The following is a 461,373-nucleotide window of genomic DNA, read 5'->3' as shown; positions in this document are numbered from 1 at the left end:
TGCAGGCCGCCTGATCGCAGAACGTGGCCTGCAGGGCAAGCTGTTCTTCTCCGGTACAGGTCTTGTTTCTGTTGCTGGCGAATACCTCAAGAAGGGTGACATCCAGTACATTCAGTTCTGGGATCCTGCTGTTGCCGGTTATGCCATGAACGTTCTGGCTGTTATGGCTCTGGAAAAGAAAACAGCTGAGTTCAAGCCAGGTCTTGATCTTGGATTGCCAGGTTATACCAGCCTGTCAGCTCCGGAAGGTGCTGCAACCAATATCCTTTATGGACAGGGTTGGGTTGGCGTTACAAAAGAAAACATGGACGAATATAACTTCTGATTTTAAAAGGCGGTGGGAGGCCCGCAAGGCCTCCCTTTCGCATAGAATAGCAATGCTTGCTGAAAAGTAAGCCAGGCGAGACTGGGGTTGCATGTCTGACGTCTTTATTGAACTGAAAAATATCGAGAAACATTTCTCGGGAGTTCGGGCTCTCGACGGTGTTTCATTGACTTTGCGCAAAGGTGAAATTCACTGCCTTGCGGGTGAAAACGGCTCAGGCAAGTCAACGATTATTAAAGTCATGTCCGGCATCTATACACCGGATGCTGGCGAAATCTTCATTGATGGAGAACCAATTTCCCAGCTGACGCCAATTATGGCAATCCGCAAGGGCATTCAGGTTATTTATCAGGATTTCTCCCTCTTCGGTAATCTGACCGTAGCTGAAAACCTGACAATGAACGTCTCCCTGCGTGAAAACAGGAAACTGGTCAACTGGCGCCGCTCCCGCGAGCTGGCCCGTCAGGTTCTTGAAAGACTGAATGTTGATATTGATCTCGACGCAGAAGTCTCCAGTCTTCCAACTTCTGGCAAGCAGCTTGTTGCTATTGCCCGTGCTCTCTTATCAGATGCACGCCTCATCATTATGGATGAGCCAACAACAGCCTTGACCAGCAAGGAAGTTGAAACCCTTTTCCGCATTGTGAAAGACATTCAGGCACGTGGTATTACGGTTCTGTTCGTCAGTCACAAAATGCGTGAGATGCTCGAAATCAGCGAGCACATTACAATTTTACGCAACGGCAAGAAAGTTGCTGAAGGCGAAGCCAAAGACTTTGATGAATTCGCCATCATCCGACACATGACCGGGCAGGATGTGCATTTCGAAGGCTACCAGTGGCAGCACCAGGAAGGCGTTCAGCCACGTCTCAAAGTTGAAAAGCTCTGCCTGCCGGGTTATCTCGACAATGTTGATCTGGAAATAGGCCCGGGCGAAATCGTTGGCCTTTCCGGATTACTCGGTTCAGGCCGTACAGCTCTTGCCCTGTCACTGTTCGGTATGGTTCCGAATATTTCGGGCAACGTCTTTATTGACGGCAAGAAAGCTGATCTCGGTTCAATACAGAAAGCCATTGCTGAAGGCATTGCCTATGTTCCGGAAGATCGCCTGACGGAAGGTCTGTTCCTCACCCAGTCCATTAACCGGAATATTCTCGCCACTTCCTATGAAGAACTGGCAAAGAACATTGTCATTGATCAGAATAAAGCCGCTGGCTGGACCGAGGACATGATCAAAACCCTGCAGATTGCAACACCAACCGGCGAGAAAATCGTTGGGCAGCTCTCAGGAGGCAATCAGCAGCGCGTGGTTCTTTCACGCTGGTTCCTCACAGGTGCCAAGGTGCTGATCCTCAATGGTCCGACAGTTGGCGTCGATATTGGTTCAAAGGCAGAAATTCATAAGAAAATCAGAGAGCTCGCCGTCAATAATGGCTTGGCTGTATTGATGATTTCTGATGATGTTCTGGAGCTTGTCCAGAACTGCAACCGCATCATTCTCATGCATAAGGGTCAATTCGTTGATTGTTTCCAGACAGAGGAAACATCCGAAGACCACATCAACGATAAGCTGAAGGAACTGCAATGAAGACTGCGTCTTTCAGGCTCCTGCGCCGCTCTGAGACGGCCATTGCCCTCATTCTCATTCTTGCAATGCTGGTAATCGGATTTATCAATCCTGCCTTCTGGCAGCTCGATAATCTGTTCAGCCTGCTCCGGTCAAATATCATTCTTGGTATCATGGCTCTTGGCGTCTTGCTGGTCATGATCTCAGGAGGCATTGATGTCTCCTTCCCGGCTTTTGCCGTCGCTGGAATGTACCTGACCATCAAAAGCATGTCAGACCCGAACTTCATCATCTATATTGGTGATGTTCCGGTCTTTGTCGCCTTCGCACTCTCAGCCGGTATTGGCCTGATCTGTGGCGCGGCCAATGCATTCGTCATTCATACCTTTAAAGCCATTCCACTGATTGTTACCCTTGGTATGGCAAGCGTTGTTCGCGGACTTCTGCTTGGTATTGTCGGCACCAGCATCGTTAACATTGGCGAGATGCCGAAATCACTGATGAATTTTGCCAGTGCCAATATGCTCACTCTGACCAAAGCCGATGGCACAACATCAAGCCTGACAGCAATGGTTCTGATCTATGCACTACTCGCAGTCGTAATTCATTGCGTCCTGAAATATACCATGATGGGCCGCAGTGTTTATGCACTCGGTGGTGATGGGGAAGCCGCAAAACGTGTCGGGTTCAATACCCGTCGCACAACCTACTTCATTTATTGCACCGCCGGCGCTCTCGCAGGTTTTGCAGGTTTACTCTATGCCGCCATGAACTGGCAGGCCGACCCGCGCGTCTTCGGCGGATATGACATGCAGGTTATTGCTGCAGTCGTCCTTGGCGGCGCAAGCATCTTCGGTGGCTATGGTTCTGTTCTTGGTACTGTTCTTGGCGTTTTCATGTTTGTTATGGTTCAGAACTCTCTCATCATCATGGGCATCCCAACCACATGGCAACGTGTTGTCATTGGTGTGATCGTCTTACTTGCGGCAGCCATTTCAGCATGGCGTGATTATAAGAGCCGCGCAGGCATTGGGAGATTGTCATGACATCCAAATTCGACATGCGGCGCTTCATGGACCGCAACGACAATATCCTGATGCTGCTTCTGCTGACGGTTCTGATTATCGTTACAATGGCCTATGCCACCGATTACCGATTCCTACGCCCGGGTAATATTGAATCCATTACATTCATGTTCCCGGAACTGGGCCTGTTATCCATCGCCATGATGATCGCGATGCTGACCGGGGGCATTGACCTCTCGGTTATTGCTGTTGCCAATCTGGCGGGCATTCTAGCAGGTGTCTATTTCCAGCGTACAGCGCCTATGCCGGGTGAGGCTGTCACTTTTGGGGCAGAGCTCTTCCGTGTCTCTATTGGTATTCTGATCGCACTGACAACGGGTGTATGCGCCGGTGCTTTCAACGGCCTGCTCATTACACGCCTGAAGATCACTCCAATCCTGACAACACTTGGCTCCGGCTATCTTATGACGGGTCTCGCTGTCGTATTGACAGGTGGCCCGGCTATTATTGGCTTCCCAGCTCTGTGGGGTGCAATCGGCAACGGCAAGATTCCTCTTGGGTCGCTCGTTGGCCTGCCGGATTATTATGACCTGGCCATCCCCTTCGCCATCTTCCTTGTTATTGCCTGCCTCGTCGCCTTCATGCTCTCCCGCACGGCAATTGGTGTCAGCCTGATGCTGATCGGAAGTAATCCGAAAGCGGCTGTATTTGCGGGGCTTCGGACAGTGCGTATGACGTTCTATTCCTACATGCTGACTGGTGTTCTGGCTTCGATTGCCGGGATTATGCTCTCAGCCCGTGTCAGCGCAGCCAAATCTGACTATGGCGTCTCCTATCTGTTACAGGCTGTCCTGATTGCGGTTCTTGGTGGCACAAACCCGGCCGGTGGTCGCGGAACAGTTCTTGGTGTCAGTATTGCCGTTGTCGCTTTGATGTTCCTGTCGAGCGGTTTCCAGATGCTTCGCTTCAGTAACCACCTGATTGACTTTATCTGGGGTGCCTTTCTGCTATTGGTCATTGCATTGAACGCATTACGCAACCACAAGCGGTAAGGCATCATTCCATAAGGAGGCAGATATGCAGATTGTTGATATTGCATTGCTGAAATCATTCTTCTGCGAAAAGGAACGCCGGGTTGCTTCCTTTGCGGGAATGACAGCCGATGTCTTCCGTTATGATACGGGGATCGAAGCCATCCGCATATCGAATAACCGCGGCCATCTCGTTGTACTGCCATACTACGGGCAGATGATTTGGGATGCCGTTTTCGATGGTGTTGATCTGACAATGGCAAACATCTTTCCGATGCCGCGCCCTGCCTCAGACATTGCCGGAACCTATGGCTGTTTTGCTTTCCATAGTGGTCTGCTTGCCAACGGTACTCCAACTCCGGAAGATACGCACCCACTTCATGGTGAAATGCCATGCGCGGCTCTCCAGAAAGCCGGACTGAGTTTTGGCGAAGATGCGCAAGGGCCATGGATGGCCATTACGGGTGAATATGAATATGCCATGGGCTTTGGCGCTCATTATCTGGCAAAGCCCCGGGTCATCCTTCGTCCAGACAACACTTTGTTTGATATTGGTATCGGCGTCACCAACCTGTCAGCTGCTCCCATGAGCCTGATGTACATGTGTCATGTCAATTTCGCTTTCTGTGAAGGCGCAAAGATCATTCAGCCGACATCTTATTCCAGCACAGATACTGTTGTCCGGCAGGCCATTCCAGGCCACGTTGTCCCGACACCTGAGCTTCTGGAATTTATTGACCAGCTGGCAAATTCGCCTGATGCCATGGAAGTTCTGGATGAACCAGAGCGGTATGATCCCGAGCAGGTGTTTTATATTCGTAATCTCAAGACAGATACTAAAGGTCTGACACACTTGATGATGCGCAGAAAAGAAGGGGATGCTTTCGCAATCTCGTATGATACGAAAGCCTTCTCTCATACTGTCCGCTGGGTGTTAGCCAATAGTGACCAGAAGGTTGCGGCTTTTGCACTGCCCTCAACCTGTGAGCCGGAAGGCTATGTCAGGGAGAAGAAAAAGGGCAATGTACGTACCCTTGCAGGGCATCAAACAGCCTCTTTCAATGTTAATTTAGGATATCTCACCAGTGAAGAAGCCGAAAATAAAGAGCGCTTCATTCACGGTCTTTAATAGCCACGATCCGGGGAATAATAATGTCTGGAAAAATCGCCGTTATCGGTAGCAACATGGTCGATCTCATCACCTATATGGATCGCATGCCAGAGGCAGGCGAGACACTTGAGGCGCCTAATTTTCAGATTGGCCATGGTGGCAAAGGCGCCAATCAGGCTATCGCAGCTGCCCGTCTTGGCGCCAAGGTCGTAATGGTTACAAAAGTTGGCGACGATCTGTTTGCCGACAATACCATCAAGAATTTTGAGAACCATGGCATTGATACGCGCTTTGTCAAAAAAGTTGCCGGGAAATCAAGTGGTGTCGCGCCAATCTTTGTCGACCCGACAGGTGAAAACCGTATCCTGATTATCAAAGGTGCAAACGCTGATCTCTGCCCTCAGGATATTGATGAAGCAGCAGAAGAATTAAAGACCTGCAGCCTTATCCTGTTACAGCTTGAGGTTTCTCTTGAGACTATCTATTACGCCATCGAGTTTGGTGCGAAGCACGGTATCAAAACAATTCTCAATCCGGCTCCGGCTGACCCAAGGCTCGATATTGAACGTATTCGTAAAGTAACCTTCTTCACACCGAATGAATCTGAACTTGCCCTCTTGACTGGCCTGCCAGTCGAGACACAGGAGGATGTCGAGAAAGCTGCACGGACACTCATTCAGAAGGGTATTGAGACAGTTGTTGTCACTATGGGGTCACGCGGGGCCCTGCTGATTACAGCAGAGACAAGCGAGCTGATCCCGTCATCCAAGGTCAAAGCTGTCGATACGACAGGGGCAGGTGATGCCTTCATCGGAAGCTTCGCCCGTTTCTACAGCACCAGTAATGATGTTTCTGCATCTTTGAAAACAGCAGCGCTTTATGCCGCAGATTCCATCACTAAGCGCGGTACCCAGACATCATACGCAACCCCAGCTGAATTTGAAGAATTTAGAAAATCCCTAGGTTGACAGCCAACTAAAAAGGCCGCCTTAAAGGCGGCCTTTTTATTATCTGTAATATTCTCAGTTATGCAGATGGGCCTCAATAAACCAGAGAGCCTTATCAAGTGAGCGTGAGTAAGCTGTAAAAATATCAGCGGTATCAGCGTCCCCTGCTTCATCTGTTGCATCAATTGCATCACGGACATCATTTGCAGCCTGGCCAAAACGTGTGGAGAGGGCTTCAAGATGTGCCTGAATTGAATAAATATCGGTTGGGTAAGCAGGCAGAGTTGTCTTAACAGCAACATCCTGAATTGTCCCGAAAGCAGTTCCACCGAGCTGAACAACGCGTTCTGCCATTGTATCAACATGCTCATCAACTTCAGAACGGAAACCATCAAGCATTTCGTGAACTGCGATAAACTGAATGCCGCGAAGATTCCAATGGGCCTGTTTTATCTGTAAAGCCAGATCGATACCATCAGCCAACCGGGCATTAAGAACATCAATGGAAACGTTCTTAGCATTCGATTTAACACCATTGAGGGTCTTATGCTGTACCATAACAACGATCTCCTTTTTATGAAAAACAACGGCAGATAAGCCTAAATAATATACGCTAACTTTATATGGTGACCTGTTTCAATTGAACAATGAAATTTTCATAAAAAATGCCAGTAAGTGAGTGATGGCACCTGGCAGCCTGAGATTATCAGAAACAAAAACTTCTACCCTTCACAACAGCAGCAAGGCTGCTAGAATATATAATAGTGTATTTTTAAAGTGCTCGGTTTGTTTTGAGATTTATACGCACCCTGACTTGTGCAGCGATTACAGCAGCAATCTTAATGTTCGGCCTCCTCGAGGCCCGAGCTCAGCAAGTATTTATTCCAGGTTTCTGGGATCCAAACAACCAGATAGAGCGCCCACAACTGACTGGACAAGGAACTGTTCATTTTCTGACAGACAGCAGTTTTCCGCCTCTGCACTTTAATGGAATTGATAATAATCTGACCGGTTTTTCCGTAGAATTGGCACGTGCTGCCTGTGAAAAGCTTGGACTAACATGTACAATCCAGAGCAGGCGTTTTGTTAATCTACTGGATACCCTGAAAAGTGGACAGGGTGATGCCATCGCTGCAGCTATCCCCATAACGGGTGATCTGCGCCAGTCCTTCGCTGTGACAGGCCCTTATTTCAAAAACCCTGCACGATTTGTTCAAAAGCTGAAGCAAGATACCTTTGATAATAAGACACTCATAAAAAAACTGGCTGGAAAGAGAATAGCCGTTGTTTCCAGCACAACTCATGAAGCGTTTCTGCAACGTTACATACCAGCAGCTGACCTGAAATCTTTCCCGGATATTGCGCAAGCTGAACAAGCCCTCAAAGAAGGCACAACAGACTATATTTTTGCAGATGGTATCAGTTTAGCTCTCTGGCTCAATGGAACAGCCTCCAGCAACTGCTGTACCTTTGTGGGCGGCCCTTTTCTTGAAAGCAAATATTTTGGAGAAGGAATAGGCTTTATCTTCCGTCAGGAAGACAGTTCGTTGCAACGTGCTTTCGATTATGCATTGTACCAGCTATGGAAAGAGGGAAAATATGCCGAGCTCTACTTACGCTTTTTTCCGGTCAGCCCATATTGAATTTGAGATACAAGGAACTTCTCAAGATGCCTAAAACATTTGCTCTCATTGCCCATGACGACAAAAAAGCCGCTATGGCCGAGTTTGCTGCGGCACATGAAGATGTTCTGTCACGCTTCGAGCTGGTCGCCACAGGCACAACGGGTGGACGAATTATGGAGGCCTGCCCCAAGCTCAAGGTAAAGCGGCTAAAAAGTGGGCCGCTGGGCGGAGATCAGCAGATTGGTGCCATGATTGCAGAAGGTCATATTGATGCACTCTTCTTCTTCGTTGATCCGCTGTCTCCTCACCCACATGACGTTGATGTCAAAGCGCTAACACGTCTTGCCCTCGTTTATGACATTCCAATGGCTTGTAATCGGGCTACGGCTGAGCGCCTGATTGGTACATTTTGAACCTTGAATCTGTAAAACCATCCAGATAACGAAAGGGCCCCCTTTTTGATTGCGAATTTTTTTGCAAACTACTGGCCTCATATCGTTTTTGTACTGACGATTGTCTGCGGTGTGACAGCTGCCATTCACGCAGCGATGACCAAGGATGATGTCAGGGCAGCCATCGGGTGGGTCGGTATTGTTCTGCTCAGTCCGCTGCTTGGGGCAGTCATTTATGCTATCGCCGGCATCAATCGTTTTCGGCAGAAAACAACCGGCCGCAAACATGCTGCAACAGCCATTCGCCATGGCTTTACGCCAGTTCATTCTGTTGATATTGCCCTGTTGGTCGGATCTCAGTTCGCCTCGCTCAAAACCCTTGTCGACAGCGTCTCTGTTTTTCCCCTGACACTGGGTAACAGGATTAAAATTCTGAATGGCGGGGATGAAACTTACCCGGCGATGATTGATGCCATTGAGAGTGCTCAGAAAACCATCGCAATCCAGAGCTATATCTTTGACAATGATGCCATCGGCAAACGCATTGTTGAGGCGTTAGCAGCCGCTAAAAAACGCGGCGTCGAAGTACGTGTTCTGGTTGATGGCATTGGCATAAGATACTCACGCCCCAGAATATCACGACTGCTAAAAGCCGAGGGTATTCCCTATGCACTCTTTAACAGTGGCATTCTCGGCATGCGCCTTCCCTATGCCAATCTGCGCAGTCACCGTAAGGTTATGGTTGTCGACGGCATCGTTGGGCTCACAGGCGGAATGAATATCCGGCAGGGGTTTTCTTCAGAGTTTTCGCCTAATCATCTTTTCAAAGACAAGCATTTTCAGGTTAGCGGCCCAATAGTGTCTCAGCTTCTGTCAAGCTTTATGCATGATTGGCAGGTAACGACAAATGAGGAGCTTTCAATCAGCCAGTGGTTTACGAGTATCAAGTCTCTTGAAACACAGCTGGCTGAAGATACTGGCCTTCCTGCCCGGATTGTCCCATCGGGACCGGATCAGAATCTCGCAAATACACATCGGGTACTGATGGGGGCCATTACAGTGGCCCAGAAGCATATCCGCATCTGCTCACCCTATTTCATCCCCGATCAGCAACTCATTGGTGCCTTGGCTGTTGCAGCGCGGCGCGGTATTATCGTTGATATTGTTATTCCCTCTTCAAACAACCTCAAGCTTGTTGATTATGCCATGACGGCTCAGCTTGATCAGGTTATCCATCCGGGATGCCGGGTCTGGCGCGCTTCAGGAGATTTTGATCACTCCAAGCTGATGACGGTTGATGGGGCGTGGAGTTATGTCGGGTCATCAAATTTTGACCCGCGCAGCCTGCGACTGAACTTCGAACTGGATATGGAAGTTTATGACCGCCCTATCGCTCAGGCCATTGAAGCGGTCATTGATGATCACATCAAGAATGCAATACCGGAAACACTACAGACCCTGAACAACCGCTCATTCGTGACACGGTTGCGCAATCGGGCAATATGGCTGGCAACGCCTTATCTCTAATTAGACTTTGTTGGCCAGCTTACGACGTTCCCGCATATCTTCAAACTCACCAGCTTTACGGAAGCGTTCAAGATAGGACGGAATAATGCCTTCATAAGCTGTTGGTTCAATACCGATGCCTGAAAGGGTACGTCCTTCCTTTTCAGCATCGGATGATACAACGTTGTCAGCTTTCAGAAGTTCAACCTGATCACGCGTAAAAACAAGATCACGCGGGATAACGAGCCCAAGCGTCAGCCGATCCGCCAAGTGAATGCACGATGCAGCAAATGAAGCAAAACCGGATGAAAGCGCGAATATCTTTTTTGAACGCTCGGTCACCTGCAGGACTTTTGCAGAAATATCCCGCATGGTGACACAAGCTGGGCCACCCAGTTCATAAATACGACCGCCTTCAACCTTGCCTTCAACGGCCAAAGCAATCGCTTCTGCAACATCTCCAGCATATACTGGCTGCATATGTGTATCGGGGCCAATTACCGGCATCACCGGCAGCAGGCGAGCCAACTCACCCAAACGGTTAAACAAGCCATCACCCGGGCCAAACAGAACGGATGGACGGAAGATCACAGCATCCTTGCGGGCTGCAAGCACAGCGGCCTCACCCTCACCTTTAGTCTTGGCATAAACAGATTTGGAACCGGCGTTAGCACCGATGGCAGATACATGGATCAGCTTAGTATCTGCAGGTGTCACTTCAGCGAGAGCCTTTGGGCCATCAACATGCACAGACTGGAATGTCTGGGCACCACGCTGGTACATAATGCCGGTAAGATTGATAACGGCATGGGAACCGCGAACCGCCTGCTCCAGTGAAGCGCGGTTACGCATATTGGCCTGCACAATAACAACCTGACCAACGTTGCCAAAAGGCAGAACGGCAACAGCCTGATTAGGATTACGGACAGCAACGCGAACACGGTATCCGCGCTTGGTCAGGGAGCGCACGACATAACGCCCAAGGAAACCACCACCGCCAAAAACTGTCACAACCTGCTGAGATGCCGGATTGCCAATAATCGGGCTGATAGCGGGCTGGGAAGCGGTTTTGTTTCGAGCCATGACATTGTCTCCTGTACGAGCTGCATAACCGATATACTCTGCGCAATTTTGTCGCGCCTATAGCCGCCTTGTAGCGCTACCTGAGCCCTTTGGAAACCCCGAAAATAAATTCTAAGAGAGAAATGTCATATCGTTAAACAACAGCCATTCATCTTCAAGACTAACAGAGTTGGCAGAGGCAGACTAGCAGCCAGAAACGGGACAAGGTTATTAGAATAATTCATTAATTTACACGTTTCTTTTGTATTACCCTGCCTGCTGAAAACCTTCGTAGTGAAGTGTTTGTCAAACACTTGATCAGTCACAGAGATAAGGAATCAGGATGAGATTACTTTCAGCAGCACTATTGTCGATTGCAACATCAATAACTGTATTTCCCAGTGGTTTATACGCTCAGGAAAAAGCAGCTTCAGGTCAAATCATCATACGTGCAGAAACCCAAAACATTTCCAAAGGTTCAGGTGATTATTTTACCGGCGATGTCAAAATCAGAATTATGTTCCCTGATAATGCCTCTGCACCCTATTCTGGCGGGGAAGTCACATTTGCAGCGGGCGCGCGTTCTCACTGGCATACGCATCCAACAGGGCAGCATCTCATTGTTACCTCAGGCCGGGGTTTGACAGGTACGGCTGACGGCAAGATTGAACAGATAAACGCTGGCGACGCCGTTTGGTGTCCGCCTGATATCAAACACTGGCATGGCGCAGCACCCGATTCTGAAATGACCCATATCGCAATTACAGGCGTTGCTGATGGCAAAAATGTCGACTGGATGGAGCCTGTGACGGACCAGCAATATAACGGCAAATAATAAAAAGCCCGCCACAAAGGCGGGCTTTATTACTTTAAATCTTCAATGACCCGAACGGACTCTGACTGGAACAGCCTGAAACCCGGGTGCATCATCTGCACGGCTTCCCAGACCACCGCCCTTGTCATCATCGTCATCACCTCTATCCCAGTGCAGCATAACGGCTGTCGCCATAGCCAGCCCGGCAAAGGTACAGGCAAAAACATAGCTCAGCATGGCCCATCCGGCGATCACACCTATTGAGCGCTGCATAGTCTGATAAAGACCAAAGAAGTCACCAAAAATGAAAATGGAAGCCAGAACCATACCAATAACGGCACCCATGACCCCATTGATCACAAACAGGCGCAGAACGGGACGCTCGGGGAATATCCTCATGGCAACCTCCCTTGGTAGCTCCGGATTTATCTTGTTATCCTAGTATATGGGACACCGAAGAACAAACACAATACAGCAAAAAATATTTTAAATTACCGACATGTTGTCTCTGATAATTGTGAAGGGCACGCTTACACGTTGGATATTTTTAATCATTTTCCACTATTGAAGCTTGGCAATATATATTCCGCAGACCGATGTGTCGGTTTTACCCTCATAGGAGGCCCTAATGGCTGTAAAAAATTCCGCATCTTCTGACACAATCAATGAACCAGCAACAAATATCTCAAGGCGCTCTGCAATCAAAAGCCTTGTTGGTACAGTTACAACCGTCGGATTATTAGGAACCTATACCGGAGCTAATGCGAAACAGGCCAAAACGGCTGTTCAGGCGACGACAGCACCATCTGGCGCTACTTCAATTGTCGATATGCCAGCATGGGAATTATCTCTCAATATCCATAATAAAAAGCTGTCAGTCAAAGAAGTCATGACCGCCTATCTCGACCAGATCGACAAGGTCAATGGCAAGGTCAATGCGATCGTTGCCCTTCAGGACCGTGACGGTCTCCTGAAACAGGCAGAAGAAAAAGATAAGGCTCTTGCTTCCGGAAACAGCATGGGCTGGATGCATGGCTTCCCTCAGGCCATCAAGGACCTTGAAGAAACAAAGGGTATTGTAACGGCACAAGGCAGCCCGGCCTATAAGGATTGGGTACCGGATTATGACAGCTTCATGGTTAAACGCATGAAGGCCCATGGAGCACTTATTACCGGCAAGACCAATACACCGGAATTCGGTTATGGTTCTCACACCTACAACCCGGTTTATGGTGCGACAGGCAACCCCTATGACCCGAGCAAATCTGCTGGTGGCAGCAGTGGTGGTGCAGCCTGCTCGGTCGCCATGCGCATGCAGCCTGTTGCTGATGGCAGTGACTTCATGGGCTCACTGCGCAACCCGGCTGGCTGGTGTAACGTTTTCGGTTTCCGTCCATCTTGGGGCCTCGTTCCCGATACGGTTGATGAGTTATTTATCAACCAGTTCAGCATCAACGGACCGATGGGCCGTTCCATTCCGGATATGGCATTGCTGCTCAATACAATCTCCGGCTACTCAAATCTCGTGCCGCAGTCTCTTGAAGATGATGCCCGCTTGAAAGCTCTGACACCTGCCAATGTCCGTGACAGGATGAAGGCAGATCAGAAGGGCAAGCGTATGGCATGGCTCGGTGACTGGGATGGTTATCTTGCCATGGAGCCTGATGTACTTGAGGTCTGTCAGGGGGCTCTTGATGCCATAACAGCCATGGGCCTCAAGGTGGAAACGATCAAGGCACCCACTGATGGACAGAAACTTTGGGACGGCTGCTGGTTGCCTCATCGCCATATCTGCGCAAGCGGCTTAAAATCTCTTGCTGAGAACCCGGAAAAACGCAAGCTTCTGAAGCCGGAAGCTATTTTTGAGTATGAAGGCTCCAAAAACTACTCAGGTCAGCAGATTTATGAAGCTTCTGTCATGCGCGGCCAATGGTACAATAAGGTTCAGGAACTATTTGAAGAGTTTGACTATATCGCAGTTCCTACAGCCCAAATGTTCCCATTTGACAAGGAAATGCATTGGCCAAAAGAGGTCGCAGGCCGAAAGATGGATACCTACCATCGCTGGATGGAAATTGTGACACCATGGACACTCTGTGGCAGCCCGGTTGTTGCGATTCCCGCAGGTTTCAACAAGGCCGGCCTGTCAATGGGAATCCAGGTTATCGGTAAGCCACGCAACGATTTTGAAGTCCTGCAGTTTGCTTATATGTACGAACTGGCAACTGATATCGTTCGTAAGAATCCACCGAAAATCGTCTGATTTAAACAATCATTCAAATATATTACCAAAGGCGCCCTTTCGTGGGCGCCTTAATTTTTATGGCTTACAGCAGCACAGCAAGTCTCTGATAATAGCGTTGCGACAATTTTGCGCAAACCATGACAAATTTTTCTGCTATACCCGGATGGCGAATAATCTGAAACGAGAATTTGCCAACAAATCGTATTAAAGCTTCGTAATTAAAGTTATCAGCAATTGATGAGAAGAGTGACAACCTAAAACAATAAATGAGCCATGTTTCATGGCAGGGAGGAGTTCAATACAACAATAAAATCAATTGATTGTATTGGTTCTGAAGAAGTCAGAGCGAAATAATTCCAGTGACTTTTTCTATTATTTTCAACGTACAGGAGATGTACTATGAAAGATAAGACAACTGAAAACTCCGAAGTCTCTACTCCATCATCAAAAGCGCTTTCACGGCGCGCGGCCCTCAAAGGCCTTGTCGGAACAGTAACCGCTGTCGGTTTTATGGGTAAGTATAGTATGGCGCAAGCACAGACTGGAAAAGCCGCTTCTGGCGCAGCAGCCTCATCTGGCGCAACCTCAATTATTGAGATGCCAGCATGGGAACTGTCCCAGAGCATTCATGCCAAAAAGGTTTCGGTCAAAGAAGTTATGACCGCCTACCTCGACCAGATCGATAAGGTCAATAGCAAGGTCAACGCGATCGTTGCTCTTCAGGACCGTGATGGTCTGATGAAGCAGGCAGAAGAAAGCGACAAGGCCCTTGCTGCCGGTAAGAGCGGTGGCTGGATGCACGGCTTCCCGCAGGCCATTAAAGACCTCGAAGATACAAAGGGTATCGTCAGCTCGAAGGGCTGCCCAATCTTCAAGGATTATGTGCCAACTCAGGACAGCTTCATGGTCCAGCGCATGAAGGCTGCTGGTATCATCATTACAGGTAAGACCAATACACCGGAATTCGGTTATGGTTCTCACACCTATAATCCGGTTTATGGCGCCACAGGCAACCCATATGACCCAAGCAAGTCTGCTGGTGGCAGCAGCGGCGGTGCAGCCTGTTCGCTGGCTATGCGTCTGCAGCCTGTCGCTGACGGCAGTGACTTCATGGGCTCACTCCGTAACCCAGCTGGCTGGTGTAACGTTTTCGGTTTCCGTCCATCATGGGGCCGCGTTCCTGCACCGGGTGGTGAGCTGTTCATGAACCAGTTCGGTATTAACGGCCCAATGGGACGTTCCATCCCGGATATGGCTCTCCTGCTCAATACACAGTCTGGCTATACAAGCAGCGCTCCTCAGTCTCTGGCTGATGATTCCCGCCTGCGGGCTCTGACACCGGCTAACGTCCGTGATCAGATGAAGGCAGACCAGAAGGGCAAGCGCATTGCATGGCTTGGCGACTGGGATGGCTACCTTGCTATGGAACCAGAAGTTCTTGAAGTTTGTAAGAACGGTCTGGACGCATTTACGGCTATGGGCCTCAAAGTCGAAACCATTAAGCCTCCGATTGATGGTCAGAAGCTTTGGGATGGTTGCTGGCTTCCACACCGCCACTTCTGTGCCACAAGCCTGAAGGCTCTGGCAGAAGATCCGGAAAAGCGCAAGCTGCTGAAGCCAGAAGCAATCTTCGAATACGAAGGTGGCAAGAACTACACCGGCCAGCAGATGTACGAAGCCAGTGCTATGCGCAGTGACTGGTACCGCAAGGTTCAGGAACTGTTCGAGAAGTACGACTACATCGCGGTTCCAACAGCCCAGATGTTCCCATTCGACAAAGAATGGCATTGGCCGAAGGAAGTTGCAGGTCGCAAGATGGACACCTACCATCGCTGGATGGAAATCGTCACACCTTGGACACTGTGCGGTAGCCCGGTTGTTGCTGTTCCTGTTGGCTTCAGCAAGGCTGGCCTGTCAATGGGTATCCAGATCATTGGCAAGCCACGCAATGACTTCGAAGTCCTGCAGTTTGCCTATATGTACGAACTGGCAACAGACATCGTTCGTAAGAACCCACCAAAGATCATCTGATCTTTCGGTTCAAGCAAACAACAGCGGCGCTACCCTTGGTAGCGCCGTTTTTCATTAAACAGGCCATCTGCCAAATATTGGTCACTTCTTCAAATGACGATTGAAGAAACCATCTACCTCAGTCAAAAACTCTTTGGCCTCAGGCATATTGGCATCAAAAAGATATTGCGCATGAGACATGCCTTCAAAGACAATCAGGTCGGAGGAAATATTGGCATTGCGGAGCTTGCGATGCACACGAACCGTATTGCTCAGAAAGAGATCACGCGTACCACTTACCAGAATGGTTGGCGGGAAGACTGAAAAGTCACCATAGACAGGCGAAAGTTGCGGGTCCTTCAGGTCATGACCATTGGCATAGAGCTTCGCTGCATCCCCCAGCCAGCCTTCATAACGTACCAGAACATTATCAACCGTATCATTGCTGTAGTAGCTGTCGCCTGTCTTTGTAAGGTCAGACCAGGGCGTCCCGGCTGCAACAGCACCGGGTAAGAGTAAGCCTTCAGTCTTGATACGATGGATAAGGGCAAGTGCCATACCACCACCCGTTGATGTACCAAAAACACCAATACGTGCTGGCTCATTCTGCGTGACAAGTTGCCTGTAGACAGCAAGAGCATCATCCATAGCAGCCGGATACGGAAAATCCGGCGGCATGCGATAATCAACAGAGATCACTTTAATCCTGCTGTGCCCGGCCACCATAATGGCCTCTGACGTTGCGGCCTCACCGGGATTGAGGACATAACCGCCACCATGGAAATGCAACAGGACACGGTTCGCATTTTCAGGTGCAATCTCATCAGGGGTGACAATAAAAACCTTCACATCTGCGATGGTTGCCTGTGTAACCTTCACCTTCATGGCTTCACGCAACGCCGGGAGCTCTTTGATCACCTGTGATGCAAGCTCATTAACCCAAGCCTTCCATTCCTGTGCGCTTGCAGGATGATCATTCCAGAATGGCGCTGAACCAGCCGCAATCATTGCTTTCAATTCCGAACTGACCGTTTCAGGTACTGGTAAAATACGTTCCGGGATATTTCGTTCCTGCGCTGTCAAAGCTGTCAGGTTAAAGATGCTGAAAGCTAACGCTAGAAGATATATGGCTGGTCTGTTTTTCATCTCAAATCCAGAATGCTGATACGATTGTCAGAGATCAGTTTATACTTATACGGCCAGAAACAATTAATGAAAAAAATGCATATCTATTTTTCTGATTTATATATATTTTCATAAATAACCTCTATTCGGCTCAGACTTTAAAAATATATGGATATCATCAATGCCGCGGGAAAATTTAAACGATCTGGCAGCCTTTGTTCTGGTTGCGCGTGAGAGAAATTTTACACGGGCCGCCGCCCAGATTGGCGTCTCCCAGTCTGCCCTCAGCCACACAATTCGTGGCCTCGAAACCCGCCTCGGGGTCAGGCTTCTTTCACGAACCACGCGCAATGTTTCACTCACGGAAATTGGTGAGAAGGTACTGGATTCTCTTGGGCCACGGATTGACGACATTAATGAGCAGCTTGAGCTGCTGTGGGATCTGAAGGAAGAAATTGCGGGCAATATCCGCATTTCGACAACGGACTTCGCAATCAACACGATCCTCTGGCCAAAACTAAAACCGGTTCTTGAACAATATCCTGATATTCATCTTGAACTGTTTGATGATTATGCCCTGACAGATATTGTGGCCGATCGATTTGATGCAGGTGTCAGACTCGGTGAGCAGCTCCAGGATGGTATGATCTCAGTAAGGATTGGCCCGGATATCCGCTTTGCTGTCGTTGGATCACCGTCTTATTTTGCGAAACACCCCAAGCCACAGACACCTCAGGATTTAATTGATCACGTATGCATCAACATACGCTTTCCAACCCACGGAAATGTTTATGCCTGGGAGTTTGAAAAAGATGGCAAGGAACTGAAAGTTCGCGTCAAAGGTCAGCTTACCTTCAACCGTACTTACCAGAGTATAGAAGCAGCTCTTGAAGGCTTTGGCCTTGCTCATGTCCCTCTTGATACGGTTGAATCCTATATTAAATCCGGCAGACTCATCAGCGTATTGGAAGACTGGTTTCCGCCATGGGATGGTCACTATCTTTACTACCCAAGCAAGAAGAACCATTCCAAGGCGTTTAAAATCATCATTGATGCCCTGCGTCACAAAAGCTGACAACGGGGTTAGTACAGAGCCTTTTCCGTGTCAGAATTTCACACTTGCATTCGACATCCCAGCGATAGCCTGAAACATCGCCATTCTGACACACGGCAGAATATCCTGCCCACTACCCAAGCATTACAACCGGGAAGCATTTCCCGGTTGTTCTTTTTCTTAGCAGCACACAATGCCCGTCAGAATATTCGTTTCAGAAATTGAATAATAAATATAGTATTCATTATTTTCATTCTTGAAAATAAATAGAAAAAAGCGATTTAAAAATAATTTTTAGACATTTGACCAAAATATTATTCCGATTTTATTTTCTAAATTATCAGCAATTTATTGACAGATTTTCATCAATGATTATACTAAAGTCATAATAAAAATATAAATACATAGCGGGGTCAGAATATGTTTTCAAAAAAATATTCCTCCAATGCTCATCGGCATATTTCACATAATTTATATGTCAATAATCAAGGGCTGTGTGGAAGACAAAAAAAGAATAAAGGATTTGCAACAGAATTATCTGCATGGCGCAAAATTCAGCGAACATCCTTGCTGGCATCAATTGCTATCTGCGCACTTCTGACAACAGCAAACGCTGCATGTGTCAGTACATCTGACAACAAATACACCTGCAGCGGAAATCTTACTGCACCGATTACGATTAATAACGTCGCCGAAGATATTGAAGTTACAACCCAGAATGGTTTCAGCCTCAACACATCCAGCAGCGATCCTGCATTGTATTTATTCGGTGCAGGAGATGTTTCGTATATTGATAATTATTTCTCTGACATCAGTAACAATTCTGATTTTATCGCCCTACAGGTACATAATATTGCATCCCAATCAGCAACAAAAAATGCCTATACAACAATAGAGACGGGAGGCAACATTAACGGCAGCGTATTTATCATTTCCAATGCGACGAATGCCTCTGCAAAACTCAACCTCACCTTGTCAGGCAATATAACTAATAATTATCCCTCCTCATATGGATACGCTGTCCAAATTCAGAATACCACGAACATTGGCAATGCCGTTCAAGCCATATCTCTGAATAGTATTAATTCATACGGAGGCGGGCTTTATTTCTTTAATTCTGTATCAACTAGCGGGGATGCATTTGCATCGGCCACTTTTACCGGCGACCTTATTAGTCAAAGCGCCATTGGTCTTATGGTCAGCAGCTTCACACAGTCAGGTACTGCAACAGCAAATATTACTGCCAGAGATATTACGGCACACACGGACGGTATTTATATTAATAATGTCAGCCATTCCGGCAATGCTGTTACAGTTATTTCAGCAAATGATATTACTTCAACTGCAGCCAATTATCATGCCATCTACTTTCAACAGAACTACGCTTTAAACGGAGACTCTGTTGCAATAATCAATGCCAACTCTCTGCATGCAGTGAATGGTACCGGTATCTACATCACAAGCACAGCCGGTAACGGGCGGGCTTATACGATTATCAAAACCACGGGTGATATCACAGCTGGGGCTGAAGGTATTGTCAGTCGTACCTTTGGTGGCGATAACTATATGGAAGTGTGGATCGACGTTAACAACATCTCCTCCAATGGTGATGCAATTCATATTCTTGATATCGGCAATAAAAGCCCGAACCTGCCAGGCTCACTTGTCGACATTATTACCCGTGGCAATGTCTATTCACATAATGGGACAGCCATCTATACCTCAACGGATGATACAGATACCCATATTACAGTTCAGGGCCTTGTTCACGGCAATACCACAGCTATTGATATTATAAGGGAAAGAGAAACCGGCCGGACAGCCACTCTCGAACTTCACCCCGGGTACGCCCTTGAAGGTTTAACACGCGCTGTTGTAACCGATGCAAATTCAACGGCTTACCTTGACCTTCCGAACAGTCATCTGGTTCTGGGTGGTGAAGGAACAGGCCGCTTTGACCTGACAATTCTCGATAACAGTGCAGATGCTGATACAACAGGTGATGCCAACCGGATAAGCGGCTTCGGCTCCCTGACCAAATCCGGTAACAGCACATGGTTTCTGGAAAACACAAACAATGCAGATCCGGATAACCAGTTCCTCTATGTCAATGTCAATGAAGGCACACTTGTTCTCGACAATGCACGCCTCCTCCTCGCAGATACGGCAACCAATATTCACGCAACTGGCATACTGACGATTGCACCTCAGGGAACACTTTCCGGGACAGGTGCCTCTGTTGTTCAGGGTAATGTCATCAACTCCGGAACCATCTCGCTGGCAAATAACTATACCGGAGGCATTGAGGCCTTTGCGGGAGACACACTGACCATTACCGGAAACTACACCGGCAATAATGGCAGACTGGTCATTAACACCATGCTGGGTGATGATGACTTTCCCACTGAACGCCTGATTATCAATGGAGCAGCCTCGGGACAGACACAGGTAACCGTCGTCAACATCGGCGGGGATGGTGACCAGACCATGGGCAATGGCATCATGATTGTACAGGCAACCGAGAGCACACCTGATGCTTTCGTTCTGGCCAACCGAGTCGCAGCGGGAGCCTATGAATACTCTCTCTATCGTGGCGGGCTAATCCCGTCTGACCAAAACTGGTATCTGCGCAGCACCTATACGCCGTTACCGACACCCGACAATCCGAACCCTCAACCAGAACCAGCTATCCGCTCGGAAGTGGCGGTTGCGATGACCATCGCACCACTCGCCCTTGAGTATGGCTACACAATGCTTGGCACACTGCATGAGCGGGTTGGCGAAACCGGCATGAAGACGCTTACTCCGGTCAAGGATGCACGGCTGGTCAACTGCAACGATCCGGCCCAGAACTTCAGATGTATTATTTATAGTCCAGTTCAGGAAAACCAGACAAAATGGGCTTCCTCCGGCTGGGCACGTCTGTTCGGGGACCGCGGTCTGCACCGTCCCGATAACTTCATGCGGCGTGGCCCGAATTACAGCTATACTTTCAGCGGCATTCAGGCCGGACTTGATATTTACGCCCGTGAACAGACCGATGGTACTCTGGATAAGGCAGGTATCTATATCGGTTACGGCCAGATAAGTGCAGACATCACCGGCCAGCGTGGCACAAAGGCAGGCACCGTCGACATGGACGCCTATACCCTCGGTGCTTACTGGACACATATCTCGGCCATGGGCTGGTACACCGATGCCGTTGTTCAGGGCACATGGTATTCCGCTGATGCCAGATCCACGGACAACCAGCGTATCAAGCCAAACGGCTTCAGTATTCTGGCTTCACTGGAAGCAGGCTATTCCTTCAGATTGAACAATGGCTGGGCCATCGAGCCACAGGCACAGATCGTTTACCAGAACATCAGCTTCAACAACGCCCGCGATGCCTATGGCCTTGTCCGCTTCTCTAACAATGACAGCCTGCGCGGCCGCTTAGGTATTCGTGTCACCAAGACATGGAACATGGGCGACGAAGCAACCCCACGCCTCCTTACCACATGGCTGCGGGCCAATATCTGGCATGAGTTCCTTGGCAAAACCAGAACCTCCTACGGCTCCCTCGACGGCAGCGACTTCACTCCCTTCCACAGTTACCTGAAGGGAACATGGGCAGAGGTCGGGGCTGGAGCCAGCATGCAGATGACAGAAGCCGTTAACCTGTTCGCGACAGGATCGTACAACCGGGCCCTGGACAACAAGGGCCGCGAAGGCTGGAACGGGCGACTTGGGGTAACTGTCAAGTGGTAAGCCAAAAACGAGGGTTCTGGCAATGCTCCCGGCCTGTCCATTATTTGCCTTGGACCCTCAACTGTGCGGCTGAATTTGAAAGAGTATTTCAATGGGACTGCAACGATAATCATCACGTTTCATTGATACCCTGCTTATAATCCCAGTTATTCTGGCAAGATTATCTGCATGATTTTGAAACTGATATATATATCTATGATTTATTTGGTATTCATATTTATCTTAAAAACAGGAGCGAAGAATGTTTCATCATAATTTAGCAATATAGAACATTTTTATATATTGAAATATTATTACAAATCTACAATAACAAAAATAAATTTATGAAAATAGGGCTTGATGCATGTTAATAAGCAAAACCAAAAGCTTATCAATACTACATTTCCTGTCAGTTATGGCTGTGGGAATTGGGGTACCACATCATGCTGATGCCCAGACATATCCTCCAGTCATTGTATCAAACGGCTCAACTGTTACTTTACCAGGCGGCGACAGTACACCTTACATCAATTCCGGGGCTTTCGGGTATGCTCTGGCAGCTCTCAGTTCCGGCTCAACCATCCTGATAACGGGTGGTGGCGGAATTCGTGCAGAAAGCACGAACCTCACACAAACGGGAGTTGTGTACGTACAAAGTGGCGGGCGAATTGATCTGGGTACTGGTAGCTATATCAAAGGTGAGGGCTATAATGCGCCTGCCGGCTGGACAGGAGCCGTTGGCCTTAGCGCAAAAGACACCAACAGCTATATCACCGCACGTGATGTCACCATTGAGTTAAAATCTGATAATCCTCTGGGGGCCTACGTCCAGAATAACGGCGTCATGAAGCTGACGGGGCTAACGACCCTGTCTATTTATAATGCGGGAAGTGCTAATAATGCGAGCTATGCTCTTGCCGCAATTTCCGGCGCAACTCTGACAGCTGAAAATGTCCGGCTGGTAATGGATGGAACAAACAACCTGTACAGCACCTATGCTTACGGTGCTTATGCAGTCGCAGACACATCAAGTTCAACAATAACCTCAGTAACGGTCACCGGCCATTTTGATGTCGATATAACAAGTCAGCTTTCACGTGTTGCTTTTGCCAACGGCTTTAACAGTCTTGGCAACGCGGCGCAGATCACCCTGAACTCCATTTCCGGCAATATTACCGGAACATCAAATGCGGCTTATGCCCTTCAGGCACAAACCTCCGGTCAGATCAAAGTAACAGGAGACATTGATCTGACCGCAACAGCCTCTGGCTGGAGCATTGGTGCCATTGCCCTAAGTGCAGGACAGATTTCGTTATCCAATACGGGCCTGTCCAAGTGGACAATCGTCAGCAATACCGCTTCAGCCGCCGGAATTTATGCATCAGGTACCGGCTCAACGATCAACATGGACGGGCAATCCCGATGGGATATCAGTTCTCTTGGAACAAGTGGTTTCGTTTACGGTATCTATTCCGGCGCAGCGGCTGATGTCACGTTGACCGGAAACTCAACATGGACACTCAACAATACGAACAATACAGCAGCAGCTTTTTATGTCTCTTCCGGGGGCTCCATAATACAGACCGGCAGCATGGCCATGAACGCAGCTGGAAATGAGGTCAGCGGCATTGTTCTGCTTGGGGCAAACTCATCAATCCGTGGTGAAAATATTCAGCTGATAACAACAGGGGTCACCGCTTCATCCTATGCCATTTACGCATCCGGCGGCACTGCGGCTCAACCGGGAAAGATCACACTGTCAGACAGTATTCTGCAAAGTAATATGCAGGGCATTGCCGTTGAAGACGGATACCTTGACTTAAACCTGATCCGGACAAGGCTGACCAACGACAGTGGTATTGCTTTCAATGTCTCCGCAACATCTGCCGGTAGTACATCCCTGTCTCTAAATGCGGATGCATCTCAGTTCACGGGCATTGCCATGACAGATGCCCTGAGCCAGTTTGACTTGTTACTGAAAAATAACAGTTCCTGGGTTGTGACGGGAGATTCAACGCTGAGCACTCTGAGGAATGAGAACAGTACGGTTGCTTTCTCTTCTCCTGAGAATAACGTCTTCAAGACCCTGACAGTGACCAACTATACGGGTAATAACGGAACACTGGTTCTGAACACGGTTCTGGGAACAGACGCTTCCCCGTCTGATCTTCTGGTGATTGATGGCGGTACGGCAACCGGTACAACAAATCTTGTTGTGATGAATGCCGGTGGTCTTGGTGCCCTGACGACAGGTGACGGTATTATGGTTGTTGAGGCCATCAACGGCGGCACGACCGACGCAGGGGCTTTCGTCCAATCCAGCCGTATTGCAGCCGGTGCCTATGACTACACGCTGGTTCGTGGTGGCAGCCTGTCAGCAGATAACTGGTACCTGACCAGCGCTTATATGCCCCCGGATGAGCCAGGCGGTGGCGAAGTTCCTACCGACAACGGAACAGTGATCATTCCCCTGCCCAACTATCGTCCTGAGATTGCACTTGCTTCTGCCATTCAGCCGATTGCCGCTGAATATGGTTATGCCATGCTTGATACATTGCATGAGCGGGTCGGTGATACTTTTGCCATCAGACCATTTGAGAAGGCTTATGAAGAACGTGTTGTCCGTGGCAAGAATGGCAAACGCCAGATTGTCCGTGTCCCGGTTCAGCCGTCAGCTGAGAGCCAGAAATGGTTTGCCGGAGCGTGGGGCCGTCTGTTCGGTAACCGCGGTTTTCAGGATCGTGGTGGCAGCTTCCTCAAAAACGGCCCGAAGTATGATTACACCTTCGGTGGCATTCAGGCAGGTCTGGACATCTATGGTCGTGAGACTTCAGCCGGTACGGACAAGGCCGGTCTCTATGTCGGCTATGGCAATATCTGGGCGAATGTGAAGGGTGCCTACGGTGGCAAGGCCGGTTCCATTGATATGGATGCCTATACGATTGGTGCTTACTGGACACATAAGGCAACGCAGGGCTGGTATACGGATGCCGTTGTGCAGGGTACCTGGTACACGACGGATGCAACTTCTGTGTATGGTCAGAAGCTGAAGCCTGATGGTTTCGGTTTCATCGCGTCGCTTGAAGGTGGTTACAGCTTCGATCTTGGTAATGGCCTGATGCTTGAGCCACAGGTTCAGCTTGCTTACCAGCATCTATCGTTCGACAGCTTCTCGGACGCATATGGTCATTTCTCGATAGCTGATGGAGACAGCCTGCGTGGTCGCATCGGTGCCCGTCTGGTCAAGAACTGGGATATGTCTGAGACAGGTAACGGCCCCCGTCAGCTGACCACATGGCTTCGTGCCAACATCTGGCATGAGTTCATGGGGAAGAGCAAGACGACTGTGACGGACACCTATGGCCTTAATGGCGTGACGATCCCGTCTAATCTTGGTGGAACCTGGGGCGAGATTGGCGCAGGTGCCTCAATGCTTGTCAGTGAGAATGTGACCATGTTTGCCACGGGTGCCTACAGCCGCTCGCTGGATAACAAAGGCCGTGAGGCATGGGATGGCCGCCTCGGTATGACCGTCAAGTGGTAACTTTCTTTTCCGAATATTTCGGAATGTTGTGAAATGATACCCCGTACTTTGACAAGTACGGGGTATTTTCGTTTATTGATGAACAAGTTGATATCATAATTGCGCAGAGTGACAGAGGGCACAGGATGAGTGAGCAGTATTTTGCAGGTGTTGATGTCGGATCTGCGAGTGTTCGTGCCGGTATTTTTGCAAATGACGGAACGCGGGTTGGCTTTGCAACGCGCCCGATCACTCAGTTTCATCCTAAAGCCAATTTTGTTGAGCAGTCTTCCCGTGAAATCTGGCAGATGATCTGTGAAGCCATGAATGAGGCTGTTGCCAGCTCGGGTATTGCAAAAGATCAGATTATCTCGCTCGGCTTTGATGCGACCTGTTCTCTGGTGGCTATTGACCAGAATGGGCAGGGTGTTTCCATATCAGAAAGTGGTGAGCCAGAGCGTGATATCATCATGTGGATGGACCACCGCGCGACTGCTGAAGCCTCGGAAATCAATAAAACAGGTGATGAGGCTCTCAGGTATGTTGGCGGTGAAGTCAGCGTTGAGATGGAGCTGCCAAAGGTCCTCTGGCTGAAACGTAACCTTCCAGAACGTTATAAGACCATCTGGCGATTATTTGATCTGGCAGACTTTCTGGTCTGGAAGGCGACGGATTCTGACAGCGCCAGCGTCTGCACCCTGACCTGTAAATGGAACTATCTGGCCCACGAGAACCGCTTCAGCCAGTCATTGCTGCAAGCCGTGAAGCTGGATGATCTGACGGAGAAAGTACCTCCAGCCATTCTGCGGCTTGGTGAAAAAGCGGGAAAACTGAGTGCGCAGGCCGCGGAAGCACTGGGGCTGAGTACAGACGTTATTGTTGCCAGTGGTATTATTGATGCCCATGCGGGCGGTCTGGCACTTGTGGGTTCCTCTCCTGAACAAAGCCTCGCCCTGATCAGTGGAACATCCAACTGTCACATGGTTGTCAGCCGGGAACCTGTGATGGTGCCGGGTGTCTGGGGGCCTTACTGGGATGCGATGCTGCCGGACTGGTGGCTTAATGAAGGTGGGCAGAGCGCTGCCGGAGCTCTTGTTGAGTGGGCTGTACGCCAGAATGCAAGTTGGCCCGAGCTTCAGAATGAGGCTGAAAAAAGCGGCAAAAATCCTTTTGCGGTTCTCAATGAATGGGTTGCAGATCTCGAACTGAGAGAAGAACTGCCAACCCGTCATCTTCATGTTCTGGGTGACCACCATGGTAATCGCTCTCCCCGTGCAAACCCGCATGCAAAGGGCGCTGTATATGGTCTGACACTTGAGCAGGGCCGGGATGCGCTGGCCCGTATTTATCTGGCAACCCTGCAGGCTGTTGCCTATGGTACACGCCATATTATTGAGACCATACATCAGGCAGGCAGTGAAATCACCAGTCTGAAAGTTTGCGGCGGCGCGACCAAGAATCCGCTGTGGCTCAGGGAATATGCCGATATTACCGGCTGTGATCTGCATCTTGCCCGGGATGAGGACGTGGTCACACTTGGTGCAGCGCTGCTTGGTGCCGTTGCCTGTGATGGTTTCAGCTCTTTACCGGATGCTGCTGTCTCGATGGTTGGTATTGGTAAAACTGTTAAGGCAAACCCCGATAAAAAAGCTTTCCATGATGCCAAATACAAGGTTTATCTGCAGATGTATGATGACCAGCAAAGGGCACAAAAGGAAATGCAGACATTTCTCTGAAAGGGATAAGGGGCAATGACACGACCGGATATTCTCTATGTCATGGCGGCAGAGGCTGAATATGGCCCGCACCTGAAAGCGCTGATCAAACCACTCATGACAGGGGTTGGCCCGGTTGAAGCAGCGATTGCGCTGACGAAGGCTTTATGTGAGGCAAAGGCTGATAATCATCTGCCAAAGGCAGTTGTTTCGCTCGGCTCATCCGGTTCTGCAAGGCTGGCTCAGACAGAGCTCTATCAGGCAACATCTGTCAGCTATCGCGATATGGATGCCACCTACCTTGGCGTTGAGAAGGGCAAAACCCCTTTTCTTGACCTCCCGGCCGTTTTACCACTTCCAATCCATATTCCCGGCATTCCCGCGGCAAGCCTGTCAACGGGTGCTGATATCGTGTCTGGTACGCGCTATGACGAGATTGCCGAGGATATGGTCGATATGGAATGCTACGCCCTGATGCGCGTTTGCCAGACCTTTGGAGTACCATTCATTGCTATCCGCGGTATTTCTGATGGTGCCTCAGAGCTGCACCATGTCGATGACTGGACACGTTATCTTGATATTATTGACAAAAAGCTTGCTGATATCATCCCGGTTGTTGAGCATACCGTGCTTGGAAAAGCCTGAAATATCATTCTTACAGACTTTCCTGATAACTTTTGTAAGAAAAACGCAGGAATGTGTTTTTCCCCGATTGACGTCAGCGGGAAATCACCGTAAACGTCCTTCACCTTCGCTTTAAGCGAACCGCATCTGTGCCCAGGTGGCGGAATTGGTAGACGCGCTGGCTTCAGGTGCCAGTGGCCGAAAGGTCGTGGAGGTTCGAGTCCTCTCCTGGGCACCATCATCTCCAAAAGCATATTGAATATAGTTTTTAACCAAGCCTGTTGCTTGAGAGCATGCTTTGAAATTTCATATTGCAATAGTTCAACAATTATTGTATCATTAAAAAATGAAAAAGAATACTGCTACAACAATCTTTGAATCCCTTTCTTCCGGCATTCGCTTGGATATTTTCAAGTTGCTTGTGAAGAAGGGCTTGTCAGGTATGGTTGCGGGAGAAATTTCTTCTGCTTTAGAGGTTCCTCCCACAAATCTGTCATTTCACCTTAAGGCTTTGACGCAGGCCGGAATGCTCTCTGTAGAGCAGGAAGGTCGGTATCAGAGATATCGGGCTAATATACCATTGATGCTTGATCTGATCGCGTACCTTACAGAAGAATGCTGTTCAGAGGATCCGCAGCAGTGTTTGGATATGCGAACATCTGCTCGTTGTTCGGAAAAAGTTTTACCACCTTTAAAGAGCGCCTGAAAAGGCTCTCTTTTTTAAACTATATTTCAATATTTATTGGAGGATTGAAATAATGAAAATACAAGTTTATGATCCGGCATTGTGCTGCAGTACAGGTGCATGCGGTCCCAATCCCGATGAGGCTTTGATAGTTTTTGCAAGTGACATCGATTGGGCCAAACAGCAAGGTATAACTATTGAACGCTATAACCTTGCACAACAACCGGTTGAGTTCGCGAATAATCCGACAGTTAAAGCATTTCTGGAGCGCTCAGGTGCAGATTCCCTGCCGCTTGTACTGATAGATGGTGAGATTGCCATGGCTGGTCGTTATCCATCCCGGGCAGAATTGGCATCATGGGCCAAGATAAAAATTGATGAAACTTCATCAAATGGTTCGAGTTCCTGTTGTGGCAACTCCAATAACAGTCAGTGTTGTTAAGGTAATCTATCATGAAATTCTTGGAAAAGAGCCCACCATTCCTTTTCTTTACGGGAAAAGGCGGAGTGGGAAAGACTTCGCTTGCTTGCGCTACAGCAATTCACCTTGCCGAATTGGGACGAAAAGTTCTACTCGTCAGTACTGATCCTGCTTCTAACGTAGCCCAGGTATTTGAGCAGAAGATAGGCTATGAAATAACGCCCGTTACGTCTGTGCCCGGACTAAAAGGTCTGGAAGTTGATCCACAAAAAGCAGCGCAACAGTACCGTGATCGGGTGATTGATCCGGTAAAAGGGTTACTTCCACCAGATGTTATTGCGGGTATTGAAGAGCAATTATCAGGTGCATGTACGACAGAGATCGCTGCATTTGATGAGTTCACAGCCTTGTTGACCAACACTCAACTGCGCGAGGAATATGATCATATTGTATTTGATACAGCGCCAACTGGGCACACAATCAGAATGCTTCAGCTACCCGGTGCCTGGAGCAGTTTTCTTGACGATAGCCCTGAAGGTGCAACATGTCTTGGGCCATTAGCTGGACTTGAAAAACAGAGAAACCAGTATCGTGCTGCTGTTGAAGCCTTGGCAGATGGCAAACAGACAAGAATGGTGCTCGTTGCCAGGGCGCAGGCTTCCACCCTGAAAGAAGTTTCACGCACGCATGATGAGCTTGCCGAACTTGGATTAAATCAGCAATACCTTGTAATTAACGGTATGTTGCCTGAAAGCGAAGCTGCAAAAGATATGCTGGCCAGAGCTGTTTATCAGAGGGAACAAAAAGCTTTATCTGATATACCAGAGAATTTGCGAAAGCTCCCGGTTGATAGCTTAACTCTTAAGCCATTTAATATGTTTGGGCTGGAGGCACTTAAATTATTACTGAAGCCTGATACTCCGACGATAACAGGTGAAGACCTACCCCTTAAGCATATTGCCGTATCACCCTTATCTGTAATGATTGATGAGCTGACGGAAAAAGATCATGGCCTGATTATGCTGATGGGCAAAGGCGGTGTCGGGAAAACAACAATGGCAGCCACTATTGCAGTTGAATTGGCAAAACGTGGCTTTCCCGTTCATCTTTCAACTTCAGATCCGGCGGCACATTTAACAGATACTCTGAACGGTTCTATGGATAATCTGATTGTCAGCAGAATTGATCCCGAGGCAGAAACAGAGCGTTATCGCCAGCATGTACTGGAACAGCAAGGAGCAAAGCTTGATGAGCAGGGCAGAGCTGTTCTTGAAGAGGACCTGAGGTCTCCTTGTACTGAAGAGATTGCTGTTTTTCAGGCTTTCTCAAGAGTTATTCGGGATGCAGGCTGCAAGTTTGTCGTTATGGATACTGCACCTACCGGTCATACATTACTGTTGTTAGATGCAACAGGTGCTTATCATCGAGAGATTGTTCGTCAGATGGGTGAGACGGGTATGTCGGTAACTACGCCATTGATGCAATTGCAAGATCCAGAGCAGACTAAGGTGATTGTTGTTACCTTGCCGGAAACAACACCTGTTCTCGAAGCAGCACATTTGCAGGATGATTTAAGCAGAGCGGATATCCATCCGTGGGGCTGGATTATCAATAACAGCCTGATCAATTCTGAAACAGAATCTCCTTTGCTCAGGAAGAGAACTCAGCAGGAGTATTATCAGATAGATGCTGTATTAAATAAATATGCTAAACGTACGGCTCTTGTGTCATTACAGGCAGAAGAACCTATTGGTGTCGAGCGTTTGCTAAAGCTCTCAGAAGCATAATAAGAATGTAACAGGAGGCCTGAATATTCAGGCTTCCTGATCTGTTTAGTAGGACAATAAAATATGACCAATAAGACCGTTCAGTCAGATTCATCACCCCTGGGTTTGTTTGAACGCTACCTGACAGCTTGGGTCGCGATTTGTATTGTTGTTGGAATATTGCTTGGGCAGACTATGCCAAGCGTCTTTCAGGTGATTGGTGGTTTAGAGATTGCCAAGGTTAACTTACCTGTTGGTGTTCTCATCTGGGTTATGATTATTCCGATGCTGCTGAAAATTGACTTTGGGGCTTTGGCTCAGGTTAAACAGCACTGGCGTGGAATTGGTGTAACGCTTTTTATAAACTGGGCAGTCAAGCCATTTTCTATGGCTTTTCTAGCATGGCTTTTCATTCGCTACGTGTTTGCAAGCTATCTTCCTGCCGATCAGCTCGATAGTTATGTTGCAGGTTTGATATTATTAGCTGCGGCCCCTTGTACAGCCATGGTGTTTGTATGGAGCCGACTGACAAATGGGGATCCCTATTTTACGCTATCTCAGGTTGCTGTGAATGACGTGATTATGATTTTTGCCTTTGCGCCTGTGGTAGGCTTATTGCTTGGCCTTTCTGCAATAACAGTACCATGGGATACGCTGCTGACATCTGTTGTTCTGTATATTGTTGTTCCGGTTATCGCAGCTCAGGTAATTAGAAAATCTCTCCTTTCAAAAGGGCCTGAAAAGTTTGATGCGGTTTTGGCAAAAATCGGACCATGGTCGATGATTGCATTGCTCTTGACCTTGGTTTTGTTGTTCGCATTTCAGGGTGAGGCAATCATTAATCAGCCGCTGATTATTGCAATGCTGGCAGTGCCTATTCTCATACAGGTGTTCTTTAACTCAGGGCTGGCTTACTGGTTGAATAAAGTTGTTGGTGAGAAGCACAATATTGCCTGTCCTTCAGCACTGATTGGCGCTTCCAATTTCTTTGAGCTTGCTGTCGCTGCTGCTATCAGTTTGTTTGGTTTTCAGTCTGGTGCGGCGTTAGCAACAGTTGTTGGGGTGCTGATAGAAGTTCCCGTGATGCTTCTGATTGTCAGAATAGTGAATGGGACCAAAAATTGGTACGGAGAAAATCAATAAACATATGATCAATTTAAAATGCCGCAGTAAAACTGCGGCATTACGTTATTCTATTAGATAACAGGCTCACTTCGCAGCCGGAACGCCCTTCTGCCATTCGCTCCAGTTCTTGAGGATGTGGTCAACAACTTTGGAGCCAACGAGCTCAATATTCTCGACGGTTTCGGCAAAGCCACCAGCTGTCTGGCCCGGGGCCGGGTCGAGGTGCTGGAGGGTTGTTTCACTTGGGTTGCCCTGATCGAAATTCACGGCGCCGCGCAGGGCCAGAATACGGTCTGTACCGTGAGTGCGTTTGATAACCAGAGCGATGGCTGTGGTTTCCATTTCAGTCATCACGTAATCATCAGCACCATAGAGCTTGGCGATGTATTGGGCTTCTTTGGAAAGGCCTGGGCCGTGGAAGAATGTGTCGCCGGCAATGAATGTACCGGTTCCGACTGATGGAGCTGCACGGGCGGCAGTATCAGGGTATTTCAGGCGGTAAGCCTTGGCACTGTCTGAATCTTTCAGTGTTACATCCTTGCTGAGATCAACTGCCCATTTCACGAGGTCTTTATTCAGCTGGTAAACACGGTATTCCTCATAGCCCTTGCGCGGCATGAAGACAGGCTTACCGGGGTCACCCTCTTCCGGGGCCCAGCGATGGCCGAGATCATAGTCAACAAGCCATGTGGCCCATTTCACATCAGCAATGGTGCCTTGTGATGGCGGCGTACCGGCAACGCCTGACATGATGTAATAGGCTTCCGAGAAATCGAATTGCGGGTTCAGGATAATGGCCTGCATGGAGGCGGAAGAATTGACCTTGCCCATTCCAAGAACAGAGCCGCAAACACCATCATCGTTACAGAACACGGGGTTCATTGCACCCGGGACTTCCTTGGCTGCGGATTTCATCCAGTAACGTTCATACCAATGCTGAAACTCACCGGCTCTGTCGCCTGTATTTTTGCCAATTTCAAACATGGCACCAATAAATACTTTAACTTTTACGGGCGCAGGAGCCTCTGTTGCGCTGGCCATGCCGCTGAGCATCATTATTGATAATCCAAGGGCACACGATATCCGGGAGAATTTAAACACTGGTTTTTCCTGTAAAGAATAAGGGTGGGACTGCGATAAATACTTTAAAGAACGCCTCACAAAAATTCCAGAGCAAGAAACGGAGTGTTCCATTTTTTTATATGCGTCATTTTCGTTATCAACACAGGTAATGAAAGACAAAGAGATGCGTTTTCTGGATTCAACATTTAAAAGAATTTCATGGTCAAATTTATTTGCTCATTTTTCAGAGCAGGTGGCATTGGCAGCGGCACCACTGGTGGCTGTTTTAGTGCTGGGAGCCAGTGCCAGTGATACGGCTTTTCTGCAGACAAGCCAGACCTTGCCGTTTTTACTTCTGTCTATTCCGATTGGTTTGATTGTTGACCGGTTCTCGCGTCGTAATCTGATTATTGGTGCTGAGGTTTTGCGAGCCCTGTCACTAAGCATCATCTTTTTGATGCTATATGTTGGCGGGCTTTCTCTCCCGCTGTTGGCTGTGCTGGGATTTATCGGAACTATGGGCACTGTCTCTTACAGCGTAGCACTGCCTGCTTATGTTCCCACAATTATCCCAAAAGAAGGGCTTATGCGGGCCAATCAGTGGCTGGAACTTGCGCGAAGCATTGCGTTTTCAGGTGGCCCTGCTCTTGGTGGCATGCTGGTTGGCTACATGGGGGCATCTTCTGCTTATGTTTTTGCAACAGTATTATCGGTATTCGCAGCGGTTCTGCTCGTTTCATTGCCGGAAGAAGCCCAGCGTCCGGTTGTGCAAAAGCGGGTTTTACACGACCTGATGGAAGGAGCGACCTTCATTATACGGCATGAACTGCTGCGCCCGATTTTGCTGACGGCCATTTTCTTCAATACATCATGGTTCGTGGTGCAGGGTGTTTATGTCGCCTATGCTGCAACCAATCTTTCTCTTTCTGGCAGCCAGATTGGATTGACGATTGGTATTTATGGTATTGGTATGGTCGTTGGTGCCATGAGCCTGAAGTATCTGGAGCAAAAACTCTCTTACGGAACAATGGTTGTGCTTGGCCCGCTCAGTGGGTTGTTAGCTGCGGTACTTCTGCTCGCGACAGTCTGGTTTCCAAGTGTTACTCTGGCGGCTGCAGCTTATTTCTTCTTTGGTGCAGGGCCAACGATCTGGTCGATTACCACAATGGCAATCCGGCAGGTTGTGACACCGGGGCAGATGATGGGGCGGGTATCTGCGCTCATTCTGACCGTTACTTTTGGGGCAAGACCACTGGGCTCTGTCATTGCTGCGATGCTGGCTTTGCAGTTTGGCGTTGAGAGCTGCCTCTGGCTTGCCGTTGCAGGGTTTATTGTGCAGTTTGTGATTATTCTGCTGTCGACCGTGCCCTCTCTGAAGGCACTGCCAGCGACTGCGTGAGCGGTATGATAAAGGTTTAAGATTATGACAGACGATATCAATACAATCCGCTGGCAGGCTCTGCAGAACAAAGACAGGCAGGCAGATGGTACCTTCATATATGCCGTTAAAACAACAGGCATATATTGCCGCCCATCCTGCCCGTCCAAGTTGCCTAAAGCCGAGAATGTCACATTTTTCGATAGCTGGCAGGAGGCCGAACAGGCAGGATATCGAGCCTGTATGCGGTGTAAGCCAAATCAGGAATCCGTTGCGGAACGGAATGGTCGACTGGTTGCCAAAGCCTGTCGTCTTCTTGAAGAGAGTGCCGGAGATTTAAAGCTGGATGATCTGGCTGCTGCCGTGGGGTTAAGTCCTTATTTCTTTCACAAGCAGTTCCGCCAGATAACAGGTGTCACTCCTAAGGAATACAGCACGCAAATTCGGATGAAGATCATGCAGGAAAATCTCAGTGAGAATAAAAGCCGGATTACCGATGCGATTTATGATGCAGGTTACGGGTCCAGCAGCCGCTTTTACGAGAAATCAGATTCTGCCCTTGGCATGACGCCAACGGAATTTCGAAAGGGCGGTAAAGATAAGCAGATATTCTTTGCGCTGGCCGAGTGCTCATTAGGCAGTGTACTTGTGGCACAGTCACAAAAAGGCATTGTGTCTATCGCCCTTGGTGATGACCCTGATGCACTTTTGCAGGAGTTGCAGGATCGTTTCCCGCAGGCAGAACTGATCGGCGATAATAAGGATTTTGATCAGGTTGTTGCGTCTGTCATCGGGATGATCGAGCGTCCGGGAACAAGCCTGTCACTGCCGCTGGATATCCGGGGAACGGCATTCCAGAAACGGGTCTGGTCAGCCTTGCAGAAAATCCCTCCGGGAACGACATTCAGCTATAGCCAACTCGCCGAAGCAATTGGTCAGCCTTCAGCCAGCCGTGCTGTTGCCAGAGCCTGTGCGCAGAATACACTGGCAATTGCCGTCCCATGTCATCGTGTTGTGCGCCAGAATGGCGATATTTCAGGCTATCGCTGGGGGGTGGAGCGCAAGCGTGAAATTCTGACGCGGGAAGGCGCAGTTGTTCATTGATTATAAAAAATGGCGCTGTCAAAGACAGCGCCATTCTGTTTAGAGTGAGCGGTTCCTCACCACTTGACGGTCATACCGAGGCGGCCATCCCATGCCTCACGGCCTTTGTTATCCAGCGAGCGGCTGTAGGCACCCGTGGCAAACATGGTCACATTCTCACTGACAAGCATTGAGGCACCTGCGCCAATCTCGCCCCAGGTTCCACCAAGATTGGACGGGATCGTCACGCCATTAAGGCCATAGGTGTCCGTCACAGTCGTCTTGGTCTTACCCATGAACTCATGCCAGATGTTGGCGCGAAGCCATGTGGTCAGCTGACGGGGACCGTTACCTGTGTCAGACATATCACAGTTCTTGACCAGACGGGCACCGATACGACCACGCAGGCTGTCTCCATCAGCTATCGAGAAGCGACCATATGCATCCGAGAAGCTGTCGAAGGACAGATGCTGGTAAGCAAGCTGAACCTGTGGCTCAAGCATCAGGCCATCACCAAGATCGAAGCTGTAACCACCTTCAAGCGAGGCGATGAAACCGAAACCATCAGGCTTAAGCTTCTGACCATAGATGGAAGTTGCATCCGTCGTGTACCAGGTACCCTGTACAACGGCATCCGTATACCAGCCCTGCGTTGCCTTATGCGTCCAGTAAGCACCGATCGTATAGGCATCCATATCAATGGAACCGGCCTTGCCACCGTAAGCACCCTTCACATTCGCCGAGATATTGCCATAGCCGACATAGATACCGGCCTTGTCCGTACCGGCTGTAGTCTCACGACCATAGATGTCCAGACCTGCCTGAATGCCACCGAAGGTGTAATCATACTTCGGGCCGTTTTTGAGGAAGCTGCCACCACGATCCTGAAAACCGCGGTTACCGAACAGACGGCCCCACGCTCCGGCAAACCATTTCTGGCTCTCAGCTGACGGCTGAACCGGGACACGGACAATCTGGCGTTTGCCATTCTTGCCACGGACAACACGTTCTTCATAAGCCTTCTCAAATGGTCTGATGGCAAAAGTATCACCGACCCGCTCATGCAATGTATCAAGCATGGCATAACCATATTCCGCGGCAATCGGCTGTATTGCAGAAGCAAGTGCAATTTCAGGGCGATAGTTGGGCCGGGGAATGATCACTGTTCCGTTGTCTGTAGCCTCTTCGCTGCCGCCTGGTTCATCCGGGGGCATATAAGCGCTGGTCAGGTACCAGTTATCGTCTGACATGCTGCCACCACGAACCAGCGTATAGTCATAGGCACCGGCAGCAATACGGCTGGATTGGACGAAAGCCCCTGCATCCGTTGTACCGCCGTTTACGGTTTCAATAACCAGAATACCGTCACCTGTCGTCAGGGCGCCAAGACCACCGGCATTCATCACAACAAGATTTGTTGTACCGGTTGCCGTACCGCCATCAATCACCAGAAGATCAGACGGGGAAGCGTCTGTTCCCAGAACCGTGTTCAGAATGAGCGTTCCGTTATTACCCGTATAGTTGGTCACTGTCAGGGTTTTGAAGACGTTATTCGCAGGAGAAGAGAAAGCAACCGTACTGTTCTCATTCCTCAGAGAGCTCAGTGTTGAATCACCCGTTACAGTCCAGGAACTGTTATTTTTCAGTAACAAGTCAAACTGACTCAGGGCATCTGTCATGGCAATGCCCGTGAACTGAGACGCATCCGCGTTCAGAGACAGGGATGTACTACCGGCATAGGTACCGGTAGCATTTGCCCCAACTTTAAAGGCAATGCCTGAATCATTGGTCAGAGTGACGTTATTGAGTGTGGCATTCAGTGTACCACCATCAACAACAACACCATCCATACTGCTGTGCAGAGTACCTGTATTGATTGTGACATCATTGGTCGCAGCGGCCACATTTGTGGTATTATAGATAACAGCTGCACTGGTTGTGCCGACAACATCTGCCGTCATATTATTGACTGTGACAGTACTGCCATTTGATATCGTCTCAATACCGTAAGCGACAGGCGCAGTTATGAAGAAGTGTGCAGACGGACCACTTAATGTTGCTTCACCTGCTTCACTTCTGATCCCGCTTGCCTCTCCCTCACTGCTGATATCTAGCTTGGAGGTTCCTGTAACATTTACAATACCGCGTGTCGGTTCAATACCGACACCGATACTGTAACCTGCACTCCCCTGGGATGCTGTCAGTTCAACATCCAGATTATTTATATTAACAATCCCACCCGGATTTGCACTTGTCACGTTGGTTGTTATGGCACGCCCAACACTAAGGTTAGCTCTGATATCCGTACTTCCCGTTATATCAATACACGCACCTTCACCCAAAGCCGAAATTATCATGGCAGACTCTGAAAGCGTACCATTATAATCTGCAAAAATAACCTTTACGTTCTCTGCCGTGATTGTTGTCGCAACACCTGTCGTGCTGTAGGCCGTCAGGGCATAACTACTTGCGGTAGGGATGCTACTGTCAAAAATATTGATGTCGTCTGACCGGTTAAATTAACGGCACCACCAGCTCGTGAGTAAATCCCATAAGACTTGTCTGACTGAACATTAACCGTCAGATCACGGGCCGTAATGATTGATCCCGCCCCATTTGCAAAAAGACCTGTTGGCCCCATGGAACCTGGAGGCCTCAAAGTCCCGCCAACATTAATGACCGAACCGGTTCCCAGATTAATATTGCCACCCGAATCAGCGGTTACCAAGCCTGATCCACCACTAAAGGACCAGTTGGTCAGCGTCACACCACCATTCTCAACAACGATGGCTTCAGTATTCCAGTATGCATACATCGCCCGCTTCATATAACCACTAACAGTTACAGTGTCTCCACCCTGAAGAACTGTAGCAGGCGATGAACCGTCTATTGTCACAGTATAATCTATTGCCTGAGCCGGTGTGTATATGTATCCCAGACATCCAATTGATATACCCGCAAGCATAATATATTTCCTTACAGCCCCAGTACACCAATGTTTAGTTTCTTGTTTCAGAAAACAATTCACAGATGTGCCCACTAAAAATACCCCTCGTTGTCTTGCTCTTGATTGGCAGCGTTTTATTTTTATATTTTCACAATAAAATATAATACTTTATATAATTAAATTTAATCGCCTTATAAATAATTTTATATTCTAAAAATTATAAATATAATTCAAACAAAAATATTTATATGAAATAATTAAATTTAATAATTTTTATTATTAAAAATAAACATTAAAATTTTAAAACCTAATATACTTTTTAATTTTCTTTGTTTATTTAAATCGAGAGCAGAAACAGAGCGTTTTTATATTTTACATTTTAATTTGGTAATAAATGTCTTCTCAACTACCGGAAAAACACGTCCAGAATGCAACACGCGTATCTTTTCTCATTGCCGGACTCGCAACAGCAGCCTGGGCTCCTCTGGTACCATATGCCAAAAACCGTCTGAACCTTGATGAGCATACACTTGGGATGTTGCTGCTGTGCCTTGGAGCCGGATCTATCATTTCCATGCCTCTGGCCGGCATCCTGACAGCCCGATTCGGGTGTCGCAGGCTGATTATCATTTCATCGCTCATGCTCTGCCTTGTCCTGCCATGGCTTGCACTGGCGCCTACCTTATGGGGCATGGTTGCAGGCTTGCTTTTCTTCGGTGTCAGCATCGGCATTCTGGATGTGGTCATCAACGTTCAGGCTATTATCGTTGAAAGAGACTCCGGGAAAAAGATGATGTCAGGCTTCCATGGCCTGTTCAGCCTTGGCGGCATACTCGGCGCAAGTGGCCTGGCTCTGGCTCTCTGGTCAGGCCTGTCATCCGTTAAGGCAACCTTGATTGTATGCGTCATTATCATCGCACTGCTGATTATATATGGCAGGCATCTTCTGCCGAATGCCGTTGAACAGCAAGGACCCATATTCGTATTGCCACATGGATCCATCATTCTTATTGGTGCCCTCTGCTTCATCAGCTTTCTGGCAGAAGGTGCCATGTTAGACTGGAGTGCCGTCTTTCTCACGTCAAACAGGGGGCTTGATACATCTTATGGAGGCTTGGGATATGCCGCCTTCGCAGCCACAATGACCGTTGGCCGCCTCACGGGTGACTTTTTTGTAAGAGCCTTTGGTGGTGTTGTTATTCTGGCATTTGGTGGCCTATGCGCGGCCTGCGGATTTATTATTGCTGTTATCTTCCCACACCCGGCTGCTGCCTTTCTCGGATTTGCACTGGTCGGGCTTGGCGCATCAAATATTGTACCCGTTCTCTATTCAGCAACGGGACGGCAAAGAATCATGCCAGCCAACCTTGCCGTGGCTGCCGTGACCATGATTGGCTACTCAGGTATCCTCACCGGCCCTGCGGCAATTGGTTTCATCGCACATGCAACCAGCCTTCCAACTGCTTTGCTGTTTATTGCCGCTTTACTGGTGCTTCTGTCCATGTCATGTCGCATCGCAAAGTAATAAAAAACAACACAATTTCCCATAATTGCAAGTGAATCATCAGATAACTGCTAGCACGATTTTTCATTGATATGGTCAACTATTGTTATCAGCTTAAACTTACAGCGCTATTAAACAAAGCTTGACGATATAAAATGGCCCGTCCTACAACTTGGGTAGTATTTTTTGGAGGGGTCACACATGATAAAGAAAGTTTCGACAGCCATCATTGCAACTGCGATGATCTTCGGCGTATCGAGCTCTGCTTATGCAGCAGAGAAGCTGATTATCTACACATCCATGAAAGAATCGCTGATTGGCAAACTCAAAGACGGGTTTGTCAAAAAGAATCCTGGTATTGACGTTGACTATCAATCAGCCGGTGCAGGTAAGCTTATGGCTAAGCTTGCTGCAGAACGTGAATCCGGTTCTATTCAGGCAGACGTCCTCTGGACCAGTGAAGTTCCTGACTTCTACAAAATGAAAGATGAAGGGCTTTTTGAGAAGTATATTTCTCCTGAAGTTGCCAGCATCATCAACCCGCTCGAAGACTATGATGGCAGCTTTACGCCAGCTCGTCTCGGCACATTGGGTATTGCCTATAACACACGCTTCATCAAGACAGCCCCTGTAACATGGGATGATCTCAAGAAGAAAGACTATAACGGCGCTTATGGCATCGCAAACCCGGCTCTTTCCGGTACGTCTTATATGAGTGTCGCCCTTCTTGTCGAGAAATTCGGCTGGGAATATTTTGAAGATCTGAAGAAGAACAAAGCCAAGATGGGTAAGGGCTCTGGACAGGTCGTCGATGACACGGCATCAGGTGAACTGGTTGCAAGTCTTGCTGTTGATTACATTACCAATGACAAGATTGATAAAGGCGCAACCCTTGCTCTGGTTTACCCCCCAGAAATGCTTGTTATCCCAAGCCCTATCGCTCTAATGAAGGGTTCCAAGAATACAGAAGCAGCCAAGAAGTTCATTGATTACGTTCTTTCAAAAGAAGGTCAGACAATCATTGCCGGTGAAGGCACGCTGCCAGTTCGCAATGATGTAGAACTTCCAAAAACCTCTCTTCCTTCCCCGGAAGAGGCTGTTAAGCGCGCGATCAAAGTCGACTATCCGAAGCTGATCCAGCAGAAGGAAGAGACGATTAAAAAATTCACCAGCATCATGCAGGGTCGTTAATTTAAACAATACGGCTGGGGAGCCGGAGAGAGGAGATAACCTCCTCTCTCTCTTAATGTTTAAAATAACGCATCAGGGGGCAGTTCTTCAAAATGTTGAGCTGTTGAGGGAATAATGGCTACCATTACTCTAAACAATATCCGCAAGAGCTACGGTAAACACGTCGTTCTTGATAATCTCTCGCTGAAGATAAACCATGGGGAATGTTTTACACTTCTGGGGCCGTCAGGCTGCGGAAAGTCCGTTCTTCTGCGCCTCATCGCGGGGTTTGAAACGCCGGATACCGGCACTATTGCTATCGGAGACCAGGTTGTTACCGATAGCGACAAAGGTCAGGAATTACCTCCAAATGACCGCGGCCTAGGCGTCGTCTTTCAGGAATATGCCGTCTGGCCTCACATGACCGTATTTGACAATATCGGTTATCCGCTGAAGCTCCAGAAGCTGCCAGCAAACGAGATTAAAGACCGCGTCATGGAAGCCGTGGCTCAGGTCAATCTCACAGGTATGGAACAGCGTCTTCCTTCTCAGCTTTCAGGTGGCCAGCAGCAGCGTGTGGCTCTTGCCCGTGCTCTGATTGCCCGCCCACCGCTGATGCTGCTGGACGAACCACTCAATAACCTTGATGCCAATCTCAGAGAAGAGATGCGCTTTGAAATCAAGGAATTGCAGCGTGCACTGGATATCACGATCCTTTATGTCACCCATGATCAGGAAATCGGCCTCGCCATTTCCGACAGACTCGCAATCATGGATGAAAAGGGTGCGATCCGTCAGATTGGAACACCGGAAGACATCTTTGAACGGCCTGCGGATGACTACATCTTCCGCTTTATGGGCGTGGCAAACTTCCTGCCTTCCCTTTATCAGGATGGCAAAGTCAAAATCGCCAATCAGATTCTAAGCGCAAGCTCCACTCCCGAAACAACGGGCGACTGGATGCTTGGGTGTCGTCCTTCTGAAATTGATCTCAACCGCGATGGTCAGGGCCTGCAAGGACTTGTCAAACGTGCCAGCTTCCTTGGTGCAACCATGGATTATCTGGTTGATATCGGTGGCGTTGAAGTGCGTGTCCTACAAGATACCTATGAAGCAATTGATGGCGGCAAACTGTTCAAAGAGAACGAGAATTGTCATGTCACTTTCCATAATCTGCACTGGTTCAAACCAGATGCGGAGCTTCTGTCCAATAATAACGCAAATATGGTTGGGGGGCACAATTAATGAGCGCCGTAGCTGTTAAAAAACGTAGTTCCTTTGGTGTCGCCGAAATACTTCTCTGGCTTTCGGTTGCCATTCTTGTCATCGTTGTTGTTGTCCCTGTTGCACTGATCTTCTTCAATGCATTCTGGGTCAATGGCAGCTTCAACGCAGCAGATACATTACGTATTCTGACAGAAGGCGAAACTTATGAGGCGCTGATCAATTCATTGATTATTGCTGCCGGTGTGACAATCATGAGTACGATTGTCGGTACCTTCTTCGCCTGGCTCGTGACTCGTACTGACCTTCCCTACAAGGGATTTATGAAGATCCTCTTCCTTGTACCATTCATGCTGCCATCATTTATTGGCGCATTGGCATGGAAGATTCTGTTGTCACCACGCGCTGGTTACATCAATAACTTCCTGCGTGATATCTACGACTTCATTGGCATTGATGGTCCTGTTTTCAATATCTACTCCTATCTTGGGATCATGTGTATTGAGACAATGTACCTCTTCCCGTTTGTCTTTATTCAGGTCAGTGGCGCTCTTGAGCGCATGGATCCGACTCTGGAAGAATCCGCTCGTATCTCTGGTGCAAGCCTCTTCACGATTACACGCAAGATTACCATTCCGCTGGTTATGCCAAGCATTCTCTCAGGTGCGCTGCTGATCATGCTCTACTCCATGGCTCACTTCGGCACTGTTGCCGTTCTGGGTATTGAAGTCGGCATCTTCAACATTCCAACCCTGATTTATGAACGCATTCACCAGAGTGCCGGTAACTTTGCATCCATCCGTGCGGGTACCGTTCTAGCCTCCGTTCTGGTTGTAACAGCTGCCCTCATCATGTGGCTTCAGAACCGTGTGCTGAGCAAAGGCCGTTATCAGATTATTGGTGGTAAAAGCTTCCGTCCTGTTGAAGTTAAACTGCGCGGGCTGCGTGTTCCGCTGTTTATCTTCTGTCTTGCATATATTGCTTTCACAATCGTCCTGCCGACAGTCACGATCTTCCTCGTTGGTGGCCTGAAAACTTATGGCCTGCCAATCATCTGGGAAAACATGACCATCAGCAACTATTATGATGTGCTGTTTACGACACGTCAGACACAGGATGCGATCTGGAACAGTATAACGCTTGGTCTTTCTGCCGCTCTCATCACGATGTTCGCAGGTGTCATTATCTCCTATGTTATCGTTAAGATGAAAGTCCGTGGTAAAGGTATCCTCGAGTTCCTTGGCATGCTGCCATTCTCGGTTCCGGGTTCCGTTATTGCACTGGGTGTTATCCTTGCATGGAGTGGCAAGTTCGGCATCAATCTTTACAACACGGTATGGATTATCCTGATTGCCTATATTGCCCGCTACATGGCCTTCTCTCTGAAAGCCAACTCGGCGGCGCTTGAACAGGTTCACGACTCTCTCATTGAGGCCGCGCGTGCCTGCGGTGCAGGTATGGGCCAAACACTGAAGGATATCGTTCTTCCGCTGGTTCGTCCGGGTATGATTGCAGCATTCTTCCTGATCTTCCTGCCAGCCTTGCGTGAGCTGACCGTCTCGGTCATGCTCTATGGTACCAATACGCGTACCATCGGCGTGGAAATCTACGTGCTCAATGAAGATGGTCGTACGGTTGAATCGGCAGCTCTTGCCGGTATTGCCCTGCTGATTATCGTTGCCGGTCAAATGATCATTCAGCGCCTCACCGGCGTTCGTGCGAAATAAGGAGGGCCGAACATGTCGTACATTCGGCTAAACCATATTACAAAACGCTTCGGCAATGTCATTGCCGTGAACGACCTCAATCTGGAGATCGGTAAGGGAGAGTGCTTCTCCATGCTCGGCCCATCGGGTTGCGGTAAAACAACAACGCTTCGTATGGTAGCAGGCTTTGAAGATATTGATGAAGGCGAGATCTGGGTTGGAGATCGTCTGATGTCTTCAAGCAAGACAAACTTCTACCTCCCACCGGAAAAGCGTGACTTCGGTATGGTGTTCCAGGCCTTCGCGGTCTGGCCCCACCTGACCGTTTATGAAAACGTCGCATTCCCTCTGCGGTTGCGGAAGCTGCCGGATTCTGAAATTCAACAGAGAACAACGGATGCTCTCAAGCATACCAATCTCTATTCTGTTGCAGATCAGAGCCCGATTGATCTGTCCGGTGGTGGTAAGCAGCGCGTTGCACTCGCAAGAGCGCTGGCGATCAACCCGGATGTCATGTTGCTGGATGAGCCTCTCTCAAGTCTCGATCCGCACCTGCGTGAAGAAATGCGCTTTGAAATCAAAGAACTTCAGAAAAAATTTGAGTTCTCGATTATCTACGTCACGCATGATCAGGCAGAAGCGATGGCCTTATCTGACCGGATTCTTGTTATGCGCGGTGGTGTTGTTGAACAGATTGATACACCACTTAACATATATAATAATCCGGCGAATAAATTCGTCTTCAGCTTCATCGGTCTGTCAAACTTCCTGAAGGTGCAGAAACAGGGTGACAAAATTTATCCTGTCGGCAGTGAACATGCCCTTACCATGGCTGTACCGGATGCGACTTTTGCAAATACACAGGAAGCAACTCTGGCCAGTCGTCCAGCTGAGATTGATTTCTCAGATGATGGTGAGCTGTATGGTGTTGTTAAACGCCGTACGTATCTTGGCGAGATTACCGACTACGCAATTACAGTAGGTGATCAGGAGCTGCGTGTTCAGAAGAACTCACGGAAGCCTGGTCCAAAACTGGGTGAGAACTGCCGTTTGAAACTGTTACGTCCTCATTGGTATTCAGCAGAATAGATAGCTCTATACCTCAATTAAAAAATCAAGTTGCCGCAGGCCCGCTCCTGCGGCAGCTTATTTGTCAAGTAAATGAACAATCTATCAATTTCCATATTATTATATTACATCTCAAAGATCTTCACTATAATATCTATTTATATTTATCTAAGAAATTTTAATATAAATTAATCACCAAACAAATACGGAAAATTGAAATAAAATTAGTTGTATATTTCACAACATATATATATTGTTTATATTCCGTTGCGGAATCCAACCGTGAAAACCTACAAAATTTGGGCAGAAGGTGATCAGAATCTCATTCTACAGACATAAGCTAATTCTCTTCACATCAGATAGAAAAGTTTAACTCATGTCTTCAGGTTACTTTTCTGCGTTGGCAGAATTTCGAACCTGAGTTTAGGCCATCCAAATATAAGGTTACCTCAAGAATCTTTTTTTGATCTAATCTCAGCGCTGAGTCAGAAACATGAAAAATAAAAACAAAGCCTACACAGATAATTACAAGCAATATATTTCGCCTGCTTTAAAAGCTTATCCCGCACTCTCCGAGCTTTCATCTCTGACAGGCATGCAGGCAATTATCCATGATCGCATATGGGACTCTATTATTAACGGCGAACTGAAGCCTGGCGCCAAAGTTCCGGAATTGCAAATTGGTGAAGCTTTTAGCGTAAGCAGAACTATTGTTCGCAATGTTCTCATTGTCATGGAACAGGAAGAGCTCATTACGCTCCCACCTAATCGTGGAGCCTATATAGCAATCCATACGCCTGAGCAGATTGAGCAGGCTTTTGAATCCGTCAATTTGACGATGAAATATATTATTCAGCAGCTAAGTGAAAACCCTGCTGCAATCTCTGCAAAAGATCGCCAGAAAATTGAAGCTCATTTAAACTATGAATTACCGGATGATCTTAATCATAACCAGCGCTCTCACATGCGATTTGGTATGGAATTTATAGCCCTGCTGTGTGCAATCTATAACAACAAGATGCTTCTCAAATTTGCTGAAAGAGTCTGTAGTATCATTATGATTGCATCAGCAAACTTCCAGCAGAAGCTTATAATGTGGCCTGAAAAGAAAAAACAGGAACAGATTATAAATGCCATTTATGCAGGTAAGGCAGTAGAGGGAATCTCTGCTTTTGAAAGCTATATGAAACCACTTCAAAATAGCTTTAATTTCGATGTTCAGGAGCAGAATAAAGATATCTATAGCGTTATCTCAAGTCTGTCCGATGGACTGAATCTGCAAAAACCAATTCGGCACCGCAATATCAGCAAAAAAAAATAAATTCATACCAAACATACCGGGAGTTGATTACGCCATAACTGCTCCCGGCATTTTCTTAGCCCTGTCATCAACCAGACAGGCAGCCAGAAATGCCGCTCCAATAGACAGGCAGACAGCGGTAAACCACAACATTCCATACTGGCCCGTGTGATCAAATAAAACACCACCCATGTAAGCGCCAAGTGCGGCACCGACAGCATGGCCTGTCTGCAAGAGCCCCATGGAAAGCCCCAAAACACCGATACCCAGCTTACTTGCCAAAAGGCTTGCCGTAACAGGAACGGTTGAGTAATCGAAGAGCCCGAACATAACGGCAAAGATTAACAGTAACGGATAGCTGTCACCAATATAGAGCAGCAGAATAAAGCTCAGTCCGCGCATGAAATATATTGTTGCCAAGAGCAATGAGCGATTGACCCTGTCCGTCAGCCATCCCGCTAAAATCATGCCGCAAAGATTGAAACCCGATAGAAGAACATAGGCTGATGTCCTCGGCAAAGGTGGGAACCCGCATAAAGCGGCGTAAGGCATCAGATGCGTTTCAATAACACCAGCTGTGGTAAAACCACAGACAAAATAGGTCCAGAAAAGAATCTGGAACGGAATACTCAGAAGAACCCGTTTGAGCTTAGCACCCAACGTTCCATCAGAAATACTTTGCTCTGATGAGTGATTACTATTGCCCGAGGCTTTTTCAATTACGACAGAATTGCGGATTACCTTTTGTGTTTGCGGGCGCAAAAGCCATAACGTTAAAGGAATAAGACAAATTGAAATAATACCGATAACAATATAGCCATATTGCCAATCGCCAGTTTGAAGCAGAATGGCAAACATAGGCAATAACAGCAGCTGTCCGGCCGTTGAACCCGATGCCCCGATACCTGTCGCCAAGCCACGATTGACGACAAATTTCATGGCAATGGTTGCTGCAATCACATGCTGCGCGATTACGCCAAAAGCAATACCACCAGAAACAGCATAAGTAGAAATAAACAACCATTCTTGGGATGCACTCTGTAAGGAAGCAATCCCAAAACAAGCAATCGTCAATGCAACCAGGCCAAAGCATATCAGGAAGCGTGGACCATATTTATCAACGGCGTTGCCCACACAAGGTGCTGTTACCGCCATCACAAGAAGTGCCCAAGATGCCGATGTGGATATAAACCCCCGTGTCCAGCCAAACTGACTTTCCATAGCAGGCATGACAAGTGACAAGGACCCACGCGTTGAAGATGCAATGGCAAGTGTCAGAAAGCAGATTGCAACAACCAGCCATGCATTCCAGTCAATCTGCTTTTTCTCGTACATTAAGGCTTCCTGTAGCTCAGATATGCGAACAAACCGCCATCATTCTCATTTCATTCCAAGTAATCAATCGCGCTTTGGTATATTAACAACCGCCAAAGCAAGAAGAATAAGAGCAACACCGGCATCATCAAGAGAGCTCGGCACTTCATTCAAAGACAGCCAGGCAAAAAAGATTCCGAAAACAGGAACGGCAAGCATACTGAGGCCAGCGATACTCGTTGGCAGATTTTTCAAAAGGAAAAGCCACAATACCCATGCAAATGCCGTTGCCGGAATGGCATTATAGGCGAGCGCAAAGAAGACATATTCATTCCAGACAGGCGTTGGCTGCTCTACAAAAAGGGCAATAACCGCAATCACTACGGCCCCGATCGCCATCTGCCAAGTTGTCAGAGACAGCAAATTGACATCAGGGTATCTGGCATAAAGCTTTTTAGCGACGATGGCACTGGCGGCCCAGGAAATGCTCGATATCAACGCAAGCGTGGAGGCCCACCATGCTCCCGCAAAATTCCAGGGTTGAAGAACAAAAATAATGCCGACCAATGCAATTGAAACAGCAAGATACTGGAGCTTGCGCATACTTTCGCCAAGAAAGAAGACAGCCATAAGGATTATCCAGAATGGCATCGTATAGACAAGCACAGCAACTTTACCGGCACCCCCGCTGATCAAGGCCCATTGGGAAATACCAATCATCCCCCCGGTCTGTAACAGGCCAATCAGTGCGGTTGGCAATAATGGCGGCGGTTTAAGCGGGATACCTCGGACCATCAGCACAATGAACAGACAACCCGCCCCCAAAAGACATCTCAAAGCCGCAAAATCAAATGCTCCCATGTATCTGAGCACCGATTTCATAACGACCCAATTATAACCCCAGAGAATGGTCAGAACGAGAAGTCCGAGAAAGGCGATCTGTTTATTTTTTGATGATGTTGACATATCAAACTTCTAAATCAAAAACGGATGGCTGCCAGAACCCCGGCAACCACCCGTTTCAAGCTAAAGATTACTTTGTATCGGTCAGGCTTTTAGCGGCTTGGTACTACCACGAACGACCAGTTCACAATCAAGTTCAGTATGGCTCGCAGGAATATCTTTTCCATCAAGCCGCGCAATAATCTGTGCCGCGGACAAACGGCCAATCTGCCTCTGTGGCGGACGGATTGTTGTCAAAGGTGGCTGACAAGAATCAGAGAAGGTCAGGTCACCAAAGCCGATAACGGACATATCTTCCGGAACCTTCAGGCCACGACGATGGGCTTCAAACAGCACACCCAGCGCCAGCGCGTCATTGGAACAGACGACACCATCAATATCAGGGTGAACAGACAATACTTCGTCAATCAGCCAGATCCCGACAGGCGTTGAAGCCATATCAGGTGCTGTAAAGGTAATGGGAGTATGTAAGCCGCGTCTTTGCACTTCTTCTTCGTAGCCATCGGCACGACTGCGCACGCGAAGATCTTCATTGATAGCCGCACCAATATAAGCAACCTTGCGGCTACCCTGCTCATAGAGATAGGCAGCCTGACGACGGCCAACTTCATAGTGAGAGAAGCCAATGCTCATATCGACAGCATGCAGCTCTTCTGTCGGCATATCCCACATTTCAACAACGGGAATCCCGGCGGCTTTCAGCATTGTACGGGCACGTTCTGTATGGGTCAGCCCAGTCACAACCATTGCCGCTGGAAGGCTGGCAAGAAACGCCCGGATGATATCTTCTTCACGCTCAGGCAAGAAGTCTGAAACACCGAGAAATGTCTGGTACTGCGAGGCATGGAATATATTCTGAAGCGTATTATACGTCTCGGCATAGAATGAGTTCACAATAGACGGGATGATAACGCCAATGATGCGGCTGCGGGCAGATGCCAGACTTCCTGCCATAAGGTTAGGCACATACCCCAGCTCATCAATGACTTTCTGAACACGTTCTGCCAGTTCCTTTGAAACAGCATCCGGTTTACGCAGATAAAGTGACACCGTTGACGGAGAAACGCGGGCTGCGCTGGCAACATCGCTCATCGTCAAACGTTGTGTAGCCCTGCGGCTTCTACGGGCTGCCATTGATTTGGACTTTACAGTTCTGGACGCCATAGCTTGCCTATAATCCTGTTTTTTCTGTATTTGTTAATAGCGTATCGTAACAGTTTGTTCGAGTTGTATCAAAGCTACAGCATATTTCAGCGGTAGCAATCTAAAACAACCATTTTTAACCAGACTTTCCATCGCTTTATGACAAGTCAGTGCTGTTCCTGCTTTGGTCGGCGGTAGGCAATCCAATACATCAGACCGATGCATATCCCGCCCCCAACAACATTTCCAAGAGTGACAACACCCAAGTTCTGGATAAAATGATCAACGGGTATTTCAGGAGCTGCCTGTTTAATATCAATCCAGAATTTTTCGGGTGCCCACCATTTTATGAAAAGCCCGAGTGGAACGAAGTACATGTTGGCAACACAGTGCTCAAACCCTGCAGCAACAAATGCACCAATCGGAAAAACAATCGCCAAAACTTTATCCGCAACCGTTCGACCAGCATAACCAACCCAAGCACCAAGGCACACGAGCACGTTACACATAATGCCCATGAAGAAAGCCTGATCACTGGGTAATGTCGCTTTGCTGGACGCATAATAAAGTGCCATCTCACCGACGGCTCCATGACCTTGCATATATTGCCCGGAAAGAAACACAATCAGGGCTGTTCCCAGAGCACCGACAAGGTTGCCAAGCCAAACAAGAACCCAGACGCGCATCATGGCCCGACCTGTAATCCGGCCGCTGGACCATGCCATAACCATCAGTGCATCACTGGTAAAAAGCTGAGCACCTGCAACAACGACAAGGATAAGCCCGGTTGCAAAAACAAACCCGCCAACAACCTTTGCCAGACCGAAAGCCACCATACCCGCAGAACCGGCCTGCGCAACAGTTGCAAAAAGCCCCCCGATACTGATGAAGGCCCCTCCCAAAATAGCGAGAACAAGAATGGTTACGGTATCGTACTGGGTTTTCTTGACACCGACATCTTCAGCCAGAAGCGCGACTCCATCTGGAGGCAAGGTTGGCAATGCAGCATAAGAAACGCGCAGTTCCTTATCCAGTTGTGCTCTTTCATAGCGAGCAGCATCATTGGCTTCACCATGATCTGCAACCTTTGCTTGTTTCAGATCAGCCTTTGAAACTTCCATCAGAACCTTCCAACTTTATTCAAGCAGGCTTTATGCGCTTACGTGCATCACCTATAGATTTAGATATTTATATTTTAGTCAGTACATATAGCAGATAGAACGTACACATCTAAAGTATAATTATAGCGTGATTACGCCAATACAGGAATGGGCATTATCGACGCGTTAAACCAATAGATTCAGCACGTATCAAACCGAGCCTTGAAACTTTTTGCTCAGCTAGGCGTTGTATGATCAGTAGCAGCCTATCACATACAAACGAGCTGCTCTTCTTGAAACGCAGATCATAAATTCATACCCTGCAAAATAAGGAAATTTTAAATGAATATTTTCCGTACCGGACTTGTGACTCTTGGATTGCTTATCTCTGCCACAGCCATGGCGCAGGCGCCCGCTCCGGCAACCCAATCCCCGACAAAGGCCGTTACAGATACGGTTAAGGATGCTGTCGATAAAACCAAAGAAAAAGTCAAAGATGTCTCTAAAGACGTTAAAGGCACTGTCAAAGAGCTCGTTGGCGATGAGACACTGATTGATATTAACTCAGCTGATCTCTCAACTCTTTCTTCTCTCAACGGCATCGGGCCAGTCAGAGCTGCGGCCATTATTGCAGGCCGTCCATACAAGGGTAAGAATGACCTTGTTAAAAAGGATATCATTCCTGAAAGCGTCTATAACGACATTAAAGACAAGATTGTCGCCAAGCAGAAATAAGCTTTATCGGGCTCTTTAAGAGCCCGAATTTTTATTTTCGTTTGTCCAAAGTCTCAAGCCTTCTGGCAAGGTCTTCTAACCGGTAAGGCTTGGGAATAAATTGGGCACCTTCAACCATTTTCTGCTCAATTGAGAGCTTTCCCGGATGCCCAGATGTCAGGATGATACCGATATCCGGATATTTCTCACGGACATTTCTGGCTAAAACAAACCCATCGACACCCGTTCTGAAAACAATATCCGAGAATAGAACATCAATATTTGCGTGCTTTTGTAAAACCGCTTCCGCCTCTTCAGCATTTTCGGCAACAAGTGCCGTGCAGCCCAGTGTCTCAAGAATGGCAACTGCACTTTCACGGACTTCCTGCTCATCTTCAACGACCAGCACGAGCATCCCTGAAAGCGATACCTGCGCTTCGGTATCGGCAGACTTGCCAGCCACAACGACTTCCTGAGTTGCTGGCAAATAAAGCCGAATACATGTTCCTGTTGCATCTGACCGAACAACTTCAATTCCACCCTCAGACTGGCGCGCAAAACCATAAACCTGACTGAGGCCAAGCCCGGTTCCCTTACCCATTGCCTTAGTTGTGAAAAACGGCTCGAATATGCGCTGCAGAAGATCGGCTGGAATACCTGTACCCTGATCTGTCACGGTAACCGATACATAATGGCCAGGCTTCAAAGGACCAATTGTATTACGCTCTTCACCATTAACCTGAACATCAGCCGTTTCAATACGAACCTTTCCCCCATCAGGCATGGCATCACGCGCATTAACAACCAGATTAAGCAGGGCAGATTCAAACTGCGCACTATCTACTTTTGTCAGCGCAAGCTTTTCAGCCAGCTCAAACTGCAGTTCTACTGTTGCCCCGCTTGCCCCTCTCAGAACGGAGTCGAAGCCGGCAATCAGACGATTGATATCATGAATATCGGGTGCCAGTGCCTGACGACGTGAAAAGGCAAGCAGTTGGTTGGTTAATTTGGCACCACGTGAAGCTGCCAACCGTGCATTATTCAATAGCCGGGTTTCACGCTCATCAAGTGTTCTGCGTGATAAAATTTCAAGGCTGTTCACGATCACTGTCAGGAGATTGTTGAAATCATGCGCCAGGCCACCCGTCAGTTGCCCAACCGCTTCCATTTTCTGTGCCTGAAATAGTGCATCGCGTGTTTCCTGAAGATCGCTTTCTGTCTTGCGACGCTCTGTAATATCACGGGTAATCTTGGCATAACCGATCAACGTTCCATCGGTATCATAGACAGGGTCAATAACGACATGAGCTCTGAAGTAGCTCCCGTCTTTGCGGATGCGCCACCCTTCCGCATCATATTTTCCTTCATTTTTTGCGGTCTGCAGTGACTTTAAAGGAATACCCAGAGCACGATCTTCTTCCGTGTAGAAGCACGAGAAGTGTCTCCCGACAGCTTCCTCTTCCGTATAGCCTTTGATGCGTTGCGCCCCGGCATTCCAGTTGGTGATGTAACCATCCGGGTCCAGCATGAAAATCGCGTAGTCGGTAACACTCTGAACAAACAGCCGGAAGCGTCGTTCACTTTCCATCAGCTCCCGATGCGCGCGCACGCGCTCTGTAATGTCGCGGGTAATTTTAGTGAAACCGAGCAGCGTACCATTTTCATCCCGAATTGGATCGATCACAATAACGGCCCAGAAGCGGCGCCCATCTTTGCACACGCGCCACCCTTCAGCCTCCCAGCGGCCCTCACGCTGTGCAACGTCCAATGAATGGTGAGGCAAGCCCGCCTGACGATCTTCCGGTGTGTAGAATATTGAGAAATGCTGGCCGATGATTTCATCGGCCTTATAACCTTTGATTTTCTCTGCGCCCGAATTCCAGCTGGCAACCTTGCCATCGACATTGAGCATGTAAATGGCGTAATCGGCCATTGCATCAATCATCAGCTTCCAGCGCTGGTTTTCATCAAACAAGTGTAACGTAGAGGTATCCTGCTTCATATCCCCTCGCAGAAGATTAAACCATTAATGCGCAATATCGTGAAGTTTATCGCGTATGAATATTTATAAGATAATACATCAAATAGATATTCTGCCAAGGTAACTCACAATAGCCAGAACTTGTCGATGACTGTCTAAGGTGCTACCTAAACTCCATAATTACGAACAGGGATATCTGTAAAAAATGCCAATACATTTTCACCGTGAAGATCTGCCAAACAACTATAAGCCAGGTAAGGCAATCGCGATTGATACGGAGACTCTCGGACTCAACCCCCACAGAGACAGGCTATGCGTTGTACAGATATCGAAAGGTGATGGTTCTGCGAATATCGTCCAGATACTGAAAGGACAGAAACCACCTAAAAACCTGCTCAAGGTTCTTGCAGACCCGGATGTCCTAAAGATTTTCCACTTTGCTCGGTTTGATCTGGCTATTCTTTATCAAGCCTTCAATGTCATGACGACTCCGGTCTATTGCACGAAGATCGCATCAAAGCTGGTGCGAACCTATACTGATCGTCATGGACTGAAAGATATTACCCGTGAGCTGCTTGGCATTGACCTGTCCAAGCAGCAGCAATCATCTGACTGGGCCGCCGACAAACTGTCTCAGGCACAGCTGGAATATGCGGCATCAGATGTCCTGCATCTTCACGCGCTTAAAGATAAACTTGACGCCATGCTGGCCCGCGAAGACCGGACAGAAATTGCGCAGGAATGTTTCAAGTTTTTGCCAACGCGCGCCTTGCTTGACCTAAAAGGCTGGCCTGAAACGGATATTTTTGCCCATAGCTAACCAAGCACCGCACACAAAGAGTGGCAAAAGTGATGAATTGTGCGCACCATAACTTTGCCACGTATTTCTATTAGATTTAATGGAAGAATATGTGTATTGCTGATTACCGGTAGACATTTGTGCCCAGTATAAAAGACTGAGAAGTCTATCTGAAGGAATTCGTGTGTGAACGTAGAAATGGCTATTGACGGGGCAAAGGCAGAGGCAAACGGTGTCGCAAAACGCGAACCGCGGACTCGTGCCTATAGTGACGCACAGCGCCACACCAAATTCGTCAAAGTATTGAAAAAAGCGATTCCTATCGGCTCGATTCTGGCAATTGTCCTGATGATTGGGTTTGCCTATTTTGACCCGTTTCGCAATATTGATGGTCTGACTGTTGGCCCGGTAACACTGAACGGCACACAAATTACCATGCAGAGCCCAAAACTGACCGGCTTCAGAAAAGATGGTCGTCCTTATGAGATGATTGCCAGCGCAGCAACGCAGGATGCCAAAGAGCCAACTCTCGTTGAACTGAAAGATCTCCGGGGCAAAGTCTCTCTTGATGAAAAAGGCGGCCTTGCCCACTTAAAGGCTGACATTGGGCATTTTGATACCCAAAAGGAAAACCTGCACATCAAAGACAATGTTTCGGTTAAAACTGAGAACGGTCAGCAGGTTTATCTGAAATCAGCATCTATCGATTTTAAAACCGGTAAAGTGGTTTCTACCGAGCCAGTATCTGTACGACTTCAGAGTGGAACAATCGATGCACAGGGCCTTGAGGTTCTGGACAATGGTCGGGTTCTGGTCTTTACAGGACGTGTGCACTCAGTCTTTGAAAAATTCCCTGATGAGGATGAAACAAAGACAGTTGAAGAAACAGGCACTGTGAACACACACTCTGAAACTGAATGAAATTAGAATTTTGAGCGACAACCAATGAAGAAAAACTCTTTGATTAAAAACATCCTGATTGGTTGTAGCGTTGCTTTCATTGCAACATCACCAGCAATCGCCCAGAATAGCAAGGCACGGCCCTCTGCGCTCAATACTATGGGTTCCAACCGTGAACCGATTAAGATTGATGCTGATAAGCTGGATGTTTTTGACAAGGAAAGCAAAGCTATCTTCGAAGGCAACGTCATTGCTGTTCAGGGCGACAGCACAATGAAGTGCACCAAGCTGACCGTTTTCTATGATCAGAACAAAACGGCAAATGGCGAAAAAGCAGAAAAGTCTACGATTGCAACTCCGGGACAGGATCAGCAGATCAGAAAGATTGATTGCGCAGGCCCGGTGACTATCGTCAATAAAACGCAGGTTGCAACAGGTAATAACGCAGTCTTCGACCGTATTGCCAATAAGGTTATTCTGACAGGTAACGTGACCTTGAGCGAAGGGCCGAATGTCACGCGTGGTGATCGGGTTGTTTATAACCTCAATACGCAGACCGCCAATATTGAGAACAAGCCAGGCGGCCGTGTTCGCGCCCTCTTCGTCCCGGGCAGTCAGGATGAAAAGCCATAAAGGCTAAGTCGTAAAATCCAGATATTAAAAAACCGGCCTGATGGCCGGTTTTATTTTATGAGCAAGGCGTTGATGAACCGCAGAAGCCACCACATCCGACTTTCAGGGCTAACCCTCCGCAAGAGGTTTCACGATACTTGGTATTCATATCGCGCCCGGTTTCATACATCGTCTCAATCACCGTATCGAGCGATACACATGGCGCACTATCGCGTTGCATCGCCATACGTGCTGAATTGATTGCCTTAATTGCTGCAATCGCATTACGTTCAATACAGGGCACCTGAACCTGACCAGCAACCGGGTCACATGTCAGGCCAAGATTATGCTCCATACCAATCTCAGCAGCCATACAGACACGTTCAGGTGTTGCACCCATAATTTCAGCAAGGCCAGCGGCCGCCATAGAGCAGGCAACACCCACTTCTCCCTGACAACCAACCTCAGCACCAGAGATTGACGCGTTCATCTTATAGAGAAGACCGACAACACCGGATGCCAGAAAGAAGCGAACAATATGGTCACGCTTCAAAGGCTGCACAAACTGATTATAATAGGCCAGAACAGCAGGTATGATACCACAGGCGCCATTCGTGGGAGCCGTCACCACACGACCACCCGCAGCGTTTTCCTCACTGACAGCAAGGGCAAACATATTGACCCAATCGATAATTCGCATCGGATCGTTGGCATTGATATTATCTTCTGTCAGAGCCTTATAAAGTGTTGGTGCCCGTCTTGGCACTTCTAAAGGCCCGGGCAGGACACCACCATTCTTGAGGCCCAGCTGAATGCAATCCTGCATTGTCTGCCAGACACGCTCAAAATATTCGGATATTTCCTGCTCTGTACGATAGGCCTTCTCGTTCTCCATAACGAGTTCAGAAAGCGTCCAGTCGTTTTCTTGGCAATGCTTGAGAAGGTCAGCGGCATTGTTGAACGGGTAGCGCTCCACAACCACAGGGATAACCTTCTGCTCAAAATCGACGGCATCGACAACGAACCCACCACCGATTGAGTAATAAGTTTTTACGAGCAGCTCTTCATCACCGTTAAAAGCCTTAAGCTCCATTCCATTCTCATGAAGTGGAAGTGCATTTTCATGGAATACAAGCCCACGATCTCGTGGAAAATCAACCTCATAGCGTGCTTTGGCGATCGGCAGTCTTTGCCGTGTCTCAACATCTTTGATAAAGCCCGGGATAAAAGCAATATCAACCGTATCCGGTTCATAGCCTGCAAGCCCAAGAATAATGGCAAGATCAGTATGGTGACCTCTGCCTGTCAATGAGAGTGAGCCATAAACATCTGCTTGCAAACGTGTGACCTGTGCCAGCAGTCCGCGCGTTTCAAGTTCACGAATGAACATACCGCCTGCCCGCATCGGGCCAACTGTATGGGAACTGGATGGCCCAATTCCAATTTTGAACATATCGCAAACACTATTCACAGTAGCATCCTTTACAGAACTTCAATTTAACTGAAGTTTTTCATTCTCTGATCCGGCACTGGTCATCCAACACCGGATCATTCTTTAATACCTCAACTCTATGAGGACTTTGCTTAGCTCATTAGCAGCTTGTGGATCAGCGAGACATGCATTGAAACACCTGTCTTCATTGCTTCCTCATCAAGCTTGAACTGCGGATTATGCAGGCCGTGGACAGCACCAATCTTTTCATTCCGCGATCCAACAAAGATGAAGCAACCTGGTACCTTCTCGAGATAAGCAGAGAAGTCTTCCGCACCAAACATTGGTGCCGGCATTGTTTTAAACTCTGTATCTTCTAGATAGGTTGCAATAACATCAGTCGCAATATCGCAGGCATCCTTGGTATTGACGCCAACAGCATAACCGCGTGTCCATTCAAGCTCGTATTCAGCTCCGTAAGCAGCACAGATTCCAGCAAGAGTCTGTTCAAACAGCTTTGGTGCCTTTTCACGTACAGCCTTATCGTGTGTTCTGATCGTACCTGCCAGCTTGGCTGTTGAAGGGATAACGTTATAGCTATCACCGGCCTGGAATGTGGCAACCGTTACAACAGGTGCCAGCAGCGGGTCGAGGCGGCGGGACACAACACTCTGAACAGCTGAGACGAACTCAGAACCGACTGCGATCGGATCAATGGAAAGATGTGGCATGGAACCATGGGCACCGCAGCCTTTGATGGTGATATCAAAGTTATCACTGGATGCGCAGAAGACCCCTTCTTTCAGCATGACTTCGCCTGTTGGGATATTTGGGAAAACATGCAACCCGAAGATCATGTCAACGCCATCCAGAACACCCAGATCAACAAGATCCTGTGCTCCTCCAGGAGGAACTTCTTCAGCATGCTGGAAGATGAAAAGCACTTCACCGGCAATCTGATCCTGCATCTGGGAGAGAACCTTTGCGGCCCCCATCAGCATTGCAGCGTGGGAGTCATGACCACAGGCATGCATGACACCTGGCTTTGTTGAGCTGAATGGCTCACCACTGTCTTCTGTCACTGGCAACGCATCAATATCTGCACGCAGAGCAATACGCTTACCCGGCTTTCCACCTTTCAGCAGAGCCTGAACACTGTTTGGTGTCAGCTGTTTGAGTTCCAGATTTTTGAGCTCGGAAAGCTGCCCATAGATATATTTTGCAGTTTCGAGTTCATGGAATGTCAGCTCAGGATGCATGTGCATATGACGACGCCAAGCGATAACATCCTGTTCGACTGCAGCAATTGCCTGTTTAAGTTCCTGTTTCATGACCAGCTCCTTTTAAAAGCCCGGCACCTCTCTCAGTGCCCTGTTTTAAACATAAGGGTTCTGTCAGCAGCCCTCGTAAGGGCTGCCGGGTTGGTAATTTTTAAGGAAATCTAAGAAAACGACGTTTTCCAGAACCGTCTTAAATCGATCCACCCCATCTCAGGGAGAATTCGGCGATGATGGCAGCGAACAGGAAGGTTCCTGAGAACACGGCCAGAGCAACCGGAACAATTCTCCATGATATCTTTTTGAACATATGAATGTCCTTACCAATGGAGAGACCAGCCAGCGCCAGAACCGGTGTACAGACTGCCAGAAACTGTACTTTTCCTGTCAGAGCCAAAACCTGCTCATGTAGTGGGAACAGCGGCGTTGCAGCGAAAACGGCAGCGACTGAAACCCAGAATATAAGAGGGAGCTTATGCAAGCCGGGAATCTTTGAGATTAGATATCCAACAGTTGCAATTGCAGCAATTACAAGAGTTCCGAGAACAGAGTCGATCAGAGGGACCTTATAACCAACTGCGTTACCGCAGGCCGCAATAAGCCCGACCAGAACAAACATCAAAACCATTTCAAGGGATTTGTTAATAGCCATTATGCCTTCTCCACTAGAACGGTTTCAGGCTCAACCTTCTTGCCCATCATCTTCGAGAAGACCACATACATCTTCGCGGCAAATGGCAGAGAGAAGAACATGTAAACGTAGATACCCAGAACACTCGACATCAGATTGGCCGCACCGGCATATGCCTGAATGTTTGTCGCCTCTTCAGGATAGATGGCAACAATTGATCCAACTGCGGCAGCCATCATGCTTCCACTACCGACACCTGCGCCCATGGCCAGAGAGTACGGATGGAAGATATTGAAATAAGCAACGATACTTGCCAGAAAACCAACGGTGATGGCGCCGAACAGTGTACCCATAATATAGGTCGCCATCACACCGCGGCCCTCAGGGCTATCGAGACCATATTTATCATCGATAATCGCGATATTCGGCTCACGGGCAACACTATAGGTTGCACCGACAGCTTCACGTCCCATACCAAGCGCAACAGCTATTGGCAGACCAAGAAGGATTGTTCCCAGGAAGTGGCCGATTTCCTGCATAATCAAAGCAAGAGAGGCACCTTTCAGAATTCCAAGCTTTGGCCCGATATCCAGTCCAAGCTTTACAACAAGCAACATCAGCGCAGCTGACATGACACCTGTTGCTGCCTTCATATTCTTCTCAGACAGAATTTTGAAAGAGGGCCAGCTGATGATACCACCAAACAGCATTGCATAAAGCATTGGCAGCAAAACAATAAATCCGTAGTGCAACTTACCAATCAGCTCTGAAACGAGCACGATTGCCAAACATAAAAAGTGCACTCTCCAATCACGTAACATATCCATGTTCGCGCACCTCATCAATTTAACAAGGCAGAAAATGACTTGAGGGATTATATTGTTATGACGCCCCCAAGATATCCGTAGTGATTATTTTCTGCATACGAGACCTTACGAAACGCAACCTATACAGTTTCCATATTTTTGAAAGATGAAAAAATCTTTGGGGCGATACCTTTTGTTGATATAGTAGATTATGCAAAAATTACCGAAATTACGCCAACTCAAGGCGTTTCAAGAGATTATCCGTTGTGGGAGCATTCGTTCCGCTGCGAAATCTCTCGGACAATCCCAGCCTGCCTTAACAAGAACCCTGCGTGAACTTGAAGCTACACTTGGTACGGCTCTGGTAACACGCGGTGCTCACGGCATCTCTTTGACAGAATCAGGCAAGGCTTTTGCAGTCCGCATGCACTTTATTCTGGAAGAGCTGAAACGCGCTCAGGAAGAGCTCAGTCACCTGAATGCCCATTCTCAAGGTAAGGTAGCTTTTGGCTTTTCCTCACTCATTGCCTTCACGGTACTGCCCGGTGTTATTCGCGATTTCAGAATGCGGCGTCCCCTGGCAGGAATTTCGTTCAAGGAAGCCCAGCTCTCGAATCTTATCCCGGCTTTACGCGAGGGACAGCTCGATTTTGCAATTGGCTCATTGAATGAAGACATCCCTTTAAGCGAATTTATTGAAGAGCCTTTATTTACGGCTCCCTTCAGCATCATTGCCAGCAAAGATCATCCACTTGCCAATTGCACATCTATCGATGAGCTGAGACATGCCGCATGGTTTCTGCCTGAAACCTCGATGGGTTATTATAAGGAGCTCGAAAACTACCTCTGGCCTATTGAAGGAAGTATTCTTCATTCAGATTCTATTTCTTCCATCCTGAGCCTTGTCACCAAGATTGACGTTCTGTCGGCTATTGCAACGGCAATGCTCCATCCGCTTGGTCTTGGAGATACAATTGTCGCCTTACCAATCAAGCCAGAGCTTCCCTCAGCCACATACAGCCTGATTTATCCACGCAAGGCTCCGCTAACGGAAACGGCACGCCTGATGATTGATACAATACGCCGACACTGCCGCAAACATAACTGGAACAAGCCATAGAGCCTATCACTTGTCCTTACTTATTGTGCAAACGCCAGACATCGGGTGCTGTTTCGCATTCCAATAACTTGAAAATTCTTCTAGAAAGCTTCCGTTATTCTGCAATTTCTGCCAATACAACTACTCTTAAGGTTTTTGGAAACCCGATATGAACGAACAGAACAAGATACAGAACGAAGGCATTGCTGTGTTTGGCGGCCCAGGGGTTCTTGCCGTTAAAGGGTTGCAGAAAAGCTACCGCAACAGAACTGTTGTACAGGATGCAGGCCTGCATGTCCGCACAGGTGAGGCTGTTGGTCTGTTAGGACCTAATGGGGCCGGCAAAACAACAATCTTCTATATGATTACGGGTCTTGTTGCCGCAGATCGTGGTTCAATCAACCTTGATGGCAATGACATCACCAATCTGCCGATGTATCGCCGTGCACGCCTTGGCATCGGCTACCTGCCACAGGAAGCCTCCATTTTCCGTGGCCTCAATGTCGAAGACAATATTCGCGCTGTCCTTGAGGTTGTTGAACCATCCAAGAAAGAACGTGAGCGCAAGCTTGATGAGCTTTTGGAAGAGTTTGACATCAAACGCCTGCGCAAAGCACCTTCCATCGCACTATCTGGTGGTGAGCGTCGCCGTTGTGAAATTGCCCGCGCTCTTGCCGGTGATCCAACATTCATGCTTCTGGACGAACCTTTCGCCGGTATCGACCCCATCGCTGTTGGAGATATTCAGAATCTGGTTCGGCACCTGACACGCCGCGGCATTGGTGTTCTGATCACTGACCATAACGTTCGTGAAACTCTTGGTCTGATTGATCGTGCCTATATTATTCACTCCGGTCGCGTTCTGACTGAAGGGACACCGGACAGCATCGTTGCCAATGAAGAAGTCCGCCGTCTCTATCTTGGTGAAGATTTCCGCTTCTGAATTCAATTTTACGTAAAAACGGCGCCTCACTGGGCGCCGTTTTCGTATGGCATATAATCGAAACTTAATCGAACAGATCATACCGTAGGGACCCGGCAGCCTTCCATTGCTGGATTGTCTGCTCGGCCTGTGCCTGCGGAATATTGTCATTGGTCACCAACGCCGTCACAAGGGCAGCATCAACACCGTTTCCAAGGCGGGTCTTACCGCAGACATAAAGTATGCCACCTTTGTTCCGGATGAGATCAACAATCTCGGCACCATTCTTGACAATTCTGTCAGTCACGTAAGTCCCATCCCCCTCATCGCGGGAGAATGCTGTGCTCAAGCGGGTTAGAGCACCACTCTTTTCCCATGAGGCAAGGGTATCACGATAGAAAAAATCTCCTTCACGATGACGATTCCCAAACAGCAGCCAGGCTGGACCTTTTTCCTGATTACTATGCTGGCGTTCTTCGATGAAGCCTGTGAATGGGGCAATACCACATCCTGTTGCCACCATAATAACCGGGGTCGTAACATCATCTGGCGGATTGAAAGCTGGATGATAACGGACAGCTCCCGATAATGTTGTACCGATTGGCAGGGCATTGCACAAAAGATTCGACATCTTACCAAAGTGCTTTGTGCCGGCTTCATCAGTCCAGACATTACGGCTGACCGTCAGAATAATGCGATCAGCCGTTACATGAGCACTGTTACCGATCGAATAGCAGCGTTCAGTCTCTCCTTTACCAGGCGACAGCATGAGAAGGTCACCCGGGCGGAAAGGTACGGCACTCTTCAGTTCAAAAACAATCTGCCATGTTTCACTTGTGACATGATCTTCACAGTTATCCAGACGATTACGCTCAATAAGCGTAACTTCAACAGGGGCGTCAGCCTTAGGAGCCTCTACCTCACCCACTGTGATGGACAGCGCTTTCTGGATGCCATCCAGCCATTCATGCCAAGCCTTCTGTGGTGCGCCATCGGCGCGAACTATCTCCATAAATTCCTGCGCACCTGTGCCAAGCAGAACGGAACGGAGCTTTTCACCACCGGCGCAGAAATGCTGGTAACGTTTGTCGCCAAGAGCAAGCATTGAGAATGAGATATTGAGTTCTGCACCATGCAATGATGCCATGAATGCCCGACCCGGCTCAGCCAGATCACCTTCACCTGTGGTCGACGCAATAATCAGAAGATGACGATATTGCCCGAGATGTTCAATACGTACGCCGGACAATGCCATGCAGGCAGCCTTTGCACCTCCAGCTTCAAGCGCCTTGTAAGTGGCCTCTGCCAATTGTGCAGCTGTTCCTGTCTGGCTGGCATAAGCAACAAGGATATCGGCATCAGCAGAGCCAACCTTACGCTTCGACTGACGCCAGCGCCGGAACCATGAAATGAAGCCGGTAACTGTCAGCAGGCTCATAGCGACAGCAATAAGAAAATTGAGAATCCCGGACCAGGCTCCGGCCCATGTCCCCTCATGCAGGCTTTTAAAAAGACCCGGACCTTCAAACTTCTGGACTGCCAGTCCCTTACCAACAATGTAAGTTGCTTGCCCCTTATCCGTTACAGTCTCAAGCATAACACTGCCCGCTTTAAAGCGACGGGCCGAGATGACAGACTTAAAACCTTCTGTCTGCGAAACAGTATCAATACTCTGGACAAAAGCAGCCCGCGGGCCAGATTGTGGCAAGATAAGCGGTTTGCCAATATCAATGTGATAGGTCATCAAAATGCCTGTTAAAGGCAACATGATGAAAAGAGGGAGAGCCAGCCAGCCAGCCGTTATATGCCAACCCAATACAGTATTGCTCATACGTAACCAGCTCAGGAACGGCCCAATCAGCACTATCGCAAGCATGGCAAAGGTTGCATAAAGAACTATACTACCGGCACCGATCAACAGGTTCTTGTGAAAGGATTTCACAATACCGAAGATATCGATAGCCGTACCAGTTCCCGGAACGCGTTCTCCAGTTGCAACAGCAAAGGAACCATTGGGCCCATCAGCCTCGCTGATAACTGTCATAACCTGCCCATCAGCAGACAGATTAAGCTGACGAATAGTGTCTGCCGGATCAATCTTTGCAAGCGTTGACTGAAGAACCTCTGATTTAACAATTGCTGGTCCACCAGTAATCATCGGGTCTTCAACAATAGGTTTGAATGCAAGAACACCACCAGAAATGATGATCAGCAGGAACAGTGGCGCCAGAATAAGCCCAACCCAGCGGTGGAGTGAGAGCGCCATGCCTTTGACAGAGAGTTTTTGCATTGAAGTTTCCTAAATCTTGGGAGAGATAAAGCGGCAGGCAGTTTCTGGCGAAACATCTGTATTGTTCCGCCAGGATATTAATTAACGACGGTTGTTTGCAGGCAGACCGGTCTGTGGGTTGTAGTAGATCTCAATCTTGGCGCCATTCTTATCATAGCCTTCGATCTCATAGCAGGAACCATCACGCTCGGCTTTCATCACCGTATAGCCAAGCTGCTTTGCATGTTCTGTAATCTCATGAAGGGGCTTCCATTCAGAGGAAGGGGCAGATGTGCAATGATCTTTTGCCATTGCCGGAGCAGCGAAAAGAACAGCAGCAACAGTTGCACCGGCAACAACACCAAAACGACCGAAAATCTTATTAGACATGATATTCTCCTGATAGATAATTTGTTTCTTCTTGAAACAATGAAGACGGTATAGCAGGAGTGTGCTGACAGACTTCTGAGATGCTCTGTCAGCATTTTGTCAGGTAGAGGAGAGCATAATCACATCATGATGCGTTTTAGATTTATACTCCCTCTTCTACTCGCTTTAGGCGTCAGCGCCGCAACCATTCCCGCCTTCTCTGATGACGGGCATGAGCAGGCACGCGAAGCCTTGCAGCGTGGTGAAATCAAATCCCTCAGTGAAATCCTCACCATGCTCCAGAAAGAAATGCCGGGCGAAGTTCTTGAGATCGAGTTTGAACGCGATAAAGGTTTATGGATTTACGAGATTAAACTTATCGACAAATCCGGCCGCTTCATGAAAGTATATGTCGACGCCACAAAGAATACGATAATCCGGGTAAAACAGAAATATGCGAATCCTGATCGTTGAAGACGAAATTCGTATCGCGAATGATCTGAGCAAGGCACTTGAAGCAGCGGGCTACACGATAGAAACAGCCGCCGATGGTGAAACAGCCTGGTTCATGGGGGATACAGAAGATTATGACGCGATCATTCTTGATCTCGGCCTACCCAAACTTGATGGTTTGACAGTTCTTAAGCGCTGGCGTGCTGCCGATAATAATACGCCCATTTTAGTTTTGAGTGCCCGCGGCACATGGACAGAACGCGTTGACGGCATTGATGCAGGCGCAGATGATTACCTGCCTAAGCCATTTGAAATGGAAGAACTGCTTGCCCGTTTGCGGGCTATCGTCCGGCGCTCAACAGGAAATCCGTCGCCTTTCATTGAAATAGGCGAAGTCCGTCTTGATGAACGGCAAATGCGCGTCAGCGTCAGAGGTGTACCAATCAATCTCACACCGCTAGAATACCGCTTTGTCAGTTATCTGATGCATCACAAAGAGCGCATCGTATCTCAGACAGAATTATCTGAACACGTCTATGCTCAGGATCAGGAGCATGAAAGCAATGCCATGGAGGCTCTGGTCAGCCGTATTCGCCGCAAGCTCGGCGTTGATTTGATAGAAACACGCCGCGGGTTTGGCTACTGTATTAAGGCCCAGGACGTGTCAGGCATAGGAGCATAACCTGTTGAAGAAGGCGGGTTCCATAAGGTGGCGGCTTTATATCGCTGCAATCATAACAATTGTTCTGGCACTTGCTGTCGCTGGTGCTGGTCTTGCCTTTCTTTTTGAACGCCATATTACCCGCCGCGTTGATGCAGATATGTATCTCTATCTGCAGCGGACTTCCGCCCATATTGATATCTCAACAGAAACTGGCGAAGTTTCCATCCAAACACCTTCCGGGCGGGAAAACAGGCAACGTGCCCTGAAGCCTTTTGGCGGTTATTACTGGCAGATTACCGATAACGATGAAGTGGTTCAGACCTCCCGCTCTCTTTGGGACCAGACCATTGCAATGCCACCCCACGCCCCCGCTAATCCGCAAGAAATCCAGCGCTATAATGCACCCGGCCCGAATGGAACGCAGCTTCGTGTAACCTACAGACAACTCCTGATAGATCGCCCGACAGGAGATCCTCACCGTATTGGTGTTTTTGTCGCCGTCGACTATGCAACAATATCGACCCCACGGCAGGAGTTCATGCGTGATATTCTGCCATTCCTTGCGCTGCTGGCAGTCGTTCTTATCGTTTCAACCTTTGTTTATCTCAACTATGGGTTGCGGCCACTGGAATCGATCAGACGCGAAATGACCGCTATTCGATCAGGCAAAAAAGAACGGTTCCCGGAAAATGTGCCAACAGAACTGCAGCCACTTTCAGAAGAAATAAACGCACTTCTGGATGTACAGGATAAAGAACTGGAGCGTGCCAAGAACCGGGCTGCCGATCTTGCGCATGGATTAAAAACTCCTTTGACTGCAATGGCGGGGGATGTTCGTCGTCTACGTGAAAAAGGCGAAGAAGAAATCGCCAGTGAAATCAGTCAGGCAATCGGCATCATGAACAATCACGTTGCCAGAGAGATGACACGTGCTCGCGTCAGGAGTATCGGCTCAAAACGTTATGCAAAAATCCCTGTCGCTAAAACATTACTACCACTGGTTGGAACACTCCAGCGCACACCATCGGGTGCAGCTCTTGACTGGCAATTTAAAATTTTACCCGGCATCAGCATTGCCATGGATCGCGAAGATCTTATGGAAATCATGGGCAATTTGCTTGAAAATGCCAGCCGTTATGCAAAATCAAAAATTATTCTTGATGCCAAGGAAAATGCAGATGGTCTTATACTGACCATTGATGATGACGGCCCCGGCCTAAGTGACAAACAATGTGAACAGGTACACGGCCGTGGACAGCGTCTGGATGAAAGCGGCGGTGCCGGCCTTGGCCTTGCGATCGTTCAGGATGTTGCCAATGCCTATAATGCAAAACTCACACTTTCTCAAAGCGATCTGGGTGGCCTGCAGGCATCGATTTTCATGCCTGCAAAATTTACAGGCTTACCAGAAGCCTGAGAATCGAGAATTTTAGGTTTTTTCCTTTAAAAAGCTTGTTCTTGACGCCAATTTCCATTATGAAACCATCCTCTTCTGGATTCAGTTCAGAAGAAACAGTTTTTGCCGTCGTCACTGCGCCGGCTTACCCTCTGGGTAAGGTGTTGTTAAATCTGGCTTTTAGCCCCAACGACGCCGATGTGTAAAAACTGCCCTTAACACCAACCACCGGCGCCGCCTCTCCGAAATGATCGGAGAAGCCTAGGAGCAACAATGTCTCAAGCTACTCTAAACGCACCGAGCCGTGAGGATTTCGCTGCGCTTCTCGAAGAATCCTTCCGCACTTCCGAAATCCATGAAGGCTCCGTCGTCAAAGGCAAAGTCGTTGCCATTGAGAAAGACGTCGCAGTCATCGACATCGGTGCGAAGACAGAGGGCCGCGTCGCCCTTAAAGAATTTACTGGCCCGAACCGTGACCTGACACTCAATGTCGGTGACGAAGTCGAGGTTTATGTTGACCGGATCGAAAACGCTCTTGGCGAAGCTGTTATCAGCCGCGACAAGGCTCGCCGCGAAGAAAGCTGGGTCAAGCTGGAACGCGCATTCGAAGCTTCCGAGCGCGTCAATGGTGTTATCTTCAATCAGGTCAAGGGTGGTTACACCGTCGATCTCGATGGCGCTGTTGCCTTCCTTCCACGCAGCCAGGTCGATATCCGTCCAATCCGCGACATTTCTCCGCTGATGGGCGTTTCCCAGCCATTCCAGATCCTCAAGATGGATCGTCGTCGTGGCAATATCGTCGTTTCACGCCGTACAGTTCTCGAAGAGAGCCGTGCAGAGCAGCGTTCTGAACTCGTTGCCAACCTTGAAGAAGGTCAGGTCATCGAGGGCGTTGTCAAGAACATCACCGAATACGGTGCGTTCGTTGACCTCGGCGGCATTGACGGCCTCCTACACGTCACAGACATGGCATGGCGTCGTGTCAATCACCCAAGCGAAGTGGTCACAATCGGTCAGCCGGTTCAGGTCAAGATCATCAAGATCAATCACGACACACACCGCATCTCGCTTGGTATCAAGCAGCTTCTGGAAGATCCATGGGAAGGCATTGCTGCCCGTTACCCAGTTGATACCCGCATTAAGGGCCGCGTAACGAACATCACCGATTACGGTGCATTCGTTGAGCTGGAACCAGGTATCGAAGGTCTGATCCACGTTTCCGAAATGTCCTGGACAAAGAAGAACGTCCATCCTGGCAAGATCATTTCCACTTCTCAGGAAGTCGAAGTTGTCATCCTCGAAGTCGATTCTTCCAAGCGCCGCATTTCGCTCGGTCTCAAGCAGACCCTGCAGAACCCATGGGAAGGCTTCGCTGAGAAGCACCCTGTTGGTTCCGTCATCGAAGGCGAAGTCAAGAACAAGACAGAATTCGGTCTGTTCATTGGTCTCGAAGGCGATGTCGACGGCATGGTCCACCTTTCCGACCTCGACTGGAACCGTCCAGGCGAGCAGGTCATCGACGAGTTCAAGAAGGGCGACGTTGTTCGCGCTCAGGTTCTCGATGTTGACGTCGAGAAGGAACGCATCTCCCTTGGTATCAAGCAGCTTGCAGGTGACCCATTCGCCGATGCTGGCGAGATCCGCAAGGGTCAGGTTGTAACCTGTGAAATCCTTGAAGCCAAGGAATCCGGCCTTGAAGTTAAGATCGTTGATACCGATCTTACAACCTTCATTAAGCGCTCCGAACTGGCTCGCGATCGTGACGATCAGCGCCCAGAACGTTTCGCAGCCGGTGAAAAGGTCGATGCACGCGTGACACAGTTCGATCGCAAGTCCCGCCGCATCAGCCTGTCCATTAAGGCTCTTGAAGTTGCTGAAGAAAAAGAAGCAATTGCTCAGTACGGTTCAACCGATTCTGGCGCTTCTCTCGGCGACATCCTCGGCGCAGCCCTCAAGGCTCGTGGCGACAAGGACGAAGAATAAGAATTGGTTGCCCGATCATTCGAGCAATTACAAATCAGGGCCTGCAACTCCAAAAGGGTTGCAGGCCTTTTTATTTGGAAAATACGCACACCTAACAACCAGAGTTTCTTTGGAAGGAACCTTGTCGTTCCCTGTAAGAATTAACAGGTGGAGGATGACGTCTGTCAGAGAATGACTTGGAAGCGGCTCTATTAGCTCACCTGCTCTGAAATAGTCAGAGGCAAGAAAAAGGCTGGAGGCTCTGTGCCAACAGAGCCATAGGGGTCACGCCCTTAATTGAAGATAATCATTCACCGGAAAGACAGATGCCAGTAAATTTCCAGATACTAATTACCCAAACAGACGCGCTTCAAGCGGCACATGGCAAGATGCAAAGTGTCTGATAATTCACTTGCAGGTCAGACTTTCTAACTAACTCAGCCCCATTAATCGGAATAAATCTGCCTGATGATAATAAAAAAGGGGCCATACGGCCCCTTTTCAATAAGCGGTAAATTTTTACCGGGCAACATTTGTGCTGCTGATAGCCAGACGAACTGGTTCAGCAGAAGAAGGTGCAGTGGCAGCGTGCTGATCTGGCTTAGCCATACCAAGCTGGCTTGGACGGCGTGGTGGAAGCGGTGCCAGCTGGAAAGCATCAACAGAAACTGGAGCAATCGTGCTGCTCTGCTGTCTTGCAGGAGCTACTAAAGTGTTTGTTTCAGCAGCAGCTGTTCTGGCAGCTCTATCCATATCCACGATAACAGCACCGGGACGCATCGGAGCAGTAAAGCCGTTATCCTGACTGAAAGCAGTCATTGTTGGTGCAGGTGCAGCAGGTGCGACGTAAGCTGAAGCTGTCGTAACCGGTGCCGGAGTGAACGACTGCTGTGGCTGCTGATAAATAGCCATCTGGATAGGGGCAGTCTTACCTCTGTGATAGAAAGCATTACCACCTGCAACAGTGACATAGTTCATGTTCGGGTAGTTAAACTTCAGACCAGCCATGTGGAAATACCGGGCATCACCAACCTTGGCGTGCCGCTGACCGGAAAGAATTTCATCTGCAACGGCCATTGCACGGGCACGGGACTGAGGTTCAGTCATTGAACGCGTCAGAACACCTGGAGCAAACTGGCGTGGAGCACCAACGACACCACAGATATTGGTACCGCCATGAGCGGCCTCAACACGGTTCATCACAACTGAACCGACGGCTAACATGCCTTCTGTGCTGGAACGGTTGGATTCAAAGTACATAGCGCGGGCGAGACACTCACGCTCAGAACGGGAAGCTACCATCTGCGGCCGCTTCTTTGTCCAGACAGCTGTCTTCTGGACAGCCATTTTGCCGGTTTCCTGATTATTGTCTGCAACTCTGTCAGCACATGCTGAAACCGAAACTGCAATCCCAACTGTCATTAGAAGGGCAAAGTATTTTGATTTTGTCATATATCTCACGCAGAGGCTGAAGGAACTTACAGGAACCCCGTAAAATCCCCAATCTGTGGGTTAATACGAAACTTCAATTCATAGGGTGTGTATCATAAAGATTTTTAAAATGGTACCTTTTGAGGAAAATTCAGAAGGAATTTCAGCTATATAGCGTGTAAAAAATTTTAAAAGTTTTGTTTCTTCAAACAGTTACAAGAATAAATTTTGCACGATTTTTTAATGATAAATGCACAAAAACTGCTGATTTCATCCTCCAAAGAGGCCCTTTCACCGCACTGATATAGTCGTCTTTTCCAGCACCTCGTGACTGATTCTTGAAAAATTATACCATCAACTATTGACATACTTTATTGATCATCAACACGGTTGATACTAGAACAGAAGACACTTATGTTAAAAGCATCAAGTGGTTACCCTGTTTTTCAGGCCGCCCGTTCATTTTTTGGGAGCAGCGAACCTCGTGTCAATTCTCAGTGATGCCGATATCATTGCCGATCGCCGTAGAATGAGGCGTAAACTGACTTTCTGGCGGGTTCTGTCCATTCTTATTCTGGTTCTTGGTCTTGTTAGTGCAGGCATGTTTATTGGCCGCAATTCACTTGATGGCAGCTACAAGAATCATATTGCCCGTATTTCAGTCAGTGGCCTGATTGTTGGCAGCGAACAGATGGAAAAGCTGATCAAACAGGTCAGCGCATCATCATCCGTCAAAGCCGTCATAGTCAGTATTGATAGCCCTGGCGGCACAACGACTGGTTCGGAAAAGCTGTACAGAAGCCTGCGCGCGCTTGCTGCGAAGAAGCCTGTTGTGGCTTTTGTTGATGGCAACGCGGCTTCCGGCGCTTACATTACGGCGATTGCAACCGATCATATCGTTGCACGTGAAACCTCAATTGTCGGTTCAATTGGCGTTATCATGCAATATCCCAATGTTGCTGGGTTACTTGATAAGGTTGGCGTCAAATTTGAAGAAGTGAAGTCATCTCCGCTCAAGGCAGAGCCATCGGGATATAAGCCAACATCACCAGAAGCACGTGAGGCTATGCAAAAAATCATTGCTGACAGCTTCACATGGTTCAAAGGTCTTGTTGCGGATCGCCGCGGCTTGAAAGAGACAGAACTGGCAACCGTTGCAGATGGTCGTATTTTTACAGGCCGCCAAGGTTTGCCTCTTAAACTGGTTGATGAATTAGGTGACGAGCGAACCGCTGTTGCATGGCTTGAGACCCAGAAAGGCATAGAAAAAGGGCTTTCCATTAGAGAATGGAAACCTAAGTCATATGAAAACCTTTCATTCTTGAGCACATTGGCTTATGGTGCAGACTTACTCGGTTATGAGAAAGTTGCAGATAATTTTCGCCGGGCGGGGGAAAAGGCGGCAGCCTCGAACCTTGACGGGCTGCTGGCTCTCTGGCAGCCTTCCCTTAATAACTAACCGCGCCAATTGGCCATCATTAAAGATTAGCTGAAATGATCAAATCAGAACTCGTTCTTCGCCTTGCTGAGCAAAATCCACACCTCTATCAGCGCGACATCGAGAATATCGTGAATGCTATTCTCGACACTATTGTCGATGCCCTCTCACGCGGTGACCGCGTTGAGTTGCGTGGCTTTGGTGCTTTCTCCGTCAAAAAGCGTGATGCGCGCAAGGGTCGCAATCCACGTACAGGCGAAGAAGTCGCCGTTGATGAAAAGACTATCCCGGTTTTCAAAACAGGCAAAGAGATGCGTCTTCGTCTCAACGGAAAAGCCTGAGTCTGATATTTGTCATGATTCGTTTTCTAAAAGTGCTGGTCTTCATTCTTGTGGCAATGGTTGTGGTCTTCCTGTCCATTGCCAACCGGCACGCTGCGACCTTATCTCTTGACCCATTCTCACAGGTCGCTCCGGAGTTTTCAATTACAGCTCCACTGTTTCTTATTCTGTTCGGGGCAGTCGCTTTTGGCGTCTTTATCGGCGGCACGGCAGCCTGGTGGGCTCAGCACAAAAAACGTAAAGAGCTTCGCCAGTCCAAGCGCGAGATTCGCAATCTGAAAGCGGAAGCAGAAAAAATGCGGGAAGAGGCAGCAGCCAGAAATCCTGTTTTACCTGCCCCAGATAGAGTAAACTGATCCGGCAAGATATTGCCGGGTTCCCAAAACAGGGAACGATAAAATGGCAAATCAACTGATTAAGATATGCGGCCTGTCAACGCCCGAGACATTAGCTGTTGCGGTTGATGCTGGTGCAGACCTCGTAGGCTTCGTTCATTTCCCCAAAAGTCCGCGTCATGTTTCCCTTGAAACAGCTGGCAAGCTCATGCATCAGGCTGATGGCAAGGCTAAGCGCGTTATTCTGACAGTTGATCCGGATGATCAACTGCTTGATGAAATCATGACAGTAGCCCGCCCTGATCTGCTTCAGCTTCATGGTTCCGAAACTATAGAACGCACCAAAGAGATTAAGACACGGTATAATATACCTCTGATTAAAGCCTTAGGTGTTGCAACGGCTCATGACCTTGTTCAGGCACAAAAATTTGAAGGAATTGCTGATCTTCTGCTGCTGGATGCCAAACCCGCACCCACATCAGAAATCCCCGGCGGCAATGGCATTCCCTTTGATTGGGAACTGTTGGCTCATAAATCCTTGGGCCCACAATACATGTTATCGGGCGGCTTGACCCCTGACAATATCGACCGTGCTATCCGGCTGACACACATGCAAGCTGTTGATGTCTCATCTGGTGTTGAAAGCAGCCGGGGCATCAAGGATATCGACAAAATTCAAACTTTCATTGCGAATGCCCGCGCAGCCTGGCGAAGCGGCGTATAATTTATCGCAGATCATCTTATCGCACGGATGATCCCTCCTCTTGCCAAGTGAGGAGATTTCCTGTCATAGACATTGCGTAGGCCCGTCACGTTACGTGCTAGCGGACCACGCACAGACCACCGATGAGAAGGCTAGAACCGTGGGCGCTGATAATTTACCGAATTCATATCGCACCGGACCTGATGAACAGGGCCATTTTGGCATTTTTGGCGGACGCTTTGTCGCTGAAACCCTGATGCCGCTTATTCTGGAGCTGGAAAAGGCCTATGAAGAGGCCAAGAATGACCCGAGCTTCAAAGCGGATATGGCCAGCTTCATGACCCATTATATCGGTCGTCCAAGCCCGCTCTATTTTGCTGAGCGTCTGACGGAGCATACCGGCGGCGCGAAGATTTACTTCAAACGTGAAGAGCTCAACCATACCGGCGCGCACAAGGTCAACAATGTGCTTGGCCAGATTTTGCTGGCCCGTCGTATGGGCAAGAAAAGAATTATCGCCGAGACAGGTGCAGGTCAGCACGGCGTTGCGACAGCAACACTCTGCGCACGTTTCGGTTTGGAATGTATTGTTTATATGGGTGCCGTTGACGTTGAGCGCCAGAAGCCAAACGTTTTCCGCATGAATATGCTGGGCGCCAAAGTTATTGCCGTTGAATCCGGTTCAAAGACCCTGAAAGACGCTATGAACGAGGCCCTGCGTGACTGGGTCACCAATGTAGATAACACCTTCTATTGCATCGGCACAGCAGCTGGACCACATCCTTACCCGCAAATGGTTCGTGATTTTCAGTGTGTTATCGGCAATGAAACTCGCGAGCAGATGCTGGCACAGGAAGGCAGGCTGCCGGATTCACTGGTGGCTGCTGTTGGTGGTGGCTCCAACGCAATTGGTCTGTTCCATCCGTTCCTTGATGACAAAGACATTGAAATGTATGGCATTGAAGCAGCCGGCCATGGCGTTTCAACGGGCATGCATGCAGCATCCCTGACAGGCGGACGCCCCGGTGTCCTGCACGGCAACCGTACCTATCTTCTGATGGATGATGATGGCCAGATCACCGAGGCTCATTCTATTTCAGCCGGTCTTGATTATCCGGGTATTGGCCCAGAGCATTCATGGCTACACCAAATTGGGCGTGTTAAATATCTGCCATGTACCGATCAGGAAGCACTGGATGCCTTCCAGAGCTGCTCGAAGCTTGAGGGTATTGTTCCGGCTCTGGAATCTGCCCATGCCGTTGCCATTGCAACGCAGATCGCAGCAAAGAAACCAAAAGACCATCTCATGGTCATCAATCTGTCAGGCCGTGGAGACAAAGACATCTTCACTGTTGCTGAGCATCTGGGAGCAGACCTATGAGCACACGCATTGAAGCCCGTTTTGCAAAATGCCGTTCAGAAAACAGAGCTGCCCTTGTTACCTACGTCATGGCTGGCGACCCTGATTATGCGACAGCCCTTGATCTCGTAAAACAGCTTCCGGCTGCCGGGTCTGACATAATTGAACTTGGCATGCCATTTACCGATCCAATGGCTGATGGCCCTGCCATTCAGGCCGCAGGCCTGCGCGCTCTGGCCAATGGCCAGAATACTATCAAGACATTGCAGATGGTCCGGGAGTTCCGCAAAACTGACGCAGACACCCCAATCATCCTGATGGGTTATTACAACCTTATCTATGTCTATGGTGTTGAACGTTTTCTGGCTGATGCAAAAGAAGCTGGTATTGACGGCATGATCATTGTCGATCTTCCGCCGGAAGAAGATGAAGAGCTTTGCATTCCAGCCTTAAAAGCAGGCCTGTCCTTCATCCGTCTGGCAACGCCAACTACCGATGATGCCCGTTTGCCAACCGTTCTGACAAATACATCCGGATTTGTTTATTACGTCTCCATCACCGGAATTACCGGCACTGCGACACCTGATTTCTCAAAAGTTGCAACAGCCGTTGGACGCATCAAGCAGCACACAGACCTTCCGGTTGTTGTTGGCTTTGGCGTTAAAACCGGTGAACAGGCAACAGAAATCGCCAAAGGTGCTGATGGCGTTGTTATTGGCTCTGGCCTGATCAATGCTCTCAAGGGTACGCTTGATGCCAATGACAAGCCGACAAATGGCTCAATTCCGGCTGTTCTTGATCTTGTTAAAGAGCTAGCAGCAGGCGTCAGAAAAACAACAAAATCATTCTGATAAGATAGGATATGGCGCAACGGGCCTTTTCTGCTATAAAGGCCCTTCGCCAATTGTCCGGGGATGATCTCCGGACAAGGCTTTTAAAGAAAGAAAACCTTCCCTGTGAAGGTGACGGATTTAGGTACTACGTATGAACTGGATTTCTGAAGTCGTTCGCCCGAAGATCAAAACACTCTTCAAACGCGAAACGCCCGAAAACCTTTGGATCAAATGCCCTGAAAGCGGGCAAATGGTTTTTCATAAGGATGTAGAAGCCAACCAGTGGGTTATCCCGGTTTCTGACCACCATATGCGTGTCAACGCAACCCAGCGTTTGCAGTATATGTTTGATGGTGAAACATGGCTGGATGTTCCTGTTCCGGAAGTCGCAACCGACCCGTTAAAGTTCCGTGACGAAAAGAAATACGTTGATCGTCTGAAAGATGCCCGCGCCAAGACCGGCATGCAGGATGCTTTCAAGATCGGTTATGGCCGTGTTGACGATGTCCCGATGGTTATTGCCGTTCAGGACTTCTCCTTTATGGGTGGTTCACTCGGCATGGCAGCTGGCGAAGCTTTCGTCAAAGCAGCCGAAACTGCCATTGAAAAGAAGACACCTTTCATCCTGTTCGTTGCATCTGGTGGCGCGCGTATGCAGGAGGGCATTCTCTCTCTGATGCAGATGCCACGTACAACTGTTGCGGTACGGATGCTCAATGAAGCCCGCCTGCCATATATTGTTGTTCTGACCAACCCAACGACAGGTGGTGTCACTGCTTCCTATGCAATGCTTGGCGATATTCACCTTGCCGAACCGGGAGCACTGATTGGCTTTGCTGGTCCTCGCGTTATCGAACAGACAATTCGCGAAAAGCTGCCAGAAGGCTTCCAGCGTTCAGAATATCTGAAAGATCACGGCATGGTTGACGCCGTCGTTCACCGTCATGAACTGAAACCAACAATTGCCCGTCTTTGCCGCCAGTTGATGCATTTCGCATTGCCTGAAGCAAAAGCTGCACCAAAAGCTAAAGAACCTAAGGCCAAGGCTGAGAAATAAGGTCTTCTGACCTTTTCATATCACGACTCTTTACGGCTGGTTGGGCAGAAGTTCTACCAGCCGTCTGATTATGGTGGTTATCTGCGCTATGGATTCATCCGACGCCATTATTGCCCGTTTTCTGGCGCTACATCCCAAGGCTGTTGATCTGTCTCTCGACAGGATTCAGCGCCTGCTTGAGGATCTTGGCAATCCACACAAGCGTTTACCACCAACAATCCATGTTGCGGGCACTAATGGTAAAGGTTCAACCATTGCCACCATGCGCGCCATTCTGGAAGCAGCAGGCGTTTCAACCCACGTCTACACATCACCACACCTTGTGCGCTTCCATGAACGCATTCGCCTCGGTTCCCCAACAGGTGGACGATGTGTATCTGAAGATCGGTTACTGGAAGCCTTGCGCCGTTGCGAAGCTGTGAATGCCGGGCGTCAGATCACGGTTTTCGAAATGACAACCGCCACTGCCCTTCTGTTATTTGCTGAAGAGCCAGCTGATGTTCTCTTATTAGAAGTTGGTCTTGGTGGACGGTTTGATGCCACAAACGTGATTGATGAGCCTATCGCGTCAGTTGTAACGCCTATTGGGCTTGATCACGCAGAATTCCTTGGCACCGATATCGTCAAGATTGCCAATGAAAAGGCAGGTATTTTCAAAAAAGGCTGCCCGGCAATTATTGCCCCCCAGTTTAATGCAGAAGCAGATAAAGAACTTTATCGCACAGCCGTAGAGGTCGGGGCTTTCCCAATTCTTGTCGGCAATCAGGATTTCTCTGTTCACGAAGAACGAGGTCGTCTCGTTTATCAGGATGAAACAGGCTTACTGGATTTGCCACGCCCCAAACTTGCCGGACGTCACCAGTTCATCAATGCCGGAACAGCTATTGCAGCCCTACGCGCAACCAAATTCGGCAGTTTTGAGCAGGCAGCCTTTGAGAAGGGACTTGAGCAGACAGAATGGCCCGGCCGTCTGCAAAAACTGAAGCACGGTAATCTGGTCAATCTGGCACCCCAAGGCTCAGAATTATGGCTTGATGGCGGACATAACATTGATGGAGCAAGGGTTCTCTCACAGGCCATGGCTGATCTGGAAGAACGTCATGCTGCTCCACTCGTATTGATTTGCGGCATGCTGGGCACAAAAGACTCACAAGGCTTTCTGAAACAATTTGTGGGTCTCTCCCGCGACCTCGTAGCCGTTTCAATGCATAACCAGATTGCCGCCCGTTCGGCCGATGAAATCAGGGACATGGCAAAAGACCTGGGCTTTGCAGCAAGCAGTGCGGCAAGCATTGAGGCTGCCATTACCTCACTCAATAAGTACGCATGGGAAAAACCGCCACGTATCCTCATCTGTGGTTCTCTTTATCTTGCAGGCGAAGTCCTGGCAGCAAATGGAACACCACCTGTTTAAATTATCGGCATGAAAAATGCCGCCATCCAGCCAGCAAGATTGTCGGGATAAGAAAACTCTCGTATCATCCAGCTGGTTGGAAGGGACTGATCCGGGTTCCTTCCGCATCATAACGACTTTCAGAAGCAGCCCGTGCAAACCAGAGCCCCATCTCAACCAAAAGTCTTTTCCATCCCGCCGGGAACGGACTTTTTGTCATGCCTGACAGATGCCCTGTTGAGTGGGCAGCTGATACCCGGGTTTCCGGCTGAGCATGCTGACCTTGCTGATCTGACGATTTATCTTCCTACCCGCCGTGCTGCACGCGCTTTGATAATGCTTCTGGCAGAACGGATGGGAGGTAAAACATTATTGCTTCCAAATATCGTGCCTCTCGGTGAAGTTGATACTCTCGGGCTTGATCTCTCAGGTATGGATGCTTTTGCCGAGAATCTGCTTGCACCACCCATTGGTACAGTTGAGCGCCGGATGATCTTTGCCCAGCTCGTCCAGCAATGGTCAAAGGCAATTGATAAAAGTCTGGTTGGTCTTTCTGACAGCCTCCCGTTTATTGTGCCGTCATCACCCGCGGATGCCGTCGGGCTTGCGGGCGATCTTGAAGCCTTGATGGATCAGTTCACGACGGAAGATGCCCCTTGGGATCAAATAGCGGCAGCTGTTGATGCAGATTATTCAAACTACTTCAAACTCACTCTTGAGTTTGTGAAAATTGCGACGGAAAGCTGGCCGCAAATTCTTGGTGAACGCAATGCCAGTGATCCAGTACAGCGCCGCAAATTCCTGATTGAAGCTGAAGCACAAAGACTGGATAGCGAGCAGCCAGACAAGCCCGTTATTGTTGCAGGTTCAACCGGTTCTGTTCCTGCAACAGCAAGATTAATCTCGGCCATCTCCCGACTGCCCAAAGGCGCAATTGTTTTACCCGGCCTTGATACGGAACTTGATGATGCAAGCTGGGAGCTCATTGGCTCTGTCGGTGACGATGAAACCGATGCCGTACACGGGCACCCCCAGACAACATTACATCGCCTGCTCAAACAGTTTATTAGGCTTCCACGCAGTGAGGTCAGGCCACTTGGGCAACCCTCCCCTTCTCTTGCCCAACGTAACCGCTTTTTCAGCGAAACCCTTCGCCCGGCTGAATCGACAGATTTATGGGCGGCTATCAAAGCAGATGAACGACTTGAACTTGCAGCGATCGGGACTGAAAGCCTAACTTTGATAGAAGCATCTGACGAGCGGGAAGAGGCGCTCGCCTGTGCGGTAGCATTACGTGAGACTCTGGAAACTCCGGGACATACGGCGGCTCTCGTTACACCGGACCGCGGGCTTGCCAGCCGGGTTAAGGCAGAGCTGCTGAGATGGGGCATCGAAGTTGAAGATTCCGCCGGCACAGCTCTCTCTCACGCCCTTGCTGGAAAGCTTGCGCGCCTCGCCGCAGAGACTGCCGCTGATGATTTCAGCCCGGCAAGTCTGCTCGCTCTACTCGCCCATCCTTTTGTGACATTTGGTATTTCCCGCCAATCTGTCGAAGAGGCCACAAGTGCTCTCGAAATCGGAATTTTACGTGGCCCTGCTCCGGGCCCAGGATTAAACGGTTTACGAAGTGCTCTAGCAATCGCTCGTGAGCAGGATGCATATCGCAAACCTGCCCCATGGAAGCGGATTGGCGATGATGGCTGGCAGCTGGCCGAGAATCTGGTTACGCAGCTAGAGCAGGCATTCACTGGCTTTTCACCATCGGATTTCCCAGAAGAGACCAACCTTGCAACAATCTCCATTGCCCATCGCAAGGTTGTGGAAGCGCTCTACCCGGATGATGAAATCTTTGATGGCTCCCAAGGTGAACTGGAAGCCCTGTTTAATGAGCTGGAGCAGGTTGACCCAAGCATCGGTGTCACTGGCCGGTTTATAGATTATCCTGCCTTTTTCCATGCTTTGGCTTCAGAACGCAGCGTTGCTCCACCCGGACATCTCAGTCATCGGCGTCTGAAAATTCTGGGCCTTCTGGAAGCGCGTCTTCTTTCTGCTGACAGAATTGTTCTGGGTGGTCTGGATGAGGGTATCTGGCCACCAAGTATTAGAACTGATGCTTTTCTGAACCGCCCGATGAAAGCAAAGCTTGGGCTCATTCCGCCAGAGCGTCGCATTGGTCAGACAGCACACGATTTTGTACAGCTTGCCTCCGCAAATAATGTCGTTATCACGCGTGCCACCAAGCGTGATGGATCCCCAATGGTTCCTTCCCGTTTTCTCCAGCGGATGAAAGCATTCAGTGGTGATGAAGTTTGGAATAGCGTAACCCGTCGCGGTGATTATTATCGCAAGCTTGCCGCTCTGGTTGAATATATGGAGCCATCAGCACCCCTTAAACGCCCGACCCCACAACCAGATCCTCGCTACTTTCCGCGTTCTCTCAGTGTTACTGAAATTGAGACACTTCAGCGTGACCCATATGCAATTTATGCCAAGCACATCCTGAAGCTTGATGCTCTGGACCCACTTTCACAAGCACCGGGAGCAGCAGATCGCGGTACGATCATTCATGATGTTGTTGCGCAATTTGCCAGCCAATGGCCGAATGACCTACCAGAAGATGCGCTGGCTGAATTGCTGCAAATGGGGGCAGAGGCTTTCAAGGATATCCATACCGCCTTCCCGCAGGTTTATGCCGAATGGTGGCCGCGCTTTGAGCGGCTGGCTCACGAGTTCATTGCATGGGAACAGGCACGCCGTGGGGATATCCATAAGCTGCTGGTTGAAGAATCCGGCCGCTTATCTATCCCACTGGAAGATGGCAGCGTCTTTCTGCTTCGTGCCCGTGCTGACCGGATTGAAAGCCATAGAGATGGCAGTGCTACCGTTATTGATTTCAAAACGGGACGCCCTCCGGGAGTCAAAGAGATATTTGCAGGCTTTGCACCACAGATGACTCTTGAAGCTACCATGCTCCTTGAAGGAGCATTCAAGGATATTCCTGTTCCTTCTGAGGCACCTGACCTGCTTTATATCCACGCCAGTGGCGGCAAACCTGCACTCGATCAACGCCCGGTCAAACCTGAACGGGGTGAAGAACGCACTGTTGCAGATATCATTGCTGAACATCGCCGGAAGCTTGAAGTTAAACTGAATAATTTTGTGATGGGTCGGGTTCCTTACACGTCTCGCCCCTTCCCGAAATTTGCCAAACGTTACTCTGATTACGACCACCTTGCCCGCGTCAAGGAATGGTCCCTGACCAGTGGCGAAGATGGGGGAGAGGCCGAATGAGTGATCTGGTTATCCCCCACCATACCATTGCATCACAGCATAGAGCTGCCGACCCCCGCGCTTCTGCCTGGGTGTCGGCAAATGCGGGCGCAGGTAAAACAAAAGTTCTGACAGATCGTGTGCTGCGGCTGCTCCTTGCCGGCTCACTACCCGGCCGTATATTGTGTCTGACCTTCACCAAAGCCGCAGCAGCGAATATGTCGATCAAGATATTCGAGCGCCTTGGGCAGTGGGTTGCGATGGATGATAAAACGCTCGCAGCACAGCTTGAAGAGCTGGAAGGCAGAAAACCAAGCCGGGCGGACCTGCGCAATGCCCGCCGTCTGTTTGCCCGTGCTATTGAGACGCCGGGTGGTCTGAAAATTGAAACCCTGCACGCCTTCTGTGAACGTCTGCTTCATCTTGTGCCATTTGAAGCCAACGTACCGGCTCGTTTCAATGTTCTGGATGAGAATCTCGCTGCTGAATTGACAGAGCGTATGGTCTCCTCAACCCTGAGCGACATCATCGGTGGTCTTGCACCACAACTTACGGAAGCATGGACAATCGTCAGTGAACTTGCCAGTGGAGATGGTCTGCGCACTGTCTTGCAGGCGGCCATGCGTGATCGCACTCTGGCATCAGAAGATGGCCTGCTTAAGATGGAGCAGAACCTTGCTGTTGCCCTCAAGGTTGATTCGCTAAAGACGGCTCAAGATTTACGTCAAAGTATTTTAAATACCGGAATCCCAAGAGACAGGCTTTCAGAGATTGCCTCTACCCTGCTTGCCAGTTCCAAAGCGACAGATCGTGATCGGGCCAGTGATATCCAGACATTCCTCACCAGTCTGGACAATACAGCTCAAGCCTTTGAAAGCTATCACGCTATCTTCTTCACATTAGCCGGTACGCCACGCTCCGATCGGGCCTTTGTCACTCAGAGTATCGACGAATATACCCGACAGGAGCTATTTGATGAGCGAGACCGCCTAGCAGGCTTATCAGACAATCTTAAGGCTACAGAAGCGTTTGAGCGAACAGTTGCTCTGTACAGACTGGCCCATCATATCCGTCACCGCATTGAGGTTGAGAAAACCCGTTGCGGTGCGCTCGATTTTGATGATCTGGTGCATAAAACGCTGGATGTGCTGTCTCGTAGTGATGCTGCATGGGTACTTTATAAACTTGATCGGGGTATTGATCATGTCCTCGTTGATGAAGCGCAGGATACGAACCCTGAGCAATGGCAGATACTGCGTCTGATTACTGAAGACTTCACTTCAGGTATTGGCATTGAAAAGCAAAGAGACAGAACGCTTTTTGCAGTGGGCGATCCCAAGCAGTCAATTTATGGCTTTCAGGGCGCTGCTCCCCATGAGTTTGAAGCCAGCCGGGTTCACTGGTCACGGCATGTTGCAGATGCTGGTATGCGCTTTGAGGATGTCCGTCTGACCCTCTCATTCCGTTCAGTCAGAGCTGTTTTATCGGCCGTTGATGCCACATTTGCTGTTGGAGAAAACTTTAAAGGTCTCTCATTCGAGGCTGGCGCCTCTGGCACTATCCATGAAAGTGCGCGCCCCCATGCGCCCGGGCAGGTTATCCTATGGCCTGTTGAAGAACCACAAGAGGCAGAAGAGCCGGAAGCATGGGTAATCCCGCTTGATCAGCCAGAGGAAACCTCACCTCCTGTCATCATTGCCCGCCGCATTGCCAGAACGGTTGAGCGCTGGATTGAGCGCGGTGATGAAGATGGCCGTATCTGGAATGCCGGAGATATTCTGGTACTGGTGCGTAAACGCGGTGCCGCATTTGAGGCTGTTATTCGTGCCCTGAAAGAACGCGGCATCCCGGTTGCAGGGCAGGACAGAATTGATATTGGCGCGCATATTGCCGTGCAGGATCTGATTGCTGCAGGTCGTGCAGCCCTTCTCCCTGAGGATGACCTGACACTGGCAACAGCTCTTAAATCCCCACTGGTTGGTTTGACTGAAGAAGAGCTCTTCCGACTTGCCGCTGATCGGCAAGAGCTTGAATCTTTAGCCGCTGCAATTAACCGTCATGCAGAAAATGGCGATAAAGCAGCCGTTGAAGCCCAGATTAATCTCGCAGCATGGCGTGAGGTTGCCCGTGATTTCGGGCCATTTGGTTTCTTCGCCACCTTGCTCGGTCATATGGAAGGGCGGGCACGGCTTGTGGCCCGTCTTGGTATGGAAGCCGGGGATGCGATTGATGCCTTCCTGACCTTTGCCAAAAATGCGGAATCTAGCGAGACACCTTCTCTGCTAACATTTCTTAATCGTTTTGAGACAGCTTCACATTCCATCAAGCGTGACTTTGAGTCTAACCGCAATGAAGTCCGTGTCATGACGGTTCATGGTGCAAAGGGGCTGGAAGCCCCTGTTACTATTCTGATTGATGGCGGGGATGTCTTGGGTCGTGACCCCGCGCTCATTCCCGTATCTTTCAAGAATACAAATGTCCCGGTCTGGACAACAAAGAAAATGGATTGTGAGATTACGGGGATTGCCCGTTCAAACCTGCGTTCAAAGGGAATCGAAGAACATAACCGCCTGCTTTATGTTGCCATGACACGCGCGAAGGACAAGCTTCTCGTTGCTCCATTCAAGACGTCCAGCCGCAACACCATTCAGCCGGAAGCCTGGAGCGAAATGATCCGCACCGGTCTTGAGCGCGTACCACAGAACATAAAGACGCAGCAGGAAGATTTTGGCACCGTTACAATATGGTATGAGGGTGACAGCAGAACCCAGTTACCGCTGCAACCCCCATCTGTTAAAGAAGAGGCACTTGAGCCTCCATATTGGCTCAAAACCCCTGTTCAACCTGAACCAGAACCTTTGCCACCCCTGCGTCCATCAAACGTACTGGGAGCTGCCGAACCACCTGTCATCTATCCAGACCCACGCAAGTCATCTGGCAGCAAAACATCCGGTAATCGTCTGAAGGGAGCTAAAGCACGACTCAAGGGCACGCTCACTCATGCCCTGCTTGAGCGATTACCCAATATCCCCGAAGCAGATCGGTTGACACGTGCAACAAATTACATTGCACAACAGGTGCCCTCATGGCCTGAAACCGAGCGCTCCAAACTCATCAATGATGTCTTGATACTTTTAGGCACTGATGAACTGAAACCATTATTCGGAGCAACAGCTCGGGCTGAGGTTCCCATCACCGGAACATTGCTTACCTCCGCTGGCCCACTTCCTGTTTCAGGACAGGTTGATCGTTTTGTCGTCCTTGAGAATCAGGTTCTCATCGCAGATTTCAAATCGTCATTCAGACCGCCAGAGCATAGCCAGCCTGTGCCACAGGAATATGTCGCACAGCTCGCCCTTTATGCCGATTTGCTTACTGAACTTTATCCGCAACATACGATCAAAACCTTTGTTATCTGGACAAACGGGCCGGTTGTCCGGGAAGTCTCTCACGACGAATGCGCCAAAGCACTCCACGATATCAAAAATTCAAATACCTTTGACTTTAGCTTTTAAACGCCTTGATTCTTTGGAACAGGGCACCTACTTTGCAGCAGTGACAATGCAAAGATTCTTACGCGATACGCGTTCTTTTGATGAGGTAATACCATGGCTACCGTAACGGTGACCGACGCCAGCTTCGAACAAGAAGTACTCAATTCTTCAGAACCAGTTGTTGTTGACTTCTGGGCTGAGTGGTGCGGACCTTGCCGCATGATTGCACCGGCTCTTGAAGAAATTTCCAACGAAATGGCTGGCAAAGTAAAGGTTGCTAAAGTCAACGTTGACGAAAATCAGAACATTGCTTCTCAGTTCGGTATCCGCTCCATTCCCGCTCTTTTGATCTTCAAGAATGGTCAGCTGGCTGGTCAGCGCGCAGGTGCAGCTCCAAAGGGCGATCTGACAAAGTGGATTGAATCTACAATCTGAGGTTTGTGGGCAGGGAGATTTTGGAAAATCTTTCCCAGATCATGACCGCGCGCTTTCGAAGCACATGAATGGGCTTCCAATAAGCTAAAACCAAGGTATGTTGTAACCATTGGCTACAACATACCTTTTTTGTTGGCCAAATCTGTCTATGCGGAGCAGATATAAAAATATCGCTCTGCTTTTTTGGGGCTGATTGAATTGACGACACGCGCTTCAAAAGCACACTGGCTTGAACTTTACACGCCAAAACTGATTACTATTCTGCGTGAGAAATATGGATTTAAGGACTTTCAGGCTGATGTTATCGCCGGATTGACCGTTGCCATTGTTGCCTTGCCACTCTCAATGGCAATTGCCATTGCTTCCGGCGTCACACCAGATCGCGGACTTTACACGGCAATTGTGGGTGGTTTTCTCGTTTCACTTCTGGGCGGAAGCCGTTTTCAGATTGGTGGCCCGGCAGGAGCCTTCATTGTGCTCGTTGCAGCCGTTGTTCATCAGTACGGTATTGATGGTCTCATTCTCGCAACCACTTTATCAGGCATTATATTTATTGCCATTGGGTTGTTACAACTTGGCACCTTCATCAAGTACATTCCGTTTCCAGTTACTGTTGGCTTCACAACAGGCATTGCCGTCATCATTTTCGCCAGTCAGGTTAAAGACCTGTTTGGGCTGACACTTGTGGCCCCGGAGCCCGGCCCACTCTTGCCTAAATTGATGGTGCTTTGGGAATCGTTCCCATCCATATCTGTAGCTGCAACTGTCTTAAGCGTAGCAACTATTGCCATTATCATCAGTATTCAGAAGTTAGCACCCAAAATACCGGGCATGCTGGTTGCCATCACTCTGGCATCTATTGCGGCAGCCTTATTCGGATTGCCTGTTGAGACAATCGGTACCAAGTTCGGTGGTATCCCACGTTCTCTCCCAATGCCATCCCTGCCAAAAATATCACTTTCAAAAGTTATCGAGGTTCTTCCTGCTGCCGTCTCCTTTACGCTGCTGGGCAGTATTGAAAGCCTGTTATCAGCCGTTGTCGCTGACAGCATGACCGGTCGTCGGCACCGTTCAAACTGTGAGCTGGTTGCACAAGGTATTGCCAACATCGGTTCAGCCTTATTTGGTGGCTTCTGTGTTACCGGCACGATTGCCCGCACAGCAACAAACGTCCGTTCAGGTTCTCACGGCCCGGTATCGGGCATGCTTCATGCGGTCTTCCTGCTGCTGTTCATGCTGATTGCGGCACCATTAGCAGGCTATATCCCGTTGGCTGCTCTTGCCGGTGTTCTGGCAGTTGTTGCCTGGAATATGGCAGAGAAGCATGAATTCAATGTTCTGATGCGCGCATCAGCAGGTGATGCAGTTGTTCTGCTGGCGACCTTCCTGCTGACCATATTCCGTGACCTGACCGAGGGCATTGTTGTTGGCTTCAGCCTTGGTGCCCTGTTGTTTTTACACCGCATGGCAACCTCTATTCGTATTGAAAACAATCTGCCGGATAACAGTGTTGATATCCCTGACATGGATGACAACAGGACAGAGTATGATTCCACTCTGGTCAAGGATGACAGAATTGTTGTCTATCGCATCTCTGGTGCTTTCTTCTTTGGTGCAGCAGGTACTGTAGGTAAAGCACTTGAACAGGCTTCTGCCTGGCCGGAAGCCATTATTATCGATTTCTCGGATGTTCCGATTATCGATTCCACGGCATCAGCTACAATCAATGCATTTATTGGAAAGGCAAAACGTAACCAGTCTGTGATTTATCTGACGGGAACGCGTCCAGCTGTTCGGCGCAGTCTGCTCGCCCATGGCATTAAATGGCCACTGGTTCATTATCAGGCTGATATTGATACTGCGATTAATATCGTCAAGGACAAACTGGTATCGGAGGAAAGCTAAGACAGTGGTGACTGGCTTATTCTGAAATCAGTCACCAATCTTAATCTTCTTTCTCTCCAACAAAACGACCTAGTTTTCGTCCCAGAAAACCTGACAGGTCATCAATCAGGATAAAGAAGGCTGGCACAAACACCAGCGAAAGAACAGTTGAAACCGTCAGGCCGCCGATAACGGCAATCGCCATTGGTGCACGAAATTCACCGCCAGAACCGAATGCCAGTGCGCTTGGCACCATACCTGCAACCATAGCCAATGTTGTCATCACGATGGGCCGGGCCCGTTTTCGGCCTGCATCAACAATTGCATCAATGTGATCCCAGCCCTGGGCCACACGCTCCATTGCAAAATCCACCAGCATGATTGCGTTTTTGGTCACAATACCCATCAGCATCAGAATGCCAATCACAACCGGCATCGAAATGGAATTATTGGTCATCAGCAATGCGAGAATGACCCCACCGATACAGAGCGGCAATGACAGCAAAATCGTGAATGGTTGCAGGAAGTTGGAAAAGAGAAGGATTAGAACACCAAGCACCAGCATTAGGCCAATACCCATTGCCTGAGCAAAGCCTGTAAAGACCTCTGTCATCACTTCAATATCGCCAAACTGGCGAATCTCAACACCTGCCGGTCGGTTTTTGACAGCAGGCAGTTCCATGACTGCCGCAACAGCCTCACCAAGAGCATCTGTTCCCTTGAGGTCAGCCTCCAACGCAATCCGCAATGCGCGATCATAACGGTCAATTGATGAAGGCCCGCGTCCAAGCTCAAATTCTGCAATCGTACTGAGCGGCACAGCGCCATAAGCTGTTGGTACTTTCAGAGTCTGCAAAAGGACAATATCACTGCGCGCCCGGTCTGGGAGTTGCACCCGGATAGGTATCTGCCGGTCATCCGCACTGAATTTAGCGAGATTTGCCTCCACATCACCAATAGTCGCAACCCGAATTGTTTCTGCAATAACATCCGTTGAGACACCCAGTTCAGCAGCAATTCCTGCACGGGGACGCAACCGAATTTCAGGCCGGTCCAGTGGTACTGTTGAGTAAACACTTTCAAGTATCGGAATAGTCTTCATTTCCCGCTGCATGGCATTTGCGGTGGCAATAACATCGCTTTCGTTTGAGCCTGCAACCGTTAGACTGAACGCACGCTGTCCACCATCATTTAAAGCATAGAAACGAACATCCGGAATGTCAGAGACAATCTTGGTAATTTTGGATTCAAGCTGTTTTTGTCTCAGCGAGCGTTCACCCTTCGGAACATAATTCACGAATAAGGTTGCCATACGGATATCTGCCCCTTGGGGCATCTTGGCGCCACCACTGACAATCACTGACTTAACTTCAGGCATCTCGCGTAACTGCCTGGTTATTTCATTTGTCACACGGCGTGTATCAACCAAACGCGCACCGGGAGGTAACTCAGCAACAAAAACAGATCTATTGATATCTTCTTCCGGCATGAAGGCTGATGGCAACAACCCTGTCGACATAATCGAAAGCACAAAGAAGCCGAAGCCTATGGCAAGCGTACGGTATTTATGCCGGACAGACCAATCGACAAGTTTTGTATAAAAGCTGAGAACCGTACCGTCTTTTTCTTCAACAGCCTCATGCGCTCTAAGGAAATAGGCGGTCATGAGAGGTGTAATTAAACGTGCAACCAGAAGTGAAAACAGAACGGCAACAGCAACTGTGATACCAAACTGTTTAAAATACTGACCAGCAATACCCTTCATGAAACTGACCGGAGCAAAGACTGCAACAATGGTCAGGGTAATAGCAATTACGGCAAGGCCAATTTCATCTGCTGCTTCAAGAGAAGCCCGATATGGCGATTTGCCCATACGCATATGGCGGACAATATTCTCAATCTCAACAATCGCGTCATCAACCAGAATACCCGTCACAAGCGTAATACCAAGCAGGCTGACGAGATTAAGGGAATACCCTAGCAGGCTAATAACCCAGAAGGTCGGCAATATTGATAAAGGAAGTGCAATTGCCGCAATAACAGTTGCTCTCCAGTCCCTAAGGAATAGGAAAACCACAATTACGGCAAGGAATGCACCTTCCAGCAAGGTATGCATTGCAGACTGATAATTACCGACGGTGTAAGTGACTTCAGTATCAATCAGTTCAAGACGCGCTTCCGGATGTTTTTTGCCGAGCTCAGCAATCTTACGGCTAACTGCTTCGGCGACAACCGCATCACTTGTACCCGATGCCCGGGAAATCGAGAAAGCAACAACCGGATCGCCATTATAAGTCGCAAAAATACGTGGTTCCTGCGAGGTATCCGAGATTGTAGCCAGCTCATCAAGGCGCACTTTACGGTCACCCGAGAGCACAATACTCGTTGCCGCCAAAGTTTGAAGTGTCTGCGCACCGCCAAGCGTTCGGATAGACTGCTCCTGACCGCCCAGCTCTCCGCGCCCGCCTGTGAGATCAACACTTGTCATACGCAACTGCTGATTAATCTCAGCCGCCGTAACACCGAGAGAAAGCAGGCGATCGGGACGTAATGTTACCCGTATTTCACGATCTGCTCCACCGATACGCCGAATCTGGGAGACACCTGAAACACTTTGCAGGTTCCTTGCAATCACATCATCGACGAACCAAGACAATTCTTCAGTTGTCATTGCAGGGGCATAGGCCGCGTAGGTTGCAATCGGCAAACCTGCAATATCAAATCTCTGTACAATTGGCTCATCTATACTACGTGGCAGATCTGCCCTGATTTTTGAAATGGCATCCTTAACATCGTTCAATGCCCGGTCTGAATTGATTTCCATCTGGAATTCAATGGACGTCGAAGACGTTCCTTCAGAGATTGTTGATGTGATATGTTTGACGCCATTAACACCCGCAACAGCATCTTCAACCTTCTTGGTTACCTGATTTTGTAACTCAGCAGGTGCTGCCCCCGATTGCGTTACAGTGACGGATATGAGCGGAAAATCAATATTAGGGAAACGTGTGATTGGCAGACTGGCAAATGAGAAAAGACCGAGCACCGTTAAGACGATGAATAAAACGATAGGTGGGATCGGATTTCGAATAGCCCAAGCCGAAACATTTAAACGCATCAAGGTTCCTTCCCGGATGCATTTGAAGCCGGATCAAACACACGAACCTGATCGCCGTCCTGTAAGAAACTGCCGGAACGGGCAACAACGATCTCACCTTCTGTAAGGTTTTCAAGAATCTGTATGAAACCCTCACCACTGATACCCGTTTTGGTATTTCGCGTTTCAATCTTATTGTCTTTAATAACCTGTAGGGTTGTACCATCAACACCATAAATTACGGCAGTCATCGGTACAGCAATACCTTTCTGACGCGCCAGTTCAACGGTTGCAGACGCGAAAGCTCCAATATGCAAGCCCTGATTGCTTTCAACGGCAATGCGTACCTTACCCAGCCGCGTTTTGCGATCAACTTCCGGATAAACCAGGCGAACTGTCCCATGCAGCTGATGTTTGTCATCAATGCTAATAAGAGCGGAAGCCCCCTCCCGGAAACTTAAAAGCTGTGTTTCAGGGACATCCGCTTCAAGCTCAATCTGCCCATTGGCGATAATCCGGAACAGAGGCTCATTGGCAGAAGAAACGACCGCACCGACACGCGCCGTCTTACGGCTGATAATGCCAGCCTCTGGGGCCTTGATATCTGTATTATCCAGTTTGACCGCAGTCTCTGCACGCTGCGCTTCTGCAATTGCCAAACCATTACGGGCAGCAGCCAGACGTCCTTCTGCGGCACGGGCGGCTGATTGTCGTTGTTCCAGCTGCGCATCCGTTGTATTGCCGCTTTTACTGAGGGCGATTGTTCGCTGTAAGGCTTTCTGTGCTTCAATATCAGAGGCCTCAGCCTGAACAATCTGATTTTTAGCCTGTTCGATTGTAGCGTCGAGCTGTGCTATCTGGGCTTCCAGAATTCCGCGGGACAGGCGGGCCAGAACCTGACCTTTCTTGATCTCGGCGCCTTCATCCACCAAGACCTCAACCACGCTGTAACCATCAACTTCTGGCGTAACCAATATCTCCTCAAAGGGGACTAATGTACCGGTAACGCTCGTGCTCTCAACAAGATCACGTACTTCTGCCCGCACAACTGTTACAAGCGGTGCAGGCACCGGTTCTGCCTCCTTGTGCCCGGACCAGCTTCTAACGATAAGAAATCCGACAATAAGAAGTAGAATGGAGCCAACAACAATCGATCGTTTTTTTTGTATCTTTTTACCGAACCGAAGCACCGGCTCTCCTTTCATAATAGAAAGTGGTTTAGCTATTCTTTGAACTCAACACTATTGATCAGTGTCAGAAAGCGGCTAAGCGTTCCTGTACGGTTCTCAGATTTAACCATAGCCAGCATACGGATATAACCACCGCCACGAAAACGGATAGACTGCAATACCGTCACCTGTCGGGCAGACAGGGTATCAACGGCACGGGCTACAATCTCGTGCCAGTCATCACCCTTGAAGCGAAAATTCTCTGATCTTTCATAAAAGATATTCCGTAAGTTCTGACTTGAAGCAAGAAGCTCTCTGGCAAAACTGTCACGTGCATTAGGGTCAGCCGCGGGCGCACCCATAGAGACACCGATAACAATGACCGGCTGTTCACCATCCAGATTATTATCCTTCGGACCTTCCGTCAGAATAATCGAGTTACCACTGATAACACGGACAATCCGAAAACCTGCCAGATCTCCAATCGTAAATGGCAATGACTCTGCCTGCTGCTGCAAGCTGAGCGGGGCCCGTAAAGCGACCGTTTTCAAAGCCGCAATCATATCGGCATCCGAGAAGCCCTTTTTATCGACCGGTGCTTGTGCAATCACGAAGCCTGTCATTGTGCTGTCGCCCAACACCACAATCCATTTGCGGATTTTCTGACCACTGACGGTCTGCTGACCACCAACCAGCAACGCATCCTCACCATTAACCTTGAAATTTTGCCGAACATTTTCACGCAGGCCCTGACGTTTCAAACCAGCCTTTGTCAGATCAGACATGGCCTGACTATACGCTGTTGCAGGCAATTCAACAAACGTGATGGACGTCTGCAGCTCTTCATTCTCAAAACCTGAGAAACGATTTGAAAGCTGCATTTCTCCTGGAGGCTGGAGACCAATACGGGAACCTGCCGGATAAACGGCTTCAGCAGAAGCGACCGAAGACAAAACCAACAAAACAGAAACTATGAGCCAACGGATCATCGGGCGCTTTCCTCACAACGACATTTTGCTCATGACAACCAAATATGGCAATGCCAAGACAATCAAACACCTCTACAGTTAACCACAGAGAGTGAATCAAATACTAAGCCATGCATAATTCCGGAAAATAAATTTCGATATCCAGAATAAATTTTACTCAGGCAACAGCCGTTACTTTTCGAAGTGTCAGATTAATCCGCCCATCAGAGGGAACAAGCGTAGATGTGCCAGGAAACAGCCGATCTATGCCATGATAGACAAGTCGGAATGGTCCACCAAAGACAATTGCATCACCTGAGCGTAACCTGACAGACTTGGTAGGCGATGGTTTATCTTCTGTCAGACCGTAACGAAACAGGGCAGTTGCCCCAAATGATAGTGACACAATCGGGGCAGAAAACTCTGCCTCATCTTTATCCTGATGTAAGCCCATACGGGCATCTGAAGCATAATAGTTGATCAAGCAGGCATCCGGGTCTGCCGCGAAGCCGCTTAATTCACGCCAGGCCGCAAGTAAACGTGCGGGCATCGGTGGCCACGGGTTATGGGTCACTGGATGGTCTGGCTGGTAGCGATAGCCCTGAACGTCAGATACCCAGCCCAAAGGACCACAATTACTCATACGGACAGAGAAGGGCTTCCCCGTTTTAGGCATAGAGGGTGTAAAAAGGGGGGCCTGCCTGACAATATCTCGAATATCATCCAGCAGGCTCTGCTGAGCCTGCTGATCAAGGTAATCCGGGTAATAAACCAAGCCCGGAGCAAGAGTAAGAGCGGCCATATCTGCTTTAAAACTTACGCTTCGAGAATAGTCTTCTCGATAACGCTTGTGTCTGCATCCAGCTTATAAACCAGCGGAACACCTGTAGAGAGCTCAACACCTGGAATTGTCTGGGAGTTCAGACGGTCAAGAACCATGATCAACGCACGCAGTGAGTTGCCATGGGCCGCAACCAGAACGCGCTGCCCCTGCATAACGCGTGGAAGGATATTGGTGACGTAATATGGAAGCGCACGAGCAACCGTATCCTTCAGGCTTTCACCACCGGGAGGGGCAACATCATAAGAACGGCGCCAGATGTGAACCTGCTCCTCACCCCAACGCTGACGCGCATCATCCTTGTTCAGACCTGTCAGGTCACCATAGTCGCGCTCATTCAAGGCCTGATCATGAATAACTTCAATATTGGTCTGGCCTAGTTCTTCCAGAATAAGCTGGCAAGTTTTCTGGGCGCGCATCAGGTCAGATGTGAAGACAACATCAAAACCGATACCCCTCTGCTTCAGACGCTGTCCGGCTGCACGAGCTTCCTGAACACCGAGATCTGTGAGCTCAACGTTTTTCCAACCAGTAAAAAGGTTTTTGAGATTCCAGTCACTCTGTCCATGGCGGGCGAGAACAAGAAGGCGATCCATTGGTCTTCTCCGTAGCTTACTTGGTTAAGATAGCCAGCCCCTCTGAGAGACGCTGACGAATCCATGTTTATCTAGATGCGCACCGAGGCTTTACGCCAAGAGGATTTAGTGACGCATGCAAATGACAATTACAGGCCCAGAACGTCCGTCATGGTGTAATAACCGGGCTTTTGCTTAAAGGCCCATTGGGCTGCCTTTATGGCACCACTTGCGAAAATCCCACGATCTTCTGCACGGTGAACCAATTCAAGGCGCTCAGAAGCCCCGGCAAAGATAACACTGTGGTCTCCGATAACCGTACCACCACGCAAGGTTGCAAACCCGATAGAGCCACGTTCACGAGCCCCCGTGTGTCCGTCACGAACACGAACAGAATGTTCTTTAAGAGAGATTTCTCGGCCCTCAGCTGCTGCTTCACCCAGAAGCAAAGCCGTACCGGATGGTGCATCAACTTTCATACGGTGATGCATTTCCAGAATTTCGATATCGAAATCAGCACCGAGTGTTGCTGCGGCCTTTTTGACAAGGCCCGCCAACAGATTGACGCCAAGAGACATATTTCCGGACTGAACGATACGGGCATGCCGCGCAGCTGCGCGCAGCTTTTCGAAGTCCGGTTCTGTCAGACCCGTTGTGCCAATGACATGAACGATACGAGCCTGCGCGGCCAGTTCGGCATAGCCCAATGTTGCAGCCGGGGCCGTAAAGTCAATAACACCATCACAATTTGCAAACAATGGCAGAGGGTCGGTGCTCAACGGGATACCAAGTGGTGCAGGCAATCCGGCAAGCGCCCCGGCATCCTGCCCGACAAATGGTGAGTGTTCATGCTCTATTGCCCCAACCAGAGTACAATCCTCTGTTTCAGCAATTGCTTTGATAAGCATACGCCCCATGCGCCCCGAAGAGCCAACAACGACAAGTCGCATCCTATTCCCTCTTTTAAACTCTTTGCTACGTTCTCTTACGTTGCCAAGATTTGCAATAGGTAAGGTTGCTTTTTATTCAAAATACTTAATGAGGCAGTATATGAGGCTGCCTAAGGGTGCAGCCTCATATTTCTTTATTTAGTCAAACGTTCCACCACGTCGCTCATCCTCAGAAAAGCGCTGATGCTCTTCCATCACAAGCGCGCCCAGTTTACGTTTCATATCATTGAAAGCGGCTGAACTTGTATCTCTGGGGCGGGGGATATCAATAGTGATATCGGTTTTAACCGTGCCCGGGCGGTAAGTCAGGACAACAACCCGGGAGCCCAGATAAATCGCTTCTTCGATTGAGTGCGTTACAAAGATGATCGTCTTGCGTTCTTCTTCCCATATCCGCAGAAGCTCATCCTGTAACGAGCGACGCGTCAGGGCATCCAGTGCCCCGAACGGTTCATCCATCAGCATGATCGGTGGATCAAGGGCAAGAACGCGGGCAATAGCAACGCGTTGACGCATACCGCCAGAAAGGTCTTTCGGAAAACGATTACGGAAATCGCTTAAGCCCAGCTTCTGCATGAGACGTTCAACGATCGCCTCACGTTCAGCTTGCGGCGTTCCCTTGATTTCAAGCCCAAAACCAATGTTTTTGGCAACATCCATCCATGGAAACAGGGCATATTCCTGAAAGACCATGCCACGATCCGGACCCGGCTTTGTTACCGAAACATCCTTAACCAGAATATCCCCGGTAGATGGCAGAGAGAACCCGGCAACGGCATTGAGAAGTGTCGACTTACCGCAGCCTGATGGCCCCAGAAGACAGACAAACTCACCATGCTGGATCGTCAGATCAATATCTTTCAGAGCAACAACACCCGTTTCAGCATCACCGAAAACCTTGTTGACACCCAGAACCTTGATTTCATGCGTACCTGCGACAGAGGTCATAGACATTTCCATTTCTTCCTCCTAGCTGCCGATACCGCGATGCCAACGCAACAGGCGCCGGTTCAGACGGTCCATAAACAGGTCAATCATCAACCCCAGAAAACCAATGGTAATCATACCCGCGATCACTTTGTCAGACCACATGTACTCACGGGCTTCCAGAATACGGTAACCGACACCACTGTTAACGGCGATCATTTCAGCAACAATCACGCAGATGAAAGCCGTGCCCATACCAACGCGCATTCCTGTCAGGATGTAAGGCGTTGCAGCAGGCAGCACGACACGTCGAAACATGGTCATCTGGTTTGCGCCCAGGTTTTGGGCGGCACGGATATAGATGCTGTCAACATTTCGCACACCTGCAATCGTGTTAATCAGAATTGGAAAGAAGGCGCCAATACTAATCAGGAAGAAGGCCGGAGGGTTTCCAAGCCCAAACCACAACATTGCCAGAGGAATATAGGCAATGGGCGGAATGGGACGCAGGAACTGAATGAGCGGGTTCATAAGATCATTGGCAAGTTTGCTTGCACCCATCCAAAGCCCTAATGGCAAAGCCAAGACACCACCAATCGCAAAGCCAACGATGACACGATATAAACTTGCCCATGCATCATGAGGGAGCTCTCCTGAAAATGCCCATGTCAGCCAACTGCCCTGAGCTGGATCATAAGACGCATGAGGGAGCAGATATTCGAACCAGCGCAGGACAACTGCAATTGGAGAAGGCAAGATTGTTGGCTTCACAAATCCGAATGACGACAGTCCCTGCCATAGAACAAGTACTATGACAGGAACAATGGCTCCCTTGATTGAAGAGAGCGCTTTAAAGCTAGACGTTTGAAACATTGCGGATTACTTCGCACCGATTGCAGCTTTGGCAGCTTCAAGCTGATCAAGCTTGACCCAGTCTTTGGCAACAGGTGGGTTAGCCATACGACCAACATTGTACTTCTGCATCAGGTCGGTTGTTTTCTGTACGTGCTCAACCGTGATGTTGTAGGTGAACGGAGAGTTGCCAATCGCGTCTTTATAATCCTGCGATGTAATCTGCCCCTTGAACATTTGCTCACGAACGTATTTCTCGGCCAGTGCCGGGTTTTCAATGAATGTCTTGGTTGCTTCAACAAACAGCTGCAGTACGCGTTTCGCAACATCCGGTTTGTTCTTGTACATCTCTTCAGTCATTACCAGAGCGCGAACTGGCATACCGAGTTCTGTGTCATAAGGCTTGAGCAACTCAACACCAAAACCCTGACTGATTGCCTGGCTGGCCTGTGGTTCAGACTGGGCCATGGCATCAATATCACCGGCATTCAATGCCTGATTTAGATCAGCAAAAGCCATATAGACAATCTGGACATCCTTGCCCGGCTTATCTGACCAGGTGAGATTGTACTTATTCAGTTCGGCGAACAGCAAAAGCTCGTGCGCACCACCACGGGCCACACCAACTTTCTTGCCCTTAAACTCTGAGATGCTTTTGATATTGCTGTTTTTGCCGACAACAATACGCGCACCGCCTTCAGCAAAGCCAGCCACTACGAAAGTCGGCACACCCTGAGCACGCCCTGCAATGGCCGCATCAACAGCACTTGCTGCGATATCTATCTGGCCTGAGACAATCGCAGGCGTAATGTCAATCCCCTTCGCAAACATGCGCTCATCAATCTTGAGGTTATATTTTGGAGCAATCTCTTTCATATATGAAATTGCACCATAATGGGCGAACTTGAGATTTCCCAGACGAACCAGATCTTCGGCATGAGCAGATGAGATCATTGCACATGAAGCAACGGCCAGCGCCAGAAGCTGTGAAAGAATACGAGACATACGTCCCTCCCTATATTTTTTGTTTTTAACGTGCCCGAATAATTTCGGGCATCGCCAGATTATGCGTATACAAACCATAGGTTCGTATACTCAGGCCTTTGTGTCCTGAAGCGGTATCCTTGGACACCATAGGGAACAGCGTCAAGAATTCCTGTCTAGTGCTTTAGCCGAAGCCGTTGGAGAGTATGAGTGATTACCCGGGAAATATAAGTTTTAGGGTGCAGCTGTTGGGTGCTTGATATCAATCATCAATCGGCTCCAGTCTGCAATAAACCGTCGCCGCTGGGCCTCATCCTGCATAGCCAGCAAAGCCGGGCCGATACGAATTGGCCGTGAGATACCAGATTCTTCCAAAGTCTTTGGGCCATCCACCCCTTCGGGCAGATTAGCATCTTTATGGAAGAAGAAAGCTTCACGACGCGCGACCTCCTGCCCACGTTCTGACAAAAGATAATCAATGAACCGGGCTGCAAGCGCTGGCTGTTTCGAGGTTTTCGGAATAAGTGCGCCACGGCTCAGAATAAGTGCATAATCGCGCGGCACAACGACTTTAAGATCAGGGTTCTTCAAAGAAGCCGCATAGGCATATGAACCAATAATATTATAGCCAATATACAAGCGACCACTGGCGACTTCATCAAGGGAGCTATTCGTACAGCAATGTACTTTAACCTCTGCACGGCTCATGCTTTCAATCAGCCGCCCGTGAATGGATGATGGCTGGCGCGTATCTTCAAAAGCCAATTGATATCCAACACCCGACACGCGGATATCATAGGTACCAATTCGCCCCCGGTAATAGTCTATCCGTTGTCTGAGGAGGTCTGCCAGTGCAGCATGTGTCCGTGGGACATCATCAGGTGGCACCAGGTGCGCATTGTACACAAAGACAATAGGCTCAAAAGTGAAACCATAAATCTCGTTTCGCCAATTTGCCCAATCTTCAACCCGTTTTGTTTCTGCTGAGACATGGGCAAGAGCGCAACCATCATTTGCCAGCTTAACGAGTTGATCAATGGCAGATGAGATCAGCAGATCACCAATAACTGCCTTGTTCTGACAGGTAATCTCAGCCTTATCCTGTAAATCATTAGTAACATATTCAACAAAATCGATTGCAATATCCGGCGCTGTTTTCTGGAAATCCCTGATCAATGGTTCCATTGCAACCGTGTCGGTCGCAGCATGAATTTCAAGCCGGGCGGTTTCTGTCTGGAGAGCTGGAAAATGAGCCGTTTCCCCTTCTGACGCCTGCGCGGAAGAATAAACCAATCCGACCAGTAGAAGAGTAAAGCACAGCTGGATCAGACGATATAAACTCATTTCCAAAATGCCTTTCGCATCCTAAGACTGCTGACTTGCAAATGGTGCCTGACTGGCAAGCCGCATATAACGTGCCTCTTCAGCATTCAGACATGGAAGTTCAAGGATAACCGTAAACCCTCTGCGATCAGCTTCCTTTTCACGAAAGCGTAAACGGCCGCCATGGGCTGTCAAAACCTCTGAGGCAATGGCAAACCCCAAGCCTGAACCACCTTCGCTGTGTTTTGAACTTTCAAATCGTCGCGTTACATGCTCCCATTCATCCGGGGGTATGCCGGAGCCATCATCCTCAACTTCAACCGTGGCTTGATCTTCTGCCATACAAACCCGAACTTCGAGCCGTGATTGGGTACCGTGGCGCAGAGCATTATCAATAACATTGACAATGGCCTCACGCAGACTGACCGCATCAGCCAGAATGATCGGGTCATCATCCGGAGCTTCAAAAGAAACAATGATATCGGGGTCAAGCGTGATTGGAACGGCCGCGCGAAAAGCCTGCCGTGTCACATCAATAAGATTGTAAGGCTTTAACTGCACGGAATCCGCACGATGGATAACCATTGCATGGCTTAAAAGCTGATTGGTTAGATGCGCAAGTTCACTGGTCCTCTGCTGAATACGCTCAAGATGCTGCCGACCTGAAGCATCCAGCTTTTCACTTTCAAGCAGATCAATCTGCGCAGACAAGGCTGTCAGTGGTGTCCTGATCTGATGCGCTGCATCTGCCACAAAACGCTGAAGCAGCGAAACACGCTCATTAAGGCGATGCATGAAATGATTAATTGACCCAACAAAGGGCTTTAGTTCCCGCGGAACCGGAACGTTAACCGGTGTCAGATTACGCGGATCGCGACGCCGTAACGTCATGCCAAGTTCTTCTAAAGGCTGTAAGGCATAACGAATGGCCAACATTGCTCCAGCAAGCGCTACAAGGCTCATGACAACAACAAGTAAAGATGCCTGGAGCGTCAGTTTTTCTGCCTGCGCCCGGCGGGCTTCTGTTGTTTGCGCAACAATAATATGAACACGTCCGGGAACGGCAGGATCAGATAATGTTCGCGGTACAATGGCTATCCGAACCTGCTCTCCCTTATACGTTCCTGTTTCCAGCACAGGTTTTGTCTGAATTTTATCAAGTGCTTCTTTGGTTTTCAGATCATTATAGCCCGTCAAAGTCTGATTGGAGGGGCCAACAATGCGGTAAAAAATACGATCGCTCTCAGCAAGGCCCAGCAGCTGGAAAGCTGAAGTTGGCAGTGTCGCAACAATAGCACCGGATTCAACGGTCAGGTTTTCTGAAATCTGCAGGGCAGCACCAAGCAGCAATCTGTCATAGGCATCATCCGCAGCCATACGTGCATAATACCATGCCGCACTAATGAGAATGGCCGCACCAAATGCCAAAACGAGGCAAATGCGTAAAGCCAGACGTCTGAAAAGTGAAGGTTCAGGTCTCATCAGGCACCAGCTGATAACCAAGGCCCCGAAGCGTTACAATACGCGCCTTTGCCCCCTCAAGTTTTTTTCGCAGACGCCCAATATAAAGCTCAACAGCATTCGAATTGACGGTTTCTTCAAAGCCAAAAAGCTTATTGAGCAATTCATCCTTGCTGAAAATCCGCCCCGGTCGTGATGCCAGAATCTCGAGGAGTGTGATCTCCCGCCTTTTCAGCTGTATTTCCCGCTTACCAATTTTGACAGATCGGTTGGAGAGGTCGAGGGTAATATCACCACAGGTTATGGTGTTGGTTGCCTCACCACTCCCCCGGCGCATCAGAACGCGAGCCCGGGCTTCAAGCTCTCTGAAATCAAAAGGTTTCACCAAGTAATCGTCTGCACCAAGGTCAAGCGCTCCGACACGGTCATCAATTTCGGAACGCGCCGTCAGCATCAAGACCGGCGTCGTATTTTTGGCGCTTCGTAATGTCGTAAGAATATCAAAGCCGCTTAAGTCGGGCAGCATGACATCAAGAATAACCAGATCGTAAGTCGTGAAGGACAGAACTTCTGCTGCGGCTTTTCCATTTGTTTCCCAGTCGACAGTGTGACCTATCGCTTCAAAACGGCGGGTTATAGCCTCACCAACGTCAAATGTATCTTCGACAAGCAGTATTCGCATGGCTAAGGAGGTATGGCGGCGATATTACTTTAGCAATACAGCCCTTAGGATGAGAGTATCTCCCCTTTCCAACGTACTGGAAAGGGGAGGTTTTTGATATCAGGCTGCTTCGTGGAACAGCCAGACACTTTCACGCGGGATTTCAGCCCAAACCTTGCCGGGTTGAACCATCTTGGGCCCGAAGGCTTTCGCCTCCAGCTCACCACAAGTCAGGCGATATTCCCAGCGGTCACCCAGATAGAGGCAGGCTTCCAGCTGCATTTCAATACGATCAGGCGCAGGGGCCCCGTGAACAGCAATCTGCTCAACACGGATAACCGCTTTACCCTCAGCATTATTGTCGCCACCATTGCCAACAACAACACCATTCAGTGACCAGTTCGGGCCAATGATACGCGCACCATCTGCATGATGTTGAATGCGCCCTTTAGCGACATTATTGGCACCCAAGAAGTCAGCAGCATAAAAGCTTGCTGGCTTGGAATAGATATCCTGTGGCGTGCCTTCTTGTACAATGGCACCATTGCGCAACAGCAGAATGTTGTCGGAAGCAGCAAGTGCTTCTGACTGGTCATGGGTCACAAGCACACCACAGATTTCCAAATCAAGAACCAGTTTGCGTATCCAGTAGCGTGCTTCTTCACGCAGCTTGGCATCAAGATTTGATAATGGTTCATCCATCAGCAAGACCCGTGGCTCATAGACAAGAGCTCGGCAGATCGCGACGCGCTGTTGCTGTCCACCAGAAAGCTGGTCAGGATAACGCTCAGCCAAATGGCCAAGCCCCATGCGCTCCAGTGTTGTCTGAACCCGCTTATAGGCATCAGCTTTATTCACATTACGAAGTTTCAGACCGTAAGCAACGTTCTCCAGAACCGTCCGATGTGGCCAGAGCGCATATGACTGGAACACCAAGCCGATATTGCGGTTTTCCGGTGCCATCGTCAGGCGGCTATCGCTGTCGAACACGACCGCGTCGCCGATACTGATACGGCCAACTTCAGGCTGCTCCAGTCCCGCAATACAACGCAGCAGGGTTGTTTTGCCACTGCCCGACGCGCCGAGCAGTGATACGATAGAACCGCGATTTGCGGAGAAATTGGCACCTTGCAGAATATGCAGACCACCAAGATATTTATGAATATTGCGAACAACGAGCTCAGTCATGGATTTTGGCTCCGAGACGAAGGGCAAGACTTAAACCCAAACCTGTGAGAAGAATGCTGACAAAAGCCAGAGCAGCAATGGTATCCATAGCGCCCGACTGCAGCTGTGAAACAATGAGAGAACCGATGACTTCTGTTCCCGCACTCATCAGATAAATGCCGGTTGCATAGTCACGTAAAAAAACGATCATGATCAGTGCCCAGGCGGCTACGAGGCCCGGCCGGATAATCGGAATGGTGACATCACGCCATGTCCGGCTGATTGTTGCACCCGTCGTGCGTGCTGCTTCTTCAAGCTCTGGGCTAACCTGCAGCAACGTTCCCTGCAGAAGCCTCAGACCATAAGAAAGACCAACGATAATATAGGCTGCGAGCAGACTGATCAGCGTTGTTCTGAGCGGCACCAGAAATGGCACGAACAGAAACAGCCAGAAGAAGGCCAGACCAATAATCAGACCCGGCATGGCTCGTGGCAACAGAACCAGATAATCAAGTACAGAGCTTGATATACCGCGGTTCCTGTGACCAGCGAGGCCAATCATCAGGTAAATAACAATGGCTAAACCGCCACCAACTACCGAGAGAATGATTGTGTTGGTAATACCGCGGAACAGGCTTGGTACCTCAACCAGATTGGCAAAATGCCGAACCGTCATATGCGCAAACGGATTAATCCCCTGCCCCCATGCATCAACGAAGGCACGTAACACAATACCACCAATTGGCAGGAGCACTGAGACAAATAGCCAGAGCCCAATGATCGACAGCGCAATAATCTGACCACCTCGACCAAGCCGCATCACCGTTGTCCGTGCACCTTTGCCACCCAAGGCAGCATAGCGACGACTATGACGCAGCAGGCGGCGCTGGTACCATACCAGCGGTAGGGTCAGAAGCACCAGCAACATAACGACAACCGCCATCAGCTGATACATCGGAACCCCAAACAGCGAGGTCAGTTTGTAGACATAGGTTGTCAGAACAACAATACCGCTTGGGTCACCCAGAACCAGCGGAATACCAAACATCTCAAAACCGATCAGCAGGTTGAGAGCCGTTGCGAAAACCAGTGCTGGCAGGACCATCGGCACCGTCACATCCCAGCATACACGCCAGATAGGCGCACCGGTTGAGCGCGCTGCCTCTTCCAGATCCGATGGCAGGTTACGCATCGCAGCAGACACATAAAGATAGACATGCGGGACATGTGATAGACCTGTCACGATCACAATGCCAGCTAGCGAGTACAGTGACCACGGTGCACCACCGAAAACATCGCGAAACAACATCGTGATAAATCCCGAAGGCCCAACGGCAACCGTATAACCGAATGCCAGAACAATCGGCGAGATAAACATGGGCACCAGTACGATGATTTCCAGAAACTTCCGGAACTTCACATCCGTACGGGTGAGAAGAAATGATAACGCTGCCCCCAGTGGGCAGGCGATAGCAACCATCCCGAAGGCCATGATAATGGTGTTCCACAAAGCCGAGTAGAACATCTCATCCGTCAGGATGTAAGAATAGGCGCTTAAAGCCAGCTTGGCATTGGCGTCGAAAAATGGGCCATCCAGAAAACTCTGATACGCAATCAGAACAATCGGGGCCAACACGGCAATTGCCAATAATCCAATGACAATTCTGCGAAAATTTTGTGCTTCCCCCGCGCGTGGGATGGAAGGTGGGATGCGCGACACATCATCAGCAGCGACCTTATTGAAAGGCGGCGTTGATGTTGCGGAATGAGTATAGGCCGTCATGGCACTCCTCCTGAAACACCGTTGTTTTCAGCCTGATGACTGCACAACAGCTTTCTCTTTTGTGAGAGAGTGCGGCTCTGGAACACTAACCAAAGCCGCATTTCTTCGCTCCGAAATCGAGGGTTAGCTCTTGATCGAAGCACGCCATTTTTTCAGGAAGTCCATCCGCTTCATCGGGTCCATAAACTCAAGACGGGATTGATCAAGCGGGATTGGTTTCAGATTACCGCCAACACGTTCATTAAGTGTGTTGATGTTAAAGCCATCTGTCACATCTGTTCGAAGTGATGGTAGCCCCTTGGCCGCAATGGCATCCTGACCTTCCTTCGACAGTAGGAAGTCAAGGAATAGCTGTCCTGCATTCGGATGTGGCGCATTCTTGATTACAGCTGCAACACGTGAAAAAGCAGGAGTATAGTCAGTGCCAAAGGCAACGCCGAGATTAGGAGAATCCTTTACCCAGTCGAAAGCATAAGAACCTATCAGGTTGAATGAAAGAATGTTTTCGCCTGACACCACGGTTTCACGCATGGCTCCACTTGCTGAATAAGTTTTTCCGCCCGCAGCGCCAAATTCAGCAACGAGATCCCAGTAATTACCGGTCTGCTTCATATCATTTGTCTGGATCATGAAACCGACACCCGACTTCTCAGGGTCAAAAGTACCGACACGCCCTTTTGCCTTATCGCTTTTCATGAAGGCAATCAGATCAGCACGTGTCTTTGGCACTTCATTTTCCGGCAGAAGTGTCTTGTTATAGATCATGCCAATCGGCTCAATTGTCGTGGCATAAACGGTGTCATTGTAATGTGCCCAGCTGGGCAAAGCCGGAATTTCTGGGGATTTATAGGTTGCGAGATAACCATCCTGAGCCAGCTTAACGGTCTGATCCATGGCTGATGTCCATAGGAAATCGCCACCAACCTGTTTGGCCGCAGCTTCCGAGATTACACGATTGTAAACACCATTGGTGCCGAGATCATTATAATCAACCCGAATTTCAGGATACTTACGCTTGAAGGCATCGAGCAATGTCTGTGCCTGAGACATATCGGTTGCCGAATAAATCGAAACAACACCTTCCTTCTTGGCGGCCGCAACAAGCTCATCACTTGCAGCCCAGGCCGGACCAAAGGAACACAACATGATCAGTGAGGCACTACAGACACCTCTGACTACTGGCAACATATGTTTTCTCCCTATAACCTATTGATTTTTAAATAGTAATTTATAAGAAAACGAAGACTTCCAAAGATATCCCGTCATATGCTGATGTTTGAATTTCTCTCAAAAACGCGCCTCTCAATCCTAGCGCTATTATTTTAAAATCCTCTTTGGAGTCAGGTTCTCTTGAAGCAAGCCTACAACCAGAACCTGTCACGGAACTGTCATCAAAAATCAGACTTTCTTCTGATACGGCATTGCCAATGGATAATGGTTTGAAAAGTGAAAAGTCGCAGAAAGTAAAGAAAACAGATTATCTTAGGCCCGTAAGACTAAAAAAATTGCACTTCTTTCTAGATTCAATTCGTGGATGGTCTTGCGAGGTGCATTCAAGGTTCTTATATGAGCTATGCACGGGTTGGAACGGTTCAGTTCCCGCCCTGAAATCTTAAAATCATCAGCCATGGGCCGGACGGCTTCGGAGTCCGGCGGTCTGCTTGAGGAAATGAGGGATCCCGCCATGGGTAAAGTTATCGGTATTGACCTTGGTACAACAAATTCCTGCGTTGCAGTAATGGAAGGTACAACTCCAAAGGTTATTGAAAATGCGGAAGGGGCCCGTACAACCCCATCTATCGTCGCTTTCACGGACGACGGTGAGCGTCTCGTTGGCCAGCCGGCCAAACGTCAGGCTGTCACAAATCCGGAAAATACACTTTTTGCAATTAAACGCCTGATTGGCCGTACTTATGATGATCCTTTAACACAGAAGGATAAGGGTCTTGTTCCTTACAAGATCGTCAAAGGCGGCAATGGTGATGCATGGGTATCTGCAGAAGGTAAGGATTATTCTCCTTCGCAGGTTTCTGCTTTCACTCTTCAGAAGATGAAAGAAACCGCTGAATCCTATCTGGGCCAGACTGTAACACAGGCTGTTATTACAGTTCCTGCATACTTTAACGATGCTCAGCGTCAGGCAACCAAAGATGCTGGTAAGATTGCCGGTCTTGAAGTTCTGCGTATCATCAACGAACCAACAGCAGCAGCTCTGGCCTATGGCCTTGACAAGAGCAGCTCCGGTACAATCGTTGTTTATGATCTTGGTGGTGGTACGTTTGACGTCTCCATCCTCGAAATCGGTGATGGCGTTTTTGAGGTGAAGTCTACAAACGGCGACACCTTCCTTGGTGGTGAAGATTTTGACAACCGTCTGGTTGAATATCTTGCTGCTGAGTTCAAGAAGGAACAGGGTATTGACCTGACAAAGGACAAGCTCGCCCTTCAGCGCCTGAAGGAAGCTGCAGAAAAGGCCAAGATTGAACTGTCTTCTGCAACACAAACCGAAATCAACCTGCCATACATCACGGCTGATGCTTCCGGTCCTAAGCACCTTGCTCTGAAGCTGTCTCGTGCAAAGTTCGAGTCTCTCGTTGACGATCTCGTTCAGCGCACAATTGAGCCATGCAAGAAGGCACTGAAAGACGCAGGTCTTTCAGCTGGTGAAATCAGCGAAGTTGTTCTGGTCGGCGGCATGACACGTATGCCTAAGATTCAGGAAGTCGTGAAGAAGTTCTTTGGTAAAGAGCCACACAAGGGTGTGAACCCTGATGAGGTTGTTGCCATTGGTGCCGCCATCCAGGCCGGTGTTCTTCAGGGCGACGTTAAAGACGTTCTGCTCCTCGACGTTACTCCGCTTTCACTTGGTATCGAGACACTCGGTGGTGTCTTCACACGTCTGATTGACCGTAACACGACCATTCCGACCAAGAAGAGTCAGGTCTTCTCGACGGCTGATGATAATCAGAGCGCCGTGACCATTCGTGTTTTCCAAGGGGAACGCGAAATGGCTGCCGACAACAAGATGCTTGGCCAGTTTGATCTGATGGGCATTCCGCCAGCACCACGCGGCGTTCCACAGATTGAAGTAACATTCGATATCGACGCAAACGGCATCGTCAATGTCACAGCCAAAGACAAGGCAACCGGTAAGGAACAGGCAATCCAGATTCAGGCCAATGGTGGTCTGTCTGATGCTGACATTGACAAGATGGTCAAGGAAGCTGAAGCCAACGCTGCGGAAGATAAAGCCCGCCGTGAAATGGTTGAAGCCAAGAACCACGCTGAAAGTCTCATCCACACAACCGAGAAGTCACTCGAAGAGCATGGCGACAAGGTGTCCGATGAAGACAAGCAGGGTATCGAAACAGCAACTGACGCTCTGCGCTCAGCTTTGGAAGGCGCTGACCTTGAAACAATCAAGGCCCGCACAACAGATCTGATGCAGGCTTCCATGAAGCTTGGTGAAGCTATGTACAAGGCTTCACAGGCTGCTGGTGAAGGTGGCGAAGAAGCTGCTGGCGACCATCAGGAAGAAGACGTCATTGACGCAGACTTCCAGGAAGTCGACGACGAGGCTAAGAAAAAGGGCTAATTCAGCCTGATTTCATGAAGCACCAGAAATCCCCGGACTCAATACATCCGGGGATTTCCTCTAACGAATGTCACCAGATTTACATTCGTTACAGATGAAACAAAGCAGTATAAACGGCTTAAAGCTCAAACTGCACAAGGACCTGAGAGCTTACCGGATAAGGAAGCGGAGATAGGTCGAAAATAGGGTACAACTGATGTCCAAACGGGACTATTACGAAATACTGGGTGTCAAAAAGACTGTCACGGAAGTGGAGCTTAAGTCCACCTTCCGCAAGCTCGCAATGAAATATCATCCTGATCGTAACCCAGGTGACGCAGAAGCCGAAGCCCTGTTTAAAGAGATCAACGAGGCATACCAGACATTATCCGACCCCGAAAAGAAAGCAGCTTATGACCGTTTTGGTCATGATGCTTTCGTCAATGGTGGCGGTGGTGGAGCTGGCGGCCCGGGCTTTGGAAATGACTTCTCAGATTTCATGAGCGATATTTTCGACTCATTCTTCGGAGGTGGTGCCGGACCGGGTAATGCTGGTGGTCGAGGACGCGGCACAGCAGGTCGTGAACGTGGCTCAGACCTGCGTTATAATCTTGAGATTACATTAGAAGAAGCCTTCACAGGCAAGGAAGAAACCATCAAAGCCCCGATCGCAGTAACCTGCGAAGCCTGTACGGGAACAGGTGCAAAGGCCGGATCAAAACCACACCAGTGTCCCACATGTGGGGGTCATGGCCGCGTTCGGGCGTCACAGGGGTTCTTCGCGGTTGAGCGCACCTGCCCCAATTGTCATGGCCGCGGCGAGGTCATTGATGACCCATGTGATAAATGCGGTGGTGCAGGTCGGGTCACAAAAGAACGCACCCTTTCAGTCAATATTCCGGCAGGCGTTGAGGACGGCACCCGTATCCGTTTAGCTGGAGAAGGCGAAAGCGGATTACGTGGCGGCCCTGCAGGTGATCTTTATATCTTCCTGTCAATCAAACCACACCAGTTTTTCCAGCGCGATGGGGCAGATCTTTTCTGCCGTGTGCCAATTTCCATGGTTGATGCGGCTCTTGGTGATGAAATCACGGTTCCCGGTATTGATGGCTCAGAAGAGAAGGTCAATATTCCGGAAGGAACACAGACCGGGAAACAAATCCGCATTCGTGGAAAAGGTATGCCCGTCCTGAGATCCCGGACAACTGGCGATCTTTACATCCAGGTGGTTGTGGAAACTCCACAGAAGCTGACGAAGCGTCAACGTGAGCTTTTAAAAGAGTTTAATGCGGAATCATCAAAAGACACTAACCCTGAATGCTCAGGTTTTTTTGCCAGAATGAAAGATTTCTTTGATGGTTTCAGTGTTACGCGCTAAGGAATAACATCGACAGGTTTGAAGCTTAACGCGTACCTGCCCGCCAATTGAGAGATTTAGCCCCGTGTTTCCGTCATCTTCCCCGCTGTCACGACGTAAAATCGTCACTGCAGCTAAAGATAAATCGGTTGATCAGGCGCGGTTCTGGCGCTCATGGCTTGAGCGTCCGCTGATGACTGGAGCAGTTGCTCCCTCGAGCCCCTGGCTAGCCCGGGCCATGGCTTCTTATGTCAATTCAGATATTGTTGGCCCGGTTATTGAGCTGGGCCCGGGCACGGGCCCGGTTACGCAGGCACTGGTTCGCCACGGTATCCCGCAAAACCGGCTTATCCTTGTCGAATACAGTGCTGATTTTTGTAAGTTACTAAAGCGTCGCTTTCCGGAAGCAACCATCATTCAGGGTGATGCCTATAACATTACGGATACCTTAAAGGGTGTTCTCTCTGAGCCAGCGGCGGCTGTCGTTTCCAGCCTTCCGCTGATGACCAAGCCTCTGGATACCCGCGTATCATTACTTAATGAAGCAACCACGCTCATGGCGGCAGATGCCCCATTTATCCAATTCACCTACGCCTTAATGCCGCCTATTCCTGAGGAACTGCCAAGCCATACATGTCAGGCCTCAAAGCGCATCTGGCGCAATATGCCACCAGCCCGTGTCTGGGTTTACAACCAACGAAGTGAAACATGAATCTCTCAGCAGCCCGTGAACGCCTCATTGTTGCTCTGGATATCTCATCAATTGATGAAGCAAGAGCATTGGTCAGGAAACTGGGAGATGAGGTTGTTTTCTACAAAATCGGGTATCAGCTTGGATATGCAGGCGGCTTTGAACTCGCACGCGAACTGATTGCCGTTGGCAAAAAAGTCTTCCTTGATCTCAAGCTTCACGACATTGGCAATACGGTTGAAGAAGGTATTCGTTCTATCGCACAGATGGGCGTTACACTCGCAACGGTTCATGCCTACCCGCAGACAATGCGTGCAGCCGTCAAAGGCAAAGCTGGCAGTAATCTCAAAGTTATCGCGGTGACTGTTCTGACATCTTACGACAACAATGATTTTATTGAGGCTGGTTATAGCGGCACAGTTTCTGAACTCGTTGCAAAGCGTGCTGCTCAGGCCAAGGATATTGGCATTGATGGTATTGTCTGCGCAGCAACTGAAGCTGGTCGTGTGCAGGAAATTATCGGAACAGATAAGTTGATTGTCACCCCAGGCATTCGCCCGGCAGGTTCAAGTGCAGATGATCAGAAACGTATCGTCACACCTGCAATGGCCATCCGGTCCGGCTCAACTCATCTTGTTGTTGGTCGCCCAATTACAGCAGCTGCCGACCCTGTCGCAGCAGCAAAAGAGATTGTCGCCGAAATAGCATCCGCACTTTAATGATATGACGGGATTACGCCCTTATTAAATCAGGGCGCATGATCTTGTTCAGGTGCGTTCTGCGAACTCCCACCCGAGTATAGCCTGCTTGCGGGTGATGCCCCAATGATATCCTGTCAGCGCACCTGATCGTCCGATAATGCGATGGACGGCACCACAAACGAAATTGGATTTCGTTCAACGGCCGTACCGACCGCACGCGATGCTTTTGGATTACCGATATAATTGGCAACATCAGAGTAGGTCGTGACCTGCCTCATCGGAATACGCAAAAGCGTTTCCCAAACACGGATTTCAAAATCAGTTCCGATTAAGACAATACGCAGAGGTTGCTCTTCACTCCATTGATCAGGATTGAAAATACGTAAGGCGTAAGGCGCAACAGCCTCATCATCATGCACATATTCTGCGTTCGGTCAGCGGCTCTGCATATCGGCTAATGAATATTCCCGATTGCCGTCATCAACAAACCCAAGTCCTGCAAGTCCGCGGGAGGTTATAACAAGAATAAGCTCACCAAAAGGAGAAGGATGGAATCCATATTTCATAGTGATACCGGCACCACCCTTTTTGAATCTCCGGGAGACATCGCTTCATGGGTTACGAACAGATCGTGCAATCGTCCCAGACCGGATAGACCAACCTCAAACGAGGTTTCAAGAATACTTGCCGAGTTTTGCAGCAGGCCTTTGGCATTATCGAGCGTGATAGCCTGTAAAAAAAGCCTTTGGTGTTAAACCTCCCCAACGCCGAAATAATTGATGATCCGCCCTCTCTGAAAGGCCGACGTGCTTGGCTATCTCTTCAAGTTCAGGCTGTTGCCACCAGTTCTCAGAAATAAACGCGATGATAGCCTTCACCGTTTCATAATCGTCTACCGGGTTGGCTTCTGCATTAGCTTGCGCAAGAACACTTTTAAGAATTTCAGTTATCGCCTTGGCTTCTCATTCCTGTGCAGCATAATGCCCAAACATGGAAACAGACACCCGATTTCAGCATCCTCTTTTCTTTTCCTCAATTCTATGTGATTTTTTCCTATCAAGGATCGTGAAACTCTTTCTGTAACTGCTCATCACTTGTATAAAGCTTCAATGACTAAAGCTACGCCAGCCGTTAAGACGGTCGATAAAAAAACTGTTTCAGAAATCTTCAGACGCTTTCAGGAGCAAAACCCTGCTCCACGAAGTGAACTGGAATATACCAATTCCTATACGTTGCTGGTGGCAGTTGCCCTATCGGCGCAGGCAACGGATGTGGGCGTCAACAAAGCAACCCAAAAGCTTTTCCCGCTTGCAGATACGCCGGAGAAAATGCTGGAGCTTGGTGAAGACGGCTTGCGTGAGTGCATTCGCACAATCAATTACTTCAATACCAAAGCTAAAAACGTCATAGCACTTTCAGAAAAACTCATTGAGAATTTCGGTGGCAAAGTCCCGATGGACATCGACGCATTGCAAACACTCCCCGGTGTTGGCAAGAAAACGGCCAGTGTTGTTATGAATGTTGCATTCAACGTTCCCAGGATTGCGGTTGATACACATATCTTCCGGGTCGCCAACCGCATTCCACTCGTCCATACCCGCACGCCTCTTGAGACGCAGGCCCCGCTCGAGAAACTTATTCCGAAAGAATATCTTTTACATGCACATCACTGGATGATCCTGCACGGCCGTTATGTCTGCAAAGCACGTAAACCCGAATGCGCACGCTGCATCATCAGTGACCTGTGCCGCTACCCGGCTAAGGATATCTTACTTAGCCGAATGCAAATAACCCGGCCAGGCCGACAGAGCCAACAATGATACGCCACCATGCAAATGGCATAAAACCGTGACGTGAGATGTAGTCAAGGAACCCGCGCACGACGAAAAGGCCTGCGCCAAAAGCAAAGATAAATCCAATAAGAATGAGCGCTCCATCATCAAATGACAGATAACGATAATTCTTAAATAGGTCATATACGAAGGCACCTGCCATTGTCGGCATCGCCAGAAAGAATGAAAACTCAGCAGCCGACCTTTTATCAGCCCCCAAAAGAAGCCCACCAACAATCGTTGCCCCAGACCGTGAGACACCTGGAATCATTGCAATACACTGGATAAAACCAATCTTGGCATAGACGGACAGCGGGAATGCTGTTGCATCCGTATATTTTGGCTCAAACGAATATTCATCGACAACCAGCAGTATCAGACCGCCGCCAATCAGCGTAAAGCAGACCACATAGGGGTTGAAAAGAACGCCCTTGATAAAACCATGAAACAAAGCGCCAAATAAAGCCGCTGGTAGAAAAGCTACCAAAACTCCAATCACAAACCGCCGGGCCTGAGGGCTGGTTGGAAGTGCCTTGGCAATATCAATCAGGCGTCGTGCATACACCAGAAGGATTGCAAGAATAGCACCAAGCTGGATGAGGACCTCAAAGGTTCGGGTTGGGGAATTGAACCCAATGAAATGTCCCAGCAACAAGAGATGCCCGGTTGATGAGACCGGTAAAAACTCCGTCAGACCCTCAACGACACCAAGTAAGGCTGCCTGTAGGTATTCCATAATGATGCCTTTTCAGTTCAAAACTTAAAACCCAATCCAATGATGCAACTTTCGCAGCACTTTCTTTCATTATGGTTACCGCGCCTGCAGATACTTAAAAAGAGAAGTTTTTATTGCACTTCTTTGCCTTTTTTCAGTCTCATTGCCCTTTTACCAAACAAATTAAGACCTACTCTCGTATAACTTTTCACAAAATCAGTATCTGCTCTTGTGAATGGTTACCATACGTTAACGAAATCCTGCTCTTTAAGCAGACTTCAAAAAACCTTTTAAATTCACTCGGTGGCAAGACGAATCTTAGATGGCGCTTATTCATCATTACCCATTCTGCCCACATTCGCGCTTTATACGCATCATCCTCGGAGAGATGGGTATGGAGCCACAATTTGTGGAAGAGCGCCCTTGGGAACGCCGTATGGAATTTCTGGCAATCAATCCTGCCGGGACAACTCCCGTCCTTATTGAAGATGGTGGCTTTGTCGTCTCTGGTGCTGGTGTAATTGCTGAATATCTGGATGAGACCAGAGGCTTGGGCATGGGCGACAGACGGCTTTTGCCAGAATCACCGGCTGAGCGTGCAGAAATTCGCCGTTTGATGGACTGGTTTCTCAATAAGTTTCATGAAGAAGTCAGCAGTTATCTCGTACACGAGAAAATCTACAAGCGCTTTATTCCGATGAGTATGGGTGGTGGTGCCCCCGACATGGCGATGATACGTGCAGCACGCGCAAATATACGTTATCATCTCCAGTACATCGGCTATCTGACTTCTAAACGGAACTGGCTTGCCGGTGATAAATTAAGCTATGCAGATATGGCTGCTGCCGCACATCTATCGACAGCAGATTATCTCGGTGATGTCCCGTGGGATGAACAACCAACGGCCAAGGAATGGTACGCGAGAATAAAATCAAGACGAGCATTCCGCTCCATTCTGAACGATCGGATTCCGGGCATGGCCCCGGTCAGCCATTACACCAATCTGGATTTTTGAAACTGGAAAAGCTGAAACGCGCCCTCATTGAGCGTGCAGAAAAGCTGGGGTTTGATGTCATCCGCATTACAAATGCGGACGCAATTCCCATGGCATCTGGCAAGCTGCGCGCATGGCTATCAGAAAACCACCACGGCTCCATGACATGGATGGAAGAAACGGAAGATCGCCGCCACACCCCTAAAGCCCTCTGGTCGGACGTGAAAAGCATTGTCATGCTTGGCATGAACTATGGTCCGAAGGAAGATCCTCTTGCTTATATCAATCAACCAGACCGTGGCTCAATTTCCGTTTATGCCCGCAGTCGTGACTACCACGATATTCTCAAAGGCAAGCTTAAGGAAGTTGCTGGCCTCCTCGCGACACGTGGGGGTGGTGATGTAAAGGTCTTTGTTGATACAGCCCCTGTTATGGAAAAACCTCTTGCTCAAGCTGCGGGCCTCGGCTGGCAAGGGAAACATAGTGTTTTGGTTTCACGTGAGTTTGGTAACTGGCTGTTTCTTGGATCCATCTTTACCACTATTGAGCTGCCCTATGATGAACCAGAGGTTGATCATTGTGGTTCATGCCGCCGTTGCCTTGATATCTGCCCAACAGATGCTTTTACAGGTCCGGGAAATCTCGATTCACGACGCTGTATTTCTTATCTGACTATTGAATTAAAAGAACAGATTCCTGAGGAATTCAGAGAAGCCATTGGCAACCGGATTTTTGGTTGTGACGATTGTGTTGCCATCTGCCCATGGAACAAGTTTGCTCGCCAAAGCAGCGAAATCAAACTCGCGCAGAAAGATGATCTCGCCGGGCCTGCACTCACAGACCTTCTGGCTCTGGATGATCAGATGTTTCGCGATCGCTTCTCCGGAACGCCCGTTCGACGGCTCGGGCACACGCGTTTCATGCGTAACGTGCTGATTGCCGCGGGGAACTCCCGCAATCCAGAGCTTGTACCACAAGTCATCAATCTCTTGTCAAACGATGAGCCAATGATACGTGCTATGTCAGTCTGGGCTCTGGTTCGTCTGCTTGATACAGAAGACCTCTTCAGAATAAAAGAAAATCACTATCCGCAAGAAACGGATAGTGACGTCAGACTTGAATGGGAAAAGGCTCTGGCTACGAAACACCAGAGTTAGACAATAACTTCACCTGTTTCGTTGAAGTAAGTCAGATAACGTGGGTTGATAGCTGAAACCGGCAGCATCACCAGAACATCTGTCGTTCCAAAATCATAATCAACAACGGCACCCTCACCAAAGCTCGCACCAAGACGCAGGTAGCCTTTCACCATGGGTGGTAGTTCATGCAATGCATGCTTGGGATTGATTTCTTCTTTCGCCATCATGTTCATGTCGACGAAACGTTCATCAAGAGCCCGCACTTTCCACTCTTCCGGAGAAGAGGCAAAATGGTGCAGAAAGCTTAGAGGCAAAGCATTGTCCTGCGGATTAACACCTTCAAGACTGGCACAGCCGAACATTACATCAAGCTTGTTGCGACGTACATAATTCCAGATGCCCTGCCATAGCAGTTCAACCGTTCGCTTATCCCGGTACTCCTTCATGACGCATGAGCGCCCAAGCTCAAGGAAGTTGAGATCAGGATTTGCTGCAATCAATGGCCCGACATTGAATTCTGAGGCGGTATAGAAGCCAAGATATTTATTGGCAATTTCCTGACGCAGCAGGCGATATGTTCCAACGACAGCTGGCTTACCATCTACCTCACGGGAATGGTCAAGCACCAGCAGATGGTCACATATTTCATCATATGCATCCGCATCAAGACCTGTCTGGACAACCTCATCGGTGACAACAGCTGACATTTCACCATAAAAAATCTCAAACCGCAGTCTCTGGGATTCATACAGCTCTTCCAGAGTTGTCGCCATTCTGACTTCGAGTGGCCCAATCCGCCCAAGAAAAAGCATTTCTTCAGGAAGAGGCTGTCCGGCAGAATCCAGACCAGAGAGAATTTTCATTGTTTTATTATGGGTAGTATTTGTCATTGTTGCTTCCAGGTGACCGTCTCATAGACTTATCACACAAATCTATTCAAAATCGGTCAAAAACACGTTCTTTCACACCGATTATTCAATCGGTATGCAATGCATCATAATCTGTGCAGATTCTGTGACAATGATATGGCAGCCGTTATACTGCGTGTCTTCCCCCCCTGATATAGCATCAGGGGGAAACTCTTAATCAACGCCGAAGAGGCGTTCGAAGAAGTTACGATCCTGACGCTGCTGGCGAGGTGCCTGCTGCGGCATACCCTGCGGAGGCACATCTCCTCCACCCGTTCCGAAGAACGATGGCGACGTATTACCGTTTGGTTGCCAGCCAGCACCAATTAACGGTTTTGGTGTCTGGGTAGCCAGAGCATCCGTCATGTACTTCTTCCAGATTTCAGCTGGCAAGCCACTACCTGTCAGGCGTTTGGTCAGCTCACCTGTATCATTCCCCATCCAGACACCTGTTACCAGTGTTGATGAGAAACCCATCATCCAGGCATCTTTGTAAGCCTGCGTTGTTCCGGTCTTGCCAGCAAGATCCCAACCGGGAACACTCGCATTCCGGGATGAGCCAATCGCGAAGGAATTATGCATCATATCAATCATTTCTGCCTGATTTTCAGGCGACATGACGCGACCAAGCTTACCTGAGGTCGGAGGACGCTGATAAAGCAGCTTGCCGTTAGCTGCACTCTTCACAGTCTCAATCACATAAGGAATGACACCAAAGCCACCATTGGCAAAAGCAGCATAAGCGCTTGTCATTTCCATCAATGAGACATCAGAGACACCAAGTGCCAGAGATGGCACAGGCTCAAGGGGTGAATTGATACCAAGTCGCTGAGCTGTCTTGATGACATTACGCGGCCCAACTTCAATGATCAGCTTGGCTGCAATGGTATTCAGCGAAAAGGCCAATGCATCACGCAGTTGTACCGGGCCACTATAACGGCGGCTATAGTTTTGCGGACTCCAGCCACGATAGTTAACCGGGCCGTCTTCAATGACTGTTGCCGGCGTCATGCCGTATTCCATAGCCGTCAGATAAACAAACGGCTTAAAAGCTGAACCAGGCTGGCGTCGGCCTGTCGTTGCACGGTTATACTGGCTCTCTTCATATGATTTACCACCAACAAGCGCCTTCAAAGCACCTTCTGGTGTGATGGAGACAAGGGCCGCCTGACTGACATTAAACTGCGCGCCTTTGGCCGTAAGCGTCTCTGTAACGGCCTTTGCGGCAGCACGTTGCATCCTCAGGTCAATTGATGTCTGGACAATGATATCCTGATCAAATTCACCAATGAAGTCATCCAGCACATCCATCACAAAATCAGCAGCATAATTGGCAGAATCGTTACTGCCTGCCCGGTTGAGTTTTGCCGGATTGGCAAGTGCTGCATCTGCCTGCGCCTGATTGATGAAACCAAGTTCGCGCATATATTTCAGCACGATTGTTGCACGACCCTGCGCCCCTTTCGGGTTACGGTTAGGTGCAAGACGTGATGGCGCCTGAACAAGGCCCGCAATAACAGCAGCCTCTGAGAGTGTCAGTTCCTTGGCAGGTTTGTTGTAATAACGACGCGCAGCCGCCTCAACACCAAAGGCACCAGCACCGAAGTAAACCCGGTTCAGGTAAAGCTCCAGAATCTGATCTTTTGTGTACTTACGCTCAAGCCAAAGTGCGAGAATGGCTTCCTGAATCTTACGTGAGGCTGTTCGCTCCGGAGTCAGAAAGAGGTTCTTTGCCAACTGCTGGGTCAGCGTCGAAGCCCCCTGTCTTAAACCACCAGAGACATTACTGATAACCGCCCGGCCAAGCCCCATCGGGTCAATACCGAAGTGGCTGTAGAAGCGACGGTCTTCAATAGCCACGAAAGCTTTCGGCACATAGGATGGCAGCTCTTTAATCGAAACTTCACGACCACCTGTTTCACCGCGGTTGGTAATCAGTGAGCCATCAGCAGCCAGAATAGCAATATTCGGTGGGCGTCTTGGTACCGTCAGCTGGTCAATAGGTGGTAGTTGAGAAGCATAATAGGCAACAACACCTGCAACACCCAACAAGCACCACAAGCCGAGGACAAACAGCGTATAGAACATACGCCCAAGAATTGAGCGGCGCTTGCGCGGCTTCTTCGCCCGCCTTGGTTTTGAAGTTTTCTTCAAAGGCTTTTTACTGTCATTCGTAGAACTGCGTCGGCTTACTGGTCGCGCCATTTCCCCTCCAGCACGATCCTGCCGGGACAAGCCGATATTCAACGCAGACTCATCATGCTGATGGTCTGGTTCTGGTCTTCCAAATACCGGTTCCCGCCGTTCACGTCCGTTTGCCGTCATAGGCTTTTACTCATCCCCAATATGCATCTTTGATGCAGGCGTGCTGATTTCGCCGCACAAAACGGCATACTCAGGCAAAGGCACCTTAATTATGGCAGTTTAAAGAGCGGTTAAAGCAAAATTTATCTACGCAGCTTAAAAGGCATTAATCACCGGAATTTTCAGAATTTTCCGTAATAACATTATAAGCCACCGAGAAAGAAAACCCGGCACGTGCCAGCACGGCAATATCCTTATCCTGAAACTCACGCCTATTCTGCAAACGATAAGGACCAAGGCGCCGTCGTTTCACCAGCCTGCGGGCTGCATCAATTTCATCAATCTCTGACTCAGAAACAGCCTGACCAATATCGTCCTTATTCAAGCCCTTGGCAGATAGCTTGGCCTGAATAAGACGACTGGAATTTCCTTTGCGCCTCAGGCTGGCAACTTTCGCTTCAGTATAGATTTTATCATCTATCAAACCAATGCGAACGACCTTGGCAACAACAGTATCAACCATCTCGTAATATGAGTGCGGCTCTTCCTCACGCAGTTGGCATCGCCGCATTACTTTTCGGCGTAAAACCCTGCGCAGGTTTTCAGTTGATGAAGCATATTTACCCAGATAATCCATAGCGGCCCGTTCGAGGTAGGTCTGCGAAACCTCCTTCGGAACTTTCTTCTTTTTTTCCTTATCGGGAGCCATATTCATATTATCTAATCTACCGAATACCACATTTGAAATTTAAAGCATTTTTAAATTTAGTCACATGACAATTCAGACTTAGTATGTCATGTCATCATGAGATAGACATATAAGGGTCGTTTCTGAAATGGTCTATATTTCCCGCGACATTGACGCGAAACATGAACAAAATGCCTGAGAATTCGGAAGTTAAACAGCCTCAGCAGCTTGACCGTAAAGATATCAAATCAATCCTGATTGGTGTCATGCTTGCCATGTTTGTCGCCTCGCTGGATCAGACAATCATTGCAACCGCCATGCCAACAATTGGCGCTGACCTTCATGATTTTGAGCATCTGCCATGGGTTGTCACTATTTATCTGCTGACCTCAACAGCCGTGACTCCGCTCTATGGGAAATTTGCCGATATCAAGGGCCGCAGAATTACCATGCTGGTAGCCCTTGTAACCTTTGTGGCAGCATCGATACTCTGCGCAGTAGCAAACAGCATGTTCATGCTCATCCTTGCCCGTGGCCTTCAGGGGCTTGGAGGCGGTGGTCTCATCTCTATTGCCCAAACCATCATTGGTGATGTTATTCCACCACCAGAGCGCGGACGTTATCAGGCTTACTTTGCCATCGTCTTTGCTTCTTCCAGTTTACTCGGCCCTGTTCTGGGTGGCTTTTTCGCAGAATATCTTCACTGGACGATGATCTTCTGGATCAATATCCCACTTGGCGCCATTGCTTTCTTCATCACGAACACGCGCCTTAAAAGGCTACCCCGGCACGACAAACCCCGTTCACTCGACTTTCTTGGTGCCATCACCATGATGGTAGCCACAATCCTGCTGCTCCTGACGCTAAACTGGGGTGGCATTCGCTATGCTTGGCTGTCATTTGAAATCCAGGCATTGATTGGCAGCTCACTTGTTCTCTGGCTATTATTCGCTGCCCGGCTGAAATTTGCCCATGAGCCACTCATCCCACCGGAAGTTCTGAACAACAAGGTCGTCCGTATGGGGGTATTATCCGCCTGTTGTGGCGTTGGCACCTATATTGGCCTTTCCATCTACTTACCCATATTCTTCGAAGTGGATCGTGGATTTTCAGCGAGCCATTCAGGCCTTGCCCTTATTCCATTAATGATTGGGTCTGTCTTTGGTGCGCAGCTTTCTGGCCGAACCATGACAAAACGCGTGCACTACAAACGCATTTCCCTGATTGGTCTCTGCTTCTCAATGGCAGGCTCATTACTTTTGGCCTTTTACGCTTCAGACATAAACTTTATCGCTCTGGAAATCGTCTTGGCTTTAATGTCAATGGGTTTGGGAACACTCTTCCCTGTCTCGACAGTGGCCATTCAGAACGCCGTTCCTCTGCATCAGCTGGGCACAGCAACTGCAACAGGCAACTTCTTTCGCTCCCTCGGCGGAGCACTGATCGTCGCTCTCTTTGGCGCAATCATTCTTGGTGGCAGTAAAGCCAGTTCAGGGACAACTCTTGAGAATCTGGCGGGCGCATTAGCAGGCAACAGGGAAGCGCTGACCCAATCCTTCAGCTTTATTTTCGCAGCTGCATTTGTTGGTTTTGCCCTGTCTTTCCTATTTCTGCTGATCATGGAAGAAAAGCCCCTGATCAACAGAACACAGGTTCATCCGCCAGCTATGCCTGAATGACAATCAATCCAGCGTCTGGCGGAAACGCGCCAGAGCCAGAGCCATTGCCGCAAGCGTAAACACCAACAGGGCAATGGCAGCTGAGCTGACATCAGCAAATGTTGCGCCCTTCAGCATAATACCCCGAACAATGCGGATGTAATGGGTCAATGGCAACACATCGCCAACCCATTGCGCCCAGACAGGCATACCCCGGAACGGGAACATGAAGCCTGAAAGCAGGATATTCGGCAGAAAGAAGAAGAACGACATCTGCATCGCCTGCAACTGATTACTGGCAACGGTCGAAAAGGTGTATCCAACGGATAGATTGGCAATGATGAACAACACTGTCAGCGTTATCAGAAGCAACAGGCTACCCGTAATCGGGATACCGAAAAGCAACCTTGCGGCAACCAGAATAATAAACATCTCAACCGCACCCATAACGACATAAGGTGCGATTTTACCAAGCATGATTTCAACGGGTGTAATGGGCATGGCAAGCAATGTTTCCATCGTCCCACGCTCAAGCTCACGTGTCACTGAAAGAGCCGTAAAAATCAGCATGGTCAGTGTCAGAATGACACCCATCAATCCCGGTACAATATTCAGCCGTGTTGTACCGCTTGGATTATACCGCTTCTGAATATTGAGATCATACTTCAATACCTGAGGTTGCAGATAAGCCAGTGGCCCATTCAGCTCGCGTGAGAAAACAGTACTGGCCAAACCCTGCACGGCAGAGATTGCCCCGGCAGATGCAACGGGATCTGTTGCATCGGCAATAACCAGCATGGAGGGGCGCTCACCCCGTACGATATCACGCCCAAAGTTAGCAGGTATCTGCACCCCAAACTGAACTTTGCCCGAGGTTATCAGGTGATCTAGCTCCTCCTCAGTTGAAGCAACCTGTGTGATCCTGAAATAGCTACTGGTATGCATCGCAGCGACTGCAGAACGTGCAAACGGGCTGTTATCCATATTCAGAATAGCAGTTGGCAGATACTTCGGGTCGTTATTGATGGCATAACCAAACAGCAGCAGCAGAAACAGCGGGATGAAAACCATCGACGCAAACGTAATCCGGTCTCGTTTGAGCTGTATAAATTCCTTCACAAACATGGCGTAGAAACACCGGAAGGAGATGATCGGTCTATCTGCTTTTTTGTCTGGCATGATAGTCCTCACTGAAAGTTATCCTGAGAGCGGCTCATCAAATCAATGAACACGTCTTCAAGTGTTGGCTCTCCAGGTTTCCATTCGAGCCCGGGAAGCTTCTCAAGGCTACGAACGGTTTCTTCTAAGGCGGTCTTATTGCGCCCACTGACATGCAAAACGGAACCGAAAGGCGCAACCATTTCAACGCCAGACATACCCTTCAGACGCTCAGCCAGTGATGCCAGAGAATCTGCACTACCACTGACCTGCCATGTTGTAAGGTTCGCCTCGGCAATAACCTCGGAAACAGTACCCTTCGTCAGAAGGTCACCATATGCAATGTAGGCGATCTCGTGACACCGTTCGGCTTCATCCATGTAATGTGTTGAAACCAGTACCGTCAGCCCCTGATGCGCCAGAGTATGAATTTCATCCCAGAACTCACGCCGTGCTTTTGGGTCAACACCGGCTGTCGGTTCATCAAGCAGAAGCAGCTGCGGTTTTGGAAGAATACAGGCCCCAAGGGCAAGCCGCTGTTTCCAGCCACCGGAGAGTTGTCCGGCAAGCTGCTCAGCCCGATTTTCAAGGCCAAGTTGCTCAATCGCCTGACGTGCAGATTCTTCTGGATTTTCCAGCCGGTGTATCCGTGCCACAAACTCCAGATTTTCTCGAATAGAAAGGTCAGCATAGAGCGAGAACTTCTGCGTCATGTAGCCGACATGTCGCTTGATCTCATTCTGCTCTGTCAGAATATCATAACCAAGGCAGGTTCCCTTTCCGGCATCGGGTGTCAGCAACCCGCATAACATACGGATTGTTGTTGTTTTCCCACTCCCATTCGGGCCAAGGAAGCCATAGATCAACCCTTTACGAACCTGCATCGACAGGTCTTTAACCACGACCTTATCACCGAACGACTTGGTTAGTCCGTGAACGTCAATGACAATATCCGAGGCTGGTGTTGTCATGATCATTCCACCGTATGTGCTTTGATTGGCAGACCAACTGGTAATTCAACCGGCACGACGGGCAGGGCTTCAACTTTGAAAACCAGTTTAGCCCTTTCTTCATCAGAGAAGATAACCGGTGGCGTAAACTCAGCATCTTTGGAAATAAATGAGATTTTAGCTTTCAAATTATCCGGACAGGCATCACACACAATTGCAACTTCTTGACCAAGACTGAATTTTGCCAAAGCTGTTTCCGCAACATAAAAACGGTATTTCATGTTTTGCGGTGGCAGGATTGAAAGCACAGGCTGGCCAGCATTAACAACTTCGCCAACCCTGAAAAATACATCCTGTACCCGGCCATTCTGCGGTATATAAACTGTACGCTTATCAAGAGCTGTCTGCGCCTGCACTAGGCCTGCCTCTGCTGCCTTTACACCGGCCTCTGCTGCTGCAATTGTTGCAGTACGCGCCGCAAGTTCGGAAGCCGTAATCTGCCGCTGAGCCTCCTCAAATGCTGCAACACTTCGATCATAAGTCGTCTGGGCCTGATCCAAGGCCGCCTTTGAGGCATAACCTTTCTGGAACAGTTTTGTCTGTCGATCCAGTTCCGCCTGCGCCAGATCACGCTGTGCTTTGGCCTGATCTTCCTGTGCTTTCAGAACAGCAATCTGCTCAGGCCGCTGCTGCGCAGCGCGCAAATCATCTAACTGGGCCTGCGCCTGTGCGCGTTTGGCTTCAGCCTCATCACGCTGCGCTTTTTCAATATCAGTATTGAGAATAAAAGCACTTTGCCCCTGTTGCGTATCTGAACCCTCTTCAACCTCTAAAGCTACAATTCGGCCAGCTGTTTCAGGTGCAACATAGACAAAGTTACCCTCAACATACCCCTGAAAGGCTGTCTGACTGCCAAACTGCCAGCCTTGCAGCCACACGAGTAAAGCGATAGCCAGAATAACAGCGCCCGCAATCAATGGAATGCGCTGAAATTTTTTATCCTTACCGAGCCGAAACATCATGGTGTGTTTCCTTTCAGGCTTCTGAGCAGAAGGTCACGATAGGCTTGCATCATTCCCGCAACATCGAGCGGCTCGATATCATTGAAGAGTTCGGTCCATATAATGGCAACAATAGCCGGCGCTATCGCCAGATGCGGAAAGCGGACCACTTCGTCATGGCTGATTTCACCTGAAGCAAGGGCGGCCTCTGATCGTTTACGTAAAATACCAAGAGCACGGCTGACAATAAGCTGATGATGCGCATGGGCTAACTCAGGAAACTGTTTGGCTTCACGTAAAATCAGCCATAGCATCTCACGTCGTTTTGTCTTGAGAACTTCAACCTGAAACCATTCAATTAAAATGGTAATCAGCTGTTCAAGCGTCAGCCCATCAACGGCCGTCGCAACTTCAAGCATGTCAAAAGTCGGAACAAATGAATTGCGAATCATCGCCTCAAACAGTTCGTGCTTGGAAGAAACGTAGAGATAAACCGTTCCCTTAGCGACACCAGCCTTCTTGGCGACATCTTCAAGGCGGGTTGCAGCAAACCCTTTGGCAGAAAAAACCTCTAAAGCCGCATCGAGTATTGCCTGCAGTTTCTGCTGGCGCTCATCTTCATTACGCGCAGCCTTCGATACTCTCGGCTTTTTTACGGCTGATTTTGTCTTTTCTTTCAAGGAGATTTCCCTTTTTTCCATAGCGGGCAAACCATCAAATCTCTGCTTTTAATATTCATATTATATATGACTGACTGGTCAGTCATCAAGTGTTGAAGTGAATTTTCTTAAATGCATGCCATCCCGTGGAGTAAACTTAGTAATCATGAGGGACAAAGAAATTTGGAATCAATGAGATAACAGCTCGGCTCTTTAGGAAAGCAAACACACTGAACCCGATCGGGCTGAGTATTAGACCCATCATCAGGGGACAACCTGACAGATTTTCGCAATCAGAAGATCATCCTCTGGCTTTTTGTGTAAGAACTTTGTTAAACACATCTGTAGAGGCCGCCCAAACTGGCAACAGACTATAAGGGCCGGACAAATCCGAATGGATTTTGGCCTCTGCTATCTGCCATTACTTGAAAAGGTTTAGGTCGCGAAGGATGAAGGTCGCCATTGATATGGGAACTCAGTCAGGTGCAGGGTTCGGCAACCAGCCGGCAACCCTTGACCTTGAAGAGCTTCTGGCGACCCGCCTGCTGGTTCAGGGCAACTCCGGGTCCGGGAAATCGCATCTTCTGCGCCGCCTTCTTGAGCAAAGCGCCCCGTGGGTTCAGCAGGCTATCATTGATCCTGAAGGGGACTTCGTAACGCTTGCCGATAAATTCGGCCATGTTGTCGTTGATGCATCCCGCACGGAAGGTGATTTGCAGCGTATTGCAGCACGCGCCCGTCAGCACCGTGTTTCTGTCGTTCTCAGTCTTGAAGGCCTCGATACCGAACAGCAGATGCGCTGTGCCGCAGCCTTCCTTGGTGGCATGTTTGATGCCGATCGCGACTATTGGTATCCGATGCTGGTGGTGGTTGATGAGGCCCAGCTCTTCGCCCCTGCGGCCGCAGGTGAAGTCTCGGATGAGGCGCGTAAGGTTTCGCTTGGTGCCATGACCAACCTGATGTGTCGCGGCAGAAAACGCGGCCTTGCAGGCGTTATCGCAACACAACGTCTCGCAAAACTTGCCAAGAACGTTGCCGCAGAAGCTTCAAACTTCCTGATGGGCCGCACCTTCCTTGATATTGATATGGCCCGTGCCTCAGATCTGCTCGGTATGGAAAAGCGTCAGGCTGAAATGTTCCGTGATCTTGAGCGCGGCCACTTTGTTGCCCTTGGCCCGGCCCTTTCACGCCGCCCTCTCCCGATTAAAATTGGTGACGTTGAAACCAGTGCCCGCAGCACAAGCCCGCGCCTGCTGCCATTACCAGAAACGCCGCCTGAAGATATTCACGATCTCCTGTTCGTGCCGAGCCCGGAAGAGATTATCCGCCCAACACCACGGCGCGTACCGCCCCCACCGGCACCTTCAACAAACGATCTTCTGGCACAGCTCGCCAAAACCCGGCCGCCTGAACCTGCTGACAAAGCTGATGATGAACCGGCTATGTCCAAGGAAGAGCGGATTGCCATTATTGACAGTATTCTGCGCGAAGTTCTGGAGGAGCCGGAAGCTTCCTTCCGCTCGGTTGCTGTTCTCTATCAGGATTTCCTTGTACGCTGCCGTATTCGCCGGATGCCGGGAGAGCCTCTGAACCTGCCGGGTTTCCGCCGTCGCCTGGCGGTTGTCCGCGCTGGTGTTGATACTGACACGGCTGAGGGTGAAGAGTGGAACCGTGCCGTTGAAGTTGCAACGGCTCTGCCGGAAGATATTCAGGGTGTTTATCTCCTGTTGGCCCGTGCCGCCATGCAGCATGACCCGTGCCCGCCAGATGGTGAGATTGCCCGCGCCTGTGGCAGCCGTTCAACAGGTCGTGCACGTCGTCTTATCGCCTATATGGAGCAGCAGGAGTATATCGTCTGCCGCAATGATATCCGCAATCACCGGATCATCGCTCTGCCAGATCTCGGTTGGGAAACCGCAGCAGGGGACCCGAATGCTTATGAAGAACCTCCTCTGAATGAGGGGCTATTCGGTGCCGCAGCTGAGTAGCTCAGCGTATATGAGAGCGATTTGAAAAATCCCTGCTCTCAGATATTGTAATGCATCATCCGGTTTTCTGTATTAAGCAGATAACAAGCAGAGTTAATCTCAAGAGTTTTTAATGCAGCCTCAGGTCTCACTACAGCAGAAGAATACTTTTGGCCTCCCGGTCAGCGCACGGCATATCGTGCATGCGGCAACCGGAGAAGAACTTGTGACCACATGGCGAAAAGCCGAAAAAGAGGGTTTACCCTTCCTGTTACTCGGACAGGGAAGTAACGTCTTGTTTCTTGAAGATTTCGCCGGATATATTGCTCTCAACGAAATCAAGGGCATTGAGATTACCGAGACAGACAGTGACTGGCTGGTTCATGTCGGAGGCGGAGAAGTCTGGCATGATCTGATTGTTGATCTTCTGGAGAAGAATATCGCGGGATTAGAAAATCTCGCCCTCATTCCCGGCTGCACAGGCTCGGCACCCATTCAGAATATCGGCGCTTATGGCCGGGAGCTGAAAGACTTCTGTTCTTATGTCGAGCTGCTGGATTTGCGGACAGGGAAGCTTTCACGCCTTGAAGCTTCTGAATGCGCTTTTGGCTATCGGGAAAGCATTTTCAAACACCAGTACAAGAGTGGCTATGCCATTACAGCCGTTGGCTTGGGGCTCCCCAAAAAATGGCAGCCCGTTTTGACTTACGGAGAGCTGCGTTCATTTGATCCTGATAAGGTAACAGCAAAAGCTGTCTTCGATGCAATCTGCCAGATTCGCCGCTCAAAGCTGCCAGATCCTTCCGTGACTGGTAATGCCGGCAGCTTCTTTAAAAACCCTGTCGTCGATGCAGAAAAAGCCCAGAGCTTATTGGCGAAATATCCCGATATGCCTGCCTACAAGCAGGCCGATGGTTCCCTGAAACTGGCGGCCGGGTGGCTAATTGATCAGTGCGGATTAAAGGGCCACCAGATTGGTGGCGCAGCCGTTCATACGCAACAGGCGCTTGTCATCATCAACCTGAATAATGCCACACCGCAGGATGTTGCAAATCTGGCCCGCCATGTCCGGCAACAGGTCGCTGAGCGTTTTGGTATCTTGCTTGAACCTGAAGTCCGTTTCATCACGGCTCAGGGTGAGACTGATGCTCAGGCCTTTTTGTCGTAAACATGAAAAACGCGGGAGAAATCATCTCCCGCGCCTTAAAATCAATAAACTGTAGTTATGACTTACAGCCCGATATCAAAGGCGGCCAGTGCTGCCATGTTGACGATATCAAGATCATTGGCATTCAGCGGAATCATCTGAATAGACTTGTCGAGGCCAACAATCATCGGACCGAGAACCATTGCACCACCGAGCTCCTGCAGCATAGATGTTGCGATTGCTGCGGAATGACTGGCTGGCATGACGAGCACGTTTGCCGTATCTGTCAGACGTGCAAACGGATATTGTGCCAGAGCATCACGGTTCAGCGCGACATCGGCAGACATCTCACCGTCGAACTCAAAATCAACATGACGTTCACCGAGAATGCGAACAGCCTCACGCTGGGCCTCACCGAGCTCACTGACCGGATGGCCAAAACTGCCGGATGCCAGCATGGCAACCCGTGGGGTATAACCAAAACGGCGGGCGACTTCTGCTGTCTCAATGGCGATATCAGCAAGCTCTTCGCCTGTTGGGCGCTCATGCACCGCCGTATCAGCAACAAACACAACCTGCCCGCGTGAGATACACAGCGAGACACCAATGACCCGGCGGCCTGCACGGGCATCAACCACACGCTGTACCTGCTCAAGAGCTTTTGAAGTCTTGCGAGTAGCACCGGTTACCATGGCATCGGCATCACCAAGCGCAACCATACAGGCGGCAAATGTGTTACGGTCCTGAGACAGAAGGCGCATGACATCGCGCTTCAGGAAGCCCTTACGCTGCAAGCGCTGATAGAGATAGTCAAAGTAGACTTCCATACGCGTTGACAGCCCGGAATTGATAATTTCAATTCCTTCGCGATCTTTCAGGTCGATACCTGCAAATTCTGCCGTTTCATAAATCTGGCGCTCACGGCCAACCAGAATGGCAGAGCCAAGGCCCTGATTGACGTAGGAAATCGCAGCACGCAGAACCTGCTCTTCTTCACCCTCGGCAAAGACAACCTTACGGCGGGATTTACGGACACTCTCAAACACATTGTTGAGCACGCCGGAAACCGGATCGCGGCGGGCATGGAGCTGCGCCTTATAGGCATCCATATCTTCAATGTTGTGACGTGCAACACCCGTTTCCATGGCAGCCTTGGCAACAGCACATGGAATGGCTGAAATCAGGCGTGGGTCAAACGGGGCCGGAATGATGTACTCACGGCCAAAGCGCGGACGGGCGCCCTTGTAAGCGGCAGCCACCTGATCAGGAACATCCTCACGGGCAAGCTGCGCAATGGCATGCGCTGCTGCAACCTTCATTTCCATATTGATGGCTTTGGCGCGAACGTCCAGAGCACCGCGGAAAATGTAAGGGAAGCCGATGACGTTGTTGACCTGATTCGGATAATCCGAGCGGCCTGTTGCAACAATCGCATCATCACGAATAGCAGCCACCTCTTCCGGTGTAATTTCCGGATCAGGATTCGCCATGGCAAAGATGATTGGGTTAGGTGCCATCGACTGGATCATATCCTTTGAGAAAGCACCTTTAATGGAAAGGCCATAGACAACGTCAGCACCCTTCATGGCATCAGCCAGAGTCCGGTCTGTTGTCTCGGCAGCGTGGGCTGACTTCCACTGGTTCATACCTTCGGTGCGGCCCTTGTAGACCACACCCTTGGTGTCACACAGCTGAACGTTTTCAGGCTTAACACCAATGGCTTTGGCAAGTTCAGCACAGGCAATACCGGCCGCACCCGCACCATTGACCACCAGCTTGACCTTCTTGATGTCACGGCCGGTGAGGTAAAGCGCGTTGATCAGGCCAGCCGCAGAAATAATAGCCGTTCCATGCTGGTCATCATGGAAGACCGGAATATCCATCAGCTCCTGAAGGCGCTGCTCAATGATGAAGCATTCCGGAGCCTTAATGTCTTCAAGATTGATACCGCCAAATGACGGGCCAAGATAACGCACGGCGTTGATGATGGCGTCCGGATCTTTTGTATCAAGTTCAAGGTCGATGGAATCAATGTCAGCAAAACGCTTGAAGAGAACCGACTTCCCTTCCATCACCGGCTTAGAGGCCAATGCGCCAAGGTCACCAAGGCCAAGAATAGCCGTACCATTGGTGATGACGGCAACCATATTGCCACGCGTTGTATATTCATAGGCAAGGGCCGGGTCTTTGGCGATGGCCTTTACCGGCACCGCCACACCAGGCGAATAGGCGAGAGACAGGTCACGCTGGGTTGCCATTGGCTTCGTCGGTACGATCTCCAGCTTGCCCGGACGTCCATGGGAATGGAACTGCAAAGCTTCCTGATCAGTGAAAGTGGGACGGGAACCTGCTGGCAAAGACTTGTCTGACATTTTTATAGCCTTAACTTTCCTCCTCGCATGATGCGAGCTCTGATAGAATGAGCACAGAGTGCTCTGGTATCCACTTACGCCAATCCCCCTAGGAAAGCGTAAATGTTCCGGCTCCTCTTATTCCTTATTTCACAGCTTTCAGGCAAGCTGATTTATAATGAAATATTGAATTTGACCCCGAGGAATTTCCGAAAATTACGATTAGCAACCCTGCAATAGCACTAAAGGGACAATCAACCCATTGTTGTAATAGTCGCAGTCAGCAAATGCATTCCTCTTCTGCCCATCAATCATGGCAGCTTTACGTGTTGATTTTATCAACGGGGAAAACCACAAATTTTGAGCAGAAAATTTCCTCTTCACTGGCTTTCTGCCCCGAAAATGCAGTAAACAGACATCATGACAAATCCCACACAGACCCAGAGCAAATCGCAGGAAAAACCATCGGCTGATCACAAGATCACGCCAATGATGGCGCAATATCTTGAGATTAAGAGCGCGTACCCCGATTGCCTGCTGTTCTACCGTATGGGAGATTTCTACGAACTGTTTTTCGAGGATGCAGAGGTTGCCAGCCGCGTGCTGAGCATCGCACTGACCAAACGTGGCAAGCATCAGGGCAATGATATCCCGATGTGTGGCGTACCGGTTGATCGCGCCGATGATTATCTGCTCCGCCTGATTGCCGCTGAACAGCGCGTTGCCGTCTGCGAACAGGTTGAAGACCCGGCAGAAGCCAAAAAGCGCGGGCCCAAATCAGTCGTCCGCCGTGAAGTCATTCGCCTTGTCACCCCCGGCACCATCACAGAGGAGCGCCTGCTCGAGCCCGGTCAGGCCAATCTCTTCCTGACGATTGCACGACGCAAACAGGCTGATGAAAGCTGGATGTATGGCCTCGCTGCCGTCGATATCTCAACCGGGCGCTTCGTACTGGCAGAGAGTGATCAGGCAAACCTTGCCGCTGCCATAGCACGCCTTGAACCCCGCGAAATTGTCCTGCCCGAGCAGATTTATTACGATGAAGAACTCCTCGGTTTCTGGCGTGAAATCCGCACATCCGTGACGCCCCTCGCAGGCTCCGGTTTTGAATCATCATCGGCTGAGCAGCGTCTACGTGATTATTATAATGTTGCCTCTCTCGATGCTTTTGGCTCTTTCAGCCGCCCCGAGATTGCCGCTGCCGGCATTGCGCTTTTCTACATTGAAAAGACCCAGTTTGATGACAAACCCGTACTGCTTCCACCGATTGCCGAGGCTAATGGCACAACGCTCTCGATTGATGCCGCAACCCGCGCCAATCTTGAATTAACCCGCACCCTTTCCGGTGAGCGTAACGGCAGCCTTCTGGCAACGATTGACCGCACCCAGACACCGGGCGGCACCCGCTTGCTGGCGGAATGGCTGGCCGGGCCCTTGATGGAGCCCACCCGCATCCATCGCCGTCAGGATGCCGTCGCCTTCTTTGTCGAGAACACCCCTCTGCGCGATAACATCCGCGCTGTTCTCAAGAAGATACCGGATATCTCCCGCGCCCTTTCCCGCCTCGGTCTTGGCCGCAGCGGCCCGCGTGATCTGGCCGCCCTGCGCGATGGCCTGTTTGCCGCGCGTGAACTCTCAGGCCTGCTCGATCGCCAGCAGGGTGAACTGCCGCAGGCACTCACATCAATCATCCGCACCATCACATCACTGGATACATCAGTTGCCGATGAACTGGCCGCCCTGCTTGATGATGAACTGCCACTGCTGAAACGCGATGGCGGCTTCATCCGCCCCGGCGCGATACCGGAGCTTGATGAAACCCGCGAACTCCAGCAGGATTCCCGCCGCTTCATCGCCTCCCTACAGGCCCAATACGCCACCGAGCTTGACTGCCGCACCCTCCGCATCAAGCACAACAACATGCTCGGCTATTACATCGAAGTACCACAGAACGTCGGTCAGGAGATGTTCCAGAACCAGCGTGAGAAATACGTCCATCGCCAGACGATGTCTGACGCCATGCGCTTCACCACGGTGGAACTCGGTGAGCTTGAGGCCAAAATCGCCTCGGCCTCAGACCGCGCCTTACGCATCGAGCTCGGCATTTTTGACCGCCTGTGCAACACTATCGTTGGCCAGTCCCGCGATATCGCCGCAACGGCTGCCGCTCTTGCCGCCGCTGATGTCTTCGCTGGCCTTGCCGAACTTGCGGTTGAGCTCGCATGGGTGCGCCCGCATGTTGATGAAAGCCTTGCCTTCCACATTGAGGGCGGCCGCCATCCGGTGGTGGAAGCCGCCCTTCGTCGTGACGGCAAATCCTTTATCGCCAATGGCTGCGATCTTTCAAGCCCAGAAACGAGCAGTAATCCCGGCGGCCAGATTCTGCTGATCACCGGCCCGAACATGGGCGGTAAATCAACCTATCTCCGCCAGAACGCGCTGATTGCCATTCTCGCCCAGATGGGTGCCTTCGTGCCCGCAACCGAAGCCCGTATCGGCATTGTTGACCGCCTGTTCTCCCGCGTTGGCGCAGCAGATGACCTTGCCCGCGGACGCTCAACCTTCATGGTTGAAATGGTCGAGACCGCCGCCATCCTCAATCAGGCCACGGCACGCTCATTAGTCATTCTCGATGAAATCGGCCGTGGAACCTCCACATTCGACGGCCTCTCCATCGCATGGGCCGCCATTGAGAACCTGCACGAAATCAACCGCTGCCGCTCCCTCTTCGCGACTCACTTCCATGAACTGACGGTGCTGTCTGAAAAGCTGTCGCGTCTGGAAAACGCCACCCTCAAGGTCACCGAATGGAAAGGCGAAGTCGTCTTCCTCCACGAGGTCACATCGGGTGCCGCCGACCGCTCCTACGGCCTCCAGGTCGCCCGCCTCGCCGGCCTCCCCACCGCCGTCATCAACCGCGCCAAGGTTATTCTCGCTGAGCTCGAACGCTCCGACCGAGAGCAGCCAAAGCGGGCGATTATTGATGATCTTCCGTTGTTTGCGATGGCCCAGGCACAGACGCGTGTTCCGGAAGTTACGGAAATACCAGAGCCAAAGGATGACCCGTTGCGGAAAGCGCTGGAAGACATAGACCCGGACAGCATGACGCCTCGGGAGGCGTTAGAGGCGTTGTATCTGTTAAAGAATAAAGCTCAATAAAATCAGCTGTATTAATATAAATATCTTATCTAAATTTTTAATTTAAAATCAAAACGATACTTATTTTCCTTTCCTGGAAGTGGAAAAAGAGAGGTTTGATAATTAAGATTATACCTTAAAACTAAACTTTGTACTTGATCCATAATATCGCGTACTGGGCCACCATTAATATAATTTTTAATATCCCGGTACCTTATAATACCTTTCTCTCTTAAGCAGCGACGCAAAAATATCTTTAACTCTTCATCAACTTCGACTTGTTGAAGATCATTCGCAGAAAATCCTTCCACATCCACTAAACAATAACCAATGCCCTTCGTTCCCAGATATTCTACTGCCGCTTTTGCTTTAAGTTGTACCGCCCTATCTGCTAATCGCAAGCGAGATTTTACTTCTATTACAAATACCAATCCTTCTATAGTCCGAATAATTAGATCAGGGATATAGTCGTGCGCTCTACCATCCTCGGAATAAGGAACTCTTATTGCCTGCTCAGCAAATTGGTCAATGATCTGGCAACGATCAAATGCTTTAATAAATTTTTTCTCACCGCTACTTTCATAAGCAACCATTCGCTTCAAAGTTTTGACGAAGATTTGTCTATTCCCTTTACAAGTTCGTAGAGGGGGCAAGCTGCTTAGCTCAATTATATCTGCAGCAAAAGTACAACTAAATTGAGCTTTTGATAGTACATTTTTCACAAAATTATCTGCTTTATTAGAAAATTGAATACTGGCTTCCTTAACAAATAATCGCCTATTCTCTAGATGTCTTTTCTGCTGTTGAGCAGTAATATTCTGACTTAAAATATTTAATAAATTTTCTAGGCTTAAACTAGACTTTTCATGTCTATGATATAAGGCGCGTAGAACGTGAGAATTAAAGTGTTTAGCACTCTCTGAGTGAAGAAGTTCTTGACTTAGCCAAGCGCATTCTGCCTCAAAGGTATCATAACTATTATCTGAGAGTAATTGGTTAAGAACATAATCTAATGTCTGGCAAAATTTACGTTTTGGGTGACGAAATCTCCGAAATATTTTATTCTGAATCTGACGAACACGCTCTCGTTTTATACTAAATTTTTCACCAAGTTGTTGAAGTGTTTTGTATGGAAATTCATCATTATCTGGAGTTAATCTTGATATAATAATTTCTTTATTACGTTCTAGAAAAATTTCTAATTTTTTTGAATCAAAATATATAAATATATCCCACCGAATAGCTTCCCAGATTAAATCAACTGTACTTTCTGTACTATATTTTTTAAAAATTAATTTAGATATTTCTGATATGCAATATTCTGAATAATTATTTTTTATTTCATTAGAAGTTTTTTTAATTAATTTTAATTTAATATCTTCTTTAGAAAATGGTTGAAATTCTTGCAATGGATCAAGCAACTGACCAGTTTCTTCATCACGTAATCCCAATCGCTTCTGACGTGCGCGAATACCTCCAACTGTCCGTTTATGATATTGGGCTATTTCTTTTAAAGATAAACCTTGAGCTGTCCGTTCATACAAGAGCTTCTCTTCTTTTTGTGTCCAGAGACTCCCGCTGCTGCCCAAAAGATCTTTAGAATTTTTTGTCATCGTAGCCATAGCTACCCGATAACATATTTAGAATAAATTTCTATATATTTATTCTAAGATAATAAATATAAAATTGAATTCAACGAATAGTGCAAAGCAGTTATTAAATTCATGGCATACTATTCATACCCGTCTCCTAAATCCCTCACCCTAACCGCTCTCCAGTCCCGCAACAGCGATGAGAGCTGGCAGGCGATTCATGCTCTGCGTCAGCAGTGCGTGCCGGAAACCATTCAGCTCGCTGAAAAGCTGTGTCGGTCGCGGAACTGGCGGAAGCGGGAGTTGGGGGTGAATGTTATTTCACAGCTGGGTTTCTGGCAGGGTAAAAGCTTTGTGCCTTATGGGATTGATGAAGCGCATCATCTGCTCACAAAGCATCTTGATGATCCGCATCCGCTTGTGATTGCAGCGGCGATTGTCGGGCTTGGGCATCGGCCGTTTCCTGATGTTCTGGAACGCATTGCCGCCTATGCAACGCATCAGGATGCGAATATCCGTTATGCGGTGGCCTTTGCGCTTGGGTATTACGAGGCACCACTTGCCGTTGATACGGTCATTATGCTGACGCAGGATCGGGATAATCAGGTGCGGGATTGGGCGACATTTACGCTTGGGTCTCTGGTACCGCAGGATACGCCAGACATCACGGATGCCTTATGGCAGAATGTGCGGGATGCTGATGAAGATGTCAGCGCGGAAGCCATTGCCGGGCTTGCCGAGCGTCAAGACAAGCGCATCATACCGTTCCTGAAAGATGTGCTGGCACATACTGACCAATGTCAGGCCTGCTATCTGGAAGCGGCAGAGAAGATGGGTGATAAAAGCCTGCTGCCTTTACTACTTGCCCTTAAGGATAAAACCCAATCGGATGCTGACAAGGGCTACTGGCACAATCTGCTTGATGACGTGATTGCGTCCCTTCAAGCGCATTAATCCTGCCGCTTCCTCAAGAAGCTCGCGGCATAAAAGAAGATGCTTAGAAAGAGCGCGCCGTAAGAAGAGATAATGAAATAGCCCGCGATCGTCTGGTCAATTTCAGAAACGGGGTTATAGCTCTGCGCCATCAAGCCATAGGCGTATCCTGTTACAAACAGAAGCACCGACAAGCCCAGAAAACAGAGAGAGGCGATGCGCAATTTCAGGCCACTCTTTCCCTAAGCTTGAGAGATGAATTCTACATCACCGTGCCATCAGTGCAAACGCGCCCCATCCGAGATATTCGCGGGTGTAGGTGGCATAGCGGACGGGTTCTGAGGTCAGGGTTTTGCGGATCTCTTTTGCCAGCTCGTCATTCGGGTTCTCTTTGAGCCAGCGGCGCATCGTAAACCATTTTGCGGCTTCGTATCTGTCCCAGCCTTCTCGGTCAGCCAGCACCATCTCCACAACGTCGTAGCCAAGATCACCGAAGGAAGCGACGAGGTCTGGAAGCAGGAGGAAGTCGGAGACGGAGCCTGCAAGGCAGCCCTTGGCAACATCATCTGACGATGGCTTTTTCACCCAATAGGGTTCTCCAATAAGAATGATACCCTCAGGACGCAGGCTCTTCTCCAGAAGCGCAATGCTCCCTGCAACGCCCCCACCTATCCATGTTGCACCAAGACAAGCAGCCACATCGACCTTTTCCTCGGCCATGAAACCTGCTGCATCATTATGAATAAACGAAACACGATCAGTCACACCAAGCTCTTCTGCGCGACGTTTGGCCTGCTCGGAGAATAGTTGGCTCATATCAACGCCTACACCGGTAATTCCGTAATCCCGGGACCATGTGCACAGCATCTCTCCGGAACCACTGCCAAGATCAAGCAGACGCATTTCCGGTTCCAGCCGCAAAGCCGCACCAAGCGTTGCAAGCTTCTCTGCCGTGAACGGGTTGTGAATGCGGTGCGCGCTTTCGGTAATGTTAAAGATACGTGGAATATCCAATGCTCAAATTCCTTTTAACTGCTGTCACAGATAAGGTTTTGATCACTATAGCACAGGTTTGTATGAATTGCCCGTTTGGCAACAAATGCTGACAAGGGCTACTGGCACAATCTGTTTGATGACGTGATTGCGTCCCTTGAAGAACTTTAAGTCCCTTGCCTCATCTGGCCTTTATGCCCCTTTAGAATAAGAGCCAACCTCGTTTACAGGCTCTCCATTGCTCCTCCCGCATACAGCCCTATATCCAGTCTCTGTATGGTGAAAAAGCGGTATTGTGATTGGCGCCGGGGAGGGTTTGTCAGGTGAGGCTTTGACCGTCTCATGATCTCCCACCTTCTGGCTCAGGCCATCTTTACCCGTGCCATCTCCGTAATATGTGCGGTTACCCTTATCTGAAGGAGACAATGATGCCTCAAGCTGTTGCCAGACCCGGAAAAACGCTGCTTTCCCCGACTGATCATACCCTGATCATGATTGATCATCAGTCACAGATGGCGTTTGCGACGAAATCGATTGATCCGGTTCTGTTACGGAACAATGTGGCGCTTGTCGCGAAGGCGGCTAAGGAATTCAAGGTTTCGACCATTCTGACAACCGTTGCCGAGAAAAGCTTTTCCGGCCCTATCTTCAATGAAATCAAGGAAGTCTTTACCAATGAGGCAGCCATTGACCGCACGACCATGAATACATGGGAGGATGCGCGGATTGCCGACCGGGTCAATGACATTGGCAAATCCCGCATTGTCCTTGCCGGACTGTGGACCAGTGTCTGCATTGTCGGGCCTGCACTCTCGGCTCTTGATCAGGGCTTTGAAGTTTACGTCATTGCCGATGCCTGCGGTGATGTCTCGGATGAAGCCCATGAACGGGCCATGGAACGTATGGTACAGGCAGGCGCCCGACCGATGACATCCGTGCAGTATCTGCTTGAACTGCAACGCGACTGGGCCCGCTCCGACACCTATAACGAGACGGTTGCAACAGCTATTGCCAATGGTGGCGGTTATGGGCTTGGACTGATTTACGCCAAAACAATGTTTGATGGTGGCGAAGGTCACTGAGATTATCTGCGGCAGTTTCAAGAAGTAACTGCCGCTCTTTCCATTACCGGCCAGAATGGAGTTCTCACCATGAAGGGTTCCGCTCCTGATATTATTCTCCATAACGCAAAGATAACCACGCTTGATACCGCGAATCCGACTGCCGGAGCCCTCGCCATCAAGAACGGGAAGTTTGTGGCGGTTGGTGATGAGAAGGATATCATAGCACTGGCCGGGAAAGGGACCCGTAAAATCAACCTGCATGGCAAGAGGGTTCTGCCGGGGCTGATTGATAACCACATGCATATCATCCGCGGTGGTCTCAACTTCAATATGGAGCTGCGCTGGGATGGCGTGCATTCATTAGCCGACGCATTAGAGATGCTGCGCCATCAGGTGCATGTCACACCGCCCCCACAATGGGTGCGGGTTGTCGGTGGCTTTACCGAACACCAGTTTGCCGAGAAGCGTCTGCCAACCCTTGATGAGATCAATACTATTGCCCCGGAAACCCCGGTTTTTCTGCTGCATCTTTATGATCGCGCACTGCTGAATAGGGCTGCGTTACGCGCCGTCGGCTACACCAAGGACACACCAGACCCACCGGGTGGCGAGATTGTCAGGGACGCACAGGGCAACCCCACGGGCCTGCTGCTCGCCAAACCCAATGCCGGCATTCTTTACGCCACGCTGGCCAAGGGGCCAAAACTGCCACCTGAGTACCAGCTGAACTCCACCCGCCATTTCATGCGGGAACTGAACCGCCTTGGCATCACTGGGGTGATTGATGCCGGTGGCGGTTTCCAGAACTTCCCGGAAGATTACACAATCATCAAGCAACTCGCAGATTCCGGGCAGCTGACCGTACGCCTCGCCTACAACCTCTTCACACAAAAGCCCCAGCAGGAGAAAGAGGACTTCCTCAACTGGACATCCTCCGTCACCTACAAACAGGGCAATGATTACTTCCGGCATAATGGCGCGGGTGAGATGCTAGTGTTCTCAGCGGCTGACTTTGAAGATTTCCGCCAGCCCCGCCCGGATATGCCACCCGAGATGGAAGATGACCTTGAAGGTGTTGTCCGCATTCTTGCCGAAAACCGCTGGCCCTGGCGTCTGCACGCCACCTATGACCAGACAATCAGCCGGGCGCTCGATGTATTTGAAAAGGTGAACAAGGATATTCCGCTCAAAGGGCTCAACTGGTTCTTTGATCATGCCGAGACAATCTCTGACCGCTCAATTGACCGGGTCGCCGCCCTCGGCGGTGGTATCGCCATTCAGCACCGCATGGCCTATCAGGGCGAATACTTCATTGAGCGTTATGGCAACAAGGCCGCTGAAGCAACACCACCCATCGCCAAGATGCTCGACAGGGGCATCAAGGTTTCAGCCGGCACTGATGCCACACGCGTTGCCTCATACAACCCTTGGGTTGCGCTGGCATGGATGGTGACAGGTAAAACTGTTGGCGGCACATCACTCTACCCCCGCGCCCATTGCCTCGACCGTGAAACCGCCCTGCGAATGTGGACTGAGAAAGTCACATGGTTTTCTAATGAAGAGGGTAAGAAGGGGCAAATTTCGGTTGGGCAACTGGCTGATCTGATTGTGCCGGATGTCGATTATTTCAGCTGCCCGGAAAACGACATCTCCTCTATCGTTTCAGAGCTGACCATGGTCGGTGGCCGCATCGTCTACGGTGGCGGTGTCTTCAGTGATCTTGATGACAACCCGCTTCCACCCGCCATGCCGAACTGGTCCCCGGTCAGAACCTATAAAGGCTACGGCGCCTGGGGTGATAAGGCCGACGCAGGCCAGCGCTATTCACTCCGTCGCATGGCCGCAGCCTCATGCAGCTGCGCCAATAGTTGCGGAGTCCATGGACATGATCATGCCCAAGGCTGGAGCAGCAATGTCCCTACATCTGACAATGCAGGCTTCTGGGGGGCACTCGGCTGCGCCTGCTGGGCGGTCTGAATTAAAACAGAACGACGGCAGCCTTATCATCAAAGGCTAGCCCGACTTCTGCGCCAACCTCATACAGCTCCATACCGGGATTATAAGGCACGAAGGCAAAGATCGTCTGGTTGTTGGAGAGGGTGATCTCATATTCCATATGATCACCTACGAAGAAACGGTTCTGGACTTTTGCCGTCAGCGTTCCCTGTCCCTTTTCAACGAGACGGATATTTTCAGGGCGCAGCACAACTGAAACCTTGCCAGCCTGTGCCGTACCGGATGCCTTGACGTAACGCAGTGTCAGGTTTGCACTCAGCAATTCAATAGCAGCATTATCACCCTCAATGCGGGTGGCATTAGCCTCCAGAATATTGGCCTGCCCGATGAAGTCCGCAACGAAGGTTGTGGCCGGGTTCGCATAAAGCTCAAACGGTGTCCCGATCTGCTGCACTTTACCACGGCTCAGAACCATGACACGGTCTGACAGTGTCAGGGCCTCTTTCTGGTCGTGGGTCACATAGAGGCAGGTAATGCCAAGATGCTGCTGGATACGACGGATTTCGGTACGCATATGCAGACGCAGTTTGGCATCGAGGTTTGAAAGCGGCTCATCCATCAGGAGCAACTTCGGCTTCAGAACCAGTACGCGGGCCAATGCCACACGCTGCTGCTCACCACCGGAGAGCTGGTTTGGAAAACGGCTGCCAACACCCTTCAGGCCAACAAGCTCCAGCGCCTCGGCAACTTCATGCTCAATATTGATAGTGCCTGCATCCTTGCGGGATTTGAGACCGTAAGCCACGTTCTCAAAGATGCTCATATGCGGGAAGAGGGCGTAGTTCTGGAATACGAAACCCATACCGCGCGAGTGCACCGGCTGGTTGACGATATTCTCGCTACCAACGAGGATTTCACCCTCACTTGGCGTTTCAAATCCTGCAACCATACGCAGGATTGTTGTCTTGCCGCAGCCGGAAGGGCCGAGCAGCGTGATCAGTTCACCATTGGCAACATCGATATTTACATTGCTGATGGCAGTAACTTCTTCCTTGCCCTTGATGAAGGTTTTGCGAAGGTTGCGGATTGAGAGATCGGCAGTCGCCATAGTCTTTGCTCCCGTTATTCTTTATCTGCGCCAGCAAGACGGCGGCTGTAGAAATTGGCAATTAATGTCATGAGGCCGCTACCGATGAAAACAATCAGTATCAGCACCACGGAGAAAGCGGAGGCCTGAGCGAACTGCAGGCCCGTCATGCTTTCGAGAATGCGGGTGGTGAGCAGCGTCCAGTTAATCGACACCAGAAAGATGGTGGCGCTGATCGCTGTCATGGAGTGAATGAACAGATAACGCATCCCGGCGAGCACTGCCGGAATAACCAGTGGCAATGTAATGCGGAAGAATGTTCGCATACCGCTTGCCCCAAGACTGGCTGATGCCTCTTCAAGGTTTTTGTCGATCTGGTGTAGTGAAGCAACGACTGACCGGATACCTGCCGCAAAATAGCGATAGATATAAGCGGCAACCAGAATGGTCAGCCCACCAGTCAAAGCCAATGGCTTCTCGTTAAACGAGAGCACATAGGCAATACCGACAACCGTACCCGGCAGAGCATAGTTCAGCATACAGGTAAAATCGAGCAGACGGTTCCCAAAGTACGCCTTACGATAAGTGATGAAGCCAATCACTACGGCTAGCAGGCCACCCAGCGGTGTCACGATACCGGCAATGATCAGGGTATCAAAAATAGCTTTGCGACCAAACTGGAAGACATACTGGAAGTGCTCCAACGTAAAGCTGTGATTGACGTTGAAAATCTTCACAAAAGCAGCCGTGAAGATGATGGCATAAAGGAAAAGTACAAACAGCGTGATGAAAGAACAGATCAGTGCAATCGTCGTTTCACCAACCATCCCCATACCACGGACAGACGAGCGCGCACCGCTCTTGCCCGTAATCGTCACATAGGAACGACGGCTGACCCAGTAATGCTGAAAGAGGTAAGCAGCTAACGCTGGAACCAATAGCAGAACGGACAGCCCGGCCCCACCTTTCAGATCATAAAGTCCAGTAATCTGCAGATAGGCCTGTGTTGGCAAGACAGGGAAATCCGTGCCGGCCAGAACGAGCGGCGTTGCAAAATCAGCCAGTGAATTGGCGAACAGCAGCAGCAGTGAGTTTGCCAGACCCGGTGTCGTCATTGGCAATGTGACCGTCCGGAACACCTGCCAGGGCGTACGTCCCAATGAGAGGGCGGCATCTTCCATACTTGGATCAAGCGACAGCAGGATAGGCGCAAGGGCCAGATAAGCAACAGGGAAATACGTCAGTGTTTCCGCAATCCATGTGCCCCAGAAGCCATAGAATTTAAAATCTGAAATGCCCAGAAATTCTAACAGAAAACCGTTAGGACCGAGCACCAGTGTCAGTGCAACACTGCTGGTAAATGGCGGCGAAATCAGGGGTAATAGCGTCAGCGTCGCAACAATCCATTTGATAAACTTCGGCACCCGCATCCGCACAGTAAAATAGGCAAAACAGAAACCTAAGAAGGTGCCCGAAATGGCAACTGTTGCTCCAAGAAACAAACTGTTCCAGAGCGCCTTCAGATTATAGCTGCTGCTCCAGACTTCCGAGATATTCGCAAGCGTGAAGGAACCATCGACAACAAAGACCACATAAAGCAGCTTGAAGGCCGGATAGAGCACAAACACCAGCAGAGAGAGCCAGATGACGGATAAAACCGGCAAAGCTCCAAGGTCGAAGATGCTGAAATGTTTTTTACCCGAAACAGGTGTATTCGGAAGCGGAGAGATTTGGCTTGCAGATGCCATACGTTATTTTCCTGATTAACTCAGTGCAATGAACCCCTTGTCCCCGTTCAAAGCATCTGTTTCCAGATTTCCCGAACAGGAAGTATTCAGGCGCTTATAGGGCGATTATCCGGTCAAGGCAAAGCGAATTGGTGCTTATGCCGGGTTATTCGCAAACAGTGCGCCATTCATAACGCCGCGTCTGCCGATTCATAACCTGCCGCTGTTCACAGCTCTTCATACCCACTGGCGGTATAACAGGCTCCTGAATCGGCTTCATGGAATAAGGAACAAACGGACAGTTCCGCGAACAATACGGTTTATAGTCATAGGAATACTCACAGACATTAACCGCTTCACCGTCAACACATTCACAGGAACAGGCGGCTTGTGCCGGTGTGAAAGACAAGGCGGCATATGGTGCCCCGAGTAGTCCCAAAACCGGCAAAAGCCATTTCATACCTGCTCCTTATTGAATAACTTCCTTGACCCAGCGCTCAACATATTCCTTACGCTTTGCGCCTTTCCATTCACTGTCAGCCTCAAGGATTTTGACATTGGAGAGATCAAGAACAGGGTCTGTGATATTGGCGCCCTTGGCAACTGGCACATAGTTGATCTTCTTTTCCATGATCAGATTCGCCAGCTCAACACTTGAAGCCCAGTCGATAAACTTCTTGGCAGCATCCATGTTCTTTGCATTGTGAATAATACCAAAGCAATCAATGCCGGATGTAATACCTTCCTTCGGGTATGTGATGACAACCGGATAGCCCTGCTGTTTCACGTCCAGCGCATCAACAAAATAGAAGATACCAGAAGCGGCCTGTCCGGCTGCAACCGGCATAGCACCACCCTGCCCACTCTTGGTGTAAAGCTGAACATTCTTGTGCAGTTTCTTCTGGTAATCAAAAGCACCATCTTCGCCATAGAGCTTAACCAGCGAGAAAATACGCTCTGTTGCAGTACCGGACGTCCGGGCATCAGCCATCTGGAGGCCATTCTTGTAAGCGGGATCAAGTAGATCCTGCCAGGATTCCGGAGCCTTCAGATTGTTTTTTTCAAGGAACTTCGTATTCGTCATGAATACCAGTGGGTTGAGACCAAAGCCTGTCCAATAGCCTTTTGCAGAACGATATTGCTCAGGAACGGCCGTATCTTTCGGTGTGTAGGCTTCAAACAGCTCGGTCTTGATACCGGCTTCATACATGTCTGATGGACCGCCAAGCAGAACATCAACCTGCGGGTTACCTCTTTCAGCATTCAGACGGGCCAGTGCTTCACCAGAAGCCATGCGGACGAAATTAATCTTCACGCCTGTCTTCTGCTCATAGGCCTGAGCAATCTGTGCCGCATATTTTTCAGGCATGACTGAATAGGCATTGATGACATCTGCCGCCTTAACCGGCGTACTCAAACACAGCGCCGCAAACAGAAATCCGGCTAATTTATTTGTTTTACGCATCAGATATATCCCCAGAGTGCTGATAAAAACCAAGAGAAACGTATCTGCCACAACATGCTTTTGCAAGGAAAGCTTGACGTTTGTTTTGCCCATAAAGATGGGAATATTGTCGCTGCCCCATCATTATTATCAGATAGCTTATAAATCCGTTGCAACTTATAGCGCGTTGTCGATCCGGGCTGTCCATGAAAAATTCATCTCGTAACAGTTACCGGAAAGGCAAGTGAATGACACCGATCACCCGAGTTGCAACATTTGCGTTTGAGGGAATTGATGCACGTGCGGTTGATGTTCAGGTACAGGTTTCAGCCGGACAGATTGGCATAACGATTGTTGGCCTGCCTGATAAGGCCGTCGCAGAATCCCGTGAACGTATCCGGGCCGCTTTATTAGCCTCAGGCCTTGCTTTACCAGCCAAGCGTATCACTATTAATCTGGCCCCGGCTGATGTGCCAAAAGAGGGAAGTCATTATGACCTTCCGATTGCGCTTGGCATTATGGCAGCCATTGGTGCCATTCCCCATGATGCTCTGGAAGGCTATGCCGTTCTGGGCGAGCTTGCTCTTGACGGCACCATTGCCCGGGTCAGCGGCGCACTACCCGCAGCCATTGCTGCATCTTCACGCAATCTTGGCCTCATTTGCCCTCAGGTCTGTGGGCCTGAGGCAGCATGGGCCAGTGAAGCGCTTCATATTATCGCACCCCGTTCTCTCATTCAGCTTGCCAATCACTTCAAAGGCTCACAAGTCCTGCATCGTCCCGAGGCCGGAATGGCTCCACAGTCCACTGCCCTGCCAGATTTATGTGATATCCGGGGGCAGGAAAGCGCAAAACGCGCCCTTGAGATCGCTGCGGCCGGGGGCCACCATCTCCTGATTTCCGGCCCTCCGGGTGCTGGGAAATCCATGTTGGCACAGCGCCTGCCATCCATACTGCCACCATTATCGCCTAAAGAGCTGCTGGATGTTTCCATGATACAATCCGTTGCCGGGTTACTTGAAAACGGGGCTTTATCTGACAGGCGCCCCTTTCGCAGCCCACACCATTCTGCATCCATGGCTGCTCTGGTGGGAGGCGGCATCAGTGCCAAACCGGGCGAGATATCTCTTGCCCATAACGGCGTTCTGTTTCTTGATGAATTACCTGAGTTCCAGCCCCATGTACTCGATAGCATGCGCCAACCCATGGAAACGGGGAATGTGCTGATTGCCCGGGCCAACCACCGCATTACCTATCCGGCTAAGTTTCAGCTGATCGCTGCCATGAATCCATGCCGATGTGGTCATGCCAGTGATCCGGGCTATGTCTGTCGTCGTCAACCCAATGAACGGTGTATAGCGCAATATCAGGCCCGCTTATCCGGTCCGCTTCTGGATCGCATTGATTTATCCATCGAAGTCCCCGCCGTCAGTGCGAAAGACCTGATGCAGCCTCATACATCAGAAACATCAAAAGATGTTGCGGCCCGCGTCATAATGGCCCGGCAACGCCAGACAACACGTTATGAAAAGCTTGGTCTACAGGATTGTACCAATGCAGCCTGCCCACCAAACTTACTTCAGGAAGTTACACAGCCAGATGCTGAGAGCCTTGAACTGCTTGGCCGTGCTGCTGAAAAATTAAAACTGTCAGGTCGTGGTTATCATCGTGTTCTTAAAATTGCCCGAACCCTGGCTGATCTAGACAAAGAAGAGAAGGTTCGGCGCATTCATGTTTCTGAAGCCCTAGCACACCGCGGCGGGACATCACCTGCGCGGTAGTGTCAAAAACATATCCGGCAAATGATAGTCTTTAACATCCGTTGGTAAGCAGACCACCCTATGCATTGGAAATGCTAATACCTTTATTAAAATAATCTATATCAATTAACTGATAACAAACAAAAATTTATAAATACAACATATTTGCAATTAAATCTGCTCCGTGATATATACAATTATTAATAATATCTAAACTCATGCTTATAAAGTTGGGTTTGAAAAGGAATATTTTTGTTCTGGGCAACCAAACACTAAGTTGTACAAATCTATTCACAAACAGGCGGACCTAGCGTCCTAATCAAAAAACATTGCTCTTGATGAAAAGAGCATGGTGAGCAGAAGCGGGCTGATTTAATGACTAAATTTAATGCGAGGCAGACAGGTTTATCCGGTCAGAAGAATATTATCAGATCAAAATATGCATCATTTGCATTTGCCGCCCTTGTCAGTGCAGGCCTGGTATTAGGTGCGCAGGCACAGACAGTTGTGAATGTAGATACCCCTCGGCCATCTGAAGATTATCCGGAAATTTCATGGAATTTTGATTACATTACCTTCCTGCTTAATAATGGTAATACGCCAGACGTCCTCAACATTGGCGTCGCGAACAGCGTTAATGTCATTTCTGAAAGTGAATACGGTATTGGCCACTCAGGATTCGTTATGAACCTTGGTGTTGAAACGACCGGCGTTGGTCAGCTTGACATGACAGGTGGCGTAAACAGTATTTTCAGTGACTCCATAACTGTTGGCGTTGCTGGCAAGGGCATATTGAATGTTGATGCCGCTACAATCAATGTTATCGGAGGTTTTACTGTCGGGCAGGAAGCTTCCAGCGTAGATAACGTTGTTTATCTGAAAAATGGTGCACGAATACTTGGTACACCTAACGGATATGGCGACTCCATACCAATCGTTATTGGCGCATCCGGCAAAGGCTCTTTGATTGTCGAAGGAACAAATCTCGATACCAGAGTTCTCGCACGTATCCTTACGCTTGGACAAAATCAGGGCGGATATGGCTACATCCTCGTTGATGGTGGCCGTGTCACTTCTGATAACACATCATCAACCGGGCTCACCGTCGGCGAAGCTGGCGAGGGTCTTATAGAAGTCGTCAATAAGGGCTATCTTTCTGCCAATCTGGCCAGAATCGGTGGTACTGCAACAGGTGAAGGCTCTATTCTGGTTACCGGGACAGGTTCCAAAGCCTACACTGCAGAAACCTATATCGGCGTTGAAGGCCAGGGTACTTATACCATTGCCAATGGTGCAACCGCCGATACAGGTGATACATACATCGGTGAACTGGCAGGCAGCGTCGGCAAACTTATCATTACAGACAGCGGCTCTGAGCTAACAAAAGCTGCAGGTAGTGTTGTTGTTGGCAACTATGGTGATGGAACATTATCCATCATTAACGGTGCAACAAGCACCTTCAGTCAGCGCACTTCCTCTCTTACGGCAGGCAATTCCCTGGGCGGAACCGGTTTAATTGAAATTGACGGACCAGGCTCGGCATTAACAGCCAATTCTACCACGGCTGGCGGTGCTGGTGAAGGAACACTGCGCATTACAAATCAGGCCACTGTTGCTATAACAAACTTGACAGTCGGCAGTTCAACCACTGGATCCGGAACTATTCTTGTTTCTGGAGCAGGCTCATCATTAACGGCGACCTCTGGTTATATCGGGCGTAATGGTTCAGGGAACATGACAGTAGATTCCGGTGCTGTATTTACAAGTACCGGTACTCTTTACGCCGCATATTCATCCAATTCCGAGGGGCATATTAATGTCCGAGATGCAGGTTCAAAATTCACTGTAGATGGAGAGCTGTATATTGGATACACCGGCTCCACATCCAGCCTGAATATTGCAAATAGTGCGACTGTTACCTCAAAGGGTGGTGGTACCGCTTTCGGCAGACCTGATGCAATCGCCACCATTAATATTGACGGAACCGGCTCAAACTGGATCAACACAGGAAGAATGCTTTTTGCCCAGCAGGGAACAGCAACTATGCTGATTTCCAATGGTGGTTTGTTTGACAATACCGGTGAATTCAACATTGGCGGTGAAACAGATGCTGTTGGCAAGATTGTGGTTACAGGTAGTGGCTCAGTCCTGCGTCAGACAGGCGTTATGAAGCTGTCCGTTACCGGAACAGGCACTATTACACTGACGGATAATGGTCTGCTTGATATCCAGAACGGCTCCTTCACGATGGGTGGTTACAACACATCCAGAGGTACTCTTAATATCGGTGCACCGGCAGGTGAGGCTGCAGCCGTCGCAGGTACCACCAATGCCACAGAGATTACATTTGGTAGGGGTAATAACCGTGTTGTCTTCAACCATACCCATTACGAAGCAGCACGCAGCGTTCTGCCAACTGGTGGCTATGAATTCTCAACCAGGCTGACAGGAACAGGTTCTGTTGATGTCTATGCTGGTACAACCGTCTTTACAGCAGCCAATGATTACAGCGGCACAACAACCATTTATGGCGATACTCTGAAGGCCGGAAACACGGATGTCTTCAGTCCGAATTCCGCCACTGAAATTCAGGCGGCTGGCTTGCTTGATATGGCAGGCTACAACCAGACACTCATCAGTGCCAACAACGCAGGCTGGATTTATACAAATACTTCTGCGGGTCTGCCGGGTGTGGCACTGACCGTTGGTGATTATGTCGGTAGCGGCGGCAATATCCGCCTTAATACTTATCTTGGAACAGATGGCTCTGCCTCCGATACACTCGTTGTAACAGGGTCTGCTTCTGGTAATACGCTGCTGCATATCAATAATATCGGTGGCCCGGGCGAACAGACCTACGCTGATGGTATTCTCGTTGTTGATGCAGTTGGTGCAGCGACAACAACAACTGATGCTTTTGCACTTGGCAGCCGCGTCGCTGCAGGGGCCTATGAATACAGCCTGTATCGTGGCGGCAGCGTCAGTACTGACAGCTGGTATCTGCGTAATACACTTGTGACTCCTCCAGTAACCCCAGACCCTGATCCGGAACCAACTCCTGGCGGAGAAGGGGGAGAACAGCCGGGCCGCGAAATCGGAACGATTCCTGGTCCAAATACGGGTGGCAACACCATTATAGCCCAACCGATCTATAACTACCGCGTTGAGGTTCCTTTGATGCTGGCTGTTCAGCCTGTTGCAATGGAATATGGCTATGCTGTGCTCGACACACTCCATGAGCGTGTCGGAGACCATTTCCCTGTCGCCATGGAGCCAGTCACAAAACAATATTACGTCAAGACAAAGATGGGTGAACGTATCCTTGTAAAAGTCATGGAGCGTAATCCTGAGCGTGAGAAGTGGTTCTCAGGTGCATGGGCCCGCGTCTTCGGTGATCGCGGCTTCCATAACAACAAGGGACAGTTCTTAAAGAACGGCTCAAACTATAACTACACATTCGGTGGCATTCAGGCTGGTCTTGATGTTTACGGACGTGAGCTGAAGGATGGAACCGTCGATAAGGCCGGTATCTATATCGCCTATGGTAACATCGACAGCCGTGTGAAGGGAGCTTATTACGGCCATGCCGGTCGTATTGATATGGATGCCTATTCACTCGGCGCATACTGGACACATATGTCTCCGAAGGGCTGGTACACTGATGCCGTCGTTCAGGGCACGTGGTACACAGGGGATGCCAAGTCTGTTCAGGGCCAGAAGATTGATGCTGATGGCTTTGGCTTCATTGCATCTCTCGAAGCCGGCTATGAGTTCAAGCTTGATAATGGCTATACCATTGAGCCACAGGCGCAGATCATCTATCAGCACCTGTCATTCGACAATACCTATGATGCCTATGGCCGCTTCTACTTCAATGATGCTGAATCGCTTCGTGGCCGCATTGGTGTTCGTGTCACCAAGACATGGAATGCAGCGGAAGAGAACAAGCCACCACGTCTGATCAAGGCATGGCTCAGAGGTAACATCTGGCATGAGTTCATGGGTAAGACCAAGATGAATGTCACGGATGTTTATGGCTATGACGCGCTTCCGTTCCAGACCCGTCTTGGCGGCACATGGGGTGAGATCGGGGCTGGTATCTCCGGCCAGATCAGTGACACAACAACACTGTTCGCCACAGCCTCTTACAACCGCTCCTTCGAGAAGAAGGGCCGTGAGGCCTGGGATGGACGTCTCGGTATGACCATCCGTTGGTAAGTACCCTGACAATTTGATTTGGTACGGCCCGGAATGAAAATTCCGGGCTATTTTTGTAAAACCGGATATAATTTTCAAGTATTTTCACCGCAATCGATTATAAATTTTTATATTTAAAAGTAATGTTTTCTATAAATTTATTATTTAAAATAATTAGAACGCCTTAAAATGAACAGAATATATTTTAATATATAAATAATAAGCTCCCACAAGCTAAAGCTATTTCTGGCAAGACTACAAAACTAAGAGACTATAATCTCTGCTGTGAATACGTTTTGATTTGTTGAAATTTTAAACTTTTTTATTTTTTTGATAAAGAAATAAATTCATTTAATAGGAAAATATATTAAAATGTGTTTGCGACATATGTTGGAATTGTTTATACGATGAAAATTTCAAATTTATAATGTTTTCAAGGGTTTTGTCGAGTTATGGCGGTTCTCAGGGGTCGTCATATGTATGGGGCTTGTTCCTGAGCGATCTAGCTGTGCCTACCCGACGTCCGACGTTTAAATTTGAAAGAAGTTCAACGATGGGGCCATCACAGGCATAAAGAGGGTGCTGGCAATTAAAGCCAAAAAAAAGGAATAAAGGCAGAAGAATGAAGAAAAACAGATTGATGGCAACGGAGACTGATGTGCCCGTATCTCTTATTCGCTCACACTCGGTCAGCTTTGTACTGGCTGCTATGCTCGGGATGGCAGTACCATTCGTATTCTACAATGCGCAGGCACAGACAGTCATTAATGTTGATGGGGGGCAGTCGCTTCTTGATGCAACCTCTATCCCGTCAGATACGGATATTCTCAATATCGGCGTGAACTCTTTGGGCGGAGTGGCCAATCCCGGTACCAGTTATGGGGTGAGAGCCGGGGAGATCAATCTTGGTGTGACGGCAACCGGTGTTGGTGTTCTGACACTTTCAGCGTCTACGGGTATGCAGACCAATAATCTTACCGTTGGACTTGCAGGGAGCGGGTATCTGTCAACTGTCGTAAATAATACCACGGTTACTGTTGCCCAGAAAACACTGATTGGCGTTGAAGCAGGCAGTAGTGGCACAGTGCGTGTCACCGGTAATAATACATTATGGGATAACACCGTCGATTACACAGTGGTTGGTGTATCCAGCTCAAATGCCAGTCTGCAAGTGGAGTCGGGAGCAATCTACCAGACGGCCGGCATGGTTATCGGGCAGAATGCCGGTTCACAGGCCAACGTTCTAGTTGAGGGGCCAGATACTAAATTAAATGTTCTGAATGCACCAAACTCAACAACACAGAATCTGATTGTCGGGATGGCCGGTAAAGGCACTCTGGATATTTCTGGTCAGGCAATAGTTACGTCTGAGCAGGGAACGGTCGTCGGTGCTCTGGAGGGCGGCGTTGGTGTCGTGAATGTAAAAAACAACGGCTCCAGCCTGACAGAAGACTTTTCCATGCTCATCGGCAATGCCGGTCACGGTACGCTTAACATCAGCAATCAGGGCAAGGTCACAACCCTGATAGGGGTTGCCGGCTATTTAGCTGGTAGCACAGGTATCATCAATGTGGCAGACGCCGGCTCTGAGCTGAATGTTACCGCATATACTTTCTATATTGCTCAAGCCGGAAATGCAGAGGTTACTATAACAAACGGCGGTTTAGTTAGCGCAGCCTCTTCAGTCATAGGCGGTGAAGCAACCAGCAAGGGTAAAGTTACCGTTGAAGGCACAGGTTCTGCCTTTACAAATAATGAAACCCTTGCTGTTGCTACAAATGGACAAGGAGAGCTCTATATTAAATCCGGAGGATATGTCAGCAGTAACTTAGCTATGATGGCCAGCAACAATAACACAACAGCTACCATTGAAGTTACAGGATCCGGTTCCTGGTGGAACAATTCTGGCATAATGGCAATCGGCCTGTATGGAGATGCCAATGTCATGATCTCTGATGGAGGCCAGATCACAAACGGCAGTTACGTATATCTGGGCGGCGTGGCAGAGGCTTCTGGCATTGTGACCATTACTGGAGCAGGTTCTCTTCTGAGCAGTACAGCAATGACTGTTATTGGTCTTGAAGGTTATGGTGAACTGACACTGGCGGATGGTGGCGTGATAGACGTTACAACCGGGGCAATCGATGTTGCCATGGAGGCAGGCTCTACCGGTATCATCAATATCGGTGCGGCAGCAGGAGAGGCTGCTGTAACTCCGGGCTCGACAACAGCCGCAAGCATTGTCTTTGGTAATGGTGATGGCCGGATCGTCTTCAATCATACGGGCAATAATTACGATTTCGCCCCGCTGATGACAGGCCCCGGTGTTGTTGATGTCTACGCCGGCACTACGGTTCTGACGGCTGAAAACGATTATACGGGTGATACAACAATCTACGCCGGAACGCTGCGTGCCGGGGCTGTAAATGCCTTCAGTCCGAATTCACACACGGATATTCATGCGACAGGTACTCTTGATCTTGCCGGTCATGACCAGACGCTTGTCAGCATTACCAATGCAGGCTGGATCTATACGAATACCGATACCGGCGCACCGGGTGCTTTCCTGACTGTTGGTGACTATGTCGGAACGGACGGGAATATTCGCCTGAACACTTATCTCGGTGCGGATAGCTCTGCTTCCGACCGTCTGGTTGTGACAGGTTCTGCTTCCGGTAACTCGCTCCTGCACATCAACAATATTGGTGGGCCGGGTGTCGCGACAGCTGCAGATGGTATCCTTGTTGTTGAGGCGACAGGTGCTGCAACAACCACAAGTGATGCTTTCATGCTCGGCTCGCGCGTTGCAGCCGGTGCCTATGAGTACAGCCTGTATCGTGGTGGCAGCACCAGTGATGAAAACTGGTATCTGCGCAATGAACTGATCCCCACACCACCGACCGATCCTGACCCGACACCGGGTGAGGAAGGAGCCGGTAATAACGGTGGCACATCAACACCAGGAACAGGTGGCGATATTGCAAAGCCGGTCTATAATTATCGCGTTGAAGTTCCTTTGATGAATGCGGTGCAGCCGGTTGCACTTGAGTATGGCTATGCTGTCCTTGGTACCCTGCACGAACGCGTTGGCGATCATTTCCCTATTTCGATGGAACCGGTTATCAGGCAGTCTTATGTGACGGACAGACAGGGCAAGCGCCAACTTGTCCAGACAATGAATAATGGCAACCCTGAACGTGAGAAATGGTTCTCAGGTGCATGGGCCCGCGTCTTCGGTGATCGCGGCTTCCATAACAACAAGGGACAGTTCTTAAAGAACGGCTCAAACTATAACTACACATTCGGTGGCATTCAGGCTGGTCTTGATGTCTACGGACGTGAGCTGAAGGATGGAACCGTCGATAAGGCCGGTATCTATGTCGCCTATGGTAACATCGACAGCCGTGTGAAGGGGGCTTATTACGGCCATGCCGGTCGTATTGATATGGATGCCTATTCACTCGGCGCATACTGGACACATATGTCTCCGAAGGGCTGGTACACTGATACCGTCGTTCAGGGCACATGGTACACAGGGGACGCCAAGTCTGTTCAGGGCCAGAAGATTGATGCTGATGGCTTTGGCTTCATGGCATCTCTCGAAGCCGGCTATGAGTTCAAGCTTGATAATGGCTATACCATTGAGCCACAGGCGCAGATCATCTATCAGCACCTGTCATTCGACAATACCAATGATGCCTATGGCCGCTTCTACTTCAATGATGCTGAATCACTTCGTGGCCGCATTGGTGTTCGTGTCACCAAGACATGGAATGCAGCGGAAGAGAACAAGCCACCACGTCTGATCAAGGCATGGCTCAGAGGCAACATCTGGCATGAGTTCATGGGCAAGACCAAGATGAATGTCACGGATGTTTATGGCTATGACCCGCTTCCGTTCCAGACCCGTCTTGGCGGCACATGGGGTGAGATCGGGGCTGGTATCTCCGGCCAGATCAGTGACACAACAACACTGTTCGCCACAGCCTCTTACAACCGCTCCTTCGAGAAGAAGGGCCGTGAGGCCTGGGATGAACGTCTCGGTATGACCATCCGCTGGTAGGTGGAGCAAGGTCATAAAAATCAAAACTAGGCTTACTTATATCTCTTCGGGCTTATTCAAGATTGAAACCATGACATAGCTGATGATCACAAGCATGAACCATGAGCCAAGCTTATTGATCGAGACCATACTCCAGCCTTTAACCTGGCTTGGGTAGAGCCATGCATTGGTAAATGTACCAATATTCTCGGCAAACCAGATAAAGACCGCTACAAGCAGGAAACCCAGCAATAATGGCATCCAGCGATGCTGCTTCCAGACACGGAAATATATGCGAGTTCGGCCAAATATCACGACCAGTGCAATCATGATGATCCAGCGCAGGTCGTAAAAATAATGGTGCGTGAAAAAGTTCGCATAAATGACAAAGGAAATTGCAATTGTCACGGGGAAAGAAGGATGGTGCGAAAACCGAAAATCAAAAAGACGCCAGACACGCGCAATATATGACCCCACACTCGCGTACATAAACCCTGTAAATAACGGAACACCGCCAATACGAAGAATGCTGGGCTCCGGGTAATGCCAGGAACCGACATGGGTTTTAAATATCTCCATCACTGTACCCACAATATGGAACAGCAGGATAACCTTTGCCTCTTCCCACGTTTCCATTTTGAAAGCGAGCAGGAATATCTGAATAGCGACCGATGCAATGACCAGGAAATCATATCGGGCCAAAGCTGCATCTTTGGGATACCAGAGGTAGGTACCAATCAGTAGCGCAACCATCAGACCACCAAACAGACAGGCCCACCCCTGTTTGATGCCAAACCGAATGAACTCATAAGCAAATAGCCGCCACCCGCCATAGCTTTCAGCACGCTGAGCCAAAGCAGCTTCTTTCGTGGCCAACGCGCGATAAGGTCCCCAAGGATATTTATTTTGCAGTGTGTTTTGAGATGGCGTTGTCATGTAACCAATCTGAGTGAAATCGCAGCAAGCGGAATGGGTAAAGCTTCAACACCACGCAATACAACTCAGACGTGGGATTTCCATGTTTAAAAGCAGTTCTCCCGTCACGACCATCAGATATTTAAACCAAGCTTTCCAAGCTCAGCAGCAACGTCCATAGGCTCAATAAAATGCACAACGTGCATCCCTAAATTCCGGGCAGTTGCAATGTTATCTGCATTATCATCAATGAATATACAGTCTTCAGGTTTCAGGGAAAAACGACTGAAGAATAATTCAAATATGGCTGGATCAGGCTTAACCAGATTTTCTTCACCTGAAACGATTTCACCATCAAACAGATTCAGAAAATCATAATGTTGTTTCTGGGTTGTCCGGAATGTCCAGTCATGGAAATTAGTGATTGCATAGACCGGAATATCTTTTGATTTCAGCTGCTTCAAGAGGGTGATGTTAGGTTCAATTATATCACGCATCGTATCGAACCAACGGGTTTGATAAGCGCGTAACGGCTCCTCCCATTCGGGAAACTCTGCAACCCTTGCATCAAACGTTTTATCCCAGGCAACTCCCAAATCCAGATCACGGTTCCACTCTGGAGTATGTACATGTTCCATATACCAGCGGAGTCTGGTCTCGTCCTTAAGAATATCCAGATAGAACTCTTCCGGCTTCCAACGGAACAGGACATTACCAACATCAAAAACGACCGTGTTGGGAGATTGCTGCATGTTCAAAGTCTCTTTATTTAGCTTGCCGGATAATAAAATATCAGCGCATTCAGTATTTGACAGAAATCATAATAGCGCAAATTCATTAATGTTTACAAAATTCTATTAATCAGCATTTTTCTACATATCAATATTGGAATATAGCTCATGAAAAATAAGTATTTTTAAAATTTTTGGGCTCTCCGTACATTTTAACAGCGCTCGTTTTTCAAAAGATTCAGAGAAACAAGCCTCCGGATATCCGGCTAAAAGTGTAAAGGAGAGTATTACTATGGACCGCAATGACGTCAAACAATCCTTAAAAACTACACTAAAAGAATTGACTTCAATTATTGGGGTCAGCGGTGCCGAACAGGATGTTGTTCGGGCTATGATTGAGAAACTAAAACCCTATGCCGATAGTATTGAGGTAACCACACTGGGTAACCTGACTGCTGTCAAAAAAGGCAATCGCCCCGGCCCTACTATTCTTGTTGCCGCACACTCTGATGAAATTGGCCTTGCCGTTAAATATATCGGAGAAAACGGCTTTATCGGCTTTGATAAAATCGGCGGTGTTCCGGATAATCTTCTGGTTGGCCGCAAGGTCTGGATTTCATCCAAGAAAATACCGGGTGTTATCGGCGCAAAACCCGGACATCTTCTGACAGCAGAGGAAGCACGTACCGTTCGTCCCGCCCGGGAACTTTACATAGATGTTGCCTGCTCTTCTGCGGAAGAAGTTGCCGCTCTCGGCATCCGTGTCGGTGATCGTGCCGTCTTTGCCGATACTGTTACTGAAATGGGTAACGGCGATTATATTGCAGGCCGCGCAATAGATAATCGTGCAGGTTGCAGTGTTATCTGCGAAGTTCTGAGACAATGCGCATCCGGTGACTTTGCCGGCACATTAGTTGTCGGAGCAACATGCCGCGAAGAAGTCGGCATGGTTGGTGCAGGCCCTATGGGTCACAAAGTAAAGCCCGATTACGTCCTTGCTATTGATACTGTGCCATCGGGCGATACACCTGACCAGCCCAATAAGTCTCTTCTGCCAATTGCTCTTGGCAAAGGCCCGGCAGTTCTACTGGCTGATGGTTGTGACAGTGCCCACCAATACGGCATTTTCAGCAGCGTCCATCCTGCCATTCGCAAGGCAATTGAAAAACAATCTGCGGCACAGATGCTGCCCGTTCAGTGGCTGACACTTGTTGGTTTTCTTTCCACGACTGATGCCTCCGTTTACGCTTATGCAGGCGATGGTATTCCGGAAGCCTCCTTCACCATACCGCGTCGTTATTCGCACTCTCCTGTCGAGATGCTCAATATCAACGATATGGTCGACATGGTCTCCATCATCAAAGGCATTGTCGAAGAAGAAAATGAGACAATCAACCTCGACTTCCTTGCCCACTAGGCAAAGGGGAGGAACAAGTTATGGCGAACTCCAAACCCAATACGGGAGAAGCGGCCAATCAGAAGGAAAACTTTCTGATCCGCATGGGTGAAGCATTCACCCGCGTCTCCCAGAAGTATATGCCAGATCCAACAATCTTTGCGATTGCACTGACGTTAATAGCCTTCATTCTGGCATTGATCCTGACAGACAGTACGCCCATGGGCGTACTAACCGGCTGGTACAGCGGCTTGTGGGAGCTGCTGACATTCTCGATGCAGATGTCAGTTGCGATTATCACCGGGGCCGTGGTTGCTGATGCACCACTTGCCCAGCGCGGAATACGTCGAATTGCAGCTATTGCTAAAACTGGCCCTCAGGCTGCAGTACTTGTGGCAACAGTCACAATCCTGCTGTCCTACATGCACTTTGGCCTGAGCCTTGTTGGAGGTGCTCTACTGGCACGCAGTATTGCGGCTGATTTCCGCAGACGTAACATTCCATTTGAGTATGGGTTGCTGGTGGCCTGTGCCTACATCGGGCAGATGACATGGTGTACTGGTTTCTCCAACTCTGTTGGTTTGACCATCGCAACACCAGGTCATTTTCTTGAGTCAGAGATCGGTATTATCTCTCTCAGCCAATATATCTTCAACCCAATGAACCTGACACTGGTTGCCGGCTTTACAATCATCCTGCCATTGTTCGTATACTTCCTTCATCCAAAAGGCAGAAATACGAATCAGGTTCCGGATTATGCTCTGAAGGTTCTTGAATCCGATGTACCGGAAGTAAAATCCGCACATCAGACAGCTTATGCAACTGTCGGTGACCGTCTCAACAACAGCCGGATTGTCTGTGGTTATCTGGGCTGTATGGGCCTGGTTTATGTTGTCTACGCCTTTACCCAAAAGGGCTTCTCTGCACTTGACTTGAATATGCTGAACGCCATCTTTCTGTTCAGTGGTCTTCTGCTGCAGGGAACAGTTGCCAACTACGTAGCTGCCTTCACCAAATCGACCTCAAGTGCTGCCGGCATTATCTTCCAGTTTCCGCTTTATGCGGGGATCATGGGCATCATCAAGTACTCCGGCATGGTCTCCATTCTGGCAGAAGGTATGGTTGCAATAAGCTCAAACTTTACCTTCCATCTGTACACCTTCCTCAGTGCCTCCATTGTCAATATGTTTGTGCCATCCGGCGGCGGGCAATGGGCAGTGCAGGGTCCCATTGCTGTTGAATCAACCAGACTGATGGGCGTGGATATGCTGAAATCCATCATGGCGGTTGCCTACGGTAACTCATGGACCAATATGTGTCAGCCATTCTGGGCTCTGGCGCTACTTGGATTCACTGGTCTGAAAGCCAAGGACATCATGGGTTATTCTACGGCGATCATGCTGATAGGTGGGATACTGTTTGGCTTTGTCATCCTGTTCCTCCCGGCCTAACCCCAGCCTTTAGGACAGATACAAGAGATTCCCCTTCATACCTCCCAGTGAAGGGGAATTTGTCACGTTTAAAACAGCCTCCGGATATGGCACATTACCCTTTTCGGTATTTAGTGTTTAACTGGAGTGTGAATGGACATTCAGAAACTAAAATACTTCCGTGCAGTGGCCCAGACTGAGCACATATCCAAGGCAGCCCAGAAACTGCACATTGCTCAACCTGCTCTCAGCAAAGCCATCACAATGATGGAAGAAGAACTGGGTACTCCCCTCTTTATCCGGACGGGCCGTCGAATCCGGATTAATGAATATGGTCTTGAATTTCTCAAGTATGCAGAAGCGGCAATCAGCGCCTTCGAGAACGGCCGTAATGCCCTCAACCGGATGGGCCAGAAAATATCACCAAAGATCAGGTTACAGACTAATATCATCAACGACCATTATCTCATTGGCTTGATGAAAAGCTTCAAGGAAAAGCATCCTGATGTCAGATTTGTGGTCATTAAAAACTATATAAAATCAAAGTTCCTCTATGATTGCGATCTGTACATCCACGCAGCTCAGATCAATCTGCATAAATGTGAATCCGTCCCCCTGTTTTCTGAAAAAATCATGCTTGGTGTGCCAGAAAATCATCCCCTCGCCAGAAATGGTGGCGTTGAGTTGCATCAGATTGCAAATGAACAATTCATATCACTCGATGATACAACAAGCTGGGTTGAAGAAACGGAGGCCTTCTGTGAGCAGGCAGGTTTTACACCAACCTATAGCTACCAATGTGATGGCACTGATATGATTGCCAAACTCATCAACGCTGGTGAGGGTATCGGTTTTCTGCCTGAAAAGAGCTGGGGTGATTTTCCATCTGGAGTCAGATTACTGAACATCAGGTTCCCAATCTGCAACAGAAACTACAATATGTCTTGGCAGACCGGTAAACCTCAGAGTGAAATTGTCAGTGCATTCAGAGATCACACCTTGAGATATTATAGCAGTCATCAGCCAGATCATTGATATCAAAAGCCGGTGCTCTCAGAAAAATAGGAATAGTAATCTTGCTTTTCGCATTCCCACAAAGACGAAAAGCGGATATGAGCCATAGGTGACAGAACTTATGCTGCTGCCGTACAACATCTGACTTCTGCAGATATTCGCATGGCACCACGGATCTCTATTGATGAATAAAACGATTATTAAGGCAAACTTTCTGCTTTTGTTTACTGCCACCATCTGGGGATCAACCTTTGTGGCTCAGAAAGCTGCCATGGAATATATTGGTCCGTTCTGGTACACGGGCTTACGGTTTCTGCTTGGTTTCATAACGGTTCTGCCTCTTGTCTTCTTTGAACGTCCTGCTCCGGAACCTGACAGAAAAGCCTGGCTTACAGGTGTGGGTATCGGTCTGTTTCTCTTTGTCGGTATCAACCTGCAACAGGTCGCCTTGATGTTTACATCAGTCACCAACTCCGGGTTTATCACTGGTCTGTATGTTGTACTTGTCCCTATTATTTCGATTTTTGCCGGCTATCGTTATGGTATGGGCGTCTGGGTTGGTGTTGCTCTGGCTGTTACCGGGCTCTATCTCCTCAGCATTCATGGAGCTCTGGAAATTAATTATGGTGATCTGCTGACACTGTTGAGCGCCTTTTTCTGGGCCTTTCAGGTACTGGCTCTTTCCAGCTCCAAGAATCTCCTGCCACCTGTCCGTCTTGCCTTAACGCAATTTGCCGTTTGTATGATTCCATCACTGTTGATCGCAGCTGTTATTGAACCAATTTCTTTTGAAGCCATTGGAGATGCGGGTTTTTCTCTGCTTTATGGTGGTATTCTCTCAGTTGGTTTTGGATTTACAATGCAGGTTCTGGCACAGCGTTATACGCCTGCAGCTCATAGTGCTATCATTCTCAGCCTTGAATCCGTCTTTGCGGCCCTGACAGGCTGGCTGGTACTTGGAGACATTATGGATGCTCGGGTTCTGACAGGTTGTGCCCTGATGCTGACTGGTACAATTCTCGCTCAGCTGTCACCAGCAAAACCATTGGTCATGAAGAGTGCAGACAAAGCACTCCCTGAGAGCGTGGCCTGAGTACATACAGGCCTATGCGTACCTTCAAGCAACCTCTTCCTGTTGATGCCATCCTTGAGGATATCTCCCGGCATTTCGCCACAGAGACACGCCTTGTTGTTGTCGCCCCGCCGGGCGCAGGTAAGACAACGCGTATTCCTTTATGGCTGCTTGATGAGCCATGGATGGATGGCAAGAAGCTGATCATTCTGGAACCCCGGCGCCTTGCCGCCCGCTCAGCGGCTGAACAGATGGCAAGAACGCTCGGTGAGAGCGTTGGAGAAACGGTTGGCTTACGTGTTCGGATGAGCTCCAAAGTCTCCACCAAGACCCGCATAGAAGTTGTCACGGAAGGTGTCTTCAGCCGGATGATACTGGATGATCCTGAATTGAACGGTATTGCTGCTATTCTGTTCGATGAGTTTCATGAGCGCTCACTGGATGCAGACCTTGGCCTTGCTTTTGCAATAGACTGCCAAAGCGGTTTGAGGGATGATCTGCGCCTGCTGGTCATGTCGGCCACCCTTGATGGTGCACGTGTTTCTAAACTTCTGGATGACGCTGCCATTATCCACTCCGAAGGGCGCTCCTATCCAGTCGACACCCGTTATATCGGCAGAACGCCACAAAGCCGTATTGAAGATGATATCAATATGGCCATCCGTAAGGCGTTACGTGAAGAAAGTGGCTCTGTTCTGGTGTTCCTACCCGGACAGGGAGAAATACGACGGGTTGAAACCCTTCTGAAAGAATGGGTCGATACAGATACTATTGATGTTGCCCCACTCTATGGCACGCTTGATCGCAAAATGCAGGATCTTGCAGTTTCGCCAAGTACGGCTGGTCGCCGCAAAATTGTACTGGCAACTTCCATCGCCGAAACATCTCTGACAATCGAAGGCATCCGCGTTGTAATTGATTCAGGCCTTGCCCGTATTCCAGTCTATGAGCCTGATATCGGCCTGACCAGACTTGAAACCGTCAGGGTTTCAAAGGCCGCCGCCGATCAGCGGCGTGGGCGCGCGGGCCGTCTGGAAGCAGGTGTCTGTTATCGCCTTTGGGAAGAGGCTGCAACAGGCGCCATGGAAGCCTTTGCCCGACCAGAAATTCTGGCCGCTGACCTGAGCAGCCTGCTACTTGATTGTCTAACATGGGGTGTCACAGACCCAAACACTCTTCCATTTCTGGATGCGCCTCCCACCCCGGCTCTTAATGAAGCAAGAGCCCTGTTACAGGATATTGCCGCCATTGATGATAATGGTCGCCTGACAGCATTAGGAAGCAGCATACAGAAACTGCCTTTATCACCACGTCTGGCCGCCATGGTTCTGCAAGCTTCAGCTGCGGGCCGCGGACAGGAAGGCGCCAATCTGGCTGCCCTGCTTGTAGAACGTGGTATCGGCGGGGATAATGCTGATCTGGATGACCGCTATGAGCGCTTCCTGCGAGATCGGTCTCAACGTGCGGAAGAAACCCGGCGTTTAGCAGAAAACTGGAGCAGGGCAGCCAATAAATACACTAAGGACACGCCGAGCAGATTACCGGAGGGAGATGGTCTTGGTGTTCTGGTTGCCTTAGCCTACCCAGATCGTATTGCAAAAGTACGTGGGGCTACGGGCGAATACATTATGAGTAATGGGCGTGGCGCCATGCTGGATGCCCACGACCGTCTCGCCAAGGCGCCTTTTCTTGCCATTGCCGAGATTAGTGGCAAAGCAACAAAAGCAAGAATTATCGCAGCAGCTCCCATTACACTCGAAGAAATCATCGCACTTCATCCGGAACTCGGGACAGAGCGTGAAGAAGTCTATTTTGACAAATCTGCCCGTGCCGTACGCGCACGCGCAAGCAAGCGTTATGGCGTTGTTGTTTTAAATGATCGCCCGTTGTCAGTACCCAATAGCGATGAAACCGCGCATATTCTTGCACAGGGTATTCTGTCTATCGGTCTGAAGGCCCTGCCGTGGTCCAAAGCTCTGCTACAGTGGCGCGAGCGCGTCATGTTTTTACGCAATGCTGCTCCTGATGAGTGGCCGGATATATCTGACAGAGCACTTGGCGAAAGTATGGATAGCTGGCTGGTGCCATATCTGGCTGGCAAAACAGCTATATCCGATATTCAGACCGATGAGCTTACAAATGCAATTCATGGTCTTTTGCCCTGGAATATGCAGAAAAAGCTGGAGCAGGAAGCCCCGACACATTTTGAAGCACCAACCGGCTCTTCCATTCCGATTGATTACAGCTCAGAAGGTGGTCCTTCAATTGCCATCAGAGTGCAGGAACTTTTTGGGCAGAAAATTCATCCAAGCCTTGCCGGTGGCAAAATTCCACTGACACTGCATCTCCTCTCTCCAGCTCACCGCCCAATTCAGATTACCCGTGATCTACCGGGTTTCTGGCAGGGCTCATGGGCTGAAGTCAAAACGGATATGCGCGGGCGTTATCCTAAACATCCCTGGCCTGATGATCCAGCAGTGGCAGAACCAACCCGACGTGCAAAGCCGCGTGGAACGTAAAACGCCGCCTGTAAAGGCGGCGTTTTAATTCATATTTGAAATGCTTACTGCGCTCTTTTGTTGCTCACATTGGCTGCACTCAATACAGCCTTTACAGAGGCTGTCGCAATGTCCGCATCAATACCAATACCGAATACGGAACGGCCATCTGGCAGGTGACATTCAATATAGGCTGCTGCCTGAGAATCTGTTCCCTTACGCAGCGCATGTTCATGATAATCAACAACTTCCAGATCAAGGCCACATTCGCTCTTGAGTGCATCGACCACACTTGAGATCAGACCATTACCCTTCCCGCTGACAGAGCGCTCGGCACCGTCGATGGAAATACGCCCAACAAAGACCCGTTGCTCACCCGGACGGCGGGCACCATGCTCGACATAATCAAGCAGTTCAAACCGCTGCGGGCTTTCTAAGCAATATGCTTCGACGAATGCTTTCCAGATATCAAGACTTGTCAGCTCACGACTGGTTGAATCCGAAATTTCCTGAATCACCTTGCTGAAATCAACCTGGAAGGCACGAGGCAGTTTTAGACCACGATCCTGCTCGATAATCCAGGAAACACCACCCTTACCGGATTGGCTGTTCACACGGATAACGGCTTCATAGCTACAACCCAGATCAGCCGGATCAACTGGCAGATACGGGATTTCCCAGATATCATCATTACGCTGCTCACGGGCAGCGAAGCCCTTCTTGATGGCATCCTGATGCGAGCCCGAGAAGGCCGTAAAGACCAGCTCACCCGCATAAGGATGGCGCGGATGCACGGCAATTTGGTTACAATGCTCAACCGTTTTGACGATTGTCTGCAGCTCTGAGAAATCGAGTTGTGGGTCAATGCCCTGACTGTAGAGGTTCAGTGCCATCGTCACGATATCGACGTTACCCGTACGCTCACCATTCCCGAACAGGCATCCTTCAACACGATCACCACCAGCCATCATGCCAAGCTCAGCAGCGGCAACAGCCGTACCACGGTCATTATGCGGGTGCAGGGAGATGATAACAGAATCCCGCTTTGAGATATGGCGGCAGAAATATTCGATCTGGTCAGCATGCACATTCGGCGTTGCCACTTCAACAGTTGCTGGCAAATTGAGGATCAGGGGCTGATCAGGTGTTGGCTGGTAAACATCAATAACCCGCTCACAGACCTCCAGCGCAAAATCCATTTCAGTTGCCGTGAAGGTTTCAGGCGAGTACTCGAAAGTCCAGTTCGTTTCCGGCTGCTTCAGAGCGGCATCACGAATGCGCGAACATCCTTCGACCGCAAGCTTGATGATATCAGCCTTTTCCATGCCAAAGACAACCTTACGGAATAAAGGCGATGTTGCATTATAAAGATGGACAATCGCATTTGGCGTACCGCGCAATGATTCAAATGTCCGCTCAATCAGCTCAGTACGTGACTGGGTCAGCACCTGAATGGCGACATCAGACGGGATCATTTCCTGCTCAATCAGTGAACGGACAAAATCAAAGTCTGTCTGTGAGGCCGATGGAAACGCAACTTCGATTTCCTTGAAACCGATTTTAACAAGCATCTCAAAAAAACGACGCTTCTTCTCACCATCCATTGGGTCAATCAAGGACTGATTGCCATCGCGCAAATCAACAGAACACCAGCGTGGCGGCTGGGTAATCTGAGCAGATGGCCACTTGCGATCTGGCAAGTTAATCCCGGTAAATGGGCGATATTTGTCTTGAGGCGTTTTCAGCATGGGCATTGTTTTCTCGTGTAATCTGTTCAGGCCGGTTCAAAGGCCATGAGTATAAAATTCTATTGCTTGGTAAAAACGGCAAAGGTCACAGCCACCGGAAGCCGTCAGGCCCGGTGACTGCAGGGAAGTCGTAGTGTCTGATTACAACAGGCAATAAAACGCTCTCTGACACAAAACAGAGATGGCATAACTTTGATGAACGGTATGAAATTCATGAGCTTGAACACAGATACAGATGCTACGACAACAGCGACGAAATCCCGACCTCCTCAGAGGGCCGGGCTGGAAAGTCGTAGTAGGAGCGCATGTATCTTTATCATGCGCTGACCATGCTGTGATTTTATTACGTTGTCAACGCTTAAAAAGGATAAATATTGCGCCAATTAACGCCCCAGCGACAAAACCGCCAAGATGACCGGAAAAGCTGACATCTGTTGCGACAAAATCCATTGCAGTTTGAGCAAGGATAACAAGGGTAATTGCAAACAGTTGCCTTTTCTTGTCTGCCCTACGTTTTACGATCCAATCGGCCAGCACATAAACAGATAATGCACCTAACAACGCGAAAACTGCGCCAGACGCACCAACCAGAACGGCCATCCTGGCATAGCCGAACTCCATCATCCAAAGAGCGAAAAATGATGAGAGCAGCCCACCTCCCAGATAAACCACAAGGGTTTTCAATGAACCGATCCAGCGTTCCAGCTCTTCACCAATCAGGTAGAGAGCCATCATATTAAAACCAATATGGAACCAGCTGAGATGCAAGAAAAGCGCCGACCCTAATCGCCACCATTCACCATCAAAAACATAAGGCGGCCATAACCCACCAAGCTCAACCAGTGTCTTGATGTCATCAGGGGCCCCCTGCATAAACTCGAGGCCGAACATGATCAGATTGGCAATAATAAGTGAGAGTACGACCGGAATTGTTGGCGCACTCTTCCGAGGAAGTTTCTTGTCCGTAACAAAGGCTGCAAGTTCATGGGTGAGAAATTCCCGGTCGCCCGGTGTAGCACTTACGGTAGAGCCTCTATTGATGCTCTGAAGCATCAGCTTTTTACGTATTGGATCGTGAACATCTTCAGCCAGCGCATGTAAGACAGATCGCTCATTCTCGTGGCCAGCTTTCAGCTTGGTGAAAGATACCGACCAATGCCAATCCTCATCAGGGATCATCATATGAGAAGCTGTTCTGAAGTCCTCAAGTTCCACATAAGCTCCCGAGAATATAAGTAACGCCATGAGAGCAGGCTCCTGCATCGGCGTACCCTCTAAAACAGCTTTATGCTCCCGATACCAGGTAAACATCCTGTCAACCTGATTGGTCTGCCCTAGGGCCTGAAGATAGAACAGACCGTAAATCGGCTTTGCATAGCGATAGTCGTCAGAGGGAAAAGGGAGAGCAAGTATCTCTTCCCAAAGGTTCATATATCTTAGTCGGTAGAGACGGGCGATATAAGCATTAAAACCATCACCCTGCTCGAGGGCCTCTAACATCCGGTATTGTGTAGCCCGATCCTTCTCGGCAAGAGCCTGCGTCAGCTTTGCATCATATTGTGCTGTTCCCGATGGATGCAGGATTGTAAAAAGCTTATGCGCATAATTTGAAAATAAACTGCCCCGTTCATTCAAACGACGTGCAGCAATAACGCATAGAAGCGGAAGAATGACAAAAATGCATGACAGGCCAAACAGAATATATCCCGCGTCCGGCACTTCAAACCAATAGGCAAGACCAGCAGCAGCAATAAGAACCGTATGCTTCGTGACCCACAAGCGATCAAGACCATTCTGCATACGGCCAATAATCAGAAGGATCAGAGACAGAACTGCCGTGTTAAAAAGAAAGGAAATGTTTGAAGACATTTACGACCAACTTGCTCAAGTGTTTTTAAACTCTGCCTGACATCAACAGACCTTCTACCGCAGATACACGGCAAATAAAAACGCCGGTATCTTTTACCGGCGTTTTAAAGGCTGATAATCCTTACTGATTAATAAGGTCACAAAGAACTTAGTTCTGAGCACCTTTTCTGCGCAGACGTACAATCACTTCAACGCGTGAAATCTCATAACCTTCTGGTGGATTCGGTAATGAGCTGACCATGATATCGTTATATGGCATGTCAAACAGTGTCTGCTCATCTTCAGCAAAGAAGTGATGATGCTCACCCGGGTTGGTATCAAAATAGGATTTTGACCCATCAACAGCCAGCTGACGCAGGAGACCGGCTTCCGTAAACTGATGCAGAGTGTTGTAAATGGTAGCCAGAGACACAGGAACACGGGCACGTGTTGCCTCTTCGTAAAGAGATTCGGCGGTCACATGTCTGTTACCTTTAGCAAAAAGCAGCCAACCGAGAGAAACACGCTGACGGGTCGGACGCAGGCCAGCCTTGCGTAATTTATCGCGAAGATCAGATAGCGGACAGCCGCGACCAGGCGCAACGCCTTGTGATAAAACAGGGTTTCCCATTTTTAGTGCTTGTTCTGCCATCTGTTGAACGCTTCCAATGTGCATCTGATACTGTGCATATAATAGGTATCTATTAACAAACCTGCAACCCATCGTCGCAGGAAATTCGTTTCACTAAACGTGTGAACTGTTCTAAAGATAGATAAGAAAAATGAAAAACAATACGGTAGTAACCGAACTGGAGGCTTTGTCAGCAACGCTGCACTATGCTACCAGTGCGAAAAATGGTAATGGCTCAGTTGTTATGGGCTGGTACCAAACGCTATTGTAACAACGAAAGGACCGGAAATCAGGATGGCCGGACAGTCGCAATACTCATATGAAGAACTTCTGGCATGCGGGCGCGGAGAATTATTCGGTCCCGGCAATGCACAGCTTCCCATGCCTCCTATGCTGATGTTTGATCGCATTTCTTTGATTTCTGAAGAAGGTGGTGAATTCGGCAAAGGGCAGATTCGTGCTGAGCTCGACGTACATCCCGATCTGTGGTTCTTCCAGTGCCACTTCAAGGGTGATCCAGTAATGCCAGGTTGCCTTGGTGTGGATGCACTCTGGCAGCTGGTTGGCTTCTACCTTGGCTGGCTTGGTGAACCAGGCCGCGGCCGTGCACTCGGCGTTGGTGAAGTTAAATTCAGCGATCAGGTTCTGCCAAACATCAAAAAGGTTGTTTACGGCATTGAACTGAAGCGCGTCTTCCGCTCCAAGCTCGTCCTCGGCATTGCTGATGGCTGGGTCGAAGCTGATGGCAAGCGTATTTATGAAGCCAAGGATCTGCGGGTCGGTCTTTTCACAAACTGATCCCATTTTGGCTCAAAAGTAATCAACATGGCTCTGGCATAAGTTTTTTCTGATGCCAGAGCATTGTAATTATTGTACTGGGAAAAACGCCAGTCTAGTAATTGCAAAATACAAAGACCATATACAGCCAAGCATGACATAGACCGCTGTAGGGTCAAAGGAGAGTAATATGAGACGCGTCGTTATCACCGGTATGGGAATTGTTTCTTCCATCGGCAATAACACGGATGAGGTACTGGCCTCGCTGCGTGAAGCTAAATCCGGCATTATTAAAGCCGACGAATATGAAAAATATGGCTTCCGCTGCCAAGTTCACGGCGAACCACGCGGCCTCGATATTGAAAGCCTGATAGACCGCCGCGCCATGCGTTTCCATGCTGGTGGCACCGCCTGGAACCATATTGCTATGGATCAGGCTATTGCTATGGCTGGTCTTGAAGAGAGCGAAATCTCCAACGAACGCACGGGCATTATTATGGGCTCTGGCGGACCATCGACAAAAACGGTCGTTGAAGCTGCTGAGATTGCCCGCACAAAAGGTCCAAAGCGTATTGGCCCGTTTGCTGTGCCAAAAGCCATGTCTTCAACCGCTTCTGCCACACTGGCAACATGGTTCAAGATCAAGGGCGTCAACTATTCTATTTCTTCAGCCTGCGCCACATCGAACCACTGCATCGGTAATGCCTATGAGATGATTCAGTATGGCAAGCAGGACCTGATGTTTGCAGGTGGCTGCGAAGAGCTTGACTGGTCACTTTCAGCTCTGTTCGATGCCATGGGTGCGATGTCGACAAAGTACAACGACACACCTGCAACAGCCTCTCGTGCTTATGACAAAAACCGTGACGGTTTCGTTATTGCCGGTGGTGCCGGCGTTCTGGTTCTCGAAGAGCTGGAACATGCCAAGGCCCGTGGTGCCAATATTCTGGCTGAGATTGTCGGCTATGGTGCAACATCTGACGGTTACGACATGGTTGCCCCTTCCGGTGAAGGTGCAGTCCGCTGCATGCGCATGGCATTGCAGAACGTAAAGACACCTGTCGATTATATCAATCCACATGCTACATCGACACCTGTCGGTGATTCTGCAGAAATTAGTGCAATCCGCGAAGTGTTTGGCAATGAGAACAAGTGCCCGCCAATTGCAGCGACAAAGTCATTGACCGGCCACTCCCTCGGTGCCACAGGCGTTCAGGAAGCCATCTATTCGCTTCTGATGATGAATAACAACTTCATCTGTGAAAGTGCCAATATCGAAGAGCTTGATCCGGAATTCGCAGATATGCCGATTATCCGTAAGCGCGTCGATAATGCCCAGATCGGAACAGTCCTTTCCAACTCATTCGGCTTTGGCGGCACCAACGCCACAATCGTTATGAAGCGTCTGGAAGCTTAAGAGAATAACGCTGTCTTCTGCTTTTGCGGAACATAGCACTACCTGAGCCCGCGTCTTGATTATAGCTGCGGGCTTTGAGGTTTTTTTACACATTCAGCATCCACCTGAAACGGGGTGGGTTTGGAAGCGCATAGCCAGCTCTGTTGCTAGAGATTGCTAGAGCTGGGAAAAAAATGGAGGGAACAAACGTGAGCGGAAATGGCGGCTTGATGAAAGGCAAACGCGGGTTGATTATGGGGGTTGCCAATGATCACTCTATTGCATGGGGAATTGCTCAGAAGCTCGCAGAGCATGGCGCAGAGCTTGCATTCACTTATCAGGGCGAGGCCCTGGGCCGCCGCGTAACACCTCTGGCAGAATCACTCGGCTCAAACTTTATCGTTCCATGCGATGTTGAAGACATTGAATCCGTTGATCAGCTTTTTGCTGAAATTGAAAAGCGCTGGGGGAGCCTTGATTTTGTTGTCCATGCCATCGGCTTTTCTGACAAATCACAGCTCAAGGGTTCTTACGTAGACGTCACGACCCGTGAAAACTTCACACGTACCATGGTGATTTCCTGCTTCTCATTTACGGAAATTTCAAAGCGTGCTGCACAGCTAATGCCAAATGGCGGTTCAATCCTGACACTGACATACGGCGGTTCAGTTCGCGTTATGCCAAATTACAATGTTATGGGTGTTGCCAAGGCTGCTCTTGAAGCTTCCATGCGTTACATCGCGTCCGACCTTGGCCCGCGCAATATCCGCGTAAATGCCATCTCTGCAGGCCCGGTTCGCACACTCGCCGGCGCCGGTATTGCCGATGCTCGTTCAATGTTCAGCTTCCAGAAGGATCATTCCCCTCTGCGCAAGAATGTCTTGATTGAAGAAATTGGCGGCTCAGCTCTTTATCTGCTGTCAGACCTTTCCAACGGCGTGACGGGTGAAACGCATTACGTTGATGCTGGCTATAATATCATTTCCATGCCGCATCCTGACGAAGTTAAAACTTCGGTCTAACGTTCAAGCATATTCATCGGTTGAGTTTTAAATTTATCCATCGGTGGCAACACCGGTGGATATTTTATATCTGCTTTGTGCAAAAAGAACTTATCTTATTAATTTTAAAAGGCTATTTCTTGTATTATGTCGTCTGCAACCTGTGATTAACCTGTCTAAAACCGTAGGATAATGGTGCATAAAAAGACAGCATCTCCGTCATTTCCAGAAAATATGAATTTCAAAGAACCTTTCTTTGTTTGCTCTTTGTTCTCAAAATATCCCTTGCCCAATTTAAGAAAACGCGGAACACAACCTTTCATGAACCTATTTACGTCATAAATCTCCTGAAAGTACCTTCTTCATTTTAGAATTTCATTTGGTGGTATTATGAATCTGTCCAGACGCTCCCTTCTTTTGACAATGGCCAGTGCAGGTGTTGTCGGTCTTCCCGGGCAGGTTGTTGCTCAGAGCGCACCTGAAGGCGAAATGGTTCCAATTGAACTGTTTCAGGATGCACAAGAGCTTGATGGGCTGGTTAGACTTGGTCATCCTCACGGCTATGTCATCATGATGGAGTTTTTTGATTATAACTGCCCATGGTGTAAACGCTCGGCCAATGACCTCGAAGCTCTGCTCAAGGCAGAGTCGGAAGTCTCCTATATTTTAGTCAATTTCGCTATTCTGGGCGCTGAATCCGTTCAGGCAACAAAGATTGCTCTGGCCTTCAGGGAACTGATGGGATCAGATAAATATCTCCCACTCCATCTTGCCCTTTTCAAACTGAAAGGCACAGTCAATGGTGAACGTGCCATTGCAGAAGCCGTAAAACTTGGTGCCAATCAGGAGAAACTTCTGGAAATTGCCAATAGCCAGAAAATCATCAATCAGATGACAGCTGCCTTACGGGTTGGCAACTCATTGGGTATCAATGTCACGCCATCTTATATTCTGGGTAATACATCATATGCTGGTGGCATCACACTGCCTGAAAAGCTCAAGATCATTGCGAAAGCGCGTGAGGGTTAGGTTGCATCTTTGGCATTGGAGCAATTTGCTTTATAAGCGCCCATCATGTCGCCAACCCGCGCAACCCTAATTGTCTCTCTTTGTGCTGCCCTGTCTCGTATTCTCGGCTTTGTCCGGGATATCCTGCTGACACAGTTTCTGGGTGCAGGCGTTGCTGCGGATGCATTCCTGGCCGCATTCAGGTTACCGAATGCCCTGCGCCGCATCGCCAGTGAAGGCGGATTCAATCCGGCATTCATTCCGCTTTATATCAAACTGAAAGCAGAGAGTCCGGAAAAGGCTAATCTGTTTGCCCGTCAGTCATGTATTCTTTGGGGCTTCCTACTTGTTCTGGTTACCGCCATTGCAGCACTGGCGGCGCCTCTATTCATGCGCATTCTGGCAGGCGGGCTACAGGGAGAAACCTTTGATCTCTCTGTCTTTTATTTCAGACTGATATTTCCTCTGGTTTTTGGCAGCAGCCTCGCAGCTATTCTGGCGGCTATTCTAAACGCTGAGAAAAAGGTTGTTGCAACATCTCTTGCGCCCCTTATTTGCAATCTAACCGTTGTTATTGCCGTCATCGCATCACAGCTGTCTCATCTTAATCCGGCCCGAAGTGGAAGCTGGATTGCGCTAGCTGCAGGTTTCTCAGGTTTGCTGCATCTGATGATCATGATCCTGACCATCCGTGATTCTGGCCTGATGAGCAGTAATCCATTATGGCGCATTACTAGTATCCTGCACTCAAAGAAGCTTCGGCATTTTCTGAAATCAGCAGTTCCGATTCTGGCAGCTGTCAGCACCATTCAGCTTTTGCCAATTGTTGCTGCGCAGGTAGCCTCCCATACACCATCTGCTGTCTCGTGGTATTACTACGCAGACAGACTTTTTCAGCTGCCTGTCGGCTTTATTGCGGCAGCAGCCGGCATCGTTCTTCTGCCACAACTGGCACGTCAGCATGCACGCAACGATAAATCTGCAAGCCTCCATACACAAAACAGGGCTCTAGAAAATGCGCTTTTCTTTGCCATTCCAGCGGCGGCAGCTTTGGCTTATTTAGCCTCACCGATTATCAGGGTTTTATTTCAAAGGGGCGTATTTGAGGCATCTGACAGTCTGGAAACATCAGCAATGCTGTTTTACTTGAGCCTCTCTCTGCCCTTTGCCGTTATCACGAAAATCCTGACAAGCTCTGTTTTCGCAATCGGTAAACTGAAGGCGGCGTTCCTATCTGGCTTAACAAGCCTTATCGCAACATTTATTGCTGCAAAATTCTGTGTCGTCTGGCTTGGTGCAGCAGGTATTGCCATTGGCGCATCCTTTGGCATGTTCTGCTATTTTGTCGCTCTTGCAACAACACTTCATATCTCGGGCCTATGGCAGCCTGATCGTCGGTTGTATCTTAAAACCATCAGTTTTTTTGGTGCTACAGCCCTCATGCTGACAGGGCTCTTTCTGCTTGAGCAATGGATTACACCTCACAAGGCCTATGGTTTAGCAATTTTGTGTTTCGCAGGTCTTGGCATTTATATATTTGCGGCCTGGCTATTTCGGGCATTTTCAATCACTAACGTCAGAGAGTTGTTACAGCACGAAGGTAACAACACCTGAAAAATAAAAAGAGTATTTCCTCATCGGCTGAAATGATCTAGCAAGAGAAACAACCCCTGAGGGTCCAAACTCAGGATCGATAATTAGACAGGAACGGGTTTATTAAAATGACGCAGTTCAAAGAGCTGGTATTTTCCGGAGTCCAACCGACCGGCAATCTTCATCTGGGTAACTATCTTGGCGCTATCCGCCAATTCGCCGCCCTCCAGAACAGTTATAATTGCGTTTATTGCGTTGTTGACCTGCACGCAATCACTGCCAAACGCCAGGATCCCAAAGAACTGCGTCACCAGATTCGCGAAGTGACGGCGGCTTTCCTTGCAACAGGCATTGACCCGAAAAACCATATTATTTTCAACCAGAGTCAGGTTCCTGAACACGCTGAACTTGCCTGGGTCTTCAACTGCGTTGCCCGTATGGGCTGGCTGAGCCGTATGACCCAGTTCAAGGATAAAGCCGGCAAGGATCGTGAAAACGCATCTGTTGGACTGTTCGCTTATCCAAGCCTGATGGCTGCTGACATTCTGGTGTACCGCGCCACCCATGTCCCGGTTGGCGAAGACCAGAAGCAGCATCTTGAACTGACCCGCGACATTGCGCAGAAGTTCAACAATGACTGGGCTGAGGATATCGCGGCTCAGGGCTTTGGTGACATGTTCTTCCCGCTTCCGGAACCTCTTATTCAGGGAACGGCTACCCGCGTCATGTCTCTGCGCGATGGTTCAAAGAAGATGTCAAAATCTGACCCATCTGATTATTCGCGTATTAATCTGACTGATGATGCGGATGCGATTGCAACTAAAATCCGCAAAGCCAAAACAGACCCGGAGCCACTTCCATCTGAAGCAAAGGGTATTGAAACACGTCCCGAAGCTGAAAACCTTGTGTCCATTTATGCCACTCTTACAGATACCAGTATCGATGCCGTGCTGAAAGAGTTCGGCGGTGCACAGTTCTCAACCTTCAAAAGTGCCCTGGCGGATGTTGCAGTCAATAAACTGGCCCCGATTGCCTCTGAAATGCGCCGTCTAATGGATGATACGGCATATATTGATCAGGTTCTGGCTGAAGGTTCTGGCAAGGCACGGGTTCTGGCAACAGAAACCATGAATGGTGTCAAAGATATCGTTGGTCTCTTGCGCAATACAAAATAAGCAATTGCTGATCAGCTGAACTCTGAGAGAGGAATTTCACTTGAAATTCCTCTTTTTTCATTCCTAATATCATCCACGAGCTGTTCGTCCGACAGTGTTTTCGGTACATCTCATGCAAAGAAGCGCATACGAACACGGCCATAAGCCTAAATTTCTGGTGATTGTAGATGGCTCACCAGAGAGTGATCGGGCCATACGTTTTGCAGCACGCCGTGCCGTGCGGACAGCTTCAGATTTATGCATGCTCAGTGTTATCACCCAACCCGATGATTTTGAATGGATTGGCGTGGGTGAGGCAATCAAGGCTGAGGCAGAAGCACAGGCAGAGAGCTTTCTTGAAACAGCATCTCAAATTGCAAAAGACCTGATTGGTATTGAAGCGGAAACTCTTATCCGTCATGGCAATGCCTCACAAGAAATCACAAAACTGATCCATGAAGATTCTGACATTTCCTACCTTGTTCTGGCTGCCAGCACGAATAAAGATGGGCCCGGGCCTCTTGTCTCCAGTATTGCTGCAAAACTTGCTGCAACATTCCCCATTCCCATCATCATCGTACCGGGCGCACTGACAGATGATGAAATCAATGCCTTGGCGGGCTGAAATCGGTACTTTTTGAAAATAAGCTTTGCGCTGCTCGCAAAACCGAATAATAAACCCCATATGGCTATTATAAGCCTATTCCTTTTCTCGGCTGGCCTTGAACCAGCGCGGAGTATTGAAAATGTTTATCCAGACAGAAACTACACCAAATCCTGATACGCTGAAATTCCTGCCCGGCCGTATTGTGCTCGAACAGGGAACTTTTGAAGCACGGAATCTGAGTGAAGCTGAACACTCACCATTGGCAGGTCGTATCCTCAGCATTCCCGGCATTGCAGGTATTTTTTACGGCTATGATTTTATCAGCGTCACAAAATCAGATGGTGAGTGGCAGCATCTGAAACCGGCTATTCTCGGGGCAATCATGGAATTTTTCCTGTCAGGTTCCCCCCTGATCAGTGCGGCCGGTATTGCAGCTGAACAGCCAGAAGAAGAATTCTTTGATGAGCAGGACACTGAAGTTGTCACAACTATCAAGCAGCTGCTTGATGAGCGTGTCCGCCCCGCTGTTGCATCAGATGGCGGCGATATCACCTTCCGTGGTTTCCGTGATGGCGTTGTCTATCTTTCTATGAAAGGCGCCTGCTCTGGTTGCCCGTCATCAACAGCAACCCTGAAGCACGGAATACAGAATCTTCTGCGGCATTACCTGCCGGATGTCAGCTCGGTTGAAGCTGTTTAACCGGGTAAAAATTGCAAAAAGGGCTTGCGTAAAGCAGGGCTCACAGGCTTGATGGGGCCAGAACTTAAAAACGAGTTCTGGCCCTGATTCGTTTCAGGATGAGGCTGATTGTTGAGAGGAAACCTGCCTGACTAAAGAGCAGGGCTTTCCTAACCGGAGGAAAAAGGTGCGCGTTCTCGCCATAGACACTGCTCTTGGAGCTTGTGCAGCCGGTGTTCTGGACACCGAGACTGGACAAATGCTGGCATCCGAAAGTCTTGAAATGGTTCGTGGACACGCTGAGGCGCTTTTGCCGCTGATTGACCGCGTTATGTCACAGGTTCAAGGTGGCTTTGAAAGCCTGAACCGCATTGCCGTAACAGTTGGGCCCGGTAGCTATACCGGTTTACGTGTCGGTATTTCAGCAGCACGTGCCATTGGCCTTGCCTCAAAACATCCGGTTGTTGGTGTGACCACGCTTTCTGCTTTGCTTGCCCCACTGATCAGCGCCCAGAATCGTGGAATTGTTGCAGCTGCCGTTGATGCCAGACATGGCCATCTTTATTTCCAGGCTGTCTCAGCAAGCGGGCGCCCAATTGTTGCGCCTTCTTTCATGAATACCCGCGATGCCATGCGTCAGATCGGTGCTGGACCTGCCATTCTGGTTGGTTCAGGTGCTCCGCTTCTTGCTGCGATCGCAGCCTCACAGGGTATTGAAATTCTCTCAGTTGACCCGATCGTGGCACCTGATATCGCCTGGGTTGCCCAGCTCGGCGCCATTGCCGATCCAGCACAGGCCATGCCCCGCCCGCTTTACCTCCGGAACCCGGATGCTCAACCACAGGACCATGCGAAACTAGCACGGCAATGACCCTGTCATCCAGATTTTCAAAACTGCTTCATCGCAATACGTCGCAAAACATACGTATTGAAGAGGTTCATTCCGAACAGGCAGAAACTATTGCAGAAATCCATGGAGCCTCATTCGTTCATGGCTGGTCAGAGAACGAATTTGAGCGCCTCCTGTCTGATAAAAACTGCTTCTGTGACGGCCTTTTTCTTGCCAAAGCAAAAAAACCCTCCGGTTTTATTCTGTCACGGAAAATTCTCGATGAAGCAGAAATTCTGACTGTTGCCATGTCTCCCGGCCTGCGGGGCCAGAAACTCTCGAGCCCCCTGCTCAAGAAGCATCTTGAGACACTGGCGCAGATTGGTGTTCGTATTGTCCACCTCGAAGTGGATGAAAACAATCTTGCAGCCATTAAACTCTATGAGAAAAAAGGGTTTGAAGTTACCGGACGCAGAAGAGGGTACTATGCCCAGCCAGATGGCAGCCGCACCACAGCCCTGACAATGAGTCTCACTCTTTGACATTATTTTTTCGAGAGCAAGAATAGACGAACAATGGTTACGGCGGTTATAACACCTCTAAACAGAGAGGCTAAACGTCGATGAGCACATCGCAGCAAGCATTAACACCTGTTACGCGTACACATATTCCGGGCAAGATTGAGCAGGCCTGCCGGGAAAAGGGATTACGTATGACGGGTCCACGGGTGACGATTGCGTCCATCCTCGATAGTGCTGATGATCACCCGGATGTTTTTGAACTTCACCGTCGCGCAGCTTTGATCGACGAGAAGATTTCCCTTTCAACCGTTTACAGAATTCTGCGTGTCCTGAACAAGGAAGGTATCATTGACCGGATAGACCTTAACGAAGGTCCAGCCCGCTATGAGCCGACAACAGAACAGCCACATGATCATCTGGTCAATCTGGACACCGGTGATTTCATTGAGTTCCGATCCAAGGAACTTGATAAGCTGTATAACAAGATTGCCCGAAAGCTCGGCTTCAAACTCGTTTCACATCGGCTTGAGCTGTATGCGACACCTCTTGATGGTGAAAGCAGCAACAATTGATGAATACCCTACGCGGCAGCCTTAAACTGATAGCAATTTTTCTTGTTATAATTATTGCTGCACCTTTCCAGATCATCTGCAGGTTCTTCAAGCTGAAGCCTGCAAGCATTATCCCGACAATCGTCCATCGCATAGCGCGGTATATTCTGGATATACGCATTCACACTGTTGGTGATGCACCCGGATCAACGCCAACACTGATTATCAGCAATCATGTCTCATGGCTTGATATTGTTGTCATCAGCTCGCTTCAGCCACTATCATTCATTGCAAAATCAGAAATCGCCAACTGGCCGATCTTTGGATTTCTCGCCAAAATGCAGAACTCCATTTTTATTGACCGTCAACGCAAACGGGCCACGGCCGAAACCAATAGTGAAATTGCCGATCGGTTAAGCAATGGTGATGCAATTGTACTGTTTGCAGAAGGGACAACCGGGGATGGTGTGCGCCTGTTGCCTTTCCGCTCATCGCTGATCGGGGCAGCACATGCCGCAATGCTGGATGATACCAAGAAACAGACAGCCCCACGTGTTCAAATCAAACCGCTCGCAATCTCTTATCAAAAGCGAAATGGTCTTCCTCTGACACGGCGGGATCGGCCCAAGATTGCCTGGTACGGCGATATGGATCTCGCTCCTCATCTGTGGGCCTTCCTGTGTGAAGGCAGCTTAGATGTCACTGTCTTCTGGGGAGATGCTATCCCTCTTGGTTCCGATTTTGATCGTAAAGCCATTACCAGTGATGTTGAGCGCACAATTCAGCAGGTATTAGGTGCGTAAATGCATATTGCGTCTGAAACCAAGCTTGCAGCTTGAATAGTTTTTCTTTTATCAGTCGCATTTTATACGATTTGCCGCTATTCATTCAGATAATTATCATTGATGCCGAACTAATAGGTCATGAGTACAGTGAAGAAAGCTTTCATCAAATCATACGGCTGTCAGATGAATGTCTATGATGCCGAGCGCATGACAGACATTCTCCAGGCCGAGGGTTATCAGGAAACATCCAGTCAGGAAGATGCTGACCTGATTATCCTGAACACCTGCCATATTCGCGAGAAAGCTGCCGACAAAGTGTATTCTGAACTTGGCCGCTTACGGACGATGAAGAATGAACGTGAGGCTGAAGGTAAAGACCTCAAGGTTGTTGTTGCCGGCTGTGTCGCGCAGGCTGAAGGTAAAGAGCTGACACGGCGCGCTCCTGCCGTGGACGTCGTTGTCGGCCCACAAAGCTACCATCACCTGCCAGAACTTCTGCGCCGGAAAAAAGGCGAACGTGTTGTTGAAACTGAGTTTGAAACTGAAGAAAAGTTCGAACAGCTTCCCGTCCCGCCAAGAGAACGTACCATTGCACGCGGCGTTTCAGCATTTCTGACAATTCAGGAAGGCTGCGACAAGTTCTGTACATTCTGCGTTGTGCCTTATACCCGCGGCGTCGAAATTTCCCGTCCTGTTGCGAAAATTCTCGAAGATGCCCACCGCCTGGCTGATGCCGGTGTACGTGAACTGACCCTGATCGGCCAGAACGTCAATGCCTATCACGGCGAAGATGGTAAAGGCGGCATTGTCTCCATGGGCAGGCTGCTGCACCTGATTGCAGCCGTCCCCGGCATTAAACGCATCCGTTATATGACAAGCCATCCACGCGATATGGATGATGATCTGTTCGAGGCACACAGGGATATTGACGCTGTGATGCCTTACCTCCACCTGCCAATACAATCCGGCTCAGACCGCATTCTTGATGCCATGAACCGCAAGCATACAGCAGCAGAATATTGCAAACTGATTGAGCGTATGCGCACCATTCGGCCTGATATTGCCCTGTCTTCTGACTTTATCGTCGGTTTTCCCGGTGAAACAGATGCTGAATTCAAAGAGACAATGAAACTTGTTGCGGATGTCGGCTTTGCCAGTTCCTTCTCATTTAAGTACAGCGCCCGGCCAGGTACACCGGCCGCAGAAATGGATGGACAGCTGTCAGAGGAACTGAAATCAGAGCGTCTGATCACACTTCAGCATCTGCTTGAAGAGCAGCGTCAGGATTTCAATTCAAAAATGATTGGCCGCACAATTGACGTGCTCATCGAAAAACCGGGTCGCCATGACGGCCAGATGGGCGGAAAATCTCCTTATCTGCAGGCGGTTCACTTCAACAGTACGCACCATCAGGTTGGCGATATCGTCCCTATTCGCATATTGGATAAGAGCACCAACTCCTTGTCAGGTGAAATTTTGTCATCAGATATAAAATAACGGCGTATATGTTGCGCAGCACCAGAGCCGGATCATACGTCTGCCTATCCGGCTCGAAACGGGAGAATGCCCTTGAGCCCAATGTCATCAGGCAACAAGAATTCACTCCAGAGAAACCCTTTTCAGGATGTATCCGAAGTCAGTCTGACATTCAGCGATAATCGCTTAGCAAGTCTCGTTTTTGGACATTATGACCAGAATCTCGCTCATCTGGAACAGCGTCTTGATATCAAGGCCAATGCCAATGGTAATCATGTTATTCTTCGCGGTGCTTCAGAGGCGATCAATAAAGCCCGCAGTGTTCTTGAAAGTCTTTATGACCGGGCCCGCCATATGACAGCTATTACACTTGGGGATGTTGATGGAGCCGTGCATGAAATAGAAGCACAGGGCTCTCTATTTCCATCCACCCGAAAGAAAGAGCCTGATGATCAGGCAGCTAATACCAGCGGGTTTGAACAGATTGTAACCCGCAAACGTGGTGCAATCCGCGCGCGGAATGCCGCCCAAAGTGCCTATATTCAGGCCCTTCGTGATAATGAACTGGTCTTTTCGGAAGGGCCAGCTGGTACAGGTAAGACATGGCTTGCTGTTGGTTTTGCTGTTTCTTTGCTGGAACAGGGCCTTGTTGAGCGTCTTATTCTCTCACGCCCTGCAGTAGAAGCAGGCGAGCGTCTGGGCTTCCTGCCCGGCGATATGCGTGAAAAAATCGACCCCTATCTGCGCCCGATCTACGATGCACTTTATGATTTCATGGAAGCGCGTCATGTCGAGCGTGGATTACAGGCTGGTGTTATCGAGGTTGCACCTCTTGCCTTCATGCGCGGCCGCACACTCAGCAATGCTGTCGTCCTGCTTGATGAAGCCCAGAACACGACTTCCATGCAGATGAAAATGTTCCTCACCCGTCTTGGTGAAGGATCACGTATGATCATCAATGGTGACCCGACCCAGATTGATTTGCCAGCCGGACAAAAATCCGGATTGATTGAAGCATCGCGTATTCTTGATGGTGTGGAAGGCATTGGCCATGTCACCTTCTCGGATCAGGATGTTGTCCGCCACGATCTTGTCCGCAAAATTGTCTCTGCCTATGACAAGGACGGGAAAGAGCAGCAATCCCGTCTCGAAAATACCGAACGTTATCTGGAAAGAAGCCGTACCCGTGATCGCACTTGATCTGTCCATAGAGACAGCCGAATGGAATACCCTTGGGGATATTGAAGCGCTGACCCTGAAAGCGGTCAGCGCTGCCTTTGAGGTGACGGGCGGCCCGCCGGAAAAACCTGTCTCCATCAGCTTTCTATTTGCAGATGACGCAACCATTCGCACGTTAAATGCCGATTGGCGGGATAAGGACAAAGCTACCAATGTGCTCTCCTTTCCGGCAGAACATCCACCTGGAATGCCGGGGCCGGAGCTTCTCGGTGATATCATCCTTGCTTTTGAAACATGTCAGCGTGAAGCTCAGGAAGAAGAAAAGAGCCTGATTAACCACGCCACCCATCTCATTATACACGGAACTTTGCATCTTCTGGGTTATGACCATATTGAAGAAGAAGAGGCTGTTGAGATGGAAAGCCTTGAAATAGAAGCCCTTGCCACCCTTGGCATAGATGATCCTTACAAGGATACTGAAATATCCGCTTGATCAGATGGCGATATTTTTGCAATGTTGCAGACCCGAACCGTAAGGTTTTTTAAATCAACGAGCTATGAACGAAGATCGAAGTCGTGACGAACCCTCCTCTCCTCAAGCCGAAGAGCCTGACGAGCGAGAGCATTGGTATAATCGTTTTATGCAGTATCTGCGCCTCAAAGGGCGCGAATCCATTCGCGATGAATTAGAGGACGCCTTGTCGGAAACGACAAGCGAAGATGACGGGTTTTCGCCTCAGGAAAAGGCGATGCTTAAGAATGTCCTCGGGTTCCACCGCATTCGCGTTGATGACCTGATGGTCCCGAGAGCCGATATTGTTGCTGTTTCAACTGACACAACTTTGGCCGAAATTTTCAGGCTGTTTCAGACGGCTGGTCATTCTCGCTTTCCCGTTTATGACGAGAATCTTGATGACCCTAAAGGAATGATCCATATCCGCGACTTCCTTGCCTTCCTTGGCGGTTACACTGTCAAAGAAGCTGTGGAAGAGGAAGACACTGATACCCTTGATCTGGGCAAGGTTGATCTGTCTGTGCCTCTGGGTGATGCAAAGATTTTACGGCCTGTCCTGTTCGTACCGCCATCCATGCCTGCTGTTGATCTTCTGGTCCGTATGCAGTCAACCCGTACCCATCTGGCACTGGTGATTGATGAGTACGGCGGAACAGATGGACTCGTTGCACTTGAAGATCTGGTTGAATCCGTTGTCGGAGATATCGAAGACGAGCACGATGATGTGCCATTGAGCATGATCACCACAAGCGGTAACGGCAGCTTTATTGCCGATGCCCGCGCCAGTCTCGAAGAGGTATCAGAGGCGATTAATTTCGATCTTGATAGCACTGAAGAAGCTGAAGACGTCGACACAATCGGTGGCTTTATCGTTACCCTTTCCGGCCGTGTTCCTTCCAGAGGCGAGTTAATTCCGGGCCCTGACCATCTTGAGTTTGAAATTCTTGATGCGGATCCTCGTCGTGTCAAACGCATCAGAATTTCACGCAGAGAGCCCGAACCAGAAGTATCAGAGACAGAAAGTCTGGATACGGAAACTAAGCACTAAGCGGGTTTTATGAAAAAAGCAGAGCGCCTTTTTAATCCCCTCAGCTGGGCCGGTCGACTGATGTTAGCCGTCTCGGGAGCATCAGGCGCTCTGGCTATGCAGCCATTTGCATTCTGGCTTGCTATCTTTACTTTACTGATGCCGCCAGTTCTCATGCTGGATCGGTTTTACCAGCAAAGCCAAAATCTTCCCAAAAAGCAGAAAATCAGACAGGCCGCACTCTTAGGCTGGTTCTGGGGATTTGGCTATTTTACAGCTGGCCTTTGGTGGCTTGGAAAAGCCTTTCTGGTTGAGGCTGACCAATTTGCATGGGCCATGCCTTTCGGCGTCATTGGTCTACCGGCTGTTCTGGCAATTTACACTGCACTGGCATTCGTTATTCTCAGCTTCATGTGGTCAACACATTGGTCACGTATTCTTGTTTTTACAGCGGTCATAACCTTATTCGAGTGGTTACGCGGCACTTTGCTGACAGGCTTCCCCTGGAATGTCATAGGGATGGCTTTAGGTAATCATCTCTATTTCATGCAGGCCGCCGCCTATATCGGACTTTATGGCCTGACACTCCTCACCATTTTCATCGGGTCGGCACCTGCAACTTTGTTGGATAAATCTGCCAGGCTCCTCACAAGTTGTTTTGCCCTTGTTGTTTTGGCAGGCCTTTCTGGTTTGGGGTATTCGCGTATTCCTGAGGAACCTCAACCAACATTTGTGAATGTCCGACTTCGGATTGTTCAGCCGAATATCCAGCAAGATGAGAACTTTAACTCATCAAATAGTGAAGCGATTCTCGAAAACTACATTGAGTTGAGCACGGAAGCTTTACCTGAGGAAAAGCCAACCCATTATATCTGGCCGGAATCTGCCTTCCCCTTTATCCTGCATCGCCAGATAGAGGCTCTGAACCGTATCGGCACCATGCTGTCGAAAAATGGAAATGCGTCGCTTATTACAGGTGCGGCACGAATGATCCCACCTCTACCGGGCGAGCAGGCTTACCAGTTCTTCAATGCCATCCAGACTGTCGATAGCAACGGCATTATCCGGGACACCTATGACAAATCTCATCTGGTTCCTTTCGGCGAATACGAACCTGCCTTCGCCAAAAGCCTCTTACGTATGACGGGTCTGAAACAGTTTGTCAGTATTCCGGGCGGTTTCACGCCCGCGGAAAAACGGGCTCCATTTTCTGTCAGTGGTTTACCGCCTGTTGCGGCAAATATCTGTTATGAAGCAATCTTTCCTGGAGAGATTCTCCCACAAAGTGGCGCACGTCCGGGTGTCATTATCAATGTTACAAATGATGCATGGTTTGGAGATAGCCCCGGCCCCTATCAGCATTTTGCACAAGCCCGCCTGCGTAGTGTGGAAGAAGGTTTGAGCCTTGTGCGAACAGCAAACTCCGGTATTTCAGGCGTGATTGATCCTTATGGGCGTATTCTGAAGATGACCAGACTCAATCATGTTGAGGTCCTTGATTCAGAGCTCCCCCTACCCCTTGAAGAACAAACCTTTTTCAACCGTCTTGGACAGATACCAACGCTGATAATAGGAATTTTCATTTTCCTGCTCGGCCTCTACTACCGCCGCAAAACAGCATAGAATCAATTCCCTTAGTTCAATCGAAATGTTCTCTTTTAAGAACGCGTTCGTCTTTTCATCTTGACCAGCAGTGCCGAAAAGTGGCATTGAGGTCAGCCAGAAGCCATGAGTGGCACTTGTTTTATCTTTTAAAGGAACTATCCCGTGCGGAGATCCAGCTATCTTTTCACCAGTGAATCTGTATCCGAAGGTCATCCGGACAAAGTCTGTGACCGGATTTCAGATACAGTTGTTGACGCTTATCTTGGCGCCATGCCAGAAGCCCGCGTCGCCTGTGAAACACTGGCAACGACAAACCGTCTTGTGATTGCTGGCGAGGTTCGCGGCCCTGATTCCATCACAAAGGACGATATCATTGGCATGGCCCGTGAAGCTGTCCGTGATATCGGCTACGAGCAGGAGGGTTTCCACTGGCGCACGGCTGATGTTGAAGTTCTCCTTCACGCCCAGTCCGCAGATATTGCACAGGGCGTTGACGCTGCTGGCAACAAGGACGAAGGCGCTGGTGACCAAGGTATCATGTTCGGTTATGCCTGCACGGAAACACCAGAGCTGATGCCAGCTCCAATTTACTATTCCCACCAAATCCTTGAAGTTCTTGCGGCTGCCCGTAAGAGCGGCAAAGACGGTGCTGGCGTTCTTGGCCCTGATGCCAAGAGTCAGGTCACTCTGCGTTATGAAAACGACAAGCCGGTTGCAGCAACCCAGATCGTTCTCTCCACACAGCACCTTGATGAAAAGCTCACGTCTGATGATATTTATAAGATTGTTGAGCCATTTATCCGCAATACTCTGCCAGCTGGCTGGGTCTCTGATGAAACCGTCTGGCACGTCAACCCAACCGGCAAGTTCGTCATTGGTGGCCCCGATGGTGACTGTGGCCTGACAGGTCGTAAGATCATCGTTGATACTTACGGTGGCGCAGCTCCTCACGGCGGTGGTGCTTTCTCTGGTAAAGACCCAACAAAGGTTGACCGTTCCGCAGCCTATGCTGCACGCTACCTCGCCAAGAACGTTGTTGCTGCTGGCCTTGCTTCCCGCTGCACACTTCAACTTTCTTACGCCATTGGTGTTGCAAAGCCTCTTTCCATCTATGCTGATCTGCATGGCACAGGCAATGTTGATGAAGGCAAGCTGGAGCAGGCTCTGCTTGAGATCATGGATCTGACACCACGTGGTATCCGCACACATCTTCAGCTGAACCGTCCAATCTACGCACGCACGGCTGCGTATGGTCACTTTGGCCGCAAGCCTCAGGATGATGGCGGTTTCTCTTGGGAACGTACTGATCTGGCAGCCACGCTGAAATCAGCGCTTGCCTAAAAATCAGATCATCTGATTTTGCATTTCACGCATTTTGCGTTATCGGAGCGGGAGCAATCCCGCTCTCTTTTATTCAGGCATAACTGTATCATGACCCAAGACCCAGACCGTAACCGAGCATTCTTTGGCCGTGTCAAAGGCAAAAAGCTGCGTAGCGGTCAGGAAGCCTCCATCAATGATCTCTTGCCCCAACTGCGTGTGAACCCGGAGCTTGGCCCAGACAAGATATTTGATCGGCCCATGAAAGAGCTCTGGATTGAAATCGGTTTTGGTGGTGGCGAGCATCTGGCGCATCGCGCCCGTGAAAACCCTGACGTCGGGATTATTGGCTGCGAGCCATTCATCAATGGTATGGCTAAGCTGCTGGTTGTGGTTGATAACGAAAAGCTCGACAATATTCGCGTCTGGGAGCGTGATGCAACAGAGCTTCTGCCACTGTTACCAGAGGCATCATTCCAGACCATTTATCTGCTTTATCCCGATCCATGGCCCAAACGCCCTCAAAGGAAGCGCCGCTTTATCTCTGACCAGACCCTTGAGATGATCGCCCGGCTTCTGGTCAAAGGTGGACAATTCCGCTTTGCAACCGACATTGATAATTATGCAGGCTGGGGGCTGGCCCGTATCATGCGCTCATCCCAGTTCCGCTGGACAGCCGAACGTCCAGACGACTGGCGCAAGCCATGGGCTAACTGGCCAGGTACGCGTTATGAAGCAAAAGCGATACGTGAAGGACGCGTTCCAAGCTATATGACCTTTGAACGCATATGATACCAACATTACATATGCAGAATAAGATCAATGTTTTTATTTGTACATCTCAATCATTGACAGAAATTCTTCAGCTCAATAGAGCCATTTATTGAAAAATACATATTACATATATGTATGATCTATTCATTATTAGAATAACAGGGGCCTAAAATGAGTCTTGCGCAGATTGTTGGTATCATTATCGGATGCGTCATTGGCGCTTGGATTATAAGTCGCCGGAAGAAGAAAAAGTAATAAAGGATTGCAAGGGCTCGTCTAAAGCCCAATTCTTTACCCTGCTAAGCGGAGAATAATATGAATTTTATTGATCTGATAGCATGGGATAAAGATGAAACAGGAAATGAAGTGGGAGCAAAAATTCCATGGAATGATCCTGATTTCAGCCATAGAATGCTTGAAAATCATCTGGCCCAAGAACATAACTGGGCCAGTCGACGAAAAGACATTATTTCCCAACATACAACTTGGATTTCATCACATCTACAACCGGCTTCCCATATTCTGGATATGGGTTGCGGGCCAGGATTGTATACTCATGCACTGGCAGAAGCAGGGCACTCTTGTGTTGGCGTGGATTTCTCACCAGCATCTATTGAGTATGCCCAAACAAAGGCACGAAATGATGGGTTAAATGCTGAATATATCCTAGGAGATATCCGGGACTATAAAAGCGACAAGATTTTTGACTGTATCATCATGACCTTCGGTGAATTCAACGTATTCACCAGACAGGATGCTCAGGGCATCCTGAAAAACTGTTCTGATATGCTTCGCGATGATGGTCTATTCATTCTCGAAGCTCATACATACGAAGCTGTTGAAGCTATCGGAGCGGCCTCGGCCACATGGCAAAGATATCAAAGCGGGTTATTTTCCACCAATCCACATCTGTGCCTGCAGGAAAATGTCTGGAATAGTGAGAATGCCAGTGCTCTTTCGAGATATTTTATCATTGATGCTTCAACTTCCAAGATACAGCACTATGCTTCTTTTATGCAGGCCTACACTCAGGAAGAGTACATAAGCCTTCTGAAAGAGGCAGATTTTTTCCCACAGCACATGCTGGTGGAAGAATGGCCTGCCGGAGATGAGTTCAATGGAAAGCTACAGGTTTTCCATTGCAGAAAAGGGAAGGAAAACCCATGAGAACACTCGGCCTGATCGGCGGTATGAGCTGGGAAAGTACGACAACCTATTATCGTCTGCTCAATGAAATGGTCCGGGAACGCCTTGGTCATTTGCACTCGGCTGAGCTTATTCTATGGTCGGTTGATTTTGAACGCATTGCCAGACTGCAGCATACCGGTCAGTGGGATGCGGCAGCGGAAGCCCTGATCACCATTGCCGGCCAGCTTGAAGAAGCAGGCGCAGAAGCTCTCATGATCTGCACAAACACAATGCACAAGCTGGCAGATATTATTGAGGCATCCCTCTCTATCCCACTAATCCATATTGCTGATGCAACAGGCGAAGCCATCAAAGCAGCCCAACTGAAACGACCGGCCCTTCTGGGTACCCGCTTTACGATGGAACAGGATTTCTACAAGGAGCGTCTGACTGAAAAATATGGAATTGAAGCCATCATTCCTGATGAAGCCGGGCGTCAGATCATTCATGAAATCATCTATGATGAACTTTGCAAGGGCCTTATCAAGGATACCTCCAAGGCCGCCTACCTGAAACAGATCGAGCTTCTCAGAAAGCAGGGTGCCGACAGCGTCATTCTCGGATGCACGGAAATCGGCCTTCTGATCAGCCAGAAGGATACAGATCTCCCGGTTTTCGACACAACCTCTCTTCATGCCGAAGCGGCCGTTAATTTCGCACTCTCCTGACGGGATAAACTTCTTGCCTTTTGGCGGGAAAGTAGCTATAAGACATCTATTAACTCTAGTTGCAGTGTTAGCTGCGGTTGTGAGAGTGGGTCCTCCGGTCCCGCTCTTTTTTATTACCTGATCCAATGTTGGGTCCGGTTATCTGGGTGGTCAATGACAGACTTGTCCGAAAAGCGCTTCTTTCAGGAAACCGGTGCTGCAGCACGTGTGGCTGCTATTATTGAACCGGCCATTGAAGACCTCGGCTTTCGTCTCGTACGCGTCAAAGTAAATGGTACCAACGGCTGTACGGTTCAGATCATGGCTGAACGGCCTGATGGCACCATGTCGGTTGACGACTGCGAAGAAGTTTCAAAAACAATCTCTCCGATCCTCGATGTCGAAGATCCGATTGAACGTGCCTACTATCTTGAGGTTTCCTCACCAGGCATTGATCGTCCTCTGGTTCGCCCGGGGGATTTTGATCGCTGGACGGGTCATGATGTCAAGATAGAGCTCGAACTGCCTCTTGATGGACGTAAACGTTTTCGCGGTTTCATTCGCGGGACCGAAGACGGCCTCGCCCTTGTCGAATTACCTGATGTGAAAGCCGACGAGGAAAGTCTTGCCAAAATTCCTATGACGTCCATCCGTGATGCCCATTTGGTGCTGACAGATGAACTGATCCGGGAATCGCTTCGCCGTGGTACTGCACCACAGCAGGTTGATGAGGATAGCCTCGTCGATATGCAGGAAGCACCGGACGAGAATAAAACCAGTCACTAATCTGCCAGTTATCTGGCAGGCTAGAACTTTAGAGCTTGGACCAAACAAGGAGTATTCCGATGGCCATCAGCGCCAACAGGCTTGAACTCTTGCAGATCGCAGATGCGGTCGCCCGTGAGAAGAACATCGACAAACAGATCGTGCTCAATGCTATGGCTGATGCCATCAGCAAGGCAGCCCGTTCGCGTTACGGCGCAGAAACGGATGTTCGCGCAGAAATTCACCCAAAGACCGGTGAACTGAAGCTTTCACGTCACCTACTGGTTGTTGAAGACGTTGAGAACGACGCACGCGAGCTGACACTTGAAGAAGCCCGCCGTCGTAATCCGGCTGCCCAGATTGGCGATAGCATCTCTGAAACTCTGCCTCCGTTTGACTTCGGCCGTATCGCCGCCCAGTCTGCCAAGCAGGTTATCGTCCAGAAAGTCCGTGACGCTGAGCGTGATCGCCAGTATCAGGAATTCAAGGATCGTATCGGTGAAATCATCAACGGTACCGTCAAGCGCGTCGAATATGGCAACGTTATTGTTGACCTTGGTCGCGGCGAAGCCGTTATCCGTCGTGATGAACTGATTCCTCGTGAAACATTCCGTCCGGGTGATCGCGTTCGCTCCTACCTGTTCGATGTTCGTCGCGAAGTCCGTGGGCCTCAGATTTTCCTGTCACGCACACATCCGCAGTTTATGACCAAGCTGTTCACAGCAGAGGTGCCGGAAATCTATGACGGTATCGTCGAGATCAAGGCTGTCGCCCGTGATCCCGGCTCCCGTGCCAAGATCGCCGTAACATCCCGCGATTCCTCAATTGATCCTGTCGGTGCCTGCGTTGGTATGCGTGGTTCCCGTGTTCAGGCAATTGTTCAGGAACTTCAGGGTGAAAAGATCGACATCATTCCATGGTCTGTCGATGATGCAACATTCATTGTTAACGCCTTGCAGCCTGCTGAAGTCGTCAAGGTTGTTCTCGACGAGGAATCTGAGCGCATCGAAGTGATTGTCCCTGATGATCAGCTGTCGCTGGCAATCGGCCGTCGTGGTCAGAACGTTCGTCTTGCCTCACAGCTGACAGGCTGGGACATCGACATTCTGACAGAAACCGACGAATCAGCCCGCCGTCAGAAAGAGTTTGCTGAACGTACAGAACTCTTCATGAAAGCCCTGAACGTCGATGAAGTTGTCGGCCAGCTTCTTGCTTCTGAAGGTTTCCGCAACGTTGAAGAAATCGCCTATGTCGATCCATCTGAGCTGACATCTATCGAAGGTTTTGATGGTGATATGGCTGGAGAAATCCAGTCCCGTTCACATGAGTACCTTTCCCGTGTTGAAGCTGAGCAGGAAGCTCGTCGTCTTGAACTTGGTGTTCAGGATGATCTGCGTGAAATCGACGGCATTACAACACCTATGCTCGTTGCTCTCGGTGAAAATGACATTAAGAACGTTGAAGATCTTGCCGGTTGTGCAACCGATGATCTGACCGGCTGGACTGAAGGCAAGGGCCCAGAAGCCGTTCACTACAAGGGCGCTCTGGAAGGCTTTGGTGTTTCCAAGGCTATTGCCGAGAACATGATCATGTCCGCTCGCCTCAAGGCTGGCTGGATTGATGCTCTTCCAGTTGCTGAAGAAGAGACAGAAGTTTCTGAAGAAGAAGCTTCCGAGAAGTGAGAATATTTGCACGGATAGCCTGCTCAAACAGGGTACCGTGCAATAAAAACCCGGTTTTTCCGGCTTAACAGTGGCGGAAAGGGTGGGTTTAATGTTAGAAGGAAACAAGGAACAGACTGTGGCTTTTCCGGATAAGGCACATGGTAAGGTAAGTGAGCGGACATGTATTGTCACGCGGGAGACTCTTCCTCCTGAAAAGCTTATCCGCTTTGTACTGGCACCGGATAATACCGTCACTCCTGATCTGAAGCGCAAGCTTCCCGGTCGAGGGGTCTGGGTTAAGGCGAATAAAAACATTGTTCGTCAGGCTATAGACAGGAAACTGTTTCCAAAAGCATTCAGAGCTGAAGCCAAGGCAGAAGCGTCACTGGATGACCTTATTGACGGGATTTTGCGTCAGGACTTACGTCAGGCGCTCTCTCTCGCTAATAAAGCTGGATGCGTAATCAACGGTTCCGCCAAGGTGGAAGCAACGATTACAAAACGGGATATTGTGGCTCTCATTCATGCGCAGGATGCTGCGCCGGACGGGCGTCGCAAGTTGTCTCAGGCACTTTATCGGTGCTTCGGAGATGACATGAAGGCCATTCCGGTTGCTGATCTCCTGACAAGTGATGAGCTCGATTTGGCTTTAGGCCGTACTCATGTAATACATGCAGCGCTTGTTCAAGGTGCTGGAAGTGACGGCTTCTTGAAATGCTGGCATCGCTATCATGATTATCATGGCAGCGAAGCTGAAAACGACCATCTCTCAACGGAGATGGAAATGGGATTGATTCAACCCCCAGGATCTGAGCGGAATGAGTGATACGAAAAACCCGGGTGACAAAACTTTACATGTGTCCCCCAAGACGCTGACCATGAAGCGCCCTGTCGAACAGGGTGTCGTTCGTCAAAGCTTCTCCCACGGCCGTTCCAAGGCAGTTGTGGTTGAGACAAAGAAGCGTCGTGTCATCGGTCCGGGCAGTGCACCTGCTGCTGCACCGAAGGACGAAAAGCCAGTTGTACAACAGACACAGGCTGCTCCAGCTCCTGTAAAACAGGCCAAACGCCCTGCAGATAACGCTGCCACTGGTAGCCTTTCTGATCATGAGCGTGATGCACGTCTTGCTGCTCTGGCAGATGCCAAGAAGCAGGAAGAAGAGCGTCAGCGCCTTGAACGCGAAGAGCAGGTTCAGCGCGAAAAAGCTGCTGCAGATGCCAAGAAGCGTGAAGAAGAAGAGCAGGCCCGTGCCGCTGCAGAAGCTGCAAAAGCTTCTGAGGCTGCCAAGCCTGCTGAAACAGCAAAGCCTGTTGAAGCTGCTGAGAAGCCTGCTGTTGCTGAAAAGAAACCAGAGCCTGTTAAGGCATCGGCACCTGAAAAGACGGGTGGCCCATCTGTCGTGCAGTCTGCTGATGCTGCCCGTCGTGGTGGACGTGATGAACGTCGCCCAATGAGCCTCGACCATCTGGCCCGCCCTGCTGCTCCGAAAGAACCGGAACCAGCCAAGAGCCAGCCGAAGCCTGCAGCAAAACCTGCTGCTAAACCATCGACACCACCACGTAGTGCGGCTGTCCGTACTCTGGCAGATGATGATGAATCCGGTCGTAATGCACGTACACCGGGCAAGCTCACCATGCCAGTCAAGGTTCCAAAGAGCCCGGGTGAAGATCGCCGTCGTGGCCGCCTGACTGTCACAAATGCTCTCAATGAGGGTGAAGAGCGCACACGTTCTGTGGCTGCTTTCCGCCGCCGTCAGCAGAAGATGATGGGCAGAGGCCAGCAGGAGCCAAAAGAAAAGCTTTCACGTGAAGTCACCATTCCTGAAACAATCACCATTCAGGAACTGGCAAACCGTATGGCTGAACGTGGCGTTGATGTTATCAAGTTCCTGATGAAGCAGGGTGAAATGCACAAGATCACTGACGTGATTGATGCAGATACGGCCCAGCTCGTCGCGGAAGAACTCGGCCACACCGTTAAGCGTGTTGCTGAATCTGACGTTGAAGATGGTCTGTTTGATACGCCTGATGCTGATGATACACTTGTGGCCCGTCCACCAGTTGTCACCATCATGGGTCACGTTGACCATGGTAAGACGTCATTGCTTGATGCGCTGCGCAAGACAAATATCGTGTCTGGCGAAGCCGGTGGTATCACCCAGCACATTGGTGCGTACCAGATCACATCACCTCTTGGTGGCAAGATCACCTTCATCGATACCCCAGGCCACGCCGCCTTTACAGCCATGCGTGCCCGTGGTGCCGGTGTTACCGATATCGTTGTTCTGGTTGTGGCTGCTGATGACGGCGTCATGCCTCAGACGATTGAAGCCATCAGCCACGCTAAGGCTGCCGGTGTTCCAATCATCGTTGCCATCAACAAGATCGACAAGCCGGAAGCCAATCCGGATCGGGTTCGCACCGAACTCCTCAGCCATGAGGTTGTTGTTGAATCCATGGGTGGCGACACACTGGAATTCGAAATTTCGGCCAAGACACGACAGGGTCTTGATACCCTGCTTGAAGGCTTGACCCTGCAGGCTGAAATCCTTCAGCTCAAGGCCAATCCTGAGCGTGCTGCTGAAGGTACGGTTATCGAAGCCAAGCTTGATCGCGGTCGCGGCCCGGTTGCAACAGTACTTGTTCAGCGCGGTACGCTGCGTACAGGTGATATCGCTGTTGCCGGTTCTGAATGGGGTCGTGTTCGCGCCCTCATCAGCGACAAGGGTGATCAGGTTAAGGAAGCTGGCCCATCCGTTCCGGTTGAGATTCTCGGCTTTAACGGCACACCAGAAGCCGGTGACCGCGTTGCCGTTGTTGAATCAGAAGCCCGTGCCCGTGAAATTACCGAGTACCGCACCCGTCAGAAGCGCGACCGCCAGGCCGCCCGTCTGTCATCCTCTGGTCGTTCGCTCGTCGATATGATGCGCGAAATCAAGGAAGGTGCAGGTCGCAAGGAATTCCCGCTGCTGATCAAAGCAGACGTGCAGGGTTCTGCGGAAGCAATCGAATCCGCTCTTATCAAACTTGGCAACGAAGAAGTCTCGGCACGCATCATTCACACAGCTGTTGGTGGTATCACCGAATCTGACGTGACACTTGCAGAAGCTTCCAATGCAATCATCCTCGGCTTTAACGTCCGTGCGCACAAGGAAGCCCGTGAAGCAGCTGAACGTGCTGGCGTCGAAATCCGCTACTACAACATCATTTACGATCTCGTTGATGATGTGAAGGCAGCAATGTCCGGCCTTCTGGCACCTACCCTTCGCGAAGAACGTCTTGGTGAAGCTCAGGTTCTTGAAGTCTTCAATGTCTCGAAAGTCGGTAAGGTTGCCGGTTGCCGCGTCATTGACGGTGTTGTCCAGCGCGGCGCCCATGTCCGCCTCATCCGCGACAGCGTCGTTATCCACGAAGGCAAGCTCTCACAGCTCAAGCGCTTCAAGGATGATGCTCGTGAGGTCACCTCGGGTCAGGAATGCGGTATGTCCTTCGAAAACTATCAGGATGTCCGTCAGGGCGACTTCATCGAGTGCTATCGCGTCGAAGAAATCAAGCGGTCGCTCTAAGCGACCGCCTGTACCAATAAGTATCAGGGCAGAGCCAGATTATGCGCGCAAATTATGTATATGAATTTGCTGATTTTCTGGCTTTGCGCCAAGCGGCGGCTAAAGATAAATCGTATAAGCAGTCAAATAAGAAATCATCTTACATCATTTATATTGGTAGTCTGATTTTTTGTCTGCTCATTCCTATCATCCTTATTACTTTTCCATCAATCAAGGCCAGCCTTGGTTTGTACATGCTTGACCCGTTCAGCATGTATCTTGGAACAGCTTTATATTACGCACTCATCATGTTGGGTTATCGGCTAACTAAAAAGATGAGATTGCAAGATATGTTTCAGATGATGACGGGTGCCAATAAAGAAATCACGAATACTTTGACCGAGAATGGTATTCAGGCCATCGCCTCGCATGTACAATCAGCCTGTGGCTGGCAATGTATTTTACGTATGGAAACGACATCGGAATATATGTTTCTCTTTATTGGACCTGCGGAGGCTTTTATTTTTCCAAAACGGGGATTTAAAAGTCAGGAAGATTTTGAATCTGCTATTGCTTTTGCGAAGCAGCGCGTTGTGCCAGAGGGGAACAGATGAGTAGCCCATCCGTACAAACTGCCCCAACTGCATCAATTAATATCACCTACATCTACGATCTTGCCTGTTACAGAGCACTTCAAAAAGAGGTTCAGAAAAATACACAAGTAAGGGCCATTTACCGACCGCTCATTTTGTATATTCTTGTTTGTGCTTTTACGCTTACTGCAGCAGCACCCGCTATCATTCAGTATCTGTCACTGGACGAAGGGATTATTACTAACTTTGCCTATATAGGTTTTATCCTTGCATCATTCTTACTTTTGCTTGGATTTGGTTGTACTTTTTTTCAGAAAATATCATCCAGAAGAGCTTATAAACTGGTTTACCACTCGAACCGTCAGATCACTAATCAGCTAACAGATCAAGGCATCAAGACAATTGATGAAACTCAGGAAGCACTGATAAAATGGCCTGCAATTATTAAGGTAACAGTGACGACAGATTATATGTTTCTGTTTCTTTCCGGTTTTAAAGCTCTTATCTTTCCAAAACAGGCTTTTAAAGTTCCATCTGATTTCGATGCTGCTGTCAGTTTCGCCCAGATGCACGTATCCAAAGGTACTCACAATGGCTAAACGCTTTGAAAACAAGGGCCCAACCCAACGACAACAGCGTGTTGCAGAGCTTATTCGCCACGCAGTCTCTGAGGTTCTATCTCGCGGCCTTATTCAGGATGATGCTCTGGCAAAATATGTCATCACAATTCCAGAAGTCCGGATGTCACCAGATCTGAAGCTGGCAACGATTTATACGATGCCGCTTGGTGGTGAAGGTGAAGATGAAGTCGTCAAGGCCCTGAACCGGCACAAGAAATTCCTGCGCCATGAAGTCGCTCAGCGGGTTAATCTGAAATTTGCACCTGATCTGCGTTTCATGCGTGATGACACCTTCGATGAATTTGCCCGGATTGATGCCCTGCTGCGCTCAGAAGATGTCCAGCGCGATCTAAAAAAGCCAGATCAGGATCAAGGCGACGAAGACGAATAAGCTAACCAGTAACAACCCAGTGAACTGACCTCTATGACCAGCGAAAACAAACAAAAACCAAACAGGCAGGCTCAATCAGAACGGCCAAAGAAGTACAACATCAGTGGCTGGGTGATTGTCGATAAGGATATTGGTGTCACCTCAACACGTGCCGTTTCCATGGTGAAACGTATTTTATCAGCCAAGAAAGCAGGGCATGCAGGTACACTTGACCCGCTCGCCTCGGGTATTCTGCCGATTGCGCTTGGTGAAGCGACCAAAACCGTTCCCTATGTTATGGACGGCGAGAAGTCATATGTCTTTACCGTCGAATGGGGCTCTGAAACCACAACAGATGACCGGGAAGGCGACGTTATCAATCGCAGTGATAACATCCCAACACGTGAAGAAGTTGAAGCTCTGCTGCCAGAATTTACTGGCATCATCCTTCAGGTACCGCCTAAATTTTCAGCCATCAAAATTCAGGGCGAACGCGCCTATGATCTGGCCCGTGACGGCGAAGACGTAGAACTCAAAGCACGCGAAGTTGAAATTGAGCGCCTTGAACTGATTTCCCACGAAGGCAACCAGACTGTTATCGCTGCAGATTGCGGTAAAGGCACTTATATTCGCTCTATCGCCCGCGATATGGGCCGTAAACTTGGATGCTTTGCACATATCGCAACTCTGCGTCGTACACGTGTGGGCCATTTCACGGAAGCGGATGCTATCCGCATCGATGATCTTGAGATGAATCCAAGTGCCCTACAGCCAGTTGAGCTTGGTCTTGGCGCCTTAACAGAAGTGACTGTTTCTCGTGATACAGCGGCCCGTTTGATGCGTGGGCAGTCTGCCCTCCTGCGCGGCCGCGACGCACCAATCTCAGGTAAGCTTTATGCAACCTGTGATGGTGTTTTGATCGCTGTTGGCGAAGTTGAAAAGGGCAGTTTTGTCCCTCAGCGTGTCTTCAATCTCGGTGCGTGAAACGCTTATCTGCTAATTGTAAAATCGTATAAGTAAGCCTTCTTTTTCTTTCAGAATTAAAAAAAGCGCTGCATAGTCCTCCCAGTTTTCAGGGAGAGACTGACCTATGCACCGTCTTTCGGTCATTTTACTTTCATTCTTTATTTTGCTGATTGTTGTGCCCCTTCAGGCCCAGAATTCTGACCGGAATTTTGCAGCAGCTAAAGAATATTACGATGATGCCCCGGAAGAGCTTAAAAGCATCACGCAATCACTGCTCCTGGCTTCTGGTTACAGGCGTGGGCTGACCATGACCGAATTTACCCCGGAACTCTATAAAGCCATCAGAGCGTATCAGGCCGATAATGGTTTAAAAGTAAGCGGCGTTATCGATAGCAGTTTTCTGAATAAGCTTCTGGACACAGGTATCGATTATCTGAAGAAGTGGGATTTCAAAGAAATCCAGCACCCGATGGCAGAGGCAAGACTCGTTATTCCATTTGGCCTTGGCCTATCCACACAGCGCGATCGCAAGTATCTGTATTACAAAAATAAGAAAAATGATTTCGTCATAACTTTTACTAGGGAAGATAATACAACCCTCAAGTTCTATTTTGACTTTCTCAATACCACGAACAAGCAACAGAAGAATAAGATACTGATTTCAAACATGAAATCAGATCATTTGATGTTTTCAGCCTTACATAAGAAGGATATTTTTCAATATGTTTTCTTCATTAAAGACAGAACAGGCATAACAGGTTTTCACATTTATATGCAGGACAGTCTCGGCAAGGCTGATCTTGAGCGCCTCATGGCCATAATGTCGAGTTCCTTGTATTCAAGTATCGAACGAAGAGACCCTACAGGGCCGTATTTTACTCTGGCGGCGTACCAAGCCCTCTTTGAGAGACTGGATGCAGAGCAACAACAATCAAAATCCGCTAAAAAACCTAAGCAGAAAGAGGAAAAGACTGAGAAAGCCTCATTTTCTTCAGGAACGGGGTTCTTTGTTGATGACAAAGGTCATCTCCTGACCAATGCCCATGTTGTTGATTCGTGCAGAAATTTTGTGGTTACAGCAGACCAGATTCATGATGCCCGTGCCAGATTAATTGCCAAAGATGACCGTAACGATCTTGCATTACTCAAAATTGAAGAGAAACCTTCAACGGTGGCGGTCTTCCGCACGAATGTGAAACTTGGTGAGCCAATTGCGGTTTTTGGCTACCCACTGACCAGCGTTCTCTCTACGAATGGCAACTTCACAGTCGGCAATATAACAGCTCTCTCCGGTATGGCGAATGATAGCAGGCATCTCCAGATATCTGCTCCAGTCCAGCCCGGTAACAGCGGTGGCCCTCTTCTTGATAGCAGAGGCAATATTGTTGGTGTCATCGTGTCAAAACTGAATGCCCTGAGCATAGCTGAAGCCGTTGGAGACATCCCGCAAAACATTAATTTTGCCATCCGGGCCTCTGTCGCAACAAGCTTTCTCAGTAGCAATAATATCCGCTACTCAGACACCCCCAGAACAGGGAGCATAATGGATTCTGTTACCCTGGCGGAACACGCCAGATTGAGTAGTGCCTTCATCCTCTGCAGATAAGTAAAAGCCACTCCCTTAATTATTGAGAGAAACCTGTTTTTTCTGCTGAAAGCAAATTATAAGATTATGATCTCTTAAGCTGAGGCGATCGAGAATCTTCAGCTCAAGACAGCTTTCAGGAGCGAATGATGAAGTTTTCCTATTATAATCCAACCCGCATTCAGTTTGGCGCCAATACAATTGCCTCAATCGCAACTCTTATTCCGAAAGAGAGTAAGGTTCTGGTGACCTATGGTGGTGGTTCCATCAAGAAAAACGGCATCTATGATCAGGTCAAAGACGCCCTGAAAGATTACGAATGGCATGAATTTTCAGGCATTGAGCCTAATCCGCTGGTTGAAACACTTGATAAGGCTGTTGCTGTTGCAAAGGAAAAGAAAATTGATTTTATCCTTGCAGTAGGCGGCGGCTCAGTCATCGATGGCAGTAAGTATATCGCAGCGGCTGCACTCTACGATGGCGAAGGCTGGGATATTCTTGAGAAGAAACACATCGTCACAAAGGCTTTGCCTCTTGGTGCAATCCTGACATTGCCGGCAACTGCTTCGGAATCAAACCCGACAGCGGTTATTTCCCGTAAAAGTACCCAGACGAAGCTGGCCTTCTCATCATCTGCTGTATACCCGAAATTTGCAGTTCTCGACCCATCCGCCATGGTAACTTTGCCGGAACGGCAGATTGCCAATGGTCTAGTCGATTCCTTCATCCATACCTGCGAACAATATCTGACATACCCGGTTGGGGCTCTCGTACAGGATGGATATTGTGAAACCCTTTTGAGAACACTGAAGCACTTGATTGAGCGCTTCAATGAACATGATGATCTCTTGTGGCAGGAAAACCTGATGTGGGCGGCCAATCAGGGTTTAAGTGGTCTCATCGGTGTTGGTGTCCCGCAGGATTGGGCAACACATCGTATTGGCCATGAACTGACAGCCATGTTTGGCATTGACCACGCACGTACCCTGACCATTGTTCAGCCTGCGCTTCTTCGCGAAATGATCTCTGATAAGGCAGCAAAACTGTCTCAAATGGGCCGCAATGTTTTCCACCTGCCACAGACATCAGATATTGCAGAAAAGACGATTGATGCAATTGAAGCCCTTTACAGAAGTATTGGGATGCCGGTTCGTTTTTCCGACTGTGAAATCACTGATCCGGAAACACCTGCAAAACTGGTTGCTGCCTTGAAAGAGCACAACATGATTGCCCTCGGTGAGAAAGGGAATATCACGCCCGAGATATCTGAAAAAATTCTTACGAAAGCGATGCGATGACCAAAGTTAGCCCTTTCCGAAATCCCAAAGCGCTACTTGTCGGTGTTGTCACGGGCGTTGTTTTCTTTGCCGGAACCGTTGGATTTTATGCTCTTAAGGGTCCGGAATATGTCACCGATAGCCGCCCTGGTTCAGTGACCGTCAGGCCAATTGTCAAAGACAACGCAGGTAAACACTTGGGCATGGCACTGGTTTTTGGCGCTGTAGGCTTCTACTTTGGCGCTGCAAATTTTGCTCGGCGACAGGCCCGCAAAGGCGAGACCCCAAAAGACAGTTGAGTCAATTTTACTGGCTTTTTGCTAAATTCTATGTCATGAGACAACAGCTTAGCTCCCAATGGAGCTGAGCTGTTTCCGTTTGCAACCTTGCTGGACGACATCCCGGCCAGGCCGAGAGACTGGAAAGTACTTGAAACTCTTTTATTGAAAGGAACTCCGATGTCGATCACTGCAGAGCGCAAAGAAGCGCTGATCAAGGAATACGGTAAGAAGGCTGGCGATACTGGTTCTCCGGAAGTACAGGTCGCAATCCTGACAGAACGTATTACGAACCTGACAGGCCACTTCAAGACACACGCCAAGGATAACCATTCCCGCCGCGGTCTTCTGAAAATGGTTTCCCAGCGTCGTTCGCTTCTCGACTACCTGAAGAAGAAGGAAGAGGCCCGTTATAAGGATCTCATCCAGCGTCTCGGTATCCGTCGCTAATTGTTCATCGGCTGCAAGGTTCTTTGCAGCCGTTTGACCATATGCAAAAAGCACCGCCCTTCTTCCGGAATTTTCCGACAGGGCGGTGCTTTTACAAAACTCCTGAAAAGGAGAACTCCCGTTTTCGATCATTATCGGAAATACACTTGTAAGTTCCGCGGGCATGGGGCCTGTCGGAGATTGTGATGGCCAGTGTGGCCATGGCAGGATTGCAAGGTGCTTTTATGAGCAAATTGTTGCTTTAAGGAGCCTCTTGTCGTCTTGCTCTGGATACCGTGCCATTGCATGAATGAAAGATGATATAGATGTTTGATATTCAACGTGAAGAATTAATGTGGGCTGACCGCAAGCTGGTTCTTGAAACCGGTAAGGTTGCCCGTCAGGCCGATGGCGCTGTTGTTGCAACATATGGTGAGACAACTGTTCTTGCTACTGTTGTTTCTGCAAAGGAACCAAAGCCCGGTCAGGATTTCTTCCCACTGACAGTCAACTATCAGGAACGTACATACGCAGCAGGCCGTATTCCTGGTGGTTATTTTAAGCGTGAAGGTCGCCCAAGCGAGCGCGAGACACTGATCTCCCGCCTGATCGACCGTCCGATCCGCCCTCTCTTCGTTGACGGTTACCGCAACGATACGCAGGTTGTTATCACGGTTCTTTCCCACGACATGGAAAATGATCCGGATATCGTATCCATGGTTGCCGCTTCTGCAGCACTGACACTGTCTGGCGTTCCTTTCATGGGCCCGATTGGTGCAGCGCGCGTTGGCTACATCAATGGCCAGTACGTCATGAACCCGCAGGTTTCCGAGTTCGAACAGTCTGATCTTGATCTGGTTGTTGCCGGTACAACAGATGCAATCCTGATGGTTGAGTCTGAAGCCAAGGAACTGCCGGAAGACGTTATGCTCGGTGCCGTTATGTTCGGTCACAAGCACTTCCAGCCAGTTATCGAGGCCATTATCCGCCTCGCAGAAAAGGCTGCTAAAGAGCCTCGCAACTTCGCACCGACAGATTTGTCCGCCGTTGAGAAGGCCGTTCTCAAGTTTGCTGAAAAAGATCTGCGCAAGGCCTATCTGCTGACAGCAAAGCAGGAGCGTTATGCTGCTGTTGATGCCGTCCGCGAAAAAGTCATGGCAGAGTTCTGCCCAGCTGAAGGTGAAGCCAAGTTTGACCCAGAACAGGTCAAGACAGTCTTCCACGACCTTCAGGCCAAGATCGTTCGCTGGAACATCCTTGACGATGGCAAGCGTGTTGACGGACGTGACGTCAAGACTGTCCGTCCAATCGTTTCTGAAGTTGGCGTTCTGCCACGTGCTCACGGTTCTGCCCTGTTCACACGCGGTGAAACACAGGCTCTCGTAGTTGCTACACTCGGCACCGGCGATGATGAGCAGATGATCGATTCCCTGACAGGAACCTACAAAGAAGCTTTCATGCTTCACTACAACTTCCCACCCTATTCAGTCGGTGAGACAGGTCGTATGGGTTCCCCAGGCCGTCGTGAAATTGGTCACGGTAAGCTGGCATGGCGTGCAATTCACCCTATGCTCCCTGCAAACCATGACTTCCCTTACACTCTGCGTGTGGTTTCTGAAATCACAGAGTCTAACGGTTCTTCTTCCATGGCTACCGTTTGCGGCACATCGCTCGCACTGATGGATGCCGGTGTTCCACTGGTTCGTCCAGTTGCTGGTATTGCTATGGGCCTGATCCTTGAAGACAAGCGCTTTGCAGTTCTGACCGATATCCTTGGTGACGAAGATCACCTCGGCGATATGGATTTCAAGGTTGCCGGTACTGACCAGGGTATCACATCACTCCAGATGGATATCAAGATCACCGGTATTACCGAAGAAATCATGCAGGTCGCACTGACACAGGCTAAAGACGGCCGTATGCACATCCTTGGTGAAATGTCCAAGGCTTTGACTTCACCACGCGCTGAGCTTGGTGAACATGCTCCACGCATTGAAGTCATGCAGATCCCAACCGATAAGATCCGTGAAGTTATCGGAACAGGCGGTAAGGTCATTCGCGAGATCGTCGAAAAGACAGGCGCGAAGGTTGACATCAGCGATGATGGCACAATCAAGATTGCATCCTCTGATGCCAAGTCCATCAAGGCTGCCTACAACTGGATTCGCTCAATTGTTGCAGAACCGGAAGTTGGCGTCATCTATGAAGGCACTGTCGTCAAGGTTATGGAATTCGGTGCATTCGTGAACTTCTTCGGCGCACGCGATGGCCTTGTTCATATTTCAGAACTCGCACCACGCCGTGTTGCCAAGGTTTCTGACGTGGTCAAGGAAGGCGAGAAGGTCAAGGTTAAGTTCCTCGGAGCTGATGACCGTGGCAAGATTCGTCTGTCCATGAAGGTTGTTGATCAGGAAACCGGTGAAGATATCACCGAGAAACTGAAGGCCGAACGCGAAGCGGAAAAAAACCGCGAACGTGACGCAGAGTAATCAAGAAAGCCCGCCGATATGGCGGGCTTTTTTAATGCATAACGTACAGATACGCTTTCTTTCGCAATATGGAGACGTTAAATGCATCTTAAACGCTGCTTACCTTATGTTGCTGCATTCACACTGATCTGCAGTGCAGCCAATGCCGAGGATTCCATGTTTGGTTATATCGGGACTTACAATCCAAAGGGAGAGGGCGTTTATCTCGTCGAAATGAACCCGCAAACGGGTCTGCTGACAAAAAAACGTATCGTATCTGAACTTCCAAACCCGGCACAACTTGTCCTGAATAAGCAGAGTACGGTTCTGTACGTTGCAAGCGAAGTTGCCAACTTTCAAGGCGGAAAGAACGGTTCTATTACTGCTTTAAAAGTAGACCGTAAAACAGGTGATCTCAAACAGATCAATCAGGTTGATGCTAAAGGTGCTGGACCGGTTTACCTTGCAACCACCAAAGACGATAGTCTGGTTTTTGTTGCCAACTATCAATCAGGTTCCATTGCCGTCTTCCCAACGGGTAAAGATGGCAAGCTTGAAGCAGAAACATTCGTGTTCCAGAGCAAAGGACTTCCAGGCTCAGCAAAACCCGAAGCTGCTGTTGAAGGTAGTTTTGCATTTTCTGATCACGATGGGCCACACGCCCATATGATTAATATCGACCCGAGCGGTAAATACGCATTTTCAACTGATCTCGGACTTGATCGCATCTATCAATGGAAAGTTGACGCCAAGACCAGAACGCTTGTCGCTAACGACCCTGCTTATATTGATGCATCCTCAAAAGGGGGAGGACCACGTCATTTTGTTTTTCATGCGAACAATAAGTTCTTTTATCTGATCAATGAAGAAGCCTCGACAATCACTTTCTATGAAATCAGTGACAAAGGTACCCTGACGGAAAAACAAAGCCTCTCAAGCCTGCCAAAAAACTATAAAGGCACAGCTTACGCTTCAGGCATTAGCATTAGCCCGGACTCCCGCTTCATTTATGCTGTTAACCGGCTGCATAACAGCATTTCAGTATTTGCCATTACCGAAGATGGCTATCTCAAACTGATCCAAAATACGTGGACACGGGGTGATTACCCCCGCACAATTGCACTGTCCCCGAATGGCAAATATCTCTACGCCTTAAATCAGCGTAGCGATAATATCACCACATTCGAAGTCGATACCCAGACTGGCAATCTGAAATTTACAGATCAGTTCACTGCAATCCCGGCACCATCACAGATGGTCTTCCTGCCGAATTAAGAAAATATATATTTGATCTCAGCTTTAAAAATTAAATTTAGATTGAGTTCCCAATATAAAAAAGAACCCTGCTTTCATTGCTAAAAGCAGGGTAAGTAAATAGCAGGACACTTTTGGGGGCTAAATCCTGCTATTGCAAATAAAAACGGGTATGCACATATCCAGCCAAGCTCATTACATAACTGGGTAAATCGATATATTTATATATCATGAATTCAGTTGCAATGAAACATCACAACTTAAGAACACCCCCTCATTAAATTTAGAATTTTATTCTCTACTTAAATATACTTACTTTTATAAGCTTAAAAATAATTAAGTCAATATCATTTTTAAAATTATTTAATTTTATAAATAAAGCGAATTTTTATATATATAATAAATATCCGCTTTATTTATAATAAAACTTATTTTTCTTTTAATAAAGCATCAAGTGCTTTATTGAAGCCTTTTGTTGAACCTTGGATTTTTACATCTTGCCCAGCATGATTACGGTAAGAGATAAAATAATTTTCTCCAACTTTCTTCATCATGGATATCTGCATATCTGTAGCTGTGACAGTTGCCGTACATAAAGGTGGCTGTACCTGACAGGCAATGAATGGCAGTTCAACAACTGTTTTATCATCTTTGTTCAGAATTTTGACAGGCGTATTCAACAGGGCATTAATCGGCACCTGAATGATGAATTGTAAATCATCTTTCTCAACCGAACGACCGAGCCCAATAACAGCAGCAACGCCCTGCTGATTATTTTTCTCGTCACGGACCACAATTGTTGACCGGATTTCGCAGGCCTTGATAACCTTGTCTTTATCGGTTCTGGAAGCACAGCCAAGCACCCATGCATCAAAGGCGCTAGATGTATTTGTATTGCTTGTCTGTTGTGCCACCGCCGGCATCATGGACATAAGTGCAAACGGCACGGCAAGGAGGAAACGACCACCCATTATGAATTCCTTTTTGTGAAATTAAACTGCCCCTTGGGAATCTGACCTTCTTATATTTCTTCACTTTCAGGTTGCGCAATACAGGATGCAACTTGAGCAGTTCATAACAAGAAATATAGGAGGGAAGCTAAGCAGATAGGCCGAATTGGATTTACCAAAAAATGTGCAGATACGCACATGTGTTACAGATAGACACCTGAAATAGTCAGTTCGTGCGATAATATTATTTGCATATTATAAGCAAGCTTAATATAGCTCTGCCTCCTGAATTACAGAGTACTGAAATGCCAGCAGATATCGACAAGGATCCTTTAATCCTGCTGCACATGGTCGGCAGACTTCTGCGTAATTATATTGATAAGCGCGCCCGCGATTTCGATATGACCAGAGCACAATGGATCATCTTGATGTATGTTTCCAGAACACCGGGCCTGACACAGCAGGAACTGGCTAATATTCTTGAAGTTGAAGCGATTACGATTGGTCGCTTGATCGACAAACTGGAACAGCGCAGCCTGATTGAGCGACGCAGAGACCCAAAGGACCGAAGAGTCTGGCGCCTGCACAATCTGCCTGCTTCCAACGATACAATTCTGGCAATTAACCAGATACGCAAAGATTTACTGACCGATATTCAGAATAAGCTTGGTGACAGCAAAATTACCGTCCTGATCGATGCCCTCCTGTCCATCAAAGAGCACATGATCCAAGAACGCGGTATTTGCGATTGCCAAATTGAACATTCAAAAGAGTAACTAAAATGCCCCAGACCGGCCCCGAAACCAAGAAGACGAAGCTGCCGAAGTTTATTGATAATCTGCTGTCCCCTGCCCAGAAAGAGGCATTACGTAAGCGTATCCGTACAATCCTGATGGGCGGTGGCGTTGCCCTTATTGCAATTGTAAGCCTGTTTATCTGGTGGCTGGGTGGTCGTTATGTCTCCATTGATAATGCCTATATCGGCGCAAACAAGCTTCTGGTTTCAACGGATGTTTCCGGCATTGTAAAAGAAATAAGTGTCAAAGAAGGGCAAACAGTCAAAAAGGGAGATATCCTCTTCCAGCTTGACCCTCTCCCTTTCCAGATATCTCTGGATAAAGCCAATGCGCAACTGGAACAGACCAAGCTGGCCATTGAAGCCATGAAGCAGGATTACAGCCGTATGCAGAGTGACATTGCGGCTCAGGTCTCACAGGTCAGCCTCGCAAAAGCTCAATATGACCGTTACAATGTACTGGTTCAGGACAATAACGTTTCCAAGGCCAATTATGATCAGGCCCGCTTTTCCTTGCAATCCGCTGAAAGTACTTTAGCCTCTCTCCAGCAGCAGGCCCGCACGCAGCTGATTAAACTGGGAGGATCAGCAGATATTGCTGTGACTGATCATCCCCAATACAAACAGGCCAAATCAGATCGGGACGAAGCCCAGCGTCAGTTTGATCATACAACTGTCCGGGCGCCCTTTAATGGCACAGTTACTCATACGGATTCCCTGCAGCCCGGCCAGTATCTGCCCGCTAATACGGCTGCTTTTGGCCTTGTTGATGACCAGGATGTCTGGATTGATGCCAATCCAAAAGAAACCGATCTCACCTACGTCAAGCCAGGTAATCCCGTTTCAATTTCCGTTGATACCTATCCAGGTAAGAAATGGCATGGAACAGTTGAAAGTGTTTCACCAGCAAGTGGTTCTTCATTTTCCATTCTGCCGGCACAAAACTCTTCCGGTAACTGGGTCAAAGTCGTTCAGCGTATTCCGGTTCGTATCAAGGTTGATCAAAGAGATGGTGACCTGGTTCTGCGTACAGGCATGAGTGTTGTCGTTGAAATTGATACCGGACATCATCGTTCTCTAAGCGAACTGTTCTGAGCGAAGACATAAAAATGAGCGCCCAGACCACAGCTGAAGCATCAAAGCCGACAGAAGAGACGGTTCCATTCCGGGGCATCGTCACTTTATGTACGATGCTGGCAACTTTGATGCAGGCGCTTGATTCAACAATTGCCAACGTTGCTCTGCCCTATATGCAGGGTACACTGGCAGCAACCTCAGACCAGATCACATGGGTGCTGACGTCCTATATCGTGGCAGCAGCAATCATGACAGCACCTGTTGGCTGGATGGCACAACGGTTTGGCCGCAAACGGTTATTCATTATCTGTATTGTCGGTTTTACAGGTGCATCTGTTCTTTGCGGATTAGCAACCTCTCTTTCTCAGATGGTCGCCTACCGTGTCCTGCAAGGCCTGTTTGGCGCCGCTCTCGTTCCTCTTTCGCAAGCAACCATGCTTGATATTTATCCGCTGGAAAAGCGTGGTTCCGCAATGGCGCTATGGGGCATGGGCGTCATGGTTGGCCCTATTCTTGGCCCAACACTTGGCGGCTATCTAACAGACGTCTTTGACTGGCGTTATGTCTTTTTCGTCAATGTACCCTTTGGTATTCTGGTCACGGTCGGCATTGCCCTCTGTATGCAGGAAAGTGACCGGAAAAGTGAGCTGAAATTCGACTGGATCGGCTTTGCCGCTCTTGGAATGGCTGTTGGTGCGCTCCAGCTATTGCTGGACAGGGGTGAGCAGGTTAACTGGTTTGAATCCAGTGAGATCATCATAGAAGCCATTCTTTCAGGCACTGGTTTCTACCTGTTCATCGTGCATATGTTGACAGCAAAGAAGCCTTTTATTCCGCCTCATATTTTTAAGGATGCGAATTTTGTAGCCGGGCTTTTCATGATCTTTGCTCTTGGAATGATCCTGCTGGCCAGTGCAGCTTTGCTTGCCCCCTATCTGCAGACGCTTGGCGGCTATCCGGTTGAACAGGCAGGTCTCCTTATGGCTCCACGCGGTATGGGAACAATGCTTGCCATGTCCATTGCAGGCCGTCTGACAGCCCGTTTTGATCCACGCATCCTGATCGCCTTCGGTATCTCATTACTTATCGTCACACTCTGGGAAATGAGCTACTGGACACCAGATGTCTCCAGGCAGACGATGATATCAGTCACTGTTGTTCAAGGGTTCGGGCTCGGGTTTGTCTTCACACCCATGTCCGTCATTACTTTTGCGACTCTTGACCCAAAGGCCCGGACGGACGGTGCTGCCATGTTTTCGCTGACCCGCAACATGGGTTCAGCTATCGGCATCTCAATCATGCAGTTCCTTCTGGCTCGTAACGTCCAGATTATGCATTCTACAATCAGTGAACATGTCACCCCCTTTAACAGGGCGCTGCAAACCGGTGCGCCGGCCGCTTATTGGGGAATTGATACCGCCTATGGGCCACAACTTCTGAACAATATCATCAATCGGCAAGCCAGTATTATTGCTTATGCGAATGACTTTCGCCTGATGATGTTCATTGCAATTCCGACCCTTCTGCTACTGTTCTTTATGAAACCACCGCAGATCAGGACAAAGCGCTCTGAGGTCAAAGTTAAATCTGATGAGCAACAGCACACTATAATGGATTAACTTAAGAAAAACGAGAGCCCTGTAAAACCTACGGGACTCTCATGGAAAACATAAAATTATTTCAGGTTGTCTTTGAAGAACGAAGTCAGTTTTGCAAACGGAATGATATCTGTACGATCATAAAGATCGACATGGCCTGCACCAGAGACAAGATAAAGCTCTTTTGGCTCGGCAGCACGTTCATAAGCACTCTCACTAAACTCTTTTGAATGTGCCTGATCACCTGTAATAAACAGCATCGGACGTGGGGAAATAGTCTCAATATCGTTAAACGGATAGAAGTTCATGAACTTCACATTACTGGTCAATGTAGGGTGTGTCGTGAGCTGTGAGGTCGTACCTTCTGGCGTAAACTCACCGCGTGGTGTGCGGTAAAAATCATAGAACTCTTTCTCAACTGGTGAAGACTTCTCATTGATTTCATGGACCGAACCACTGGTGTACTTTGTTTCCCCAGCGGTAAACTCGACATAACGCTGCTCAGCAGCATCAGCGATAATCTGCTTACGCTGTTCCAGTGTCAGGGAATTTTGCAGCGCATTCCGATTGGCAGAGCCCATATCGTACATACTGATCGTTACAATAGCTTTCAGACGTGGATCAATTTTTGCGGCGCTGATTGCAAAGCTTCCGCTACCACAAATCCCCACAACACCGATCTGGTTACGATCAATAAATGGACGTGTACCAAGATAATCAACAGCAGCACTAAAGTCTTCTGCATAGATATCCGGTGAAACGGCATTGCGTGGCTGACCTTCACTTTCGCCCCAGAAAGAAAGATCAATTGCTAACGTCACAAAACCCTGCTCTGCAAGTTTCTGAGCATAGAGGTTTGAGCTCTGTTCTTTAACCGCACCCATCGGGTGACCAACAATAATGGCCGGGTTCCTGGTATTCTGATTTAAGTTTTTAGGAATGAACAGATTACCAGTAACATTCATCTGATACTGGTTCTTGAAAGTCACTTTTTGCAGGGTAACTTTATCGCTTTTATAGAAATTGTCGGCTCCATTAGACATATCGGCTCCTGATGCAGAAAATGAACTGACGAACAGACCCATGATTAGGGTCAGCGCTTGTATGGTGAAGTGTCTCATTGTGATTTCCTCAATGGTCAATCTCGGTATGGGAGTGGCGGGAACAGGCGAAGGCTTCAGAGATTTTGACTTCCCCCTACCTGTGTTGTTGCTGGTCTTGGCGTGAGGTTAAGAATGTGAAAGCTGCAGCAATGATCAGCAGAATACTGCTCAGCCCGAAGGTGCTTCTCCAGCCACTGTAATCGAAAGCTAATCCGCCAATTGTCGAACCAAGAGCGATAGACAGTTGAATAACAGCAACCATCAGGCCGCCGCCTGCTTCAGCATCATCAGGCAATGTTCTGGCAATCCACGTCCACCAACCTGTTGGCGCAGCAGTTGCAATAAAGCCCCAGAAACCAAGTAATGGCGCAACAACCCAGACGCTGTACCCAAAAGCTATCAGCATCACGCTGATGATCACCATCAGGCAGGGAATGGAGACCAGTGTCATGTAAAATCCGGCTCTTAGGAATGAGCCAATAACCAACGTCCCAAGAAACCCGGCTACACCAATAATCAATAAGATGAGTGACAGTGTCGTCACACTGACATGCGTAACTGTTTCAAGAAATGGACGTACATAGGTAAAGAGCGAGAACTGGCCCATAAACAATAACCCGCAGGCTGCCAGTCCAATAACGACAACGGAATTAGAGAACAGGCTGAAAACAGTTGCAGGTTGCTTCGCCTTCTTGTCTGGCACCATCACAGGCAGGCTGAACCATTGCCATATGAAGGCTATGATCGTGACAGGTACAATACAGAAAAATGCACCGCGCCACCCAATAACTGCACCAAGATAACTCCCCAGCGGCGCAGCGATCACTGTGGCCAGAGCATTACCACCATTGAAAATAGCAAGAGCTTTTGCCACCTGATCCCGGGGTACCAAACGAATAGCCGTCGCAGCCGACATCGACCAGAAACCTCCAACGGCAATACCAATCAGCGCACGACCAGCCATATAAACCAGATAACTTGGGGCAAGCCCGATGATGGCACCTGAAACGGTCATAAGTGCCGTCATACCCAGCAACAGGATTTTTCGGTCAAGATTTCCGGCAAGCGTCGAAATAAACAGGCTGGTAAACACAGCAAAAGCGCCGGAAATAGCTATGCCCTGCCCGGCCAAACCTTCGCTCACATTAAGATCGGCAGAAATAGGCGTTAGTAAGCTGACAGGCATAAACTCGGATGCGATCAGTATAAAAACACATAAGGTCATTGAGAATACGCCGCCCCAGGAGGCGTCTTTTGAATTATCTGTCGTATCCCTCACCCGTGTCGGCATTCCCTAATTACCTCTGACTATTCGGTAGACATCAGCCGACCGAAACCGGTCGCTATCCACGCGATAACGTTGAAACGATTAATGTTATTAAAAAGCTGCGGCGTTTAACGCCGACATATGAAGTGTTCTGCTCAAAATCGCATGTCAGGAAGACAATGACTAGCTAATGAATATTTAATAGGTTTATAATCTATACTTATTAATTGATAGGTCCTAGATGAAACGTAACCTGAATGATCTTCTTTATTTTGTGACTGTCGCGCGTGAGGGCAGTTTCACACGCGCTGCTGCATTGCTGGGCGTAACACAACCAGCTTTGAGTCAGGCAATTTCAGCTTTTGAAGAACGTATGAAGATTCGTTTGCTGACGCGTACAACACGAAGTGTTTCTCCAACAGCAGCAGGAGAGCGGCTGCTAAACTCTATTGGCCATCGCATTGATGAGATTGAAACAGAACTGGATATGCTAACCGAGCTGCGTGATAAACCAGCCGGTACAGTCCGCATCACCTGCGGCCCGAATGTTCTTCGTACAATCCTGCTTCCCAAGCTGACTCCCCTTTTGCAGAAATACCCCGATATTCATATAGAGTTTGATGCCAATCACGGATTTCGAGATATTGTTGCTGATCGTTTTGATGCAGGGGTTCGGCTTGGTGATACAATCGATAAAGACATGATAGCCATGCCAATTGGTCCTAAACTACGCATGGCAGCCGTTGCTTCACCCGCATACTTTGAAAACCATCCAATTCCGCAAACACCACATGATCTGACCAACCATACGTGTATCAATCAACGTATGATCCGGTCAGGTGGTTTATATGTATGGGACTTTGATCAGGATGGTGGTGATCTGAATGTCCGCGTCAGTGGGCAGCTCACGTTTAATACCTCAGAGCATATCGTTGATGCTGCTTTAGCAGGGCTTGGTATTGCCTTCTTACCTGAAGAAGAATTTGGTCCTCATATTCAGGAAGGGCGTTTAATACGCGTACTTGAGCCATGGTGCCTGCCTTTTCCAGGCTATTACCTTTATTACCCAAGTCGCAAGCAACCATCACCTGCCTTTTCGCTTGTGGTAGATGCTTTACGAATGAGGCGAAAAAATTAGCAAAAAGCCCGCCGGATGGCGGGCTTTTCGTTTCTTTATCGGATATTCGCTTAGAAGCTGTAGCGCAGACCACCGGTGAGGCTGACACCTGACACGCCCGACTTGCCAACACGGTGCTGGTAAGCAACATCGCCATAAACTGACAGGTTCTTGCTGACCGTCGCATTCACACCAAGGCCACCCTCGATTGAGGTACCAAAGTCGCCAATGCGGAACGTATCTCCAAGATACACCTTGTTGCTGTTGTTGAACGTGTGAAGCATATTCGCCTTCGCATAAACCGTGATCAGGCTGTCAGCTGACTGTGTGTAAGTCTTCGAAAGACGAGCACCAACACGCGCCGTTACCTGATCAATATCTCCAAGACGAACCTCGAACATGTCAACGTCAAGCTTACGGTCAAACATCAGACGCTGGTAAACAACCTGAGCCTGCGGTTCAAGAACAACACCGTTCAAGAAGTGGATCGGGTAACCCATCTCAAGAGAGGCCGAGAATGTCTGCCCACTCAGAGAAGCTGTCTTGCCACGATACGTTGTCGAGACATTACCGTCGAAGGCCCCATATGACAGGATACCGTCAACATAGAAGCCGCTGTTATGCAGATATGTTGCAAAGGCAGAGACTGACCACTTATCCAGACGGGTCGAGTTTGTACCGTTCACATTCTTCGGATCAAAGGACACGGTTCCAACAGTACCCGCAACACCCAAACGCAGAATACCTTCCTGAGTTTCAAGCGCATAGAGGCTGCCACCCATCTGCATGGCAGCATAGTTGATATCCGCATCATAACCATAGCGGTAGGCATTACGGTTCGACTTATAGTTGTAAACACCACCATAACCACGGATGAAGAACTCACCCGTGCCACTGTTACGGCCTGTCAGACGATCATCACGGATCTCACCAAGACGCTGGTGCAGACTGGACATATCCTGAAGACCGGCATGGAACAGCGCCGTTGGGGCAATAAGATAATTCGCAACCTGCGGAGCAACCGCACGTACACGCTCAGGTATGATGATGGCTCCACCACCGCCATTACCACCACCAGTGGACGGGTGCTGCGGGTCAGTCACACCCGGATCAACAGGTGGAATAACCGGCTCAACATATACACTCTGCAAACGGTAATCCCAGAATGGATTTGATCCACTTACCAGACGCTGCGTCTCGTCTGCTGCACCGTTTGTAGAGGTAGGGCCATAAGCATACAAAGAATATTGGTAGGGTGAGCCAACTGCCGTAACATAACCACCCAGAAGCTGGAATGAGCTCTCGCTGGCATCACCTGATACCTGAACAACTGAGATACCGTTGGAGGCTCCATTGGTTGTCAGATCAGTCAGCGCACCTGTGCCACCTACCATCGGCTGGATAACAACCGAAGTTGTTCCTGAGACACTGCCATTGACCAGAAGACGGTCTGTCTGCTGATTGGACAGAGCACCACCTTCATTGAGGAAGGTATTCAGCTTCAGTGTTGCACCACTACCATTGTAGACAGGGGCAGCCGGATTAGCGAGGACACCCGCACCAACGATCAGGGTCTGATAAACACCAGATACCGGTGTCGCAAAGCTGATTGTACTGTCAGTCACCGACAGGGTCGAAACAGAGGAGAATGTCAGACCACTGGATGACGGTGCAACTGTCCATTCCGAACCATTCTGGAGATTCAGGTTCGTGGTGGATGTCCCATCAACTGCCGCCGTACCGGTGAACGTGCTGCTATCGGAAGTCAGGTTCAGATTTGCCGAGTTACTGGCAACCAGCAGATAATCACCGGAAATGGATGAACCACTGGTAAAGGAAGCAACCGTATCACCACCCATCAGGGAGATAGCTGTCCCCTGCGGCGTAGAAACCGTACTGCCTGAAACGTTAAACGTATTCTGGTTAGCTGTATCCACCACAGCCAGCCCCTGCGTATCCACACCCGTCAGGTTGATTGTCGTGTTATTCAGGTTGATGGTACTGTTATCAGTAGCGTAAGCGCCGATAGCAGATGCTCCGGGCAAATTAATCCGGCTGTTATCAAGCGTAACTGTCGACGTGCCTGTCGCATAACCTGCTGTAATCGAAGCCGCAGAGGAGATCACATCAACATTATCAAGCTTGATGGATGTATTATCTCCAGCATAGGCAGCGGTCGTCGAAGCACCATTGAGGGTGATTGAACCACCCGTCAGAGTAATCGTACCATAAATGGTTGCATTAAGGCCGTTCGCCTGTTCTGTTGTGATATCGGTATTGGTCAGATTAACAATGGCATTCCGCCAAATATTAACTGCATGTGCATCCTGTCCGGTTGTAGTCAATGTCAACTGGTCGCCCCTGACGACCGTTGAGCCAAGCGTAGAAGCCCGCGCGTAAAGAGCATAAGCCCCATCTCCATAAGTCTCGACCAGCCCGTTATCCAGACGAACACGCCCGTTAACATAAGCATAAATGCCAAAAGGGGTTGTCTGCGAGAGTGCGGAAGTCCTTGTCGTAACAGTGAAGTTCTTCATACTCAGGGAAATATCGGATTCATCGGTGATAGGAAGCTGGCGAAAAGAATCAACTGCTGCTGCGCCCCCTGTCATGGTTATAACAGTTCCATCCAGATTGACCGTAGCCATATTCATAATTGCAACTGAACGGTAATTTTCAGCCGAAACTGTCATTGTGCCGCCATTCAGATAAACAGTGGCATCATTATTTGCAGCTATGCCACGAACGTATCCAGCATTCGCAGCGGTTGATGTACCGTTTACAGAATTGTTTATATCAATGGTGACGTTATTGAAAGTAACAGTTGTATAGGCAGCTTCCAGCGCATCATTCACGGATGTGATTTTTCCACCTTCCATGATGACCACGCCACCAGCACCCGTGGCTACGATACCTTTGCCTTCTGCCATATTGACATTTATCAATGTCGCTTTAGCACCCTGCCCTAGAAAAATATTTGCCATGCCATAAATAGGGTTAGTCTCAGCTGCCAGAAGGGTCAGATTGGAACCAATAAAGGTACCATTAACACCAACCACGATCGCGCTTTCGTCTACTGAATTCGCGGGGTAGTAATTCAGATTACGGTATGTCCCGCCATCCTGTTCTATAGTTTGCCCGGCACCAACTTTAATTTGCTGCGCCATAGCCCCACTGGAGGCAAGCCCGAAAGCAACACCAGCGACAGAATATAGAAAACAATTCTTCTTCTTGAGAAAACCCTTGAAGTACATACTGCCCCCCTGAATTCTATAGAAAAATATCTCTAATTTAAAATTTATTTATACTATGAAATTATCATTTATGTTGATTTGAGTCAAATTTATATAAATTTATTATTTTTATAATTTTTTTGTTTCTAAATTTTATTCTTTTTATAATAAAAAAATTAAAGTATATTAAAAATATATATTTAATTAAAGTTATATCATAATATTAATCTACAATTAAAAATATAAATTAAATCATAATATTTAATTGATAATATTATATATTATGAAAAATAATCTTAAAAAAGCACAATGTAACAGACATATTACAATCAAAAAGCCCGCCGGATGGCGGGCTTTTCGTTTCTTTATCGGATATTCGCTTAGAAGCTGTAGCGCAGACCACCGGTGAGGCTGACACCTGACACGCCCGACTTGCCAACACGGTGCTGGTAAGCAACATCGCCATAAACTGACAGGTTCTTGCTGACCGTCGCATTCACACCAAGGCCACCCTCGATTGAGGTACCAAAGTCGCCAATGCGGAACGTATCTCCAAGATACACCTTGTTGCTGTTGTTGAACGTGTGAAGCATATTCGCCTTCGCATAAACCGTGATCAGGCTGTCAGCTGACTGTGTGTAAGTCTTCGAAAGACGAGCACCAACACGCGCCGTTACCTGATCAATATCTCCAAGACGAACCTCGAACATGTCAACGTCAAGCTTACGGTCAAACATCAGACGCTGGTAAACAACCTGAGCCTGCGGTTCAAGAACAACACCGTTCAAGAAGTGGATCGGGTAACCCATCTCAAGAGAGGCCGAGAATGTCTGCCCACTCAGAGAAGCTGTCTTGCCACGATACGTTGTCGAGACATTACCGTCGAAGGCCCCATATGACAGGATACCGTCAACATAGAAGCCGCTGTTATGCAGATATGTTGCAAAGGCAGAGACTGACCACTTATCCAGACGGGTCGAGTTTGTACCGTTCACATTCTTCGGATCAAAGGACACGGTTCCAACAGTACCCGCAACACCCAAACGCAGAATACCTTCCTGAGTTTCAAGCGCATAGAGGCTGCCACCCATCTGCATGGCAGCATAGTTGATATCCGCATCATAACCATAGCGGTAGGCATTACGGTTCGACTTATAGTTGTAAACACCACCATAACCACGGATGAAGAACTCACCCGTGCCACTGTTACGGCCTGTCAGACGATCATCACGGATCTCACCAAGACGCTGGTGCAGACTGGACATATCCTGAAGACCGGCATGGAACAGCGCCGTTGGGGCAATAAGATAATTCGCAACCTGCGGAGCAACCGCACGTACACGCTCAGGTATGATGATGGCTCCACCACCGCCATTACCACCACCAGTGGACGGGTGCTGCGGGTCAGTCACACCCGGATCAACAGGTGGAATAACCGGCTCAACATATACACTCTGCAAACGGTAATCCCACCATGAGACTCTTCCGGGAACAGTCCTTTGATTATCATCTGGCAGGCCGTTTGAAGAACCGGGACCATAAGCATACAGAGAGTACTGATACGGTGAACCAACAGCTGTCACGTACCCACCAAGTAGTTTGAATGAGTCCTCGCGGGCATCCCCAGCCACCTGAATGATCGAGATACCGTTAGACGCACTGTTAGGTGTCACATCAGTAGCCGCACCCTGACTACCCAAAACAGGCTGGATAATTACCAGAGTTTGACCTGAGACACTTCCCTTAATCAGAACGCGATCAGTCCATTGGTAGGGCCAACCTTCATCAAGCCTTGTGTTCATTCTTAGTATTGCGCCACTAGCCTGATAAACAGAAGCTGACGGATCAGTAACAACCCCTTCTCCAACCAATAAAGCGTGATAATCTTCAGGAGAACTCATTACAAAAGTAATTATACTGTCTGTAACTGATAATGTTGAAACCGTTGATCCTGCAAATGGAGAAGAAGGAGGTGAGCTATTTGGGCCATTTATCACCCATTCCGAACCATTTTGCAGGTTCATATTCATAGTCGCATTTGAAGCAACCGTTGCCCCCCCTGTAAGCCTGCTGTTATCAGCAATCAGGCTCAGTTTTCCTGCAACTTCCAGCACGTTTATTCCTGAAAGGGATGAGCTATTGGTTAATGAAATAAATGTCTCAGTAGAATTGTGCTCATCCCTAAAAACTGCGTTGTTTGGAACAGAAATTGTGCTGCCTGAAATGTTGAATATATTCACGCTGGAAAGGCCACCTGAATACAGCCCTTCTGTATACTGACCTGACAAACGGAGTGTCGTATTGTTCAGATTAATGGTGCTGTTATTGGTTGCATAAGCACCAACCGCCGTTTCAGCAGGAAGATTAATCCGGCTGGTGTCAATCGTAATTTTTGAACCATTACTTGCGTATGCGGCTGTAATCCAGTTTGCAGGTGAAATGACATCAACATTATCAAGCTTAATGTTTGCGTTATCCTGGGCATAGGCTGCGACTGATTCTGAACCGTTAAGGGTAATGGAGCCATTCGTCAGATTGAGAGTGCCATAATCCGCTACCTTCAAACCATTTGTAAAGGAAGCCCCTGTCGTAATATCAGTGTTGGTGAGATTCACGACAGCATTACTTTCAAGATAAATGGCATCTGCCATCAATCCAGTTGTAATAAGGGTAAGCTGGTCTCCATTCAGCACTGTAGAGCCAACCGTTGCAGCGCTGACATAAAGTGCATATCCAGGGCCAGAGTTATTATTAGGATCTCCCAGAGTTTCAACCACCCCGTTATTGAGCTGAACGCGGCCATTTTCATGAACAAAAATACCGTTAGGTATCTTCCCGGCCTCAGGAGAAGCCAGAGTCGTAATACTAAAATTTTGCATACGCAGAGAAATATCATTCTCATCTGTAACAGGGGTTAGTCGGGAACTCTGAACAGCAGCGTCACCGCCTGTCATATTTATAGTTGTACCATCCAGGTGAAGTGTACCAGCATTTGTAATTCCAACTGAACGGCTATGTTCACTGAAAACTGTCATTGTGCCATCCGTAAGATAGACACTTGCACCGTCAGCTGTGCTGATACCACGAACGTACCCATATTGTGGGAAAAGGAGGCCCCCCCGCATTGAGTTGCTTATATCAATATCAACATTATTCAGATAAACTGTTGAGTTAACCGCCTCCACTGCATAGTTTGCAGAAGAGATTGTACCTCCGTTCATGGTAACAATACTGTCAGGCCCTGTAGCCAGAATGCCCAGTCCCTCTGACATAGAGGTGTTTATTAGGGTTACTCTGGAATTCGACCCGGCAATGATATTTGGCAGAAGATAAACTGGGTTCTGGGCGGCTGCCAGAAGTGTCAGGTTAGACCCTTTGAAAACGGCCTCATTGCCAGCAGTACCACTGACAAAGATTGCAACAGCATCTGATGAATTGGCAGGATTAGTATTCAGATTACGGTATGTACCGCCGTCCCGCTCAATGTTTTGCCCTTCTGTTACGACAATCTGCTGTGCTATAGCCGTATTAAAAGATAGGCCAAACACAATTACGGTCACAAAAGATAAAAAGTAACCATAGAATTTTAAAAACATACCGCCCCTACTTAAGATATAAACTTACCGTTTATTATTTATAAGATTCATTTATTATTGAATTTTTATTGTGTCAAATCATACTTCAATTATATTAATGCAAATTAATATAAAACTGCTGCAAGCTTAAGCCTTTAAATAATTTCCAAATTAGATTTGGATTCTCAGAAGTCATCTCATATGCCATTCCCTGAAAACATAGTGGCGCTTCAGATCAAAATAAGTTAGAGCCTGAGGGACAAGTTATCAGGTGGATAACGTTAAACCTTACACCTGAGGCGCAGGCTTCATTTAATGTAAGATACAGAATTTGAGAGAGAACGATGGCTGACAAGCGTGTTAAAAAGGTTGTTCTTGCCTATTCAGGCGGACTTGATACCTCCATTATCCTCAAGTGGCTGCAGACAACCTATGGTTGTGAAGTCATTACCTTCACTGCTGACCTTGGCCAGGGTGAAGAGCTTGAACCGGCACGCAAAAAAGCCGAACTTCTTGGCATTAAGCGTGAACATATCTTCGTTGAAGATTTACGTGACGAATTTGTCCGCGATTATGTCTTCCCGATGTTTCGTGCCAATGCTGTTTATGAAGGACAGTATCTGCTTGGAACCTCCATCGCCCGTCCGCTGATTGCCAAGAAGCAGATTGAAATTGCTGAAAAGCTTGGTGCTGATGCTGTTGCCCATGGCGCAACCGGCAAGGGTAACGATCAGGTTCGCTTTGAGCTTGCCTATTATGCCCTCAAGCCGGATGTCACAGTTATTGCTCCATGGCGTGAATGGGATCTCCTCTCCCGTACAAAGCTCATTGAGTTTGCTGAACAGAACCAGATTCCGATTGCAAAAGACAAGCGTGGTGATGCGCCATTCTCGGTTGATGCCAACCTGCTGCACTCCTCATCAGAAGGTAAGGTTCTGGAAGACCCGGCTGAAGAAGTACCGGATTATGTCTTCTCACGTACGCTTTCACCTGAAGAAGCGCCAGATAAGCCAACCGTTATTCGCATCGCCTTTGAAAAGGGTGATCCGGTTGCCATCGATGGCGTCAAAATGGGCCCTGCTGCCCTACTTGCGAAGCTTAATGAACTTGGTCGTGCCAATGGTATTGGTCGTCTTGATCTGGTTGAAAACCGTTTCGTCGGTATGAAGAGCCGCGGCATGTATGAAACACCGGGTGGCACCATTCTGCTTCCGGCTCACCGTGCAATCGAATCCATCACCCTTGATCGGGGCGTAGCTCATCTCAAGGATGAGCTGATGCCAAAATATGCTGAACTCATCTATAATGGCTTCTGGTTCGCCCCTGAACGCGAAATGCTTCAGATGATGATCGACAAGTCTCAGGAATTCGTCACCGGTGAAGTAACCCTGAAACTCTATAAGGGCGGCATCCACATCATTGGCCGTAGCAGCCCATATACCCTCTATGATCAGGAACTGGTCACTTTTGAAGAGGGTAAGGTTGCCTATGACCACCATGACGCCATGGGCTTCATCAAGCTTAATGCCTTGCGCCTGCGTACGCTTGCGCAGCGTAAGAAGAAGCTTGGAATTAAATAAAGCATAGCGGCCCTTCGGGGCCGCTTTTTATTTCAGGCCAGAAAACCGAAGCCATGATCATTCTTCACTCCATGTATATGCGCCCTCTGGCAATTATCGTCAGCATAGCGGTTTTATCCATCGCCTCACGCATAGCCCTGCCTGTAGGCCCGGTTCCAATCACGCTGCAAACCCTTGCTGTAACTTTAACCGGAGCTATCCTTGGCTGGCGTCTGGGTACCCTGACTATTATCATCTGGCTCGCACTTGCCGCCTGCGGTATTCCTGTTCTGTCAGGAGGTGTAACCGGACTTGAGAAATTCATGGGGCCGACCGCAGGTTATCTGTTCGCATTTCCACTGGCAGCAGCATTCACTGGCCTGACCAGTTCTCAAAACCGACAGAAGTTCCTGAACCTTTTCTTTATCATGCTCATTGGCAACGCCATCTGTCTTTTTGTCGGGGCTGGCTGGCTTGGTATGAAAATTGGTTTTACCAAAGCCATCATGAGCGGCGTCGTACCATTTCTTATTGGCGCAATTATTAAATCTGCCGCCGCTGCTGCTTTTTTTCAGATATTCGCGCGATATATTGATCGTAGAAATGGTATAGAAAAAAAAGGAACAGACATCACTCTCACATAAAATTCTTGCCGTTTTTTGCAAGTCGTAGTATCGAAACGTCATATTTCATCGCCCGTTTCGTACAAACGGTCGCGCCTTCGACGAAATGGTGGCTCAGGTTTAAGGCCCTGAGTTGTATCTAAGGGCTATCTCGTCGCATTTTTTGAAATGCCGGTTACCGCTTTTTTGAAAATGCCCTCGCGTGACGATTGGTGCAGCGGCGGGACTGTTATGACGTATGGATACGCCAGATTGAAAAACTGGCAATGCCGTCAATCGCTAAAAGAGATCTTTCAGTACGTTAGATCAACAACCGGATATAAAATATATGCAACTGCGTAATATCGCCATTATCGCCCACGTCGACCATGGCAAAACAACCCTCGTCGATAAACTCCTTCAGCAGTCAGGCGCATTCCGAGATAACCAGCGCGTTGCAGAGCGCGTCATGGACTCCGGCGATATTGAAAAGGAACGTGGCATTACCATTCTGGCAAAAGCCACTTCTGTTGTCTGGAAAGATACACGCATCAATATCGTTGATACCCCCGGCCACGCTGACTTTGGCGGCGAAGTTGAACGTATTCTCAATATGGTTGATGGTGCTATCGTTCTCGTTGATGCCGCTGAAGGCCCAATGCCACAGACAAAATTCGTCGTGTCAAAAGCTTTGAAGATGGGTCTTCGCCCAATCGTTGCCATCAACAAGGTCGATCGTTCTGATGCCCGCCCTCAGGAAGTCATCAACGAAGTCTTCGATCTTTTTGCAGCTCTTGACGCAACTGATGAGCAGCTCGACTTCCCGATCCTTTACGGTTCAGGCCGTAGCGGCTGGATGGCAGAAAGCCCGGAAGGTCCTCAGGATCAGGGCATGGAGCCTTTGTTTGATCTGGTTCTGCGTCATGTTCCTGCTCCAAAGATTGATGCAGAAGCACCATTCCGTATGCTCGGCACAATCCTTGAAGCCAATCCATTCCTAGGCCGTATCATCACGGGCCGTATTTTCTCAGGAACCGTTCGTCCGAATCAGAGCATCAAGGTTCTGGATCACGAGAACAACGTTCTTGAACAGGGCCGTGTTTCAAAGATCCTCGCTTTCCGTGGCATCGAACGTCAGCCAATCGAAGTTGGTGAAGCAGGCGATATCGTTGCTATTGCTGGCCTTTCAAAGGGTACCGTCGCCGATACATTCGCCGCTCTCGAAGTGACAGAAGCGCTGAAGGCCCAGCCAATTGACCCGCCAACCGTTTCGATGTCCTTCATCGTCAACGATTCCCCGATTGCCGGAACCGAAGGCGACAAGGTTACAAGCCGAATGATCCGCGACCGCCTGCATAAGGAAGCAGAAGGCAACGTCACTCTGAAGATTGAAGAATCTACTGATAAGGATTCATTCCTTGTTTCTGGCCGTGGTGAATTGCAGCTTGCTATTCTAATTGAAACCATGCGCCGTGAAGGTTTCGAACTGGCTGTTTCACGTCCGCGCGTTGTTTACCGCAAGGATGAAGCCACAGGTGAGACACTTGAGCCAATCGAAGAAGTCGTCATCGACGTTGATGAGGAGCATTCCGGTGTTGTCGTTCAGAAGATGTCTGAACGCCGCGCTGAAATGGTTGAAATGCGCCCATCTGGTGGTAACCGTCAGCGTCTGGTGTTCTATGCACCAACACGCGGCCTCATCGGCTACCAGAGCGAACTGATGACCGATACACGCGGTACCGCCATCATGAACCGTCTGTTCCACGAATACGCACCATATAAGGGTGATATTCCAGGTCGTCGCAATGGTGTCATGATCTCCAACGACATCGGTGAAGCTGTTGCTTACGCCATGTGGAATCTAGAAGATCGCGGCCCGATGATGATTGAGCCAGGCGCACGCGTTTATCAGGGCATGATCGTTGGTGAACATAACCGCGAGAATGATCTTGAAGTGAACGTTCTCAAAGGCAAGAAGCTCACCAACATCCGTACGACATCCAAGGATGAAGCCGTTCGCCTTACACCGCCTGTTCTGATGACACTTGAGCGTGCTCTGTCATGGATTCAGGATGACGAGCTGGTCGAAGTAACGCCAAAATCCATCCGTCTGCGTAAAGCGATCCTTGATCCGATCGCCCGTAAGCGCGCACGTTGATAATAAAAGGGGTGCCATTGGCACCCCTTCTTTTTTTCATCTACTGTAATTTCATATGCAGAATGGGAAATGGATTTCCCTGTCCATCAAGCTCCGAGCGATCAAAAATGATAAATCCCATACGCTCATAAAACCTTAAAGCTGATGCATTCTGTTCATTTACATCAACATATCTGACGCCATGGTTTGCTTTCATATAAGTCACCAATGCGCGCCCTAACCCACGTCCAAGGTAATCCGGATCCACAAACAGCATCTCAAGCTTGTCAGCTGAAATACCGGCAAAGGCTCTGAGGCTGTTATTTTCATAACATCCCAAAAGGGTAACATGGTGCAGCCCTTCAACAACAAGCGGATGAATGGACCGGATATCCTGTTCGGTCAGAAAATCATGTGTTGCCCGTACAGAGCGCTCCCAGATATCCAGAAGCTCTTTGGCTGTCGGCTCATCAATCTGGTTCAGAGATTTAATTTTGTAAGTCATAGCCTCATCTCATAAAGCAAAAGGCGTTTCATAAGAAACGCCTTTTACATCTGTCAGTGATTACAATTGCTGCAGGTTACACAGACCAGAAGCCTGCCTTACCATTTCTGATCACGGCTTTTGTCGGTTTACGACGAGCAATAAATTCGGCCGAGCAGGATGCATCAACAAAGGTAATATCTGCCACATCATCTGCCTTTGGCCATGCAACCGTTCCATCATCGGTCAGGGTTTCCTTACCCTGTGTGAAGTATTTGAGCAGGCGGCTGATGCCATGATCACCTTCAAAACCAATAATTTCACCTGCACGGTTCGCACGATCAACAATCAGGCCTGAGTTGTAAGATGACCAGTGATCATTAATGTTATCGGTTCCAAGATGAACCGTAACACCCATCTTTGTCAGCTCACCCAATGGTGGCATTGTCGTATCGATGGGCGCAGATGAAATGATTGTCATACCGACGGACTTCATCTGGGCTCCAAGATCTGCCAGTTCGCCTGCTGAAGCCTGTCCCAGACAATAGGCATGGCTAACCGTTACCTTGCCATGCCATTTTGCCTGCTCTGCAAGATCAGCCAGACGCTTGATGGTAAACAGGCCAAGTGTCCCTCCATCATGCAGGTGAATATCAATCGGTGCATCATGCTTTACCGCCAGCTCAACCGTTGTATTCAGGGAGCGCTCGATATCATGATCAATTGTCGCCGGATCAAGCCCACCCACGATATCAAAACCATTGGACATGGCCTTATCCATCAGACCCGCTGTCTCCTTATCACGCAGAAGACCATGTTGAGGAAAGGCAACAAGCTGATAACCGATCTTGTCCTTGTATTCAGCGAGAGCTTCCAGAACCTTATCCTTGTTCTGCAATTCAATCACCGGATCAACATTACAATGTACTCTGGCAAAGGTAACGCCATTACTGGTAATCAGCTCAAGCAGGGCTTTGGCCCGCTGTGGTGTTTCCGGCAGGAATGATTTCAGAAAGCCCTGTTCTTCCTTGATATGGTTGGCAACACTTACAAAAGGCGTTGCCGCGTGCCAGGGACCACCATAATAGCCCTTATCAAGATGGATATGCATATCCGAGAAAGATGGCAAAGCAAGCAGGCCACCCATATCATAAGCTGGCACTGCGCCTGTTGCAGGAGCATTACTCTCGATTTTTGTAATCTTGCCATTCTCAATCAGAAGACTGACGGTTCTGGCTTTTGTACCGACAACATTACCTTCAGCATTCTTTTCAAAGCCATCTTCTAGCCGGACATTGGTCAGCCAGTATGTTTTCTCAGATGGAACAGATGTCATCCTGCTATCCTTTTTCTCAGAAGTAGATGCTGCCAAAGCACTCGTACTCGATAAACTACCGGCTGTTGCCAGCACACCCGCCCCAAGAAGAATATCACGCCTTGTTCCTGCATGCCGGTCTGAATTTTGTGACATTAAAAATCTCCTTAGTTAACCTCTGGAAGAAACCCGCAGGTTTCCGACATAATGTCCCTCCGGAGACGAAACTGACCGGGGTAAGGACATATCGTGTTAAACGGGGGGAGGAATTTCACGGCAAACTAAAAACTTCGAACCTTGAGAGTGACGTCCCCCATTAAACCTGAGCGATGGAACAGGCATTTAAAAAGTATACGGAATGTCAGGCTAATGGGGTTTTCAGAAAAGCACAGCCATTATCTGAATTACTAAGCAGGATTGTTGGAAGAGAAAGATATTGTTGAACCTGCCTCAATAATAAGGGGCGCCGTTCATAAGTTTGTGCCGGCCTTTTAAGACCGGCACAATGGAGTATCAGAACTGTACATCTGCCATATCAAAGAGCAGAACTTCAGCCTGCTGGCCATTCTTGATTTCAAGTGATGGATCATCTTTAAACAGCAGGGCATCACCTGCCTGCAGTTTCTTGCCATTCACTTCCACAGAGCCTGTAGCCACATGCAGATAACCAAGGCGCCCGGAAGCAAAGCTATGAGATGCTGTCTCACTGCCATCAAACAGGCCGGCATAAAGCTTCGCATCCTGATGAATGGTAACAGAACCATCCTGACCATTCGGGCTTGCCACAAGACGTAGCTTTCCGCGCTTCTCAGCCTCCGTGAAAGCTGTCTGCTCGTAAGATGGCGGCAGATCAACACGATCCGGAATAATCCAGATTTGCAGAAAATGGGTTTCGCCGTTCTGCTCATGGTTGAACTCGGAGTGCATCACACCGGAGCCCGCACTCATACGCTGCACTTCACCGGGAACGATTGTTGAGGTATTGCCCAGCGAGTCCTTATGGCTCAGCGAGCCATCAAGTACATAGCTGATAATCTCCATATTCTTGTGCGGATGGGTGCCAAACCCACGGCCGGCTGCAACCCGGTCATCATTGATCACCCGCAGTGGGCCCCAGTGCATATGGTTTTCATCGTAGTAGCCGGCAAAAGAAAAACTGTGCCAGGAATTCAGCCAGCCATGGTTTGCATGTCCGCGTTCATTGGCAGGTCTTAAAATCATCATCTTCTTATCTCCCACTTCTCTCACATCTGACATCAGACTGGAGAGGAACGGTGAAACAATTCACCGCTGACGTTCGTATCCTGATATGGGATTTCAGCAGTTAAGTTGAAGAGAGAATTCTGCAAAGTAGACTTTGCAATTTTGAAAGGTGCACTCAAAAAGAAAAGGGCCCTTTCGGGCCCTCTCAAACACTTTATCAGATACCCTCAAACAAGGCCGTTGAAAGATAACGCTCGGCGAAGTCAGGAATAATCACAACGATATTCTTACCCTCAGCCTCCGGACGGGCAGCAACCTCAAAAGCTGCCGCAATGGCGGCACCTGCAGAAATACCAACCGGAATACCTTCATGACGGGCAAGAAGACGTGCACTATCAATCGCTGTCTGGTTACCAACTGTAATGACTTCATCAATAACTGAACGATCAAGAACACCCGGTACGAAGCCTGCACCGATACCCTGAATTTTATGTTTTCCAGGCTGACCGCCAGACAGAACAGGGGAATCCTCAGGCTCAACAGCAATGACTTTTACAGCCGCGTTCTTCTCTTTAAGAACCTGCCCAACACCTGTGACAGTACCGCCTGTACCAACACCAGCGATAAAGTAATCAACCTTACCGTGTGTATCGTTCCAGATTTCCTGTGCTGTTGTTGCACGATGAATGGCTGGGTTATTCGGGTTCTCAAACTGCTGAGGAATGATTGCACCAGGAATGGTTTCTTTCAGCTCTTCAGCTTTGGCAATCGCACCCTTCATGCCAAGATCACCGGATGTCAGAACAAGCTCTGCACCAAGGAAAGCCAGCAAGCGGCGACGTTCGATCGACATGGTCTCTGGCATCGTCAGGATCAGGCGATAACCACGAGCAGCAGCCACAAAAGCCAGAGCAATACCGGTATTCCCGGATGTTGGCTCAATAAGTGTACCGCCAGCCTTTAAAATACCCTGACTTTCCAATGCATCAACCAGATTGATACCAATGCGGTCTTTGACGCTGGCAAGTGGGTTGAAGAATTCGAGTTTTGCAAGAATATTGGCCTTGAGGCCATTTTCCTTTGCCAGTCGATTGAGACGGACAAGCGGCGTGTTGCCAAGTGTCTCAGTAATTGAATCATAAACCTTGCCACGGCCTTCCGTCGTAATCTTGGTAGGCTGTGCCTTAATATCCTGAGCCATCATATCATCTCCCAAACAGAGCTTCTTGAACCTAACCCGAATTTAAAGGGCCGTGTACCCCTCAATAATTCTAACCTTGGCTGTTAGGTTCCAAAGAAAATACAAATTTCTTCTCTGTTATTACATAAATCACGATGATATGTCGAATTAAATTTAAATAACTTTTTATTTTGTTAAATATGGACTTTCTTCCCTATCTATCACTTTCGAAATGATAAATAGGGAAAGTAAAATTAATTGTTTGTTTTCAGTGTATTATCAGATTGTAAAATCAAGCGGTTCATTCTCGGAAGAGAAAACCTTTTTGGCTTCCGCATTATTGCAGAGCTCTTCCACGGTCACCGCATCCATTACCTTCAGGAATTGCTCTGTGCCATCACGCACCAGTGGCCCAATGACCACTTCAACAAGACGGGACTGTGGTTCTGGCTCATCATCATTGATTGCCTTCATAGCCGCACGCACAATATCACCGGCTGTAATCTTGCGGCGCTCACGAGCAAGCTCATACCCACCACGTGGCCCACGTACACCCTTGAGCAGCCCAGCATGTACAAGAGCCTGTAACATGGTTTCAAGATGTCGTGGCGGCAGATCATGACGGGCAGCTAAACTCTTTGCCGATACAGGTGTCGGGCGGGCATGCAGGGCAATATCAACGACAGCCGCAACAGCAAGAAGCGAACGACGTGACAGTAACATCATGATCTTAGACTTTCTTAATTAAAACAAATGATCACAAACCAGTTGAACCAAAACCACCTGCACCACGTGAGGTTGTTTCGACCGTTTCAACAGGGACTAAAGAAACAAATGAAACAGGCGCAATCAAAAGCTGAGCAACACGCATCCCGCGTGTCACAACAAAATCTTCTTCGCCCAGATTAATAAGCAGGACTTTTACTTCCCCACGATAGTCTGCATCAATAGTTCCCGGTGCATTGGCAACCGTTATGCCATGCTTGAATGCAAGACCCGAGCGTGGACGTACCTGCCCCTCAAACCCTGGTGGAATTTCCATAACAAGGCCCGTTGGCACAAGCGCACGTGCTCTGGGCTTTAAAACCAGCGGCTCAGCTTCCGGGTTTGCCGCAACCAAATCAAGACCAGCAGCATGTTCCGTCTCACGCCGCGGCAGTTCTAACCCTTCCGCATGTGGCAACCGGACAACCCGTATTTGAAGTTCCTGAAAAGACTGACTGCTCATTGTGTTTCCGTAGATAAAATTGCTGCAAGATGCGCAACCAGACGTTCCGCAACATCATCCTTACTTAAAGTAGGCCACGATACTGTGCCATCTGCACTGATCAGGTGAACCCGGTTTGCATCTCCCCCCATAACACCGATACCGTTATCAAGAGAGACATCATTAGCCACTATCAAATCGCAGCCTTTGCGCTGCAACTTCGCCTTGGCATTTTCAATGACATTCTGTGTTTCAGCAGCAAAACCAACCACAAGCTGCGGTCGCATGGCCTTGGATTTTGAAATAGTTGCCAGAATGTCGGGATTCTCGACTAAAGCTAAAGGAGGTATGGCTTTGCCATCCTTTTTCAGTTTCTGATCGCCTGCCTTCGCAGTTCGCCAATCTGCAACAGCAGCGGCAAAAACGCCGATATCTGATGGTAACGCAGCTTCAACAGCCGCCAGCATCTGGTCCGCTGTCTCAACATGTATTGTCGTCACACCAGCCGGGTCAGGCAGATTAACCGGCCCCGTCACCAGGGTCACATCAGCACCTGCGGCAGCAGCAGCTTTCGCAATGGCATGGCCCTGTTTTCCGGAAGACCGGTTTGCGATATAGCGAACCGGATCAATTGGCTCATGGGTTGGGCCAGACGTTACAACAATCCGGCGGCCTATCAGCAGCTGCGGTCTTTCGGTCTTCCCCTGTGTTTTCACAATACCGATAACTGCATCGACAATTTCAAGCGGTTCGGACATACGGCCATTGCCACTTTCAGCCTCAGCCATCAGGCCATTATTCGGACCGACAGTATGAAGGCCATCGCGCTGCAATGTTGCGAGATTACGCTGTGTTGCCGGATTCTCCCACATCTTTGGGTTCATGGCCGGCGCAAGGAGAACCGGCTTATCCGTTGCCAGTAAAACGGCAGACGCCAGATCACTTGCAAATCCGCCGGCCATCCGGGCCAGAAGATTGGCCGTTGCCGGGGCAACAATGACAATATCCGGCTCTCTTGCCAGCTGAATATGACCAATTTCAGCTTCGGTATTACGATCAAACAGGTCAGTATGAACAGGCTGTCCCGAAAGGGCTGCTGCTGAAAGTGGCGTTACGAATTGCTGGGCACCTTCAGTCATAAGACAGCGCACAAACGCTCCACGCTCTTTCAGGCGCCGAATGAGATCAAGCGATTTATAAGCAGCAATTCCGCCCCCCATAATCAGGAGAACCTTGCGACCATCAAGAGAATGCAAGTCTGAAGACATCACAATCTACCTCTCAAACAACAATCAGTATCATCGCCACAGCGATGACCCAGAGCGCGAGTGTGGCCCATAAGCCTGTCCCTCTTTTACGGGCAGACTGTCTCTGACAAAATTCATCCGTTTCAATTGCTTTTTCAAGCTTTCCGAGAATGTTATCAGCCCGCTTGGCAATATTGGGAAGATCGCGCACCATATCAACCAGCGCATGCAGGTTACGTCCCGCCTCTTCAAGCTGGCCAACAGGGCCGAGATTTCGCTCAATCCATGTCCGGACAACAGGATCTGCCGTTGTCCACATATCGAGCTTGGGGTCCAGCATGCGTGCAACGCCCTCAACCACAACCATGGTTTTTTGGAGCATAACAAGCTCGGGACGCGTTGCCATATCGAAAAGAGCTGTAATTTCGAACAGCAGCGTCAGCAACCGGGCCATTGAAATTTCATTGGCCCGGCGATCATGAATTGGCTCCCCAACAGCACGAATGGCCTGTGCAAAATCATCAATCGAATGGCTTGATGGGACATAGCCCGCTGCAAAGTGAACTTCAGCAACGCGATGGTAATCCCGATTGATGAAGCCAAGTAGAATCTCGGCAAGGAAGCGCCTTTGAGCAAAACTGAGACGCCCCATAATACCAAAATCAACAGCAACCAGACGACTCTGATGATCTACAAACAGGTTGCCGGGATGCATATCCGCATGGAAGAAGCCATCGCGGATCGCGTGTTTCAGAAATGCCTGTAATACTGTTTTTGCGAGTGTCGGACGATCAATCCCAGCCCGATCAATCGCATCCAGATCATTCAGCCGGATTGCATCAATCCATTCAATGGTCAGGATATCACGATCCGTGTACGTCCAGTACAAATCAGGAATACGGAAATCCTGATCATCTTTGGTATTTTCAACCAGCTCTGAAATCGCTGCCGCTTCGAGCCGCAGATCCATTTCAAGAGTGACGGAACGCGCCAGTGTTTCAACAACCTCACGAGGTTTCAACCGTTGCCCATCAGGCAGGAAGCGCTCCATCAACCCCGCAGCATAGCGCATGGATTGCAGATCACGGGCGAAACGATCACGAACATTCGGGCGGATAACCTTAACAGCAACGGTTTCTTCCGAACCATCAGCTGAACGAATAACAGCTTTATGAACCTGAGCTATGGATGCAGCGGCAACAGGTTCACTGAATGAAGCAAAAAGCTCATCAATTGGCCGTCCAAGGTTTTCTTCAATGATCTTGACCGCCCGCGCCCTTGGGAAAGGGGCCATCTGATCCTGAAGACTTTCCAGATTTCTGGCAGCCGCTGTACCGACAATATCAGGCCGCGTTGCAAGAAACTGGCCAAATTTCACATAACTTGGGCCAAGGCGTGCCATCGCAGCCGCAAGACCAGCCGCACCGTCGCGGGTTCTGCGACGCTCAACAATACGACATACCTTTAAGACCATCCGGGCAGATGGCGGCAGGGGCGCAGGGTCAACGAGAGAAAACGCACCCTCTCGCGCCAGCACAAAGCCAATCCGGATAAGCTGTAAAAATTGAAAGAAACCGCTCAGCACGTCAGATTTTCCAGCCCGAATGAATATTTACGACACCCATGGTCTGCGGCTTATGCGTTACCCGCTTGAAGCCTGCATCCTCAATCATCCGTGCAAATACGGAAGGTGCCGGAAATTTGCGAATTGATTCAACGAGATACTGATAGGAATCCGCATCACCAGTTACGACTTTCCCGATTTGGGGAATGACATTGAAAGAATAAAGATCATAAATCTTGTCAATCAGAGGCATATCAACCTTTGAAAACTCAAGACACATGAACCGTCCACCGGGCTTGAGCACGCGGTAAGCCTCAGCCAACGCCTTATCAATCCGGGGAACATTACGGATACCGAAAGCAATCGTATAGGCATCATAGCTTTCATCCGGCAGGGGAAGCTCTTCAGCATTGGCCTCTACGAAATCAATACGGTCACCATAACGGTCACCTGCACGCTCACGCCCGACTTCAAGCATGCCGCTATTGATATCAAGAACAGTCACCCGCGTATTCTCGCCACCCGATGCAAGGGCACGGAAGGCAATATCCCCTGTACCACCTGCAACGTCGAGCAAACGGAAAGGCCCGTTTTTGGGAACACGCAAATTAGTAATAAATGTGTCTTTCCAGATGCGGTGAAGACCACCGGACATCAGGTCATTCATGATATCATAACGACGGGCGACAGAATGAAAAACGTGGTTTACCCGTCCCTGTTTTTCTTCCAGAGGAACTGTTTCAAACCCGAAATGCGTATTTTCACCCATGATGTCCTGCCTTCAAATTTTGCCTGACATGAAATGCTCAATCAAACGGCAACCTGCAATCAGATATCATTATTCTGGTTGACAGGATACGTCTGACCCAGCTCTAACCTGTATTGTTATTAACGGATAGCTTTTCACATGGCTATTCGTAAAATATCCTAATACGCCTCAATTTACCGTATTGATACAAAAATACCGTGGTTTAAGGCGAAAGTTCAGCAAATTATGAGTCAAAATGCCTGAATTACCGGAAGTAGAAACAACACGACGTGGCCTGCTTGCTGCCATGGAAGGCAGCCGTTTTACGGATGTCAGACAACGACGGGCCAATTTACGATTCACATTTCCTGAAAATTTCAGCCAAAGATTGGTCGGCACAGATATCCTTTCACTTGATCGCCGCGCGAAATATCTGGTTGCTCATCTTTCATCTGAAGAAGTACTCATCATGCATCTGGGCATGTCCGGAAGTTTCAGTGTCCTACCTCCAGAGAAACCTGTTGCGGAATTTGGCAAGCATGATCATGTCGTATTCGGCTTCGCCAATGGTTACACTGTTATATATAATGACCCTCGACGCTTCGGTTTTATGGATATTGTTGCATCCGATCAGCTTGAGACATCAAAGCATCTCAGCCATCTTGGCATAGAGCCTTTGGGCAACCAGCTTTCCGGACCAGTCTTAAAGCAACTCTTCGCGGACAAAAAAACACCTATGAAAACGGCCCTTCTTGATCAAAGGTTGATCGCCGGGCTTGGAAATATTTATGTCTGCGAAGCTTTATTCCGGACACGTATACATCCTGAAAGACCTGCCGGTTCACTAACAGCTGAAGAAGCTGAGGTTCTTTCAATCTCCATTCGTGACGTACTCAATGAGGCCCTCGCATCAGGTGGCTCAACTCTACGAAACTATTCGCAGACAGACGGCACCCTTGGCTACTTTCAGCATCAGTTTCAGGTTTACGATCATGAAGGTGATCCATGCCCGACACCAGAATGCAAAGGACACATTCATAGAATCGTACAGGCCGGGCGTTCGACTTTTTTCTGTCCCACATGTCAGAAAATATAGCTAACATGCCAGTGTTCAAACTAACTTACCGCTGACTTTCTATTTTAAAAGGCATATACGGTAACTGACTTTTGAAGGAGCCTTATGCTCCGGATGATCACTTGAAGGAGACGTCGATGACCTACAGCAATATTATTGTCGAGACGCATGACAAGGTTGGGCTGATTACTCTCAATCGCCCGGATGCGCTTAATGCGCTTTCAGCACAACTGATTGCTGAAGTCGATGATGCATTGACGAAGTTTCAGGCGGACAAGAATATCGGCTGTATCGTTATTACTGGCTCAAAAAAGGCATTTGCTGCCGGTGCTGACATCAAAGAAATGCAGAACAAGACATATCCTGAAAGCTATCTTGAGAATTTTATCAGCGCCTGGGAAACAGTTGCTGAATGCCGTAAACCAATCATCGCAGCCGTTGCCGGCTTTGCCCTCGGTGGTGGTAATGAACTTGCCATGATGTGCGATTTCATCATTGCAGGCGACAATGCCAAATTCGGACAGCCCGAGATTCGTCTTGGCGTAATGCCAGGTGCTGGCGGAACACAGCGCCTTACAAGAGCTATCGGTAAGGCAAAAGCCATGGAAATGTGCCTGACTGGCCGCATGATGGATGCAGAAGAAGCAGAGCGTTCTGGACTTGTCTCCCGTATTGTTCCGGCTGACAATCTTCTGGAGGATGCTCTGAAAACGGCTGCAACCATCGCCTCCATGTCACTTCCTATTGCCATGATGACAAAAGAAAGCGTCAATCGTTCCTTCGAGACAACTTTGACCGAAGGTATTAAGTTTGAACGCCGGGTCTTCCATGCCATGTTTGCAACGGCTGACCAGAAAGAGGGTATGAGCGCCTTCGTTGAGAAGCGTACACCCGAGTTCAAAAACAAGTGATTGAACTTGATCTCTACGTACTCCTGTCTTTAGGGGCTGTGGCCTTTCTTGCAGGTTTCGTTGACTCAATAGCAGGCGGGGGCGGTCTTTTGACTGTCCCTGCTCTGGTTATAGCGGGGCTTGATCCCGTACACGCCCTTGGGACAAACAAGTTACAGGGGTGCATGGCTTCTTTTTCTGCGACGATTGCATTTGCCAGAGCAAAACTGATTGAATGGAAGTCAGCGCTTCCGCTCGCACTTATCTCAGCTGCGGGCGGCATATTGGGTACCTTCAGTGTTGAGATTATTCCCAACTACTGGCTGCAATTCATGATCCCGGTCCTGCTGGTTGTTGTGGCATTTTATTTTGCCCTTTCTCGAGGTTTGGGAGATTCGCGAATACGAGCCCGTATGTCTGTTGGTGCCTTCACCTTTACCATTCCATTGATTGTCGGGTTTTATGATGGTGTTTTCGGTCCAGGTGCCGGCTCTTTTTATATGCTGGGCTTTGTCACATTGCTCGGCTTTGGCATTATCAAGGCAACCGCTCATACCAAACTTCTGAATTTCGGAAGCAATTTTGCCAGCCTCTGCGTCTTTTCTATTAAAGGCTACGTCATTCTACCCATTGGCCTGACAATGGCTGTAGGTGCATTTCTTGGCGCACAGATCGGCTCCCGTCTTGCCATGCGTATTGGTCCAAAGCTTATCCGGCCTCTGCTTGTTATTGTCTGCTGTGCCATGGCAAGCAAATTGCTTATGGATCCAGCAAATCCATTACATGCCATTATAGTGGGCTGGCTCAGCTAAACTGAGCCATAAAAATAACCATCTGGGCACTGGATTAAGCAATTTCTAATTAAGAGTCGGCAATTTCTGAATTTCTTGCGATTCATACCGTTGACGCAAACACGGTTCACGTTTATAAAGCCCGGCAATAAGCCCACATATCACGCGGGCTATTCAGTTTCCACCTTTTCGCCGAACCGACGGAAATTCCAACGAATGACCTGGTAGGCGTGAACAGCTTAAGTGAGGACGCGCCATGGCCAACACCGTGTCGGCCAAGAAAATGACCCGCAAGATCGCGAAGCGTACCGCGATCAATCGCACACGCCGCAGCCGTATGCGGACGTTTATCCGTAGTGTTGAAGAAGCGATTGCTTCAGGCAACAAGGATACCGCAATCAGCGCCCTGCGCGCCGCAGAACCAGAAATTATGCGTGCTGCTCAAAAAGGTATTCTTCCTAAGAATACAGCATCCCGCAAAGTTTCCCGGCTTACGCACCGGATCAAGGCTCTGGCCTGATAGAATAAGCTTATTAAACCCGGTTTCGACCGGGTTTTTTATTATCTAAATTCCTGAGCAAATACTAAGTTGACGTATGGTAAGTTATTCCACGTGTTTATGTTGCATTTCAGTCACATAGTCAAAATTCTCATTTTTCAGCCCGATGTTCTCTCTTCATTCTCCTTGACAATTTTTGAATCAAAACCTGCTGTTTCCGGAGTCATTAAAATCTGAAAACGCACAAATATTCTCTTTAAATATCAATTTGTTAGTCAGCAAGAGCCGCCAACTAATAAGAATCAGGTCAGAATCTGCCAGATTCAGCTGCGCAATATTTTTATTTTTTTAATGATCAAATTTTCCAAAAAAACCACCAAGCATGTCATGAAACGACTGGATTCACAGACATTTTTCAAAATTGACGCAGTGAGCAAAAAATTTCAAAAATCGCAAAAATCGCAAAATTTAAATGAATCGTGTTGCACCCCATGAATGCACTGTGTAGTGTTTCCTTACTACGGCGGCTCCAGCGAAGAAACGAACCGTTTCTAAGTTAGGGAGGTGTTTTGTGGAGAGGGTGTATCGTGTTTCTAAACAAAAGAATTAGTATTTACACGATCTATAAGTGTGGGCAGCACCCCTTTGATGTAACTATGTGTAAAACTGGTTGTGTTTGAGTGGGTGTTATTTGAGTAGATTTTTCTAAGTCTGCTACTTCTGTTTATTTTTACTATGTGTGCTGCTGTACTCTGTACATCGGCTCGGATGGTATTGCGCCTGATTGACAATTATCAGCTTTAAATGTGTCGGTCAGGGAACACGCGCCAATAAGAAGAAAGGAAATTTGATGCAACAGACCAGCGGTAATGAGCAAAAAAGCACATCCGCCGGCATGACGGGAAGCCAGGCAGATAATGCCGAAATGGCGGAGCGTTCTGCAGCGGATATCTGGTCACGTGTCAAACGCCGATTGCGTGCGGAGCTCGGAGAAGATGTATATGCAAGCTGGTTTGGCCGGCTTGAACTCGAAACAATTGATGAAAAGGGCTGCGCGCACCTTTCTGTTCCAACCCGCTTTCTGAAAAGCTGGATTGAAGCCCATTATGCCGACCGTGTTCTGAGCGTCTATCGTACTGAAGCATCAGATGTTCAGCGTATTTCTGTAAGCGTCCGCGGCACTGCTGCGCGAGAAATGCCACAGGCTGTGCGCCGCACCGGAGAACCTGCACGGTTCCCAAACTCAAATATTAAGCCGATTATCAGCAATGATACGAAGCCCCAGGCTCCTCAATCAGCTGAAGACCGTGAAACAAACGAGCTTGGGGGAGCTCCGCTTGATGCACGTCTGACATTTGAGAGCTTTATTGTTGGCCGTTCCAATAATCTGGCCCATGCTGCCGCTGAGCGTATTGCACGTAACCAGAGCGGTTCGCTCCTTTATAACCCGCTTTATCTGCATGCAGGTGTTGGTCTGGGTAAAACCCACCTTCTTCATGCCATTGGCCACGAAGTCCGTAACAGCGGCCGTCGCGTCATTTATCTGACAGCTGACCGTTTTATGTATGGCTTTGTTTCATCTCTTAAGGCCCAGACATCTCTGGCCTTCAAAGAGCGCCTTCGTGCCATTGATCTGCTGATCATCGATGACGTCCAGTTCATTCAGGGCAAATCAATCCAGCAGGAATTTGGCCACACACTCAATTCACTGATTGATGCGGGTCGTCAGATTGTTGTTGCAGCTGACCGTCCACCAACAGAACTCGAATCGCTTGATGAGCGCGTCCGCTCCCGTCTTGCTGGTGGTCTGGTGGTTGAAGTTGGTTCGCTTGATGAGCAGCTTCGCGAGCAGATTCTGACAACACGCATTTCTGGCCTGCAGCAACTGCATCCGGGCTTTGAAGTGAGCGCCAATGTCATTTCTTATATTGCCCGTTCGATCACTGCCAATGGCCGAGACCTCGAAGGTGCTGTGAACCGTCTTCTGGCTCATGCCACATTGACAGGTTCAACGATCACGCTTGAAACAGCAGAAGCTGCAATCCGTGATCTGGTTCGCAATCGTGAACCAAAACGCGTCAAGATCGAAGACATCCAGAAGCTTGTTGCAAGCCGTTACAATGTTTCCCGTTCAGATATTCTATCAGAACGACGGACAGCAGCTGTCGTAAAACCACGCCAGATTGCCATGTATCTTGCAAAAATCCTGACCTTGAGATCACTGCCAGAAATTGGCCGCCGTTTTGGTGGACGTGATCATACAACAGTTCTTCATGCTGTTCGTAAGATTGAGAAAGCGCTTCATGAGGATACAGCCCTCAGTGATGAGGTCGAACTCCTAAAGCGGATGCTTCAGGAATAATTTGATATTCCGGGCGGTTTTCGGTCACGAAAGCCGCCCTATTTCTTTCAGCAGAGAGCCCTGCTTTCGTTCGAGTTGTATTTTTATCGTTAATCACTCGTTAACTGGCTCTTGCGTTTAGCGCGCAGCTTCGCCAATGTATGGCAAGTTCTTCTCGGCAATCAGCCGATATTTAACTAGAAATACAGAGCATATCCGCTCGGAAAATTATGGACCGGATCATGAGAGTTACAGTCGAACGGGCAGCATTGCTCAAGGCCCTCGGCCACGTTCACCGCGTTGTAGAACGTCGCAATACCATTCCGATCTTGTCGAACGTGTTGCTACGTGCTGAAGAAACAGGTCTTCGCCTCAAGGCAACCGATCTGGACATCGAAGTTACAGAGACAATTCCAGCTGAAGTTATTGAAGCAGGTTCCACAACTGTTCCCGCTCACGTCATTTATGAAGTTGTCCGCAAGTTACCGGATGGCGCCCAGATTTCGCTTGAGCTGACCGGTGACACTGGTCAGATGCAGCTGCGTTCAGGCCGTTCACGCTTCCTGTTGCAGGCTCTGCCTGAAAGCGACTTCCCGGATCTCGCAGCCGGTGATCTCAGCAACCGCTTTCAGCTCCCCGCTGCTGATCTCAAACGCCTGATTGAAAAGACACAATTCGCCATCTCGACAGAAGAGACACGCTATTATCTCAATGGTATCTATTTCCACACCATTGAAAGCGAAGGCGCACTGGTTCTACGGGCTGTTGCAACAGACGGCCATCGTCTCGCCCGTATTGAGCTGCCAGCCCCTGTTGGCAGTGAAGGCATGAGCGGCATCATTATTCCGCGCAAGGCTGTTACGGAAATCCAGAAGCTTCTCGAAGATGGTGATGAAACAGTTTCTATCGAACTGTCATCAGCAAAAATTCGCCTGACATTCGGCGGTGTGATCCTGACATCAAAGCTGATTGACGGTACCTTCCCGGATTACCAGCGCGTTATTCCTGCTGCAAACGACAAAGAACTGATTGTTGACCGTCAGGAATTTGCCCGTGCTGTTGACCGCGTTTCCACCATCTCATCAGATCGCGGTCGCGCTGTTAAACTGGCCTTGGCAAATGGCAAATTGACCTTCTCGGTTAACAGCCCTGATGCCGGTTCGGCGACGGAAGAAATTGAGGCAGATTACGAATCTTCCGATCTTGAAATCGGCTTCAATGCCAAGTATCTTCTTGATATTGCCAGCCAGCTGGAAGGTGACACTGCTGTATTTAAACTGGCAGATTCCGGTTCTCCAACCCTGATTCAGGATCGCCCGGGTGCGCCAGCCCTCTACGTGCTGATGCCAATGCGCGTCTAGAAGAAACCGGGTTATGAATTATAGCGGCGAAGCTTATGCTTCGCCGTTTTCATTTGTACCAACCGCTGTTTTTGAAGCCTGTAAAAGCTTATAACAACGACAGGAATGATTCGGACGCGATCTCGTCTATTAATAGAAAGGCTATCGGTGGATTTTCCGCTGCCCCTCCCGCGTATTGAGCGTCTGACGCTTAATGATTTTCGCACGTATCGAGATCTCGATATCGCGCCAAAGCGCGCGCTTGTCGCTCTGGTGGGTGAAAATGGAGCAGGAAAAACCAATATTCTTGAAGCCCTTTCCCTCTTCATGCCTGGAAGAGGATTACGCCGCGCTGATTTTTCCGAGATGGTCAGGCATAACAGTTCAGGCCCCCATGCTATTTCTATCAGTCTTGAAACGGCCTTTGGCGAACATCGGCTTGGCACGGGCTTTGACCTTGGAGAGGAGCGCATTGGCCGAATCTGTCGGATTGATGGAGCGAATGTTTCATCAGCAGCAAGGTTTTCTGAGTTTTTGCGGATTATCTGGCTGACACCGGATCTGGATTCCATCTTTCGAGGCGCCGCCGGTGATCGCCGTCGTTTTCTGGACCGTCTTGTACTGGCTGTAGACCCGGAACATGGTGCCCGCGTCAATGCACTGGAGCGCGCACTGCGCAACCGCAACCGTCTGCTGGAGGAAAATACTCCTGACCCCACTTGGCTGGAAGCAATTGAACGTGAAATTGCCGAAGTTGGCATTGCCGTTGCTTCTGCTCGCCGCGAAACCGTTGAACGTCTTGGAGCTTTGATTGATCGAGAGCATGAGAGCTTTGCTCCTTTCCCATTCGCAAAAATTGCACTGAGCGGCGATATTGATCAAATGGTTGCAAAGATGGCTGCTGTTGATGCCGAAGATCATTATCGCCAGATTCTGCGCAACAACCGGGCCAGGGATCGCGCGGCCGGCCGAACATTAATCGGCCCTCAGGCCTCAGATCTGCTTGTCAGACATGGACCCAAAGATATCCCAGCCAATATTGCCTCAACTGGAGAACAGAAAGCCCTGTTAATCGGGCTTATTCTTGCACAGGCACGCCTTATCTCTCAAATGAACGGCTCCCCGCCTCTTGTCTTACTTGATGAAGTTGCCGCTCACCTTGATCCGGCACGCCGCAGAGCCCTCTATCAGGCACTTAACCAACTGGGTGGTCAGGTATGGATGACAGGCGCAGATCCTGTGCTTTTTGAAGATCTCAAAGGCGAGGCGGATATCTATCGGGTGGCTGACGGAACTGTCACAGCCCAGACCTGAAAACTCCCCTTTTCGAATCTCATATATCGGCGTATAAGCAAGCCCTTATAACCCGCAATAAAGCGGTGGAGTTTCTATCGTGATCAGCCTTTATGGATATACGGTTTTTCTGCTGACACTTGCTGTTGCAGCTGCGGTCCCGGGACCCGGAGTTGCGACCGTGATTGCGCGCACGCTAAGCCATGGCATTAAGGCCGGACTTCTGGTCACATTGGGGACTATTGCCGGTGATATCATCTGGCTGTCAGTTGCAATTCTCGGCCTTGCTGCCATTGCAAAAACTTTTGCGGTTGTTTTTCTGGCAATCAAATATGTTGGCGCCGCCTATCTGGCTTATCTGGCATGGAAGCTCTGGAATGCGCCTGCTGGGCAGATTGATATGAAAGACACCAGTAACAGGAAGGCTTCTGGCTTCTGGGTTGGTTTGTCTGTCGCCCTATCAAATCCAAAAACCATAATGTTCTATCTGGCTATACTGCCAACATTGATTGATATTGGTCACGTTGGCTTCAAGCTCTATGGCATCCTCACTGCAACGATATTTTTCACACTGTTTGTTGTTATGGGTTCATATGTCTTGCTTGCAGCCGGTATCAAACAGGCTTTCAAGCAGAGTTCTGCCGTCCGCATTTTCCAGCGCAGCACCAGCATGATCATGGCTGGCGCTGCGGCTATGATTGTGGCGCGTTAAGTAAAAAATATTTCTTAAAAGTCATATTATAGCCTCAACCAGCATATATTCTGACAGTATCGTCACTGAAATAAAAACCGAGTGCTGATTATAGGGGAAACAAAAGGTTTTCCCTGAAAAAAAGCGCTTTTCTACGTGATCTTTCTTGTCGTGATCATTAGATTACAGACACGAATCAATTTTAGTTTTGTAGATCAAGGAATACCGAATGGCCGAAGCCAATCGTGATGAAGCTCAGCAGTCTTATGGTGCAGATTCTATCAAGGTTCTGAAAGGCCTGGATGCTGTCCGTAAGCGTCCGGGAATGTACATCGGTGACACAGATGACGGTTCCGGTCTGCACCACATGGTTTACGAAGTCGTCGATAACGCCATCGACGAAGCACTTGCTGGCCACGCAACCCGCGTTACCGTGACATTGAATCCTGATGGTTCCTGCACCGTCACCGATAACGGCCGTGGTATTCCAACCGATATTCACTCTGAAGAGGGTATCTCAGCTGCCGAAGTCATCATGACCCAGCTACATGCCGGTGGTAAGTTCGACCAGAATTCCTATAAGGTCTCCGGCGGTCTGCACGGCGTCGGTGTATCGGTTGTCAACGCACTCTCCACATGGCTGCGCCTTAAAATCTATCGCAATGGCAAAGTCCATGAAATGGAATTCCGCCATGGTGATTCTGTTGCACCACTTGCTGTAACAGGTGATGCCGGGGACAAGAAAGGTACGGAAGTTTCGTTCCTTCCAAGCCCGGAAACCTTCACGATGATCGAGTTTGACTATGCTACCCTTGAGCATCGTCTACGCGAACTCGCCTTTCTGAACTCAGGCGTCCGGATTATCCTGACGGATAACCGTACCTCAGAGCAACGACAGGAAGAGCTGCTTTACGAAGGTGGTACCGAGGCTTTCGTTCGCTATATTGATCGTGCCAAATCACCGATGATTTCTGCTCCGATCGTTCTGCAGTCAGAGCGTGACGGTATCACTGTTGAAGTTGCGATGTGGTGGAATGACAGCTACCACGAGAATGTCCTCTGCTTCACCAACAACATCCCGCAGCGCGATGGCGGTACTCACCTTGCCGGTTTCCGCAGTGCCCTGACCCGTCAGGTTACAAGCTATGCTGACAGCTCAGGCATTTCCAAGAAAGAAAAAGTCTCTTTCACTGGCGATGACTGCCGCGAAGGCCTGACTGCTGTTATCTCGGTGAAGGTGCCAGATCCAAAGTTCTCGTCCCAGACCAAAGACAAACTGGTTTCATCTGAAGTGCGTCCAGTGGTTGAAGGCATCGTCAATGAAGCCCTTGGCAACTGGTTTGAAGAGCACCCAGCAGAAGCTAAAACGGTTGTAAGCAAGGTTGTTGAAGCCGCAGCCGCTCGTGAAGCAGCCCGTAAGGCTCGTGAACTGACACGCCGTAAGGGTGCACTCGATATCGCATCCCTTCCCGGCAAACTTGCCGACTGTCAGGAACGTGATCCATCCAAGTGCGAACTCATCCTCGTCGAGGGTGACTCGGCTGGCGGCTCTGCAAAGCAGGGGCGTGATCGCTCATTCCAGGCCGTTCTGCCACTGCGTGGTAAAATCCTGAACGTTGAACGTGCCCGCTTTGACAAAATGTTGTCCAGTCAGGAAATCGGTACGCTGATTACTGCTCTTGGCACCGGTATTGGACGTGAAGAATTCAACATCGACAAGTTGCGTTATCACCGCATCATCATCATGACCGATGCTGACGTCGACGGTGCGCATATTCGTACATTGCTGCTGACATTCTTCTTCCGCCAGATGCCGGAACTGATTGAGCGTGGGCACCTCTATATTGCCCAGCCACCGCTCTATAAAGCATCACGCGGTAAATCATCGCTTTATCTCAAAGATGAACGCGCACTTGAAGATTACCTGATCGATATGGGTATTGATGGTGCATCGCTACAGCTCTCAAGTGGTCTTGAGTTCCAGGGGGAGCAGCTGAAAGCCCTGATCGACGAATCCCGTTTTGTCCGTCATGTTATCGGTAACCTGCATTCCCGCTATGATCGCGTCGCTGTTGAGCAGGCAGCAATTGCCAGCGCCCTGCGTCCTGATGTGGTTGAAGATCCGGTCAAGGGTAAAGAAGCTGCCGATTACATCGCCAAACGTCTTGATGCCATTGCAGAAGACATGGAACGCGGCTGGACAGGTGAAGTTAAAGATGGCGGCTATGTCTTCTCACGCACGTTGCGTGGCGTGACACAGGTCTGCATCCTTGATGAAGCTCTGATTCAGAGTCCGGAAGCCAAACGCCTTGATGAACGTGCAAAATCACTGCAGGACGTTTACGGCAAGCCGGCCACATTGGTTCGCAAATCAGATTCCATACTGATTGATGGCCCAACCAGCCTGTTCCAGGCTGTCATGGCAACAGGCCGCCGTGGTCTTCAGCTCCAGCGCTATAAAGGTCTGGGTGAAATGACGGCCCAGCAGCTCTGGGAAACAACGCTTGACCGCGATGTCCGCTCACTCCTGCAGGTTCGCGTCAAGGAAACATCAGAGGCTGATAACCTGTTCGTCAAGCTGATGGGTGATGTCGTTGAACCACGCCGTGAGTTCATTCAGGAAAACGCTCTGAGCGTTGCAAACCTCGACGTTTAATCTGAAAAAATCTTAATCTTAAAAGGCCGGTTCTCTTTAAGAACCGGCCTTTTTTATGCCTAAAGAAGTATTTTTAATATATACCTTGCATAACAAGATACCTTGTTATATATACCCTCAAAAGAGGTTTACTCCATGTCCGGTTCAATTTCGGTACAACTGAAAAAAGGCGTTCTTGATCTTTGCGTTCTGGCTTTACTCGAACAGGTGGATTGCTATGCCTATGACATTGTCAAAAATCTGTCTGGCCCGATTGATATGGGCGAGGGCACGATCTATCCGCTGATGCGTCGGATGCAAAACGAAGAATATGTCACAAGTTATCTTTGTGAATCGGAAAACGGTCCCTCAAGAAAGTATTATCGCATTACCGATAAAGGCCGTCTTTATCTGAGCAATCAGAAAAAGGAATGGAATGTTTTCGTAGCAGCTGTTGGCAATATTCTTGGAGAAAAATCATGAACAGAGCAGCTTTTCTTGCTCAACTTGAAACCAGTCTCAGGAGTCTGCCGATACAGGTCAGAGATGAGTTCCTCGGTGATTACAGGAGCCATTTTGATGAGGCTTCCGCTGAAGGCAGAAGCGAAGCAGAAACAGCAAAAGCGCTCGGCAATCCAGACCTTCTGGCCAGAGAGTACCTGCAGGATTATTTCAATGTGCGACAAAGCAGAAATTTCAGCCCTGTCTTCATGACACAGGCTGTTTTAGTCAAAATCGGCCTCATTGGGCTCATCCCCTATGCAGGTCCAATTCTTCTTATGGCATTTCTTGTTATCATTGCCGGCTTTACCGGACTGACCGGAGCAGCTGGTCTGCAATCTGTACTAATTGATATCGCTCTGTTTATTCTCGCAATCGTATGTACAACCTTCATATATCGGTTTGTGAGCGACAGGAAAAAACTGGATACGGATACCCTGATCGAACAGGAGTTGTTATGGTCCCCCGGCCAGAGCATGACGATAGCCGTTGCAGCCGATGTCAGCTGGAAACCAGCCGCCCATCCAAAAGCGACCATCAAAACATATCCATGGCTGATGGAACATCTGCAGCTTAACAGCGAAACACTGCACAGCCCCTTCAAAGTCAGATTCTTCAGCCGGTATAAAATACAGCTTGAGCTTGAAGGACCTGCCATTCCCAAATGGCTCCTGATCGGCAGCGGAACGCTTCATCTCCAGAATATTCAGCAATCCGAGCTTGATCTTTCTGTCGAGGGCAGTGGTGATATCATCGCAACCGGATTTACTGATCATGCCCGTATCAACATTAAAGGGACAGGTGAGATTGATATCGGTCAGCTTTCCCAGAGAGAAACTTTTGTAAATCTTAACGGTATGGGGGACGCAACCATCGCGCCAACAGAACGAGCTATCATCACCATGTCAGGCAGAGGGGATGTCAAACTGCTTACCCATCCACCAGTCATCGAAACCACGACAGACGGTAAAGGTGATATCCGCTTTGCAGATGGTACCCTTATAAAATAACCTCTTCACCACGAAAATTTCGCCGCCATTCCTTCGGGGAAATTTCAAATTTTGTTTTAAAATGCTGCCGGAGAGATACAGCTGACTGAAAACCAACAAGCTCTGCTATTCTTTCAATAGAATATGACGTTGTTTCCAACAGAAGCTGGCTTCGTCGTAACCGTTGTGCAATCAGCCAGTCACCTACTGTTTCTCCAGTCGCTTTTAAAAAGTGCCGCGTGAATGAGCGCCGGCTCATATTGACCCATGCAGCAAGAGAATCCAGATCATGATGGGCATTCAGGTTCTGGCCAAGATAATCTAGTAGCTGATTAATACGGGCATCCTGCGTTGAAACAGGCACAGGCTGTTCAATGAATTGTGCCTGACCACCCTCTCTATGTGGGGGTACAACTAATCGTCGAGCAATCTTATTTGCCGTCTTACTGCCATAGAACTGGCGCACCAAGTGAAGACAGCAATCAAGACCTGCAGCGGTACCTGCGGAAGTGATCAGTCTGTTGCTCTCAATATAAAGGGCATTCGTATCCAGAATGACGTCCGGGAAGCGGGACACGAAATCCTGCTCAAACTCCCAATGTGTTGACGCCCGTTGGTTATCAAGCAACCCGGCATAAGCAAGAACATAGGTACCAAGACATAACCCGACAATTAAGGCACCACGTTCATGTGCCTGATTAAGCGAATCAAGCAGCTTCTGACTTGGTCGCTCAGACGGGGCCCGCCAAAATGGAATAACTATGATATCTGCTGATCCCAGCTCATCCAGCCCATGATCTGGTTGAATTTGCAACCCGATATCTGAATGAAGCTGTCCTTCTTCACCCGCGCAAATCCTGAGGTCAAAGAGCTTTGTACCTGCAAGCACATTACCAAAAACAATGCATGGAACAGAAAAGTGGAATGGGCTGAAATGGTTAAATGCAACAACGGCTACCGTTGGTAATGACATATCTCTTTCCTCTCAGCCCGCTCTTTCAACCTAAATCTGGCAGGTTTCACCATCATCAGGCACCAAAACCTGCTTTTCCAATCCCTTTTCGATAAGAAATTCTCTCAATTCTTTCCGGGAGAGCATGCAATGATTGACGGCCTCCATATGGCTCGCAATGACAGTTGCCTGAGGTACTTTACGGCATACCTGCTCAACATCAGATGCATTCATAATGATTGACCCTAGCCCCGGAATTTGAGCATCACCACAATTTACAATCACAACATCCGGTTTGTAGGTCTCAAGATTACTGACAACATACTGGTTCCAGACAGTATCTCCTGCCAGATAAAGGGTCTTTTCGTTTTGGTGAGAGAAAACAATACCGCAGACATGCCCAAGTCTAGCACCTAATTTATCAAGTGCTTCATCACTCCCATGCTGGCCCGAAGTCTTTGTCATGCAAATACCGTCAAAATGGGTATCTTCAGACAACACACGCAGATTTGTAAAACCTGATTTTTGGATTTCGACGGCATCCTCTTCATTCTGGACAAACATGAGTATGTCTTTTGGAATGATCTCTTTTGCTAAATCATCCCAATGGTCCAGATGCATATGGGTAACAATAACAGCATCAACATCGAGCAGCTGTTCTGCAGGCGCAGGCAGATCAACCAAGGGGTTGGCAAGATGATCATTTGCCGTCCCTGGAAAGCCGGGATAGGTCCCTTTCGCAGATAACATTGGATCTACCAGAAATTTTTTCCCGGCATATTCAATGATCAATGTTGCGTTACGTATTTGCCGTATAAACATCTTCTATTGTCCCATTAAGGTTTCATACGAGCCTTCGCAAAGGCCTTAATGAGCTAATTATTATTTAATGGAAGCTAATCCAAAAGTGACCTGAAGGCCAGTTATAGAAAATATCGGGCCAAAATGGAAATGCAAAATATTGCACGGCAGCCGCAAAGTCTTTGCCAGTAGTGCATAAATTTGCACTAAGTTACTATTTTTAAACGATAATTTCTTCATTTCTGCGGATAACTCATAAGAAGGAAGCCATTTCCTTGCAAACAAAGGGGCATCCCGGCAATAGGAGAGGGCACCTTAAGAAGTGCTGTGAAAAATCATTCTAAATTCCACAATCAGTGAGTATCAGATGCCTTCTTTAAGGGGGGCGATACACCGTGACCGAGAAGAAAAATGACTAACGAAACGAATAAAAAAGCTAATCCAGCCCCGCTTGGACTGATGGGCTTCGGAATGACAACCGTTCTTCTGAATATCCATAATGCCGGATTCTTCCCGGTCAGCGCCATGATTATCAGCATGGGTCTATTTTATGGTGGCGCAGCGCAGGTTATTGCCGGTATCATGAGCTATAGAAACGGTGACACATTCGGCACAACCTCCTTCACATCCTATGGCTTCTTCTGGCTGACACTTTGCTTCATCTGGATGTTGCCAAGCATGGGTGCAACAGGTGTAACGGAATCTGCCTTCATGGGTATCTACCTTGCCATGTGGGGCGTGTTCACCTTCTTCCTGTTCATTGGTACTTTGAAATATCCCATTGCCAAACAGGTTGTTTTTGGCAGTCTGGTTATCCTTTTTGCGCTTCTTGCCGCTCATAACCTGACAGGCAACCACATGATCGGTATTATCGCTGGTTATGAAGGTATTTTCTGCGGCGCCAGTGCTATTTATTTTGCCATGGCACTTGTCCTGAATGAAACATTCGGTCGTACAATTCTGCCAGTCGGCGAGCTGTCTTCAGCATCAAAAGCTTCAGCAGTTGGCAAGGTCAGCATCGCTTAAGGCTTTGCACATAATATGCAGAAACGGGCCCATAAAGGGCCCGTTTTTTGTTAGAAACCTGCATTGTGCCTATTCGTTAAGTCTATGGAAGGTTTCATGGGCTAGAATCGGTCTCTCACAGACTTAAAGCAGGTTTATTATCATGACCAAGGTTGCGGTACTTAAAGGCGGATTATCCAGAGAACGAGATGTTTCCCTCTCCAGTGGAGCAGCCTGTGCCGTGGCGTTGAAGCAGGCTGGCTATGATGTTGTTGAAATTGATGTCGGCCGCGATATCTGGGAAAAACTGAAAGAAGCCAAGCCCGATGTTTGTTTGAATGCCCTGCACGGACCACTCGGCGAAGATGGTTCCATACAAGGTGTTTTAAACTATCTTGGCATTCCCTATACCCATTCAGGCGTCTCTGCTTCTGCTCTGGCTATGGATAAAAACCGGACGAAAATGATTGCCGATGATATCGGTATTCCGATCGCCAAGGGTAAGCTGGTCAATGAGGCTGAGTTCTGGGCGGAGCCTCCGGTTGAGCCCTACGTCATTAAACCCGTCAATGACGGCTCCAGCATTGATACATTCGTTGTTCGCGATCCGGCTGAGCATCCTTTCAAGAAAGGCGAATGGCCATTCAAGGGCCGGGCTCTTCTGGAAGAACTGATTGATGGCACGGAACTGACCTGTACTGTTTTAGGTGATCGTGCCCTGACAGTAACGGAAATCGTTCCGGCAAAGGATGCTTTCTATAATTATTCAGCCAAATATGCTCCCGGCGGCTCCAATCATATTCTGCCAGCACGTGTTTCTCAGGATGTTCTGGATACCTGCATGAGTGCATCACTCAAGATTCATAAAGCACTTGGTTGCCGCGGTATCTCACGCAGTGATTTTATTCTCGACAAGAGAACCAACAAGCCGGTTTTCCTCGAGGTCAATAATCAGCCGGGCATGACGCCAACATCTCTTGCGCCGGAACAGGCTGCACATGTCGGCATTGATTTCCCAAGCCTCATGCGCATCCTGATTGAAAACGCCCAGACTGATTAAAACAGAATACGCTATCTCAGAGATGATACGCCGTACTGTCTTCTGGCACCTCGGCACGTTCTGTCATTCCGTAATCACGGATAACCTGAGCCACGCGTAACCGATAATCAGCAAAGACACCCTGTCGGCCTGCCGCCTGTGCCTTACGATGGGACGGCAGGTTACGCCATTCTTTCACCGCCTGCTCATCCCGGAAGAAAGATAATGAAAGAATCTTGCCCGGCTGCGTCAGACTCTCGAACCGCTCAACAGAAATGAAACCATCAATCTGCTCAAGCTCAGATCTAATGCTGGCTGCAATGCCCAGATAGTCCTGCATCTTTCCTTCAGCCGGCCATACTTCAAAAATAACTGCGATCATGACTTCCCTACCAATGTGCGCACTCCTGAAGCAAGGCGTAAAAACAGCCTCTCTTCCCGACGAATAAACTGCCGCTCTTTGGCAAATTCATAATTGGCTTTACCCAATGGATCAGCCGCTAAACGATGACGATATTGCTCATATTCTGCCATACTTTCAATATTATAGACACCATAGGCAACCGTACTTGAACCTTCGTGTGGTGCATAATAACCAATCAGATCAGCACCACATCTGGGAATAGCCTCTCCCCAGTTACGTGCGTACTCTTCAAAATCAGCCTTTTTGAACGGGTCAATTTCATAACGGATAAAACAGGTAATCATTGCTCAAAACTCCAGTTGTTTGCCTGTCGTTTTTAGCCTTTTATAAACTTGCATATTTCGGTTATGATCGAAGTATGAAAGAAGGTCCTGTTATCGCAACTGTCGCGGCCCTGATTGGCGATCCGGCCCGCGCTAATATCCTGTCTGCCCTGATGGACGGCCGTGCTTTGACTGTCAGCGAGCTTGCTAATGTTGCAGGTGTTACGATCCAGACAGCCAGTGGTCACTTAAGCAGACTGGCGGATGCCAATCTTCTGGCCGCAGAAAAGCAGGGCCGACACCGCTATTACCGGCTGGCAGGAGAAGAAATCGCAATCGTTCTGGAAGCATTACTTGACCTTGCCCAGAAAACAGGCGCAACACGTGTCAGAACCGGCCCAAAAGATACGGCCTTACGTAAAGCTCGTATCTGTTATGACCATCTTGCTGGCGAATATGGTGTCACGATGCTGCGCAGCATCGCTAAACAGGGTTTCATTGCCGCTGGCGACAGAATTACCCTGACAGATCAGGGACGTGTATTTTTTGATGACTTTGGCATTGATATCGTAACTCTTGAACAGAGCCGCCGTCCTTTATGCCTGCATTGCCTTGACTGGAGTGAAAGGCGCCATCACTTAGGCGGCGCACTTGGTGCGGCTATCATGGGCAAAATGCTTGATCAGCAATGGATCAGGCGCGGCGAGGGAAGAACCATTACTTTCACACCCAAAGGGCTTGAGCAGTTCAAAAAGTACTTCCCTGACGAAACACCGTAAAGCCGTGGTTATTCAACCTTCTCGCCGGGATAGACACCCCAGAGTTTTTCCTGAAGGATATAACCGTCATTATCACGGGCATTCGGAATTGGAACGGCAACCCGGCACCATGTACCGTCACATTTCTTGACGTTCACGATAACATTCGGCTGCATGCGGGCTACAACCTCTGAACGCTCGTTTCGATCTGAGACCAGCGGGATCTGTTCGTTTTTGTTTTTGGACCAGGGCAACACTAAAGCTGTTCGGCGCCCAGAAAGCAATGAATGAAGAACCCAGCCCTCAGTCCCTTCAGAATCACGAATGCGGCGCCAGTTTTCGTATTCGGCAATAATCTCAACAGGAAGACCGGCACGCTGGAAAACCCAGGCTGTACGGTGATCCTTTGATGGCCCCTCACGCAGATTTACACGGTCTGTCTTCAGGCTGACATAACGTGGCACTGGAAGACCCGTTCCTTTTCTTCCACCCGTCTCCTGCGCATGGGAAAAGGCTGTACCCATGAAAAAGGCAGCAAGAACGCTGGCAAGAACGACGTGTTTACGCATCTGATATCTCACGAATCTGAAGTCTCAGTACCTACCCGGCCTTCAATCTCCAAGAACACGGAGAAGCCCAGCAGAGATACTTATAGGATTATTATCTCTATTTGGCCCCATGTAAGTTAACATGACGTGAAAGAATCTGAATTCTTCCGCTGTAAGAGCTTGTTTTATACAGATTCTATAATTAACTCTCTCACAGGTTTAAAACAGTACATCAATTCGGACAAAGTGATCAATTAATGCTCTTTCATGCTGCCCTTTTGGCTCTGCGTCAGGTTTTTTCTCCTGCTTTCCGCAAAATTCTCTGGAAATCACTCGGCTTAACTGTCGTTTTGCTGGCTGTCTTATGGGCTTCAATACGCTGGTTTTTCACTTACCTGCTCGCCAATCACAGTCTGACTGCACAGTACCCAACAATTGACTGGTATATTGTACTGGTCAGCAGCATTGGCCTGTTTCTTCTGTTTATCTATCTGCTCCCGGCAATCACGGCGGTTGTTGCAAGCTTCTTTATTGACGATGCAGCCAGCATTGTTGAACAAAGTGATTTCCCAACTGATGCTCCGGGAACGCCAGCTCCACTTGTTCAGTCAACTTTGAGCGGTATACGTTTTGCCGTGCTTTCGCTGATCGTGAATCTCTTCGCGCTCGCGCTCTTCTTTCTGCCTGTTATTAATCTTGTCGTATTCTTCGTTGCCAATGCCTATCTGCTTGGCCGTGAATATTTTGAATTATCAGCCAGCCGCTTCATGCCGGCAAAACAGGCTGCGGCACTGCGTAAGAAAAACAGTCTGGCAGTCTTCAATGCAGGCTGTCTGATGGCGTTTTTACTGATGATTCCAATTCTCAACCTGCTGACACCCCTGTTTGGGATTGCTCTTATGGTTCACGTCCATAAAAAACTTAATCACCAAATCAGCTATCAGCCATAACGGTGCAAGCTGGCTCCATTCTTCTTGAGCCATTTCTCAGCCTCATCCGTATGCGGACAAATCTGATAGACGATCTTCCAGAACCGTTGCGAATGGTTCATTTCCAGAAGATGTGCAACTTCATGGGCTGCAAGATAGTCAAGCACATAGGACGGGGCCATTATCAGGCGCCAGGAGAAGGATAGGCCTCCCTGGCTTGAACAGGACCCCCATCGGCTTCTTGTATCGCGTAAAGCAACTTTACGTGCCTTAACCCCAAGCTCTTCAGTATATTTTACCACGGCAGCCTCAAGATCACGTTGTGCTTCACGGCGCAGAAGCTCCTTGACCCGACGTGGTGTATGCTCCGCATCACCAGAAACAACAATCACACGTTCATTATCAACACTTTCAAAAATACCTGTCGGCATCTGTGGTGTTGTCCGTCGAATGATCCGGTGCGGAATACCGCGCAGAGGAATAATAGCATCTGGTTTAAAGGCAATAATCTCGGGAAGACGATGTACCCGTGTCGAGATCCACCCTCCATGAGATTGAGCAAAGCGCTTTGCAGATAAAATACTGACTTTCTCAGGAAGAGTCATGGCAACCTCACCGGTCGCACTTGAAACACGCAAAGTCACACGGCGGGCCGCTGGCCGTCGTTTAATCATAACCTTGTAGACTTCATCCCCATACGTCACCTCAATATGAGACGGGTCAGAAGCTTCATTTTTGAACAAAGCGAATCGCATGACATGTAATCTGCCCTGCAAAATCGTTGTTGTCAGCGGTTATTGGTGAATTTGTCACCATAAGATTGTACAAACGCAGTAATACATAGCATATAAGGTACAACTTTAGCTGCCGAATAACAGGATCGGGTAATAATGGGTCTCTTTTCTGCGATCAGTATTTTCAAGAATATCTTTCCTGATTATTCCCGTGGCATCCAGAATATGCGGGTCAACACGCTTGTACGTTTACGCTGGCTTGCAATTTTTGGGCAGACTATCACTGTACTTGGTGTTCAGTTCGGTTTTGGCTTTGAGTTTCCTTTCTGGTTCTGCCTCTACATCGTAGCCCTCTCAGCTTTACTCAATATTTTTCTAAAGCTCAGGCTGCCAACCAATTTCCGGCTGAACCAGAGTGCTGTTACTCTTGTTCTGGCTTTTGACATTCTTCAGCTTGCCGGACTTTTATATCTGACAGGTGGTCTGCAAAACCCTTTCAGCATTCTCTTTCTTGCACCTGTCCTGATCTCAGCAACAGCGCTTTCCCCTGAACGCACATTGGTACTTGGGCTGATTGCAACTGGCTGTACAACCCTACTAGCGCTCATCCATGAACCACTTCCATGGAATCCCTATTCAGATCAGCCGGTCTTACCCTTTCTTTTTATCTCAAGTATCTGGCTTTCATTATTTATTTCCATGGTCTTCATCAGTATTTATGCATGGCAGGTGGGTGCAGAAGCCCGGCAACTGGCAGGTGCCGTTTCTGCCATGGAACTGGTTATTGAACGTGAGCAGCATCTGACACGTCTGGATGGCCTTGCGGCTGCCGCGGCCCACGAACTGGGAACACCACTGGCAACCATCGCCCTGATTGCGAAAGAGCTGAGCAATAACCCGTCACACGACAAGGATACAAAAGCGGATCTGGAACTGCTGCGTGAGCAGGTTGTTCGGTGTCGTGAAATTCTCGGTCAGTTAACATCCCTTGGTCGCAATGAAGATAGCAGTGAGTTTTTATCATCGGTTACAATACGTCACCTCATCGAAGAAACCGTTACGCCTCTGCAGACACCCGATACCAGAATTGACATTGATATTTCCGGTATTGGTAAAGAGCCGCGATGCGTCAACAAATCTGCGCTTATTTTCAGCCTGACGAATATTATTGATAATGCGCTCGACTATGCGGAAACCTATGTTTCAATTTCCGCCTACTGGGATGAATCCACTGTCAGCATTGAAATTCGGGACGACGGACAAGGTTACGCACCCGATGTCCTTTCCCGCCTGGGAGAGCCTTATGTCACCACGCGCTCCCATAACAGGGACACAAACCATGCAACAGGTGAAAGTGGTGGCTTAGGCTTAGGACTTTTCATTACCAAGACACTGATTGAACGTTCTGGAGCGATATTGACATTCTCAAATGCTGTTCCACCTGACCATGGTGCGGTAACCCGTATCGTCTGGGAACGGCATGATTTTGAACAGGAAACAAACCAGAATTTAATTCATTGATAGATTGTCATTAACAGTAATCACTGAAACTAACTGCCATATCGATGACAACAATTGATATTAATGGTTTCTGCCCATATTACAGAGTAGTAAATAAAATCATGGAGGGGTCTGTGACGGAAAGTAACACCGCTGGAGCAGAAATGGATTCTGTTCAAGACAAAAGCCTGATTATTGTTGACGACGACAAGCCGTTTTCAAGCCGTCTTGGACGGGCAATGGAAGCTCGCGGTTATAGCGTGAGAATTGCAGAAAGCGTTGCAGAAGGTATCGCCCTGATTGATGACATGGCTCCTGCTTTTGCTGTCATTGACATGCGCCTTGGCGATGGCAATGGTTTACAGGTTATTGAACGCCTCTCAGAACGCCGTCCGGACGCCCGGGGTGTTATTCTCACCGGATACGGCAACATCGCAACAGCTGTGACAGCTGTGAAACTCGGCGCATTTGATTATCTTGCAAAGCCTGCCGATGCTGATGAAATCGAAGCTGCCCTGACAGCCCAGAGTGATGGCAAGGCCTCACCACCTGAAAACCCAATGTCAGCCGACCGTGTTCGTTGGGAACATATTCAGCGTGTTTACGAGCTATGTAACCGAAATGTTTCTGAAACAGCCCGTCGTCTGAACATGCATCGCCGAACGTTACAGCGTATTTTGGCGAAGCGCGCCCCTCGCTAATGAAATGAACTGATAAGCCCGGTTTGCATGTCCTTGTGATACCGGGCTTTTGTTTACCCTAATTCGTCAACTTACGAAGAGTAAACTTTTATCAGTGTGAGCGCGCACAGAGTTTCGGCCTTAAGCAGATCAAAATTCCTGACATTATGATCCACCGTATTTTACAAAAAAACACTGCTGATCGCCCAACAAAAGGCCTTACCGCCTATTTCTGGGGTGTGCGCGGTTCTTTTTGTGCCTGTGGTGAAGAATTCAATGAATTTGGCGGAAATACCCCTTGTGTCGAAATTCGTGTCGGTGACAGGCTTTTCATTATTGATGCCGGGACAGGATTTCCCGTCTTCGGACGTGAAGCATCTTCCTCCGTTCCTCAAAATGTGGATCTGCTTTTAAGCCATCTCCACTCAGATCATATTGGTGGGCTGCTGCTCTGCAAACACCTGCTGACCAAGGAAGGCCGCACCTTTAATACCTATTGCGGCAATCTCAATGGCGAAACAGCAGAAGCTGCCCTTAACCAGCTCTATTCACCACCAATCTTCCCGGTGAAGATGGATTGCATTCCGACGAAATTCAATCACACAGGGTTCCATGCAGGTGAAAACCTTGTCTTTGATGATGGTATAACTGTCAAAACCGTTCCCCTGAAACATCCGGGCGGCGCAACAGGCTATCGCTTTGATCATGAAGGACGCTCCATCTGCTATCTCAGTGATCTGGAGCATTCAGATCACTGGCCAGATCAAGAGCTCGTTACCTTCTGCCAGAATACAGACCTGATTATTTTTGATGGTATGTTCTGTAAAAATGATTACTCCGGACACGAGGGCTGGGGCCATTCCACATGGTCTAAAGGCATTGAACTGTGCCGGGCTGCCAATGCCGCCTCATTAGCACTGTTCCACCTTAACCCCTGCTATGATGATCAGCGCCTGCATGAAATAGAACGTACCATGCAGAAAGAAATGCCGGAGGCATTCATTGCGCGTGAACGTCACCATGTCTATCTGGAACCAAGATAACTCTGCCAAGACAACGCTGAATAGTATGTCCGCGCGTAAGGTGGACTCTAGACATCATCCTCCCTCACCCGGTATCATGACGATAAGGTGCTGATTCATTTCAGAAAATGGGAGTATGATGTCAAAAGACCATAAAACAGAAGAGCTTGGCACGCCAAAAAATTCTTCATCTCCCATTATTGTCACAGGTGCAGCCGGGTTTATCGGCTTCCATGTCAGCCGTCGTCTTGCAAATGCGGGCTTCAAAGTTATCGCGATTGATTGCTTTACGCCTTATTATGCACTTGAGCTGAAAGAAGCGCGTTGGGCAGAGCTCGCAAAAATTAAAGCACTACAGCTTGAGCGCATCGATATTGCCGATGCCTCAGCCATCGCAAAACTCTTTGCCGACCATAAACCTGAACGTGTAATCCATCTTGCTGCCCAGCCAGGCGTACGCCGCGCTCTAGTCGAGCCCCAGCCTTATATTGATGCCAATATAACGGCCTTTCTCAATATTCTTGAGGCCTGCCGTCATAACAATATCCAGCATCTGGTCTATGCTTCCTCAAGCTCCGTCTATGGTGCTAACCGCAAGTTCCCATTCTCTGAACATGATAATGTTGACCACCCTGTCAGCCTGTATGCGGCAACCAAGAAAGCCAATGAGGCGATGGCGCATGCGTACAGTCATCTGTTTGGCTTTGCAGCAACGGGTCTGCGGTTTTTCACGGTTTATGGCCCATGGGGGCGGCCGGATATGGCCGTCTATGCCTTTACTGATGCCATAGCGAATGGCCGTGAAATCAGTGTTTCCAATGCCGGTAAGGTCTGGCGGGATTTTACCTATATTGATGATATCGTTGAAGGTATCACCCGCGTACTTGATAAACCAACTGCGCCCAACCCTGACTGGGATGCAACAAATCCTGACCCGGCGACCGGAGCCGCTCCTCACAGAATTTACAATATTGGCAATGATAACCCGGAAGAGCTGAATGATCTTATCGGTTTGATTGAGCGGGCGCTCAATCGCAAGGCTATCCGGAAAGATGTACCATTGCCACCAGGTGATGTACTGGAAACCAGAGCCGATATTTCTGATCTGCGAAATGCCGTTGGTTTTGCACCTTCAACATCACTTGAAAAAGGCGTTGAACAATTCGTCTCATGGTACAGGAGCTATCACACACTATGAGCGAATTTGCTGATTTTCTAATGGTATTTGCGGGCATGGTCATCGCAGGTGCAGGCCTGACAGCTCTGTTTATCATGATGCTGATGCCTGTTCTCAAAGCCTATGCCATGGCACGTCCCAATGCCCGCTCAAGTCATAAGGTTCCGACACCTCAAGGGGGCGGTATAGCTATTTTGCTTGTTGTATTTCTGCTGGTTGGCAGTGTCATGCCCCTCATGGCCCAAGACAGTTTGGGACGTATGGCTTATCTGGCAGGCGCCGTTATTTTTATTGCTATTATCGGTGCTTTTGACGACATTAAACCCCTGCCTGTCGCCCCTCGGCTGCTTGCTCAAATTATTGCTGTTGCCATTGCAATCATCATGACACGCACGCATTTGTCCGGCCGAATTTTCCCAGAAATCATACCTTCGTGGCTGGAAGATATCGTACTGGTTTTTGCCGGTGTCTGGTTCGTTAATCTGGTCAACTTCATGGATGGACTTGATTGGCTCTCTGTTGCCGAATTTGTCCCGATCACAGCAGCGCTGCTTCTATTACAGCTTGTTGGATACATTCCATTTGAAGTTGTTGTAATCGCTGCCGCTCTGCTTGGTGGGATGGTTGGCTTTGCCTTCTTTAATAAACCTGTGGCCCGATTATTTATGGGTGATGTCGGCTCCTTGCCACTTGGTTTGCTGCTTGGCTGGATGCTCCTTAAACTGGCAGAGACCGGATCGTTAGGTGCCGCACTTCTGCTGCCATTATATTACCTGATGGATGCAACAATTACCCTTCTGCTACGTATCAAACGCAAAGAGAAACTGTCACAGGCCCACCGCAGCCATTTCTATCAGCGTGCCACAACGAACGGCTATAGTGTCATGGAAGTTGCTGGCACGGTCTTTGGCTTGAATATTGCCCTTGCCTTACTGGCCGCTTCAACATTTATCTGGCAAAAACTTTCTACTCCAGACTGGCCTTACCAGCTTGCAACGCTAATTATAGGAATGATTGCAGTCTCTTTTGTACTCTATCGCTTCTCAAAACCAAAAATTGTCAAGGAAGGGAAACAGAGCCATGCCTAACCGGATTGCGTCCGGAGGATTGATTGCTCTGACCGGAGCAACAGGCTTCATTGGACAATTTCTTCTGAAAGACATGATCCGCCGTGGGTATCGTGTACGTGTTCTCCTGCGCCGTCCTGTTAATCTGCATCTGGAAGCCGATAGCGCCATTATCGGCGACCTGACCCACCCACAAAATATGGCTGAAGCGCTTCAGGGCGTTGACGCAGTCATTCATTCGGCAGGTCTGGCACACGCTATGAGCGGCATGCCAGAAGCTGACTACAGAGCGATCAATACGGACGCAACAGCCAATCTTGCGCAGGCAGCTGAAAAGGCCGGTGTCCGGCGTTTCATTTTTCTCTCGTCAATCAGAGCGCAGTCAGGGCCTGTTTCCCCTACCATTATTCATGATACTTCCCCGGCATTACCGACAGATGCTTATGGGCGCTCAAAGCTTGCCGCAGAGCAGGCCCTTGCCCAGACAAACATTGACTGGGCAGCTCTGCGTCCCGTTCTGGTCTATGGCAATGGCGTCAAGGGAAATATGGCAACCCTTGCCAGACTGGCCAGAAGCCAATGGCATTTACCGCTGGGTGGCATACAGGCAAAGCGATCTCTTCTGTCAGTTGAAAATCTGGCCGACGCGATTGATTTTTTGCTTCGAACCGAAAAGCCATTACGCCAATCAATGATTGTTGCAGATAACGAACCTCTGACAATCGGTGAAATGATTGCTGCCATGCGTAGTGGCCTCAACCGGCCTGCCGGGTTAATCCCCGTACCTGAATTTCTTTTAAAACTCGGCTGCCGTGCCCTTGGAAAGCAGGAAGCTTTTGAGCGCATTGCAGGGTCTCTGGTTGTCGACGCCTCAACTCTCAGGGAGCTGGGATGGCAACCTCCGATTACGACGCAGTCGGCGCTGGCGGAGATGTCAAAGCATTTTGCTTCCGACGCTTGAACTCGGGAATCGCTTCCTCAAAAACCGCTTCTGCAGCAGAGCGATCAAGTTTGGCAACAGCTTCATGCAGCTTGCCAATCCAGCTTTCCATACGGGCCCGGTCTGCAAAAATTGGGCGGGCGGCCATGACACCATCAATACCGGTATCCGCCATTGGCTCTTCACGCGCAAACAGGATTTCATGCAGGCGCTCGCCGGGACGCATACCTGTCAGCTTAATCTCTATTTCTTCATTAGGTTCAAACCCGGCCAAGCGGATCATACGCTCAGCAAGTTCATAAATTTTGACAGGTTGGCCCATCTTCAGAACATAGACTGATGTCCGTTCATCCTCATTTGTCTCACCGCTTGCCATCAAGCGGCCTTCCATATCCGCATGTGATGCGGAGGTAATCACCAGATCAGATGCTTCACGAATTGTCATGAAGTACCGAACCATTTCAGGGTGTGTCACCGTCAGGGGGCCACCACGAGCGATCTGAGCCTTAAACTTCGGAACAACAGAACCGACAGAACCAAGCACATTACCAAAACGAACGCCGATCAGGCGGGTTTTGCCGCTATGGATATATTCTGCATCAAGCGCCTGCGCATACATTTCAGCAAAACGCTTGGTGACGCCCAGCATTGAAACTGGATCAATCGCCTTATCAGTCGAGATCATGACAAGGGCATGGACACCGGCAGCAACAGCTGCATCAGCGACATTTACAGAGCCAAAGACATTTGTCTTGATACCTTCTGCCCAGTCCTTTTCCAGATAAGGTACATGTTTCAGGGCTGCCGCATGGAAAGCAACATCCGGCTTAAAATCTGCCATCACCTGGAACATACGCTCACGATCACGCACGTCGGCAATGACACCATCAACCACCATATCGCTGGCAACCAGATCAGGGTTTTCAAGAATATGATTCAGTGACGGCTCAGAACTCTCGACAACCATAAGCTCTGATGCACCAAATGCGGCAAGACGCATACAGATTTCACTGCCAATCGAACCACCACCACCGGTGACCAGAACACGTTTGCCGCGGACATAATTACCCAACCGCTCACGATCAATCTGAACCGTTGGACGTAACAGGAGATCTTCAATTTCAAGCGGCAGGATTTCCGCATCGCGGATATTCTCACCAAGGCTGGTGAGGCGCATCAAGGGCAGACCAAGCTTCCGCGCACGACTTAAAAGGTGTTCAGGGCGTGCTTCAGGAGCCAGTGCACTCGGTGTTGCCACCAAGCGCCGGATCGCAGTTCCACGTTCTTGAAATTCATTAATAACATGCTCAAGATCAGCAAATTCGCCCAAAACCGCAACGCCACGGATCGACTGACCAAGATCATCAGTGCGATAGGTCAGGATACCTTTGGGTTGAATCCTCTTGATTGAACCGGATTCAATAGCCCGCAAAATCAGTTCAACGTCAGCACTGCGCCCCAAAAGAAGGGTTGGAATATTGGCTGTTTTTTCCAGAGTTGAGCGAGAACGTGCATATTTGAAATAACGGAAAGCCAAACGCGGCCCACCAAGCAGGAACATCTGTACCAGCCAGTAGAGCGCAATTGTAATTTTGCCGAAATAGTAGAACCCGAAAAGGTTCGGCGCGACCAGAATATAATCCAGAACCAGCAGTGTCAGCGCCAACAGGGTTGTTGCGCGGAAAATATTGAACAGATCAGGAAGCGACGCAAACCGCCAGCGTGACCGGTAAAGATGGAAGAACCAATAAACAACACCGGCATAAATGACGAAGAACGGCAGGATACGCGGCAGGAGATAAATACGCTCCTGTAGCTCAGTCCCGTGGAAGCGCACGAAGAAACTCACCATGATGGCGGCAGCCGTCATGATCAGGTCATGTGCAATAATCAGCGCTTTTTTAAGATCGTGACGGGTCATGGTCCTGCTTCATCAATAGCAAGGGGTATCGACCGAGCCTGTTAATTTGTCAACATTTATACTGTATTTAGCTGGTTGTTGAATGAGATATCATTAACGCCGCTTATTTTCAGGTGGTGCAAAACACCATTGTCTCCCAAACAAAAGCATTCTAAGCAGAATATCTGTTATTGAAAAATCAGGCACAGAACCATGAATCGTATTTTTTCCGATCTCCCGACAACTGTCTTTGAAGTCATGTCAGGACTTGCCCGGGATACCGGTGCCATTAATCTGGGGCAGGGTTTTCCCGATGATCCGGGGCCGGAAGATGTTCGTGAAACAGCAGCCCGTGCCGTTCTGACCGGTTATAATCAATATCCCCCCATGATGGGCCTTCCTGAACTGCGACAGGCCATCGCCAAACATTATAAGCATTGGCACAATGTTGATTATGATCCGCAGAGTGAAGTCATGGTCACATCCGGTGCAACAGAGGCACTGGCAGGCGCTCTCTTTGCCCTGATTGAACCGGGTGATGAGGTGGTGCTCTTTGAGCCAATGTATGATGCCTATCTGCCCCTCGTACTGAGGGCGGGCGGTATTCCAAAATTCGTGACCTTGAAGCCTCCAGCATTCGGCCTCGACAGGCAATCTCTGGAAAACGCCTTTAGTGATAAAACCAAGGCTGTTGTCTTCAATAATCCCCTGAACCCGACAGCTACTGTCTTTTCAGATGCAGATCTCTCTCTTCTGGCGGAATTCTGCATCAAACATCAGGCCTATGCCATCAGCGATGAAGTCTGGGAGCACATTGTCTTCGATGGGCATCAGCACAAACCCCTTGCAACCATCCCCGGAATGCGTGACCTGACTATTAAAATTGGCTCTGCCGGCAAGATATTCAATCTGACGGGCTGGAAAGTCGGGCTGGTCTGTGCTTCTGAAAAGGTAATGAAAGTTATTGGTAAGGCTCACCAGTTCCTAACCTTTACAACAGCGCCAAACCTGCAGGTTGCCGTTGCCTATGGTCTTGGCAAGGATGACAGCTATTTTGAAAACCTGCGCAGCAATCTGGCCCGCAGCCGCGATAAATTGACAGACGGGCTGCTTCAGTGCGGTTTCAAGGTTTTGCCATCTCAGGGAACCTACTTCCTGAACGTTGATATTGCACCACTCGGGGAAACCGACGATGTTGAGTTTTGCATGCGTATGGTAAAGGAATATGGCGTTGCAGCCATCCCGGTCAGTGCTTTCTATGCCAATGGTTCGGTCCGGAATATTGTTCGGTTTTGCTTTGCTAAAAATGATGCAACCCTTGACGCAGCACTGGAGCGTCTGGCAAAGGTTAGCCCATAATTTATAAAGATATGGGCATAAAATGAATACAGTATCATCTACAAAACGCTTCAAGATCATGCTTGCAGTTGGAATTCTGCTATTAGGATTTGGCGCATTAACCTATGATTACACTCCAAGTGCGGATTCATCTCTTGAAGCTGCCTGCCGCGCAAAACTCTCCCAACAGGGAGGCGGATTGGCGTCTATGGCTGAACGCTGCAAAGAACAGGCTTTTGCGACCGCTTTTACAGCTCAGGACGCCCGCTCTGCAGCAAGTCGCATTGGTAGTACCAATCAGTTTGAGGTTATCATTCATATGGTATCCATGTTTGCCCTTGGCCTTGGCGCCGTCTGGGCAATTTTTGGAGCCCTTGGTTGCTTCGGTCTGATTAAACCCCGTCAGAAAAAATAGCGGAACAACGGGGCCATCAAAGTAAATCATCTGTTGGATATTGTTTTTCTTGCTGTTAGGCTAACTATATTGTAGCGACAAAAATCAGCCACATAACCCCTTAAACCTTACAGTTCCGGAAAACGACCTAATAGAGGATTTTCCCTGCATGATTCGCAAATTTTGTGCCGCAATCACCCTTGCCGCAACTGTCGTTACCGGAGCTGCCGCTCAGGAACGTGTTGTCAATGTCTACAACTGGTCAGACTACATTGATCCGCAGGTCCTTGATAATTTTACCAAGGAAACGGGTATCAAGGTTGTCTACGATACATATGACAATAACGAGATTGTTGAAACCAAGCTGCTAACCGGCAACTCCGGCTACGATATCGTTGTGCCAACAGGGCCATTCCTGCAGCGTATGTCACAGGCCAATATCTTCCTTCGTCTTGATAAGACCAGGCTTCCGAACATCAAGAATGAATGGCCGGAAATCATGCAGCGCATTGCTGCTTATGACCCGGGCAATGAACATGCCATCAACTACATGTGGGGCACAACCGGCATCGGCATCAACGTCAAGAAGGTGCGTGAACGTCTCGGCCCTGACCAGCCTCTGAATACATGGGAACTTCTCATGAACCCGGAGATCTCCGCAAAGCTGAAAGATTGCGGTATCTATGTGCTGGATAGTGCAGAAGACGTCTTCCCGGGCATTCTCAACTATGTTGGCGCAAAGCCTGACAGCAAGGCCGCCGAAGACCTTCAGAAGGCCGGTGATGCCCTCATGAAGGTACGTGGCAACATTCGCAAGTTCCATTCCTCTGAATACATCAATGCACTCGCTAACGGCGATATCTGCATGGCTGTTGGTTACTCCGGCGATATTCTTCAGGCGAAGAAGCGTGCAGATGAAGCCAAGAACGGCGTTGAAGTTGCATATTATATTCCGAAGGAAGGCGCCCTGATGTGGTTTGATAATATCTCGGTTCCGATCGATGCTCCGCATCCGCAGGAAGCTCTTGAATTTATCAATTACCTGCTGCGCCCTGAGGTTGCTGCTGCAAACTCCAATTTTGTTTCCTACGCTTCCGGCAATCTGGCAGCAAAGGAACTTGTTAAACCGGAAATCCGCAACAATCCTGGCATTTATCCAGACGATGAAACTTTTAAGCGGCTCTTCACCGCAACCGCTTTTGACCAGAAGTCACAACGCCTTCTGACCCGTCAATGGACACGGATCAAATCCGGTAAATAAGCCGAAACCAATCTGATTTTCTGAATGGCCGCTAAAGTGATTTAGCGGCCATTCATTTTTGTGGCCCTATATATTTTGCAACAAAGGAGCAAGATACATGTCAACCACCGGATATATTTCAAAAATCATGGGCCTGATTATGGCCGCTGGTATTATTGTACCAACCATGAATGGTATGGCCACAGCACAAGAAACTGCATCCGAAACCTATAGCAAGGCAACAATTGTCATTCAGGGTACCGGAATTGTAACCAGAAAGCCTGAATTTGCGCGTGTGATATTGAATGTCTCTGCCCGCTCTGAGACGATTCCAGAAGCCTCCGCGGCAAGTAAGGAAGCCAGCAAGAAGGTTCTGGAGAAGCTGAAAGCTTTCAAGATTGCCGATACAGACATCAAGACCCTGAATATGGATGTATCCATTTCCAGAAAATCCTCCGGAAAATTCTCAGGCAGCAGTGAAGACGGTTATCGGACAAGTCAGCAGTTTGAACTTATTCTGCGTGATCAGACAACGGTTGGACAGGTTATCGGTGAGCTTTTGGCCATCGACAACGTCAGGGTTCAAAGTCTGTTCTGGGATATCGAAAAGTCTCAGGAAGTCGATGATGAAGCCCGTAAAGCTGCTGTTGTCGATGCCCGCCATCGCGCTGAAATCTACACGCAGGCAGCCGGTACCAAGCTTGGTAAGGTCTTACAAATCCGTGAAGGTGGCGGTGCCCGCCCATTCAATCAGCCTGTAGCCTATGGCGCTATGGCAGCCCCTGCAGGTGTCAGTGCCAGCCCTGCTGCCGAGATGCCAGTCGTTCCGCCTTCCGAGCTGACATTTGAATCTGGCATTTATATTGTCTGGGAACTCCAGCCTTAAGAATTTTGCAGCCGGTTACTGTATCCGGCTGCAACCATCTCTGAACTCAGCAAGACGATCAGCAGCCTCTGTCAGCGGGTAGCTGACTGTCTTGTTTGAGCGGATAATATCAAGCTTCTGACCATCTTCAATTGCTGTAAAAATTGGATCATCCGCTTTCAGAGGTGCAACAGAGCGTAGCATTTCCTCATCCGAATCATACGAGGTCTGTGCCTGTGTTGTGGTTTTTACATTGCCAATCTGCAAGGTGACTTCAAATTTATCACCTTCCTTGGCTGCACCACCCTGCGTTTCATATAAAACAACGTAGGTATTTTTGGTTTTAACCTCACAGGCAAAAGCAACCGCAAACTGATCGCTCTCAGGTATGGAATAAGCCAGATAAAAGAACTCATCGTCCTGATCTGTTACCCAGGCCATTTCATTATCAGCAGTTGTTTGCGCAGTTGAATGGGCACCTCCAAAGAGGATCAGCGAAAGTCCAAACATCAGAACATGAAATATCTGCTTCACAACAAACCTCTTGAATGGCGTAAATCAAAAATCATTTGGTAATCTAAACTGATTTTCTCTTACAAGAAACCAGCTAAATAAAAACCCCGGATTTACTATTTTCTCAGGTATTTTATACCTGAGAAAATACAGAATTCCGAGGTTCAGAGAACAGGATGCCCTATTTGCATTCTGATACAGCTGTTGTCCGATTTAGTCGGCGCAGTCGTCCTTAAACTCTTTCATAGCTTCAGTAATACCCTTGAGTGGGTATGTTTCAGTCTTACCTGAATGGCTCACTACAAGAGATTTATCATCTGCCAGAGCCTTATAAATCGGGCTTTCAAAGCTAAATGGGGCAACGAGTCTGACTGCATTATCATCTTCGTCTGTTGCTTCTGTCTGAAGAGCCGTTTTTACATCACCAATCTGAAGTGTGACTTCAACTTTATCGCCAACTTTTGCATCCAGCTGTTTCACATCGGATTCATACTGATGAACGATAAAATAGGTTTTCTTGCCACCATCATTACAAGCAAATGCAACTTCAACATTCGTTGAGCTGTCGACACCGGAGTAGGCAAGGTAATTCAGACTGGCCATACCCGGTTGTGAATTCCACTTCATTTCTTCTGCAAAAGCAGTTGTTGAGGAAAACCCAAGCATAGTCATTGCCAGAATGGCAAAAGTTTTTTTCATCATATACCCCCAAGGATAAATTTTTGTGATTTTACGCGAGCGGAAGCGCCGTCATTACGGCATAGATTTCTGCTCCGTCGCGGGCGGAGCGAATCTGTTCGAGAATTTCCTGATCTCTCAAAAGTCGTGCAACTTGAGATAGTGCCTTGAGATGGTCTGCGCCCGCACCTTCAGGTGCAAGAAGCAGGAAAACAATATCGACCGGCATACCATCCATTGCTTCGAAATCGACTGGTTTTTCCAGTCTGGCAACCAATCCAAACAGTTTATCAAGATGGGGAAGTTTGCCATGCGGAATAGCAATACCCTCACCAATACCTGTCGAACCAAGGCGTTCGCGCTGGAGCAAAACCTCATAGATTTCAGACGAATCACGTCCAATCAATTTGGCCGCATGTGCGCTGATATCAGCCAATGCCTGCTTCTTACTGGTACTTTTTAATACCGGCATAACAGCTTCAGGCTTCAAGAATTCGAGCAAGGACATGGGTTATTTCACACCATTATAAAAGACGGCCAGGTCTTTAGAAGGCTAGGCCGTCATGTACATTTCAGGCAAAAATCTTAAGATTACTGCCAAGGATTAACTGTTATTGGGTGGAGAATCGACCCAGCCGATTGCACCATCCCCGCGACGGTATACGACGTTAACGCGTCCAGTTCCAGCGTGTTGAAAAACTAAAACAGGAGCACCGGTCATATCAAGCTGTAAAACGGCCTCACTAACAGCAAGGATTTCCAGCTCTTGTGTCGTCTCTGCAATAACAACAGGATGGTATTCCTGCTCTTCTTCGATCTCATCACTGGGCGCCTCGAAAAATGTGTAAGCACCTGTGAAAGCAGCCTTGCCACGCGCAGTTGCATTGCTCATTTTGGTTTTCAGGCGTTCCTGATAACGGCGCAGACGCTTCTCCAGCGTACCAACCGTCTGATCAAAGGATGCATAGGCATCATTGGCAACACCTGTTGCTTCAAGGTTTACGCCAGCTGGCAGGTAAAAAATGCAGTCACTGCGAAAACCATTCCCATCCTTGGATACGGTCACGCTTCCTTTATAATCACCGTCGACAAAACGGCTCATAATACCTTCAATGCGGGATACGATTTGTTGCCGGAGGGCCTCGCCTATGTCCAGGTTCTTGCCGGATACCCGTAATACCATATCAACTCTCCCATCAAAGACCTGCTATCACAATTGATGTCAGGTAAACTGCATACACACCAGATTAAGTTATCCGGTAGCTTATTTTAAACCCCTTTAATCAAATTCAACCCTGTTTCATGACATATCAAGCATACAACATTATGTTATCTTGTCATGTAATCTATTGAAAAACATCAATTTTCAATCACTACATTCAGACAGTGATTTTCTTCAAGCGCCGTCTTTCCATAGATGAGGGTATTTTCAGTGCCTCCCTATATTTTGCAACGGTTCTACGTGCCACATCGATATTCTCTTGTTTCAGATGATTAACAAGAGCATCATCTGATAGAATATTGTTCGCGGCCTCATTTTCAATAAGCTGTTTGATCCGCCGGCGAATAACTTCAGCCGCCTGGCTCTCCGAACCGTTGCTCTGCCCAACAGCGGATGAGAAAAAGAATTTCATCTCAAACGTACCACGATCCGTTCCAAATGATTTATTGGCAGTGACCCGCGATATTGTCGATTCATGCAGTTCAAGCTGCTCTGCGATCTGCTTGAGGGTCATGGGCTTTAAATGGCTGATACCATGCAGAAAGAACCCTTCCTGCTGGCGAACGATTTCTGTTGCAACCTTGAGAATTGTCCGAGCCCTCTGTTCCAGACTTTTTGTCAGCCAGTTGGCTTTAGCCAGACATTCCGTCAGAAAGCTTTTCTCACTGTCATCTGCCCCAGCTTTTAAAATCGCCTGATAATCCTGATTAACCAGAACATTCGGTATTGTTTCAGCATTCAGTTCAAGATGCCAGCCACCTTCCCGGCGGGCACGGACAAATACATCAGGTATTAAGGTCTGGACGGGCTCAGAACCAAATACGGAACCGGGTTTAGGGTTGAGATTGCGAATTTCGGCAATCACATCAACCAGATCCTCTACATCAAGCCCGCTACATTTTTTTAAACCGGCCAGATCGCGTTTTGCCACAAGATCAAGGCTCTCCAGAACTTTCTGTATGGCAGGATCAAACCGGTTTCGTTCTTTCAGCTGTAAAGACAGACATTCTGAAAGACTGCGGGCACCCACACCTGTTGGCTCAAAACTATGAATATATTCAAGGGTTTGCTCAACAACTTGAAGATCTACACCAAGCCGTTCAGACACTTCCTCAAGAGCCACGGTCAGATAACCGTTATGATCAATTGCATCAATGAGATGCGCTCCAACCATACGCAGGATAATATCTTTTGTTGCCAGCTCCAGCTGCCGTAACAGGTAATCATGCAAGCTTGTTTCAAAGGGCAGCAACTGCCCGAGTTCAGTCAGCTCTTCCCCTGCATAGCCATGATTACCTGAAAAACCTCCCTCAACAACGGGAGAGACCTGAGTGCTGACATCATCAGGAAAGATATTGTCTAACGAGGTATCAAAGGTCTGTTCCAAATCCTGTTTGGAAGGTAGCCAATCATCTTCCTCTGACGTACCCGGGCTGCCCTCAGCTATAATATCTTCCTGAAAAAGATCGGATTGATTGTCTGGCTCTTCATGCTTTTCAAGCAGAGGATTGCCTTCAACCTCGGCATCCACAAAAGCCTGAAGGTCATAATATGGCATCTGTAGCAGTTTGATCGCCTGAGCCAGTTGCGGCGTCATCTGGAGCACTTGCCCCTGTCGCAGCTCCAGCTTCTGTACCAGACCCAAAAGCACCTCCGGTGTTCAGGATAAAACCCTGAAAATACAAAAGAGATCACCCTATTAAAGGAGCGCTCTTATCATTTGTAACAATACCATTATTGAACAGATTCTTGCAAGCAAGGGATGTGCCAATCCGTTGGCTTAGCTATAAACTGTAACATGCATTCGTGTTAGAAAGCCAAAATATGTCTGACAAAACTTCGGTATTTCTCGACGATCTTGCCATTGGGCAAGAATACCAAAGCCAGCAATACCAGCTTGATAAAGAGCAGATCATCAGTTTTGCGAAACAGTTTGATCCCCAGCCCTTCCACACTGATGAAGCAGCGGCAGAGCACTCTTTCTTTCAAGGGCTTGCGGCCAGTGGCTGGCATACGGCCGCGATTACAATGAAACTGTTAGTTGGCAGCCTTCCCATTGGAAATGGCCTCATTGGTGCAGGGGTAGATGTCCAATGGCCGCGCCCGACCAGACCTAATGATACACTACGCGTTGTCAGCAAGATTATCGAGATTACTCCATCTCGCTCAAAACCAGACCGTGGCATTGTTACGGTTGAGTGCAGAACACTCAACCAAAATGATGACGTATGCCAGAAAATGCTCACAAAAATCGTTGTAATGCGCCGACCATAACAAAAATCAAAAGTTAGCCAGAAGCTCTGGCTAACTCAACATTACCGTCAGTATTGGCCATCCAGAAACAGATGATAGGCAGGGTTATCGTTCTCATCCCACCACGGATAACCCAGTTCATCCAGAAAATTACTGAAGGCAGCGCGTTCAGCTTCCGGCACCTGAATCCCCACCAGTACACGGCCATATTCTGCGCCATGGTTACGGTAATGAAACATGGAAATATTCCAGCCATGCGCCAGACCTTTGAGGAAGGTCAGCAAAGCTCCCGGACGTTCCGGAAACTGGAAGCGGTAAACCATCTCATCCTTAAGGCCTGTAACACGCCCACCAACCATGTGACGGACATGTAATTTAGCCATTTCGTTATCGGTCATATCAACCACACGGTAGCCCTTGTCCTGGAGAGAGCCGATAATCTGGTGTTTTTCCTGATCACCACCACGCAACTGAATACCGACAAATATCTGGGCGATATTCTCAGAAGCATACCGATAATTGAACTCAGTGATGGACCTGTTACCCATTTCTTCAATGAAGGCCCGATAAGCGCCCGGAGTTTCCGGAATTGTCACAGCAATCAGTGCCTCACGACGCTCACCGATTTCAGCGCGTTCAGAAATATAGCGCAGGCGGTCAAAGTTCAGGTTAGCACCACTATTAATCGCAACCAGCGTTTTGCCTGACAGGTGTTTCTGAGCAGCATATTTCTTGAGACCAGCCAGACTGACAGCCCCGGAAGGCTCGGCAGAGGCACGGGTATCATCAAAGATATCTTTCACAGCCGCACAGATTTCATCACCGCTGACCGTAATCATGTCATCAAGCAGATCATTGCAGATACGAAACGTCTCTTCACCAACCAGACGCACCGCAACACCATCAGCAAAAAGACCAACCTGTTCCAGTTCAACACGTTTATGCGCCTTGATTGATGTGGTCATTGAAGCCGCATCATCGGGCTCGACACCGATGATCTTGATATCCGGATAAACATATTTTGCGTAAACTGCGATACCTGCCGCCAGACCACCACCACCAATCGGGACAAAAATGGCATCAACCTTGCCGGAATGCTGGCGCAGGATTTCCATTGCAATTGTTCCCTGACCAGCGATCACATCCGGATCATCGTAAGGATGAATGAATGTCAGGCCACGTTCTTTTTCCAGCTGGCGGGCATAGACGGAAGCTTCATCGAAACCATTGCCATAAAGAACAGCATTTCCACCGAAGCTTTTGACGGCCTCAACTTTAATATCCGGTGTCGTACTTGGCATGACGATTGTTGCTTCAATACCAAGACGGCGCGCAGCCAAAGCAACACCTTGTGCATGGTTTCCGGCTGATGCGCAGATAACACCTTTGGCAGTTAACTCAGGCGGCAGATTGGCAATCTTGTTATAAGCGCCACGAATCTTGAATGAAAAAACCGGCTGTAAATCTTCGCGCTTCAGTAAAATCTGATTTTCTGCCCGCTTGGATAAACGCAGCATAGGGTCAAGCGGCGTTTCAACAGCCACATCATAAACCCGGGCAGACAGGATTCTCTTGATATAGTCTTTCATGTCACAAATAACCTGAAGCGTACTGGTAAAACAAAATTGCGTTTCAATGATAAAAACAGAATGGTTCTTTCGCATGAGATGTTCTTAAGCGCAAAGACAATTTGCACTTAAAAGCCCCCATTCATACGAAAAGCCTTAACCGCTGTTCCGCAATCCGGCCGAGATACCGTTAATGGTCAGCTGGATGCCCTGCAGAACGTTCTCATCACCGGGAGCGGTTCTGTGCTTCTTCATCATCTCAAGCTGAATATGATTCAGCGGATCAAGATACGGGAAGCGGTTCTGGATTGAACGATTAAGCAATGCATTGCTTTGCAGGAGGTGATCCTGCTCCATGATGTCACAGATCGCCTGAACGGTATCCCGCCATTCTTCCTTGATCCGGCCAAATATCTTCTCACGCAACGCGACATCCGGAACGAGCTCTGCATAGCGCGAAGCAATAGCGATGGAGCTTTTAGCCAGAACCATGTCCATATTAGACAGCTGCGTCTGGAAAAATGGCCAGTCACGATACATCGCTCTGAGACTTTCCATTCCATTTTCAGGATGCTTTGCCAGCCATTCCTTGACGGCAGAACCGAAGCCATACCAACCCGGAAGACTGAGACGACACTGTGCCCAGCTGAAAACCCATGGAATGGCGCGCAGATCTTCAATGCTACGTGTTTTCCGACGAGATGACGGGCGGGAACCGATGTTTAAAGTTGCAATCTCGGTAATCACCGTCGAAGACCAGAAGTAATCTTCAAATCCCGGGGTTTCATAAACAAGCGAGCGGTAAGCCGCATAGGCAGATGCAGACAGCTCTTCCATTGCTGCCAGATAGTCATCGCTTGGCGCCTTGCGATTGGGCTGCAAGAGTGATGCATCAAGGGTTGCTGATGCGATAATTTCAAGGTTACGACGGCCTGCCTCAGGGCGTGAGTACTTACTGGCAATGATTTCACCCTGCTCAGTAATCCGTATCTGACCGTTCACGGCACCACCCGGCTGGGCCACAATACCATCATAGCTTGGCCCACCACCACGACCGACCGAGCCACCACGACCATGGAACAGGCGTAATTTAACACCATGCTTTTTGAATACTTCAACCAGCTGGATTTCGGCCTTGTAAAGCTCCCAACCAGAGGTCACAAAGCCACCATCCTTGTTTGAGTCCGAATACCCAAGCATAACTTCCTGAGTATCTCCCAGACTCTCAACCAGCTTACGATAATGCGGAACGCTGAACAGCTTATCCATAACAGCGCCGCAGTCACGCAAATCCTCAATTGTTTCAAACAGGGGCACAATGGTCAGTGCACTGGAACCACCGGGTGAAATCATCCCGGCTTCTTTCAGCAGAAGGGCGGCTTCCAGCATGTCAGAAACCGTGCGCGTCATTGAAATGATATTCTGCCGGATAACTGATGAACCAAAACGTCGATGGGCATCTGCCGCCGTCCTAAAGACTTCCAGCTCCCCTGTGGTCTCTTCGGAATAGGCAATGAACGGAGATACCAGCGGACGGCTGGCGCCAAGCTCCTTTACAAGCACTGCGATACGGGCATCTTCATCAAGCCCCATATAATTTGTGCCCGGCATCGCGGCTTCCAGCAACTCATGAACTGTCCGCTCATGAACATTTGAATTCTGTCGCAAATCAACGGAAGCCAAATGGAAGCCGAAACAATCAACCGCCCGGATCAGTGAACGGAGACGGCCATTGGCAATAATTCCAGACCCGTTTTTTTCAAGCGAGTCTCGAATGATCTCAAGTTCATCGGCAAACGCTTCCGGTGTCTGATAAGGCTCAGCCTCACCCAGAGGCTGTCGATCAATTGTGCTTTCCAGGCTTGTCGTGGTCGCAGCAAGGCGTGCATAAATGCCCGACAAGGCGCGCCGATAAGGTTCACGATGGCGATGCGGTGAATGATCAGGAGAATCTTCAGCGAGCTTCAGCAGTTCCGGAGAGACAGAAACAAGCCCGTCCGACAATGACAACTCACTGCCAAGCTTGTGAACCTCTTCCAGATAGAAACTCATGATACGGCCTGACTGCATATTGGTGGCCTGACGCAGAACATCAGCCGTTACAAACGGGTTGCCATCCCTGTCGCCACCAATCCAGCTGCCAACACGAAGAAAAGTGCCAATCTCGCTTGGCTGGTTGCCCATCTTGGACAGCTCATCTTCCAGAGCGATATGCAGATGCGGCACTTCCTTGAAAAATGTGTAGTCATAGTAGGACAGGCCATTTTTGACCTCATCCAGAACAGTTAGCTTATTGTGACGCAACAGATCGCTGTTCCACAAGGTCACAATGGCGCGCCGAACTTCTTCATCACATTGCTCCTGTTCATCATGAGTCATCTGCGTACGGTCACGCAAGGCGAAGAGGTCTGCAATTTCCTGCTCGCGATCAAGCGTACTTTTGCGTCTCACCTCTGTGGGATGTGCTGTCAGCACAGGGCTGATATTGGCCTCATCAAAGAATTTTTTCAGCACATCTGCTGTAATACCGGTATCTTTAGCTCTGTTAAGGGCCTCAACCAGAGTGCCTCTACGCGGAGCGGAACCGGCAATGGCATGCGCACGGGTCCGACGGGTCCGGTGTTGATCTTCGGCAATATTGGCAAGATGTGAGAAATAGCTGAAAGCGCGGATAATCCGCAAAGACTGCGAAGGTGACAGCGAATTGAGCAAACGATCCAGCTCATGCTTTGCAGCCTCATCGCCCTCACGATGAAACTGTTTCGAGTTGACACGAATCTGCTCAACAATATCGAAAATCTCCTCTCCTTCCTGCTCACGCACGGTATCACCAAGAAGGCGCCCAAGAACACGAATATCCTCACGCAGAGGGAAATCCTTATCCTGATATGAAGCAGAAGAGCCGGAATTATGGGGAGACATGAACTTCACCTTACCAATAACTGTCATGCAGAAGAAAACACAAAGCCATCAATAGCCTGCATATGCAGACTTTAAGGTTTTGTATGAATTTGGAAAGGGCCTAATATAAAACTATGCCCTAATCTTTTATTAGCGCCGTCCGCGAATGACAGAACGAATGGCAAAACTCGACTGAATGCGCGAGACACCAGGAAGGCGCGACAGAATTTCAGTATGAATGCGCTCATAATCACTGGCATTCTGCGCCTCTACAAGGAGCAGGTAATCCTGCATCCCCGTCATCAGATAGCATTCACGCACTTCACTGCACTTGCGGATTGCCGTCTCGAAACGCCTGAGAAAATCTTCTGTCTGACGTTCCAGAGATATCTGCACAATGACAACGGTTGTACTGTTGTCGATGCGTTCATCCAGAATAGCCGTATAACCTCTGATGACACCGCTACTTTCTAGCAGCTGCAATCTGCGGTGACAGGCAGACTGCGAGAGGCCAACAAGCTCAGCCAAACGGGCATTACTGATACGGCCATCTGTTCTCAAAACACGAATTATACGTTCGTCTATAGCATCGCGCGGCATGATGATTTCTTCTAAAAACAGGACATTTCTTCTAATATACCTCTTAAATTCGAAATTACATCTAATCATAGCAAGAAAAACAGGAGATTATTCAGATTAACTAGTCACATGGACCATAGGTCGATTTGTCGCAATTCACTCCTGATTTTCTGAGGCCGCGCAATGAAGGTTTTTGTTCTGGGAAGTGGTGTTATTGGTGTAACAAGTGCCTATTATCTGGCCAAGGCCGGGCATGAAGTTACCGTTATCGATCGAGAGGCAGGCCCGGCCCTTGAAACCAGTTTTGCCAATGCGGGTGAAGTCTCTCCCGGTTATTCAGCACCCTGGGCCTCACCGGATGTGCCGCTGAAAGCAATAAAATGGCTCCTGATGAGCCATGCACCCCTGATTATTAAATTCCGCGTTGATACCCAGATGATCAGCTGGGTCATGAAAATGCTGCGCAACTGCACATCTGCCCGCTATGCCGAAAACAAGGCCCGAATGGTACGTATTGCAGAATACAGCCGTGACTGCCTTGATGAACTGCGCAGGGAAACGGGCATCACCTATGATGAGCGGATGCAGGGCACTCTCCAGCTTTTCCGCACCCAGAAACAGCTGGATAGCATTGGTGGTGATATCGCCGTTCTTGAGCAGTTTGGCGTGCCTTATGAAGTTCTTGATCGTCAGGGATGTATTGGTGCCGAACCTGCCCTTGCCAAGGTAACTGATAAATTTGTCGGTGGCCTTCGTCTCCCGAATGATGAAACCGGCGACTGTCATATCTTCACAAATCGCCTAGCAGATATCTGCAAGAGTATGGGTGTCACCTTCCTATTCAACACAATCATTCAGGGCTTTGAGACAAACGGCCAGAGGGTAACCGGCATCCATACCGATAAGGGCGTCGTGAGTGCTGATCATTATGTCACTGCTCTTGGCAGTTTTTCAGCGCCCATGCTGAATCAGATTGGTCTAAATCTGCCAGTCTACCCTGTCAAAGGTTACTCAATTACCGTTCCGGTTCGAGAAGACAGGGATGCCCCGGTTTCAACCGTGATGGATGAGACATATAAAGTTGCCATCACACGTCTTGGCGATCGTATCAGGGTTGGTGGCATGGCCGAGCTTTCCGGCTATAATCTCAAGCTCGATGCCAAACGACGCGAAACACTTGCCATGTCTCTGACTGATCTGTTTCCCGATGGCAGCAAAATCGACGATATGCAGTTCTGGACAGGTATGCGGCCAATGACACCGGATGGCACACCGATTATCGGACCGACATCGTTCAGCAACCTGACAACGGCAACGGGACACGGAACCCTAGGCTGGACAATGGCTTGCGGCACAGGCCGACTTGTGGCTGATATTGTATCAGGCCGGAAAGCAGATATCGAAACCGCTGATCTGTCGATCAAACGGTATAGCTCTGATTTCACAACTTCAGGTCTTGCACTCGCGTAATTATATATGTCTTTTATAGACTTAACCGGCAGCTTGTTTTAAACAGGATGCCGGTTAATCATTTTTATTGCGCAATTCATCCCGCCAAGAGGAGTAAACCATGAAGGCCTTGCAACGCCTGGGTGTCATTCTTTCCTGTGCCGTAATGGCTGTATTTGCAGGCTTTTCAGCCACGCAGACTGCCAAAGCAGAAACCGTTAAAGTCGGGGTTCTGCGTTATGTTTCTTCCGGCGGGCTGTTTCTTGCTGTTGAGCGCGGGTACTTCAAAGCTGAAGGCATTGAAGTTGAGCTAAAGTTCTTTGAAGCTGCCCAGCCAATTGCCGTAGCCGTTGTCTCTGGTGATACCTCTTTTGGTGTTACAGCCCTGACAGGCGGCTTCTACAATCTTGCAGGCAAAGGTGCGCTTAAGATTATCGGTGGGCAGGGCATGGAAAAGAAGGGTTACGAAGGTAACCTGATCGTTGCCAGCAATGAGGCTTTTGCGAAAGGCCTGACCGATGCCTCCAAGCTTGCAGGCAAATCTGTTGGTATTTCTCAGATTGGCTCATCCTTCCATTACCAGATCGGCCAGATCGCCAAAGCCAAGGGCTTCAAGCTTTCTGATGTTTCACTGAAGCCATTGCAGTCGCTTTCAAACATGATGGCAGCCGTAAAGACCTCACAGGTCGATGCCATTATTATCGCGCCTCATATGGCTAAAGCTCTTGAAAAAGCAGGTGAGGGTAAAATCATTGGCCGTGTTTCCGATATCGACGAATATCAGTATGGCGGATTGTTCACGAGCACCCAGATCATTGAGAAGAATCCTGAACTGGTTCAGAAGTTTTTCAAAGCTTATCAGAAGGGTATTATTGATTACTCCAAAGCCTTCCTGACAAAAGATGACAGCGGCAAGATTGTATTTAATTCTGATACAGACAAAGCTGCAGAAGAAATTGCCAAATACGTCTATCCGGGCGAAGCACTGACGGCATCTGTGCCAAAAGTGAAAGATTCAGCTTTCTATCTCGCAGATCGTGCCGGCCTTGATCCCGAAAACATCAAGGCACAGATTGACTGGATGAAAGAGAACAAGCTGGTCGACAGCAGCGTCGATGCAGACAAAATCATCGACCTGACTTTCATCAAGGCAAATCCATAATCTCAATTTCTGACGCAGACCGTTCGATCTGACAGCGGTCTGCGGACATCAAAAACATATGAAACTGATCGCCGATACCATTCGCCATTCCTATGGCCCGTTGACTGTTCTTGAGGATATCTCTTTTGAGGTAGGCCCCGGAGAAGTCGTTGCTATTGTCGGGCCAAGTGGCTGCGGTAAATCGACACTTTTGCGCATTCTTGGCGGCTTGGAAAAGCCAACCTCCGGGCAGGTACTGGTTGAGGGTGAGCCACCAGAAGGTTCGATAAACCCATTAACATTCGTCTTTCAGGATTTCGGCCTACTGCCATGGCGCAGTGTTGAAGGCAATATTCGTCTGCCACTGGAAGGCAGCGGTCTCAAATCATCTGAAATAGAAGGCAGGATCAGTAATGCCCTTAGCCGTACCGGCCTTTCAGATTTCCGCAAGGCTCTACCAAAACAGCTCTCAGGTGGCATGAAACAGCGCGTCGGGATTGCCCGCGCCCTTGCCGTTCGTCCATCCGTTATGTTTATGGATGAGCCATTGTCAGCGCTCGATGCCCAAACACGCGAATTGCTGATGGATGATCTCGTAACATTGGCTGAAGGCTTTGACGGGCATCAGCTGGCAACCGTTTATGTCACCCATAATCTGGAAGAAGCAACACGTCTGGCCGACCGAATCCTTGTTCTGTCACGCCGTCCGGGGCGGATTCGCTCGGTTATCACAATTGATCGTCCACGCAGGGAACGCTCTGCTACTGACCCGGATATTGCGAAACAAACCCGCGAGCTTTGGGATCTCATCCGTAATGATGCCGCTGAAGCTGACCGTGAATTGACATCAGGTGAGGTCAGCTGATGTCAAATAATAAGAAAGCCCCTGTCTCTTTTCGTGGCGGTCTGCTTATTCCGCGTTGGCAGCGTGGCGTTGGCGCAATTAGCCTTATCCTTCTGATTGCCCTATGGCAGGTGTGCTCCAGCCTTGGCTGGATCAGCCCGATTGCGGCCCCAAGCCCAGCTGAAATTTTCAAAGCGTTAGGCGACATGATCCAGACCGGAGAGATTTACGGTCACCTTGCTGCATCTCTTGGTCGTCTGTTCGGCGGTTTTGCCATTGGTGGCAGCATCGGCATCCTGACAGGGCTTGCAATAGGCTTATGGAGCCCGGCAAGGGCTCCGGGTGTTACAATTGTTGCAACCCTCTTTCCGATCCCAAAGATCGCGCTGTTGCCGCTTTTCATCATCTGGTTTGGCATTGGTGAGGCATCTAAATTGGTTACCATAGCCTTTGGTACCTTCTTCCCGATGGTTGTGGCCACCTATGGTGCCGTTGATAACGTTGACCGCTCCCTTATCCGAATGGGCAGAAGCTTTGGCCTCTCAACCTCAGCCATCATCCGCAAGATCGTCCTTCCCGGAGCACTACCCGGCATTTTATCTGGCCTGCGCATCTCAACTTCTATCGGTATCGTTCTGCTGGTTGCAGCTGAAATGATCAACGCAGATCAGGGCATCGGCGGTCTGGTTCTGGCATCAGGGAATCTCTATCAGACGGATCGCCTGCTGGCTGGTGTCTTCATACTCTGCCTGATCGGCCTGATCGTTAACAGCCTGATAGATCTTGCAGAAAAACGTCTGTTGGGCTGGCGATCATAATCTCTGGTTTCAAAACTCTTGCTCGGATACCCCAAGGGGCGTAGGTTCAAACTGATTTAAACCCTCTGGAGATTCAGATGAGCATTGAACGTATCCAACCCGGTAAGCGTATGAGCATGGCTGTGAGCCACAATGGTGTTGTCTACACCGCTGGACAGGTTGCCAAGGCAAATGCCGGTAAAAGCGTTACAGAACAGACAACTGAAATTCTCGGCCTGATCGACGGCCTGCTTGCAGAAGCCGGAACAGACAAGAGCAAGCTGCTCTCAGCCACAATCTTCCTGTCTGACATGTCTACATTTCAGGAAATGAACGAAGTCTGGGATTCATGGGTCTCCCCGGATAATGCACCAGCCCGTGCAACGGTTGAAGCAAAGCTGGCAGCTCCAAAATATACCGTTGAGATTATGGTTATTGCTGCAAAATAAATCAGCAAAAACTGCACAAAGCCGCTCTAACCGGGCGGCTTTTTTATTGTTATAGGGCTTCTGGATAACGCGTATAAACCCGCTCAGGAGCCTAGAGGCACATGGCAAAACCACGGACACTCGTTAAAGTTCTATGCATTGGCCTGCTTCTGAGCGGCGCTGTTGTTGCTGGTGCAAAAATCTACTTCCACTCAATTCATAAAACATATGAAAACGGGATTATCATTGCCCAACTTGATGATGTACCTGTTTATGATAATGGGCCGATATTCAACATCGCCCATGGCCGCCATTATGCTGAAGATGGCTATTATCTGGGCCAGAAATGGCAATGTGTTGAATTCATCAAACGCTATCTCTATCAGGCAAAAGGCCATCGTATGCCGGATGTTTGGGGTCATGCCATATCTTATTATGATAAAGAGCTGCCTCACGGTAAGCTTAACGATAAAAGAGGCATGATACAGTTTCAGCAAGGCGGTAACGAGAAACCACAACAGGGGGATCTAATCGTATTCTCAGGTGCCGGGGGCTATGGCCATGTCGCGATCATTGCTGCTGTCAGCGATAATGAAGTCGAGATAGTACAACAAAATTCCCCACCTGCACGCGAGAAGCTGCCACTCATTTCCAAGGATGGGAACTGGGAAATCGGTAAGAGATCAACCCTCGGGTGGCTACGGATTCCACAACCACCCGAAAGTACGGAAATCAGAGAATAAAACGGCTCAAATCCGTATTCTTTGCCAGAACATCAACCTTTTCATTGACGTAGGCTGCGTTGATTTCAAGCGTTTCACCATCACGGTCAGGTGCCGTGAATGAGATATCGTCAAGAACACGTTCAAGAACAGTCTGCAGGCGGCGGGCGCCAATATTCTCCACGGTTGAATTGACCTCAACAGCAACGGATGCAAGCGCATCAATGGCATCATCAGTGAAGACGAGATCAACATTTTCCGTCTTCATCAGAGCAATTGACTGCTTAATCAGACTGGCTTCGGTTTCCGTCAGAATACGACGGAAATCATCAACCGTCAGTGGCTGAAGCTCAACACGGATTGGCAGGCGTCCCTGCAATTCCGGCAGAAGATCAGAAGGCTTTGCAACATGGAACGCACCTGATGCAATAAACAGGATATGGTCTGTCTTAACCGAGCCATGCTTTGTTGAAACGGTGGTGCCTTCAATCAATGGCAACAGATCACGCTGGACACCTTCACGGGAGACATCGGCACCTCCACGCCCTTCACGGGCACAGATTTTGTCGATCTCATCGAGGAAGACAATACCGTTGTTTTCAACTTCAGAGATGGCTTCCTGAATAATGGCATCCTGATCAAGGAGCTTGTCACTTTCTTCATTGACCAGAGGCTCATAAGCTTCCTTGACTGTCAGCTTGCGGGGCTTACCACGCCCACCCATTGCCTTGCCGAAAATATCACCGATGGAAATGGCACCCATGGATGCACCCGGCATACCTGGAATTTCAAACATCGGCATGCCGCTGTTACCGGTCGGCTGCAACTCAAGCTCAATTTCCTTGTCATCAAGCTCATTATCACGCAGCTTACGACGGAAGCTGTCACGGGTCGCCTGACTGGCGCTGGCACCAACCAATGCATCCAGAACACGCTCTTCAGCTGCCAGATGCGCCTTGGCTTCAACCTGACGACGCTTTTCAGCCTTAACAAGCCCAATTCCGATATCGACGAGATCACGGATGATCTGTTCAACATCACGGCCAACATAGCCAACTTCCGTGAACTTTGTGGCTTCAACTTTCAGGAATGGCGCACCGGCGAGCTTGGCAAGCCGGCGGGAAATTTCTGTTTTACCACAACCTGTTGGGCCGATCATCAGAATATTCTTTGGCGCAACTTCTTCCTTAAGAGGGCCGGTCAGCTGCTGACGGCGCCAGCGGTTTCTCAGGGCAATCGCAACAGCACGCTTGGCATCCTGCTGGCCAACGATGAACCGATCCAGCTCGGAAACAATCTCACGGGGAGAAAAAGTGGTCATATTATTCTCTAGCTCACAATAGCGGGATCAAAGATCAATCGCTTCAAGGACAAGGTTATGATTGGTGTAGACGCAGATATCTGCAGCAATTTTCATGGAACGGCGTACAATCTCTTCCGCATCAAAATCCGTATCGGCCAGTGCACGGGCAGCTGACAGGGCATAATTACCACCAGATCCAATTGCCATAATGCCATCTTCAGGCTCAAGAACATCACCAGAGCCAGACAGCAGCAGGCTGACATTCTTGTCAGCAACCAGCATCATAGCCTCTAAGCGACGCAGATAACGGTCTGTTCGCCAGTCTTTGGTGAGTTCAACACAGGCACGTGTCAGTTGTTCAGGATATTGCTCAAGCTTGGCTTCAAGACGTTCAAACAACGTAAAGGCATCGGCCGTTGCGCCTGCAAAACCGCCGATAACATTTCCTTTTGCCAAGCGACGCACCTTACGGGCATTACCTTTGACAACTGTCGGGCCGAGGCTGACCTGCCCATCACCACCGATAACAACGCGATTACCTTTGCGAACCATCAAGATTGTTGTGGCATGCATGGAAGGCAAACCTGAGGGTTGATCATTAAGTGTCATCTAAAACCTTTTCCTGAAGGGCAAATCCCTTGATGATTGAACATTTAATCATTCACCCATGAAATTCCAACCACCACGACCCCCTCTTTTCCGCGACTTTTTCAGCCTCTTAACGATATAAGAAGAAAGGTGAAATTCTTCGGACTTTTGTTAAAGGAAAATTTCGGTTATTTATGAATATGTTCGTATAATAATCGAATGTTTCCCTGCGCCTTGCAAAAGGCCCCCAATGGAAGGAAGAGCCAATGCGTTCCGGAACGGTCACTCGCCGTACCAACGAAACTGATATTGCTGTCTCCGTTAAAATTGACGGTTCCGGCAAAGCCAATATCGCAACAGGTGTCGGCTTCCTTGATCATATGCTCGACCTTCTGGCACGACACGCCCTGTTTGATCTCGACATCAATGTGAAGGGCGATCTGCACATTGACCAACACCATTCTGTCGAAGATTGCGGTATTGCACTCGGGCAGGCATTCCTGCAGGCGCTCGGCGATAAAAAGGGCATCAAACGTTATGCTGATTGCCTTCTGCCAATGGATGAAACCCTGACACGGACAGCACTTGATATTTCTGGTCGGCCGTTTCTGGTCTTCCGCACCAGCTTCCCGACAGAGAAAATCGGCAATTTCGATACAGAACTTGTCCGTGAATGGTTTCAGGCATTTGCAATGAATGCAGGTATCACCCTGCATATTGAGACTCTTTATGGCGACAACAGCCATCATATCGCGGAAAGCTGCTTCAAAGGCCTGGCACGCGCACTTCGTGACGCTGTTGCTCAGGATCCACGTGAAGCAGGACGCATTCCCTCGACCAAGGGAGCGTTGTAAAATATACGGAACAGATGGAATGTTCCGTACTCTTTTATGACCTTGCTGCTTGCGGCAAGGCGGTCTGATGACTGGCAATGCAATGAAAAGCTACACTGTCCACTTTCCAAAGGGTTGCACGGAACCTAATGCCGATGCCCTGACAGGTGCTGTCCTTATTCGTGACGGTTTCTCATGGGGAGCGTTCATTTTTGGCCCCTTCTGGCTGCTGTGGAACCGTTTATGGCTCACCGGCATCATTATGCTGGTAGTTCTGATCACGGTTTCAACGCTGGCAGATATGCTTGAGTTTGAGCCAATAACATGGGGAATTGCCGACTTTCTGATCATGCTTCTGATTGGTTTTGAAGCCAACTCTCTCAAGAGATGGACATATGAGCGTCGCGGCCAGCCTGTTGCAGGTATTGTGACAGGACATGATGAAATTGAAGCAGAGGCAAAAATGATTGCTATTGGTCTGCATAAAAGACCAAAACCGGTTAAAAAAGAGCCCCCCGTACAGGCCGGGCCTCTTGCAGCTGCAAATGCATCAGATGCACTGGGAATCTTTCCCCTTCTGGAGAAATCAAGATGAGTGTTGTCATCGTCGACTACGGTTCAGGAAACCTGCACTCTGCAGCCAAAGCTTTTGAGCGGGCTAATGAAGAAGCAGGCCTCAAGAACCAGATCATCGTCTCCGCAAACCCGGAAGTTGTTCGCAGGGCTGAACGTATTGTTTTACCTGGTGTCGGTGCTTTTGCCGATTGTCGTCGCGGACTTCATGCTGTCGATGGCATGATTGAAGTTCTGGATGAGGCTGTCCATAAGGACAAAAAGCCTTTTCTTGGCATCTGTGTCGGAATGCAGCTTCTGGCAACCCGAGGACTAGAATACGAGATATCTGAAGGACTTAACTGGATTTCAGGTAGCGTAAAACGTATTGAGCCAAATGATCCAAGCCTGAAAATTCCGCATATGGGATGGAATACGCTTTGGCATAATCTGCATGGTCGCGACATGCGCCCACACAAGCTGTTTGATGGCATACTCGCCGGAGAAGATGGATGGCATGCCTATTTCGTCCATTCCTTCCATTTTGCCGCCGATAATGAAGACGATATTGTCGCTGTAACCCAATATGGCGGCCCGATAACCGCGGCTGTTGCCCGTGGGAATATCGCCGGCACACAATTTCATCCTGAAAAGAGCCAGATGCTTGGCCTTCGTTTTATCGCCAATTTCCTAAGGTGGCAGCCGTGATTCTTTTTCCAGCAATTGATCTCAAGGAAGGGCGCTGTGTGCGCCTCATTCAAGGCGATATGGAGCAGGCTACAGTCTTTAATGACGACCCTGCCGCTCAGGCTGCAAGCTTTGAACAACAAGGTTTTGAATGGCTTCATGTCGTTGATCTTGATGGTGCTTTTGCCGGAAAGCCAATGAATGCCGTAGCAGTTGAAGGCATTTTAAAACGCATCACCATTCCGGTTCAGCTGGGTGGTGGTATTCGCGACCTCAAGACTGTCGATGCCTGGCTGGAAAAGGGTGTTTCACGCGTCATCATCGGCACTGCTGCCGTTCGTGATCCGGAATTTGTTAAACAGGCTGCAAAAAAATACCCGGGTCGTGTGGCTGTCGGTATTGATGCCCGCGATGGTTTTGTTGCTGTCGAAGGCTGGGCTGAGACATCCACCCTGAGTGCTGAGGAGCTGGGCAAACGCTTTGAAGATGCAGGTGTTGCCGCCATTATCTATACAGATATTGCCCGGGATGGAATTCTTAAAGGTCTGAATATCCCGATGACTTTGGCTCTTGCCAACGCAGTCTCCATTCCCGTGATTGCATCCGGTGGCTTTGCGTCAATTGCTGATATTGAACGCCTTCTTGAACCGGATTGCGCTGTTCTCGAAGGCGCTATTTCAGGCCGTGCTCTCTATGATGGCCGGATTGATCCTGCAGAAGCTCTCAAAGCCATCCGTAACGCCCGAAAAGCTTAAGGGGAATGTCATGCTAAAGGTAAGGGTTATTCCCTGTCTTGATGTTAAAGACGGACGTGTGGTCAAAGGCGTACAGTTTGTTGATCTGATTGATGCTGGCGATCCGGTTGAATCAGCCAAGGCTTATGATGCTGCCGGCGCGGATGAGCTTTGCTTTCTTGATATAACGGCAAGCCATGAAAACCGTGGCACTTTGCTCGATGTTGTCAGCCGCACAGCAGAGGCCTGCTTTATGCCCCTGACTGTTGGGGGAGGGGTACGAACTGTTGAGGACATCCGTGCCCTTCTTCTGGCTGGAGCCGATAAAGTTGCGATCAATACAACGGCCGTGAAAAACCCGGAAGTAATCAAGGAAGCTGCCGAAAAATTTGGCGCACAATGCATTGTTGTTGCGATTGATGCAAAGAAAGTATCCGCAGATGGCGAGCCCCATCGCTGGGAAATCTTCACCCATGGCGGCCGTAATCCAACGGGTTTAGATGCCATTGAATTTGCCAAAAAGGTAACAGAGCTCGGTGCCGGTGAAATCCTGCTCACATCCATGGATAGGGATGGCACAAAGGTTGGTTATGATCTGGAACTAACGCGCGCTATTGCAACGGCTGTGACAATCCCGGTCATCGCATCAGGCGGTGTTGGCAACCTTGACCACATGGTAGATGGTGTCAAAGAGGGCAAGGCCAGCGCTGTTCTTGCCGCTTCCATCTTTCACTTTGGCAAATACACCATTGCAGAAGCCAAACGCTATATGGCCGCCGCTGGTCTGAATATGCGGCTTGACCCTGCGACTTGGAGCCCTGTTTCCGGAAGCAAGAAAGGCTAGCCCCATGGCAACCAATTTCACGCTCGATTCCCTCGCAGAAATCGTCTCAATTCGGGCGAAAGCCTCTCCAGAGGTCTCTTATACAGCCAAATTGCTCAAAGACGGGCCAGAACGCTCAGCCAAGAAATTTGGTGAAGAGGCGGTTGAAACCGTTATTGCAGCCATCCAGAATGACAAGAAGGCTCTTGTTTCTGAAACAGCTGATGTTCTGTATCACCTTTTAGTCGTCTTGCATGGAGCTGATGTTTCTATATCGGACGTAATGGAAGAGCTTGAGAAGCGGACATCACAATCAGGCTTAGAAGAAAAAGCATCCCGGAAAGCTCACTGAGCACCGGCTGAACTGATATTAGATATTTAGAGTTTTAAATGCCGCGCAATGTAAAGAAAAGCAGACGAGCTCACGAGCGCCACGCTGCTTTCTCGCCATACCGTCGTTTTCCCCGCGAGCAATGGGCAACATTGCGCGCTGATACACCTATGACGCTTGGCGCAGAGGAAATTGCGCAGTTTGTTTCTGTCAACGACCGCATCTCGCTTGATGAAGTTGTTGAGATTTACCTGCCATTGTCACGTCTGCTATCGCTCTATGTTGAGGGTGCCCAGCAGCTTTTTCAGGCAACCGGGCGCTTTCTGATGACAAATGGTGACAATAAGGTCCCTTTTATCATCGGTATTGCCGGTTCTGTTGCCGTTGGCAAATCAACAACAGCCCGCGTACTGAAGGCTCTTCTGGCGCGCTGGAAGAATATTCCGAAAGTTGATCTGATCACGACAGATGGTTTTCTCTATCCCAATGCCCAGTTACAGGAACAGGGCCTGATGGAGCGGAAAGGTTTTCCGGAGAGTTACAATACCAACGCTTTGCTGGAATTCCTGCATGATATCAAATCAGGCAAGCGCAATGTAAAAGCGCCGCTTTATTCGCATCTTGTCTATGATGTATTGCCAGATGAGCATACGATCATCGACCAGCCGGATATATTGATTATCGAGGGCCTGAATGTTCTACAGCCTGCACGTTTACCGCGTGATGGCTCATTCATTCCGTTTGTTTCGGATTATTTTGATTTCTCGATCTATCTGGATGCGAATGAAGACGATCTTCATACCTGGTACATCAACCGCTTTATGAAACTCAGGACAACGGCCTTCCTTGATCCGAAATCCTTCTTCCGGCGTTACGCAGAGCTGTCGGATATTGAAGCTTATGAAGTCGCGGATGATCTTTGGAAAAGCATCAATCTGACCAACTTGCGCGAGAATATTCTGCCCACGCGCCAGCGGGCAAATCTTATCTTACGCAAGGGTTCAAATCATCATATTGAGGAAGTATCACTCAGACGGCTCTGAAAAGTGTTTCACGTGAATCACTTTTCAGTCCGCGACAATCCCGGATCAGGCAATCAGCATATTTGCTTTAGCCAGCTCACGTAAGGAGACCTGTGGGCGTGGACCAATATGACTGATCGCCTCTGAGGCCGAAAGCGAACCAAGACGAGCACAATCCATCAGGTGCAGGCCTTGTGTCATTCCAGCAAGGAAGCCTGCCGCAAACAGATCGCCAGCACCCGTTGCGTCAACAACCTGATCAACAGGGTAAGCCGGGACAGAGCTGGTCTCACCAGACATGATAACCAATGCGCCTTCTTCTGAACGCGTGACAACACCCAGAACATTCTCATCACGGAAAGCGGCAATAGCCGTATTCTCATCAGCTGTCTGATACAGGCTGCGCAGCTCATGGGTATTGGCAAACAGAATATCGATGCTGCCATCACGGATCAGCGTCAGGAATTCATCACGATAGCGATCAACACAGAAGGTATCAGAAAGCGTCAGGGCAATCCGGTTACCATCCTGGTGGGCAATATCAATAGCTTTGCGGAAAGCATCCTTTGCCTTTGGCGGATCCCACAGATACCCTTCAAGATAGATAATAGAAGAGGCCTTGATGGTCTCAGGGTTAATGTCATCAACGGTCAGGTTCTGGCAGGCACCAAGGTAGGTATTCATGGTACGCTCGCCATCCGGCGTAATCAGGACACAACAACGGGCTGTTGCCGGGCCATCGGTTGCAGGAGCAACATTGTAATGCACGCCGATTTTTTCCAGATCACGGGCATAAAGATCACCCAGCTCGTCATTACGAACTTTACCGATAAAAGCAGCTTTTGAGCCAAGAGATGCAATACCGGCAGCCGTATTGGCAGCAGAACCACCAGACATCACCGTTACATCGCGCATCAAGCCATAGAGCTCTTCCGCCCGTGGCTCATCGATAAGATGCATCGTTCCTTTGGCCAGATTCTGTTCAACCAGAAAAGTCTCATCAGTCTGGGCAAGAACATCAACGATAGCGTTGCCGATTGTCAGAACGTCGATTGTACGGTTTGTCATTGGTCACTTACACTTTAAAGAATCTTTAGCGCGGTTTGGCATTGCAAACCCACCGGGTCAAGGAAATTCAAACTCACTTACCACTTTTTAGGACGCTTGCGCATTTGTGCCGCATCAAGAATGGCTGTCATCGCTTCAATATCCTGCTCGTTTAAATCGCGAATCTCACGAGCCAATCGATTGGCAAAGAATGTTGTCTGGGCACTGGTCTCGATTGTATCAATCCGAACACGCGGATCTGACATCTGTGCGAGCCTGACGAGTTCATCCGCTTCATCCCAGATAATATGGAAGAATGCCAGCATCCCCTGAATCATAACCCAGGTGGGCTTACCCCGCTGGCCCTTTTCAAGGGCAGAAAGGTAAGCTGGTGAAACACCCAGATGTTCCGCCATATCTTTCAGAGCGACTCCACGCTCCAGCCGCAACTGGCGCAAATGCTCTCCAAGAGGGGTAACATGTTCTGCCGTTCCCTTGGTGCGGCGCTGCAAGCGTCCTTCTGATGGTAGAGTATCAGCCTCTGTTTCGTCGGAGTTTGACATACAGCGCTCCCGTACCACCATGATGCTGGGCTGCATCATTGAAACTCACAACAAATGGGCGAACATCCGGCATACTCAGCCACTGCGGGACAACGCGTTTTAAAACGCCTCGTTCCTCAGCACCACGGTAAAAACCTGAACCACTTTCACCCTTACCTGTAATGACAAGAACCAGCGACGCACCTCGGGCCTGAGACTGTCTCAAGAAGGATAAAAGTGCGTAATGTGCCTCACTCTGGCGCATTCCGTGCAAGTCCAGAACACCATCAACTGCTTTAGAACCCCGACGTACCGAACGAAGCGTTTTACGCTCCAGTGGCATGATTGGTGGCAGTTTCTTGGGTTCAGGTGCTTTTTGCCTGAGTTCCTGAATACCAATTGCCAGTTTTGATGTATTTTGATCAAGCTTTTCAGGCCCTGTATCAAACTGAGCTGGTTTATTTGGCTCTACGGGCTCCATATCTTTCAGAAGGCGCTTCATATCAGCCCGCATCGCATTATTTTTTAAAGGTGTGTAGTTGCTTTTGACCTTAGCCCAAAGCCACCTTTCTTCATAAGAAAGCGTCCGTTTTGAACGTTTACTGCTCATAATGCGCATCCGGAACAGCAGGCTTCAAGCCACGTGGCTGTAAAACGATAAAGCGGGTTTGGTGACGCATAAGCCCGGCCAGTGTGCCAGCAGCTTTACCCGAGCCAAAATAAAAATCACCTCGCGCAGCCCCTAGAATGGCGGAACCAGTGTCCTGTGCAATCATCAGCCTGTTAAGAGGCTTCGTCTGATTTTCGGTAACAGGCAAAACACCTTCCAACCAGAAAGGCATACCATAGCTCCAGATATTGCGATCAACCGCAAGACTGCGCTCAGGAAACAGCGGAATACCCTGACCACCAATTGGGCCTTCATGCTCTGAAAGCTCTGTCGCCAATCTGAAAAAGATAAAGGATTTATTCTGGTGCATCAAAGCACGGGCATCTTTAGGATTGGCATCAAGCCATCCCATAAGGCGTTCGAGACTCATCTCATCCTGAAGAATTGCACCACGCTCAATGAGTAACCGGCCGATTGAGGTATAGGGCTGGCCATTACGACCGGCATAAGCAACCCGTACGGATGAGTTATCAGGGAGCCTGATCCGCGTAGATCCCTGAACATGGATGATGAAGGCCTCACTTGGGCGCCTTAAATAAACGAGAGGTTGCGCTTTATCTCTTAAAGCACCCTCCTCAATCTCCTGACGAGTTGGATAAGGCTCAAAGCCTTTAGATGTTCGCTTTGCACCTCTAAGCCCTGCTTCAATTCCAGGTCGGCTTTCACCCTCAGGAATAGTTTCCAGATCATCGGGACGAGCTAAAAGAGGAACAGAAAACTCATCTGTTGCTACAAGGGAGCCTGAAAGCTCTGGCTCATAATAGCCTGTCAGAAGGACTGTATCTGAACCTTTATAGTTTACCAGCCATGGAGTGAACTCTGCTTCGAAGAACTGGCGTGCCTTTTCTGAATCAAGAGAACCAAGCTGAAAAGCTTTTTTACAAATGCTTCTTAAAGCATCTTCCATAGATTTGGCTGGCCGGAGGACACTCTTATCATTTTCAAGAGCCTCGCATGATTTGAGAAAGACGGCATAAGCGACATCCTGGGCATCATTCTTCCAGCCCTGAAGTTCTGAAAAGGCTAGTTTCTTCAGATGGATATCCCCTGAAGGGGCGGCTTGTGCGAATGTCGATGTCATGATGAGACTGAAAATAAGAAAAAGGTGCCTGAAACGAATAGCACCTTTTCCTTTAGAACAGATTACCCTGTTATTTGATGTCACTGCCCGCTTTCCGTGGCTGCAAGCAACCAGGTTGGGTCATCACTGCCCAATGTCCGTGAGAATGTCCAGATATCAGACGTATCAACGACTTCATCAGGAGATCCATCAACAATATTGCCCTGTTCATCACGGGTTACCGTGATCATCTTTGCTATGAAGCGGATTGTCAGCTGAGCATCTCTGCCAGAAAGCTCTGCAGCCATCAGCTCACTCTTGTCGATGGAAACAAATGTTGTTTCAGCCGTTTCATGGGCTTTTTCACGTGCCTTAATCGCCTGATCAAATCCTCTGTAAACATCGTCAGTCAGAAGGTTTTTAAGCTCTTCCCGATTACCCTTGGCAAAATCAACGACAATCATCTCGTAGGCGACTTTTGCACCTTCAAGGAAAGCTTTGATGTCAAAGGATGGCTCAAGACCAACAACGCGATCAAGCGTATCTGCCAATTGTGAACCTTCCTCAGCAATGCCTTTCCATCTGTCTTTTTGAGAAACAGGCGCCGGCTGGCGGGGTGGCAGGGTAATAACCTGATCATTATCAGCGCGTGGAGGTGGCATATTGGACTGGTTCTGCCACGAATCCTTGTGAGGTTCCTGCGTGTTATCGCGGTTCAACTCCTGGGGTGGCTGCTCATTACCTGTTTTCTGTCCAAGAACTGATCTCAGTTTCCAGATTATAAAAATTGCCAGACAGGCAAATATAATGGTCGAAAGATCAAAACCGTCCTGCATATTTCATCCGATCTCGTATTACCGATATAAGAACTCAATAGTTTTCAAAGTGGGCGCCAAAATGTCGCTTATCTTCAACAACAACTGATCCTGACTTTTCATATGGGATAGTTTTTATCCAATATCCATATGAAAGCCTAAAGAAACTTTGCTAGTCACGTTGTTTTTATCAATCAGCAGGGCTTTACCCTCAGGCTAAAAGTCATAATTAACTTATGCTCTTCCTATAAATAATAGGGGGAGGTAAAAAGGAATTGATACGTAATGGTTGTATTCGCAAGAGTTTTGCGGCATGCATTACGGGAATATTTCTCAAGTCACGAATTTTCAGGAGCTGACGATGGCCGAAAATCCGGCAACAAACGACACAAACCAGGCGGCCCCGTCGCTGAATGCACTGGCACAATATGCCAAGGACTTCTCCTTTGAGAACCCAAATGCACCGCGCTCTTTCCAGACGCCACCTAACAACCAGCCTGAAATCTCCATTCAGGTAAACATTGATGTTGCCCAGCTGGCAGAAGCTGACTTTGAAGTCGAGCTGGCTCTTGAAGGCAGCGCCAAGGTTGGTGAAGAAGTTCTTTTCGCTTTTGATCTGAAGTATGCCGGTATTTTCCGCCTTCAGGGCATTCCGCAGGAAAACTTCCATCCTGTTCTTTACATTGAATGCCCACGCCTTCTGTTCCCATTCGGTCGTCAGATCGTTGCAGATGCTGTTCGCAATGGTGGCTTCCCACCACTGTATATCGATCCAATCGATTTCGTTGAGCTCTACCGTCAGAAAGCAGCCGAAGCACAGGCTGCTGCTGAAGAGCGTGGGAATGCTCCGCTGTCTTCATAAGAAACAGCAAACGTACGAATTGAAAAACCGGCCATTCAGGCCGGTTTTTTTCATGCGGTCTCAGAAGGTTCTTCAGGCATATAATCTTTCCAGATCGCCTTATCACCCATTTTGGCAATAAAAGCCCGATGGGCCATTAATTCATGATCTGTCATGCGTGGTTTAAAAACCCGCTTCTCACGCGGCATGACTCCCGCTGCCTGAGCCGAGTTCTGCTCATTTGTAACCTTTGCAGGCTCATCTGCCAGATTAAAGCCGGCCTGGCGGCCACCAATCAACTCAAGATAAACTTCAGCGAGAATCTCCGAGTCGAGCAGAGCGCCGTGTTTCGTCCGGCGGGAATTATCAATGCCATAACGTGAACACAGGGCATCAAGCGAATTACCAGCACCTGGATGCTTGCGCCGTGCCAGTGCGAGCGTATCAATGACGCGCTCCATAGAAATCTGCCGACTTTTATCAATCCGTGCATATTCCGCGTTCATAAAGCCAATATCGAAGCTGGCATTATGAGCGATCAGCTTGCTGTCACCAATAAACTCCCAAAATTTATCGGCAATTTCGGCAAAAACGGGCTTATCAGCCAGAAATTCATCTGACAGGCCATGAATATCGAAAGCCTCAACCGGTACGGGGCGCTCAGGATTGATATAGACGTGAAAGGTATTACCTGTCGGAATATGATTGAGGAGCTCAACACAACCAATTTCCACCAGTCGGTCACCATCATTGGCCCGAACACCTGTCGTTTCCGTATCAAAAACTATTTCGCGTAACATTAAGCCGGATTACCTTTACCTGTCCGGCCTGAAAGACACCGGATGATGGCCTCAACCTCAAGCCTTGCATCATCAAGACCACGGCTGCTATCAATTATAAAATGCGCTTTAAGCCGTTTTTCCCTATCGGGAATTTGCTTGGCCAGAATGGACTTCAGTTTCTCCTCAGTCATTCCTGCCCTGCTTAAAACACGCTGACGCTGAATATGCGCTGGTGCGCTGACAACTGCAACCGCATCACAACGGGCTTCCCCACCGGTTTCCAGTAAAAGCGGACTATCCAGTACAACAAGCCGGTGACTTGCAGATGCAGCAGCTTTTACAAAAACACGTTCCTTCTCCCAGACAAGCGGATGAACGAGAGATTCAAGCAAACGCATCTTCTCAGGTGAATCAAGAACTTCAGCAGACAGTGCCTCTCGATCAATGATGTTGTCTTTAACGGTATTCGGGAAATGCTTTGAAATCGGGACGACAGCTTCATTTCTATAAAGATCATGGACGGTCGCATCTGCGTCATAGACTGGCACGCCAAACGAACGGAAGAGATCAGCCGTTGCTGATTTTCCCATTCCGATAGAGCCTGTCAGTCCAAGAACAAAGACCATCACATTTCCCCGATATCCCTTAATATAATCTCTCTCAGCTCTGGTGTAACCTGTGGCGTTATACCAAACCACTTTGAAAAACCGGGAACTGCTTGATGCAAAAGCATTCCAAGGCCATCAACTGTACGTAGAGAAAGCGCCTGTGCCTGCTTCAACATTGGTGTTATCAACGGGATATAAACAATATCTGTCACAATTGTCTGCGAGCCACACCGAGAGAAATCAATATCAAGTGGTGGGTAACCAACCATCCCGAGTGACGTCGTATTAACAACAACTCCGGCGCGTTCTGTTTCCCGGGCCATATCACTCCATGGTGCAACACTGATTCTGTCAGGATTAAATTCTGCGAGGCTGCGTGCTTTCTCTTCTGTCCGATTAATGATTGTTACCTGCATTCCCTCATAGGAAAGCAGACCGGCAACAACAGCCCTGGAGGCCCCGCCTGCACCGACAACGAGAGCATGCGTAATATCCTGATGCCAGTCTTTACCCAAAGCCTGATCAAGATTGGCTGTAAAACCTATGATATCGGTATTATCTCCCCACAGCTTTCCATCCTGCATCCACAATGTGTTCACAGCTTTGAGACGTCTTGCACGATCAGTCAGAACATCCGCCGATAGATAAGCAGCCTCTTTATGAGGGATTGTGACATTGCCACCAATAAACTCACCATTTCTGATGCGTTTGATTAAATCACTAAAATGAGAAGGCTCTATTTCAACCTTTTCATAGCTTCCTTCAATTCCATGAAGTTTTAGCCAATGATTATGTATCAGTGGTGACCGGGAATGTTTTACAGGATAACCGGTTACAAATGCTTTGCGGATATCAGTCATCTTATCCCCGAAGTTCTCATATCGCGACATCCTGCATACGGCGCTCACGATATTTCTCAATTATAGCTGCGGCCGTTTCTTCAATTGAACGCCGTGTCACGTCAATAATTGGCCAGTTATTCCGTGCAAATAATCGTCTTGATTCTGAAATTTCCTCAGCAACCGTATCACGATCGACATAATCAGTATCTTCATCGGCATTGAGACTTAAAAGACGATTCTGTCTGATCTGAACGATACGCTCGGGCGTTGCAACAAGGCCCACAATCAATGGTCGACGGGCCTGTAATATCTTTTCCGGAATAGGAACATTCAGAATTAGGGGAATATTGGCTGTCTTTAATCCCCTGTTGGCAAGATAAATTGATGTTGGTGTCTTGGATGTTCGACTGACACCAAGCAGGATGATATCAGCCTGTTCAATATCATCTGGCAAATGTCCATCATCATGAAGCAAGGTAAAATTCATTGCTTCAATACGTTTAAAATATTCCGCATTAAGAACGTGTTGGGCACCTGATCGACCTGTTGCGGCGGTCCCAAGATACGACTGCAGGAGAGAGTGGACAGGTGACAGAACCGAAAGAAATGGAACACCAAGATTTCGGCAGGTCTCTTCCAGCTGTTCATTCAGATCCTGATCAACAAGCGTATAAAGAACAATTCCCGGCGCTGATTCAATATCGTCCAAAGCTTTCTCAAGCTGTGCTTTTGTGCGCACGAGCGGATAAATATGCTCAATGGCTGAAATACCCTCATACTGAACAGTAACAGCACGTGCGACCGTGAGCAGCGTTTCACCTGTTGAGTCGGAAACCAGATGGATGTGAAAGAAATTCCGGGACAAGTTATTGATCCTTAATAATAATTTCTATCATGATCGTAATACACAGCCCAATGGGGAGGAATGTGAACAACTGGCCCCTACTTTACGCTGTTCGTGCTCCCTTGTGGATGACAAAGATATTCATCAACAGGCATTACCACTGAGGACAACTTTAAAGGGTCAGTTAAGTGAATCAGGTACGAATCGAAATTCGATTCAGAGATTCCGGTTTCAGACATTTCATTAACTTTATGTTAACCCTTAACTATTTGTTAACCATTGCCGCGTTCACTTTGATACCTTACAAAAGCGCAAAATGAATTCACGGTGTGGATGAATTGTGGATGATGTTGTGACATCAGGATTCACTTCCTAACAACAACAACAGAGTCTTTTAAATAGATTTAATTATTCTTTGGGAGATGCCTGTGAACACGAGTCAGAAGAAAATCATGCAGGTCCTGAATGGTCAGCCGGTATGGCCATTACCAATATGGGTTATGAGACAGGCAGGCCGTTATCTTCCAGAATACAGACAGGTTCGAAGCAGCGTATCCGGTTTTCTCGAACTCTGTTACACACCAAAGCTTGCTGCAGAGGTTACACTTCAACCAATCAGACGTTTTGGTTTTGACGCCGCTATTTTGTTTTCGGATATTCTGGTTATTCCAGACGCGCTTGGGCTTAAAGTCAGTTTTGTCGAGAATGAAGGACCAAAGCTTGATCAGGTTCTCTCTCTCAAGGATTTATCCAAGCTTGAGGATGAGCTTCCTCTTAACAGGCTCGATCCGGTTTTCGAGACACTCGATATTTTAAAAACAGCCTTGCCTTCTGAAACAACGCTTCTTGGTTTCTGTGGTGCCCCCTGGACAGTGGCAAGCTACATGATTGCCGGTAAGGGAACGCCAGATCAGGCACCAGCACGTATTCTTGCGTATCAGGATCCAGAATTTATGGATGCCCTGATAGATCGGCTTGTTCGTGCATCAACGGCTTATCTGATCCGTCAGATTGATGCAGGTGCTGAAGCTGTCCAGATTTTTGAAAGTTTTGGTTCCGCACTACCGCCTGCCTTGTTTGATCGCCTCTCGCTGAAGCCGATTGAACGGATTGTTAAAAAGCTTAAGGAAGAGCGACCTGCAGCAAAAGCGATTGTTTTTGTTCGTGGCGGAGGCAATAACCTTGAAAAAATAGCAGCTGCCGGTTTTGCAGATGCTATTGCCCTAGATTGGGGCACAAATATCGCCGTAATTAACCAGGGAAGCCTGTCTTCTGTGCCAACTCAGGGTAATCTTGACCCATTAGCGCTTGTTGCTGGTGGTTCTTATCTTGATGATGGGGTTGATGTTATCCGCAAAGCTGCGCGTCAAAAAGCACATATTTTCAATCTTGGTCATGGAATTGTTCCCCAGACACCGATTGAGCATGTCGAACAACTGATTAAAAAGGTTCGTGAAGCTTAGTAAATAGTTCTAAGCTTGGCTTTTTTATTCAGATTGTAACTTGCCGATTTTGAGAATATTCAGTCTGTCTGACTAGGGATTATAAAAGTGCTTTATCTTTATCTGAAGGCGTTTCATATCATTGCTGTCATCGCATGGATGGCTGGTACGCTCTATCTGCCAAGGCTTTTTGTCTATCACTGCAGTGCGCCCGTTGGGTCTCAGCAGTCAGAGACATTCAAGGTTATGGAGCGGCGGCTTCTGAAAGCTATCATTAATCCTGCAATGATTGTTGCCTGGATTCTTGGTCTTTATCTTGCCTGGGATGGTGGTTTTCTGAAATCAGGATGGTTTCATGGAAAACTGCTGCTGGCTTTTGTTTTGACAGGTTTACATGGAATGAATGTTCGCTGGATGAAAGCATTTGCGCAGGATAAAAACACACATTCTGACAAGTTCTTCCGTGTCATGAATGAAGTGCCTACCCTTCTGATGATTTTCATCGTCATTCTGGTAGTTGTGAAGCCCTGGAGCTAATTTCGTTAGATTTTTTGGTAATAGCCTCTTGGAAATTAGAGTTGCTATATTAACTCAGTGATTGAGCATTTTTTCTTCAATTGAAGATTTATGCTCTATTGCTCTTGAGTTGAGAAATAAAACAGGTTATTTCTTGATTCCTTCCCAAAAAGGTCGAGCATAACGAATCCAAGCTTTCGGTTTTTAGCTGGAACTCCAGTGTCACGTTATCTGATCTAAATTTCGCTTATTAATCATTAACTTCATAATTTGAGAGTATTCCCCCCAATGAGGGAAATCCAACTTCAGGATTTAAAAATTAAATCCCCGACCGAGCTTTTGGCATTTGCTGAGGAGCTTGAAGTCGAAAACGCCAGTATTATGCGTAAACAGGAATTGATGTTTGCAATTCTTAAACGTCTGGCAGCCCAGGAAACCGAGATTATCGGTTCAGGTGTTATGGAAGTTTTGCAGGATGGTTTCGGCTTCTTGCGTTCTTCCGAATCCAATTATCTTCCCGGTCCTGATGATATTTACATATCACCATCGCAGATCCGCCGTTTTGGTCTGCGGACAGGCGACACGGTTGAGGGTCCGATCAGAGGTCCTAAAGAAGGTGAGCGTTACTTCGCCCTTCTCAAGGTCAATACGATCAATTTCGAAGATCCTGATAAGATCAGGCACAAGGTTCACTTTGATAACCTGACGCCGCTGTATCCAAACCAGCAGCTCAAGCTTGAAGTCGAAGATCCGACAAAGAAGGATTATTCTTCTCGCGTTATCGATATTGTCTCCCCGATTGGTAAAGGCCAGCGTGCTCTTATTGTTGCACCTCCACGTACGGGTAAGACGGTTCTGCTTCAGAACATTGCTCAGTCAATTACAGCAAATCATCCTGAGTGTTATCTGATCGTTCTTCTTATTGATGAACGCCCGGAAGAAGTGACGGATATGCAGCGTTCCGTGAATGGTGAGGTTGTTTCCTCAACATTTGATGAGCCGGCAGCACGTCACGTTCAGGTTGCTGAAATGGTCATCGAGAAAGCTAAACGTCTGGTTGAACATGGCCGTGATGTTGTTATCCTGCTCGATTCCATTACACGCCTTGGCCGTGCCTATAATACGGTTGTTCCATCTTCCGGTAAGGTTCTGACCGGTGGTGTTGATGCGAATGCTCTGCAGCGTCCAAAACGCTTCTTCGGTGCCGCCCGTAATATTGAAGAAGGTGGTTCGCTGACAATCATTGCAACTGCTCTGATTGATACCGGCTCACGTATGGACGAAGTGATCTTCGAAGAGTTCAAGGGTACAGGTAACTCTGAAATTATCCTTGATCGTAAGGTTGCTGATAAGCGTGTCTTCCCTGCTATTGATATCACGCGTTCCGGTACACGTAAGGAAGACCTTCTTGTGACAGCCGATTCGCTCAAGAAGATGTATGTTCTGCGTCGTATCCTCAATCCAATGGGTACGGTTGATGCAATTGAGTTCCTGCTCGATAAGCTGCGTCAGACAAAGAGCAATGGTGAATTCTTCGATTCAATGAATACCTGATCCATCAGGCATTGATTCGGATATGAAATGAAACGGTCGGGCTTTTCCGACCGTTTTGCTTTTGGATGTTTTGCTATATTTTCAAGACCACCCTGTCGTGATGGGAAAACTTCGGACGAATACTGATGAGTGATAACTCTCTTGATACCATCTTTGCACCGGCATCCGGCCATGGCCGTGCTGCCGTATGCGTTATCCGTATTAGCGGAAACAAGACTCGATTCGTCCTCGAAACAATTTTCAGCAAGCTGCCAACGGAGCGTCGTGCAAGTTTACGTCATATTATTGACCCTGCAACCGGGGAAACACTTGATCAGTGTCTGGTTTTATGGATGCCTGGGCCAGCCAGTTTTACAGGTGAGGATCAGGCAGAACTTCAGATACATGGTGGCATTGCTGTCAGACAGGCCGTGCTGAAATGCCTTTCTGCTATTGAAGGTTGTCGTGCAGCTAAACCCGGTGAATTTACAAGACGGGCATTTCTCAATGGTCGGATGGATTTAACAGCAGTTGAAGGTCTGGCTGATCTGATTGATGCTGAAACAGAAGCCCAGAGACGACAGGCTCTTCGGCAAATGGAAGGTCGTGTTGGTGAGATTATTGAGCTTTGGCGTGAAGATCTGCTGACTGCCCTTGCTCTGATGGAAGCCGCTCTTGATTTCTCTGATGAAGGCGATGTCGCGGATGGGCAGCTCGAAGCACAGTCTATGGAGCTTATACAGCGTGTCCGTCATGCAGTTGATGCAGAACTGATGAACCGGACAGGTGAACGCCTGCGTGAAGGTTTGACGATTGTTCTGGCAGGTGCACCGAATGCCGGTAAGTCGACTTTGCTCAATGCGCTTGCACGTCGTGAGGTTGCCATCGTTTCACCTATCGCCGGAACAACCCGTGACGTCATAGAGACACGTCTCGATCTTGGTGGTTTACCTGCCGTACTGGTTGATACAGCCGGATTACGTGACAGTGATGATCCTATCGAGCAGGAAGGTGTTGCAAGAGCCAGAAAACGGGCAGAGGACGCTGATATTGTTCTTTGGCTCGTTGCCCCCGGTGATAATGCGGAAAACCCGCCAGAGGGCCGCGAAATCATTCGCGTGGCAACTAAGAATGATCTTGAACACTCTTCCGTTACATCTGATTACAGCATCTCAGCAACAACCGGTTCCGGCTTATCGGAATTGATTGAGGGTTTGGAACAGCGTGCTTCGCGTATGATGATAGGTGAAGATGCAATCATCACGCGGGAACGTCATCGCAAAGCCATGCAGGATATTTCAGAGTGTCTGGAGCGGGCAGTTACTCTTCTTCAGACAAACGGGTTGCCAGAACTGGCAACTGAGGAAATCAGACTGGCAACGCGTGCCTGTGGTGTAATGACGGGTCGTATTGATGTCGAGGATGTCCTCGATCGTCTGTTTTCATCGTTTTGCATTGGAAAATGATTCACGCTGTTTCACGTGAATCATGTTTTTAGCGGGCTGGCACTTTCAGAATACGTTTCCAGATTGTACCGCCCGTTCTGTTTCCAATGACGAAATAGGCAATAATTAATATGAAAAGTATAAGAGCTGGCCCGCCGCTCAGAGAAAATCCATTTTCGGTTGTTTGACCTGAGATAAGTCCGATCAGGTAGCCCATAACTGCGAATGCTGTCAGAAAGTCGAGAAAAGCAGTACATATAATACGAATATTCGATACTTTTCTTTCACTGGGTTGTTCTGCCATTTTTAGCTCCAATTTTTATGATTCACGTGAAACAGGTTTGACGAATCTGTGCCAAACACATAAATCCTTTTTTACGGAGTTGATGACGTAATGCTACCCCTCGAAAGGGATTAATCGATTCGGAAGCGGAATATGCATTATGAACCCGGATATTCCTGATCAATGGAAGTGAATTAAGATAAATTATGGAAAAAGCACAAAGCAGCTTTGATGTAATTGTTGTTGGAGGTGGTCATGCTGGTGCAGAGGCTGCCGCTGCTGCTGCACGCTTCGGGGCAAAAACGGCTCTTGTAACTCACAGACAGGACACGATTGGTGTCATGTCATGTAATCCGGCAATTGGTGGTCTCGGAAAAGGCCATCTTGTCCGTGAAATTGATGCCCTTGATGGGGTGATGGGCCGCATTGCTGATGCATCAGGTATTCAATTCCGTCTTCTTAATCGACGTAAAGGCCCGGCAGTTCGTGGGCCGCGGACACAGGCTGACAGAAAACTCTATGCCCGTGCCATGCAGACTGAACTTGCGCATACGGATAATCTCACCATTATTGAAGGTGAGGTTCATGATATGGATGTTGATGCTGGACGTGTAAGCTCCATTACCTTATCGGACGGTCGTCGATTCGGAACCGGTACAATTGTTCTGACGACCGGAACCTTCCTTCGAGGCCTGATTCATATTGGTGAGGTCAAGATTCCAGCGGGCCGTGTTGGTGAAGCCCCCGCTATTGGGTTATCCGCGACACTGGAGCGTTTTGGTTTTGAACTTGGCCGTCTGAAGACCGGGACACCTGCGCGTTTGGATGGGCGGACAATTGACTGGTCAGCTGTTGACCGACAGGCTGCTGATGATAATCCCGTACCTTTTTCAAGCCTGACAGACCGCATAACGCTTCCACAGATCGAATGCGGTGTGACCCGCACGACTAAAGCCTGCCATGATATTATCCGGGCAAATCTGCATCGCGCACCGATGTACTCAGGCGATATCTTGAGCCGTGGGCCGCGCTACTGCCCCTCTATTGAGGACAAGGTTGTTCGTTTTGCTGATCGAGACAGCCACCAGATATTCCTGGAGCCAGAAGGGCTCGATGACATTACCATCTATCCGAATGGTATTTCGACCTCCCTCCCTGAAGATGTACAGCTTGAGCTTTTAGCACAGATCCCTGGGCTCGAAACGGTTCGCATGATCCGCCCGGGTTATGCAATCGAATATGATTATATTGATCCGCGTTCTTTATCTGCGACCCTTGAGACAAAAGCTATACAGGGGCTTTTTCTAGCCGGTCAGATTAATGGCACGACTGGTTATGAAGAGGCTGCTGCTCAGGGGCTTGTTGCAGGTATGAATGCAGCTCGCATGGCATCAGGCATGGCTGGTGTCACATTTGACCGTGCAGAAAGCTATATTGGTGTTCTGATTGATGATCTGATTACCCGTGGTGTCAGTGAACCCTATCGGATGTTCACATCCCGGTCTGAATACCGTTTATCACTTCGTATTGATAATGCCGATGAGCGTCTTACCGGTAAGGGTATCGAAGCTGGGCTCGTCGGGTCACACAGAGCCGCTGTTTACAGGCAGCAGCAGGATGAGCTGACAACAACGCGCCAGATGTTGAATGAAGTTTCAATCACCCCTCAGGAAGCTGCCAAACACGGTATAGAGCTTAATCAGGATGGTGTACGCAGAACAGCCTTTCAGCTTCTTTCGTATCCGTGGCTGGATTGGGAGAGGTTAAGCCATGTATGGCCTCAGATGCAGAATGTTTCACCTGTGATTGCTGACCGTCTTGTTACAGATGCAACCTATGCTGTTTATCTTGATCGTCAGAAGGCCGATATTGAATCTTATCGCAATGATGAAGCTGTGGTGATTGATAGTGATCTCGATTTTGCGGCCCTTCCAGGTTTGTCTAATGAGATAAAGGCTAAGCTGGATGTTGTAAAACCAAAAACGATTGGGCAGGCTGCCCGTATTGAAGGTATGACTCCGGCTGCAATTACATTGTTGGCCGCTCATGCCCGAAAAACATCACGTCAGCTTAAATCTGTATCTTAAATATTTATAACTAGTTGAAATTATTATTGTTTCAATTTTTAGTTCCATAATATTGTTTCACGTGAAACATGGAAGGGTTTCTGAATGTCTGGGGACAGCCGGGAAAAGGTGCTCAAGGATTTCTCTGTTTCCGAGAAGACAGCGGAGCGTCTGGACATACTCGTGGCAGAGCTTGCTAAATGGCAGAGAATTAAAAATCTGGTTGGTCCGGCAACTCTGGATCAGGTCTGGTCTCGCCATGTTGCAGATTCCCTTCAGCTTGCAGAGCTTGCTCCTCAAGGTACCAAAACCTGGCTTGACCTTGGATCTGGTGCTGGTTTTCCGGGGTTAGTACTGGCTATTCTTGGAGCAGAGGTCGATTTTCATGTGACAATGGTGGAAAGTAATGCGCGTAAATGCGCTTTTCTTCGTCATGTTACGCGACTGACTGGAGCATCAGCAACAATCTATGCAGAGCGTCTGGAAGTGATTATACCAAAGATGGTTGGTAAAACAGATGTCCTGACCGCGCGTGCGCTTGCCTCCCTGGAACAGCTGCTCCAATGGACAAAGCCTTTATTTGATAATAGAACAAGCGCCCTCTTTCCAAAGGGCCGTGATGTCCAGACTGAACTTATGGCTGCCGCTAAACGGTGGGATATTTCCTATGAAATCATTCCAAGCCGTATTGATGCAGAGTCATCTATTGTTCGCATATCGAGTATCAAGCCACTATAGTCTGCTTGCCTAAGTTGTAGAAAACACCGGAAATAAGCGGTTTTGCGAATAGTAAGGATTCCCGAACTCTTTCAGATGATCTACTATGGGACATAGCCATTACCCCTAATAGGGTTTTCATGACTTCGTGTACGTCATGACTGTGGGATGAAGAGATGGATGCGCTAACAAACCAAAATCAAGACCGCTCAAATCAACTGGTTGGCAAACCGCGCGTTATTGCTGTTGCAAACCAGAAGGGTGGTGTTGGTAAAACAACAACAACAATCAATCTGGGAACTGCGCTGGCAGCCATTGGTGAGAAGGTGCTTGTTCTTGATCTTGATCCGCAGGGAAATGCTTCTACGGGTTTTGGGATTGATCGCCGTAACAGGCATGTTTCAACCTACCATGTTCTGGCTGAAGATTTACCATTAAGTCAGGCAATTGTCGGAACTGCTGTACCAGGCTTGTTTGTTGCTCCCTCAACACTTGACCTGCTCGGTTTGGAACTTGAGATTGCGCAGGAAAAGAACAGAGCACACCGTTTACGTCTGGCCATTGAGGAGATGGTTAAGGATCTTTCAGATGGCTTTTCCTATGTTCTGATTGACTGCCCGCCTTCATTAAACTTACTGACCGTCAATGCACTGGCGGCCTCAGATTCTGTTCTGGTACCACTACAATGCGAATTCTTTGCCCTTGAGGGGTTAAGCCAGTTACTCTCTTCCGTAGAGCAGGTACGGGCAGGATTAAATCCACGGTTAACAATCCATGGTGTTGTTCTTACTATGTTTGACCCGCGAAATAATCTCTCAGGCCAGGTTGTAGCTGATGTACGTGAGTTTATGGGGGATAAAGTCTATAATACCATGATCCCGCGGAATATCCGTGTGTCTGAAGCCCCATCCCATGGAAAGCCTGTTTTGCTTTATGATTTAAAATGTGCAGGCTCTCAGGCTTATCTACGATTGGCTTCTGAGGTTATTCAGAGAGAGCGTGATTTGCTCGCTGCATAATTGACATCACGCTGACAAATGGCAAAAACATAAGAATGTATTTATCAAGCCAATCTGGCATCAGGGAACAACATAATGGCTGATGAAAATAAACCGCGCCTCGGGAAAGGTCTCGCTGCACTTATTGGTGAAGTAGGCGATGAATTTGGAATGGCAGAACGTAAAAATAATGGCTCCCGTAAGGTAGCGATTGAGTTTTTACGCCCTAATCCTCGTAATCCTCGCAAGTACTTTGATGATGCTGATCTGACAGAACTTGCAGAATCGGTTAAACAGCGTGGTATCATCCAGCCAATTCTGGTTCGTGCTATTCCCAAAATGCCTGATGCTTATGAGATTGTGGCTGGTGAGCGTCGCTGGCGTGCTGCACAACGGGCTGGTTTGCACGAAGTTCCGATTGTTATTGCTGATATTGATGATAAAACATCACTTGAATATGCCATCATTGAAAACGTCCAGCGCTCTGATTTGAATCCGATGGAAGAGGCTGCTGGTTATCAGCGGCTGATGGATGATTTTGGTTATAACAGTAACGAAATTGGACAAACTCTTGCAAAGAGCCGCTCCTACGTTGTTAATACCGTACGTCTTCTTAATCTGCCTGCAGGTGTTCAGGAGATGGTGGTTGATGGCCGTCTTAGTGCAGGCCAGGCTCGTGCAATCTTAGCCTGTAAAGATCCTGAGCAGGTTGCTCAGAAAGTTTTGAATGAAGGCCTTACAGTTCGTGAGATTGAACGGATTGCTCAGGATGAAGCTGCTGCCTTGGCTGGTGAGAATAGAAAACCATCTAAGCCTAAGAATGAGAAAGATGCAGATACGCGGGCTCTTGAACGTGCATTAGAGGATGTTCTCGGGCTTGGTGTTACCCTCAACCATAAAGGTGACAGCGGTGAACTGCGAATTCGCTATAAGACGCTTGATCAATTAGATGGTCTATGTCGTCGTTTACGGGATGGCACATAAATAATTTAAAAGGAGGGAGCAATTCGCTCCCTTTTTGTTTCATGTGAAACAATATTATGGAACTAAAGTTAATACTTTAATTATATCAATATATTAGCCGCGTCTCATAGATAGCGAGAGTAATGTTCGGCCACCAATATCCGTACTCATAGAGGCCATACGGCGTGTATCAAGCAAGCTCGCTTGCAGACTTTGAATAGCAGACTTCAGGCCGGTTGATGTCCAGCGGTTAAGTTGCCGTTCAATATGGGGCTTGCGTTTAAAATGTAACCCACGCCAACTTTCAACAACAGCGCCTGAACTCTTTCCTGCTTCAATATCGATTCGGCCCTGTAACAAACTAAGAGCGTGGCGAAGTGCAATATTCAGTATAACGGCTGCAGGTGTTCCTTCCGCAACAATTCTCTGAAAATCAGTTTCAAAGCCAGCAGGATTGCCAGAAAAAACAGCATCAATAATGGCATCCATGGCAAGACTGGAGACATCCGCAAGAACGGCTTCTACATCTTCCAGAGTAACTTCAGATTGCCCGTGAACATAGAGAAGCAATTTAGAGAGCTCTCCCCGGGACGCCATGCGGTCGCCACCCAGGCTGCTTATGATGGCCAGACGCACATCTTTGGAGAGTGTGAACCCATGTTCACGGAACATATCATCGACAACAGCACCTAAATCCCGTGCAGAATCCGCATAACACGGGACAGCAATGGTATGTTTGCTCTTCTCGCATAGCGCGCGCAAAGGTGATGAGCGCCCAAGATCGCCGGCTTCTATTACAACCGCAACGCCATCTAATGAGGGAGCTGCCAGTAAGGCATCAACAGCAGGCGCGAAATTCTTGCTGGATGGTTTTACCCATACGGTACGGCGGCCCCCAAACAGGCCCATTGTTGTGGCTTCATCAACGAGTCTTGCAGGGTCTGAAGCAAGCAGATCCCCGTCCAGACGAATGAGCTGAAAAGGATCTTCCGGGTTTTCGGTACATTTTTCAGCAAAAAAGCGGGCCCGTTCATTCACAAGACCCATATCCGGTCCGTAGACCAGAATAATAGGGGACCGGATTTCTCCGGTCCCGAAGCGACGCATAAAACCGTCTATTTCGCCAGCTTTAAGGGCGACCATAATAACCTCAATCAGCTACCGGAAAGCTTGGCTGCAAGGCGTGTTTTAACATGACGGGCAAGCTCTTTTGCCAGACGCTTTTGCGCATCCCGGTTGGCGCGTAATGAGGCAAAACGCTGGGATGGACGCTCATAGGTAACCATTGACTGAACGCGGCCCTGAGCTGATATGACCTTATTATCAAAATCAGTCAGTGTGTAATTAACGGTTCCGGTCAATGTTGTTGTTGTTGCACGGCCGGTTTCCGCATCAATCATCGGTGATGCTGACGCCTGAGAATATGATAGCTTCAGCTTGTAAGCTTTTGGTGCAGGCATGCCAGAGCCATTCAGCAGATAGATAAGCTCACTGCGGAGCTCATGAGCCAGCTCTTCCTGCTCGTATGAGACCGCCATTTTCTCTACGTCAATGGAAGCCAGGATATCTGCAAGGTTTTTACCTGAAGATGTTGGCCCGTAGAGTGGGCGGAAACATGCAGCCATACCAAGTGAAACGGTGGCAACAAGCCCCAGACGAACCAGAGTTCTGCGATTAAGCGACGACATTCACGATTCTCCCTGGAACAACAATAATCTTACGTGGTGGTTTGCCTTCAAGAGCCTTCTGAACGGCTTCAAGAGCCAAGGTTGCCTCTTCGACGGCTTTGTTATCAGCATTGGTTGGGACGACAACGTCAGCCCGTTTTTTGCCGTTGATCTGAACAGGCAGTGTAATGCTGTCTTCAACCAACATGGCAGGGTCAAATTCTGGCCATGGAGAATGGGCAGCAACGCCTTCAAGACCAAGTGTTGTCCAGCATTCTTCAGCCAGATGCGGCATCATAGGAGCCATGAGAAGCAGGAAGATGCTGCTGACTTCACGAAGAACATCGGCAAAGCCTGCTTCCATATCCTTCTTTGAAGCTTCCGCCAGAATATCACCAATTGAATTGGCCAGATCATAGATATGAGCCACACAACGGTTAAAGCGTAAACGTTCAATATCATCACCGACATTGTACAGCGCCTTGTGAGCAGCTTTACGGAGCGCAATGCCATAAGGGCCGTACTCCGCGGCTTTAGGAGGTGTTCCTGCTTCGATGATTTCCGCCATCGCGCAGCTTAAACGCCAGACGCGCTGAACGAAGCGGTGAGCTCCCTGTACGCCGCCCTCTGTCCAGATGATGTCGCGCTCGGGTGGTGAATCCGACAGAACAAACCAGCGGGCCGTATCAGCGCCATAAGACGCAATGATATCATCCGGGTCGATGGTATTCTTCTTGGATTTGGACATCTTGATAACCGGGCCAATGGTAATTGGTTCACCGGTGTCAACATGGGAAGCAACACGTTCATTATTGACGGTGTTGAATTTGACATCTGCCGGGAAGACCCAGTCACCCTTGGCGTCACAGTAGCTCTCATGGACAACCATGCCCTGCGTAAACAGCCCTGCAAATGGTTCATCAAGCCCGGTATACCCTGTTGCCTTCATTCCACGCACGAAAAAGCGGGAATAGAGAAGGTGCAGGATGGCATGCTCAATACCGCCGATGTACTGGTCAACCGGCAGCCACTGATCAACAGTGTCCTTGTCCGTTGGCTCATTTTCAAGTGTCGGATCGGTAAAGCGTGCAAAATACCATGAAGAATCCACGAAGGTATCCATGGTATCTGTTTCACGGGTTGCTGGTTGACCGCAGCTTGGGCAGTTGACGTGCTTCCAGGTTGGATGGCGATCAAGCGGATTACCCGGTGTCTCGAAGTCGATATCTTCTGGCAGAACAACCGGCAGCTGATCGTTGGGAACCGGAACCGAACCACATGATGAACAGTGGATCATCGGTATCGGGCAACCCCAGTAACGCTGGCGGGAAATACCCCAGTCGCGCAGACGATAGGTTGTACGGGCATTTCCAAGGTTCTTCTGCTTCAGAGCCTCAGTTACTTTGGTCTTGCCTTCTTCCGTTGGCAGCCCGTCATAGCCCGGTGAATTCGTCATAACACCGTATTCAGAATAATGATCCTGCCACTTCGTGTTGTCGAATGTCCATTCCGGCTTGTCTGGCCAGGTAACAACCTGCGTGATTGGCAGGTTGTATTTCAGAGCAAAATCGAAGTCTCGCTCGTCATGGCCCGGAACAGCCTGAATAGCGCCTTCACCGTAGCTGATCAGTACATAATTTGCGACCCAGATCGGCAGCTTGGCGCCCGTAATAGGGTGTATTGCAAAGGCACCCGTGTCCATACCGAGCTTCTCGCGGGTTGCGAGTTCAGCTTCTGATACGCCACCCTTCTTACATTCCTCAATGAAGGCAGCAAGTTTTGGGTTATTCGCTGCTGCCTTGGTTGCAACAGCATGTTCTGGAGCAACAACAAGGAAAGAGGCACCAAAAATTGTATCAGCACGAGTCGTAAAGACATTCAGTGCGCCTGAGCCATCTTCCAGCGGGAAGCTGACCTCTGCACCAACGCTTTTGCCAATCCAGTTCTTCTGCATGAGGCGGACTTTATCCGGCCAGCGATCAAGACCTTCCAGAGCATCTGAGAGATCTTCTGCAAAATCCGTGATCTTAAAGAACCACTGTGTCAGTTCACGCTGCTCGACTTCAGCGCCAGAGCGCCAGCCTTTACCGTCAATGACCTGCTCGTTGGCAAGCACTGTCTGATCAACCGGATCCCAGTTGACACGTGCTGTTTTGCGGTCAACCAGACCAGCTTTAAGAAAATCAATAAAAAGACGCTGCTGATGCTTATAGTAGCTTGGATCGCAGGTTGCGATCTCACGGCTCCAGTCGAGGGAAAGGCCCATTGATTTGAGTTGCTTGCGCATGGAAGCAATGTTTTCATATGTCCACTCTTTCGGGTGAACCTTGTTTTGCATTGCAGCATTTTCAGCAGGCATACCGAAAGCGTCCCATCCCATCGGATGGAGTACATTATAGCCCTTAGCGCGGCGATAACGTGCAACGACATCGCCCATGGCGTAGTTGCGTACGTGACCCATATGGATGCGCCCTGACGGATAGGGGAACATCTCAAGCACATAATATTTGGGACGCGGATCTTTGTTTTCAGTGCGGAACAGATTGAGATTGTTCCACTTTTCCTGCCACTTTGGTTCCGCTTCTTTAGGGTTATAGCGCTCAGGCCTCATTTTCCAGATCGTTCTTCAGCTAGTTAAACAAACAGGTTATTGCATCAATACAGCTTGCATCGAAGCATTCTGTCGGACTAGGACACGAGAAATCAGAACTGTCAAATAGACAAGCATGAAAAAATGACAAATCATGTAATTCGTCTGGAAAAAAGAGCATAATAAGCGCTATATCCGGATAGTTTAAGGAGACCATTACCGTGACCGATACCCGTGCCCGTTATCAGGATGTGCTGAATGCCATCAGTCGTTCTGCAAAGGATAGTGGTCGTAAGCCAGAAGATATCTGCCTGATAGCTGTGTCAAAAACCTATCCAGCTGAGGCAATTGAGCCTGTTCTTGAAGCTGGACAGAGGGATTTTGGCGAGAATTATGTTCAGGAGGCGTCAGCCAAATGGCCTGTTCTTCGTGAGCGTTTTCCTGCCACGGTTTTGCATCTCATCGGGCCGCTACAGTCTAATAAGGCACGGGAAGCCGTTGAACTGTTTGATGTTATTCAGTCTGTTGACCGTGAGTCTCTTGCCAAGGAACTGGCTAAGGAAATCAAACGTAAAGTTGAAGCCGGTGGTCAGGCGCCAAAACTTCTGGTGCAAATCAATACGGGTGAAGAGCCGCAAAAGGGTGGGGTCTTGCCTCAGGATGCTGATGCATTCATTGCAGCCTGTCGTGAACAGTATGGACTGAAGATTCATGGCCTGATGTGTATTCCACCATTTGATGAGCCACCTTCCCCACATTTTGCTCTGCTTCGTAAAATTGCGGAGCGTAATGGTTTAAAAGAGCTATCCATGGGTATGAGTGCAGATTTTGACCCGGCTATCCAGATGGGTGCGACCTGTGTGCGTATCGGAACGGCTATTTTTGGATCACGTCAAAAGGCCTGATAACAGGCCTTTTCATAATATTATTTCATATGATGTTTGAATGCGGTAACTTTGCTATTCAAATTCATTGCAAAGCATTCTAATCCTGTCACGACCATAGTGATTTGCTCAGGGGAATTAAATGTCGACTTATAAGCTGCTGCTGTTGCCGGGTGATGGTATCGGTACCGAGATTATGCGTGAGATGGAAAAAATCACGCAGTGGCTGACAGCTCAGGGAATCATTTTCTTTGAAACTGAGACCGATCTCGTTGGCGGCGCATCCTATGATGCTCATGGAACACCGGTAACAGATGCAGTTGTGGCTCAGGCCCTTAAGGCTGATGCGGTTTTTATGGGTGCTGTCGGTGGACCGAAATGGGCTGATGTTGGTTTTGCCAATCGTCCCGAGGCTGCTTTGCTGCGGTTACGAGCCGACTTGGATGTTTTTGCCAATCTGCGCCCTGCAATCTGTTATCCGGCTCTTGTGGGCGCCTCTTCTCTCAAGCCTGAACTGGTTGAAGGCCTGGATATTCTCATTGTTCGTGAACTGACAAGTGGTGTCTATTTCCGTGAACCGAAGGAAATTGTCACTCTTGAAGATGGTTCAAAGCGTGCAACAGATACGCAGATTTATACGACAGGTGAAATTGAGCGTATTGCTAAAGTTGCCTTCGAACTGGCCCAGCAGCGCCGAAATAAGGTTTCTTCTGCCGAAAAGCACAATGTTATGGCATCCGGTATTCTCTGGAAGCAGATTGTGACGCAGGTTGGTAAGGAACTTTACCCGAGTGTAGAGCTGGAACATGTTCTGGCTGATAACTGTGCCATGCAGCTTGTGCGTCAGCCAAAGCAGTTTGATGTCATTGTAACGGATAATTTGTTTGGTGACATTTTGTCTGACGTTGCTGCCATGCTGACAGGGTCTCTAGGTATGTTGCCATCAGCCTCTCTTGGCAACACCAACCCTGTAACAGGCCGTCGTTTTGCATTGTATGAGCCTGTTCATGGTTCTGCGCCTGATATTGCCGGGCAGAATGCCGCTAATCCGTTGGCGATGATTGGCTCGCTGGCAATGGCACTGCGCTACTCATTTGATCGTGGTGATGTTGCCGAGAAGCTTGAGAAAGCAATTATCAATGTTCTGGCTAACGGCACACGTACCCGCGATATTGCAGATGGCGCACAGGCTGTGGGTACGTCTGCGATGGGCGATGCCGTTCTTGCTGAGCTTCAGAAGCTTTTCTGAGATTGTTTATTCTACCGCGGCGGCAGTGATATTATTCATTGCCGCTGTGCAGGCCTCTGTCTGATTTTTATCAAGAGCCCGTATTTCTGTCTCAAGATCCCGCTCACGTAAGGCCGGGGTTGGTGTCAGACGATCAATGAAACAGGCCAGCATATCGTGGCTGACATATTCATCATTTCCGCACAGCCAACCATGCATGGATAATCTGCCAAGCCCCTGCCCGCGGAAAGCGATACAGCTGGTATCCGTATTCTTGGCAAGGGTTACAAGCGAGAATTCGAATGAACCGAATTTGGTTGGATATTCGACACTCTGTGCCGTTTTCTTAACAGATAAACCAGCTGTTGCCGCTGTACGAACCAGATCAATATAGAAGCTTGAGCTGCGTTTTTGCTGTGACCGGTCAATCACAATACGCAAATAGAACGGGTCTGCTGCCGAACCAATAGAAAGCGAATCTTCTCGACCTCCCTCACGATATGTGCGGGCTTCAACGCTCATATTCGGGAGTTCCAGTTCCGGCATATCAAAAGCGAACAGGACAGCCGGATTGATGACCTGACTCCATGGAGCCGGCGGAGAAACAAGAGCTGCTGTGGTATCAACATCGGGAACTCTATCCCCATCATGCTCGGTTTGTTTGACAGCATAATAGGACAGGCCGGAAATGATAACGGCACAGGACGCAAACCAGAGTAACCAGGGCTTCTGCTTTTTTGTTTTCTTACGTGCAGGCAAATCTTCACGCTGATCGGAGATCAGAGTGTTGGGGTTTTGCTCTGGCGACGCATGGTGAGGCATTTGCAGAAATTGCCCTTTGCTTGAGAATGTCAGGTATGTAGCGGGATACTCTTGAGTATCCGTGCAGATCACCATTCTCGCGTGAGAAAGTTAGCTAAAGCTTACCAGCCAAATCTGTTTGTCTTTTAAGATGAATCAATAGTTACCAAGTAGTAACGTATTGAAAAATATTGGTTTCAAAGAATTCCCGAAAAATCTTCCTAATCCCATAATAAATAGCTTGCTATATAATTATATAGTTTGCTATGTATATTATGCCAATCAGGGAGAAAACATTATGGCTTTGAAAAGCAGCAAAACATGTTATGGCCGTATGGCTGTTCTCATGCACTGGTTTGTCGCTATTGCAATTCTTGTTCTTATTCCGCTTGGGTTTCGGATGAGTGCTACAACAGATATGGTGTTGAAAGCCGGTCTTTTAAAAGCACATGCTGCAATTGGTCTGATGGTCTTTGCTATAACCATTGCCAGAATCGTATGGTGGTGGTTTGCAGACCGTAAGCCGGAAGACCTTCCTGGAACACCCAAACTGCAATCCAGAGTAGCTCATCTGACCCACACCGCCTTGAACCTGATTATTCTGGTTATGGCAATAAGTGGTATCCGGATGATGGTCCTGATTAACAATGGCCTTGGAGGCAGTGATCAGATGTTTGGGCCAATGAAAGCGCATGGTGTCGCAGCATTTTTACTGATCATGATGCTGACATTTCATGTCGCGGCCGCGCTCTATCATCAGTTTATTTTGAAAGATAAGCTTTTTGCACGCATTGGGATCGGGCGGATGCCTGCTGTTTAAGGAAAGTTGCAAGAATTAAAGAAGCTTGCTTTCATCATTTTTCTAATTGTCAGAATGAAATCTCTGCTTGACAAAACATCTCATTTCCTGTTGCTCAGAACAGCTGGTTTTTATCCGGCGTAATCGCAGTCCGGCTGACGGACCAAAGTGGTGGACGACTTAGAATCATGACGGCGCTCATTAAAACAAAGAGCACAATTAAAACCGTCACGACGATTGTGAAAACAATCGGCTAACGTCTCGTCGTCCCCAGTTCTCTCCCCAAGGGTCGCACGAGCAAAGCAGGCGCCCTTCACATTCCAAAATGGGTGTCGGCTTAAGGGGGGAGAGAGCGAAACAGGAGATCTGACATGAGTGGGTACAAGGTCGCAGTAGTTGGCGCGACGGGTAATGTAGGGCGTGAAATGCTCAGCATTCTGGCTGAACGCGCATTTCCCTGCCGGGAAGTTGTTGCTTTGGCATCGCGCCGCAGCATGGGTAAAGAGGTTTCTTTCGGCGATAAGACGCTGACAACAAAAGCCCTTGATACTTACGATTTTTCTGATGTCGATATCTGCCTGATGTCGGCTGGTGGTGATATCTCCAAGGAATGGTCACCGAAGATTGGTGCTGCTGGTGCTGTTGTTATCGATAACTCTTCCGCATGGCGTTATGACGCTGATGTGCCGCTGGTTGTGCCAGAGGTTAACCCGGAAGCTGTTCGTGATTTCCATAAGCGCAACATCATTGCCAACCCGAACTGCTCAACCATTCAGATGGTTGTGGCGCTGAAGCCTTTACATGACAAGGCCAATATCAAGCGCGTTGTTGTTTCCACCTATCAGTCCGTGTCGGGTGCCGGCAAGGAAGGTATGGATGAGCTGGATCGCCAGACAAAAGCTCTTTATTCCCTTCAGGATGTTGAGGTGAAGAAGTTCCAGAAGCGTATCGCTTTCAATCTCATTCCGCAGATCGACGTCTTCATGGAAGATGGCTATACCAAGGAAGAGTGGAAGATGATGGCCGAGACGAAGAAGATTCTTGATCCGAAGATCAAGGTCAGCGCAACCTGTGTTCGCGTTCCGGTCTTTATCTCTCATGCTGAATCACTCAACGTTGAGTTTGAAAATCCCATCTCTGTTGAAGAGGCCCGCGAGGTTCTGCGGTCTGCTCCGGGCGTTGTGGTTCAGGATAAGCGCGAAGCCGGTGGCTATATGACACCCCATGAAGCTGCTGGTGAAGATGCGACCTATGTCTCACGTATTCGCGAAGACATTACGGTTGAAAATGGTCTGGCTTTCTGGTGTGTTGCAGATAACCTGCGTAAGGGCGCTGCCCTTAATACGGTACAGATTGCGGAAGCACTGATTAACCGGAACCTGATCCAGCCAAAGGGCTGATCCTCCGGAAGAAATTAAGGCGCGATGCATTTCGCGCCTTTTTTATAGGCAAGTCAGAGAAAAATATGCTTGCCAGCGACAGGAAACGCCAGAAGGATGAGCTCATGACGGTTTTTCGTCCCCGCCGTAGCGCCCTTTATGTCCCCGGTTCAAATGCCCGCGCTCTTGCTAAAGCCGGAGAGCTTGGAACTGATGTTGTCATTCTTGATTTAGAGGATGCGGTATCACCACAAGCCAAACTTGAAGCCAGAGACTGTATTGCCAAGCAGTTTGAAAAAGGGTTTGGCGATAAAGAGGTTGTTATTCGGGTAAATGGTGCGGAAACCCCCTGGGGTGAGGAAGACCTTACATTCTGTGCCTCCGTTAAACCTGATGCCGTTCTGGTGCCAAAAGTAAGCAATGCATCAACGATCATGACACTGGCCAGAACGCTGGATCGTCTTGCAATGCCCCAGACAACGCGTATCTGGACGATGGTTGAGACACCGCTGGCAATTCTGAATATCGCAAATATTGCATCAGTAGCTCAGGATCCGGCCTCACGGCTTTCATGTCTGGTTATGGGCACCAATGATCTGATCAAGGAGACACGGGTGCGTTCGATACCGGGACGGGCCAATCAGTTACCCTGGCTTTCAACATCAGTTGCGGCTGCAAGGGCTTATGATCTGGCGATCCTTGATGGTGTCTACAATAAGATTGATGATCAGGAAGGGTTTGCTGAGGAATGCCAGCAGGCGGTTGATTTTGGCTTCGATGGCAAAACCCTGATCCATCCATCTCAGATTGAGGTTGCCAATACGCTCTTTTCACCATCAGATAATGAAATTGCTTACGCGCAGGCTCTTGTTGCCTTCTTTGAGCAACCAGAAAACGCCGATAAAGGCGTTCTGTCGTTCAATGGGCAGATGGTTGAGCGGTTACATCTGGAAATGGCACGCCGCACGCTGATGATCGCGAGGGCGGCTTCCAGGGTCTGATACTAATCAGGCAGAACCCGGGCTTCATCCGGTAACATGATCGGGATGCCATCACGGATGGGATAGGCAAGCTTTGCGGAGCGGCTGATTAGCTCCTGCGCCTCTGCATCATATTCCAGTGGGCAGCGTGTCAGAGGGCAGATAAGCTGCTCCAGCATCTTGCGGTCTGGTTTCAGGGCATCACTGCTGTAGGATGTCTCGATGCAGGGTGACATATCGGTCATTGTAATGTCTGGTCCGAGACACCGGCAAGACGGGCCAGCTCAATCTCTGTAATGGCAATCAGTGTTTCCGCACGGTCTTTCAGGGTCTCTGCTTCCAGCAACGCCTGTTTCTCTTTCACGCCATAAGGGCTCATCATGGAAAGTGCATTGACCAATGCTTCATTTGGCGTGCGTTCAATACCCTGCCAGTCGATCTCGATATCTGTTGCCATGGCGAAATCACGCAGCATGCGAAGAACATTGTCGCGGTCAACGTATTGTTCGCCGTCATTGGGAATAAAATCCCGCGCAAAAGGCTCAAAACTGGCGCGAACCTGCCGGAAAGTTGTTGCGGTTTCCACTTCTTCAATGATCTGGAACCGGGCCATGCCGACAAGTGTAATAAGATAGCGGCCGTCACCTGTTTCAGAAAACTGCGTCAGACGCCCGGCGCAGCCTACCTTATAAAGCTTCGGCACGGCAGCGTTTTCGTCATCATTGGGCTGGACGATACCGATAACCCGGCTGGTACGCAGGGCTTCATCGACCATATCAATATAGCGTGGCTCAAAAATATTCAGGGGCAATTGCCCGCGCGGTAAAAGCAAGGCCTCCGGTAACGGAAAGACCGGAAAGGTTTCCGGGCAATCTGCAGGATATCGATAGGCTGTATTCATCCGCGTAGCCATGTTCTAACGCCACTCTGTCTCAAACGATGCAGCTCCACTGGTAAGGTATTGCTGCCGATTATGCTGCAAAAGTACAGCTTCATGCAAACAGGATGGATGACAGACGGCGTCTCCCATCCAGTGTGGCTTCGTCCATCGGGCCCCAGGCCTCGAAAAACTGCACCAGCTGTTTACGTGCTCCATCATCATTCCATTTACGGTCGCGACGCACGATATCAAGGAGCAGATCTGCTGCTTCTTCGCGTTTGTTGCGTGCGTTCAGGGCAAGCGCAAGGTCAAAACGGGCTTGATAATCTTTCGGGTCTGCCTCAACACGACGACGCAGTTCTTCAGTGTCACCAAGGTCTTCAGCCTGTTCAGCAATTTCCAGAGCAGCCTGAACAGCTGTCACGGCCGGGTCATTGACCTTATTGGCCGGCACCATTTCAAGAAATCTTCTGGCGTGCTCCAGATCACCCATGGCGATATGAATTTTAACAAGGCCAACAATTGCCGGAATATTTGCCTGATCCTGTCCCAGAATGGCAGCGTAAATCTGGGCAGCACCCGCCATATCATTGGCTTCCATCAGCTCAGAAGCCTTTTCCATCAGGGCTTCAACAGGTGATGGTCCAAGCGGCCCTGTCAGGCGCTCGATAAATTCTTTCATCTGCGGCTCTGGAATGACGCCCATGAAGCCATCGACAAACTGTCCGTTCTGGAAAGCAACAACAGCCGGAATGGACTGGATACCAAGCTGGCCTGCGATGGCCGGGTGCGCATCAATATCCAGCCTGACCATTTTGACCTTGCCACCAGCACTGGTAACGAACTTTTCCAGTACGGGGGCCTGTTGCCGACAGACTTCACTGCGGGTTGACCAGAAATAGACCAGAACCGGCTGCTGGGTCGATGCCATAAGCACGTCCTGCTGGAAGCCCTGTGTTGTTGTATCTGAAATCAGAGCCGTATTCGGAGCAGCAGTGTTATCGGTGAGCATACCGGACCTCATGATATGTGCCCGTTATTTTCGTTTACGGACATGTTGTTGCTTTAAGATGTATCTTTAGATGGGCATTATACCCCTGTCGTTCAATAAACCGACCTTAATAGAAAAGCATCTTTTATCGGATGATGTATCACAAAAAGAGCTATTCAGCGGGCGGGGCTGGCAAATCCATAATCTCAGGCTCGTGGCCCGTTGCCCGCAGGAAGGCCAGAAGTCCATCTCGTGACAGACCGGTGGTCATTGTGTTGACCAATGGGTGAAAATTGACCCGTTCATGCTGCATAAGCTGCGAATCAAGAATGACCTTCACCTTAAGCTCTTTGTCATTCAGAACGCCAAACGGCGTTACCGAGCCGGGAAGCACACCAAGAAAATGCATCATCTGTTCGGGAGAACCGAATGAAAGCCGCCCTGAGCCACCAATAACCTCATGGGTTTTTTTCAGGTTGATCGGTGTGTGATCCTTGGCGCTGATTAAAAATAGCTGGCCCTTTTTATCTTTCAGAAACAGGTTTTTTGAATGAGCACCGGGGATATCCGTTTTGATGTCGCTTGATTCCGCAACCGTAAAAGTTGCCGGATGTTCAACGGTTTCATGGTGAACACCAATGGTCTCAAGGTAGGAAAAAAGCTCTTGCGGAGAAACGGCCAAGATATCACCAGCTCCAACTATGCCGCGCACGTCTGCCCGGCAGGTTTAAAAGACGACAGAATTTGCCATATTTATCACCTGCATATCGCACCACAAGCAAAAAAGAGTGAGAGATCATGATGATAGAGCATTTCATACACGGGTATTCCAGCCTGAATTTAACGATGTTATCCAGAATTTTGCCGCTTTGATGAGAAAAAATGCACTTATCTGCGAAAACCCCCTTGCCAAGTCCGATTATTTGAGGCAAATGACACACCTCGCTTAGGCAATCACATGCCCAGCGCGGGTGTAGCTCAGGGGTAGAGCACAACCTTGCCAAGGTTGGGGTCGTGGGTTCGAATCCCATCGCCCGCTCCAATCTCTCCAAGAGATGGAAGCGTCAAAAAACACGGTCCTTCGGGGCCGTTTTTTTGTTTCTAGGTATGCTATTGAGCTCAAGTTGTTTGGGTTTTATCTATATTTCCTTCAATTTTTGCAGTGTTTGCAGGAGAGGATATTATCTATTGATTTTTATAATCAAATTAGATATGAACATATGGGGAACATTGCTATGACTTTAACGGGATATGATGGACGTTCCATCGCAAATTTTGTACTTGATTTTTGCGATAAAGAAGGTCGGCCTATTACAAATTTGGCCTTGCAGAAAATAGTATATTTTTGTCATGTTTGGTCGCTTATTAAATTAGATCGTCCGTTGATACGCCATAAATTTGAAGCTTGGGAATACGGTCCAGTTCTTCCATATTTATATAGAGAATTTAAAAAATTTGATCGTGCTCCTATAGTAGATCGCGCAACACAAGTTGATCCCTTTAGTGGTAAATCACAATCAGTACTTTACAATTTTGATTCGGAAACAAAAGAGTTATTAGAACAAGTGGCGGCTTTTTACACGAAACTCAATGCAAGCTATCTTGTTGAGCTGAGTCATATTGAGGGTGGACCTTGGTATACAGTTTGGAATCATGGAGGAATAGTAAACCCTGGAATGAAAATTGATGATGCTCAAATAAAAGAATTTTATAAGAAAGCTATTTATTTATCCCCCATACAATAGGTATTAACCATATGGCAGATTTGCGAATACCGTCCCTTCAACACTTAGCTAGGAATCTAGCCAATAAACCAGAAACAGTGTCTAATAGACTGGTTAGGCTAGCCTTAAACCCACCAAATTTTAGCTATGATCCTCTATTTGGGGCAGTGAAGGATTTGCTAATTTTAGGCCAGCCGTATGACGAAGTTCTTAGAGGTATAAGCAAAATTAGAAGACAAGTTGTCCGTGATAGATTGCTTGAAATTTTGCCTTTAATTCATGGTCATTTTTCTGGAGTTAATCCAGATTTTTATCAGTTAGTCGGAAGACGACATTACCCAGTTGGCCGTGGCTTAATGGTTCCATTTGAGCCACCGATGATTTATGGCATTGGTGGGCAGTTATACTTTCCATGGTTCATTTTCTGGCGTACGAACCCCCTCAAGATAACAGATGAACGACTATCCTTGTTTGTTACACTTGTTGATGAAATTTTGATGCAGGACCCTGATCTTGATACGGCCTATTTTCAAATATTAGACTTCAGTAGTCCTAAACCAAAATTACCTCGTGAGCTTGAGGTAATCGATACACGAGATATCCCTCGTATTAGTGAAAAGCGTAAGATAGAAATGTTAGAATGCTTTGCTGAGGGATTTAATCAAGCACTTGTTAAGCTAAAGGGTATGCCTGCACCTTCAAAAGAAGAGCGTGACACACAAGATAAAGATTCTAAGCAACCGGGACTGTTTGATTAATTTAAGATAGGTGATCGCATGCGGCTCTAACGCTGGTCTCTATGGCTTTTGGTACGCAATATGCGAAACAGATTCAACTACAGATCAAATATAATCCTGAGCCTGCGTTTTTCTAAGGAGATCTGGGAATGCTTGATGCGTGTTGCATAAGACGGATGCGCCCAGGGCAAACAGGAAAGCCATCGTGCCCCCCGATATCCGGTGATTTGTCAACCCTATTCCCGCTCATATCTCTTCCCAAAATTCTCTCCGGTCTGGAGAGTGGCGCGTTATGCCCTAGTTATGATTCAGTTCATGGGAGGAACTTATGAAATTTATAACGAGCATTTTTGCCGCCGTATCGGCCCTGTTCCTTACAGCCTGCTCTGTCTCTCCACCCAAAGATCTCTCAGTTATCAATAACTTTGATGTGAAGCGGTATCAGGGGGATTGGTATGAGATTGCCCGTCTTGAGAACTCTTTTGAGAGAGGCCTGACAAAGGCAACTGCAAATTATGCCATTCAGGAAGATGGTACGGTACGTGTCACCAACCGCGGTTATGACCCGCGTACTAAAGAATGGAAAGAAAGCGTTGGTGTTGCCAAGTTTGTCAGTGAGCCGAATGTCGGCGCACTAAAGGTTTCATTCTTCGGCCCGTTCTATGGTGGCTATAATATTATCGCGCTGGATAAGGGCTATAACTACGCGTTGGTAGCTGGCAATGATCGCAGCTATCTCTGGCTGTTATCCCGTAAGCCTTCGATTGATGCGAAGACAAAACGCGAATATCTCGACATTGCCAAAGCTAATGGTTTTGCTGTTGACCAGCTTGTCTGGAATGACTGGTCAAAATAATTGCCCTGATGTCAGGGTGTAGTCTGGATGTTTTCGGGCTTTGTACAAAACAATTCAAGAACGGCCTTACGGGGCCGTTTTTTTATCTGATTGTAACTTTGAAGGGGCAAAGAACAGAAGTAGAAGATAGGCCAGAAGCCATAACCAGTAAATGATATGACTCAGCGATGCCTTTGCCATATTCAGCAGACTGGCAGGCTCATAATAATTCCATGTTAAATCTGTTGTTGTCACCGCACCAATAAGAAATGGCATCAGAAGGTTTACAATAATGAGTACCCGATAAATCCTGGCATCTTTCAGGCGGGCGCTTTGAAGGGCAAGCCCACAATATGAGGCAATAATCATGATTGCCGGATGTGTAATCGGAATACCAAACTGCTCACCAAAAACCCGAATATTACCAATCAGGATAACCAATATAACCAGACTAATCAGAAACTGCATGGGCCCAAAAGCTGAACGGAAGCTCAGGAAGCGAATAAATTCAGAATTCCAGATTTGCTCAGCAGTCACGTGAAAATTCCCTCAAGGGCTTGCGATTGAGCCCAACCATATCATAGAGATTTATTCCGAGTATAAAAACGTGATTTTTCGATGAAGTATTTTCAAATTTCTGACAAAAACAACCATTGTTTATCGTTTGACCTGAAGGAGCTGCTTGAGGTTTTGTCCGATCATGGATTGGAAGCAGATTGGATTGTCTCCGATGCTGATGAAGAGCTGGATATCATGGGCAATAGTCGTATCGAATTTGATCAGTTGGCCCTGACAGGTACAAGAATTAAAGGTGTTCAATTGATGGAACTTGCTCAGAATACGACGCAAGTCATTTGGGGGCAGTTTACCAGTTTCCTTCCAATCTTTCCAAAGCGTCCATGGGTTATTTTAAAAGCTTTTGATAGTAGTTTTTGGGAGGTTGCAACTTCCGATAGCAATGTCATCAATGCACTTAAGGGAAGATTTGAAGATATAAAAGAAGTACCTGAGTTCTGGATTAATCCAGTCTGATTATATCTTTCTACGTCTTACCCATTCCACACCTCCGACACCTATCAGTAGGCCAAAGAATCCTGAGAAAGCACAGTAATCAGTTATCCAAAACACAATTATTATCAAAAATAACAGCAGACATAATGCACCGAGCAATAACAGCAGGCATACAAACCATAATAGATGGTTTTCGTGTGGAGCCATGCATAATCCTGCGATAAGCGTAAAATAGAAAAAAGCTGCCAATACTATGAGCGATAGAAAGCCAAGCGGCTTTGAGATAATGTAGGTTACTTCCGCAGATATGAACTCAAATAACGTCGCATTGCGAACCTTGAAGCCTTGGAAACTCTCGCCAACTTCATAAATTTCTAAGCCCTTATTATCAAAAGAGCCTGCATCAATAACATGAACCTCATTTGCGGTATGGTCATAGCCCCAGCAGGAGGTTTCAGACCAGTTACAGTTGAGCGTTACATTCTTATTCATCGGGCCAATAGCGGTAAACCGGCCGGTTCCATCTGAAATTACCAGACGTGTTGGGTCACTTGAGAAAAACCCTTCTTCATGGAGAAGCTGTATCTTTATAATTTGGCTGTCATTGAGCCGTAGCTCAGTCTCATTCGTCAGATATGAGTTAGCAGCGAGTGGATTATGAAACAGCGTATATATGCATGTGATGAGCAGAAGAATTAATTTAAATTTCTGATGTTTTTCAAATGGATGCATGATTATTCACTTATGATTTAAAACATGCGTAGTAAATGTACTGGTGAGCCACATTTATTGAAGAAAAGAGTATAAATTGGGCGCTGATTATTTATGATTCCCGTGAAATCCGCGGTCCATAAATTCTTACTCTCTTCACCATCTTCGTAAGTTCCACCACTTGTTACGTTGATATGATTTTTAATGATTGCTTGTTTTTCTGTTCTGTCCGTAATTTTATAGTGATTCCACAACCCTTTATCATCATTCAGGATATGGTTTTGAGCAAACTCCAGAGCTTCACTTTGCGTTAGGATTGTTTCATCTGCTGCCGAGCAATCAGAAATACGAATATTAAAACCTATATAGAATAACAGTAGTACTAGCATTGGTGATAATAATACAAAGGTAACCACTGCTGCAAAAAATCGAAGAATCCATTTCATATATCTGCCTCTTAAAGCTGCCATTCAACTTTTATAGAAGGCTAATATGCAGTTTTTGCGCAGTGATTACGTATTCTCTCAGGAGTTGATCTGCGGAAGCTATTTTGTCAGTGAGTGGTATGTTATGAAATATAATATGAGAAAATAATTCTGGGAGACGTCCCTATTAAAAGTGAATTCTTATTTTCAAATTTCAGAACCTTCACTGGTTTGGTTTTGCTTTGTCTGGGAGTCTTGAATAGTCATCTGGCAATGACAATTGATACCTGTACAGATGAAACCGCAGATTCGGTTATAGGCATTATCTGGACTGCATTGTTGTTTTTGATTGCCTATATCCTTTGCCGAAAACAACGGTTCAATTTGGCAGAACATATTTTTCTGCTGCCAATAAGCTTCACCATTTTCTGGCAGATGCGTTTTGCTCTAAGGCTAATGGCTGGACGGTATGTCTGGGGGCAATCAATTTGTGAAGTTATGTTAAAATTGCCTTCTGACATGGCTTTTGATCCGCCATTAATTATTTACCTATGGTTTGTGACCTATTTACTCTGTTGTATCTGGATTTTTAAGGTTTGGGGAAATGCCTTAATGTGGTTGATGGGTAGCGTTCTACTGAAAAGATAAGCTGTTAAACTCCTCGTAATATTCCTATGCAGCAAAGGGTTGTAATGGCAGGTTAATCGCTATGATCAAGCCATGGCTATCATAGCTGTCTGCAGTTATTTGCCCTTCATGAAGCTCAATGGCGCGTTGGGCTATTGAAAGTCCAAGGCCTGCACCTTGTTTGTCTATGGAATTGCCACTTTTCGTAAAAGGCTTGAATATTGTTTCCAGTTCGCTCTCGTCCAGACCGGGGCCATCATCTTTAATCCGGATGTTGAGATTTTGTTTATCGGGACTGAGACTTGTTACAATCTCAATATGTCCTCCGGCATCACAAAACTTGATGGAATTACGAATGACATTTTCAATGGCCCGGGTGAGTAACTCCTCATTGACCTGAGCCATTATGCTTTTGCTGGCATCAAACTGAATGGAAATATTCTTGGCCTGCCCCTCAAATGAAGCGTCACTGACTATGGCTGCAATCAGCTCGATAATATCAACCCTTTGTTTTTCAAGAGATTGAGGTTGATCTGTTTCCAGTTGAGCAAGCGTTAGAATCTCACCAACCAGGCTGTCCAGCCGATTACACTCCCGGTTAATGCGTTCCAGCATGATAGGTAATCTGCTGGTATTCTTTTCCAGTACACCAGTTGCGGCTCTTAGCCGTGAAAGTGGTGACCGAAGCTCATGGGAGATGTCATGGAACAGTCGTTTTTGAGACTGGTTCAGAATTTCCAGTTTGGAGGCCGATTGATCAAAGTCATGGGCGACGGTGGCAATCTCATCACTGCGCTTGCCAATCATTCCACTGATACGGGTATTGAAATTCCCTTTAGCCAGAGATTTGAGCCCTGTCTTGAGAATCTCTAGCGGCTGTAGAAAGTACCTTGCCAGCCACAGAGCTGAAAGCAGGCTCATGAAAGTTGCTGCAAAGACGGGGCGGCCAAGTGGGCTGAGAAAATCAAAAAGGGATAAAGGAGGAAATTCAATAACAATATGAATGCATTCGCCCTTTGATGGTGCGAAGCGTTCATTGCTCGGTACCTGTGTGATTGCTGGGCATGCGCCTGAAATGATGCTGGAGGAGATATGTGAACCGAATTCTTTCTGTAACAGGTCGGATTCAATGAAAACCTGTAGGGCGTCATTCCCTGATTTTCGGGCAATCGCATCGGCAAGATTAAGGGTTTCCTGTCCAAACAAATTTTTGTCGGGCAGATGCGGGGGGCCAAATAGCAGATTTATTATAAAGATAATGACGACTGAGCCGGCTATTGTGAGCCATAACGCAGTAAAAAACCGCCAGAAGACCCGCCCCATTATATGACCTCTATTAACTGATAGCCCATACCTCTGATGGAACGAATCCAGGACTGGCCATCTGCGTGATATCCAAGCTTTTGACGAATGCTGCTGATATGAACATCAATACGCCGATCATAGGCGGCGAGCGGATGGCCGAAGACAATTTTTGAAAGATCGTTTTTGGCAACAATCTGTCCGGCATTTTTGACAAGAACTTCCAGCAGGTTGAATTCCGTTCCTGTCAGTTCAAGGGCAGCTCCCTGCCACTCGGCAGAACGTGATCGCGGGAATAGCTTAAGGGACCCGGATTGCAGGATATGGGTCTCCGGATTGCCCTGCAGAGATTTTGTTCTGCGAAGGATTGCTCTGATCCTGGCAACCAATTCGCTTGGTGAGCATGGTTTTTGCAGATAATCATCAGCGCCCAGATTCAGCCCGGTAATTCTATCGATATTATCTCCGCGGGCACTGAGCATCAAAATGGGGATATCAGAGGATTTTCTGATACGCTGTAAAACCTCAATACCATTCATTCTTGGCATCATGATATCAAGGACAACCAGATCATAGTATCCGGATGCTGCTTCTTCGATGCCGATGCGTCCTTCGTTCACCGCCTTGGTTTGCAGGCCTTCTTCAGAAAGGTATTCTTCCAGCAGTCCGGTCAGCTCAATGTCATCATCAATCAGTAAGACTTTTATCATTTTCCCACTTCAAGGCTTTGCACTCAAATCTGCATACGTGAGTTTTTAGTAACAATAAGCAAAATTTACATAACTTTACCAAGCGCTGACGTTACTTCACACCCAGTCGTTTAAGCATGTTTGTGACTGATAATCGCTTTGTATGGTTAGGCGCATGAGACTGAACAGAACCACTTTTATGGAAGACTTAGGACGGTTTTTCTTTATCACCGGTATTACTTATGCCTTTATATGGTGGTTCGGTCTGGTTCATTCACCGACTGGACAATGCCCGCATGATAAGTCGATTGGCAGCATTGAGCAGGTATTTTCTGGTTGTAGGGTTGCTCCAAAGGATACCCGCTCTCACCTGTTCTAAAAAGCCCGGCTATCATAGGCCCATTGCAGAAGGGCCTGCCTCTGCCGCGGACGGCAGAATGGGTCACCTACCTCACAGTTCTTTCTGATTTGAGCGATATGCCTGCGCATGGCTTTCCAGCGTTTGATCTGACGCTCATCTTCTTTGGGTATGCGGCGGCCCATGTAATAGCGGCAATACCACTGAAACCACCCACGTGGATCTTCATGATAGATCCAGCCTTTCCTTTGCCATTCTGAAAGCGGCTGGCTGGCGATAATATGGAAATAATTGAGGTCAGGATTGGCACGTTCTGGTGAAAGTCTAGCTTCTGTAAACCAGCTTTCCGGAAATTCATCCCGGGTATCTGTCATATACTTTCCGCCAAAAACACCCAGTTTCAGCATGTCAGCAGGTGTCAGATCAGGAGTGAAATCAGGATGAAAATCTGTGCCTTCAGGGGCTGTTAGCGCATAGCGGTACCCCTGTTGCATTTTGTCATGAACCTCGATCCATCTGCGTATCATGATGACGCCTGTATTTTTTGTTTTGATAGATAAGAGATATGCATGATGTCTCAATTCGTCGAGTAATTTTCTGATTAATCTGATCTTTATCTTCTGTTGAATGGTTTTATCTAAACTCAGGCGATAGAGTGACACGATTCAAACTATTCTGAAAACACGATGCTGATTGCCCTACTCTCTGATATTCACGCCAACCGTGAGGCTTATGAAGCTGTGCTGGATGCAGCTGAAGGAGCCGGTGCGGAGCGTTATGTGCTGCTGGGTGATATTGTTGGTTACGGCGCAGACCCGGAATGGTGTGTGACAAAAACCATGGAGTTAGCTGAACAGGGGGCGGTGGTTCTCAGGGGTAATCATGATGAAGCTGTCACAGATCTGAATGCTTCTTTTAATTCTGTGGCACAGATTGCGATTGAGTGGACACGTAACCAGCTTGGTCAAACGGAATGTGCTTTTCTGGATGGGCTTCCCTTTATTATTGAAGAGGAAGATCGGCTTTATGTTCACGCAACGGCCAATGATCCGGAACGCTGGAAATATCTTCTGAATACATCTGACGCCCACAAGCATATGGATGCATGTCATGCCCGTGTCAGCTTTTGTGGCCATGTCCATGTGCCGATGCTCTATGGTACGTCCTTTACGGGTAAGGTTATTCGGTTTCCGCCTGTTGTGGCATTGCCGGTTCCTTTACTGGCCCAGCACAGATGGGTGGCGGTAATGGGAGCAGTTGGTCAACCGAGAGATGGCTATGCAACAGCCGCGTTCGGCCTTTATGATACGGAGAGAAGTGAACTCAGTTTCCGGCGTGTCCCGTATGATAATGAAACCGCAGCCCGGAAAATTCGTGAAGCAGGTCTGCCGGATGTTCTGGCTGATCGTTTGATAAAAGGGCGCTGATATGAAACCGGGGGGGATTCACTCAGGCGATAATGTCGATGGCTTCACGATTGGTGAGTTGGTCTACAGTCGGGGTATGGCCAACCTGTGGAGTGTTACCTATCCTGATTATGATATTCCGTTGCTTATGAAGATTCCGATGATTGGAGAAGGGGATGACCCGGCTGCCATCGTTGGTTTCGAAATGGAACAGATGATTATGCCCCGTATTACGGGCAGATATGTGCCAAAGTTCATTGCGAACGGTAATTTTATGGTGATGCCCTATATCGTGATGGAGTGGGTACAGGGTACATCACTCTTTGCACGATTAAAGGAGCTGCCGCTTCCGGCCTCTGAGGTTGCGGAGATTGGTGCCCGGATTGCCGATGCACTTGATGATCTGCACAGCCAGCATGTGGTGCATCTGGATATAAAGCCTTCGAACATTATCATGCGTGACAATGGTGATGCCGTTTTGATTGATTACGGCCTGTCACACCACAACCAGTTTCCTGATCTGATGCAGGAACAGTTTCATCTGCCTTATGGTACTGCGCCTTATATGGCACCCGAACAGCTGCTCGGAACCCGCACTGACTACCGGAGTGACCTGTTTGCACTGGGTGTCCTGATGTATTTCTTTGCAACGGGTGAGCGGCCTTTTGGAAACCCACAAAGGTTCAAGGGCATGAAACGCAGGTTGTGGCGTGATCCTGTTCCACCACGCAAACTCCGCCCGGAAATTCCAGAGGCTCTTCAGGAGATCATTCTGCGCTGCCTTGAGGTTAATCCGGCCTGGCGCTATCCGACAGCGGCACAACTGGCGCTTGATTTGCGAAATCTCAATTCAGTTAAACTGACGGCTCGGGCACATAAAATGAAACGTGACCCGTGGCGGGATGTTATTCGTCGGCGATTTAACCCCATACCCCTTGAAACGGTTAAGCCATCTGTTGTTGAAGCTCAAAGGGCGAATGCTCCGATTATTCTGGTCGCAATTGATCTGAATGAGCAGTCTGCCGCATTGGCCAGTGCGTTGCGCCAATGCGTTGAGCGGACTTTGTTTAATGTTCCTGATGCGCGCATTGCCTGCCTGAATGTCCTGAAAGTCAACCGGATTGCGATGGACAGTTCGCTGGATGAAAAGGGCCGTAACAAGCATGTGTTACGTCTGGCTGAGCTGAAAGCATGGGCGCAGGGGCTGGAGACCAATGGAGATGCAGTCACATTCCATGTGCTTGAAGCTGTATCAGCGTCGGAAGCCTTACTGGAGTATGCGCGCAAAAACCGGGTGAACCATATTGTGATGGGTGCGCGTGCTGAATCAACAATGCGTTCAATGCTGGGAAGTGTTTCCGGTGCTGTTGCGGCTCATGCACCCTGTTCTGTAACAGTTGTCCGAAGCCGGAATTTTGAGGCAGAAATAGTCAGCTGAGTTATCGGATTATGTTTCTTCTTCTGATGAGATCTGTTCTGGTTTCTCATCAAGAATAGGGTACGCAACAGACCTGATATGGGCGTTGATACGGCGTAGATCACGCAGAACGTCCAGATGCAGGGTTGAGCTTTGGAGTGTTTCTGGTTTTCCTTCCTGCAGCCGCAGCAGATGATGCTCGTAAGAAGAACGTTCCAGATCATGTACCTCAGCTTTTGTATCCAGAAGCTGGTGGGCCAGATTGCTGTCACGGGAGACGAATATACCCTGTGCAATACGGAAGTTCTCAATGGTCAGCTCATACATCTGGCCAATCTCCTTGAAACCGGCATCGGAGAACCAGACCTGCTGTTTGATCTTCTTGGCAACAATATCTGTCAGCCCGCGCTGCAGGATATCGCCAATATGCTCAAGATTAATGGCATAAGACATGATTTCTGCCGAACGCTTGCTATCATCCTTATCAAGCCCTTCCCGTCCGATATCGACAAGGTAAATCTTAACGGCCTTGTAGAGTGTATCGACAAGATTTTCCTGCTTGTTGATTGTGTTACACAGCTTGAGATTGCCGGTACGCATGGCTTCCCAGCTTGTCTGGATCATAACCTCAATCTGATCACCAATCCGCAGGGTTTCCCTTGCAGCACAGGAGAGAGCAACAGCCGGTGTGTTGATTGCGGAGTTATCCAGATATCGCGGCCCAACTTCTGTAATTTTTGGTTCTGGCAGAAAACGTGCTGTCAGGCGTGACAAAGGGCCGATCAGAGGCAGAAAGACTATCGCAAGTATGACATTCAATGCGACGTGTGCCTCGATAACCATTGATGCCGTATTTGGTATCCAGCCAGAGAACAATTGGCTGAGCGGTGTAAGAAAAGCCATAACGGCGATGACACCGACGAAACGGACGATAATATTGCCGATGGTAATGCGTTTTGCCAGTGCACCACCTGCTACTGTTGCCAGATAAGGCGGGATGGCCCCTCCAAGATTGGCACCAAGAACCAAAGCCAGGGCAATGGCCGGGCTAATGATATTCCCGGAAGCCAGTGACATGATAAACAGGATCACGGCAAGGCTGGATGATGCAATCATTGCTAATCCGGCAGCAATGATAACGGCAACAATCGGCGCAGCATCAAGGGCTGACAAAAGATTCCGCATGACGGCCGAATCCCGGATTGGTGTCGTTGCATCGCCCAACAGGTGCAAAGAGAGCAACATCAGCCCCAGACCGATCAATGCGCGCCCAATAGCATGGTACTTGCTGCTTTCATTGGACTGGAATGTGACAACACCAGCCAGAATCAACAAAGGAGAAAGCCAGCCAAGATTAAGGCTAAGTATTTGTGTGACAAGGCTGGTTCCAACATTGGCGCCCAGCATTATCGCCTGCCCCATGGCTGATGAAATCATCTGCTGGCTTGCAAATGAAGCTGCCATCAGGGCCGTTGCGGTGCTGCTCTGAATCATCAGTGTTGCCAGTAATCCGGCAAAGAAAGCGATCAGCCTGTTTTGTGTTCCAAGGGCAAGCCAACGTCTCAGGCGACTGCCGAAGGCACGGGTCACACCCGTTTTAACCATACGGAGCCCCCAGATCAGCAGGGCACAGGCTCCCAGAAGGTTGATGAGGACAAGCGTTGAAGACATGATGCTCTCCTCTTCCTTCAGGTGGTTGGGAGCCCCGATAGCGGGGATGGAGTGATTTGGTATTTGCCTAGGCCTAGCAGCCTATTGTCTGAACAACAATATGCCGGGCTTATTTCATGCCACTTTTGATGTGCTGCATGATGTCACGAACGAGGGGGAAAAGCTCTTTGAAGACAGGTTCATTTTTGTTTTCAAGCACGATTTCGGTAAACAGTTTTAACCCGACTGCCATCGCTGTACTGTCTTCTGCGTTGGCAATATTGAGGCCTTTGATCTTCTCAACAACGAAAAGAAGATCATCATGATTTCGGGCATTAAAGGCTATTTGTTTGCCTGAGACGGCATTGCCGTCTTTATCGTGCTGTTGCTCAACTGTAATTTTATAATGATTTTGTTTCATATTGTGCACCACTTCTGGCTCTTTATAAGAGTTTTTTAGCAAGTGCTGATATGTCCGTAAGTGCGTTAAAAGACCCGTAGGATGTCCGGCGGGTCTCAGGGGTTCGCTTAGAGGCTGTTTCGGTTAATTGCTGCCTTTGAGGCTGGCATTGCAGAAGCTGTAATAGCCACCACCCTTCTCAATCCATTTCATACCATTAAGAGTATTCTTTGCCTTGGCATCGTTATACGCATCAAGGCATGTGTGCATGCGGCCTTTTCCAGCTGTTTCACTGGCATATTTTGCAGAAACGGCTTTTGGAAATGTCATGCCGCGTGGTGAGGCTTTTGTTGGTGCCGGCGGCTCAACGTCTTCTCTTGCTGCGGCTTTTGTCTTTGTTGTTCTCGTATCTGTTGCAGCGGGAGTGGCTGCTGTGCTGTCAGTTGCACATTCTTTGGCGCGGAAATCATTCCATTTCATGGTGCCAAGTTTTCCGCTATCTTTGGCTGCCTGATATTTTGCACTACACTCTTTCATCGTCAGAGCCTGTGCGGGCTGTACCTGACCCAACATGAAAAGCGCTGAGAGTGTACAGGCTGCGGCACTTGTCAGAACAAGATATTTAGACATAGGAATCATCCTTACTTCAATAAAACCGTAGCGGATTATTTTGAAAGCGAGATGCCTGGTCCGGATAATCCACTGCTTGCGATCAACGCATGTCAGCTGAATTGTGTTCCATGAAATATTATTTAGCTTCTTTAAGGGCTACTCAATGCAATTCATTGATCTGCAATCTTTTTAGCCCTAAATATACGTATCTTTTCGCCCTCTTGATGGGAAGAAGTAGGGATTAATAATGCTTATTCTGGGAATTGCACTCGGTGGTGCCATAGGGTCAGTTTTAAGATATTGGCTGGGTCTGCTTCTGGATCCGGTCGGGCGATCTGTCAGTATGCCCATTGGTACCATAAGCGTTAATATCATCGGATCTTTTGCCATTGCATTTTTTGCATCCCTGACGTTGGCAGAAGGCCGTTTTTCTGTGCCTGAAGCATGGCGAGTCGTATTTATGGTAGGTATTTGCGGAGGGTTTACAACTTTTTCTTCATTCAGTTTGCAGACGTTTGAGCTTATTGAGCACGGTGAAATGACGCGTGCTGTCATGAATGTTTTTCTTTCTGTTACTTTATGTTTATTGGCTACTTTTGCCGGTTATCTTTTGGCAAATAACTTGAAATAGAGTTTTTAAACTCTGTTGAGTATTTCTGCTTGAGTAAGAGCATGTTGTAATTTCAGAAATGTTAAACGATTTGTAATTTCAGAAATGTTAAACGATAAAAATCACTACGATTCTATAAAATAAAAGATAAAATTTTTATTATATTATGTTATTTAACATAAATATTTTGCATTTTAATTTTAAATCATATGTATCTGAAATAATTTTCAAGGGGTAATTTAAAAAAAATAATAGCGCTCCAATTAAGACTCATAAGAGGTTTAAGGGGAGAAATGCCATGACAAATCTTCGGTCTAAAAATCAGCTACGATCATCCGTAGTTTTCTCTGCTTTTATTGTGACAGTTCTAGCTCTTGCAACACCGGTATCGGTCTTGGCGCTTGGCGGTGGTTCCGCTGGCGGCGGTGGTGGCACTGCAGGTGGCGGCGGCGGTACAGCATCCAGCGGTGGTGCAGCTGCCGGTATTGGCGGTAGTCTTGGTGGTGCAGTTGGCGGTCTTGGCGCAAGTGTTGGCGGTGGTCTCGGTGGTGCCCTTGGCGGTGTTGGCAATTCTGTTGGCGGTCTTGGGAATGCCGTTGGAGGAACAGTAGGTGCCGTTGGTGGTGCTATTGGTGGCGCTAATGTTGGAGTTGGTGCGAGTGTTGGCGGAGCCTCTGTTGGTGTCGGTGCAGGTCTGAGCAATAGTGGCTTGAATGCCGGTGCAGGAGCAAATGTCGGTGGTACCAGTGGAATCTCAGCGGGTGTTGGCGCCTCGGCAACATCAAGCAGTGGTATTGGCGCAGGCGTGGGAGCCAATGTTGGTGGTAGCAGCGGTGTCAGTGCTGGTGTTGGTGCAAGCGTGAATGGGTCTACCGGTATTAATGCCGGCGCGGGTGTTGGTATTGGCGATACAGCTTCTGTTGGTGCTGGTGTTGGTATTGGTGGTGGTACCGGCGGCGGTGGTAATAATGGAGGCGGTGGCGGCAATAATGGAGGTGGTGGCAACAACGGCGGCGGTGGTAACAATGGTGGTGGTGGAAATAACGGAGGAGGTGGCAATAATGGTGGCGGTGGTACGAGCGGTGGCGGCACCAGTGGTGGCGGCACCAGTGGTGGCGGTACAAACGCCGGCGGCGGTAATAACGCTGGTGGCTTAGGAGGTAACAGTGCCTCAAGTGGAACACGAGGCTTCGGCAGCTTCTTCAGTTCTGTACCAAGTCAAAGTGATTATGATGTTGCCTATGATCGTGTTTCCAACATGAACCAGCGGGAGCGGGTTGTGCTCAAGAAGCGTTGCGTTGATGTTCTGAAAGCAACCAGTGATTATGATGACAACGTTGTTGCTCTCTGCCAGGTAGCAGCAAAATTCTGATAAGGTAACCGAAGACCGCCAGCTTTTATATGCTGGCGGTTTTCTTTTTTCAGAAGGCCATTTTTATCGAAATTTTATTATGCCATGGATCTTCGATGATTAAGCTGCCAGAATCTTTATTGCCGGTACGATCGCGAATGCCACTGATTATATCCTGCTCTGCGGCAATCAACTCAATCTGGGCAAGACCCGTTGTATTTTTTTCTCTGGGAGGTGCGTTTCTGCTATTCCAGATGTTGGTCGCAAGGTGATGATGGTATTGGCCGGTACTGTAGAAAGTTGCGCCGGGGTAATGGCAGGTTATGTCAAACCCCAGTTTATCGGCATAGAATTTCTCTGCTTCTGCAATATGGCCGACCTGTAAATGGACATGTCCTATACGGGTGGCTGCCGGAACGGTTTCCCAGCTCTGACCGTCAGCATCTTTAACAAGATCAGCAATATCAAGTGCAATTGTTGCCATTTCAACCTGACCTTCATGCCATCTCCAGTCAGAGCGCGGACGATCTTTGTAAATTTCAATGCCATTGCCTTCCGGGTCTGCAAGATAAATTGCTTCACTGACAAGGTGGTCAGATGCTCCCTGAAGATGAATACCAAGCTGATGAGCATGCAAAAACCAACGGGCCAGATCGCCTCTGGTCGGCAGGAGGAAGGCTGTGTGAAATAATCCTGCTTCTCTGATGGAATGTCTTTTGGCGTTCCTGTCTTCTTCAAGCACAAGAAGTACTTCTTTTTCTGTACCGAGTGCGACGCGGCCTGCTGTTTCATGTAACGGGATCAGACCGAGGATTTTTTCATAAAAATTTCTGACATAATCAAGGTTATTAACTGTCAGGGTAACCAGGCCGATTCTGAGAGAGGGGATTACTTCAGGCATCATAAAATTACCTTTTGTAGCCGGGTGTGGGCTTCAAGGCGAAGGCACCATCGCCTAACAATGCGAGAACCAGCAGGGCAATTGCCCAAAAGGCCGGATATTCCCAACCACCATTCGGGTTTGTAAAAAAGAAACCAGCGGCTCCGTGAACCGTTACGATTGTACCAAGCAGATTAGGAATCATGGCCAGAGCCGCAAGACGTGTCCAGAAGCCCGTGATGAGGGCAAGTCCACCAAGAATTTCCCAGACAATGGTGAAATAAGCCAGTGCCGATGGGAGCCCGAGAGAGGCAAAATACTGCGCTGTTCCGGCTGGTGTGAAGACGAAAATCTTTAGTCCGGCATGGATAAGAAAGAGAACACCCAGCGTAAGACGTAAAATAAGGGCGGCGTAAGGAGCAGTACGTGAATCAATCATGGTAATATCCTGTCAAAGATGATTACCCCGATATAATATATTCCATTACAAAGATTATTAGTGTGTTTTAGATATTTAAATTTCTATTTTGGAAATAATAAAATGTTTTAAAAACGTTCCTGATGGAAGGTCTTTGCCATAAAATCCACCATTGCCCTTGTCTTTCCTGCAAGATAGCGGCCTGCCGGATAGATGATATGAGCAGCATAAGGATCTCTCTCATAAGCCTCTAGAATAATCTTGAGACCTTTGCTCTCCAGATCAGCTTTTGGGAAGAAGCTCGGAACGCGCGTAATCCCAAAATCCTTCGCGGCGGCATCGAGACAAATTTCGGCATTTGCAAAACGCAGACGGCCTGAAACACGGATTGCTATCGGTAGTCTCGTGTCCGGATTATTGAAGCGCCACAAGGCGGGATCTGACAGATTGGTATCCATTATGCATTCATGGGAGATAAGGGCATCCGGATGCATTGGCGTTCCAGCCTGTTCAAGATAATGTGTTGATGCGACCGTTATTGTTTTGAAGTCGCATAATTTGCGGGCAATAAGACTGCTGTCATCAATCCGCCCAATCCGGATGGCGGCATCATACCCCTCTTCAACTAAATTGACATTCCGGTCACTGAAGGAAATATCCAGCTCGATTTCCGGATAAGCCTGCGCAAACTGAATGAAAACCGGGGCCAGCCTTATAGTACCGAATGATAGGGGAACAGAAAGACGTAATCTGCCTTTGGCTGTTCCGGATGAATTCTGGACGGATGAGTCGAGGCTATCAATATCCTCAAGAATGGCTTTGATCCGCTCAAAATAGGCGGTGCCCACTTCAGTTGCTGTTAATGACCGTGTTGTTCGTTTTAGAAGCTGGACACCAAGATCACTTTCCAGTTTTGAGATAAGCTTGGAAGCTTGACTTGGGCTGACACGGGATTGTTCGGCTGCTTTTGAAAAACTGCCTGTTTCCATAACTTTGACGAACATACGGTCACAATCAAGTCGATCCATATTGCTTCCATTTCAGAATGAATAAGACGTTAAATAGCATTTTAAGTATATTTCAGAAATAAAAAAGGAGAGGCTTTCACCTCTCCTTTTGCGCTTTTCTATAAAGCTAATCTTAGTTGCTGGCAGAAGCTTTGACGTCGATCTTACCGTCAATCGCAGCAGGGTTCTGCTTTACAGACATAAAGTCAGCAAGGCCAAGACCCTTGCCATCTTTGGCTTTAATGGAGATATCAAGCTTACCCGGATTGGCCCAGAACTTAAGGGCAGCATCCTTGATTGTCTTGACAGATTCCATGCTGGCAAATGGCTCTGGAATGAAGGCAGCCATCATTGGAACAGTTGACTTGATCTGTTCAGGTGTGATGCCCTTCTCTTCAGCATTCAGTTCAATAAGCTTATTCAGCATACCCTTATCTTCATGATGCAGGGAAAGATCCTTCACCAGCAAACCAAGGGCGCTTAATGTTGCAGCCTGCTTGTCGGTTGTGAACATGGCAGATGTAAAGTTACCGATGGTGCCCTTGATCAGGGTTGAGCCCATGGATTCTTCTGCAGTCTTGATTTCATTGATGTGGAGCTCGTTTGCATCCTTATTCCAGGACGCATCGACAGCGTAGGAAACGTTTAAGTTCTCAAGGCCAACCTTCTTGAGGTTTTCCATTGCCTTCAGGCCCTTTTCATCACCCTTCAGAGCAAACAGAGTTGCCGGGAACTGCAGGTTGTCGAAAGAAATCCGAACTGCTGATGGAATGTTATTGACCGGGTTTTCCAGCTTGAAAGTGAAGTTCTTGGCTTTGACGTTAATGTCAATTGTTTCGCCAGATGTTGCCTGCGAAGATGTTGTTTCCTCTACAGTCTCATCCGTTGTTTCTTCATCATCCTCGTCGTCCTGCTGAACGACAGGCTTTGGTGCAACGGCTTTAATATCAATGTTATCAAAGCTGGTTGTGCCAAGATTGGAATACATAGCCAGAGCCAAAGACATACCATCTTCTTCGCTCAGGCTATTATCTGGCTTGGCGAGCAGGGTTTTAGCTGTAGCCAGCAAAGGATCAATTGAAAAGCCCTTGTTTGAGACAGAACCAATTTTAACTTCGGCCTTTGCTGTCGGAACAGAGACAGTAATATCAGATACTGAAAGCTGTTTTGGACTGAACTCAATTTTGCCAGTGCTTGCGTTAATTGTAACGCCTTCTTGTCCTTTTGGAGTGAGGACTTGTGTCATCTTGTAGCTATCAAGCGTATAAGTCTCAAAATAATAGTTTTCGATGAACTCGATTGCCTGAGGTGCAATTGCCTTGAAGCGCTTGAGCGCTTCATCTTTATTCTTCTGAGCATCTTTGTCGTTCAGAATGGCAATTACTTCATTAACTGTTTCTTTCAAAGGCTTTGAAGGCAGTTTGAATTTTGAACCCTGACTGACATTATACTTGCCGTATTCAAATGTCTGGGAGCCATTTTCGTCTTTCGCGCTTCCAGATATGCTTTCTATCTGGGCAGAACTGTAAAGGGCCACAGCCTCTTTATCTTCTGGACCAGCCTTATCTTCCCATGCACGGAAAACATGAACGAAGTTAAAATCATTCATTGAGTATGATTTTGCATTGTAGTTCATTGATAAGATGCCAGAAGCATCAACGTCCAGGCCACCATTTGCTACAGAAGTTTTACCAATCTTGCCATTGGCAACTTTTTCCAGCTTTACATCTTTGTAATCGCCTGAGAATTTTACGAACTTGCTTGCATCGCCAGTTGAGGCATCAAGCACAAAAGTCATTGTGGGGATGTCAATTGAATTGGCTGTATAGGCAGAAAGTGCCTTGATGCGATCTGCAACAGGTGTGTCTTTCGCAAACATCTTTTCAATATCGGCCTTCTGAAGGCTTGAGCCTTTGATCTCAACCTTAGGCATATTGATTTTAAGTAAGAAAAACTCAGCTGAAATATTATCAAATGAAACATCGTAAGCCGCTGCCGGGCTTTTGCCACCAGCATAGGCTGTGCCAATCATCGACAAAGCGATGGCAAAGGCAGCCGCACCCTTAAAAGTGATTTCAGTATATTTTTTATTCATATCAGTCCCCTGTTCGAATCAAAGAAGTTTTTAATCAAGAAATTCTATGGTTTAAACCCTGCTGTATAAAAAGCATGTTTAATATGTATTGAATTTTAACTCTTGGCGTTCCAAGTCTATGCTAGACGATATCTCGCAAGAAATAAAATGATGTGCCATTGCGCATGCTTAAATATTTACCTTGTTATAGGGTTCTGATTTGTAATATTGAAAAAGTCAGTCAGTTTCATTTTGACAAGTGGAAGTTGAGGTTATGGAAAAATTTACCGTGCTTGAGGGCGTTGCCGCACCGATGCGGACGGTCAATATCGATACAGATATGATCATTCCGAAAAACTATCTCAAGACAATCAAGCGTACCGGTCTTGGCAAGGGTCTTTTTGCCGAGATGCGTTATAATGAGGACGGTTCAGATAATCCTGACTTCGTGCTGAATAAGCCTGCCTATCAGAAGGCCAGTATTCTTGTGGCGGGCGATAACTTCGGTTGTGGCTCTTCGCGTGAACACGCACCTTGGGCTCTGCTTGATTTTGGTATTCGCTGTGTCATCTCCACCAGCTTTGCTGATATTTTCTATAACAACAGTTTCAAGAATGGCATTTTGCCAATCAAGGTCTTACCTGAAGATCTTGAGAAGCTGTTTGATGATGCCGATCGTGGTGCCAATGCAACTCTGACGATTGATCTTGAAAATCAGCAAATCCGTGGTCCTGATGGCGGTATGATCCACTTTGATATCGACCCGTTCCGCAAGCATTGCCTGCTGAACGGCCTTGATGATATCGGACTGACACTTGAAAAGCAGGATAAGATTGACGCCTACGAGGCAAAGCTTTCTGAGCGTTCCTGGAGCTGAGCCAGTCCATTCTCGGACTCGGCCATTTTTAGCAAGCCTTAACCATATTGGGTTAAGGCTTGTTGTATGTCCAAGTTTATTAAAACCACAATCATCTCAGCCGGGGCTGCCGTTGCTCTGGCATTCTCCGTTTTACCTGCAGCAGCGCAGGATTATCGCGGATGTCTTGCACAGCTGCGTTCTGAAGCCGCTTCAAAGGGTGTTTCAGGCCGCACATTTGACCGTGCCATGCGCGGTGTTGAACCTGATCTGACCATCTTTGATCTGATGAATAATCAGCCGGAGTTTAAAACGCCGGTATGGGATTATCTTGGCTCTCTCGTTGATGAAGAGCGGGTATCGGATGGTAAATCTGCCATGCGCCAGTGGGCTAAGGCTATTGCCTCTGCCGAATCCCGTTATGGTGTTGATCGCTATGCAATTGTTGGGGTCTGGGGTGTTGAGTCCAACTTCGGCAAGAACCTTGGCAAACGCCCACTGCTACAATCGCTTTCAACCCTTGCCTGTTATAAAAACCGCCGTCAGTCCTACTTTAAGGGCGAGTTTATGGCGACCTTGCGGATCATTGAACGTGGCGATATCGACCCGTCCCGTCTGACAGGTTCCTGGGCCGGAGCTTTTGGTCAGACCCAGTTCATGCCATCAACCTTCTTGCGCCTGGCCGTTGATCTTGATGGTGACGGTCGTCGGGATATTGTTGATTCCGTTCCTGATGCGCTTGGCTCAACTGCAAACTTCCTGAAAAAGGCCGGTTGGGTTCAGGGGCTGCCTTGGGGGTATGAGGTCCGGTTACCCCGTGGCTTTGATACAAGCCTTGCTGGGCGCAAGAAGAAGCGTGCTGTTTCTTCATGGGCCTCAATGGGTGTGACACGTGTTGATGGTCGCTCATTGAGCGGAAACTATCAGGCCGGTATCATCATTCCAGCCGGTATTAACGGACCAGCATTTCTGGTTACCAAAAATTTTGATGCCGTTTATTCTTACAACGCTTCAGAATCGTATGGTTTGGCCATTGCATTGCTGGGTGATCGTTTAAGAGGTCTGCCCGGTATTCAGGCTGCATGGCCAACAGACGATCCACCACTCTCACGTGCTGAACGTCGGGAATTACAGAGCCTGTTGAATGCCCGTGGTTTCAATGTCGGTGAACCTGATGGCATGGTGGGTGCCAAAACCCGTGAAGCGATCAAGGAAATCGAGAAAGCAATCGGGTTACCTGCTCGTGGTCGCGCTGGCTACAAGGTACTTGATGCCTTACGGCGTGCACGTTGATCATTATGACCTGATTATAAAAAGGCCAGCATCTGCTGGCCTTTTTTATTAAAGCTCTTCACCTTTAAAGAGGCGTGGAGCGCTCACGGTTGTGCCTCCGACCGCCTGATCAACGAAGAAACGTTTCAACTCAGGCAGGCGGTTAACGAGGCCAAGGCCAAAATCTCGGATTAATCTGACCGGTGTCAGATCATTTGAGAACAGACGGTTCAGGCCATCCATTGCCAGCCCTTTGGCAGTAACATCAAAGCGCCGTGCATTCTCGTAAAGCTCAAGCTGGTTATAGGTTCCCGGGTCAAGGCCAATGCGGACGGCATCGACAATGATTTCAGCGAGGGCGGCGACATCTTCCAATCCAAGGTTGAGGCCCTGTCCGGCAATGGGGTGGATGGCATGGGCAGCATCACCAAGCAGTGCGAGGCGATCAGAAATGAAACTGCGGGCAATGCCAAACGTAAGCGGGAAACTTTGAAGACTTGTCTCCAGCGCGATTGTCCCGAGTGTTGGCCCAAAGCGCTTCTCAACTTCCGCCAGCTGTTGTTTTTCGCCAAACTCCATAAGGTAATCAGCGGTCTCGGTTGTTTCTGTCCAGACGATTGATGAGCGGTATCCTAATGTACCGCCCGGAGCTAATGGCAGAATGGCAAAGGGGCCGGATGGGAGAAAGTGCTCGTAGGCTTTTCCTTCATGATCGCGGGAATGGGTAATGGTTCCGACGATACCTGACTGATTATAGGGCCAGCTGATCCAGCCAATATTGGCCAGTTCCCGCAGGCGGGAGCGTTTCCCATCTGCTGCCACAAGCAGGTTTGAGGTGAAGGGTTTCCGGCCTTCCATTTCAATTTCAACGCCATTACCTGTTGGTGTGAACCGTTGAATGGCCGAAGCAGAAAAATCAATATTGCAGGTTTTACAGGCTTGAAGAAGCAGCTTTGTCAGTGCTGCGCTTTCAACCATATAGGCCAGCGGCTCGCCCTGAAGGTTACCTTCAGCAAAAGTCAGGAGACTTGGTCGCACAGGGTCTTCGACACGGCTGTCTGTGATGACCATATCGGCGACCGCCTCAGTCTGCAGAATCTCATCATCCCAGACACCGAGGGTTTCAAACATCCGACGTGATGATGGCGTGACGGCAAAAGATCGCTTGTCGCGTGAGGCATCACGATCAAGGGCCGGGTCAGCAAGTGTCAGACGGATATTGTCTCCAAGAGCTTTCTTTAATGCAAAAGCGAGCGCCAGACCATTTAAGCCAGCTCCGGCAATCGTGATATGATATGGATTTGCAACCGACATTTATCTTTCACCATTTTGCATCTGAAAGGTAACCTGGAACACGACCAGCCATTTTCAGCTTGCTATGCTATAGCAGCTTTGTACTCTGGAAAAGAGTTACAGCAAATATTGCTAGAATTGTGTTATTTCTATACTCGTGGCAAAAAATAGTGAGAGACAATAATAATTAAGGAGTCTGGTCGTGTTCAACAGTGTTGATGAGCTGCTTTCCATTTTAAAACTCGAACAGCTTGAGTTGAATCTTTATCGCGGCCAAAGTCCGCAGGTTGGCTGGCAGCGTGTCTTTGGCGGGCAGGTGGTCAGTCAGTCGCTGGTTGCTGCAACCCATACTGTAAATTCACAGTTCCATGTTCATTCTCTGCACGGCAACTTTATTTTACCTGGTGATCCGACCATCCCGATTATCTATGAGGTTGAGCGCCTGAGGGACGGGCATTCCTTTATTACCCGACGCATTACGGCCATTCAGCATGGGCAGGCAATTTTCTCCATGTCAGCCTCTTACCAGAAGGAAGAGCAGGGCTATGAGCATCAGCTGCCAATGCCAACTGGTATTCCAACGCCTGATACATTGCCTAATGAAGAAGAATTCCGGACAAAGATCGTGCCATTGATGCCGCCGGAAATTCGTTCTTATTTCGCTCGCATGCGTCCGCTGGATATCCGCCCTGTTGACCCGACACGTTATGAGCTCAAGTCCGGGCATGAACCTTATTTCAACTGCTGGTTCAAGACTGTCGCGCCATTGCCGGATGACCCGGCAATTCATCGGGCCGTTCTTGCTTACGCCTCCGATTTTACATTGCTTGATTCATCACTCGTTGCCCATGGACGGAGTGTCGTTGAGCGTTCGATGCAGGCTGCAAGCCTTGATCATGCCGTCTGGTTCCATCGCTCATTCCGTGCTGATGAATGGCTGCTTTATGCTCAGGACAGCCCGAGTGCGATGGGAGCACGTGGTTTCTCCCGTGGTCTGATTTACAAACAGGATGGCACTCTTGTGGCTTCTGTCGCTCAGGAAGGTCTTATTCGTCGGCGAGACGACCGGCTTTAAATAATCGTTCATGCGTCAAACAAAGGGCCCGTTGAGGCCCTTTTTTCTTGGCTATTTTTTAAGCATCAACCTGATGCGCCTAAAAAATAGGCAATGGTAATTTTCAGGATGTGGTGGGTCAAATTTCAGCAAAAACTGCTTAGCAGACTGAAATGAAAAACACTTTCTCATTTTTCTATAAAATTTTGCTACCTGAAAGCCTTTATTTCCTTGTCATCCGTAAGTTCAAAGCAGTGTTGGCACGCTCCTTGCAAATTCATCCTTGAGATATCGCGCTGGAATATCCGGCCAGAAAAACCGAGGAGGAAACATGAAGTTTGTCATAGCCATTATCAAGCCATTCAAGCTTGACGAGGTCAGGGATGCATTAAGCTCTCTGGATGTTCATGGTCTGACCGTAACGGAGGTAAAAGGGTACGGCCGCCAGAAAGGTCATACCGAGATTTATCGTGGCGCCGAATATGCGGTGAACTTTCTCCCTAAAATCAAGATTGAGGTCGCGGTTGATACCGCCATTGTTCAGCAGGTTGTTGATGCAATTGCAGCTGCTGCTCAAACGGGCCAGATCGGCGACGGCAAGATCTTTGTTCTTTCTCTCGATTCAATTTTACGAATCCGCACCGGCGAAACCGACGGTGATGCCCTCTGATTTTTAGATTGTGGAGTCTGTTCATGCTTTTGCGTTATTTCAAAAAACTACCGATTTTGGCATCCCTTGTCGCTCTTTCGCCTGGTGCTGCTTTTGCTCAGGCAACGGAGGCAGCCACCCCAAATAAGGGTGATACGGCTTGGATGCTGATGTCCACAGTTCTTGTTTTCTTTATGATTTTACCGGGCATTGGCCTGTTTTACGGAGGTATGGTCCGGGCCAAGAATATGTTGTCGGTGCTCACCCAGATTATGGTGGTTGCCTGTGTCGTCTGTCTGCTCTGGATTGTTTATGGCTATTCACTTGCCTTCACGGCAGGTGGGGACTTCAAAGAGTTTATTGGTGATTTCTCCAAGTTGTTTCTGATTGGTGTTTCGCCTGCTTCAACAACAGCTGATGGTGGTTTGCCAGAATATGTCTTCATCTGTTTCCAGATGACATTCGCCATGCTGACACCAACGCTGATTGTTGGCTCATTTGCCGAACGCATGCGCTTCCCTGCTGTTTTGCTATTCTCCATTCTGTGGTTCACTTTTGTTTACATCCCGATCGCTCACATGGTCTGGGGCGGCGGATTGCTGGCAGAATGGGGGGCGCTTGATTTTGCTGGTGGCACAGTCGTGCATATCAATGCCGGTATTGCTGGTCTTGTAGGCTGCCTTCTGGTGGGTAAGCGTATCGGTTTTGGTAAAGAGCTGATTGCGCCACACTCCCTGACCATGACAATGATTGGTGGTGCAATGCTGTGGTTCGGCTGGTTTGGTTTCAATGCCGGCTCTGCCCTCAAGGCTGATGGTGGCGCGGGTCTTGCCATGATCAATACTTTTGTAGCGACAGCAGCAGCTGGACTTGCCTGGCTTCTGGCTGAATGGATTCTCAAAGGGCACCCTTCAATGCTCGGTCTTGTATCCGGTGCGATTGCGGGTCTTGTTGCGGTGACACCTGCTGCCGGGTTTGCCGGACCAATGGGGTCGATTGTTCTTGGCCTTCTGGCGGGTGTGGTCTGCTTTGTCTTCTGTTCGACAATCAAAAATGCTTTTGGTTACGATGACACGCTTGATGTTTTTGGAATCCATGGTGTTGGCGGTATTATCGGTGCTATTGCAACAGGTATTGTTGTTGCCCCGGCTCTTGGTGGAACAGGTCTGGCCACGGGTGAGTATGTTATGGCAACGCAGGTCTGGATTCAGACAAAAGCTGTGCTTGTGTCCTTGCTCTGGACAGGTATTGGCTCTCTGATCCTCTTCAAGCTTGTCGGTATCTTTACGCCTTTACGCGCTTCGTCTGAAGAAGAACGGGAGGGCCTTGATCTCGCTGAGCACGGAGAACGCGCCTACAACTACTGAGTATTGGTTGCGAATCAGTAGTCTGTTTCAAGAAATTTTAAGCCGGTCGCGTCACACAGGATGCGACCGGTTTTTTAGTTGTTCCTGGAAAAAGTCATATTCACGAATAGGTTACGGGAAATACACACTTTCTTCGTAAGGTTAAGGCACCCTTAACCCTCGTGGCGTAAGGTTAACTCTGGAAAAATTTACGTTATGTTCCCCTCCTCGAGACACGAGATGCGAAAGAGTCGACCTACACCGCTTGAAAGCCTGTCTGATTTATTCCGTGCGTTCCTGGCCCGTTGTGCCAAGGAGCTGATCGGAATCACATTGCTTCTGTTATCAGGGGCGATGGTTGTTGCGCTGGCAACATGGTCGGTCGATGATCCAAGCTTTAACAATGCCGTTGATGGGCCCGTAAAAAACACGCTTGGCTGGATTGGTGCAATCAGTGCTGATCTTGTTATGCAGCTGTTTGGTCTTGGGGCAATTGTTATTCTATGTACGATGCTTATCTGGGGCTGGCGACTGATTACCAAAGCCCGGATTGATAAAGTGCAGTTGCGCCTTGTGCTCTGGATTCTTGGTGTTTTCACGGCAACCGCTATGGCAAGCTCATTCCCGGCAACGGCACAATGGCCTTTACCAACAGGTCTGGGTGGTGTTGTTGGCGATGGTCTGGTGAGTGCTGCCAAAGCAATCACTGGTTTGTCAGGAGGTCCGGCAAAAATCATTCTCGGTTCTGTTTTTGCAATCATTACCATTCTGTGCCTGACAGCTGCCTGTGGCTTTGGCATGCACGAGCAGGAGCCGCAGTATCAGCCACTGGATGATGCTGAGGAAGAAGAATACTGGGAAGAGCCAGAAGATACGCATCGTGAAGATGAACCGGGCTGGGGTATTGTTTCTCTTGGAGCCATTGCTCATGGTTTTATGAGCATAAGCAGTACATTGCGTCGCTGGACAGCAAAGCGTAGTGAGCCAAAGCTGGCTATGGCCCGTGGCGGTAATATGCATTTTGAACAGCCCCGTATGGCATCGGAAATGCCTGGTGGTGGTATGGCTGGTGGTCCGATGATGCGCCGTGAGCCGAGCTTCGGTGCTCCAGTGCAGCTTCATCATGGTTATCAGCCGCAGCCAGAACCGCAGTATCATGACGACTATCAGTCTCACTTTGAGCCGTCACATGCGCCTGTGCTGCATGATGATGACGATATTGAGCCCTGGCATGATGGGGAAACCTATATTCCGCATCCGGCTCCTGTTGTTGAGCGTCCACAAAACCGTGTGATGCTCCAGAGAAGTGAAGCTGAAAATATTGTCCACTCGGTGTCTGATGAAGAGGCTTATCAGGCTGGTCGTGTGGGTCCGGCGCCTACTGCACCCAAGCAGGGCAAACGTATTGTCCGTGAAGCGCAGCCATCATTCCTGAATGAGGAATCTTATGAGCTGCCACCACTGACTCTTCTGGCAGAACCGCCAAAGACCAATACCAACGCGATCTCGACAGATGCGCTCGAGCAGAATGCTGCCCTGCTTGAAAGCACCTTGCAGGATTTCGGCGTTAACGGTGAAATTATCAATGTTCGCCCTGGTCCGGTTGTCACACTTTATGAACTCGAGCCCGCACCGGGTACCAAATCATCACGTGTGATTTCACTGGCAGATGATATTGCCCGCTCCATGAGTGCAATCTCGGCCCGTGTTGCGGTTATTCCCGGTCGTAATGCTATTGGTGTCGAACTGCCAAATCATAAGCGTGAAACGGTTTATCTGCGGGAACTTCTTGCCAGTCAGGATTTTGAATCCAGCAAACACAAACTGGCCCTGTGCCTTGGCAAGACCATTGGCGGTGAGCCGGTTATAGTTGATCTTGCCCGTATGCCCCACCTGCTGATTGCCGGTACGACGGGCTCTGGTAAGTCCGTTGCGATCAACACAATGATCCTGTCGTTGCTCTATCGTCTCAAACCGGAAGAATGCCGCCTGATCATGGTCGACCCGAAGATGCTCGAACTGTCGATCTATGAGGGCATCCCGCATCTCCTGACACCTGTTGTGACCGATCCCAAGAAAGCGGTTGTTGCCCTGAAATGGGCCGTCCGTGAGATGGAAGACCGTTACAAAAAGATGTCGAAGCTTGGCGTCCGCAACATTGATGGTTTCAATGCCCGTGTGAAAGAAGCCAAAGCCAAGGGTGAGGAAATCACCCGGACAATTCAGACAGGCTTTGACCGTGAAACGGGTGAAGCGCTCTATGAGCAGGAGAACATGGATCTCGAGCCATTGCCATATATCGTCATTGTTGTTGACGAAATGGCTGACCTGATGATTGTTGCCGGCAAAGAAATTGAAGGCACAATTCAGCGTCTGGCCCAGATGGCACGTGCCGCTGGTATCCATGTGGTTCTTGCAACACAACGTCCATCCGTTGACGTTATCACGGGTACGATTAAGGCCAACTTCCCAACCCGTATTTCTTTCCAGGTGACTTCAAAGATTGATAGCCGGACAATTCTGGGCGAGATGGGTGCCGAGCAGCTGCTTGGACAGGGCGATATGCTTTACATGGCAGGCGGTGGCCGCATAACGCGTGTACACGGGCCTTTCTGTTCGGATGAAGAAGTCGAGCATGTCGTTACACACCTGAAACAGCAGGGTCAGCCTTCCTACCTCAGCTCAGTGACTGAGGCTGAAGAAGAAGCAGGCAGCGATGGTGCTGTCTTCGATAATACGTCTTTCGGTTCTCCGGGTGGTGATCTTTATGATCAGGCTGTGGCACTGGTTCTGCGTGATAAGAAAGCTTCAACGTCCTATATCCAGCGCCGACTACAGATTGGCTATAACCGTGCTGCCTCAATTATGGAGCGTATGGAGCAGGAGGGTATTGTCAGCCCCGCTAACAACGTCGGAAAGCGCGAGATTTTAATGCAGAGTCCAACCGAATTTGCCGATGAGGAGGCCTGACATAAAATTGCTTAATAAGACGGTTTCAATGGTGTGAGGGAAGGCTGGCCTTCTCTCGAAGTTTCCAATGTGTTGCGAAAGAAGCAATAGATGCCTCTTGTGGACCATATGCCAATAAACGGGTTTGTTCGCCTGTATAAACCACAGCGGTACATTGTACTTGGCGCTGCGATTACCTGTTTCCTGACGGTATCGGTTCTATGTGCTTTGATGGCCAAGGCACAATCTGGTGGAATTCCCGTTGATGAAAACGGTAACCTTCAATATCCTTCTGAACGCGTTTTACAAGCTGCACCATTGCCTCCAAAGCGGCCGGCATCACTGTCAGGCTCTCAGGAGGGACAGCCAGTTGCTGCTCAGCCGGTTAATAATGAAGCTCCGGCTGTACAGGAGCCTCAAAGTTATCAGGGCAATTTTGGAACCGTCTTCAAGCCTCTCGATTCAAAAGGCTTCGTACCTTTCAGCGCTCCAAAGTCCGTACCTTTGCGCCCGAAAATGGAGGCAAAGCCCGCTTCTGAAAAACCAGAATCTCAGCCAGAACAGCCAGTTGCAACAACGCCTCCGGTTGAGGATACACCTGAGCAGTCAGATAATAGTGCAGCACAACAGCTGGTGAATGTCCCTTTACCGCCTCCTGCTCCGCCAAACAGGGATGTCTTGGCTGAAGGTGTGCAGAATGCTGCCGGTAATAATGATCAGCCACAGACAGTGGGGGCTGCGCCGGGAGTTGCCGCAGTTCCGCCGCCTGCTGATTTACCAGCGGCATCAAAGCTGTCTGACCAACAGATTCTTGACCGGGCCAACCGTTTTTTCAATACGCTCAATACAATGCAGGCTGACTTCGTCCAGATTGGTGGTGATGGCAAGCGTATGAAGGGTGTGCTGTATCTAGAGCGTCCGGGACGTGTCCGCTTTTCCTATAATCCGCCATCTGCCATGGAGATTATCTCTGATGGTAAAAACGTGGCGATTAAAGACGGCAAGCTGAATACATCTGATGTGTACTCGATCAATCAGACCCCACTGAAATTCCTGCTGCGTGACCCGATTAATCTTGGCAAAGATCTCAAGCTTGTTGAAATAGATCGTGATCCGACAAGCACACAGATCACACTGGAAGACAGTACAACGATTGGTGGCCGTGCCCAGATTGTGCTGTATTTTGATACAGCCGTTCAGAACTTAAGCCGCTGGCAAATCCATGATGCACAAGGATTTGTGACAACGGTTATCCTCTCAAACATCGACCGGACCCGCCGGGGCAGATAATCATCCATATTAATCTGCTTCCTGATACTGGAGCCCGTGCATGAGCTGGGGTAGGTTATCTCCACTTCAGGACTAGCACAGGAAAACAGGCGTGAAGCTTTCAGTTACAACATGGAATATCAATTCCGTCCGGTTACGTAGTGATCAGGTCAGACAGTTTCTTGAAAATGAAAGACCGGATATTCTGTGCCTTCAGGAAACCAAGTGTCCTGATGACAAGTTTCCGTTCAAAGAACTGAAGTCGTTTGGTTATCCTTTCATCACCAATGTTGGGCAGAAGGGCTATAACGGTGTAGCAATTCTCTCAAAATATCCGTTTTCTTCCACGCAGGTGATGTCCATGTGTGAGCGTATGGATGCACGCCACATTGCCATTACACTTGCACCAGAAGCCAAGCAGGCCGCAGGTATCACCATCCATAATTTCTACGTTCCGGCAGGTGGTGATATTCCGGATGCGGTTCTCAATCCCAAGTTTGCGCACAAGCTGCAGTTTCTTGCCGAAATGCGTGCATGGGGAGAGCGTAACCGTAAACTGGGAGCTCCCGGAATTCTCGTTGGTGATTTGAATATCGCGCCTCTTGAGCACGATGTCTGGTCTCACAAGAAGCTTTTGGATGTTGTCAGTCACACGCCTCTTGAAACGGAGACTCTTGAAACATTGCGTCAGGAAGCAGGCTGGGTTGACGGTATGCGCCATCTGCGGCCTGAGCCGGAGAAAATCTACTCATGGTGGAGTTACCGCTCGCCTGATTGGGCCGCAGCAGATAAAGGGCGCCGCCTTGATCACATCTGGCTGACTGAAGACTTGGCCCCTGTTCTCAAGAGCATGCACGTTACAAAGGAAACCCGTGGCTGGGAGCGCCCGTCAGATCACGCACCGGTGACAGCTATACTTGAGCTGTAAATTTTAATTATTGGGTTCGTCATCTTCAAAGAGATGGCGGACCTTTTCCAGATTTTCGGTAAACTCGATAAGATCAGCGCTCAGTGCATCATGAGCGGCATTGGCACAATCGGGAAACTCTTCCAGAACTTTCCGCAGTAATGTCGGAGATATCCGTAACAGCTCTGATGGCTCAAGGGCTGTTGCTGTTGCGGGGCGAACGTTTCGGACGAAGAGGGCCAAACGACCGATCAAAGTACCGGGTTTGGCTATTATGGCCGTTTTGTCATTGTGCTCTTTTTCAACCCTGAGAGAGCCACTGATCACCACATAACCACAATCAGCCCGGTCTCCTTTGCGAAACAGGAGATCATCTTTTTTGAGACTTCGACGTTCAGCTGCAAATGCAATCAACCTTAAAGCTTCAACTTCAAAAAGGTTGAATAGCTCAGTTTCAGCAAGAATGCTTATATCGTCTCCGAGGGCCATGCTACTTTAAAAATCCTGATCAAGGTGCCAGTCGATAGCCGCCTGCATCTGTCAGCAGAATACGCGCATTCGAAGGGTCCGCCTCAATCTTCTGACGAAGGCGGTAGATATGGGTTTCCAATGTATGTGTTGTTACATTGGCGTTATAGCCCCACACTTCTGCAAGCAATGTATCTCTTCCGACAATCTGCTTACCTGCGCGATAAAGATAGCGCAGAATTGCAGTTTCTTTTTCTGTCAGTTTTGTTTTTGAACCTTTGGCATCAATAAGCAGTTTAGCCCCGGGTTTAAAAGTATAATGCCCTATCTGAAAAACAGCATCTTCACTGGCTTCATACTGGCGCAACTGGGTCCGTATACGAGCGAGAAGAACCGAAAATTTAAACGGCTTGGAGACATAGTCGTTTGCACCGGCTTCTAAGCCCTGAACCGTATCTTCATCCGAATCCTGAGCAGTCAACATGATCACAGGTGAGCGAAAGCCCTCTTCGCGCATCTGGCGTACGGCTTCCCGGCCGTCCATATCCGGCAAGCCAACATCCATGATGACAAGATCAATCCGCTGGCTCTTAACAGCCTCCTGTGCCTGACCAGCGGTTTCTGCTGTCAGGATTTCAAATTCCGGATTTAAGGAAAGCTGTTCAGAGAGCGTGTCACGCAGTATGGCCTCGTCATCAACCAGAAGCAGACGGCTGGCATTGGACATGAATGACATACCTCTCAATGCTGGATTCCGGTGTAACGGAATGAGGAACAAGGATAATACTGCAAAGCAGGTTTCAACTATGTAAGCAGTAATGCCTCGCAAATAAAGGGAATTTTCTGACTTCTCGGCGATATAAAGTTGAATAGAGCCGTAATCCCCGCTTATCGTTTGTTATTGGTTAAAGACCTGTTGCTATGGTGCATGTTCGCAGAGGAATTTTTCAGGAAAGGGCAGCCGTATTATGAAGCGGACATCGGTTGATACGATCAGGGTTTTCCGGTCGCCGCTGAATCATAGTCGCGGTGTGATTGTCGCCGGGTCATTACGTATCCCTTGTGCGATTGGCCGTTCTGGTACCACACATCTGAAACGTGAAGGTGATGGTGCATCAAGAATTGGTCGATTTGGGATGCTGCAGGTCTACTATCGGCATGATCGTGGTAAGCGTCCAAGAACACTGCTGCCGATTCGGCGGATATCCCCTGATGATGGCTGGTGTGATGCCCCTGCTGATCGCTGTTATAATTCGCGCGTGACATTGCCCTATAATGCCAGCTGTGAAGAGATGTGGCGGGATGACAACCTTTATAACGTGGTTGTCGATCTGGATATCAATCGTGGTCCTATCACCAAAGGGCGGGGCAGTGCCTTATTTTTGCATATCGCCCGGCCAGATTACACACCGACGCAAGGGTGTATTGCCGTTGCCCAAAAAGATATGGCCCGACTGCTTGCGCTTGCCGGGCCAAATACAAAAATTCAGATCTGCGGCTGATAGGCCGAAGATAAGGCAGCTTACTTGCCGCCTTCTTTCTTGTGGCGTTCAATACCTTCGAGAATCAGCTTGCGTGCTTCGGCAGCATCACCCCAACGGATGATCTTGGCCCATTTGCCTGGTTCCAGATCTTTGTAGTGGGTGAAGAAATGCTCGATCTGCTGTATGACGATTTCTGGCAGATCTGTGCATTCCTTGACGTTCTCATAACGGCGGGTCAGCTTTGTGGTTGGGACAACGATGATCTTCTCATCTTCACCACCGTCGTCTTCCATGACCAGAACGCCGATTGGACGCACATTCATGACTGCACCCGGAACGATCGGACGGGAATTGACGCAGACAACGTCACATGGGTCACCATCACCTGAAAGCGTATGTGGGATAAAACCGTAGTTTCCTGGATAGCGCATTGGGGTGTAAAGGAAACGATCTACAAAGAGAGCGCCGGATTCTTTGTCCATTTCGTACTTGATTGGTTCGCCACCAACCGGAACCTCGACAACCATGTAGACTTCATCTGGCGGATTTTTCCCAACTGGGATGCTAGCAAGATTCATTGTATTTCTCCGCAGACAGGATGTGTCCTGTCTTGTAATGTTCGGGTTCATATCTCTAAAGGGCCATGACAGCACGAAAATAACATTCGTGTTTCACCCCCTGTCACTATGGTCTGTAATGGTTACACGGGATTATCTCAAGAGGGTTTCACACAACAATCCGTTTATGGTTTCTGCAAGAAAACATGTGAAACAGCCCAGAGACATTGCTCACTGGGGTGATCACTGCTAGAGAAACAATCGCTGAAACCTGAGTATCTGCGGGTTTCAGGGTTGATTGAGGGTAGCGTCATACCTACCTGTCAGTCTTCATCTGTGATATTTACCGTACCTTGAAATAACGAAGAGTTTTACATCTGTGCTAAATCGTTTCCGCAAGCCTGCAATACGTCGTGCCCGTCGCGTGGCACGTATCAAGCGTTGGGACAGGCCAATTGACAGCACAGGTGAGAGGTTACGCGCATGGTCAAACATGCTGTTTGTCGACCATGGAATCTTTCGGATAGCCTATCTCAATAAATACAAGGTTACACCCAATCTGTGGCGTTCGGCTCAGCCTGCGCCCTATCAGATTGCAGCTCTTGCCCGGGATGGCCTAAAAACAATCGTCAATTTACGGGGTGGTCGCGAACATGGTGCCTGGCAGCTTCAAAAAGATTATTGCGCCAAGCATGGAATTAAGCTCGTTGAGTTTATCGTCCGTTCACGTGGTGCACCGGATAAGCAGGTTATTTTATCTGCCAAGAAGTTTTTTGATGAGCTTGAATATCCGGCTCTCATCCATTGCAAATCAGGGGCCGATCGCGCTGGCTTTGTTGCAGCCCTTTTCCTGATTGTGCACGAGGGTCGTCCGGTCTCAGAAGCCATCTCCCAGTTGTCGCTGAAATACGGCCATTTCCGTTTTGCCAAGACAGGTATTCTCGACGCCTTTTTTGAGATGTACCTCAAACAGGGCGAGGCGAATGGCATCCCATTTCTTGAATGGGTCGAGAAAGTTTACGACCCTAAAGAGCTTGAACGTAACTTCCGCCCAAGTTTCTGGTCAGACCTCCTCGTCGATGGCATCATGCATCGCGAGTGATTTAGCCCTTATGCAGGGCTGATCACATCATCCGTCAGCTGCAGTCTGTAAAGACGGGCATAAGCGCCGTCTTTCGTAATGAGTTCATCGTGGGTTCCGGTCTCGATAATCTTTCCGGCTTCCATCACGACAATCATATCCGCATCGCGAACGGTTGAGAGTCGATGGGCGATGACAAGTGTCGTGCGACCATGCATCAGCTTGCGGATTGCCTGCTGCACCAGGCGTTCAGATTCTGAATCAAGGGCAGATGTGGCTTCATCAAGCAACAGAATAGGGGCATTCTTGTAAAAGGCGCGGGCCAGAGAGATGCGCTGACGCTCACCGCCAGACAGGCGTGTGCCCATGCTTCCAACCTGACTGTCATAACCTTCCGGGGCTTTCATGATGAAATCATGAGCTGCGGCAGCTTTGGCGGCTTCGATAATACGCTCTTCATCAGCATCATTGCGGCCAAGGGCAATATTGGCACGGATGGTATCGTCAAACAGCATGACATCCTGACTGACGACAGAAATCTTATCACGCAGGCTGTGCTGTGTGACTTCGCGGATATCCTGCCCATCAATAACCAATGCACCATCTGTCACGTCATAAAGGCGTGGCACCAGTGACATCATGGTTGACTTGCCTGAGCCGGACCGGCCAACCAGTGCGGTGGTCTTGCCAGCCGGGATTGTCAGGGTGATGTGATCAAGAGCTGTGACATCTTCACGATATTTGAAGACAACATTCTCAAGTCTGATTTTGCCTTTACTGACATTGATCGGTTTGGCATCGGGGGTGTCAACAATTGTAGGTTTTTCATCGACAATGGCATAATAGCGAACCAGTGCAGCAACCGCTTCCTGAATAATGGCGCTCAGGTTGCCGAGTGTGCGGATAGGCTGGGATGCAAGCAGCAATGCGGTAACAAAGCCGGCAAAATCACCAACTGAACTTTGCCCGGCCATTATGCGCCAGCCAATCAGGAACAGGACACCTGCAAGGGCAATACCACCAGCAATTTCCAGCAATGGATCGAGGCGTCCGCGTGCATTGGCAGCCTTGACCTTTAGGAGGCGGATTTCGTTGAAGGAGCTTGCCGCTTTTCCTTTCAGGTAGTCTTCAAGATTATAGGTTTTGGCAACGCGGGCACCCTGAAGGCTTTCAGAAACCAGCCCTGCCATCTCACCAATCTGCTCCTGAGTTGAAGTAGACATGCGGCGCAGCTTCTTGCCAATTTTCGCAATAGGAGGAGCGACAAAAGGAGCAACAACGGCAGATGCCAGCGTCAGGATCGGATCAATCCAGATCATAGCAATGACAACGGCAATAATTGTTGCGGTATCACGCAGGAAGACTGTCGAGATACGGGTCAACGCTTCTTTGATATAGGTAAAATCAGTGGTGAAGCGTTGGGTAAGTGCTGCTGAACTCTGCCGCCCGATCTGGGAGATGTCACCATCAATCAGATGGCTGTAGAGCTTCAGCTGCATGTCAGCTTCAATCTGGCTGACAACCCGGTTGGTCAGAACTGTCTGACCCAGCATCGAGAAACCTTTGACAGCGGTCACAACGATAATGAAAATCGGGGCAACCATAATGATATTCTGGCTTTTGTCCGTAAAAGCATCCAGAGCCATTTTTACAAGGACAGGATAGAGACTTGCCGTACCGGCAATCAGGATAACCAGACACAGAATAAGCAGCAGTGAACCTGTGTAGGGTTTAACCCATTCACGCCACATCCGCATGAGAATCGGCCAGGTATCTTTGGAGAAGGTCAGCTTCTGTGAATTTTTCTTTGCCATCAAATCGTCTTCGCTGTCTCTCGCTGAACGTGCCAGCATTCATTGGCGTGGCTAACACGCAATCAGTAATGCATGCAACTGTTAGCAGCTTCAGGCACCTGCGAACAACTGTTTAAGCTTAACAACGGAAGTTGTCGGTGCCGTCAGAACAGGCACTTTGACCACTGAACGGACAGAGGCTGCCGCACGGGCCATGGAGAACTGGGCCAGCATAACGGCATCACAATGTCCGAGCTTATAGGCAGCGTCCGCTACAAGGTGATTATGGGTTGTGACATCGCCATTGCGAAGAGCATCCATGGCTTCAGTGATCAATTCTGTTTTCAGGGAAGCGTGTTTGCCAAGGTAAGAACAGGCATTTTCAAATTCGTCCGTCATGGATTTGACGGACGGTTTGAAGCTCGCAATCATACCAATATTATGCCCATGCTTAAGAGCCTCTTCAAACATGGCTTCATTGGGCTTCATAACCGGGACTGAGAGAAGCCCGGCAGCGTATTCAATACCTTTTCCAAAAGCAGAACATGTATAGAGAACGGCATCTGCACCTGTAGAGACCGCATAGCGGCCAAGGTTTGCGATACGTTCAATCAATATATCGGGCATATCATCATATTGTGAACGGTCATGTGCCAGAGAATCATCCCAGATATTGACCAGTTCCGCCTGTGGCCATTCAATAGCAAAGGCTGAATGAATTGGTTCCATGGAAGCTTTAAGGGCGTGAACCAGAGCAATGCGTGGAGAAACAGACATACCGACCTCGAAATTCTTCACGAGAAGCATAAGTAATGAATCATGAAATCTGCTTTTTGCGAAAGTAAAAATGGTTTCTGAGCGCATTGTCCCGGGGTTTTATGGTTTTCTCGTCTGTATTCACCCAATTGCCAAGGTTTAAAATTGGTCATTCGCTTGCTACTACTCCCGGTAAGCATGCTAAGCTGGTGTGTGGGTTTCGACAGCTCTGAACTTATGAGGGATCGATATGGCTACACAAACAAATAATGTCCCGAAAAACTTCCCCATTATACGTTTCCATGGTGCAACAAAGGTTGTTACCGGATCTTGCTATGAAATTGAAACAACGCACGCCCGTATCATTGTTGATTGTGGCATGTTTCAGGGGTCAAAATCTGAAAAAGAGCTGAACTATCGTGAGTTTCCTTTCAACCCGGCAGATATTGATGCCGTTGTTTTGACCCATGCCCATATTGATCATAGTGGTCTGCTGCCAAAGCTTGTCAAACATGGTTTTAAGGGTCAGATTTTTGCGACATCCGCAACTGTTGAGCTTTGTTCGGTGATGTTGCCTGACTCGGGCTATATTCAGGAAAGCGAAGTCAAACAGCTTAATTGCCGGAACCAGCAGCGTGGCCGGGCTCTGGTTGAACCTATTTATACCGCAGAAGATGCCAGAGACTGTCTGACACATTTCCGGCCAGCAGATTATTGTGAGTGGGTGCAGGTTGCAGAGGGTATCCGTATCCGTTTCTGGAATGCTGGCCATTTGCTTGGTTCTGCTTCTGTGCAGATGGAAGTCACAAATGGTAAGGAAGTGCCAGTCCGTATCCTGTTTTCCGGGGATATCGGGCCTTCAAGTGAATTGTTGCAACCAGACCCGAATGCTCCGCATTGGCTGGATTATGTCGTTTGTGAATCAACCTATGGTAATCGGGATAGGGTTGATGTTTCCGCAGAAGAACGCCTGACTTTATTGGCAGAAGAAGTTCAAAAAGCAGTGAAGCGGAATGGTCCGTTGCTTATTCCTTCATTTGCGGTGGAACGAACACAGGAAGTTCTGGTTGATCTTTATACTCTTATGAAAACAGGGCGTGTGCCAAGAGCTGCTGTTTTCGTAGATTCCCCTCTGGCCACCAAGGCCAGTCAGGTTTTCAGTAAATATGCACGTGATGTTGAGCATGGGGAGGTTCTGCTTGAAGCATTCAACTCCAGCTTTGTTCGCTTCACGGAATCCGCTGAACAGAGCAAAGCCATTTCAAGAATTCGTGGCTTTCATGTGATTATTGCTGCCAGTGGTATGTGTGATGCAGGCCGTATCCGCCATCACCTTAAGCAATGGCTCTGGTCTTCAAAAGCAACGGTGCTGTTTGTCGGGTTTCAGGCTCAAGGATCTCTGGGGCGTATTATTCTTGATGGTGCAACGAGTGTCCGAATTCAGGGAGAAGAGATAAGGGTTAAGGCCAATATCGCTTCTCTCGATTTCTATTCCGGGCATGCAGATGGCCGTGCGTTGACAGAGTGGGTTCGTGAGCGCCTGCCAATTAATGAAAATATCTTTCTCACTCATGGTGAGCCGGAAGCGATGGAAGGCTTGAAAGAGAGTCTTTCCCATATCATTCCGCCTGAAAAAATTATCATGCCAACTCTTGATCAGGCATTCGAGCTGTCAGGTAAGGGCGCGCATGAGGTTGAAGCTGGACAGCCAAAGCGGATGGACCATGAAGATATGGGCCGTATGGACTGGCATAATGATCTGTCAAAACTGCTGCTGGATATCTCTGAAGAGATTGGCAATCAGGCAGATGAACGTAACCGTGCCAAGGTTATTCGCAGACTGCGCAAGGCGTTGGAGAATGGTGATGTACCCAATGGTAATTGATCGCCTGCTGCAAAAGTTACGAGAAGGGGAATACCCCTTCTCGGTTTTAGCTTTGATTTTGGCAATTCCGCATTTCGGATGCGAAATAGACTTTATCTTCCCGGTCAATGATTGTTAGCCTGTCATTGCCGACAGTCAGGTATTCCTCGATGATAATCCATGTATCTCCGCGCTTTACGGCTGAGACAATGATGTCAGCTGAAGCTTTTGTGCCACGGACCGGCACAGAGATAATAGCACATGAGCCAATTTGATTTCCGGTTACAAAAAAACCTGCTTCGATATTTTCTCCCAAGTATTCCTGCGCTCTGCTGTCTTGCATTAATTGCTGCAAACTTGCCTTTTTAAGATCCGAGAAAAGACCCATAATAAAGGAGAAAATTGCAATAGGCATTAAACAGCTGAGTAAGATAACAATTACCCATCCACGTCGACTGAGATTGAAATTCTTATAATAATAAAAGTTTACACCGAACATTACAGGTGCCTCCTGTGAGATGGGTGGTCAGTCATTATTTTTAAGGCAGTCGCGCATCTCAGCTTGGTAAGCGCTCTTATTCGTTAGCGGTACAATATCAATAATGCCATTAGCCGTGAATAATGTTGCCTCAAGGATGACCCATTTCTCTCCTCTTTGAGCTGCGGAGAATATGTATTTTGCAGAATTTTGAGAGCCTTTGGCTGTATAGGTTCCGTTTGCACATGAATTGTTTCGGCTAACGTTTGAAACATTTAATGACACAGGTTCTCCAAGAAATGCGAGAGCTTGCTCATTCGTGGTTAGAGCTCTTAAGGCTGCTTCTTTTGGGCCAGCAAAAAATGACATGAAGAACCAGATGAAGAAACAAATGATCAAGGGAAATAAGATAAGGCCAGCAATCGACCATTTTTTCTGCACTTTGTTAAAATGCTCCACGCTTTGCCAGCGTTTATTTCGCCATGCCCATTCACGACCTTTAACTCCTAGAACAAACATCATGATAATGTTTGCTATGGGAATGAATACGAGAAGGGCAATGTAGACGTTGTTAAAAATTCCCCAAATCCAGCTCAGGCAAAAAGCGCCCCAGCTCCAACCCGGCACACCAAGGGGCACGGCTGCATAAGGTCCGGTTCCGGATGTGTTTTCTGTTGCTTGTGGTTCAGTCATTTTTGTTCCCTCTTTGTACTCTTTGAGAGAATAGAACATAATTTCACTAAACTTGAAATAAATACTATGTTGTAATGCGTTAGACTATTTTTAACGAGACAATAGCAGGGATTATATTATGAGATTTCAATACAAAAAAGGCGCGTGATTAACGCGCCTTTTCATAAGAATTATGCTTCGGTAATCAGCGGGCATTCCACTCACGGATGTCAACGAAATGCCCGGCAATAGCGGCAGCGGCAGCCATAGCTGGAGAAACCAGATGGGTGCGACCTTTGAGGCCCTGACGGCCTTCAAAGTTGCGGTTTGATGTCGAGGCACAACGATCAAGCGGGTTGAGCCTGTCTGCATTCATTGCCAGACACATGGAGCAACCTGGCTGGCGCCATTCAAAACCGGCTTCCAGGAATATCTTGTCGAGACCTTCAGCTTCTGCCTGCTCTTTAACGAGGCCGGAACCCGGAACAATCAGAGCCTGACGAATATTGGCGTGCAGTTTGTGACCCTTAACGATGGCAGCAGCGGCGCGCATATCTTCAATGCGGCCGTTGGTGCAGGAGCCGACAAAGACCGTATCAACAGCGATATCGGTAATCTTGGTTCCCGGCTTCAGGCCCATATATTCGAGGGCCCGCCATTTTGACTGACGCTTGTTTTCATCTTCAATCTTATCGGGATCAGGAACGGCACCTTTGATCGAGATGACATCTTCCGGGCTTGTGCCCCAAGTGACGATTGGTGGGAGGTTTGCGCAGTCGATATGGATTTCCGTATCGAATTCAGCGCCCTCATCGGTGCACAGGCTATCCCAGTAACGGCGGGCATCATCCCATGCAGTGCCTTTTGGTGCCTTTGGGCGGCCTTCAAGGTAGGCATATGTGGTTTCATCCGGGGCAACCATACCAGCGCGGGCACCGCCCTCGATGCTCATGTTACAGATGCTCATCCGGCCTTCCATGGACAGGCCACGGACGGCTTCACCGGCATATTCAATGACATGGCCCGTACCACCGGCTGTACCGATTTCACCAATGATGGCAAGCACCAGATCTTTTGCCGTGACGCCGCTTTGTGGTGTACCGTTCAGCATGACGCGCATGTTTTTCATCTTGCGCTGAATCAGCGTCTGAGTTGCAAGCACGTGTTCGACTTCAGAAGTGCCAATACCATGAGCAAGAGAGCCAAAAGCGCCATGGGTTGATGTATGAGAGTCACCACATACGATGGTTTGTCCGGGAAGGGTAAAGCCCTGCTCTGGGCCGATCACATGGACAATGCCCTGACGTTTGTCATGCTCATTATAATATTCAACGCCGAATTCCTTGACGTTTTCAGCGAGCGTCGAAATTTGCTGCACGGATTCAGGATCTTCAATCCCTTTTGAACGATCAGTTGTCTGGACGTTATGATCGACAACAGCCAGTGTTTTCTCTGGATGACGGACTTTGCGCCCAGCAAGACGCAGACCTTCAAAGGCCTGCGGGCTTGTCACTTCATGTACAAGGTGGCGATCGATGTAGAGTAGGCAGGTTCCATCTTCCTGCTCATCAATTACGTGATCGGCCCAAATCTTGTCATAGAGTGTACGCGGTTTCATAACGGATCCTAGTGAACGAAAATTTCATCAACTATGCCGAGATATTCGCTAAATAAGCAAATCCGGTCATTCAAGGGTAATTCTATTACGCTTTTCAGTTTTTGAGTACAATAAAAAAGCGCGGCTTTTTAAAGGCCGCGCTTGGTATCTGAAACTATTATGGAAGAACTTACTTCTTCGCAGCCTCTGGGCGACGGTCTGTACGCTCAGCAATACGAGCGGATTTACCACGACGGTCACGTAGGTAGTAAAGCTTCGCACGACGGACCTTACCGCGGCGGACAACCTTGATGGACTCGATCAGTGGTGTGTAGATTGGGAATACGCGCTCGACGCCTTCACCATAAGAAATCTTGCGAACTGTGAAGCTTTCGTTGAGGCCACCACCGGAACGGGCGATGCAGACGCCTTCATAGGCCTGTACGCGTGTACGATCGCCTTCTTTAACCTTCACGTTGACGATAACTGTATCACCTGGCTGGAAGTCAGGGATATCTTTGTTAAGGCGTTCGATCTGCTCTTTATCGAGCTGTTCAATAATGTTCATTTTTCTCTCCTGCCGTTTCAAACGCTCCATTTCCGGAGTTTTGAAGGATTTCGGCGTCCTGTTTTAAGTTGAGGTCGTGGAATTAGCAGAGAATGGCAGTTTTGTCGAGCGACATTTGATGCCGCTCGTACGATTCCTGTCTTACTCAAAGATCACATGCGGTTTGGAAGGCTCAACAGTTATCCAGATTGTGCCGGACTGCAGTACGGGGCCAGGGTCAAAACTGTCGATAATCCATTCCTTTTTAAAAGCATCTTCAGCAACATAGCGTGTTTTTTCACCCAGAAAGATGCTTTGTTTAATTGTGACCTCCAGGGAAAAGGCGTTCTTGTCTGCCGCTTTGGCAATCCTGATGGATTCCGGGCGGATACTGATGGCAGCCTTACCCTTGCGTCCCTGATCCTTGCCACTTTCAAGCGGAATGACAACATCATGGTAACGGGCTTTATCATTCCCTTCGATGTCGACATCAATCAGATTGGTTGTACCAATGAAGTCGGCAACGAAGCGGGAGTTCGGGCGATAATAGATATCCTGTGCTGAACCAGCCTGCTGAACGATACCCTTGTTCATCAGAACAATATAGTCACTCATGGCCAGAGCTTCCTGCTGGTCATGGGTGACGTAAATGGCTGTCAGCTGCAATTGCTGCTGAATCTGACGCAATTCAACACGAACGATCTCGCGCAGTTTGGCGTCAAGGTTGGAAAGCGGTTCGTCAAGAAGAAGGGCGTCCGGGTTCATGACAAGGGCGCGCGCAACAGCAACGCGCTGCTGCTGGCCACCGGACATCTGATGCGGATAGCGATCCTTGAGGTGTGCAAGCTGCATCAAAGAGAGAGCTTCAATAACCTTCTCATTGATCTGGGCTTCGTTGAGCTTGCGATCCTTAGCCTGAATACGCAGACCATAAGCCACGTTTTCAAAAACGCTTAAATGCGGAAACAGGGCATACTCCTGAAACACCATGGCAGTGTTACGGGCGTAAGGTGCCAGCTTATCGACGCGTTTACCCTTGATGTAGACTTCACCGGCATCGGGCTCATAGAAGCCGGAAATCATGCGCAGCAGGGTTGTCTTGCCACAACCCGATGGGCCGAGGAAGGTCACAAACGAACGTGGTGGGATAACAAGATTAACATCATTGATGACCTTGTTACCGCCAAAGACCTTACTGACGTTTTTCAGCTCAACTGCTGCAATTTCTTCAGTCATTTCTTATACTCCGAGCCTTTGATCAGGCCGTGTTCTGATTAAAGGTTAAAGATGCGGATACGATCACGCAGGAACAGCTTGGCGACACCAAATGTCACCATGATCGTCAGCATCATGCCGAGTGCCGTTGCGCTGGCCTTGCCGTAATAACCATGGTCAGCCAGCGAAAGAATCGAGATCGCGGCCAGCATCCATTGCGGCGAGGTCAGGAAGATAACGGTCGACAATGTGTTCATGTTTTTGAGGAAGCTGTAGATCAGGCTGGTTGAAACAGCATTCTGCAACATCGGAATAACGACCTTGCGGAAGGTGGTTGTGCTGTTCGCTCCCAGATTGGTCGAGGCTTCTTCAATGGATTTATCAATCTGCTTGAAGGCAGAGATTGCATTGCGGTAGCCAACGGGCAATTGCCGTAAGGTCATACCGATAATGATGATGGCAGCAGTCCCGGTCAGCTCGAGGGGTGCCGTATTGAAGGCAAGGATCAGCGCCAGGCCCATGAATGTGCCCGGCATTGAAATCGGCAACAGGGCAACAAAGTCGACTAGACCTTTACCCGGAAAGCTCTTGCGCGCAACGAGGAACGCCGTGAACACGCCAAGGACTGTTGTTGCAGCAGCTGAGATCAAAGAGAGGAACCAGCTGTTGAACATGCTGCTTGAACGCAGGAAGACTTCCGCGAAGTTCTCTAATGTGAGCGTGTAATCCCAGCCAAAGTTCTCGGTCAGGGCAAAACAGATCACGATCGCAAAGTTCAGGAGAATGTAGCAGGAGACGATGGCGCAGAGCAGCCACAGGAAGAACCGCCCAACCGGCCCGATCGTGATACGTGTCAGGCCAGCTACCGGTTTGCCTGTCACAGTCACATAAGAACGGCGATCAAGGAAGTACTTCTGTACAAGGAAGACACCAAGGGTTGGCAACAGCAGGACAATCGACAGGACTGCTGCCATTGGCATATCGAAAGCGCCGGTAACCTGCTTGTAGGCTTCTGTTGCCAGCATGCGGTGGTTACCACCGATCAGGATCGGGTTACCGAAGTCGGCAAATGAGTTAATGGCAACCAGCAGGAAGGCAGAAAGAACGCCAGGCAGAGCCAGAGGCAATGTCACGCTGCGGAATAGCTTCCAGCCACGGGCGCCAAGATTCTGGGCGGCCAGTTCAAGGTTTGGACTGATCGAGCGTAACACGCCGGAAATTGTCATATAGGCCAGTGGGAAAAAGGCGATTGTCTGCACAACCCAAAGGCCAATCCAGCCGTAAAGATCAACACGTACTTCGAGAAGGTGACGGGTAATCATGCCATTACGGCCGAACAGCATGATGAAGGCTAGACCACTGATGACAGAAGGGGACATCAGAGGAAGCAGCACGATAAAACGGAAGAATGCCTTACCCGGGACATTGGCATAATTAATGGCGTAAGAATAGCCAAAGCCAAGCATAACAGCCGTTGCTGTTGCCAGAAGTGAGGAGACAATCGTATTGCGCAGGGCCTCGAGGAAAATTGGCTCTGATAAAAATATCAGCCAGGTTTCACTTGTTGGCAGAAAGCAGATTTTCAGCAGCGGGTAAACGATGAAAAGTGCAAAAAGCACGATCACAATGCCCAGACTGATAACCAGAGATGGTTCGCGCAGGGTACGGCTCAAATCTGCAAGCAGACCCTTCTTTTCCTGAATAGCTGTTGTTGCCATGTCTTATCTTTTTGTTACGTGCGGTCTGATGGCCGCTGGTGTTAGCTATCCGGCTAAGGAGAGAAAGTAATAAGCCGCATAGCGTGATTTAAAAAGATGGCCCGAATACAGCGTAAAGCGTACTCAGGCCAGCTTGAATGACAGATTATCAGGCCCTTAGTTCAGGACTTTCCACTTTTCGACCAGTTCCTTGCGCTGCTCACTGGCTTTGGCAAAGCTGAAATCCTTGTTGATTTCCATCTGATCAAGAGGCTTGGCACCTGCTGGTGTTGGCACGTCTGAACGTGTTGAGAGGCGCTGTGTCATCTTCGAGTGGATTTCACCAGCTTCCTTGGTCAGCATGAAGTCTGCAAAAGCCTTACCAACATCTGTATTCGGGCCGCCCTTGATGACAGAAACGGCACCAATTTCCCAACCTGCTCCTTTTGGAACAAAGCTGACAACCGGCATACCGCGTTCTGCAACCAGAAGCTGGTCATGAATGAAGTTCAGAGCAATCAGGTATTCGCCACTACCAACCATCTGGGCTGGTTTGAAGCCGCTGCTGGTGTATTGTGCAATCTGTCCACGCAGTTGCTTCAGGTAGTTCATACCCATTTCCTCACCCATGGACTGGATGATGGAAGCAATCATTGTATAGCCCGTGCCACTTGTAACGGCATCTGGCATAACGATCTCACCTTTGAAAGCCGGGTTCAGCAGATCTTCAAAGGTTTCTGGCATCTTCAGGCCTTTGGAGGCAAAGTTCTTGTCCCAGTACTGCTTGTTGATACCAATCGCCATTGGGCCAACATAGAAACCGGCCCAGTAATGATCCTTATCTTTGTAATAGGCAGGAATATCCGCACCAGCTTTGGAGTCATATTGTTCCAGAAGCCCGGCTTCTTTCAGGAACTCATGGTTTTCGGCAGCACCACCGAGAATAACGTCAGCTTTTGGAGAGGCTTTTTCAGCCTGTACACGGGCAACAATTTCGCCAGCAGAGATACGCAGGAAGCTGAAATCAGCACCTGTTTTTTTCTTGAAAGCTTCCAGCAGGGCTTTGCCTTCGTTTTCATGAAAGGCGACATAAACAACAAGCTTCTTTCCGGAAAGATTTGGTGCCTCTTCAGCCTTTGCTGCTGAAAGACCAAGCACGAATGGCAATGCGGCAATGCCGGAAACGATGTTTCTGATTAATTTCATGTTGTTACCCCTTATTCCCTTGGCGGAAATGATAATTCCAATACGTATACTGCTCAATAACAATGCATTTATACAGGTTATTATTCATGCGATCATAAAGGACTAACACCTTATGACTACATGTCAATCTGGTTAAGGCTGATGTGGTAAACGCTGGTGTGATCAGCTGCGTGGCTTGGACATCAGATCAGGTCGGCGTTGGGCGGTCAGTTTATCTGACTTTTCTTCACGCCAGGCTTTAATGGCAGCGTGGTTTCCGCTCAACAGAACATCAGGGATATCACGCTCTTCCCAATTCCGTGGGCGTGTATATTGCGGATATTCCAGACGATTGTTTTCAAAGCTTTCTTCTGAGCCTGATTCAAGTTTTCCCATGACGCCGGGTAGAAGGCGTACACAGGCATCAAGCAGAACCATTGCGCCGAGTTCACCACCGGATAAAATATAGTCACCGATGGAAACTTCTTCGAGATTGCGTCCTTCAATGACGCGCTCGTCAACGCCCTCAAATCGGCCACAAACGAGCACAACACCCGGACCCTGAACCAGTTCACGAACGCGCTTCTGCGTCAGGGGTTTGCCTCTTGGGCTTAAGAGAAGGCGCGGGCGCGTATCATTTTCCGGGATGGCAGCATCAATCGCTTCTGCGAGCACATCGCAGCGTAAAACCATACCGCAACCACCACCCGCTGGTGTGTCATCAACGGCCTTGTGGCGGCCGATGCCATGATCTCTGATATTTCGTGCTTCAAATGACCAGATGCCTTTTTGCAATGCATCTCCTGAAAGTGATGTGCCGAGTGGCCCGGGAAACATCTCAGGATAGAGGGTCAGAATTGTTGCGGAAAAACCAGTCACGTTCGGCACCATGTTATCTGTTTGAAGAACTCTCAAACCCTAAAGGCTTGGCTCTTCATCCTCATCTTCTGTTTCCGCGTAGTCAATTGTAACGCGGCCCTGCTTGATATCAATTTCGGGTACGAAATCTTTGGTAAAGGGCACAAGCAGGCCAACCGGAGCAACTTCAAGAATATCGCCGCCACCGTAGTTTGAAATAGCACTGACAGTACCGATTCCCGTACCTGATGCATCGAAGACTTTTAGACCGATCAGGTCTGCGTGCAGAAACTCATCTTCATCTTCTGTTTCTGGCAGACGGGTGCGCTCAACATATAGACCAACGCGATTCAAGGCTTCTGCACCGTTGCGATCATCAACACCTTCAACCCTGATCACCAGCATATCCGTCTGATCACCGGCGGCTTGCCGAAGAACCGTGATATTTTTCTGTTCACCGGTTTCAAGAAAAACAGGATTATAATCAGCGATGGCCTGAGGATTTGCTGTAAAGGATTTCAGCCTGATTTCGCCTTTCAGGCCCTGTGCACGTCCCAATTCGCCAAGCAGGACGTAATCTGCATTACCTGACAGCTTTCCTGATTTATTGGGTTTTGTATTGGCCATCGGTACCTATTCCTGCGGCTGATGTGAAAACGGGTGTGCCTGTCTTTAAAGAACCGGCACACCCGTTAATCATGATAAATCGCTCCGGTAAAGCACCGGAAGCGATATTGTTTAATTATTCTGCTGCTGGTTCTTCAGCAGGGGCCTCAGCAGGAGCTTCGACCTGTGCTTCAGCAGGAGCTTCCTCAACAGCAGCAGGAGCTGCAGCAGCTTCAGCCGCGGCAGCAGCACGTTCCTGTGCCTTCTTGCCTGGCTCACCCTTCTGAGGGTTGTTGCGTGGAGCGCGCTTCAGAAGGCCTGCAGCGTCAAGGAAACGCAGAACGCGGTCTGTTGGCTGTGCGCCCTTTTCAAGCCATGCTTTGATCTTTTCGATTTCGAGAACAACGCGAGCTGCATCACCCTTCGGCTTCATGGGATCGTAGATACCGACCTTGTCGATGAAACGGCCATCACGCGGGGAGCGGGAATCAGCAACAACGATACGGTAGTGAGGACGCTTCTTTGCACCACCACGGGTGAGACGAATCTTGAGAGCCATAATTTTCTCCTTAAAACTCTAAAACTTCTGATACCTTTTGCCGGACTATCCGACAGAACTTACTTTTTCTTCCCAAATGGAAAACCGCCAAGACCGGGGAGTCCAGATGGTTTGGACCCACCTCCCAGGCCGGGTAATCCCGCTGGCGGTTTGGGGCCAGAGCCAAGATCAGGTGGCATTGGCGGTACGCCGCCTCCACCAAGACCCGGAGGCATCTGCCCACCCATCTGCTGTTGCAGTTTTTCCATCATCTCCGGTGTGGGTTCTGGCATACCGCCGCCCATTCCGAACATGTTCCCGAGCATTCCGCCAATGCCGCCGCGTTTATTGCGACCCATCATCTTCATGACGTCCGCCATCTGGCGGTGCATTTTCAGAAGCTTATTGATTTCTTCGACCTTCGTGCCTGAACCAGCAGCAATACGCTTTTTGCGTGATGCCTTGAGAATTTCAGGATTGCGGCGTTCTTTCGGTGTCATGGAATCGATGGCAGCAGCCATGCGTTTCAGAACATTTTCACCGATATTGGCGTTGGCCATTTGAGCCTTTGCTTTGGCAACGCCGGGCAGCATGCCCATCAGGCCGCCGATACCACCGATGCGTTCCATCTGGATAAGCTGATCACGCAGGTCTTCGAGATCGAATTTACCCTTGCGCATCTTTTCAGCCATGCGCTGGGCTTTTTCATGATCAATATTCTCGGCAGCTTTTTCAACGAGCGAAACAATATCGCCCATGCCAAGAATACGATTGGCGACGCGTGCCGGGTGGAATTCTTCCAGCGCATCAATCTTTTCGCCGGTACCAACCAGTTTAACAGGCTTGCCGGTAACAGCGCGCATTGAGAGGGCTGCACCGCCACGGGCGTCACCATCCATACGGGTCAGAACGATACCTGTTACACCGAGGCGGTCGTCAAAGGCGCGCGCGGTGTTGACGGCATCCTGACCGGTCAGGGCGTCAGCAACGAGCAGAATTTCGTGAGGGTTGGTGGCGGCCTTAACCTCGGCAACCTCAGTCATCAAGGCTTCATCAACTGTGACACGGCCAGCCGTATCAAGCATGATGACATCATAGCCGCCAAGCTTGGCGGCTTCATGAGCACGTTTGGCAATCTGGACGGCGGACTGGCCAGCCACGATTGGTAATGTATCGACGCCAACCTGCTTACCGAGAACGGCAAGCTGCTCCATAGCAGCCGGGCGGCGGGTGTCGAGAGAAGCAAGCAGAACCTTGCTCTTTGATTTATCGGTCAACCGTTTGGCGATCTTGGCAGTGGTTGTGGTTTTACCAGAACCCTGCAGACCAACCATCAGGATTGCGACAGGTGGGGCTGTATTGAGGTCTATAACTTCAGCCTCAGAGCCGAGCATGGCAACAAGTTCGTCATGGACGATCTTAACGACCATCTGGCCGGGGGTTACCGATTTGACGACCTCTGCACCAACCGCGCGAGAACGGACACGATCTGTAAAGCTACGAACAACTTCCAGCGCAACGTCTGCTTCAAGCAGAGCGCGGCGGACTTCACGCAATGCGGTATTAACGTCATCCTCGCTCAGCGCGCCGCGACGGGTCAGGCTGTCGAGAATACCGGATAGCTTTTGCGAAAGACCATCAAACATTGCTGTCACTTAGCTTTCAGAATTGCGTTACCGCGTTGATCGGAGCAGAAAATTCGCTCAATGCACCATTGCGCCCGAGGGCGTAACACGCTGTCGGACGTTGACCTCCGGCGAACAAGTCTCAGATGACAGGCCCGACACGGTCGGCGGCTCATAAAGCTCGCTTTTCCAGATTGTTCGGGTTCGATAAAGGGAAATGAGTGGAGAGTCAAGAAAATCTGCTTATTCAGTCGTTTCTTGACTCTGATTGTATGTACCTGACGGCGCAATCGCGCTTTCAGTTTTTTGATTGATACCAGCCCTGAGTTGCGTTGACGACGCGAACCACGAATAGCATGACAGGGACTTCAATCAGAACACCAACAACGGTTGCAAGTGCTGCACCCGAGTGGAAGCCAAAAAGGCTGATGGCGGCCGCGACGGCAAGCTCAAAAAAGTTTGAAGCACCAATCAGAGCAGAAGGACATGCAACGGAGTGTTTTTCGCCGGATACTTTATTCAGCCAGTATGCCAGTCCTGAATTGAACAATACCTGTATCAGAATCGGAACAGCCAGAAGCAGAATAATCAAAGGCTGTTTGACAATGGCTTCTCCCTGAAAGGCAAACAGGAGGACAAGAGTGAGAAGCAATGCAACCATTGACCATGGGCCAATTTTAGCCAGCACCTGATCAAGTTTATTCTGCCCTTTAGCAAGCAGGGTTTTACGCCATATCTGTGCAAGAATAACAGGCACAACAATGTAAAGTACAACGGATGTCAGCAGGGTATCCCATGGAACGGTGATGGCAGATAAGCCCAGCAGAAGAGCCACGATCGGAGCGAATGCAAAGATCATGATCACATCATTCAGCGCAACCTGGGATAATGTGAAGTAAGGGTCTCCATTGGTCAGGCGGCTCCATACGAAAACCATTGCGGTACAAGGTGCTGCTGCAAGGAGAATAAGGCCGGCGATATAGCTGTCATGCTGATCTGCCGGAAGGTAGCCAGCAAATATCTGCCGGATAAAAAGCCACCCCAGAAAAGCCATGGAGAATGGTTTGACGATCCAGTTGATAAACAGGGTGATGCCAATACCACGCCAATGTTCCTTGACCTGTGATAATGCTCCGAAATCAATTTTAAGCAGCATTGGTATGATCATAACCCAGATGAGCATACCAACAGGTATATTGACCTTCGCGATCTCAAGACTGCCGATAATTCGAAATGTTTCCGGCATTATCTGGCCAAGGCCAATGCCTGCAATGATACACAGTGCGACCCATGCAGTCAGGTATCTTTCAAAGAAATTGAGAGGTGAGGATTGTTTTGACATCGACTTACTACGATTTGTTTTTTGAGAAAGTTTGGACGCAAATATTTGATGGAGTATCTGCGGATTGGGTGCAGATATCTTCGGAGCAGCATTCGTCAGTCAGATAGGTAATCAAATCCTGCATGAGATTTATATCTGCCCGGTATCTTTGATATCGACCTTCCTGCTCAACAGTCAGAAGCCCCGCTTGTGTCAATGCTTTCAAATGGAATGAGAGATTATTAGGCGCTATGCCCAGAGAGGTTGATATTTCGCCAGCGACAAGACCTGAGTAGCCCTTTTTGACCAAAAGCCTGAAGATATCCAGACGGATACTGGATGAAAGAGATTCAAAGATTGTTGTTGCAGTTTTTTGCTTCATATTTCAATATTACAAGAATTATTGAAATAATCAAGAAAAGATTACATCTGATTTGAAAACAAGTGCACTCCAAGTTCAGGAATCAGAATACCAGAATGAATAATATATTTTGTGGAACATTTGGTTTATCAAAGACTTAAGCTATAATAACCTGGAGGGTAGGATGCATGGGTAATGAAGTCTAGGTCTCGTGAAATCTGGGATATATTTCAAGCTTTCCTATGGTTGGGTTTAACCAGTTTTGGTGGGCCTATTGCTCATCTCGGCTACTTCAGGGATGAGTTTGTTGAGAAGCGTAAGTGGCTCTCTGACAAGCAATATGCGGACTTAGTTGCCTTATGTCAGTTTCTGCCCGGGCCTGCATCCAGTCAGGTTGGTATGGCAATAGGTTTATTGCGGGCGGAGTTTATTGGGTCGTTTGCAGCCTGGTTTGGTTTCACATTGCCTTCAGCCTTACTCATGCTGGGATTTGCTTATGGTTTTGATGCCCTCTCAGGGCAAAGTATGGGTAGCGTTTTACACGGTTTGAAAATTGTTGCTGTTGCGGTGGTTGCTCAGGCTGTTTGGGGAATGGCAAAGAATCTGTGTCCGGACAGGCTGCGGATCACAATTATGGTTCTTGTCTGCTCACTGACATTGTTATTCCCGTCTGCATACGCGCAGATAATCGTTTTGTTTTGTGCCGGTATAATCGGGCTCATACTCTGTAAGCCAGAGAGAGAAAATGTAAGCTATGATGCATTACCCGTTCCTTACAACGGTATAATTGGCCTGATCTTACTCAGCATATTTTTCATTTCATTATTAGGACTGGTTTTGGCCATTTTGCTCTGGCCATCCGTTATTCTGGCTCAGATTGAGGCTTTTTACCGGAGTGGAGCCATGATCTTTGGTGGAGGTCATGTGATCCTTCCATTGCTGCGTGAAGCGATTGTTGTCCCGGGATGGGTTGATAATAATACATTTCTGGCAGGTTACGGTATTGCTCAGGCACTTCCGGGGCCTTTGACAACATTTGCAGCCTTTCTTGGGGCCAGTATGAAGCAAGGCTTACATGGCTGGCTGGGTGGTCTGGTTGGGCTTATAATGATTTTTATCCCTTCATTCCTGTTGGTTACAGGCGCCTTACCTTTCTGGAGTAAACTGCAAAACTACAGGAATACGCGCGCTGCCCTGATGGGTATTAATGCAGCGGTTGTCGGGTTGCTTGTTGCTGCATTGTATAATCCGCTTTGGCAGAGTACAATTTTACAGCCTGCGGATTTTGTCTTATCACTTCTTGCTTTTACGGCACTGGTATTTTGGCGTGTACCAGTTGTTTTAGTCGTTTTATTGTGCGGAATGGGGGCATGGCTTATCACTGGCATCATATAAGTAATATGGTGCCGCTGTAGGATAAGTTGTGCTGATAATTATAAAAGCGGGAAACAATGAAACAGAATAAAGCAGAGCTTCTGGCTGCTGAGAGCGCTGACTGGTTCCATCGAGGGCTGATATCCGCTGAGACTGCTCAAAATTTAGCTCAGCAGTACGATGGTCAAAATACTGGATTTTTTGCCATATTGGGGCGTTGGCTTGGTATTTTTGCGGTTATCCTATTAGCCAGTGCTGTCATGTTTATGATGATTGATCATGACAATACGCTCATTACGGGTTCTGTTATTCTTGTTATGGGTATAGGCTGCTGGATTGCAGGAATTAAAACGGTTACTTCCAGAACGCATCCGCTACCAATAACCGGTTCTGCGATTATTACAGTCTCATTTCTGTTTCTGTTTGCTGCCCTTACTGCTTTTTGTCTGGAATATTCAGAAGAACATACTGAACGGTATTTTTATCTTCTGATGTTTGTCATTGCATTTTCTGCAGCTTTAACAGCCTATGTTTATAAGCTGCGGTGGCCTTTGTTCTTAAGTATTTTATTAGTGTTTCAGGCTGTTGGAGCATCAGGTTGGTATGGTGGCAGGGGGAGCTACTATTTTGATATCGCCCATCCGCCATCCATGGCCCTGACGGCTTTTATTGTTATCCTCATCGGCCTGTATCACCGTCGGCAAGAAGATCGTGTGTTTGACCGCTTCAGCGGTTTTGGCCGGATTATGATCATTCTCGGTCTGGTTTATCTGAATTGCTCCTTATGGTTTCTCAGCCTTGGCTGGTATGACAATACGCATCTCCTAAGTGATGACAATGATGAGACAATACGGGCATTGCGTTATGTCCTCCGTTTCTTCTGGCTGATGATATTTACAGGGGCAGCAATTGGGCAGCTCATAGTGGGAGCTTATCTGAAAGATCGGATTTTTACGGGTTTTGGGATCGTTTTCCTATCTATCAATCTCTACACCCAGTTTTTTGAAAGATGCTGGGATAAACTTTCAGCTGCCAGTTTCTTTATGATTGTCGGAGCCAGCGGTCTTTTGCTGGGTTACCTTTTTGAACGGCTGTATCTGAGGGAAAAGAGGCGTGCTTCAGAAGATCTACCTACAAATGAGGTGGCGCTATGACTCCAAAAGCACGCAATGCGGTTATTAATAGTGAGCTTGCAGAGCTTCTGCGCGATGGTGACATTACTCGGGAAACCTATCTGCAATTGAAAGAGCTTTATCCTGTCGAGAAATGGGACTGGCGCTCCCTTGGCCGCTGGTTTCTTCTCTTCGGCGCAGTCAGTTTTGCTGCTGGGATTGCTCTGTTTCTCAGAGATATTTTTGATTTTTCGTATGAAAAACTGGCAGTTCTGCTCAGTGTAACAATGCTGCTTTTCTTTGCAGGTGCGCAGTGGCTTAAAGTGAAAGGCAACCAAATTTCTGCTGAAGCTTTGGAGTTGTTATCTGCTTTTGCATTGATTGGCCTGACCTTTACGATCGGAATTATTTTTTCCAACGGTTCCGGTGACTGGCCCTCTCTTGTTCTGGCGGATTTCATCATCATTCTGCCCCTGACCTATCTTTTACGAAACAAGCTGCTGCTTATTCTTGTCGCTATCCTTTTCTTTGTCTGGTTTGGCGGACGTACGGGTTACATATCCGGATGGGGTGCTTACTGGTTCAGTATGAATTATCCATTGCGCTTCTTTATGGTCTCCATGCCAATTATTGCGATGGGTGCCATACATATGCTGATGGAAAAGGGGTTTATGGCCCGCTTTCGCGGGTTTGCCAAAATCTGGATATCAATTGGCATTTTCTTTATGGAAATGGCGCTTTGGCTGATGTCCATTTTTGGAAATTATGATCTGGATAGCACAACACCAGATTTCGTGGAGCCAGATGTTTTTGGTTTCAATCTGTTATGGATTTCCGTGAATATTACCCTGATCGTTCTGGGTGCTCGTCTGAAGTTCAGAATGCTCAGAGGCTATGGTGTAACCTTCCTGATTATTCATGGCTATACCTTATTCTTTACGCATATTGGCGGCCATTTATCGCCACTTCTGACAGCAATGATTGGAGGTATTCTCACACTCGCATTGGCATTTGCGTTTGAAAAAATGCGTAAAAAAAGCAGAGTCTGAATACAGGCCCTGCTTTTAAGATTCTTATTGGTTTTGACTGAATTCAGTTAGTCTGTTCAGCGGGTTTTTGTGCCGGTTGTGGTGTGTTTTCCAGCTGAATGTAGATGTTCACGATCGTCTTCTTATCAGCCTGATCGGTGATATCAGTGACATATTCCTCAATCAATTCATCCTTACCGACCAGATTCTTATTTTCCATGTAAAGGGCGATGCCTTCATAGGTCATACTGATCAGTTCATAAGGATCCTTATGGATGAAACGAATGGCCTTGCCGATTGGTGAAGTACCGTAACGGATATTGTCAGCGAGCGCTGTGGCATCTGCGGCTGGAGCTTCTGCAAGCGGGATCAGGGCATCATAAGAGAAGCCGTCTTCTGTTGATTTTGTGAAAACAGCGACTGGACGTCCGGCTGATTTCTTCCCGGCTTTTGCAAGAGCTGCATCCAGTTTCTTGAAAGCTTCTGCCAGATTGACGATGCTGTCATCCCATGTGCTGTCGCCTGAAATAATGGCAACAGGTTTCGCCGGTATCTCAACTTCCTGAACATCCGGCGGTTCTTTTGGCATCGGTACCAAAGTTGGGACATTGGTCAGATCAGGTAAAGGCTCCGGGGCTGTTACCTCATGGTTCTGGCCGGTGTCATAATTTGCTGGCGGGTCTGTTCTTTCCTGTATGGGCTGTGTTGCAGGAGCTGTATCGCCCGCTGCCGGAACTGCCGGGCTGGCAACCGGGGCTTCCGGTGCAGGCGTGGCTTCTGGCGCCTTGGTTGTGGTTGCAGGCGTTGCAGCTGGTGCAGGTTCACCAGTTCCGACCGTTGTTCCGACGGTTGGTGTCGCACGCGGAGCTTCTTCTGCAAATGATGTGATTGAAGTTGTTGCAAGTGTGAGTGCCCAAAGACCGCAACTTGCGAACATTTGGAAAGGTGAGATCGTGAATTTGGAGCACCGCATCATTTTACCCAGCCAGATAGAATCAGGTCTATAGATCGATAATATACGTGGCATTTATCTCAACAGCGAGAGACCAGAATGCAACACTTCAGACAAGAATTCCCATATTAAGGGAATATTGCCCTGATCGTAAAAGGTTTTTCCATACTGTTGCTTGATTTCAAGATCGGATGAAGGACTCGCAATTTACGATAAAATAGAGCATATAAATGTGAACTGCAGAATAGCGCGTCCTAAAAGACCTGCCAGACGAAAATTAATAGTGACCTTATGAGCAATTACCTCACCAATCACCGCTTTTTGAAAATGAACGGCCTCGGGAACGAGATTGTTGTTCTTGACCTGCGTGGTGAGAAACACATTGTGACCTCTGATGAAGCGATTGCGATTGCCAATGATCCGCGCTCCCGCTTTGACCAGATGATGGTTCTGCACGATCCCGTTACACCCGGAACAGACGCTTTTATTCGTATCTACAACACAGATGGTACGATCGCGGGTGGGTGCGGAAATGGAACACGCTGTGTTGCATGGGCCCTGATGGCTGATGCGGAAATATCGGCAGGATTTCAGGGTACAAAGCTGCATCTTGAAACCAAGATGGGTCCGCTTGTTTGTGAGCGCCGTGGAGATGTTGAATTTACGGTTGATATGGGTGTGCCATTATTTGGCTGGCAGGATATTCCGCTCGCTCATGAAGTAACAGATACACTTGCTTTTGAAGTTCCGCTGGAAGGTTATAAGTTTGTACCAGCGGCAGGTGTCAGCGTCGGTAATCCGCATATCATTTTCTTCATTGATAATGTCGCGGATTGGGATGTCCATAAAGTCGGCCCATCACTGGAGCATCATCCCCTATTCCCTGAACGTGCCAATATCTCCTTTGCGCAGCTTGTTGCGCCAGATCACTTCAAGGTTGTTGTCTGGGAGCGTGGAGCTGGTGCGACCCGTGCCTGTGGGACAGCATCCTGTGCCGTCGCTGTTTGCGCCTATCGTAAAGGGCTTGCAGGTCGGGATGTGACAGTCAGTCTGCCCGGTGGGGATCTTCAGATTGAATGGCGGGACAATGGCCATATGTTCATGACCGGCCCGGTGGAGCTGGAATGGGAAGATCATTTCCGCCCTGAGCTGTTTGCCGGAGTGCGGTAATGGCAATTGAGATTGTAACATTCGGTTGCCGCCTGAATAGCTATGAGTCTGAGGCCATGCAGAAGCATGCAGAGACTGCCGGGCACGAAAACCTGATTATCGTAAACACCTGTGCTGTAACCTCTGAGGCAACTCGTCAGGCCCGTCAGGCAATTCGCAAGCTGGCTCGTGAAAACCCTGAAGCCAAAATTGTTGTGACAGGCTGTGCGGCTCAGGTTGAGCCACAGATGTTTGCAGCTATGAATGAAGTTTCCAAGGTTGTTGGCAATCAGGAAAAAATGGTTGCTGAAACATGGGAAAATCTGCGTGACTTTGGTGTCGGCACATCCGAAAAAGTGATCGTTAATGACATTATGGCGGTCAAGGAAACAGCAGTCCATCTGATTGACGGCCTGCGGGAACGTACCCGTGCTTTTGTGCAGGTACAGAATGGTTGTGACCATCGCTGCACCTTCTGCATCATCCCTTATGGTCGCGGTAATTCACGCTCTGCCCCAATGGGAACGATTATTGATCAAATCAGGCGGCTGGTTGAAAACGGTGTTCGGGAAGTTGTCCTGACAGGCGTTGATATTACAAGCTATGGCGCAGATCTGCCGGGCGAACCGAAGTTCGGCACATTGGTGAAAACCATTTTACGTCTTGTGCCGGAGCTTGAACGTCTAAGGATTTCTTCGATTGACTCTGTCGAAGCGGATCATGATCTGCTTGATGCGCTGGCAAACAATGAGCGCCTGATGCCACATCTGCATCTGTCATTGCAGGCAGGTGATAATATGATCCTGAAGCGGATGAAGCGTCGCCACCTGCGTGATGATGCCATCAATTTCTGCAGGCAGGCGCGCGATCTGCGGCCGGATATCGTTTTTGGTGCTGATATCATCGCCGGCTTTCCGACAGAAACCGAAGAGATGTTCACGCGCTCACTCGATATCGTTGATGAATGCGGCCTGACGCATCTGCATGTTTTCCCATTCTCTCCACGTCCAGGCACACCGGCTGCGCGCATGCCGCAGCTTGATCGTGGTATCGTGAAGGAACGTGCCCGCCGCTTGCGTCAGAAGGGTGAAGAGGCTCTGCTCGCACATTTAAAGACAGAGGTTGGGCAGAAGCGTCATGTTTTGGTGGAGACCGATAATCTGGGCCGCACGGAAGGTTTTACAACCGTTCGCTTCTCACAGCCTGTCGAGCCCGGCCAGATTATTCCCGTGACCATTACGGGTTATGAGGAGAAGGGTAATCTGCTGGCCTGATTATCAGCCAGCTTCAAACTGCTTGAAATATGCGGCCATATGCTCCGGTGGCGGTGCTGAAATAGTGATTGTTGGTTTGCTTGGATAAAGCGGTATGGTGATGGAGCGGGCGTGTAGATGCAGTCCCGGGCCGTCAAACCGTGGGGCTGTGCCGTAAATTGTATCACCATGAATTGGCCAGCCCATGGCTGAGCAGTGAACGCGCAACTGATGCGTTCTGCCTGTGACTGGTTTTAGCTCAAGTAATGTGATTGGCTGACCTTCGGGGTTCTGGCTTCTGCCCATGACACGCCAGAGCGTTTTTGAGGGTTGACCATCCGGGTCAACTTTCATCCACCATCCCCTGTCCGGAGATTTAGGGGCGAGGGGGAGATTGATTTCTCCATTCTCATCTTCTGGCCCGCCTTCAACAACAGCCCAGTAAGTTTTGTCGATCCGGTCATCGTGAAACAGTTTACCAATGCGACGCAGGGCTTTGGGATGGCGCCCAAGAACCAGACAGCCTGATGTATCTTTATCAAGACGATGGGCAATTTCTGGCTTGCGGGGCAGGCCGAATCTCAAAGCGTCCAGATGGTGAAACAGAGTATCGCCACCCTTTGGGCCCGGATGCACTGGCAGACATGCCGGTTTATTGATAACCAGCATCAGGCCATCCCGATAAAGGAGTTGCGCCAGAATTGGGTCGTCATCCGCCTGTATGATATTCTCTTGTTTCACATTTTCGGACATTTGGGGTAAAACTTGGTTCAAATTGCATGGTTAGGTACTTCATACTACCCATAAGGCATTTTACGAAAACATAAAAACCGGTGTTGCTGATGGATGTAAAATGCTATCCATTGCTCACGTATAATGGCTGTCAGCAGGAGGCCGCTTTAGTCCATGGCGGAACACGAAGAAAAAAAGGGATTTTTGTCCCGTCTGTTCGGGCGCAAGTCTGAAACACCTGTGGCTCAGGAAAATGTCCCAGTCGATGTTGTTGAGGCTGAAAAGCCGGATGAACAATCGCAGGAAACAACACAAGATGTTCTTGAGGATGTCTTTGATGTTGCGGATAAAGTGCCTGATGCTGATCTGGAAACAGATGAGATTGAGTTTCTGACAGAAACAATTGAGGCAAATGATGAACCGGAAGAGCAGCCGGAGCCGGTTGCTGAAGAAGTTGTTCCTGAACCCCAGACTGAGCCGGAACCACAGCCCGAGAATGAACAGCTTATAGCTCCTACTGTTGCTGCAGAAGAACCCAAAAAACTCAGCTGGTGGCAGCGTCTGACGCAGGGAATGCGCCGCACGTCATCATCCATCGGTGAGCGGCTGACAAATCTTTTCACCAAGCGCAAGCTTGATGCCGCAACCATTGAAGACCTTGAAGATATCCTTGTTCAGGCTGACCTTGGTGTTGATGCTGCAATCCGCATTACAGACCGCTTGTCTGATGGCCGCTTTGATAAGGAAATTTCACCAGAAGAGGTCAAAGCAATTCTGGCTGATGAAGTTGAGAAATCACTTCAGCCTGTTGCCAAGCCGCTTGTGATTGACCGGACAAAGAAGCCCTACGTCATCCTTATGGTTGGTGTTAATGGCTCCGGTAAGACAACCACAATTGGTAAACTTGCTGCAAAATTCAAAGCGCAGAAGCTTTCTGTCATGCTGGCGGCTGGTGATACTTTCCGCGCTGCAGCTATTGAACAGCTCAAAGTGTGGGGTGAACGTAATAACGTCCCGGTTGTTGCAACGACACAGGGAGCGGATGCAGCCGGTCTTGCATTTGATGCTCTGCAGAAAGCTCAGAATGATGGCGTTGATGTTCTGATGATTGATACGGCCGGGCGCTTGCAGAATAAAGCCGGGTTGATGGACGAGCTTGAGAAGATTGTCCGCGTTATCAAAAAGGTAGATGCAACAGCACCGCACTCCAGCCTGCTCGTACTTGATGCAACAGTGGGTCAGAATGCCCTGTCACAGGTTGAACTGTTTGGTAAAACCGCGGGTGTCACGGGCCTCATCATGACAAAACTGGATGGAACGGCCCGCGGCGGTATTCTGGTTGCGGTTGCCGATAAGTTTTCTGTCCCGGTTCACTTCATCGGTGTTGGTGAGGGTGTCGATGATCTTGAACCGTTTGAAGCAAAAGATTTTGCCCGTGCAATTGCCGGACTGGATGACGAATGAGTACTGAAAGCAAAAAAATCAGCCCAATCCTGAAACTTGTTTTGGAAATGGGCCCTCTGGTCGCTTTCTTTGTGATCTATTCAAAATTCGGCCTGCATATGGCAATTGGTGCGTTCATTCCGCTGACCATTGCTGCATTGGTCGTCTATTACTTCCTTCAGGGCAAGCTGCCGACAATGCCGCTTGTCTCTGGCGTGATCGTTATTTTCTTTGGCGGACTGACGCTGATTTTTGATAACGATACCTTTTTCAAAATGAAGCCGACAATTGTTAGTGGTATCTTTGGGGTCGTGCTTCTGTACGGATATTACTCAGGCAAGCAGTTGCTCAAGATTGTCTTCGATAATGCCTTTTCCCTGGATGATGAAGGATGGCGTATCCTGACATTCCGTTGGGCAATTTTCTTCATTGTCCTTGCGGTTTTAAACGAAGTTGTCTGGCGTACACAGACGGAGTCATTCTGGGTTTCGTTCAAGGTCTTTGGCCTGACAGCCATCAGTATTGTTTTTGCCATGGCGCAGACACCATTGCTGATGCGCCATGAGCTCAAGAAGGATGACGATCAGTCTAACTGATCAGGGTTTGACAGCTTCCGGATATTTGGCGATGGCAGCTTCAAGCTTTGCGATGAAGCTGTCGAAATTAACCGGAAGCAATGGCCCGACGTGTTTTTCAAAGAAGATTGCATCCGGGCCGATAATAAAGGTTTCCGGTACGCCGTACACGCCAAAATCAATACCGGCGCGGCCACTGTTATCAACACCGACAGCACTGAATGGATTACCAAGCTCTCTCAAAAAGGCGAGCGGGTTTTCAGCTGGCTGGTCCTTATAATTGATGCTGACGAACTGAACGTTTTTCTGCTTTGCAATCTCGGCCAGTTTCATGAGGCCGGGATGCTCGGCACGGCACGGTACGCACCATGAACCCCAGAAATTGACGATGCTGATTTTGCCCCTGAAATCTTCAGTTTTCAGCCCGGGCATCTGTTGTCCGTCAACGGTCTTCAATCCGTTAAGCGGGGTGAGATTAAAATTCGGGACAGGTTTACCCTGCAACACCCAGGTCAATTCACTGGGGTTGCGGCCAGATTGGGAAAAGCCGCCAAGTCCAAACCAGAGTAAAACCAGAAGAATGCCAAAAACAGCAAGTGGCAGAAGGTAGATATAAGACCGCTTTGTTTTTTCAGGTGGTGTTTCTGTCTGGCTCATAGTCACATACCGATCAGATTATCACGCAGTGCGTTTTGAACGGCGGCCAATGCCGCGTGCTTCCAGTTCAGCCAAACGGCGCTTCTGGGTTTTTGTATCCAGCATGATCCGCCCGACCAATCCGGCGATGACAATGATGGCAAAGGCATAAGCGCCAATAATAAAGACGCTGTGGGGGCCTAGATCAATCATGATGTTGCTCCGGCGGCGTCAAGACGCTCAGCTTCAAGAATGGTCAGGGTGCGTACTTTGCGACGCAGGATTTCTGCACGCATGCCTGCAATATGCAATGTCACGCCCAGCAAGGTAAAGCCAATCGCGCAAACCAGTAATGGGTAAAGCATACTGGAATGCATGGTTGGCCCATCCATCCGGAAGACCGAGGAACCCTGATGTAGGGTATTCCACCACTCTACCGAGAACTTGATGATAACGATATTCGGTACGCCAATCAGTGTCAGGACAGAGACCGCACGTGCTGCCCGGTTTGGGTCTTCAATGGCGCGCCACAGGGCGAGAATGCCGCAATAAATCAGAAACAGGATCAGGACAGATGTCATCCGGCCATCCCACTGCCAGTAGGTGCCCCACATCGGGCGGCCCCACAGGGAGCCGGTGACAAGCGAGATAACAGTGAATGAGGCACCAATTGGAGCCGCAGCTTTTTGCGAGACATCAGCAAGAGGATGACGCCAGACTAATGTACCAAGTGCTGAGAAAGTCATGATCATATAGAAGAACATGCATAACCATGAGGATGGCACGTGCAAAAACATGATCTTGATTGTCTCGCCCTGCTGGTAGTCAGGTGGCGCACCGAACCATGCCCAGCTTAAACCGCCCAAGGTTACAACAGCAGACAGCACAGCCAGATACGGCAGCAGTATGCCCGTTGTCTTGAGAAACTGAGAAGGGTTGGCCTGAGAGGCTATCCATTTTATCATGCTGTCAATTCTACCGTTGGCAAGCTTAAACTTCAATCTGCCCGAGTTACTGATCGCATAGCAAACACGAACAATCTGTCAAAGTCTTTGTTCTGCATCACGCTTCACAAGTGTTTGAAGCCTTAGTCAGAAATTCGTAATGCGGCGGCGGCGCCGATTGTGCCGATCACCATGAAAATTAATGATAGCGCCACCAGAATCAGAAATGGTGTCATGAAAGCAATGGTGCCACCAAGAGCGGCATTGGTTGCAGACACGCCAAATATCAGGGTGGGAATCATCAAAGGCAGAACCAGAATAGCCAGAACCAGTCCGCCACGGCGGATCGAGCATGTCAGAGCTGCACCGATTGTGCCAATGAATGCAAGGGCAGGTGTTCCCACTAAGAGGGTGACGGACATCGCCAGCATACCTTCCGGGCTTAATGCGACCAACATTCCAAACAGGGGAGACGCAATGGCAAGTGGAATACCCGTTCCAAGCCAGTGAGCGATTGCCTTGGCAAAGACTACCGCTTCCAATGGGGCGGGAGATGAGCGCATTAGATCAAGAGAACCGTCTTCTTCATCTGCCTGAAACAGGCGATCAAAGCCGATAAGGGTGGCAAGAACGGCCGCAATCCACAAAATGGCCGGACCGATTTTTGAAAGCAGATTGAGATCAGGTCCTAATGCGAAGGGAATTAATGTCACCAGCATCAGAAAGAAAATCAGGCCAAGGGCTCCAGAACCACCGATACGGGCGGACAGCTTCATATCTCGGATGATCAGGGAAAGTATAATGCGAAACATCAGAAGCCCCCAGCCATCATATCGCTGTCAATTTCCTGAGGAGCCGGGCGTTCAATTCGTAATTCGCGTAAATTCACGAGGGGCATTTCCTGATGGGTTGCGGCCATGATCATCCCACCTTTTTCAACATGTTTGTTCATCATGTTGAAAAGAATTTTCTGAGAAGCCGTATCAAGAGCTGAGGTTGGCTCATCCAGAAGCCATAATGGCCTGTGCGCTACAAGAAGACGGGCAAGCGCAACACGGCGCTTCTGCCCGGCTGATAGATAGGCAACCGGCATATCAGCCGCATGTACAAGGCCAACATGCTCAAGCGCTTCAAGCGTTGAAAGGGCGGGGTTACCAAGAATTTCAGCAGCGAAATCAAGATTCTCCCGAGCCGTCATGACAGCTTTCAGAGCTTCCTTATGGCCGATGAGATGCAGGCACTCCGGTAATGTGCGATCTTGCACCCCGGAGAGATGGATTGTACCGCCTGAAGCCTTGAGACGGCCTGACAAAATGGCAAGTAGCGTAGATTTCCCGGCGCCATTCCGCCCTGTCACCACAAGGGACTGGCCTTCCTCTAACTTAAAGGAAACATTATCAAAAATGCGTCTGCCACCGCGAATGCATTTCAGATTTTCAACGATAAGCTGCAAGCTTGGTGCCCCATAGAAGTGGAATACTTTAGAACTAATCTTATTAATGTAGCGGGTTTGGATAAAATGATCTATACGCGGTTTTAGCTGCGCCGTACGTTTTTGGATAGGGGCCCTCGAAAGCCACTTTCTGTTAACGTCCATCTTTCCGGGCGCTCCCGGGGCGGCGCGCGCACTTAGCGCATTCGGCTGCGGATTCTCGAATTATGAAGGAGATGGCCCGTGTCGTCGCAGAACTCTTATAAAGCTGAGCAGAAGCTCACCGTTGGGTCCAAGACCTATACTTATTACTCCCTCGTTGAGGCCGAAAAGAACGGTCTTAAGGGAGCATCAAACCTGCCTTTCTCAATGAAGATCCTTCTCGAAAACCTTTTGCGTTTCGAGGATAATCGTACAGTCATGAAAGAAGATGTGGCTGCGATTGTTGGCTGGCTTGATAACCGTGGCAAGCTGGAAAAGGAAATTGCCTATCGTCCAGCCCGCGTCCTGATGCAGGACTTCACCGGCGTTCCAGCTGTTGTTGACCTTGCTGCCATGCGTGATGCCATGAAGGCTCTGGGTGGTAACCCTGAAAAGATTAATCCATTGGTACCAGTTGATCTGGTGATCGACCACTCGGTTATCGTTGATGAGTTTGGTACACCAAACGCTTTTGCAGATAACGTTGAGCTCGAATATAAGCGCAATGGTGAGCGTTACCGCTTCCTGAAATGGGGCCAGAGCGCATTCAAAAACTTTTCCGTGGTTCCTCCCGGAACAGGTATCTGCCATCAGGTTAACCTTGAGTATCTTGCCCAGACTGTCTGGACAAAGCAGGAAAATGGCAACGAGATTGCCTATCCGGATACACTGGTTGGTACCGATTCCCACACCACGATGGTCAATGGCCTTGGCGTTCTTGGCTGGGGTGTTGGTGGTATTGAGGCTGAGGCTGTTATGCTTGGTCAGCCGATTTCCATGCTTATTCCGGAAGTTATTGGCTTCAAGCTTGTTGGTAAGCTTAAGGAAGGCATCACGGCAACCGATCTCGTGCTGACAGTAACCCAGATGCTTCGTAAAAAGGGTGTTGTTGGTAAGTTCGTTGAATTCTTTGGCCCTGGCCTCAATGATATGACTGTTGCTGACCGTGCAACCATCGCCAATATGGCGCCTGAATACGGTGCAACCTGTGGTCTGTTCCCGATCGATAAGCGTACAATTGATTATATGCGTACATCCGGTCGTTCTGCTGAACGTATTGCTCTGGTTGAGGCTTATGCCAAGGCTCAGGGTATGTGGCGTGATGAAAACACAGCTGATCCGGTCTTCACGGATACGCTTGAACTCAATCTTGCCGATGTTGAACCATCTCTCTCCGGTCCAAAGCGTCCGCAGGATAAGGTTCTTCTTGAAACAGCAGCAAAGGAATTTGCTGAGGTTATGGACAAGGAGTTCAAGAAGGCTGCAGAGATCGGCAAGCGCGTAAAGGTTGAAGGTACAGATTATGATCTTGGTCACGGCGACGTTGTGATTGCCGCGATCACATCCTGTACCAATACATCTAACCCAAGTGTTATGCTTGGTGCTGGTCTTCTGGCCCGCAACGCAGTTGCCAAGGGACTCAAGAGCAAGCCTTGGGTCAAGACATCGCTGGCCCCTGGGTCTCAGGTTGTTGAAGAGTATTACAAGAAAGCCGGCTTGAAGGGTGATCTTGATGCGCTTGGCTTCAATCTGGTTGGCTTTGGTTGCACGACCTGTATTGGTAACTCTGGCCCACTGCCGGAAATCATTTCCAAGACCATCAATGAGAACGACCTGATCGCTGTATCGGTACTATCCGGTAACCGTAACTTCGAAGGTCGCGTCAATCCTGATGTTCGTGCCAACTATCTGGCTTCTCCGCCATTGGTTGTTGCTTACGCACTGGCTGGTTCTCTGAATGTCGATCTGACGAAGGATCCGCTGGGTACAGGCAGTGATGGTAAGCCGGTTTATCTCAAGGATATCTGGCCAACGACTGCTGAAATTCAGGAATTCGTTCAGAAGAATGTGACGAATGAACTGTTTGAAAGCCGTTATGCTGACGTCTTTGCCGGTGACGAGCACTGGCAGAAGGTTGAAGTTAATCCAAGCCAGACCTACGCCTGGGATATGGGTTCAACCTATGTTCAGCATCCGCCATACTTTGAAGGCATGACCAAGGAGCCGAAGCCTGTTGAGGATATCGTCAATGCACGTATTCTCGGCCTGTTCCTCGATTCCATCACAACCGACCATATCTCTCCTGCCGGTAACATCCGCGCCAATTCTCCGGCCGGTAAGTACCTTATGGACCGTCAGGTCGCTGTTGCTGACTTCAATCAGTACGGCACACGTCGTGGTAACCATGAAGTCATGGAACGCGGTACATTCGCTAACATCCGTATCAAGAACCAGATGGTGAAAGATGCGGACGGCAATGTGGTTGAAGGTGGCTATACCCTCCATCAGCCATCGGGTGAGCAGATGTTCATCTTTGATGCTGCTGCAAAGTACAAGCAGGAAAAGGTTCCGCTGGTTGTTATGGCTGGTAAGGAATACGGCTCCGGCTCATCCCGTGACTGGGCTGCTAAGGGACCAAATCTTCTCGGTGTTCGTGCTGTTGTTGCCGAAAGCTTTGAACGTATTCACCGTTCCAACCTGATTGGTATGGGTATTCTGCCTCTGGTCTTCCAGAATGGCGAAAGCTGGCAGAGTCTCGGTGTTAAAGGCAATGAGACTGTAACGATCCGTGGTCTTTCCGGCGATATCAAGCCGCGTCAGATCATGACTGCTGAAGTCAAATTTGCTGATGGTTCCGTCAAGAATGTCGAGCTGCTTTGCCGTATCGATACGCTTGATGAACTGGAATACTTCCGTAACGGCGGTATTCTCCAGTACGTTCTGCGCCAGCTGGCCGCTGCCTGATTTTAAAGGGTAATCTGATTATGAAACCCGGGAGCATCGCTTCCGGGTTTTTTATATTCGCACGATCAGTTGATACAGGCGAATGATATGAGCTGGTATGTTTATGGGATAAGTTGGTCTAGATTTGCCGTCAATTCTGATGCTGGGCTTGCGATAGTTCACAGCTTAATGTAATGCCTGTGACATAAGGTTCACATAATTATGGTCGCGTTAACGGATTGTACAAAGACTGCCGTTAAGAGAAAGCCATAATAAATAGATAGACTAGGAAAGAGACAAAAATGTCTTCCACTTTCGAAACCGTTGCAGGAATCATTGCTGAAACAGCTGATATTCCGCGCGAAAAGATTACAGCTGATAGCCACGCTATTGATGATCTTGGTATTGATTCTCTTGCATTCCTCGATATCGCTTTCGCTATCGACAAGGCTTTCGGCATCAAGTTGCCGCTGGAGCAGTGGACGCAGGAAGTGAACGAAGGCAAGGTTCAGGCTGAAGAATATTTCGTTCTGAAGAACCTGTGCGCTCGTATTGATGCACTTGTTGCTGAAAAGAACGCTTGAGTTTAAAAGCTTTTACCTTTCTTAGGTTTCGCCCCGCGACTGTTGGCGGCATGGAAACACTTGAAGGTAGGGTCTTGTGAAATGACGGGGTTGTTGCTTATAAGCAGCAACCCCGTTATTCGTTTAAACGGTTCATTTTTAAGTCTGCTTCGTTTATGTCGGCAGACCTCACACTAGTCAGGTGAATTATGCGGCTCGAATATTTCGAGATGATCGATCAGGTGATCGATTTCGACAAGGAAGCAAAAACTATTGAGACGCGGGCCATTGTTCCGGATGAAAGCCCTGTTTTTGAAGGGCATTTTCCCGGGCATCCACTGGTTCCAGGAGTTTTGCTGACAGAGACAATGGCTCAGGCTTCCGGATATCTTATCCTTGGCATGATGGATTATACCCATATGCCTTTCCTGATGGCCGTTGATAAGGCGCGTTTCCGCACCTTTGTCGGCCCTAAAACCGAGTTAACAGTAACAGCTAGCTTTGAGCATGAAGGTTCGGGTTACGCCGTAACCAAAGCCAAGATTTCTGCTGAAGGCAAAGCAATTTGTGATGCAGAACTGCGTTTTCGGATCATGCCTTTCCCGGAAGGTATGGATGCCCTGATTAAGGAACGTGTTCGCAAAATTGGCCTTCTGAAAGACTGATCTCTTTTAAAAGGTATATGAAGCAAAGGCGGATGGCAGCCGCTTGAGTTGGAGATGGCAATGCATGATGTAGTTGTAACCGGCGTTGGAATCGTGTCCTGCGCTGGCGAGAGCATCGAAGCGCACCTTGAGGCTTTGGTGTCCAAGGCGCAGCCGAAGACTGATGGCGACATGTTCCCGTCTTACTGGATTCACCCGGTTGGGGCAGTGGAGTATGACAAACAGATTCCGAAAAAATCTGATCAGCGACAGATGGAACCATGGCAGAGACTGGGTGTCTATGCTGCTGGTCTGGCTCTTGATTCCGCTGGGGTCAAAGAAGATGTCGAACTCAAGCATAATATGCATCTGATCGTTGCTGCCGGTGGTGGTGAGCGTGATTATGCCGTTGATGGCCAGATTCTGACAGGCATGCGTGATGCCGCAAATCCGGGTGCCTATCTCAACGAACGTCTGATGAATGACATTCGCCCAACACTCTTTCTGGCTCAGCTGTCAAACCTTCTGGCCGGCAATATCTCGATCGTTCATGGTGTGACAGGTGCTTCCCGCACATTCATGGGTGAAGAAGCCTGTGGTATCGATGCTATCCGCATTGCTCATGGCCGCATCCGTGCCGGACAGACTGACAGCATTCTGGTTGGTGGTTCTTATAATGCTGAACGCCCCGATGCTTTGTTAATCCATGAAATGGGCGGATACCTCTGGAAGAAGCCTTTCCGTTCTGTCTGGGAACGTGACGCTGAGGGCGGTGGTTTTGTTCTTGGTAGCGGTGGCGCATTCATCATGCTTGAATCGCGCGAGCACGCTGAAAAACGCGGCGCAACCATTATGGCAAAGCTTGAAGCTGTTTCCAGTGATCGTTCTGTTCGTACGAGTGGTAGCGTTAAAAAAGCTTTGACCAAAGCTTGGAATGATGTTGGCGCCACAGCTTCTGCAACAGTTTTCTCGGGTGCAACAGGCGTTGCAGGTATTACAGCTGAAGAGCAGAAAGCTCTCTCAGGTCTGGCCAGCAATGGTAAAATCCATGCTCTTGGTGATCTTGTTGGCCATACAATTGAAGCCCAGACAACGATGGGGGCAGTTCTCGGCGCTGCCCAGATTCACAAGGGTGATATCAATGAAGCGGTTGTGACTATGGTTGGTCATCGCCGTGGTGAAGGCGCTCTGCGTCTTGTGAAAGCTTAAGGAGGCGGCACAATGGCAAATACTGATAAGCATGGCCGTACTCTTGTTGCCGTTACCGGTATTGGAATGGTGACAGCCCTTGGTCAGGGCAAGGATGATAACTGGGCAGCGCTCACATCGGGCCGTTCCGGTATTCACCGCATTACCCGTTTCCCGATTGATGGTCTGCGCACCACAATTGCCGGTACGGTTGATTATCTGAGACCGACACCATCCTGTGCTCCTGTTATCTCAGAACAATTGGCAGACATGGCTGCTGAAGAAGCTGTTTCGCAGTCAGGTATTGGCAGCAAGGGTGATTTCCCGGGTGCCTTGTTTATGGCTGTCCCGCCTGTCGAAATGGAATGGCCACAGCGTGAGGCGCTGGCTAAAGCTTCCGGGCAGACAGGTGATATTACATACACAGATCTACTGAAGGGTGCTGCAACCGGTCAGTTCAAATCCTGGCACGAGCTGTTTATCTTCGGGACTGTTGCTGACAATATCGCTGAAAAATACGGCACAAAAGGCTCACCTATCTCCCTGTCGACAGCTTGCTCTTCAGGGGCAACGGCAATTCAGCTGGGTGTTGAAGCTATTCGTCGTGGTGATACGGATGCAGCCCTTTGCATCGGTACAGATGGTTCTGTCACACCTGAGTCGCTTATTCGCTTCTCGCTTTTGTCTGCTCTTTCAACTCAGAATGATGATCCTGAAAAGGCTTCAAAACCTTTCTCGAAAAATCGTGATGGCTTTGTCATGGGTGAAGGCGCAGCTGCCCTTGTGCTTGAGAATGCTGATAAGGCAAAGGCACGTGGTGCCAAAATTCTTGGTTACATCATTGGTTGTGGTGAAAAGGGTGATGGTTTCCACCGTACCCGCTCAAGCCCGGATGGTACGCCGATTATTGCGGCCATTAATGATGCTTTGCAGGACGCTGGTGTAACGCCACAGCAGATTGATTATATCAACGCTCATGGCACCTCGACTCCTGAAAACGATAAGATGGAAGCCCTTGGTTGTATGACGGTCTTTGGTGATCACATGCAGAATGTGCCAATTTCTTCCAATAAATCGATGATTGGCCACACGTTGACAGCAGCGGGTGCAGTAGAGGCTGCAACATCTCTGCTGACAATTCTAAGCGGTCGTATTCCCCCAACCATCAACTATGAGAATCCTGATCCGACAATTCCATTGGATGTTGTGCCGAATGTGGCCCGGGATGCTCAGGTGACTTGCGTTCTCTCCAATTCCTTCGGGTTTGGTGGTCAGAACACCTGTCTCGTTATCTCTGCGGAGCCTGTTGTATGAGTAAGCGTATCCTTGTAACCGGTGGAGCTAAAGGCGTTGGCGGGGCTATCGTTCGCGCCCTTGCCACAAATGGTTATGATGTTGATTTCACCTATCGCTCTTCTGGCGCTGCGGCTCTTGAACTGGCAAAGCAGCTTTCCGAAGAGACTGGCCGTCAGATCAATGCCACAGAGCTTGATCTGTCTGATCGCGCTGCGCTTGATGCCTTCTGCGAAAAGCTTCAGGAAGAAACCTGGTATGGTTTTATCCATAATGCCGGGCAGCCTTATGATGCTCTTGCAGCCATGATGGCTCAGGATAAGGCTGAAGCTGCCATGCAGGTAAACTTCTGGTCTCTGACCCAGATTGTGAAATCTGTTATCCGCTCTATGATGCGTGCCCGTGAAGGCCGAATTGCTGTTATGGGTTCAGTAACAGCTTTGCACGGCAGTCAGGGTAATGCCGCTTATGCAGCTTCAAAAGGCGCGATGCTTTCCTACTGCCGGACATTAGCTGTTGAATCTGCAAAGCGTGGTATCACCGTCAATTATATTGCCCCCGGCTTTATCGATACCGACATGATGGCTTCTTACGCAGCCTATCGTGAAAATATGGAAAAGCAGATTCCGGCTGGTCGTTTTGCTAAAACAGAAGAAGTTGCAGCGCTTTGCGCTTTTCTGATGGCAGAGACATCAGCCTATATCAATGGCGCCTATTTGCCGATTGATGGTGGTTTAACGGCTATGACAGGCGTACATCGCTAAAAGCCTGTCTTACCGTCGCACTTACCAACTAGGGCTTGCCAAGCGGCCTTTGTAATTGTAATCCCCTTATTAGGTTTTAGCCGGATGAAGCGTTAAACTTCATCCGGTTCTATTTGTTTATTTGGGAAGTAATCATATGCGCGCACTTCAGCTGTTCGGCGATCGCGATCTGAGAATCGTAGAAGTTGAAAATCCGTCAGCACCAGAAGCCGGTGAAGTCCAGATCAGGGTTAAGGCTGTTGGTCTCAACCACATTGACGTCTGGGGTTACCGTGGCATGGCTTTTGCCAAGCGCAAACTTCCTCTTAGCATTGGTGCTGAAGCCTCTGGTGAAATCGTCTGCGTTGGTGAGGGCGTCACAAATGTGAAGCCGGGCCAGAAGGTTGCCATGTATGGCGCCAAGACATGTGGCGAATGCCCGGCCTGTAAGGCTGGCCGTGATAACCTTTGTGAAAACGTTGGTGGTGTTTACGGCTTCCATATTGATGGTTTCGGTCAGGAACTTATCAATATGCCAGCACGTCTGGTTATTCCTGTTCCAGATAACGTTTCATTTGAAGATGCAGCTTGCGCCCCAATCGCTTTCGGTACCGTTCAGCATATGCTGTTTGATAACGCCAAGCTTTTACCGGGTGAATCCATTCTGGTTCATGCTGGTGGCTCTGGTATCGGTACAACGGCCATTAAGATGGCTAAGGCTATTGGCTGTACAATTTACGCAACTGTTGGCGATGATGAAAAGGGTGCAAAGGCTAAAGAGCTTGGCGCTGATTTCGTGATCAATTACCGCACTGAACGTTTTGAAGGCGAAGTTCGTCGCCTGACAAAGCGCAAGGGTGTTGATGTTGTATTTGAACACGTTGGTGTTGATACTTGGAACGGCAGCCTCCTGTGCCTGAAGCGCGGTGGCCGCTTGGTAACCTGTGGTTCAACAACCGGTGTTTCTACAACCATGAACCTGATGCAGCTCTTCCAGCAGCAGTACAAGATTTTTGGCTCTTTCGGTTGCACTATCCGCAACATTAGCGAGTCACTGGAAAAGATGTCTGGGGGCATGAATCCGGTTATCGATACCGTGTTCCCGCTTGATGATTATGCCACGGGGCTGGAACGCCTTGAAGGCCGTAAGGTCTTCGGTAAGATTCTGGTTTCGCTCTGATACATGATAATGAGTCGTTCTAAACGCAGTCTGCTTTCACGGCTGAGTGAGCTGGTGATGGTTGGCATCGTTCGCGGTGTCTTCGGTTTCCTGCGTTTGCTCGGACCTGAACGTTCGAGTGCGCTTGGCGGCTTTCTGACGCGTACTCTTGGCCCGATCTTGCCTGTCAATAAAGTCGCTATGGCGAATTTACGGGCAATCTTCCCTGACATGGATGAGGCTGAGCGTAAACGGATTGCCAAGGGCGCTTGGGAGAATCTTGGCCGGGTTGGTACGGAATACGCGCATCTTAGTACGCTGTTCGATTACGAATATGGCTCAGACAACGTTGGCCGCATTGAGGTTGATGGTATTGAGCATTTTATTGATCTGCGTGAAGACGGCAAGCCCGGGCTGATTTTCTCAGCTCATCTTGCCAATTGGGAACTACCGGCAATCTGTGCTGCCAAATATGATCTTGAGACGACAGCAGTATTCCGTGCGCCGAATGATCCCGGTATTGCACGGGTTCTCCATGAAATCCGCTCCGGGACGATGGGTAACCTTGAAGCGGCGCGACAGGGTGCAGCTTTCGCGTTTCACTCTGCTCTTGAGCGTGGTGGGCATCTCGGTATGCTGATTGACCAGCATTTTACACGTGGTGTGAAGGTAAACTTCATGGGGCGTGAATGTATGGTAAACCCGATCATGGCAAAATTTGCCCGCCAGTTTGATTGTCCGGTTCATGGTGTACGCGTGATCCGTCTGCCAAATCTTCGTTTTCGCTTGCAGTTGACCCCACCGCTTGATCTTCCGCGTGATGAGGAAGGTCTGGTTGATGTGCAAGGGGCTATGCAGATGATGACCGATGTTGTCGAGGAATGGGTGCGGGAATATCCAGAGCAATGGCTCTGGATGCATCGTCGCTGGCGCCCGCTGCCAAAGGCAAAGTAATTTCTTTTTTACCGCATTAGTCTTTTGGTTGATTGTTTCGATACAATAGTCGTCGCACTCTTTGATCCCTTGTGACATACGGATTAAAAGAGAATCATGCGCTCCAGATCTCCTACCCAATACATCACTTTACGTGGCCTTTTGTTATCAGCAGCATTTGCCGTTGCGGTTTTTAAACCGATAACAGGCTCTACTCAGACGACATTGGCTCCGGCTCCTGAAGCTTCAAGCGGTCGCAATTTCCACCCTGCAGCTCATTCTAAGCAGGATATGATTGCGGCCGCTAACCCGTTAGCTGCCGCAGCTGGGCGTGAAATTCTCGCAGAAGGTGGCAGTGCGGTTGATGCCGCCATTGCAGCGCAAATGGTTCTCAATCTTGTTGAGCCACAAAGCTCGGGTATCGGTGGCGGCCTGTTTCTGGTGCATTGGGATAAAGCTGAGAAGAAAGTCAGTACAATTGACGGGCGTGAAACGGCTCCATCGAGCGCAAAGCCTGATCTCTTTATGATGGCAGATGGCAAGCCGATGCCATTTTATGAGGCGGTTGTTGGTGGCCGCTCAGTTGGCACACCGGGCACATTGCGGGCGCTGGAGCTGGCCCATAAAAAATGGGGCAAACTACCATGGGAGCGTCTCTTCCAACCCGCAATTAAACTGGCTGAAGATGGTTTTACAGTCTCTCCCCGTTTGAGCGGGGCTATTGCGAGAGATAAATATCTTGCAGCCAATCCGGTTGCCAAGGCTTATTTTTACGATGAAACCGGTAAGGCAAGAGACGTTGGGTTCATCTTAAAGAATCCAGCTTTGGCAAAAACCTTCAAAGCAATTGCAGAAAAAGGGGCTGATGTCTTTTACTCTGGTGATATCGCGAAGGATATCGTGAATACCGTTACGTCTCATCCGAAAAACTCCGGTTTTCTCAGCCTCTCTGATCTTAAAGCTTATAAAGCAATTGAGCGTGAGGCATTGTGCAGCCCTTATCGCGATTATGTGGTCTGCAGCATGCCGCCGCCAAGCTCTGGTGGTATTGCGGTATTGCAGGCACTCGGTATTCTCCAACGCCATGACATGACGAGTTTTTCTGAAAACCCGGGGCCTAATTCCACCCATTGGATTTCAGAAGCTGAGCGCCTTGCTTTTGCTGATCGTAATCTCTACGTGGGTGACCCGGGTTTTGTTGACGTGCCGTCAGAAGGCCTGCTGGATAAAAATTACCTTGCCAGCCGGGCAGAGCTGATTGACCCGAAAAAATCCATGGGTAAGGCCAAAGCTGGTACCCCTCCCATGAAAAAGACGATGTTATTTGCCCCATCAGATGGCATTGAACATGGTACAAGTCACCTTGCGATCATTGACCGCTTTGGTAATGCCGTTTCCATGACCACAACCATCGAAGATGGCTTTGGCTCACGACAGATGACAAAGAGTGGCTTTTTGCTGAATAATGAGCTGACTGACTTTAATTTCTCACCAACCGAAGAAGACAAGCCGGTTGCAAATCGCGTGGAGCCGGGAAAACGGCCCCGCAGTTCTATGGCACCAGCTATCGTCTTTGATAAGAACGGTGATCTGTATGCGGTTGTCGGCTCTCCCGGTGGTAGTCAGATTATCCCTTATGTAACAAAGACCCTTGTTGCATTGCTGGATTGGAAATTTGACCCACAGGTTGCCGTTGATCTTCCAAATGCGGGCAGTCGTAATGGTCCAACCGAACTTGAAGCCGGAACAGAAGCAGAGGGCTGGAAGGCTGCTCTGGAAGCGCTTGGGCATGAGGTAAAGCTCATGGAGCAGAATTCCGGTATTCAGGCGATTGTTGTAACGCCTGAAGGCTTTACGGGCGGTGCAGACAGCCGTCGTGAAGGCGTGGCTATCGGGAATTAATATTACCCAATGACATGCGGATAACTGACACTCTTTAAAAGGTGTCAGTTATCCGTTAGAAGCATAGTTGTTCTATAGGTGCTTCTATGTTTTTTCTGCCTGATCTTTCTGTTCTTCTCAGCTTTTCTGTTGCGTGCTTTCTGCTATTTATCACGCCAGGCCCTGACATGAGTCTGTTTTTAGCTAAGACATTGTCGAGTGGTCGGAAAGCTGGTTTTGCCTGTTTGGTTGGAGCTCTTCTTGGCTGCGGTATGCATACCATATTGGCAGCGCTCGGTATTTCAGCACTTTTACATGCTTCTGAAGTTGCCTTCTCTGCTTTGAAAATTATTGGTGCCGTGTATCTGCTCTGGCTGGCCTTTAATGCTATTCGCAGTGGCTCAACATTCCGACTGCAGGTGGAAAAGAAGCAAGAAGTTTCATTCTGGCAGAACATGCTGGTGGGTATCGGGATTAATCTGTCAAACCCGAAAGTTGTCCTGTTTTTTGTAACGTTTCTGCCTCAGTTCGTTCAGGCAGGGGATCCGCATACCCCTTCAAAGCTGCTCTTCCTTGGTATTTTCTTTATGATGATATCTGGCCCATTATGCGTTTTATTAATCCTTGGTGCCAATAAGGTTACGTATATCCTGCAGAGTAAACCAAAAATTTTGCGGGTTATTGATTATAGTTTTGCCGGGATTTTTGGTGCTTTTGCTTTAAGGATGCTGACCCTTGGGCGGTAGTTGATCATATCAACACCCGTAGATTGGGTTCATCGTCAATATGCTCGCAACTCCGGTTATTGATACCATCAGTGTTATCAATATTGTTTATTGCATTATGTAATGAACGCTGCAAAATCGATAATGTTCTGTATGAAAAACTATTAATAATCACGTAATTGAAAGGGTTTGCCTGCAGAGTTCTCATAGCAGGCATCCCGGAAAGTGCTAAAAAATGTCTGACAAGGGATTAAATCCTTCTGTCTCCGGGGAGGAGACATCTGATGGACAGGGGCTCCAGCGTAATCTGACCAACCGCCATATCCAGCTGATTGCAATCGGTGGTGCCATTGGAACAGGGCTTTTCATGGGCTCTGGTAAAACAATTCAGCTGGCGGGTCCGTCTATCATCTTCGTTTATATGATTATTGGATTTGTACTCTTCTTTGTTATGCGCGCCATGGGCGAGCTGCTTTTATCAAACCTCCAGTATAAGTCCTTTACTGATTTTGCTGCTGATCTTTTAGGGCCGTGGGCTGGCTATTTTACTGGCTGGACATATTGGTTCTGCTGGGTTGTTACGGGTATGGCCGATGTTGTGGCGATCAGTCATTACTGTCAGTTCTGGTATCCGGATATGCCAAACTGGATATCCGGATTAGCCTGTATCTTGCTATTACTGGTTCTCAATCTGGTCACGGTAAAAATGTTTGGTGAGCTGGAATTCTGGTTTGCCATGATCAAGATTGTTGCCATCGTTGCCTTGATTGTGATTGGCGGTATTCTGGTTACAACGCATTTTCAGTCTCCAACGGGAACTGCGGCAACTCTTGATAATTTATGGAACCATGGCGGGATGTTCCCGAAAGGGATAATGGGCTTCTTCGCAGGTTTCCAGATCGCTATTTTTGCCTTTGTTGGTATTGAGCTTGTCGGAGCAACGGCTGCTGAAGCTAAAGATCCTTACAAGACTCTGCCAAAAGCCATTAATTCCATCCCAATCCGTATTATCATGTTCTATGTTTTTGCACTGATCATGATTATGTCTGTGACCCCATGGAACTTGATTGAAGCTGGTAAAAGCCCGTTTGTTGAAATGTTTGTTCTTGTCGGATTGCCGGCAGCAGCAGGGATTATCAATTTTGTTGTGCTGACATCGGCAGCATCTTCTGCCAACAGCGGCATCTTCTCAACAAGCCGAATGCTTTATGGCTTGGCAAAAATGGGTGATGCGCCGGGTAGCTTTGGTAAATTATCCAAGAGGTTTGTTCCTTCAAATGGATTGATGTTCTCGTGCATCTGTCTGCTTGGTGGTGTGGTTCTTGTTTTCCTCATCCCTGATGTTGTTACGGTTTTCACATTGGTGACGACAGTTTCTGCCATTCTATTCATGTTTGTATGGAGTATCATTCTTGCTTCATATCTCGTGTATAGAAGGCGTCGGCCGCAGCTTCACCAGAGCTCAACTTACAAAATGCCATTCGGTATTCTTATGAGCTGGGTTGCTCTTGCCTTCTTTGCAGGTGTGATTGTTCTGCTTACATTCGAACAGGATACACGCGAGGCATTGATTGTTACACCGCTGTGGTTTGTCATCCTTGCCATCGGATATTTCTTCCGTAACAAGAAGCAGGATGCTCTTGCAAAAGAGACTCTCTAAAAGCTCTCATTTGCGGATCTGGAGCGAAGTATACCTTCGGCCGTAACGTCACTGTTTCTATTCAGGCCGATTTAAGCCTAAGGTATCAATTTTGATATTAATAAAAAATTCAAAGCAGGTATTAATTCTGCTTTGAATTGTATTTATTTTATTAATACATTTGTGAATTCGTATATCTTATATAATTCTTGACAATTAACGTTACGTTTATGTAAAAGCCCAACAAATATATACAATATCAATGCTTGTTTGGGGCATATAATGAATTATAAAATCTTGGGAGTTTCTTCCCTTGCGCTGCTTATTGCCGCTCTTTCAGGTGGTGTGTCATCCGCAAGTATCTGTACTACAGGCCATACGGATATTGGCCTAATGGATGGTCGTATTAGCAATATGACCATGGATAGTACGATGTGCTATGAGCTGACGGCTCATGATGGTTCTGATGGTATTACGACACCTTATACTCATATTGCTACAAATGTGACGATAGAGTCGGGAGCGATTTTATCCGTTCTTGGTATTCTTAATGATTCAACTGCGAAAAGTGGTTCCCTACTTTACGCAACAAAAGACCCTCGTATTGCTTGGGATGACTATATATCAGGAGTTCCGGCAACCATTAACAATACTGTTATTGAAAGTGGTGCTCGCATCTATGCATTGTCTGGCGGGACACTGCAGAATTCTACAGTATATGGCATAGCCTATATTTCTCAGCAAGATACGGCTGAGGCTGGGTATGGGGTGAACAATACTGTTGGTAATGGTGGTGTTTATTATACTTATCTTAATGGGCAGTCCCAAGGGACCAAAGTTCTCTCTGGCGGCATAGAATATGTGCAACAGAATGGTATTTCTACCGGTAGTGTCATTACTGAAGGTGGTGCTCAGTATGTTCGGAGCTCCGGTACCTCAACAAGTGCAACTGTTGAGAATGGCGGTAAGCAGGTTGTATCCGCTTCTGGCGTATCCAATTCGGCAATCATTAATGCTGGCGGTGTTCAGAACATTTATGATTCAGGAACTGCCAGAGGTGCAACTGTTAGTGGTACCCAGAATATTTACATGGGCACGGCGACTGCAGGCGCAGCCTATAATACCAAACTGACAGAATCTGGTAGCCAGCACGTTATGGCTGGGGCTTCTGCAATCGATACCGAGCTATACGGTACATCAACACAGATGATCTATGTTGATGGTATTGCACAGAATGCAACAGCTTATGATCAGTCAGTAGTTGCTGTTGCACCTGGTGCACGCGCTCAAGGTGTTACAAGTCTGAATGATCAGGCGACACTGAAGCTTTATGCTGCTGATACAGGCGGTAGCGCAGCTGAAAACGTTGTGCTGAATGGTGAAAGCGCTGTTGTTTCTATCGTTGGTGGTGAAAGCAATCAGAGCTCTGTACTGATTGAGAATCTGTCCGGTACTGGGCAGGTCAAATTTGCAAATGTAGCTAATGTAGCACCTTATGGTGTTGTCAATATCGTGAACCTCTCCGGTAATGTTCAGTTCATCTTCAGAACTTCAATTGCAGAAGGTCTGGGTGATTACGTCAATATTCAGAATGGTACAGGCACTCACCATGTGACAGTTATGGATAGTGGTGCGGAGATTACGTCACCAATATCCACCTCGCTTGATCTGATTACGGATGCAAGCAAGGGCGCTGCTTTCGGGTTGGTAAACCTTAATGGTGTTAACATCAACGCTGTTGATGGTGGTACTTATATGTACACCCTTAATAACCGCGATGAAGCTGAAGGTCGTATCTGGTATCTCGGTGCTTATGATGTACCTAAGCCGGATCCAGGTACGAAGGTTGATCCAGATGTTGATCCTGTGCCATCTCCTGCACCACAGGTTACTGACCTGCGCACAACACCCTCGACGGATGCTCTGATTTCGATGTCGGTTGCACCGGGTATGATGTTTGCGAATGAGCTGGGTAACCTGCGCTTCCGTAAGGGCGATCTCGGCTTCATGTCCGACAGTCAGCGTAAGGGTGGTGTCTGGGCCCGTGTGATTGGTTCCAGCGCAACATACAGCCCGAGTGTTGCCAAGTTCCGCATGCAGCAGGAAGGCTTTGAAGCCGGTACTGATTATCTGTTTGATATGTCAGGTGGTAAGGGCCTTATTGGTGTGTTTGCCAGCTACTCACAGGCCGACATCAAGCACAAGCGTGGTGGAACCAGCCGTATCGGCAGCACCAGCGTTGGTCTGCAGCTTGGTTACTTCGCCGACAATGGTTTCTATGTTGACGGTATCCTGAAGTACAACAACTTCGACAATGATCTTCGTGCAATCTCGACGAATGGTTATTCTGTTTCAGGCAGCTATGACCGGAATGCTTTTGGTGGTTCATTAGAGGCAGGTTATGCGAAGGAGTTCTCGAACGGTTGGTTCATAGAGCCTTATGTCAAGCTGACGTATTTCTCGGTTGAGGGAAAGACGGTTCATCTCAGCAATGGGATGAAGGGCAAGATGAGTGCGTATGAATCCCTGACCTCAGAGATTGCACTGACCATCGGCAAGACGATCAAGACGGAAGATGTGATCTGGAAGCCATACGTTACTGCAGGCTGGTCTTATGAGTTCATGGACAGCAACAAGGTTGTTATCAATGATCTCAACCAGTTCAACACGAACTTCACTGGCAGCATGGGCCGCATTGGTGTTGGTGTGAGTGCGCAGCTGAAATCAGGTTTCCTGATTTATGGTGAAGTTAACTACCGTGCGGGTCGGAATGTCACCGCCCCGGTTCAGGCCAACTTCGGTCTCAGATATCAGTTCTAATAGTATATATTAATAAATCTCCTCATTATAATTGAGGGGATTTATTAAATATTTTGCATTTGAATATTATATAATAATTTGATATAGCTTTATATAAATATCTAAAAATAAATATTCTTTGAGGGCATTTGCTTTGAAAATAAATTTCTCTGGCGTATCGCTTGCGGTATTGGTTTCTTCGTTTATATCTGGTTCTGCTTTTGCAGCAGAACCTTTTTGTAAATCATATCATACATTAATAGGCCTTACTGGTGATTCTGATGGTTACAGTGTAACCGGTACCCAATGTCTTGAACTGGCAGCATCGCAATATGAAAATGGTGGTTATGCCAGAACCGCAAATAATATGACTATTGAAAATCAAGGCAAATTAAGCGTCCTTGGTTTTCTGACAAATTCGACAGTTAAGAGTGGCGGATATGTTGTTGTATCCAAGACGACTCATATTGCCGTTGATGGTTATGATCAGACAGTTCCGGCACTGGCTGATAATATTACCATTGAAAAGGGTGGTTTGCTGTATGCCTTTGATGGCGGTACTTTGCAGAACTCAACCATTTATGGACAGGCGAACATTTATTACGCCAACCTGAATGAAACGGGCCGTGGTATTAATAATACCGTTGCTAGTGGTGGTGTTTATTATACGTATTTAGGTGCTCAGTCAGATGGGACAAAAGTCCTTGCTGGAGGTAATGAATACGTTCAGACAAATGCAACCTCCAATGGTTCCATCATCTATTCTGGCGGAGCCCAGCAGGTTAGCAGTTTCTCGACTGCAAATAATGCGCGTATTGAGGCTGGTGGATCTCAGTATGTTATCGGAAATGCCGAAGCGCATAATACGATTGTCGCTGGCGGTGCGCAGTATGCCTATAAGGCATCTAGCGGTACGACAGGTGCCGGACTAGTCGGTCTTCTTTATAATTCTACGGTTTCAGGTAATGGTCGCCAGCAGATACAGGATGGCGGTCTAGCATTTGATACGACATTTTATGATCAGTCTTTCCAGCTGGTTTATGCCGATTCAATAACTCATAATACCTATCTGCACGATTCAACGATTTCAAAGATTTATGACGGTGGTCAGGCGACTGGTGAGATGCAGGTTTATGATCAGTCAGAACTGCAACTCGTCGCTGCGGCAACAAATGGGGCGTTTGCTGAAAATGTTCAGCTTAATGGAGAGAATACCAAAGTTGTTGTTCTATCCGGTACAGATGATCAGGATAGCGCTTCTATCGGTACATTAAACGGGAATGGCATAGTCTATTTCCGCCATGATACTGAAAATTATGTACGTTTAAACGTTGATAATCTTTCTGGTAGCATGCTCTTTCGCTTCAGCACATCAATAGCCGATGGACGGGGAGACTATCTGACAATTCAGAATGGTTCTGGTTCACACCAGGTTGTTGTGATGGACTCTGGTGCAGAGATTACCTCTCCAGCAACCACAACACTTGATCTGATTACGGATGCCAGTGCAGGTGCTTCGTTTAGTCTTGCCAGTTTAACGGGTGTGAATACGGCTGCTGTTGATGGTGGTACTTATATGTATACCCTCAACAACCGTGATGAAGCAGCAGGCCGTATCTGGTTCCTTGCGGCAGGTTATGTTGAAAATCCTCCGCCTGTTGTTCCACCAACAGTTGATCCGGTTCCAACACCGACACCAGAACCAGTTCCAACACCATCTCCTGCACCACAGGTTACTGATCTGCGTACAACGCCTTCGACGGATGCTCTGATTTCGATGTCAGTTGCGCCGGGTATGATGTTTGCAAATGAACTGGGTAACCTGCGCTTCCGCAAGGGCGATCTTGGCTTTATGTCCGACAGTCAGCGTAAGGGTGGTGTCTGGGCCCGTGTGATCGGTTCCAGTGCAACATATAGCCCGAGTGTCGCCAAGTTCCGCATGCAGCAGGAAGGCTTTGAAGCCGGTACCGATTATCTGTTTGATATGTCAGGTGGTAAGGGCCTTGTTGGTGTGTTTGCCAGCTACTCACAGGCAGATATCAAGCACAAGCGTGGTGGAACCAGCCGTATCGGCAGCACCAGTGTTGGTCTGCAGCTTGGTTACTTCGCCGACAATGGTTTCTATGTTGACGGTATCCTGAAGTACAACAACTTCGACAATGATCTTCGTGCGATCTCGACGAATGGTTATTCTGTTTCAGGTAGCTATGACCGGAATGCTTTTGGTGGTTCATTAGAGGCAGGTTATGCGAAGGAGTTCTCGAACGGTTGGTTCATAGAGCCTTATGTGAAGCTGACGTATTTCTCGGTTGAGGGAAAGACGGTTCATCTCAGCAATGGGATGAAGGGCAAGATGAGTGCGTATGAATCCCTGACATCAGAGATTGCGCTGACGATTGGCAAGACGATCAAGACGGAAGACGTGATCTGGAAGCCATACGTTACGGCGGGCTGGTCTTATGAGTTCATGGACAGCAACAAGGTTGTTATCAATGATCTCAACCAGTTCAACACGAACTTTACGGGTAGCATGGGCCGCATTGGTGTTGGTGTGAGTGCGCAATTGAAATCAGGCTTCCTGATTTACGGTGAGGTCAACTACCGTGCGGGTCGTAATGTCACCGCACCGGTTCAGGCCAACTTCGGTCTCAGATATCAGTTCTGATTATTCCCTATAATAAACCCGCTCTCTCTTAATGGGATAACGGGGCATTCCTAAGCCATGGAGTTTATTCTCTGTGGCTTTTCTTTTAGGGACAGTTCAATTTGGCGTTTCAAGGTGTCCTTGATCGCTTCCGATGCGGTTAGAACTTTTTGGGCTGCAAAGAAATCAAGCATTCTGAAATGGTCAACGTCCGGCTTCAGGAGAATATCCGGTTTCCGGCTTTTCAGCTTTTCCGTGATGATTGCACCCTGCAGCAGCTGAAGGGATCCAAACATGATGGCAAAGCCATTCGGGCTTTGACTGACTTCGGCGTGTGGGCCACCTGTAACATCAACCGCGATGGTAAAATCCTTTTCAGAACCGATAATGTCGAAAGGTAGAGGGTTGATGGTTCCGCCATCTATCAGGATACGCTCCTGATAATGGACTGGTTTGAACGCACCGGGAATAGCGATGGATGCCGCAATAGCGGGCAAGAGCTCACCCTTGGTAAAGACGAGCTGGTCTCTGGCGTGAAAATCTGTTGCAACAGCATGAAGAGGGATATCAAGTTCTTCAAACTGCCGGGGAACAGTTGTAGGCCAAAACCTGCTAAGCAGTTTCTCACCGTCCAGCAGAAGCGGGTTTCCGTTTTTAAAGCGGCCGAGACGGACAGATATCACTGCTGTTGCGACGGTTGTTTTCTTTGAGGCAAGCTCAAGAATGAATTGGCGAATATCCTTGCCGCTCATGCCCCCGGCATAGCAGGCACCAATGACAGAGCCAATGGAAGCACCAACGATATTGGCAGGGCGCAGACCAAGCTCGTCTAGGGTCTCAAGAACCGGGATATGAGCAAGGCCACGCGCGCCACCTGCACCCAGAACAAGATGGAAAGTATCAGTTGATTTTTTAACCTGGGATTCCATATGTCTGCCCGTGTTCATTGGTTATTGCGGGTTCAGGATTTCTTCCCGGCGAGCACCCAATAAACAAAGCCGATGATGCCACCAACAATTGCAAGATAAGCGGCAACCCTAAACTCACCCGCTGTCGGCTCACTGAGTTGTGCACGCATTAGCCAGGGGATGATACCGGACAGGATAGCTGTCCCTGTGATGTACCAAAGGCCAGCTCGTATTTTGAGCAATTCGCCAATTAATGCCGTCAGCAGAATTGGGCCCAGCAGCAATAGGGTTATGAACTTCCCAAATGCTTTGAAGGTGACAAGCATAACCTCAATCGGGTCTGGTGCATCAGCCAGAGCATTCATGAAATGGAACGCACCGGATGCGAGTGTATCCCCTGCGAGAAAAGACAGGAAAACCAGTGCGAATGTTCCAAACAGAACCGCGGCAATCAGGGCCAGAAATATCCGGATGAAACGCATCAGGAGGCTGCTCATGTCCGGTCGTGATTGTGGCTTGCCGGATCGTCCGGATTAAGCCCTTCCAGAAGCATCCTTGCGCGCGCACTCAGCTTTTCTGTCTGGCTCTTCAGCTGACCGCAAGCCGCCAGAATATCCCGCCCGCGTGGTGAGCGTACAGGAGATGCATAACCGGCTCTGAAAACAATCTCGGAGAAAGCCTCAATCCGGCTCCAGTCGGAGCACTCATACTTGCTGCCCGGCCATGGATTGAACGGAATGAGATTGATCTTGGCTGGAATGCCTTTGAGAAGCCGCACCAGTTCGCGGGCATCCGCATCTGAATCGTTGACGTCTTTCAGCATAACGTACTCAAAAGTAATACGCTTTGCGTTTGAAAGGCCCGGGTACGCCCGGCAGGCATCCAGAAGCTCGGCAATCTTGTACTTGCGATTAACGGGTACGAGGACATCGCGCAGATCATCGCGTACAGCATGGAGTGAAATCGCCAGCATCGGGTTGGCTTCTTCACCGAGGCGTTCAATCTGTGGGACGACACCGGATGTTGAAACGGTAATGCGACGGCGGGAAAGGCCAAGACCTTCATTATCGCTGAGAACATCAATAGACTTCATGACGTTGTCAGGATTAAACAGAGGCTCGCCCATACCCATATAGACAATATTGGAAATGTAGCGATTACCCTCATGCGGGACAAAAGCGCCGACAGGTGGTTCCTGATGAGGCCAGTCACCAAGCAGATCGCGGGCAACAACGAGCTGTGCAGCGATCTCGGCTGATGTCAGATTACGGACAAGGCGCTGTGTACCTGTATGGCAAAAAGCACATGTCAGGGTACATCCAACCTGACTGGAGACACAAAGCGTGCCTCTGTCGGTTTCCGGGATGTAGACACATTCAATTTCGGCGCCCTTATCATGAGGGCCGGTTTTCTGCATGCGCAGGAGCCACTTGCGGGTACCATCCTTGGAGACCTGCTCTGATACAACTTCCGGACGATCAAGTGTGAAGACTTCTGTAAGTTTGGTTTTCAGTGCCTTGCCGACATTTGTCATTTCATCAAAGCTTTTGGCACCACGGAAATAGATCCAGTGCCAAAGCTGGGTTGTGCGCATGTTCAGTTCGCGCTCAGGTACCTCAGCGTCGTGGAAAAGCTTGTATTTGATCTGACCGCGTGTAAGCCCGACAAGTGAAGGACGCCCAACACTTTCGCCAGCCTCAACAACATGATCGGCAATCTTTTCGATGCCATCAATGGTTGGCTGGGCTGTTGCTGGAACAACGGGTTCTGTCTGGGCGAGTGTAGGCTCCGCCGCCATGTGCTTAAACCTTGAAAACTTATTGAGAAGGCCGGCTTATAACATGGTATTGAGGAAATGTCAGGGCAAACTGATTTAAAAATGATAATGGCCGGATTTTTGATCCGGCCATTGGTTTTTCTTATCTGCCGCATTCCTTTTTGGCGCGGTTGAAAGCAGCTGTAAAGCCGCTGAGAGAATAACGGTCTGTCGTTTTATTCCCACGACCGGAGGTGACTTTAACCTCCATGGACTGGCCCTTCTGCATACCTGCAATAACGGAAGGCTCTTCGTTGGAGCTCTTCAGCCAGACGTTTGGCCCTTTAGCAAGCAGATCAAAGTTGCTGGAACCGATGGTCAATTGCCCGCCGACATCTTCCTTGGCTGGGAAGCCGACAACGATTGCCAGTTCGCCGTTGATTTTTTCAGCAGGACGGAAAGAAACGAATAGATAGCCCGGATCACGGTTCAGACCAGCTGGAAGACGCTCTTTCGGCTGGGAAAGAGCATAGCAGACCTTCGATTTACCGGAGCTTGCCGTATAGACACTCCAGTCACCGGATGTTGTGACCAGCGTTGCCTGACCACCACTCTGTGCCTGTGCCGTTACCGCGAAAGCAGACAGTACAAGAGGAAGAGCGAAGAGGCCGAGACGGCGCAGGGATTTGGTGTTTTTCATCGTAAGCACCTTAAACGCAATGAACAGACAAGGCGGGAGAAAACATAAAAGAAGGTTTTGTCCGCCTTATGGAAAAGGAGTTGCCTCAAAAGCTGAACTTCGAGACCATATGATGGCGAAAACTACCCTTTTATGATTAACAAAAGGTACCTTTTCTGAAAATTTTCTGATTTTTAAGGGCGAAACATGGTGGAAAAGCCCTTTACGGCACCTAATTACGCCAATGGATAAGCCGCCTCGACCACATATGGCCCCCCGCCAACCGAATCGCGGGATGAATAAAGAACGAATCGTTTTGCCGAAAATGTTATGCGGGGAATTTGTCCGAATGCATTCATGTATTCAGCAACATCCAAAGGTGAGCCATGTCGTAATCTTGCAAGGGTCACATGAGGGACAAACTTGCGGGCTTCGGCAGCAACACCCACGCGTCTGAGTAAGCGTTCCTGTTCAGCCTGAAGGTTAAGAAGCGCACTGTTTGGCTGAATTTTAACAATAATGGAACGGGGCCTGTCACTGCCAAAGGTTGCCAGTTCACCAACTGAGATGGTCAGTTCACCATATCTGCGGCAGTCTCCAAGAACTGAGAAGACCTCATGTGCCGTGGCGCGGTCGATGTCACCGATAAATCTTAGGGTAATGTGATAGTTTTCGGGGTCAATCCAACGGGCGCCAGATAAGCCACCACGTAGCATGGATAGTTGCAGAGCAACTTCAGGCGGGATTTCCAGACCGGTAAAAAGGCGTGGCATTTGTGTCCCTCCGATATATGCGTCTGCGGCAGTCATTACACCGCAGACGCTCTTTTATAATCAACTAGTCAGGCTCGAGATATTTTCGATCCTGACGATAGTGTTAGATGCTTAAGGTGCCGGGTTGGAATGCAGCTGATGGATTGCGTTGATTTCAGTTTCAAGCTGTGGAGAGATTGTGACATTGATCGAAGCAATATCTGTCTTAAGCTGTTCCATTGTTGTGGCACCAATGATGTTTGATGTCACAAAGCTGCGCGATGTTACAAAGGCAAGAGCCATCTGGGACGGGTCCAGATCATATTTTTTTGCCAGAGCAATATATTTGGTGATGGCTTCTTCTGTCCCTGGTGTCTCGTAGCGTGAACCACGGTTGAAGAGGGTTGTGCGGGCACCTTCCGGCCGCGCTCCGTTAAGGTACTTGCCAGTGAGGTAGCCTTGAGCAAGTGGCGAGTAGGCCAGCAAACCAACGTCCTCACGCATGGCAATTTCAGCCAGAGCAACCTCAAAAGTCCGGTTAACGAGATTATAGGCATTCTGTATGGACTGAACGCGCGGAAGCTTAAGAGTTTCTGCCTTATGCAGGAAGCTCATGGTGCCCCATGCGCTTTCATTAGAAAGACCGATGTGGCGAATCTTGCCCTGTTTTACCAAATCATTGAGCGCATCAAGAGTCTCTTCAATTGGGGTTGATGGACTATCATCATGTTTGAAAACCGTTGGGTTTGAACCCCATGGCATTGCGCGATCCGGCCAGTGAAGCTGGTAGAGATCAATATAATCTGTCTGAAGACGTTTCAGGCTTTTGTCGATGGCTTCATTGATCTGGGCGCGATTTAACTTTGTCGGCTCACCGCTGTCTCTGAACCATGGGCTTGTGCCGCTCCCGACAACCTTTGAGGCGATAATGACTTTATCACGGTTATTACGGGCTTTGAGCCAGTTACCAATAATCCGTTCTGTGGAACCCTGTGTCTCAGCTTTGGGCGGAATGGAATAAAGCTCTGCGGTATCAAGAAAATTGATGCCCTGATCCAGAGCATAATCCATCTGCTCGTGACCTTCCGCTTCTGTATTCTGCTGACCCCATGTCATGGTACCAAGACAGATGGCACTGACCATGAGATCAGTTTTGCCTAGACGGCGATATTGCATGATTTGTCCTTGAATTTGATAGTTATGAAGGTTTTCGTTATCGTTTAGCTGCCTTAATCCTAGCTACAAAAGCTTCAACTGTTGGCAGAATATTTGTTACAATGACATTCACGCCTTCAGCTGTAGGGTGCATGCCATCCGGCTGATTGAGAGAAATGTTTCCTGCAACACCATCAAGAAAGAATGGATATAAAATCAGTTTGTATTCTTTCGACAGATCAGGAAAAATTGCACCAAACTGCTCGGCATAATCTTTTCCAAGATTAGGTGCTGAAGCCATACCGGTCAGCAGAACCTTGATTTTACGCTGATTTAGTGTCTGAATTATCGTCTCAAGGTTTTGTCGAGTAATAGTAGGTGAGATCCCACGCAGCATATCATTTGCGCCGAGTTCCAGAATAACGCCATCCGTGCCATCGGGTACTGACCAGGCTAGCCTTTCCAACCCTCCTTGCGTTGTATCACCTGAGACACCGGCATTCATGACTTCTACGTTATAGCCCTTATCCTGAAGAGCCTTCGTTAATACGGTCGGAAATGCATCACTCAGATTTAACCCATAGCCTGCTGTCAGGCTGTCTCCTAAAGCAACAATTTTAATTGTGCTTCCCTCTTCTGCGGCCATTACCGGCGTTTGTAAGCCCATCAGGACTGTGAGAAAAACAGTAAGCGCAGAAAGTAACTTTGGCATAATGGTCATACCCAACAGAAAAATTCGATCATTTCAATGCAGTCTTGAGCATCTCCTGATCTGATTGAATCTATGTCTGGTGTTTTGCTTGAATTTTCAAGCTGATTGCGAAATTTTTTGTATCAAGAAGAAAAAATAGTTTCTTACCTCGAAAAAAACATTGTTTGCTGCAATAAGAAATTAAGAACGCAAGTTATCTGGAAAATATATGACTTCTAAAGCTGTTGAATTAAGCCATATTGATCTGCATCTTGGGCAGGGTGCTGCACGGGTTCATGTGCTCAAAGATGTTTCGCTGGCTATTAAAGCAGGTGAGATTGTTGGCCTTGTCGGGCCATCAGGTTCGGGCAAATCAACACTTCTCATGACAATCGCCGGGCTTGAACAGCCTGATGTCGGTGAGGTGAAGGTTGATGGAACGGTGCTTTCTGATCTTGATGAAGATGAACTGGCGCAGTTTCGTGGCCAGAAAATTGGTATTGTTTTTCAGTCTTTCCATTTGATTCCGACAATGACGGCACTTGAGAATGTGGCATTGCCATTAGAACTTGCCGGTAAGAAAGATGCTTTTGAGCTGGCCGCCAGAGAGCTGGAACTCGTTGGGCTTGGTCACAGACTTGATCACTACCCGGTTCAGTTGTCTGGCGGAGAGCAGCAGCGTGTTGCGATTGCCCGGGCCATTGCGCCGCAACCAAGCCTTTTGGTTGCTGATGAACCAACGGGTAATCTCGATGACACAAACGGTCAGGCCATTGTTGAGCTTTTGTTCTCCCTCAAGCGGGAACGGGGTACAACGCTTGTTCTGGTAACCCACGATAATACGCTGGCTGAAAAATGTGATCGGGTTATTCGTGTGCGCTCGGGTATTATTGAAGCTGATGAGCGTCAGGATACTGCATTGCCTTTGAAACAGGATATCCGTAAGGGTGCATCGGTTTGAGGCTTGCATAATGAATAATGATATTCGCTCTTCGGGCCTGTTTTCTCCGTCTCTTATCTTAAAGCTGATGCTCCGGGAACTGCGTTCCGGTTTGGCAGGATTTGGTATTTTTCTGGGATGTCTGGCACTTGGTGTTGGTGCCATTGCCTCTGTTGGTTCAACCTCGCGCGCATTGAATGATGGATTGAGTCAGGCTGGTTCTCGTATTCTTGGTGGAGATATGAGTTTCAGCCAGATGCAGCGGGAAATCTCGGATAAACAGCGTGTGGAACTGGAGCGTCTTGGGCCGGTTTCATCAATTGCTATTTTACGTACGATGGCTCGTTCTGGTGATGAGGTGGCTCTCGTCGAAATTAAGGCTGTCGATGAGCAATATCCAGTGGTTGGTGATATTGAGGTAGAGCCTTCCTTAAGTTTACCGGAAATATTCCGGTCTCAGAATGGTATTCATGGCATTGCCGCAGATACGGTTTTGTTCGATCGCCTTGGACTAAAACCCGGCGATCAGATTAAAATCGGAGATATCACTCTGGAATTGCGGGCGAAGCTTTTGTCCGAGCCAGATAAGCTGGGAGCCGGTATTGGTTTTGGCCCACGCGTGCTGATGTCGCAGGAAGCACTTCGTGCAAGTGGGTTGTTGCAACCGGGTTCTCTTGTCCGCTGGACCTATCGTTTAAGCCTTGCCCGGTTAAATGTGCCAGAAGCAAAAGCTGCTATTGAAAATGCGCTGCCCGATATGGGGTGGGATGTCCGGACGAAAGACCGGGCTGACCCGCGCTTTGCGCAGGAGGTTGAACGCTTCTCGCAGTTTCTGACGCTGGTTGGACTGACCGCATTGCTGGTTGGTGGTGTTGGTGTGGCAAATGCCGTGAGATCTTATGTTGATCGCAAGCGCACCTCTTTTGCCGTTCTGAAAAGTATCGGTGCATCAGGTGGTCTGGCTGTTACGATTTATTTTGTAACGATTTTTGCAATTGCATGTATTGGTGTCCTGATTGGATGTCTGGTTGGTATTACGCTACCGTTTGCCATTGCCTATCTGTTTGGTGACATGCTGCCCGTGCCTTTGGAACCTGCCATTGCCTGGAGTGAGCTGTTTCTTGCGGTTTGTTATGGACTTTTGACAGCTGTGGTCTTTGCGATTGCTCCGCTTGGCAGAATGCATGATACGCCTGTAACCTCTCTGTTCCGGGAAGAAATTACGCCGACCCATTCCCGATTGCGTAAACGTTATTGGGTTATTCTGGCAGTAAGCATTGTGACCCTGCTTATGATTGCAGTCATTACGGCCTATGACAGAAAAGTTGCGCTTATCTTTATTGGGGCCGCTTTGTTTGCCTTTATTGTATTACGTGCTGTCGCCATTGGAACGATGGCGATTGCCCGTCGGATGCCAAGATCAAAATACCCGGTACTTAGGCTCGCAATGGCTAATATATATCGGCCCGGTGCGCTTACACCTTCACTGGTTCTGTCATTGGGGCTTGGTTTAAGTCTTCTGGTGACGCTTGGAGTGGTTGATAGCAATCTGCGGAATGAATTGACGCGTGTGTTACCTGAAAAGGCACCCAGTTTTTTCTTTCTGGATATTCCGGCAGCCCGCGTTTCTGAATTTGATCAGCTTTTGAACAAACTCCAGCCAGATATCCATATTGAGCGTGTTCCGAACATGCGGGGGCGTATTGTTCAGATTAAGGACAAGCCAACAAGCGCGATTACAGCACCACCTGAAGCTTCATGGGTTCTGGAAGGGGATCGTGGGATTACCTACTCAGCAAAAATTCCGGATGGATCTGAATTGACAGAAGGGACATGGTGGCCGGAAGACTATAAAGGTAAGCCACTGGTCTCTTTTGAAGAGAAAGTTGCGAGTGCTTTGGGCTTAAAGATTGGTGATGACATAACCGTTAATGTGCTTGGGCGGAATATTACTGCAACAATTGCCAATCTGCGGGCTGTAAACTGGCGTTCATTGGGTATCAATTTCGTTATGGTTTTCTCACCAAATACTTTTACTGGTGCGCCTCATACCGAACTTGCAACAGCATCTTTGCCTGATAATACCGGGAAGATGGCTCAGGAAGCTGTTATTTTACGACAGGTTGCCCGGGAGTTCCCATCCGTGACGACTGTACGGGTGAAGGATCAGCTTGATGCTTTCAGCAGTCTTATCGGGCAGCTTCTGTTTGCGGTTCGCGGTGTGAGCCTTGTAGCCTTGGCTGCAAGCCTTCTTGTGCTTGCGGGTGCCTTTGCAGCAAATCAGCGTGCCCGGCTTTATGATGCCGTTATCCTGAAAACACTTGGTGCCACCAGAAAGCGTCTGATCAGTATATATCTGCTGGAGTATGGCTTCCTTGCAATTCTGACAGCTGTTTTTGGGCTGATTGTCGGAACTCTGGCAGCTTACTTTATTCTGACCCAGACAATGAAGCTGAGCTTTGCCTTTCTTTTGGGTGGAACGCTTTTAACAGTTGTTATTGCTGTCATATTCGTTGTTATTCTAGGTCTTTCCGGAACCTGGAGTATTCTTAAACAGAAGCCGGCTGCGGTTCTCAAGGAATTGTGAACGGTTTCTCGTGTAATAAAATTCTTTGAATGGATGGAAGGTCTTGCGAAAAGCTGATTGACACATCATATTCAATGAGAAGTGTGAATTGTTCACACGAGAGGTCGGTAGCGCATCCCTCTCTTTGAAAGATGCGCGGAGCCACTTAGGGGACTCCTTATATGCAACAGTTTGAACAGAACCGCCATGCGATCAACGCCGGTGCTGTCCGTTCCGAAGCCCAGATTGATCAGGGTCTGCGCACCTTTATGCTTGGCGTGTACAACCATATGGTTCTTGGTCTGGCGATTTCCGCACTTGTCGCTCTCGGCATTAACAAGCTTGCAATTGCTTCATCTGCTGATCAGGCTGTTGCACGGATTGGCCAGAGCGTTTACCTCACAGCGTTCGGTAAAGCTCTTTATGGCTCACCGCTGATGTGGCTGGTTGCTCTCGCACCATTGGCCTTTATTTTCTTCTTCAGTTTCCGTTTTGATCGGATGTCATCTTCAGCTGCGCGCACGACTTTCCTTGTGTTCTCGGCTGTTATGGGTGCATCCCTGTCTACGCTTCTGATCCGTTACACGGGTGCAAGCGTTGTACAGGTTTTCTTCATTACGGCTGCCGCCTTTGGTTCTCTGAGCCTGTGGGGATATACAACCAACCGTAGTCTTTCAGGCATTGGTTCGTTCCTTATCATGGGTCTCATTGGCATTATCCTTGCTTCAATCGTCAATATCTTTGTCGGTTCAAGCTTTCTGCAGATGGGTATTTCGGTTCTTGGTGTTCTGATCTTCGCAGGTCTTACTGCTTATGACACCCAGAAGCTGAAAGAGATGTATCTCTATGGTAACTTCGATCAGGAAGCTGCTGCCAAGATTTCGGTCTATGGTGCATTGAACCTGTATCTCGACTTTATCAATATGTTCCAGTACCTGCTGTATCTGGTCGGTAACCGGAATAACTGATGAGCGATTTTATATCGTAAATGAAACCCCGGTGGAGACGCCGGGGTTTTCTTTTGAGATCAGCTCTTAAATATCGACAATGCGGACTGGTTTTTCCAGTATTGAGAGAACACGAACGAGCTCAATACCGCGTTTTAATATCTGTCCGCTTTGGGCTATAACTGCGTACATACCCTGCTTTCGAGCTAGCCGAGGGTCTTTGACAATCTTATACAGCGGATACTCAGAGGTTCTCCGGAAGACGGCAAAAACAGCCTGATGTCTGTCAAAGTCAATCGCATAATCCCGCCATTCACCCAGAGCGACCTTGCGCCCATAGACATTGAGAATGGCCTGCAACTCCTGACGGTCAAAGGAAACTTTTGACTCAATTTTAGGGAACTGCACGATATGCGTTTTATCAGGCACCCCATACTTGTTATTGTGACTTTCGTTCATCAGGTATTCCGTCTGCTGCCTGGGTCGATTGACCCCACAGCTATAGAAGCAGATTTAACTAATATATAACAGATTTTTATAGAAATCGCGTTTTAATCAGCAAATAAAAATATTTCACATTTCTGCCGCAATTGCGCCCTTCACCGGCCAAAGTTACTTATCATAAATGTACTGTTGCCCTGATAGCCATGTGGTTATCTGTCTAAGATAATTAGCCCCCCCAGCCATCTTGGATAGCCCACATATTCCCTTTTAGTCGTCAGGCATTGGCCGTCTATCTTTCCCCCCAGATAGACGGCCTTTCATTTTTTACCAACAAATTAGAAAATGAGGTTTCTGGTTGCTTCTGCTACAGAAACTCACTAGGCATTCAGCATATCAGTTTGATTTTGCAATAAACCGGAATAGATATGAAACCAATGCACAAGAAATCGAATTCCGGTTCGGATAAAAATCTCAAGAATATTGCCGGCTTTGCAACGAGAGAAGTTGCAGCGGATGCATTTCTGCAGGTCCTGAAAAGCCGGGCAACGCTTGAAGACGTGCTTGAGCCACTTAAGCGTGAAGCTGGTCTTGATGACCGTGATTCTGCGCTGGCAAAGGCGATTGCGACAACAGCTTTACGCCGTTATGGCAGCCTGAAGCATTTCATCTATCAACGGCTTGACCAGAAGCATCTTGCATTTGCGCGTCTTGAGGCAATCCTCATTACGGCTGCAGCTCAGATACTGCACATGGATGTTCCTGACAGGGCGGCTGTTGATCTGGCTGTCCGTCTGGCGCGGGCCGATAAAACATTGCGTGGTTTCTCAGGGCTAACCAATGCGGTTTTGCGGCGTATTGCCAAGGAGCGCAACGAGATTGCCGAGCAGGATGACCCGCTTCTGGATGTGCCACAATGGCTGCAGGAAAGATGGCTTCGTTTTTACGGAGCTGAGAAACTACAGGCTATTGCTGCTGGGCATCGTGCTGGAGCATCTGTCGATATCTCCGTCAAATCAGATGCTGCAGGCTGGGCAAAGCGTCTTGATGCAAGCCAGCTTGTTACCGGTAGCCTGCGACTAGGCCATAAAACAGCTGTTACCGAGCTTGAGGGTTTTCAGGAAGGTGAATGGTGGATTCAGGATGCTGCGGCTGCTCTACCCGTCAGGCTTCTTGCCCCGGTTCAGGGTGAACGTATCGCTGATTTATGTGCCGCTCCTGGTGGCAAGACGGCCCAGATTGCAGCAACAGGTGCAGAAGTTATTGCGATAGATCGTTCAGCACCGCGCCTGAAACGTCTGCGTGAAAACATGGATAGATTGGGATTTCAGGTTGATGTCCGCGTGAAGGATATCCTCAATCTGGAAGATGAAACCTTTGATGCCATTTTGCTGGATGCACCATGTTCTGCAACCGGTACACTCCGCCGTCATCCTGAAATTGCCTGGACGAAGGCTGAAGATGATATTGCCAAACTTGTTGAGCTACAGGGAAAGCTGCTTGAGAAATCTGCAGGTATGCTCAAGGTTGGCGGCCGTCTGATTTATTGCACCTGTTCACTTGAAGCAGAAGAAGGTGAGAACAGAATTGAGGCTTTTCTGGCAGCGAATAGAAATTTTAAACGTATTCCTGTTACACCAGAAGAAATCAGTCTGCCGGATGCCGTTAATGCAAATGGAGATATGAGAACACTGCCGTATATGGATGTGGGTGAAAATCTTAAGGGCCTTGATGGCTTCTTTGCAGCACGGTTACAGAAAGTGGCTGAATAGAGTTTATATTTTCCTGTGCACCTTTAAATCTAAGTATGCCAGTTTGTTTGAGAATATTTTGAAACAAAGTGATAATAAGCCAAATCCTTTGAGAATTCAGAGGCTTTTTAAGGAGGCTGAGTGAGCGAAAGGCTGGGACATCGACGGGTTATTCAACTGGCTATTCGTGAAGCCGGAAGGGCTTGTCGTGCCGTCTGTCTGAATACTTTTGCCCGTTTGTCGCTCAAAAAACAGTCTCCCTCACGTCTGCTTTTTGCACCTCAGGATCTGCGTACGGGTGATGCGACGATTGCCAGTGATATCTACTCTGGTTTCTTTGTCTTCTCCGGCCGTGCTGTCACGACATCGGGCCGCTCTCCTTTTGAGTATGAACCTCCAACAGAGGCCTGGGGTGAGGCACTCTACAGTTTTGGCTGGCTGCGCCATCTGCGGGCTGCGAATACGGCATTAGCACAGGCTAATGCACGTGCTCTGGTTGATGACTTTCTCAATCAGTCGGCTGATTTACCGAAGATTTCCAATCGGACGGATGTTAAAGCGCGGCGCCTGATGGCATTTATCTGTCAGTCTCCTCTGTTACTTGAAGGAGCTGACCGCGGTTTTTATCAGCGTTTCCTGAAGGCGATTGGCCGGACGGTTCGTGAGCTGGAGCGGGATGCACGCTCATTCCAGTCTGCCCGTTTTCGCCTGATCGCAGCCATTGCCTGCTGTTATGCCGGTTTATGCTCTGAAGGGCTTGAATTACAACTTCAGAAGACGACACGCATTCTGCTGAAAGAGCTGGATGAGCAGATTTTCCCGGATGGCGGCCATATCAGTCGTAATCCATCTCTGTTGATTGAGTATCTGTTCTATCTCCTGCCTTTGCGACAGCTGTTTTCCAGTCGGGGTGTCGATATGCCACCAGCTCTGATTGGAGCCATAGACCGTATGATTCCCATGATCCGTATGTTGCGGCATGGGGATGGTAATGTAGCCCGCTTTAATGGCATGGCGACAACCGATGCGGATTATCTTGCAACTCTTCTGCTGTATGATGAGGTTCGGGCAAAACCGATCTTGCATGCACCTCATTCTGGCTATGAGCGACTTGAAGCGGGCAGGATGGTTATTCTCGTTGATGCTGGTAAGGCCCCGCCTTTTGAGCACTCAACGGAGACGACAGCAGGGACGCTTTCCTTTGAAATGTCTTATGGCGAGCAGCAGATTGTTGTAAACTGCGGCTCTCCTTACTATGCAAAGCCTGATGTTCGTCAGGCTGCCCGCACCACTGCCGCCCATAGTGCCGCATCAATTGATCGTGCTTCAACGATGACGTTCCTGACTATCAGTGGCAAGGGCATCATACGTTGGCTATCAGAATGGCTTGTCGGGAGACTGGGCTGTATTGTCCTCTCGGGGCCTGCTCGCGTTCAGTGTGAGCGTGGCAACTGGAATAACGGGACGATGCTCAGTGCCAGCCATGATGGGTTTTCACGTGGCTTTGGCGTCAGTCATGAGCGTCGCTGGTTTGTTTCTGAAGATGGCTTGCGCATAAATGGCGAAGACGTGTTTCAGGGGGCTGTCGGTAGCAATGAAGTCACGCTTCGCTTCCATCTCGCACCTACTGTCCGGGCAGCAAAGGCTGAGCAGAGTGATGCCATTATTTTAGCCATGCCTGATGGTGATCTATGGCAGTTTGATGCCAGCCCTGCGGCCCGTATTGAAGACAGTGTTTTCTTTGCTTCGTCGCTAGGGGCCAAAAAAACGCTTCAGCTGGTTGTTTCATTCAGACTGAATGAAGCAAATACGGTTCGGTGGCGGTTTTTCCGAATTGGTTCTTCTGGTCTGGAGAATAATGAGCAGGTCGCTCAATCTGATAATCAGTAATTATTTGCGGGGCTATTTGACTATTTAGTTCATATAGCCCCGGCTTTAATTTAGATGATAAAGCAGTCATGATGGCGAAGCTGTCAGCCAGACAATAACTTTAGGGATTGATTATGCACAACGGTGTCAAACAGATTCGGCGAGCACTTATTTCAGTTTCAGATAAAGCGGGACTGATTGAATTTGCACGTGAGTTGGTGGGTCTTGGAGTTGAGCTTCTCTCAACCGGTGGCACCTGTAAGTCCCTGAAAGATGCAAATCTGCCAGTTCGGGATGTCTCTGAAGTAACAGGTTTTCCTGAAATGATGGATGGCCGCGTCAAGACATTGCACCCAAAAGTTCATGGTGGTCTTTTGGCAATCAGGGATAATGCCGAACATCGTAAAGCCATGGAAGAGCACGGCATTGGTGCGATTGATCTGCTTGTCGTCAATCTTTATCCGTTTGAAGCGACTGTTGCAGCCTCAAAGCCTTATGATGACTGTGTCGAGAATATTGATATCGGTGGCCCGGCCATGATCCGTGCCGCAGCCAAAAATCATGATGATGTGGCCGTTGTTGTTGATGTTGCAGATTATGCGCATGTTCTCGAAGGTATGAAGGAGCATGCTGGCGGCCTGACACTGGCTGCGCGCAGGAAACTGGCCCAGAAGGCCTATGCTCGGACAGCTGCCTATGATGCTGCCATTTCAAACTGGCTGGCTGGTGAGTTATCTATCGAAACACCTGTTTACCGGGCCATTGGCGGTGTTCTCTCCGAGTCGATGCGTTACGGCGAGAACCCGCACCAGAGTGCTGCATTCTACAAAACCCCTGAACTGCGTCCCGGTGTTTCAACGGCGCGCCAGCTTCAGGGTAAACAGCTCTCTTATAACAACATCAATGATACGGATGCCGCTTTTGAAGCTGTTGCTGAATTTGATCCAGCCCGGACAGCTGCCGTTGCCATTATCAAACATGCCAATCCATGTGGTGTCGCTGAAGGTGCAACACTTGTTGAAGCTTATGAGAAAGCACTTCGTTGTGATCAGACATCTGCATTTGGTGGCATTGTTGCCCTGAACCGAACATTGGATGCAGAGGCTGCCCGAAAGATTGTAGAAATCTTCACCGAGGTCATCATTGCGCCGGGTGCAACGCCTGAGGCTGCTGATATTATCGCTTCCAAGAAAAACCTGCGTTTGCTCGTAACTGGGGGTTTGCCAGATCCTCGTGCAACAGGACTTGTTGTCCGTACTGTCTCCGGGGGCTTCCTTGCGCAGGCGAGGGATAACGCTGTTGTTGATGATATGGAACTTAAAGTTGTAACAAAGCGCGCTCCATCTCCACAGGAGCTTTCGGATCTGGCATTTGCCTTCCGTGTAGCCAAGCATGTGAAATCGAATGCGATTGTTTATGCTAAAGATGGTGCAACGGTTGGTATTGGTGCAGGCCAGATGAGCCGGGTTGATTCATCCCGTATTGCGGCATGGAAAGCTGCGGAGGCTGCAAAGGCTGCAGGTTTGCCTGAAAGCCTGGCTATCGGATCTGTTGTTGCATCTGATGCTTTCTTCCCATTCGCAGATGGGCTTCTTGCAGCAGCAGCGGCTGGTGCTACAGCCGTTATTCAGCCGGGCGGGTCAATGCGTGATGCCGATGTCATTGCTGCCGCTGATGAAGCAGGTCTGGCAATGGTCTTCACCGGTCATAGACACTTCCGTCATTGATTGATTATTCAGGTGTGCTACCGATAAGATATTCTGCCAGCCTTTTATTGGCCGACAGATTTCTAATTGGAAAGGATTAAGAGCATGACAGATCAAAATGCCAAATCCGACATGGAAGAAGCTCCGAAGAAGCAGCTCTCACCAGCCGCTCAAAGAGCACTTGCCGAGGCTGCGGAACGGCGTGCTAAGATTGATGCTTATGCTGCTGAACTTGCCAAACAGAAAGAAACGGATGGCCGTGGCGGGCTTGAGCCCGTGCGCTATGGTGACTGGGAAATTAAAGGTATCGCCGTCGATTTTTAATTGGCCTCTCACCACGACTAAAGAATTTTAAGGTAGTCTGCCATTATAATAAAAGCGGCAGATGATTGAGGAGTTTCTCTTGACCAAGGCAGAAAAACGTCTGGCTGTTTTCAGGTCAGTACTTGAAGATGCGCATAAAAAACTGGCGCTTGAATTCGGTTTTGAACTCTGGGATGGGTCAACAGTCCCGGCTGACCTGCCTCAGGATGCTCTACGGATTGTTGTTGCAGATGAGGGCGTTATTGCTTCTCTGGTTCGCAAACCATCGCTTGATCGGGCCGTTAATGCCTATGTTTCAGGCCGCCTTGATATCAAAAATGGAACAATCTTTGATATTGCTGCCAAACGTCCGCAAGGCAAGATGGGCAAGGTGATACGTTCACTTGGAAAGTGGCGTATCCTGAATATGATTCTCAAGTTCCGTTTTGCACCTGTTGATGCACCAACACCTCTTTCAAATATCAAGGGTGACGGTACGAACCGTGATGGTACATCAGAGACGAACCGTGAGAACATCAAGTATCACTACGATGTCTCCAATGATTTTTATAAGCTCTTCCTTGATCCGGAAATGGTTTATACCTGTGCCTACTTCACGGAATGGCATGATGATCTGGCACGTGCCCAGCGTGATAAGCTGGACATGATCTGTCGCAAGCTACGGTTGAAACCCGGTGATCGTTTACTGGATATTGGCTGTGGTTGGGGAGCACTCATTTGTCATGCGGCTCAGCATTACGGAGTTGAAGCGGTTGGTGTGACACAGGCTGGTGAACAGGCCCGGCTGGCTCAGGAAAAGATTGAGCGCCTTGGGTTGCAGGATAAAGTTAAAATCGTCTTCCAGGATTATACTGAGATGGAAGGCCAATTTGATAAAATCTCTTCCATTGGCATGTTCGAGCATGTCGGTATTAAAAACCACCAGACGTATTTTCAGGCCGTCAATCGTTTGTTGAAGCCTCGCGGGCTTTATCTGCATCATTGTATCCACCGCCGTGCCAAGAAGCGGGATAAGGATTTCAAGAAGCTGAAGCCTGAGTACAAGGCATTGATCCGTTACATTTTCCCGGGTGGGGAACTGGATCATCTTGGAATGTCGATTGCCAATCTTGAACGCAATGGTTTTGAGGTTCATGATGTTGAGGCATGGCGTGAACATTACCAGCGGACCTGCCGTTTATGGTTTGAGAACCTAAACGGCAATCAGGAGGCCGCTATCAAGGAAGTTGGTGAAGAGAAGACCCGTATGTGGCTGCTCTATCTTGCCGGCTGTTCTCTTGCCTTTGAGCGAAGTGCGGTTGGCGTATGCCAGACACTGGTCTCAAAGCGAACACGCGGCCCGTCCGGACTGCCACCTACGCGCGCTGATCTGTATAGCTGATCTGGAGAGAGTTATGGTTACCCTTACACGCATTTATACCCGTACTGGTGATAAAGGTACGACGGCATTAAGTAATGGTGAGCGGCGACCAAAATATGATCTGCGTATTGAAGCTTATGGTACCGTCGATGAAGTGAATGCCTGTATTGGCCTTGCCCGCCAGTACAGTCCTTCTATCCCTGCTATGGATGTGATGCTGCAGCGTATCCAGAATGATCTTTTTGATCTGGGGGCAGATCTTGCAACACCTGATCGCGGTAAACCACTTCCCTATGAACCCTTGCGGATTATTCAGAAACAGGTTGATCGGCTGGAAACAGAAATGGATGAGCTTAATAGTGAGCTGGAGCCATTACGTTCCTTTGTTTTGCCTGGCGGATCGGCACTGGCCAGTAACTTGCATCTGGCTCGGACAGTATGTCGGCGTGCGGAGCGTTTAGCGGTCAGACTGTTCGATGAGCCAGAAGAGCCCGTTTCGGAAGAGGTTGTCCGTTATTTGAACCGCTTATCAGATTTCCTGTTTGTTGCCGCACGTTATGCAAATCTGAAGGCAGATGGTGATATTCTTTGGGTTCCGGGCCAGAACAGATAGTTTTTTTAGCAAGATATTCCAATAATCCGAGACTGTTAAACGAAGTGTCCGTTGACAAAAGTCGATGGGCCTCGTTACTTTCGCAGCGCAGCGAAATTCAGAATGAAGAGCCGAATAGGCTAGGAGGCGCAGCGATATGAAAGTTTTAGTTCCGGTCAAACGTGTTGTCGATTCGAATGTGAGAATACGCGTTCGCGCCGATGGTAGTGGTGTTGAGCTGACCAATGTCAAAATGGCAATGAACCCATTTGACGAGGTTGCCGTTGAAGAAGCTCTTCGCATGAAGGAAGCCGGCAAGGTTTCCGAAATTGTTATCGTCTCTATCGGTCCGGCGGCTGCCACTGATACAATCCGCACTGGTCTTGCAATGGGTGCAGATCGTGGAATTCTGATTAAGACAGATCAGAATGTAGAGCCTCTGGCAGTGGCTAAACTACTCCAGAAAGTTATTGATGAAGAGAAGCCACAGCTTGTTCTTATGGGCAAGCAGGCAATTGACGATGACTACAACCAGACAGGCCAGATGCTGGCTGCTCTGACGTCTCTGCCACAGGGAACTTTTGCGTCAAAGATTGAGCTGAATGGCGATTCTGTTGATGTTGCCCGTGAAATTGATGGCGGTATCCAGACCGTACAGCTTAAGCTCCCGGCAATTGTAACGGTTGATCTGCATCTCAATGAACCACGCTATGCATCGCTTCCAAACATCATGAAGGCAAAGAAGAAGCCGCTTGATGAGAAGACACCGGAAGCATATGGCGTCGATATTTCACCACGCGTGAAGATTTTGAAAACTTCTGAGCCTGCAGCCCGTACAGCTGGTATCAAGGTTGCCAATGCGGCGGAACTTGTTGCCAAACTCAAAGAAGCTGGCGTGATTTAAGGGGAAGAATGATGACAACACTTCTAATTGCAGACCACAATAAATCCGCCCTTAAAGATGCAACCGCAAAGGCTTTGACAGCAGCCCGTGAGCTTGGTGCTCCGGTGCATGTTCTTATTGCTGGTTCTGATTCCAAGGGCGCTGCGGATGAAGCAGCCAAGCTCGAAGGTGTCGAAAAGGTACTTTACTGCGATTCCGCAGTTTATGACCATGCTCTGGCTGAGCCGCTGGCTGATCTGATTATATCGCTTGCGGGTAGCTATGATGCGCTTGTCGCTCCAGCAACAAGCGTTGGTAAAAACGTTATGCCGCGCGTTGCAGCCCTGCTTGACGTGATGCAGCTTTCTGACATCAGCAAGGTTATCTCTGCTGATACGTTTGAGCGCCCGATTTATGCAGGTAATGCTGTCCAGACTGTTCAGGCAACCGATGCCAAGAAGGTTCTGACTGTTCGCACAACAGCTTTTGCTGCAACAGGTGCCGGTGGCGGTGCGTCAGTTGAGACGGTTGCTGGAAAAGATGATCCGAAGCTGTCCCAGTTCAAAGGCGAAGAGATCGTCAAGAGTGAACGGCCTGAACTGGCTTCAGCCAAGGTTGTCATTTCGGGCGGCCGTTCGCTTGCTTCCAAGGAAAACTTTGAGAAGTACATTGAACCTGTTGCCAACCGTCTTGGTGCTGCAATTGGTGCCTCCCGTGCAGCTGTTGATGCCGGCTATGCCCCGAATGATTGGCAGGTTGGTCAGACCGGTAAGGTTGTTGCTCCGGAACTCTACATTGCAGTAGGTATTTCAGGCGCTATTCAGCACTTGGCTGGTATGAAGGATTCCAAGGTCATTGTTGCTATCAACAAGGATGAGGAAGCCCCAATCTTCCAGGTTGCGGATTATGGCATTGTTGGTGATCTCTTTACTGTTCTGCCTGAGCTTGATCAGGAACTAGCCAAAATCGGTAAATAATTAAGACTGGCAAATTAAAGCAATAGCCAGAGTGGGCAAATAAGCTTACTCTGGCTGACAAATGGCATTTCCCGCCTTACTCCTACGCCCCTTGCGGGAGCTTCTCTTGAGTAAGCGGATCGCACGGAGGGGTTCATGAGTATAGAAATCAAAACAGTTGGTGTGATTGGCGCTGGTCAGATGGGCTCCGGTATTGCCCATGTCAGTGCACTGTCTGGCTTTACAGTTTATTTAAATGATATCAGCGAAGACCGTATCAACAGTGGTCTTGCCTCAATCAATGGCAATATGTCCCGTCAGGTCTCAAAAGGTCTGATCACTGAGGCTGATAAGACTGCCGCTTTGGCACGTATCAAGCCGGCTGCAGGCTACAAAGATCTCAAGGATTGTGACCTTGTGATTGAGGCTGCAACCGAGAATGAAGCAATCAAGCGTCAGATCCTGGTAGAAGTCTGTACGCATCTGCGCCCGGATGCGCTGGTTGCAAGTAATACATCTTCAATTTCAATTACGCGTCTTGGTGCTGCAACGGATCGTCCAGAAAAGTTCCTTGGTATTCATTTCATGAATCCGGTTCCAATCATGCAGCTGGTTGAAATGATCCGCGGCATTGCAACATCGGATGAGACTTTTAAGTCTGCGATGGCTTATGTTGATAAGCTCGGTAAGACAACAACTGTTTCTGAAGATTTTCCGGCATTTATCGTCAATCGTATTCTGATGCCAATGATCAATGAAGCAATCTATACCCTGCACGAGGGTATTGGTACGGTTCATGATATTGATACGGGCATGAAGCTTGGTGCTAACCACCCGATGGGGCCATTGCAGCTTGCAGACTTCATTGGTCTGGATACCTGTCTTTCGATCATGCAGGTCCTGCATGAAGGACTGGCAGATTCAAAATACCGCCCCTGCCCACTGTTAGTGAAATATGTCGAAGCTGGCTGGCTTGGTCGTAAAACCAAGCGCGGTTTCTATGATTATCGTGGTGAGACACCAGTTCCCACACGGTAATCATCTAGATAATTATAATATTCATAGTCCCGGGTCATAAGCCCGGGACTTTTTATTTATTGCATAAGAGCAGTGAATCATGCTGATTTACGAATCAGAAACCATATTTTTTATGATTTATTTTAAAATCTATTGATATCTAATTAGCTATTCATATATCGCGCTTTGCGCAAATTCTGGAGGTTTGTTTTGAAAAAGCGTTTATTAGGTGCAGCCTGTTTGCTCTTAACAGGGTTAGCTCCTGCAAATGTCTGGTCCCAAACGGCTTCAACCGAATATAGCAGTTGGACAGGTCCGTGGATTGTAACACTTAAGGGTAATATCGGTGGATCGCCCAAGTGGTCCGGTTCTGATACCTACACACTTTCCGGTTTCCCGTCTGTGTCTTTACGCCGTCCTGGTGAGAAGCCTGTTTGGTATTCACCTGATGACAGCATTGATTACTCAATCAAGGTCAATGATATTTTCAGCCTTGGTGCCGTAATTGCCTATCAGGGCGGGCGTTATTCAAGTGGTAATCGTGAGCTGACAGGTATTCACAAGGTGCGCTGGACTCTGGAGCCCGGTATTTTCCTACAGGCATGGGTTGTTCCGGATGTCCTGCGTGTTCGTGCTGAAATCCGTCGCGGGTTCCGCGATAAAGATGGTTTCATTGCTGATCTGGGAGCTGACTGGGTTAATCGCTTTGGTGCTTTAACCCTTGCTGTTGGGCCACGCCTCTCAATTGCGGATGGAAGCTATATGCGTTACCATTATGGCGTCACCGCACAGGATGCCTTCCAGAATGGAACGGTGACACCTTATAAAGCAACAGCAGGTTTGAAATCCGCTGGCGTTCTTGCCTCTGCTTCATATGATTTTGATGATCAGTGGAGCACGACACTCTATGGAGGATACTCCAGACTTGTGAGTGATGCCGGTAAAAGCCCGATTGTAAAGAACCATGGTGATCGTGATCAGTGGACGTTTGGGGCCACGGTTGGTTATTCATTTAACTTCTCGGGCTTCTAAGTTCCTTCCCGGCTGAAAGCTTTAAATAGAATCAAAACAGGCGGCAATCTGATTGCCGCCTGTTTCATTTACAGGTCTAGAATCTCTCTGCGTATGTTTATTGATCATTTAGGCATCGTTTCAATCTGACAATCCCCTATTCGTTCTAAAGTTTTTAAGCCCACTTTCCACATATAGTAACCAAGTCGTTAACGTGATAAATGGCACAATATAGCGAATGTTTTATGTTCTAAGTATTTGAAGTTAAACAATTTAATTTTTTAATACAAAAGCTATATCCGGTAAAAAATGATGGTTTCAAAGCCAAATTTAATAAAAAAAGAGTCTCGATTTTGCAGGTGTTGCATTTATGCACTACCAATCTTCCTCAATGTCGGTTAGCTAATGGGACGACAGCAATATTTCCTTTCAGGAGAAAATAAATGAAACGCGTTATCCTTTCACTGCTCGCAGCAACAGCTATGTCTGGTGCAGCAATTGCAGCTGACCTTCCTTCCCGTCGTGCAGCTCCAGCTTACATTCCACCAGTCTTCACATGGACAGGTTTCTACGCTGGTGTTAACGCCGGTTACGCCTTCAACGGCGACAACAAGATGAAGGACCTGAACTTCAACGGTTACTACGCTGATAACTTCGCTACAACAAGCAAGAGCGATGATGGTTCCTTCACAGGTGGTGCACAGGTTGGTTACAACTACCAGATGGGTAGCTTCGTAATCGGTGCTGAAGCTGACTTCAACTTCATCGACCTGAAGCGCGAATCCACATCTAACGACTACTATGCCGGTTCTTATGGTTACGGCTATGGTCTTGCTTATGACGAACTTCGTGGTCAGAGCAAGGTTGAGTGGTTCGGTACAGTCCGTGCTCGCGTTGGTTTCACACCAGTTGATCGTCTGCTCGTATTCGTAACAGGTGGTCTTGCTTACGGTTCCGTTAAGACAACAGCTTCTTACGAAAACTACTCCACAGGTTATGGCCTTTATGGCTCCAAGCGCGACACACAGGTCGGCTGGACAGTTGGTGCTGGTGCAGAATACGCCATCACAAACAACCTGACAGTTAAGGGCGAATACGCTTACGTCGACCTCGGCGACAAGCGCCGCACATGGACAGACGGTTACTATGGCTACAACAGCTATGGCAACGTCCTCTCCACAAAGACAAGCACAGACTTCCACGTTGTCCGCGCTGGTCTGAACTACAAGTTCTAATTTTTAGAACCTAAAAGTTCCAAGAACCCCGGTAGGGAAACCTGCCGGGGTTTCTTTTTGTGCAGATGGTTCGATGGATTTGGTTTGTATATTCGTCAGTTCATTGGTAGAGATGAAAATATGCCATCGGGCAGAAATGTCTTTTAAGGAATAATCAGTTGCAAATTCTGGTTGATGAACAATTTGGAGTTAGTGAGCCGGGCTGATACTATGCCCTATGCTTCTTGTTAAGCTCACTCGCATTCATCTTTTCAGGGTCCGGTAGTCGGTCAATCAGGGAATTTGCTCACGATGATCCGTTATATATTCGCCTTAATTGTTTTTGCTTTCACCACAGTCTCCGGCGTTGCCCAGGAGCGTGTGGTGCATGTCTATAACTGGTCGGACTATATTGCTCCGCAGGTTTTGGAAAACTTCACCAAAGAAACAGGTATCAGAATTGTCTATGATACCTATGACAACAACGAAATTCTTGAGACAAAGCTTCTGGCTGGCAAATCCGGTTATGATATTGTTGTGCCTTCAGGCCCATACTTGCAGCGCCTGATCAAAGCTAATGTCTTTATGAAGCTGGATAAATCCAAGCTTCCCAATCTCAAAAACAGCTGGAAGGCTATTGATGAACGCCTCGCCGTTTTTGATCCAGGCAATCAGTATGCTGTCGACCATATGTGGGGTACCACGGGCATTGGCGTGAACATGGCCAAGGTTCGTGAAGCTCTTGGCGCAGAGCAGCCATTAAATACCTGGGATATCGTTATGAAGCCTGAAATAGCTTCCAAGCTGAAAAGCTGCGGTATCTATATGCTGGATAGTTCAGAAGATATTTTTCCGAGCATCCTGAATTATATCGGGCTGAACCCGGATTCAAAGAAACCGGAAGATATTCAGAAAGCCGCCGATGCACTGATCAAGGCCCGTCCGAATATCCGCAAGTTCCATTCATCGGAATATATCAACGCTCTGGCCAATGGTGATATCTGTGTTGCTATCGGTTATTCCGGTGATATCCTTCAGGCCAAAACGCGTGCGGAAGAAGCCGGTAAGGGCATTGAAATTGATTATTTCATCCCGAAAGAAGGCGCTCTGATGTGGTTTGATGTGCTGGCAGTTCCTGCAGATGCGCCGCATCCGGATGAAGCGCATGAATTCATCAACTATCTGATGCGCCCAGACGTTGCTGCCGCGAACTCTGACTTCCTCTCTTATGCTTCTGGCAATCTGCCAGCCAAAGAGTTGATTAAACCGGAAATTCGCAATGATGCCGGTGTCTATCCGGATGAGGAAACATTCAAGCGTCTGTTCACCAATACAACCTACGGTGAAAAGACCCAGCGTCTCGTCACACGCCTCTGGACACGGATTAAGTCCGGACGATAAGGCTAAAATAAAAGAACCCTTCATAAGTAATTATGAAGGGTTTATTCATGATGACTTCAGAGCACAGAAAATCCCTTTTTGTCATATTCCTTATTGTACCACTCTTTGTTGCGGTTTGTTTCGGAATAATCTTTTTTCTGCTGATTTATACGGATCGTTTTTTCACTTTTGAAGAGGCGCTTTATTATACGCTCATCTCATTGTTCATCTTGTTTCATCCGGCCTATGTCTTGTATGGCAGGCACCAGCACATAAAACATCCTGAACGGGAGCGTAATTTTCTTGGTCAGATTTATTTCCCGTCCCAGTATTTTGTCGTTTCCTATGCCATCCTCTCTGCAATGGCCTTTCCAATTACAAATATGGAAACGATTATTCAGATAATAGGTATGGGGTCATTGAGAGTCCTCAAAGTTATGTTGGGTCTCTTGCTATTGAATGTTATCGTAATTTTTATCGGGCTGCAGATAGGTAAATTCTTTAAAGTACAGATTGCCAAGAAAACAGCCGACTTCCTGTTCTTCCTGATTTTCAGCATCAATCTTGAACTGATAATAGGCTACATCCTCATACGAGGCATTTCAGCACTTTGATAATATTGAAAAGTGGTGCCGCAGGAGAGAGGAGAGTTCTTGCTCCATTTTTGCGAACAACGCAATCTACTATTAAATTTAGTTAAAATTTTATATTTTGTTTGATTTGTTTTTTATAAATTTGAATGGTTGAAAAAATCTGATAGAATATAGTAATTTTTGTAGTGCGAATAAGAATTCAATTAAACAGGTTAATAAGAGCAATTCCAAATGGATATAAACGTAACAAAACCATATTTTCCTCCATTAGAAGATTTTCAAAAATTTATCAAAGGGATATGGCATAGAGAATGGCTTACAAACAATGGTCCCCTTGTAAATGAACTAGAGTTAAGTTTAAAAGATTGGCTTGGTCTAGATCACTTATTATATGTGAGTAATGGCACAATTGCATTGCAAATTGCAATAAAATCTCTTGAATTGACCAATGATATTATTACTACACCATTTAGTTACGTTGCAACAACTTCAAGTATTTTATGGGAAAATTGTAATCCTATAATGGTTGATATTTGTAAGGAAACTTTGAATATTGATGCGGATAAAATTGAAGAGAGAATTACCCCAAATACGACAGGTATTCTTGCTACGCATGTATATGGTAATCCTTGCAATATTGAAAAAATTGATGCGATTGCACAACGTCATAATTTGAAGGTTATTTATGATGCAGCCCATGCATTTGGAACAAAATATAAAAATAAATCCCTTTATGCATATGGAGATATCTCTACCGCAAGCTTCCATGCAACAAAATTATTCCATACAATTGAAGGGGGGGCTCTTATAACAAAAGACCCCAGTCTTTTAAAAAAAATGGCATCGATGCGTAATTTTGGTCATACAACGCCGACTGAATTTGACGAAATAGGAATTAATGGGAAAAATTCAGAAATACATGCTGCTATGGGATTGTGTAATTTAGAATATGTTACGAAAATTTTATCTAATAGAAAGTATTTAAGTAATTATTATGATTTTTTGCTATCAGATGTTGAAATTAAGCGTCCTAAGATAGCTCATGAAACAATTTATAATTATTCTTATTATCCTGTTATATTTAATAGTGAAGAAATTTTATTAAAAATAGTTTCTGAATTAAATATTAATAAAATTTTTCCTAGAAGGTATTTTTATCCTTCTTTATCAAAACTATCTTATATAAAATCAGATTTAAAAAATATTTGCCCAATCTCAGAAGATATATCAAAGAGAGTTCTTTGTCTTCCATTATATTATACATTATCTACCTCTGAAATTGATATGATTTGTAGGATTATTAAGAGGACATTAAATTACTAGTGTTTTACTTATTTAAAGAGGAAAATATGTCTAATATTGATTTTTATGCTGTTATAGGTGCAGGTGGCTATGGACGTGAAGTTATGCCTCTTGTTCGACAGCAGTTGGCTTCTCAATTGGCTGCAGGAAAAGTGCGTTTGTTTTTTGTTGTTGAGGGCGAGCCGAGTATTTTTAAGTGTAATGAATATCCGGTAATGGCTCTTTCAGATTTTAAGAATCTTCCGGGTGATAAGTATTTCACTGTTGCAATTGCAGACTCTAAGGTAAGAGAAAGAATATCTTCTTTACTTTATGATTTTAATTGTAAGCCATTTTCTATTTTTTCTAAAAATTCGATAGTAATGGATAATAACAAATTTGACGATGGGTTATTGTTATCGCCCTTTACTACTATCACATCCAATGTGACTATTGGGAAGTTCTTCCATGCAAATATTTACTCTTATGTTGCTCATGATTGCCAAATTGGAAATTTTGTTACTTTCGCTCCAGGAGTAAAGTGTAATGGGAATGTGATAATTGAGGATCATGCATATATAGGGACAGGTGCAGTTATTAAGCAAGGGGCGGCAGATAATAAACTTGTAATAGGTAGAGGTGCAATTGTCGGCATGGGATCTGTTGTTACAAAGAGTGTGCCTGCATATACTACAGTTCTAGGAAACCCGGCGAGAGTTTTTAAAAATGAAAGATAAAATTAAAAAACCAAGAGTTGGTATTGCTTTAGTTACATATAATCATGAAAAATATATAATAAAAGCACTTGAGAGCGTAGCTGCTCAGCGCATTGATGAGCCATATATAGTATATGTTGCTGACGATTGCTCAACAGATAATACTCTTAAACTGATTAAGGATTTTTCAGATAAAATTCCATATGCTCAATTTATTTTTTTAGAGAATAAAAGTAATCTTGGAATAACAAAGAATTATGAAAGGATTTTTTCTTTTTGTGAGACTGAATATTTAGCAATTCTTGAAGGTGATGATTATTGGATAAATTCAAATAAATTGCAAATGCAAAAAGAATTTCTTGATGAACATTTAGAATGTAATTTATGTGCATCAAATTTCTATATTTACTATACAGATAAATCTGATTTTAAAATTCAAGAAAACAATAGTGAAGGGTATACCATATTTTCCGCGCGTGACCTTATAAATAGTAATATTATTGGGAATTTTTCTACTACTATGTATAGAGTTTCAGCTCTAAAGAAAATACCTTCCGCATTATTTGAATTAAAAGCTTATGACTGGATAATCAATATCTTTATTTCTTATGAGGCTCAAATTGGTTTCCTCAAGAAACCGTTGTCTGTTTATCGTATTCATGAAAATAGTTCTTGGAGTGCCTTGGCAGAAGAAGAAAAACTAAAATCCCAGTATGATGTAATAGATGAATATGATAAAATTACCAATTTTGTATTTTCTGATGATTTTAAGAAACTTAAATGTAATTTGCTGTATTCAATTCAGAAAAAAAACCGTAGTTTCCTGAATAAAGTTAGCTATTTTATAGGGAGCTCGCGTTTTCGAAATTGGTTTCCACCTATTATCCTTAATCTTATAAATCAGATTGTTCCTTATAACGTGAGAATTATAATAATGTATTATGTGAGTAAGTTTCGATGATAAAGAGACCTAAAGTTTCGGTTATTATGCCTACTTATAACCATGCGAGTTTTGTTCGTGAGGCGATTGATAGCGTTTTAGCTCAAGAGAATGTCGATTTTGAGTTTCTTATTGAGGATGATGGGTCGCAAGATAATACGGTCTCAGTAGTTGAAGCAGTTAAAGACCCACGTATTATCTTTTTTTCAAATAAACAAAATTCTGGTGCTTGTACTGTTACCAATTCACTTATTTCTAGGGCTGAAGGGGAATATATCGCTCTTATAAACTCTGACGATAAATGGCTACCCAATAAACTTATGGCACAAGTTAGGCTATTAGATGAACAACCTAACTTAGGGGCTGTATTTGGGCGTGCTTCATTTATTGATGTACAAAGTAATGTGATTCCTAATGAGGATTTGCCATTTGGTTCTATTTTTGAACAACCAAATCGATCCTCTGCCTTATGGTTACGACACTTTTTTCAATATGGTAATTGCTTATGTCATCCAACGATAATGATTCGTAAGGAGTGCTACCATAAACTAGGTGCATACAATAATCGTTTTCGACAACTACCCGATTTTGAAATGTGGGTTAGATTATTAAAGCACTATGATATTCATATCATTGACGAGGTATTGATTCAGTTTAGGATAATGCCTGGAGAAAATGCTAGTAGTCAAACTGAAGCGAATCACAGTCGTACGCTTAATGAACATTTTTTGATTGCTAATCAATTTTTTAATGAAATTAATAAAAAGCTCTTTATTGAAGGTTTTAGTGATTGGCTTATTATCAAGGAGGTACCTACTGAATACCATTTTGAGATAGAAAAGGTGCTACTGCTGTTTGTCGATAATCAATGGCTTCAAGCGCCATATCAGATGGTTGGGCTTTTAAAATTATATCAATTGCTAAATGATACAAAATATCAATCAATTTTAGCTGCTGATTATGGAATTAACGACTTATGGTTTCAGTCAAAGATGTCTGAACAACGAACTCTGATGCCGTGTCCCCCACCACATGTACCCCAAGTTAAGGTAGAACCAATATTTGAAGAGAGGTTTAGACAAAAATTACATAATATTTTCAAACGTAAGCTACTCTAATCTTGGTTTATAGGGTTAAGTTATTATTTAAATTAAATCTGGTGCCGCAGGAGAGAATCGAACTCCCGACCCCATCATTACGAATGACGTGCTCTACCATCTGAGCTACTGCGGCGCGCCGACTGGCGATGAAGGATTTCAATAAACGTTCGTTTGGGGTTTGGCAAGTATCCAGTCAGGGCGTTTTTCCTTCTCTGGATAAGATATCAAGTTATAGCACCACAGACGGTGCTATAACTTTTGTCAGGCTTATCGTTTCTTCTTTTTTGTGTTGGTTGTATCGACGCCAGGATCATCTGGTGCGCGAAATTCCGGGAAGACTACCGGTTTCGGTGTAACAGCGATTGGCTCCACGGCTTCCGGTTGGAGAGGCGGTTGTGGGGCTTCTGTTTCAGGTTCAGGATCAACAGCTGGAGTATCAGCGAGTATGGGCTCTGGTTCAGGGGCTTTGGCCACTTCCTGTTCTGGCTCCGCGGGCTGTTCTGGTGGCGTTGCCTGATCTTCTGCAGGTGTCACATCAATGAATGTTGGTTCTGCTTCTGATGCCTGTGATTCAGGCTTTTCGTCCATATCAAGATCAAAGGCGCTGGTATCTGGCAGACTTTGTGAATCTGGTGGTGTCTGCCACTTGAACGCATCGATATGACCTGAAACCGGTGAGAAAGGTGCCCATTGTTCGGCAACAATGCCATCGGCAATCCATGCGGAATCTCGTGGGGCACGGGCAGCGCGGGCCACCCATTCACGAACCAGACCAACAGCGCCATGCTCAGCTTCTTCCAGATCTGCCATCAACAGGCAGGTACGAATGGTCGGCTGTTCATCCAGCAATGGTTTTAAGACGTCTCGAGCCCGGCTGAACTCGCGTGCTTCAACTGCAGTCTGTGCAATAATCAGACGTCCTTCCATATCAAGATTGGAAAGGCGGCCAAGGGTTTCCGCACGTTTAAGGCGGCCCTGCGCTGACGCATTTGCTTTCAGATAGATATAAGTCTCGGCTAAATCTGGATGCGGATTAACACTCCAGGCCTTTTCAATGATCTTTGAGGCTTTCCGGGCATCTCCCCGTTGTCCAAGCAGGCGGGCTGCAAGAGTTGCTGCCGGAACGAGGGTTGGTGCATATTTCAATGCTCTTGTGGAATCAACAAGGGCTGTATCTGGTGCGGATTGCTCTACGGCAAGGGCATTAGCCGTTAAAAGAACGGCACGTTGACGCTTGGCTGTTGCTTTATCAATCAATCCAAAGGCAACCCGCCGGTCAATCATTTCAAGGGCCTCAGTCCAGGCCCCCTTCATGCATTGAGCTTCAAGAACAGCTTCATTGGCCCAGCCAGCAGCAGGTGCAAGCAAAGCGGCCTCACGGGCATGGGTATAAGCGGCCTCATGATCGTTTTGGCGGCGGGCTTCAACAAAGAGACCACGAAGCCCAAGCAGCTGGGTCTCCTTATTGGCTGTCATCTTGCGAAAGGCGGCATCCGCACTGGTCAGGTCACCAGTGACCTGTGCAACCTGTGCATTGAGAAGAAGGGTCAGCGGCTCATCACCCAGCAATTTCTGGGCCTGTTTGGCATAACGGCGGGCCTGCCCGGTATCACCTGCACCAACGGCAATCATACCACGCGAGAGGGCTTGCAGGCCCTTTGCGCGTTTCTTGACCTTGGCTGATTTTGCCATGCGGAAGGGGGTTCGCAATATGGTTGCAACCAGCCACCAGATAACAGCAATGGCAAGACCAGTAAGGATTAACAGTGCAGCAGCGACGGGCAAGTCAATATTGGCGACATAATCAGGCAGCAGAATGGTAACTTCACCCGATAATGTTGAAAGCCAGACGGCGCCGAAAGCGATGGCACAGAGAACAGCGATATAAATGAGAATACGCCACATGGTGCTGCTCCCTTACTGTACTGAGCTTTCAAGGCCTGTAACAGCCTTGTTGCTCAGGTTTGAGAGAGCCTTGGCGGCATTGGCCCGATCGTTGAGACGCTTGCCCCAGAGAGCGGACAACTGGCGTGCGGCATCCGGCAGATTGTTCCAGAGTAAGGCTGCATCTGCGAAAGAGCCACGATCAAGAGCTGCTTCAATTCTTACAATGAGTGATGAGATGTCATTGCCTACGGCATTATCACGTGGGCGTATTCGAACAACGCGCTCTGACATTCTGATCAGCTTATCGGTTATACCTTCACCAGACTGGCTGCGTTCATAGCCAATCATAGCCTGAGAAGGTTCGGCAAATTCTGCTTTCAACTGTTGTGCTGTTGGGGCGCCGGAAGGTGCAAATATTGCAATATCTGCAAGGTCTGCCTCAGTAATGCCTGCCTTGCGCAGAGCCTCAAGAGTTGTACCAAATGGCTTGCCACTGGCAACGGCCTGCTCAAGTCGGGCGCTTAACGCATAACGAATGGCAGGAAGTGGATCGATATTTTGTCTGGCAATATCATTGATTCGGCCTTCCAGAGTATCGACGCGGCCGCTTAGGGGTATAAAGGCCTGCTGTTCGCGGGCAAGTTTGCTGTTTGATGCTTCAAGCTGGGCACGAAGCTCTTTGATCTCTTCACTCAAGCGCTGCTCAAGGGTTGTAATCTTCTGTTCGGTTTCAGCTGATGGGGCTCCTGTATCTCCAGCAGGGATGGGCTGCTCTGGCAGGTTATCGACTTTCTGTGAGAGATCATTGAGGCCATTTATCAAGGCAAGGCGCTGTTGTTCGGTTTCGGAGAGTTTAGCCTTCGCTTCAGTCAATGCCGCTTCAAGGCCTTTTGTCCGGACTTCCAGAGCATCGTTCTGACTGATCAATGCTTCAAACTTACTGAAGTCAGGAGCAGATGGTTTTTCAGCAGGCACCAGCATTGGGTAAAGAACGGCACCAGCGACGCCACCGACAAGACCGAATATGAGGCCGAAAACCGCAGCTTTTAAGCCAGAGGTAGAATTCTTCGGCTGTTTTGCTGAAGCAGGCTTAGTATCCGCAGTTTTGTTCTGGTCCGTAGATGTGGATTTCTGATTAGCTGATGTCACGGGCTCGGGCTTTTCATTTTGAGAGTTTATGGTCTGCGTGTGCTCAGGGGCATCGGCTTTCGCCGGCTCACTGCTATCGATCTGTGGCTGGGATATTGTATCCTCGCTTACAACCTCGGCAGACAAATCAATTGTCTGCGGTTTGCGTCCCTTGGTACGGGATGACTTAGGGTTCGGCGGCACGGATGATTTGGTCACGGCGGCTCCCAATTCTGCTGTTCAATATTCTTCGGCATTATAGCCTCAAACAAGGCATTAATGCTGCAACGTATCGAATCAGTTTAGCATCATAGAGGTTAACAATACTAACCCTTATGACATGTCAGATTGGCGCATAGCTGTGCAAATTGTGGGTAGCTTAATTTAAAGAAGAGCAAGTAAAGCATCTTCAGAAGGGGCAGAGGCGATTAAAACAGCTGAGGCGCCTTCCGCTCTTAAAGGTATGGCAACATCTTCCGACAGGCAATAATGTTTTAAAGCCAGAAACCTTGAAGTTAAATCCTGAGCCGCAACAAGATCTAGCAGTACGCTGGCGCTTCGGCGGGAATAATGCAGGACGGCATCGATGCTATCGTTTTTTAAGGCGGCTATTATGACCTCAGGTAAGGTTTCAGAGGCCTGAGAGTGATAGGCTGTCCAGGTTTTAACCGGATAACCTGCTGCTCTTAATGAAGCATCGGGCTCAGCTTTGTGATCAATGCCTGTTATATGCAAAATAGAAGACTGAACGGATTGCTCGGCGGTAATCAGGCCAATAAGAGAAACCGCGTCACCCTGGGCGATACGTAAATCTGTCGCGCTGCCATGCTCCAGAATTGCTTCAGCTGTTCGTGGAGCGACGGCATAGATGGTTTTTGCAGTCCAGTCCTCAAGTCGATGGAGCTGGTCCGCACCATTCGCACTCGTAACAATCACAATATCAAATATGCCATCGGGTATGGGTATGTCTGTGGGTTCAATAGTAAAAATGGGAGCGCAGACAGGCTGACGCCCTAATGCCTCAAGCTTTGAAGCCGTTCGTCTGGTATCGCGTATGGGGCGTGTAACCAGAATATGCATGTCAGCGCATATTTGCCGGATCAAGAAAATCAGTTGGCATTCTGGCTTTGATATCAAGACCGGCATCCCGGCCAATCATCTCGGCATCAGAAATTGCTCCTGAGCGTTCCACTTCATAAATTTCAGAACCATCGGGGCGCAGAACACGGCCTTTGAAATATATCTGATTGCCCTTGAGCTGAGCATGGCCGGCAATAGGTGTGCGGCAGGAGCCATCAAGAACTGTCAGGAAGGCGCGCTCAGCTGTCACCGTAATACCCGTATCATTATCCAGTATTGGTAACACGGCCTGTCTCGCCCGTTCATCACCTGTGCGGATTGTAATAGCGATAGCCCCTTGTGCGACGGCAGGCAGAAAAGTTTCCGGATCGAGAATCGACGTGATAACGTCGGTTTTGTCGAGACGTTTCAAGCCAGCCATGGCAAGCAGGGTAGCGTCAACCTCACCACGTTCCAGCTTGGCGAGGCGCGTTCCGACATTACCGCGCAAAAGAACAACTTCAAGATCTGGGCGCAGTCGCTTGATCTGGGCCTGCCGGCGAAGGGCAGCTGAACCAACAACTGCACCGTGAGGAAGATCTGCGAGTGTTTTGGCTTTATGGCTGATAAAAACATCACGCACGTCTTCGCGTGGCAGATAGCCGACAATCTCAAGGCCATCTGCCAGAACAGTTGGCAGGTCTTTGGCTGAATGAACGGCAATATCTATCTGGCTGCTGCTTTGAGCAACATCCAGCTCACGGGTAAAAAGACCTTTGCCACCAATTTCACTAAGCGCACGGTCAGCATAAGTATCACCAGAGGTTGTCATGGAGGCGAGAGGCAGCATCTCGGCGCTCCAGCCATGGGCCTGCATCAATAGCTGCTGAACAGAAAGGGCCTGGGCCATCGCAAGAGGGCTGCTGCGGGTACCGATAACCAGTTTTGCACTTTCAGTCGCCATGGAACTGCCTCGATGTCCTTGTTTATTGTTCCGGCTTTATAATCTGTGGTTTGCTTCCCGTGAAGGCTGCTTAAGAGGTATTTTCGGTAGACAGTGAAAATACTGTGCGATTTGCACTGCCACAGGCTATGGACGAATAGGAACCTATGGTTCAATGTGCGGCAGATTATTGCGGGATAATTGTCGATTCGGGCAATATCACGTGCGTTATAGATGAGACTGGTGACAGTATGCGTGTTCTGGGAATTGAAACAACCTGTGATGAAACCGCCGCATCAATTGTTGAACTGAGTTACGACAATCGCGGGATCATCCGTTCCAATGAGGTGTTGAGCCAGATTGCTCAGCATGCGGCTTATGGCGGTGTTGTTCCGGAAATTGCCGCACGTGCCCATGTTGATGTCATTGACAGGCTGGTTGCCCGTGCCTGTGAAGTTGCTCAGGTTGGTCTTGAAGATGTTGATGCCATTGCGGCTGCTGCAGGCCCAGGCCTGATTGGCGGTGTGATGGTTGGGCTGACAACTGCCAAGGCCTTGAGCCTTGTGACACGTAAGCCGCTGATTGCTGTTAATCACCTTGAAGCCCATGCTCTGACAGCCCGCCTTACAGATGGCATTGCTTTCCCGTATCTCCTTCTTCTTGCATCCGGTGGTCACACACAGCTTGTTGCTGTTCGTGGTGTTGGTGATTATGTCCGTATTGGCACGACAATTGACGATGCCATTGGTGAAGCCTTTGATAAGGTTGCCAAGCTTCTCGGGCTTGGCTATCCCGGAGGCCCTTATGTTGAGCAGGCAGCCCATAAGGGTGATCCGGAGCGCTTTTCCCTGCCGCGCCCGATGTATGGGCGTCCGACACCGGATTTTTCACTCTCTGGTCTGAAGACAGCTTTGCGAATTGAGGCGGAACGCCTTCAGCCTCTCAGTGAGCGGGATATCTGTGATCTGTGTGCCGGTTTTCAGGCTGCTGTTGTGGATGTGGTTGTTGATCGTACCCGTGTGGCTTTACGACAGTTTACAGAGGTTGCTGGTCATCCTTCTGCACTGGTGGTTGCCGGAGGTGTTGCGGCCAATATGACAATGCGTCAGTCACTGACACGCCTGGCGGCAGAAGCTGGTCTACGGTTGATTGCACCACCACTGGAGCTCTGTGGTGATAATGGTGCGATGATTGCCTGGGCTGGTATTGAACGTCTGCGTCTGGCAATGGTTGATGATATTTCCGCTCCGGCCCGTGCGCGCTGGCCGCTGGACAGTAGCCGTGATGCTGCTGGTCAAAAATCCTGATTAAGTAAAGAGTAGGGGCAGTATGACAACCCGTCCGAGAATAGGTGTTGTAGGTGCAGGTGCATGGGGTACCGCTCTGGCAACCGTTGCAACACAGGCCGGGAACCATGTGGTTCTCTGGACGCGTGAAACGGATGTTGTGGCTGAAATGGCTACGCATGGTACCAATGCCCGCTATCTGCCCGGTGTTAAGTTAGATAAGAATATTCACCCGACATCTGATCTTGCTGATCTGGATAATGTTGAGGCCATTCTTATTGTGACTCCTGCCCAGACTATCCGGGCTGTTGTCAGAATGCTTGCTGAAAATCTCAAAAAATCCGTACCACTCGTGCTGTGTGCCAAGGGTATTGAGCGCGAGAGTGGGCAGTTTATGCATGAGGTTGCCCGGGGTGAATGGCCTGAAGCACCGTTGGCTGTGCTTTCCGGTCCAAGTTTTGCTGATGATGTGGTGCGTGGGCTGCCGACAGCCGTGACGTTGGCCAGTGAAGATGAAGCGCTGGCACAAAAGCTGGCTTTGCAGCTCTCAAGTGGTTCTTTCCGTATCTACCACTCAGAAGATGTCCGTAGCGTTGAGATTGGTGGCGCTGCAAAGAATGTCTTTGCAATCGCATGCGGTGCGGTGATGGGGCGTGGCTTGGGAGAAAGTGCCAAAGCGGCTCTGATGGCCCGTAGTTTTGCTGAACTGATGCGCTTTGCCAGTGCCTATGGCGGTCGTCCGCAGACATTGATGGGGCTGTCAGGGTTTGGTGATATGGTCCTGACATGCTCAACGGCTCATTCCCGTAATTTCGCATTTGGAGAACGGCTGGGTAAGGGGGCCTCACTGGAAGAAGCTTCTGGTGGCAAGCTGACAGAAGGTGTTTTTACGGCCAGTGTTCTTGTCCAGATGGCTCAGGAAAAGAACATCGATATGCCAATCGCACAGACAATAGATGCTGTGTTGCAAAGCCGTTTAACGCTTGATGAAGCGGTTGACGTCTTGATGAATCGTCCGCTTAAGCGTGAAGTTTGACCAACGATAAAGATGAGGGAGAGAGCCGTGGCTTACTGGCTGTTTAAATCCGAACCTGAAGTCTGGTCCTGGGATCAGCAGGTAAAGAGGGGTGAGAAAGGCGAACACTGGAATGGTGTGCGTAACCACCTTGCCAAGAAGCATATGATGGCCATGAAAATAGGCGATAAAGGTTTTTTCTACCACTCGAATGAGGGTAAGGAAATCGTTGGTATTGTTGAGGTCTGCAAAGAATATTATCCGGATCATACCGATGAGAGCGGCCGTTTCGGTATGGTTGATATCAAGGCTGTCGAACCTTTAAAGCATCCCGTATCTCTGGCAACAATCAAGAATGAAAGTGCCTTGAAAGATATGGTTCTGGTCAATAATTCCCGCCTGTCTGTCCAGCCAGTGACGGAGCAGGAATGGAAACTGATTTGCCGGATGGGTGGGTTATAATCCGGCTTTCAATTTATAATTATCATTTTATATCAAATATTTGACATCAGACAGCAACCAAAGTCCTAGGCGCAGACGCTTGAGACATCACAGCGCTCCGATTATAATTTGTATTAATCGGGTGAACGTCTGATGATTGCTGCATCAATAAGGCAACTATCTCATAACCGGATGTTTTTTGCGGGTTCCGCAAATACGGGAGGGTCCGGGTTCAGCCGGTCGCAGAGCGTGTGTACGGTTTGTACACTCTGTTTTGCTCTTTCATGGAGACAGCATTCACCGCATGGCCAGAGCCATCGGGAATGTTACCTGTAATGCTTGTATTGCAGGTATGGCGGCCTGGAGGGCTTCAATGCATAATAAGACTTACGATGTTCCTGCCGAATGGGCGCAGCGCGCCTATATCAATGATACCCAGTATAAAGCTGAATACGCGCGTAGCGTTTCCGACCCGGATGGTTTCTGGGGTGAGCACGGTAAGCGGATTGACTGGTTTACGCCCTTCACAAAGGTCAAGAATACGTCTTATGGCGCTGACGAACTATACATTAAGTGGTTTGAAGATGGCATAACCAACGTTGCGTATAATTGTATTGACCGCCATTTGGACAAGCGCGGTGATCAGGTTGCCATTATCTGGGAAGGTGATGATCCTTCTGAAAGCCGTAACATTACCTATCGCGAATTGCATGATGAAGTCTGTAAATTTGCGAATGTTATGCGTAATCGTGGTGTTTCCAAGGGAGACCGCGTTACCATCTATATGCCGATGATTCCGGAAACCGCTTTTGCGATGCTGGCTTGTGCCCGTATTGGTGCCATCCATTCGGTTGTCTTCGGTGGCTTCTCGCCCGATTCCCTTGCCAATCGTATCGACGATTGTGGCTCCAACATCGTTATTACGGCGGATGAGGGCTTGCGTGGCGGGCGTAAGGTTCCGCTGAAAACGAACGTTGATCAGGCAATTGCCCGTGCTGAGCGTACAGTTGAGCATGTGGTTGTTGTACGTCGTACGGGCTCAGATATTGCGATGGAGCCGGGTCGTGACGTTTATTATCACGAGGCTGCCGAGCTGGTGACAACGGAATGTCCATGTGAGCCGATGAATGCGGAAGATCCGTTGTTTATTCTCTACACATCAGGCTCAACCGGTAAGCCAAAGGGTGTGCTGCATACGACAGGTGGTTATCTGGTCTATGCCTCAATGACTCACCAGTATGTCTTTGATTATCACGATGGTGATATCTATTGGTGTACGGCTGACGTTGGCTGGGTCACAGGTCACTCATATATTGTTTATGGGCCGCTCGCCAATGGCGCCACAACGCTGATGTTTGAAGGTATTCCGAATTACCCGAACAATTCTCGTTTCTGGAACGTGATCGACAAGCACAAGGTCAATATCTTCTATACAGCCCCAACGGCTATTCGCGCCTTGATGCAGGTTGGTGATGAGCCAGTGAAAGACTCCTCACGTGCATCCCTGCGGTTGCTTGGCTCTGTCGGTGAGCCGATCAACCCGGAAGCGTGGGAGTGGTATTACCGTGTTGTTGGTGAAGAGCGCTGCCCAATTGTTGATACATGGTGGCAGACTGAAACCGGCGGTATTCTGATTACCCCCCTTCCCGGTGCTACAAAGCTCAAGCCGGGTTCAGCAACGCGCCCGTTCTTTGGTGTCCAGCCCCAGATTGTTGATGCTGATGGTAATGTGCTTGAAGGGGCCTGTGAAGGTAACCTTGTTATTGCTGATTCATGGCCGGGCCAGATGCGTAGTGTTTATGGTGACCATGAACGCTTTGTGCAGACATATTTCTCAACCTATCCGGGTAAGTATTTCACGGGTGATGGCTGTCGTCGTGATGAGGATGGCTACTACTGGATTACAGGTCGTGTGGATGATGTGATCAACGTGTCAGGTCACCGTATGGGGACGGCTGAGGTTGAAAGTGCACTTGTTGCGCATGACAAGGTTTCAGAAGCGGCTGTTGTTGGCTATCCGCATGATATCAAGGGGCAGGGTATTTATGCCTATGTCACTTTGATGGAGGGTATCCGCCCATCGGATGAACTGAAGAAAGAACTGGTGACATGGGTTAGAGGTGAGATCGGTCCGATTGCAGCTCCTGACATGATCCAGTTTGCTCCGAGCCTGCCAAAGACCCGTTCCGGCAAGATCATGCGCCGTATTCTGCGCAAGATTGCCGAGGATGAATTTGGTGCACTTGGTGATACATCAACGCTTGCTGATCCAACCGTTGTTGATGATCTGATCAGTAATCGTCAGAATCGCAAATAATTTAAACCTTACAAGGTTTTTGAGACGGCGGAGGAAACTCCGCCGTTTTTCATTAGGCTGTTACATCCTGTCACTTACAAAAAATCCAGAAGTGTCTATAGGTAGTCAGGTCAGTTTGATTTTATGAAGGGCATGACCGATGGCTTTACCTGCTAATCTGAGAGACAATGTGGTTGAAGTGATGCGTGAGGCCGCGCAGACAATCATATTGCCACGCTATCAGCATCTGGCTGGTGGAGAAGTCGAGGAAAAGTCTCCCGGTGAACTGGTAACCGTTGCAGATAAGGAATCTGAGCTATTCATCAGTGAGCATCTGCGCAAGATACTGCCTGGCTCCTTCGTGATTGGTGAAGAACTGGCAGAAGTTCAGCCGGATGTCGTTGACCGTGTTGATCAGGGTATGGTCTGGCTTGTTGACCCTCTGGATGGCACAGCAAATTTCGTTGCCAGCAAACCATTGTTCTCGGTGATGGTCGCCCTGATGGTGGAGGGTGAACCGACATTTGCGTTTATGCTCAACCCGGTAACGGGTGTTTTACATCATGCGGAAAAAGGCAATGGTGCCTATCGTGATGATGTCAGACTTAAGACTTCGCAAGAAAAAATGCCTGTCTCGGAAATCCGTGGTGCTATGCTTAACCGCTTACTGCCACCTGAAATGAAGAGCAGAATGGCTCAGCGTGGGAAGCTTATGAAAGAATGTCTGCCCGGTTTTGGCTGTGCCGGTATTGAATATCCAACACTTGTTGAGGGGGGTGAGGAATGTGTCATATTCTGGCGCTCCCTGCCATGGGATCACGTTCCCGGTGCTTTGTTTGTTCGTGAAGCCGGTGGTGTGTCCAAACGTCTCAACGGCAGAGATTACAAAGCTTCCGAAAAGGGTAAAGGCCTTATCGTTGCCTGTAATGAGCATGTTTACGAAGAGGTCTGCGATAAGGTTATTGGGCGCGATGCCTGGTAAAAACGTACTTATTGAACAATTTCCATGTGATGTTTTTAAACTTAACGTTGACGTAAAGCTCAAGTGAGTCGATAAACGTTTGGTTCCGCCCCTTTCGGTACCGCCGTCGGTTTTCCCGACGGCGTTTTGGTATCCGCAACAGGGATGACGAGCCTCTGACAGATTATAAAGCCGTTGCGCGGGAGAATTTCATATGAGCAATTTTATGATGCCGACAGATAAGGGCGCTGTTGCCCGCCAGACAGCCCGTATGTTGCTGGAAATTGAAGCCATTCACTTCAATGCTGAAAAGCCGTTTATCTTTACATCAGGCTGGGCCAGCCCTGTTTACACTGATTGCCGCAAGATTATTTCTTATCCGCGTCTTCGTGCGGCTCTGATGGATTTTGCAGCAAATACCATTGTCAGCGAGATCGGATATGAGTCGATCGATATTATCGCTGGTGGTGAAACAGCCGGTATTCCTTTTGCTGCATGGATTGCTGACCGTCTTGGTCTGCCAATGCAGTATGTCCGCAAGAAAGCAAAGGGCTTTGGCCGTAATGCCCAGATTGAGGGTGAGGTTGAAGTTGGTGCCCGCACGCTGCTGGTGGAAGATCTGGCAACGGATGGCCGCTCCAAGGTCAATTTCTGTCAGGCCCTGCGTGAAGCTGGTGCGCTTGTTGATCACTGCTTTGTTGTCTTCTACTACGATATCTTCCCGGCCAGCCGTGAAGTTATGTCATCCCTGAATGTTGAACTGCACCATCTGGCAACCTGGTGGGATGTTCTGGAAGCTGCCAAGGAAATGGGTCACTTTGATCCGGGTGTTCTGCGTGAAGTTGAAAGCTTCCTGCACAAGCCTGCCGAATGGTCTTCGGCTCATGGCGGTATTGCTGAATTTGGTGCAAAATCAGAATAATCATCTGATCTAATTTAGTGATTTAAGGTTCTGGAGAGGAGTTGGCGAAAGGGTTCTGTCGCATGAAGGCGTCGTCAGGTATCATGCTTTTGATGTTGCCTGCCTAAATAACCGATAGTGCTACTTTTGCTAACTTCCCTACGCTAATGCGGCAGGGCCAGTTTTATTTGTGTCTAATATTGATTGAACAATAATTTTGAGCCTACCAGCTCAAATAAAATTTATTTTGATGGGGGAGAATAAAAAATGTCGAATAACAACTTTACGAGTGTAATCTCTGTTCTTCACGTAAATGATTTCGACGGAGCCGTTGAATGGTACGCCAAATGGCTTGGGCGTAAGCCAGATGTTACTCCTTATGAGGGAGTCGCCGAATGGCAGTTGGCACAAAATGCTTGGATTCAAGTCTCTGTTGCTCCTGACCCAAGTCTTGCCGGTAAATCATTTGTAGTTTGTGGTGTCCACAATGTCGAAGCACAGAAGGCTGTTTGCGAAGACGCTGGTGTCACCGTTAGCGAAATACAGGATCTAGGATTCATAAAGCTTGCACAAGTCAGCGACCCTGCTGGAAACACCGTGATGTTCGTCCAGGAAATGTAGATCAGCCTTGGTGATTCTACACTAATGCGATAGATTTGGTAAAAATCCGCTCCCTTTTTACATGCGAAAATGGGATAATTCGTATGTGTGCGTCAGCACGGATATAATAATCCAATTATTGAATACTTTAATCATCGGGTTTGGATATTTTCAAATACTGATACCGGCTCTGCCGGTTCGTATACCTAGAGATAGCCTGCTGCATCCCCCTCCAGCATGGCATATTCAAAGCACCCTGCAATCCCCCCATGCAGGGTGCTTTCTTATTTACCGGGTAATGATCACCGTACATGTCTGACCAGCAGACAGCATGATATTTTCAGGAACGTTATCAAGTTCAATTCTCACAGGGATGCGCTGTGCCAGACGAACCCATGTAAATGTGGGATCAACATTGGCCAGACCCTGCGTATCAGCCTCACCATTTTTGTCGGCAATGCCACGGCTGATGCTATTCACGCGGCCTGTCAGTTCGCGATCCTCACCCATGAGGCGGATAACCGCTTTATCACCATTGCGAATGTTTTTGAGTTTGGTTTCCTCAAAATATCCTGCAACCCAGAAGGAATCGCTATCAACAATGGTAATGGCATTAACGCCTGTGCTGGCATATGAGCCGTTACGCAGTCGCAGGTTTGTGACATAGCCATTAACTGGTGAGCGAACGACTGTTTTCTCAAGATCGAGAGCTGCAACCCGTGCGTCTGCCTGTGCCAGCATATAGTTGGATGTGGCTGAATCTTCCTCACCCTGTGAAATCTGCTTTTCTTCCTCAGAGACCGAGAGGTTGTCGAGGTTGCGGCGTCTTTGTGCTTTCCCTTTGGCAACTTCCATGGTTGCTTTTGCGGCTTCAACAGATGCCTGAGCATGGTCAAGAGCCAGCTTGAAACGATCAGGATCTATGACAAAGAGAATATCGCCCTTTTTAACAAACTGGTTGTCGTTCACTTTAAGGTCAACGATCCGGCCTGAGACTTCAGGCGCTACGGTGACAACCTCAACACGGACACGTCCATCACGGGTCCATGGTGAAACCATATAATAATGCCATGCCAGCCATGCCAGAATAATGGCAAACACAACGGTTGTAAGTGTAACGAGGATGCGGATGGGGGAGCGGATCAAATCCATGGGAAACCTGCAAGACCGTATTAGCTGACTGGGTAAAGGGCGAAAAGAGTGACGACAGAGATAAGGAGAACAAAGAGAGTCACATCAAACAGGGATGAATGCCAGATATAGCGTTCAAGGTGAAAATATCTGATCAGCCTTTTCACAATGATGAACAGGAGCACACCAATCGAGATGTAAAGCGCGAGTGGAGCGACCAGAATACCAAAAATATCCAGCTCTTTGAGCATTATGCATTTATTTCCCTAGCAAGGTCTGTTGATGGCGGTGTCGCTGATAACGCCTCATCCATATAATGGAATTCAATAATTTCAGCGATTTCTCTTTGAGCTGCAATGGCCTGAAGCAATTCCTGCTTAAGTTCCGTTACCAGTTCTGCGTTATCCGTATGTGTCAGATACATATCCAGCTCTCTGGCATTCTGCTTAAGGGACTGACGCAGCCAATGGCTATCAGGCATCTGACTGCCATGTTTAAGACGTGAGATGTAAAGGCTGAAATCAAAGAGGCTGCCTGTGTGGACATCCGGGATCAGGCCAAGATAGGGAAACCACGTTAAGGCCTGAAGTGATTGGGCCATAGCCTGCTGGCAGATGGAAGGTATTTCTGGATTCCGGCTGATCTCACGAAGGCGAATAGTCTGAACGCCAATTTCATTGGCGGCAATAATGCGTTCCATCAATGAGTTATTATTACCCGGTGGACGGATTGCTGAGAGTAATGACAGGCGGTCTGCCATTCTGCTGCACCAGCGGTTTTCCTGCATTCTGTTGTGGGGCTGTGCCAGCTTAGCAATGTCTCGAAGGACGGAACGCTGAATATTGAAACGACGCTTTTCCAGATTAAGTGGAAAGAAAACCATGAAGACAATGACACTGATACCAACGCCACAGATAAGCGGGATGAGGTCGTTGAGGAACTCCTCAAAAGGGTAACGGGCATTATTGGAAATGCCGAACAGAGAAATGAAGAAGATATTGAAGGCAGTTGCGATACCCGCTGTTTTGGGCCGGACCATCAACATACCACCGGCAATCATGAAGGGAGCCAGCAGCATAGCCAGTAGCGGGAACCCATTGATACCAGGCAGGATGAAAATATGACACAGTCCTGCCGCCGCTCCGGCAACAAGGGCGCCATTAAAGAAGTTGCGACTGCCGATCACAGGATTGTCACGGGTGGCATAAAGTGCGCAGACAACGGCAACAAGTCGTGTAAAATTCTGGCCGTGAGACCAACCTGAAGCATACCAGAACGCACCGGCACTGATGACTGCTATGAATGCGCGCAGGGCGTTTACGCGGGCCGCATTATAATCACGATGGAAAGAGATATCCGCTCTGCCTGAAACAGAGCGCCCGGCAAAGAAATCTTCGGTTTTTTGCAAGGCTGAAGCTAAGGCACCGAACATATCTGAAAAGCGTGAGCTGACGAAATAGACCTTGGCATCCGGCTTGTCTGACAGTTCAATTCTGCGCCAGTCCGTTTGTTGCATCTCCTCATAAAGAGCAGAGATTTCCCTGACGGATTTATCCGCATTTTCAGGGGTGACATTATGCAGTGCGATACTTGCCCTTTGGAGGCGGTTCTGAAGAACTGTTGGCACCTGATTGTGTTTGGCAAGGTGTCTTCCAAGGGCCTCCGCTGCAGACACAGCTGTCATAACCGAGACAATGACCTGCCGTAAAACCCCGGCCCGACGACGGATGTTCTGATCTTCTGCTGCGGCATATGAAACCGCAGCATCAAGAATAACAATATCGCGTAATATGCGCTGGGCCTTATCGCTGTCAGATTGTGTATCGCCGTTGATGGCAGCCGAAGCAAAGGCTGCTGTATCAGAACAGATGGTACGCAGACGCGCAAGAAGGGCCGTCTGGGGTGTGCTTTTCACAAAGACGGCAGCAACCAATGCTTCCAGTGCGATGCCGAGAAAAATACAGGTGACGCGTGCAACAGCAATGTCGAAAATTTCATCGGGTTTGCCATAAGCATTCAATGCAATGATCCCGCAGGTATATCCGGCGAGAACGGCACCATAAGCCTTAAAATTGCGCAGCAGGGTTGCAACCATCGTGCAAAGGGCAATCCAGCAGGCAAAATAGAAAATGAAGAGTGTCCCGCTCTGCGCAAAGAAGGCCGTCAGCGTTATCGCCATAACCGTTCCGGCCACTGTACCAAGAAACCGGTAATAGCTCTTTAGCAAGGCCATGCCACGCATTGGCTGGCCGACAACCCAGACGGTGACAGCGGCCCAATGAGGCTCATCAAGTTGCAGGTAAAGTGCGATATAGAGGGCAAGAAGTGAAGCAAGCATTGTTCTGAAGGCAAAATTAGCCGAGCGTAATGTAAGCGGATCAATCCGCGGTATGGGGACATACCGTAGGATACTCACCAACAAACCCGGTAAACGCATGAACAACTGGAATACTCCACCAAGGGTTGCTCACCTGCGACCCTGCTCTGGCTATACAGCCATTAGATGGTGGAGGGCTATTAAAAAACAGTATGATGTTACGTGCTATATGCGTCAATGCACTGGAAAATATGTGCGATGTTGAATTTTACATCAACCAGAAGATGCCAATCAGGATTGTCAGGATTGTCAGTGGTGCACCAACCTTGAAGTATGTCCAGAAGCTAAGCGTGACACCATAACTTTGGGCTTTCTGGGCAACAATGAGATTGGCAACCGAGCCAACAAGCGTAAAGTTTCCGGCCAAGGTTGAAGCCATGGCAACAACGAGCCAGGCTTTGTCCGGCTCGGAAAGAGCTTCAATAAAGGGCCGCATTACGAGAACGGCAGGTACATTTGAAATCAGATTGCCAAGGACTGCAGTGACGGTTGAGAGAACCGGTATTGAGGCAAGATTAAGAGCCATAACGCGGTTGATGACATCCGGGCCGATAACGGTTTTCTCCAGACCTGCAACAACAACAAAAAGTCCGATAAACATAACCAGAAGTGGCCAGTCGATTTCTTTGTAAATGCGGCTTGGGTTGACCCGCCGTGTCAGCAGAAGAAATGACCCGCCGATAATGGCAACCTTTGCAACGGGTTGTCCGGTAAAGAACAGCACAACCATTGCCAGTGTGACCAGCGATGTTTTGATGATCAGTGGTTTATGGGAGCGCACATTCGGCAAATATTGGGGCAGTGTTTCTAAGGTTAGAAATTCGTCCCTGTAAAGCAAGGCCAGTAAAACAAAAACCACCAGAAGACCGATGAGGCCAATGGGTGCAAGCTGCCAGGCAAACGCACTGTAAGAGATCCCGGAGAGGGAACCGATGATCATATTTTGCGGGTTACCGGTAATGGTTGCAACGCTGCCAATATTGGAAGCCATGGCGATGGCAAGCAGATAGGGCATTGGATTCCGGCGCATCTTTAAGACGAGATCAAGCACCAGAGGCGTCATCACGAGGCAGATGGTATCATTGACCAGAAAGGCAGACAGAACACCTGATGCAACAACAACCGCAAACAGTAAGGTTATGGGCCGTCTGAATCTTTTAAGAATAGCCGCATTCACAACTCTGAAGAAGCCCGAGACCCGCATATTCGCGACGACAATCATCATACCAAGCAGCAGTGTGATGGTATCAAAATTGATGGCCTTATAGACATCTTCCGGTGAGAGTACATTGAAAGCAACGAGCAGGCTTGCCCCAAGCAGGGCAATACCAGCCCGGTCAATGCGATAACCCGGAAGTTTGCCAATGGCGATAACCGTGTAGGTTACGACAAAGACTAAGATTGCAATGATCGTTTGCAGGTCCATAAAAAGCCTGTGCTGTACAGAATACTGACTGATCGGCTCTAGGCCCGGATAACGTATTTTGCAATCAGATATTCAGCTTTACAAGGAGCTATCCTATTCTAATGAGATGCTCTCACCTGTAATGCACTCAATGCCATCGACATATATGTAGTAATGACCTCTTCTTTGGAGAGACGGCCTTTGGGATTAAACCATTGGCAGATGCCTGTCAGCATGGCGAGAATGCCATAGGCTGCAACCTTGGCATCATACTGGGGGACAAGCTCCGCTTTCTGGGCTTTGATAATAATGTCGATCAGCCGATTTTCATACTGGCTGCGCATGTCTGCGATAATTTTGTAATTCTCTGGTGTGAAGCTGCGCAGCTCTGAATAATTGACGAAAACTTCGTGCTTACGTGAGATATGATAATCAATATGAAATCTGATAAAAGTACGTAAGGCCTCAACAGGGTCGTCAATACCGGCCAGCGCTTTTTCCTGCTGTTCCGTCAGGGCTTCCATATGGCTGGAAACCAGCATGAAGAGCAGTTCCTGTTTGGTTTTGAAATAATTGTATAAAGAGCCCTGCTGGATGCCGACCTTATTGGCGAGGCCGCGTAACGTCATTGCGTCGTAGCCGTGCTCATAAATCAGGCGAAGGGCTGCCTTCTTAATGGTTTCCAGTGTTTTGACGCCTGAAGATCCTGCTGTACGGCTCATTGTTTTCCCCTCACTTTGATCCATCATTTAGCACATAGCTTGCTTATGAGATATGCCCTTTTGCTAATAGACAAAAAAACGCTTGACCGTTTTAATACAGAATAATGTGAAAGAAAAGATGGGGTCAGGTGTTTCGTTGTGGCTGGTGCGATCAGCCAAAACAAAACAGGCCCTATTGGGAGGAAAAGATGGCTGCTGTGAACGTCGGTACTTTTGATTTCGGCCTTGGTGAAGATATTGATGCCCTGCGGCATGCTGTAGAGGCTTATGCTCAGGAAAAGATTGCCCCTATTGCTGCAGAAATAGACCGGACTGATGTTTTCCCGGCAGCTCTCTGGCCCGAGATGGGTGAGCTTGGCCTGCATGGTATTACAATTTCGGAAGAATATGGTGGCGTGAATATGGGTTATCTGGCCCATTGTATTGCCATGGAAGAAGTCAGCCGTGCATCTGCTTCTGTTGGCCTGTCATATGGCGCGCACTCCAACCTCTGCATTAATCAGATCAGCCGCTGGGGAACAGCGGAGCAGAAGCAGCGTTATCTGCCAAAACTGATTTCCGGTGAACATATTGGCGCCCTTGCCATGTCAGAGCCGGAAGCCGGATCCGATGTTGTCTCCATGCGGCTTAAGGCTGAGAAACGCGGTGACAAATACGTACTTAATGGCTCCAAGCTCTGGATTACCAATGGGCATGTTGCTGATACGCTGGTTGTTTACGCCAAGACGGATGCCTCAGCCGGCCCAAAAGGCATTACGACCTTCATTATTGAAAAGGGTTTTAAAGGGTTCAGGCCAGCCCAGAAGCTTGACAAACTTGGCATGCGCGGCTCGCCAACATCTGAACTGGTGTTTGAAGACTGTGAGGTTCCGGAAGAGAATGTCATGGGTGATCTGAACCGTGGTGTTGCGGTTCTGATGTCCGGACTTGATTATGAGCGTGCTGTTCTGGCTGCCGGGCCGATCGGTATCATGCAGGCCTGTATGGATATTGTTCTGCCTTATGTTCATGAACGTAAACAGTTTGGAAAATCCATTGGTGAGTTTCAGCTGATTCAGGGCAAGGTGGCGGATATGTACACCGCGCTTAATGCATCGCGGGCATATGTCTATGCCGTGGCCAGTGCGTGTGATCGTGGGGCATCCTCCCGTCAGGCTGCTGCTGGTGCCATTCTTTTCGCCGCCGAGCGTGCGACCGCTGTCGCCCTTGATGCCATACAGATTCTGGGTGGTGCCGGATATATCAATGATAACCCGACAGGGCGCCTATTACGCGATGCAAAGCTCTATGAAATCGGAGCAGGAACATCAGAAATCCGTCGCATGTTGATCGGCCGTGAGCTGTTCAACGCAACTGTGTGAGGAAGCCATGCCCATCCTCAAAACAAAAATAGATCGCCGGAGCGAAGAGTTCGCCGAAAACTGCAAGATCATGACTGCTGCTGTCGATGACCTGAAACAGGTTGTGGCCGAAATTGGTAAAGGTGGTGGTGAGGCAGCTCTGAAACGTCATAAAGACCGTGGCAAGCTCCTCCCGAGGGAACGTATCCGCACATTGCTTGATGCAGGCAGCCCGTTTCTCGAGTTTTCGCAGCTGGCCGCCTATAAGGTCTATGATGATTATGTACCTGCTGCTGGCATGATAGCTGGTATTGGCCGGGTCTCCGGTCAGGAATGTGTGATTGTTGCCAATGACCCGACAGTTAAGGGCGGGACGTATTATCCCCTGACGGTCAAGAAGCATTTACGGGCGCAGGAGATTGCCCGGGAAAACAACCTGCCCTGTATTTACCTCGTCGATAGTGGTGGAGCGCATCTTCCAAGTCAGGATGATGTCTTCCCTGATAAAGAGCACTTTGGGCGGATTTTCTATAATCAGGCAACCATGTCTGCCGAAGGTATTCCGCAGATTGCTGTTGTTATGGGGTCCTGCACGGCTGGTGGTGCCTATGTGCCGGCCATGAGTGATGAAGCGGTTATTGTCAAAAATCAGGGAACGATCTTCTTGGGCGGGCCGCCTCTTGTGAAAGCGGCAACTGGTGAGGTTGTGACAGCAGAAGAGCTGGGTGGGGCGGATGTCCACTCCCGTATTTCTGGTGTGACAGATCATTATGCGCAGGATGATACTCATGCCTTGATGATCGCTCGCGATATCATTGCGCATCTGAACCGTCATAAACAGCCTCAGCTTGCCATGCGGGAAACGGTAGAGCCGCTTTATCCGGCCGATGATTTATATGGGCTCGTACCAGCGGATACCCGTAAGCCTTATGATATTCGCGAGCTCATTGCCCGTATCGTTGATGGCAGCGAGTTTGAAGAATTCAAGGCGCTTTACGGAACAACACTTGTTTGCGGAACGGCCCACATCTTCGGTCATCCGGTTGGTATTATTGCCAATAATGGCATCCTGTTTTCTGAATCCGCACTCAAGGGTGCGCATTTTGTCGAGCTGTGCTGTCAGCGCGGTATTCCGCTGATCTTCCTGCAGAATATTACGGGCTTTATGGTCGGTAAAAAATACGAGAACGGCGGCATTGCCAAAGATGGCGCCAAACTTGTGACGGCTGTAGCCTGTGCCAATGTGCCAAAACTGACAGTGATTGTTGGCGGTTCTTTTGGTGCCGGAAACTATGGAATGTGTGGTCGTGCCTATGGACCACGTTTCTTATGGATGTGGCCGAATGCGCGTATCTCCGTCATGGGTGGTGATCAGGCCGCTAATGTTCTGGCTCAGGTCAAACGCGATAGGGCAACAGCTGCTGGAGAAAACTGGAGTGCTGAAGCGGAAGAGGCATTCAAGATGCCAATTCGTAACCAGTATGAAGAGCAGGGACACCCTTATTACGCCAGTGCCCGCTTATGGGATGATGGTGTGATTGACCCGGCAGATACACGGATGACCCTTGGGCTTGCCTTATCCGCTGCAATGAATGCCCCGATCAAGCCGACCAAGTTCGGCATCTTCCGGATGTAGGAGATATTCATGACTATTCATTCCAAAATGTCTCCCGCCTCAGTCAGGCTGCCGCGTAAATTGCTGATTGCTAATCGTGGAGAAATTGCCTCCCGGATTATACGCACAGCCAAGCGGCTTGGGATTGCAACTGTTGCCGTATTCTCTGACGCGGATAGAGATGCCCCTTATGTTGCGCAGGCTGATGAAGCTTACTGGATTGGCCCGAGTGAAGCGAAACAGAGCTATCTAAAACAGGATGTAATTCTGGATGTCGCCAAACGATCTGGCGCAGAAGCCGTTCACCCTGGTTATGGTTTTCTGTCAGAGAATGCTGATTTTTCCGAGCGTTGTCAGGCCGAGGGTATCATTTTTGTTGGGCCACCAGCATCTGCCATTCATGCCATGGGTGAGAAGGCACGAGCCAAAGCGCTCATGGAAAAGGCAAATGTGCCTTTGGTGCCGGGATACCACGGTGAAGATCAGTCACCTCATGTCTTGAAGGAATATGCTGATAAAATCGGTTACCCGCTGCTGATTAAAGCGTCTGCTGGTGGTGGCGGCAAGGGGATGAAAGTTGTCTCTGCACACGAAGAATTTGATGAAGCGCTCGCCAGCGCAAAGCGCGAGGCGCTGTCATCCTTCGGTGATGATCATGTCCTGCTTGAGCGATACCTGATTAAGCCTCGGCATGTTGAGGTGCAGGTGTTTGCCGACAGCTATGGTAATTGCGTGCATCTCTACGATCGGGACTGTTCGGTTCAGCGCCGCCACCAGAAGGTTGTTGAGGAGGCGCCTGCTCCCGGTATTCCTGATGAAGTCCGAGAGAAGCTGCATCAGGCGGCTGTAACGGCTGCAAAAGCCATTAACTACGTGGGTGCGGGAACAATCGAGTTTCTTTATTCAGAAGCTGATCAGCAATTCTATTTCATGGAGATGAACACCCGCTTGCAGGTTGAGCATCCGGTCACTGAAATGATTACGGGTCTTGATCTGGTTGCCTGGCAGCTTGAGGTGGCAGCGGGCGCGCCCCTTCCTTTAATGCAGAAAGATATTCACCAGAAAGGTCACGCTCTTGAAGTGCGGCTCTATGCCGAAAATCCGGAACAGGAGTTTTTGCCACAAAGTGGTCAGCTGACAGCATTGGCCTTGCCAAATACGTCTGACAGTATTCGGGTTGATACCGGTGTTAATGAGCGCTCCCTTATCTCGGTATTCTATGACCCGATGATCGCGAAAATCATTGCCTATGGCACAGACAGGGAAGCCGCTATTTTTGCAATGCAAAAAGCGCTGGCTGAAACCTATGTTGGCGGCATTACCAGTAACATTGCCTTTCTTGAACGGATTATCAGGAGTGATGAATTTATAACCGGTGCCCCTGATACCGGTTTTATTGAGCGTAACAGGGAAACCTTGTTAGGGCAGGCTGAGCAGAATAACCGAAAGCTGGCGCTCGCCGTTTCCGGTATCCTGTTTGATCGGGTTAATCAGGCAGCAGCTGCTCAGGCAGTCAAAGGGTATGTTGACCCATGGGATCATGCTCGGAACTGGCGCCTCAACCTTCCTGTTGAGGAGGTTATTCGTCTGCGTGATGGGGAGCGGGAGATATCGGTATTGGCAACATGGCAGGGTGGTCATTTGCTCTTACAGCTCCCGGACGGTGCACGTCTCAATGTAACGGGCACTCTGGAAGGTAATCGTCTGAGTGGTCAGATTGATGATCTTGTCTGTCATGCACTCTGGTTCAGGAGTGGCCAGAATCTCTCTGTTCTGGAGCAGAATGGGCGCGGGCGTTTCGTTCTGGAAACGCGGAAAGACTATGGAACAGGCGATGATGGGGCGGCAGATGGTGCCATTAAATCACCAATGCCTGGACGGGTTATTTCTGTTTTGGTCGAGCCGGGACAGGAAGTTGTAGCGGGTGAAATACTCGTCATCGTTGAAGCCATGAAAATGGAGCATGCCTTGAAAGCATCTCAAGATGCAAAGGTTGCACAGGTTCGCTGCCATTCTGGGGATCAGGTTGAAGAAAGTGCAGAACTGATTGTTCTGGAAACCGTTTAAAATCATCGGTTATCATAGTTTTAGGAGAGAGAAATGGCAGGTCTCTATTATGAAGACTTCGAAGTGGGGATGGAGTTTCACCATGAGGTATCCAGAACGGTAACTGAATCTGACAATATTACCTTCAGTCTGATGACACATAATCCGCAGCCATTACATATTGATGCGCATTTTGCAGCCCAGACTGAATGGGGAAAGCCATTATTCAATAGTATGTACACATTGGCTATTATGGTGGGTATGAGTGTTCAGGATACAACGCTTGGTACGACAATCGGTAACCTGGGGATGTCTGAGGTTCGTTTTCCAAAACCCGTCTTTGCAGGCGATACATTGCGTAGTCATACAAAGGTCCTTTCCAAGCGAGAGAGTAAATCCCGTCCTGATGCCGGGCTGGTTGAGTTTGAGCATAGCTGTACAAAACAGAATGGTGATGTTGTTGCTATCTGCAAACGTGTTGGACTTATGCGGAAACGTGAGGTGGCCTGATGCGTTCATTTCTGTTCGTACCGGGGGATAGCCTGCATAAATTTACCAAGGCCCGCTCTGGTCATGCTGACGCCTTGATCCTTGATCTGGAAGATGCCGTTGCACTTGATAACAAGGAGGCTGCCCGTAAGATTGTTTGTGAGATGTTACAGACCGAGCGGAATGATCAGAAGCTGTTTGTTCGCGTTAATGCCCTTGAGACAGAGATGACATTTGCTGATCTGGCTGCGGTTATGCCTCTAAAGCCTGATGGCATTGTTTTACCCAAAGCGGATGGTGCCGATAGTATTGCCCGGTTATCCTATTATCTGGAACCCCTAGAAATGGCACATAATATCCCGGTTGGTGAGACAAAAGTCATTGCGATTGCAACCGAGAGTGCGAGTGCAATATTTGGTCTGGAGAGTTACCGGCGGGCTGATAAACGCCTTTGGGGCTTGATGTGGGGCGCTGAAGATCTCGCGGCTTCACTCGGCGCAACAACCAATAATATTGATGGGATCCATACGGAGCCTTTTCGGCTTGCCCGCAATTTATGCCTGATGGCTGCCGCTGCCGCGGAAGTTGTCGCAATTGATACGATTTGCCCGGTTATCAAGGATTTGTCAGTTGTAACGGCAGAAGCTGTTGCGGCCAGACGGGATGGCTTTGCCGCTAAAGCCGTTATTCACCCAAGCCACATTGATGTGGTGAATGATACATTTACGCCAGCTCCGGAAGAGATTGAGTGGGCGGAAATGGTTCTGGCAGCTTTTGCCGCTAATCCTCAGGCGGGAGTTGTGACAGTCAATGGGCGAATGATTGATAAGCCACATGAACGTGCTGCAAGAAAGATCATTGATATGATGAAGCAGAACCGTTCTTAGTTTCAAGAAACTTAGATTTCGGCAGACTAGCCGGACCCCGCTTTCAAAAGGATGCGGGGTCTTTTTTGACAGGGATGTTCCATATTGCAGAGTATGATTGTGCCTGCTTCAAGGTATGTGGCTCAAGCCCCATACTCTCAAGCTGTTGAGCCGTCATGCTCTGAAGAGATGGTCTCTTTGTAAACACAGTTCCCAGATAATGAAATATCCGAAGGATAGGGTTCTTAAACTTTACATTGGTGTCAGTCATAGCTCCGCCCTTCCCGAAAATGCTGTTTTTCAGGTTTCAGGTCCGCACGCCGGCCTATTCCGAAATGCTGATTGATGATGGTAAGATACGGTGATACGAATTATTCGTCTAACGAATGTTTGGAATAATATTCATCGCTAAATGAGATCAATGAATGTTTGATACTGACCAGCTCCGCAGTTTCATTGCGATTGTTGATACCGGCAGTTTTACACGTGCAGCCCAGCGCGTGAACAAGACACAATCTGCCGTATCCATGCATATCAGACGTTTGGAAGAGATGCTCGGTAAAGCATTATTTGCAAAAGCCGGGCGTGGTGCGCGTTTAACAGAGAGTGGTGAGCAGTTAATAGAATACGCCCGTAACATTCTGCATACTGAAGCAGTGGCGCTTGAGGCTATTTCTGGTAAAGGGTTAAGAGGTCGAATCCGGTTTGGTATTCCGGATGATTACGCAGAAGCCTTTTTCTCAGATATCATGTCGTGTTTTTCCATGCGTCATCCGTTAGCTGAGATGCTTGTCAGTTGTGAAAGCAGTACGCAGTTGGTTGAACAGATTAACTCTGGTGATCTGGACGTTGCACTTTTAACAGTTCTCTCTGATATGACGGATGCGGATATCGAAATTCTAAGAGAAGAACCCTTGTTATGGGTTGCTGCCAAAAATAATACGATTGAGTATGAAAGGCCTCTACCTGTTGCCCTTAGTAGTAAAGAATGTGAATGGCGTATTGCAGCACAAGATGCGCTTACGATAGCTGGCATACCGATGAAGCATGCACTAACTTCCAGAAACTACGCGGCAATTTCCAAGGCCGTGGCTGCTGGCCTTGCTGTTACGCCCCTGCCGGAAAGCATCATTCCCCGAGATTTCAGGGTTGTCTCAGAAGAAGCCGGGCTCCCTAAGCTGGGAAAATGCCGTATGGGCCTGATGGTTTCACCAACATCACGTGTTGATGGATTAAAGACACTAACAGATCTGATACGTGAGGTCGTAGGGATGCGCTCTCAGACTATTCAGTAGTCAGCGTTTAATCGGGTAAACTTTAGCTTCCATCATGTGGTCGATGTGGTGCAATTCCCTGATTGCGTCATCAGCAGCCTGTTTGATTTTGCTTCCTGAAAATTTTGTCCTGAGCCATAAGGAAATACCGACTAGGCTGGTCAGCATGGCAACCAGAGCACCTAAAATGAAATTCAGCATGGTAAAAATATCGCTCTTTTCTCAATGCCTTTATTATAGGGCATAACCGAATGCTGCGGCATGCGTAATTTACTGGTCTGGGTTGAAGTATGTGCTGGCTGGGAAGGAGCAAAAGAAAACGCCTCCTTGTGGGAGGCGCTTTCCTGGGAGGATGATTGCTTACTGATGAGCAGCAATCCGTTTATGAGGTAAGGGCTGTTTATCCGGCATCAGCCGTTTGTCGCCCATTAATCCGGCTAACATTGACATGAACTCGGTATTGTCATGCTTTCTGGGCTCTTTGTGTTTGTAACAGTCGCGATACCACGTATCATTCATGATGCAGGCAAGTGTTTCCAGAAATTTCTTCATGACAATCTCCCATTGGGGTAGGTGAAACTACCTTTCAGTTGATCCGCGATCAGTGCGGTTTGGTCTTGATGGGAAAAACATAAAAGCTTTTATCTAAAAAATATATTTGTAATATTTTATAGAAAATCATAAAAATAATTTATATTTCTATCTTGAGTGTGCAGCAAATAAGGTGATGGGATGAATGAACGGGACTGGAAGCTCTTGCTGGTTCTTCATGAGCAGGGAAGCATCACCAAAGCATCAAATGTTCTGCACCTGACGCAGCCAGCCTTATCTACCCGTTTACGGCTGATTGAGGATTTCTTTGGCGTTCAGGCAGTTGTCAGAGGAAAAAAGGGTGTCCAGTTCACGGCCGAGGGTGAATATCTTGTTCGGAAAGCACGTCATGTGCTCGGGGAGCTGGAGGGTATTCGCGATACGCTTGATAGTATGCGTAATGCAACTGCAGGTACACTTCGGATTGGCGCATCACATTTCTTTACGCGCTATCTTTTGCCCCCCTTACTCAAGGAATTTAAAGCGCGGTACCCTGACGTTGAATTCCGCGTCTATACAGGCTGGGATAAGGAAACAATGAATCGTTTGTTGGCGAACGATATCCATATTGCCTTCATCCGAGAGGATTGGAACTGGACAGGTATTAAACGTCGACTGTTTTCAGAGAACGTCCTTGTTGTACATAAAGACCCATTTTCAATCGAAGAGTTGCCTCAACTGCCTCAAATTCATTTTACCAGTGAACCATCGAACCAGATGCTCATTGATAACTGGTGGGCTGAGCAATTTACAGTTCCGGCTCAGGTCGGCATGGTGGTTGATCGTGTCGATGCCTGTCTTGAAATGGTGAAAGTGGGTTTAGGCTATGGTTTCCTGCCTGCCCGTATTTTACAAGGGCATAAGGGGCTACATGTCGAAGCCATGCGTTATCGTTCAGGTGCGTTTCTTGAACGCGGAACATGGATGCTTCTTCGGGATGAGGCATCAGTGCTCAGCCCGGTTCAGGAATTTGTACAACTGGTCGAAGAGACGGATTTTTCCGGGTCGGAATACATATGAGTGTATGGCATTGTGAGTTGCCATACACTCAGCTTTAAAAGGTTTTATATCTGGCGGGCAGCGCGCGCGTAGGTATCAACAACCTTGCGGATTGTGGCAATGATCAGCTCTTTGGGGGTTGCCTCGACTTTGCCGGATACAACATCCTGATAAACAGGAGCCATAAACTGGCTGATCAGAGTTTCCGGAATCTTTTTACCTTCCAGATTGCTCATCAGACGGTTGAAAGCTTTCTGTGCTTCAGGCTGTGGCCAGTAGTAACGAATACGGTCACTATAGGAATAATGGCGTAAGATACGCTGTTCCGTGGCATTGCCCGGATAGTATTTTTCCCATTCTTTCGGGAGATTGAGCATAACCCGTTCCATGGTTGCCTCAAGCGTATCAACAGACGGAATATCCATCAGTTCGCAGGCAATCCGGTCCAGCCCATAAAGGGCCTCGCGCATGGCGAAGGTCAGCCAAGGGCCGACTTTCAAAATGGCAAAGCCATCTTCAACAAGTTCACTGAGGCCCGTGAGCGTTTGATAATCTGTCGAGTGGGCTTCAAAAACAATCTGCGGAAAGTCCTTTAAAACCGCACTGAGGTCTTTTGCCTCTTCCGGCTTAAAGGCAATGACATCTTCATGGCCGTATTCAACACCCGGCTGAACAACAAGGCCGATAACCCGGTTGAATGCTTCTTCCAGACCACGGCTGGAAAAGGCTAGACGGTGAAGCTCAATCGTTTCTTTTGCATCTTCTGCGCGTGTAACCTGCAGGTGATCAAGCGCTTCCATTGCCCCACCGGGAATCGGAACTTCCGTGCCAATGATATAGACCGGTTTAACAGGGCCTGCGGATTTTTCGGCGATGGCTGCAAGATCGGCAGCACGCTGGGCGATGATTGATGGAGGTAATGCCACCGGGTCATCAGCACAGGCCATACTGGCATCAAGGTGAATTTTCGTGAAGCCGGCTTCAACAAAAGCTTTCATCATGGTTGCCGCTTTGGCAAGTGCTTCATTGGCCGGAAGATGCTTCCATGGATTGGGGCCAAGATGATCCCCGCCGAGGATGAGGCGGCTTTTATCAAAGCCAAGCTTATCAGCGATGCCTTCTGCAAACCGACGGAAGTCTGCCGGTGTCATGCCGGTATAACCACCATCCTGATTGACCTGATTACAGGTTGCTTCAATCAGAACCTCGGTATCGTTTTCAAGACCGCTGCGCAGGGCGGCTTCGATAACAAGTGGGTGTGCAGAGCAGATGGAGGGAAGACCGTTACGGATACCTTTGGCATGCTGCTTGGGTAATGCAAGAAGTGTATTGTCGTGCATTTCAGGCTCCTGTCTTGGTGTTGGCGATGAAGGCATCAAGATCTGCAAAATGCGATGCACCTTCCATCGGCCCCTTGACGGTTACGGTTCTGGCCCCAGCCGCATTGGCATAGCGGAGGCAGTCTTCAACCGGCATGCCACGCAGCCAGCAGGTGACATAGGTTGCACCAAAGCAGTCACCGGCTCCGGTTGGGTCGAGCTCTTCAACCTTGAAAGACGGGCTATGAATTGTCTTCTCCCGGTCAATATAGGTCGAACCTTCAGAACCCCGTTTAATAATGATGGATGAAACGCCCATATCAAGGATTTCCCTGATGGCTTTTTCTTCATCATCGGCTTCAGTCAGGAGTGAAATCTCAGGCCCGCTTGGCAGGAAGACATCACAGTACTCCAGCATGAACTCAAGAGCAGCCCGCATCTCCGGAATCGACAGCATCTCTTTACGGATGTTGGGGTCAAAAGAAACCGTACCGCCTTTAGCCTTTACGGTTTCAATAGCTTTTTTGATCACATCAATGATACGGAACGAAAACAGCGATGAGCCCATGACATGGATATGGTCGCAGCCATTGATCAGTGCCTCAGCCTCATCGGTCAGGGCCATATGTCCGCAGGCACTGTGTTTGATATTGAAGATGAAGTCGCGGCTGCTATCGGCATCATAGCGGACAAAAGCACTGCCGGTTGGCAGCTCCGGGTGAACACGTATGGCGGAGACATCGACGCCATCTGCGCGCAGGCGCTCAATATTCAGCCAGCCGAAGTCATCATCACCCACGCAGGAAACGATACCGCAGGGCTGACCGAGACGGGCAACCTGATCAATAAAAATTGCCGGGGCGCCACTTGGAAACGGACCAACCAGCGAGCCTGCTGAACGGAAACTCTGGCCGACATCAACGGCCATAATCTCAACGACTATTTCACCAAGAACAACGATCTTTTTCATGATTGATCTCACGTACGTGCTTTTTTGCTGCGGACATCAAGATAGACCGCAAGAATGATAACAATGCCCTTGGCAATCAGCTGATAAAAATATTCAACATTCATCAGGCTCATGCCGTTATTGATAACACCGATCAGGATGGCTCCGAGCAGGGTGCCAACCATGGTTCCGGCACCACCGGCAAGACTTGTGCCGCCGAGAACGGCTGCCGCAATGGCATCAAGCTCATAGCCCTGTCCGGCGTTGACCTGTGCGGAACCGAGACGTGCGGAGAGGATGACACCGCTGATAGCTGCCATCAGACCGCAGAGCATGAAAATAATGATGCGGATACGGTCAACCTTGATGCCGGAGTAGACGGCAGCTTCACGATTGCCACCCATCAGATAGGTGCGGCGGCCAAAGACTGTTTTTGATAGCAGAAGAGCATTCAGAATGAAGACAACGGCCAGAATGACAACCATATAGGGAATTTCAAAATCAATACCGATTGGCTGTAAGGAAATGCCTTCATTGCCGATGATGTACCACATCTCGTCATCAATGCGCGCTGGCTTTCCCTGTGTCGGCAGGCTGACAGCACCGCGATAGATACCCATGGTCGCCAGCGTTACAATGAAGGCCGGTAGTGACAGCTTGGCAACGAGCATGCCGTTGATTGCACCCATAACAAGCCCGGCAAACAAAGTGATGGCAAGGGTGGACATAAAGCCGAAGCCACTGATGAAACACTGGGCTGCAACCATACCAGCGACCGCAATCATTGAGCCAACCGAGAGATCAATATCGCCTAGCAGAATGACGTAGGTCATGCCGAAAGCGGCAATGGCGACAACTGTCACCTGAATCATGATGTTGACGAAATTAGATACGCTGAAGAATGCGCCGTGCTGATAGGAGAAAAACAGGCACAGGGCGACCAGAGCCAGAATGAGGCCACCATACTGGCGCAGCATAGCCTTGAAGGATGGGTTGGAAGTTAGTCTGTTCATTGGCTGTTTCCCTCTGCGTGGGCAACACCTGCTGCGTGGGTCATAACGTATTCCTGTGTCAGGTTTTCTGCGGGAAGGTCTGCAGATATTTGTTTTTTATGCATGACGATTACTCGGTCGCTAAGGCCTAAAACCTCCGGAAGTTCCGAGGAGACAAGGAGGATGGCAGTGCCCTGAGCGGCCAGCTCACGAATAATGGTGTAGATTTCAAATTTTGCACCGACATCAACACCGCGGGTTGGTTCATCAAGGATGAGAATGCGGGGTTTGTTCTCAAGCCATTTGGCGAGAACGATCTTTTGCTGGTTACCGCCGCTGAGATTGCCGGATGTAAACTCGAGGTTCGGTGTTTTGATGGCTAAGCGCCGGACCTGTTCCAGCGCCGAATTGCGTTCAAGCCCGGTTTTGAGGAAACCGAGGCTGTTAGTGAAGTAACCAAGCGCGACCATGCTGATGTTGTTACCAACCGAATGGCTGAGAACCAGCCCCTCTTCCTTGCGATTTTCAGTCACGAAAGCAAGGCCAAGTTTGATGGCTTCTCCCGGGTTACGGATTGTAACAGCTTTACCGTCAATCGTAATATTGCCGGTATAGGGAACAAGTCCGAACAGGGCTTTCATGACGTCAGAGCGGCCTGAGCCGACCAGCCCGAAAAATCCAAGAATTTCACCGGGACGGACTTTGAAGCTGATGTCTTCAAAGAAGCCATGGGCTGTCAGCTGGTCTACTTCCAGCAGAGGAGTGACATTTGGTGTCGGAGTCTCGGAAATTCGTGGCGGGAAGACATTATCAAGTGAGCGACCGACCATCAATGCGATCAGCTTGTTGATGTCTGCTTCTTCTTTGCCAAGTGTTGTGATGTATTCACCGTCGCGCATGATGGTGATGTCATCAGAGATGCGCATGATCTCGCTCATTCTGTGCGAGATATAAATGATAGCAGTGCCACGCGCTTTCAGCTTCTCAATAATGGCAAACAGAAGTTCGGCTTCACTGTCACTGAGCGATGAGGTTGGCTCGTCCATGATGACGAGATCCGCAGGGCGGCTCAGCCCCTTGGCAATCTCAACAAGCTGGCGCTGGGCCATGGAAAGATCATCAACACGGGCCAGTACATCAATCGGCAGATCAAGTTCGGCAATCAGCTGCCGGGCGTTATCGTAAAGTGTTTTCTCGCGAATAAAGCCAAAGCTGTTGGGCTCATGATTGGCATAGATATTTTCGGCGACTGTCAGGTTGCGGCTCAGGCTCAGTTCCT

At 48.6% G+C, this 461,373-nt stretch carries 408 protein-coding genes, 3 tRNA genes and 1 pseudogene (2 of these 412 running past the window's edge); 245 read left to right on the top strand and 167 right to left on the bottom strand.

Features of this window, described 5'->3' with window-relative positions; translation table 11 throughout:
• The 6 genes from WJT86_RS02205 to rbsK all read left to right on the top strand — a co-directional run.
• Positions 1-325 carry the 3' end of an autoinducer 2 ABC transporter substrate-binding protein gene (locus WJT86_RS02205; RefSeq protein WP_346335853.1) on the top strand. Its footprint begins 728 nt before the window's first position, so only the last 325 of its 1,053 coding nucleotides appear in the window; the start codon falls outside the window, past its left edge; its stop codon occupies positions 323-325.
• Positions 326-416: 91 nt separating this feature from the next.
• Positions 417-1,913: a sugar ABC transporter ATP-binding protein gene (locus WJT86_RS02200; protein ID WP_346335852.1), complete on the top strand. Its 1,497-nt coding sequence runs from the start codon at positions 417-419 to the stop codon at positions 1,911-1,913.
• Positions 1,910-2,938, top strand: a complete 1,029-nt coding sequence (locus WJT86_RS02195) for an ABC transporter permease (RefSeq protein ID WP_346335851.1) — start codon at positions 1,910-1,912, stop codon at positions 2,936-2,938. The genes WJT86_RS02200 and WJT86_RS02195 overlap by 4 nt, the downstream gene beginning before the upstream one ends.
• Positions 2,935-3,969: an ABC transporter permease gene (locus WJT86_RS02190; protein WP_346335850.1), complete on the top strand. Its 1,035-nt coding sequence runs from the start codon at positions 2,935-2,937 to the stop codon at positions 3,967-3,969. Before WJT86_RS02195 ends, WJT86_RS02190 begins: the two co-directional genes overlap by 4 nt.
• A gap of 25 nt (positions 3,970-3,994) precedes the next feature.
• Complete coding sequence (locus WJT86_RS02185; RefSeq protein ID WP_346335849.1) at positions 3,995-5,077, top strand: aldose 1-epimerase family protein; 1,083 nt, start codon at positions 3,995-3,997, stop codon at positions 5,075-5,077.
• A gap of 23 nt (positions 5,078-5,100) precedes the next feature.
• A complete protein-coding gene (gene rbsK / locus WJT86_RS02180; protein WP_346335848.1) occupies positions 5,101-6,027 on the top strand; it encodes a ribokinase in 927 nt (308 codons plus the stop codon).
• Positions 6,028-6,081: 54 nt separating this feature from the next.
• Here the strand turns inward: rbsK and dps are convergent, their stop codons facing one another.
• A complete protein-coding gene (gene dps, locus WJT86_RS02175) occupies positions 6,082-6,564 on the bottom strand; it encodes a DNA starvation/stationary phase protection protein Dps (RefSeq protein WP_346335847.1) in 483 nt (160 codons plus the stop codon).
• Between the two features lie 284 nt (positions 6,565-6,848).
• On the opposite strand from dps, the gene WJT86_RS02170 reads away from it, so the two are divergent.
• From WJT86_RS02170 to WJT86_RS02160, 3 genes are read left to right on the top strand one after another with little or no spacing between them, the layout of a single operon-like run.
• Positions 6,849-7,649, top strand: coding sequence for a transporter substrate-binding domain-containing protein (locus WJT86_RS02170; RefSeq protein ID WP_346335846.1), 801 nt, complete (start codon positions 6,849-6,851; stop codon positions 7,647-7,649).
• Positions 7,650-7,675: 26 nt separating this feature from the next.
• Entirely contained in the window at positions 7,676-8,044 is a 369-nt protein-coding gene (locus WJT86_RS02165) for a methylglyoxal synthase (protein ID WP_346335845.1), read from the top strand.
• Positions 8,045-8,092: 48 nt separating this feature from the next.
• The gene (locus WJT86_RS02160) at positions 8,093-9,550 is read left to right on the top strand and encodes a phospholipase D-like domain-containing protein (protein WP_346336280.1); all 1,458 of its coding nucleotides are present in this window, start codon (positions 8,093-8,095) and stop codon (positions 9,548-9,550) included.
• Here the strand turns inward: WJT86_RS02160 and WJT86_RS02155 are convergent, their stop codons facing one another.
• On the bottom strand, positions 9,551-10,612 hold the full coding sequence (locus WJT86_RS02155) for a complex I NDUFA9 subunit family protein (RefSeq protein ID WP_346335844.1): 1,062 nt from the start codon (positions 10,610-10,612) through the stop codon (positions 9,551-9,553).
• Between the two features lie 322 nt (positions 10,613-10,934).
• Here WJT86_RS02155 and WJT86_RS02150 point away from each other — a divergent pair, with 322 nt between their 5' ends.
• Complete coding sequence (locus tag WJT86_RS02150; protein WP_346335843.1) at positions 10,935-11,426, top strand: (R)-mandelonitrile lyase; 492 nt, start codon at positions 10,935-10,937, stop codon at positions 11,424-11,426.
• Positions 11,427-11,468: 42 nt separating this feature from the next.
• On the opposite strand, the gene WJT86_RS02145 is transcribed toward WJT86_RS02150, so the two are convergent.
• Positions 11,469-11,804 (bottom strand): hypothetical protein, encoded by a 336-nt coding sequence (locus WJT86_RS02145; RefSeq protein ID WP_346335842.1) that lies wholly within the window; start codon positions 11,802-11,804, stop codon positions 11,469-11,471.
• 229 nt (positions 11,805-12,033) lie between these two features.
• On the opposite strand from WJT86_RS02145, the gene WJT86_RS02140 reads away from it, so the two are divergent.
• Positions 12,034-13,668: an amidase gene (locus tag WJT86_RS02140; protein ID WP_346335841.1), complete on the top strand. Its 1,635-nt coding sequence runs from the start codon at positions 12,034-12,036 to the stop codon at positions 13,666-13,668.
• Between the two features lie 381 nt (positions 13,669-14,049).
• A complete protein-coding gene (locus WJT86_RS02135; RefSeq protein ID WP_346335840.1) occupies positions 14,050-15,681 on the top strand; it encodes an amidase in 1,632 nt (543 codons plus the stop codon).
• 81 nt (positions 15,682-15,762) lie between these two features.
• Here WJT86_RS02135 and WJT86_RS02130 read toward each other — a convergent pair whose 3' ends face one another.
• Entirely contained in the window at positions 15,763-16,806 is a 1,044-nt protein-coding gene (locus tag WJT86_RS02130) for an alpha/beta hydrolase (RefSeq protein ID WP_346335839.1), read from the bottom strand.
• A 160-nt stretch (positions 16,807-16,966) separates the two neighbouring features.
• On the opposite strand from WJT86_RS02130, the gene WJT86_RS02125 reads away from it, so the two are divergent.
• The 10 genes from WJT86_RS02125 (at position 16,967) to arsB (WJT86_RS02080) (ending at position 31,445) form a co-directional block, all read left to right on the top strand.
• Positions 16,967-17,860 carry a LysR family transcriptional regulator gene (locus tag WJT86_RS02125; protein ID WP_346335838.1) on the top strand — a complete coding sequence of 298 codons (894 nt, stop codon included), beginning with the start codon at positions 16,967-16,969 and terminating at the stop codon, positions 17,858-17,860.
• A gap of 546 nt (positions 17,861-18,406) precedes the next feature.
• Positions 18,407-21,589 carry an autotransporter family protein gene (locus WJT86_RS02120; RefSeq protein WP_346335837.1) on the top strand — a complete coding sequence of 1,061 codons (3,183 nt, stop codon included), beginning with the start codon at positions 18,407-18,409 and terminating at the stop codon, positions 21,587-21,589.
• A 343-nt stretch (positions 21,590-21,932) separates the two neighbouring features.
• The gene (locus WJT86_RS02115) at positions 21,933-25,112 is read left to right on the top strand and encodes an autotransporter family protein (RefSeq protein ID WP_346335836.1); all 3,180 of its coding nucleotides are present in this window, start codon (positions 21,933-21,935) and stop codon (positions 25,110-25,112) included.
• A gap of 125 nt (positions 25,113-25,237) precedes the next feature.
• Positions 25,238-26,827: an FGGY-family carbohydrate kinase gene (locus WJT86_RS02110; RefSeq protein ID WP_346335835.1), complete on the top strand. Its 1,590-nt coding sequence runs from the start codon at positions 25,238-25,240 to the stop codon at positions 26,825-26,827.
• Between the two features lie 15 nt (positions 26,828-26,842).
• Positions 26,843-27,451, top strand: a complete 609-nt coding sequence (locus WJT86_RS02105; RefSeq protein ID WP_346335834.1) for a 5'-methylthioadenosine/S-adenosylhomocysteine nucleosidase — start codon at positions 26,843-26,845, stop codon at positions 27,449-27,451.
• A gap of 130 nt (positions 27,452-27,581) precedes the next feature.
• A tRNA-Leu gene (locus tag WJT86_RS02100) sits at positions 27,582-27,668 on the top strand.
• Between the two features lie 108 nt (positions 27,669-27,776).
• Positions 27,777-28,136, top strand: a complete 360-nt coding sequence (locus WJT86_RS02095; RefSeq protein ID WP_346335833.1) for an ArsR/SmtB family transcription factor — start codon at positions 27,777-27,779, stop codon at positions 28,134-28,136.
• Positions 28,137-28,188: 52 nt separating this feature from the next.
• Positions 28,189-28,557, top strand: coding sequence for an arsenite efflux transporter metallochaperone ArsD (arsD, locus tag WJT86_RS02090; RefSeq protein ID WP_455429312.1), 369 nt, complete (start codon positions 28,189-28,191; stop codon positions 28,555-28,557).
• Between the two features lie 11 nt (positions 28,558-28,568).
• The gene (gene arsA / locus WJT86_RS02085) at positions 28,569-30,323 is read left to right on the top strand and encodes an arsenical pump-driving ATPase (protein ID WP_346335832.1); all 1,755 of its coding nucleotides are present in this window, start codon (positions 28,569-28,571) and stop codon (positions 30,321-30,323) included.
• 99 nt (positions 30,324-30,422) lie between these two features.
• Positions 30,423-31,445 carry an ACR3 family arsenite efflux transporter gene (gene arsB / locus WJT86_RS02080; protein WP_455429313.1) on the top strand — a complete coding sequence of 341 codons (1,023 nt, stop codon included), beginning with the start codon at positions 30,423-30,425 and terminating at the stop codon, positions 31,443-31,445.
• 66 nt (positions 31,446-31,511) lie between these two features.
• Here the strand turns inward: arsB (WJT86_RS02080) and WJT86_RS02075 are convergent, their stop codons facing one another.
• Positions 31,512-32,528 carry a purine-nucleoside phosphorylase gene (locus tag WJT86_RS02075; protein WP_346335830.1) on the bottom strand — a complete coding sequence of 339 codons (1,017 nt, stop codon included), beginning with the start codon at positions 32,526-32,528 and terminating at the stop codon, positions 31,512-31,514.
• Positions 32,529-32,658: 130 nt separating this feature from the next.
• On the opposite strand from WJT86_RS02075, the gene WJT86_RS02070 reads away from it, so the two are divergent.
• Together WJT86_RS02070 and ada are read left to right on the top strand one after the other, a co-directional pair.
• Positions 32,659-33,888, top strand: a complete 1,230-nt coding sequence (locus WJT86_RS02070) for an MFS transporter (protein WP_346335829.1) — start codon at positions 32,659-32,661, stop codon at positions 33,886-33,888.
• A 24-nt stretch (positions 33,889-33,912) separates the two neighbouring features.
• Positions 33,913-34,971: a bifunctional DNA-binding transcriptional regulator/O6-methylguanine-DNA methyltransferase Ada gene (gene ada, locus WJT86_RS02065; protein WP_346335828.1), complete on the top strand. Its 1,059-nt coding sequence runs from the start codon at positions 33,913-33,915 to the stop codon at positions 34,969-34,971.
• Positions 34,972-35,027: 56 nt separating this feature from the next.
• Here the strand turns inward: ada and WJT86_RS02060 are convergent, their stop codons facing one another.
• The gene (locus WJT86_RS02060; protein ID WP_346335827.1) at positions 35,028-37,307 is read right to left on the bottom strand and encodes an autotransporter family protein; all 2,280 of its coding nucleotides are present in this window, start codon (positions 37,305-37,307) and stop codon (positions 35,028-35,030) included.
• A gap of 95 nt (positions 37,308-37,402) precedes the next feature.
• Positions 37,403-37,915, bottom strand: a complete 513-nt coding sequence (locus tag WJT86_RS02055; protein ID WP_346335826.1) for a hypothetical protein — start codon at positions 37,913-37,915, stop codon at positions 37,403-37,405.
• Positions 37,916-38,291: 376 nt separating this feature from the next.
• Here WJT86_RS02055 and WJT86_RS02050 point away from each other — a divergent pair, with 376 nt between their 5' ends.
• From WJT86_RS02050 to WJT86_RS02025, 6 genes are all read left to right on the top strand, one after another.
• Entirely contained in the window at positions 38,292-39,422 is a 1,131-nt protein-coding gene (locus tag WJT86_RS02050; protein WP_346335825.1) for an MFS transporter, read from the top strand.
• 180 nt (positions 39,423-39,602) lie between these two features.
• Positions 39,603-40,592 carry an ABC transporter substrate-binding protein gene (locus tag WJT86_RS02045; RefSeq protein ID WP_346335824.1) on the top strand — a complete coding sequence of 330 codons (990 nt, stop codon included), beginning with the start codon at positions 39,603-39,605 and terminating at the stop codon, positions 40,590-40,592.
• Positions 40,593-40,706: 114 nt separating this feature from the next.
• On the top strand, positions 40,707-41,816 hold the full coding sequence (locus tag WJT86_RS02040) for an ABC transporter ATP-binding protein (RefSeq protein WP_346335823.1): 1,110 nt from the start codon (positions 40,707-40,709) through the stop codon (positions 41,814-41,816).
• Complete coding sequence (locus tag WJT86_RS02035; RefSeq protein WP_346335822.1) at positions 41,816-43,522, top strand: ABC transporter permease; 1,707 nt, start codon at positions 41,816-41,818, stop codon at positions 43,520-43,522. Before WJT86_RS02040 ends, WJT86_RS02035 begins: the two co-directional genes overlap by 1 nt.
• Before the next feature lie 12 nt (positions 43,523-43,534).
• On the top strand, positions 43,535-44,590 hold the full coding sequence (locus WJT86_RS02030) for an ABC transporter ATP-binding protein (protein WP_346335821.1): 1,056 nt from the start codon (positions 43,535-43,537) through the stop codon (positions 44,588-44,590).
• Positions 44,591-45,062: 472 nt separating this feature from the next.
• Complete coding sequence (locus WJT86_RS02025) at positions 45,063-45,890, top strand: GntR family transcriptional regulator (protein WP_346335820.1); 828 nt, start codon at positions 45,063-45,065, stop codon at positions 45,888-45,890.
• A gap of 27 nt (positions 45,891-45,917) precedes the next feature.
• Here WJT86_RS02025 and WJT86_RS02020 read toward each other — a convergent pair whose 3' ends face one another.
• From WJT86_RS02020 to WJT86_RS02005, 4 genes are all read right to left on the bottom strand, one after another.
• Positions 45,918-47,204, bottom strand: coding sequence for an MFS transporter (locus WJT86_RS02020; protein WP_346335819.1), 1,287 nt, complete (start codon positions 47,202-47,204; stop codon positions 45,918-45,920).
• Positions 47,205-47,267: 63 nt separating this feature from the next.
• On the bottom strand, positions 47,268-48,149 hold the full coding sequence (locus WJT86_RS02015) for a DMT family transporter (RefSeq protein ID WP_346335818.1): 882 nt from the start codon (positions 48,147-48,149) through the stop codon (positions 47,268-47,270).
• Between the two features lie 81 nt (positions 48,150-48,230).
• Positions 48,231-49,310, bottom strand: a complete 1,080-nt coding sequence (locus tag WJT86_RS02010; RefSeq protein ID WP_346335817.1) for a LacI family DNA-binding transcriptional regulator — start codon at positions 49,308-49,310, stop codon at positions 48,231-48,233.
• A gap of 146 nt (positions 49,311-49,456) precedes the next feature.
• Positions 49,457-50,410 carry a formate/nitrite transporter family protein gene (locus WJT86_RS02005; RefSeq protein WP_346335816.1) on the bottom strand — a complete coding sequence of 318 codons (954 nt, stop codon included), beginning with the start codon at positions 50,408-50,410 and terminating at the stop codon, positions 49,457-49,459.
• 321 nt (positions 50,411-50,731) lie between these two features.
• Here WJT86_RS02005 and WJT86_RS02000 point away from each other — a divergent pair, with 321 nt between their 5' ends.
• Positions 50,732-51,124, top strand: a complete 393-nt coding sequence (locus WJT86_RS02000; protein ID WP_346335815.1) for a ComEA family DNA-binding protein — start codon at positions 50,732-50,734, stop codon at positions 51,122-51,124.
• A gap of 31 nt (positions 51,125-51,155) precedes the next feature.
• On the opposite strand, the gene WJT86_RS01995 is transcribed toward WJT86_RS02000, so the two are convergent.
• The gene (locus WJT86_RS01995; protein WP_346335814.1) at positions 51,156-53,105 is read right to left on the bottom strand and encodes a hybrid sensor histidine kinase/response regulator; all 1,950 of its coding nucleotides are present in this window, start codon (positions 53,103-53,105) and stop codon (positions 51,156-51,158) included.
• A gap of 184 nt (positions 53,106-53,289) precedes the next feature.
• On the opposite strand from WJT86_RS01995, the gene WJT86_RS01990 reads away from it, so the two are divergent.
• From WJT86_RS01990 to WJT86_RS01980, 3 genes are all read left to right on the top strand, one after another.
• The gene (locus WJT86_RS01990; protein WP_346335813.1) at positions 53,290-53,904 is read left to right on the top strand and encodes a ribonuclease D; all 615 of its coding nucleotides are present in this window, start codon (positions 53,290-53,292) and stop codon (positions 53,902-53,904) included.
• A 165-nt stretch (positions 53,905-54,069) separates the two neighbouring features.
• Entirely contained in the window at positions 54,070-54,804 is a 735-nt protein-coding gene (gene lptC, locus WJT86_RS01985) for an LPS export ABC transporter periplasmic protein LptC (protein WP_346335812.1), read from the top strand.
• Positions 54,805-54,828: 24 nt separating this feature from the next.
• Positions 54,829-55,416 (top strand): LptA/OstA family protein, encoded by a 588-nt coding sequence (locus tag WJT86_RS01980; protein WP_346335811.1) that lies wholly within the window; start codon positions 54,829-54,831, stop codon positions 55,414-55,416.
• Positions 55,417-55,471: 55 nt separating this feature from the next.
• On the opposite strand, the gene WJT86_RS01975 is transcribed toward WJT86_RS01980, so the two are convergent.
• The 4 genes from WJT86_RS01975 to WJT86_RS01960 form a co-directional block, all read right to left on the bottom strand.
• Complete coding sequence (locus WJT86_RS01975; RefSeq protein ID WP_346335810.1) at positions 55,472-56,848, bottom strand: L-serine ammonia-lyase; 1,377 nt, start codon at positions 56,846-56,848, stop codon at positions 55,472-55,474.
• A 131-nt stretch (positions 56,849-56,979) separates the two neighbouring features.
• Positions 56,980-58,158 (bottom strand): amidohydrolase, encoded by a 1,179-nt coding sequence (locus WJT86_RS01970; protein WP_346335809.1) that lies wholly within the window; start codon positions 58,156-58,158, stop codon positions 56,980-56,982.
• A 139-nt stretch (positions 58,159-58,297) separates the two neighbouring features.
• Positions 58,298-58,756 carry a hypothetical protein gene (locus WJT86_RS01965; RefSeq protein WP_346335808.1) on the bottom strand — a complete coding sequence of 153 codons (459 nt, stop codon included), beginning with the start codon at positions 58,754-58,756 and terminating at the stop codon, positions 58,298-58,300.
• Entirely contained in the window at positions 58,756-59,562 is an 807-nt protein-coding gene (locus WJT86_RS01960; RefSeq protein ID WP_346335807.1) for a DUF3100 domain-containing protein, read from the bottom strand. Before WJT86_RS01960 ends, WJT86_RS01965 begins: the two co-directional genes overlap by 1 nt.
• 190 nt (positions 59,563-59,752) lie before the next feature.
• Between WJT86_RS01960 and WJT86_RS01955 the strand changes: the two genes are divergently transcribed.
• Positions 59,753-60,661 carry a LysR substrate-binding domain-containing protein gene (locus WJT86_RS01955; RefSeq protein WP_346335806.1) on the top strand — a complete coding sequence of 303 codons (909 nt, stop codon included), beginning with the start codon at positions 59,753-59,755 and terminating at the stop codon, positions 60,659-60,661.
• Positions 60,662-60,809: 148 nt separating this feature from the next.
• Positions 60,810-61,583: an LPS export ABC transporter ATP-binding protein gene (gene lptB, locus WJT86_RS01950; RefSeq protein ID WP_346335805.1), complete on the top strand. Its 774-nt coding sequence runs from the start codon at positions 60,810-60,812 to the stop codon at positions 61,581-61,583.
• A gap of 64 nt (positions 61,584-61,647) precedes the next feature.
• On the opposite strand, the gene WJT86_RS01945 is transcribed toward lptB, so the two are convergent.
• Positions 61,648-63,852, bottom strand: coding sequence for a PepSY domain-containing protein (locus tag WJT86_RS01945; RefSeq protein ID WP_346335804.1), 2,205 nt, complete (start codon positions 63,850-63,852; stop codon positions 61,648-61,650).
• Positions 63,853-63,933: 81 nt separating this feature from the next.
• Positions 63,934-64,221 (bottom strand): PepSY domain-containing protein, encoded by a 288-nt coding sequence (locus WJT86_RS01940; protein WP_346335803.1) that lies wholly within the window; start codon positions 64,219-64,221, stop codon positions 63,934-63,936.
• A gap of 126 nt (positions 64,222-64,347) precedes the next feature.
• On the opposite strand from WJT86_RS01940, the gene WJT86_RS01935 reads away from it, so the two are divergent.
• From WJT86_RS01935 to rpsA, 4 genes are all read left to right on the top strand, one after another.
• Positions 64,348-64,674: a PepSY domain-containing protein gene (locus WJT86_RS01935; RefSeq protein WP_346335802.1), complete on the top strand. Its 327-nt coding sequence runs from the start codon at positions 64,348-64,350 to the stop codon at positions 64,672-64,674.
• Positions 64,655-65,335 carry a response regulator transcription factor gene (locus WJT86_RS01930; protein ID WP_346335801.1) on the top strand — a complete coding sequence of 227 codons (681 nt, stop codon included), beginning with the start codon at positions 64,655-64,657 and terminating at the stop codon, positions 65,333-65,335. Before WJT86_RS01935 ends, WJT86_RS01930 begins: the two co-directional genes overlap by 20 nt.
• A gap of 4 nt (positions 65,336-65,339) precedes the next feature.
• On the top strand, positions 65,340-66,734 hold the full coding sequence (locus WJT86_RS01925) for an ATP-binding protein (protein WP_346335800.1): 1,395 nt from the start codon (positions 65,340-65,342) through the stop codon (positions 66,732-66,734).
• Between the two features lie 252 nt (positions 66,735-66,986).
• Positions 66,987-68,696 (top strand): 30S ribosomal protein S1, encoded by a 1,710-nt coding sequence (gene rpsA / locus WJT86_RS01920; RefSeq protein WP_346335799.1) that lies wholly within the window; start codon positions 66,987-66,989, stop codon positions 68,694-68,696.
• Between the two features lie 498 nt (positions 68,697-69,194).
• Here rpsA and WJT86_RS01915 read toward each other — a convergent pair whose 3' ends face one another.
• Complete coding sequence (locus tag WJT86_RS01915) at positions 69,195-70,127, bottom strand: cell wall hydrolase (protein WP_407066892.1); 933 nt, start codon at positions 70,125-70,127, stop codon at positions 69,195-69,197.
• Between the two features lie 469 nt (positions 70,128-70,596).
• Between WJT86_RS01915 and sppA the strand changes: the two genes are divergently transcribed.
• The 12 genes from sppA (at position 70,597) to WJT86_RS01855 (ending at position 86,670) form a co-directional block, all read left to right on the top strand.
• Positions 70,597-71,565: a signal peptide peptidase SppA gene (gene sppA, locus WJT86_RS01910; protein WP_346336277.1), complete on the top strand. Its 969-nt coding sequence runs from the start codon at positions 70,597-70,599 to the stop codon at positions 71,563-71,565.
• 35 nt (positions 71,566-71,600) lie between these two features.
• Positions 71,601-71,885, top strand: coding sequence for an integration host factor subunit beta (gene ihfB, locus WJT86_RS01905; protein ID WP_346335798.1), 285 nt, complete (start codon positions 71,601-71,603; stop codon positions 71,883-71,885).
• Positions 71,886-71,899: 14 nt separating this feature from the next.
• Positions 71,900-72,241: a lipopolysaccharide assembly protein LapA domain-containing protein gene (locus tag WJT86_RS01900; RefSeq protein ID WP_346335797.1), complete on the top strand. Its 342-nt coding sequence runs from the start codon at positions 71,900-71,902 to the stop codon at positions 72,239-72,241.
• A 43-nt stretch (positions 72,242-72,284) separates the two neighbouring features.
• The gene (locus tag WJT86_RS01895) at positions 72,285-72,944 is read left to right on the top strand and encodes a phosphoribosylanthranilate isomerase (RefSeq protein ID WP_346335796.1); all 660 of its coding nucleotides are present in this window, start codon (positions 72,285-72,287) and stop codon (positions 72,942-72,944) included.
• A 139-nt stretch (positions 72,945-73,083) separates the two neighbouring features.
• Positions 73,084-74,304, top strand: coding sequence for a tryptophan synthase subunit beta (trpB, locus tag WJT86_RS01890; protein ID WP_346335795.1), 1,221 nt, complete (start codon positions 73,084-73,086; stop codon positions 74,302-74,304).
• Positions 74,301-75,134, top strand: coding sequence for a tryptophan synthase subunit alpha (gene trpA, locus WJT86_RS01885; RefSeq protein WP_346335794.1), 834 nt, complete (start codon positions 74,301-74,303; stop codon positions 75,132-75,134). The genes trpB and trpA overlap by 4 nt, the downstream gene beginning before the upstream one ends.
• Positions 75,135-75,267: 133 nt before the next feature.
• Positions 75,268-76,173: an acetyl-CoA carboxylase, carboxyltransferase subunit beta gene (gene accD / locus WJT86_RS01880; protein ID WP_346335793.1), complete on the top strand. Its 906-nt coding sequence runs from the start codon at positions 75,268-75,270 to the stop codon at positions 76,171-76,173.
• An 88-nt stretch (positions 76,174-76,261) separates the two neighbouring features.
• The gene (locus tag WJT86_RS01875; protein WP_346335792.1) at positions 76,262-77,587 is read left to right on the top strand and encodes a bifunctional folylpolyglutamate synthase/dihydrofolate synthase; all 1,326 of its coding nucleotides are present in this window, start codon (positions 76,262-76,264) and stop codon (positions 77,585-77,587) included.
• Positions 77,588-77,719: 132 nt separating this feature from the next.
• Positions 77,720-80,857: a double-strand break repair protein AddB gene (gene addB / locus WJT86_RS01870; protein WP_346335791.1), complete on the top strand. Its 3,138-nt coding sequence runs from the start codon at positions 77,720-77,722 to the stop codon at positions 80,855-80,857.
• Positions 80,854-84,351, top strand: a complete 3,498-nt coding sequence (gene addA / locus WJT86_RS01865) for a double-strand break repair helicase AddA (RefSeq protein WP_346335790.1) — start codon at positions 80,854-80,856, stop codon at positions 84,349-84,351. Before addB ends, addA begins: the two co-directional genes overlap by 4 nt.
• 93 nt (positions 84,352-84,444) lie before the next feature.
• A complete protein-coding gene (trxA, locus tag WJT86_RS01860) occupies positions 84,445-84,765 on the top strand; it encodes a thioredoxin (RefSeq protein WP_346335789.1) in 321 nt (106 codons plus the stop codon).
• Between the two features lie 198 nt (positions 84,766-84,963).
• Complete coding sequence (locus tag WJT86_RS01855) at positions 84,964-86,670, top strand: SulP family inorganic anion transporter (protein ID WP_346335788.1); 1,707 nt, start codon at positions 84,964-84,966, stop codon at positions 86,668-86,670.
• Between the two features lie 40 nt (positions 86,671-86,710).
• Here WJT86_RS01855 and WJT86_RS01850 read toward each other — a convergent pair whose 3' ends face one another.
• From WJT86_RS01850 to WJT86_RS01780, 15 genes are all read right to left on the bottom strand, one after another.
• On the bottom strand, positions 86,711-89,767 hold the full coding sequence (locus WJT86_RS01850; protein ID WP_346335787.1) for an efflux RND transporter permease subunit: 3,057 nt from the start codon (positions 89,765-89,767) through the stop codon (positions 86,711-86,713).
• Entirely contained in the window at positions 89,767-90,816 is a 1,050-nt protein-coding gene (locus WJT86_RS01845) for an efflux RND transporter periplasmic adaptor subunit (protein ID WP_346335786.1), read from the bottom strand. Before WJT86_RS01845 ends, WJT86_RS01850 begins: the two co-directional genes overlap by 1 nt.
• Before the next feature lie 152 nt (positions 90,817-90,968).
• Complete coding sequence (locus tag WJT86_RS01840; protein ID WP_346335785.1) at positions 90,969-91,904, bottom strand: hypothetical protein; 936 nt, start codon at positions 91,902-91,904, stop codon at positions 90,969-90,971.
• Between the two features lie 157 nt (positions 91,905-92,061).
• Positions 92,062-92,685: an alpha-ketoglutarate-dependent dioxygenase AlkB family protein gene (locus WJT86_RS01835; protein ID WP_346335784.1), complete on the bottom strand. Its 624-nt coding sequence runs from the start codon at positions 92,683-92,685 to the stop codon at positions 92,062-92,064.
• Between the two features lie 14 nt (positions 92,686-92,699).
• Complete coding sequence (locus tag WJT86_RS01830) at positions 92,700-93,320, bottom strand: 2,3-bisphosphoglycerate-dependent phosphoglycerate mutase (protein WP_346335783.1); 621 nt, start codon at positions 93,318-93,320, stop codon at positions 92,700-92,702.
• A 128-nt stretch (positions 93,321-93,448) separates the two neighbouring features.
• Positions 93,449-94,249 (bottom strand): 4-hydroxy-tetrahydrodipicolinate reductase, encoded by an 801-nt coding sequence (gene dapB / locus WJT86_RS01825; protein WP_346335782.1) that lies wholly within the window; start codon positions 94,247-94,249, stop codon positions 93,449-93,451.
• A gap of 138 nt (positions 94,250-94,387) precedes the next feature.
• Complete coding sequence (locus tag WJT86_RS01820) at positions 94,388-95,209, bottom strand: ABC transporter ATP-binding protein (protein WP_346335781.1); 822 nt, start codon at positions 95,207-95,209, stop codon at positions 94,388-94,390.
• Between the two features lie 9 nt (positions 95,210-95,218).
• The gene (locus tag WJT86_RS01815; RefSeq protein ID WP_346335780.1) at positions 95,219-96,049 is read right to left on the bottom strand and encodes an ABC transporter permease; all 831 of its coding nucleotides are present in this window, start codon (positions 96,047-96,049) and stop codon (positions 95,219-95,221) included.
• A 6-nt stretch (positions 96,050-96,055) separates the two neighbouring features.
• Entirely contained in the window at positions 96,056-97,033 is a 978-nt protein-coding gene (locus WJT86_RS01810) for an ABC transporter substrate-binding protein (protein ID WP_346335779.1), read from the bottom strand.
• Positions 97,034-97,246: 213 nt separating this feature from the next.
• The gene (locus WJT86_RS01805; protein ID WP_346335778.1) at positions 97,247-98,356 is read right to left on the bottom strand and encodes an ABC transporter substrate-binding protein; all 1,110 of its coding nucleotides are present in this window, start codon (positions 98,354-98,356) and stop codon (positions 97,247-97,249) included.
• 21 nt (positions 98,357-98,377) lie between these two features.
• On the bottom strand, positions 98,378-99,817 hold the full coding sequence (locus WJT86_RS01800; protein ID WP_346335777.1) for a sensor histidine kinase: 1,440 nt from the start codon (positions 99,815-99,817) through the stop codon (positions 98,378-98,380).
• On the bottom strand, positions 99,807-100,478 hold the full coding sequence (locus WJT86_RS01795; protein WP_346335776.1) for a response regulator transcription factor: 672 nt from the start codon (positions 100,476-100,478) through the stop codon (positions 99,807-99,809). Before WJT86_RS01795 ends, WJT86_RS01800 begins: the two co-directional genes overlap by 11 nt.
• 99 nt (positions 100,479-100,577) lie before the next feature.
• Positions 100,578-101,645, bottom strand: coding sequence for an ABC transporter ATP-binding protein (locus tag WJT86_RS01790; protein ID WP_346335775.1), 1,068 nt, complete (start codon positions 101,643-101,645; stop codon positions 100,578-100,580).
• Positions 101,638-103,407 carry an ABC transporter permease gene (locus WJT86_RS01785; RefSeq protein WP_346335774.1) on the bottom strand — a complete coding sequence of 590 codons (1,770 nt, stop codon included), beginning with the start codon at positions 103,405-103,407 and terminating at the stop codon, positions 101,638-101,640. Before WJT86_RS01785 ends, WJT86_RS01790 begins: the two co-directional genes overlap by 8 nt.
• 123 nt (positions 103,408-103,530) lie before the next feature.
• On the bottom strand, positions 103,531-104,595 hold the full coding sequence (locus WJT86_RS01780) for an ABC transporter substrate-binding protein (protein WP_346335773.1): 1,065 nt from the start codon (positions 104,593-104,595) through the stop codon (positions 103,531-103,533).
• Between the two features lie 496 nt (positions 104,596-105,091).
• Here WJT86_RS01780 and dnaK point away from each other — a divergent pair, with 496 nt between their 5' ends.
• The 4 genes from dnaK to pyrF all read left to right on the top strand — a co-directional run bounded on the left by dnaK (position 105,092) and on the right by pyrF (position 109,748).
• Positions 105,092-107,002: a molecular chaperone DnaK gene (gene dnaK, locus WJT86_RS01775; RefSeq protein ID WP_346335772.1), complete on the top strand. Its 1,911-nt coding sequence runs from the start codon at positions 105,092-105,094 to the stop codon at positions 107,000-107,002.
• Between the two features lie 196 nt (positions 107,003-107,198).
• Entirely contained in the window at positions 107,199-108,359 is a 1,161-nt protein-coding gene (dnaJ, locus tag WJT86_RS01770; protein ID WP_346335771.1) for a molecular chaperone DnaJ, read from the top strand.
• Between the two features lie 85 nt (positions 108,360-108,444).
• Positions 108,445-109,050 carry a class I SAM-dependent methyltransferase gene (locus WJT86_RS01765; RefSeq protein ID WP_346336276.1) on the top strand — a complete coding sequence of 202 codons (606 nt, stop codon included), beginning with the start codon at positions 108,445-108,447 and terminating at the stop codon, positions 109,048-109,050.
• Positions 109,047-109,748, top strand: coding sequence for an orotidine-5'-phosphate decarboxylase (gene pyrF / locus WJT86_RS01760; RefSeq protein WP_346335770.1), 702 nt, complete (start codon positions 109,047-109,049; stop codon positions 109,746-109,748). The genes WJT86_RS01765 and pyrF overlap by 4 nt, the downstream gene beginning before the upstream one ends.
• A gap of 48 nt (positions 109,749-109,796) precedes the next feature.
• On the opposite strand, the pseudogene WJT86_RS01755 reads toward pyrF, so the two are convergent.
• Positions 109,797-110,680: pseudogene (locus tag WJT86_RS01755) on the bottom strand (methylated-DNA--[protein]-cysteine S-methyltransferase).
• Between the two features lie 159 nt (positions 110,681-110,839).
• On the opposite strand from WJT86_RS01755, the gene nth reads away from it, so the two are divergent.
• A complete protein-coding gene (gene nth / locus WJT86_RS01750; protein WP_346335769.1) occupies positions 110,840-111,550 on the top strand; it encodes an endonuclease III in 711 nt (236 codons plus the stop codon).
• Here nth and WJT86_RS01745 read toward each other — a convergent pair.
• Positions 111,504-112,298, bottom strand: a complete 795-nt coding sequence (locus WJT86_RS01745; RefSeq protein ID WP_346335768.1) for an undecaprenyl-diphosphate phosphatase — start codon at positions 112,296-112,298, stop codon at positions 111,504-111,506. The two genes, nth and WJT86_RS01745, sit on opposite strands and share 47 nt — an antisense overlap.
• Before the next feature lie 301 nt (positions 112,299-112,599).
• On the opposite strand from WJT86_RS01745, the gene WJT86_RS01740 reads away from it, so the two are divergent.
• On the top strand, positions 112,600-113,292 hold the full coding sequence (locus WJT86_RS01740) for a glutathione S-transferase family protein (RefSeq protein ID WP_346335767.1): 693 nt from the start codon (positions 112,600-112,602) through the stop codon (positions 113,290-113,292).
• Complete coding sequence (gene queG, locus WJT86_RS01735; protein ID WP_346335766.1) at positions 113,289-114,428, top strand: tRNA epoxyqueuosine(34) reductase QueG; 1,140 nt, start codon at positions 113,289-113,291, stop codon at positions 114,426-114,428. The genes WJT86_RS01740 and queG overlap by 4 nt, the downstream gene beginning before the upstream one ends.
• On the opposite strand, the gene WJT86_RS01730 is transcribed toward queG, so the two are convergent.
• The 3 genes from WJT86_RS01730 to WJT86_RS01720 all read right to left on the bottom strand — a co-directional run bounded on the left by WJT86_RS01730 (position 114,425) and on the right by WJT86_RS01720 (position 118,331).
• Complete coding sequence (locus WJT86_RS01730) at positions 114,425-115,300, bottom strand: GNAT family N-acetyltransferase (RefSeq protein ID WP_346335765.1); 876 nt, start codon at positions 115,298-115,300, stop codon at positions 114,425-114,427. The two genes, queG and WJT86_RS01730, sit on opposite strands and share 4 nt — an antisense overlap.
• Before the next feature lie 192 nt (positions 115,301-115,492).
• Positions 115,493-117,643 (bottom strand): transglycosylase domain-containing protein, encoded by a 2,151-nt coding sequence (locus tag WJT86_RS01725; RefSeq protein WP_346335764.1) that lies wholly within the window; start codon positions 117,641-117,643, stop codon positions 115,493-115,495.
• A gap of 145 nt (positions 117,644-117,788) precedes the next feature.
• Entirely contained in the window at positions 117,789-118,331 is a 543-nt protein-coding gene (locus WJT86_RS01720) for a regulatory protein RecX (protein WP_346335763.1), read from the bottom strand.
• Positions 118,332-118,501: 170 nt separating this feature from the next.
• Between WJT86_RS01720 and WJT86_RS01715 the strand changes: the two genes are divergently transcribed.
• Positions 118,502-119,989, top strand: a complete 1,488-nt coding sequence (locus WJT86_RS01715; protein ID WP_346335762.1) for an MDR family MFS transporter — start codon at positions 118,502-118,504, stop codon at positions 119,987-119,989.
• A gap of 3 nt (positions 119,990-119,992) precedes the next feature.
• Here the strand turns inward: WJT86_RS01715 and WJT86_RS01710 are convergent, their stop codons facing one another.
• From WJT86_RS01710 to WJT86_RS01695, 4 genes are read right to left on the bottom strand one after another with little or no spacing between them, the layout of a single operon-like run.
• Positions 119,993-121,147, bottom strand: a complete 1,155-nt coding sequence (locus tag WJT86_RS01710) for an ABC transporter permease (RefSeq protein ID WP_346335761.1) — start codon at positions 121,145-121,147, stop codon at positions 119,993-119,995.
• 8 nt (positions 121,148-121,155) lie between these two features.
• Positions 121,156-122,097, bottom strand: coding sequence for an ABC transporter ATP-binding protein (locus WJT86_RS01705; RefSeq protein WP_346335760.1), 942 nt, complete (start codon positions 122,095-122,097; stop codon positions 121,156-121,158).
• Between the two features lie 2 nt (positions 122,098-122,099).
• Positions 122,100-123,098, bottom strand: coding sequence for an HlyD family secretion protein (locus WJT86_RS01700; protein ID WP_346335759.1), 999 nt, complete (start codon positions 123,096-123,098; stop codon positions 122,100-122,102).
• Positions 123,095-123,757: a TetR/AcrR family transcriptional regulator gene (locus tag WJT86_RS01695; RefSeq protein ID WP_346335758.1), complete on the bottom strand. Its 663-nt coding sequence runs from the start codon at positions 123,755-123,757 to the stop codon at positions 123,095-123,097. The genes WJT86_RS01700 and WJT86_RS01695 overlap by 4 nt, the downstream gene beginning before the upstream one ends.
• A gap of 428 nt (positions 123,758-124,185) precedes the next feature.
• On the opposite strand from WJT86_RS01695, the gene WJT86_RS01690 reads away from it, so the two are divergent.
• A complete protein-coding gene (locus WJT86_RS01690; protein WP_407066891.1) occupies positions 124,186-125,724 on the top strand; it encodes a helicase HerA domain-containing protein in 1,539 nt (512 codons plus the stop codon).
• Positions 125,725-125,836: 112 nt separating this feature from the next.
• Positions 125,837-126,871, top strand: a complete 1,035-nt coding sequence (gene murB, locus WJT86_RS01685; RefSeq protein ID WP_346335757.1) for a UDP-N-acetylmuramate dehydrogenase — start codon at positions 125,837-125,839, stop codon at positions 126,869-126,871.
• Between the two features lie 62 nt (positions 126,872-126,933).
• Here the strand turns inward: murB and WJT86_RS01680 are convergent, their stop codons facing one another.
• Positions 126,934-129,222 carry an NADP-dependent malic enzyme gene (locus tag WJT86_RS01680; protein WP_346335756.1) on the bottom strand — a complete coding sequence of 763 codons (2,289 nt, stop codon included), beginning with the start codon at positions 129,220-129,222 and terminating at the stop codon, positions 126,934-126,936.
• A gap of 399 nt (positions 129,223-129,621) precedes the next feature.
• On the opposite strand from WJT86_RS01680, the gene mutS reads away from it, so the two are divergent.
• Positions 129,622-132,360 carry a DNA mismatch repair protein MutS gene (gene mutS / locus WJT86_RS01675; protein WP_407066890.1) on the top strand — a complete coding sequence of 913 codons (2,739 nt, stop codon included), beginning with the start codon at positions 129,622-129,624 and terminating at the stop codon, positions 132,358-132,360.
• A gap of 29 nt (positions 132,361-132,389) precedes the next feature.
• Here the strand turns inward: mutS and WJT86_RS01670 are convergent, their stop codons facing one another.
• Positions 132,390-133,961 carry a sigma factor-like helix-turn-helix DNA-binding protein gene (locus WJT86_RS01670; protein WP_346335755.1) on the bottom strand — a complete coding sequence of 524 codons (1,572 nt, stop codon included), beginning with the start codon at positions 133,959-133,961 and terminating at the stop codon, positions 132,390-132,392.
• Positions 133,962-134,063: 102 nt separating this feature from the next.
• Here WJT86_RS01670 and WJT86_RS01665 point away from each other — a divergent pair, with 102 nt between their 5' ends.
• Positions 134,064-134,885, top strand: coding sequence for a HEAT repeat domain-containing protein (locus tag WJT86_RS01665; RefSeq protein ID WP_346335754.1), 822 nt, complete (start codon positions 134,064-134,066; stop codon positions 134,883-134,885).
• On the opposite strand, the gene WJT86_RS01660 is transcribed toward WJT86_RS01665, so the two are convergent.
• On the bottom strand, positions 134,882-135,088 hold the full coding sequence (locus WJT86_RS01660; protein ID WP_346335753.1) for a hypothetical protein: 207 nt from the start codon (positions 135,086-135,088) through the stop codon (positions 134,882-134,884). The genes WJT86_RS01665 and WJT86_RS01660 overlap by 4 nt on opposite strands.
• A gap of 43 nt (positions 135,089-135,131) precedes the next feature.
• Entirely contained in the window at positions 135,132-135,878 is a 747-nt protein-coding gene (locus WJT86_RS01655; protein ID WP_346335752.1) for an SAM-dependent methyltransferase, read from the bottom strand.
• Between the two features lie 407 nt (positions 135,879-136,285).
• On the opposite strand from WJT86_RS01655, the gene WJT86_RS01650 reads away from it, so the two are divergent.
• Together WJT86_RS01650 and WJT86_RS01645 are read left to right on the top strand one after the other, a co-directional pair.
• Positions 136,286-136,939, top strand: coding sequence for a hydrolase (locus tag WJT86_RS01650; RefSeq protein ID WP_346336273.1), 654 nt, complete (start codon positions 136,286-136,288; stop codon positions 136,937-136,939).
• Between the two features lie 69 nt (positions 136,940-137,008).
• Complete coding sequence (locus tag WJT86_RS01645; RefSeq protein WP_346335751.1) at positions 137,009-138,898, top strand: amidohydrolase; 1,890 nt, start codon at positions 137,009-137,011, stop codon at positions 138,896-138,898.
• 1 nt (position 138,899) lies between these two features.
• Here the strand turns inward: WJT86_RS01645 and WJT86_RS01640 are convergent, their stop codons facing one another.
• The 3 genes from WJT86_RS01640 to WJT86_RS01630 form a co-directional block, all read right to left on the bottom strand.
• Positions 138,900-139,985 (bottom strand): ABC transporter ATP-binding protein, encoded by a 1,086-nt coding sequence (locus WJT86_RS01640; RefSeq protein WP_346335750.1) that lies wholly within the window; start codon positions 139,983-139,985, stop codon positions 138,900-138,902.
• Positions 139,986-139,999: 14 nt separating this feature from the next.
• The gene (locus tag WJT86_RS01635; protein WP_346335749.1) at positions 140,000-141,712 is read right to left on the bottom strand and encodes an ABC transporter permease; all 1,713 of its coding nucleotides are present in this window, start codon (positions 141,710-141,712) and stop codon (positions 140,000-140,002) included.
• A 448-nt stretch (positions 141,713-142,160) separates the two neighbouring features.
• Positions 142,161-143,156 carry an ABC transporter substrate-binding protein gene (locus WJT86_RS01630; RefSeq protein ID WP_346335748.1) on the bottom strand — a complete coding sequence of 332 codons (996 nt, stop codon included), beginning with the start codon at positions 143,154-143,156 and terminating at the stop codon, positions 142,161-142,163.
• Positions 143,157-143,383: 227 nt separating this feature from the next.
• Here WJT86_RS01630 and WJT86_RS01625 point away from each other — a divergent pair, with 227 nt between their 5' ends.
• The 3 genes from WJT86_RS01625 to WJT86_RS01615 all read left to right on the top strand — a co-directional run bounded on the left by WJT86_RS01625 (position 143,384) and on the right by WJT86_RS01615 (position 153,155).
• Entirely contained in the window at positions 143,384-144,916 is a 1,533-nt protein-coding gene (locus WJT86_RS01625) for a YifB family Mg chelatase-like AAA ATPase (protein WP_346335747.1), read from the top strand.
• 354 nt (positions 144,917-145,270) lie between these two features.
• Positions 145,271-149,113: an autotransporter outer membrane beta-barrel domain-containing protein gene (locus tag WJT86_RS01620; protein ID WP_346335746.1), complete on the top strand. Its 3,843-nt coding sequence runs from the start codon at positions 145,271-145,273 to the stop codon at positions 149,111-149,113.
• Between the two features lie 601 nt (positions 149,114-149,714).
• Positions 149,715-153,155: an autotransporter outer membrane beta-barrel domain-containing protein gene (locus WJT86_RS01615; protein WP_346335745.1), complete on the top strand. Its 3,441-nt coding sequence runs from the start codon at positions 149,715-149,717 to the stop codon at positions 153,153-153,155.
• A gap of 36 nt (positions 153,156-153,191) precedes the next feature.
• Here the strand turns inward: WJT86_RS01615 and WJT86_RS01610 are convergent, their stop codons facing one another.
• Positions 153,192-154,070: a DUF817 domain-containing protein gene (locus WJT86_RS01610; protein WP_346335744.1), complete on the bottom strand. Its 879-nt coding sequence runs from the start codon at positions 154,068-154,070 to the stop codon at positions 153,192-153,194.
• Between the two features lie 113 nt (positions 154,071-154,183).
• Positions 154,184-154,801, bottom strand: coding sequence for an HAD family hydrolase (locus WJT86_RS01605; protein ID WP_346335743.1), 618 nt, complete (start codon positions 154,799-154,801; stop codon positions 154,184-154,186).
• Between the two features lie 271 nt (positions 154,802-155,072).
• Between WJT86_RS01605 and WJT86_RS01600 the strand changes: the two genes are divergently transcribed.
• The 5 genes from WJT86_RS01600 to hrpB all read left to right on the top strand — a co-directional run bounded on the left by WJT86_RS01600 (position 155,073) and on the right by hrpB (position 162,211).
• Entirely contained in the window at positions 155,073-156,197 is a 1,125-nt protein-coding gene (locus tag WJT86_RS01600) for a M42 family metallopeptidase (RefSeq protein ID WP_346335742.1), read from the top strand.
• 20 nt (positions 156,198-156,217) lie between these two features.
• A complete protein-coding gene (locus tag WJT86_RS01595; protein ID WP_346335741.1) occupies positions 156,218-157,627 on the top strand; it encodes a short-chain fatty acid transporter in 1,410 nt (469 codons plus the stop codon).
• 132 nt (positions 157,628-157,759) lie between these two features.
• On the top strand, positions 157,760-158,641 hold the full coding sequence (locus WJT86_RS01590; protein ID WP_346335740.1) for a LysR family transcriptional regulator: 882 nt from the start codon (positions 157,760-157,762) through the stop codon (positions 158,639-158,641).
• Positions 158,642-158,804: 163 nt separating this feature from the next.
• Complete coding sequence (locus WJT86_RS01585) at positions 158,805-159,713, top strand: DMT family transporter (RefSeq protein ID WP_346335739.1); 909 nt, start codon at positions 158,805-158,807, stop codon at positions 159,711-159,713.
• 14 nt (positions 159,714-159,727) lie between these two features.
• The gene (gene hrpB / locus WJT86_RS01580; protein WP_346335738.1) at positions 159,728-162,211 is read left to right on the top strand and encodes an ATP-dependent helicase HrpB; all 2,484 of its coding nucleotides are present in this window, start codon (positions 159,728-159,730) and stop codon (positions 162,209-162,211) included.
• 44 nt (positions 162,212-162,255) lie between these two features.
• Here the strand turns inward: hrpB and leuA are convergent, their stop codons facing one another.
• The 3 genes from leuA to irr form a co-directional block, all read right to left on the bottom strand.
• Positions 162,256-163,938, bottom strand: a complete 1,683-nt coding sequence (gene leuA, locus WJT86_RS01575; RefSeq protein WP_346336272.1) for a 2-isopropylmalate synthase — start codon at positions 163,936-163,938, stop codon at positions 162,256-162,258.
• 351 nt (positions 163,939-164,289) lie between these two features.
• Positions 164,290-165,807, bottom strand: coding sequence for a rhomboid family intramembrane serine protease (locus WJT86_RS01570; protein ID WP_346335737.1), 1,518 nt, complete (start codon positions 165,805-165,807; stop codon positions 164,290-164,292).
• A gap of 148 nt (positions 165,808-165,955) precedes the next feature.
• The gene (irr, locus tag WJT86_RS01565; protein WP_346335736.1) at positions 165,956-166,438 is read right to left on the bottom strand and encodes a Fur family transcriptional regulator Irr; all 483 of its coding nucleotides are present in this window, start codon (positions 166,436-166,438) and stop codon (positions 165,956-165,958) included.
• A 273-nt stretch (positions 166,439-166,711) separates the two neighbouring features.
• On the opposite strand from irr, the gene fabA reads away from it, so the two are divergent.
• The 35 genes from fabA (at position 166,712) to WJT86_RS01390 (ending at position 202,883) form a co-directional block, all read left to right on the top strand.
• Positions 166,712-167,215, top strand: coding sequence for a 3-hydroxyacyl-[acyl-carrier-protein] dehydratase FabA (gene fabA, locus WJT86_RS01560; protein ID WP_346335735.1), 504 nt, complete (start codon positions 166,712-166,714; stop codon positions 167,213-167,215).
• Between the two features lie 169 nt (positions 167,216-167,384).
• On the top strand, positions 167,385-168,611 hold the full coding sequence (gene fabB / locus WJT86_RS01555; protein ID WP_346335734.1) for a beta-ketoacyl-ACP synthase I: 1,227 nt from the start codon (positions 167,385-167,387) through the stop codon (positions 168,609-168,611).
• Between the two features lie 209 nt (positions 168,612-168,820).
• Positions 168,821-169,612, top strand: a complete 792-nt coding sequence (fabI, locus tag WJT86_RS01550) for an enoyl-ACP reductase FabI (protein ID WP_346336271.1) — start codon at positions 168,821-168,823, stop codon at positions 169,610-169,612.
• 369 nt (positions 169,613-169,981) lie between these two features.
• Positions 169,982-170,620 carry a thioredoxin domain-containing protein gene (locus tag WJT86_RS01545; RefSeq protein WP_346335733.1) on the top strand — a complete coding sequence of 213 codons (639 nt, stop codon included), beginning with the start codon at positions 169,982-169,984 and terminating at the stop codon, positions 170,618-170,620.
• A 45-nt stretch (positions 170,621-170,665) separates the two neighbouring features.
• Positions 170,666-172,213: a murein biosynthesis integral membrane protein MurJ gene (gene murJ / locus WJT86_RS01540; protein ID WP_346335732.1), complete on the top strand. Its 1,548-nt coding sequence runs from the start codon at positions 170,666-170,668 to the stop codon at positions 172,211-172,213.
• A gap of 107 nt (positions 172,214-172,320) precedes the next feature.
• Positions 172,321-173,367 carry a tryptophan--tRNA ligase gene (gene trpS, locus WJT86_RS01535; RefSeq protein ID WP_346335731.1) on the top strand — a complete coding sequence of 349 codons (1,047 nt, stop codon included), beginning with the start codon at positions 172,321-172,323 and terminating at the stop codon, positions 173,365-173,367.
• Between the two features lie 112 nt (positions 173,368-173,479).
• Entirely contained in the window at positions 173,480-173,971 is a 492-nt protein-coding gene (locus WJT86_RS01530; protein WP_346335730.1) for a universal stress protein, read from the top strand.
• A gap of 121 nt (positions 173,972-174,092) precedes the next feature.
• Positions 174,093-174,653, top strand: coding sequence for a NifU family protein (locus WJT86_RS01525; RefSeq protein WP_346335729.1), 561 nt, complete (start codon positions 174,093-174,095; stop codon positions 174,651-174,653).
• Positions 174,654-174,819: 166 nt separating this feature from the next.
• Entirely contained in the window at positions 174,820-175,503 is a 684-nt protein-coding gene (tsaB, locus tag WJT86_RS01520) for a tRNA (adenosine(37)-N6)-threonylcarbamoyltransferase complex dimerization subunit type 1 TsaB (protein ID WP_346335728.1), read from the top strand.
• Positions 175,500-176,003 (top strand): GNAT family N-acetyltransferase, encoded by a 504-nt coding sequence (locus WJT86_RS01515; RefSeq protein ID WP_346335727.1) that lies wholly within the window; start codon positions 175,500-175,502, stop codon positions 176,001-176,003. The genes tsaB and WJT86_RS01515 overlap by 4 nt, the downstream gene beginning before the upstream one ends.
• A gap of 80 nt (positions 176,004-176,083) precedes the next feature.
• Positions 176,084-176,554, top strand: a complete 471-nt coding sequence (locus WJT86_RS01510; RefSeq protein WP_346335726.1) for a Fur family transcriptional regulator — start codon at positions 176,084-176,086, stop codon at positions 176,552-176,554.
• Complete coding sequence (locus WJT86_RS01505; protein WP_346335725.1) at positions 176,554-177,336, top strand: lysophospholipid acyltransferase family protein; 783 nt, start codon at positions 176,554-176,556, stop codon at positions 177,334-177,336. The genes WJT86_RS01510 and WJT86_RS01505 overlap by 1 nt, the downstream gene beginning before the upstream one ends.
• A gap of 129 nt (positions 177,337-177,465) precedes the next feature.
• Complete coding sequence (gene miaB, locus WJT86_RS01500) at positions 177,466-178,815, top strand: tRNA (N6-isopentenyl adenosine(37)-C2)-methylthiotransferase MiaB (RefSeq protein ID WP_346336270.1); 1,350 nt, start codon at positions 177,466-177,468, stop codon at positions 178,813-178,815.
• 66 nt (positions 178,816-178,881) lie between these two features.
• On the top strand, positions 178,882-179,994 hold the full coding sequence (locus WJT86_RS01495; protein WP_407066889.1) for a PhoH family protein: 1,113 nt from the start codon (positions 178,882-178,884) through the stop codon (positions 179,992-179,994).
• A complete protein-coding gene (ybeY, locus tag WJT86_RS01490; RefSeq protein WP_407066888.1) occupies positions 179,981-180,466 on the top strand; it encodes an rRNA maturation RNase YbeY in 486 nt (161 codons plus the stop codon). The genes WJT86_RS01495 and ybeY overlap by 14 nt, the downstream gene beginning before the upstream one ends.
• A 64-nt stretch (positions 180,467-180,530) precedes the next feature.
• The gene (locus WJT86_RS01485) at positions 180,531-181,535 is read left to right on the top strand and encodes a hemolysin family protein (protein ID WP_346335724.1); all 1,005 of its coding nucleotides are present in this window, start codon (positions 180,531-180,533) and stop codon (positions 181,533-181,535) included.
• A gap of 9 nt (positions 181,536-181,544) precedes the next feature.
• Positions 181,545-183,137: an apolipoprotein N-acyltransferase gene (lnt, locus tag WJT86_RS01480; protein WP_346335723.1), complete on the top strand. Its 1,593-nt coding sequence runs from the start codon at positions 181,545-181,547 to the stop codon at positions 183,135-183,137.
• A gap of 144 nt (positions 183,138-183,281) precedes the next feature.
• Positions 183,282-184,460: a methionine adenosyltransferase gene (gene metK, locus WJT86_RS01475; protein WP_346335722.1), complete on the top strand. Its 1,179-nt coding sequence runs from the start codon at positions 183,282-183,284 to the stop codon at positions 184,458-184,460.
• Positions 184,461-184,550: 90 nt separating this feature from the next.
• The gene (gene trmB / locus WJT86_RS01470; protein WP_346335721.1) at positions 184,551-185,231 is read left to right on the top strand and encodes a tRNA (guanine(46)-N(7))-methyltransferase TrmB; all 681 of its coding nucleotides are present in this window, start codon (positions 184,551-184,553) and stop codon (positions 185,229-185,231) included.
• A 297-nt stretch (positions 185,232-185,528) separates the two neighbouring features.
• The gene (locus WJT86_RS01465; RefSeq protein ID WP_346335720.1) at positions 185,529-186,380 is read left to right on the top strand and encodes a class I SAM-dependent methyltransferase; all 852 of its coding nucleotides are present in this window, start codon (positions 185,529-185,531) and stop codon (positions 186,378-186,380) included.
• A complete protein-coding gene (locus tag WJT86_RS01460) occupies positions 186,377-187,069 on the top strand; it encodes an aspartate/glutamate racemase family protein (protein WP_346335719.1) in 693 nt (230 codons plus the stop codon). The genes WJT86_RS01465 and WJT86_RS01460 overlap by 4 nt, the downstream gene beginning before the upstream one ends.
• Positions 187,070-187,222: 153 nt before the next feature.
• Positions 187,223-187,834: a ribosome maturation factor RimP gene (rimP, locus tag WJT86_RS01455; RefSeq protein WP_346335718.1), complete on the top strand. Its 612-nt coding sequence runs from the start codon at positions 187,223-187,225 to the stop codon at positions 187,832-187,834.
• Positions 187,835-187,893: 59 nt separating this feature from the next.
• Entirely contained in the window at positions 187,894-189,495 is a 1,602-nt protein-coding gene (gene nusA / locus WJT86_RS01450) for a transcription termination factor NusA (protein WP_346335717.1), read from the top strand.
• 91 nt (positions 189,496-189,586) lie between these two features.
• A complete protein-coding gene (locus WJT86_RS01445) occupies positions 189,587-190,303 on the top strand; it encodes an RNA-binding protein (protein WP_346335716.1) in 717 nt (238 codons plus the stop codon).
• Complete coding sequence (gene infB / locus WJT86_RS01440; RefSeq protein ID WP_346335715.1) at positions 190,296-193,043, top strand: translation initiation factor IF-2; 2,748 nt, start codon at positions 190,296-190,298, stop codon at positions 193,041-193,043. Before WJT86_RS01445 ends, infB begins: the two co-directional genes overlap by 8 nt.
• A 41-nt stretch (positions 193,044-193,084) precedes the next feature.
• The gene (locus tag WJT86_RS01435; RefSeq protein WP_346335714.1) at positions 193,085-193,636 is read left to right on the top strand and encodes a YcxB family protein; all 552 of its coding nucleotides are present in this window, start codon (positions 193,085-193,087) and stop codon (positions 193,634-193,636) included.
• A complete protein-coding gene (locus tag WJT86_RS01430) occupies positions 193,633-194,214 on the top strand; it encodes a YcxB family protein (RefSeq protein WP_346335713.1) in 582 nt (193 codons plus the stop codon). Before WJT86_RS01435 ends, WJT86_RS01430 begins: the two co-directional genes overlap by 4 nt.
• A complete protein-coding gene (gene rbfA / locus WJT86_RS01425; RefSeq protein ID WP_346335712.1) occupies positions 194,207-194,626 on the top strand; it encodes a 30S ribosome-binding factor RbfA in 420 nt (139 codons plus the stop codon). The genes WJT86_RS01430 and rbfA overlap by 8 nt, the downstream gene beginning before the upstream one ends.
• A 33-nt stretch (positions 194,627-194,659) precedes the next feature.
• On the top strand, positions 194,660-195,589 hold the full coding sequence (gene truB, locus WJT86_RS01420) for a tRNA pseudouridine(55) synthase TruB (protein WP_346335711.1): 930 nt from the start codon (positions 194,660-194,662) through the stop codon (positions 195,587-195,589).
• A 106-nt stretch (positions 195,590-195,695) separates the two neighbouring features.
• Positions 195,696-197,177 carry a serine protease gene (locus tag WJT86_RS01415; protein WP_346335710.1) on the top strand — a complete coding sequence of 494 codons (1,482 nt, stop codon included), beginning with the start codon at positions 195,696-195,698 and terminating at the stop codon, positions 197,175-197,177.
• 125 nt (positions 197,178-197,302) lie between these two features.
• The gene (locus WJT86_RS01410; RefSeq protein ID WP_346335709.1) at positions 197,303-198,454 is read left to right on the top strand and encodes an iron-containing alcohol dehydrogenase; all 1,152 of its coding nucleotides are present in this window, start codon (positions 197,303-197,305) and stop codon (positions 198,452-198,454) included.
• Positions 198,451-198,732 carry a hypothetical protein gene (locus WJT86_RS01405; RefSeq protein ID WP_346335708.1) on the top strand — a complete coding sequence of 94 codons (282 nt, stop codon included), beginning with the start codon at positions 198,451-198,453 and terminating at the stop codon, positions 198,730-198,732. Before WJT86_RS01410 ends, WJT86_RS01405 begins: the two co-directional genes overlap by 4 nt.
• Positions 198,733-198,891: 159 nt before the next feature.
• Positions 198,892-199,161 carry a 30S ribosomal protein S15 gene (gene rpsO / locus WJT86_RS01400; protein ID WP_346335707.1) on the top strand — a complete coding sequence of 90 codons (270 nt, stop codon included), beginning with the start codon at positions 198,892-198,894 and terminating at the stop codon, positions 199,159-199,161.
• Positions 199,162-199,466: 305 nt separating this feature from the next.
• Complete coding sequence (pnp, locus tag WJT86_RS01395; protein WP_346335706.1) at positions 199,467-201,629, top strand: polyribonucleotide nucleotidyltransferase; 2,163 nt, start codon at positions 199,467-199,469, stop codon at positions 201,627-201,629.
• An 81-nt stretch (positions 201,630-201,710) separates the two neighbouring features.
• Entirely contained in the window at positions 201,711-202,883 is a 1,173-nt protein-coding gene (locus WJT86_RS01390) for a lactonase family protein (RefSeq protein WP_346335705.1), read from the top strand.
• 407 nt (positions 202,884-203,290) lie between these two features.
• On the opposite strand, the gene WJT86_RS01385 is transcribed toward WJT86_RS01390, so the two are convergent.
• Positions 203,291-203,833: an invasion associated locus B family protein gene (locus WJT86_RS01385; protein WP_346335704.1), complete on the bottom strand. Its 543-nt coding sequence runs from the start codon at positions 203,831-203,833 to the stop codon at positions 203,291-203,293.
• A 284-nt stretch (positions 203,834-204,117) separates the two neighbouring features.
• On the opposite strand from WJT86_RS01385, the gene WJT86_RS01380 reads away from it, so the two are divergent.
• The 3 genes from WJT86_RS01380 to WJT86_RS01370 are packed head-to-tail and all read left to right on the top strand — an operon-like array spanning position 204,118 to position 207,304.
• Positions 204,118-204,588, top strand: a complete 471-nt coding sequence (locus tag WJT86_RS01380) for a MarR family winged helix-turn-helix transcriptional regulator (RefSeq protein ID WP_346335703.1) — start codon at positions 204,118-204,120, stop codon at positions 204,586-204,588.
• A 5-nt stretch (positions 204,589-204,593) separates the two neighbouring features.
• Positions 204,594-205,703 (top strand): HlyD family secretion protein, encoded by a 1,110-nt coding sequence (locus WJT86_RS01375; protein WP_346335702.1) that lies wholly within the window; start codon positions 204,594-204,596, stop codon positions 205,701-205,703.
• Positions 205,704-205,717: 14 nt separating this feature from the next.
• Positions 205,718-207,304, top strand: a complete 1,587-nt coding sequence (locus WJT86_RS01370) for a DHA2 family efflux MFS transporter permease subunit (RefSeq protein WP_346335701.1) — start codon at positions 205,718-205,720, stop codon at positions 207,302-207,304.
• A 56-nt stretch (positions 207,305-207,360) separates the two neighbouring features.
• Here WJT86_RS01370 and WJT86_RS01365 read toward each other — a convergent pair whose 3' ends face one another.
• Together WJT86_RS01365 and WJT86_RS01360 are read right to left on the bottom strand one after the other, a co-directional pair.
• On the bottom strand, positions 207,361-208,326 hold the full coding sequence (locus tag WJT86_RS01365) for an alpha/beta hydrolase (protein WP_346335700.1): 966 nt from the start codon (positions 208,324-208,326) through the stop codon (positions 207,361-207,363).
• 154 nt (positions 208,327-208,480) lie between these two features.
• Positions 208,481-209,677, bottom strand: a complete 1,197-nt coding sequence (locus WJT86_RS01360) for an MFS transporter (RefSeq protein WP_346335699.1) — start codon at positions 209,675-209,677, stop codon at positions 208,481-208,483.
• Positions 209,678-209,894: 217 nt separating this feature from the next.
• Here WJT86_RS01360 and WJT86_RS01355 point away from each other — a divergent pair, with 217 nt between their 5' ends.
• Positions 209,895-210,791, top strand: a complete 897-nt coding sequence (locus WJT86_RS01355; RefSeq protein ID WP_346335698.1) for a LysR family transcriptional regulator — start codon at positions 209,895-209,897, stop codon at positions 210,789-210,791.
• A gap of 50 nt (positions 210,792-210,841) precedes the next feature.
• On the opposite strand, the gene WJT86_RS01350 is transcribed toward WJT86_RS01355, so the two are convergent.
• Together WJT86_RS01350 and WJT86_RS01345 are read right to left on the bottom strand one after the other, a co-directional pair.
• Entirely contained in the window at positions 210,842-214,024 is a 3,183-nt protein-coding gene (locus WJT86_RS01350; protein ID WP_346335697.1) for an autotransporter family protein, read from the bottom strand.
• A gap of 359 nt (positions 214,025-214,383) precedes the next feature.
• Positions 214,384-217,599, bottom strand: coding sequence for an autotransporter family protein (locus WJT86_RS01345; RefSeq protein WP_346335696.1), 3,216 nt, complete (start codon positions 217,597-217,599; stop codon positions 214,384-214,386).
• Between the two features lie 323 nt (positions 217,600-217,922).
• Between WJT86_RS01345 and WJT86_RS01340 the strand changes: the two genes are divergently transcribed.
• The 3 genes from WJT86_RS01340 (at position 217,923) to typA (ending at position 221,897) form a co-directional block, all read left to right on the top strand.
• Positions 217,923-219,158: an argininosuccinate synthase gene (locus tag WJT86_RS01340; RefSeq protein ID WP_346335695.1), complete on the top strand. Its 1,236-nt coding sequence runs from the start codon at positions 217,923-217,925 to the stop codon at positions 219,156-219,158.
• Between the two features lie 53 nt (positions 219,159-219,211).
• Entirely contained in the window at positions 219,212-219,781 is a 570-nt protein-coding gene (locus tag WJT86_RS01335) for a biotin transporter BioY (RefSeq protein ID WP_346335694.1), read from the top strand.
• Positions 219,782-220,088: 307 nt separating this feature from the next.
• Positions 220,089-221,897 carry a translational GTPase TypA gene (gene typA / locus WJT86_RS01330; RefSeq protein WP_346335693.1) on the top strand — a complete coding sequence of 603 codons (1,809 nt, stop codon included), beginning with the start codon at positions 220,089-220,091 and terminating at the stop codon, positions 221,895-221,897.
• A gap of 40 nt (positions 221,898-221,937) precedes the next feature.
• Here the strand turns inward: typA and WJT86_RS01325 are convergent, their stop codons facing one another.
• The 9 genes from WJT86_RS01325 to ubiE all read right to left on the bottom strand — a co-directional run bounded on the left by WJT86_RS01325 (position 221,938) and on the right by ubiE (position 230,845).
• The gene (locus WJT86_RS01325; RefSeq protein ID WP_346335692.1) at positions 221,938-222,381 is read right to left on the bottom strand and encodes a GNAT family N-acetyltransferase; all 444 of its coding nucleotides are present in this window, start codon (positions 222,379-222,381) and stop codon (positions 221,938-221,940) included.
• Positions 222,382-222,457: 76 nt separating this feature from the next.
• The gene (locus WJT86_RS01320) at positions 222,458-223,831 is read right to left on the bottom strand and encodes an amidohydrolase (protein ID WP_346335691.1); all 1,374 of its coding nucleotides are present in this window, start codon (positions 223,829-223,831) and stop codon (positions 222,458-222,460) included.
• A 357-nt stretch (positions 223,832-224,188) separates the two neighbouring features.
• Positions 224,189-224,899 (bottom strand): pirin family protein, encoded by a 711-nt coding sequence (locus WJT86_RS01315; RefSeq protein WP_346335690.1) that lies wholly within the window; start codon positions 224,897-224,899, stop codon positions 224,189-224,191.
• Positions 224,900-225,095: 196 nt separating this feature from the next.
• Positions 225,096-226,079 (bottom strand): cysteine synthase A, encoded by a 984-nt coding sequence (gene cysK / locus WJT86_RS01310; RefSeq protein WP_346335689.1) that lies wholly within the window; start codon positions 226,077-226,079, stop codon positions 225,096-225,098.
• Positions 226,080-226,337: 258 nt separating this feature from the next.
• The gene (locus WJT86_RS01305) at positions 226,338-226,784 is read right to left on the bottom strand and encodes an RrF2 family transcriptional regulator (RefSeq protein ID WP_346335688.1); all 447 of its coding nucleotides are present in this window, start codon (positions 226,782-226,784) and stop codon (positions 226,338-226,340) included.
• Between the two features lie 31 nt (positions 226,785-226,815).
• On the bottom strand, positions 226,816-227,286 hold the full coding sequence (dut, locus tag WJT86_RS01300) for a dUTP diphosphatase (RefSeq protein WP_346335687.1): 471 nt from the start codon (positions 227,284-227,286) through the stop codon (positions 226,816-226,818).
• Positions 227,283-228,533, bottom strand: a complete 1,251-nt coding sequence (gene coaBC / locus WJT86_RS01295) for a bifunctional phosphopantothenoylcysteine decarboxylase/phosphopantothenate--cysteine ligase CoaBC (RefSeq protein WP_346335686.1) — start codon at positions 228,531-228,533, stop codon at positions 227,283-227,285. The genes dut and coaBC overlap by 4 nt, the downstream gene beginning before the upstream one ends.
• Positions 228,534-228,546: 13 nt before the next feature.
• The gene (ubiB, locus tag WJT86_RS01290; RefSeq protein WP_346335685.1) at positions 228,547-230,097 is read right to left on the bottom strand and encodes a 2-polyprenylphenol 6-hydroxylase; all 1,551 of its coding nucleotides are present in this window, start codon (positions 230,095-230,097) and stop codon (positions 228,547-228,549) included.
• A gap of 1 nt (position 230,098) precedes the next feature.
• A complete protein-coding gene (gene ubiE / locus WJT86_RS01285; protein ID WP_346335684.1) occupies positions 230,099-230,845 on the bottom strand; it encodes a bifunctional demethylmenaquinone methyltransferase/2-methoxy-6-polyprenyl-1,4-benzoquinol methylase UbiE in 747 nt (248 codons plus the stop codon).
• Positions 230,846-231,080: 235 nt separating this feature from the next.
• On the opposite strand from ubiE, the gene mutM reads away from it, so the two are divergent.
• The 11 genes from mutM (at position 231,081) to WJT86_RS01230 (ending at position 243,890) form a co-directional block, all read left to right on the top strand.
• The gene (mutM, locus tag WJT86_RS01280) at positions 231,081-231,920 is read left to right on the top strand and encodes a bifunctional DNA-formamidopyrimidine glycosylase/DNA-(apurinic or apyrimidinic site) lyase (RefSeq protein WP_346335683.1); all 840 of its coding nucleotides are present in this window, start codon (positions 231,081-231,083) and stop codon (positions 231,918-231,920) included.
• 116 nt (positions 231,921-232,036) lie between these two features.
• Positions 232,037-232,810, top strand: a complete 774-nt coding sequence (locus WJT86_RS01275; protein ID WP_346335682.1) for an enoyl-CoA hydratase — start codon at positions 232,037-232,039, stop codon at positions 232,808-232,810.
• On the top strand, positions 232,810-233,601 hold the full coding sequence (locus tag WJT86_RS01270; RefSeq protein ID WP_407066904.1) for a TSUP family transporter: 792 nt from the start codon (positions 232,810-232,812) through the stop codon (positions 233,599-233,601). Before WJT86_RS01275 ends, WJT86_RS01270 begins: the two co-directional genes overlap by 1 nt.
• A 235-nt stretch (positions 233,602-233,836) precedes the next feature.
• Positions 233,837-234,100 carry a 30S ribosomal protein S20 gene (gene rpsT, locus WJT86_RS01265; protein ID WP_346335680.1) on the top strand — a complete coding sequence of 88 codons (264 nt, stop codon included), beginning with the start codon at positions 233,837-233,839 and terminating at the stop codon, positions 234,098-234,100.
• An 874-nt stretch (positions 234,101-234,974) separates the two neighbouring features.
• Positions 234,975-236,441, top strand: coding sequence for a chromosomal replication initiator protein DnaA (dnaA, locus tag WJT86_RS01260; RefSeq protein WP_346336267.1), 1,467 nt, complete (start codon positions 234,975-234,977; stop codon positions 236,439-236,441).
• 221 nt (positions 236,442-236,662) lie between these two features.
• Complete coding sequence (dnaN, locus tag WJT86_RS01255) at positions 236,663-237,781, top strand: DNA polymerase III subunit beta (protein WP_346335679.1); 1,119 nt, start codon at positions 236,663-236,665, stop codon at positions 237,779-237,781.
• Between the two features lie 147 nt (positions 237,782-237,928).
• Positions 237,929-239,074 carry a DNA replication/repair protein RecF gene (recF, locus tag WJT86_RS01250; protein WP_346335678.1) on the top strand — a complete coding sequence of 382 codons (1,146 nt, stop codon included), beginning with the start codon at positions 237,929-237,931 and terminating at the stop codon, positions 239,072-239,074.
• Positions 239,075-239,153: 79 nt separating this feature from the next.
• The gene (locus WJT86_RS01245) at positions 239,154-239,765 is read left to right on the top strand and encodes a LysE family translocator (RefSeq protein WP_346335677.1); all 612 of its coding nucleotides are present in this window, start codon (positions 239,154-239,156) and stop codon (positions 239,763-239,765) included.
• A gap of 208 nt (positions 239,766-239,973) precedes the next feature.
• Positions 239,974-242,400 (top strand): DNA topoisomerase (ATP-hydrolyzing) subunit B, encoded by a 2,427-nt coding sequence (gyrB, locus tag WJT86_RS01240; protein ID WP_346335676.1) that lies wholly within the window; start codon positions 239,974-239,976, stop codon positions 242,398-242,400.
• A gap of 135 nt (positions 242,401-242,535) precedes the next feature.
• Positions 242,536-242,862, top strand: coding sequence for a PadR family transcriptional regulator (locus WJT86_RS01235; protein WP_346335675.1), 327 nt, complete (start codon positions 242,536-242,538; stop codon positions 242,860-242,862).
• Positions 242,859-243,890 carry a GIN domain-containing protein gene (locus WJT86_RS01230; RefSeq protein ID WP_346335674.1) on the top strand — a complete coding sequence of 344 codons (1,032 nt, stop codon included), beginning with the start codon at positions 242,859-242,861 and terminating at the stop codon, positions 243,888-243,890. The genes WJT86_RS01235 and WJT86_RS01230 overlap by 4 nt, the downstream gene beginning before the upstream one ends.
• Here WJT86_RS01230 and WJT86_RS01225 read toward each other — a convergent pair.
• Positions 243,880-244,842, bottom strand: coding sequence for a GlxA family transcriptional regulator (locus WJT86_RS01225; protein WP_346335673.1), 963 nt, complete (start codon positions 244,840-244,842; stop codon positions 243,880-243,882). The two genes, WJT86_RS01230 and WJT86_RS01225, sit on opposite strands and share 11 nt — an antisense overlap.
• Before the next feature lie 30 nt (positions 244,843-244,872).
• On the bottom strand, positions 244,873-245,643 hold the full coding sequence (locus tag WJT86_RS01220; RefSeq protein WP_346335672.1) for an MBL fold metallo-hydrolase: 771 nt from the start codon (positions 245,641-245,643) through the stop codon (positions 244,873-244,875).
• A 390-nt stretch (positions 245,644-246,033) separates the two neighbouring features.
• Here WJT86_RS01220 and WJT86_RS01215 point away from each other — a divergent pair, with 390 nt between their 5' ends.
• Entirely contained in the window at positions 246,034-246,648 is a 615-nt protein-coding gene (locus tag WJT86_RS01215) for an acetate uptake transporter (RefSeq protein ID WP_346335671.1), read from the top strand.
• Between the two features lie 136 nt (positions 246,649-246,784).
• A complete protein-coding gene (locus tag WJT86_RS01210) occupies positions 246,785-247,687 on the top strand; it encodes a D-alanine--D-alanine ligase (RefSeq protein ID WP_407066903.1) in 903 nt (300 codons plus the stop codon).
• A 16-nt stretch (positions 247,688-247,703) separates the two neighbouring features.
• Here the strand turns inward: WJT86_RS01210 and WJT86_RS01205 are convergent, their stop codons facing one another.
• Together WJT86_RS01205 and WJT86_RS01200 are read right to left on the bottom strand one after the other, a co-directional pair.
• Positions 247,704-248,048, bottom strand: a complete 345-nt coding sequence (locus WJT86_RS01205; protein WP_346335669.1) for an antibiotic biosynthesis monooxygenase family protein — start codon at positions 248,046-248,048, stop codon at positions 247,704-247,706.
• Positions 248,045-248,374, bottom strand: a complete 330-nt coding sequence (locus WJT86_RS01200) for an NIPSNAP family protein (protein ID WP_346335668.1) — start codon at positions 248,372-248,374, stop codon at positions 248,045-248,047. Before WJT86_RS01200 ends, WJT86_RS01205 begins: the two co-directional genes overlap by 4 nt.
• Before the next feature lie 74 nt (positions 248,375-248,448).
• On the opposite strand from WJT86_RS01200, the gene WJT86_RS01195 reads away from it, so the two are divergent.
• Positions 248,449-249,132: an ArsR/SmtB family transcription factor gene (locus WJT86_RS01195; protein ID WP_346335667.1), complete on the top strand. Its 684-nt coding sequence runs from the start codon at positions 248,449-248,451 to the stop codon at positions 249,130-249,132.
• Positions 249,133-249,140: 8 nt separating this feature from the next.
• Here WJT86_RS01195 and WJT86_RS01190 read toward each other — a convergent pair whose 3' ends face one another.
• Entirely contained in the window at positions 249,141-249,635 is a 495-nt protein-coding gene (locus WJT86_RS01190; protein WP_346336266.1) for an SH3 domain-containing protein, read from the bottom strand.
• A gap of 281 nt (positions 249,636-249,916) precedes the next feature.
• Between WJT86_RS01190 and WJT86_RS01185 the strand changes: the two genes are divergently transcribed.
• Complete coding sequence (locus WJT86_RS01185) at positions 249,917-250,609, top strand: sulfate transporter family protein (RefSeq protein ID WP_346335666.1); 693 nt, start codon at positions 249,917-249,919, stop codon at positions 250,607-250,609.
• Here WJT86_RS01185 and WJT86_RS01180 read toward each other — a convergent pair.
• Positions 250,600-251,343 carry a M48 family metallopeptidase gene (locus WJT86_RS01180; protein WP_346335665.1) on the bottom strand — a complete coding sequence of 248 codons (744 nt, stop codon included), beginning with the start codon at positions 251,341-251,343 and terminating at the stop codon, positions 250,600-250,602. The two genes, WJT86_RS01185 and WJT86_RS01180, sit on opposite strands and share 10 nt — an antisense overlap.
• Positions 251,344-251,478: 135 nt before the next feature.
• On the opposite strand from WJT86_RS01180, the gene WJT86_RS01175 reads away from it, so the two are divergent.
• From WJT86_RS01175 to WJT86_RS01150, 6 genes are all read left to right on the top strand, one after another.
• Positions 251,479-252,843, top strand: coding sequence for an ActS/PrrB/RegB family redox-sensitive histidine kinase (locus WJT86_RS01175; RefSeq protein ID WP_346335664.1), 1,365 nt, complete (start codon positions 251,479-251,481; stop codon positions 252,841-252,843).
• 143 nt (positions 252,844-252,986) lie between these two features.
• On the top strand, positions 252,987-253,523 hold the full coding sequence (locus tag WJT86_RS01170; protein WP_407066887.1) for an ActR/PrrA/RegA family redox response regulator transcription factor: 537 nt from the start codon (positions 252,987-252,989) through the stop codon (positions 253,521-253,523).
• 146 nt (positions 253,524-253,669) lie between these two features.
• Positions 253,670-254,545: an MBL fold metallo-hydrolase gene (locus WJT86_RS01165; protein ID WP_346335663.1), complete on the top strand. Its 876-nt coding sequence runs from the start codon at positions 253,670-253,672 to the stop codon at positions 254,543-254,545.
• Positions 254,546-254,660: 115 nt separating this feature from the next.
• Positions 254,661-255,722, top strand: coding sequence for an NAD-dependent epimerase/dehydratase family protein (locus WJT86_RS01160; protein WP_346335662.1), 1,062 nt, complete (start codon positions 254,661-254,663; stop codon positions 255,720-255,722).
• Positions 255,719-256,789, top strand: a complete 1,071-nt coding sequence (locus tag WJT86_RS01155; protein ID WP_346335661.1) for an MraY family glycosyltransferase — start codon at positions 255,719-255,721, stop codon at positions 256,787-256,789. The genes WJT86_RS01160 and WJT86_RS01155 overlap by 4 nt, the downstream gene beginning before the upstream one ends.
• On the top strand, positions 256,782-257,729 hold the full coding sequence (locus WJT86_RS01150) for an NAD-dependent epimerase/dehydratase family protein (protein ID WP_346335660.1): 948 nt from the start codon (positions 256,782-256,784) through the stop codon (positions 257,727-257,729). Before WJT86_RS01155 ends, WJT86_RS01150 begins: the two co-directional genes overlap by 8 nt.
• On the opposite strand, the gene WJT86_RS01145 is transcribed toward WJT86_RS01150, so the two are convergent.
• Positions 257,674-259,629, bottom strand: a complete 1,956-nt coding sequence (locus WJT86_RS01145; RefSeq protein WP_346335659.1) for an SDR family NAD(P)-dependent oxidoreductase — start codon at positions 259,627-259,629, stop codon at positions 257,674-257,676. The two genes, WJT86_RS01150 and WJT86_RS01145, sit on opposite strands and share 56 nt — an antisense overlap.
• Before the next feature lie 192 nt (positions 259,630-259,821).
• Here WJT86_RS01145 and WJT86_RS01140 point away from each other — a divergent pair, with 192 nt between their 5' ends.
• The 4 genes from WJT86_RS01140 (at position 259,822) to WJT86_RS01125 (ending at position 263,466) form a co-directional block, all read left to right on the top strand.
• A complete protein-coding gene (locus WJT86_RS01140; RefSeq protein WP_346335658.1) occupies positions 259,822-260,967 on the top strand; it encodes an aminotransferase in 1,146 nt (381 codons plus the stop codon).
• Positions 260,968-260,989: 22 nt separating this feature from the next.
• Positions 260,990-261,361, top strand: coding sequence for a hypothetical protein (locus WJT86_RS01135; RefSeq protein WP_346335657.1), 372 nt, complete (start codon positions 260,990-260,992; stop codon positions 261,359-261,361).
• Between the two features lie 148 nt (positions 261,362-261,509).
• Positions 261,510-262,601 carry a polyamine ABC transporter substrate-binding protein gene (locus tag WJT86_RS01130; RefSeq protein WP_346335656.1) on the top strand — a complete coding sequence of 364 codons (1,092 nt, stop codon included), beginning with the start codon at positions 261,510-261,512 and terminating at the stop codon, positions 262,599-262,601.
• Positions 262,602-262,698: 97 nt separating this feature from the next.
• On the top strand, positions 262,699-263,466 hold the full coding sequence (locus WJT86_RS01125) for an SIMPL domain-containing protein (RefSeq protein WP_346335655.1): 768 nt from the start codon (positions 262,699-262,701) through the stop codon (positions 263,464-263,466).
• A gap of 15 nt (positions 263,467-263,481) precedes the next feature.
• Here WJT86_RS01125 and WJT86_RS01120 read toward each other — a convergent pair whose 3' ends face one another.
• The 5 genes from WJT86_RS01120 to rpoN form a co-directional block, all read right to left on the bottom strand.
• Complete coding sequence (locus tag WJT86_RS01120) at positions 263,482-263,979, bottom strand: hypothetical protein (protein ID WP_346335654.1); 498 nt, start codon at positions 263,977-263,979, stop codon at positions 263,482-263,484.
• A 192-nt stretch (positions 263,980-264,171) separates the two neighbouring features.
• Entirely contained in the window at positions 264,172-264,660 is a 489-nt protein-coding gene (locus WJT86_RS01115) for a GreA/GreB family elongation factor (RefSeq protein ID WP_346335653.1), read from the bottom strand.
• A gap of 28 nt (positions 264,661-264,688) precedes the next feature.
• Positions 264,689-265,144: a PTS IIA-like nitrogen regulatory protein PtsN gene (ptsN, locus tag WJT86_RS01110; RefSeq protein ID WP_346335652.1), complete on the bottom strand. Its 456-nt coding sequence runs from the start codon at positions 265,142-265,144 to the stop codon at positions 264,689-264,691.
• A 96-nt stretch (positions 265,145-265,240) separates the two neighbouring features.
• Positions 265,241-265,819 (bottom strand): ribosome hibernation-promoting factor, HPF/YfiA family, encoded by a 579-nt coding sequence (hpf, locus tag WJT86_RS01105; RefSeq protein WP_346335651.1) that lies wholly within the window; start codon positions 265,817-265,819, stop codon positions 265,241-265,243.
• 196 nt (positions 265,820-266,015) lie between these two features.
• On the bottom strand, positions 266,016-267,503 hold the full coding sequence (gene rpoN / locus WJT86_RS01100) for an RNA polymerase factor sigma-54 (protein ID WP_346335650.1): 1,488 nt from the start codon (positions 267,501-267,503) through the stop codon (positions 266,016-266,018).
• A 179-nt stretch (positions 267,504-267,682) separates the two neighbouring features.
• Here rpoN and WJT86_RS01095 point away from each other — a divergent pair, with 179 nt between their 5' ends.
• Complete coding sequence (locus WJT86_RS01095; RefSeq protein WP_346335649.1) at positions 267,683-268,132, top strand: MaoC family dehydratase; 450 nt, start codon at positions 267,683-267,685, stop codon at positions 268,130-268,132.
• A 47-nt stretch (positions 268,133-268,179) separates the two neighbouring features.
• Here the strand turns inward: WJT86_RS01095 and ilvA are convergent, their stop codons facing one another.
• The 3 genes from ilvA to WJT86_RS01080 form a co-directional block, all read right to left on the bottom strand.
• The gene (gene ilvA, locus WJT86_RS01090; protein ID WP_346335648.1) at positions 268,180-269,700 is read right to left on the bottom strand and encodes a threonine ammonia-lyase, biosynthetic; all 1,521 of its coding nucleotides are present in this window, start codon (positions 269,698-269,700) and stop codon (positions 268,180-268,182) included.
• Positions 269,701-269,835: 135 nt separating this feature from the next.
• On the bottom strand, positions 269,836-272,601 hold the full coding sequence (ppc, locus tag WJT86_RS01085) for a phosphoenolpyruvate carboxylase (RefSeq protein ID WP_346335647.1): 2,766 nt from the start codon (positions 272,599-272,601) through the stop codon (positions 269,836-269,838).
• A 129-nt stretch (positions 272,602-272,730) separates the two neighbouring features.
• Positions 272,731-273,180: an Lrp/AsnC family transcriptional regulator gene (locus tag WJT86_RS01080; protein ID WP_346335646.1), complete on the bottom strand. Its 450-nt coding sequence runs from the start codon at positions 273,178-273,180 to the stop codon at positions 272,731-272,733.
• Between the two features lie 162 nt (positions 273,181-273,342).
• Here WJT86_RS01080 and WJT86_RS01075 point away from each other — a divergent pair, with 162 nt between their 5' ends.
• From WJT86_RS01075 to WJT86_RS01050, 6 genes are all read left to right on the top strand, one after another.
• Positions 273,343-274,629: a D-amino acid dehydrogenase gene (locus WJT86_RS01075; RefSeq protein WP_346335645.1), complete on the top strand. Its 1,287-nt coding sequence runs from the start codon at positions 273,343-273,345 to the stop codon at positions 274,627-274,629.
• Positions 274,630-274,729: 100 nt separating this feature from the next.
• The gene (locus WJT86_RS01070; protein ID WP_346335644.1) at positions 274,730-275,770 is read left to right on the top strand and encodes an ABC transporter substrate-binding protein; all 1,041 of its coding nucleotides are present in this window, start codon (positions 274,730-274,732) and stop codon (positions 275,768-275,770) included.
• Between the two features lie 58 nt (positions 275,771-275,828).
• Complete coding sequence (locus tag WJT86_RS01065; RefSeq protein ID WP_346335643.1) at positions 275,829-276,614, top strand: ABC transporter ATP-binding protein; 786 nt, start codon at positions 275,829-275,831, stop codon at positions 276,612-276,614.
• Positions 276,614-277,411 (top strand): ABC transporter permease, encoded by a 798-nt coding sequence (locus WJT86_RS01060; RefSeq protein WP_346335642.1) that lies wholly within the window; start codon positions 276,614-276,616, stop codon positions 277,409-277,411. Before WJT86_RS01065 ends, WJT86_RS01060 begins: the two co-directional genes overlap by 1 nt.
• Positions 277,412-277,488: 77 nt before the next feature.
• Positions 277,489-277,839, top strand: a complete 351-nt coding sequence (locus WJT86_RS01055; protein ID WP_346335641.1) for a RidA family protein — start codon at positions 277,489-277,491, stop codon at positions 277,837-277,839.
• Positions 277,840-277,940: 101 nt separating this feature from the next.
• Entirely contained in the window at positions 277,941-278,561 is a 621-nt protein-coding gene (locus tag WJT86_RS01050) for a CHAP domain-containing protein (RefSeq protein ID WP_346335640.1), read from the top strand.
• Here the strand turns inward: WJT86_RS01050 and hslU are convergent.
• Together hslU and hslV are read right to left on the bottom strand one after the other, a co-directional pair.
• Positions 278,551-279,861, bottom strand: coding sequence for an ATP-dependent protease ATPase subunit HslU (gene hslU, locus WJT86_RS01045; RefSeq protein ID WP_346335639.1), 1,311 nt, complete (start codon positions 279,859-279,861; stop codon positions 278,551-278,553). The two genes, WJT86_RS01050 and hslU, sit on opposite strands and share 11 nt — an antisense overlap.
• 27 nt (positions 279,862-279,888) lie before the next feature.
• A complete protein-coding gene (gene hslV, locus WJT86_RS01040) occupies positions 279,889-280,452 on the bottom strand; it encodes an ATP-dependent protease subunit HslV (RefSeq protein WP_346335638.1) in 564 nt (187 codons plus the stop codon).
• Between the two features lie 245 nt (positions 280,453-280,697).
• Between hslV and hisB the strand changes: the two genes are divergently transcribed.
• From hisB to coaA, 7 genes are all read left to right on the top strand, one after another.
• On the top strand, positions 280,698-281,285 hold the full coding sequence (gene hisB, locus WJT86_RS01035; RefSeq protein WP_346335637.1) for an imidazoleglycerol-phosphate dehydratase HisB: 588 nt from the start codon (positions 280,698-280,700) through the stop codon (positions 281,283-281,285).
• 67 nt (positions 281,286-281,352) lie between these two features.
• Positions 281,353-281,859, top strand: coding sequence for a DUF2628 domain-containing protein (locus WJT86_RS01030; RefSeq protein WP_346335636.1), 507 nt, complete (start codon positions 281,353-281,355; stop codon positions 281,857-281,859).
• Positions 281,856-282,524, top strand: coding sequence for an imidazole glycerol phosphate synthase subunit HisH (gene hisH / locus WJT86_RS01025; RefSeq protein ID WP_346335635.1), 669 nt, complete (start codon positions 281,856-281,858; stop codon positions 282,522-282,524). The genes WJT86_RS01030 and hisH overlap by 4 nt, the downstream gene beginning before the upstream one ends.
• Positions 282,512-283,258, top strand: coding sequence for a 1-(5-phosphoribosyl)-5-[(5-phosphoribosylamino)methylideneamino]imidazole-4-carboxamide isomerase (gene hisA, locus WJT86_RS01020; protein ID WP_346335634.1), 747 nt, complete (start codon positions 282,512-282,514; stop codon positions 283,256-283,258). Before hisH ends, hisA begins: the two co-directional genes overlap by 13 nt.
• 10 nt (positions 283,259-283,268) lie before the next feature.
• On the top strand, positions 283,269-284,081 hold the full coding sequence (gene hisF / locus WJT86_RS01015; RefSeq protein ID WP_346335633.1) for an imidazole glycerol phosphate synthase subunit HisF: 813 nt from the start codon (positions 283,269-283,271) through the stop codon (positions 284,079-284,081).
• Between the two features lie 4 nt (positions 284,082-284,085).
• Positions 284,086-284,412: a phosphoribosyl-ATP diphosphatase gene (locus WJT86_RS01010; protein ID WP_346335632.1), complete on the top strand. Its 327-nt coding sequence runs from the start codon at positions 284,086-284,088 to the stop codon at positions 284,410-284,412.
• Between the two features lie 38 nt (positions 284,413-284,450).
• Positions 284,451-285,434: a type I pantothenate kinase gene (coaA, locus tag WJT86_RS01005; RefSeq protein WP_346335631.1), complete on the top strand. Its 984-nt coding sequence runs from the start codon at positions 284,451-284,453 to the stop codon at positions 285,432-285,434.
• Positions 285,435-285,479: 45 nt separating this feature from the next.
• Here the strand turns inward: coaA and WJT86_RS01000 are convergent, their stop codons facing one another.
• The 5 genes from WJT86_RS01000 to WJT86_RS00980 form a co-directional block, all read right to left on the bottom strand.
• Positions 285,480-286,481, bottom strand: a complete 1,002-nt coding sequence (locus tag WJT86_RS01000) for an adenosine kinase (protein ID WP_346335630.1) — start codon at positions 286,479-286,481, stop codon at positions 285,480-285,482.
• 77 nt (positions 286,482-286,558) lie between these two features.
• Positions 286,559-287,023: a helix-turn-helix domain-containing protein gene (locus tag WJT86_RS00995; RefSeq protein ID WP_346335629.1), complete on the bottom strand. Its 465-nt coding sequence runs from the start codon at positions 287,021-287,023 to the stop codon at positions 286,559-286,561.
• Entirely contained in the window at positions 286,995-287,612 is a 618-nt protein-coding gene (locus tag WJT86_RS00990; RefSeq protein ID WP_346335628.1) for a Smr/MutS family protein, read from the bottom strand. Before WJT86_RS00990 ends, WJT86_RS00995 begins: the two co-directional genes overlap by 29 nt.
• A complete protein-coding gene (mltA, locus tag WJT86_RS00985) occupies positions 287,602-288,753 on the bottom strand; it encodes a murein transglycosylase A (RefSeq protein WP_346335627.1) in 1,152 nt (383 codons plus the stop codon). Before mltA ends, WJT86_RS00990 begins: the two co-directional genes overlap by 11 nt.
• A gap of 80 nt (positions 288,754-288,833) precedes the next feature.
• Positions 288,834-289,568, bottom strand: a complete 735-nt coding sequence (locus WJT86_RS00980) for a Tim44/TimA family putative adaptor protein (RefSeq protein ID WP_346335626.1) — start codon at positions 289,566-289,568, stop codon at positions 288,834-288,836.
• Positions 289,569-289,908: 340 nt separating this feature from the next.
• On the opposite strand from WJT86_RS00980, the gene secB reads away from it, so the two are divergent.
• The gene (gene secB / locus WJT86_RS00975) at positions 289,909-290,409 is read left to right on the top strand and encodes a protein-export chaperone SecB (RefSeq protein ID WP_346335625.1); all 501 of its coding nucleotides are present in this window, start codon (positions 289,909-289,911) and stop codon (positions 290,407-290,409) included.
• A 50-nt stretch (positions 290,410-290,459) separates the two neighbouring features.
• On the opposite strand, the gene dnaQ is transcribed toward secB, so the two are convergent.
• The 4 genes from dnaQ to WJT86_RS00955 are packed head-to-tail and all read right to left on the bottom strand — an operon-like array spanning position 290,460 to position 293,485.
• Positions 290,460-291,188 (bottom strand): DNA polymerase III subunit epsilon, encoded by a 729-nt coding sequence (gene dnaQ, locus WJT86_RS00970; protein WP_346335624.1) that lies wholly within the window; start codon positions 291,186-291,188, stop codon positions 290,460-290,462.
• Positions 291,188-291,796 (bottom strand): dephospho-CoA kinase, encoded by a 609-nt coding sequence (coaE, locus tag WJT86_RS00965; RefSeq protein WP_346336264.1) that lies wholly within the window; start codon positions 291,794-291,796, stop codon positions 291,188-291,190. Before coaE ends, dnaQ begins: the two co-directional genes overlap by 1 nt.
• On the bottom strand, positions 291,796-292,638 hold the full coding sequence (locus WJT86_RS00960; protein ID WP_346335623.1) for a shikimate dehydrogenase: 843 nt from the start codon (positions 292,636-292,638) through the stop codon (positions 291,796-291,798). Before WJT86_RS00960 ends, coaE begins: the two co-directional genes overlap by 1 nt.
• Before the next feature lie 16 nt (positions 292,639-292,654).
• The gene (locus tag WJT86_RS00955) at positions 292,655-293,485 is read right to left on the bottom strand and encodes a pyruvate, water dikinase regulatory protein (protein ID WP_346335622.1); all 831 of its coding nucleotides are present in this window, start codon (positions 293,483-293,485) and stop codon (positions 292,655-292,657) included.
• A 401-nt stretch (positions 293,486-293,886) separates the two neighbouring features.
• Here WJT86_RS00955 and hemE point away from each other — a divergent pair, with 401 nt between their 5' ends.
• The 4 genes from hemE (at position 293,887) to mnmE (ending at position 298,421) form a co-directional block, all read left to right on the top strand.
• Complete coding sequence (gene hemE / locus WJT86_RS00950; protein ID WP_407066886.1) at positions 293,887-294,927, top strand: uroporphyrinogen decarboxylase; 1,041 nt, start codon at positions 293,887-293,889, stop codon at positions 294,925-294,927.
• 78 nt (positions 294,928-295,005) lie between these two features.
• On the top strand, positions 295,006-295,443 hold the full coding sequence (gene hemJ, locus WJT86_RS00945) for a protoporphyrinogen oxidase HemJ (RefSeq protein WP_346336263.1): 438 nt from the start codon (positions 295,006-295,008) through the stop codon (positions 295,441-295,443).
• Between the two features lie 267 nt (positions 295,444-295,710).
• The gene (rho, locus tag WJT86_RS00940) at positions 295,711-296,976 is read left to right on the top strand and encodes a transcription termination factor Rho (RefSeq protein ID WP_346335620.1); all 1,266 of its coding nucleotides are present in this window, start codon (positions 295,711-295,713) and stop codon (positions 296,974-296,976) included.
• 125 nt (positions 296,977-297,101) lie between these two features.
• The gene (mnmE, locus tag WJT86_RS00935) at positions 297,102-298,421 is read left to right on the top strand and encodes a tRNA uridine-5-carboxymethylaminomethyl(34) synthesis GTPase MnmE (RefSeq protein WP_346335619.1); all 1,320 of its coding nucleotides are present in this window, start codon (positions 297,102-297,104) and stop codon (positions 298,419-298,421) included.
• Positions 298,422-298,449: 28 nt separating this feature from the next.
• Here mnmE and WJT86_RS00930 read toward each other — a convergent pair whose 3' ends face one another.
• On the bottom strand, positions 298,450-298,704 hold the full coding sequence (locus tag WJT86_RS00930; protein WP_346335618.1) for a hypothetical protein: 255 nt from the start codon (positions 298,702-298,704) through the stop codon (positions 298,450-298,452).
• Between the two features lie 185 nt (positions 298,705-298,889).
• Between WJT86_RS00930 and mnmG the strand changes: the two genes are divergently transcribed.
• From mnmG to WJT86_RS00910, 4 genes are all read left to right on the top strand, one after another.
• Entirely contained in the window at positions 298,890-300,770 is a 1,881-nt protein-coding gene (mnmG, locus tag WJT86_RS00925) for a tRNA uridine-5-carboxymethylaminomethyl(34) synthesis enzyme MnmG (protein ID WP_346335617.1), read from the top strand.
• Between the two features lie 84 nt (positions 300,771-300,854).
• Positions 300,855-301,487 (top strand): 16S rRNA (guanine(527)-N(7))-methyltransferase RsmG, encoded by a 633-nt coding sequence (gene rsmG / locus WJT86_RS00920; RefSeq protein WP_346335616.1) that lies wholly within the window; start codon positions 300,855-300,857, stop codon positions 301,485-301,487.
• A 155-nt stretch (positions 301,488-301,642) separates the two neighbouring features.
• Positions 301,643-302,485 carry a ParA family protein gene (locus WJT86_RS00915; protein WP_346335615.1) on the top strand — a complete coding sequence of 281 codons (843 nt, stop codon included), beginning with the start codon at positions 301,643-301,645 and terminating at the stop codon, positions 302,483-302,485.
• A gap of 75 nt (positions 302,486-302,560) precedes the next feature.
• Positions 302,561-303,448: a ParB/RepB/Spo0J family partition protein gene (locus tag WJT86_RS00910; protein WP_346335614.1), complete on the top strand. Its 888-nt coding sequence runs from the start codon at positions 302,561-302,563 to the stop codon at positions 303,446-303,448.
• 93 nt (positions 303,449-303,541) lie between these two features.
• Here the strand turns inward: WJT86_RS00910 and holA are convergent, their stop codons facing one another.
• From holA to leuS, 3 genes are read right to left on the bottom strand one after another with little or no spacing between them, the layout of a single operon-like run.
• A complete protein-coding gene (holA, locus tag WJT86_RS00905; protein ID WP_346335613.1) occupies positions 303,542-304,570 on the bottom strand; it encodes a DNA polymerase III subunit delta in 1,029 nt (342 codons plus the stop codon).
• Positions 304,571-304,581: 11 nt separating this feature from the next.
• On the bottom strand, positions 304,582-305,115 hold the full coding sequence (gene lptE / locus WJT86_RS00900; protein WP_346335612.1) for an LPS assembly lipoprotein LptE: 534 nt from the start codon (positions 305,113-305,115) through the stop codon (positions 304,582-304,584).
• On the bottom strand, positions 305,102-307,705 hold the full coding sequence (gene leuS, locus WJT86_RS00895; RefSeq protein WP_346335611.1) for a leucine--tRNA ligase: 2,604 nt from the start codon (positions 307,703-307,705) through the stop codon (positions 305,102-305,104). The genes lptE and leuS overlap by 14 nt, the downstream gene beginning before the upstream one ends.
• Positions 307,706-307,905: 200 nt before the next feature.
• Here leuS and WJT86_RS00890 point away from each other — a divergent pair, with 200 nt between their 5' ends.
• On the top strand, positions 307,906-308,589 hold the full coding sequence (locus WJT86_RS00890; RefSeq protein ID WP_346335610.1) for a YggS family pyridoxal phosphate-dependent enzyme: 684 nt from the start codon (positions 307,906-307,908) through the stop codon (positions 308,587-308,589).
• 121 nt (positions 308,590-308,710) lie between these two features.
• Positions 308,711-309,817 carry a 3-isopropylmalate dehydrogenase gene (gene leuB / locus WJT86_RS00885; protein WP_346335609.1) on the top strand — a complete coding sequence of 369 codons (1,107 nt, stop codon included), beginning with the start codon at positions 308,711-308,713 and terminating at the stop codon, positions 309,815-309,817.
• A gap of 6 nt (positions 309,818-309,823) precedes the next feature.
• Here leuB and WJT86_RS00880 read toward each other — a convergent pair whose 3' ends face one another.
• Complete coding sequence (locus WJT86_RS00880) at positions 309,824-310,618, bottom strand: hypothetical protein (RefSeq protein ID WP_346335608.1); 795 nt, start codon at positions 310,616-310,618, stop codon at positions 309,824-309,826.
• Between the two features lie 277 nt (positions 310,619-310,895).
• On the opposite strand from WJT86_RS00880, the gene WJT86_RS00875 reads away from it, so the two are divergent.
• The 3 genes from WJT86_RS00875 (at position 310,896) to WJT86_RS00865 (ending at position 313,776) form a co-directional block, all read left to right on the top strand.
• Complete coding sequence (locus tag WJT86_RS00875) at positions 310,896-311,417, top strand: cytochrome b (protein ID WP_346335607.1); 522 nt, start codon at positions 310,896-310,898, stop codon at positions 311,415-311,417.
• Positions 311,418-311,767: 350 nt separating this feature from the next.
• Positions 311,768-312,796 (top strand): aspartate-semialdehyde dehydrogenase, encoded by a 1,029-nt coding sequence (locus tag WJT86_RS00870; protein ID WP_346335606.1) that lies wholly within the window; start codon positions 311,768-311,770, stop codon positions 312,794-312,796.
• 104 nt (positions 312,797-312,900) lie between these two features.
• Complete coding sequence (locus WJT86_RS00865; protein WP_346335605.1) at positions 312,901-313,776, top strand: HpcH/HpaI aldolase/citrate lyase family protein; 876 nt, start codon at positions 312,901-312,903, stop codon at positions 313,774-313,776.
• Between the two features lie 2 nt (positions 313,777-313,778).
• Here the strand turns inward: WJT86_RS00865 and WJT86_RS00860 are convergent, their stop codons facing one another.
• The 4 genes from WJT86_RS00860 to WJT86_RS00845 all read right to left on the bottom strand — a co-directional run bounded on the left by WJT86_RS00860 (position 313,779) and on the right by WJT86_RS00845 (position 316,338).
• The gene (locus tag WJT86_RS00860) at positions 313,779-313,991 is read right to left on the bottom strand and encodes a Trm112 family protein (protein ID WP_407066902.1); all 213 of its coding nucleotides are present in this window, start codon (positions 313,989-313,991) and stop codon (positions 313,779-313,781) included.
• A 5-nt stretch (positions 313,992-313,996) separates the two neighbouring features.
• Positions 313,997-314,668: an LON peptidase substrate-binding domain-containing protein gene (locus tag WJT86_RS00855; RefSeq protein WP_346335603.1), complete on the bottom strand. Its 672-nt coding sequence runs from the start codon at positions 314,666-314,668 to the stop codon at positions 313,997-313,999.
• A gap of 79 nt (positions 314,669-314,747) precedes the next feature.
• Positions 314,748-315,647 (bottom strand): co-chaperone YbbN, encoded by a 900-nt coding sequence (locus tag WJT86_RS00850; RefSeq protein WP_346335602.1) that lies wholly within the window; start codon positions 315,645-315,647, stop codon positions 314,748-314,750.
• A gap of 151 nt (positions 315,648-315,798) precedes the next feature.
• The gene (locus tag WJT86_RS00845) at positions 315,799-316,338 is read right to left on the bottom strand and encodes a prolyl-tRNA synthetase associated domain-containing protein (RefSeq protein WP_346335601.1); all 540 of its coding nucleotides are present in this window, start codon (positions 316,336-316,338) and stop codon (positions 315,799-315,801) included.
• Positions 316,339-316,593: 255 nt separating this feature from the next.
• Here WJT86_RS00845 and WJT86_RS00840 point away from each other — a divergent pair.
• From WJT86_RS00840 to WJT86_RS00825, 4 genes are all read left to right on the top strand, one after another.
• Positions 316,594-316,668 (top strand) — tRNA-Gly (locus WJT86_RS00840).
• Between the two features lie 193 nt (positions 316,669-316,861).
• Entirely contained in the window at positions 316,862-317,371 is a 510-nt protein-coding gene (locus tag WJT86_RS00835; protein ID WP_346335600.1) for a Panacea domain-containing protein, read from the top strand.
• A gap of 11 nt (positions 317,372-317,382) precedes the next feature.
• On the top strand, positions 317,383-318,108 hold the full coding sequence (locus WJT86_RS00830) for a hypothetical protein (RefSeq protein WP_346335599.1): 726 nt from the start codon (positions 317,383-317,385) through the stop codon (positions 318,106-318,108).
• Between the two features lie 307 nt (positions 318,109-318,415).
• Positions 318,416-318,943, top strand: coding sequence for a lipocalin family protein (locus WJT86_RS00825; RefSeq protein WP_346335598.1), 528 nt, complete (start codon positions 318,416-318,418; stop codon positions 318,941-318,943).
• A gap of 66 nt (positions 318,944-319,009) precedes the next feature.
• On the opposite strand, the gene WJT86_RS00820 is transcribed toward WJT86_RS00825, so the two are convergent.
• Positions 319,010-319,459 (bottom strand): hypothetical protein, encoded by a 450-nt coding sequence (locus WJT86_RS00820; protein ID WP_346335597.1) that lies wholly within the window; start codon positions 319,457-319,459, stop codon positions 319,010-319,012.
• A gap of 81 nt (positions 319,460-319,540) precedes the next feature.
• On the opposite strand from WJT86_RS00820, the gene WJT86_RS00815 reads away from it, so the two are divergent.
• Positions 319,541-319,954, top strand: coding sequence for a hypothetical protein (locus WJT86_RS00815; protein WP_346335596.1), 414 nt, complete (start codon positions 319,541-319,543; stop codon positions 319,952-319,954).
• Here WJT86_RS00815 and WJT86_RS00810 read toward each other — a convergent pair whose 3' ends face one another.
• A complete protein-coding gene (locus WJT86_RS00810) occupies positions 319,955-320,665 on the bottom strand; it encodes a hypothetical protein (RefSeq protein WP_346335595.1) in 711 nt (236 codons plus the stop codon).
• 17 nt (positions 320,666-320,682) lie between these two features.
• The gene (locus tag WJT86_RS00805) at positions 320,683-321,090 is read right to left on the bottom strand and encodes a hypothetical protein (protein WP_346335594.1); all 408 of its coding nucleotides are present in this window, start codon (positions 321,088-321,090) and stop codon (positions 320,683-320,685) included.
• 252 nt (positions 321,091-321,342) lie between these two features.
• On the opposite strand from WJT86_RS00805, the gene WJT86_RS00800 reads away from it, so the two are divergent.
• On the top strand, positions 321,343-321,717 hold the full coding sequence (locus tag WJT86_RS00800; RefSeq protein WP_346335593.1) for a hypothetical protein: 375 nt from the start codon (positions 321,343-321,345) through the stop codon (positions 321,715-321,717).
• 24 nt (positions 321,718-321,741) lie between these two features.
• On the opposite strand, the gene WJT86_RS00795 is transcribed toward WJT86_RS00800, so the two are convergent.
• Entirely contained in the window at positions 321,742-322,902 is a 1,161-nt protein-coding gene (locus WJT86_RS00795; RefSeq protein WP_346335592.1) for a HAMP domain-containing sensor histidine kinase, read from the bottom strand.
• Positions 322,903-323,018: 116 nt separating this feature from the next.
• Positions 323,019-323,708 (bottom strand): response regulator transcription factor, encoded by a 690-nt coding sequence (locus tag WJT86_RS00790; protein WP_346335591.1) that lies wholly within the window; start codon positions 323,706-323,708, stop codon positions 323,019-323,021.
• Between the two features lie 154 nt (positions 323,709-323,862).
• Here WJT86_RS00790 and WJT86_RS00785 point away from each other — a divergent pair, with 154 nt between their 5' ends.
• Positions 323,863-324,066 carry a hypothetical protein gene (locus WJT86_RS00785; protein WP_346335590.1) on the top strand — a complete coding sequence of 68 codons (204 nt, stop codon included), beginning with the start codon at positions 323,863-323,865 and terminating at the stop codon, positions 324,064-324,066.
• Here WJT86_RS00785 and WJT86_RS00780 read toward each other — a convergent pair.
• Positions 324,063-324,572, bottom strand: coding sequence for a hypothetical protein (locus WJT86_RS00780; protein WP_346335589.1), 510 nt, complete (start codon positions 324,570-324,572; stop codon positions 324,063-324,065). The genes WJT86_RS00785 and WJT86_RS00780 overlap by 4 nt on opposite strands.
• 159 nt (positions 324,573-324,731) lie before the next feature.
• On the opposite strand from WJT86_RS00780, the gene WJT86_RS00775 reads away from it, so the two are divergent.
• A complete protein-coding gene (locus WJT86_RS00775; protein WP_346335588.1) occupies positions 324,732-325,472 on the top strand; it encodes a metallophosphoesterase family protein in 741 nt (246 codons plus the stop codon).
• Position 325,473: 1 nt separating this feature from the next.
• Positions 325,474-326,889, top strand: a complete 1,416-nt coding sequence (locus WJT86_RS00770; RefSeq protein WP_346335587.1) for a bifunctional serine/threonine-protein kinase/universal stress protein — start codon at positions 325,474-325,476, stop codon at positions 326,887-326,889.
• A gap of 9 nt (positions 326,890-326,898) precedes the next feature.
• Here WJT86_RS00770 and WJT86_RS00765 read toward each other — a convergent pair whose 3' ends face one another.
• The 3 genes from WJT86_RS00765 to WJT86_RS00755 all read right to left on the bottom strand — a co-directional run bounded on the left by WJT86_RS00765 (position 326,899) and on the right by WJT86_RS00755 (position 329,548).
• Positions 326,899-328,539 (bottom strand): Na/Pi cotransporter family protein, encoded by a 1,641-nt coding sequence (locus WJT86_RS00765; protein WP_346335586.1) that lies wholly within the window; start codon positions 328,537-328,539, stop codon positions 326,899-326,901.
• A gap of 109 nt (positions 328,540-328,648) precedes the next feature.
• A complete protein-coding gene (locus WJT86_RS00760) occupies positions 328,649-328,939 on the bottom strand; it encodes a DUF3861 domain-containing protein (RefSeq protein ID WP_346335585.1) in 291 nt (96 codons plus the stop codon).
• Positions 328,940-329,062: 123 nt separating this feature from the next.
• The gene (locus WJT86_RS00755; RefSeq protein WP_346335584.1) at positions 329,063-329,548 is read right to left on the bottom strand and encodes a hypothetical protein; all 486 of its coding nucleotides are present in this window, start codon (positions 329,546-329,548) and stop codon (positions 329,063-329,065) included.
• 229 nt (positions 329,549-329,777) lie between these two features.
• On the opposite strand from WJT86_RS00755, the gene crcB reads away from it, so the two are divergent.
• Both crcB and WJT86_RS00745 read left to right on the top strand, forming a co-directional pair.
• Entirely contained in the window at positions 329,778-330,161 is a 384-nt protein-coding gene (gene crcB, locus WJT86_RS00750) for a fluoride efflux transporter CrcB (protein WP_346335583.1), read from the top strand.
• Between the two features lie 277 nt (positions 330,162-330,438).
• Entirely contained in the window at positions 330,439-331,512 is a 1,074-nt protein-coding gene (locus WJT86_RS00745) for a hypothetical protein (RefSeq protein ID WP_346335582.1), read from the top strand.
• Between the two features lie 49 nt (positions 331,513-331,561).
• Here WJT86_RS00745 and WJT86_RS00740 read toward each other — a convergent pair whose 3' ends face one another.
• The 4 genes from WJT86_RS00740 to WJT86_RS00725 form a co-directional block, all read right to left on the bottom strand.
• Positions 331,562-332,395 carry a VOC family protein gene (locus tag WJT86_RS00740; RefSeq protein ID WP_346335581.1) on the bottom strand — a complete coding sequence of 278 codons (834 nt, stop codon included), beginning with the start codon at positions 332,393-332,395 and terminating at the stop codon, positions 331,562-331,564.
• Between the two features lie 4 nt (positions 332,396-332,399).
• Entirely contained in the window at positions 332,400-332,810 is a 411-nt protein-coding gene (locus WJT86_RS00735; protein WP_346335580.1) for a DoxX family protein, read from the bottom strand.
• A gap of 107 nt (positions 332,811-332,917) precedes the next feature.
• Entirely contained in the window at positions 332,918-333,817 is a 900-nt protein-coding gene (locus WJT86_RS00730) for a LysR family transcriptional regulator (RefSeq protein WP_346335579.1), read from the bottom strand.
• Between the two features lie 112 nt (positions 333,818-333,929).
• Positions 333,930-335,891: a hypothetical protein gene (locus WJT86_RS00725; RefSeq protein ID WP_346335578.1), complete on the bottom strand. Its 1,962-nt coding sequence runs from the start codon at positions 335,889-335,891 to the stop codon at positions 333,930-333,932.
• A gap of 253 nt (positions 335,892-336,144) precedes the next feature.
• Between WJT86_RS00725 and leuD the strand changes: the two genes are divergently transcribed.
• On the top strand, positions 336,145-336,747 hold the full coding sequence (gene leuD / locus WJT86_RS00720) for a 3-isopropylmalate dehydratase small subunit (RefSeq protein ID WP_346335577.1): 603 nt from the start codon (positions 336,145-336,147) through the stop codon (positions 336,745-336,747).
• Positions 336,748-336,813: 66 nt separating this feature from the next.
• Positions 336,814-338,019, top strand: a complete 1,206-nt coding sequence (locus WJT86_RS00715) for a lytic murein transglycosylase (protein ID WP_346335576.1) — start codon at positions 336,814-336,816, stop codon at positions 338,017-338,019.
• Between the two features lie 48 nt (positions 338,020-338,067).
• On the opposite strand, the gene WJT86_RS00710 is transcribed toward WJT86_RS00715, so the two are convergent.
• Entirely contained in the window at positions 338,068-339,312 is a 1,245-nt protein-coding gene (locus WJT86_RS00710; RefSeq protein ID WP_346335575.1) for an FAD-dependent monooxygenase, read from the bottom strand.
• 181 nt (positions 339,313-339,493) lie between these two features.
• Here WJT86_RS00710 and tesB point away from each other — a divergent pair, with 181 nt between their 5' ends.
• The 6 genes from tesB to xth all read left to right on the top strand — a co-directional run bounded on the left by tesB (position 339,494) and on the right by xth (position 347,486).
• Entirely contained in the window at positions 339,494-340,366 is an 873-nt protein-coding gene (gene tesB, locus WJT86_RS00705; RefSeq protein ID WP_346335574.1) for an acyl-CoA thioesterase II, read from the top strand.
• 310 nt (positions 340,367-340,676) lie between these two features.
• Positions 340,677-341,015, top strand: coding sequence for a P-II family nitrogen regulator (locus tag WJT86_RS00700; RefSeq protein ID WP_346335573.1), 339 nt, complete (start codon positions 340,677-340,679; stop codon positions 341,013-341,015).
• Between the two features lie 23 nt (positions 341,016-341,038).
• The gene (locus WJT86_RS00695; RefSeq protein WP_346335572.1) at positions 341,039-342,361 is read left to right on the top strand and encodes an ammonium transporter; all 1,323 of its coding nucleotides are present in this window, start codon (positions 341,039-341,041) and stop codon (positions 342,359-342,361) included.
• Between the two features lie 219 nt (positions 342,362-342,580).
• Positions 342,581-345,310, top strand: coding sequence for a DNA translocase FtsK (locus WJT86_RS00690; protein WP_346335571.1), 2,730 nt, complete (start codon positions 342,581-342,583; stop codon positions 345,308-345,310).
• Between the two features lie 90 nt (positions 345,311-345,400).
• A complete protein-coding gene (locus WJT86_RS00685) occupies positions 345,401-346,579 on the top strand; it encodes an outer-membrane lipoprotein carrier protein LolA (protein WP_346335570.1) in 1,179 nt (392 codons plus the stop codon).
• 91 nt (positions 346,580-346,670) lie between these two features.
• Positions 346,671-347,486 (top strand): exodeoxyribonuclease III, encoded by an 816-nt coding sequence (gene xth / locus WJT86_RS00680; RefSeq protein ID WP_346335569.1) that lies wholly within the window; start codon positions 346,671-346,673, stop codon positions 347,484-347,486.
• Between the two features lie 3 nt (positions 347,487-347,489).
• Here the strand turns inward: xth and WJT86_RS00675 are convergent, their stop codons facing one another.
• Together WJT86_RS00675 and WJT86_RS00670 are read right to left on the bottom strand one after the other, a co-directional pair.
• Positions 347,490-347,954, bottom strand: coding sequence for a Crp/Fnr family transcriptional regulator (locus tag WJT86_RS00675; protein WP_346335568.1), 465 nt, complete (start codon positions 347,952-347,954; stop codon positions 347,490-347,492).
• A gap of 19 nt (positions 347,955-347,973) precedes the next feature.
• Positions 347,974-348,660 carry a response regulator transcription factor gene (locus WJT86_RS00670; protein WP_346335567.1) on the bottom strand — a complete coding sequence of 229 codons (687 nt, stop codon included), beginning with the start codon at positions 348,658-348,660 and terminating at the stop codon, positions 347,974-347,976.
• 241 nt (positions 348,661-348,901) lie between these two features.
• Here WJT86_RS00670 and WJT86_RS00665 point away from each other — a divergent pair, with 241 nt between their 5' ends.
• On the top strand, positions 348,902-349,435 hold the full coding sequence (locus tag WJT86_RS00665) for a L,D-transpeptidase family protein (RefSeq protein ID WP_346335566.1): 534 nt from the start codon (positions 348,902-348,904) through the stop codon (positions 349,433-349,435).
• Positions 349,436-349,455: 20 nt separating this feature from the next.
• Here WJT86_RS00665 and ppa read toward each other — a convergent pair whose 3' ends face one another.
• A complete protein-coding gene (ppa, locus tag WJT86_RS00660) occupies positions 349,456-349,995 on the bottom strand; it encodes an inorganic diphosphatase (RefSeq protein WP_346335565.1) in 540 nt (179 codons plus the stop codon).
• A gap of 358 nt (positions 349,996-350,353) precedes the next feature.
• Here ppa and WJT86_RS00655 point away from each other — a divergent pair, with 358 nt between their 5' ends.
• The gene (locus WJT86_RS00655) at positions 350,354-351,076 is read left to right on the top strand and encodes a fused DSP-PTPase phosphatase/NAD kinase-like protein (RefSeq protein ID WP_346335564.1); all 723 of its coding nucleotides are present in this window, start codon (positions 350,354-350,356) and stop codon (positions 351,074-351,076) included.
• A gap of 8 nt (positions 351,077-351,084) precedes the next feature.
• On the opposite strand, the gene WJT86_RS00650 is transcribed toward WJT86_RS00655, so the two are convergent.
• On the bottom strand, positions 351,085-352,869 hold the full coding sequence (locus WJT86_RS00650) for an ABC transporter ATP-binding protein (protein WP_346335563.1): 1,785 nt from the start codon (positions 352,867-352,869) through the stop codon (positions 351,085-351,087).
• A gap of 90 nt (positions 352,870-352,959) precedes the next feature.
• Positions 352,960-353,655 (bottom strand): aspartate/glutamate racemase family protein, encoded by a 696-nt coding sequence (locus WJT86_RS00645; RefSeq protein WP_346335562.1) that lies wholly within the window; start codon positions 353,653-353,655, stop codon positions 352,960-352,962.
• 199 nt (positions 353,656-353,854) lie between these two features.
• Here WJT86_RS00645 and WJT86_RS00640 point away from each other — a divergent pair, with 199 nt between their 5' ends.
• Complete coding sequence (locus WJT86_RS00640; protein WP_346335561.1) at positions 353,855-355,489, top strand: MBL fold metallo-hydrolase; 1,635 nt, start codon at positions 353,855-353,857, stop codon at positions 355,487-355,489.
• A gap of 46 nt (positions 355,490-355,535) precedes the next feature.
• On the opposite strand, the gene WJT86_RS00635 is transcribed toward WJT86_RS00640, so the two are convergent.
• The 13 genes from WJT86_RS00635 to WJT86_RS00575 form a co-directional block, all read right to left on the bottom strand.
• A complete protein-coding gene (locus tag WJT86_RS00635) occupies positions 355,536-355,967 on the bottom strand; it encodes a cytochrome c oxidase assembly factor Coa1 family protein (RefSeq protein WP_346335560.1) in 432 nt (143 codons plus the stop codon).
• Between the two features lie 27 nt (positions 355,968-355,994).
• Positions 355,995-356,639 carry a hypothetical protein gene (locus tag WJT86_RS00630; protein WP_346335559.1) on the bottom strand — a complete coding sequence of 215 codons (645 nt, stop codon included), beginning with the start codon at positions 356,637-356,639 and terminating at the stop codon, positions 355,995-355,997.
• A 184-nt stretch (positions 356,640-356,823) separates the two neighbouring features.
• Positions 356,824-358,236, bottom strand: coding sequence for a 3-isopropylmalate dehydratase large subunit (gene leuC / locus WJT86_RS00625; RefSeq protein WP_346335558.1), 1,413 nt, complete (start codon positions 358,234-358,236; stop codon positions 356,824-356,826).
• A 169-nt stretch (positions 358,237-358,405) separates the two neighbouring features.
• Positions 358,406-358,783 (bottom strand): 50S ribosomal protein L19, encoded by a 378-nt coding sequence (rplS, locus tag WJT86_RS00620; protein ID WP_346335557.1) that lies wholly within the window; start codon positions 358,781-358,783, stop codon positions 358,406-358,408.
• A gap of 141 nt (positions 358,784-358,924) precedes the next feature.
• A complete protein-coding gene (locus WJT86_RS00615; RefSeq protein ID WP_346335556.1) occupies positions 358,925-359,998 on the bottom strand; it encodes an ABC transporter ATP-binding protein in 1,074 nt (357 codons plus the stop codon).
• A 38-nt stretch (positions 359,999-360,036) separates the two neighbouring features.
• On the bottom strand, positions 360,037-361,695 hold the full coding sequence (locus tag WJT86_RS00610; RefSeq protein ID WP_346335555.1) for an ABC transporter permease: 1,659 nt from the start codon (positions 361,693-361,695) through the stop codon (positions 360,037-360,039).
• 156 nt (positions 361,696-361,851) lie between these two features.
• On the bottom strand, positions 361,852-362,880 hold the full coding sequence (locus WJT86_RS00605; RefSeq protein WP_346335554.1) for an ABC transporter substrate-binding protein: 1,029 nt from the start codon (positions 362,878-362,880) through the stop codon (positions 361,852-361,854).
• Positions 362,881-363,042: 162 nt separating this feature from the next.
• Complete coding sequence (gene trmD / locus WJT86_RS00600) at positions 363,043-363,738, bottom strand: tRNA (guanosine(37)-N1)-methyltransferase TrmD (RefSeq protein ID WP_407066885.1); 696 nt, start codon at positions 363,736-363,738, stop codon at positions 363,043-363,045.
• 39 nt (positions 363,739-363,777) lie between these two features.
• On the bottom strand, positions 363,778-364,344 hold the full coding sequence (rimM, locus tag WJT86_RS00595; protein ID WP_346335552.1) for a ribosome maturation factor RimM: 567 nt from the start codon (positions 364,342-364,344) through the stop codon (positions 363,778-363,780).
• Between the two features lie 115 nt (positions 364,345-364,459).
• Positions 364,460-364,882, bottom strand: a complete 423-nt coding sequence (rpsP, locus tag WJT86_RS00590; protein WP_346335551.1) for a 30S ribosomal protein S16 — start codon at positions 364,880-364,882, stop codon at positions 364,460-364,462.
• Between the two features lie 59 nt (positions 364,883-364,941).
• The gene (ffh, locus tag WJT86_RS00585) at positions 364,942-366,507 is read right to left on the bottom strand and encodes a signal recognition particle protein (RefSeq protein WP_346335550.1); all 1,566 of its coding nucleotides are present in this window, start codon (positions 366,505-366,507) and stop codon (positions 364,942-364,944) included.
• Positions 366,508-366,784: 277 nt separating this feature from the next.
• Positions 366,785-367,828, bottom strand: coding sequence for an ACR3 family arsenite efflux transporter (gene arsB, locus WJT86_RS00580; protein WP_346335549.1), 1,044 nt, complete (start codon positions 367,826-367,828; stop codon positions 366,785-366,787).
• Positions 367,829-367,835: 7 nt separating this feature from the next.
• Entirely contained in the window at positions 367,836-368,189 is a 354-nt protein-coding gene (locus tag WJT86_RS00575) for an ArsR/SmtB family transcription factor (protein WP_346335548.1), read from the bottom strand.
• A 174-nt stretch (positions 368,190-368,363) separates the two neighbouring features.
• On the opposite strand from WJT86_RS00575, the gene chrA reads away from it, so the two are divergent.
• From chrA to WJT86_RS00560, 3 genes are read left to right on the top strand one after another with little or no spacing between them, the layout of a single operon-like run.
• Entirely contained in the window at positions 368,364-369,563 is a 1,200-nt protein-coding gene (gene chrA / locus WJT86_RS00570) for a chromate efflux transporter (RefSeq protein ID WP_346335547.1), read from the top strand.
• Positions 369,564-369,619: 56 nt separating this feature from the next.
• On the top strand, positions 369,620-370,696 hold the full coding sequence (locus tag WJT86_RS00565) for a hypothetical protein (RefSeq protein ID WP_346335546.1): 1,077 nt from the start codon (positions 369,620-369,622) through the stop codon (positions 370,694-370,696).
• Positions 370,693-371,703 (top strand): DUF2157 domain-containing protein, encoded by a 1,011-nt coding sequence (locus WJT86_RS00560; protein ID WP_346335545.1) that lies wholly within the window; start codon positions 370,693-370,695, stop codon positions 371,701-371,703. Before WJT86_RS00565 ends, WJT86_RS00560 begins: the two co-directional genes overlap by 4 nt.
• Before the next feature lie 43 nt (positions 371,704-371,746).
• Here the strand turns inward: WJT86_RS00560 and WJT86_RS00555 are convergent, their stop codons facing one another.
• Positions 371,747-372,619, bottom strand: coding sequence for a GyrI-like domain-containing protein (locus tag WJT86_RS00555; protein ID WP_346335544.1), 873 nt, complete (start codon positions 372,617-372,619; stop codon positions 371,747-371,749).
• Between the two features lie 306 nt (positions 372,620-372,925).
• On the opposite strand from WJT86_RS00555, the gene dapF reads away from it, so the two are divergent.
• Positions 372,926-373,804 (top strand): diaminopimelate epimerase, encoded by an 879-nt coding sequence (gene dapF / locus WJT86_RS00550; protein ID WP_346335543.1) that lies wholly within the window; start codon positions 372,926-372,928, stop codon positions 373,802-373,804.
• The gene (gene mtaB / locus WJT86_RS00545) at positions 373,804-375,057 is read left to right on the top strand and encodes a tRNA (N(6)-L-threonylcarbamoyladenosine(37)-C(2))-methylthiotransferase MtaB (RefSeq protein WP_346335542.1); all 1,254 of its coding nucleotides are present in this window, start codon (positions 373,804-373,806) and stop codon (positions 375,055-375,057) included. The genes dapF and mtaB overlap by 1 nt, the downstream gene beginning before the upstream one ends.
• A 3-nt stretch (positions 375,058-375,060) precedes the next feature.
• Here the strand turns inward: mtaB and WJT86_RS00540 are convergent, their stop codons facing one another.
• Positions 375,061-375,705: an RluA family pseudouridine synthase gene (locus WJT86_RS00540; protein WP_346336262.1), complete on the bottom strand. Its 645-nt coding sequence runs from the start codon at positions 375,703-375,705 to the stop codon at positions 375,061-375,063.
• 237 nt (positions 375,706-375,942) lie between these two features.
• Here WJT86_RS00540 and ftsY point away from each other — a divergent pair, with 237 nt between their 5' ends.
• Positions 375,943-377,232 (top strand): signal recognition particle-docking protein FtsY, encoded by a 1,290-nt coding sequence (gene ftsY, locus WJT86_RS00535; protein WP_346335541.1) that lies wholly within the window; start codon positions 375,943-375,945, stop codon positions 377,230-377,232.
• Positions 377,229-377,807, top strand: coding sequence for a septation protein A (locus WJT86_RS00530; protein ID WP_346335540.1), 579 nt, complete (start codon positions 377,229-377,231; stop codon positions 377,805-377,807). The genes ftsY and WJT86_RS00530 overlap by 4 nt, the downstream gene beginning before the upstream one ends.
• Here the strand turns inward: WJT86_RS00530 and WJT86_RS00525 are convergent, their stop codons facing one another.
• The 5 genes from WJT86_RS00525 to ccmA all read right to left on the bottom strand — a co-directional run bounded on the left by WJT86_RS00525 (position 377,808) and on the right by ccmA (position 380,819).
• Complete coding sequence (locus tag WJT86_RS00525) at positions 377,808-378,443, bottom strand: DsbE family thiol:disulfide interchange protein (protein WP_346335539.1); 636 nt, start codon at positions 378,441-378,443, stop codon at positions 377,808-377,810.
• Between the two features lie 21 nt (positions 378,444-378,464).
• Positions 378,465-378,635: a heme exporter protein CcmD gene (ccmD, locus tag WJT86_RS00520; RefSeq protein WP_346335538.1), complete on the bottom strand. Its 171-nt coding sequence runs from the start codon at positions 378,633-378,635 to the stop codon at positions 378,465-378,467.
• Positions 378,632-379,387, bottom strand: coding sequence for a heme ABC transporter permease (locus WJT86_RS00515; protein WP_346335537.1), 756 nt, complete (start codon positions 379,385-379,387; stop codon positions 378,632-378,634). The genes ccmD and WJT86_RS00515 overlap by 4 nt, the downstream gene beginning before the upstream one ends.
• 122 nt (positions 379,388-379,509) lie before the next feature.
• On the bottom strand, positions 379,510-380,178 hold the full coding sequence (gene ccmB, locus WJT86_RS00510; protein ID WP_346335536.1) for a heme exporter protein CcmB: 669 nt from the start codon (positions 380,176-380,178) through the stop codon (positions 379,510-379,512).
• Positions 380,178-380,819, bottom strand: a complete 642-nt coding sequence (ccmA, locus tag WJT86_RS00505) for a heme ABC exporter ATP-binding protein CcmA (RefSeq protein ID WP_346335535.1) — start codon at positions 380,817-380,819, stop codon at positions 380,178-380,180. The genes ccmB and ccmA overlap by 1 nt, the downstream gene beginning before the upstream one ends.
• A gap of 222 nt (positions 380,820-381,041) precedes the next feature.
• Between ccmA and acnA the strand changes: the two genes are divergently transcribed.
• From acnA to WJT86_RS00440, 13 genes are all read left to right on the top strand, one after another.
• On the top strand, positions 381,042-383,744 hold the full coding sequence (acnA, locus tag WJT86_RS00500; protein ID WP_346335534.1) for an aconitate hydratase AcnA: 2,703 nt from the start codon (positions 381,042-381,044) through the stop codon (positions 383,742-383,744).
• A gap of 281 nt (positions 383,745-384,025) precedes the next feature.
• On the top strand, positions 384,026-384,307 hold the full coding sequence (locus tag WJT86_RS00495) for an acyl carrier protein (RefSeq protein ID WP_346335533.1): 282 nt from the start codon (positions 384,026-384,028) through the stop codon (positions 384,305-384,307).
• Between the two features lie 188 nt (positions 384,308-384,495).
• On the top strand, positions 384,496-384,951 hold the full coding sequence (locus tag WJT86_RS00490; RefSeq protein WP_346335532.1) for a 3-hydroxyacyl-ACP dehydratase FabZ family protein: 456 nt from the start codon (positions 384,496-384,498) through the stop codon (positions 384,949-384,951).
• Positions 384,952-385,005: 54 nt separating this feature from the next.
• Complete coding sequence (locus WJT86_RS00485; RefSeq protein ID WP_346335531.1) at positions 385,006-386,139, top strand: beta-ketoacyl-ACP synthase; 1,134 nt, start codon at positions 385,006-385,008, stop codon at positions 386,137-386,139.
• Positions 386,140-386,151: 12 nt separating this feature from the next.
• Positions 386,152-387,432 carry a beta-ketoacyl-ACP synthase gene (locus tag WJT86_RS00480; RefSeq protein ID WP_346335530.1) on the top strand — a complete coding sequence of 427 codons (1,281 nt, stop codon included), beginning with the start codon at positions 386,152-386,154 and terminating at the stop codon, positions 387,430-387,432.
• Positions 387,429-388,175, top strand: a complete 747-nt coding sequence (locus WJT86_RS00475; protein ID WP_346335529.1) for an SDR family NAD(P)-dependent oxidoreductase — start codon at positions 387,429-387,431, stop codon at positions 388,173-388,175. Before WJT86_RS00480 ends, WJT86_RS00475 begins: the two co-directional genes overlap by 4 nt.
• A 136-nt stretch (positions 388,176-388,311) precedes the next feature.
• Positions 388,312-389,334, top strand: a complete 1,023-nt coding sequence (locus WJT86_RS00470; RefSeq protein ID WP_346335528.1) for a zinc-binding dehydrogenase — start codon at positions 388,312-388,314, stop codon at positions 389,332-389,334.
• 9 nt (positions 389,335-389,343) lie between these two features.
• A complete protein-coding gene (locus WJT86_RS00465; RefSeq protein ID WP_346335527.1) occupies positions 389,344-390,267 on the top strand; it encodes a lipid A biosynthesis lauroyl acyltransferase in 924 nt (307 codons plus the stop codon).
• Positions 390,268-390,363: 96 nt separating this feature from the next.
• Complete coding sequence (gene ggt, locus WJT86_RS00460) at positions 390,364-392,148, top strand: gamma-glutamyltransferase (RefSeq protein WP_346335526.1); 1,785 nt, start codon at positions 390,364-390,366, stop codon at positions 392,146-392,148.
• Positions 392,149-392,234: 86 nt separating this feature from the next.
• Complete coding sequence (locus WJT86_RS00455; RefSeq protein WP_346335525.1) at positions 392,235-392,873, top strand: LysE family translocator; 639 nt, start codon at positions 392,235-392,237, stop codon at positions 392,871-392,873.
• A gap of 214 nt (positions 392,874-393,087) precedes the next feature.
• Positions 393,088-394,512, top strand: coding sequence for a D-serine/D-alanine/glycine transporter (gene cycA / locus WJT86_RS00450; RefSeq protein ID WP_346335524.1), 1,425 nt, complete (start codon positions 393,088-393,090; stop codon positions 394,510-394,512).
• Between the two features lie 261 nt (positions 394,513-394,773).
• A complete protein-coding gene (locus WJT86_RS00445) occupies positions 394,774-397,311 on the top strand; it encodes an autotransporter outer membrane beta-barrel domain-containing protein (RefSeq protein WP_346335523.1) in 2,538 nt (845 codons plus the stop codon).
• A gap of 133 nt (positions 397,312-397,444) precedes the next feature.
• Positions 397,445-399,955, top strand: coding sequence for an autotransporter outer membrane beta-barrel domain-containing protein (locus WJT86_RS00440; protein ID WP_346335522.1), 2,511 nt, complete (start codon positions 397,445-397,447; stop codon positions 399,953-399,955).
• A 50-nt stretch (positions 399,956-400,005) separates the two neighbouring features.
• Here WJT86_RS00440 and WJT86_RS00435 read toward each other — a convergent pair whose 3' ends face one another.
• From WJT86_RS00435 to WJT86_RS00405, 7 genes are all read right to left on the bottom strand, one after another.
• Positions 400,006-400,863, bottom strand: a complete 858-nt coding sequence (locus tag WJT86_RS00435; protein ID WP_346335521.1) for a patatin-like phospholipase family protein — start codon at positions 400,861-400,863, stop codon at positions 400,006-400,008.
• A 32-nt stretch (positions 400,864-400,895) separates the two neighbouring features.
• Positions 400,896-401,324: a hypothetical protein gene (locus tag WJT86_RS00430; protein ID WP_346335520.1), complete on the bottom strand. Its 429-nt coding sequence runs from the start codon at positions 401,322-401,324 to the stop codon at positions 400,896-400,898.
• Between the two features lie 11 nt (positions 401,325-401,335).
• Positions 401,336-402,640 (bottom strand): 23S rRNA (adenine(2503)-C(2))-methyltransferase RlmN, encoded by a 1,305-nt coding sequence (rlmN, locus tag WJT86_RS00425; protein ID WP_346335519.1) that lies wholly within the window; start codon positions 402,638-402,640, stop codon positions 401,336-401,338.
• Between the two features lie 121 nt (positions 402,641-402,761).
• A complete protein-coding gene (locus tag WJT86_RS00420) occupies positions 402,762-403,298 on the bottom strand; it encodes an invasion associated locus B family protein (protein ID WP_346335518.1) in 537 nt (178 codons plus the stop codon).
• Positions 403,299-403,513: 215 nt separating this feature from the next.
• A complete protein-coding gene (gene thpR, locus WJT86_RS00415; RefSeq protein ID WP_346335517.1) occupies positions 403,514-404,050 on the bottom strand; it encodes an RNA 2',3'-cyclic phosphodiesterase in 537 nt (178 codons plus the stop codon).
• Between the two features lie 111 nt (positions 404,051-404,161).
• Complete coding sequence (locus WJT86_RS00410) at positions 404,162-405,205, bottom strand: NADP(H)-dependent aldo-keto reductase (RefSeq protein ID WP_346335516.1); 1,044 nt, start codon at positions 405,203-405,205, stop codon at positions 404,162-404,164.
• 37 nt (positions 405,206-405,242) lie between these two features.
• Entirely contained in the window at positions 405,243-405,896 is a 654-nt protein-coding gene (locus WJT86_RS00405; RefSeq protein ID WP_407066884.1) for an arylesterase, read from the bottom strand.
• A 208-nt stretch (positions 405,897-406,104) separates the two neighbouring features.
• Between WJT86_RS00405 and WJT86_RS00400 the strand changes: the two genes are divergently transcribed.
• From WJT86_RS00400 to WJT86_RS00390, 3 genes are all read left to right on the top strand, one after another.
• A complete protein-coding gene (locus WJT86_RS00400; protein ID WP_346335515.1) occupies positions 406,105-406,836 on the top strand; it encodes an ABC transporter ATP-binding protein in 732 nt (243 codons plus the stop codon).
• 10 nt (positions 406,837-406,846) lie between these two features.
• On the top strand, positions 406,847-409,402 hold the full coding sequence (locus WJT86_RS00395) for an ABC transporter permease (protein ID WP_346335514.1): 2,556 nt from the start codon (positions 406,847-406,849) through the stop codon (positions 409,400-409,402).
• Positions 409,403-409,563: 161 nt separating this feature from the next.
• Entirely contained in the window at positions 409,564-410,349 is a 786-nt protein-coding gene (locus WJT86_RS00390; RefSeq protein WP_346335513.1) for a Bax inhibitor-1/YccA family protein, read from the top strand.
• Between the two features lie 66 nt (positions 410,350-410,415).
• Here WJT86_RS00390 and WJT86_RS00385 read toward each other — a convergent pair whose 3' ends face one another.
• A complete protein-coding gene (locus WJT86_RS00385) occupies positions 410,416-410,787 on the bottom strand; it encodes a DUF2794 domain-containing protein (RefSeq protein ID WP_346335512.1) in 372 nt (123 codons plus the stop codon).
• Positions 410,788-411,197: 410 nt separating this feature from the next.
• Between WJT86_RS00385 and WJT86_RS00380 the strand changes: the two genes are divergently transcribed.
• The 17 genes from WJT86_RS00380 (at position 411,198) to WJT86_RS00300 (ending at position 429,480) form a co-directional block, all read left to right on the top strand.
• A complete protein-coding gene (locus WJT86_RS00380; RefSeq protein WP_346335511.1) occupies positions 411,198-412,541 on the top strand; it encodes an RsmB/NOP family class I SAM-dependent RNA methyltransferase in 1,344 nt (447 codons plus the stop codon).
• Between the two features lie 120 nt (positions 412,542-412,661).
• Positions 412,662-414,410 carry a heparinase II/III family protein gene (locus tag WJT86_RS00375; RefSeq protein WP_346335510.1) on the top strand — a complete coding sequence of 583 codons (1,749 nt, stop codon included), beginning with the start codon at positions 412,662-412,664 and terminating at the stop codon, positions 414,408-414,410.
• Between the two features lie 113 nt (positions 414,411-414,523).
• A complete protein-coding gene (gene purH / locus WJT86_RS00370; RefSeq protein WP_346335509.1) occupies positions 414,524-416,116 on the top strand; it encodes a bifunctional phosphoribosylaminoimidazolecarboxamide formyltransferase/IMP cyclohydrolase in 1,593 nt (530 codons plus the stop codon).
• A gap of 84 nt (positions 416,117-416,200) precedes the next feature.
• Positions 416,201-416,419 (top strand): DUF1674 domain-containing protein, encoded by a 219-nt coding sequence (locus WJT86_RS00365; RefSeq protein WP_346335508.1) that lies wholly within the window; start codon positions 416,201-416,203, stop codon positions 416,417-416,419.
• A 79-nt stretch (positions 416,420-416,498) separates the two neighbouring features.
• Entirely contained in the window at positions 416,499-417,800 is a 1,302-nt protein-coding gene (locus WJT86_RS00360; RefSeq protein ID WP_346335507.1) for a class I SAM-dependent methyltransferase, read from the top strand.
• Positions 417,801-417,813: 13 nt separating this feature from the next.
• On the top strand, positions 417,814-418,392 hold the full coding sequence (locus WJT86_RS00355; protein WP_346335506.1) for a cob(I)yrinic acid a,c-diamide adenosyltransferase: 579 nt from the start codon (positions 417,814-417,816) through the stop codon (positions 418,390-418,392).
• Positions 418,393-418,528: 136 nt separating this feature from the next.
• Positions 418,529-419,275, top strand: coding sequence for an electron transfer flavoprotein subunit beta/FixA family protein (locus tag WJT86_RS00350; protein ID WP_346335505.1), 747 nt, complete (start codon positions 418,529-418,531; stop codon positions 419,273-419,275).
• Between the two features lie 11 nt (positions 419,276-419,286).
• Complete coding sequence (locus WJT86_RS00345) at positions 419,287-420,231, top strand: electron transfer flavoprotein subunit alpha/FixB family protein (RefSeq protein WP_346335504.1); 945 nt, start codon at positions 419,287-419,289, stop codon at positions 420,229-420,231.
• Between the two features lie 135 nt (positions 420,232-420,366).
• Complete coding sequence (locus tag WJT86_RS00340) at positions 420,367-421,248, top strand: 3-hydroxybutyryl-CoA dehydrogenase (RefSeq protein WP_346335503.1); 882 nt, start codon at positions 420,367-420,369, stop codon at positions 421,246-421,248.
• Positions 421,249-421,437: 189 nt separating this feature from the next.
• Positions 421,438-422,259 (top strand): MipA/OmpV family protein, encoded by an 822-nt coding sequence (locus tag WJT86_RS00335; protein WP_346335502.1) that lies wholly within the window; start codon positions 421,438-421,440, stop codon positions 422,257-422,259.
• 422 nt (positions 422,260-422,681) lie between these two features.
• The gene (locus tag WJT86_RS00330) at positions 422,682-423,473 is read left to right on the top strand and encodes an outer membrane protein (RefSeq protein ID WP_346335501.1); all 792 of its coding nucleotides are present in this window, start codon (positions 422,682-422,684) and stop codon (positions 423,471-423,473) included.
• A gap of 291 nt (positions 423,474-423,764) precedes the next feature.
• On the top strand, positions 423,765-424,853 hold the full coding sequence (locus tag WJT86_RS00325; RefSeq protein ID WP_346335500.1) for a polyamine ABC transporter substrate-binding protein: 1,089 nt from the start codon (positions 423,765-423,767) through the stop codon (positions 424,851-424,853).
• A 47-nt stretch (positions 424,854-424,900) separates the two neighbouring features.
• Positions 424,901-425,446: a hypothetical protein gene (locus tag WJT86_RS00320; RefSeq protein ID WP_346335499.1), complete on the top strand. Its 546-nt coding sequence runs from the start codon at positions 424,901-424,903 to the stop codon at positions 425,444-425,446.
• 210 nt (positions 425,447-425,656) lie between these two features.
• Positions 425,657-426,748, top strand: a complete 1,092-nt coding sequence (locus WJT86_RS00315) for a DegT/DnrJ/EryC1/StrS family aminotransferase (RefSeq protein WP_346335498.1) — start codon at positions 425,657-425,659, stop codon at positions 426,746-426,748.
• 26 nt (positions 426,749-426,774) lie between these two features.
• Positions 426,775-427,443 carry an acetyltransferase gene (locus WJT86_RS00310; protein ID WP_346335497.1) on the top strand — a complete coding sequence of 223 codons (669 nt, stop codon included), beginning with the start codon at positions 426,775-426,777 and terminating at the stop codon, positions 427,441-427,443.
• Positions 427,433-428,383, top strand: coding sequence for a glycosyltransferase (locus WJT86_RS00305; protein ID WP_346335496.1), 951 nt, complete (start codon positions 427,433-427,435; stop codon positions 428,381-428,383). Before WJT86_RS00310 ends, WJT86_RS00305 begins: the two co-directional genes overlap by 11 nt.
• The gene (locus WJT86_RS00300) at positions 428,380-429,480 is read left to right on the top strand and encodes a glycosyltransferase (protein WP_346335495.1); all 1,101 of its coding nucleotides are present in this window, start codon (positions 428,380-428,382) and stop codon (positions 429,478-429,480) included. The genes WJT86_RS00305 and WJT86_RS00300 overlap by 4 nt, the downstream gene beginning before the upstream one ends.
• Positions 429,481-429,519: 39 nt before the next feature.
• Here the strand turns inward: WJT86_RS00300 and WJT86_RS00295 are convergent.
• The 5 genes from WJT86_RS00295 to hemC all read right to left on the bottom strand — a co-directional run bounded on the left by WJT86_RS00295 (position 429,520) and on the right by hemC (position 434,500).
• Positions 429,520-429,595, bottom strand: a tRNA-Thr gene (locus WJT86_RS00295).
• Positions 429,596-429,729: 134 nt separating this feature from the next.
• Entirely contained in the window at positions 429,730-431,367 is a 1,638-nt protein-coding gene (locus WJT86_RS00290) for a heme biosynthesis HemY N-terminal domain-containing protein (protein ID WP_346335494.1), read from the bottom strand.
• Between the two features lie 12 nt (positions 431,368-431,379).
• The gene (locus tag WJT86_RS00285) at positions 431,380-432,696 is read right to left on the bottom strand and encodes a COG4223 family protein (protein WP_346335493.1); all 1,317 of its coding nucleotides are present in this window, start codon (positions 432,694-432,696) and stop codon (positions 431,380-431,382) included.
• 165 nt (positions 432,697-432,861) lie between these two features.
• On the bottom strand, positions 432,862-433,557 hold the full coding sequence (locus WJT86_RS00280; RefSeq protein ID WP_346335492.1) for a uroporphyrinogen-III synthase: 696 nt from the start codon (positions 433,555-433,557) through the stop codon (positions 432,862-432,864).
• 1 nt (position 433,558) lies between these two features.
• Entirely contained in the window at positions 433,559-434,500 is a 942-nt protein-coding gene (gene hemC, locus WJT86_RS00275; protein ID WP_346335491.1) for a hydroxymethylbilane synthase, read from the bottom strand.
• Positions 434,501-434,730: 230 nt separating this feature from the next.
• Here hemC and tsaD point away from each other — a divergent pair, with 230 nt between their 5' ends.
• The 7 genes from tsaD to WJT86_RS00240 all read left to right on the top strand — a co-directional run bounded on the left by tsaD (position 434,731) and on the right by WJT86_RS00240 (position 442,000).
• A complete protein-coding gene (gene tsaD, locus WJT86_RS00270) occupies positions 434,731-435,786 on the top strand; it encodes a tRNA (adenosine(37)-N6)-threonylcarbamoyltransferase complex transferase subunit TsaD (RefSeq protein ID WP_346335490.1) in 1,056 nt (351 codons plus the stop codon).
• 22 nt (positions 435,787-435,808) lie between these two features.
• Positions 435,809-436,801 carry an NAD(P)H-dependent glycerol-3-phosphate dehydrogenase gene (locus tag WJT86_RS00265; RefSeq protein ID WP_346335489.1) on the top strand — a complete coding sequence of 331 codons (993 nt, stop codon included), beginning with the start codon at positions 435,809-435,811 and terminating at the stop codon, positions 436,799-436,801.
• Positions 436,802-436,828: 27 nt separating this feature from the next.
• Positions 436,829-437,242 (top strand): EVE domain-containing protein, encoded by a 414-nt coding sequence (locus WJT86_RS00260; RefSeq protein WP_346335488.1) that lies wholly within the window; start codon positions 436,829-436,831, stop codon positions 437,240-437,242.
• Between the two features lie 352 nt (positions 437,243-437,594).
• Positions 437,595-439,538: an acetate--CoA ligase gene (gene acs / locus WJT86_RS00255; RefSeq protein WP_346335487.1), complete on the top strand. Its 1,944-nt coding sequence runs from the start codon at positions 437,595-437,597 to the stop codon at positions 439,536-439,538.
• 139 nt (positions 439,539-439,677) lie between these two features.
• Positions 439,678-440,499, top strand: a complete 822-nt coding sequence (locus WJT86_RS00250; RefSeq protein ID WP_346335486.1) for an inositol monophosphatase family protein — start codon at positions 439,678-439,680, stop codon at positions 440,497-440,499.
• A gap of 193 nt (positions 440,500-440,692) precedes the next feature.
• Entirely contained in the window at positions 440,693-441,400 is a 708-nt protein-coding gene (locus WJT86_RS00245) for an orotate phosphoribosyltransferase (protein WP_346335485.1), read from the top strand.
• A 246-nt stretch (positions 441,401-441,646) separates the two neighbouring features.
• Positions 441,647-442,000, top strand: coding sequence for a VOC family protein (locus WJT86_RS00240; protein ID WP_346335484.1), 354 nt, complete (start codon positions 441,647-441,649; stop codon positions 441,998-442,000).
• Between the two features lie 267 nt (positions 442,001-442,267).
• Here WJT86_RS00240 and WJT86_RS00235 read toward each other — a convergent pair whose 3' ends face one another.
• From WJT86_RS00235 to WJT86_RS00215, 5 genes are all read right to left on the bottom strand, one after another.
• On the bottom strand, positions 442,268-443,131 hold the full coding sequence (locus WJT86_RS00235) for an efflux RND transporter periplasmic adaptor subunit (RefSeq protein ID WP_346335483.1): 864 nt from the start codon (positions 443,129-443,131) through the stop codon (positions 442,268-442,270).
• Between the two features lie 20 nt (positions 443,132-443,151).
• Positions 443,152-443,361, bottom strand: a complete 210-nt coding sequence (locus WJT86_RS00230; protein WP_346335482.1) for a DUF1656 domain-containing protein — start codon at positions 443,359-443,361, stop codon at positions 443,152-443,154.
• Complete coding sequence (locus WJT86_RS00225; RefSeq protein ID WP_346335481.1) at positions 443,361-445,526, bottom strand: FUSC family protein; 2,166 nt, start codon at positions 445,524-445,526, stop codon at positions 443,361-443,363. The genes WJT86_RS00230 and WJT86_RS00225 overlap by 1 nt, the downstream gene beginning before the upstream one ends.
• A gap of 169 nt (positions 445,527-445,695) precedes the next feature.
• Positions 445,696-446,913 (bottom strand): anion transporter, encoded by a 1,218-nt coding sequence (locus WJT86_RS00220; RefSeq protein WP_346335480.1) that lies wholly within the window; start codon positions 446,911-446,913, stop codon positions 445,696-445,698.
• 98 nt (positions 446,914-447,011) lie between these two features.
• A complete protein-coding gene (locus tag WJT86_RS00215; protein ID WP_346335479.1) occupies positions 447,012-447,614 on the bottom strand; it encodes a TetR/AcrR family transcriptional regulator in 603 nt (200 codons plus the stop codon).
• Positions 447,615-447,802: 188 nt separating this feature from the next.
• On the opposite strand from WJT86_RS00215, the gene WJT86_RS00210 reads away from it, so the two are divergent.
• The 6 genes from WJT86_RS00210 (at position 447,803) to WJT86_RS00185 (ending at position 455,265) form a co-directional block, all read left to right on the top strand.
• Positions 447,803-448,975, top strand: coding sequence for an isovaleryl-CoA dehydrogenase (locus tag WJT86_RS00210; protein ID WP_346335478.1), 1,173 nt, complete (start codon positions 447,803-447,805; stop codon positions 448,973-448,975).
• A 70-nt stretch (positions 448,976-449,045) separates the two neighbouring features.
• Positions 449,046-450,590 carry a carboxyl transferase domain-containing protein gene (locus tag WJT86_RS00205; protein ID WP_407066901.1) on the top strand — a complete coding sequence of 515 codons (1,545 nt, stop codon included), beginning with the start codon at positions 449,046-449,048 and terminating at the stop codon, positions 450,588-450,590.
• Between the two features lie 9 nt (positions 450,591-450,599).
• Positions 450,600-452,636 (top strand): acetyl/propionyl/methylcrotonyl-CoA carboxylase subunit alpha, encoded by a 2,037-nt coding sequence (locus WJT86_RS00200; RefSeq protein WP_346335476.1) that lies wholly within the window; start codon positions 450,600-450,602, stop codon positions 452,634-452,636.
• Positions 452,637-452,669: 33 nt separating this feature from the next.
• Positions 452,670-453,125: a MaoC family dehydratase gene (locus tag WJT86_RS00195; protein WP_346335475.1), complete on the top strand. Its 456-nt coding sequence runs from the start codon at positions 452,670-452,672 to the stop codon at positions 453,123-453,125.
• Positions 453,125-453,991, top strand: a complete 867-nt coding sequence (locus tag WJT86_RS00190; protein WP_346335474.1) for an HpcH/HpaI aldolase/citrate lyase family protein — start codon at positions 453,125-453,127, stop codon at positions 453,989-453,991. Before WJT86_RS00195 ends, WJT86_RS00190 begins: the two co-directional genes overlap by 1 nt.
• 404 nt (positions 453,992-454,395) lie before the next feature.
• Entirely contained in the window at positions 454,396-455,265 is an 870-nt protein-coding gene (locus WJT86_RS00185) for a LysR family transcriptional regulator (protein WP_346335473.1), read from the top strand.
• On the opposite strand, the gene WJT86_RS00180 is transcribed toward WJT86_RS00185, so the two are convergent.
• Entirely contained in the window at positions 455,266-455,445 is a 180-nt protein-coding gene (locus WJT86_RS00180) for a hypothetical protein (RefSeq protein ID WP_346335472.1), read from the bottom strand. It lies immediately after the preceding gene.
• Between the two features lie 159 nt (positions 455,446-455,604).
• Entirely contained in the window at positions 455,605-455,796 is a 192-nt protein-coding gene (locus WJT86_RS00175) for a hypothetical protein (RefSeq protein WP_346335471.1), read from the bottom strand.
• Positions 455,797-455,976: 180 nt separating this feature from the next.
• Here WJT86_RS00175 and WJT86_RS00170 point away from each other — a divergent pair, with 180 nt between their 5' ends.
• A complete protein-coding gene (locus tag WJT86_RS00170; RefSeq protein ID WP_346335470.1) occupies positions 455,977-456,855 on the top strand; it encodes a LysR family transcriptional regulator in 879 nt (292 codons plus the stop codon).
• Positions 456,856-456,899: 44 nt separating this feature from the next.
• Here the strand turns inward: WJT86_RS00170 and WJT86_RS00165 are convergent, their stop codons facing one another.
• The 4 genes in view from WJT86_RS00165 to WJT86_RS00150 are tightly spaced (at most 8 nt apart) and all read right to left on the bottom strand, a layout consistent with a single transcriptional unit that may run on beyond the window.
• Positions 456,900-458,174 carry a D-tagatose-bisphosphate aldolase, class II, non-catalytic subunit gene (locus WJT86_RS00165; protein ID WP_346335469.1) on the bottom strand — a complete coding sequence of 425 codons (1,275 nt, stop codon included), beginning with the start codon at positions 458,172-458,174 and terminating at the stop codon, positions 456,900-456,902.
• A gap of 1 nt (position 458,175) precedes the next feature.
• Complete coding sequence (locus WJT86_RS00160; RefSeq protein WP_346335468.1) at positions 458,176-459,123, bottom strand: tagatose kinase; 948 nt, start codon at positions 459,121-459,123, stop codon at positions 458,176-458,178.
• 8 nt (positions 459,124-459,131) lie between these two features.
• Entirely contained in the window at positions 459,132-460,115 is a 984-nt protein-coding gene (locus tag WJT86_RS00155; RefSeq protein WP_346335467.1) for an ABC transporter permease, read from the bottom strand.
• Positions 460,112-461,373: the 3' portion of a sugar ABC transporter ATP-binding protein gene (locus tag WJT86_RS00150; protein WP_346335466.1), read on the bottom strand. Its footprint extends 277 nt past the window's final position; 1,262 of the gene's 1,539 nt are visible here — the last part of the coding sequence; its start codon lies beyond the right edge, outside the window; it ends in the stop codon at positions 460,112-460,114. The genes WJT86_RS00155 and WJT86_RS00150 overlap by 4 nt, the downstream gene beginning before the upstream one ends.

Source organism: Hohaiivirga grylli (genome assembly GCF_039655745.1).
Lineage (GTDB): Bacteria > Pseudomonadota > Alphaproteobacteria > Rhizobiales > Beijerinckiaceae > Hohaiivirga > Hohaiivirga grylli.
This window is presented reverse-complemented; position numbering and strand designations above follow the sequence as displayed.

Bases quoted from the DNA above. Each gene is read 5' to 3' on its own strand.
- WJT86_RS02200 (WP_346335852.1), top strand. From the start codon at position 417: ATGTCTGACGTCTTTATTGAACTGAAAAATATCGAGAAACATTTCTCG.
- WJT86_RS02195 (WP_346335851.1), top strand. From the start codon at position 1,910: ATGAAGACTGCGTCTTTCAGGCTCCTGCGCCGCTCTGAGACGGCCATT.
- WJT86_RS02190 (WP_346335850.1), top strand. From the start codon at position 2,935: ATGACATCCAAATTCGACATGCGGCGCTTCATGGACCGCAACGACAAT.
- WJT86_RS02185 (WP_346335849.1), top strand. From the start codon at position 3,995: ATGCAGATTGTTGATATTGCATTGCTGAAATCATTCTTCTGCGAAAAG.
- rbsK (WP_346335848.1), top strand. From the start codon at position 5,101: ATGTCTGGAAAAATCGCCGTTATCGGTAGCAACATGGTCGATCTCATC.
- dps (WP_346335847.1), bottom strand. From the start codon at position 6,564: ATGGTACAGCATAAGACCCTCAATGGTGTTAAATCGAATGCTAAGAAC.
- WJT86_RS02170 (WP_346335846.1), top strand. From the start codon at position 6,849: ATGTTCGGCCTCCTCGAGGCCCGAGCTCAGCAAGTATTTATTCCAGGT.
- WJT86_RS02165 (WP_346335845.1), top strand. From the start codon at position 7,676: ATGCCTAAAACATTTGCTCTCATTGCCCATGACGACAAAAAAGCCGCT.
- WJT86_RS02155 (WP_346335844.1), bottom strand. From the start codon at position 10,612: ATGGCTCGAAACAAAACCGCTTCCCAGCCCGCTATCAGCCCGATTATT.
- WJT86_RS02150 (WP_346335843.1), top strand. From the start codon at position 10,935: ATGAGATTACTTTCAGCAGCACTATTGTCGATTGCAACATCAATAACT.
- WJT86_RS02145 (WP_346335842.1), bottom strand. From the start codon at position 11,804: ATGAGGATATTCCCCGAGCGTCCCGTTCTGCGCCTGTTTGTGATCAAT.
- WJT86_RS02140 (WP_346335841.1), top strand. From the start codon at position 12,034: ATGGCTGTAAAAAATTCCGCATCTTCTGACACAATCAATGAACCAGCA.
- WJT86_RS02135 (WP_346335840.1), top strand. From the start codon at position 14,050: ATGAAAGATAAGACAACTGAAAACTCCGAAGTCTCTACTCCATCATCA.
- WJT86_RS02130 (WP_346335839.1), bottom strand. From the start codon at position 16,806: ATGAAAAACAGACCAGCCATATATCTTCTAGCGTTAGCTTTCAGCATC.
- WJT86_RS02125 (WP_346335838.1), top strand. From the start codon at position 16,967: ATGCCGCGGGAAAATTTAAACGATCTGGCAGCCTTTGTTCTGGTTGCG.
- WJT86_RS02115 (WP_346335836.1), top strand. From the start codon at position 21,933: ATGTTAATAAGCAAAACCAAAAGCTTATCAATACTACATTTCCTGTCA.
- WJT86_RS02110 (WP_346335835.1), top strand. From the start codon at position 25,238: ATGAGTGAGCAGTATTTTGCAGGTGTTGATGTCGGATCTGCGAGTGTT.
- WJT86_RS02105 (WP_346335834.1), top strand. From the start codon at position 26,843: ATGACACGACCGGATATTCTCTATGTCATGGCGGCAGAGGCTGAATAT.
- WJT86_RS02095 (WP_346335833.1), top strand. From the start codon at position 27,777: ATGAAAAAGAATACTGCTACAACAATCTTTGAATCCCTTTCTTCCGGC.
- arsD (WP_455429312.1), top strand. From the start codon at position 28,189: ATGAAAATACAAGTTTATGATCCGGCATTGTGCTGCAGTACAGGTGCA.
- arsA (WP_346335832.1), top strand. From the start codon at position 28,569: ATGAAATTCTTGGAAAAGAGCCCACCATTCCTTTTCTTTACGGGAAAA.
- WJT86_RS02070 (WP_346335829.1), top strand. From the start codon at position 32,659: ATGAAAGACAAAGAGATGCGTTTTCTGGATTCAACATTTAAAAGAATT.
- ada (WP_346335828.1), top strand. From the start codon at position 33,913: ATGACAGACGATATCAATACAATCCGCTGGCAGGCTCTGCAGAACAAA.
- WJT86_RS02060 (WP_346335827.1), bottom strand. From the start codon at position 37,307: ATGATAATTTCGGCTTTGGGTGAAGGTGCGTGTATTGATATAACGGGA.
- WJT86_RS02055 (WP_346335826.1), bottom strand. From the start codon at position 37,915: ATGCTTGCGGGTATATCAATTGGATGTCTGGGATACATATACACACCG.
- WJT86_RS02050 (WP_346335825.1), top strand. From the start codon at position 38,292: ATGTCTTCTCAACTACCGGAAAAACACGTCCAGAATGCAACACGCGTA.
- WJT86_RS02045 (WP_346335824.1), top strand. From the start codon at position 39,603: ATGATAAAGAAAGTTTCGACAGCCATCATTGCAACTGCGATGATCTTC.
- WJT86_RS02040 (WP_346335823.1), top strand. From the start codon at position 40,707: ATGGCTACCATTACTCTAAACAATATCCGCAAGAGCTACGGTAAACAC.
- WJT86_RS02035 (WP_346335822.1), top strand. From the start codon at position 41,816: ATGAGCGCCGTAGCTGTTAAAAAACGTAGTTCCTTTGGTGTCGCCGAA.
- WJT86_RS02030 (WP_346335821.1), top strand. From the start codon at position 43,535: ATGTCGTACATTCGGCTAAACCATATTACAAAACGCTTCGGCAATGTC.
- WJT86_RS02025 (WP_346335820.1), top strand. From the start codon at position 45,063: ATGAAAAATAAAAACAAAGCCTACACAGATAATTACAAGCAATATATT.
- WJT86_RS02020 (WP_346335819.1), bottom strand. From the start codon at position 47,204: ATGTACGAGAAAAAGCAGATTGACTGGAATGCATGGCTGGTTGTTGCA.
- WJT86_RS02015 (WP_346335818.1), bottom strand. From the start codon at position 48,149: ATGTCAACATCATCAAAAAATAAACAGATCGCCTTTCTCGGACTTCTC.
- WJT86_RS02010 (WP_346335817.1), bottom strand. From the start codon at position 49,310: ATGGCGTCCAGAACTGTAAAGTCCAAATCAATGGCAGCCCGTAGAAGC.
- WJT86_RS02005 (WP_346335816.1), bottom strand. From the start codon at position 50,410: ATGGAAGTTTCAAAGGCTGATCTGAAACAAGCAAAGGTTGCAGATCAT.
- WJT86_RS02000 (WP_346335815.1), top strand. From the start codon at position 50,732: ATGAATATTTTCCGTACCGGACTTGTGACTCTTGGATTGCTTATCTCT.
- WJT86_RS01995 (WP_346335814.1), bottom strand. From the start codon at position 53,105: ATGAAGCAGGATACCTCTACGTTACACTTGTTTGATGAAAACCAGCGC.
- WJT86_RS01990 (WP_346335813.1), top strand. From the start codon at position 53,290: ATGCCAATACATTTTCACCGTGAAGATCTGCCAAACAACTATAAGCCA.
- WJT86_RS01980 (WP_346335811.1), top strand. From the start codon at position 54,829: ATGAAGAAAAACTCTTTGATTAAAAACATCCTGATTGGTTGTAGCGTT.
- WJT86_RS01975 (WP_346335810.1), bottom strand. From the start codon at position 56,848: ATGTTCAAAATTGGAATTGGGCCATCCAGTTCCCATACAGTTGGCCCG.
- WJT86_RS01970 (WP_346335809.1), bottom strand. From the start codon at position 58,158: ATGAAACAGGAACTTAAACAGGCAATTGCTGCAGTCGAACAGGATGTT.
- WJT86_RS01965 (WP_346335808.1), bottom strand. From the start codon at position 58,756: ATGGCTATTAACAAATCCCTTGAAATGGTTTTGATGTTTGTTCTGGTC.
- WJT86_RS01960 (WP_346335807.1), bottom strand. From the start codon at position 59,562: ATGGATATGTTACGTGATTGGAGAGTGCACTTTTTATGTTTGGCAATC.
- WJT86_RS01955 (WP_346335806.1), top strand. From the start codon at position 59,753: ATGCAAAAATTACCGAAATTACGCCAACTCAAGGCGTTTCAAGAGATT.
- lptB (WP_346335805.1), top strand. From the start codon at position 60,810: ATGAACGAACAGAACAAGATACAGAACGAAGGCATTGCTGTGTTTGGC.
- WJT86_RS01945 (WP_346335804.1), bottom strand. From the start codon at position 63,852: ATGCAAAAACTCTCTGTCAAAGGCATGGCGCTCTCACTCCACCGCTGG.
- WJT86_RS01940 (WP_346335803.1), bottom strand. From the start codon at position 64,221: ATGTCTAATAAGATTTTCGGTCGTTTTGGTGTTGTTGCCGGTGCAACT.
- WJT86_RS01935 (WP_346335802.1), top strand. From the start codon at position 64,348: ATGATGCGTTTTAGATTTATACTCCCTCTTCTACTCGCTTTAGGCGTC.
- WJT86_RS01930 (WP_346335801.1), top strand. From the start codon at position 64,655: ATGCGAATCCTGATCGTTGAAGACGAAATTCGTATCGCGAATGATCTG.
- rpsA (WP_346335799.1), top strand. From the start codon at position 66,987: ATGTCTCAAGCTACTCTAAACGCACCGAGCCGTGAGGATTTCGCTGCG.
- WJT86_RS01915 (WP_407066892.1), bottom strand. From the start codon at position 70,127: ATGACAAAATCAAAATACTTTGCCCTTCTAATGACAGTTGGGATTGCA.
- ihfB (WP_346335798.1), top strand. From the start codon at position 71,601: ATGATCAAATCAGAACTCGTTCTTCGCCTTGCTGAGCAAAATCCACAC.
- WJT86_RS01900 (WP_346335797.1), top strand. From the start codon at position 71,900: ATGATTCGTTTTCTAAAAGTGCTGGTCTTCATTCTTGTGGCAATGGTT.
- WJT86_RS01895 (WP_346335796.1), top strand. From the start codon at position 72,285: ATGGCAAATCAACTGATTAAGATATGCGGCCTGTCAACGCCCGAGACA.
- trpA (WP_346335794.1), top strand. From the start codon at position 74,301: ATGAGCACACGCATTGAAGCCCGTTTTGCAAAATGCCGTTCAGAAAAC.
- accD (WP_346335793.1), top strand. From the start codon at position 75,268: ATGAACTGGATTTCTGAAGTCGTTCGCCCGAAGATCAAAACACTCTTC.
- WJT86_RS01875 (WP_346335792.1), top strand. From the start codon at position 76,262: ATGGATTCATCCGACGCCATTATTGCCCGTTTTCTGGCGCTACATCCC.
- addA (WP_346335790.1), top strand. From the start codon at position 80,854: ATGAGTGATCTGGTTATCCCCCACCATACCATTGCATCACAGCATAGA.
- trxA (WP_346335789.1), top strand. From the start codon at position 84,445: ATGGCTACCGTAACGGTGACCGACGCCAGCTTCGAACAAGAAGTACTC.
- WJT86_RS01850 (WP_346335787.1), bottom strand. From the start codon at position 89,767: ATGCGTTTAAATGTTTCGGCTTGGGCTATTCGAAATCCGATCCCACCT.
- WJT86_RS01840 (WP_346335785.1), bottom strand. From the start codon at position 91,904: ATGATCCGTTGGCTCATAGTTTCTGTTTTGTTGGTTTTGTCTTCGGTC.
- WJT86_RS01835 (WP_346335784.1), bottom strand. From the start codon at position 92,685: ATGGCCGCTCTTACTCTTGCTCCGGGCTTGGTTTATTACCCGGATTAC.
- WJT86_RS01830 (WP_346335783.1), bottom strand. From the start codon at position 93,320: ATGGATCGCCTTCTTGTTCTCGCCCGCCATGGACAGAGTGACTGGAAT.
- dapB (WP_346335782.1), bottom strand. From the start codon at position 94,249: ATGCGACTTGTCGTTGTTGGCTCTTCGGGGCGCATGGGGCGTATGCTT.
- WJT86_RS01820 (WP_346335781.1), bottom strand. From the start codon at position 95,209: ATGGAAATGTCTATGACCTCTGTCGCAGGTACGCATGAAATCAAGGTT.
- WJT86_RS01815 (WP_346335780.1), bottom strand. From the start codon at position 96,049: ATGTTTCAAACGTCTAGCTTTAAAGCGCTCTCTTCAATCAAGGGAGCC.
- WJT86_RS01810 (WP_346335779.1), bottom strand. From the start codon at position 97,033: ATGTCTCGTATTCTTTCACAGCTTCTGGCGCTGGCCGTTGCTTCATGT.
- WJT86_RS01805 (WP_346335778.1), bottom strand. From the start codon at position 98,356: ATGAGTTTATATCGTCTGATCCAGCTGTGCTTTACTCTTCTACTGGTC.
- WJT86_RS01800 (WP_346335777.1), bottom strand. From the start codon at position 99,817: ATGAGACCTGAACCTTCACTTTTCAGACGTCTGGCTTTACGCATTTGC.
- WJT86_RS01795 (WP_346335776.1), bottom strand. From the start codon at position 100,478: ATGCGAATACTGCTTGTCGAAGATACATTTGACGTTGGTGAGGCTATA.
- WJT86_RS01790 (WP_346335775.1), bottom strand. From the start codon at position 101,645: ATGACTGAGCTCGTTGTTCGCAATATTCATAAATATCTTGGTGGTCTG.
- WJT86_RS01785 (WP_346335774.1), bottom strand. From the start codon at position 103,407: ATGACGGCCTATACTCATTCCGCAACATCAACGCCGCCTTTCAATAAG.
- WJT86_RS01780 (WP_346335773.1), bottom strand. From the start codon at position 104,595: ATGTTGCCAGTAGTCAGAGGTGTCTGTAGTGCCTCACTGATCATGTTG.
- dnaK (WP_346335772.1), top strand. From the start codon at position 105,092: ATGGGTAAAGTTATCGGTATTGACCTTGGTACAACAAATTCCTGCGTT.
- dnaJ (WP_346335771.1), top strand. From the start codon at position 107,199: ATGTCCAAACGGGACTATTACGAAATACTGGGTGTCAAAAAGACTGTC.
- pyrF (WP_346335770.1), top strand. From the start codon at position 109,047: ATGAATCTCTCAGCAGCCCGTGAACGCCTCATTGTTGCTCTGGATATC.
- nth (WP_346335769.1), top strand. From the start codon at position 110,840: ATGACTAAAGCTACGCCAGCCGTTAAGACGGTCGATAAAAAAACTGTT.
- WJT86_RS01745 (WP_346335768.1), bottom strand. From the start codon at position 112,298: ATGGAATACCTACAGGCAGCCTTACTTGGTGTCGTTGAGGGTCTGACG.
- WJT86_RS01740 (WP_346335767.1), top strand. From the start codon at position 112,600: ATGGCGCTTATTCATCATTACCCATTCTGCCCACATTCGCGCTTTATA.
- WJT86_RS01730 (WP_346335765.1), bottom strand. From the start codon at position 115,300: ATGACAAATACTACCCATAATAAAACAATGAAAATTCTCTCTGGTCTG.
- WJT86_RS01725 (WP_346335764.1), bottom strand. From the start codon at position 117,643: ATGACGGCAAACGGACGTGAACGGCGGGAACCGGTATTTGGAAGACCA.
- WJT86_RS01720 (WP_346335763.1), bottom strand. From the start codon at position 118,331: ATGGCTCCCGATAAGGAAAAAAAGAAGAAAGTTCCGAAGGAGGTTTCG.
- WJT86_RS01715 (WP_346335762.1), top strand. From the start codon at position 118,502: ATGCCTGAGAATTCGGAAGTTAAACAGCCTCAGCAGCTTGACCGTAAA.
- WJT86_RS01710 (WP_346335761.1), bottom strand. From the start codon at position 121,147: ATGCCAGACAAAAAAGCAGATAGACCGATCATCTCCTTCCGGTGTTTC.
- WJT86_RS01705 (WP_346335760.1), bottom strand. From the start codon at position 122,097: ATGACAACACCAGCCTCGGATATTGTCATTGACGTTCACGGACTAACC.
- WJT86_RS01700 (WP_346335759.1), bottom strand. From the start codon at position 123,098: ATGATGTTTCGGCTCGGTAAGGATAAAAAATTTCAGCGCATTCCATTG.
- WJT86_RS01690 (WP_407066891.1), top strand. From the start codon at position 124,186: ATGAAGGTCGCCATTGATATGGGAACTCAGTCAGGTGCAGGGTTCGGC.
- murB (WP_346335757.1), top strand. From the start codon at position 125,837: ATGCAGCCTCAGGTCTCACTACAGCAGAAGAATACTTTTGGCCTCCCG.
- WJT86_RS01680 (WP_346335756.1), bottom strand. From the start codon at position 129,222: ATGTCAGACAAGTCTTTGCCAGCAGGTTCCCGTCCCACTTTCACTGAT.
- mutS (WP_407066890.1), top strand. From the start codon at position 129,622: ATGACAAATCCCACACAGACCCAGAGCAAATCGCAGGAAAAACCATCG.
- WJT86_RS01670 (WP_346335755.1), bottom strand. From the start codon at position 133,961: ATGGCTACGATGACAAAAAATTCTAAAGATCTTTTGGGCAGCAGCGGG.
- WJT86_RS01665 (WP_346335754.1), top strand. From the start codon at position 134,064: ATGGCATACTATTCATACCCGTCTCCTAAATCCCTCACCCTAACCGCT.
- WJT86_RS01650 (WP_346336273.1), top strand. From the start codon at position 136,286: ATGCCTCAAGCTGTTGCCAGACCCGGAAAAACGCTGCTTTCCCCGACT.
- WJT86_RS01645 (WP_346335751.1), top strand. From the start codon at position 137,009: ATGAAGGGTTCCGCTCCTGATATTATTCTCCATAACGCAAAGATAACC.
- WJT86_RS01640 (WP_346335750.1), bottom strand. From the start codon at position 139,985: ATGGCGACTGCCGATCTCTCAATCCGCAACCTTCGCAAAACCTTCATC.
- WJT86_RS01635 (WP_346335749.1), bottom strand. From the start codon at position 141,712: ATGGCATCTGCAAGCCAAATCTCTCCGCTTCCGAATACACCTGTTTCG.
- WJT86_RS01630 (WP_346335748.1), bottom strand. From the start codon at position 143,156: ATGCGTAAAACAAATAAATTAGCCGGATTTCTGTTTGCGGCGCTGTGT.
- WJT86_RS01625 (WP_346335747.1), top strand. From the start codon at position 143,384: ATGACACCGATCACCCGAGTTGCAACATTTGCGTTTGAGGGAATTGAT.
- WJT86_RS01620 (WP_346335746.1), top strand. From the start codon at position 145,271: ATGACTAAATTTAATGCGAGGCAGACAGGTTTATCCGGTCAGAAGAAT.
- WJT86_RS01615 (WP_346335745.1), top strand. From the start codon at position 149,715: ATGAAGAAAAACAGATTGATGGCAACGGAGACTGATGTGCCCGTATCT.
- WJT86_RS01610 (WP_346335744.1), bottom strand. From the start codon at position 154,070: ATGACAACGCCATCTCAAAACACACTGCAAAATAAATATCCTTGGGGA.
- WJT86_RS01605 (WP_346335743.1), bottom strand. From the start codon at position 154,801: ATGCAGCAATCTCCCAACACGGTCGTTTTTGATGTTGGTAATGTCCTG.
- WJT86_RS01600 (WP_346335742.1), top strand. From the start codon at position 155,073: ATGGACCGCAATGACGTCAAACAATCCTTAAAAACTACACTAAAAGAA.
- WJT86_RS01595 (WP_346335741.1), top strand. From the start codon at position 156,218: ATGGCGAACTCCAAACCCAATACGGGAGAAGCGGCCAATCAGAAGGAA.
- WJT86_RS01590 (WP_346335740.1), top strand. From the start codon at position 157,760: ATGGACATTCAGAAACTAAAATACTTCCGTGCAGTGGCCCAGACTGAG.
- WJT86_RS01585 (WP_346335739.1), top strand. From the start codon at position 158,805: ATGAATAAAACGATTATTAAGGCAAACTTTCTGCTTTTGTTTACTGCC.
- hrpB (WP_346335738.1), top strand. From the start codon at position 159,728: ATGCGTACCTTCAAGCAACCTCTTCCTGTTGATGCCATCCTTGAGGAT.
- leuA (WP_346336272.1), bottom strand. From the start codon at position 163,938: ATGCTGAAAACGCCTCAAGACAAATATCGCCCATTTACCGGGATTAAC.
- WJT86_RS01570 (WP_346335737.1), bottom strand. From the start codon at position 165,807: ATGTCTTCAAACATTTCCTTTCTTTTTAACACGGCAGTTCTGTCTCTG.
- irr (WP_346335736.1), bottom strand. From the start codon at position 166,438: ATGGCAGAACAAGCACTAAAAATGGGAAACCCTGTTTTATCACAAGGC.
- fabA (WP_346335735.1), top strand. From the start codon at position 166,712: ATGGCCGGACAGTCGCAATACTCATATGAAGAACTTCTGGCATGCGGG.
- fabB (WP_346335734.1), top strand. From the start codon at position 167,385: ATGAGACGCGTCGTTATCACCGGTATGGGAATTGTTTCTTCCATCGGC.
- fabI (WP_346336271.1), top strand. From the start codon at position 168,821: ATGAAAGGCAAACGCGGGTTGATTATGGGGGTTGCCAATGATCACTCT.
- WJT86_RS01545 (WP_346335733.1), top strand. From the start codon at position 169,982: ATGAATCTGTCCAGACGCTCCCTTCTTTTGACAATGGCCAGTGCAGGT.
- murJ (WP_346335732.1), top strand. From the start codon at position 170,666: ATGTCGCCAACCCGCGCAACCCTAATTGTCTCTCTTTGTGCTGCCCTG.
- trpS (WP_346335731.1), top strand. From the start codon at position 172,321: ATGACGCAGTTCAAAGAGCTGGTATTTTCCGGAGTCCAACCGACCGGC.
- WJT86_RS01530 (WP_346335730.1), top strand. From the start codon at position 173,480: ATGCAAAGAAGCGCATACGAACACGGCCATAAGCCTAAATTTCTGGTG.
- WJT86_RS01525 (WP_346335729.1), top strand. From the start codon at position 174,093: ATGTTTATCCAGACAGAAACTACACCAAATCCTGATACGCTGAAATTC.
- WJT86_RS01515 (WP_346335727.1), top strand. From the start codon at position 175,500: ATGACCCTGTCATCCAGATTTTCAAAACTGCTTCATCGCAATACGTCG.
- WJT86_RS01510 (WP_346335726.1), top strand. From the start codon at position 176,084: ATGAGCACATCGCAGCAAGCATTAACACCTGTTACGCGTACACATATT.
- WJT86_RS01505 (WP_346335725.1), top strand. From the start codon at position 176,554: ATGAATACCCTACGCGGCAGCCTTAAACTGATAGCAATTTTTCTTGTT.
- WJT86_RS01495 (WP_407066889.1), top strand. From the start codon at position 178,882: ATGCCCTTGAGCCCAATGTCATCAGGCAACAAGAATTCACTCCAGAGA.
- WJT86_RS01485 (WP_346335724.1), top strand. From the start codon at position 180,531: ATGAACGAAGATCGAAGTCGTGACGAACCCTCCTCTCCTCAAGCCGAA.
- lnt (WP_346335723.1), top strand. From the start codon at position 181,545: ATGAAAAAAGCAGAGCGCCTTTTTAATCCCCTCAGCTGGGCCGGTCGA.
- trmB (WP_346335721.1), top strand. From the start codon at position 184,551: ATGACCCAAGACCCAGACCGTAACCGAGCATTCTTTGGCCGTGTCAAA.
- WJT86_RS01465 (WP_346335720.1), top strand. From the start codon at position 185,529: ATGAATTTTATTGATCTGATAGCATGGGATAAAGATGAAACAGGAAAT.
- WJT86_RS01460 (WP_346335719.1), top strand. From the start codon at position 186,377: ATGAGAACACTCGGCCTGATCGGCGGTATGAGCTGGGAAAGTACGACA.
- rimP (WP_346335718.1), top strand. From the start codon at position 187,223: ATGACAGACTTGTCCGAAAAGCGCTTCTTTCAGGAAACCGGTGCTGCA.
- nusA (WP_346335717.1), top strand. From the start codon at position 187,894: ATGGCCATCAGCGCCAACAGGCTTGAACTCTTGCAGATCGCAGATGCG.
- WJT86_RS01445 (WP_346335716.1), top strand. From the start codon at position 189,587: ATGTTAGAAGGAAACAAGGAACAGACTGTGGCTTTTCCGGATAAGGCA.
- infB (WP_346335715.1), top strand. From the start codon at position 190,296: ATGAGTGATACGAAAAACCCGGGTGACAAAACTTTACATGTGTCCCCC.
- WJT86_RS01435 (WP_346335714.1), top strand. From the start codon at position 193,085: ATGCGCGCAAATTATGTATATGAATTTGCTGATTTTCTGGCTTTGCGC.
- WJT86_RS01430 (WP_346335713.1), top strand. From the start codon at position 193,633: ATGAGTAGCCCATCCGTACAAACTGCCCCAACTGCATCAATTAATATC.
- rbfA (WP_346335712.1), top strand. From the start codon at position 194,207: ATGGCTAAACGCTTTGAAAACAAGGGCCCAACCCAACGACAACAGCGT.
- truB (WP_346335711.1), top strand. From the start codon at position 194,660: ATGACCAGCGAAAACAAACAAAAACCAAACAGGCAGGCTCAATCAGAA.
- WJT86_RS01415 (WP_346335710.1), top strand. From the start codon at position 195,696: ATGCACCGTCTTTCGGTCATTTTACTTTCATTCTTTATTTTGCTGATT.
- WJT86_RS01410 (WP_346335709.1), top strand. From the start codon at position 197,303: ATGATGAAGTTTTCCTATTATAATCCAACCCGCATTCAGTTTGGCGCC.
- WJT86_RS01405 (WP_346335708.1), top strand. From the start codon at position 198,451: ATGACCAAAGTTAGCCCTTTCCGAAATCCCAAAGCGCTACTTGTCGGT.
- rpsO (WP_346335707.1), top strand. From the start codon at position 198,892: ATGTCGATCACTGCAGAGCGCAAAGAAGCGCTGATCAAGGAATACGGT.
- pnp (WP_346335706.1), top strand. From the start codon at position 199,467: ATGTTTGATATTCAACGTGAAGAATTAATGTGGGCTGACCGCAAGCTG.
- WJT86_RS01390 (WP_346335705.1), top strand. From the start codon at position 201,711: ATGCATCTTAAACGCTGCTTACCTTATGTTGCTGCATTCACACTGATC.
- WJT86_RS01385 (WP_346335704.1), bottom strand. From the start codon at position 203,833: ATGGGTGGTCGTTTCCTCCTTGCCGTGCCGTTTGCACTTATGTCCATG.
- WJT86_RS01380 (WP_346335703.1), top strand. From the start codon at position 204,118: ATGCCAGCAGATATCGACAAGGATCCTTTAATCCTGCTGCACATGGTC.
- WJT86_RS01375 (WP_346335702.1), top strand. From the start codon at position 204,594: ATGCCCCAGACCGGCCCCGAAACCAAGAAGACGAAGCTGCCGAAGTTT.
- WJT86_RS01370 (WP_346335701.1), top strand. From the start codon at position 205,718: ATGAGCGCCCAGACCACAGCTGAAGCATCAAAGCCGACAGAAGAGACG.
- WJT86_RS01365 (WP_346335700.1), bottom strand. From the start codon at position 208,326: ATGTCTAATGGAGCCGACAATTTCTATAAAAGCGATAAAGTTACCCTG.
- WJT86_RS01360 (WP_346335699.1), bottom strand. From the start codon at position 209,677: ATGCCGACACGGGTGAGGGATACGACAGATAATTCAAAAGACGCCTCC.
- WJT86_RS01355 (WP_346335698.1), top strand. From the start codon at position 209,895: ATGAAACGTAACCTGAATGATCTTCTTTATTTTGTGACTGTCGCGCGT.
- WJT86_RS01350 (WP_346335697.1), bottom strand. From the start codon at position 214,024: ATGTACTTCAAGGGTTTTCTCAAGAAGAAGAATTGTTTTCTATATTCT.
- WJT86_RS01345 (WP_346335696.1), bottom strand. From the start codon at position 217,599: ATGTTTTTAAAATTCTATGGTTACTTTTTATCTTTTGTGACCGTAATT.
- WJT86_RS01340 (WP_346335695.1), top strand. From the start codon at position 217,923: ATGGCTGACAAGCGTGTTAAAAAGGTTGTTCTTGCCTATTCAGGCGGA.
- WJT86_RS01335 (WP_346335694.1), top strand. From the start codon at position 219,212: ATGATCATTCTTCACTCCATGTATATGCGCCCTCTGGCAATTATCGTC.
- typA (WP_346335693.1), top strand. From the start codon at position 220,089: ATGCAACTGCGTAATATCGCCATTATCGCCCACGTCGACCATGGCAAA.
- WJT86_RS01325 (WP_346335692.1), bottom strand. From the start codon at position 222,381: ATGACTTACAAAATTAAATCTCTGAACCAGATTGATGAGCCGACAGCC.
- WJT86_RS01320 (WP_346335691.1), bottom strand. From the start codon at position 223,831: ATGTCACAAAATTCAGACCGGCATGCAGGAACAAGGCGTGATATTCTT.
- WJT86_RS01315 (WP_346335690.1), bottom strand. From the start codon at position 224,899: ATGATGATTTTAAGACCTGCCAATGAACGCGGACATGCAAACCATGGC.
- cysK (WP_346335689.1), bottom strand. From the start codon at position 226,079: ATGGCTCAGGATATTAAGGCACAGCCTACCAAGATTACGACGGAAGGC.
- WJT86_RS01305 (WP_346335688.1), bottom strand. From the start codon at position 226,784: ATGATGTTACTGTCACGTCGTTCGCTTCTTGCTGTTGCGGCTGTCGTT.
- dut (WP_346335687.1), bottom strand. From the start codon at position 227,286: ATGAGCAGTCAGTCTTTTCAGGAACTTCAAATACGGGTTGTCCGGTTG.
- coaBC (WP_346335686.1), bottom strand. From the start codon at position 228,533: ATGTCTTCAGACTTGCATTCTCTTGATGGTCGCAAGGTTCTCCTGATT.
- ubiE (WP_346335684.1), bottom strand. From the start codon at position 230,845: ATGGGTGAAAATACGCATTTCGGGTTTGAAACAGTTCCTCTGGAAGAA.
- mutM (WP_346335683.1), top strand. From the start codon at position 231,081: ATGCCTGAATTACCGGAAGTAGAAACAACACGACGTGGCCTGCTTGCT.
- WJT86_RS01275 (WP_346335682.1), top strand. From the start codon at position 232,037: ATGACCTACAGCAATATTATTGTCGAGACGCATGACAAGGTTGGGCTG.
- rpsT (WP_346335680.1), top strand. From the start codon at position 233,837: ATGGCCAACACCGTGTCGGCCAAGAAAATGACCCGCAAGATCGCGAAG.
- dnaA (WP_346336267.1), top strand. From the start codon at position 234,975: ATGACGGGAAGCCAGGCAGATAATGCCGAAATGGCGGAGCGTTCTGCA.
- dnaN (WP_346335679.1), top strand. From the start codon at position 236,663: ATGAGAGTTACAGTCGAACGGGCAGCATTGCTCAAGGCCCTCGGCCAC.
- gyrB (WP_346335676.1), top strand. From the start codon at position 239,974: ATGGCCGAAGCCAATCGTGATGAAGCTCAGCAGTCTTATGGTGCAGAT.
- WJT86_RS01235 (WP_346335675.1), top strand. From the start codon at position 242,536: ATGTCCGGTTCAATTTCGGTACAACTGAAAAAAGGCGTTCTTGATCTT.
- WJT86_RS01230 (WP_346335674.1), top strand. From the start codon at position 242,859: ATGAACAGAGCAGCTTTTCTTGCTCAACTTGAAACCAGTCTCAGGAGT.
- WJT86_RS01225 (WP_346335673.1), bottom strand. From the start codon at position 244,842: ATGTCATTACCAACGGTAGCCGTTGTTGCATTTAACCATTTCAGCCCA.
- WJT86_RS01220 (WP_346335672.1), bottom strand. From the start codon at position 245,643: ATGTTTATACGGCAAATACGTAACGCAACATTGATCATTGAATATGCC.
- WJT86_RS01215 (WP_346335671.1), top strand. From the start codon at position 246,034: ATGACTAACGAAACGAATAAAAAAGCTAATCCAGCCCCGCTTGGACTG.
- WJT86_RS01205 (WP_346335669.1), bottom strand. From the start codon at position 248,048: ATGATCGCAGTTATTTTTGAAGTATGGCCGGCTGAAGGAAAGATGCAG.
- WJT86_RS01200 (WP_346335668.1), bottom strand. From the start codon at position 248,374: ATGATTACCTGTTTTATCCGTTATGAAATTGACCCGTTCAAAAAGGCT.
- WJT86_RS01195 (WP_346335667.1), top strand. From the start codon at position 248,449: ATGAAAGAAGGTCCTGTTATCGCAACTGTCGCGGCCCTGATTGGCGAT.
- WJT86_RS01190 (WP_346336266.1), bottom strand. From the start codon at position 249,635: ATGGGTACAGCCTTTTCCCATGCGCAGGAGACGGGTGGAAGAAAAGGA.
- WJT86_RS01185 (WP_346335666.1), top strand. From the start codon at position 249,917: ATGCTCTTTCATGCTGCCCTTTTGGCTCTGCGTCAGGTTTTTTCTCCT.
- WJT86_RS01180 (WP_346335665.1), bottom strand. From the start codon at position 251,343: ATGCGATTCGCTTTGTTCAAAAATGAAGCTTCTGACCCGTCTCATATT.
- WJT86_RS01175 (WP_346335664.1), top strand. From the start codon at position 251,479: ATGGGTCTCTTTTCTGCGATCAGTATTTTCAAGAATATCTTTCCTGAT.
- WJT86_RS01170 (WP_407066887.1), top strand. From the start codon at position 252,987: ATGGATTCTGTTCAAGACAAAAGCCTGATTATTGTTGACGACGACAAG.
- WJT86_RS01165 (WP_346335663.1), top strand. From the start codon at position 253,670: ATGATCCACCGTATTTTACAAAAAAACACTGCTGATCGCCCAACAAAA.
- WJT86_RS01160 (WP_346335662.1), top strand. From the start codon at position 254,661: ATGATGTCAAAAGACCATAAAACAGAAGAGCTTGGCACGCCAAAAAAT.
- WJT86_RS01155 (WP_346335661.1), top strand. From the start codon at position 255,719: ATGAGCGAATTTGCTGATTTTCTAATGGTATTTGCGGGCATGGTCATC.
- WJT86_RS01150 (WP_346335660.1), top strand. From the start codon at position 256,782: ATGCCTAACCGGATTGCGTCCGGAGGATTGATTGCTCTGACCGGAGCA.
- WJT86_RS01145 (WP_346335659.1), bottom strand. From the start codon at position 259,629: ATGACCCGTCACGATCTTAAAAAAGCGCTGATTATTGCACATGACCTG.
- WJT86_RS01140 (WP_346335658.1), top strand. From the start codon at position 259,822: ATGAATCGTATTTTTTCCGATCTCCCGACAACTGTCTTTGAAGTCATG.
- WJT86_RS01135 (WP_346335657.1), top strand. From the start codon at position 260,990: ATGAATACAGTATCATCTACAAAACGCTTCAAGATCATGCTTGCAGTT.
- WJT86_RS01130 (WP_346335656.1), top strand. From the start codon at position 261,510: ATGATTCGCAAATTTTGTGCCGCAATCACCCTTGCCGCAACTGTCGTT.
- WJT86_RS01125 (WP_346335655.1), top strand. From the start codon at position 262,699: ATGTCAACCACCGGATATATTTCAAAAATCATGGGCCTGATTATGGCC.
- WJT86_RS01115 (WP_346335653.1), bottom strand. From the start codon at position 264,660: ATGATGAAAAAAACTTTTGCCATTCTGGCAATGACTATGCTTGGGTTT.
- ptsN (WP_346335652.1), bottom strand. From the start codon at position 265,144: ATGTCCTTGCTCGAATTCTTGAAGCCTGAAGCTGTTATGCCGGTATTA.
- hpf (WP_346335651.1), bottom strand. From the start codon at position 265,819: ATGGTATTACGGGTATCCGGCAAGAACCTGGACATAGGCGAGGCCCTC.
- WJT86_RS01095 (WP_346335649.1), top strand. From the start codon at position 267,683: ATGTCTGACAAAACTTCGGTATTTCTCGACGATCTTGCCATTGGGCAA.
- ilvA (WP_346335648.1), bottom strand. From the start codon at position 269,700: ATGAAAGACTATATCAAGAGAATCCTGTCTGCCCGGGTTTATGATGTG.
- ppc (WP_346335647.1), bottom strand. From the start codon at position 272,601: ATGTCTCCCCATAATTCCGGCTCTTCTGCTTCATATCAGGATAAGGAT.
- WJT86_RS01080 (WP_346335646.1), bottom strand. From the start codon at position 273,180: ATGCCGCGCGATGCTATAGACGAACGTATAATTCGTGTTTTGAGAACA.
- WJT86_RS01075 (WP_346335645.1), top strand. From the start codon at position 273,343: ATGAAGGTTTTTGTTCTGGGAAGTGGTGTTATTGGTGTAACAAGTGCC.
- WJT86_RS01070 (WP_346335644.1), top strand. From the start codon at position 274,730: ATGAAGGCCTTGCAACGCCTGGGTGTCATTCTTTCCTGTGCCGTAATG.
- WJT86_RS01065 (WP_346335643.1), top strand. From the start codon at position 275,829: ATGAAACTGATCGCCGATACCATTCGCCATTCCTATGGCCCGTTGACT.
- WJT86_RS01060 (WP_346335642.1), top strand. From the start codon at position 276,614: ATGTCAAATAATAAGAAAGCCCCTGTCTCTTTTCGTGGCGGTCTGCTT.
- WJT86_RS01055 (WP_346335641.1), top strand. From the start codon at position 277,489: ATGAGCATTGAACGTATCCAACCCGGTAAGCGTATGAGCATGGCTGTG.
- WJT86_RS01050 (WP_346335640.1), top strand. From the start codon at position 277,941: ATGGCAAAACCACGGACACTCGTTAAAGTTCTATGCATTGGCCTGCTT.
- hslU (WP_346335639.1), bottom strand. From the start codon at position 279,861: ATGACCACTTTTTCTCCCCGTGAGATTGTTTCCGAGCTGGATCGGTTC.
- hslV (WP_346335638.1), bottom strand. From the start codon at position 280,452: ATGACACTTAATGATCAACCCTCAGGTTTGCCTTCCATGCATGCCACA.
- hisB (WP_346335637.1), top strand. From the start codon at position 280,698: ATGCGTTCCGGAACGGTCACTCGCCGTACCAACGAAACTGATATTGCT.
- WJT86_RS01030 (WP_346335636.1), top strand. From the start codon at position 281,353: ATGACTGGCAATGCAATGAAAAGCTACACTGTCCACTTTCCAAAGGGT.
- hisH (WP_346335635.1), top strand. From the start codon at position 281,856: ATGAGTGTTGTCATCGTCGACTACGGTTCAGGAAACCTGCACTCTGCA.
- hisF (WP_346335633.1), top strand. From the start codon at position 283,269: ATGCTAAAGGTAAGGGTTATTCCCTGTCTTGATGTTAAAGACGGACGT.
- WJT86_RS01010 (WP_346335632.1), top strand. From the start codon at position 284,086: ATGGCAACCAATTTCACGCTCGATTCCCTCGCAGAAATCGTCTCAATT.
- coaA (WP_346335631.1), top strand. From the start codon at position 284,451: ATGCCGCGCAATGTAAAGAAAAGCAGACGAGCTCACGAGCGCCACGCT.
- WJT86_RS01000 (WP_346335630.1), bottom strand. From the start codon at position 286,481: ATGACAAACCGTACAATCGACGTTCTGACAATCGGCAACGCTATCGTT.
- WJT86_RS00995 (WP_346335629.1), bottom strand. From the start codon at position 287,023: ATGTCAAACTCCGACGAAACAGAGGCTGATACTCTACCATCAGAAGGA.
- WJT86_RS00990 (WP_346335628.1), bottom strand. From the start codon at position 287,612: ATGAGCAGTAAACGTTCAAAACGGACGCTTTCTTATGAAGAAAGGTGG.
- mltA (WP_346335627.1), bottom strand. From the start codon at position 288,753: ATGACATCGACATTCGCACAAGCCGCCCCTTCAGGGGATATCCATCTG.
- WJT86_RS00980 (WP_346335626.1), bottom strand. From the start codon at position 289,568: ATGCAGGACGGTTTTGATCTTTCGACCATTATATTTGCCTGTCTGGCA.
- secB (WP_346335625.1), top strand. From the start codon at position 289,909: ATGGCCGAAAATCCGGCAACAAACGACACAAACCAGGCGGCCCCGTCG.
- dnaQ (WP_346335624.1), bottom strand. From the start codon at position 291,188: ATGTTACGCGAAATAGTTTTTGATACGGAAACGACAGGTGTTCGGGCC.
- coaE (WP_346336264.1), bottom strand. From the start codon at position 291,796: ATGGTCTTTGTTCTTGGACTGACAGGCTCTATCGGAATGGGAAAATCA.
- WJT86_RS00960 (WP_346335623.1), bottom strand. From the start codon at position 292,638: ATGACTGATATCCGCAAAGCATTTGTAACCGGTTATCCTGTAAAACAT.
- hemE (WP_407066886.1), top strand. From the start codon at position 293,887: ATGCCTGTGAACACGAGTCAGAAGAAAATCATGCAGGTCCTGAATGGT.
- rho (WP_346335620.1), top strand. From the start codon at position 295,711: ATGAGGGAAATCCAACTTCAGGATTTAAAAATTAAATCCCCGACCGAG.
- mnmE (WP_346335619.1), top strand. From the start codon at position 297,102: ATGAGTGATAACTCTCTTGATACCATCTTTGCACCGGCATCCGGCCAT.
- WJT86_RS00930 (WP_346335618.1), bottom strand. From the start codon at position 298,704: ATGGCAGAACAACCCAGTGAAAGAAAAGTATCGAATATTCGTATTATA.
- mnmG (WP_346335617.1), top strand. From the start codon at position 298,890: ATGGAAAAAGCACAAAGCAGCTTTGATGTAATTGTTGTTGGAGGTGGT.
- rsmG (WP_346335616.1), top strand. From the start codon at position 300,855: ATGTCTGGGGACAGCCGGGAAAAGGTGCTCAAGGATTTCTCTGTTTCC.
- WJT86_RS00915 (WP_346335615.1), top strand. From the start codon at position 301,643: ATGGATGCGCTAACAAACCAAAATCAAGACCGCTCAAATCAACTGGTT.
- WJT86_RS00910 (WP_346335614.1), top strand. From the start codon at position 302,561: ATGGCTGATGAAAATAAACCGCGCCTCGGGAAAGGTCTCGCTGCACTT.
- holA (WP_346335613.1), bottom strand. From the start codon at position 304,570: ATGGTCGCCCTTAAAGCTGGCGAAATAGACGGTTTTATGCGTCGCTTC.
- lptE (WP_346335612.1), bottom strand. From the start codon at position 305,115: ATGTCGTCGCTTAATCGCAGAACTCTGGTTCGTCTGGGGCTTGTTGCC.
- leuS (WP_346335611.1), bottom strand. From the start codon at position 307,705: ATGAGGCCTGAGCGCTATAACCCTAAAGAAGCGGAACCAAAGTGGCAG.
- leuB (WP_346335609.1), top strand. From the start codon at position 308,711: ATGTCGACTTATAAGCTGCTGCTGTTGCCGGGTGATGGTATCGGTACC.
- WJT86_RS00880 (WP_346335608.1), bottom strand. From the start codon at position 310,618: ATGCCTCACCATGCGTCGCCAGAGCAAAACCCCAACACTCTGATCTCC.
- WJT86_RS00875 (WP_346335607.1), top strand. From the start codon at position 310,896: ATGGCTTTGAAAAGCAGCAAAACATGTTATGGCCGTATGGCTGTTCTC.
- WJT86_RS00870 (WP_346335606.1), top strand. From the start codon at position 311,768: ATGAGTGGGTACAAGGTCGCAGTAGTTGGCGCGACGGGTAATGTAGGG.
- WJT86_RS00865 (WP_346335605.1), top strand. From the start codon at position 312,901: ATGACGGTTTTTCGTCCCCGCCGTAGCGCCCTTTATGTCCCCGGTTCA.
- WJT86_RS00860 (WP_407066902.1), bottom strand. From the start codon at position 313,991: ATGTCACCCTGCATCGAGACATCCTACAGCAGTGATGCCCTGAAACCA.
- WJT86_RS00855 (WP_346335603.1), bottom strand. From the start codon at position 314,668: ATGGCTACGCGGATGAATACAGCCTATCGATATCCTGCAGATTGCCCG.
- WJT86_RS00850 (WP_346335602.1), bottom strand. From the start codon at position 315,647: ATGCTCACCGATAACACTGCTGCTCCGAATACGGCTCTGATTTCAGAT.
- WJT86_RS00835 (WP_346335600.1), top strand. From the start codon at position 316,862: ATGACTTTAACGGGATATGATGGACGTTCCATCGCAAATTTTGTACTT.
- WJT86_RS00830 (WP_346335599.1), top strand. From the start codon at position 317,383: ATGGCAGATTTGCGAATACCGTCCCTTCAACACTTAGCTAGGAATCTA.
- WJT86_RS00825 (WP_346335598.1), top strand. From the start codon at position 318,416: ATGAAATTTATAACGAGCATTTTTGCCGCCGTATCGGCCCTGTTCCTT.
- WJT86_RS00815 (WP_346335596.1), top strand. From the start codon at position 319,541: ATGAAGTATTTTCAAATTTCTGACAAAAACAACCATTGTTTATCGTTT.
- WJT86_RS00810 (WP_346335595.1), bottom strand. From the start codon at position 320,665: ATGCATCCATTTGAAAAACATCAGAAATTTAAATTAATTCTTCTGCTC.
- WJT86_RS00805 (WP_346335594.1), bottom strand. From the start codon at position 321,090: ATGAAATGGATTCTTCGATTTTTTGCAGCAGTGGTTACCTTTGTATTA.
- WJT86_RS00800 (WP_346335593.1), top strand. From the start codon at position 321,343: ATGACAATTGATACCTGTACAGATGAAACCGCAGATTCGGTTATAGGC.
- WJT86_RS00790 (WP_346335591.1), bottom strand. From the start codon at position 323,708: ATGATAAAAGTCTTACTGATTGATGATGACATTGAGCTGACCGGACTG.
- WJT86_RS00785 (WP_346335590.1), top strand. From the start codon at position 323,863: ATGAGACTGAACAGAACCACTTTTATGGAAGACTTAGGACGGTTTTTC.
- WJT86_RS00780 (WP_346335589.1), bottom strand. From the start codon at position 324,572: ATGATACGCAGATGGATCGAGGTTCATGACAAAATGCAACAGGGGTAC.
- WJT86_RS00775 (WP_346335588.1), top strand. From the start codon at position 324,732: ATGCTGATTGCCCTACTCTCTGATATTCACGCCAACCGTGAGGCTTAT.
- WJT86_RS00770 (WP_346335587.1), top strand. From the start codon at position 325,474: ATGAAACCGGGGGGGATTCACTCAGGCGATAATGTCGATGGCTTCACG.
- WJT86_RS00765 (WP_346335586.1), bottom strand. From the start codon at position 328,539: ATGTCTTCAACGCTTGTCCTCATCAACCTTCTGGGAGCCTGTGCCCTG.
- WJT86_RS00760 (WP_346335585.1), bottom strand. From the start codon at position 328,939: ATGAAACAAAATCATTATAAAATTACAGTTGAGCAACAGCACGATAAA.
- WJT86_RS00755 (WP_346335584.1), bottom strand. From the start codon at position 329,548: ATGTCTAAATATCTTGTTCTGACAAGTGCCGCAGCCTGTACACTCTCA.
- crcB (WP_346335583.1), top strand. From the start codon at position 329,778: ATGCTTATTCTGGGAATTGCACTCGGTGGTGCCATAGGGTCAGTTTTA.
- WJT86_RS00745 (WP_346335582.1), top strand. From the start codon at position 330,439: ATGACAAATCTTCGGTCTAAAAATCAGCTACGATCATCCGTAGTTTTC.
- WJT86_RS00740 (WP_346335581.1), bottom strand. From the start codon at position 332,395: ATGATGCCTGAAGTAATCCCCTCTCTCAGAATCGGCCTGGTTACCCTG.
- WJT86_RS00735 (WP_346335580.1), bottom strand. From the start codon at position 332,810: ATGATTGATTCACGTACTGCTCCTTACGCCGCCCTTATTTTACGTCTT.
- WJT86_RS00730 (WP_346335579.1), bottom strand. From the start codon at position 333,817: ATGGATCGACTTGATTGTGACCGTATGTTCGTCAAAGTTATGGAAACA.
- WJT86_RS00725 (WP_346335578.1), bottom strand. From the start codon at position 335,891: ATGAATAAAAAATATACTGAAATCACTTTTAAGGGTGCGGCTGCCTTT.
- leuD (WP_346335577.1), top strand. From the start codon at position 336,145: ATGGAAAAATTTACCGTGCTTGAGGGCGTTGCCGCACCGATGCGGACG.
- WJT86_RS00715 (WP_346335576.1), top strand. From the start codon at position 336,814: ATGTCCAAGTTTATTAAAACCACAATCATCTCAGCCGGGGCTGCCGTT.
- WJT86_RS00710 (WP_346335575.1), bottom strand. From the start codon at position 339,312: ATGTCGGTTGCAAATCCATATCATATCACGATTGCCGGAGCTGGCTTA.
- WJT86_RS00700 (WP_346335573.1), top strand. From the start codon at position 340,677: ATGAAGTTTGTCATAGCCATTATCAAGCCATTCAAGCTTGACGAGGTC.
- WJT86_RS00695 (WP_346335572.1), top strand. From the start codon at position 341,039: ATGCTTTTGCGTTATTTCAAAAAACTACCGATTTTGGCATCCCTTGTC.
- WJT86_RS00690 (WP_346335571.1), top strand. From the start codon at position 342,581: ATGCGAAAGAGTCGACCTACACCGCTTGAAAGCCTGTCTGATTTATTC.
- WJT86_RS00685 (WP_346335570.1), top strand. From the start codon at position 345,401: ATGCCTCTTGTGGACCATATGCCAATAAACGGGTTTGTTCGCCTGTAT.
- WJT86_RS00675 (WP_346335568.1), bottom strand. From the start codon at position 347,954: ATGGCCCTCGGAGACGATATAAGCATTCTTGCTGAAACTGAGCTATTC.
- WJT86_RS00670 (WP_346335567.1), bottom strand. From the start codon at position 348,660: ATGTCCAATGCCAGCCGTCTGCTTCTGGTTGATGACGAGGCCATACTG.
- WJT86_RS00665 (WP_346335566.1), top strand. From the start codon at position 348,902: ATGAAGCGGACATCGGTTGATACGATCAGGGTTTTCCGGTCGCCGCTG.
- ppa (WP_346335565.1), bottom strand. From the start codon at position 349,995: ATGAATCTTGCTAGCATCCCAGTTGGGAAAAATCCGCCAGATGAAGTC.
- WJT86_RS00650 (WP_346335563.1), bottom strand. From the start codon at position 352,869: ATGGCAAAGAAAAATTCACAGAAGCTGACCTTCTCCAAAGATACCTGG.
- WJT86_RS00645 (WP_346335562.1), bottom strand. From the start codon at position 353,655: ATGCTTCTCGTGAAGAATTTCGAGGTCGGTATGTCTGTTTCTCCACGC.
- WJT86_RS00640 (WP_346335561.1), top strand. From the start codon at position 353,855: ATGGCTACACAAACAAATAATGTCCCGAAAAACTTCCCCATTATACGT.
- WJT86_RS00635 (WP_346335560.1), bottom strand. From the start codon at position 355,967: ATGTTCGGTGTAAACTTTTATTATTATAAGAATTTCAATCTCAGTCGA.
- WJT86_RS00630 (WP_346335559.1), bottom strand. From the start codon at position 356,639: ATGACTGAACCACAAGCAACAGAAAACACATCCGGAACCGGACCTTAT.
- leuC (WP_346335558.1), bottom strand. From the start codon at position 358,236: ATGAAACCGCGTACACTCTATGACAAGATTTGGGCCGATCACGTAATT.
- rplS (WP_346335557.1), bottom strand. From the start codon at position 358,783: ATGAACATTATTGAACAGCTCGATAAAGAGCAGATCGAACGCCTTAAC.
- WJT86_RS00615 (WP_346335556.1), bottom strand. From the start codon at position 359,998: ATGACTGAAGAAATTGCAGCAGTTGAGCTGAAAAACGTCAGTAAGGTC.
- WJT86_RS00610 (WP_346335555.1), bottom strand. From the start codon at position 361,695: ATGGCAACAACAGCTATTCAGGAAAAGAAGGGTCTGCTTGCAGATTTG.
- WJT86_RS00605 (WP_346335554.1), bottom strand. From the start codon at position 362,880: ATGAAATTAATCAGAAACATCGTTTCCGGCATTGCCGCATTGCCATTC.
- rimM (WP_346335552.1), bottom strand. From the start codon at position 364,344: ATGGCCAATACAAAACCCAATAAATCAGGAAAGCTGTCAGGTAATGCA.
- rpsP (WP_346335551.1), bottom strand. From the start codon at position 364,882: ATGGCTCTCAAGATTCGTCTCACCCGTGGTGGTGCAAAGAAGCGTCCT.
- ffh (WP_346335550.1), bottom strand. From the start codon at position 366,507: ATGTTTGATGGTCTTTCGCAAAAGCTATCCGGTATTCTCGACAGCCTG.
- arsB (WP_346335549.1), bottom strand. From the start codon at position 367,828: ATGTCAAAACAATCCTCACCTCTCAATTTCTTTGAAAGATACCTGACT.
- WJT86_RS00575 (WP_346335548.1), bottom strand. From the start codon at position 368,189: ATGAAGCAAAAAACTGCAACAACAATCTTTGAATCTCTTTCATCCAGT.
- chrA (WP_346335547.1), top strand. From the start codon at position 368,364: ATGAAGTCTAGGTCTCGTGAAATCTGGGATATATTTCAAGCTTTCCTA.
- WJT86_RS00565 (WP_346335546.1), top strand. From the start codon at position 369,620: ATGAAACAGAATAAAGCAGAGCTTCTGGCTGCTGAGAGCGCTGACTGG.
- WJT86_RS00560 (WP_346335545.1), top strand. From the start codon at position 370,693: ATGACTCCAAAAGCACGCAATGCGGTTATTAATAGTGAGCTTGCAGAG.
- WJT86_RS00555 (WP_346335544.1), bottom strand. From the start codon at position 372,619: ATGTTCGCAAGTTGCGGTCTTTGGGCACTCACACTTGCAACAACTTCA.
- dapF (WP_346335543.1), top strand. From the start codon at position 372,926: ATGAGCAATTACCTCACCAATCACCGCTTTTTGAAAATGAACGGCCTC.
- mtaB (WP_346335542.1), top strand. From the start codon at position 373,804: ATGGCAATTGAGATTGTAACATTCGGTTGCCGCCTGAATAGCTATGAG.
- WJT86_RS00540 (WP_346336262.1), bottom strand. From the start codon at position 375,705: ATGCTGGTTATCAATAAACCGGCATGTCTGCCAGTGCATCCGGGCCCA.
- ftsY (WP_346335541.1), top strand. From the start codon at position 375,943: ATGGCGGAACACGAAGAAAAAAAGGGATTTTTGTCCCGTCTGTTCGGG.
- WJT86_RS00530 (WP_346335540.1), top strand. From the start codon at position 377,229: ATGAGTACTGAAAGCAAAAAAATCAGCCCAATCCTGAAACTTGTTTTG.
- WJT86_RS00525 (WP_346335539.1), bottom strand. From the start codon at position 378,443: ATGAGCCAGACAGAAACACCACCTGAAAAAACAAAGCGGTCTTATATC.
- ccmD (WP_346335538.1), bottom strand. From the start codon at position 378,635: ATGATTGATCTAGGCCCCCACAGCGTCTTTATTATTGGCGCTTATGCC.
- WJT86_RS00515 (WP_346335537.1), bottom strand. From the start codon at position 379,387: ATGATAAAATGGATAGCCTCTCAGGCCAACCCTTCTCAGTTTCTCAAG.
- ccmB (WP_346335536.1), bottom strand. From the start codon at position 380,178: ATGTTTCGCATTATACTTTCCCTGATCATCCGAGATATGAAGCTGTCC.
- WJT86_RS00495 (WP_346335533.1), top strand. From the start codon at position 384,026: ATGTCTTCCACTTTCGAAACCGTTGCAGGAATCATTGCTGAAACAGCT.
- WJT86_RS00490 (WP_346335532.1), top strand. From the start codon at position 384,496: ATGCGGCTCGAATATTTCGAGATGATCGATCAGGTGATCGATTTCGAC.
- WJT86_RS00485 (WP_346335531.1), top strand. From the start codon at position 385,006: ATGGCAATGCATGATGTAGTTGTAACCGGCGTTGGAATCGTGTCCTGC.
- WJT86_RS00480 (WP_346335530.1), top strand. From the start codon at position 386,152: ATGGCAAATACTGATAAGCATGGCCGTACTCTTGTTGCCGTTACCGGT.
- WJT86_RS00475 (WP_346335529.1), top strand. From the start codon at position 387,429: ATGAGTAAGCGTATCCTTGTAACCGGTGGAGCTAAAGGCGTTGGCGGG.
- WJT86_RS00470 (WP_346335528.1), top strand. From the start codon at position 388,312: ATGCGCGCACTTCAGCTGTTCGGCGATCGCGATCTGAGAATCGTAGAA.
- WJT86_RS00465 (WP_346335527.1), top strand. From the start codon at position 389,344: ATGAGTCGTTCTAAACGCAGTCTGCTTTCACGGCTGAGTGAGCTGGTG.
- ggt (WP_346335526.1), top strand. From the start codon at position 390,364: ATGCGCTCCAGATCTCCTACCCAATACATCACTTTACGTGGCCTTTTG.
- WJT86_RS00455 (WP_346335525.1), top strand. From the start codon at position 392,235: ATGTTTTTTCTGCCTGATCTTTCTGTTCTTCTCAGCTTTTCTGTTGCG.
- cycA (WP_346335524.1), top strand. From the start codon at position 393,088: ATGTCTGACAAGGGATTAAATCCTTCTGTCTCCGGGGAGGAGACATCT.
- WJT86_RS00445 (WP_346335523.1), top strand. From the start codon at position 394,774: ATGAATTATAAAATCTTGGGAGTTTCTTCCCTTGCGCTGCTTATTGCC.
- WJT86_RS00435 (WP_346335521.1), bottom strand. From the start codon at position 400,863: ATGGAATCCCAGGTTAAAAAATCAACTGATACTTTCCATCTTGTTCTG.
- WJT86_RS00430 (WP_346335520.1), bottom strand. From the start codon at position 401,324: ATGCGTTTCATCCGGATATTTCTGGCCCTGATTGCCGCGGTTCTGTTT.
- rlmN (WP_346335519.1), bottom strand. From the start codon at position 402,640: ATGGCGGCGGAGCCTACACTCGCCCAGACAGAACCCGTTGTTCCAGCA.
- WJT86_RS00420 (WP_346335518.1), bottom strand. From the start codon at position 403,298: ATGAAAAACACCAAATCCCTGCGCCGTCTCGGCCTCTTCGCTCTTCCT.
- thpR (WP_346335517.1), bottom strand. From the start codon at position 404,050: ATGCCACGCCTTTTTACCGGTCTGGAAATCCCGCCTGAAGTTGCTCTG.
- WJT86_RS00410 (WP_346335516.1), bottom strand. From the start codon at position 405,205: ATGCAATATCGCCGTCTAGGCAAAACTGATCTCATGGTCAGTGCCATC.
- WJT86_RS00405 (WP_407066884.1), bottom strand. From the start codon at position 405,896: ATGCCAAAGTTACTTTCTGCGCTTACTGTTTTTCTCACAGTCCTGATG.
- WJT86_RS00400 (WP_346335515.1), top strand. From the start codon at position 406,105: ATGACTTCTAAAGCTGTTGAATTAAGCCATATTGATCTGCATCTTGGG.
- WJT86_RS00395 (WP_346335514.1), top strand. From the start codon at position 406,847: ATGAATAATGATATTCGCTCTTCGGGCCTGTTTTCTCCGTCTCTTATC.
- WJT86_RS00390 (WP_346335513.1), top strand. From the start codon at position 409,564: ATGCAACAGTTTGAACAGAACCGCCATGCGATCAACGCCGGTGCTGTC.
- WJT86_RS00385 (WP_346335512.1), bottom strand. From the start codon at position 410,787: ATGAACGAAAGTCACAATAACAAGTATGGGGTGCCTGATAAAACGCAT.
- WJT86_RS00380 (WP_346335511.1), top strand. From the start codon at position 411,198: ATGAAACCAATGCACAAGAAATCGAATTCCGGTTCGGATAAAAATCTC.
- purH (WP_346335509.1), top strand. From the start codon at position 414,524: ATGCACAACGGTGTCAAACAGATTCGGCGAGCACTTATTTCAGTTTCA.
- WJT86_RS00365 (WP_346335508.1), top strand. From the start codon at position 416,201: ATGACAGATCAAAATGCCAAATCCGACATGGAAGAAGCTCCGAAGAAG.
- WJT86_RS00355 (WP_346335506.1), top strand. From the start codon at position 417,814: ATGGTTACCCTTACACGCATTTATACCCGTACTGGTGATAAAGGTACG.
- WJT86_RS00350 (WP_346335505.1), top strand. From the start codon at position 418,529: ATGAAAGTTTTAGTTCCGGTCAAACGTGTTGTCGATTCGAATGTGAGA.
- WJT86_RS00345 (WP_346335504.1), top strand. From the start codon at position 419,287: ATGACAACACTTCTAATTGCAGACCACAATAAATCCGCCCTTAAAGAT.
- WJT86_RS00340 (WP_346335503.1), top strand. From the start codon at position 420,367: ATGAGTATAGAAATCAAAACAGTTGGTGTGATTGGCGCTGGTCAGATG.
- WJT86_RS00330 (WP_346335501.1), top strand. From the start codon at position 422,682: ATGAAACGCGTTATCCTTTCACTGCTCGCAGCAACAGCTATGTCTGGT.
- WJT86_RS00325 (WP_346335500.1), top strand. From the start codon at position 423,765: ATGATCCGTTATATATTCGCCTTAATTGTTTTTGCTTTCACCACAGTC.
- WJT86_RS00320 (WP_346335499.1), top strand. From the start codon at position 424,901: ATGATGACTTCAGAGCACAGAAAATCCCTTTTTGTCATATTCCTTATT.
- WJT86_RS00315 (WP_346335498.1), top strand. From the start codon at position 425,657: ATGGATATAAACGTAACAAAACCATATTTTCCTCCATTAGAAGATTTT.
- WJT86_RS00310 (WP_346335497.1), top strand. From the start codon at position 426,775: ATGTCTAATATTGATTTTTATGCTGTTATAGGTGCAGGTGGCTATGGA.
- WJT86_RS00305 (WP_346335496.1), top strand. From the start codon at position 427,433: ATGAAAGATAAAATTAAAAAACCAAGAGTTGGTATTGCTTTAGTTACA.
- WJT86_RS00300 (WP_346335495.1), top strand. From the start codon at position 428,380: ATGATAAAGAGACCTAAAGTTTCGGTTATTATGCCTACTTATAACCAT.
- WJT86_RS00290 (WP_346335494.1), bottom strand. From the start codon at position 431,367: ATGTGGCGTATTCTCATTTATATCGCTGTTCTCTGTGCCATCGCTTTC.
- WJT86_RS00280 (WP_346335492.1), bottom strand. From the start codon at position 433,557: ATGCATATTCTGGTTACACGCCCCATACGCGATACCAGACGAACGGCT.
- hemC (WP_346335491.1), bottom strand. From the start codon at position 434,500: ATGGCGACTGAAAGTGCAAAACTGGTTATCGGTACCCGCAGCAGCCCT.
- tsaD (WP_346335490.1), top strand. From the start codon at position 434,731: ATGCGTGTTCTGGGAATTGAAACAACCTGTGATGAAACCGCCGCATCA.
- WJT86_RS00265 (WP_346335489.1), top strand. From the start codon at position 435,809: ATGACAACCCGTCCGAGAATAGGTGTTGTAGGTGCAGGTGCATGGGGT.
- acs (WP_346335487.1), top strand. From the start codon at position 437,595: ATGCATAATAAGACTTACGATGTTCCTGCCGAATGGGCGCAGCGCGCC.
- WJT86_RS00250 (WP_346335486.1), top strand. From the start codon at position 439,678: ATGGCTTTACCTGCTAATCTGAGAGACAATGTGGTTGAAGTGATGCGT.
- WJT86_RS00245 (WP_346335485.1), top strand. From the start codon at position 440,693: ATGAGCAATTTTATGATGCCGACAGATAAGGGCGCTGTTGCCCGCCAG.
- WJT86_RS00240 (WP_346335484.1), top strand. From the start codon at position 441,647: ATGTCGAATAACAACTTTACGAGTGTAATCTCTGTTCTTCACGTAAAT.
- WJT86_RS00235 (WP_346335483.1), bottom strand. From the start codon at position 443,131: ATGGATTTGATCCGCTCCCCCATCCGCATCCTCGTTACACTTACAACC.
- WJT86_RS00230 (WP_346335482.1), bottom strand. From the start codon at position 443,361: ATGCTCAAAGAGCTGGATATTTTTGGTATTCTGGTCGCTCCACTCGCG.
- WJT86_RS00220 (WP_346335480.1), bottom strand. From the start codon at position 446,913: ATGGACCTGCAAACGATCATTGCAATCTTAGTCTTTGTCGTAACCTAC.
- WJT86_RS00215 (WP_346335479.1), bottom strand. From the start codon at position 447,614: ATGAGCCGTACAGCAGGATCTTCAGGCGTCAAAACACTGGAAACCATT.
- WJT86_RS00210 (WP_346335478.1), top strand. From the start codon at position 447,803: ATGGCTGCTGTGAACGTCGGTACTTTTGATTTCGGCCTTGGTGAAGAT.
- WJT86_RS00205 (WP_407066901.1), top strand. From the start codon at position 449,046: ATGACTGCTGCTGTCGATGACCTGAAACAGGTTGTGGCCGAAATTGGT.
- WJT86_RS00200 (WP_346335476.1), top strand. From the start codon at position 450,600: ATGACTATTCATTCCAAAATGTCTCCCGCCTCAGTCAGGCTGCCGCGT.
- WJT86_RS00195 (WP_346335475.1), top strand. From the start codon at position 452,670: ATGGCAGGTCTCTATTATGAAGACTTCGAAGTGGGGATGGAGTTTCAC.
- WJT86_RS00190 (WP_346335474.1), top strand. From the start codon at position 453,125: ATGCGTTCATTTCTGTTCGTACCGGGGGATAGCCTGCATAAATTTACC.
- WJT86_RS00185 (WP_346335473.1), top strand. From the start codon at position 454,396: ATGTTTGATACTGACCAGCTCCGCAGTTTCATTGCGATTGTTGATACC.
- WJT86_RS00180 (WP_346335472.1), bottom strand. From the start codon at position 455,445: ATGCTGAATTTCATTTTAGGTGCTCTGGTTGCCATGCTGACCAGCCTA.
- WJT86_RS00175 (WP_346335471.1), bottom strand. From the start codon at position 455,796: ATGAAGAAATTTCTGGAAACACTTGCCTGCATCATGAATGATACGTGG.
- WJT86_RS00170 (WP_346335470.1), top strand. From the start codon at position 455,977: ATGAATGAACGGGACTGGAAGCTCTTGCTGGTTCTTCATGAGCAGGGA.
- WJT86_RS00165 (WP_346335469.1), bottom strand. From the start codon at position 458,174: ATGCACGACAATACACTTCTTGCATTACCCAAGCAGCATGCCAAAGGT.
- WJT86_RS00160 (WP_346335468.1), bottom strand. From the start codon at position 459,123: ATGAAAAAGATCGTTGTTCTTGGTGAAATAGTCGTTGAGATTATGGCC.
- WJT86_RS00155 (WP_346335467.1), bottom strand. From the start codon at position 460,115: ATGAACAGACTAACTTCCAACCCATCCTTCAAGGCTATGCTGCGCCAG.